Annotated in this window: 407 protein-coding genes, 1 tRNA gene, 7 pseudogenes and 2 riboswitches (1 of these 417 cut by a window edge); of the genes and pseudogenes, 191 read left to right on the forward strand and 224 right to left on the reverse strand. The window is 60.1% G+C overall.

Annotation, left to right across the window (positions count from 1 at the left end; genetic code table 11):
* The 5 genes and pseudogenes from FSY59_RS27695 to FSY59_RS15405 form a co-directional block, all read left to right on the forward strand.
* A pseudogene (locus tag FSY59_RS27695) lies at positions 1-482 on the forward strand (hypothetical protein); the annotation flags it as partial.
* Positions 483-510: 28 nt separating this feature from the next.
* A complete protein-coding gene (locus FSY59_RS15390; RefSeq protein WP_255439496.1) occupies positions 511-1,539 on the forward strand; it encodes a hypothetical protein in 1,029 nt (342 codons plus the stop codon).
* Positions 1,540-1,630: 91 nt separating this feature from the next.
* Positions 1,631-2,359, forward strand: a complete 729-nt coding sequence (locus FSY59_RS15395) for a hypothetical protein (protein WP_148729263.1) — start codon at positions 1,631-1,633, stop codon at positions 2,357-2,359.
* Between the two features lie 77 nt (positions 2,360-2,436).
* Entirely contained in the window at positions 2,437-3,471 is a 1,035-nt protein-coding gene (locus FSY59_RS15400; protein WP_148729264.1) for a hemagglutinin repeat-containing protein, read from the forward strand.
* Positions 3,470-3,984 (forward strand): annotated as a pseudogene (locus FSY59_RS15405) (IS5 family transposase); the annotation flags it as partial. The gene FSY59_RS15400 and the pseudogene FSY59_RS15405, both read left to right, overlap by 2 nt.
* A gap of 39 nt (positions 3,985-4,023) precedes the next feature.
* On the opposite strand, the gene uraH reads toward FSY59_RS15405, so the two are convergent.
* Positions 4,024-4,437: a hydroxyisourate hydrolase gene (gene uraH, locus FSY59_RS15410; RefSeq protein ID WP_003055671.1), complete on the reverse strand. Its 414-nt coding sequence runs from the start codon at positions 4,435-4,437 to the stop codon at positions 4,024-4,026.
* A 54-nt stretch (positions 4,438-4,491) separates the two neighbouring features.
* Positions 4,492-4,992: a heme-binding protein gene (locus tag FSY59_RS15415; RefSeq protein ID WP_003055670.1), complete on the reverse strand. Its 501-nt coding sequence runs from the start codon at positions 4,990-4,992 to the stop codon at positions 4,492-4,494.
* A gap of 156 nt (positions 4,993-5,148) precedes the next feature.
* On the opposite strand from FSY59_RS15415, the gene FSY59_RS15420 reads away from it, so the two are divergent.
* Complete coding sequence (locus FSY59_RS15420) at positions 5,149-5,823, forward strand: heavy metal response regulator transcription factor (protein WP_003055669.1); 675 nt, start codon at positions 5,149-5,151, stop codon at positions 5,821-5,823.
* Entirely contained in the window at positions 5,820-7,187 is a 1,368-nt protein-coding gene (locus FSY59_RS15425) for a heavy metal sensor histidine kinase (RefSeq protein ID WP_148729265.1), read from the forward strand. The genes FSY59_RS15420 and FSY59_RS15425 overlap by 4 nt, the downstream gene beginning before the upstream one ends.
* 203 nt (positions 7,188-7,390) lie before the next feature.
* On the opposite strand, the gene FSY59_RS15430 is transcribed toward FSY59_RS15425, so the two are convergent.
* A complete protein-coding gene (locus FSY59_RS15430; RefSeq protein WP_003055667.1) occupies positions 7,391-8,182 on the reverse strand; it encodes a MipA/OmpV family protein in 792 nt (263 codons plus the stop codon).
* Between the two features lie 425 nt (positions 8,183-8,607).
* Here FSY59_RS15430 and FSY59_RS15435 point away from each other — a divergent pair.
* Positions 8,608-9,738: pseudogene (locus FSY59_RS15435) on the forward strand (IS3 family transposase).
* A 141-nt stretch (positions 9,739-9,879) separates the two neighbouring features.
* Here FSY59_RS15435 and FSY59_RS15440 read toward each other — a convergent pair.
* Positions 9,880-10,806 (reverse strand): LysR family transcriptional regulator, encoded by a 927-nt coding sequence (locus tag FSY59_RS15440; protein ID WP_003055658.1) that lies wholly within the window; start codon positions 10,804-10,806, stop codon positions 9,880-9,882.
* 153 nt (positions 10,807-10,959) lie between these two features.
* Here FSY59_RS15440 and FSY59_RS15445 point away from each other — a divergent pair, with 153 nt between their 5' ends.
* The 8 genes from FSY59_RS15445 (at position 10,960) to FSY59_RS15480 (ending at position 19,811) form a co-directional block, all read left to right on the forward strand.
* Positions 10,960-12,171, forward strand: coding sequence for an MFS transporter (locus FSY59_RS15445; RefSeq protein WP_148729266.1), 1,212 nt, complete (start codon positions 10,960-10,962; stop codon positions 12,169-12,171).
* Between the two features lie 350 nt (positions 12,172-12,521).
* On the forward strand, positions 12,522-13,481 hold the full coding sequence (locus tag FSY59_RS15450; protein WP_148729267.1) for an integrase core domain-containing protein: 960 nt from the start codon (positions 12,522-12,524) through the stop codon (positions 13,479-13,481).
* Between the two features lie 630 nt (positions 13,482-14,111).
* The gene (locus FSY59_RS15455) at positions 14,112-14,708 is read left to right on the forward strand and encodes an alpha/beta hydrolase (RefSeq protein WP_148729268.1); all 597 of its coding nucleotides are present in this window, start codon (positions 14,112-14,114) and stop codon (positions 14,706-14,708) included.
* A gap of 217 nt (positions 14,709-14,925) precedes the next feature.
* The gene (locus tag FSY59_RS15460) at positions 14,926-15,927 is read left to right on the forward strand and encodes a sulfate ABC transporter substrate-binding protein (protein ID WP_003079689.1); all 1,002 of its coding nucleotides are present in this window, start codon (positions 14,926-14,928) and stop codon (positions 15,925-15,927) included.
* Between the two features lie 167 nt (positions 15,928-16,094).
* A complete protein-coding gene (gene cysT / locus FSY59_RS15465) occupies positions 16,095-16,952 on the forward strand; it encodes a sulfate ABC transporter permease subunit CysT (RefSeq protein WP_003055648.1) in 858 nt (285 codons plus the stop codon).
* Positions 16,952-17,992: a sulfate ABC transporter permease subunit CysW gene (gene cysW, locus FSY59_RS15470; RefSeq protein WP_003055646.1), complete on the forward strand. Its 1,041-nt coding sequence runs from the start codon at positions 16,952-16,954 to the stop codon at positions 17,990-17,992. Before cysT ends, cysW begins: the two co-directional genes overlap by 1 nt.
* A 29-nt stretch (positions 17,993-18,021) precedes the next feature.
* A complete protein-coding gene (locus tag FSY59_RS15475; RefSeq protein ID WP_003055644.1) occupies positions 18,022-19,149 on the forward strand; it encodes a sulfate/molybdate ABC transporter ATP-binding protein in 1,128 nt (375 codons plus the stop codon).
* Positions 19,150-19,310: 161 nt separating this feature from the next.
* Complete coding sequence (locus tag FSY59_RS15480; protein WP_029158687.1) at positions 19,311-19,811, forward strand: disulfide bond formation protein B; 501 nt, start codon at positions 19,311-19,313, stop codon at positions 19,809-19,811.
* Positions 19,812-19,929: 118 nt separating this feature from the next.
* Here the strand turns inward: FSY59_RS15480 and FSY59_RS15485 are convergent, their stop codons facing one another.
* Positions 19,930-20,646, reverse strand: coding sequence for a glutathione S-transferase (locus FSY59_RS15485; RefSeq protein WP_003055638.1), 717 nt, complete (start codon positions 20,644-20,646; stop codon positions 19,930-19,932).
* 139 nt (positions 20,647-20,785) lie between these two features.
* Positions 20,786-21,649, reverse strand: coding sequence for a LysR family transcriptional regulator (locus FSY59_RS15490; protein WP_003055635.1), 864 nt, complete (start codon positions 21,647-21,649; stop codon positions 20,786-20,788).
* A gap of 113 nt (positions 21,650-21,762) precedes the next feature.
* On the opposite strand from FSY59_RS15490, the gene bla reads away from it, so the two are divergent.
* The 8 genes from bla to FSY59_RS15530 all read left to right on the forward strand — a co-directional run bounded on the left by bla (position 21,763) and on the right by FSY59_RS15530 (position 30,958).
* Positions 21,763-22,668 carry a class A beta-lactamase gene (bla, locus tag FSY59_RS15495; RefSeq protein WP_003055632.1) on the forward strand — a complete coding sequence of 302 codons (906 nt, stop codon included), beginning with the start codon at positions 21,763-21,765 and terminating at the stop codon, positions 22,666-22,668.
* Between the two features lie 198 nt (positions 22,669-22,866).
* Positions 22,867-23,334, forward strand: a complete 468-nt coding sequence (locus FSY59_RS15500) for a sigma-70 family RNA polymerase sigma factor (protein WP_003055630.1) — start codon at positions 22,867-22,869, stop codon at positions 23,332-23,334.
* On the forward strand, positions 23,331-24,326 hold the full coding sequence (locus tag FSY59_RS15505) for a FecR family protein (RefSeq protein ID WP_148729269.1): 996 nt from the start codon (positions 23,331-23,333) through the stop codon (positions 24,324-24,326). The genes FSY59_RS15500 and FSY59_RS15505 overlap by 4 nt, the downstream gene beginning before the upstream one ends.
* Before the next feature lie 145 nt (positions 24,327-24,471).
* On the forward strand, positions 24,472-27,009 hold the full coding sequence (locus tag FSY59_RS15510; RefSeq protein WP_253279338.1) for a TonB-dependent siderophore receptor: 2,538 nt from the start codon (positions 24,472-24,474) through the stop codon (positions 27,007-27,009).
* 10 nt (positions 27,010-27,019) lie between these two features.
* Positions 27,020-28,660, forward strand: coding sequence for a PepSY domain-containing protein (locus tag FSY59_RS15515; RefSeq protein WP_148729270.1), 1,641 nt, complete (start codon positions 27,020-27,022; stop codon positions 28,658-28,660).
* Positions 28,657-28,974, forward strand: coding sequence for a hypothetical protein (locus FSY59_RS15520; protein ID WP_003055623.1), 318 nt, complete (start codon positions 28,657-28,659; stop codon positions 28,972-28,974). The genes FSY59_RS15515 and FSY59_RS15520 overlap by 4 nt, the downstream gene beginning before the upstream one ends.
* A complete protein-coding gene (locus FSY59_RS15525) occupies positions 28,971-29,327 on the forward strand; it encodes a DUF3325 domain-containing protein (protein ID WP_148729271.1) in 357 nt (118 codons plus the stop codon). The genes FSY59_RS15520 and FSY59_RS15525 overlap by 4 nt, the downstream gene beginning before the upstream one ends.
* A gap of 206 nt (positions 29,328-29,533) precedes the next feature.
* Complete coding sequence (locus FSY59_RS15530) at positions 29,534-30,958, forward strand: chloride channel protein (RefSeq protein ID WP_043372559.1); 1,425 nt, start codon at positions 29,534-29,536, stop codon at positions 30,956-30,958.
* Between the two features lie 325 nt (positions 30,959-31,283).
* Here the strand turns inward: FSY59_RS15530 and FSY59_RS15535 are convergent, their stop codons facing one another.
* Positions 31,284-33,677 carry an adenosylcobalamin-dependent ribonucleoside-diphosphate reductase gene (locus FSY59_RS15535; RefSeq protein ID WP_003055617.1) on the reverse strand — a complete coding sequence of 798 codons (2,394 nt, stop codon included), beginning with the start codon at positions 33,675-33,677 and terminating at the stop codon, positions 31,284-31,286.
* Positions 33,678-33,921: 244 nt separating this feature from the next.
* Positions 33,922-35,613, reverse strand: a complete 1,692-nt coding sequence (locus FSY59_RS15540) for a 2-isopropylmalate synthase (protein WP_148729272.1) — start codon at positions 35,611-35,613, stop codon at positions 33,922-33,924.
* Positions 35,614-35,882: 269 nt separating this feature from the next.
* Here FSY59_RS15540 and FSY59_RS15545 point away from each other — a divergent pair, with 269 nt between their 5' ends.
* On the forward strand, positions 35,883-36,698 hold the full coding sequence (locus FSY59_RS15545; RefSeq protein WP_043372567.1) for a helix-turn-helix domain-containing protein: 816 nt from the start codon (positions 35,883-35,885) through the stop codon (positions 36,696-36,698).
* A gap of 133 nt (positions 36,699-36,831) precedes the next feature.
* On the opposite strand, the gene argA is transcribed toward FSY59_RS15545, so the two are convergent.
* From argA to FSY59_RS15635, 18 genes are all read right to left on the reverse strand, one after another.
* The gene (argA, locus tag FSY59_RS15550; RefSeq protein WP_148729273.1) at positions 36,832-38,178 is read right to left on the reverse strand and encodes an amino-acid N-acetyltransferase; all 1,347 of its coding nucleotides are present in this window, start codon (positions 38,176-38,178) and stop codon (positions 36,832-36,834) included.
* A gap of 283 nt (positions 38,179-38,461) precedes the next feature.
* On the reverse strand, positions 38,462-38,920 hold the full coding sequence (locus FSY59_RS15555; protein WP_148729274.1) for an SRPBCC domain-containing protein: 459 nt from the start codon (positions 38,918-38,920) through the stop codon (positions 38,462-38,464).
* Between the two features lie 112 nt (positions 38,921-39,032).
* On the reverse strand, positions 39,033-39,590 hold the full coding sequence (locus tag FSY59_RS15560; RefSeq protein ID WP_003055611.1) for a class I SAM-dependent methyltransferase: 558 nt from the start codon (positions 39,588-39,590) through the stop codon (positions 39,033-39,035).
* A 45-nt stretch (positions 39,591-39,635) separates the two neighbouring features.
* Positions 39,636-40,529, reverse strand: a complete 894-nt coding sequence (locus FSY59_RS15565) for a phosphatase PAP2 family protein (RefSeq protein ID WP_148729275.1) — start codon at positions 40,527-40,529, stop codon at positions 39,636-39,638.
* 144 nt (positions 40,530-40,673) lie between these two features.
* Positions 40,674-41,585 carry a type II secretion system F family protein gene (locus tag FSY59_RS15570; protein ID WP_148729276.1) on the reverse strand — a complete coding sequence of 304 codons (912 nt, stop codon included), beginning with the start codon at positions 41,583-41,585 and terminating at the stop codon, positions 40,674-40,676.
* Positions 41,586-41,612: 27 nt separating this feature from the next.
* Positions 41,613-42,602 (reverse strand): type II secretion system F family protein, encoded by a 990-nt coding sequence (locus tag FSY59_RS15575; RefSeq protein WP_003055608.1) that lies wholly within the window; start codon positions 42,600-42,602, stop codon positions 41,613-41,615.
* A 21-nt stretch (positions 42,603-42,623) separates the two neighbouring features.
* The gene (locus FSY59_RS15580; RefSeq protein ID WP_003055607.1) at positions 42,624-44,045 is read right to left on the reverse strand and encodes a CpaF family protein; all 1,422 of its coding nucleotides are present in this window, start codon (positions 44,043-44,045) and stop codon (positions 42,624-42,626) included.
* Between the two features lie 29 nt (positions 44,046-44,074).
* On the reverse strand, positions 44,075-45,235 hold the full coding sequence (locus tag FSY59_RS15585) for an AAA family ATPase (protein WP_043372583.1): 1,161 nt from the start codon (positions 45,233-45,235) through the stop codon (positions 44,075-44,077).
* A gap of 17 nt (positions 45,236-45,252) precedes the next feature.
* Positions 45,253-45,702 carry a TadE/TadG family type IV pilus assembly protein gene (locus FSY59_RS15590; protein WP_003055604.1) on the reverse strand — a complete coding sequence of 150 codons (450 nt, stop codon included), beginning with the start codon at positions 45,700-45,702 and terminating at the stop codon, positions 45,253-45,255.
* Positions 45,699-46,142, reverse strand: a complete 444-nt coding sequence (locus tag FSY59_RS15595; protein ID WP_003055603.1) for a TadE/TadG family type IV pilus assembly protein — start codon at positions 46,140-46,142, stop codon at positions 45,699-45,701. The genes FSY59_RS15590 and FSY59_RS15595 overlap by 4 nt, the downstream gene beginning before the upstream one ends.
* Before the next feature lie 5 nt (positions 46,143-46,147).
* Positions 46,148-47,407 carry a Tad domain-containing protein gene (locus FSY59_RS15600; protein ID WP_003055602.1) on the reverse strand — a complete coding sequence of 420 codons (1,260 nt, stop codon included), beginning with the start codon at positions 47,405-47,407 and terminating at the stop codon, positions 46,148-46,150.
* A 98-nt stretch (positions 47,408-47,505) separates the two neighbouring features.
* The gene (locus FSY59_RS15605) at positions 47,506-47,703 is read right to left on the reverse strand and encodes a Flp family type IVb pilin (protein WP_003055601.1); all 198 of its coding nucleotides are present in this window, start codon (positions 47,701-47,703) and stop codon (positions 47,506-47,508) included.
* A gap of 46 nt (positions 47,704-47,749) precedes the next feature.
* The gene (locus tag FSY59_RS15610) at positions 47,750-47,959 is read right to left on the reverse strand and encodes a Flp family type IVb pilin (RefSeq protein WP_003055600.1); all 210 of its coding nucleotides are present in this window, start codon (positions 47,957-47,959) and stop codon (positions 47,750-47,752) included.
* A gap of 138 nt (positions 47,960-48,097) precedes the next feature.
* Positions 48,098-48,415 (reverse strand): hypothetical protein, encoded by a 318-nt coding sequence (locus FSY59_RS15615; protein WP_003055599.1) that lies wholly within the window; start codon positions 48,413-48,415, stop codon positions 48,098-48,100.
* A gap of 14 nt (positions 48,416-48,429) precedes the next feature.
* Positions 48,430-49,986 (reverse strand): type II and III secretion system protein family protein, encoded by a 1,557-nt coding sequence (locus FSY59_RS15620; protein WP_148729277.1) that lies wholly within the window; start codon positions 49,984-49,986, stop codon positions 48,430-48,432.
* Positions 49,987-50,052: 66 nt separating this feature from the next.
* Complete coding sequence (cpaB, locus tag FSY59_RS15625; RefSeq protein ID WP_003055596.1) at positions 50,053-50,898, reverse strand: Flp pilus assembly protein CpaB; 846 nt, start codon at positions 50,896-50,898, stop codon at positions 50,053-50,055.
* Positions 50,899-50,930: 32 nt separating this feature from the next.
* Positions 50,931-51,521, reverse strand: a complete 591-nt coding sequence (locus FSY59_RS15630; protein ID WP_003055594.1) for a prepilin peptidase — start codon at positions 51,519-51,521, stop codon at positions 50,931-50,933.
* An 866-nt stretch (positions 51,522-52,387) separates the two neighbouring features.
* Positions 52,388-53,581: an MFS transporter gene (locus FSY59_RS15635; RefSeq protein WP_148729278.1), complete on the reverse strand. Its 1,194-nt coding sequence runs from the start codon at positions 53,579-53,581 to the stop codon at positions 52,388-52,390.
* A gap of 133 nt (positions 53,582-53,714) precedes the next feature.
* Here FSY59_RS15635 and FSY59_RS15640 point away from each other — a divergent pair, with 133 nt between their 5' ends.
* From FSY59_RS15640 to FSY59_RS15650, 3 genes are all read left to right on the forward strand, one after another.
* A complete protein-coding gene (locus FSY59_RS15640; protein WP_043376409.1) occupies positions 53,715-54,995 on the forward strand; it encodes a hypothetical protein in 1,281 nt (426 codons plus the stop codon).
* 154 nt (positions 54,996-55,149) lie between these two features.
* Entirely contained in the window at positions 55,150-57,381 is a 2,232-nt protein-coding gene (locus tag FSY59_RS15645) for a TonB-dependent siderophore receptor (protein WP_148729279.1), read from the forward strand.
* A gap of 16 nt (positions 57,382-57,397) precedes the next feature.
* Positions 57,398-59,251, forward strand: a complete 1,854-nt coding sequence (locus FSY59_RS15650) for an alpha/beta hydrolase-fold protein (protein ID WP_148729280.1) — start codon at positions 57,398-57,400, stop codon at positions 59,249-59,251.
* A gap of 92 nt (positions 59,252-59,343) precedes the next feature.
* On the opposite strand, the gene FSY59_RS15655 is transcribed toward FSY59_RS15650, so the two are convergent.
* From FSY59_RS15655 to FSY59_RS15670, 4 genes are all read right to left on the reverse strand, one after another.
* Complete coding sequence (locus FSY59_RS15655) at positions 59,344-60,975, reverse strand: zinc ribbon domain-containing protein (RefSeq protein WP_148729281.1); 1,632 nt, start codon at positions 60,973-60,975, stop codon at positions 59,344-59,346.
* Between the two features lie 65 nt (positions 60,976-61,040).
* Positions 61,041-61,697 carry a hypothetical protein gene (locus FSY59_RS15660; RefSeq protein ID WP_003055581.1) on the reverse strand — a complete coding sequence of 219 codons (657 nt, stop codon included), beginning with the start codon at positions 61,695-61,697 and terminating at the stop codon, positions 61,041-61,043.
* A 5-nt stretch (positions 61,698-61,702) separates the two neighbouring features.
* Entirely contained in the window at positions 61,703-62,515 is an 813-nt protein-coding gene (locus FSY59_RS15665; protein WP_148729282.1) for a zinc ribbon domain-containing protein, read from the reverse strand.
* Between the two features lie 482 nt (positions 62,516-62,997).
* A complete protein-coding gene (locus tag FSY59_RS15670; RefSeq protein ID WP_148729283.1) occupies positions 62,998-64,176 on the reverse strand; it encodes a metallophosphoesterase in 1,179 nt (392 codons plus the stop codon).
* A gap of 263 nt (positions 64,177-64,439) precedes the next feature.
* On the opposite strand from FSY59_RS15670, the gene hrpA reads away from it, so the two are divergent.
* Positions 64,440-68,495, forward strand: a complete 4,056-nt coding sequence (gene hrpA, locus FSY59_RS15675; protein ID WP_148729284.1) for an ATP-dependent RNA helicase HrpA — start codon at positions 64,440-64,442, stop codon at positions 68,493-68,495.
* 38 nt (positions 68,496-68,533) lie between these two features.
* On the opposite strand, the gene FSY59_RS15680 is transcribed toward hrpA, so the two are convergent.
* The gene (locus FSY59_RS15680) at positions 68,534-69,460 is read right to left on the reverse strand and encodes a LysR family transcriptional regulator (RefSeq protein ID WP_003055576.1); all 927 of its coding nucleotides are present in this window, start codon (positions 69,458-69,460) and stop codon (positions 68,534-68,536) included.
* 176 nt (positions 69,461-69,636) lie between these two features.
* Here FSY59_RS15680 and FSY59_RS15685 point away from each other — a divergent pair, with 176 nt between their 5' ends.
* The 4 genes from FSY59_RS15685 to FSY59_RS15700 all read left to right on the forward strand — a co-directional run bounded on the left by FSY59_RS15685 (position 69,637) and on the right by FSY59_RS15700 (position 76,624).
* The gene (locus FSY59_RS15685; RefSeq protein WP_043372605.1) at positions 69,637-70,473 is read left to right on the forward strand and encodes an alpha/beta hydrolase; all 837 of its coding nucleotides are present in this window, start codon (positions 69,637-69,639) and stop codon (positions 70,471-70,473) included.
* A 179-nt stretch (positions 70,474-70,652) separates the two neighbouring features.
* On the forward strand, positions 70,653-71,894 hold the full coding sequence (locus FSY59_RS15690) for an efflux RND transporter periplasmic adaptor subunit (protein ID WP_003055574.1): 1,242 nt from the start codon (positions 70,653-70,655) through the stop codon (positions 71,892-71,894).
* Between the two features lie 22 nt (positions 71,895-71,916).
* Entirely contained in the window at positions 71,917-75,147 is a 3,231-nt protein-coding gene (locus tag FSY59_RS15695) for an efflux RND transporter permease subunit (protein WP_043372607.1), read from the forward strand.
* Positions 75,148-75,160: 13 nt separating this feature from the next.
* Complete coding sequence (locus tag FSY59_RS15700; protein ID WP_019043694.1) at positions 75,161-76,624, forward strand: efflux transporter outer membrane subunit; 1,464 nt, start codon at positions 75,161-75,163, stop codon at positions 76,622-76,624.
* 209 nt (positions 76,625-76,833) lie between these two features.
* Here the strand turns inward: FSY59_RS15700 and FSY59_RS27700 are convergent.
* A pseudogene (locus FSY59_RS27700) lies at positions 76,834-77,109 on the reverse strand (LysR family transcriptional regulator); the annotation flags it as partial.
* A gap of 509 nt (positions 77,110-77,618) precedes the next feature.
* Here FSY59_RS27700 and FSY59_RS15715 point away from each other — a divergent pair.
* Together FSY59_RS15715 and FSY59_RS15720 are read left to right on the forward strand one after the other, a co-directional pair.
* Complete coding sequence (locus tag FSY59_RS15715; protein ID WP_050874761.1) at positions 77,619-79,019, forward strand: MBL fold/beta-CASP domain-containing RNA metallo-hydrolase; 1,401 nt, start codon at positions 77,619-77,621, stop codon at positions 79,017-79,019.
* 77 nt (positions 79,020-79,096) lie between these two features.
* The gene (locus tag FSY59_RS15720; protein WP_370458236.1) at positions 79,097-79,585 is read left to right on the forward strand and encodes a hypothetical protein; all 489 of its coding nucleotides are present in this window, start codon (positions 79,097-79,099) and stop codon (positions 79,583-79,585) included.
* On the opposite strand, the gene FSY59_RS15725 is transcribed toward FSY59_RS15720, so the two are convergent.
* On the reverse strand, positions 79,582-80,094 hold the full coding sequence (locus FSY59_RS15725) for a pyridoxamine 5'-phosphate oxidase (protein ID WP_019043702.1): 513 nt from the start codon (positions 80,092-80,094) through the stop codon (positions 79,582-79,584). The two genes, FSY59_RS15720 and FSY59_RS15725, sit on opposite strands and share 4 nt — an antisense overlap.
* Positions 80,095-80,276: 182 nt before the next feature.
* Between FSY59_RS15725 and FSY59_RS15730 the strand changes: the two genes are divergently transcribed.
* Complete coding sequence (locus FSY59_RS15730; protein ID WP_003055544.1) at positions 80,277-81,965, forward strand: long-chain fatty acid--CoA ligase; 1,689 nt, start codon at positions 80,277-80,279, stop codon at positions 81,963-81,965.
* A 17-nt stretch (positions 81,966-81,982) separates the two neighbouring features.
* Here FSY59_RS15730 and FSY59_RS15735 read toward each other — a convergent pair.
* From FSY59_RS15735 to FSY59_RS15770, 8 genes are all read right to left on the reverse strand, one after another.
* Positions 81,983-82,078, reverse strand: a tRNA-Sec gene (locus FSY59_RS15735).
* Between the two features lie 184 nt (positions 82,079-82,262).
* A complete protein-coding gene (gene selB, locus FSY59_RS15740; protein WP_148729285.1) occupies positions 82,263-84,188 on the reverse strand; it encodes a selenocysteine-specific translation elongation factor in 1,926 nt (641 codons plus the stop codon).
* 95 nt (positions 84,189-84,283) lie between these two features.
* Positions 84,284-85,723, reverse strand: coding sequence for an L-seryl-tRNA(Sec) selenium transferase (gene selA / locus FSY59_RS15745; protein WP_050874741.1), 1,440 nt, complete (start codon positions 85,721-85,723; stop codon positions 84,284-84,286).
* An 88-nt stretch (positions 85,724-85,811) separates the two neighbouring features.
* Positions 85,812-86,780, reverse strand: coding sequence for a formate dehydrogenase accessory protein FdhE (gene fdhE / locus FSY59_RS15750; protein ID WP_148729286.1), 969 nt, complete (start codon positions 86,778-86,780; stop codon positions 85,812-85,814).
* 102 nt (positions 86,781-86,882) lie between these two features.
* The gene (locus tag FSY59_RS15755; RefSeq protein WP_003055537.1) at positions 86,883-87,509 is read right to left on the reverse strand and encodes a formate dehydrogenase subunit gamma; all 627 of its coding nucleotides are present in this window, start codon (positions 87,507-87,509) and stop codon (positions 86,883-86,885) included.
* Positions 87,506-88,435: a formate dehydrogenase subunit beta gene (gene fdxH, locus FSY59_RS15760; RefSeq protein ID WP_003055535.1), complete on the reverse strand. Its 930-nt coding sequence runs from the start codon at positions 88,433-88,435 to the stop codon at positions 87,506-87,508. The genes FSY59_RS15755 and fdxH overlap by 4 nt, the downstream gene beginning before the upstream one ends.
* A gap of 12 nt (positions 88,436-88,447) precedes the next feature.
* Positions 88,448-91,513: a formate dehydrogenase-N subunit alpha gene (gene fdnG, locus FSY59_RS15765; protein ID WP_148729287.1), complete on the reverse strand. Its 3,066-nt coding sequence runs from the start codon at positions 91,511-91,513 to the stop codon at positions 88,448-88,450.
* A 234-nt stretch (positions 91,514-91,747) separates the two neighbouring features.
* On the reverse strand, positions 91,748-92,923 hold the full coding sequence (locus FSY59_RS15770) for an AI-2E family transporter (RefSeq protein ID WP_003055531.1): 1,176 nt from the start codon (positions 92,921-92,923) through the stop codon (positions 91,748-91,750).
* Between the two features lie 220 nt (positions 92,924-93,143).
* On the opposite strand from FSY59_RS15770, the gene FSY59_RS15775 reads away from it, so the two are divergent.
* The 5 genes from FSY59_RS15775 (at position 93,144) to FSY59_RS15795 (ending at position 100,908) form a co-directional block, all read left to right on the forward strand.
* Positions 93,144-96,023, forward strand: a complete 2,880-nt coding sequence (locus FSY59_RS15775) for a 2-oxoglutarate dehydrogenase E1 component (protein WP_003055529.1) — start codon at positions 93,144-93,146, stop codon at positions 96,021-96,023.
* A gap of 63 nt (positions 96,024-96,086) precedes the next feature.
* Positions 96,087-97,325: a 2-oxoglutarate dehydrogenase complex dihydrolipoyllysine-residue succinyltransferase gene (gene odhB, locus FSY59_RS15780; RefSeq protein WP_003055528.1), complete on the forward strand. Its 1,239-nt coding sequence runs from the start codon at positions 96,087-96,089 to the stop codon at positions 97,323-97,325.
* Positions 97,326-97,406: 81 nt separating this feature from the next.
* The gene (gene lpdA / locus FSY59_RS15785; RefSeq protein WP_003055526.1) at positions 97,407-98,834 is read left to right on the forward strand and encodes a dihydrolipoyl dehydrogenase; all 1,428 of its coding nucleotides are present in this window, start codon (positions 97,407-97,409) and stop codon (positions 98,832-98,834) included.
* A 152-nt stretch (positions 98,835-98,986) separates the two neighbouring features.
* Positions 98,987-100,084: a cell division protein ZapE gene (zapE, locus tag FSY59_RS15790; RefSeq protein WP_003055525.1), complete on the forward strand. Its 1,098-nt coding sequence runs from the start codon at positions 98,987-98,989 to the stop codon at positions 100,082-100,084.
* Between the two features lie 68 nt (positions 100,085-100,152).
* On the forward strand, positions 100,153-100,908 hold the full coding sequence (locus tag FSY59_RS15795) for a hypothetical protein (protein WP_043376419.1): 756 nt from the start codon (positions 100,153-100,155) through the stop codon (positions 100,906-100,908).
* 70 nt (positions 100,909-100,978) lie between these two features.
* Here the strand turns inward: FSY59_RS15795 and FSY59_RS15800 are convergent, their stop codons facing one another.
* A complete protein-coding gene (locus tag FSY59_RS15800; RefSeq protein WP_003055519.1) occupies positions 100,979-101,752 on the reverse strand; it encodes a PP2C family serine/threonine-protein phosphatase in 774 nt (257 codons plus the stop codon).
* A gap of 136 nt (positions 101,753-101,888) precedes the next feature.
* Here FSY59_RS15800 and FSY59_RS15805 point away from each other — a divergent pair, with 136 nt between their 5' ends.
* Positions 101,889-103,973, forward strand: coding sequence for an ATP-dependent DNA helicase (locus tag FSY59_RS15805; RefSeq protein WP_148729288.1), 2,085 nt, complete (start codon positions 101,889-101,891; stop codon positions 103,971-103,973).
* 52 nt (positions 103,974-104,025) lie between these two features.
* Here FSY59_RS15805 and FSY59_RS15810 read toward each other — a convergent pair whose 3' ends face one another.
* A complete protein-coding gene (locus tag FSY59_RS15810) occupies positions 104,026-104,817 on the reverse strand; it encodes an outer membrane protein assembly factor BamD (protein WP_029158697.1) in 792 nt (263 codons plus the stop codon).
* 237 nt (positions 104,818-105,054) lie between these two features.
* Here FSY59_RS15810 and dnaE (FSY59_RS15815) point away from each other — a divergent pair, with 237 nt between their 5' ends.
* From dnaE (FSY59_RS15815) to clpA, 3 genes are all read left to right on the forward strand, one after another.
* Complete coding sequence (gene dnaE / locus FSY59_RS15815; RefSeq protein WP_003055514.1) at positions 105,055-108,588, forward strand: DNA polymerase III subunit alpha; 3,534 nt, start codon at positions 105,055-105,057, stop codon at positions 108,586-108,588.
* A gap of 200 nt (positions 108,589-108,788) precedes the next feature.
* Positions 108,789-109,154, forward strand: coding sequence for an ATP-dependent Clp protease adapter ClpS (clpS, locus tag FSY59_RS15820; protein WP_029158698.1), 366 nt, complete (start codon positions 108,789-108,791; stop codon positions 109,152-109,154).
* A 62-nt stretch (positions 109,155-109,216) separates the two neighbouring features.
* A complete protein-coding gene (clpA, locus tag FSY59_RS15825) occupies positions 109,217-111,541 on the forward strand; it encodes an ATP-dependent Clp protease ATP-binding subunit ClpA (protein WP_003055511.1) in 2,325 nt (774 codons plus the stop codon).
* Between the two features lie 167 nt (positions 111,542-111,708).
* Here clpA and FSY59_RS15830 read toward each other — a convergent pair whose 3' ends face one another.
* The 9 genes from FSY59_RS15830 to cyoA form a co-directional block, all read right to left on the reverse strand.
* Complete coding sequence (locus FSY59_RS15830; RefSeq protein WP_148729289.1) at positions 111,709-111,960, reverse strand: hypothetical protein; 252 nt, start codon at positions 111,958-111,960, stop codon at positions 111,709-111,711.
* Positions 111,961-112,044: 84 nt separating this feature from the next.
* A complete protein-coding gene (locus FSY59_RS15835) occupies positions 112,045-112,464 on the reverse strand; it encodes a hypothetical protein (protein ID WP_050874754.1) in 420 nt (139 codons plus the stop codon).
* Between the two features lie 156 nt (positions 112,465-112,620).
* Entirely contained in the window at positions 112,621-113,157 is a 537-nt protein-coding gene (locus FSY59_RS15840) for a response regulator transcription factor (RefSeq protein WP_003055506.1), read from the reverse strand.
* A gap of 15 nt (positions 113,158-113,172) precedes the next feature.
* Positions 113,173-114,474: an ATP-binding protein gene (locus FSY59_RS15845; RefSeq protein WP_043002953.1), complete on the reverse strand. Its 1,302-nt coding sequence runs from the start codon at positions 114,472-114,474 to the stop codon at positions 113,173-113,175.
* Positions 114,475-114,591: 117 nt separating this feature from the next.
* Positions 114,592-115,374, reverse strand: a complete 783-nt coding sequence (locus FSY59_RS15850; RefSeq protein ID WP_050874756.1) for an SURF1 family protein — start codon at positions 115,372-115,374, stop codon at positions 114,592-114,594.
* Positions 115,375-115,382: 8 nt separating this feature from the next.
* Positions 115,383-115,808 (reverse strand): cytochrome o ubiquinol oxidase subunit IV, encoded by a 426-nt coding sequence (gene cyoD, locus FSY59_RS15855; RefSeq protein WP_003055502.1) that lies wholly within the window; start codon positions 115,806-115,808, stop codon positions 115,383-115,385.
* The gene (gene cyoC / locus FSY59_RS15860) at positions 115,809-116,441 is read right to left on the reverse strand and encodes a cytochrome o ubiquinol oxidase subunit III (protein WP_003055501.1); all 633 of its coding nucleotides are present in this window, start codon (positions 116,439-116,441) and stop codon (positions 115,809-115,811) included. It lies immediately after the preceding gene.
* Complete coding sequence (gene cyoB, locus FSY59_RS15865; protein WP_003079510.1) at positions 116,434-118,440, reverse strand: cytochrome o ubiquinol oxidase subunit I; 2,007 nt, start codon at positions 118,438-118,440, stop codon at positions 116,434-116,436. Before cyoB ends, cyoC begins: the two co-directional genes overlap by 8 nt.
* Before the next feature lie 62 nt (positions 118,441-118,502).
* Positions 118,503-119,558, reverse strand: a complete 1,056-nt coding sequence (gene cyoA, locus FSY59_RS15870) for a ubiquinol oxidase subunit II (protein WP_148729290.1) — start codon at positions 119,556-119,558, stop codon at positions 118,503-118,505.
* Positions 119,559-119,896: 338 nt separating this feature from the next.
* On the opposite strand from cyoA, the gene FSY59_RS15875 reads away from it, so the two are divergent.
* Positions 119,897-121,237 carry an MFS transporter gene (locus FSY59_RS15875; protein WP_043372640.1) on the forward strand — a complete coding sequence of 447 codons (1,341 nt, stop codon included), beginning with the start codon at positions 119,897-119,899 and terminating at the stop codon, positions 121,235-121,237.
* Between the two features lie 123 nt (positions 121,238-121,360).
* Here the strand turns inward: FSY59_RS15875 and FSY59_RS15880 are convergent, their stop codons facing one another.
* Positions 121,361-122,359 (reverse strand): tripartite tricarboxylate transporter substrate binding protein, encoded by a 999-nt coding sequence (locus tag FSY59_RS15880; RefSeq protein ID WP_003055494.1) that lies wholly within the window; start codon positions 122,357-122,359, stop codon positions 121,361-121,363.
* A gap of 188 nt (positions 122,360-122,547) precedes the next feature.
* Here FSY59_RS15880 and FSY59_RS15885 point away from each other — a divergent pair, with 188 nt between their 5' ends.
* Positions 122,548-123,459 (forward strand): LysR family transcriptional regulator, encoded by a 912-nt coding sequence (locus tag FSY59_RS15885; protein ID WP_003055493.1) that lies wholly within the window; start codon positions 122,548-122,550, stop codon positions 123,457-123,459.
* A gap of 145 nt (positions 123,460-123,604) precedes the next feature.
* Here the strand turns inward: FSY59_RS15885 and FSY59_RS15890 are convergent, their stop codons facing one another.
* Entirely contained in the window at positions 123,605-124,393 is a 789-nt protein-coding gene (locus tag FSY59_RS15890) for an IclR family transcriptional regulator C-terminal domain-containing protein (RefSeq protein WP_003055491.1), read from the reverse strand.
* 180 nt (positions 124,394-124,573) lie between these two features.
* Between FSY59_RS15890 and pobA the strand changes: the two genes are divergently transcribed.
* The 4 genes from pobA to FSY59_RS15910 all read left to right on the forward strand — a co-directional run bounded on the left by pobA (position 124,574) and on the right by FSY59_RS15910 (position 128,283).
* Positions 124,574-125,749: a 4-hydroxybenzoate 3-monooxygenase gene (gene pobA, locus FSY59_RS15895; protein WP_003055490.1), complete on the forward strand. Its 1,176-nt coding sequence runs from the start codon at positions 124,574-124,576 to the stop codon at positions 125,747-125,749.
* Positions 125,750-126,256: 507 nt separating this feature from the next.
* Positions 126,257-127,036 (forward strand): 2OG-Fe dioxygenase family protein, encoded by a 780-nt coding sequence (locus tag FSY59_RS15900; RefSeq protein WP_148729291.1) that lies wholly within the window; start codon positions 126,257-126,259, stop codon positions 127,034-127,036.
* A gap of 189 nt (positions 127,037-127,225) precedes the next feature.
* Positions 127,226-127,699 (forward strand): hypothetical protein, encoded by a 474-nt coding sequence (locus FSY59_RS15905; protein WP_148729292.1) that lies wholly within the window; start codon positions 127,226-127,228, stop codon positions 127,697-127,699.
* A 146-nt stretch (positions 127,700-127,845) separates the two neighbouring features.
* Positions 127,846-128,283, forward strand: a complete 438-nt coding sequence (locus FSY59_RS15910; RefSeq protein WP_029158699.1) for a universal stress protein — start codon at positions 127,846-127,848, stop codon at positions 128,281-128,283.
* Positions 128,284-128,349: 66 nt separating this feature from the next.
* Here the strand turns inward: FSY59_RS15910 and FSY59_RS15915 are convergent, their stop codons facing one another.
* From FSY59_RS15915 to FSY59_RS15985, 15 genes are all read right to left on the reverse strand, one after another.
* Positions 128,350-128,907, reverse strand: coding sequence for a bacteriohemerythrin (locus FSY59_RS15915; RefSeq protein WP_085960130.1), 558 nt, complete (start codon positions 128,905-128,907; stop codon positions 128,350-128,352).
* 85 nt (positions 128,908-128,992) lie between these two features.
* A complete protein-coding gene (locus FSY59_RS15920) occupies positions 128,993-129,976 on the reverse strand; it encodes a tripartite tricarboxylate transporter substrate binding protein (protein WP_003055485.1) in 984 nt (327 codons plus the stop codon).
* Between the two features lie 467 nt (positions 129,977-130,443).
* Positions 130,444-131,208 (reverse strand): SDR family NAD(P)-dependent oxidoreductase, encoded by a 765-nt coding sequence (locus FSY59_RS15925; RefSeq protein ID WP_003055484.1) that lies wholly within the window; start codon positions 131,206-131,208, stop codon positions 130,444-130,446.
* An 80-nt stretch (positions 131,209-131,288) separates the two neighbouring features.
* Positions 131,289-132,002 carry an ABC transporter ATP-binding protein gene (locus tag FSY59_RS15930; RefSeq protein ID WP_003055483.1) on the reverse strand — a complete coding sequence of 238 codons (714 nt, stop codon included), beginning with the start codon at positions 132,000-132,002 and terminating at the stop codon, positions 131,289-131,291.
* Complete coding sequence (livG, locus tag FSY59_RS15935; RefSeq protein WP_148729293.1) at positions 132,002-132,769, reverse strand: high-affinity branched-chain amino acid ABC transporter ATP-binding protein LivG; 768 nt, start codon at positions 132,767-132,769, stop codon at positions 132,002-132,004. Before livG ends, FSY59_RS15930 begins: the two co-directional genes overlap by 1 nt.
* Positions 132,770-132,824: 55 nt before the next feature.
* Positions 132,825-134,063, reverse strand: a complete 1,239-nt coding sequence (locus FSY59_RS15940; RefSeq protein ID WP_003055480.1) for a high-affinity branched-chain amino acid ABC transporter permease LivM — start codon at positions 134,061-134,063, stop codon at positions 132,825-132,827.
* Complete coding sequence (gene livH, locus FSY59_RS15945) at positions 134,063-134,986, reverse strand: high-affinity branched-chain amino acid ABC transporter permease LivH (protein ID WP_003055478.1); 924 nt, start codon at positions 134,984-134,986, stop codon at positions 134,063-134,065. The genes FSY59_RS15940 and livH overlap by 1 nt, the downstream gene beginning before the upstream one ends.
* Positions 134,987-135,083: 97 nt before the next feature.
* A complete protein-coding gene (locus tag FSY59_RS15950) occupies positions 135,084-136,205 on the reverse strand; it encodes a high-affinity branched-chain amino acid ABC transporter substrate-binding protein (RefSeq protein WP_003055476.1) in 1,122 nt (373 codons plus the stop codon).
* A gap of 350 nt (positions 136,206-136,555) precedes the next feature.
* Entirely contained in the window at positions 136,556-137,218 is a 663-nt protein-coding gene (locus FSY59_RS15955) for an RluA family pseudouridine synthase (RefSeq protein WP_148729294.1), read from the reverse strand.
* A 20-nt stretch (positions 137,219-137,238) separates the two neighbouring features.
* Positions 137,239-139,419 carry a PAS domain-containing sensor histidine kinase gene (locus FSY59_RS15960; protein ID WP_034399997.1) on the reverse strand — a complete coding sequence of 727 codons (2,181 nt, stop codon included), beginning with the start codon at positions 139,417-139,419 and terminating at the stop codon, positions 137,239-137,241.
* Between the two features lie 251 nt (positions 139,420-139,670).
* Complete coding sequence (gene gcvP / locus FSY59_RS15965; protein ID WP_148729295.1) at positions 139,671-142,574, reverse strand: aminomethyl-transferring glycine dehydrogenase; 2,904 nt, start codon at positions 142,572-142,574, stop codon at positions 139,671-139,673.
* Positions 142,575-142,664: 90 nt separating this feature from the next.
* Positions 142,665-143,216: a MolR family transcriptional regulator gene (locus tag FSY59_RS15970; RefSeq protein WP_043372652.1), complete on the reverse strand. Its 552-nt coding sequence runs from the start codon at positions 143,214-143,216 to the stop codon at positions 142,665-142,667.
* A gap of 47 nt (positions 143,217-143,263) precedes the next feature.
* Positions 143,264-143,638 (reverse strand): glycine cleavage system protein GcvH, encoded by a 375-nt coding sequence (gene gcvH, locus FSY59_RS15975; RefSeq protein ID WP_043002936.1) that lies wholly within the window; start codon positions 143,636-143,638, stop codon positions 143,264-143,266.
* Between the two features lie 122 nt (positions 143,639-143,760).
* Positions 143,761-144,897 carry a glycine cleavage system aminomethyltransferase GcvT gene (gene gcvT / locus FSY59_RS15980; protein ID WP_187427928.1) on the reverse strand — a complete coding sequence of 379 codons (1,137 nt, stop codon included), beginning with the start codon at positions 144,895-144,897 and terminating at the stop codon, positions 143,761-143,763.
* Between the two features lie 64 nt (positions 144,898-144,961).
* Positions 144,962-145,087: riboswitch (glycine riboswitch) on the reverse strand.
* A gap of 19 nt (positions 145,088-145,106) precedes the next feature.
* Positions 145,107-145,216: riboswitch (glycine riboswitch) on the reverse strand.
* Positions 145,217-145,305: 89 nt separating this feature from the next.
* Positions 145,306-145,752, reverse strand: a complete 447-nt coding sequence (locus FSY59_RS15985; protein WP_255439507.1) for an energy transducer TonB — start codon at positions 145,750-145,752, stop codon at positions 145,306-145,308.
* Positions 145,753-146,035: 283 nt separating this feature from the next.
* On the opposite strand from FSY59_RS15985, the gene FSY59_RS15990 reads away from it, so the two are divergent.
* From FSY59_RS15990 to FSY59_RS16000, 3 genes are all read left to right on the forward strand, one after another.
* Entirely contained in the window at positions 146,036-146,569 is a 534-nt protein-coding gene (locus FSY59_RS15990; protein WP_003055461.1) for a 2,4'-dihydroxyacetophenone dioxygenase family protein, read from the forward strand.
* A 90-nt stretch (positions 146,570-146,659) separates the two neighbouring features.
* Positions 146,660-147,916: an MFS transporter gene (locus FSY59_RS15995; protein WP_148729298.1), complete on the forward strand. Its 1,257-nt coding sequence runs from the start codon at positions 146,660-146,662 to the stop codon at positions 147,914-147,916.
* A complete protein-coding gene (locus tag FSY59_RS16000) occupies positions 147,913-149,013 on the forward strand; it encodes a 2,3-butanediol dehydrogenase (protein ID WP_148729299.1) in 1,101 nt (366 codons plus the stop codon). Before FSY59_RS15995 ends, FSY59_RS16000 begins: the two co-directional genes overlap by 4 nt.
* Positions 149,014-149,041: 28 nt before the next feature.
* Here FSY59_RS16000 and FSY59_RS16005 read toward each other — a convergent pair whose 3' ends face one another.
* A complete protein-coding gene (locus tag FSY59_RS16005) occupies positions 149,042-150,022 on the reverse strand; it encodes a helix-turn-helix domain-containing protein (RefSeq protein WP_148729300.1) in 981 nt (326 codons plus the stop codon).
* 155 nt (positions 150,023-150,177) lie between these two features.
* Positions 150,178-151,290, reverse strand: a complete 1,113-nt coding sequence (locus tag FSY59_RS16010; protein ID WP_255439508.1) for an MBL fold metallo-hydrolase — start codon at positions 151,288-151,290, stop codon at positions 150,178-150,180.
* Between the two features lie 150 nt (positions 151,291-151,440).
* On the opposite strand from FSY59_RS16010, the gene FSY59_RS16015 reads away from it, so the two are divergent.
* Positions 151,441-151,770 carry a hypothetical protein gene (locus FSY59_RS16015; RefSeq protein ID WP_003055445.1) on the forward strand — a complete coding sequence of 110 codons (330 nt, stop codon included), beginning with the start codon at positions 151,441-151,443 and terminating at the stop codon, positions 151,768-151,770.
* Positions 151,771-151,836: 66 nt separating this feature from the next.
* On the opposite strand, the gene FSY59_RS16020 is transcribed toward FSY59_RS16015, so the two are convergent.
* The 5 genes from FSY59_RS16020 to FSY59_RS16040 all read right to left on the reverse strand — a co-directional run bounded on the left by FSY59_RS16020 (position 151,837) and on the right by FSY59_RS16040 (position 157,761).
* Positions 151,837-153,450: a DHA2 family efflux MFS transporter permease subunit gene (locus FSY59_RS16020; RefSeq protein ID WP_148729301.1), complete on the reverse strand. Its 1,614-nt coding sequence runs from the start codon at positions 153,448-153,450 to the stop codon at positions 151,837-151,839.
* A 15-nt stretch (positions 153,451-153,465) separates the two neighbouring features.
* Positions 153,466-154,797 carry an HlyD family efflux transporter periplasmic adaptor subunit gene (locus tag FSY59_RS16025; RefSeq protein ID WP_148729302.1) on the reverse strand — a complete coding sequence of 444 codons (1,332 nt, stop codon included), beginning with the start codon at positions 154,795-154,797 and terminating at the stop codon, positions 153,466-153,468.
* Between the two features lie 151 nt (positions 154,798-154,948).
* Positions 154,949-156,433: an efflux transporter outer membrane subunit gene (locus tag FSY59_RS16030; RefSeq protein ID WP_148729303.1), complete on the reverse strand. Its 1,485-nt coding sequence runs from the start codon at positions 156,431-156,433 to the stop codon at positions 154,949-154,951.
* 61 nt (positions 156,434-156,494) lie between these two features.
* Positions 156,495-157,070: a MarR family winged helix-turn-helix transcriptional regulator gene (locus tag FSY59_RS16035; protein WP_148729304.1), complete on the reverse strand. Its 576-nt coding sequence runs from the start codon at positions 157,068-157,070 to the stop codon at positions 156,495-156,497.
* 220 nt (positions 157,071-157,290) lie between these two features.
* On the reverse strand, positions 157,291-157,761 hold the full coding sequence (locus tag FSY59_RS16040) for a CopD family protein (protein ID WP_187427929.1): 471 nt from the start codon (positions 157,759-157,761) through the stop codon (positions 157,291-157,293).
* Positions 157,762-157,904: 143 nt separating this feature from the next.
* On the opposite strand from FSY59_RS16040, the gene FSY59_RS16045 reads away from it, so the two are divergent.
* Complete coding sequence (locus FSY59_RS16045) at positions 157,905-158,153, forward strand: hypothetical protein (RefSeq protein WP_050874784.1); 249 nt, start codon at positions 157,905-157,907, stop codon at positions 158,151-158,153.
* Positions 158,154-158,271: 118 nt separating this feature from the next.
* On the opposite strand, the gene katG is transcribed toward FSY59_RS16045, so the two are convergent.
* On the reverse strand, positions 158,272-160,473 hold the full coding sequence (katG, locus tag FSY59_RS16050) for a catalase/peroxidase HPI (protein WP_148729306.1): 2,202 nt from the start codon (positions 160,471-160,473) through the stop codon (positions 158,272-158,274).
* Positions 160,474-160,816: 343 nt separating this feature from the next.
* Positions 160,817-161,359: a PAS and helix-turn-helix domain-containing protein gene (locus FSY59_RS16055; protein ID WP_003055436.1), complete on the reverse strand. Its 543-nt coding sequence runs from the start codon at positions 161,357-161,359 to the stop codon at positions 160,817-160,819.
* 74 nt (positions 161,360-161,433) lie between these two features.
* Between FSY59_RS16055 and FSY59_RS16060 the strand changes: the two genes are divergently transcribed.
* From FSY59_RS16060 to dnaE (FSY59_RS16090), 7 genes are all read left to right on the forward strand, one after another.
* The gene (locus tag FSY59_RS16060) at positions 161,434-162,132 is read left to right on the forward strand and encodes a CoA transferase subunit A (protein ID WP_003055435.1); all 699 of its coding nucleotides are present in this window, start codon (positions 161,434-161,436) and stop codon (positions 162,130-162,132) included.
* A 3-nt stretch (positions 162,133-162,135) separates the two neighbouring features.
* A complete protein-coding gene (locus FSY59_RS16065) occupies positions 162,136-162,612 on the forward strand; it encodes a DUF3806 domain-containing protein (protein ID WP_148729307.1) in 477 nt (158 codons plus the stop codon).
* Between the two features lie 30 nt (positions 162,613-162,642).
* Entirely contained in the window at positions 162,643-163,281 is a 639-nt protein-coding gene (locus FSY59_RS16070) for a 3-oxoacid CoA-transferase subunit B (RefSeq protein ID WP_003055433.1), read from the forward strand.
* Between the two features lie 197 nt (positions 163,282-163,478).
* Entirely contained in the window at positions 163,479-164,831 is a 1,353-nt protein-coding gene (locus FSY59_RS16075) for an HD-GYP domain-containing protein (protein ID WP_148729308.1), read from the forward strand.
* Positions 164,832-165,165: 334 nt separating this feature from the next.
* Positions 165,166-166,038, forward strand: a complete 873-nt coding sequence (gene imuA, locus FSY59_RS16080; RefSeq protein ID WP_255439509.1) for a translesion DNA synthesis-associated protein ImuA — start codon at positions 165,166-165,168, stop codon at positions 166,036-166,038.
* A 1-nt stretch (position 166,039) separates the two neighbouring features.
* Positions 166,040-167,536 (forward strand): hypothetical protein, encoded by a 1,497-nt coding sequence (locus tag FSY59_RS16085; RefSeq protein ID WP_148729310.1) that lies wholly within the window; start codon positions 166,040-166,042, stop codon positions 167,534-167,536.
* Positions 167,529-170,939 (forward strand): DNA polymerase III subunit alpha, encoded by a 3,411-nt coding sequence (gene dnaE, locus FSY59_RS16090; RefSeq protein WP_148729311.1) that lies wholly within the window; start codon positions 167,529-167,531, stop codon positions 170,937-170,939. The genes FSY59_RS16085 and dnaE (FSY59_RS16090) overlap by 8 nt, the downstream gene beginning before the upstream one ends.
* 36 nt (positions 170,940-170,975) lie before the next feature.
* Here the strand turns inward: dnaE (FSY59_RS16090) and FSY59_RS16095 are convergent, their stop codons facing one another.
* Entirely contained in the window at positions 170,976-171,884 is a 909-nt protein-coding gene (locus tag FSY59_RS16095) for a LysR family transcriptional regulator (protein ID WP_148729312.1), read from the reverse strand.
* A gap of 114 nt (positions 171,885-171,998) precedes the next feature.
* On the opposite strand from FSY59_RS16095, the gene FSY59_RS16100 reads away from it, so the two are divergent.
* The 9 genes from FSY59_RS16100 to FSY59_RS16140 all read left to right on the forward strand — a co-directional run bounded on the left by FSY59_RS16100 (position 171,999) and on the right by FSY59_RS16140 (position 181,928).
* Positions 171,999-172,979 (forward strand): tripartite tricarboxylate transporter substrate binding protein, encoded by a 981-nt coding sequence (locus tag FSY59_RS16100; RefSeq protein ID WP_148729313.1) that lies wholly within the window; start codon positions 171,999-172,001, stop codon positions 172,977-172,979.
* Positions 172,976-174,223 (forward strand): CaiB/BaiF CoA-transferase family protein, encoded by a 1,248-nt coding sequence (locus FSY59_RS16105; RefSeq protein WP_148729314.1) that lies wholly within the window; start codon positions 172,976-172,978, stop codon positions 174,221-174,223. Before FSY59_RS16100 ends, FSY59_RS16105 begins: the two co-directional genes overlap by 4 nt.
* The gene (locus FSY59_RS16110) at positions 174,220-175,449 is read left to right on the forward strand and encodes a CaiB/BaiF CoA-transferase family protein (protein ID WP_003055418.1); all 1,230 of its coding nucleotides are present in this window, start codon (positions 174,220-174,222) and stop codon (positions 175,447-175,449) included. The genes FSY59_RS16105 and FSY59_RS16110 overlap by 4 nt, the downstream gene beginning before the upstream one ends.
* Positions 175,450-175,474: 25 nt before the next feature.
* Complete coding sequence (locus FSY59_RS16115) at positions 175,475-175,984, forward strand: MaoC family dehydratase (RefSeq protein WP_003055417.1); 510 nt, start codon at positions 175,475-175,477, stop codon at positions 175,982-175,984.
* 78 nt (positions 175,985-176,062) lie between these two features.
* On the forward strand, positions 176,063-177,055 hold the full coding sequence (locus FSY59_RS16120; RefSeq protein ID WP_148729315.1) for a tripartite tricarboxylate transporter substrate binding protein: 993 nt from the start codon (positions 176,063-176,065) through the stop codon (positions 177,053-177,055).
* 14 nt (positions 177,056-177,069) lie between these two features.
* Positions 177,070-178,227, forward strand: coding sequence for an acyl-CoA dehydrogenase family protein (locus FSY59_RS16125; RefSeq protein ID WP_148729316.1), 1,158 nt, complete (start codon positions 177,070-177,072; stop codon positions 178,225-178,227).
* A gap of 14 nt (positions 178,228-178,241) precedes the next feature.
* A complete protein-coding gene (locus FSY59_RS16130; protein ID WP_148729317.1) occupies positions 178,242-179,279 on the forward strand; it encodes an acyl-CoA dehydrogenase family protein in 1,038 nt (345 codons plus the stop codon).
* 31 nt (positions 179,280-179,310) lie between these two features.
* Positions 179,311-180,099 (forward strand): crotonase/enoyl-CoA hydratase family protein, encoded by a 789-nt coding sequence (locus tag FSY59_RS16135; RefSeq protein WP_148729318.1) that lies wholly within the window; start codon positions 179,311-179,313, stop codon positions 180,097-180,099.
* Positions 180,100-180,377: 278 nt separating this feature from the next.
* Positions 180,378-181,928: a methyl-accepting chemotaxis protein gene (locus FSY59_RS16140; RefSeq protein ID WP_003055412.1), complete on the forward strand. Its 1,551-nt coding sequence runs from the start codon at positions 180,378-180,380 to the stop codon at positions 181,926-181,928.
* Between the two features lie 181 nt (positions 181,929-182,109).
* Here FSY59_RS16140 and FSY59_RS16145 read toward each other — a convergent pair whose 3' ends face one another.
* Together FSY59_RS16145 and FSY59_RS16150 are read right to left on the reverse strand one after the other, a co-directional pair.
* A complete protein-coding gene (locus FSY59_RS16145) occupies positions 182,110-184,323 on the reverse strand; it encodes an AsmA family protein (protein WP_148729319.1) in 2,214 nt (737 codons plus the stop codon).
* Positions 184,324-184,601: 278 nt separating this feature from the next.
* Positions 184,602-185,552: a LysR family transcriptional regulator gene (locus FSY59_RS16150; protein ID WP_019042928.1), complete on the reverse strand. Its 951-nt coding sequence runs from the start codon at positions 185,550-185,552 to the stop codon at positions 184,602-184,604.
* A 113-nt stretch (positions 185,553-185,665) separates the two neighbouring features.
* Between FSY59_RS16150 and FSY59_RS16155 the strand changes: the two genes are divergently transcribed.
* The 7 genes from FSY59_RS16155 to FSY59_RS16185 all read left to right on the forward strand — a co-directional run bounded on the left by FSY59_RS16155 (position 185,666) and on the right by FSY59_RS16185 (position 194,307).
* The gene (locus tag FSY59_RS16155; protein ID WP_003055409.1) at positions 185,666-186,781 is read left to right on the forward strand and encodes an aryl-sulfate sulfotransferase; all 1,116 of its coding nucleotides are present in this window, start codon (positions 185,666-185,668) and stop codon (positions 186,779-186,781) included.
* Between the two features lie 29 nt (positions 186,782-186,810).
* Positions 186,811-187,806 (forward strand): tripartite tricarboxylate transporter substrate binding protein, encoded by a 996-nt coding sequence (locus tag FSY59_RS16160; RefSeq protein WP_148729320.1) that lies wholly within the window; start codon positions 186,811-186,813, stop codon positions 187,804-187,806.
* Between the two features lie 79 nt (positions 187,807-187,885).
* Positions 187,886-188,803, forward strand: a complete 918-nt coding sequence (locus FSY59_RS16165; protein WP_148729321.1) for an RluA family pseudouridine synthase — start codon at positions 187,886-187,888, stop codon at positions 188,801-188,803.
* Between the two features lie 84 nt (positions 188,804-188,887).
* Positions 188,888-189,436, forward strand: coding sequence for a TetR/AcrR family transcriptional regulator (locus FSY59_RS16170; protein ID WP_003055405.1), 549 nt, complete (start codon positions 188,888-188,890; stop codon positions 189,434-189,436).
* A gap of 5 nt (positions 189,437-189,441) precedes the next feature.
* Complete coding sequence (locus FSY59_RS16175; protein ID WP_148729322.1) at positions 189,442-191,622, forward strand: MFS transporter; 2,181 nt, start codon at positions 189,442-189,444, stop codon at positions 191,620-191,622.
* A gap of 16 nt (positions 191,623-191,638) precedes the next feature.
* Positions 191,639-192,862, forward strand: a complete 1,224-nt coding sequence (locus FSY59_RS16180; RefSeq protein WP_003055402.1) for an HlyD family secretion protein — start codon at positions 191,639-191,641, stop codon at positions 192,860-192,862.
* Positions 192,859-194,307, forward strand: a complete 1,449-nt coding sequence (locus FSY59_RS16185) for an efflux transporter outer membrane subunit (RefSeq protein WP_148729323.1) — start codon at positions 192,859-192,861, stop codon at positions 194,305-194,307. Before FSY59_RS16180 ends, FSY59_RS16185 begins: the two co-directional genes overlap by 4 nt.
* Before the next feature lie 46 nt (positions 194,308-194,353).
* Here FSY59_RS16185 and FSY59_RS16190 read toward each other — a convergent pair whose 3' ends face one another.
* From FSY59_RS16190 to FSY59_RS16200, 3 genes are all read right to left on the reverse strand, one after another.
* A complete protein-coding gene (locus tag FSY59_RS16190) occupies positions 194,354-195,067 on the reverse strand; it encodes a ribosomal protein L7/L12 (protein ID WP_003055398.1) in 714 nt (237 codons plus the stop codon).
* A gap of 37 nt (positions 195,068-195,104) precedes the next feature.
* Entirely contained in the window at positions 195,105-195,869 is a 765-nt protein-coding gene (locus FSY59_RS16195) for a YwqG family protein (RefSeq protein ID WP_003055396.1), read from the reverse strand.
* 126 nt (positions 195,870-195,995) lie between these two features.
* Positions 195,996-196,778 (reverse strand): type 1 glutamine amidotransferase, encoded by a 783-nt coding sequence (locus tag FSY59_RS16200; RefSeq protein ID WP_003055394.1) that lies wholly within the window; start codon positions 196,776-196,778, stop codon positions 195,996-195,998.
* Positions 196,779-196,997: 219 nt separating this feature from the next.
* On the opposite strand from FSY59_RS16200, the gene FSY59_RS16205 reads away from it, so the two are divergent.
* The gene (locus FSY59_RS16205) at positions 196,998-198,911 is read left to right on the forward strand and encodes a potassium transporter Kup (RefSeq protein WP_222864296.1); all 1,914 of its coding nucleotides are present in this window, start codon (positions 196,998-197,000) and stop codon (positions 198,909-198,911) included.
* A 51-nt stretch (positions 198,912-198,962) separates the two neighbouring features.
* Here FSY59_RS16205 and FSY59_RS16210 read toward each other — a convergent pair whose 3' ends face one another.
* Complete coding sequence (locus tag FSY59_RS16210; protein WP_003055390.1) at positions 198,963-199,292, reverse strand: carboxymuconolactone decarboxylase family protein; 330 nt, start codon at positions 199,290-199,292, stop codon at positions 198,963-198,965.
* A 213-nt stretch (positions 199,293-199,505) separates the two neighbouring features.
* Here FSY59_RS16210 and FSY59_RS16215 point away from each other — a divergent pair, with 213 nt between their 5' ends.
* The 3 genes from FSY59_RS16215 to FSY59_RS16225 all read left to right on the forward strand — a co-directional run bounded on the left by FSY59_RS16215 (position 199,506) and on the right by FSY59_RS16225 (position 204,818).
* A complete protein-coding gene (locus FSY59_RS16215; RefSeq protein WP_187427940.1) occupies positions 199,506-201,179 on the forward strand; it encodes a VRR-NUC domain-containing protein in 1,674 nt (557 codons plus the stop codon).
* Positions 201,176-203,599 (forward strand): helicase C-terminal domain-containing protein, encoded by a 2,424-nt coding sequence (locus tag FSY59_RS16220; RefSeq protein ID WP_148729325.1) that lies wholly within the window; start codon positions 201,176-201,178, stop codon positions 203,597-203,599. The genes FSY59_RS16215 and FSY59_RS16220 overlap by 4 nt, the downstream gene beginning before the upstream one ends.
* Positions 203,600-203,690: 91 nt before the next feature.
* Positions 203,691-204,818, forward strand: a complete 1,128-nt coding sequence (locus tag FSY59_RS16225) for a suppressor of fused domain protein (protein WP_043372722.1) — start codon at positions 203,691-203,693, stop codon at positions 204,816-204,818.
* A gap of 78 nt (positions 204,819-204,896) precedes the next feature.
* On the opposite strand, the gene FSY59_RS16230 is transcribed toward FSY59_RS16225, so the two are convergent.
* Positions 204,897-205,322 carry a molybdopterin-binding protein gene (locus FSY59_RS16230; protein ID WP_050874821.1) on the reverse strand — a complete coding sequence of 142 codons (426 nt, stop codon included), beginning with the start codon at positions 205,320-205,322 and terminating at the stop codon, positions 204,897-204,899.
* Positions 205,323-205,462: 140 nt separating this feature from the next.
* Between FSY59_RS16230 and FSY59_RS16235 the strand changes: the two genes are divergently transcribed.
* The gene (locus tag FSY59_RS16235) at positions 205,463-205,996 is read left to right on the forward strand and encodes a GNAT family N-acetyltransferase (protein WP_148729326.1); all 534 of its coding nucleotides are present in this window, start codon (positions 205,463-205,465) and stop codon (positions 205,994-205,996) included.
* A gap of 178 nt (positions 205,997-206,174) precedes the next feature.
* Positions 206,175-206,456, forward strand: a complete 282-nt coding sequence (locus FSY59_RS16240; protein WP_043372725.1) for a YkvA family protein — start codon at positions 206,175-206,177, stop codon at positions 206,454-206,456.
* Between the two features lie 75 nt (positions 206,457-206,531).
* On the opposite strand, the gene FSY59_RS16245 is transcribed toward FSY59_RS16240, so the two are convergent.
* Entirely contained in the window at positions 206,532-207,605 is a 1,074-nt protein-coding gene (locus tag FSY59_RS16245; RefSeq protein WP_148729327.1) for a linear amide C-N hydrolase, read from the reverse strand.
* Between the two features lie 165 nt (positions 207,606-207,770).
* Here FSY59_RS16245 and FSY59_RS16250 point away from each other — a divergent pair, with 165 nt between their 5' ends.
* Positions 207,771-208,181 (forward strand): hypothetical protein, encoded by a 411-nt coding sequence (locus tag FSY59_RS16250; RefSeq protein WP_003055380.1) that lies wholly within the window; start codon positions 207,771-207,773, stop codon positions 208,179-208,181.
* Positions 208,182-208,263: 82 nt separating this feature from the next.
* Here the strand turns inward: FSY59_RS16250 and FSY59_RS16255 are convergent, their stop codons facing one another.
* Together FSY59_RS16255 and FSY59_RS16260 are read right to left on the reverse strand one after the other, a co-directional pair.
* Complete coding sequence (locus FSY59_RS16255) at positions 208,264-209,895, reverse strand: ATP-binding cassette domain-containing protein (RefSeq protein WP_187427930.1); 1,632 nt, start codon at positions 209,893-209,895, stop codon at positions 208,264-208,266.
* A gap of 168 nt (positions 209,896-210,063) precedes the next feature.
* A complete protein-coding gene (locus tag FSY59_RS16260) occupies positions 210,064-210,966 on the reverse strand; it encodes a LysR family transcriptional regulator (protein WP_148729329.1) in 903 nt (300 codons plus the stop codon).
* A 410-nt stretch (positions 210,967-211,376) separates the two neighbouring features.
* On the opposite strand from FSY59_RS16260, the gene FSY59_RS16265 reads away from it, so the two are divergent.
* The gene (locus FSY59_RS16265; RefSeq protein WP_148729330.1) at positions 211,377-211,772 is read left to right on the forward strand and encodes a VOC family protein; all 396 of its coding nucleotides are present in this window, start codon (positions 211,377-211,379) and stop codon (positions 211,770-211,772) included.
* Positions 211,773-211,796: 24 nt separating this feature from the next.
* Positions 211,797-212,558: a DUF2625 domain-containing protein gene (locus tag FSY59_RS16270; protein ID WP_255439511.1), complete on the forward strand. Its 762-nt coding sequence runs from the start codon at positions 211,797-211,799 to the stop codon at positions 212,556-212,558.
* A gap of 126 nt (positions 212,559-212,684) precedes the next feature.
* Here FSY59_RS16270 and FSY59_RS16275 read toward each other — a convergent pair whose 3' ends face one another.
* The 3 genes from FSY59_RS16275 to FSY59_RS16285 all read right to left on the reverse strand — a co-directional run bounded on the left by FSY59_RS16275 (position 212,685) and on the right by FSY59_RS16285 (position 214,975).
* Positions 212,685-213,227: a DUF1697 domain-containing protein gene (locus FSY59_RS16275; RefSeq protein ID WP_003055374.1), complete on the reverse strand. Its 543-nt coding sequence runs from the start codon at positions 213,225-213,227 to the stop codon at positions 212,685-212,687.
* A 274-nt stretch (positions 213,228-213,501) separates the two neighbouring features.
* The gene (locus FSY59_RS16280) at positions 213,502-214,197 is read right to left on the reverse strand and encodes a hypothetical protein (RefSeq protein ID WP_148729331.1); all 696 of its coding nucleotides are present in this window, start codon (positions 214,195-214,197) and stop codon (positions 213,502-213,504) included.
* A gap of 79 nt (positions 214,198-214,276) precedes the next feature.
* A complete protein-coding gene (locus FSY59_RS16285) occupies positions 214,277-214,975 on the reverse strand; it encodes a hypothetical protein (RefSeq protein WP_003055371.1) in 699 nt (232 codons plus the stop codon).
* Between FSY59_RS16285 and FSY59_RS27380 the strand changes: the two genes are divergently transcribed.
* On the forward strand, positions 214,860-215,171 hold the full coding sequence (locus FSY59_RS27380) for a hypothetical protein (RefSeq protein WP_162473288.1): 312 nt from the start codon (positions 214,860-214,862) through the stop codon (positions 215,169-215,171). The two genes, FSY59_RS16285 and FSY59_RS27380, sit on opposite strands and share 116 nt — an antisense overlap.
* Before the next feature lie 524 nt (positions 215,172-215,695).
* Here FSY59_RS27380 and FSY59_RS16290 read toward each other — a convergent pair.
* The 3 genes from FSY59_RS16290 to dsrO all read right to left on the reverse strand — a co-directional run bounded on the left by FSY59_RS16290 (position 215,696) and on the right by dsrO (position 220,912).
* Positions 215,696-218,902: a tetrathionate reductase subunit A gene (locus FSY59_RS16290; protein ID WP_148729332.1), complete on the reverse strand. Its 3,207-nt coding sequence runs from the start codon at positions 218,900-218,902 to the stop codon at positions 215,696-215,698.
* A 107-nt stretch (positions 218,903-219,009) separates the two neighbouring features.
* Positions 219,010-220,050 (reverse strand): NrfD/PsrC family molybdoenzyme membrane anchor subunit, encoded by a 1,041-nt coding sequence (gene nrfD, locus FSY59_RS16295; protein ID WP_003055369.1) that lies wholly within the window; start codon positions 220,048-220,050, stop codon positions 219,010-219,012.
* Positions 220,051-220,063: 13 nt separating this feature from the next.
* Positions 220,064-220,912: a sulfate reduction electron transfer complex DsrMKJOP subunit DsrO gene (dsrO, locus tag FSY59_RS16300; RefSeq protein ID WP_255439512.1), complete on the reverse strand. Its 849-nt coding sequence runs from the start codon at positions 220,910-220,912 to the stop codon at positions 220,064-220,066.
* 579 nt (positions 220,913-221,491) lie between these two features.
* Between dsrO and FSY59_RS16305 the strand changes: the two genes are divergently transcribed.
* From FSY59_RS16305 to FSY59_RS16315, 3 genes are read left to right on the forward strand one after another with little or no spacing between them, the layout of a single operon-like run.
* Positions 221,492-221,803 (forward strand): YqjD family protein, encoded by a 312-nt coding sequence (locus tag FSY59_RS16305; protein ID WP_003055367.1) that lies wholly within the window; start codon positions 221,492-221,494, stop codon positions 221,801-221,803.
* A 25-nt stretch (positions 221,804-221,828) separates the two neighbouring features.
* Positions 221,829-222,230: a phage holin family protein gene (locus tag FSY59_RS16310; RefSeq protein WP_019043180.1), complete on the forward strand. Its 402-nt coding sequence runs from the start codon at positions 221,829-221,831 to the stop codon at positions 222,228-222,230.
* A gap of 1 nt (position 222,231) precedes the next feature.
* Entirely contained in the window at positions 222,232-222,606 is a 375-nt protein-coding gene (locus FSY59_RS16315) for a hypothetical protein (RefSeq protein ID WP_003055365.1), read from the forward strand.
* 104 nt (positions 222,607-222,710) lie between these two features.
* On the opposite strand, the gene FSY59_RS16320 is transcribed toward FSY59_RS16315, so the two are convergent.
* A complete protein-coding gene (locus tag FSY59_RS16320; RefSeq protein WP_148729333.1) occupies positions 222,711-223,769 on the reverse strand; it encodes a quinone-dependent dihydroorotate dehydrogenase in 1,059 nt (352 codons plus the stop codon).
* Positions 223,770-223,803: 34 nt separating this feature from the next.
* On the opposite strand from FSY59_RS16320, the gene rpiA reads away from it, so the two are divergent.
* A complete protein-coding gene (rpiA, locus tag FSY59_RS16325) occupies positions 223,804-224,502 on the forward strand; it encodes a ribose-5-phosphate isomerase RpiA (protein ID WP_148729334.1) in 699 nt (232 codons plus the stop codon).
* A gap of 119 nt (positions 224,503-224,621) precedes the next feature.
* Here rpiA and FSY59_RS16330 read toward each other — a convergent pair whose 3' ends face one another.
* The 5 genes from FSY59_RS16330 to FSY59_RS16350 form a co-directional block, all read right to left on the reverse strand.
* Complete coding sequence (locus FSY59_RS16330) at positions 224,622-225,320, reverse strand: glutaredoxin family protein (protein WP_003055360.1); 699 nt, start codon at positions 225,318-225,320, stop codon at positions 224,622-224,624.
* Positions 225,321-225,539: 219 nt separating this feature from the next.
* A complete protein-coding gene (locus FSY59_RS16335; protein ID WP_148729335.1) occupies positions 225,540-227,591 on the reverse strand; it encodes a M3 family metallopeptidase in 2,052 nt (683 codons plus the stop codon).
* A gap of 195 nt (positions 227,592-227,786) precedes the next feature.
* Positions 227,787-228,641 carry a bifunctional methylenetetrahydrofolate dehydrogenase/methenyltetrahydrofolate cyclohydrolase FolD gene (folD, locus tag FSY59_RS16340; protein ID WP_003055356.1) on the reverse strand — a complete coding sequence of 285 codons (855 nt, stop codon included), beginning with the start codon at positions 228,639-228,641 and terminating at the stop codon, positions 227,787-227,789.
* A gap of 147 nt (positions 228,642-228,788) precedes the next feature.
* Positions 228,789-229,442 (reverse strand): response regulator transcription factor, encoded by a 654-nt coding sequence (locus FSY59_RS16345; RefSeq protein ID WP_003055354.1) that lies wholly within the window; start codon positions 229,440-229,442, stop codon positions 228,789-228,791.
* Positions 229,439-232,006 (reverse strand): PAS domain-containing sensor histidine kinase, encoded by a 2,568-nt coding sequence (locus tag FSY59_RS16350; RefSeq protein ID WP_148729336.1) that lies wholly within the window; start codon positions 232,004-232,006, stop codon positions 229,439-229,441. Before FSY59_RS16350 ends, FSY59_RS16345 begins: the two co-directional genes overlap by 4 nt.
* 309 nt (positions 232,007-232,315) lie before the next feature.
* On the opposite strand from FSY59_RS16350, the gene aceE reads away from it, so the two are divergent.
* The 6 genes from aceE (at position 232,316) to FSY59_RS16380 (ending at position 242,147) form a co-directional block, all read left to right on the forward strand.
* Positions 232,316-235,030, forward strand: coding sequence for a pyruvate dehydrogenase (acetyl-transferring), homodimeric type (gene aceE, locus FSY59_RS16355; protein ID WP_003055351.1), 2,715 nt, complete (start codon positions 232,316-232,318; stop codon positions 235,028-235,030).
* A gap of 18 nt (positions 235,031-235,048) precedes the next feature.
* Positions 235,049-236,734: a dihydrolipoyllysine-residue acetyltransferase gene (gene aceF, locus FSY59_RS16360; RefSeq protein WP_148729337.1), complete on the forward strand. Its 1,686-nt coding sequence runs from the start codon at positions 235,049-235,051 to the stop codon at positions 236,732-236,734.
* A gap of 115 nt (positions 236,735-236,849) precedes the next feature.
* Positions 236,850-237,725: a hypothetical protein gene (locus FSY59_RS16365; RefSeq protein WP_148729338.1), complete on the forward strand. Its 876-nt coding sequence runs from the start codon at positions 236,850-236,852 to the stop codon at positions 237,723-237,725.
* Positions 237,726-237,818: 93 nt separating this feature from the next.
* Complete coding sequence (lpdA, locus tag FSY59_RS16370) at positions 237,819-239,657, forward strand: dihydrolipoyl dehydrogenase (protein WP_148729339.1); 1,839 nt, start codon at positions 237,819-237,821, stop codon at positions 239,655-239,657.
* Between the two features lie 163 nt (positions 239,658-239,820).
* Positions 239,821-240,297, forward strand: coding sequence for a GFA family protein (locus FSY59_RS16375; protein ID WP_003055343.1), 477 nt, complete (start codon positions 239,821-239,823; stop codon positions 240,295-240,297).
* 434 nt (positions 240,298-240,731) lie between these two features.
* Positions 240,732-242,147, forward strand: a complete 1,416-nt coding sequence (locus FSY59_RS16380) for a GntP family permease (protein WP_080731521.1) — start codon at positions 240,732-240,734, stop codon at positions 242,145-242,147.
* Positions 242,148-242,281: 134 nt separating this feature from the next.
* Here the strand turns inward: FSY59_RS16380 and FSY59_RS16385 are convergent, their stop codons facing one another.
* The 9 genes from FSY59_RS16385 to FSY59_RS16425 all read right to left on the reverse strand — a co-directional run bounded on the left by FSY59_RS16385 (position 242,282) and on the right by FSY59_RS16425 (position 253,211).
* Positions 242,282-242,749: an OsmC family protein gene (locus tag FSY59_RS16385; protein ID WP_003055340.1), complete on the reverse strand. Its 468-nt coding sequence runs from the start codon at positions 242,747-242,749 to the stop codon at positions 242,282-242,284.
* Positions 242,746-244,155 carry an LLM class flavin-dependent oxidoreductase gene (locus FSY59_RS16390; protein WP_222864297.1) on the reverse strand — a complete coding sequence of 470 codons (1,410 nt, stop codon included), beginning with the start codon at positions 244,153-244,155 and terminating at the stop codon, positions 242,746-242,748. Before FSY59_RS16390 ends, FSY59_RS16385 begins: the two co-directional genes overlap by 4 nt.
* 35 nt (positions 244,156-244,190) lie before the next feature.
* Positions 244,191-245,273, reverse strand: a complete 1,083-nt coding sequence (locus FSY59_RS16395; protein WP_148729340.1) for an NrtA/SsuA/CpmA family ABC transporter substrate-binding protein — start codon at positions 245,271-245,273, stop codon at positions 244,191-244,193.
* 91 nt (positions 245,274-245,364) lie between these two features.
* Entirely contained in the window at positions 245,365-246,096 is a 732-nt protein-coding gene (locus FSY59_RS16400; RefSeq protein WP_255439542.1) for an ABC transporter ATP-binding protein, read from the reverse strand.
* Positions 246,097-246,164: 68 nt separating this feature from the next.
* The gene (locus FSY59_RS16405; RefSeq protein ID WP_003055333.1) at positions 246,165-246,923 is read right to left on the reverse strand and encodes an ABC transporter permease subunit; all 759 of its coding nucleotides are present in this window, start codon (positions 246,921-246,923) and stop codon (positions 246,165-246,167) included.
* Positions 246,924-247,109: 186 nt separating this feature from the next.
* Positions 247,110-248,738: an MFS transporter gene (locus FSY59_RS16410; protein WP_255439514.1), complete on the reverse strand. Its 1,629-nt coding sequence runs from the start codon at positions 248,736-248,738 to the stop codon at positions 247,110-247,112.
* A gap of 530 nt (positions 248,739-249,268) precedes the next feature.
* Entirely contained in the window at positions 249,269-251,125 is a 1,857-nt protein-coding gene (locus FSY59_RS16415; RefSeq protein ID WP_148729342.1) for a hypothetical protein, read from the reverse strand.
* Positions 251,125-252,192, reverse strand: coding sequence for an AAA family ATPase (locus FSY59_RS16420; protein ID WP_043372764.1), 1,068 nt, complete (start codon positions 252,190-252,192; stop codon positions 251,125-251,127). The genes FSY59_RS16415 and FSY59_RS16420 overlap by 1 nt, the downstream gene beginning before the upstream one ends.
* An 80-nt stretch (positions 252,193-252,272) precedes the next feature.
* Entirely contained in the window at positions 252,273-253,211 is a 939-nt protein-coding gene (locus FSY59_RS16425; RefSeq protein WP_148729343.1) for a LysR family transcriptional regulator, read from the reverse strand.
* 177 nt (positions 253,212-253,388) lie between these two features.
* On the opposite strand from FSY59_RS16425, the gene FSY59_RS16430 reads away from it, so the two are divergent.
* From FSY59_RS16430 to FSY59_RS16450, 5 genes are all read left to right on the forward strand, one after another.
* Positions 253,389-254,732, forward strand: a complete 1,344-nt coding sequence (locus FSY59_RS16430) for a DUF3100 domain-containing protein (protein WP_003055320.1) — start codon at positions 253,389-253,391, stop codon at positions 254,730-254,732.
* Positions 254,733-254,747: 15 nt separating this feature from the next.
* Positions 254,748-255,923, forward strand: a complete 1,176-nt coding sequence (locus FSY59_RS16435; RefSeq protein WP_003055318.1) for a M20 aminoacylase family protein — start codon at positions 254,748-254,750, stop codon at positions 255,921-255,923.
* 399 nt (positions 255,924-256,322) lie between these two features.
* Complete coding sequence (locus tag FSY59_RS16440; protein ID WP_148729406.1) at positions 256,323-257,606, forward strand: cation:proton antiporter; 1,284 nt, start codon at positions 256,323-256,325, stop codon at positions 257,604-257,606.
* Positions 257,596-258,756, forward strand: coding sequence for a YbdK family carboxylate-amine ligase (locus FSY59_RS16445; RefSeq protein WP_148729344.1), 1,161 nt, complete (start codon positions 257,596-257,598; stop codon positions 258,754-258,756). The genes FSY59_RS16440 and FSY59_RS16445 overlap by 11 nt, the downstream gene beginning before the upstream one ends.
* Positions 258,757-258,934: 178 nt before the next feature.
* Positions 258,935-260,164: a GGDEF domain-containing protein gene (locus FSY59_RS16450; RefSeq protein ID WP_003055312.1), complete on the forward strand. Its 1,230-nt coding sequence runs from the start codon at positions 258,935-258,937 to the stop codon at positions 260,162-260,164.
* A 6-nt stretch (positions 260,165-260,170) separates the two neighbouring features.
* Here FSY59_RS16450 and FSY59_RS16455 read toward each other — a convergent pair whose 3' ends face one another.
* The 3 genes from FSY59_RS16455 to FSY59_RS16465 form a co-directional block, all read right to left on the reverse strand.
* On the reverse strand, positions 260,171-260,485 hold the full coding sequence (locus tag FSY59_RS16455) for a DUF2322 family protein (RefSeq protein ID WP_003055311.1): 315 nt from the start codon (positions 260,483-260,485) through the stop codon (positions 260,171-260,173).
* Positions 260,486-260,546: 61 nt separating this feature from the next.
* Positions 260,547-261,299: a hypothetical protein gene (locus tag FSY59_RS16460; protein ID WP_043372772.1), complete on the reverse strand. Its 753-nt coding sequence runs from the start codon at positions 261,297-261,299 to the stop codon at positions 260,547-260,549.
* Positions 261,300-261,388: 89 nt separating this feature from the next.
* On the reverse strand, positions 261,389-262,240 hold the full coding sequence (locus FSY59_RS16465; protein WP_003055309.1) for a DUF2167 domain-containing protein: 852 nt from the start codon (positions 262,238-262,240) through the stop codon (positions 261,389-261,391).
* Positions 262,241-262,456: 216 nt separating this feature from the next.
* Here FSY59_RS16465 and FSY59_RS16470 point away from each other — a divergent pair, with 216 nt between their 5' ends.
* Entirely contained in the window at positions 262,457-263,296 is an 840-nt protein-coding gene (locus FSY59_RS16470) for an aldo/keto reductase (RefSeq protein ID WP_003055308.1), read from the forward strand.
* Positions 263,297-263,329: 33 nt separating this feature from the next.
* Here FSY59_RS16470 and FSY59_RS16475 read toward each other — a convergent pair whose 3' ends face one another.
* Positions 263,330-264,043 carry a hypothetical protein gene (locus FSY59_RS16475; protein ID WP_050874868.1) on the reverse strand — a complete coding sequence of 238 codons (714 nt, stop codon included), beginning with the start codon at positions 264,041-264,043 and terminating at the stop codon, positions 263,330-263,332.
* A 178-nt stretch (positions 264,044-264,221) separates the two neighbouring features.
* On the opposite strand from FSY59_RS16475, the gene FSY59_RS16480 reads away from it, so the two are divergent.
* Together FSY59_RS16480 and FSY59_RS16485 are read left to right on the forward strand one after the other, a co-directional pair.
* Positions 264,222-265,442: a CynX/NimT family MFS transporter gene (locus FSY59_RS16480; protein ID WP_148729345.1), complete on the forward strand. Its 1,221-nt coding sequence runs from the start codon at positions 264,222-264,224 to the stop codon at positions 265,440-265,442.
* A gap of 166 nt (positions 265,443-265,608) precedes the next feature.
* On the forward strand, positions 265,609-267,354 hold the full coding sequence (locus FSY59_RS16485) for an amidohydrolase (protein ID WP_148729407.1): 1,746 nt from the start codon (positions 265,609-265,611) through the stop codon (positions 267,352-267,354).
* Between the two features lie 65 nt (positions 267,355-267,419).
* On the opposite strand, the gene FSY59_RS16490 is transcribed toward FSY59_RS16485, so the two are convergent.
* The 5 genes from FSY59_RS16490 to FSY59_RS16510 form a co-directional block, all read right to left on the reverse strand.
* Positions 267,420-268,490, reverse strand: coding sequence for an aromatic acid exporter family protein (locus FSY59_RS16490; RefSeq protein WP_255439516.1), 1,071 nt, complete (start codon positions 268,488-268,490; stop codon positions 267,420-267,422).
* Positions 268,491-268,725: 235 nt separating this feature from the next.
* Complete coding sequence (locus FSY59_RS16495) at positions 268,726-269,214, reverse strand: EVE domain-containing protein (RefSeq protein WP_148729346.1); 489 nt, start codon at positions 269,212-269,214, stop codon at positions 268,726-268,728.
* A 30-nt stretch (positions 269,215-269,244) separates the two neighbouring features.
* Positions 269,245-269,853 carry a hypothetical protein gene (locus FSY59_RS16500; RefSeq protein ID WP_003055298.1) on the reverse strand — a complete coding sequence of 203 codons (609 nt, stop codon included), beginning with the start codon at positions 269,851-269,853 and terminating at the stop codon, positions 269,245-269,247.
* A 66-nt stretch (positions 269,854-269,919) separates the two neighbouring features.
* Positions 269,920-270,171: a GlsB/YeaQ/YmgE family stress response membrane protein gene (locus FSY59_RS16505; RefSeq protein WP_003055295.1), complete on the reverse strand. Its 252-nt coding sequence runs from the start codon at positions 270,169-270,171 to the stop codon at positions 269,920-269,922.
* A gap of 193 nt (positions 270,172-270,364) precedes the next feature.
* The gene (locus FSY59_RS16510; protein ID WP_019042375.1) at positions 270,365-270,910 is read right to left on the reverse strand and encodes a C40 family peptidase; all 546 of its coding nucleotides are present in this window, start codon (positions 270,908-270,910) and stop codon (positions 270,365-270,367) included.
* 457 nt (positions 270,911-271,367) lie between these two features.
* Between FSY59_RS16510 and FSY59_RS16515 the strand changes: the two genes are divergently transcribed.
* The 4 genes from FSY59_RS16515 to FSY59_RS16530 all read left to right on the forward strand — a co-directional run bounded on the left by FSY59_RS16515 (position 271,368) and on the right by FSY59_RS16530 (position 277,043).
* A complete protein-coding gene (locus FSY59_RS16515; protein ID WP_003055289.1) occupies positions 271,368-271,970 on the forward strand; it encodes an isochorismatase family protein in 603 nt (200 codons plus the stop codon).
* A 266-nt stretch (positions 271,971-272,236) separates the two neighbouring features.
* Complete coding sequence (locus tag FSY59_RS16520; RefSeq protein ID WP_003055285.1) at positions 272,237-274,129, forward strand: propionate--CoA ligase; 1,893 nt, start codon at positions 272,237-272,239, stop codon at positions 274,127-274,129.
* A gap of 202 nt (positions 274,130-274,331) precedes the next feature.
* Positions 274,332-275,720, forward strand: a complete 1,389-nt coding sequence (locus FSY59_RS16525; RefSeq protein ID WP_003055283.1) for a phosphomannomutase/phosphoglucomutase — start codon at positions 274,332-274,334, stop codon at positions 275,718-275,720.
* Between the two features lie 18 nt (positions 275,721-275,738).
* Complete coding sequence (locus FSY59_RS16530) at positions 275,739-277,043, forward strand: 3-deoxy-D-manno-octulosonic acid transferase (RefSeq protein WP_148729348.1); 1,305 nt, start codon at positions 275,739-275,741, stop codon at positions 277,041-277,043.
* An 81-nt stretch (positions 277,044-277,124) separates the two neighbouring features.
* On the opposite strand, the gene FSY59_RS16535 is transcribed toward FSY59_RS16530, so the two are convergent.
* The 5 genes from FSY59_RS16535 to FSY59_RS16555 form a co-directional block, all read right to left on the reverse strand.
* Positions 277,125-278,591 (reverse strand): TolC family outer membrane protein, encoded by a 1,467-nt coding sequence (locus FSY59_RS16535; protein ID WP_043372811.1) that lies wholly within the window; start codon positions 278,589-278,591, stop codon positions 277,125-277,127.
* Between the two features lie 72 nt (positions 278,592-278,663).
* The gene (locus FSY59_RS16540) at positions 278,664-279,011 is read right to left on the reverse strand and encodes a rhodanese-like domain-containing protein (protein WP_003055275.1); all 348 of its coding nucleotides are present in this window, start codon (positions 279,009-279,011) and stop codon (positions 278,664-278,666) included.
* A 117-nt stretch (positions 279,012-279,128) separates the two neighbouring features.
* Complete coding sequence (locus FSY59_RS16545; protein WP_003055272.1) at positions 279,129-279,839, reverse strand: protein-L-isoaspartate O-methyltransferase; 711 nt, start codon at positions 279,837-279,839, stop codon at positions 279,129-279,131.
* 22 nt (positions 279,840-279,861) lie between these two features.
* Positions 279,862-283,116: an efflux RND transporter permease subunit gene (locus FSY59_RS16550; RefSeq protein ID WP_003055269.1), complete on the reverse strand. Its 3,255-nt coding sequence runs from the start codon at positions 283,114-283,116 to the stop codon at positions 279,862-279,864.
* Positions 283,117-284,403, reverse strand: coding sequence for an efflux RND transporter periplasmic adaptor subunit (locus FSY59_RS16555; RefSeq protein WP_148729349.1), 1,287 nt, complete (start codon positions 284,401-284,403; stop codon positions 283,117-283,119).
* A 198-nt stretch (positions 284,404-284,601) separates the two neighbouring features.
* Between FSY59_RS16555 and msrA the strand changes: the two genes are divergently transcribed.
* The 3 genes from msrA (at position 284,602) to FSY59_RS16570 (ending at position 288,031) form a co-directional block, all read left to right on the forward strand.
* The gene (gene msrA / locus FSY59_RS16560) at positions 284,602-285,138 is read left to right on the forward strand and encodes a peptide-methionine (S)-S-oxide reductase MsrA (RefSeq protein ID WP_019042373.1); all 537 of its coding nucleotides are present in this window, start codon (positions 284,602-284,604) and stop codon (positions 285,136-285,138) included.
* A gap of 90 nt (positions 285,139-285,228) precedes the next feature.
* Positions 285,229-285,735: a hypothetical protein gene (locus FSY59_RS16565; protein WP_255439517.1), complete on the forward strand. Its 507-nt coding sequence runs from the start codon at positions 285,229-285,231 to the stop codon at positions 285,733-285,735.
* Positions 285,736-285,895: 160 nt separating this feature from the next.
* Positions 285,896-288,031 (forward strand): TonB-dependent receptor domain-containing protein, encoded by a 2,136-nt coding sequence (locus FSY59_RS16570; protein ID WP_043372822.1) that lies wholly within the window; start codon positions 285,896-285,898, stop codon positions 288,029-288,031.
* A gap of 56 nt (positions 288,032-288,087) precedes the next feature.
* Here the strand turns inward: FSY59_RS16570 and FSY59_RS16575 are convergent, their stop codons facing one another.
* Entirely contained in the window at positions 288,088-289,167 is a 1,080-nt protein-coding gene (locus tag FSY59_RS16575; RefSeq protein WP_148729350.1) for a site-specific integrase, read from the reverse strand.
* Between the two features lie 143 nt (positions 289,168-289,310).
* On the reverse strand, positions 289,311-289,958 hold the full coding sequence (pdxH, locus tag FSY59_RS16580) for a pyridoxamine 5'-phosphate oxidase (RefSeq protein ID WP_003055245.1): 648 nt from the start codon (positions 289,956-289,958) through the stop codon (positions 289,311-289,313).
* A gap of 34 nt (positions 289,959-289,992) precedes the next feature.
* On the opposite strand from pdxH, the gene FSY59_RS16585 reads away from it, so the two are divergent.
* On the forward strand, positions 289,993-290,607 hold the full coding sequence (locus FSY59_RS16585) for an NTP transferase domain-containing protein (RefSeq protein WP_050874886.1): 615 nt from the start codon (positions 289,993-289,995) through the stop codon (positions 290,605-290,607).
* Between the two features lie 143 nt (positions 290,608-290,750).
* Here FSY59_RS16585 and FSY59_RS16590 read toward each other — a convergent pair whose 3' ends face one another.
* Both FSY59_RS16590 and FSY59_RS16595 read right to left on the reverse strand, forming a co-directional pair.
* On the reverse strand, positions 290,751-291,362 hold the full coding sequence (locus FSY59_RS16590) for a superoxide dismutase family protein (RefSeq protein WP_148729351.1): 612 nt from the start codon (positions 291,360-291,362) through the stop codon (positions 290,751-290,753).
* A 102-nt stretch (positions 291,363-291,464) separates the two neighbouring features.
* Entirely contained in the window at positions 291,465-292,094 is a 630-nt protein-coding gene (locus tag FSY59_RS16595) for a gamma-glutamylcyclotransferase (protein WP_148729352.1), read from the reverse strand.
* 301 nt (positions 292,095-292,395) lie between these two features.
* Here FSY59_RS16595 and FSY59_RS16600 point away from each other — a divergent pair, with 301 nt between their 5' ends.
* The gene (locus FSY59_RS16600; protein WP_148729353.1) at positions 292,396-292,920 is read left to right on the forward strand and encodes an OmpA family protein; all 525 of its coding nucleotides are present in this window, start codon (positions 292,396-292,398) and stop codon (positions 292,918-292,920) included.
* Between the two features lie 78 nt (positions 292,921-292,998).
* Here FSY59_RS16600 and FSY59_RS16605 read toward each other — a convergent pair whose 3' ends face one another.
* The 3 genes from FSY59_RS16605 to FSY59_RS16615 all read right to left on the reverse strand — a co-directional run bounded on the left by FSY59_RS16605 (position 292,999) and on the right by FSY59_RS16615 (position 294,482).
* Positions 292,999-293,526: a nuclear transport factor 2 family protein gene (locus FSY59_RS16605; protein ID WP_148729354.1), complete on the reverse strand. Its 528-nt coding sequence runs from the start codon at positions 293,524-293,526 to the stop codon at positions 292,999-293,001.
* A gap of 155 nt (positions 293,527-293,681) precedes the next feature.
* The gene (gene gloA / locus FSY59_RS16610) at positions 293,682-294,098 is read right to left on the reverse strand and encodes a lactoylglutathione lyase (RefSeq protein ID WP_029158360.1); all 417 of its coding nucleotides are present in this window, start codon (positions 294,096-294,098) and stop codon (positions 293,682-293,684) included.
* A gap of 21 nt (positions 294,099-294,119) precedes the next feature.
* On the reverse strand, positions 294,120-294,482 hold the full coding sequence (locus FSY59_RS16615) for a hypothetical protein (RefSeq protein ID WP_148729355.1): 363 nt from the start codon (positions 294,480-294,482) through the stop codon (positions 294,120-294,122).
* A gap of 374 nt (positions 294,483-294,856) precedes the next feature.
* On the opposite strand from FSY59_RS16615, the gene FSY59_RS16620 reads away from it, so the two are divergent.
* A complete protein-coding gene (locus tag FSY59_RS16620; protein WP_148729356.1) occupies positions 294,857-295,306 on the forward strand; it encodes a hypothetical protein in 450 nt (149 codons plus the stop codon).
* Positions 295,307-296,117: 811 nt separating this feature from the next.
* Here the strand turns inward: FSY59_RS16620 and FSY59_RS27545 are convergent.
* Together FSY59_RS27545 and FSY59_RS16630 are read right to left on the reverse strand one after the other, a co-directional pair.
* Complete coding sequence (locus FSY59_RS27545) at positions 296,118-296,480, reverse strand: hypothetical protein (protein WP_148729357.1); 363 nt, start codon at positions 296,478-296,480, stop codon at positions 296,118-296,120.
* 61 nt (positions 296,481-296,541) lie between these two features.
* The gene (locus FSY59_RS16630) at positions 296,542-296,910 is read right to left on the reverse strand and encodes a hypothetical protein (RefSeq protein ID WP_187427932.1); all 369 of its coding nucleotides are present in this window, start codon (positions 296,908-296,910) and stop codon (positions 296,542-296,544) included.
* A gap of 120 nt (positions 296,911-297,030) precedes the next feature.
* Here FSY59_RS16630 and FSY59_RS16635 point away from each other — a divergent pair, with 120 nt between their 5' ends.
* The 9 genes from FSY59_RS16635 (at position 297,031) to FSY59_RS16670 (ending at position 302,886) form a co-directional block, all read left to right on the forward strand.
* Entirely contained in the window at positions 297,031-297,342 is a 312-nt protein-coding gene (locus FSY59_RS16635; RefSeq protein WP_148729358.1) for a single-stranded DNA-binding protein, read from the forward strand.
* A 9-nt stretch (positions 297,343-297,351) separates the two neighbouring features.
* Positions 297,352-297,546, forward strand: coding sequence for a hypothetical protein (locus FSY59_RS16640; RefSeq protein WP_003055233.1), 195 nt, complete (start codon positions 297,352-297,354; stop codon positions 297,544-297,546).
* A gap of 118 nt (positions 297,547-297,664) precedes the next feature.
* On the forward strand, positions 297,665-297,883 hold the full coding sequence (locus FSY59_RS16645) for a hypothetical protein (RefSeq protein ID WP_148729359.1): 219 nt from the start codon (positions 297,665-297,667) through the stop codon (positions 297,881-297,883).
* Entirely contained in the window at positions 297,883-298,941 is a 1,059-nt protein-coding gene (locus FSY59_RS16650) for a hypothetical protein (RefSeq protein WP_255439520.1), read from the forward strand. The genes FSY59_RS16645 and FSY59_RS16650 overlap by 1 nt, the downstream gene beginning before the upstream one ends.
* A 235-nt stretch (positions 298,942-299,176) precedes the next feature.
* Positions 299,177-299,314 (forward strand): hypothetical protein, encoded by a 138-nt coding sequence (locus tag FSY59_RS27385; protein ID WP_167332955.1) that lies wholly within the window; start codon positions 299,177-299,179, stop codon positions 299,312-299,314.
* A 103-nt stretch (positions 299,315-299,417) separates the two neighbouring features.
* Positions 299,418-300,740 carry a hypothetical protein gene (locus FSY59_RS16655; protein WP_148729360.1) on the forward strand — a complete coding sequence of 441 codons (1,323 nt, stop codon included), beginning with the start codon at positions 299,418-299,420 and terminating at the stop codon, positions 300,738-300,740.
* Positions 300,741-300,752: 12 nt separating this feature from the next.
* Positions 300,753-301,058 carry a hypothetical protein gene (locus tag FSY59_RS16660; protein ID WP_148729361.1) on the forward strand — a complete coding sequence of 102 codons (306 nt, stop codon included), beginning with the start codon at positions 300,753-300,755 and terminating at the stop codon, positions 301,056-301,058.
* Positions 301,059-301,061: 3 nt separating this feature from the next.
* A complete protein-coding gene (locus FSY59_RS16665; RefSeq protein ID WP_148729362.1) occupies positions 301,062-302,372 on the forward strand; it encodes a zonular occludens toxin family protein in 1,311 nt (436 codons plus the stop codon).
* A gap of 304 nt (positions 302,373-302,676) precedes the next feature.
* Entirely contained in the window at positions 302,677-302,886 is a 210-nt protein-coding gene (locus tag FSY59_RS16670; RefSeq protein ID WP_148729363.1) for a hypothetical protein, read from the forward strand.
* A 2-nt stretch (positions 302,887-302,888) separates the two neighbouring features.
* Here the strand turns inward: FSY59_RS16670 and FSY59_RS27710 are convergent, their stop codons facing one another.
* Positions 302,889-303,092, reverse strand: a complete 204-nt coding sequence (locus FSY59_RS27710) for a hypothetical protein (RefSeq protein WP_238554110.1) — start codon at positions 303,090-303,092, stop codon at positions 302,889-302,891.
* A 208-nt stretch (positions 303,093-303,300) separates the two neighbouring features.
* Between FSY59_RS27710 and FSY59_RS16680 the strand changes: the two genes are divergently transcribed.
* Positions 303,301-303,801, forward strand: coding sequence for an AlpA family transcriptional regulator (locus FSY59_RS16680; protein ID WP_148729364.1), 501 nt, complete (start codon positions 303,301-303,303; stop codon positions 303,799-303,801).
* Positions 303,802-303,996: 195 nt separating this feature from the next.
* On the opposite strand, the gene FSY59_RS16685 is transcribed toward FSY59_RS16680, so the two are convergent.
* The 21 genes from FSY59_RS16685 to FSY59_RS16775 form a co-directional block, all read right to left on the reverse strand.
* Entirely contained in the window at positions 303,997-304,197 is a 201-nt protein-coding gene (locus FSY59_RS16685; RefSeq protein WP_148729365.1) for a hypothetical protein, read from the reverse strand.
* Positions 304,194-304,355, reverse strand: coding sequence for a hypothetical protein (locus FSY59_RS27390; RefSeq protein WP_187427933.1), 162 nt, complete (start codon positions 304,353-304,355; stop codon positions 304,194-304,196). The genes FSY59_RS16685 and FSY59_RS27390 overlap by 4 nt, the downstream gene beginning before the upstream one ends.
* 10 nt (positions 304,356-304,365) lie before the next feature.
* Positions 304,366-304,662, reverse strand: coding sequence for a hypothetical protein (locus FSY59_RS16690; protein WP_148729366.1), 297 nt, complete (start codon positions 304,660-304,662; stop codon positions 304,366-304,368).
* Between the two features lie 3 nt (positions 304,663-304,665).
* Positions 304,666-305,067 (reverse strand): hypothetical protein, encoded by a 402-nt coding sequence (locus FSY59_RS16695; protein WP_148729367.1) that lies wholly within the window; start codon positions 305,065-305,067, stop codon positions 304,666-304,668.
* 9 nt (positions 305,068-305,076) lie between these two features.
* Positions 305,077-305,751, reverse strand: a complete 675-nt coding sequence (locus FSY59_RS16700; protein ID WP_255439526.1) for a glycoside hydrolase family 104 protein — start codon at positions 305,749-305,751, stop codon at positions 305,077-305,079.
* Positions 305,744-305,932, reverse strand: a complete 189-nt coding sequence (locus FSY59_RS16705) for a hypothetical protein (RefSeq protein ID WP_148729368.1) — start codon at positions 305,930-305,932, stop codon at positions 305,744-305,746. The genes FSY59_RS16700 and FSY59_RS16705 overlap by 8 nt, the downstream gene beginning before the upstream one ends.
* A 12-nt stretch (positions 305,933-305,944) precedes the next feature.
* Positions 305,945-306,487: a phage tail protein gene (locus FSY59_RS16710; protein ID WP_255439527.1), complete on the reverse strand. Its 543-nt coding sequence runs from the start codon at positions 306,485-306,487 to the stop codon at positions 305,945-305,947.
* The gene (locus FSY59_RS16715; RefSeq protein ID WP_148729370.1) at positions 306,484-307,044 is read right to left on the reverse strand and encodes a hypothetical protein; all 561 of its coding nucleotides are present in this window, start codon (positions 307,042-307,044) and stop codon (positions 306,484-306,486) included. The genes FSY59_RS16710 and FSY59_RS16715 overlap by 4 nt, the downstream gene beginning before the upstream one ends.
* A complete protein-coding gene (locus FSY59_RS16720) occupies positions 307,044-307,571 on the reverse strand; it encodes a hypothetical protein (RefSeq protein WP_148729371.1) in 528 nt (175 codons plus the stop codon). Before FSY59_RS16720 ends, FSY59_RS16715 begins: the two co-directional genes overlap by 1 nt.
* Entirely contained in the window at positions 307,568-307,942 is a 375-nt protein-coding gene (locus FSY59_RS16725) for a hypothetical protein (protein WP_148729372.1), read from the reverse strand. The genes FSY59_RS16720 and FSY59_RS16725 overlap by 4 nt, the downstream gene beginning before the upstream one ends.
* Before the next feature lie 5 nt (positions 307,943-307,947).
* On the reverse strand, positions 307,948-308,172 hold the full coding sequence (locus FSY59_RS16730) for a hypothetical protein (protein ID WP_148729373.1): 225 nt from the start codon (positions 308,170-308,172) through the stop codon (positions 307,948-307,950).
* 65 nt (positions 308,173-308,237) lie between these two features.
* Entirely contained in the window at positions 308,238-308,474 is a 237-nt protein-coding gene (locus FSY59_RS16735) for a hypothetical protein (protein ID WP_148729374.1), read from the reverse strand.
* A gap of 9 nt (positions 308,475-308,483) precedes the next feature.
* The gene (locus tag FSY59_RS16740; protein ID WP_148729375.1) at positions 308,484-309,314 is read right to left on the reverse strand and encodes a major capsid protein P2; all 831 of its coding nucleotides are present in this window, start codon (positions 309,312-309,314) and stop codon (positions 308,484-308,486) included.
* Between the two features lie 10 nt (positions 309,315-309,324).
* Positions 309,325-309,477 (reverse strand): hypothetical protein, encoded by a 153-nt coding sequence (locus FSY59_RS27395; RefSeq protein ID WP_187427934.1) that lies wholly within the window; start codon positions 309,475-309,477, stop codon positions 309,325-309,327.
* Positions 309,478-309,618: 141 nt separating this feature from the next.
* The gene (locus tag FSY59_RS16745; RefSeq protein WP_222864298.1) at positions 309,619-310,230 is read right to left on the reverse strand and encodes a hypothetical protein; all 612 of its coding nucleotides are present in this window, start codon (positions 310,228-310,230) and stop codon (positions 309,619-309,621) included.
* Positions 310,227-310,766, reverse strand: a complete 540-nt coding sequence (locus tag FSY59_RS16750; protein WP_148729376.1) for a hypothetical protein — start codon at positions 310,764-310,766, stop codon at positions 310,227-310,229. The genes FSY59_RS16745 and FSY59_RS16750 overlap by 4 nt, the downstream gene beginning before the upstream one ends.
* Positions 310,763-311,083, reverse strand: a complete 321-nt coding sequence (locus FSY59_RS27890; protein ID WP_148729377.1) for a hypothetical protein — start codon at positions 311,081-311,083, stop codon at positions 310,763-310,765. Before FSY59_RS27890 ends, FSY59_RS16750 begins: the two co-directional genes overlap by 4 nt.
* Entirely contained in the window at positions 311,076-311,282 is a 207-nt protein-coding gene (locus tag FSY59_RS16760; RefSeq protein WP_148729378.1) for a hypothetical protein, read from the reverse strand. The genes FSY59_RS27890 and FSY59_RS16760 overlap by 8 nt, the downstream gene beginning before the upstream one ends.
* Positions 311,279-313,156, reverse strand: coding sequence for a replication endonuclease (locus tag FSY59_RS16765; protein ID WP_187427935.1), 1,878 nt, complete (start codon positions 313,154-313,156; stop codon positions 311,279-311,281). Before FSY59_RS16765 ends, FSY59_RS16760 begins: the two co-directional genes overlap by 4 nt.
* A gap of 38 nt (positions 313,157-313,194) precedes the next feature.
* Positions 313,195-313,431 carry a hypothetical protein gene (locus FSY59_RS16770; RefSeq protein WP_148729380.1) on the reverse strand — a complete coding sequence of 79 codons (237 nt, stop codon included), beginning with the start codon at positions 313,429-313,431 and terminating at the stop codon, positions 313,195-313,197.
* A gap of 1 nt (position 313,432) precedes the next feature.
* The gene (locus FSY59_RS16775; RefSeq protein ID WP_148729381.1) at positions 313,433-313,783 is read right to left on the reverse strand and encodes a hypothetical protein; all 351 of its coding nucleotides are present in this window, start codon (positions 313,781-313,783) and stop codon (positions 313,433-313,435) included.
* A 211-nt stretch (positions 313,784-313,994) separates the two neighbouring features.
* Between FSY59_RS16775 and FSY59_RS16780 the strand changes: the two genes are divergently transcribed.
* Positions 313,995-314,408, forward strand: coding sequence for a hypothetical protein (locus FSY59_RS16780; protein ID WP_148729382.1), 414 nt, complete (start codon positions 313,995-313,997; stop codon positions 314,406-314,408).
* 163 nt (positions 314,409-314,571) lie between these two features.
* On the opposite strand, the gene FSY59_RS16785 is transcribed toward FSY59_RS16780, so the two are convergent.
* Genes FSY59_RS16785 through FSY59_RS16795 form a run of 3 tightly spaced genes read right to left on the reverse strand, consistent with a single transcriptional unit; the run spans position 314,572 to position 318,954 of the window.
* On the reverse strand, positions 314,572-315,717 hold the full coding sequence (locus FSY59_RS16785; protein ID WP_019042365.1) for a hypothetical protein: 1,146 nt from the start codon (positions 315,715-315,717) through the stop codon (positions 314,572-314,574).
* Position 315,718: 1 nt separating this feature from the next.
* Positions 315,719-318,409 (reverse strand): MobH family relaxase, encoded by a 2,691-nt coding sequence (gene mobH / locus FSY59_RS16790; RefSeq protein WP_029158359.1) that lies wholly within the window; start codon positions 318,407-318,409, stop codon positions 315,719-315,721.
* Positions 318,406-318,954, reverse strand: coding sequence for a hypothetical protein (locus tag FSY59_RS16795; protein WP_019042364.1), 549 nt, complete (start codon positions 318,952-318,954; stop codon positions 318,406-318,408). Before FSY59_RS16795 ends, mobH begins: the two co-directional genes overlap by 4 nt.
* Positions 318,955-319,097: 143 nt before the next feature.
* Between FSY59_RS16795 and FSY59_RS16800 the strand changes: the two genes are divergently transcribed.
* From FSY59_RS16800 to FSY59_RS16910, 24 genes are all read left to right on the forward strand, one after another.
* The gene (locus FSY59_RS16800) at positions 319,098-319,658 is read left to right on the forward strand and encodes a hypothetical protein (protein WP_019042363.1); all 561 of its coding nucleotides are present in this window, start codon (positions 319,098-319,100) and stop codon (positions 319,656-319,658) included.
* Between the two features lie 27 nt (positions 319,659-319,685).
* Entirely contained in the window at positions 319,686-321,488 is a 1,803-nt protein-coding gene (locus tag FSY59_RS16805; protein WP_019042362.1) for a DUF262 domain-containing protein, read from the forward strand.
* A gap of 122 nt (positions 321,489-321,610) precedes the next feature.
* On the forward strand, positions 321,611-322,729 hold the full coding sequence (locus FSY59_RS16810; RefSeq protein ID WP_019042361.1) for a hypothetical protein: 1,119 nt from the start codon (positions 321,611-321,613) through the stop codon (positions 322,727-322,729).
* A 509-nt stretch (positions 322,730-323,238) separates the two neighbouring features.
* Entirely contained in the window at positions 323,239-323,742 is a 504-nt protein-coding gene (locus FSY59_RS16815; protein WP_019042360.1) for a hypothetical protein, read from the forward strand.
* A 665-nt stretch (positions 323,743-324,407) separates the two neighbouring features.
* Complete coding sequence (locus tag FSY59_RS16820) at positions 324,408-325,109, forward strand: hypothetical protein (protein WP_253279284.1); 702 nt, start codon at positions 324,408-324,410, stop codon at positions 325,107-325,109.
* A gap of 3 nt (positions 325,110-325,112) precedes the next feature.
* Positions 325,113-325,643 carry an integrating conjugative element protein gene (locus FSY59_RS16825; protein ID WP_148729383.1) on the forward strand — a complete coding sequence of 177 codons (531 nt, stop codon included), beginning with the start codon at positions 325,113-325,115 and terminating at the stop codon, positions 325,641-325,643.
* Between the two features lies 1 nt (position 325,644).
* Positions 325,645-326,184, forward strand: coding sequence for a PFL_4695 family integrating conjugative element protein (locus tag FSY59_RS16830; RefSeq protein WP_034396552.1), 540 nt, complete (start codon positions 325,645-325,647; stop codon positions 326,182-326,184).
* Positions 326,181-326,351 (forward strand): hypothetical protein, encoded by a 171-nt coding sequence (locus FSY59_RS27400; RefSeq protein ID WP_019042356.1) that lies wholly within the window; start codon positions 326,181-326,183, stop codon positions 326,349-326,351. Before FSY59_RS16830 ends, FSY59_RS27400 begins: the two co-directional genes overlap by 4 nt.
* Before the next feature lie 11 nt (positions 326,352-326,362).
* Positions 326,363-328,594: a type IV conjugative transfer system coupling protein TraD gene (gene traD, locus FSY59_RS16835; protein ID WP_019042355.1), complete on the forward strand. Its 2,232-nt coding sequence runs from the start codon at positions 326,363-326,365 to the stop codon at positions 328,592-328,594.
* A complete protein-coding gene (locus FSY59_RS16840) occupies positions 328,591-329,367 on the forward strand; it encodes a TIGR03747 family integrating conjugative element membrane protein (protein WP_034396550.1) in 777 nt (258 codons plus the stop codon). Before traD ends, FSY59_RS16840 begins: the two co-directional genes overlap by 4 nt.
* Before the next feature lie 23 nt (positions 329,368-329,390).
* Complete coding sequence (locus tag FSY59_RS16845) at positions 329,391-329,705, forward strand: RAQPRD family integrative conjugative element protein (RefSeq protein ID WP_019042353.1); 315 nt, start codon at positions 329,391-329,393, stop codon at positions 329,703-329,705.
* 18 nt (positions 329,706-329,723) lie between these two features.
* Complete coding sequence (locus tag FSY59_RS16850) at positions 329,724-329,966, forward strand: DUF3262 family protein (protein WP_029158356.1); 243 nt, start codon at positions 329,724-329,726, stop codon at positions 329,964-329,966.
* 29 nt (positions 329,967-329,995) lie between these two features.
* Positions 329,996-330,379: a TIGR03745 family integrating conjugative element membrane protein gene (locus FSY59_RS16855; RefSeq protein WP_019042351.1), complete on the forward strand. Its 384-nt coding sequence runs from the start codon at positions 329,996-329,998 to the stop codon at positions 330,377-330,379.
* A gap of 1 nt (position 330,380) precedes the next feature.
* Positions 330,381-330,809 carry a TIGR03750 family conjugal transfer protein gene (locus FSY59_RS16860; protein ID WP_019042350.1) on the forward strand — a complete coding sequence of 143 codons (429 nt, stop codon included), beginning with the start codon at positions 330,381-330,383 and terminating at the stop codon, positions 330,807-330,809.
* Positions 330,809-331,549, forward strand: coding sequence for a PFL_4703 family integrating conjugative element protein (locus tag FSY59_RS16865; protein WP_019042349.1), 741 nt, complete (start codon positions 330,809-330,811; stop codon positions 331,547-331,549). Before FSY59_RS16860 ends, FSY59_RS16865 begins: the two co-directional genes overlap by 1 nt.
* 5 nt (positions 331,550-331,554) lie before the next feature.
* The gene (locus tag FSY59_RS16870) at positions 331,555-332,643 is read left to right on the forward strand and encodes a TIGR03749 family integrating conjugative element protein (RefSeq protein ID WP_029158355.1); all 1,089 of its coding nucleotides are present in this window, start codon (positions 331,555-331,557) and stop codon (positions 332,641-332,643) included.
* Between the two features lie 7 nt (positions 332,644-332,650).
* A complete protein-coding gene (locus FSY59_RS16875; RefSeq protein WP_019042347.1) occupies positions 332,651-334,069 on the forward strand; it encodes a TIGR03752 family integrating conjugative element protein in 1,419 nt (472 codons plus the stop codon).
* The gene (locus FSY59_RS16880; RefSeq protein WP_019042346.1) at positions 334,056-334,541 is read left to right on the forward strand and encodes a TIGR03751 family conjugal transfer lipoprotein; all 486 of its coding nucleotides are present in this window, start codon (positions 334,056-334,058) and stop codon (positions 334,539-334,541) included. The genes FSY59_RS16875 and FSY59_RS16880 overlap by 14 nt, the downstream gene beginning before the upstream one ends.
* On the forward strand, positions 334,538-337,387 hold the full coding sequence (locus FSY59_RS16885; protein WP_019042345.1) for a conjugative transfer ATPase: 2,850 nt from the start codon (positions 334,538-334,540) through the stop codon (positions 337,385-337,387). The genes FSY59_RS16880 and FSY59_RS16885 overlap by 4 nt, the downstream gene beginning before the upstream one ends.
* Complete coding sequence (locus FSY59_RS16890; protein WP_019042344.1) at positions 337,384-337,830, forward strand: TIGR03757 family integrating conjugative element protein; 447 nt, start codon at positions 337,384-337,386, stop codon at positions 337,828-337,830. Before FSY59_RS16885 ends, FSY59_RS16890 begins: the two co-directional genes overlap by 4 nt.
* 62 nt (positions 337,831-337,892) lie before the next feature.
* Positions 337,893-339,122 (forward strand): TraU family protein, encoded by a 1,230-nt coding sequence (locus tag FSY59_RS16895; protein ID WP_019042343.1) that lies wholly within the window; start codon positions 337,893-337,895, stop codon positions 339,120-339,122.
* Positions 339,123-339,142: 20 nt separating this feature from the next.
* The gene (locus tag FSY59_RS16900; RefSeq protein WP_019042342.1) at positions 339,143-340,525 is read left to right on the forward strand and encodes an integrating conjugative element protein; all 1,383 of its coding nucleotides are present in this window, start codon (positions 339,143-339,145) and stop codon (positions 340,523-340,525) included.
* Positions 340,522-340,935, forward strand: a complete 414-nt coding sequence (locus FSY59_RS16905) for a hypothetical protein (protein ID WP_019042341.1) — start codon at positions 340,522-340,524, stop codon at positions 340,933-340,935. The genes FSY59_RS16900 and FSY59_RS16905 overlap by 4 nt, the downstream gene beginning before the upstream one ends.
* Positions 340,936-340,940: 5 nt before the next feature.
* Positions 340,941-342,557, forward strand: a complete 1,617-nt coding sequence (locus FSY59_RS16910) for a conjugal transfer protein TraG N-terminal domain-containing protein (protein WP_019042340.1) — start codon at positions 340,941-340,943, stop codon at positions 342,555-342,557.
* A 7-nt stretch (positions 342,558-342,564) separates the two neighbouring features.
* Here FSY59_RS16910 and FSY59_RS16915 read toward each other — a convergent pair whose 3' ends face one another.
* The 9 genes from FSY59_RS16915 to FSY59_RS16955 form a co-directional block, all read right to left on the reverse strand.
* A complete protein-coding gene (locus FSY59_RS16915) occupies positions 342,565-342,798 on the reverse strand; it encodes a hypothetical protein (protein ID WP_230629839.1) in 234 nt (77 codons plus the stop codon).
* Between the two features lie 196 nt (positions 342,799-342,994).
* Positions 342,995-343,204: a hypothetical protein gene (locus FSY59_RS16920; RefSeq protein WP_034385147.1), complete on the reverse strand. Its 210-nt coding sequence runs from the start codon at positions 343,202-343,204 to the stop codon at positions 342,995-342,997.
* A gap of 86 nt (positions 343,205-343,290) precedes the next feature.
* Positions 343,291-344,001 carry a hypothetical protein gene (locus FSY59_RS16925; RefSeq protein WP_131326353.1) on the reverse strand — a complete coding sequence of 237 codons (711 nt, stop codon included), beginning with the start codon at positions 343,999-344,001 and terminating at the stop codon, positions 343,291-343,293.
* Positions 344,002-344,084: 83 nt separating this feature from the next.
* Positions 344,085-347,198, reverse strand: a complete 3,114-nt coding sequence (locus tag FSY59_RS16930) for an error-prone DNA polymerase (protein ID WP_019042336.1) — start codon at positions 347,196-347,198, stop codon at positions 344,085-344,087.
* 15 nt (positions 347,199-347,213) lie between these two features.
* Complete coding sequence (locus tag FSY59_RS16935) at positions 347,214-348,524, reverse strand: DNA polymerase Y family protein (protein ID WP_034356769.1); 1,311 nt, start codon at positions 348,522-348,524, stop codon at positions 347,214-347,216.
* Positions 348,469-349,269, reverse strand: a complete 801-nt coding sequence (gene imuA / locus FSY59_RS16940; RefSeq protein WP_122974731.1) for a translesion DNA synthesis-associated protein ImuA — start codon at positions 349,267-349,269, stop codon at positions 348,469-348,471. Before imuA (FSY59_RS16940) ends, FSY59_RS16935 begins: the two co-directional genes overlap by 56 nt.
* A gap of 179 nt (positions 349,270-349,448) precedes the next feature.
* Complete coding sequence (locus tag FSY59_RS16945; RefSeq protein ID WP_034356767.1) at positions 349,449-349,658, reverse strand: hypothetical protein; 210 nt, start codon at positions 349,656-349,658, stop codon at positions 349,449-349,451.
* A gap of 88 nt (positions 349,659-349,746) precedes the next feature.
* Entirely contained in the window at positions 349,747-350,133 is a 387-nt protein-coding gene (locus FSY59_RS16950) for a type II toxin-antitoxin system VapC family toxin (protein ID WP_019042333.1), read from the reverse strand.
* Positions 350,133-350,348: a DUF2191 domain-containing protein gene (locus FSY59_RS16955; RefSeq protein ID WP_034356765.1), complete on the reverse strand. Its 216-nt coding sequence runs from the start codon at positions 350,346-350,348 to the stop codon at positions 350,133-350,135. The genes FSY59_RS16950 and FSY59_RS16955 overlap by 1 nt, the downstream gene beginning before the upstream one ends.
* An 84-nt stretch (positions 350,349-350,432) precedes the next feature.
* On the opposite strand from FSY59_RS16955, the pseudogene FSY59_RS16960 reads away from it, so the two are divergent.
* The 3 pseudogenes from FSY59_RS16960 to FSY59_RS27925 all read left to right on the forward strand — a co-directional run.
* Positions 350,433-351,250 (forward strand): annotated as a pseudogene (locus FSY59_RS16960) (SprT-like domain-containing protein).
* A 147-nt stretch (positions 351,251-351,397) separates the two neighbouring features.
* A pseudogene (locus FSY59_RS16965) lies at positions 351,398-351,643 on the forward strand (transposase); the annotation flags it as partial.
* 87 nt (positions 351,644-351,730) lie between these two features.
* Positions 351,731-351,931, forward strand: a pseudogene (locus FSY59_RS27925) (IS5/IS1182 family transposase); the annotation flags it as partial.
* Positions 351,932-352,074: 143 nt separating this feature from the next.
* Here FSY59_RS27925 and FSY59_RS27720 read toward each other — a convergent pair.
* Positions 352,075-353,748, reverse strand: a complete 1,674-nt coding sequence (locus tag FSY59_RS27720) for a phosphoethanolamine transferase (RefSeq protein ID WP_230629841.1) — start codon at positions 353,746-353,748, stop codon at positions 352,075-352,077.
* A 251-nt stretch (positions 353,749-353,999) separates the two neighbouring features.
* Between FSY59_RS27720 and FSY59_RS16975 the strand changes: the two genes are divergently transcribed.
* Entirely contained in the window at positions 354,000-354,389 is a 390-nt protein-coding gene (locus FSY59_RS16975; protein ID WP_080571250.1) for a CzcE family metal-binding protein, read from the forward strand.
* A 79-nt stretch (positions 354,390-354,468) separates the two neighbouring features.
* Here the strand turns inward: FSY59_RS16975 and cadR (FSY59_RS16980) are convergent, their stop codons facing one another.
* The gene (cadR, locus tag FSY59_RS16980; protein WP_019042328.1) at positions 354,469-354,915 is read right to left on the reverse strand and encodes a Cd(II)/Pb(II)-responsive transcriptional regulator; all 447 of its coding nucleotides are present in this window, start codon (positions 354,913-354,915) and stop codon (positions 354,469-354,471) included.
* A 76-nt stretch (positions 354,916-354,991) separates the two neighbouring features.
* On the opposite strand from cadR (FSY59_RS16980), the gene FSY59_RS16985 reads away from it, so the two are divergent.
* From FSY59_RS16985 to FSY59_RS17005, 5 genes are all read left to right on the forward strand, one after another.
* Entirely contained in the window at positions 354,992-357,223 is a 2,232-nt protein-coding gene (locus FSY59_RS16985; RefSeq protein WP_029158351.1) for a cation-translocating P-type ATPase, read from the forward strand.
* A 49-nt stretch (positions 357,224-357,272) separates the two neighbouring features.
* Positions 357,273-357,545 (forward strand): zinc ribbon domain-containing protein, encoded by a 273-nt coding sequence (locus FSY59_RS27930; RefSeq protein ID WP_080571249.1) that lies wholly within the window; start codon positions 357,273-357,275, stop codon positions 357,543-357,545.
* Positions 357,546-357,726: 181 nt separating this feature from the next.
* The gene (gene flgB, locus FSY59_RS16995) at positions 357,727-358,110 is read left to right on the forward strand and encodes a flagellar basal body rod protein FlgB (protein WP_019042325.1); all 384 of its coding nucleotides are present in this window, start codon (positions 357,727-357,729) and stop codon (positions 358,108-358,110) included.
* 148 nt (positions 358,111-358,258) lie between these two features.
* Positions 358,259-358,993, forward strand: coding sequence for a phosphatase PAP2 family protein (locus FSY59_RS17000; protein WP_034356759.1), 735 nt, complete (start codon positions 358,259-358,261; stop codon positions 358,991-358,993).
* Positions 358,962-359,363 (forward strand): diacylglycerol kinase, encoded by a 402-nt coding sequence (locus tag FSY59_RS17005; protein ID WP_019042324.1) that lies wholly within the window; start codon positions 358,962-358,964, stop codon positions 359,361-359,363. Before FSY59_RS17000 ends, FSY59_RS17005 begins: the two co-directional genes overlap by 32 nt.
* A gap of 1,355 nt (positions 359,364-360,718) precedes the next feature.
* Here the strand turns inward: FSY59_RS17005 and FSY59_RS17015 are convergent.
* Both FSY59_RS17015 and FSY59_RS17020 read right to left on the reverse strand, forming a co-directional pair.
* Positions 360,719-362,113 (reverse strand): heavy metal sensor histidine kinase, encoded by a 1,395-nt coding sequence (locus FSY59_RS17015; RefSeq protein WP_019042322.1) that lies wholly within the window; start codon positions 362,111-362,113, stop codon positions 360,719-360,721.
* Complete coding sequence (locus FSY59_RS17020; RefSeq protein ID WP_019042321.1) at positions 362,110-362,802, reverse strand: heavy metal response regulator transcription factor; 693 nt, start codon at positions 362,800-362,802, stop codon at positions 362,110-362,112. The genes FSY59_RS17015 and FSY59_RS17020 overlap by 4 nt, the downstream gene beginning before the upstream one ends.
* Before the next feature lie 175 nt (positions 362,803-362,977).
* Between FSY59_RS17020 and FSY59_RS17025 the strand changes: the two genes are divergently transcribed.
* The 5 genes from FSY59_RS17025 (at position 362,978) to FSY59_RS17045 (ending at position 371,195) form a co-directional block, all read left to right on the forward strand.
* Positions 362,978-364,255: a TolC family protein gene (locus FSY59_RS17025; protein WP_019042320.1), complete on the forward strand. Its 1,278-nt coding sequence runs from the start codon at positions 362,978-362,980 to the stop codon at positions 364,253-364,255.
* A gap of 22 nt (positions 364,256-364,277) precedes the next feature.
* On the forward strand, positions 364,278-365,627 hold the full coding sequence (locus FSY59_RS17030; RefSeq protein WP_029158349.1) for an efflux RND transporter periplasmic adaptor subunit: 1,350 nt from the start codon (positions 364,278-364,280) through the stop codon (positions 365,625-365,627).
* A gap of 13 nt (positions 365,628-365,640) precedes the next feature.
* A complete protein-coding gene (locus tag FSY59_RS17035; protein ID WP_019042317.1) occupies positions 365,641-368,814 on the forward strand; it encodes an efflux RND transporter permease subunit in 3,174 nt (1,057 codons plus the stop codon).
* Between the two features lie 200 nt (positions 368,815-369,014).
* Positions 369,015-369,359, forward strand: coding sequence for a DUF4148 domain-containing protein (locus tag FSY59_RS17040; RefSeq protein WP_019042316.1), 345 nt, complete (start codon positions 369,015-369,017; stop codon positions 369,357-369,359).
* 252 nt (positions 369,360-369,611) lie between these two features.
* Positions 369,612-371,195: a phosphoethanolamine transferase gene (locus FSY59_RS17045; protein WP_230629845.1), complete on the forward strand. Its 1,584-nt coding sequence runs from the start codon at positions 369,612-369,614 to the stop codon at positions 371,193-371,195.
* A 629-nt stretch (positions 371,196-371,824) separates the two neighbouring features.
* Here the strand turns inward: FSY59_RS17045 and FSY59_RS17050 are convergent.
* Positions 371,825-372,793 (reverse strand): tyrosine-type recombinase/integrase, encoded by a 969-nt coding sequence (locus FSY59_RS17050; protein ID WP_231879659.1) that lies wholly within the window; start codon positions 372,791-372,793, stop codon positions 371,825-371,827.
* A 215-nt stretch (positions 372,794-373,008) separates the two neighbouring features.
* On the opposite strand from FSY59_RS17050, the gene FSY59_RS17055 reads away from it, so the two are divergent.
* The 12 genes from FSY59_RS17055 to FSY59_RS17110 are packed head-to-tail and all read left to right on the forward strand — an operon-like array spanning position 373,009 to position 385,170.
* Positions 373,009-373,770 (forward strand): DsbC family protein, encoded by a 762-nt coding sequence (locus FSY59_RS17055; RefSeq protein ID WP_019042139.1) that lies wholly within the window; start codon positions 373,009-373,011, stop codon positions 373,768-373,770.
* Entirely contained in the window at positions 373,767-374,339 is a 573-nt protein-coding gene (locus FSY59_RS17060) for a hypothetical protein (protein ID WP_019042140.1), read from the forward strand. Before FSY59_RS17055 ends, FSY59_RS17060 begins: the two co-directional genes overlap by 4 nt.
* A gap of 2 nt (positions 374,340-374,341) precedes the next feature.
* Positions 374,342-375,238, forward strand: coding sequence for a hypothetical protein (locus tag FSY59_RS17065; protein WP_019042141.1), 897 nt, complete (start codon positions 374,342-374,344; stop codon positions 375,236-375,238).
* A 7-nt stretch (positions 375,239-375,245) separates the two neighbouring features.
* Positions 375,246-375,827 (forward strand): lytic transglycosylase domain-containing protein, encoded by a 582-nt coding sequence (locus FSY59_RS17070; RefSeq protein ID WP_019042142.1) that lies wholly within the window; start codon positions 375,246-375,248, stop codon positions 375,825-375,827.
* A gap of 8 nt (positions 375,828-375,835) precedes the next feature.
* The gene (locus FSY59_RS17075; RefSeq protein WP_230629849.1) at positions 375,836-376,639 is read left to right on the forward strand and encodes a TcpQ domain-containing protein; all 804 of its coding nucleotides are present in this window, start codon (positions 375,836-375,838) and stop codon (positions 376,637-376,639) included.
* Positions 376,636-378,426, forward strand: a complete 1,791-nt coding sequence (locus tag FSY59_RS17080; protein ID WP_019042144.1) for a hypothetical protein — start codon at positions 376,636-376,638, stop codon at positions 378,424-378,426. Before FSY59_RS17075 ends, FSY59_RS17080 begins: the two co-directional genes overlap by 4 nt.
* 7 nt (positions 378,427-378,433) lie before the next feature.
* Positions 378,434-379,777 (forward strand): type 4b pilus protein PilO2, encoded by a 1,344-nt coding sequence (gene pilO2, locus FSY59_RS17085; protein ID WP_019042145.1) that lies wholly within the window; start codon positions 378,434-378,436, stop codon positions 379,775-379,777.
* Positions 379,764-380,216 (forward strand): hypothetical protein, encoded by a 453-nt coding sequence (locus tag FSY59_RS17090; RefSeq protein WP_029158309.1) that lies wholly within the window; start codon positions 379,764-379,766, stop codon positions 380,214-380,216. The genes pilO2 and FSY59_RS17090 overlap by 14 nt, the downstream gene beginning before the upstream one ends.
* Before the next feature lie 10 nt (positions 380,217-380,226).
* A complete protein-coding gene (locus FSY59_RS17095; RefSeq protein WP_019042147.1) occupies positions 380,227-382,017 on the forward strand; it encodes an ATPase, T2SS/T4P/T4SS family in 1,791 nt (596 codons plus the stop codon).
* Entirely contained in the window at positions 382,017-383,141 is a 1,125-nt protein-coding gene (locus tag FSY59_RS17100) for a hypothetical protein (protein ID WP_029158310.1), read from the forward strand. Before FSY59_RS17095 ends, FSY59_RS17100 begins: the two co-directional genes overlap by 1 nt.
* Positions 383,142-383,177: 36 nt before the next feature.
* Positions 383,178-383,759, forward strand: coding sequence for a prepilin-type N-terminal cleavage/methylation domain-containing protein (locus tag FSY59_RS17105; RefSeq protein ID WP_019042149.1), 582 nt, complete (start codon positions 383,178-383,180; stop codon positions 383,757-383,759).
* A gap of 43 nt (positions 383,760-383,802) precedes the next feature.
* Entirely contained in the window at positions 383,803-385,170 is a 1,368-nt protein-coding gene (locus tag FSY59_RS17110; protein ID WP_019042150.1) for a type II secretion system protein, read from the forward strand.
* 424 nt (positions 385,171-385,594) lie between these two features.
* On the opposite strand, the gene FSY59_RS17115 is transcribed toward FSY59_RS17110, so the two are convergent.
* The 26 genes from FSY59_RS17115 to FSY59_RS17245 all read right to left on the reverse strand — a co-directional run bounded on the left by FSY59_RS17115 (position 385,595) and on the right by FSY59_RS17245 (position 411,975).
* Complete coding sequence (locus FSY59_RS17115) at positions 385,595-386,665, reverse strand: CAP domain-containing protein (RefSeq protein ID WP_131326365.1); 1,071 nt, start codon at positions 386,663-386,665, stop codon at positions 385,595-385,597.
* 301 nt (positions 386,666-386,966) lie between these two features.
* The gene (locus tag FSY59_RS17120; protein ID WP_034398723.1) at positions 386,967-389,360 is read right to left on the reverse strand and encodes a DEAD/DEAH box helicase; all 2,394 of its coding nucleotides are present in this window, start codon (positions 389,358-389,360) and stop codon (positions 386,967-386,969) included.
* Positions 389,361-389,461: 101 nt separating this feature from the next.
* Positions 389,462-389,977: a hypothetical protein gene (locus FSY59_RS17125; RefSeq protein WP_231879660.1), complete on the reverse strand. Its 516-nt coding sequence runs from the start codon at positions 389,975-389,977 to the stop codon at positions 389,462-389,464.
* 141 nt (positions 389,978-390,118) lie between these two features.
* Positions 390,119-390,370, reverse strand: a complete 252-nt coding sequence (locus tag FSY59_RS17130) for a hypothetical protein (RefSeq protein ID WP_019042155.1) — start codon at positions 390,368-390,370, stop codon at positions 390,119-390,121.
* On the reverse strand, positions 390,363-390,710 hold the full coding sequence (locus tag FSY59_RS17135) for a hypothetical protein (protein ID WP_029158312.1): 348 nt from the start codon (positions 390,708-390,710) through the stop codon (positions 390,363-390,365). Before FSY59_RS17135 ends, FSY59_RS17130 begins: the two co-directional genes overlap by 8 nt.
* 223 nt (positions 390,711-390,933) lie before the next feature.
* Positions 390,934-391,230 carry a hypothetical protein gene (locus tag FSY59_RS17140; RefSeq protein ID WP_230629851.1) on the reverse strand — a complete coding sequence of 99 codons (297 nt, stop codon included), beginning with the start codon at positions 391,228-391,230 and terminating at the stop codon, positions 390,934-390,936.
* An 845-nt stretch (positions 391,231-392,075) separates the two neighbouring features.
* The gene (locus FSY59_RS17150; RefSeq protein ID WP_019042159.1) at positions 392,076-393,203 is read right to left on the reverse strand and encodes a DUF6094 domain-containing protein; all 1,128 of its coding nucleotides are present in this window, start codon (positions 393,201-393,203) and stop codon (positions 392,076-392,078) included.
* A gap of 77 nt (positions 393,204-393,280) precedes the next feature.
* Positions 393,281-393,841, reverse strand: a complete 561-nt coding sequence (locus FSY59_RS17155; protein WP_019042160.1) for a hypothetical protein — start codon at positions 393,839-393,841, stop codon at positions 393,281-393,283.
* A gap of 101 nt (positions 393,842-393,942) precedes the next feature.
* Positions 393,943-394,176, reverse strand: coding sequence for a hypothetical protein (locus FSY59_RS17160; RefSeq protein ID WP_019042161.1), 234 nt, complete (start codon positions 394,174-394,176; stop codon positions 393,943-393,945).
* 214 nt (positions 394,177-394,390) lie between these two features.
* On the reverse strand, positions 394,391-394,675 hold the full coding sequence (locus FSY59_RS17165; RefSeq protein WP_003054979.1) for a hypothetical protein: 285 nt from the start codon (positions 394,673-394,675) through the stop codon (positions 394,391-394,393).
* Between the two features lie 453 nt (positions 394,676-395,128).
* A complete protein-coding gene (locus FSY59_RS17170) occupies positions 395,129-395,803 on the reverse strand; it encodes a DUF3275 family protein (protein WP_019042162.1) in 675 nt (224 codons plus the stop codon).
* Positions 395,804-396,186: 383 nt separating this feature from the next.
* Positions 396,187-396,918, reverse strand: a complete 732-nt coding sequence (locus tag FSY59_RS17175; RefSeq protein ID WP_080731525.1) for a DUF3577 domain-containing protein — start codon at positions 396,916-396,918, stop codon at positions 396,187-396,189.
* A 537-nt stretch (positions 396,919-397,455) separates the two neighbouring features.
* Complete coding sequence (locus tag FSY59_RS17180) at positions 397,456-398,520, reverse strand: NAD(P)-binding domain-containing protein (protein WP_222864299.1); 1,065 nt, start codon at positions 398,518-398,520, stop codon at positions 397,456-397,458.
* Between the two features lie 33 nt (positions 398,521-398,553).
* Complete coding sequence (locus tag FSY59_RS17185) at positions 398,554-398,904, reverse strand: helix-turn-helix transcriptional regulator (RefSeq protein WP_034359702.1); 351 nt, start codon at positions 398,902-398,904, stop codon at positions 398,554-398,556.
* A gap of 86 nt (positions 398,905-398,990) precedes the next feature.
* The gene (locus FSY59_RS17190; RefSeq protein ID WP_019042281.1) at positions 398,991-400,040 is read right to left on the reverse strand and encodes an ArsO family NAD(P)H-dependent flavin-containing monooxygenase; all 1,050 of its coding nucleotides are present in this window, start codon (positions 400,038-400,040) and stop codon (positions 398,991-398,993) included.
* A 19-nt stretch (positions 400,041-400,059) separates the two neighbouring features.
* Positions 400,060-401,244: an MFS transporter gene (locus tag FSY59_RS17195; protein WP_148729386.1), complete on the reverse strand. Its 1,185-nt coding sequence runs from the start codon at positions 401,242-401,244 to the stop codon at positions 400,060-400,062.
* A gap of 9 nt (positions 401,245-401,253) precedes the next feature.
* Positions 401,254-401,970 (reverse strand): arsenical resistance protein ArsH, encoded by a 717-nt coding sequence (gene arsH, locus FSY59_RS17200; RefSeq protein ID WP_019042279.1) that lies wholly within the window; start codon positions 401,968-401,970, stop codon positions 401,254-401,256.
* A complete protein-coding gene (arsC, locus tag FSY59_RS17205; RefSeq protein WP_019042278.1) occupies positions 401,957-402,388 on the reverse strand; it encodes an arsenate reductase (glutaredoxin) in 432 nt (143 codons plus the stop codon). The genes arsH and arsC overlap by 14 nt, the downstream gene beginning before the upstream one ends.
* Before the next feature lie 25 nt (positions 402,389-402,413).
* Positions 402,414-403,703, reverse strand: a complete 1,290-nt coding sequence (locus FSY59_RS17210) for an arsenic transporter (RefSeq protein ID WP_019042277.1) — start codon at positions 403,701-403,703, stop codon at positions 402,414-402,416.
* Between the two features lie 121 nt (positions 403,704-403,824).
* The gene (locus FSY59_RS17215) at positions 403,825-404,331 is read right to left on the reverse strand and encodes an arsenate reductase ArsC (RefSeq protein WP_019042276.1); all 507 of its coding nucleotides are present in this window, start codon (positions 404,329-404,331) and stop codon (positions 403,825-403,827) included.
* 46 nt (positions 404,332-404,377) lie between these two features.
* Complete coding sequence (locus FSY59_RS17220) at positions 404,378-404,701, reverse strand: helix-turn-helix transcriptional regulator (protein WP_029158336.1); 324 nt, start codon at positions 404,699-404,701, stop codon at positions 404,378-404,380.
* A 123-nt stretch (positions 404,702-404,824) separates the two neighbouring features.
* Positions 404,825-407,290, reverse strand: coding sequence for a heavy metal translocating P-type ATPase (locus tag FSY59_RS17225; protein ID WP_019042274.1), 2,466 nt, complete (start codon positions 407,288-407,290; stop codon positions 404,825-404,827).
* A 351-nt stretch (positions 407,291-407,641) separates the two neighbouring features.
* Complete coding sequence (copD, locus tag FSY59_RS17230; protein ID WP_019042273.1) at positions 407,642-408,568, reverse strand: copper homeostasis membrane protein CopD; 927 nt, start codon at positions 408,566-408,568, stop codon at positions 407,642-407,644.
* A gap of 4 nt (positions 408,569-408,572) precedes the next feature.
* Positions 408,573-408,959 (reverse strand): copper homeostasis periplasmic binding protein CopC, encoded by a 387-nt coding sequence (copC, locus tag FSY59_RS17235; protein ID WP_019042272.1) that lies wholly within the window; start codon positions 408,957-408,959, stop codon positions 408,573-408,575.
* A 111-nt stretch (positions 408,960-409,070) separates the two neighbouring features.
* Positions 409,071-410,042 carry a copper resistance protein B gene (locus FSY59_RS17240; protein ID WP_003055078.1) on the reverse strand — a complete coding sequence of 324 codons (972 nt, stop codon included), beginning with the start codon at positions 410,040-410,042 and terminating at the stop codon, positions 409,071-409,073.
* A gap of 25 nt (positions 410,043-410,067) precedes the next feature.
* A complete protein-coding gene (locus FSY59_RS17245; RefSeq protein WP_019042270.1) occupies positions 410,068-411,975 on the reverse strand; it encodes a copper resistance system multicopper oxidase in 1,908 nt (635 codons plus the stop codon).
* A gap of 366 nt (positions 411,976-412,341) precedes the next feature.
* Here FSY59_RS17245 and FSY59_RS17250 point away from each other — a divergent pair, with 366 nt between their 5' ends.
* Positions 412,342-413,025 (forward strand): heavy metal response regulator transcription factor, encoded by a 684-nt coding sequence (locus FSY59_RS17250; RefSeq protein ID WP_019042269.1) that lies wholly within the window; start codon positions 412,342-412,344, stop codon positions 413,023-413,025.
* Positions 413,026-414,429, forward strand: coding sequence for a heavy metal sensor histidine kinase (locus FSY59_RS17255; RefSeq protein ID WP_019042268.1), 1,404 nt, complete (start codon positions 413,026-413,028; stop codon positions 414,427-414,429).
* 40 nt (positions 414,430-414,469) lie between these two features.
* Here the strand turns inward: FSY59_RS17255 and FSY59_RS17260 are convergent, their stop codons facing one another.
* Positions 414,470-414,754: a heavy-metal-associated domain-containing protein gene (locus FSY59_RS17260; RefSeq protein ID WP_003055071.1), complete on the reverse strand. Its 285-nt coding sequence runs from the start codon at positions 414,752-414,754 to the stop codon at positions 414,470-414,472.
* A 297-nt stretch (positions 414,755-415,051) separates the two neighbouring features.
* Between FSY59_RS17260 and FSY59_RS17265 the strand changes: the two genes are divergently transcribed.
* The 5 genes from FSY59_RS17265 (at position 415,052) to FSY59_RS17290 (ending at position 422,598) form a co-directional block, all read left to right on the forward strand.
* Entirely contained in the window at positions 415,052-415,396 is a 345-nt protein-coding gene (locus FSY59_RS17265; RefSeq protein ID WP_019042267.1) for a DUF4148 domain-containing protein, read from the forward strand.
* A gap of 920 nt (positions 415,397-416,316) precedes the next feature.
* The gene (locus FSY59_RS17275) at positions 416,317-417,549 is read left to right on the forward strand and encodes a TolC family protein (protein WP_029158333.1); all 1,233 of its coding nucleotides are present in this window, start codon (positions 416,317-416,319) and stop codon (positions 417,547-417,549) included.
* Positions 417,546-419,066, forward strand: a complete 1,521-nt coding sequence (locus tag FSY59_RS17280; RefSeq protein WP_043003149.1) for an efflux RND transporter periplasmic adaptor subunit — start codon at positions 417,546-417,548, stop codon at positions 419,064-419,066. The genes FSY59_RS17275 and FSY59_RS17280 overlap by 4 nt, the downstream gene beginning before the upstream one ends.
* On the forward strand, positions 419,063-422,209 hold the full coding sequence (locus FSY59_RS17285; RefSeq protein WP_043003150.1) for an efflux RND transporter permease subunit: 3,147 nt from the start codon (positions 419,063-419,065) through the stop codon (positions 422,207-422,209). The genes FSY59_RS17280 and FSY59_RS17285 overlap by 4 nt, the downstream gene beginning before the upstream one ends.
* A 50-nt stretch (positions 422,210-422,259) precedes the next feature.
* Positions 422,260-422,598, forward strand: coding sequence for a copper-binding protein (locus tag FSY59_RS17290; protein ID WP_019042264.1), 339 nt, complete (start codon positions 422,260-422,262; stop codon positions 422,596-422,598).
* Between the two features lie 96 nt (positions 422,599-422,694).
* Here FSY59_RS17290 and FSY59_RS17295 read toward each other — a convergent pair whose 3' ends face one another.
* A complete protein-coding gene (locus FSY59_RS17295; RefSeq protein ID WP_080571243.1) occupies positions 422,695-424,656 on the reverse strand; it encodes a cytochrome c/FTR1 family iron permease in 1,962 nt (653 codons plus the stop codon).
* Positions 424,657-424,720: 64 nt separating this feature from the next.
* Positions 424,721-427,411 carry a heavy metal translocating P-type ATPase gene (locus FSY59_RS17300; protein WP_326998620.1) on the reverse strand — a complete coding sequence of 897 codons (2,691 nt, stop codon included), beginning with the start codon at positions 427,409-427,411 and terminating at the stop codon, positions 424,721-424,723.
* A 314-nt stretch (positions 427,412-427,725) separates the two neighbouring features.
* Between FSY59_RS17300 and cadR (FSY59_RS17305) the strand changes: the two genes are divergently transcribed.
* Complete coding sequence (cadR, locus tag FSY59_RS17305; protein ID WP_019042261.1) at positions 427,726-428,136, forward strand: Cd(II)/Pb(II)-responsive transcriptional regulator; 411 nt, start codon at positions 427,726-427,728, stop codon at positions 428,134-428,136.
* A 379-nt stretch (positions 428,137-428,515) separates the two neighbouring features.
* On the opposite strand, the gene FSY59_RS17310 is transcribed toward cadR (FSY59_RS17305), so the two are convergent.
* The 5 genes from FSY59_RS17310 to FSY59_RS17330 form a co-directional block, all read right to left on the reverse strand.
* Positions 428,516-428,950 (reverse strand): hypothetical protein, encoded by a 435-nt coding sequence (locus FSY59_RS17310; protein ID WP_019042258.1) that lies wholly within the window; start codon positions 428,948-428,950, stop codon positions 428,516-428,518.
* Positions 428,951-429,057: 107 nt separating this feature from the next.
* Complete coding sequence (locus tag FSY59_RS17315; protein ID WP_019042257.1) at positions 429,058-430,044, reverse strand: hypothetical protein; 987 nt, start codon at positions 430,042-430,044, stop codon at positions 429,058-429,060.
* Positions 430,045-430,155: 111 nt separating this feature from the next.
* Positions 430,156-430,401 carry a hypothetical protein gene (locus FSY59_RS17320; RefSeq protein ID WP_029158329.1) on the reverse strand — a complete coding sequence of 82 codons (246 nt, stop codon included), beginning with the start codon at positions 430,399-430,401 and terminating at the stop codon, positions 430,156-430,158.
* 64 nt (positions 430,402-430,465) lie between these two features.
* Positions 430,466-431,209, reverse strand: coding sequence for a hypothetical protein (locus FSY59_RS17325; protein ID WP_029158328.1), 744 nt, complete (start codon positions 431,207-431,209; stop codon positions 430,466-430,468).
* Positions 431,210-431,286: 77 nt separating this feature from the next.
* The gene (locus tag FSY59_RS17330) at positions 431,287-431,724 is read right to left on the reverse strand and encodes a hypothetical protein (RefSeq protein WP_148729387.1); all 438 of its coding nucleotides are present in this window, start codon (positions 431,722-431,724) and stop codon (positions 431,287-431,289) included.
* A 252-nt stretch (positions 431,725-431,976) separates the two neighbouring features.
* Between FSY59_RS17330 and FSY59_RS17335 the strand changes: the two genes are divergently transcribed.
* Positions 431,977-432,273 carry an H-NS family nucleoid-associated regulatory protein gene (locus FSY59_RS17335; RefSeq protein WP_003065080.1) on the forward strand — a complete coding sequence of 99 codons (297 nt, stop codon included), beginning with the start codon at positions 431,977-431,979 and terminating at the stop codon, positions 432,271-432,273.
* Positions 432,274-432,336: 63 nt separating this feature from the next.
* Here FSY59_RS17335 and FSY59_RS17340 read toward each other — a convergent pair whose 3' ends face one another.
* The 12 genes from FSY59_RS17340 to FSY59_RS17395 all read right to left on the reverse strand — a co-directional run bounded on the left by FSY59_RS17340 (position 432,337) and on the right by FSY59_RS17395 (position 443,378).
* Positions 432,337-434,187: a DEAD/DEAH box helicase gene (locus tag FSY59_RS17340; protein ID WP_019042253.1), complete on the reverse strand. Its 1,851-nt coding sequence runs from the start codon at positions 434,185-434,187 to the stop codon at positions 432,337-432,339.
* Between the two features lie 149 nt (positions 434,188-434,336).
* On the reverse strand, positions 434,337-434,621 hold the full coding sequence (locus FSY59_RS17345; RefSeq protein WP_003065071.1) for a hypothetical protein: 285 nt from the start codon (positions 434,619-434,621) through the stop codon (positions 434,337-434,339).
* 54 nt (positions 434,622-434,675) lie between these two features.
* On the reverse strand, positions 434,676-435,002 hold the full coding sequence (locus tag FSY59_RS17350; protein WP_003054957.1) for a hypothetical protein: 327 nt from the start codon (positions 435,000-435,002) through the stop codon (positions 434,676-434,678).
* A 27-nt stretch (positions 435,003-435,029) separates the two neighbouring features.
* The gene (locus tag FSY59_RS17355) at positions 435,030-435,476 is read right to left on the reverse strand and encodes a single-stranded DNA-binding protein (RefSeq protein ID WP_003054955.1); all 447 of its coding nucleotides are present in this window, start codon (positions 435,474-435,476) and stop codon (positions 435,030-435,032) included.
* Between the two features lie 66 nt (positions 435,477-435,542).
* Positions 435,543-436,163: a hypothetical protein gene (locus FSY59_RS17360; RefSeq protein WP_230630078.1), complete on the reverse strand. Its 621-nt coding sequence runs from the start codon at positions 436,161-436,163 to the stop codon at positions 435,543-435,545.
* Positions 436,108-437,232 (reverse strand): PFL_4669 family integrating conjugative element protein, encoded by a 1,125-nt coding sequence (locus tag FSY59_RS17365; RefSeq protein ID WP_043005126.1) that lies wholly within the window; start codon positions 437,230-437,232, stop codon positions 436,108-436,110. The genes FSY59_RS17360 and FSY59_RS17365 overlap by 56 nt, the downstream gene beginning before the upstream one ends.
* 28 nt (positions 437,233-437,260) lie before the next feature.
* Positions 437,261-437,713, reverse strand: a complete 453-nt coding sequence (locus FSY59_RS17370; RefSeq protein WP_003054949.1) for a hypothetical protein — start codon at positions 437,711-437,713, stop codon at positions 437,261-437,263.
* A 161-nt stretch (positions 437,714-437,874) separates the two neighbouring features.
* Positions 437,875-439,632: a hypothetical protein gene (locus FSY59_RS17375; protein ID WP_003054947.1), complete on the reverse strand. Its 1,758-nt coding sequence runs from the start codon at positions 439,630-439,632 to the stop codon at positions 437,875-437,877.
* 12 nt (positions 439,633-439,644) lie between these two features.
* A complete protein-coding gene (locus FSY59_RS17380) occupies positions 439,645-440,091 on the reverse strand; it encodes a hypothetical protein (RefSeq protein WP_043005125.1) in 447 nt (148 codons plus the stop codon).
* 49 nt (positions 440,092-440,140) lie between these two features.
* On the reverse strand, positions 440,141-440,764 hold the full coding sequence (locus FSY59_RS17385) for an STY4526/YPO1902 family pathogenicity island replication protein (protein WP_003054944.1): 624 nt from the start codon (positions 440,762-440,764) through the stop codon (positions 440,141-440,143).
* Positions 440,765-440,780: 16 nt separating this feature from the next.
* A complete protein-coding gene (locus tag FSY59_RS17390; RefSeq protein ID WP_230630075.1) occupies positions 440,781-442,469 on the reverse strand; it encodes a hypothetical protein in 1,689 nt (562 codons plus the stop codon).
* Between the two features lie 15 nt (positions 442,470-442,484).
* The gene (locus tag FSY59_RS17395; RefSeq protein WP_003054942.1) at positions 442,485-443,378 is read right to left on the reverse strand and encodes a ParA family protein; all 894 of its coding nucleotides are present in this window, start codon (positions 443,376-443,378) and stop codon (positions 442,485-442,487) included.
* A 446-nt stretch (positions 443,379-443,824) separates the two neighbouring features.
* Here FSY59_RS17395 and FSY59_RS17400 point away from each other — a divergent pair, with 446 nt between their 5' ends.
* A complete protein-coding gene (locus FSY59_RS17400; protein ID WP_003054941.1) occupies positions 443,825-444,133 on the forward strand; it encodes an antibiotic biosynthesis monooxygenase in 309 nt (102 codons plus the stop codon).
* Between the two features lie 55 nt (positions 444,134-444,188).
* Complete coding sequence (locus FSY59_RS27405) at positions 444,189-444,356, forward strand: hypothetical protein (RefSeq protein WP_019042243.1); 168 nt, start codon at positions 444,189-444,191, stop codon at positions 444,354-444,356.
* Positions 444,357-444,359: 3 nt separating this feature from the next.
* Here the strand turns inward: FSY59_RS27405 and FSY59_RS17405 are convergent, their stop codons facing one another.
* From FSY59_RS17405 to FSY59_RS17415, 3 genes are read right to left on the reverse strand one after another with little or no spacing between them, the layout of a single operon-like run.
* On the reverse strand, positions 444,360-445,331 hold the full coding sequence (locus tag FSY59_RS17405) for a tripartite tricarboxylate transporter substrate binding protein (protein WP_003054940.1): 972 nt from the start codon (positions 445,329-445,331) through the stop codon (positions 444,360-444,362).
* Between the two features lie 31 nt (positions 445,332-445,362).
* A complete protein-coding gene (locus tag FSY59_RS17410) occupies positions 445,363-445,725 on the reverse strand; it encodes a hypothetical protein (protein ID WP_148729388.1) in 363 nt (120 codons plus the stop codon).
* Positions 445,726-445,728: 3 nt separating this feature from the next.
* On the reverse strand, positions 445,729-447,108 hold the full coding sequence (locus FSY59_RS17415) for an acyclic terpene utilization AtuA family protein (RefSeq protein ID WP_043373025.1): 1,380 nt from the start codon (positions 447,106-447,108) through the stop codon (positions 445,729-445,731).
* An 80-nt stretch (positions 447,109-447,188) separates the two neighbouring features.
* Here FSY59_RS17415 and FSY59_RS17420 point away from each other — a divergent pair, with 80 nt between their 5' ends.
* Complete coding sequence (locus FSY59_RS17420) at positions 447,189-448,079, forward strand: LysR family transcriptional regulator (RefSeq protein WP_148729389.1); 891 nt, start codon at positions 447,189-447,191, stop codon at positions 448,077-448,079.
* Between the two features lie 343 nt (positions 448,080-448,422).
* Complete coding sequence (locus FSY59_RS17425) at positions 448,423-449,991, forward strand: argininosuccinate lyase (RefSeq protein WP_148729390.1); 1,569 nt, start codon at positions 448,423-448,425, stop codon at positions 449,989-449,991.
* 216 nt (positions 449,992-450,207) lie between these two features.
* Here the strand turns inward: FSY59_RS17425 and FSY59_RS17430 are convergent, their stop codons facing one another.
* The 3 genes from FSY59_RS17430 to FSY59_RS17440 form a co-directional block, all read right to left on the reverse strand.
* Positions 450,208-451,809 carry a bifunctional aspartate transaminase/aspartate 4-decarboxylase gene (locus FSY59_RS17430; protein ID WP_003054930.1) on the reverse strand — a complete coding sequence of 534 codons (1,602 nt, stop codon included), beginning with the start codon at positions 451,807-451,809 and terminating at the stop codon, positions 450,208-450,210.
* 44 nt (positions 451,810-451,853) lie between these two features.
* Positions 451,854-453,539 carry an aspartate-alanine antiporter gene (gene aspT, locus FSY59_RS17435; RefSeq protein ID WP_187427937.1) on the reverse strand — a complete coding sequence of 562 codons (1,686 nt, stop codon included), beginning with the start codon at positions 453,537-453,539 and terminating at the stop codon, positions 451,854-451,856.
* A gap of 379 nt (positions 453,540-453,918) precedes the next feature.
* On the reverse strand, positions 453,919-454,480 hold the 3' portion of the coding sequence (locus tag FSY59_RS17440) for a DNA-binding protein (RefSeq protein ID WP_148729392.1). The gene runs 422 nt beyond the window's last position; the window shows 562 of its 984 coding nt (coding positions 423-984); its start codon lies beyond the right edge, outside the window; it ends in the stop codon at positions 453,919-453,921.

The following is a 454,480-nucleotide window of genomic DNA, read 5'->3' on the forward strand; positions in this document are numbered from 1 at the left end:
GCAAGGTCAACAGCCACTACCAAAGCGTCACCGAGCAAAGCGGCATACAAGCCGGCGACGGCGGCTTCCAGGTCAGCGTCAAGGGCGACACCGATCTCAAGGGCGGTGTCATCGCCAGCACCCAAGCAGCTGTAGACCAGGACAAGAACCGCTTCAGCACCGGAGGCACGCTCACCACCAGCGACCTGCACAACAGCGCCCATTACGAAGGCCAGGCGATTGGCGTCAACGTCAACACCGGCCAGCAAGGCGGCAAGCATGTTGTCAACGGTGTGGGGGCCGGCGTAGGCCAGGACAGCGGCAGCGCCCAAAGCACCACCACGGCAGGCATCTCCGGCATCGCCGGCGACCAGAGCGTGCGCACGGGCGATGCCACGGGCATCGAGCGGATATTTGATCAGAACAAGGTGCAGCGCGAGATCGATGCGCAGGTGGCGATCACGGCGGAGTTTGGCAAGCAGGCCAGCAAGGCGGTGGGGTGATTACGCCAACGAACAGTTCGCCAAAGCTGTGGCAGCAACAGATGAAGAGGGAGCCCGTTGCTGGGGGCCCGACGGAGCCTGCCGTGCAGGCGGGCATGCCCTGGTGGGCGGCTTGGGTGGCGGTGTGGCTGGGGCTGCGGGCGCAGGCCTGTCTAGCGTCATGGCGCCACAAGTACAGCAGGCCTTGGTCAACAGCGGCATAGCGCCCAACGCGGCGCAGGCTATTACGCAGCTCACGGTCATTGGCTCGGGCGCTGCCATGGGGGGGGCTTTGGGTGCTGCAGGTGCGGCCAATGAGGTCAACAACAACTTTGTGTTTGCTGTTCCAGTCATTGTGGAAGGCGTGATTGCCGGTGGAGCACTTGCTGCCCGGGCCTGCTTGAGTTCGCCAGCTTGCGTGAGAGCATTGCAACTGGGCGGGGCTGCGCTCGTTGCCAAGGTTGCGGCGATATTGACGCCGGACGAAATAGCGACAATACCTGGTTTTGCTGCCGGAGACAGGCCTCAACCAATCGCAATTTTGGTTAATCCCCTGCCAGATCCTTCAAAAATTAAAAATAAATATGGAGCTCCACCTCTAAATAGTCCAGATGAATTAAAAAAATGGTTGAATAATATTCTCGAAGGATATCCTTCGGATCAAGCAGAAAAATGGGCTAAGGACTTGGTTAGAACTTTGCCAATTAGTGAGCAGGTTACTTATGGTGATCTAATAGTTTCATCAGTAAAAAATAATTCAAGTTCTCCCGCAAATAATGCTTCAAAAGTTAATCCAAAAAATTTATCAGATATTTGGAGTAAAAATCCTACAGATAGAGGAAATGCAATTGAATCATATTTATCTACCACGGATTATAAGGAATGGTTTAATATAGGTCAATTAAATGATGGTAAATTTCCACTTGTTGATTTTCAAAAAGACAATGTTTTAGTTAGTCTAAAAACCGTAGATACATCAGGGTCTACCTGGATGGATAGGATGCAAGCCCATATATATGATTTAGGAAGTAATGGGCAACCGTTAATGGAATTCCTGCAAAAATGGTGCTTGATATAAGGGTAGAGCCGGGCGGAATAAAAGCTGCACAATCCTTAATAGCATATGGTCGACAAAACGGTGTAACAGTTATTATTCGCGAGTTCAAGTAATGAAAAAATGTCAAAAACTAGAGTTAATTTTTTTAAACAAGCCTGCTGATGATTTATTTTTTATAAAAAAAATAAAGACAACCTTAGTGGAGATTTATGGAAATTTTGATTTTTCTATTAAGCAAAAAAAAGATAATATAGAAACATACATTTCAGAAGTTGAAAAAGAGGGGAAGTGGAAATATGAATTTTTAGCTGCGGATCTTAGTTTTAAATTCGGATTTGTAAGAGCATTTAATCATTCATTCATTTGTATAAATGAAAAGAAGCCAGGTGCATTAAAAAATTGGAGGAAATGGGTTCAGAATTTTCTAATTGTTGACGGGTTTGTACAAGCTTGGGTGATAGATTCTGATTATGATTTTTGGCAAAATGCAGAACATATTGCAGAATATGAATCTAGAGGTAGAGATTATGGCAATATTCCATTAATTTCGAATAATCTTCCTCCTCCGTTAAATGAGATTTTTATTGATATTTCAAAAAACCCGGGCAGGCGTATTTTGAAAGATGGATATGTTGAAGCAGTTGGTGATAAAATGTGGTTCAGCGACATTTTCTGGGAATTAATTGGAGGTCGTAGAGTTAAAGAAATGTCTTCTGCCGGTTGGCAGATTGAAGAAATTGAAAAGAAATTTTGTTTTGCGTCAGTAAAGGATGAAACGTTTTCTGAGTCATCCGATATCTCACATCAAAACAAACTACGAAATTCTATATTTGGCAATTAGTTGCGTTATTCTGGGCCATTCTTTCACTTTAGTGGCGACACGTAATAGCCCAAGGGGCGGGGGCGGACAGCTCCATTCTGGTTCGCGGCTCGGATATCACTGCCGGCCAGGACGCCACCTTGGCCGCAGAAGGCGATATCCGTTTGCAGGCGGCACAGAATACGGCAAGCCTCAGCGGCAACAGCAGCTCCAGCTCCGGCAGCATCGGCGTGAGCGTGGGGCAGCAAACCGGCATTACCGTCAGTGCCAGCAAAGGCCGTGGAAATCAGGCCGGTGACGATCTCACCCACACCAACACCCATATAGCCGCAGGCAACAGCGTCACTCTCCAGTCCGGTGGTGACACCACGCTCAAGGGGGCCGTGGTCAGCGGCAAACAGGTGGTGGCCGAAGTGGGTGGCAATCTCAATATCGAAAGCCTGCAGGACAGCAGCCGCTTTGAAGGCAAGCAGCAAAGCAGTGGTGGCTCCATCACGCTCAGCCCGGCAGGCGTGCCCATTGGCGGCGGATTGAATGCCGGCCAGAGCAAGGTCAACAGCAACTACCAAAGCGTCACCGAGCAAAGCGGCATACAAGCCGGCGACGGCGGCTTCCAGGCCAGCGTCAAGGGCGACACCGATCTCAAGGGCGGTGTCATCGCCAGCACCCAAGCCGCTGTAGACCAGGACAAGAACCGCTTCAGCACCGGAGGCACGCTCACCACCAGCGACCTGCACAACAGCGTCCATTACGAAGGCCAGGCGATTGGCGTCAACGTCAACACCGGCCAGCAAGGCGGCAAGCATGTCGTCAACGGGGTGGGGGCCGGCGTAGGCCAGGACAGCGGCAGCGCCCAAAGCACCACCACGGCAGGCATCTCCGGCATCGCCGGCGACCAGAGCGTGCGCACGGGCGATGCCACGGGCATCGAGCGGATATTTGATCAGAACAAGGTGCAGCGCGAGATCGATGCACAAGTGGCGATCACGGCGGAGTTTGGGAAGCAGGCCAGCAAGGCGGTGGGGGACTATGCAAGCCGGAAGTACAACGAACTCAAGGACTCGGACCCCGTAGAAGCGGCGAAGTGGAGCGAGGGCGGAGCCTACCGTGTTGCCATGCATGCTTTGACATGACCAGATCGACTGGAGCCGGGCCAGCATTGATGGCTCCTCGGTGCCAAGCCCCCGGGGGGCCAGGAAACGGGCCCCAACCCCACGGACAGAGGCAAGCTCGGCTCCAAGCGACACATCGTTGTAGATGCCAGAGGCATTCCCCTAGTGATCTTGGTCAGCGGCGCAAACCGGCACGACTCCAAGATGTTCGAGAGGTGCGTGGACGCGATTCCTGCGATTGCAGGCTTGGGAGGGCGCCCTCGCAAAAGACCATCGAAGCTGCACGCCGACAAGGGCTATGACTACAAGCGTTGCCATGCGCACCTGAGGCAACGCGGCATCGCCAGCCGCATTGCCAGGCGAGGCGTTGAGAGTAGCGAGCGACTGGGCAAGCATCGCTGGGTGGTGGAGCGGACGCATGGATGGTTTGCAGGCTTTGGCAAGCTGCGAATCCGCTTTGAAAGGCGGCTGGATATCCACGAAGCGCTGCTGAAACTGGCAGCAGCGATCATCTGTGCGCGCTTCGTGGATCGTGGTGTTAGCCACTCTAAGTGCAGGAAGTCAGCGCTTGGATCAGTTACCTCGGTAGCTAGAGAAACCGTAAGGGCTTAGCAGCAGGGGGATGTGGTAATGGGGTACCGAGCCGTCGGCGTTGAAGATCACAGGGATTTCTGGAAAGAACGTTGAGGTCTTGTGTTTGTTGAACCATTCCTCTGTCTGGAAGGTCACGCGGTAGCTGCCTTTTTCCATGATGGATTCCGAAGGGTAGAGCGCGGGAATGCGTCCTTGGGCATTGGTGACGCCTTCACTGATTTGCACCCAGTTGTTATCAATCTTTTTTTCCAGCTTCACGTTCACACCAGCCGACGGCAGGCCGTCTTGTAGGTTCAGAACATGAACACTCAAAGGATTCGAGGCAGCCAGGGCGGAGGTGGCGATGGCGGCATTCAACAGCATGCCGGCGATAAGCAGTTTGGTTTTTTGCATGAAAGCTCCTAGGGGTTAGGTCAATGGATCAGAGAAAGAAACTAGTAAGTGCATTCACTTGGAGGTTCCGAGCACTTTGTCGATGGCTTGCAAGGCGCAGCCTTCGTCTATGACGGAGCCACCTGCTCCGCCTACACCGATGGCTCCGATGACCTCGTCGCCAACTTTGACGGGCACTCCACCGCCAATAAGCAGAAGACTGTCAATCGTGTTCAGATTGCTGGACTCGGGGTTCTTACGCGCGTTTTCCGCAAAAATGCGTGACAGCGTCTTGGTTGAAAGCGCGGTGAATGCCTTCTTGACAGCGGCGTCGGTGTTATGTGGGCCGACACTGTCGTCGCGTTGCAAGGAAAGCAGATGGCCGCCACGGTCGATCACCGCGGCAACGGCAGAGCGGCCTTGTGAGTGGCATGCAGACATCGTTGCGTCTACCAAAGCATTTGCCAAATTGAGAGACATATTGCTTTGATGCAGTGGCGCGGGCTGAGCGGCAAAGGCATGGACTGAAGCCATGAAAAGAAAAGCGGAAACTGGTTTAATAGAAGGCAAGAGCATTTTTCTCATCCTGTATTCGAGTTGTTTGGCGAATAGATTGAATTTTGTCTGTTTCTCTTAACACCAAGATTGCACGCTCATTACATTTTTTTAATGTTGCTGCAGATATTTAAAGCTATGATTTAAAAATGCTAAAGCTAAGAATATAATTAATCCATGCGTATATTAATCATTGAAGACGAAATAAAGTCTGCGGAGTACCTCAAGAAGGGACTCACGAGCTCAGGCTATCAAGTCGAGGTTTCCAACGATGGAGTCGATGGTCTATTTGTCGCTCAGTCCAGTGAATTTGATTTGCTGATCCTCGATGTCATGCTTCCAGGTATTGATGGCTGGAGTTTTATCCGACGTTTTCGTGAGCGAAGTCAGGTTCCTGTGCTTTTTTTGACCGCGCGAGATTCTGTGGAGGATCGCGTCAAAGGGCTTGAGCTAGGTGCCGATGACTATCTGATCAAACCTTTTTCCTACGCAGAGCTTTTGGCCCGAGTGCGTACTCTATTACGCAGAACTCCTATGCGTCAGCAAGATATATTCCAGCTGGCCGACCTGGAGGTAGATATGCTCAAACGCCGGGCTATACGTGGCGGCCAGCGCATTGACCTGACGAACAAGGAGTTCGCACTGCTGCAGTTGCTGCTGCAGCACAAAGGGGAGGTCATGTCGCGCAGTCAGATCGCCTCTCAGGTATGGGACATGAACTTCGACAGCGACACGAATGTTGTGGATGTGGCCATCCGTCGCCTGCGGGCGAAGATCGATGATGGTTTTGCCGTCAAGCTCATCCAGACTGTGCGTGGCATGGGTTACCGTATTGAGGGCCCGCTGCCGTGATACACCCCAGATATGCCAGTCTTCGGTTACGCCTTGCTTTGCTGTTTGCCTTGGCAAGTGCCGTTTTGTTCGCCTTGATGGGGTTTTATGTTTTCAACGCCCTGCAAAGGGAGGTTGCCTACCGCGATGACATCGCTTTGCTTGGGAGGATTGAACGCATTGAGGATATTATAAAAGATAATAAAAACATTGATTATTTAAAAAATCAGCCTAAGCTTTATTCTAATATGCTTGGCAATAGAGACAATGCTTTGTGGATTATTGGTGAATCAGGTGATTTATTAATTGAAGTTAATCCAGAAAATTTACCGACTCCTGTCATCGGAGAATTAGAACCAACTTCTCTGTTCACAACCACGGGGGGCAACCCCGCTCGCATGGCCTGGAGTCGGGTGAGTAACGGAGATTCAAACGTCTTTATCATCGCGAGCAAATTACTGGCTGAACGAGAGCAGATGATGGCGGCTTATCGCTGGAATCTGGGCGCGGCGTGGCTGGTAGGCGTGCTTCTGGCGTTCGCTGTTGGCTGGGAGGTGGTGCGCCGTGGACTTCTGCCCTTGCACCGATTGAGTCAGCAAGCTGCAGCGGTAAGCCCTCAGCATCTGGGACTGCGTCTGGATGCACAAAAGCAACCGCAAGAGCTGCAAGCCTTGACGGTGGCATTGAACTCCATGCTGGCACGTCTGGAGGAAGGTTATTCAAAGCTTTCTCAATTTTCAGAAGACTTGGCCCATGAGATGCGTACGCCGCTTAACAATCTCATGATTCAGAATCAACTAGCATTGAGCGAGTCCAGAACCTTTGACGAGTATGAGCAGCTACTGGATTCCCAGCAAGAGGAATACGAGCGTTTGGCGCGGATGATCGACAACATGCTCTTTCTTGCTAGGGCAGAAAAGCAAGACTCGACGTTGCATCTGGAGTCCGTGGACTTGGAAAAATTATCGCAACAGCTCGCGGGGTACTTTGAAGGAATGGCCCAAGAGCGGGGAATGCGCATTGAGACAATAGCACATGGCCACCTGCTCGCTGACAACGGCTTGATCCGCCGTGCATTGGCTAATCTGTTGGCGAACGCGATTCGCTATGGTGAAGAAAGTACAGTCATCACCCTTAGTTGCAATACCCAGGCTGCGCAGTGGCTAGATATTGAGGTTCTTAATCAAGGGGTACCCATAGGAGAAGAACACCTCCCCCGCATATTTGACCGCTTCTACCGCTGCGATGCTTCCCGTTCACATCCCGATGATTCAGGCGGGCTGGGCCTCGCGATTGTCCGTTCTATTATGCATATGCATGGTGGAGAAGTGATTATTAACAACTCTAGCGCTGGCACCCAATTTACCCTTCGCTTTCCTAGATAGATTTAGTGTCCGTCTATTCAGGCAGTGCGTATTAGAATGATTGGTGAAACCAATTAAGCAGGCGCGGCGTTGACATAAAAATCAAGCCAGCACTTGCATAATGCCAATAAATCACGATGCTTTCTATGACGCAAGATTTTCTTGGGTAGAAATAGAGAGTAGACAATCGTTAAAGACGGATTTCGGATTTAATATCTACCTAGCTAGAAGTTGTAGCCCAAGGCAATTACTGAGGACAGGCTTCCCTTTTGACGCACGATTGGGCTGTTGCGTGCGTCGCCAATCAACTCCGAATACACCAGTGAGCCGACCAAGCTCCACTTGGGATTCATGCGATAGATGACGGAGGTGCCAAGCCGTACATCTCTTAGTCCGGGTCCTGGAGCAAACTCTGCATAACCGCTATTTACTGCCTGCTCTTTAGTGATACCGAAGTAGTCTTGGGCATAACGATTGTTGCTCCATGTTGTGGCGACTGTAGCTGAGAACTGTAGAGATGGACTGATGCGAGTGTTCCAGCCGGCGCCCAGGTCCAGGAGCAGACCATTTCGGTTGTTCCCACTGCCATAGCGGACTGCTGAATTGAGCGTCAAGTTGCTTGTGAGATTGGCGTTGAAGAATGCACCAATTTCTGGGCGAGGATCAATGTCGCCCAGTCCCCGCAGTGCTGCACTGCGCCGCTCTTTGCGTCCGAAGTCCGCTGTAATCCGCGCTCCGTAAGACATCTCAGAACTGCGTGAAGCGTTGTAGCCAACACCGCTCATGACTCCGGCAAAAAAGCCATTACTCCACTGGTACTCAATGCTTGGTAGAACCCGGATTCTGGATTCGTCGGATCCCTGGTATCTATGGCCTCCAATTACTGCCAGGCCGGCGACACCACCTTCTGAGGCATTGGGTGGCATGGTCCGACGATAGAAATCCGACTGGGCATGCACTGTTGCACTGGCTGCCACTAGTGCTGTCATCGTCACTGCTGATGCGAGGGGGTTCATGGTCAATGCCCTTTTTGATGGGGGTCGATCTGGCAAGGGTCAAGGGCCTCACGCGTTCACGTTAGGGCCAACTAGGGTTGATCCGACAAATTACGAACTACTGCATCTGGCCGTCGAACTAGGCCTAGACCTAGTTCATGAAGCATTCTTACAAATTGACAAGACTGATCAGTTCAAATTATGACTGATTAGTATTTGTAAGCATATCTTGTCGTTTTTCCAAAGCATTGAATAACCTTTGAGGTCTTCGGCTATTGCTGCTCTTGATAGCTTTTGAGCGTTCTTGAGTTGTTTCCTCGCTGCCAGAGGTTGCCTCAGATGACCTTCATGGCTGCACCATTCAAGCGTTGAGCCTTAACAAGCTCTAATCGGATACGGAGAGAGCGCTTGGGTTGGAGCGACGTCCCCCCGGATTTGAGTAGCGTATGACTCTGGAGTCCAATCCCGAAGACAGGAGATTGGACGTGAAAAAGAGATTTACAGAAGAACAGATCATTGGCTTCCTGCGAGAAGCGGAGTCTGGACTGCCAGTGGCAGAGCTGTGCCGCCGGCACGGTTTCTCTGAGGCCAGCTACTACCTCTGGCGTAACAAGTTCGGCGGCGTGAGCGTCTCGGACGCAAAACGGCTCAAGGAGCTAGAGCGTTGAAAATGCACGTCTCAAGCGGCTGCTGGCCGAGTCCATGCTGGAGAACGAGGTGACGAAAGAAGCCTTGAGAAAAAAGTGGTGAGCGCACCTGCACGGCGCGAGTTGGTGCGCCACATGATGGACTGTGGACTCAGCGAACGCCGCTCACTGTTCGTCATCGGCATGAGCGCCAGCGCCTACCGTTACAAGCCTGCTGAATACCGAAACGGTGCCTTGAAGGACAAGATCATCGCTCTGGCGCAACGCCATCGCCGTTACGGCGCCGGCATGATCTATCTCAAGCTCAGGCAAGCTGGCGAGATCGTCAACCACAAACGGGTGGAGCGCCTGTATGCCGAGGCTGGTTTGCAAGTAAGGAAACGCAAGCGCGAGAGGATCCCGCAGGCCGATCGCCACCCGCTACAGCGTCCGATGACAGCCAACCAAGTGTGGTCGATGGACTTTGTCTTTGACCGCACGGCCGAAGGACGCAGCATCAAGAGCCTGACGGTAGTCGATGATGGGACCCACGTGGCGGTAGCCATCGTAGCCGAGCGAGCAATGGGTGGAAACCAGTTGGTGCGCGTCCTGGATCAACTCGCCATCACAAGGGGGCTACCCAAGGCGATCCGAACTGACAACGGCAAGGAGTTCTGCGGTCGAGCCATGCTGAACTGGGCCCACGCCAGGGGTGTTCAGCTGTTCCTCATCGAGCCTGGCAAGCCCAACCAGAACGCCTACATCGAATCGTTCAACGGCCGCTTCAGAGAGGAATGCCTAAACGAGCATTGGTTCACCAGCTTGGCACATGCCCGTGTGATCGTTGAGGCTTGGCGCCGGGAATACAACAAGGAGCGGCCGAAGAAGGCCCTCGGCGGACTGACGCCGGCAGCTTATGCCCAAAGGCTGATGCACAACTCGTTAAATTAATCCCCGGACACCAAAGCCCAGTGCTACTGAAAACGGGGGGGACGTCGCGTGGAAATTAACACTCTCCCCCCAGAGCAGCCGATCAATCTGGTTTTCTCTAAAAGCGATTTGTGCTGGTGCTTTTGGGCACCGAGGACTGGCTCATGATGACGTTGTGCTTGTCACAGTTTTTGTGAGTTGCATCTGCAGGAAGTCCAGAAATACCTGCACCTTTTTGGAATACCTGCGGTTCGGAAGGTAAGCAGCATAGACGCACACGCTATGCTCCTGTGGATTGATTTCATAGTCTTCAAAAAGCCGCCGCAGCCGTCCTACGCGCACGTCTTCCCGGATCAGCCACTCCGCAAGCAGCGAAATGCCGCCACCATCCAGCACGGCCTCGCGCAGGATGTCAGAGTTGTTTACGGCGAGACGTCCCTGTACCTCCACATGCTGTAGCTGTCCGTCGCGGTGACGGAACGACCAACGCTGCGGGCCGGGCTGGTAGCTGAATCGCATGCACTCGTGCTTCGACAATTCTTCGGGTATCAGGGGCGTGCCATGCCGCTGCAGGTACGCATGGCTTGCCACCACATAGCGCCGGTGCTCTGCCAGATTGCGCACGATCAGCTGGGGCTGCAAGGCCGGCGTGCCGATGCGAACCGCGACATCGATCCGCTCCGAGACCAGGTCAACATAGGCGTCGGACAGCACCAGGTCCAGTGAAACGCGCGGATTCTCCCGCAGAAAGCTCGCGATATGCGGTGCCAGGCAAAGACGCGCAAAGGTCGCGGGAAGCGAGACCCTGAGAGGACCGACCGCCTCCGTCCCGGTGTCCGACACACTGCCGTCGGCCTCCTCCAGATCTGACAGCACTCTGGAGACCTGCTCCAGGTAGGCCGCTCCTGCGTCTGTGAGCGTTACCCGACGCGTCGTTCGAGTCAGCAGTGCGGTGCCAAGCGACTCCTCCAGGCCATCTATCAGACGCGTGACGGAGGATGTGGCGACCCCCAGCCGCCGCGCTGCTTTGGAGAAGCCGCCCGATTCGGCCACGTCCAGAAAGGCGCGCAGGGCATGCAATTTGTCCATTTCTATCTTTGCGTAATTTGCAATGGTTGGTTGCAATGATTATGTATTCATTTATTTGGATGCAAATATTAATCTTCCTCCTGTCGTGTTCGAGCAAGCCCAGCAACCAGTCACCGCATTGCTCACCGCCCAACACTTTTCAGGACTACCACCATGACCTCCCTGCACACCACTGCCGGCCAGAACTTCGCGCCGTCCTCGCCCTCGGGGCTTCCACTTTCCTTGATCTTCATGCTGGCCAGCGGTGCCGGCCTGTCGGTCGCTTCGCTGTACTACAGCCAGCCCATGCTGGGCGTGCTGGGCTCGGACATCGGTGCCTCGGCCCAGTCGGTCGGGCTGTTGCCCACGCTGACACAGCTGGGCTATGCCCTGGGCATCCTCTTTCTGGCGCCGCTGGGCGACCGGAATGACCGCAGAAAGATCATTCTGACCAAGGCCGTCATCCTGTTTGCTGCCTTGCTGCTCGCGGCACTGTCACCTTCGCTAATGACTCTGCTGCTCGCCAGCATGGTGATCGGTCTGTCAGCAACGATGGCGCAGGACATCGTTCCGGCAGCCGCAACGCTGGCACCGCCTTCGCACCGCGGCAAGATCGTGGGCACGGTGATGACCGGCCTGCTGCTAGGCATCTTGCTGTCACGGGTGGTCAGCGGCTTCGTCGCAGAGCACTGGAGCTGGCGGGTCATGTTCGGTGGCGCGGCCTTGAGCATTGCGTTGGTGGGCTTGGCCGCATGGCGCCAGCTGCCGCGCTTCCAGCCCACCACGCACCTTTCCTACTTCGCGCTGTTGCAATCACTTGGCGGGCTGTGGACGCAACATGCGGCGCTGCGCCGGGCCACCTGGGCTCAGGGTCTGTTGTCCATCGGTTTCAGCGCCTTTTGGTCCACCCTGGCAGTCATGCTGCATGGTGAGCCGTTCCATCTGGGAGCAGCGGCAGCAGGCGCTTTCGGATTGGCCGGAGCCGCCGGAGCCCTGGCTGCGCCTGTCGCCGGACGTATCGCCGACCGCTACGGCTCGCCGCTCGTCACCCGCCTGGGTACAGGCTTGGTCGCGGTGTCTTTTGCAGCCATGGCACTGGCACCGCTCATGGCGCCCGACGCCCAGTTGTGTCTGCTGGTCTTGAGCGCCATCGGTTTCGACTTGGGCATCCAGGCCTCGCTGATCGCCCATCAAACCATCATCTACGGCATCGATGCCAGCGCTCGCAGCCGGCTCAACGCAGTCCTGTTCACCGGCATGTTCATCGGCATGGCAATCGGGTCAGCACTGGCCGCCTGGCTGTTCGCACAGTTCGGCTGGATGGCGGTGACTGTGCTGGCAACGGCCACGGCTCTGGCAGCGCTTGCACTTCGTCTGAGACCCTAAAGCGCTTGATGGACAGGAAAAACTACTAGGCCCTATCTTAGAACTACTGAATGCGCCCAGGTTTGTCTATGACGGCGGCAGAGCAACATTGCTTGCGCTAGATGGTCGAAAGCCGCGAGCCTTCAAGGCTGTGAGTAGTCGCTTGTCAGTTGGTGTGGCAGTGACGGGGTTGGGAATCACTTCTAGGCAGGCTAATGCCTAAACCCTTTCCATGAATTGCTGATATCCACCATCATCTGTGCGCGCTTCGAGGGTCATGCTCGCGCAGACGTACCAGCATGGCTTGGTGCAAACTGTACGGTCCCAGGAAGTCATGGTGCATTCTTCAGCCTGGAACAGGAGAAAGCACTATGGCAATCCGCCGGCATGGCAGCACCCGCACAACGCCGCGTATCCGCGCAGAACTCCAGCGAGCGACCGGCTCCCATCGGTCCTTGGCCAAGCTCTACGGCAGCAACCCCAAGACCGTGGCCAAGTGGCGTGCACGCACCTCGGTGCTCGATGAGCCGATGGGTCCTCGGGACACAGCAAGCCAGCATCTTTCCCAGGAGCAAGAACACCTGGCGATTGCATTGCGCAAGCAAGGGCATCTGTCGCTGGACGATCTCATGGGGCAGATCCTGGAGACAGCCGCCTTGCATCGATGCCCGCAGCGTCACGGAATCAGTCGACAGCCCGCAACGCAGTTGCCACGAAGGCACGGAAAGTTTGAAGAAACGACGCTGGGCTTCGTGCACATCGACAGCGCCGAAATGAAGATCTCCTGCGGCAGACAGCGCATGTTCGTCGGCATAGACCGCATCACAAAATTCACGCATGTCGCGTTCTTTGACAGGGCCACGAAAGCCAACGCAGCGCCGTTCCTTCGGCAGGTGCTTGTGGCCTTCCCGTACCGCATACATACCGTTCTGACGGACAACGGCATGGCCTTCACAGGGCAAGAACGCTTCAGAGGCGGCGTCACTGACACATGCATCGGTCACAGCTTCGAGCGCATCTGCAAGTTCAATGGCGTCGAGAAAAGGCATACCAAGCCGTACCACTACTGGACGAACGGCATGGTCGAACGCACGAACCGGATCATCAAGGAATCTACGCTCAAGGCTTACGCGAACGAGGGACTGGAGCATGTCCAGGCCTTCGCTCAAAGCTACAACTTTGGCAAGCACTTGAAGGCGCTCAGGTGGAAGACACCATTCCGGGCGATTTGCGAGGCATGGGAAAAAGATCCAAGCCGCTTTAGACTTCATCCGCACCATCTCACTGTGGGACTGAATATCTTAGTGAAACGTCAGGATGGCGACCAATGACGAGCTCTTTTGATCGCTTTCCGTATCGGTAACGCAGCACCCATGATGCTTTGCCAATGCTCGCACTTGCCGCGGTCGGGATGAAGGTAAGGCCATCGCCGATTCCACGATCGACAGTTCCTTGTCTGATCCAAGCCCTAAGAGTCTTGTCGGAAACATTCCTTGTTGGTTCAACCATTTCTCTCTCCAGAATTGCGAAAGCAATCTGGAAGCCAGGTCACTAGCTAGGTGTCATTGCATGCTAGATGCGCTGTGAACGCGCTTCCGTGCTGATCGAGCAAGGTTTGATATGGCTTCCTGCCGGGTTAAAGGGAAGGATTGGTTGTAAGTACGATTCAGTGGAGTGAAAAAAATCCCCCGCGCATTCCCCCACACCATACGTGCGCCTGCCTGAAACCGCTTGCGACCAAATGGTGCAGATGTGCATCTGAAATCAAGAGCTTTGAAGTAAATGTGAGGCGCTATGCGCCTCCTTGACTTGCCCTTGAGCTTATGCCCATAAGGTAACAACAAAACATTCGTTGGGATTTGGGCAGGCCCTGCCCACAATGACTGCCTTGTTATCAGATCAGGAGCACGCCGGGCTTTTTCCTTTGGCACGGCTGGCGCTCCGAGATTACAGGAGGCAGCATGACATCCCCGTTTCGCATCGTGATCGTGCCAGGCTGGCGCAACTCCGGCCCCGGTCATTGGCAAAGCCTGTGGGCAGAGCAGCTGGAGGGAGCCGTGCGTGTACAGCAGCAGGACTGGCTGGTGCCGCACCGCGATGCCTGGGTGGCGGAGCTGGAAAGAGTCTTGCTTTCCGATGAGCGTCCTGCCGTCATCGTGGCTCACAGCCTGGGCTGCATCACGACCGCGCATCTGGGCGAGGCTGCTGCAGCGCGCGTGCACGGAGCCTTGCTGGTGGCGCCGGCCGACCCCGAGCGCCGCGCCCAGTTGGCAGACTTCGCTCCCGTGCCTTATGCGCCGCTGCCCTATCGCAGTGTGCTGGTGGCCAGCAGCAATGATCCGTTCTGCCCCATTCGCCGTGCGGGCGCCTATGCGAGGGCCTGGGGCAGCGAACTGGTGCGTTTGCAGAACGCCGGACATATCAATATCGAATCGGGCTTTGGCGCCTGGCCGCTCGGTCTGGCGCTGCTGCAGTCGCTGACAGAGCAGGGGGGCTGGAACGCACAGACCCCGGCTCCAGGGCCAAGGTCTGAACCTGCAGCTGCACTTGCGGCCTGAGCCAATAGGCTGCCAGCGCTTTCCATTTATCATTTTTGATAGCTGCATGTGCTTTCTGGTAAAGCGTTTGCGCTATTTTTGCTTAAGCTTTGAGCGCTGCTTCATTCTTTATATTGATTTTCGGAATAACAAAGAAAAATATATTCTTTTGAGTTTTAAGGAGTCGTTCGCACAATGTATACATCTATACACATTGCTCAAGAAAAGGCAGCGAACCATGCATTCCGTGAAGCTCAAGACATTGTTGGCATCCATCGCACTGGCAGCAGCAGGCGCTGCCTCGGCACAAACTCAGCTGCTCAATGTCTCCTATGACGTGGCGCGCGAGTTCTACAAGGATTACAACGCTGCCTTTATCGCCCATTACAAGAAGACCAAGGGCGTGGACATCAAGGTGGATCAGTCCCATGGCGGCTCCAGTGCCCAGGCGCGCGCCGTCAACGACGGTCTGGCTGCCGATGTGGTGACCTTCAACACGACCACCGATGTGGATTTCCTGGCCCAGAACGGCGTGGTCGCCAAGGACTGGAACAAGAAGTTCCCGCACGATGCATCGCCCACGACATCGACCATGCTGTTCCTGGTGCGCAACGGCAATCCCAAGAACATCAAGGACTGGTCCGATCTGGTGCGTCCCGACGTGAAGGTCGTGGTGGTCAACCCCAAGACAGGCGGCAATGGTCGCTACGCCTATCTGGCCGCCTGGGGCTCGGTGCGTGAAAAGGGCGGCACCGATGCGCAAGCGGCCGAATTCGTGCAGAAGCTCTACAAGAACGTGCCCGTGCTGGGCAAGGGCGGCCGCGATGCGACCAGCATCTTCTTGCAGCGCAACATCGGCGATGTGCTGATCACCTTCGAATCCGAAGTCGTGTCCGTGGACCGTGAGTTCGGCCAGGGTAAGGTCGACGCCGTCTACCCATCGGTGAGCATCGTGGCCGAGAATCCTGTGGCCGTGGTCGAGCGCACTGTCGCCAAGAAGGGTACGACCCAGCTGGCCACCGACTATCTGCAATGGCTGTACTCCGACGAAGCCCAGGAAATCGCCGCCAAGCATGCGATCCGTCCTCGCTCCGAAGCGGTGCTCAAGAAGCACGCCGACCAGTTCAAGCCGATCAAGCAGTTCACCGTGGCCAAGTACTTCGGCTCCCTGACCGAAGCGCAGAAGGTGCACTTCAACGATGGCGGTCAGTTCGACAAGCTGTATACGCCCGGTAAGTAAAGACATCCCCAGAGCGGCTATGCCGCTTTCCCTCTCTCGCTGCGCGGGAGGGGGGCGACGCCCCAAGCGTAAGGGGCGGCCCTTGCTCGGCGTCCCTATGGGGCGCCTACCTGCTCATAGGTCCGGCATGTTGGCTGCGATCACTTTTTCTACATCGCCTTTTGAATATGTCCTCTGCTGCTCTAGCCCCCCGCAAGGCGCGTAGTGCCAAGCGAGTGTTGCCCGGTTTCGGGCTGACGCTGGGCTACACCATTTTCTATCTGAGCATCATCGTGCTCATCCCGCTGGTGGCCTTGCTGTTCACCAGCTTTTCTCTGACCTGGGAGCAGTTCTGGTCTGCGGTTTCGGCACCTGCCGTGGTCGCTTCGTACGAGCTGTCCTTCACCATGTCCTTTATCGCGGCCTGCGTGAACGTGGTGTTCGGCATGCTGATCGCCTGGGTGCTGGTGCGCTACCAGTTCCCCGGCAAGAAGGTGGTGGATGCGCTGGTCGATCTGCCGTTTGCGCTGCCTACGGCCGTGGCCGGTATCTCGCTGTCGGCGCTGTATGCGGGCAATGGCTGGATCGGACAGTACTTCGAGTCGCTGGGCATTCAGATGGCCTACAACCCCAAGGGCATCGCCATTGCACTGATTTTCATCGGCCTGCCTTTTGTGGTGCGTACCGTGCAGCCGGTGCTGGAGGACTTCGAGAAGGAGCTGGAAGAGGCGGCAACCAGCCTGGGTGCATCGCGCTGGCAGATCTTCTACAAAGTCATCCTGCCGCATATCGGCCCGGCGTTGCTGACCGGTTTCGCCATGGCTTTTGCGCGCGCCGTGGGTGAGTATGGCTCTGTGATCTTCATTGCCGGCAACATCCCCATGGTTTCGGAAATCACTCCGCTGATCATCATGGCCAAGCTGGATCAACACGATGTGGCGGGTGCCACGGCTGTGGCCGTGGTGATGCTGCTGATCTCTTTTGTATTGCTGCTGCTGATCAACGCACTGCAGGCATGGCAGCGCAAGGCGCAGGGAGGCCGCTGATGTCTTCGATTCACGCAGCCATTCAAGCGCTGTTCCCCAATCTGCTGCCCATCTGGGCGCACCTCATCACCATCGTCGCCATTGCCCTGGTGGTGCTGGTTGCGCTGTACAGGATCACGGCCCCACCCAAGAGCGCCAGGCTTGAGAAGATGACCACCACCGAGCCGCGCTGGGTGCGCTGGGTTCTGACCACGGTGGCCCTGCTTTTCATGCTGGTCTTCCTGATCCTGCCGCTGCTGTCCGTTTTTGGCGAGGCGCTGCGCAAGGGCTGGGATGTCTACATCACCTCGCTGGGCGAGCCCGATGCGATCTCGTCCATCAAGCTCACGCTGATCACGGCACTGATTGCCGTGCCTTTGAATCTGGTCTTCGGTGTGGCTGCCGCATGGTGTATTGCCAAGTATGAGTTCAAGGGCAAGGCCTTTTTGACGACCTTGATCGATCTGCCGTTCTCCATCTCGCCCGTGGTTGCGGGTCTGATGTACGTGCTGGTGTTTGGCGCCAATGGCTGGCTGGGCCCGTGGCTGGCCAAGCATGAGATCCAGATCATCTTTGCCGTGCCCGGCATTGTGCTGGCCACCGTGTTCGTGACCTTCCCCTTCATCGCCCGTGAACTGATCCCGCTGATGCAGGCCCAGGGCAGCGATGAGGAGCAGGCCGCCATCGTGCTCGGTGCCTCGGGTTGGCAGACCTTCTGGAATGTCACCTTGCCCAATATCAAATGGGGTCTGGTCTATGGCGTGATTCTGTGCAATGCCCGTGCCATGGGCGAATTCGGCGCCGTGTCCGTGGTCTCCGGCCATATCCGGGGCCAGACCAACACCATGCCGCTGCATGTGGAAGTGCTGTATGCCGACTATCAGGCGGCTGCCGCCTTTGCCGTGGCATCGCTGCTGGCGCTGCTGGCGCTGGTGACGCTGGTGATCAAGTCCCTCGCCGAGTGGCGTGCCGAGCAGCAGGCCAAGGCTGCTGCCGAAGCGCCACCCGAGCGCCCAGGCCAGATCAGCCTCGCAACGAACAAAACCGCCAAGGCAGCCTGAGCTGCCCGGATCAGATCAAGAGATTCATCATGAGTATCGAAATTCGTAATGTCAGCAAGCAGTTCGGCGATTTTCAGGCCCTGCGCGATGTGAGTCTGGATATCAAGTCGGGCGAGCTGATCGCCTTGCTCGGCCCCTCGGGCTGCGGCAAGACCACACTGCTGCGCATCATCGCGGGTCTGGAGACGGCCGATGTGGGCAGCATCCACTTCAGCGGCGAAGACACCACCGATGTGCATGTGCGCGATCGCAACGTGGGCTTTGTGTTCCAGCACTATGCGCTGTTCCGCCACATGACCGTGTTCGAGAACGTGGCCTTCGGCCTGCGTGTCAAGCCGCGCAAGGAGCGCCCCAGCGAGGCCGTCATCAAGGAAAAGGTCATGAAGCTGCTCAAGCTGGTGCAGCTGGACTGGATTGCCGAGCGCTACCCATCGCAGCTCTCGGGTGGTCAGCGTCAGCGTATCGCGCTGGCCCGCGCCCTGGCCGTCGAGCCCAAGGTGCTGCTGCTTGACGAGCCCTTTGGTGCGCTGGATGCCAAGGTGCGCAAGGAGCTGCGCCGCTGGCTGCGTCAGCTGCACGACGAGTTGCATGTGACCTCCATCTTCGTGACCCACGACCAGGAAGAGGCGCTGGAAGTGGCGGACCGCGTGGTGGTCATCAACCAGGGCAAGATCGAACAGGAGGGCACGCCTCAGCAGGTCTGGGACAACCCGGCCACCCCGTTTGTCTATGGCTTCCTGGGTGATGTGAACCTGTTCAAGGGTCGCGCCAGCGACGGCCGTGTCTATCTGGACGAAGGCATGCAGCTTGACAGCAGCGATGCGCGCGGTGCCCAGGACAGCCAGGCTTTTGCCTATGTGCGACCCCATGATCTGGAAGTGGAGCGCTATTCCCCTGGCCAGAATCTCGACGCCCAAGGCCGGCCCACAGGCATCGTGGCCCAGCTTTCTCGCGCCATTGTGGTCGGCCCCATCGCAAGGCTGGAACTTATTCCCTCGGAGACCACACCAAACGCCAGCCATGCCGGTGAGGACGGGTTGATTGAAGCCCAGATTCCCGCACAGCAGTTCAAGGACATGGGTCTGCGCGAAGGTGAAACCCTGGTGGTGACACCGCGCCGGGCCAAGGTGTTCCTGGATGAGGCGGCCGGGATTTGACACCCCCTGAGGCGCTATGCGCCTTCCCCCTCTCTTAGGGGGATGACAGAGTCGCCGCGAGGCGGCTCTGGCTTGCAGTCTTCTGCGAAGGAGTCATGCAGGCATCAGAGGGCGTTATCCTTGGTGCTGGCATGATTTAGAAATTTCGTAGAAAGATAATGATGCTTCAATGGTTTGAAACTGCGCCACGGCGCATCCTGGCGCTCATCAGCGTCGCCTGTGTGGCCATGCTGGCGTTTGGCCTTTACCTGCAGCATGTGGTGGGCCTGGAGCCTTGCCCCATGTGCATCGTGCAGCGTTATGCACTGATTTTGGTAGCTATCTTCACCGGCCTGGCAAGCGTTAGAGGGCAAAAAGGCTGGTGGATGAGTTTTGGTATTCTGGCCCTGTTGAGCAGCGGTTTCGGCGCGTTCGTGGCAGCACGCCAGAGCTGGCTGCAGTGGTATCCCCCCGAGTTTGCGACCTGCGGCCGTGACTTCTATGGAATGATCGAGCACTACTCCTTCAGCCGCTCCATTCCCATGATCTTCCAGGGCTCGGGCGACTGCGCCGCCATTGACTGGACTTTGCTGGGCGGCTCCATTGCCAACTGGTCATTTGTCTGTTTTGTGGCGTTTTTCGTGATTTTGGCGGTGCTGTTGTTCAAGGGCGCGAAGCGCTAATCTTGTTGACGGCAATGCCACAAAAAATCCCGGCAAGCGCAAGCTGCCGGGGTTTTTTGATGCTTGTCAAACGCGTGCCATCGCTGTCAGCCAAGCGTTCGCAGCCATGGCTGCGGCATCAGAGGCTTTCCACGCTCTCGCCCACAAAGGTCGGCCCCTTGCCGCCCGGAACCCAGCCTGGATAGGTTTCCATGACTTCGGCAAACAGGGCCGAGTCAATCCAGCGCTGCAGCCAGTGCTGCAGATGAGGCCAGGGCTGCTCGTTCCACTGCGCTTCGTCGATACGCGCGTACTGCCTTACAAAGGGGCGTAGTGCCATATCGGCCAGGCTGGGGTTCAGGCCGAACAGATAGCCGGTCTCCTCGAGCTGATCGTTCAGGGCCGCCAGCCAGGTCAGCGCATCGGCCTGGGCCTGGTTCACGGCTTCGGCGTCATGGCGCTCGGGGTATTTGCAGCGGTCAAGAGCCTGTTTGAAGAAGCCGTCATTGCGCTCGATCAGAGCCAGCATGTCTTCCAGGCTGCCATGCGTGGGTTGCAGCCAGCCGTCGGGGTCGTTGCCGCGCAGCGCATGCAGCATCACCTCGAGGCTCTGATCGATGACTTTTCCATCCTGGAGCACCAGCACGGGCACCGTGCCCTTGGGCGACGCGTCGAGCAGCGCCTGCGGCTTGTTGCGCAGATTGATTTCACGCAGTTCGCAAGCCAGGCCCGCATGGGCCAGCGCCAGACGGGCGCGTATGGCATAGGGGCAGCGGCGGAAGGAGTACAGGACGGGCAGGGTGGCGGCGGCAGTCAAGGCAGGTGTCTGATGAAATGAATAAAACCAAAGCGCCATGGCGCTTGCTGGGCGTGTACTTTACCCGTTGCCCTGAAGCCATGCAGACCTGTGCGGCTTGGCGGCTGCTGAGGACTCATGGATTGATAGCATGAAACGCTTGGTAGGAAACGGTTTTGTCCATTGAAGAGCGCTGGTTTCAGTCGGTTTGCAGCTGGGTCATCAGCCATTGTCTGAAGGTCTGCAAGGCGGAGCTGGCCTGGCGTGACTTGAGATAGGTCAGCCAGTAGGCGCCGGTATCGACCTCGTGGGCAAAAGGGCGCACCAGCCGACCTTGCTGCAGCATGTGCTCGAACATGCGCGCGGGCAGCAAGGCAATGCCTGCGCCCTGGGCGGCGGCCTCGGCCAGCGTCAGCGAGGAGTCGAACATGGCTCCGCGTGCCAGCGGGGCAGTCTGGTCCAGGCCGGCAAACCAGCCTTCCCATTCCTGGGTGCGATAGGAGCGCAGCAGGGTTTGCCGGGCCAGGTCGGCAGGCTCGCGCAGCTGCTGTGCCAGCATGGGGGTGCACATGGGAGAGAGCGGAGCCCGCAGCAGCATCTGCGCGTGCGTGCCATGCCAGGCACCGTCGCCAAAGCGCACGGCGGCGTCCAGTCCTTCGCCAGCCAGATCGACGCGATTGTTATTGGTCAGCAGCCGGAGGTCTATATAGGGATGCAACTGCTGGAACTGGCTTAGCCTGGGAATCAGCCAGCCGATGGCAAAAGTGCCGACCACGCCCACGCTCAGGATTTCGCGTGGCCGCGGTTCCGCCACCTGCTGCAGCGATTGTTCTATGCGCTCAAAGCTTTGCGCCACCACGGGCCACAAGGCCTGGCCTTCGTCGGTCAGGGCCAGACCGCGGGGCAGGCGGCGAAACAGCGGCTTGCCCAGGCGTTCCTCTAGATTGCGGATATGTTGGCTGACGGCAGCCTGCGTCACATGCAGCTCCTGTGCGGCGCGGGTCAGGCTTAGATGGCGTGCCGCCGCATCAAACATGCGCAAGGCGTTCAGTGGAAGCTGCATGGGACGATAGAGGTAAAAGTTTTTCTAATGGATGGCGTCAATTATTACTGCTGGTTCACCTGAATACAGCGCGATATGCTTCAAACCATCACAGTTAACTACAAGAGGATCTTATGCAACGACGCAGCATGCTAACAACAGGACTGGCCTTGGGTCTGGGGGCCTGGGGACTGAGCGGCTGTGCTTTTATCTCCAAGCAGCAAGCTGCGGCGGCGAGAACATTGAGCGACGAGCTGGCGGCGCTGGAAATTCAGTCTCAGGGCCGGTTCGGCCTGTATGTGGTCGATACCGTCAGCGGCGCCGAGGCAGGCTGGCGCGGCGACGAGCGCTTTCCCATGTGCAGCACCTTCAAGACCTTGCTGGCCGCCCGCGTGCTCTATCTGGCGCAAAGAGGCGAGATTCGTTTGTGGCGCAAGCTCTATTACTCTCCAGCCGAGGTCGTTGCATGGTCGCCGATATCCGAAAAGCGGGCGGGAGCCAATGGGGGCATGACGGTGCAGGAGCTGTGCGAAGCGATGGTGGTTGTCAGCGACAACACGGCGGCCAATGTGATGCTGGAAGCCAGCGGCGGGCCGGCAGCGCTGACGCAATGGCTGCGCGAAATGGGTGACGGCACCACCAGGCTGGACCGCAACGAACCTTCGCTGAACACTGCGCTGCCCGGCGATGAGCGCGACACCACGACGCCACGGGCCATGGTGCAAAGTCTGCAGAAGCTGCTGCTGGGCGATGTGCTGGAAGGCTATGCCCGTGCACTGCTGCAGCAATGGCTGGCGGACAGCCGTACCGGCGACAAGCGCGTGCGTTCCGGCATGCCGGGGGACTGGAAGGTGGGCGGCAAGACTGGCAGCGGCGAGAGGGGCACGGCCTGCGACACGCTCATCGTCTGGCCTACCGCGCAATCAGCGCCGCTGCTGGTAACGGCCTATCTGACCGGCAGCCCGCTTGATGGGGCAGGGCGTGAAGCCGTGCTGGCCAGGGCTGGCGAAGCGATCAAGCGCTGGTATTACGCGATCTGATCAGCGATGGAGCCGCAGGTTCACAGCTTGTCGCGACACTGGTTCTGCATTGATGCGACGAGGCCTTGATATTTGTCATTCAATGAGATTGATTCTCATTTTCTGATAGAGTCTGCGCTTTCCCGCTCCGTCGCTGCATGCTTTGCGGCTGATCCCAGAGCCTGGGCGGCATGCCTCGCAAGAGGTCGAGGTGTACCCGTGGTTGCGCACTATTACGCAGAACTCGTCAGTTTCTTTGCCCGCTCGCTCAATAGCCGGGATGCGGCCGCGGATGTGGTTCAGGAAAGCTATGCCCGCGTATTTGCCATGCAGTCGCAAGATCTTGCAATACGGGACTTGCGGGCACTGCTGTTTCGCACCGGCAAGAACATCGTGATCGACGATGCGCGCCGCCGCACTGCCGAAGCCCGCATGCTGCAGACCCTGGCCGTGGTGGCTGCAGATGAAGCACCCTCGCCCGAGCGTCAGGCGCAAGGGCGGCAGCAGCTGGTCTTGCTGTCTCGCCGTTTGCAAGCCATGCCGCGCAAGCGCCGCGAGGTGTTTGTGCTGGTGCGCATCTATGGCTTCAGCCATGCCGAAGCCGCAGCACATATGAATATCAGCGAAGCTGCCATCGAAAAGCATGTGGTGCGCGCAGTGTGCGATTGCATGGGGCTGACCTCATGAGTGCCGACGCTTTCTTCGGCAAGCCGGATCGCAAGCGCCTGGAGCACGCCTTGTTGCTGATTGCGCGCCAGCATGGCGCAAGTCCTGATGTGGCGAAGGCCGCAACGGAGGCGCTGGTGCGCTGGCGTGCCAGGGAACCTGCGAACGAACAGGCGGCGCAGGCGGCCATGGCAGGCTGGGCTGCGACACAAGGCAGTGCCTTGCAGGGCGAGATGCCTTTGCCCGGGACTCATTCGGCGCGTGTGCAGCAGACCCGTCGTCGTGCGCTGTCCGTGCTGGGGGTAGCTGGTGTGGCGGGCCTGGCCGGCATGCTTGGCCGCTGGCATTGGCTGCAGCCAACGGAGCAGATGGCGCTGCATACAGGCCATGGTCAGCACCTGAGCCGCCATCTTCCCGACGGCAGCCAGCTTGATCTGGCGCCAGGTACCGACGCATCGGTGCTGCTGTATCGCCAGCGTCGCGAGGTTCATCTCCAGCAGGGCGAAATCCGGCTCAACGTAGCCCATGACGCAGAGCGTCCCCTCGAGGTGCACACGGCCCTGGGCCGCGTACGTGTGCTGGGCACGGTTTTCTCCGTGGCGCTGCGGCCTGCCGGCCTGCAGGTCAGCGTTGCTCAGGGGCGTGTGGCAGTGTGGAAGCAGGGCGCCATGGCCGATCGGCCCCCCGACGCGCTCCTGACCGCAGGCCAGGGCTTGCGCCTGGATGCAGGCGGCCGGCTTGCCCCTTACTCCCTGAACGCGGCGGATGTGGGCGCCTGGAGTGAAGGCTGGCTGGTGTTTGACCATACACCACTGCCCGAGGTCGTGGCGCGCTGGAATGACTACCTGACCCAGCCGCTGGTGCTGGACGATGCAGTTTCTCTGCAAGCCCTGCGATTGACCGGCAGCTTCAAGCTGCGCGAGCCTGCCACCTTCATCGCCAGCCTGCCGCGCTCCTTGCCCGTGCGGGTGCAGTCGCTGCCCGATGGCAGAGTCACCATCCGCCGGCGCTGACGGCAGGCCTGTCCGGCTGAAAATTTTTTGTCCGGTACAAGCCGTTTCATGCGTCTTCACTGTGAAAGCACTTAGACAAGCAATTCACAGGATGCATTTGATGAAAAGAAATCACTCTCATTTTTCTTCTGGACAAGGGGAGGGGATGGCTGCGGGTTCGCATTGCGGCAGTCTGCGCAGCGTGGCTCTGGCCAGTGCCATGGCTTGTCTGGCCTGGTCAGGTCTGGCTGTGTTGCCGACGGCTCATGCCCAGAGCGCCAGCAGCCATACGGCCATGTCCACCTCCCACAGCCTGAGTGTGCCTGCCCAGCCCCTGGGACAGGCATTGAATGCATTGGCCCGCACCTGGGGGGTGTCGATTTCGGTCGACGCAGCCTTGGTGGAAGGCCGTACGGCGCCGGTGCTGCAAGGCGTTCAGACCTTGAACGAGGCGTTGGCAAAGGCGCTGACTGGGAGCGGGCTGGAAGCGGTCCCTGTCGGGGCGGCCATCACCGTGCGCCGCCACAGCAGCCAGACCGGCATGCTGGGCGAGGTGACGGTGACGGCCCAGGCTGAACGCGAAGCCACAGAGGGCAGTGGTTCGTATGCCGCCTCATATGTGTCCCTGGGCAAAGGGCAGGACATCCGGGAGACTCCACAGTCGATCTCGGTGGTGACGCGTCAGCGCATCGAAGATCAGGCCATGAGCAATGTGGGCGAAGTGATGCAGCAGACCACCGGCGTGACGGTGGACTATGGCGGTGCGGGTGGACTGGGTGGTGCGGCCACCAGGTTTCTGTCGCGAGGCTTCGAGATCAGCAATGTGCAGATCGACGGTGCCAGTGTGGACGCGTTCAGCCAGCAGCTGTTCGACCCCAATCTGGCCATGTATGACAGTGTGCAGGTGGTGCGCGGCGCCAATGGCCTGTTCAGCGGCAATGGGGAGCCCGGCGGTGCCATCAACCTGGTGCGCAAGCGTCCTACGGCGCAAAAGCAGATTCTGGGCTCGGTGGGCGTCGGCAGCTGGAATCGCAAACAGGCCGAGCTGGATGTTGCGGGTCCGTTGAATGAAGCAGGGAGCCTGCGTGGTCGTGCCGTGCTCGCGCATTCGGACAAGAACTTTTTCTATCGCGGAGCGGATTCGCAAAACAGCCTGCTCTACGGCATTCTGGAAGCCGATGTGACCAGCTCCACGCGTGTGAGCCTGGGAGCCAGCTACGACAAGCTCAAGGCCACTCCCTGGCGCGAAGGCCTGCCCCGTGCTGCCAATGGCGACGATCTGAAGCTGTCCCGCAAAACCGCGCTGATGGCGGGTTGGAGCCACTACGACAAGAGCGCCAAGGAGATTTTTGCGCAGCTCGACCAGCAACTGGCGGGGGACTGGAAGCTCAAGGCTCAAGTCAATTATCAGAAGGTGGACAGCGATTCACGGCTGGCCAGTCTCAGTGGAGCCGTTGACCCTGCAACAGGTCTTGGCGCCAACTGGACCGGCTTTTCCAACGACTTTCGTTCGGAGAAAAAAAGCCTGGATGTGCATGCCAGCGGCCCGTTCTCGCTGTTCGGCCGCAAGCACCGGTTGCTGCTCGGTGCGGACTGGAGCAAGGTGCGTGACGATCAGGACACTTACTACTCAGAGATGGACACGCCGCTTTCGCTGACCAATGTCTATGAGTTCGATCCTGGCCGGATTCCCTTTGCGGTGCGCGAACGCATGACGCGCAGCTATCCCGGCTACGGTGCCACGCAAAAAGGCTTCTATGGTCGTGCCAATCTGAGCCTGACGGATCAGCTCACCGCCATAGTCGGAGGGCGTTATGCCAGCTACTCCTACGACACGCCGTATATCAACTACAACGCCGACGGCAGTGTCCGGGCCAGCGGCCGCGAATACTACAGCGAAAGCGGCATCTTCACCCCCTATGCGGGCCTGGTCTACGACCTGGGCAAGCAGTGGACAGCCTACGGCAGTGTGACCGAGATCCACAAGTCGCAGGCCAATATGCTGGCAGGCCCTGTACCGGGGGCGGCGCTGGATCCGATCAAGGGCCGAAGTTTCGAGCTGGGCGTGAAGGGAGAGCTCGGCGAGGGCAAGCTCAATACTGCGTTTGCCCTCTACCGGATAGAGCGCAAGGGCCAGGCGGTGCGTGATCCGCGCTATCCGGAAGCCGATATCGGCAACTTGGGCCTGAGCTGCTGCTATGTGGCCCAGGGCAAGATCATCAGCCAGGGCCTGGACATGGAAGTCACCGGCCAGCTGGCGCAAGGCTGGCAGTTGTTTGCCGGCTATACATACAACCACAATCGCAACAAGACCGACCCGTCGCAGCTGGTCTATAGCTCCATCACGCCCAAGCACCTGTTCAAGCTCTGGAGCAGCTATCAGCTGCAGGGCCAGCACTCGCCCTGGACCGTTGGCGGCGGCGTGACGCTGCAAAGCGCCACCTATGTCAGCGGCACGGCCAACAGCTACAACCCGGCATCGGGCCAGTACGATGGCGATGCCGTTCCCTTCCGCTTCACTCAGGCCGGCTACGCCGTCTGGGGGGCCAGCGTGCAATACCGCATCAATCGCAACTGGTCGGCTGCACTCAATGTGCACAATCTGTTCGACAAGACGTACTACAAGACGGTTGGAACCTCGGGCAGCGGCAACTGGTATGGCGAGCCGCGCAGCGTGCTGCTGACCTTGCGTGGCGCATTCTGAGCGGGCCGACATGAGCGGCAAGCCAGCATCTCAGCCCGGACTTCGCCAGACCATGTCATGGCTGCACACCTGGTGCGGCCTGGTGTGCGGCTGGCTGCTCTGCGCCATTTTTCTGACGGGCTCGATCAGCGTGTTCCGTGAACCCGTCACGCTGTGGATGCAGGCAGTGCCACTGGAAGGCAGCGGCCAGCAGCCGCTTTCTCTGAACGAGCGTCTGCAGGCCTTGCGGCTGGCCGAGCAGCACCTGAGCAAGACGGCGCCGGATGCCGGTATCTGGCGCATCGGTCTGCCGCTGCAGACCGGCGAGGGCGTCAAGGTGTTTGCGCGCTCCCTGGACGGCAAAGTGCAGGCCAGCCTGCATGGGCTGACGGGCCAAGTCCTGCCTGAACCCGCCCTGCGCCAGACCGAAGGCGGGCGGCACTTCATGTCCTTTCACTATTCTCTGCAGGGCGGTATCGCGGGCTTCTGGGTGGTGGGACTGGTATCGATGTGCATGATGGTGGCGCTGGTCTCGGGCGTGATCGTGCACCGGCGCATCTTTCAGGACTTCTTCACCTTCCGGCCCGGCAAGGGGCAGCGTTCCTGGCTGGATGCGCACAACGCATCGGCCGTGCTCACGCTGCCGTTTCTGTTCATGATCGTCTACACCGGACTCGCGCATTTCTACACCAGCTACATGCCCTGGCCGCTGCAATCCCTGTACGGGCAGGAGCGCTCGGCCTACAGCCGCTACGAGTCCGAGCTGAAGGCCAGGCCAGAGGTGAAAGCGGCTTCAGATGCGCCTGCCATTGCCGGTGCGGATCTTGTCGGCCTTGCGCAGCAGGCCCAGTCCTTGCTGGCGCAGCCTGTGGTGGAGGTGTTGGTGCAGCGACCCGAGCACGGTCGGGCCACGGTGCGTTTCATGGAAGGCAAGCCGGATACGGCGGCGACGCGCCAAATGGTCAATGTCGCCAATTCGGCGACCTTCGATGCCGTCGACGGCCAGCTGCTGCAGCTGCCCGCCAACCCGCCGTCCAGTAGTTTTGCAAGCGATACCCATCCCGTCATCAGCGCGCTGCATCTGGTCACCTTTGGTGGCTGGACGATGAAGTGGCTGTATTTTGTTCTGGGTCTGATCGGCACCGCGATGATTGCCTCCGGATCGATACTGTTTGCAGTCAAGCGTAGAGCAAAAAGCGGTAACGAATGGGGCGTTGCAACGCATTTCATGTACCGCTGTATCGACGCGCTCAATGTGGCAGCGCTGGCAGGCTCGTCACTGGCGTCGATTGCCTATCTATACGGCAACCGACTGCTGCCGCTGGCGCTGGAGCTGCGCTCCGGCTGGGAAATCCGCGTGTTCTTTGCCGTCTGGGCATTGAGCCTGCTGCATGCGCTGCTGCGCACAACGTACAAGGCATGGCGCGAGCAGCTATGCGCCCTGGCCTTGCTATGTCTGGGCTTGCCGCTGCTCAATGCCATGACTACAGGCCAGCACCTGCTGCTGTATCTGGCGCAGGGTGACGGCCGGCAAGCCGGGGTGGAGCTGACCTGCATGGGGTTGGGCCTGCTGGTGGCCTGGGGGGCCTGGCGGCATGAGAAGTCGCGGCTTGGCAAGAGCGTGCGGCAGCCGCGTGCGGCCCGTGGCGCGATCTCAGGAGGTCTCACATGACAGCGGCTGCAATGACCCAGGCAGAGACCAGGCGCTATCACTGGGCCGTGCTGCTGCGCGTGCTGATGGCCACTCTGGGCGGCTATGCGCTCACGGCGCTGGCTTGTGTCGTGCTGGCCCATGCGCTTGTGGCCCTCGGTGCCATGCAGCCTGCACCCGCCGTGCTGTTGTCCACCTTGCTCAGCTTTGTGATCTACACCGTAGTGGCGCTCTGGGTCTTTCATGTGCGCAGCCTGCCGAGAGTGGCGGCATGGATGGCAGGCTCGGCTGCCGTGATGGCGGTCGCGCTGCAGGCGCTGAAAGGCCTGGCATGAGTTTCTGGCCGTTGATGATCTGCGTTCTGGCGCTGTGTCTGGCAGGCATGCTGGTGCTGAGCCAGGCCATGGACAGGCATTGCCATCAGATCGTATCGCGCAGTGAGCCCGGGTCTGTGCAGCGGGCCTTGCTGCGCGTGATGGGGGCGGCGCTGATGATGGCGGCTCTATGGCTCTGCACAGGTTGCTGGGGTGGTGTGGTGGGAATAGTCGTCTGGCTCGGCTGCCTGAGTGTGGCCGCGCTAGGCGTCGCATGGCTGCTGGCCTATATGCCTAGGCATGGCGCAGTGCTTGCGGTCATGGGCGGCCTGGCCGCCTTGGCGTGGACGATCCTGACGCAACCGATGCGATGACAGCGGCCGCCCCGGGATAGACCGCTGCGGTCTATTTGCCCAGTACAGTCCGCCTGGTTCTGGTGGGGACTCCAGGCTCGGGTCGCCATTCGGCACACCTGCGATGCAGGCCGTTGTGGACATTGCCAATCTGCGTAGCCCTGCAGCTGGCGCAGAATGTGGGTATTCGCCCATTTTTGCAGCCGCCCCGAAACGATTGCCCGCCCATGCAGCAAGAGCCAGATTTCTTCCATAACCTCAATGAAGAGATGCGCGACGGAAAGCGCTGGCTGGAGCGGACAATAGTGCTGGCCTATGCTGCGGCAGCAGGCCTGAGCGTGGTGGCATTCACGCTGCTGGCCGAGGCAGCTTTCGGTTTTTTCGAGAGTATCTATCACGGCGTCAACGGCTGGCTGGTGCTGATCTGGATGCCGGCCGTCACGGCTGCCGCCGTCTGGGCCACGCGCAAGTGGGCGCCTGGGGCCAGTGGCTCGGGCATCCCGCAGGTGATTGCCACGCTGGAGCCGTCGGTCGATGCCGGTCTGCGCAAGCGCTTTGTGTCGCTGTGGCTGTCGTTTGCCAAGATCGTGCTGTCCAGTGCGGGATTTCTCGCTGGGCTGTCGATAGGGCGCGAAGGGCCGTCGGTGCAGGTGGCTGCCGGTGTCATGCATTCGGCCCGGCGCTGGCTGGGCCCCAAGTCCGTCATCAACACCCATGCCTTGCTGGTGGCTGGCGGCGCTGCAGGTATTGCCGCCGCCTTTAACGCCCCGCTGGCGGGCGTGGTGTTTGCGATCGAGGAGCTTTCGCGCAAGCTGGAGTCGCGCTCCAGTGGTCTCATCATCGCGGCGATTGTGCTGGCCGGTCTGATGGGGGTCTCGGTCTTCGGCAATCTGAGCTATTTTGGTCGCATCCGCGTGGCTGAACTCGGCTGGCGCGACCTGCTGCCTTGCCTGGCCGTGGCGCTGACCTGCGGCGTGCTGGGCGGCCTGTTCGCCAAGCTCATGACCCATTCGCTGACCTCGTCCACCGAGCGCCTCAACAAGCTCAGGTCGCGCTTTCCGATTCGTTTTGCCGCGGTGCTGGCCCTGCTGATTGCCGTCATCGGCGTGGTCACCGGCGGTGCCACCTTTGGTGCGGGCTCGGAGGCCGTCAAGCATATGCTGCAGGGCGAGGCCGACGTGCCCGAGTTCTATGTCACGCTCAAGTTCATCGCCACCTGGCTATCGGCTTGGGTGGGCGTGCCCGGCGGCATCTTCGCTCCCTCGCTGTCGATTGGCGCAGGTGTCGGGAACAATGTGGCATCGCTTGCTGGGACTACGGATATAGCTCCTGCCTTGATAGCAATGGGCATGGCCGCCTTTCTGGCGGCCGTGACTCAGGCGCCGCTGACGGCTTTCATCATCGTGATGGAGATGGTGGACGGCCACGCTCTGGTGCTCAGCCTGATGGCATCGGCCATGATCGCCAGCATGATCTCGCGCATGATTGCGCGGCCCCTGTACGAGTCGCTGGCCTTGCACATGCTCCAGGTGGCACGGGCTTCCCTGCCCAAGGAGCCTGAGCCCGAGCCTGCGACGGCCCCAGTGGAGACCGCGCAGACGCAGCCCTCCATTGAGCCGGCAAAGGCAGACGCTGAAGGCAAGACCTGCTGAGGTGCGTCCGGCAAGGTGCGGCCTGTAAGCCATGGCCGACGAGGCGCGACAGGGTGCCCTCGGTCATGCGCTCGTCGGCATGGATCATCCTGATGTCCGCGACGACCCGATGCAGCCGGACCGGCGAGAGACATGGCAGCGGCCATGGACTGCTGCAATCTACGCATGCCAGCCCATGAAGCCCTGCCTGCATGGCGCTCGGCAGGCGGGCAGGCTCTCAGCATCATCCCAACGCACGCAAGCAGCGAATCCCTATGCAGCCGCGCTGCGGGCGACCGCTGCTGGCGGAGCACTTCCGCCAGTCGCCAGTTTGCGGGCCTGTCCGCTAGCCGCAGGCCCCCACATAGCCGCAAGCCGTGCAGAACGCACAGCCGTCCTTGCGGATCATGGCGTGAGCGCCACAGTCGGGACATTTCTTGCCATTGACCGAGCCATTGCCTTCGGGGGCGGCGGCCGGCGTGGCTGCCGTGCTGGGGGCGGGCTGGGGCAAGCCCCGGTTGGCGATGATGCTCTGGATGGCATAGGCCAGCAGGGCCACCTCGCTGTCGTGCCAGAGCGGGATGCGGCTGCCGTCCTCGCGCGTTCTACTGCCATAGCGCACGGGGCCACGGTCCCAGGCCACCTTGCGCAGATCGGCCAGGGCCTTGTCGAGAAAACCGCCACGCGCGGCCAGGCTCAGGCTGCGCATGGTGGCCGTGATCCATTGCTGGCTCTCGCCGGTCTGGCCCACAGGCATGAAGAACTCGATGGGACGCTCCACGCCATCGACCACCATGAAGCTGACGACGAGGTAGAGACGCCTTATGCCGTCATGCGTGAAGTATTCGATCTTGTCGACCACGGCGTTGAGCGGACCTTCGGGGCGGCGCTCTATCACGGCCGTCATGCCGTTGGAGCCTGAGGAATTGATAGCGGCCTGCGCTTTATCTGTAGGCGTTTGAGAGGGTTTTGAGGCAGATTCTGTGGAGAGCACTGCACCCAGCGTATCGTTGGGGCGGTAGGTGGCACAGCCCTTGAGGCCGGCCTCCCAGCATTCCATATAGAGGTGCTTGAAGTCCTCGAAGGGATAGTCGGCCGGGATGTTGACGGTCTTGGATATCGAGGTGTCGATAAAGGGCTGGACGCAGCGCATCATGGCCACATGCTCGCTGGCGCTCAGCTCCAGCGCACTGACAAAGCACTCGGGCAGCGGGGCCTCGTCGCCATGCATGGCCTTGTACAGGCGGTAGGCATGGTCCTGTACGGTATAGAACTGCTCGCCGCCATCGGCCGTGCGCTTTCTGCGTGTGTAGGTCCACGAGAAGGCCGGCTCGATGCCGTTGGACGCGTTGTCGGCAAAGGCCAGCGATACCGTGCCCGTGGGGGCAATGGACAGCAGATGGCTGTTGCGCAGTCCATGTTTTCTGATGTCCGCACGCAGTTCCTTGGGAAGGCGTTTGGCAAAGCCGCTTTTCAGATACTGCTTGGCGTTGAACAGAGGGAAGCTGCCTTTTTCCCGTGCCAGCTCCACCGAGGCGGCATAGGCTGCATCACGCATATTGCGGGCGATGGCCTCGGCCTGTTGCAGGCCTGCATCGCTGGCGTAATGCAGGCCCAGCAGAATCAAGGCGTCGCCCAGCCCTGTGAAGCCCACGCCGATGCGGCGCTTTTGCTGCGCCTCGCGCTGCTGCTCGGGCAGGGGCCAGACGGTGGCATCCAGCACGTTGTCCAGCATGCGCACCTGAACGGCGACGGCGGCGCGAAAGGCTTCCAGGTCGAAGAAGGCCTGCGGTGTGAACGGCTCGCGCACGAATCGCGTGAGTATGACCGGGCCCAGATCGCAGCAGCCGTAAGGCGGCAGGGGTTGCTCGCCGCAGGGATTGGTGGCGGCAATCTGCTCGGCATACCAGAGGTTGTTGTCGGCATTGATGTTGTCGAGGAACAGAATGCCAGGCTCGGCAAAATCATAGGCCGACCGCATGATGGCGTCCCAGAGCGTGCGCGCAGGCTGGCTTTGATAGACCCACAGCCCATCTTCACGACGATGGGCTCCAGCCTGTATCTGTGCATCGCTGGGGCTGGCGACATGGAGCAGCTCCCATTCGGCATCGTCCCTGACCGCCTGCATGAAGGCGTTGCTCACGCCGACCGAGACATTGAAATTGTTCCAGCGGCCTTTTTGACGCTTGGCGGTGATGAACTCCAGCACATCGGGGTGGTCGATGCGCAGCACGCCCATCTGGGCGCCGCGTCGTGCGCCCGCCGACTCCACCGTGGTGCAGGATGCATCGAAGACATCGATGAAGGAGCAGGGGCCCGAAGCATTCGAATTGGTGCCGCGCACCAGCGCACCGCGTGGGCGCAGATTGGAAAAGTCATAGCCCACGCCGCCGCCGCGGCGCATGGTCTCGGCCGCCTGCGACAGCGCCGTGTAGATGCCGGGGTTGCCTTGGGTGTCGAAGCCATTGGTGGCATCGGCGACGGGCTGTACGAAGCAGTTGATCAAGGTGGCCTTGGTGTCCAGCCCCGCAGCCGCCATGATGCGGCCGGCACCGATGGCGCCGAGTTGCAGATTGAGCAGAAATTTTTGCTCCCAATGCGCTTGAAGCTCGGGCTTTTCAACGGCGGCCAGGGCGTGTGCCACGCGGGCAAACAGGTCTTGTTCGGACTGCTCGCCGTCGGCCAGATATTTTTCGGCCAGGACGTCCTGGCTGATGGCCTGGGGAGGGAGTGTGTTCATGGCATGCCTCATGCTAAATGCAGTTCAAATGCAATTCGACTTTGTAGCGCAGACCGCCTGGAAGTGACGTGACGCAGCGCAACATCCGCGGGACTCCAGCTGGCCAGAGGCTGCCGGTGGCAGCTCATGTCTGTCCCAAAATTGTGACAGACCCTTTGGCTCGGGAGTCCATGCGCTGGCAGTCGCTGAAACCCGGTGACAGGGCCGGGGTTGGCATGCGGCGGCCCGTCTGCTCGGGCGGGGCCTAGCGAGGGTTGGGCGCGCGGGTCTGAACCACCTCGCCCTCAAAGCGCGCAGCGGCATTCACGACCGCCATCACCGATGCAGTGACGATGTTCGCCTGCATGCCTACGCCAAACCGCGAGCCGGGCACGCCAGGCCAGGCGGCTTCGACGATGGCAAGCGCGCAGGCGTCAGCGCCATTGCCCAGGCTGCGCTCCTCATAGCTGTCGATGCGCAGCGGCAACTCCAGCGCCGCAACCGCGGCAGCGATAGGACCGTTGCCCATGCCGCTGCTTTGCCTGGACTGTCCGTCTGCATCGTGCCAGTGCAGCTCGACACCCTGGCCTTGCTCGCTGTCGAACAACCGGTGGCCTTGGTAGCGCAAGACCGGTGACTGGGTATGGGCATGCAGATAGGTGGCTTCGAACAATGACCAGATCTGCGCGCTGCTCAGCTCGGTTTCGCTGCTGTCGGCCCAGGCCTGGACGATGGCGCTGAATTCGATCTGCATGCGCCTTGGCATGGTGATGCCCCAGTCCTTTTGCAGCAGGAAGGCAATGCCGCCTTTGCCGGACTGGCTGTTGACGCGCACGATGCTGTCGTAGGTGCGTCCCAGATCCTGCGGGTCTATGGGCAGGTAGGGAACGCGCCAGGGAGCATCGGGTTTTTGCGCCGCAAAGCCTTTGGCAATCGCATCCTGGTGCGATCCGGAGAATGCCGTGAACACCAGATCGCCCACATAGGGGTGGCGCGGATGGATGGGCAGGGCCGTAGAGGCTTCGGCAATGCGGGCCACGGCAGCGATATCGGAAAAATCCAGGCCGGGGGCAATGCCCTGCGTGTAGAGGTTCAGGGCCAGGGTCACCAGGTCCACATTGCCGCTTCGCTCTCCGTTGCCAAACAGGCAGCCCTCCACACGCTGGGCGCCTGCCAGCAGGGCCTGCTCGGCGCAGGCCACGCCAGTGCCTCTGTCGTTGTGGGGGTGTACCGACAGCGTGACATGTTCGCGCCGTGCCAGGCGCCGGTCCATCCATTCGATCTGGTCGGCAAACACATTGGCAGTGGAAACCTCGACGGTGGTCGGCAGGTTGATGATCATGGGGCGTTCAGGGCCGGCATCCCAGGCGGCAATGGCGGCATTGCAGACGGCCAGGGAAACGTCCAGCTCGGCCATGCAGAAGGTTTCCGGGGAGTACTGCAGCACCCATTCGGTTTCGGGGTGCTGCTCGGTCAGCTGCCTGAGGTGGCGCACATGGTGCTCCACCATGGCAATGATCTGCGGCACTTCCATGCCAAAGACGATTTCGCGGAAGGCCGGTGCCACGGCGTTGTACAGGTGCACGATCACGCGGCGTGCGCCCGTCACGCTGTGCACCGTGGTGGCAATCAGGTCCTCGCGCAGCTGGGTGATCACCATAGGCGTGACGTCTTGCGGAATCAGCTGCGCGTCGATCAGGTGGCGCACGATGTCGAAGTCGGTCTGGGAAGCGGAGGGAAAGCCGATTTCAATTTCCTTGAAACCGATGGCGACCAGCTCCTGGAACAGCCGCAGCTTGCGCTCGTGGTTCATGGGCTCGAACAGAGCCTGATTGCCGTCGCGCAAATCTGTCGACAGCCATACGGGCGCTTGCGTCAATGTACGGCCAGGCCATTGGCGGTTGGGCAAGTCCACAACGGGAAATGCGCGGTATTTGGTAGAGGGATCAGCCAGCATAGGGACCTTGGAGTAGTAGAAATGATGATCTGGTCTCCCTGCCCGGATTGGGCTGGCTGAGGTCGGGGTCTGGGGAGACCGGAGAGTAGCCATGCGCAAGCGCGTGCGTACGGACCCCGACCAGATGTCAGAGCCAGTAGGCATAGCGGAAGCGGGTGGCGGTGTTTCACGGCAAGGTGCTTGATGGAGGCAGTGCGGCTACTTTAAGTCGCCAGAGGTATAGACTTCTATCGATAGATATTCATTTGTTGTAGGAATTTGGACATCTCATGGGTTTTGCCTCCCCCGAACATGGCGCGCATGCACTGGATTTGCAGCATGCCCAGGCCTCGTCACTGCCTGTCACGGGCGTGGAGCAGCGCTATCCGCCCGGTCATGTGGTGCCTCAGCACAGCCACGCGCGCGGTCATCTCATCTATGCCTCGGAAGGCGTGTTGCTGGTCGAGTCCCCTGGCGGGCAATGGCTGGTTCCTCCCACCACTGCGGTGTGGCTGCGCCCGGGCATGCTGCACCGGATCACGGCGACCACGGCGGTGCGAGCCTTTGGCCTGTTCATTGAGGAGGCATGGTCGGAACGCCTGCCTGCCCGGGACTGCGTGCTCCATGTCTCGCCGCTGGTCAGGGAGCTGATGGCGGCGCTTGTCGACTTGCCCCATCAGGGGCCGCATCGCCCGCGCGATGCGCTGCTGGGCAATCTGCTGCTGGAGGAGTTGCAGGCGCTGGCGCCATTGCCGTATTACCTGCCATGGCCGGAAGACATGCTGATGCGACGCATCTGCGAGAGCATGCTGGGTGCACCGGCGCAGCGCACCACGGTGGAAGCCCTGGCCCGACAGCACGCGCTGACGCCCAAGACGCTGCATCGTCGATTTCTGAAAAGCACCGGTATGAACTGGGGCCGGTGGTATCAGCAGATGCGGCTGATGGCTTCCATCCCCCAGTTGCTGCAGGGCATGCCCATCACGACCGTGGCGCTGGAAAGCGGCTATGAAAGCCATAGCGCCTATTCGGCGGCATTCCGCAAGCAGTTCGGCCGTCCGCCGTCGGAATTCGCAGCTAGGGCGGACAGAGCAGCGCTGCGTTAGCCGCTCCTGCAGCGCCCAGAGCTGCTGCTCGCATAGCCGGGGCCAGCCACTCCAACATCTCTTTGCTTCCAAAAAAATAGCTTCCAACGCTTTCTCATCAAGCGCTGGAAGCCATTTTCAAGAGTGGAGCGGATCAGAGCTTCTTTACCAGCACCTGGCTCTTGCGTCCCCAGTTGTACTTGGCCTTGCGGGCCTCCGGCAGCCATTCGGGCTCCACGGGCTGAAAGCCGCGCTTGATGAACCAGTGCATGGTTCGTGTGGTCAGCACAAACATGGTTTCGCAGCCCAGGGCGCGGGCACGCTGTTCGATGCGTTTGAGCAGCTTCTCGCCATCGCCCGTGCCCTGGCTCTTGGGCGAGACGGTGACGGCGGCCATTTCGGCGGTCTTGGCTTCCAGATAGGGGTGCAGGGCGGCACAGCCGAAGATCACGCCATCGTGTTCGATGACGGTGTAACTGGCGATGTCGCGTTCGATCTCGGTGCGGTCGCGCTTGACCAGCGTGCCGTCGCGCTCGAAGGGCTCGATCAGCTGAATGATGCCGCCCACGTCGTCGATCGTGGCCTCGCGCAGTTCTTCGAGCTTTTCGTCAATCACCATGGTGCCGTTGCCGTCGTGCACATAGATCTCCAGCAGCAGCGCTCCGTCGGTCGAGAAGGGCAGGATATGGCTGCGTTCCACGCCATGCTCGCAGGCGCGTACACAGTGCTGCAGATAAAAGCCCACATCGGTAGGCTGCTGTGCAGGCGGGAGCTGGGCCAGCAGGCGGCGCGCGGCGTCCAGCGGCAGCTCGGTGTCGATAGGATTGTTCTCGTCGGCCGGGCCGCAGGGGTCCATGCGCACGCCGGGCACTTCGGTCAGGAACAGCAGCTTGTCGGCCTTGAGCTCGATGGCCACGCGGGTGGCCACTTCTTCCATGCTGAGATTGAAGGCCTCGCCCGTGGGCGAGAAGCCGAAGGGCGAGACCAGCACCATGGCTTCGGAGTCCAGGGCGCTGCGAATGCCTTCCACGTCGACCTTGCGCACCAGGCCGGAGTGCATGAAATCCACGCCGTCGACGATGCCCACGGGACGGGCTGTGAGGAAATTGCCCGAAATCACGCGTACGCGCGCACCGGCCATGGGCGTGTTGGGCAGTCCCTGGCTGAAGGCGGCCTCGATCTCGTAGCGCAGCTGGCCGGCCGCTTCCTGGGCGCAGTCCAGCGCAATGGAGTCGGTGACACGCATGCCGTTGTAGTAACGCGGCTCCTGGCCCTTGAGGCGCAGTTGCTCGTTGACCTGGGGGCGGAAGCCGTGCACCAGCACGATCTTGACGCCCATGGCCTGGATCATGGCCAGATCCTGGACGATTGAGCTGAGCTTGCCCGCATCAATGGCTTCACCGGTCAGGCCCACCACAAAGGTCTGGTGTCGGAACTTGTGGATATAGGGAGCCACAGACCGGAACCAGGGAACAAAGGTGAAATTGAAGACGGTGGACATGGCAGTGCGCGAAAACCTCGAAATCGGGAAAAAAAGGCCTGCGTCGGGTACTACGCAGGCCTGCGGCGCAAAGTGTAGCGGTTACTAGCGTGCCTGAGCCAGTTGTTGCGGGGTTTTATGCGCGCTGATCGCACAGTTTGTGGCTTTTGTGGCGCGATGTTTTCAAAAAGTGACCACTTGTACCCAGGAGCCGCTCCTGGGGCCTGGCGGAGAGCCAAGCGCGGCAGCTGCGGACGCGGGCTTGCCGACCGTGACGGGGCTAGCCCTGTTGTGCATTGGAGCGCTAGTTCCAGTTGTCGATCTTGGTGTCTTGGGGAGACGGGCTGCCTTTGCCGGTCTCTGTCAGCGCTCTGAGACTGAGCAGGAAGACGGCCCATTTCATGCTGCAATGGGCGGTGAACTCGACTGTTTCGCGCCAGTTCCGGTGGCCGAACAACAGGATGGTGTAGCCGTCCTGGCGGCTCAGTTCGAAGGTCGCCTCGGTACCTATCCATTCTTCGGGACCCTCCGTGAAGCGCCAGTGCACGCTGTGCTCCGTCTTAGGCCTGACGAGGTCGAAACAGATTTTCCCGAGCTCCCGACCGTCCTGGTCCGTGAAGCGCGCGCTCATTGCGACTTCGGGCCCCGTGCTTGCACTCATCTCCCGGGTCCACCAGCCGGCTATACCTGCAACGGACGAGATCGCCTGGTAAACATCGCCGATAGGCGCTCTGATACCAATTCTATGAACGATGTCCACCATGTCCTCGGTCTCCTCGTGGATTCAGATGGCTCGACGATACCGATAAATCGGCGCCAGCCTTGCCGCAGTCCCACCCGCAAGGCCAGGTGCGGCAGGCACAGGCAGGGCAGGCTCAGGGGCGTGAGAACACTTCCACCCTCGCCGGCGGCAGATTGCCCCACACAGTTTCGCGGTCTATGCGCTTGAGGCCGGCGCTCTGCCAGGCGGATGCGCCAAACAGCGAGTAGGTGAACTGGATCACTCGGCCATCGCTGGTCAGCGAGCGCGCCCAGGTGTCGGTGATCTTGTGCACTGACTGATGGGGCAGTGAGCGAAGCGGCAGACCCGAGACTACGGCCTTGACCGCTGCACGACCGAGAATCGAGGGCCAGTCACCGGCATCGGCATGAAAAACGCTGATCTGAGGGAATCGCTCGGACAGGTAGCTGGCGAACGAGGAAGACTTTTCTATGATCACCAGTCTGCCGGGCGCGATGCCGCTGCGCAGCAGTGACTCGGTGATGACTCCTGTTCCTGCACCAAGCTCCACCACCAGACCCTCGTCTCCGCCACCCACCAAAGAGGCCATGGTATTGCCCAATCGCGCCGAACTCGGGCACAGGGCACCGATCTCGCGGGGAGACCGTATCACTTCGTTCAGCAGCATGAAGTTGCACGAGATATTTTTCATTCAGAGCTCTCCCGGGTCTGGCCCATTGTGCGGATGAAATTGAAATCATCGCTGCAGGAAATATTGAACGCGCCTCGTCAGATAGATGGAAAAAACGGTAACAACGCCGCTGCCCAGCATGTCCACCAGATAGTGCCCGCCGTTGATGGGCGTGGAGATCAGCATCAGGATGTTCAATGCGAGCACCCAGCGAAAAAGCCGGAGCTGTCTGTAGGCATGGATGAGCAGCAAGGCAATCGTCGTGTGATAGGAAGGGAACGTGACTATGCCTTTCAGATCCCCGAATGCGAACTCGCTCAGGCTTCCCTCCCTGAGCGCCATGAAGTGAGGCAGGTGCACGGCGTTCTCCAGCCCGACGGAGTGGAAGAAAAGAGTCCCTCCGGCAGGCAGCAGTCCCGATAGCAGGGCCGTCAGCATCAAGGCGATGGAAGACGACCACCACAGCTCCTCGTTTCTGTCGTTTCTTGCGCAGTGCGACAGGTAGATGATCGAGAAAAAGACTTGCAGCAGGCCGCTGAAATAGGCCAGCGTGAGCACGGCTCTGAGAAGTGGGTGTTGCTGGACAAAGCCATAGAAGGCCAGCCAGTTGAAGCCCAGAGCCTGATCCAGTCTGGTGAACTGGGCGTCGAGCAGCGGCAGGTTCAGGGTCGCGAAGATATAGGTCAGCATGGCGCCGATCAGCGCTGTCACTATCCACAGGGCTGCGTAGAACGACATCTCGGACAAGGCCAGGCTACGTCCCGAATATCCATAGATCCAGCTGATGCTCAGCAGGATCAGAGTCGTCCAGAACACCGGCTCGGTGCCGGAAAAGACAAGCGGATGGGCATGTATCCACAGCGCTTCTCCGAGAGCCAGGGCGGCCAGGAAAAGCATGGGCGCGAGCTTTTGGGGACTGATCTGCTGCCAGCCATTGACGGTTCCCTGCATCAAGTTCATCGCAAGCTCCGTTGTAGATCCATTCGATCGTCCGTGAAGGCCGGCCGCTGCAGACGCTCCAGGCATGGCCAGGGTCGTTCCTGCCAGGCAGCATGCCCGGGTCGTCAGGGGACTGCAGCAGTGTTGCAGCAGTCCGAGTTCGGCCTAGACGCTTCCCGCGATCATGGGCAGCACCATGCGCAGCAGTCTGATGATTGCCGGGCCGAGAACCACCATCACGATGGCGGGGAAGATGCAGGTCACCAGCGGCAGCAGCATCTTGGTGGGGATCTTGGCGGCCAGTTCCTCGGCACGCATCTGACGCTTGTGGCGCAGATCGTCCGAGAACACGCGGATGGAGTCGCCGATGCTGGTGCCGAAACGGTCCGCTTGCGTCAGCATGGCCGTGAAGGCGTGTATCTCGTCCACTCCAGTGCGGGCGGCCAGGTTGCGCAAGGATTTCTCCCGGGTGCTGCCGGCGCGCATTTCCAGATTGGTCCAGTGAAGTTCCTGGGCCAGGGCTTCGCTTTTGATGCGGATCTCGGCAGTCACCTTGCCCAGCGCTGCATCCAGTCCCATGCCTGCCTCCACGCAGACCAGCATGAGATCGGCGGCATCGGGAAAATTCTCGAAGATCTCGCGCTTGCGGCGTGCGGCCATCCAGCGCAGCACCAGATTGGGCAGATAGCAGGCCACAAGCCCGGTGACCAGCGGATAGAGCAGCAGCTGCAGGCTGTCTGTCGTGCCTTGGGCCATCATCAGCGAATAGACCAGGAACATCATCACCAGAGGCAGCAGCGTCTTGGCGCCAAAATACAGCAAGGGCGCGTTCTCGTGGCGAATGCCGGCATTCAGAAAGCGCAGGCGCAACGGGGTGGCATCACTGCCCGCAGTGGGGGAGGAGAGGTGGGCGAACGGCCCCACCAGCTTGACCGCAGTTTCTGTCCAGCTGCCGGACAGAGGGGCTGGGCTCAGCTCTTGCAGGCGCTGTTCTGTGACCGTGGGCGTGACCCAGAAGAACAGGGCTCCTGCAGCCAGCATGAGGGAAGCGAAAGTGAGCAGGGCGACGATTAACATGGCGGACTCCTTGCAGTTGGGATGCACTCATACCCGTATGCGGACAATGCGGCGCAGCATCAACATGCCGATCACCATGAGTCCGGCCAGCCATTGCAGAATGACGATGCCTATGGGGTCAGTCCACAACGTGGACATGAATTCCGGGTTCACGAAATTGAGCAGGGCTGCCAGGGCAAAGGGCATCAGCCCCAGGATCCAGGCCGACATTCGTCCTTCGGAGGACAGAACCCGGATCTTGGCGTGAAGCTTGAGCCGCTCGCGGATCAGACGGCTCAGATTGCTCAGCATCTCGGTCAGGTTGCCGCCCGATTCGCGCTGTATCAATACGGCGACGATGAAGTAGCGCAGATCGGTGATCGGTATTCTTTCCCCGAGATTGTTCAAGGCCTGCTGCAGCGAGGTGCCGTAGTTGATCTCGTCGTGCACCAGGCGGAACTCGCCGGCTATGGGCTCGGACAATTCCTCTCCGGCCATCTGCAGGCCTGCCGAGAATGCGTGGCCGGCGCGCAAGGCCCGCGCGATCAGGTCCAGCGCTTCGGGGATCTGGCGCTCCAGCAGGCCCAGGCGCTGATTGCGCTTGCGCTGCAGATAAAGCCAGGGCAGGCAGCCCAGGACGGCACCGGCGAGCAGCACCAGTTCCATGGGCAGATGGAACATGCTTGCGGCCAGCGCACCCAGGAAAAACAGTATCCCGATGCCGAGCAGCAAACCGGAAACCGTCCATTCCAGGCCCGACTGAACAATCACGCGGTCCAGCTGGTGGGCGCGGGGCATGCTTTGCAGCATCCGCTGCATCCTGGGCATGTCGCTGAGTACGCGTTCCTTGACCAGCTTGGTCGGACTGCTGTGATCGTCGGCGGCGGACAAGGCCCTGAGCCGACGTTCAAGCCGCTTCGCCTCCGGACTCTTGTACTGCTTCCAGACCAGGTGAATGCCTTCGAGCAGCAAAAGCACGGCGGCAAACACCAGCGCAATGATCACCAGGATCGAGTGGGAAGAAAAAAAGGACAGCATGACAGCACCTTTGGGCCGAGTTCATTGATAGTGGCGCTCTGGAGCGAAGATGCTGTCGGGCAGCGCAATGCCGAAGCCTTTGAGCCGGTCGGCGAACTTGGGCCTGACGCCCGAGGCATGGAAATACCCCTGGACTTCGCCGCTGGCACCGACGCCGGTCTGGGTGAAGGCAAAGATCTCCTGCATGGTGACCACATCGCCTTCCATGCCGGTAATCTCCTGGATGCTGGTGATCTTGCGCTTGCCGTCGGTAAGCCGCAGCACCTGCACGATCACCGTGATGGCCGAGGCAATCTGCTGGCGAGCGGCCTGGTGCGGCAGATTGAGGCCAGCCATGCCGACCATGTTCTCCAGGCGTGCCAGCGAGTCACGCGGAGTGTTGGCGTGGATGGTCGTCAGCGATCCTTCGTGGCCGGTATTCATGGCCTGGAGCATGTCCACGGCCTCGGCGCCGCGGACTTCGCCGATGATGATGCGGTCAGGGCGCATGCGCAGTGCGTTGCGCACCAGCGAGCGCTGCGTGATTTCACCGCGGCCTTCTATATTGGGTGGACGCGTTTCCATGCGCACCACATGCGGCTGCTGCAGCTGCAGCTCGGCCGCATCCTCGATGGTGACCACGCGTTCCACGGCGGGAATGTAGCCCGAAAGAATATTGAGCAGCGTTGTCTTGCCGGCGCCCGTGCCCCCGGAGATGATCATGTTTACCTTGGCCTTGGCCAAGGCTTCCAGAGTCAGGGCCATGCCCGGTGTCAGGCTCTTGAGGTCCTGGATCAGGTTCTCCATGCGCAGCGGGATGCGAGCAAAGCGCCGGATCGACATCATGGGACCATCGAGCGCCACGGGCGGGATGACGGCGTTGACGCGCGATCCGTCGGGCAGGCGGGCATCGACCATGGGACTGGACTCATCGATGCGCCTGCCGATGCGCGAGACGATCTTGTCGATGATGCGCAGCAGATGCTTGTCGTCCGCGAAGACCACGGGCGTGAGTTCCAGACGACCGAGGCGCTCCACATAGATCTGATCGTGGCGGTTGACCAGGATGTCGGAAACCGCAGGGTCGGTCATGAGCAGCTCGAGAGGGCCGAAACCCAGCATCTCGTGCTGGATGTCGCGGATCAGCAGCCTTCTTTCCAGATCGTTGACGACTGCGGCATCTTCCTCCAGCAGGCGTTCGGTCATGCCGGCGATTTCCTGCTGCAGCGTCTGCGTGGGCAGCGACTCCAGCGCAGCCAGATCGAAGCGCTCCAGCATCTTGCCATGAATGCGCGTTCGCAGCGCCAGATAGGCCGGTGAGTGCCCATAGTGCGGTGCAGGGGGCGCAGAGGCAGGCGCTTGCGGCGCGGCGACCTCGGGCGTGTCCGCCGCTTCGGGAACAACCTGCAGCGCCGGCTTGGACGCGCGTGTCGCTGACGTGGCCAGGAAATCTCTGAGTGACATGATGCTCTCCTTGTGCACTAGGGGATGGCTTATGCCCGGCGGAAGATCCGGTTCAAAAAGCCGTTGCTGTCTTCCCGGGCCTGGGGCGCCAGTGCATCGGCCCAGGCGCCCAGTTCGCGGACCACGGCACTGTTGCGACTGGACTCGGCCAGCGGCACGCCCGCATTGATGGTCGCTTGCACCTCCTGTGCGGCGTCTGGAATGCTGCGCCATTGCTGCTCCAGGCCCAGTGCCTTGCGCACTTCGGGCAGGCCGATCTCGCTGCGTCGGTCGACCCGGTTCAGTACCGGATGCAGGCGGCTTTCGGGATAGCCCAGCTCGCGGAACATATGCAGCAGCTTCTGCGCATTGCGCACGGCCGGCACATTGGGCAGGAGCACGGGCACGATGAGCTGGGCCCTGTCGAGCACACGCAGAGCCAGCGGATCGAGCACGCGTCCCATGTCGATCAGCACAAAGTCATAGTGCGCGGCGGCAAGCTGCAGGATGGCATCCACATGCAGCGGCTCCACCTCCATGGCATGCATGGCGTTTTCGGGAGCTGCCAGCACATGCAGCTGAGCGGTGATCTTGACGGTGCTGGCCGTGAGAAAGGACGCATCGAGTCGATGGATGTCACGGGCCACATCTGCCAGGGTCGAGGCGGGCTTGGCTTCATGCAGATAGGCCAGGGTGTCGCCAAACTGCAGATTCAGGTCGATCAGCAAGACCGAGTGCTTGCGGGCCAGCATCCAGCCCAGATTGGTGCTCAGGAAGGTCGCTCCGCTGCCGCCCTTGCAGGGCAGCAAGGCCATGATCTGCCCTTGATGGCGGTCAGCCGTGTGATGCTGGCGCTTGGCGGCGATGCGGTGCACGGCATCCAACAGCGCCTGATGTGGAGCCGGTGAGGTCAGCACTTCGCGAACGCCGGCGCGCATGGACTGCAGCAGAAACTCGGGGGTCTGCTGGGCACACAGCAAGATGACGCAGATGTGCGGCTGATGCGTGGTCACATGCTCCACCGGCGCCAGGTCGGCCGGCTCGCAGCACATGCCGTCCACGATCATCAGATCGGGCCGGTGCTGCTCGGCAATCGAAGGCATGCGTGTCTTGCCGCCTTCGAAGGTCTGAACCTGGTGCGATTGCTCCTGCAGCACGCGGGCCATCTCCTGAAGATGGGTGGTGTTGGGAGAGATGATGGCGATTTTCATGATGTAGGCACCCCTGGTTAGCTTGAGCAGGCCGTGCTGCTGTTGATGTCCTGGCGCATGACTTCCCGGGGCAGCGTGCTCGAGAAGCCGGGCATGGGGATGGCCGTTTGCAGGCCCTGACCCACGATGGGTGAAATCCACTGAAATTTCAGTCCCGTGATCGCCACGGTCACGCTTTGGCAGCTTGCCGCAGTGCAGCCGGAGGGGGCCCAGCTGACATTGACGGTGCTCACCTGGGGAAGCAGGGCCTGCATGCGCGCAAGCACCTTGGCCTGCTGGGCGGTGTCGTCGCAGACTGCGGCATAGCGTGCCCCTGCGCGCGCGGCTTCGTTGGCCGCCACCCAGGTGAACAGCATGCGGCTGAAATCCACGATGCCGAACAGAAACATCAGGAAGACCAGCAGCGCCAGGGCAAACTCGACGATGGTTGCTCCGCGCTCGGAGCGGGAGTGACGTGGCGTTTTCATGTCTGTGTCCTCATCGTGGCGGCGATATTGCTCAGCGTCAGGCCGCCGTTGGCATCGCCCAGTCGCAGGCCGAAGACGCTGGCGGTCATGGAGCGGAAGCGGTAGCCGGTGACGGTCACGGTGACGGTGTTGATCAGCGGATAGCTTCCGCTGGTCTGCCAGGAGCAGCTCACGGCTGCGGTGTTCAGACCGGGGGCCAGAGGGGTGCTGCCTGCCGTGGTCTGGCCGTACACGACCAGATTCTGGGCCTGGCTGCAGCCGGTGTTGGGCAGCTGCACCGAGAGATAGCGCACCGCATCGCGCACTGACTTGGCGACCGTGTTGTATTCGTAGAGCGCACGGCCGAATTCGGCGACCAGCATGCTCAGCAGCAGCAGAAAGGGCAGGATCAGAGCCAGTTCCACCAGCTCCACTCCGCGTTGCCTATGGTGCTTGGGCATGGTGTTCACCTCACGAGGACGGGAACCAGCGGGCCGGCCGAGCCGCCCGCGAGTCCGCTGGTGGTGCAGGGGCTGCCAGTGGCGCTGGCATTGCCCAGGTATTCGAGCTTGACGTCATCGACCGGAATCTTCATGGGCTCGAGCATGAGCATGCAGGCGAAATCGACCACCTTGCGGCTGGTGTTGACGATGGGCACCGTCACGATGCGGCGGTCCGCGCCATAGGCCTTGTGCTGGGCCGAGGTGGCGACCGAGGAAAAGCCGCCACCCTGCTGTCCGCACTGCGACGGGTTGTTGCCGCAGGGCGTGAACGCCAGGCGCTGGGCGAGAAAATTGGGTGTGCTGCCCGAGCTGCCGTTGTAGGCGCTGCGACCGGCGCTCCAGGTGCTGGTGTCGTAGATATAGCCGGTGTAGTCGGGCCGGCCCACGCTGGGTCCGCTGGAGTTCTTGTAGATGCCGAACCGGTAGTTCCAGATTTCGACGATGGAAGCCTGAACGCCGGGCGTGCCCAGGGTGTCGCCCAGCTTGCTGCCGCAATGGCCGTTGAGCTCGTCTGCGGTCTCGGAGGCGCTATTGGATCCGTCCAGATTGGCCCAGCCGAAGGTGCTGCCGCCGTTGGACTTGGCCAGCAGGGTGAGCCAGTCTCCCACTGTGTAGCCATAGTCGGGCCTGGTTGCACCAGGCGTTTTGGCCTGCAGTGCCACGGGAATCGGGCAGGCGCTTTGCGCGCTGGCCCGCGTGGCCACTGCATAGGTGCCCACATTGCCGGTGGCCGGAAAGCTGGCGCTGTTGCCGGAAAAGGCCCCCAGGGCCTTCAGCAGCCACATGCCGATATTGGATTGGGTGTGCGTGCACTGCGAATAGACGGCAGCAGTCGCGCTGGTGGTGCTCAGGTAGCTGGCGTCGCGAAAGCTGATATCGGCGGCGGTGATCTGGCCCTGACCGCTCCAGTTGGCCGACTGCAGGTTCACTCCGTTGAGATTGCCGGCAGCAGCACCGGCGCTCACGGCGCGGCTGATGGCATCCGGCTGCTTGTTGAGTTCGCGCGCTGCGGCCAGCGCGCAGCTGTCAAGTGCCGTCTGCAGCTCTGTCCTGACGATGAACAGGCGCCCGAAATCCAGCGCGATGCCCATGAATCCCAGCAGCAGCAAAAGAGCCAGTGCTGCCGTGACGATGATGGCGCCATGCTGCTGACGCCGTGAATGGCGCCGGCTGCGGCTTCCGGCAGGCCGCACCAGGGTCGGGGCAAGAATGCGGGTGCTCATGATGGACTCTCATAGGGCGGCAGAACCGGTGAATGATTGCGGGTCAGAGGCGGTCGGCACGGCAGCAGGACTGCTGCGCCGACCCCTTTGACACGCTCCTAGGTGCAGGTGCCCGTCAGGCAGTTTGTGACCCGTGTGATGAAGTCAGCAAACTGGCCGCCGGCCAGGCTCTGAATTGCCAGTACCAGTGCGATGGACACCACGGCAATGATCAGCGCGTACTCGACGACCTGCGCACCTTCATCGTCCCTGAGCAAGTGCTTCAGACGCAGGCCTGATTGGGTGATGGAGTACATGGCGTTCTCCTGTAAAGGTGTATGTCCGGGACAGCCTGGAGCCGGCTCAAGAGCAGGTCGCGGTTGTCAGGCAGTTCGTGACGCGGGTGATGAAGGAGCTGAAGCCGCCACCGGAGGAGGTCAGAGCCTTGAGCGCGACGACCAGCGCGATGGAGACCACGGCAATGATCAGTGCGTACTCGACGACTTGCGCACCTTCATCGTCACGGGCAAAAGACAGCAGGGAATGGCCAAATTGTTGAGCGATATGGGACATGATGAACCTCAGAGTGTTGATGGATTGAAGACAGTTTCGAAAGGTCGGCGGCTGTGCCGAGGGCTGGCGTGCAAGGCCGGTGTGCGATCGGTGCTCCTTTCGGAATCAATTGGTTGGATGGTGAAAACCGGTGGCTGCTCAGGGCGTGCCGCCGCTGCTGCCGGAGTTGTTGCTGGTCAGCGAGCCGCCGATGTTGATGACGTTGACGGCCTGAGGCGGGCTCTTGTAGCTCTGCTCGTACCGCTCCATGCTGTGGCGCGTGGCGCGACCGTCCATGCCGGTGGCGCCGTCCACGCCGACTCCGGCCGTCTTGCCCGCTTGCGGGTCTATGGTCATCTGCAGGCGGGCATTTCGTACGGCTTCGCCAAAGCGGGCGTCGTAGTGCGGGGTTGTGCTGCCGCAGCCCGCCAGCAGGGCGGCGAGGGCCACGGGAAATAGGATGCTGCGTTCGGTCATGGCTTGCCTCCGGTTCAGGTGGGCGGATTCAGGGGAGCGGGACGGTCGACCGAGGGCCCGGCCGGTGCCTGTGGTTGCAGCTCCTGGGGTGCTGCGGTTGGTGCCGGCATCGGTGTCGCTGCGCCGGGCGGCATGGCAGGTGCGGGCGCCGTCTTCTCTGCGGGCGCGGGCTTGGAGCTTTCCAGTGCGCCGTTCAGATAGACCTCGGCGCGTGAAGGCACCACATGGTTGTCGGTGGGCACCCTGGGGGCTTCGGCCAGAGCCTGTACCAGGCGCGGCGTGATGACGAACATCAGCTCGGTCTGATCGGTCTGGAACTCGGTGCTGCGGGCCAGCGCGCCGAGAACCGGTATCTCTCCCAGTCCCGGAAAGCGCTTGATGGCTTCGGTGATATTGTTTTTGATGAGGCCGGCAATGACCAGGCTTTGTCCGTCATTGAGCTGCACCGTGGTGTCCGCGCGCCTTACCGTCAGGGATGGGATCACGGAGGTGACGCCATTGATGGAGGTGAAGGGCGAGCCGGTCTGCGACAGATCCGAGACCTCGGACACCAGCTTGAGGTTGACGCGCGAGTTGCCGAGCACGGTCGGTGTGAACTTGACGCCGATGCCGAACTCCTTTTCTTCCAGCGTCATGACCGGTACACCGTTGGTATTGGTCTGTGCCACAGGAATGAAGATCTTGCCGCCCGAGAGAAAGCTGGCCTGCTGGCCGCTGATGGCCATGATGTTGGGCTCGGCCAGGATGCGCACCAGGCCGTCATCCTTCTGTCCATCGATGCTGATCGAGCCCCTGCCCAGGCGCATGGCGTTGAGCAGGCCGCCGCCGCCGCTCAGGAAGTTGGAGAGGACGGTGTAGCTGTTCTGGCCGTTGCTGGTGACACGCTGGCCGCTGAGGCTGGAGCCCAGCTTGTCGAGCAAGGTCTTGCTGATTTCGGCAATCTTGACTTCCAGCATCACCTGGTGAGGCGAGGTGGTGCGCAGCAGGTTGACGATCTTCTTGCTGTCGCTGTAGGCGCCGGCCAGCGTCACCACATCGTCCAGGCGCAGCGGATTGCTGATCTCTCCGCTCAGGACCAGGGCATTGTCGGCACCCTGGACGCGGATGCTGCGCTCCTCTGGCATGAGCTCGCTGAGCTTGGCCTGCAGCGGGCCCGGGTCCATGGTGACGATCACGTCCTTGATGAAGCAGGCACCCTGGGCGTTTTGCAGGATGACGTTCATGGAGCCGGACTTGCGTCCGCGAAAGAACAGGTCCCTGGGGCTGAGCAACTGCACTTCGATATCGCCCATGCCGTTCTGTACCTGCATCTGCGGCTGTCCGTTGGCGGCTGCCTGGCCGGCTCCCGGCGTCTGACCGCTGACCAGGATGCGCGCCATCGGCGAGTTCAGCGGAATGACCACCGATTTACCCAGTGTGACCGTGGTCGGGTCTTCTGTGTGAATGGCCGTGCAGTTCCTGGCGGGCAGGGTGGTGCGAGGAGCTGCGGGAGCGGGAGCGGCCGCAGGGCCGGGCTGGGCAGCTGTGCCCGCAGACTGGGCCAGCACAGGTGCTGAGCTGGCGAGCAGCATGCTAGCTGCTATATATAAGTGATGGTGTTGCACGGCCGACCTCTCTGAGTGGTTGCGGGTAGAAGATCAGAAGCAGTTGAGAGTTCGAGCGCCGCCCTGGATCACTTCGACACAGGTGGCTGTCGAAGCCTGGGGTGCGGGCCTGGCTCGCTGCATCACGGGTTTGGCAGGTGCTGCGACCTTGACCGGGGCTGGCACTGGCTCAGGTGTTCCAAACAGCTGGTGCTTGGTGATGCCGACGGTGCTGGTCGGGTCCTTGTCGATCTGGTTGCGCAGCACCAGTGAAAGATTGCCCACGCTGCGTGCAAGATCGAGCTTCTCGGCATCTCCGGGGCTCAGCTCGAGGGTGACGGCGCTCACCACCTTGGGTTTGGTTTCGTCGCGGTCGGCTTCCTGGGCCACAGCCAGGACCAGTACGTTTTCAAGTACGGTCTTGCTGATCTGGCGCGAATCCTCCATCTTGCCGGCCTGCTCCTGCTGGGCATTGACCACCACGTCCACGTAGTTGCCGGGCAGGGCGAAGCCCGCCACACCGACCACATCGTTGACGCGCACCGTCATGGCCCGCTTGCCCGGAGCGATGACGGCTGCCAGTCCGCCCTTGGTGCCGACCGGGGCCAGCTTGCCTTCGAGCACGGCCTCGCCGCGCAGCACGCCGACCTTGACCACGCGGTCCTGCAGCTGCTGCATGTCATGGAAAGCGCCATCGGGTATGGAGCCCCGCGGCCAGTCCACGGTGTTCAGCATGTTCGGCAAGATCTTGCCGCCCAGCGGGATGTCGGTGGCAGCAACGACCACCTTGTCGGCGTCCAGGCTGCCGCGCTGGGCGACCCAGTTGGCGGCGTAGACTGCAGCCGCCAGGCTGGCCAGTACGGCGAGGACAAACAGACCCAAAGCTTTGAGGTTTTTCATGGGAGGCTCCCGCTATGCCGTGATGTAAGTGACTAGACCCAGGTGAACTGCCGAGCGACCAGGAACGCCAGGGTTCCCAGGGCGATGCTGACGCCGTAGGGCAGCTTGCCTACCGAATGCGCCGAGCTGGAGCGGGCATCGGGAGCGATCCCTGCCGCGACATTGATGTAGAGCAGCTGGACGGCCTCGGCTGAGTTGCGCAGCAGCTTGCCGGCCATGCGGTGCCAGAGTGCGTAGCCGATGGCTGCCACACCGCCGGTGATGAAGACAAAGATCACGGCCTGCCAGGTGGCTTCGGGTCCGATGAAGCTGCCGACCATGGCCATCAGCTTGACGTCGCCGCCGCCCATGGCATGCAGCAGATACAGCGGCAGCATCAAGACCAGACCCAGTGCCATGCCACCCAGCGCCCAGAAAAAGCCGCCGCCATGGGGGTGGGGGGCCAGCAGGCCATAGAGCAGGGCCAGGGCGATGCCGCCGAAAGTCAGTCGATTGGGGATGCGCCGTGTGCGCAGGTCGCTGATGCTGGCAGCCAGCAGGAGCATCAACAGCATCAGCGAGCGCGGCTCGGTGAACAGGCCAGCCATCAGCTCGGAGGCTGCGCTGAGTTCGGAAGAGGTCATGGTCAATCTCCAGTTCTGTGTTCAGCGAATCCTGTCGAGGCCTCAGATGTCACGCTGGCTGCTGCTGCGTTCAGGTCATCTGGCGGGTACCGGCATGATTCGGGCGATCTGTGACTAAATACAATTTTTCTATCAACTTCATTCTTTTGTTTAATTTTGTGGAAATGCTATTCCTATAGAAAACGTTTATCAATATTTATTCTCGTAAGAATTTGCCTAATCTGCATGAGGTGCAAATGTGACGCGGTTGTAGGTTGCGTAAGCAATGGTCTCAGCGCTTGCTGACGCAGTCCGGCCATGTCCGGTACCGGATACAGAGGGCGATCGCAGGCCTTGCCTGGAGCCCGCGCGCAGCGGGGCCAGGGAGGCGACAGGGGCGCTGACGCGGTTTTGAAGGGAGGCTGGGCCCGGAGGGGGCAGGGGGGTGCCCGGGCCGGCCCGGCAAGCGCTGAAATGCACTCCGGGAGTTACCCATGTTTCGAGGGCGGGAGGCCCGCTGCTGAATGGCAAGGCAGGCGCGGGGCGTCGCCATCACGGCCCGGGGCCAGGTCGAGGCGGGACTGAGTAGCCACTTCGAGTGATGAGACCGAGGTAGTCCTCGGCAAGCCGCAGCCGGGCTGGAGGCTGGCGTTTCCTCCCGGCTTGCCGGCGGCGGTCCTGGCGACGGTCTGCTGCGAGCGTTGACCCGGCCGTCAGGCAACGCCGGCTGTGCGCATGCGCCGGGAATGTGATGCTATCTAAAATATAGCTGTTAGCGCTTTGAAAGAATCAATTTCATGGTTGAAATAGTTTGATTTTCATACCAGCAATGCGATATAAGCTTCTACTTTGATAGCGGTCCGAGGAGGGGAAACACTGGCGCAGCTTCAGGCCTTTGCCCTGCGCTGGCTGTGCAGGCCCAGCAGCACCAGCACGACGGCCACCAGGGGCAGCATGCCGATATTGATGCCGTTCCAGCCGGCGCTGTGCAGCAGTTGCCCCGATCCGAACGAGGCCACGGCCACCGTGCCGAAGACCAGGAAGTCGTTGAGTGCCTGTACCTTGGCGCGCTCCGAGGGGCGGTAGCACTCGGTCAGCAGCGCGGTGGCGCCGATGAAGCCGAAGTTCCAGCCCACGCCCAGCAAAATCAGCGAGCCCCAGAAGTGGAAGATGTCCAGGCCCATCAAGGCCAGCACGCCGGCCGCGCCTATCATCAGCAGGCCCAGGGCGGTCACGGGCTGCTTGCCATAACGCGCAATCAGCCTGCCGGTAAAGAAGCTGGGCACGAACATGGCCAGAACATGCCATTGGATGCCCATGGCGGCTTCCCCCACGCTGTGGCCGCAGCCTACCATGGCCATGGGCGCAGCGGTCATCAGGAACGCCATCAATCCGTAGCTGACCACACCGGCCGCGCAGGCCACGACGAACTGGGGCGTGCGGGCAATCTCGCCCAGAGGCCTGGCGTCGCCGACCACAGCCTTCTTGCTCTGAGGCGGCGGCAGACGCAGGCCCATGAGCAGAGGCAGGGCCAGCAGGGCCAGCGCCGCCTGACTGTAGAAGCTGCCGGCAAACGGCGTGGCCGGCAGGGCATCGCGTGTCCAGATCACCACCTGCGGGCCGATGATGGCGGCAATCAGGCCGCCGATCATCACGCGCGAAATGGCCTTGGCCTGCTGCGCGGGCTCGCTCACCATATCGGTGGCGGCGAAGCGGTAGCTCTGCACGCAGGCCGCATAGAAGCCGGCCAGCGCAGTGCCGATGCAGAAGGTGACGAAGTCGCTGTGTGCAATGCCCTGTGCGGCGACCACGCCGGAGATCACGCCCAGAATGGCTCCCAGCACATAGGCCGCGCGGCGGCCCATGCGGTTCATGATCCAGGCGGCCGGCAGGGTGGAGAGCGCCAGGCCGAGCTGGTAGATGCTGACCGGCAGGGTGGAGGCCGCAGGGTTGGACGACAGCTGCTGCCCGACCAGGCCGCCCAGTGAGATGATGATGGGCGGAGAGGCTCCCCCCAGGGATTGGGCTGCGACCAGCAGGCCCATGTTGCGGCTTTGTTGTGTGTTGTTGTCTGATTGCATAAATCGCTTTGGCTGCCCATGCTTGTGCGCAGATTTGTCACATCTTGCAGTATTCATATTGGCCGCACATTAAAGGGTTTGCTGCGGGCATGATGCAGATACGAGCCTGGTGATCGAAGTGAATGGAAGTGATATGACGCTGAAATGCCTGACCGGCCGGGTTGCGGGCCTGAACATCGCTCTGGCGCTCATGAGCTGGGTGTCGATGGCGCATGCCGAGACGGCACAGACCCTGCATGAAGCGGTGGTCTGGTCGGCGAGCTATCGCGGCGAGATCGCCGGCAAGGCCGTCAAGCTGGAGCTGTGGCGGCTCGACGGCGCCGTCGGCGGCAGCTATTGCTACGAGCCCTGCAATCGGCCCGGCGCCACGCTTGATCTGGAGGGTTCTGCAAGCGGACAGCTGACGGAAACGCCCATGACGGGTGCAAGCGATCCCAAGCCTTCGGGCCGCTGGTCGCTGGCGGCTTTGCCGGGCATGGCGCCGCCTCGTCTGCAGGGCCGGTGGCAATCCATGGACGGCAAAAGACGCTGGCCGGTCGATCTGCTGCGCCAGCCCCCGGCTTTTCCCCATGCGCTGCATTACGAGCTGCGCCTGCTGATGAATCAGAAGCTGCGCTCCCTGGCCGACTGCGGCGAACATATGGACCTCCAGGTTACCGCCATCCAGGTGTACGAGCAGGGACGCCTGAAGCAAAGCCTGCCGACCGCCGCCGCAGGCAGCTGCTGGCTGGTGCAGCCAAGCTGGGTGGATGCGAATTTTGACGGCTGGCCGGATCTGACCCAGGCGCTGGTTCTGCCTGCGGGGCCGAATATTCCGCACCGCACCTGGCTTTACGACCCGGCCACACGGAAGCTGGTGCTGGGGCCGCAATCCCTGCAGGACATCAGCTCGCCCGCTTTCGATGGCAAGGCCAGGCGCATCTACAGCGAATGGCGTGCCAGCTGCTGCAGCCATGGCGTGGACATCTACGCCTGGAAGCCCGCAGGGCCTGAGCTGGTCGAGCAGGCCGAAAGCCATATGCTGCCAGTGCGCAAGGGCGGCAAGCTCATGGCCTGCTATCAGGTGCCGGGCTATGCGCAAGGCCATGTGCGCTGGCCCAGCGGCCTGTACCAGCGCGGCAGCGACCTGAGCCTGGCGCAGGAGCCTACTGCCGACTGGTGCGATGCCGATCCTGCCGCCACCATGGGCCAGAACCAGGTACAGGTGCTGGCCGAGCCCAGAGCCGGACAGCCCCCCCAGGTTGTCAGGAGCTATGGCGCAAGCTACCGCAAGGTCGATACGCCCCAAGGTGCCCGTTACTGCCCCGATATCGCGGTTTTCGATGCCGATGCCCGCAAGGTGGTGCGCGTGCTGATGAGTGAGAGCGCCGAGCAGGACTGCGAGACGGAAAAGCCCGTCGGCACTCAGCCCTGAAAACGAGTTACCGCTATGCATGGAAATCGCTTGCTGCTATCGTTTTGAGAAGGTTTGCGTGTTATACAATTTAACCAATTGAGATTCATTCTCAACAAGCCTTAGCCACGCACTTCGTTCTAGCCATAGGAGATCGATTCATAACGAGGTCTACATGGCAATCCCGGTTCGTGGCGGCGCAGGCAAGGCGCCGTCGGCTTCAGCGCTCGCATCCACGCAGGTCGTTCCATTCGCGCATTGGCTGTCTGGTGCGGCTTGCCGCAGCCCGCGCTCTGCCGTGGGGCTGGCGGTACTGCTGGCGCTGAGTGCCGCATCCCAGGCACAGACGCCGCCCCGGACAGTGCAGCCGCAGGAAAAACGCCTGAGCGAAGTCACGGTTTCCGACAGGCAGGACAGCGTGGGTCTGCCTGCGCTTGCCCCTGGCGCCCAGGTCGCCAAAGGGGCGGCGCTGGGGCTGCTGGGCAATGTGGATGTGATGGATGCTGCTTTCAACATCACGGCCTACTCCGAAGAGCTGATCCGCGACCAGAATGCGGCCACGGTAGCTGCCGTGCTGGAAAACGACTCCTCGGTGCGCTTCACCACCAATACCGGCCATGTCAATGAGAACTATGCGATCCGCGGCTTCGACGTCAACGCCAGCGAAGTGGCTTTCAACGGCCTGTACGGCCTGGCTCCCGACAGCCATGTGCCGACCGAGATGATCGAGCGCGTGGAACTGCTCAAGGGCCCGGGAGCGCTGCTCGGCGGCATGGCTCCCAATGGAGCGGTGGGCGGCGTGGTGAATGTGATCAGCAAGAAGCCGCTGGCCGGGGATCTGACGCGGCTGACCACGACCTTCACCTCGGGTTCGCAGTTGCAGGAGCATGTGGATGTGTCGCGGCGCTTCGGCCCCGAGCGCCGTCTGGGAATACGCGTGAACGGCGCGCTGTCCAGCGGGGAAACCGAGGTCGACGATCAGAAGCGCCGCCGCCGCCTGGGCGCCGTGGCGCTGGACTATCAGGGCGATCGCTTCACGCTGGGGCTGGATGCCTATCATTACAAGGTGAACCTGGACAACGGCAGCCCGGTGATGGTGAGCTTTGGCAAGATGAAGAATCTGATTGCGGCGCCGGATGCCAGCAACAATCTGTTCCGCGGCGTCAACACCGAAGTGGAGAACAAGTCCGTGGCGCTGCGCGGCAGCTTCGAGCTCAGCGACCACTGGCAGCTCTACGGCAGCCTGGGCAAGGCCTGGCATGACTATGCAGGTCAGCCCACGGGCACGCGCGTGGTGCTCAATGCCGTGGGCGACGGCTCCGCCGTGGGCCAGACCTATAACCTGCAGGGCTATACCAACAGCACGGCGCTGGACGCGGGTTTGCGCGGCCGCTTCAAGACCGGCGATGTGGGCCACCAGCTGGTGTTCTCGTTCAACGAGCTGCAGCAGCAAAGCGGGCGCGCGCTGCCCATTGTGGTCAGCAGCAGCTACACCACCAATATCTACGATCCGGTGCTGCCGGTTCTGGCCGGACCGCGCAATGCCGTGCGCCAGGAAAACGACAATGTGATTCGCAGCCTTGCCGTGGCCGATACCCTGAGCCTGCTGCAGGACAGGCTGCAGCTGACACTGGGCGCGCGCCACCAGCGCGTGAACCAGAAGATGAAGGGCTACGACGAGAGCGCCGTCACCCCCATGCTGGGCCTGGTGGCCAAGCCCTGGGGTGAGGATCTGTCCTTTTACGCCAACTACATCGAAGGGCTGAGTCCGGGCCTTGAGGTCGGCTCCACCTACGCCAATGCAGGCGAGACATTCGCGCCCTACAAATCCAAGCAGATGGAGGCGGGCGTGAAGTGGCGCCGCGCAGGCTGGACGAATACGCTGTCGCTGTTCCAGATCGAGAAGCCTTCGACCACCATCGATAGCGCCGCCAATACCCTCAAGCTCAACGGCGAGCAGCGCAATCGCGGTGTGGAGTGGAATACCTTTGGTGCTCTGAGCTCCAGCCTGCGCGTGCTGGGCGGCATCACCTACCTGCAGCCCAAGCTGACCAGCACCCAGGGCGGCTCCAACGACGGCCATGACGCATTCGGAGCAGCACGCTGGGCCGCCAATCTCGCAGCAGACTGGGATGTTCCGGCTGTGGCCGGTCTGGCGCTGAACGCACGCCTGGTGCATACGGGCAAGCAGTGGGTCAACTCGGCCAACACCTTGCGTGCCCCGAGCTGGACGCGCTTTGATGTCGGCGCGCGCTACACCACGCGCATTGCCGACAGGAAAGTGGTCTTGCGCGGTACGGTGGACAACGTCTTCGGCCGCAATTACTGGGCCGGCGCCTTTGCCGACAACTTCCTGACCGTGGGCGCACCGCGCACCGTGCGCATCAGCGCGGCCGTGGATTTCTGAGGCGGAGTAAACATCAATGCATGAAGATCATCAAGCGTTGTCTTTGCCGGTGATGCGCCACAGGTCATCGGGCAAGGGACTGCGCTCCTTGCTTGTTCCAAGTCTGCTGGCAGCGGCCAGCGTCGGCATCGCCAACCCGGCCGGTGCGGCCAGACCTTTGCCTGCCGACAGCGCTCGGAGCGCGGCCAAGGCGGCCTCGTCGCTTGTGCTGCGCGAGCCGCTCTCAGGTCGGCTGTCACCGGGACAGGTGCTGAGCCTGCAGCTGGAGGCTCCGGCCGGTGCCGTGGTGCGCGGCAATCTGCAGGCGCTGGGCGTGGTGCTTGATGTGCAGACACCTGACGGGCGCCATCTGCGGCGGCTGAGTCAGGGCGAAGGCGTCGATCACGCGTTTACCTGGCTAAGCCGGGGCACGGCAAAGGAGCGTCTGGTGCTGCGTACAGAGAACGTCCAGCCTTATGCATCGACAGCAGGCGGCATGCCGGTGGTGCAGGGCGGGCACAGCGATGCACCGACCCATGCCGCGCCCAGTCCTGGCGCCTACGAGCTGACGATCACCCAGGTGCTGGTACCGTTGGCGGCAGGCCATGTGCCTGCGGCAGAGATCGAACCCGAGCCGCTGCGCAGCCCCAGGCTCAAGGCCTTGCAGGCAAGGCTCGCGCAGGGCGGCGACAGCCGCGGCTTCTGGCAGGAAATGGAGCGCCAGGGAACGCCGCTGATCGAGCCCTGGGATGCCGGGCATCAGCTGGTGAGCTTCGTCTGGCGCGGCGCTGGGCAGTCCGTGCGGCTGTTCGGCAGTCCCTCGGGCAATCATGAGCCGCTGCAGCGCCTCGGAAGCAGCGATGTCTGGTGGGCCAGTTTCGTCATGCCCAGGGATGCGCGTCTCAGCTATGGTTTTGCGCCCGATGTGCCTGCGGTCTCTGCCGATGCCATGATTCAGCGCCGTGCCATTCTGTCCACCTTGCAGCGCGATCCGCTCAATCGCCAGAGCTGGGGGCGGTCTGCGGATCTGCAGGCGGTGCAGGATCGCTTCGACGGTCGCTCCGCGCTGACACTGTCCAAGGCGCCGCCCCAGCCCTGGAGCCAGCCCCGTGCCGGCGTGGCTGCCGGCCAGTTGCAGCGTCACTGGCTGGACAGCCAGGCGCTGGGCAACGGGCGCGATATCTGGATCTACAAGCCGCAGGGCTGGCAGCAGTCCGATGCGGCTCAGCGTTCCCTGCTGGTGCTGTTCGACGCACAGGCCTATCTGCGCCAGGTTCCCACGCCCGCCATCATCGACAACCTGATGGCAGACGGCCTTGTGCCTGCAACGGCCGTCGTGCTGGTGGCCAATGGCGCAGACAACGCGCGCAGCCGCGAGCTGCCGCCCAATCCGGTGTTTGCCGACTTCATGGGCAGGCAGCTCATGCCCTGGCTCAAGGCACAGGGCATAGCGGCAGCTGCCGAGCGCACGGTGATTGCCGGATCGAGCTTTGGCGGCCTGGCCTCAAGCTATGTGGCACTGCGCCATCCGCAGTGGTTTGGCAATGTGCTCAGTCTTTCGGGCTCCTACTGGTGGGCTCCCAGGGGCGAGTCGCCCAACTGGCTGGCGCGTCAGTATCAGCAATCGCCGCAGCTGCCGATACGCTTTTACCTGGATGCCGGGATCTACGAGGGGGCTCGTGGCGGGCAGGCAGGCATACGCGAGACCAGCCAGGAGCTGGGCGATGTGCTGCGTGCCAAGGGCAACAAGGTCGTGCAGCGTGAGCACAGCACCGGTCATGACTATGTGCACTGGCAGGGGTCGCTGGCCTGCGGGCTGCTGGCGCTGACGGGACGCGAGCCATCGAGCGAGAGGCTCAAGCAGCAGGTCGCACAGTCCTGCGGGCTCTGAGTCCGGGAGGTACGAAAAAAAGGGGCCCGAGGCCCCTTTTTATTGGCCCGCAGCACCTGCTTGTGAAGCGCTGCGGGCTTTCATGCAAGCTGCTACTTGAGCTTGTTGCCGCATTCGCCGCAGAACAGGTCATTCGCTGCCACGGGGGCGCTGCAGGCGGGGCAGCTCGGCGCTGCCTGTGTCTGGCGGGCTTTTTCAGCGGCTTGTGCTTCGGCGCGGACCCGGGCCGCTTCGCGCTCGGCTGCCTGCTGCTCGGCTTGTGCCTTCAGACGCTGGGCCTCGGCTTGCTGACGTGCTTCTTCGGCAGACTGGGCTGCGGCGCGTTCTTCTGCGGCCTGGGCTTCGGCACGCTGGCGTGCGGCCAGTTCGGCAGCCGCACGTTCGTGTGCCGCACGTTCGTGTGCCGCACGCTCTCGGGCAGCCTGCTCGGCGGCCTCGGCCTCGGCGCGCAGGCGTGCCGCTTCGGCTTCGCTGCGCTGGCGGGCGGCAGCTTCTTCAGCGTCTTGACGAGCCTTGTCTGCAGCGTCGGCGGCAGCACGCTCACGTGCCTGCTGTTCGGCAAAAGCCTGTTCGGTGGATGCGGCTGCGGCGGCAGTCAGGCCTGCGGCGGCGGCTGCGGCATTGCCGTCGGTGCCGGGCGGGATGTCGGTGGCGGCGGGCTTGGCTGTGGCTTCCTGCAGGCGCTCGCTGGCAGCCTGCTTGGCACGCTCGGCGGCGGCCATGGTGCGTTCTGCGGCAGCCATGGTCTGGGCCTTGGCTTCTTCGGCCTTTTTGCGCACATCGCCAATCAGGCTGTCCAGTGCGCCCTCGGCTTCGGCAGGGTCCACGCTTTCACGGGCCTGCAGATAGATCAGGTTCATGCCCATGATGGCGACCTGGGCCAGCAGGGCTCCCACCACGCAATAGAGAACGCCCAGGCCGGCGATGAGGCCGGTGCTGCCGCCACCCATCATGCCCATGGGATTGAAGCCACCGCCGTAACCACGGCCGTAGCCGCCGCCCATGAACATGCCGGCCATGGAGCCGGCATCTCCGGTAATGCTCATGGCCATCCCGGTCAGGGAGACGGTGGCGGGAACCAGTCCGGCAAAAAGCATGAAGCAGACCAGGCCCAGAATGACGTAGAGCACGACTTCCATCAGCACCACTTCGACCAGTCGCTTGCGTGCAATGCTCAGCACATTGGCCAGCGCAGCCTTGACGGACAGGCCGCTCCAAAGCGCTGGGCCCATCAAGGGGCCGACGACCCAGATCATGGCGATCAGCAAGGCGGCGGCGACCAGCACCAGAATCGGGTGGGCCACAAAGGCCAGAATGCTGCCGAGCACGGGAATCTTGCAGATGAAGTAGATGACGGCAGCTAGCAGGTAGTAGGCCAGCGTGGCAAGCAATACCGCCAGACCGACCAGCAGGAACTTGGGCAGGCACAGCAGGCCGGCCGATGCTGCCGCCGAGAAGGAGCGCACGGGCTCGTTCCTGGCCTTGTCCATGAGCATGATGCCGACGCCCGAAGAGCCGGCCAGCAGCGCGATGACCGACGCCAGCATGAAGATCAGGTACATGAAGAAGCCGGCGTTGACCAGCATCCATGCCGCGCCTGCGATCAGTGCGCCGGTGACCAGCAGCGTCAGAAAGCTCAGCAGCAGCGGTCGCCACTGAGTCAGCCCTTCGGCGGCTCTGGCAAGGGTGGCAAAACGTATTTCTCCCAGGGGTTGCTCTCTCATTTTTCGTCCTGTCTTGTGGTTGAGGCTGGCTGGTCTGGCACGGTGAGCCGCTGGCTGGCCGGGTGTCAAAGCTTGCCGCGGATTTCGCCGGCTTCTATGGTGTAGCGCTCAACGCCGGCGGGCAGACCAGTGTCGATCTTCTTGATGACAGTGACGGGTTTGCCGCCCTTGGACTGGGTGGTGCCTGTGGCGGTATTCACGCGCCCGGCCTTGACATCCTCGTCCGACTGATCGACCACGATGCTGGAGGAGCCCCGGTTGTCGGCCAGTTCATTGGCCAGCTCCTTGAGCACGTTCATGGCCTGGGTATATTCCTTGCGACCCTTGGCGGCCAGCGGCATCTCCACGGTCAGGGCGGAGAAGCTGCGCATCTGGTGTGCCTGTCCCGACTGCCCGTCGGCGATGCTGACGGTCCTGGTCTGCACCGGACCGGCTACGGCGCGTTGTTTGGGCGGCAGCTTCTGCATGGCCTGCACGGCCTGGGCCTGCATGCTCTGTGCCTGCTGGGTCTCCTGATCCAGAGCGGCTTGCAGACGCGCAAAGCGCTCGCTCTGTCCGCCCGAAACAGCGGGCGCGCTGCCGCCTGGGCCGCAGCTGGGGTCTGCGGAATTGGTGACGCGCGAGAGCATGCAGCTCAGCGACGTGGAGGCATCTTGCAAGGTGGCGCAGCCGCCGAGCAGGGTGGCGGCGCAGGCGAGCACAGTGAGTTTGAGTTTTTTCATGGCTTTCAATCCAGCAGGTCATCCAGCGATGGTGCGGTGCTCTTCTTGACTGGAGGTGTTCTTGCAGGGGCCTGCACGGGCGGTTTGCCGGATGCCGGGGCAGCGGGCAGCTGCGGGCTGGCCGCTGGCGCGGGTGCCGCGCTGACGGTGTCTGGGGTCGCCACCACGGGGGCGACTGTCGTGCTGGGCACATTGTCCACGGCAGCCGGGGCACTTTCGGCAGGCGTTGCCTGCGCGGCCGTATTGCCGCCCAGCGGGCCGACCAGGGCATCGGCCTTGGCCTTGTCCTCGGCCGAAATCGCATCCTTGCCGGCCTGGGTCGCACCGGATGCGCTATTGGCGCTACTGCCCGTGCCGGTCAGGCCCTTCATATTGCTGGCCATCATCACACCGCCCGCAATGGCGGCGATCAGCAGTGCCAGCGCTGCCCATTTGATCCAGGCATTGCTGCCGCGTACCGGCTCTTGAGGAAAGGCCGGCGGACGGTGGTTGCGCGGCGCAAGCTTGGCTGCAGGCTCGGGCAACGGCGGCAGGTCCATGGGCTCGATCAGGGGCGGAGCCAGACCGGCTCCGCCGATGGCCTGCGCAGCGCCCGAAGGCCTCTGAGGCGCGGCCGCCAGCACATCGGTGTCGGCGCGGCTCCCGAAAACCATGCCGCAGCGCGTGCAGAAACGGGCGTCGGGCTTGCAGACAGCCTGGCATTGGCTGCAGATTTTTTCAACCGCAGTGATGGCCGCTTCCGGAGCTTGGCGGGTGCCGCAGTTCTTGCAGAACTTGGCATTCGGAGAGAGCGGATTGCCGCATTGGGAACAATTCATGGTCTGCAATCGAGAAAAGAGTCCGCAGCAATGGCCGCTCGGCGGCATTGCGGCGTTGGCAATGCCCGGAATATGGGCCGGTTTCTGCGCAGGGGCCTGAGTCGGTACGGACTCTGAAAAATGATTTGTATCTTAGCGGCGCATTGGCCCCGGCCTGCGGTATCGCTTTATGGGAATGTAAGCAGGCGAGCTTTTGACAGCTTTTTGTCAGGCAGGGCCGCGAATGAATCTGTTGGTGTGTAATGGAGTCACAGGCGCAGTTTCAAGGTTTTCAGGCCTTAAGTGACTGATTCGAAAAGAAGGATCGTAAATCCGCTGCTAAACCCGCTGCTTTATGGCGGCCGGAACTGTCGGGAAAATCCCGGGCTTTGGAATCTGTTTGATTTTTGCAAATGCCTCAGATGGTTGAGATGGTTTTGCGCTGCAGGAATTTCAAGGAAATACAGGCCCCGCACAACTGCGGGAGTTCTCAAGGCCGGTAATCACTGCTGTGCAACCAGCGTCAGCAACTCGATGCGTGGCGCCACGCCGAGGCGTACGGCAAAACCAGCCCACAGGCCTGCGCCGCTGCTGACCAGCAGCTTCATGTTGCCAATGTCATATTCGCCGCGCACAAAACCGTTGTTGACGGGGGCCACCAGCCAGCGGTCCATGCCCAGGATCAGTCCGCCGTGGGTATGGCCCGAGATCTGCAGATTCACGCCCTTGTCCGCGTTGTCCCGCGCGAACTTGGGCTGGTGCGCCAGCAGGATATGAAACGCTGCCCCTGCCTTGCGGGCCTGGGCGGCAACCGCATCCACGTCGGGGGGGATGCCTTCGGCCTGCTCGGGATTGGCGTTGTTGGGCGAGGTACGGCCGAACACCGGGTCGCCGATGCCGGACAGGGCCAGCTTGCTGCCCTTGATGCTCAGCAGCTGCGTGCGGTTTTCCAGCAGATTCAGGCCCAGGCGGCGGAACTCGGTCATCCAGGCGTTGTAGCCACTGTAGTACTCGTGGTTGCCCGGTGCCGCCCAGACGCCGTAGCGTGCGCTCAAACCGGCCAGCGGCGCCACATGGGGGCGGCTGGTGGCGACATCGCCGTCCACCATGTCGCCGGGCAGCACAATCAGGTCGGGCGTGGTGGCCAGGGTGCGCTGCACGATGGTCTGCACATAGCTGGCATCGTTGACCGGGCTGGCGTGGATATCGGCCAGCACGGCAATGCGCAGGCCGTGCAGGGCGGCGGGCAGGTTTCTGACCGCGAGCTGCTGCTCATGCACCCGGGGCGGCTGCAGGGCGTTGAAGACGCCGATGGCGCTCAGGCAGCCGGTTGCGATCACAGCGGCCATGGTGAGAGCGGGAAGGTGCAGCAGCTGCGCCAGGCCGGTGCGCCCCATGAGCCGGGCGATGAGCCACAGCAGATCGCGCAGCAGCACGAACAACGCCAGCATCAGCAGCATGGCCAGAATCCAGCCGCCGGGAACCTGCAGGCGTGCCACCACGGCGTAGGGCAGGGCATTGGTCTGCACGGCCTTGAGCAGCAAGGCCGGCGCGACGCCCAGCAGGCTTGTGATCAGAACCGCCAGCAGGCGGGCCAGACGGGACGTACCGTTGAGGCTGGAGACAGGCCACCAGAGCCAGAGAGCCAGAAGGGGGATGACGAGAGCAGCAGTCGAAACCATGGGCAGCGGAGAAACCAAAACACGACTTGCGCAAAACGGGTTCAGGTCGGGCGACGGCCTCAGAAGGCAGGCCGTTGTCGCATTCTTGTTTGCGTAAGTCCTACAAAAATTGCCGCGAGCATAGCAAGCGTTGCTGTCCCCGCGATGAAGGCGGCTGCAGCCGCTGTCGGCGGCCCAACGCAGGGCGTTGAAAATGGCGCGGCACGGCTGCTTTTGCCATCACTGCGCAAGACCGGTCAAGGACGGGGATAATCCCAGCCCTTATGTCTTTGAAGATCAACTTCCCCGAGTCGCTCCCCGTATCCAGCCGTCGCCAGGAAATCATGGAGGCCATGGATCGCCATCAGGTCATCATCGTCTGTGGCGAGACCGGCTCGGGCAAGACCACGCAGCTGCCCAAGATCGCTCTGGCGCTGGGCCGGGGCAGGCTCAATGCCGTCCCCGATGCCAACGGCCAGGTGCGCGGCCATCTGATCGGCCACACCCAGCCGCGCCGCATTGCCGCCAGCTCGGTGGCCAAGCGCATTGCCGAGGAGCTCAACACCCCGCTGGGCGAAGTGGTGGGCTACAAGGTGCGCTTTCAGGACACGCTGCAGAAGAACGCCTCCGTCAAGCTGATGACCGACGGCATCTTGCTGGCCGAGACCCAGACCGATCCGCTGCTCAAGGCCTACGACACGCTGATCATCGACGAGGCGCACGAGCGCAGCCTGAACATCGACTTTCTGCTCGGCTATCTCAAGCAGATCCTGCCCAAGCGCCCGGACCTGAAAGTGGTGGTGACCTCGGCGACCATCGATGCGGACCGCTTTGCCAAGCACTTCGAATCGAAGAGCGGTCCTGCGCCCGTGATCATGGTATCGGGTCGTACCTATCCGGTGGAGATGCGCTATCGCCCGTTCGAGGGTGAAAAGGACAAGGATCTGAACGACGCCATTGCCGATGGCGTCGATGAGCTCTGGGCCGGCGGCAAGGGCGGCGATATCCTGATCTTCCTGCCCGGCGAGCGCGAGATTCGCGAAGCCGCCGACCATCTGCGCAAGCATTTGCAGCACTCGCCCACGCTGCGCAGCGCCGAGGTGCTGCCGCTGTTCTCGCGCCTGTCGCAGGCCGAGCAGGACCGTATCTTTGACGGCCATACAGGACGGCGCATCGTGCTGGCCACCAATGTGGCCGAAACCTCGCTCACGGTTCCGGGCATTCGCTATGTGATCGACGCCGGTACGGCACGTGTCAAGCGCTACTCCTTCCGCAGCAAGGTGGAGCAGTTGCTGGTCGAGCCGATCTCGCAGGCTGCGGCCAACCAGCGCGCGGGCCGTTGCGGCCGTGTGGCCAACGGCATCTGCATTCGCCTGTATGACGAAGAGAGCTTTGTCAGCCGCGACCGCTTCACCGACCCCGAAATCCTGCGCTCCTCGCTGGCCGGCGTGATCCTGCGCATGAAGTCGCTGGGTCTGGGCGATGTGGTGCATTTCCCCTTCCTCGAAGCGCCCTCGGGCCGCGCCATTGCCGACGGCTATCAGCTGCTGGCCGAGCTGGGCGCGGTGGACGATCACGGCCATCTGCTGCCCATGGGCAAGGAGCTGTCGCGCCTGCCGCTGGACCCGCGCGTGGGCCGCATGATCCTGGAGGCGCGCGAACGCCGCGCCCTGGCCGAGGTGCTGATCATCGCCTCGGCCCTCAGCGTGCAGGATGTGCGCGACCGGCCCATGGAAGCGCAGCAGCAGGCCGACCAGGCACATGCCAAGTTTGACGACGAGAAAAGCGAGTTCAGCGGCTATCTGCGCCTGTGGAAGTGGCTGTCGGATGCGCGCGGCGGCAAGGTCGTGGCCAAGAGCCGCAAGGAAATGGCGGCCCAGCACGCGCCGGCCGCCAAGCCCGGTGCGCGCAACCAGGCCTTCCTGCCCGTCAGCCAGCGCGCCAGCGGCGCGCAGGTCGAAGGCACGGTGGAAGAGCGGCTGGCGCTGTTCAACCCTGCCGAGCAGGCCCAGCATGACGAGGAGGCCACGCACAAGATCAGCAACCGCCAGTGGGAGCAGCTGCTGCGCCAGAACTTCATCAATATCCGCCGCGTGCGCGAGTGGCGCGATATTCATTCCCAGTTGCTGACGGTGGTGAAGGAGCAGAAATGGCTGCTCAACAACGAGGCGGCGGGCTATGAGGCCGTGCACCTGTCCATGCTGTCGGGCCTGCTCGGCAACATCGGCTACAAGGCCGAGGAGAGCGAGAGCTATCTGGGCGCGCACGGCATCAAGTTCCATCCGCATCCCGGCGCCCACCTGAGCAAGAAGCCCGGTCGCTGGATTGTGGCGGCCGAGCAGGTCGAGACCTCGCGCCTGTACGGCCGCGGCATTGCGGCCATAGAGCCGCAGTGGCTGGAAGAGGTGGGCGGGCATCTGCTCAGGAAGCAGCTGCTGGACCCGCACTGGAGCAAGAAGCAGGCCGATGTGGTTGCGCTGGAGCGTGCCACGCTCTACGGCCTGGTGGTCTACAACGGCCGCCGCGTCAGCTATGGCCGCGTCGATCCGCACGAGGCGCGCAATCTCTTCATCCGCCAGGCGCTGGTCGAGGGCGAGTGGGAAACCCAATGGCATTTCCTGCCTGCCAACCTCAAGCTCATGCGCAAGGTCGAGGAGCTGGAACACAAGAGCCGCCGCCAGGACGTGCTCGTCGACGACGAGCTGATCTTTGCCTTCTACGACCAGCATCTGCCCAGGGATGTCTACAGCGGCGCAAGCTTCGACAAGTGGTTCCGCGCCGAGAGCCGCAACCAGCCCGAGCTGCTGCGCCTGTCCAGGGACGAGCTGATGCGGCATGAGGCGGCGGGCATCACCACGGACAAATTCCCCAAGACCGTGAAGCTGGGCGGCGCCGATTGCAGCGCCAGCTATCTGCACAGCCCCGGCGACCCGCGCGACGGCATCACGGTCACCGTGCCGCTGTTCGTGCTCAACCAGGTGTCAGAGGAGCGCGCCGAATGGCTGGTGCCGGGCATGCTCAAGGACAAGATCCAGGCGCTCCTGAAGAGCCTGCCCCAGCGCCCGCGCAGCCGCTTTGTGCCGCTGCCCGAGAGCGCGGCGCGGCTGGCCGAGCTGTTCACGCAAAGCGAACGCTGGGCCCAGGGTGGACTCATCGATGCCTTGCTCAAGCAGGTGCAGGGCGAGACTTCGCTGGATGTGAAGCGCGCCGACTTCAAGCTGGACATGCTCAGCCCGCATCTGTTCATGAACTTCCGCATCACCGACGAGCATGGCCGCCAGCTCGGCCAGGGCCGCAATCTGGGCGCGCTCAAGGCCGAGTGGGGCGCCAAGGCACGCGGCGCTTTTCAGGCACTTGCTTCATTAAAGGTAGCTGCTAACGTAAGTAGTACAAGCATTTCATGGTCAAAAGTATCTGAAAATGTTACTGGGAAAGCGCAGGCAGCTCCTAAAAATGATAAGGCTGAGACCGGCAAACCAGCCCAGCCGCACGATGCGCGCTACAGGGACTGGAGCTTTGGCGAGCTGCCCGAACTCATGGAAATCAAGAAGGGCGGCACCACGCTGATCGGCTTTCCGGCCCTGATCGACCATGGCGATGCTGTCGGCATCGAGGTCTTCGACGAACCCGAGGTCGCCGCCGCGAAGCACCGCTTGGGTCTGCGCCGCCTGTTCGCGCTGCAGATTCGCGATGCGCTCAAGTATCTGGAGAAGAACCTTCCCGATCTGCAGAAGATGGCCGTGGCCTATATGCCGCTGGGCACGCAGGAGGAGCTGCGCGGCCAGATCATCGACGTGGCCATCGACCGCGCTTTCCTGCAGGAGCCGCTGCCGAGCAACGAGGCCGACTTCAAGCAGCGCGTGCAGGACGGCCGTGGCCGCCTGACGCTGATTGCCAACGAGGTGGCTCGCATGTCGGCCACGATCCTTGCCGAGTACGCGGCCGCCGCGCGCAAGATCAAGGACACCAAGAACGCGCCCGAGGCCACCAAGGACGCGAGCGAGCAGCTGCAGAAGCTGATGCCCAAGAACTTCATCGCCGTGGCCCCCTGGGCGCAGCTCGGTCATTACGCGCGCTACCTCAAGGCCATTACCTCGCGCCTGGACAAGTACCGGGCCGATCCGGCGCGCGATGCCGCCAAGCTCAAGGAGCTGCTGCCGCTGGAGCAGCGCTACTGGCGGCTGGTGGCCGAGCGCAAGGGCCAGGTCGATGCCCGCATGCAGGAGTACCGCTGGATGCTGGAGGAGCTGCGCGTGAGCTTTTTTGCCCAGGAGCTGCGCACGCCCTATCCGGTCAGCGCCAAGCGGCTGGACAAGGTCTGGGCGCAGCTGCAGCAGTGAGGCCGGCCTGACGGCCTGACGAGTGCGGCCCTGCCTGTCTAGGCGGGCCGGCTTTCGCCCTGCAACAGAGGGTTGCGCGCAAACAGCTCCACCACCCAGTCCACAAAGGCCCGCACCTTGGCACTGAGGTGGGAGTTGGGCGGATAGACCACGTAGATCGGCAGCAGAGGGTGCTTCCAGTCTTCGAGCACGCGTTGCAGCTGGCCGTTTTCGAGGTATTTGTGAATCTGGAAGCGGCTGAGCTGTCCTATGCCCTGGCCCGCAAGGATGGCGCTGATATAGGCATTGCCTTCGTTGATGCCCAGGTGGGCGGGACTGGCGATCTCTATCACTTCGCCGCCCTTGTGGAACTCCAGTGGATAGCGCCGCGCCGAGACCGGGGAGAAATAGATCACATTGCGATGGCCGGACTCCAGATCGCGCGGATGCCGGGGCACGCCGTGGCGCTGCAGATAGTCGGGTGCGGCAACCGTGATGAATTCCAGATTGCCGATGCGGCGCGCCACCAGGGACTGGTCGGAGAGCTCGCCGCCGCGGATCACGCAGTCCACGTTGTCGCTGATCAGATCCACGGTGCGGTCGCTCACGCCCAGATCGATCTGTATCTCGGGGTAGCGGGACTGGAACTCGCTCAGATGGGGAATGATGAGCAGACGCGCCACGGTGGTTCCCACATCCACGCGCAGGCGCCCGCGCGGCGTGGTGCGGGCCTGGCTGACGCTGGCCTCGAGGTCGTCGAAGTCGGCGAGCAGGCGCACCGCGCGGTCGTAGTAGGCCGCTCCATCGGCGGTCACGGTGACGCGACGCGTGGTACGGTTGAGCAGCTTCACGCGCAGGCGCTCTTCCAGCGCCTGAACGTTCTTGGTCACACTGGCTTTTGGCATTTGCAGCGAATCGGCTGCACGCGTGAAAGTGCCGGCTTCCACGACCCGCGCGAAAATACGCATGGCCTGTATCTGATCCATGGGATCTCCTTGTCCTCGCGAAAACCCGGACTCGCCGAGGATGCGGGATTCTCACACACAGCTCACCCCGTCATTGTTCGAGAATTGGAAACAGTGTGGCCGCGTTTGCGGGGTTTATGCCATCAATTGCTGTTGCTACATTTCTGTTCCATCACCCGGTCCTGTCCGGAAAAACCATGTCAAACACCAAAGCCACCGCATCGCAGCCGATCTCTCATGCCGACACCACGATTTCCGTGGCCGACGGTGTGCAGGCCCAGGTACGCCTGTATGGCGGCAAGCGACGCGGGGAAGTGGTCCCGCTGGTGCTGCATTTCCATGGCGGCGCCTTTGTGGCCGGGGATCTGGACAACGGCTGCACCGTCGGCAGCTCGCTGGCTGCGGCCGGGGCCTGTGTGGTGTCGCTGGCTTATCCGCTGTCACCCGAGCATCCGTTTCCGCGTCCGCTGGAGCTGGGCTACGAGGTTCTGCTGTGGGCCTACAAGCAACGCACCAAGCTGGCCGGAAAGGGCGCTCCGCTCTATCTGGCCGGTGAAGAGGCCGGCGCCAATCTGGCGGCCGGCGTCTGCATGATGGCGCGCGATCAGCAGCAGCCGCCGCTGGCCGGGCAGATTCTGATCTCTCCCATGCTGGACCCTTGCTCGGCCACGCCTTCGCAGCGTGCCGCCCAGGGCGAGTCCGTCGAATGCAAATGGGCTTCGGGCTGGTGCCAGTACCTGGGCGAGCCGCATGATGCGGAGCACCCCTATGCGGTGCCGGCGAGGGCCCGCCGCCTCGCGGGACTGCCGCCGACGCTGATTCTGGTCGGCGAGGCCGACCCCATGCGGGATGAGGCATTGAACTATGGCGCGCGGCTGGAAGCTGCCGGCCTGAGCGTGTTTCGCCATGTGTTCGCAGAAGCGGGGCAATGGCCGCAGGCACTGCTGGAGCAGCCGCCCGAGTCATGCCCTTGCGCCGCGCAGTTGCAGGAGCAGCTGCGCCAGTTTTTCGAAACCACCCGATGTCGGCTCTGAGCTGACCTCTCCCTGCTGATACCGCTGACCTGATCCGGCCCTCCGGGACGGACGCAGCACGGCTGCGCTTTTTCTTCTCTTCCTCATTCGATTCCTGGCCTGAGCGCTGGAAGGGATGAGTCTTGCCTGCCGCCGAAAGAGCCGCTACCGCTTTCAACCCTTGAACCAAAGACATTGCCATGAACGAGCACTCCAAACTCTCCAATCGCCGCCGCTGGGCCGCCGCCGGCGTCGCCGCTGCCGTGATCGCCACGACCGCCGCCATGCTGGGCCTGCAGGCATCGCACGCGCAAGCGCCGGCTGCGCAAGCCGCAGCGCCGGCCGTGCCGGTCTCGGCAGCCCAGGTTCTGCAGCAGGACGTGACGCTGTGGAATGAATTCTCCGGCCGCCTTGAAGCCGTGCAGCGCGTGGATGTGCAGCCGCGCGTCTCGGGCGCGGTGCAGGCAGTGCATTTCAAGGAAGGCGCGCTGGTCAAGGCCGGTGATCTGCTGTTCACCGTGGACCCGGCTCCCTATGTGGCAGAAGTCGATCGCGCCGAAGCCCAGGTGGTGGCCGCCAAGGCGCGCATGGCCTATACCCAGAGCGAGTCCGAGCGCGCCACGCGTCTGTGGGACGAGCGGGCGATCGCGCAAAAGGAATACGACGAGCGCGTGAATGCCCGGCGCGAGGCCGATGCGAATCTGCGCGCCGCCCAGGCGGCGCTGCAGACCGCACGGCTGAATCTGGGCTACACCCAGGTCAAGGCTCCGGTGAACGGGCGCGTAGGCCGCATCGAGGTCACGGTGGGCAATCTCGTGAGCTCGGGAGCCGGAGCGCCGGTGCTGACCACCCTGGTGTCGGTGGACCCGATGTATGCCAGTTTCGACGCCGACGAGCAGATCGTGGCCCAGGCGCTGCAGGGCTTGCAGAGCGCAAGCCAGGGACGCAGCACGCGTGCGCTGATTGAAACCATTCCCGTGCAGATGGGCGTGGGCACCAGCGGCGGCACGCCCTATGCCGGTCATCTGCAGCTCATAGACAACCAGGTCGATGCCAAGAGCGGAACGGTGCGTGTGCGCGCCGTGTTCGGCAATGTGGACGGCACGCTCATGGCAGGTCAGTTCGCGCGCATCCGCATGGGGCAGCCCCAGACCACCCAGGCCGTGCTCATCAACGAGCGCGCCGTGGGCACGGACCAGAGCAAGAAATTCGTGCTGGTGATTGGCGAGGGCAACAAGGCCGAGTACCGGGAGGTGCAGCTGGGCGCACCGGTGAACGGCCTGCGTGTGGTCACTTCGGGCCTCAAGGCCGGCGAGCGCATCGTCGTCAACGGACTGCAGCGTGTGCGCCCCGGCGTGATGGTCGCGCCTCAGGACGTGCCCATGGACGCCAAGGCCGAGCTGGCCGATGGCCGCGGCGCCGCCAAGCAACCCACGGTCTGAGAACCCTTAATCCTCCGACACCATGAACCTTTCCCGATTTTTCATCGACCGCCCGATCTTCGCGGGTGTGCTGTCGGTGCTCATCTTTCTCGCTGGCCTGATCGCCATGCGGACGCTGCCGATCTCGGAATACCCCGAGGTCGCTCCCCCCTCGGTGGTGGTGCGCGCCCAGTACCCGGGTGCCAACCCCAAGGTGATTGCCGAAACCGTGGCCACGCCGCTGGAGGAATCCATCAACGGCGTGGAAGGCATGCTCTACATGGGCAGCCAGGCCACGACCGACGGCGTGATGACGCTGACCGTGACCTTTGCCCTGGGCACCGATCCCGACAAGGCCCAGCAACTGGTGCAGAACCGCGTCTCCCAGGCCGAGCCGCGCCTGCCCGAGGAAGTGCGCCGCCTGGGCATCACCACGGTCAAGAGCGCGCCCGACCTGACCATGGTCGTGCACATGGTCTCGCCCAACGGCCGCTATGACATCGACTATCTGCGCAACTATGCCGTGCTCAATGTGAAGGACCGCCTGGCACGCATCCAGGGCGTGGGCCAGGTGCAGATATTCGGCGGCGGCGACTATTCCATGCGTGCCTGGCTGGACCCGCAGAAGGTGGCGCAGCGCGGTCTCTCGGCCGCCGATGTGGTGGCAGCCATCCGCGGCCAGAACGTGCAGGCCGCGGCCGGCGTGGTCGGTGCCTCGCCCGGTCTGCCTGGTGTGGACATGCAGCTGTCCATCAATGCCCAGGGCCGCTTGCAGACCGAGGAAGAGTTCGGCGACATCATCGTCAAGACCGGCTCCGACGGCGCCGTGACGCGCCTGCGCGACGTGGCCAGGCTGGAGCTGGGCGCGGCCGACTATTCGCTGCGTTCCCTGCTCAACAACGACCCCGCCGTGGGCATGGGCGTGTTCCAGGCTCCGGGCTCCAACGCCCTGGAGATTTCGGCCAATGTGCGCTCCACCATGGCCGAGCTGCAAAAGCACATGCCTGAAGGTGTGGAGTTCCGCATCGCCTACGACCCCACGCAGTTCGTGCGGGCTTCGATCAAGTCCGTGATCCAGACCCTGCTGGAAGCTGTCGCCCTGGTCGTGGTGGTGGTGATCCTGTTCCTGCAGACCTGGCGCGCTTCCATCATTCCGCTGCTGGCCGTGCCGGTCTCGGTGGTGGGCACGTTCGCCGTGCTGCACCTGCTGGGCTTTTCCATCAATGCCCTGAGCCTGTTCGGCCTGGTGCTGGCCATCGGCATCGTGGTGGACGACGCCATCGTGGTGGTGGAGAACGTGGAGCGCAACATCGAGGCCGGTCTGTCGCCGCGCCAGGCCACCTACCGCGCCATGCAGGAGGTGAGTGGGCCCATCATCGCCATCGCCCTGGTGCTGGTGGCCGTGTTTGTGCCGCTGGCCTTCATCAGCGGCCTGACGGGCCAGTTCTATCGCCAGTTCGCAGTGACCATCGCCATCTCGACGGTGATCTCGGCCATCAACTCGCTGACCCTGTCGCCTGCGCTTTCCGCGCTGCTGCTGCGCGGCCACGACGCTCCCAAGGACGCACTGACGCGCGGCATGGAGCGCGTGCTGGGCGGCTTCTTCAGCCGCTTCAACGCCTTGTTCCGCCGCGGCTCCGATGCCTATAGCGGCGGCGTGCAGCGCGTCATCGGCCGCAAGGCGCTGATGCTGGTGATCTATGCCGTGCTGGTGGGCGCGACCTGGGGCCTGTTCAAGCTGGTGCCCGGCGGCTTTGTGCCGGCCCAGGACAAGCAGTACCTGGTCGGCTTTGCCCAGCTGCCCGATGGCGCCACGCTGGACCGTACGGAAGACGTGATCCGCCGCATGGGCGAGATCGTCAAGAACAATCCCAATGTGGAGGACGCCATCGCCTTCCCCGGACTGTCCATCAACGGCTTCACCAACAGCTCCAACTCGGGCATCGTCTTTGTCACGCTCAAGCCCTTTGCCGAGCGCACGCATGCCGACCAGAGCGGCGCTGCCGTGGCGGGCCAGCTCAACCAGGCCTTCGGCAGCATCCAGGAAGCCTTTATCGCCATGTTCCCGCCGCCCCCCGTGGCCGGCCTCGGAACGACGGGCGGCTTCAAGCTGCAGATCGAGGACCGAGCCTCGCTAGGCTACGACGCCATGGACGCGGCCGTAAAGGCCTTCATGGCCAAGGCCTACCAGACACCGGAGCTGGCCGGCCTGTTCACCAGCTGGCAGGTCAACGTGCCCCAGCTCTATGCCGCCATCGACCGAACCAAGGCGCGCCAGCTCGGCGTGCCGGTGACGGATATCTTCGAGACGCTGCAGATCTACCTGGGCAGCCTGTATGCGAACGACTTCAACCAGTTCGGCCGCACCTATAGCGTGCGCGTCCAGGCCGATGCCGCCTACCGGGCGCGTGCCGAAGACGTGGGCCTGCTCAAAGTACGCTCCACCACGGGCGAGATGGTGCCGCTGTCGGCGCTGATGAAGCTCGAACCCAGTTTCGGGCCCGAGCGCGCCATGCGCTACAACGGCTTTCTGGCCGCCGATGTGAATGGCGGGCCCGCGCCTGGCTTCTCCTCGGGCCAGGCCCAGGCCGCCGTCGAGCGCATTGCCGCCGAAACCCTGCCGCCCGGCATAGGTTTCGAGTGGACCGAGCTGACCTACCAGGAAATCCTGGCCGGCAATTCCGCCGTGCTGGTGTTCCCCATCGCCATCCTGCTGGTCTTTCTGGTGCTGGCGGCGCAGTACGAAAGCCTGACCCTGCCGATTGCCATCATCCTCATCGTGCCGATGGGCCTGCTGGCTGCCATGACCGGCGTGTGGCTGAGCGGTGGCGACAACAATGTGTTCACGCAGATCGGGCTCATCGTGCTGGTGGGGTTGTCGGCCAAGAACGCCATCCTGATCGTGGAGTTCGCCCGTGAGCTCGAATTTGCCGGCCGCACCCCCGTGCAGGCCGCCATCGAAGCCAGTCGCCTGCGCCTGCGCCCCATCCTCATGACCTCGCTGGCCTTTGTCATGGGCGTGCTGCCGCTGGTGCTGTCCACGGGCGCGGGTGCCGAGATGCGCAGCGCCATGGGCGTGGCGGTATTCGCCGGCATGATCGGTGTGACGGCCTTCGGCCTGTTCCTCACGCCCGTGTTCTATGTGGTGCTGCGCCGCCTGGCCGGCAACCGTCCGCTGCAGCAGCATGGCAGCCATGTGGCGCCGATCAGCGAGCCGGGTCACGGTGCTTCGGCCCTGCCCATGCCTGCTGCGCCGCGCGGCCATGACGAATAAGCCCCAATCAACCATGGATTCCGATATGAATACGATGCAAGGCATTCGATCCCTGATGCCGTCCCTGAGCGCGCTGACGGCAGCCCTGGTGCTGGCGGGTTGCGCCAGCGCACCGCCCACGGTGGCCGAGCATGCCGGCGTTGCCGTGCCCGCAAGCTTCAGCGCCCAGGCCGCAGCCGCAGGCTGGACACAGGCCGCCCCGGCCGAGGCCCAGTCGCGCGGGGCCTGGTGGCTGGTATTTGCCGACGCCGAACTCAGCGCTCTGGTGGAGCGTGCGGGGCAAGCCAATACCGATGTGCAGACCGCTGCGGCACGCCTGGCCGAAGCCCGCGCGCTGCTGCGCTCGGCCGATGCCCAGCGGCAGCCGCAGATCGGGGCCTCGGGCGGCGCTGTGCGCCAGGCCGGACTGAACACCGCGAGCGGCATGCAGCCCGCCACCCTGGTCACCGCCGGCCTGAACTTCTCCTATGAAGCGGATCTGTTCGGCAGGCTGTCGCGGGCCAGCGAAGCGGCGCGCGAGGATGCCAATGCACGCGAGGCCTTGCTGCAGAGCACGCGCCTGATGGTCCAGGCCGATGTGGCCCAGACCTATCTGCAGCTGCGTTCGCTGCAGACCGAACGCCAATTGGTCGAGCAGAGTCTGGCGGCCTATCGCGAGACTCTGACGCTGATCGAGAAGCGCTTCCGGGCCGGCGATGCGGCCGAACTGGACGTGGCGCGCATGCAGACCGAGGTTTCGGCCACCGAGGCCGAGACGCTGGCGCTGGAGCGCCAGCAGGCGGCCCTCACGCATGCGCTGGCCGTGCTGGTCGGCGATATCGCCACTGGCTTCACGCTGGCAGCGCAGCCGGTGCTGGCAGCGCTGCCGGTGATTCCGGCAGGCGTGCCCGCCACGGTGCTGGCGCGCCGCCCCGATGTGTCGGCGGCCCAGGCTTCGGTGCTGGCGGCCCAGGCGCGTGTGGGCGTGGCCCAGGCCGCATGGTTTCCGGCCATCACACTCACGGGCAATGGCGGTTATGCCTCGCCGGAGCTCGGCGATCTGTTCAAGTGGTCGGCACGCTCCTGGGGCATAGGTGCCTTGCTGTCCCTGCCCATCTTCGACGGCGGCCAGCGGGCCGCACAGGAAGAGGGCGCCCGTGCGCGCCTGGAGGCCGCAGTGGCCGCCCAGCGCGGTCAGGTGCTCGCAGCCTTCCGGGAGGTCGAGGATCAGCTCAGTGCCTTGCGCCTGCTCTCGGGTCAGGCCCATGTGCTGGGGCAGGCCGTGCAGTCTTCGGAGCGCGCCACCCATCTCTCGGATGTGCGCTACCGCAACGGTCTGGTGAGCCAGCTGGAGCTGCTCGATGCGCGCCGCAACGAACTGCGCAACCGGCGCCAGGCCTTGCAGGTGCGTACCGCGCAGTACACGGCCACGGTGGCGCTGATCCGTGCGCTGGGCGGAGGCTGGGACAGCGGCGAGCCGGTGGCGGCACGCGGCTGAGGCCGAGCCGGTCCCTGTTAGCGCGGTGCTGCTGCATCGGTCGGCTCCGTGCCTGGTCAGCCCTGAGCGAGGTGTGATCAGGCCGGAGCCATTGTTTGTGCACAGTCCGGCTCCATGAAGCGCTTGAGACTGGCGCTCTAATATTGCTGGTATTTATGCCTATGGCCCGAAGCTGCAGTGCAGCAGCCCTCGCATGCCTTCGGGTCTCACCGCACGGGCGGATACCCGCCGAGTTCATTGAGCGGAGCCTCCTTGTGAACGAGCAGCTGGTGCAGGGCAGGCAGGACAATCTCCAATGGACCTTGCCAGATAGGCTCGGCAACGATGCCATAGCTGACATCGACCGTATATGCGAGCTAGATCATGAAGTCGCCCGACCGCAGCCAGCCCAAATGCTCGGCACTCAAGGGAACTTCGAAAAAGTGAATCTCAATTTCTGCTTCCTCTGCGCGGCACCGTGCGATAAATGCCGACAACTGTGGATCAGTTATCTGTCGCTAGGTACCCGTTGCGAGCGTGCTCAGGCTCCTGGAAGCCCATAGTCTTGGAATGCTGATTTTTTGGGCACGCGATACCTCAGTTCACCAAGCAGTTGGTTGATGATCACTGAATTTCGCGTTGCGCCTATTCCCAGGTCTGGGGAGCCTACGCCATGCTGAAATATTTCCGCGTTCTGCACGAGGATCCGCCCTCGGCCGTCGTCACAACGAACTGCACTGCAACTGCGTTAGCTACAGACCGATCGCTGGCTTGTTGAGCAGAGTCTGGCTGCCTATCGCGAGACTTTGACACTGATCCAGAAGCGCTACCGGGCCGGCGATGCCGCCGAACTGGACGTGGCGCTCATGCAGACCGGGGTTTCGGCCTGCTTGCAGGGACCGGCCTGGCTCGGTGGATTTGACGGATGTCAAGGCAAGGCCTGCGTCTCTGGCTGCTCAGGCGCCAGTGGTGCTAGATTCATCAGCGGTCCATGTGGATCTTCAATGGATGCTTCATGAACATCACTTTTCACGGTGCGGCGCAGTCGGTCACGGGGTCCTGCTTTCTGGTCCAGGCGCATGACTGTCGCTTTCTCATCGACTGCGGCATGGCTCAGGGCGGCCGTGAGGCCGACGAGCACAACCAGCAGGCATTTGCTTTTGATCCCGCAAGTCTGGATTTTGTGGTTCTGACCCACGCGCATATCGACCACAGTGGCCTGCTGCCCAAGCTGGTGGCGCGGGGCTTCAAGGGGGATATCTATGCGACCCTGGCCACCAGGGACCTGCTAGAGGTCTTGCTCAAGGACAGCGCCCATATCCAGATGATGGATGCCGATCGGGCGGCGAGGCGTCAGCGCGAAGGCAAGCGAAAGGAGCGCGAGCCTGTGGTTGCGCTGTATTCGCTGGCCCATGTGGCGAGCACGCTGGAGCAGGTTCAGGCCAGGGCTTACGGGCAACGCTTCGAGCCTCATCCCTCGGTGGTCGTGCGGTTTCAGGATGCCGGGCATATTCTGGGCTCGGCGATTGTGGAGCTGTGGCTGGCAGACGGCCAGGGCGGCACGCGCAAGCTGGTGGCCAGCGGTGATCTGGGCCAGCCAGGACGGGTGATTCTGCGCGATCCCACGCCGATCAAGGAGGCCGACCTGCTGCTCATCGAGTCCACCTACGGCGACCGGCTGCACAAGAGTACCGGCGATACCCTGGAGGAGCTGGTCGATGTGGTCACGCGCACGGCACCCCATGGCAATGTGGTGATCCCGGCATTCGCCGTGGGGCGCACCCAGGAGCTGCTCTATCACTTTCTGCAGCTGATCCAGCAGCGGCGCCTGCCGCCGATCGAGATTTTTGTGGATTCGCCCATGGCCGTGGCGGCCACCGATATCACGCTGCGCCACTTCAGCGTGTTCGACGAAGAGGCCCGGCAACTGCTGGGCAGCGTCAAGCGACTCAAGGAGTCGCCGCACATCCATTTCATCAGCGATGTGGAGGACTCCATCAAGCTCAACCGCATCAGGAGCGGCGCGGTCATCATTTCGGCCAGCGGCATGTGCGATGCAGGACGGGTGTTGCATCATCTGAAGAACAATCTGTCCAGACCCGAGTGCGCGGTGGTGATCTGCGGCTTTCAGGCCGAAGGTTCGCTGGGCCGAAGGCTGGTCGATGGTGCCAGGCAGGTGCGCCTGCTGGGCGATGAAGTCGAGGTCCGTGCCGGCATCCATACCCTGGGCGGCTTTTCGGCCCATGCAGACCAGCAGGCCCTGCTGGACTGGGCGGCCGGCTTCGAGCGCCCGCCGCAGCAGACCTTTGTGGTGCATGGGGAGCCGCATGCCGCCCGGGCCTTGGCCACGCTGCTGCACGAGCGCCTGCATTTCTCGGTGCAGGTTCCGCAGCCGGCCCAGGTCTTCGAGTGCTAGAGCATGCCGGGAGTCTTTGATATGTGCAATCCGTCCTGCGTGCGGCCTGTCGCATGATGTTCTGGCGGCGAAGCCTGATGCCGGTCGAGACCGAATTCGTGCAGCGGCTTTTTGGCACTGCGCTCGATGAGTTGCTGCCCGGCATGCGTCTGCATGTGCGGCGTCTGGGCGATACCAGGCGCGCGCTGTCCCTGGGCGGTGGGCGGATCTATCTGCCGCGCAGCTTTTTTGAACAGCAGGACCCGCATCAGCCGCTGCGGCTTTCCCATCCCCTGGTGGCAGGGGTCTTCGCCCATGAATTGCTGCACCAGTGGCAGCGCCTGCAGGGCATGGCCGTGACCTGGGAGGCCCTGGGCCTGCATCTGCGCGCGGCATGCCTGCGGCGCGATCCCTATCACTATCAGCCCTGTGCAGATCCGCAGCAGATGCTGCAGTGCTTTCTGGACGCAAGCGTGGAGCAGCAGGGGCAGATCTGGCAGGACCATGTTCAGGCGCTGGTGCAGGGACAGCCGCTGGCCTGCATGGAACGGGTCGCAGCGCATGTGCGCCAGGCCAGCAAAGACTAGGCCGCCGGGTTGAGGGCGGCTATCAGATCGTGCTCGTCCACATCGCGCGCAGCGCCGAAGCCGGCGACATGCCTGCCGCCTTGCGGCGTGATGCAGACAAAGCGAAAGTCGCCCAGCGCCGTCATGGGTTCGGCTTCGGGAAAGCGCGCCAGATAGCTGGCACGGGCACCTTGCCACAGGGCGCTGTCGCGCGGCGGCGTGGATGCCACGCCTTGAATGCTGATGCGCTCCAGCGCATGCACGGCTTGCTCGGCCGATTCGGGTCTGCTGACCAGCAGGCTGACGGCGGGATGCAGTTCCATGGCCTGTGTGTGGCCGGCCAGCGCGCTGACATGCAGCACCAGGCAGCTGAATTCGCCACTCCAGGCCCAGGGCACCAGGGACAGCCCCGGGGCGGGCAGATATCCGGGGGGCGACGAACCGGCCTGGGGCTGAACGGCCAGGGCGGCGGTGCGCTGACTGGCAAGTAGCTGGCGCAGCGATTGCTGCAGGCGTGATTCATGAGGCATTGGCGCATGGTAAGCCAGGGCGCGGGGCCCCACCAGCGCGAACCGCGCCAGGCCGCGCCGGCCGTCACATGAGTGACCGGCTCTTGGGGGCATCCCGGATGCCGGTCCGTGTCGGCAGGCCTAGTCTTGCGGACTGATTAGTCCACCCGGACTATGTAACCGCTTTTCTGATTGCCTGACTCATGCCCGCTCATCACCAGTTTTGGCCCAATCGGCTGCCCCATTCGATCACCGTTCCAGCAACCAGCGTCTGGGAGAACCTGTCCGTCAATGCCAGGCGATATCCGGACAAGGCCGCGTTGGTGTTTCTGGGGCGCACCACGACCTATAAGGAGCTGTGCGAGGGCACGGAGCGCATGGCCGCCTATCTGCATGGCCTGGGCGTGCAGAAGGGCGACCGGGTCATCGTGCTGATGCAGAACAGCTCTCAGCTGGTGCTGGCGCATTACGCCATCTTTCGCGCCAATGCGGTGGTGGTGCCGGTCAATCCCATGAATACGGCAGAGGAGCTCAAGCACTACATCACGGACTCCGGCGCCAAGGTGGCCATCACCACGGCCGATCTGGCGCCGGAGCTGGCCAAGGCCAGCAATGCACTGGAGCCTTCCGAGGCGCTGCAGCATCTGCTGGTGACCCGGTTCACCGACGGCTTTGATGCCGATGTGCAGGGGCCGGATGCGCCGCCCGAAGCCTGGCGCAACTGGCTGCTCGGCGAGCGCGAGCCTGCCAGCCTGAACCACGGCCAGGTCCATGCATGGACGCAGGCGCTGGCCTGCAGCGAGCTGCCGCCGCCGCATACAGCGGGCCGTGACGATCTGGCCCTGCTACCCTATACCAGCGGCACCACGGGCCAGCCCAAGGGCTGCATGCACCTGCACCGCAGCATCAACCACAATGCTGTCTCGGGCGCGATGTGGGGCACGGGCACCAGCGAGAACGTGGTGCTGGCCGTCGTGCCCATGTTTCACATCACGGGCATGGTGTCCGTGCTGCACAGTGCCATCTACATGGGGGCGACGCTGATCATCATGCCGCGCTGGGAGCGCGAACTGGCAGGGCGCTTGATCTCGCACTATCAGGTCACGAGCTGGACCAATATCCCGACCATGGTGATCGATCTGCTGGCCAGTCCCAACTTCGCGTCCTTCGATCTGTCCAGCCTCAAATACATAGGCGGCGGCGGTGCCGCCATGCCCCAGGCCGTGGCCCAGCGTCTGCTCGAACAATACGGGCTGCGCTTCTGTGAAGGCTATGGCCTGACCGAAACCGCCGCGCCTTCGCACAGCAATCCGCCCGACCATCCCAAGCAGCAATGCCTGGGCATCCCCTTCATGAGCACCGATGCGCGCGTGATCAGTCCCGACACGCTGGAGGAAGTGCCCCAGGGGGAGCAGGGCGAGATCGTGGTCAACGGCCCCGAGGTGTTCGAAGGCTACTGGCAGCGCCCCGAGGCGACCGAGCAAAGCTTTATGGAGCTGGATGGCAAGCGCTTTTTCCGTACCGGCGACCTGGGACGCGTGGATGAGGAGGGTTATTTCTTCATCACCGACCGGCTCAAGCGCATGATCAATGCCAGCGGCTTCAAGGTCTGGCCGGCCGAGGTGGAGTCGCTGATGTTCCGCCATCCCGGGATTCAGGAGGCCTGCGTGATCTCCGCCAAGGATGCCTATCGCGGCGAAACCGTCAAGGCCGTGGTCGTGCTGCGTGCCGGTCATGAGGCCACGACGGCAGAGCAGATCATCCAGTGGTGCCACGACAATATGGCGGTCTACAAGGCACCGCGCCTGGTGCAGTTCGTGACGGCCTTGCCCAAGAGCGGCAGCGGCAAGGTGATGTGGCGAATGCTGCAGGAGCAGGAAGCTGCAGCCTGAATCCAAGTGAAGGGGAGTGGCGGAAAGCAGCTGGAGTCGAACCAACCCGGGAGCGGCTGACGCCCCCCACCGGGTTTGAAGCCCGGCCGCGCCACCGGGCACGATTGCCTTCCTTTGAGTCAAGAGTGGCTGCTGCCACTCTTGTAGAAGATAGGACTGCGATTGTAGCCAGCAATCCGGCACTTGACGACGAGCCGCACGACAAGGCCTCATGTCCGGGTCCACCCTGATTTGATAGCTCGTTGCGCAAGCAGGATAAGGAACCTGGACTGATTTGCGCTGGTTCGCCTTGCAGGCTCAGCGTTGCGTGCTATTCCATTGCACGTCAGGGCGCAGCAGATGGGCGTCGCGCACGCGGCGCGTGTAGCCGGTGCGGTCGAAGAATTCGAGAATCTGGATGGCGCGCTTGCGACCCAGGCCGGTGGCATCGCGGAATGCGCTGGCTTCCACTTCACCCCTGTCGTGCTGGTGGGCGATGTCGGCAACCAGGACGGCAAGCTCATCCATGCGCGCCGGTGCATAGAACAAATCCTTGACGACCTGGAACAGCTGGCCCTGGCGCGAGAGCTTTTTGAGCAGCTGGCGCACCAGTTCTTCGCCTGCGGCATGGTCGCGCGCCAGGTCGCGCACCCAGGGCGGGTCATAGCGGCCTGCCGCGATGGCGGGCAGCAGTTTTTCGGCCAGCGTCTGCTCGGCATTGCTCAGTTGCACGCTGTGCTGCGGCAAATGCAGCCAGGCGCCGGTGCTGGCCAGCAACTGGCTGCTGAGCAGGGCATCGACCAGGCCCTGATAGAGTGCGTCGTAGCTGCTTTGCTGCAGGCCGGGCAAGGCCATGCGCCTCAGCCGGGCTGCGTTGACGCCGGGCTCGTCGGGCGATTTTTCATGAAAGCGCGCCAGGCTGTCGATGATCTGGGTCTGCAGCAACTGCCAGCGCTCGCTGCCCAGTACCAGGGCATCGCCGCCGGCAATGGGTAGCTGGATGGTGTCGGCCAGGCTGGCCTCGGGGAAGGCATGGCCGCTCAGGCGCACCAGCTGCGAGCGCGCAATGCCGTGCGGGGCCTGTGCGATCAGCGGCCTGAAGTCGCTGCGGGCTACGAGCTGCTCCATGGCGTCGAGGTAGGCCATGCGCTCTGCGCTGCGGCGCTTGCGGCTGGGCGCATAGGGGTCAAGCACCATGCCGCCGGCGATGGTGCGGCTGGCCTGGGCGTTGCGCAGGATCAGGCGGTCGCCGGGCAGCGCGAAGACCGGCGCCTCCAGCACCAGTTGCACGCGGGCTTCGGTGCCGGGCTCTATGGCCTGGTCCTGCAGCAGGGCCACATGGCCGGTGGTGCGCCTGGTGCCCAGGTGCACATGGACAGGTGTCCACTGGGCCAGCAAGGGCGCTTCGCTGAGCAGGTGCAGATGAATGTCGAGGCGGTCCGTGGCCTGCAGCAGGCGCGGGTCCATGATCCAGTCGCCGCGTTCGATCTCGTCCTTGCCTATGCCTGCCAGGTTCAGCGCACAGCGCTGGCCGGCGACGCCGCTGTCGCTGCTCTGGTTCTGGGCGTGAATACTGCGCACGCGCACGGCCTGCCCGCTGGCCGAGTGCGCCAGCGTGTCGCCCACGCGGACCTGGCCATTGAAGACCGTGCCCGTGACCACCGTGCCCTGGCCCGGCAGCGTGAAGACACGGTCCACGGCGAGCCGGAACAGGCCGTCCCTGGGTCGCGCCTGCATCATCTGGGCCTGCACCTGCAGGTGCTCGCGCAGGGCCTGTACGCCGGTATTGCCGGGTTCTGCGGCATTGGTCTCGAAGATGGGGCTGTCCGCCAGCGCGGTGACGCCGAGAATGGCGTTGATTTCCCGGTGCACGTCGGCAATGCGCTGCGGCAGCACGCGGTCGACCTTGGTCAGCGCCACGCTGCCGCGCCTGACACCCAGCAGCTGCAGAATTTCCAGATGCTCTATGGTCTGGGGCATGACGCCGTCGTCGGCAGCCACGACCAGCAGGGCGTGGTCAATGCCCACGGCACCGGCGGCCATGGTGTGGACGAATCTCTCGTGGCCCGGCACGTCGATGATGCCCAGCACATCGCCATTGGGCAGCGGGCTATAGGCATAACCAAGCTCTATGGAGATGCCGCGGGCTTTCTCTTCCTTGAGACGGTCGGTTTCCACGCCTGTGAGCGCACGCACCAGCGTGGTTTTGCCGTGGTCGATATGGCCTGCGGTTCCGATGATCATGGTGTGCTTATGGTTCTGATAGCTGCTGGCGCTTGTTTATCAAGCGATGCTAGGTGTTCTTGTAGGAATTTTGGGGCCGAGGCCATGGCGCTGGATCAGGCTAGCAGCGGCAGCTGCGCTGCAAACAGGGCCTGTGCCGGGTTTTCCAGACAGCGCAGATCCAGCCACAGCGCGTCGTCATGCAAGCGCCCGATCACCGGCCGGGGCAGGGCACGAAAGCGCGCTTCGAGCCGGGTCAGCTGGCGACCCGCCTGTTTGCCGCTGGCCGGATAGATCCTGAGGCCGAAACTGGGCAGATTTTCCACGGGCAGGGCGCCGCTGCCGATCTGGCTGTTCATGGCCGCGGTCTCCACCACATAGTCCTGGCCCAGTGCCTGCTGCAGCAGAGGCTGCAGCTGCCCGGCCTGGGCCTGCATGTCGGCGGCCTTGCGTGTGAACAGGCGCAGTGTCGTCAGCTCCTGGGCGAGCTTTTCGGGGTTCAGGTACAGGCGCAGCGTGGGCTCCAGCGCCGCCAGCGTGATCTTGCCCACGCGCAGCGCGCGCTTGAGCGGGTTCTTCTTGATCTGGGCAATCAGCTCCCGCTTGCCGACGATGATGCCGGCCTGTGGGCCGCCCAGGAGCTTGTCGCCGCTGAAGGTGACGATGTCGGCGCCGGACTCGACCGTCTCGCGCACCGTGACTTCATAGGGCAGCCCCCAGTCGCGCATGTCGATCAGCGTGCCGCTGCCCAGGTCGACGATCATGGGCAGGCTGCTGTCGTGCGCAATGCGGGCCACGTCGGCGTCGCTGACGGCCTTGGTGAAGCCGGTGATGGCGTAGTTGCTGCAGTGCACCTTCATGAGCGCAGCCGTGTTCTCGCCGATGGCCGCCGCATAGTCTTTCTCGTGGGTGCGGTTGGTGGTGCCGACTTCGATCAGCCGCGCGCCGGCGCGGGTCATGACATCGGGGATGCGGAATGCTCCGCCGATTTCCACCAGCTCGCCGCGCGAGACCACCACTTCCCGGCCCATGGCCATGGTGGACAGCACCAGCAGCACGGCAGCGGCGTTGTTGTTGACAACCGTGGCGGCTTCGGCGCCGGTCAGCTCGCAGATCAGCGATTCGACCAGGTCGTCGCGATCGCCGCGGCCACCGTCGTCGAGGTCATATTCGAGATTGGCGGGGGCGCTCATGGCCTGCACCACGGCATCGATGGCGGCCTGCGGCAGCAGGGCGCGGCCCAGATTGGTGTGCAGCACCGTGCCGGTGAGGTTGAAGACGGGCTGCAGGCGTGGTGCGAACCTGGCCTGAAGCTGGCGCTGGGCAGCCTGCGCAATGCTGGCAATGTCGGCCAGCACGCTTTGGCCGGGCTGATCGCCGGCGCCCAGAAGCTGCTGGCGCAGCCCTGTCAGCACATCACGGACCGCCTTGGTGCAGGCGTCCAGGCCGTAGGATTCACGCAATGCCTGCATCTCGCCCGCAAGCAAGACCTTGTCCACGGCAGGAAGCTCGGAGGGATGCGAAATTTCGGGGGCAGTCGCTGCGGTATTGCTCATGGCCAGGGTATGTCGGGTCGTCGAAAAATGGAAAAGGCGGCAGAAAGACCTGCCGCCTTCATTATGCTGGCGCTGGCTGCCGGCGGGATCAGGCTGCGGGGTCCACCAGCTCGTTGTCAGCCTCACCCGACTGCTCTTCGGCCACGGCCACAAACAGCAAAGGATTGGCGCTGGCGCGCTGGAACCCGGTCTCGCTCATCAGCAAGTCCAGCATCAGGCTGGCCAGATCATCGGCCAGAGGCTCGACCATGGGGTTTTTTTCCTGGTTGACGAGCTTGCGGTAGCTGCCGCATTCGTCGCAGGTTTCGGCCAGAACTTCCTCGCTGCCGCCGTCGATGCCCTGGTAGTGGATGCCCTTGGTCGATTCGCAATGCGTGCACTTGACGCGCACCATATGCCACTCGCAGGCACAAGTGCCGCAATGGGCGTAGCGGTGACCGGCGAGCTTGCCGCCGATGCGGATGACGCTGGCCACGGGTTCGCTGGCGCACACGGGGCAGATGCTGGCAGGTTCGGTGTAAGGCACGTCCTGTACCTGCAGGGCTGCTGCGCGTCTGGCGAAGACCACCTGCAGCGCGGCCATGATGAAAGGCGCCATGCCGATATGGCGGGCCGCCACTTCCTTTTGCAGCAGGCGCAGGGCGATCTCGTCGCGCTCCTGCCGGCTGAGTTCGCGCAGTGAGGTGATCAGCGGCTGCAGGGGTTCGGGCAGACCTTGGTCGCCGGCCAGGGTGTCCAGCATGGCGTCCAGCACGGCATGCCAGGCCGGATCGATATGCTCGGCGGCAGGCAGCAAAGGCATGGAATGCTGCTGCGCGCGCGCCATGCTGCTGGTGTCCAGGGGCTGCAGTTCCACCTGGGAGACTGCGGCATGCTGGGCATCCACGATCTTGGCGGCAAACTGCAGGTAATCCGCGATCGGATTGCCTTGCGCCAGCTGGCGCAGGCGCGCAGCGCGCTCGGCAAACAGGCTGGCTACCTGAGGCAGCAGGATGCGGGGGAAGCTGGTCTTGTCCAGCGCTTCGATCTCGCCGGGTTGAAGAATGCGTTGTTGCATAGAAATAGGGATCCCGAAACTGAAGCCGCCGGCACGCCCAGCAGAGGGCGTCCGGCGGCAATCAACAAGTGTCTAAGAGACTTTATCCAAGGACCGATGCGATCAGTCGTTGTCGCCAGTCATCTTGCGATACCAGCCGCGGTGGTGCTGCTTGGCCCAGGCACGGGTCACTGTGCCATACAACATGGCGCGAATGGTGCCGCGAGTCCAAATAGCCGCGTAGACGTGCATGATGATCAGGCCGATCATCCACACCGCAGCGATGGCATGCACCACCGAAGCGGCACGCACCACGCCCACGGGCAGCGTCCACCAGGCGCGCCACATCAGCACACCGGTGACCGTGATCAGCAGCATGCCGATCACCAGGCCCCAGAACAGCAGCTTCTGGCCACCGTTGTACTTGCCCTGCTCGGGCATGTCGTGGTCGTCGCCATCGATCATCTTGTTGACGTTCTTGAGCCACTCGATATCGCGGGGTTCCACGATGTTGAGCTTGGCAAAACGGCAGGCCATGACGATGAAGAACAAGGCCATCACCACCCCGATATAGGGGTGCAGAATGCGCGTCCAGGGACCGCCTCCGAACAGCTGAGTCAGCGGGAAGAAGGCGGGGTGGAAGAACGCCAGACCGGACAGGGCCAGCAAGATGAAGCAAATGCCTACCACCCAGTGGTTGGCGCGCTCCGATGCGTTGTAGCGCACGAGGTCGCGAGGGTCGCGTTTCATTGGCCGTTCTCCTTGTTCTGCGCTTCGGCGTCCTTGCGCTCCATTTCATCTTCCAGGTCCTTGGACACGTCGTTTGGACCCTTGGTGATGTAGTGGAACAGGCTGCCGACAGCCGCTGCACCCAGGGCAGCCATTGCCAGAGGCTTGGCTACACCCTTCCACAGGGACACCATCGGGCTGATCTTGGGATCGTCCGGCAGGCCCTTGTACAGCGAAGGCTTGTCCGCATGGTGCAGCACGTACATCACGTGCGTGCCACCCACGCCCTGCGGGTCGTAGAGACCGGCCTTTTCGTAGCCGCGCTCCTTGAGGTCCACGACACGGCGGGAAGCCTGCTCCTGCATGGCTTCCTTGGTGCCGAACTGGATGGCTCCGGTAGGGCAGGTCTTGACGCAGGCGGGTTCCTGGCCAACCGCCACGCGGTCCGAACACAAGGTGCACTTGTACGCCTTGTGGTCCTTCTTGGAGATGCGCGGAATGTTGAACGGACAGCCCGTGACGCAGTAGCCGCAGCCCACGCACTGGTCCTGCTGGAAGTCCACGATGCCGTTGGCATATTGGACGATGGCGCCAGGCGAGGGGCAGGCCTTGAGGCAGCCCGGGTCTTCGCAGTGCATGCAGCCGTCCTTGCGGATCAGCCACTCCAGGTTGCCTGTGGCTTCGTTTTCGTACTCGGCAAAGCGCATCACGGTCCACGACTCCGACGTCAGATCCGTCGGGTTGTCGTAGACGCCAGCGGCCACTGTGCCGATTTCGTCGCGAAGGTCGTTCCACTCCATGCAGGCTGTCTGGCAAGCCTTGCAGCCAATGCATTTGGAGACGTCGATCAGCTTGGCGACTTCACCCGCATGCGCACCGCGTGCGCTGGGTGCGGGTGTCGTCGTCGCCGAGCGGCGTTTGATATCGAGAGACATGGTTGAGGACATCAGCGTGGCTCCTTAGATCTTTTCCACCTTCACGAGGAAGGTCTTGGATTCAGGGGTCAAGCTGTTACCGTCACCCACGGAGGCTGTCAGGTTGTTCGCCAGATAGCCCTTGCGTCCCGTCGTGGAGAAGCCCCAGTGAATCGGCACGCCCACGTGATGGATGGTCTTGCCATCGATCTTCATGGGCTTGATGCGCTTGGTCACCACGGCCACCGCCTTGACGAAGCCGCGCTTGGACGAAACCTTGACCTGGTGGCCGGTTTCGATGCCCAGCTCCTTGCCCAGAGCCTCGCCGATTTCCACGAACTGTTCGGGCTGGACGATGTTGTTCAGCTGAACATGCTTGGTCCAGTAGTGGAAGTGCTCGGTCAGGCGGTAGGTCGTGCCCACGTGCGGGTAATCCTTGGGATCGCCCTGGGTGCCCTTGGCGGTTTCCAGGATGCGTATCACGGGGCTGATCACGGCCTGCTTGTTGTTGGGGTACATGGGGTTGTAGCCCAGCGGGTTGTCAAACGCCTCGTAATGCGTGGGGAACGGACCTTCTGCCATACCCTTGCGGGCAAACAGGCGGGCCACCCCTTCTGGGTTCATGATGAAGGGGTTGATCACCTCGGGATCCAGTCCCACGGCCACGTCCGGCACGTCCGCTCCGCCCCATTGCTTGCCGTTCCACTTGATCAGCACGCGTTCGGGGTTGAAGGGCTTGCCCTGGCGGTCGCAGGATGCGCGGTTGTAGAGCACACGGCGGTTGGCTGGCCAGGCCCAGGCCCAGTTCAGCGTGTTGCCTATGCCTGTGGGGTCGCTGTTGTCGCGGCGCGCCATCTGGTTGCCGGACGAGGTCCAGCTGCCAGCCCAGATCCAGCAGCCGCCCAGGGTGGTGCCGTCATCGCGCATTTCGCCAAAGCCCGCCAGTTGCTCGCCGGCCTTGCGGATGAGCTTGGTGGGGTCCTTGGGGTCGAACAGGTCCACCAGCGCACGACCGTTGTACTCCTTGGCCACTTCCTCGGAGGAGGGGTGATCGGCTTCGGCGTAAGGCCAGTACAGATTGGTGATGGGCTCGGAGAACTTGCCGCCTTCCTTCTGGTACAGGGCCTTCAGGCGCAGATGCAGAGCGGACATGATGGCAATATCGGTCTTGGCTTCTCCCGGGGGCTCGGCGGCCTTCCAGTGCCACTGCAGCACGCGCGAGGAACTGACCACGGCACCGTCTTCTTCGGCAAAGCAGGTGGTGGGCAGGCGGAACACCTCGGTCTGGATGGAGGCGGAGTCCACGTCGTTGAACTCGCCGTGGTTCTTCCAGAACTCCGAAGTCTCGGTCACCAGCGGATCCATGATGACCAGGAACTTCAGCTTCTTGAGGCCTTCGCGCACGCTGTTGCTGTTGGCCAGGGCCGCCAGGGGGTTGAAGCCCTGAGCGATATAGCCATTGACCTTGCCCTGAGTCATCATCTCAAAGATCTGCAACATGTCGTACTGCTTGTCCAGCTTGGGCAGGTAGTCGAAAGCCCAGTTGTTTTCTGCAGTTGCGGCCGGGCCCCACCACGCCTTCATCAGGCTGACGTGGAACTTGGGCGTGTTCGACCAGTAGTTCATCTGGCCGGGGCGCAGCAGCTTGGGCGTGCGCGTGGCGATGTACTGGTTGTAGTCCTGCTCGGCTTCGTTCGGCAGCGTCAGGTACCCGGGAAGCGAAGCAGACAGAATGCCCAGGTCGGTCAGGCCCTGGATGTTGGAGTGACCGCGCAGCGCGTTCATGCCGCCGCCGGCGATGCCGATATTGCCCAGCAGCAGCTGGATCATGGCGCCGGTGCGCAGAATCTGCGCGCCCGTGGTGTGCTGGGTCCAGCCCAGTGCATACAGGATGGTGGCGACACGGCCTGCTTCGGCGGTCGAAGCCAGCTTCTCGCACACGTGCAGGAATTTCTCCTTGGGCGTGCCGCAGATGGATTCCACCTTCTCGGGCGTGTAGCCGGCGTAGTGCTTCTTGAGCCACTGATAGACGCAGCGAGGGTGTTCCAGCGTGGGGTCGACCTTCACAAAGCCGTCTTCACCCAGCTCGTAGTCCCAGGACGCCTTGTCGTAGGTGCGCTTTTCGGGGTTGTAGCCCGAGAAAATACCTTCGTCGAACGCAAAGTCCTCGCGCACGATGAATGAGAAGTCCGTGTAGTTCTTCACATACTCGTGGTGAATCCTGTCGTTGGTCAGCAGGTAGTTGATCACGCCGCCGAGGAAGACGATGTCCGATCCGGAACGGATCGGTGCATAGAAGTCAGCCACGGATGCCGAGCGGTTGAAGCGCGGATCGACCACCATGAAGTGAGCCTTGTTGTGCTCCTTCGCTTCGGTCACCCACTTGAAGCCGCAGGGGTGTGCTTCGGCGGCATTGCCGCCCATGATCAAAATAACGTCCGCGTTCTTGATGTCGACCCAATGGTTCGTCATCGCTCCACGGCCAAACGTCGGGGCAAGACCTGCCACCGTCGGGCCGTGTCAGACACGTGCTTGGTTGTCGAGTGCAAGAAGGCCCCAGGAGCGGGCCACTTTGTGCGTGATGTAGCCGGCTTCGTTGCTGGAGGCCGAAGCGGCCAGCATGCCGGTGGTGAGCCAGCGGTTGACCTTCTGTCCTTTTTCGTTGGTTTCAACGAAGTTGGCGTCGCGGTCTTCCTTGAGCAGCTTGGTGATGCGGTTCAGCGCCTCGTCCCAGGACATGCGCTTCCACTCGGAGGAGCCAGGGGCGCGATATTCGGGGTACTTGAGGCGGCTGGGACTGTGGACAAAGTCCAGCAGCGATGCACCCTTGGGACACAGTGTGCCGCGATTGACCGGATGATCCGGGTCGCCTTCCACGTGCATCACGGACAGACGGGTGTTCTTGCCACCGTCGCCCAGGGAGTACATCAAGATGCCGCAGCCTACGGAGCAGTAGGTGCAGGTTTGGCGGGTTACGGTGGTGGCGGACAGTTTGTACTGTCGCACCTCAGCAAGAGCGGCTGTGGGTGAGAAACCCATCAGCGCCAAGCTGGAACCCGCCAGAGTCGAACCAGTCACTTTCATGAACTGGCGTCTGGAGAATTGGACCATTGTGGGGTACCTTTTCGTATGAACGCTTATGTGAAAGCAAATTTTACGACCCCCCTCATTTTTGATAGCAGTTACAAACCCTTAATTCTTGAGTAACGTCAAGCGACTTTGCGCTTTGTTTTTCGTTTTTGTATTTATTAATGAGGGTGATAGCCTTCGGCCTGCTCTTCCTTAACCTATCCATTTCCCGGCGGGAAAGCCATCGGTCGACAGGCCGAATTGCACAAAAAAATCCTAGTCTGTGTCGCCTTTTTGTGTTTCGGGCGGCTGCGCTACGAGGGTTGGAGGACCGCTTTCGGCGCGCTGCGGGTCGTCACTCATTGCGCGTTCTGGCGCGATTTCGCGGTTCAGTTGCTCCTCCACCTGCAGCTGCATGGTGGCAAACAGCTCCCAGGCAGCCATGAACAGAGCAGCGATGGCCGGGCCGAGTACAAAGCCCGAAAGACCGAACAAGGCCATGCCTCCCAGGGTGGAGATCAGCACCACATAGTCAGGCATCTTGGTGTCCTTGCCGACCAGCAGGGGACGCAGCACGTTGTCCACCAGGCCGATGACCAGCACGCCATAGGCTGCCAGGATCAGGCCCTTGGTGATGGCGCCTGTGGCCAGGAAGTAGATCGCAACCGGTCCCCAGACCAGGCCCGCCCCTACTGCGGGCAGCAAGGACAGAAAAGCCATCACCACGGCCCAGAGCACCGCGCCCTGGATGCCCAGAATCCAGAAAATCAGGCCCCCCAGCGCACCCTGAGCCGCAGCGACGGCCAGATTGCCCTTGACCGTGGCCCGGATGACGGTGATGAACTTGGTCGCCAGCTCGCGCTTGTGCTCGGGCGCCAGGGGCGTGGCTGCCCAGATGCGTGCCACCAGCTCCTTGCCGTCGCGCAGCAGAAAGAAGATGAGGTAGAGCATGACGCCGAAGCCCACGACAAAGCCCAGGGTGTTCTGTCCCAGCCCCACGGCCTTGGTGGCCGCGAGCTTGCTGGCCTGCAGAGCGATATTGGAGAGCTTGGCCTGGATTTCTTCTAGCGTGCCCAGGTGCAGCTTTTCCATCCAAGGCGTCAGCCAGGAGGGCAGGGCATTGAAGATCTGCTCCACATAGCTGCCGGCGGAGAGGTTGCCGCTGCTGACCTGGTCATAGATGGCCGAGGTCTCCTTGATGAGGGACAGCCCTATCAGAGACAGCGGCAAAATCACCATTACCAGACTAATCAGCAAGGTTGCCAGCGCGGCCAGCGTGGGTCTGTTGGGCATGCGCATCAGCAGCTTGCGGTGCAGGGGGGCGAAGACGATGGCAAACACCACGCCCCAGAAGATGGCAACGGCATATTCCTCGAGAACCAAGCCGAATCCGGCGGTTACTGCTATCAAAAGAAGAATGAATGCACGTTTGTGAAGCGGCAAAAGCGGCATGCGAATCCTTGTTTATGGAGTTCCCGCAATGTAAGCGACTCCCAGGGGTGTAAACATCTTGTCTTTTATAAGACCAAGACTTTGAACAGTGGCACAATGGCTGCCGCAACTCAAGGCCCTTCCCCAGCCACAGTCGCATCCGCCAATCGGTACAGCCGTGTCGCGGGAGGTTCCACAAACCAGCTAATGCTTTCCGAAGGAAAGCGGAGGTCAGCGAGATATGAGCGATCAGTCAACGATCTATCAAGCCTATCAAGGCAACACCTATCTGTTCGGCGGCAATGCGCCCTATGTCGAAGAGATGTACGAGAACTACCTGGCCAACCCCGGCAGCGTTCCCGATTCCTGGCGTGAGTACTTCGATGCCCTGCAGCATGTGCCTGCAGTGGACGGCACCGACAACAAGGACGTTCCCCACCTGCCCGTGATCAACGCTTTTGCCGAGCGCGCAAAGCAGGGTGGCACCAAGGTGGTGGTGGCTTCCGGCGCCGACTCCGAACTGGGTCGCAAGCGCACGGCCGTGCAGCAACTGATCGCAGCCTACCGCAACGTGGGTCAGCGCTGGGCCGATCTGGATCCACTGAAGCGCACCGAGCGCCCCGAAATTCCCGAGCTGGAGCCTTCCTTCTACGGCTTCACCGACGCCGACCAGGAAGTGGTGTTCAACACCAGCAACACCTTCTTCGGCAAGGAAAGCATGACTCTGCGCGAGCTGATGAATGCTCTGCGCGAAACCTACTGCGGCACCCTGGGCGCCGAGTACATGTATGCCACCAATCAGAATCAAAAGCGCTGGTGGCAGCAGCGCCTGGAATCTATCCGCTCCAAGCCCGTCTTCAATGCGGACGAGAAAAAGCGCATCCTGGACCGCCTGACCGCTGCCGAAGGCCTGGAGCGCTATCTGCACACCAAGTATGTGGGCCAGAAGCGCTTCTCGCTGGAAGGTGGCGAGTCCTTCATCGCTGCCATGGACGAGCTGATCAATTCCGCCAGCGCCAAGGGCGTGCAGGAAGTCGTGATCGGCATGGCTCACCGTGGCCGTCTGAACGTGCTGGTCAACACCCTGGGCAAGGCGCCCAAGGATCTGTTTGCCGAGTTCGACCACACAGCTCCCGAAGATCTGCCTGCCGGTGACGTGAAGTATCACCAGGGCTTCAGCTCCGACGTGTCTGCCAAGGGCGGTCCCGTTCACCTGTCGCTGGCCTTCAACCCTTCGCACCTGGAAATCGTCAACCCCGTGGTGGAAGGTTCGGTGCGCTCGCGCATGGACCGTCGCGACGACCCCATGGGCAAGCAAGTGCTGCCCGTGCTGGTGCACGGTGACGCGGCCTTCGCCGGCCAGGGCGTGAACCAGGAAACCCTGGCGCTGTCCGAAACCCGTGGCTACACCACCGGCGGTACGGTTCACATCATCATCAACAACCAGATCGGTTTCACCACCTCTGATCCCCGCGATCTGCGCTCCACGCTGTATTGCACCGACATCGTCAAGATGATCGAGTCGCCCGTGCTGCACGTGAATGGCGATGATCCCGAAGCCGTGTGCCTGGCCATGCAACTGGCCCTGGAATTCCGCATGGAATTCTCCAAGGACGTGGTGGTCGACATCATCTGCTTCCGCAAGCTGGGTCACAACGAGCAGGACACACCTGCACTGACGCAGCCTCTGATGTACAAGAAGATCGCTGCCCACCCCGGCACGCGCAAGCTGTACGCAGACAAGCTGGCCACCCAGGGCCTGGGCGATACGCTGGGCGACGACATGGTCAAGGCCTATCGCGCCGCCATGGACGAAGGTCGTCACACCCAGGACGTGGTGCTGACCAACTTCAAGAGCAAGTACGCCGTGGACTGGAGCCCCTTCGTGGGCAAGACCTGGACCGACGCCGGCGACACCGCTATTCCCTTGACCGAGTGGAAGCGCCTGGCCGAGAAGATCACGACCCTGCCTGCCAGCGTGAACCCTCATGCTCTGGTCAAGAAGGTGTACGACGATCGCGCAGCAATGGGCCGCGGCGATGTGAACGTGGACTGGGGCATGGGCGAAACCATGGCCTTCGGCTCCCTGGTCGCTTCGGGCTATCCCGTGCGTCTGTCGGGTGAAGACTCGGGTCGCGGCACCTTTACGCACCGTCACGCCGTGGTTCATGACCAAAAGCGTGAAAAGTGGGACGAGGGCACTTATATTCCTTTGCAGAACGCTGCCGAGAATCAGGCTCCGTTCGTCGTGATCGACTCCATCCTGTCCGAAGAGGCAGTGCTGGGCTTTGAATACGGCTATGCATCGAACGACCCCAACACCCTGGTGGTCTGGGAAGCCCAGTTCGGCGACTTCGCCAACGGCGCCCAGGTGGTGATCGACCAGTTCATCGCATCCGGTGAAGTGAAGTGGGGCCGTGTCAACGGCCTGACACTGATGCTGCCTCACGGCTATGAAGGCCAGGGCCCCGAGCACAGCTCGGCGCGTCTGGAGCGCTTCATGCAGCTGGCTGCCGACACCAACATGCAGATCGTGCAGCCCACAACGGCCAGCCAGATCTTCCACGTGCTGCGTCGCCAGATGGTTCGTGGCCTGCGCAAGCCGCTGGTCATCATGACTCCCAAGTCGCTGCTTCGTAACAAGGACGCCACGTCGCCCCTGTCCGAGTTCACCTCTGGTGGTTTCCAGACCGTGATCCCCGAGCAGGACGAAACCATCGTCAAGAACGCTGCCAAGGTCAAGCGCATCATCGCCTGCTCGGGCAAGGTGTACTACGATCTGGTCAAGAAGCGTGCCGAGAAGGAATCCAAGGACGTCGCCATCATCCGCGTCGAGCAGCTGTATCCCTTCCCCCACAAGGCGTTCGCCGCCGAAGTGAAGAAGTACGCCAACGCTACTGACATCGTGTGGTGCCAGGATGAGCCTCAGAACCAGGGTGCCTGGTTCTTCATCCAGCACAACATCCACGAGAACATGCGTGAAGGCCAGAAGCTGGGCTACTCCGGTCGCGCTGCGTCCGCTTCGCCCGCCGTTGGCTACGCACATCTGCACCAAGAGCAACAAAAGGCACTGGTGGAAGGCGCATTCGCCAAGCTCAAGGGCTTTGTCCTGACCAAGTAATACAGGCGACACCCCCTGTCCGAGGACAGGGGGCACAAGAAACATCTTTGGAAAGAATTCAAAATGGCAATCGTTGAAGTTAAAGTCCCCCAGCTGTCCGAATCCATCACGGAAGCCACCATGCTGACCTGGAAGAAAAAGGTCGGCGAGGCAGTGGCCATCGATGAAATCCTCATCGAAATCGAAACCGACAAGGTCGTGCTGGAAGTGCCCGCTCCTTCGGCTGGCGTGATCACCGAAATCCTGCAAGGCGATGGCGCAACCGTGGCTGCCGAGCAAGTGATCGCCAAGATCGACTCCGAAGCCGTCGCCGGTGCTGCGGCTCCTGCAGCCGCCCCTGCTGCTGCGACTCCTGCTGCTGCCCCCGTGGCTGCGGCTCCCGCCGGCGCCGACAAGAGCGGCGTGGCCATGCCTGCTGCTGCCAAGATCCTTGCCGACAACAACCTGTCCGCTGCCAACGTGGCTGGCACAGGCAAGGACGGCCGCGTGACCAAGGGCGACGCCCTGGGTGCCATCAAGGCCGGCGCAGCCATCCCCACCGGCGCTCCCAAGGCAGCTCTGCCTCAGGTGGCAGCTCCCGTGACCAAGGAAAGCCTGGGCGACCGTCCCGAGCAGCGCGTGCCCATGACACGTCTGCGTGCCCGTATTGCCGAGCGTCTGCTGCAATCCCAGGCTACCAACGCCATCCTGACCACGTTCAACGAAGTGAACATGGCTCCCGTGATGGAGCTGCGCAAGAAGTTCCAGGACCAGTTCACCAAGGAACATGGCGTGAAGCTGGGCTTCATGTCCTTCTTCGTCAAGGCTGCAGTGCATGCCCTGAAGAAGTTCCCCGCAGTCAACGCCTCCATCGACGGCAACGACATCGTCTACCACGGCTACTTCGACATCGGTATCGCCGTGAGCTCGCCTCGTGGCCTGGTGGTGCCCATCCTGCGCAATGCAGACCAGATGAGCTTCGCCGACATCGAGAAGAAGATTGTCGAGTTCGGCCAGAAGGCCAAGGAAGGCAAGCTGGGCATTGAAGAAATGACCGGCGGTACCTTCTCCATCTCCAATGGCGGAACTTTCGGCTCGATGATGTCCACCCCCATCATCAACCCCCCTCAGTCCGCCATTCTGGGCGTGCACGCCACCAAGGATCGCGCCGTGGTCGAGAACGGTCAGATCGTGATCCGTCCCATGAACTACCTGGCCATGTCCTATGACCACCGCATCATCGACGGTCGCGAAGCCGTGCTGAGCCTGGTGGCCATGAAGGACGCGCTGGAAGATCCTTCTCGCCTCCTGTTTGATCTGTAATTCAGCAGATCGAGCTTCTACAAAGCCCACCACCAAAAGCGGTGGGCTTTTTTCGAGTTAAACAGAGAAAAGATTCAAATCATGAGCAAGCAATTTGACGTCGTCGTGATCGGCGCAGGCCCCGGCGGCTACATCGCTGCCATCCGCGCTGCACAACTGGGTTTCAACGTCGCCTGTATCGACGAATGGAAGAACGCCGCTGGCGGCGCTGCTCCTGGCGGCACCTGCACCAACGTGGGCTGCATTCCCTCCAAGGCGCTGCTGCAGTCCTCCGAGCATTTCGAGCATGCCAAGCTGCACTTCGCCGACCATGGCATCTCCACCGGCAAGGTCGAGATGGACGTTGCGCAGATGATCGCCCGCAAGGACGCCATCGTGAAGCAGAACAACGACGGCATCCTGTACCTGTTCAAGAAGAACAAGGTCACCTTCTTCCACGGCCGCGGCTCGTTCGTGAAGGCTGTCGAAGGCGGCTATGAAATCAAGGTTGCCGGCAAGGACGAAGAAGTCATCACCGGCAAGCAGATCGTGGTGGCCACCGGCTCCAACGCGCGCGCCCTGCCTGGCGTGGCCTTCGACGAAGAGAACATCCTGTCCAACGACGGCGCTCTGCGTCTGGGCAAGACTCCCAAGAAGCTGGGCCTGATCGGTGCTGGCGTGATCGGCCTGGAAATGGGTTCGGTCTGGCGCCGCCTGGGCACGGAAGTGACCGTGCTCGAAGGCATGGACAAGTTCCTGCCCGTGGTGGACGAGCAGATCTCCAAGGAAGCCAAGAAGGCGTTCGACAAGCAAGGTCTGAAGATCGAGTTGGGCGTGAAGATCGGCGAAGTCAAGTCCGGCAAGAAGGGCGTGACCGTGGCCTACACCAATGCCAAGGGCGAAGCCCAGAGCCTGGAAGTGGACAAGCTGATCGTGTCGATCGGCCGCACCGCCAATACCAATGGCCTGAACGCCGAAGCCGTGGGTCTGGCTCTGGACGAGCGCGGCGCCATCGTGGTGGACGATCTGTGCAAGACCAATCTGCCGGGCGTGTGGGCGGTGGGCGACGTGGTTCGCGGCCCCATGCTGGCGCACAAGGCCGAGGAAGAAGCCGTGGCCGTGGCCGAGCGCATTGCCGGCCAGCACGGTCATGTGAATTTCGCCACCATCCCCTGGGTGATCTACACCAGCCCTGAAATCGCATGGGTGGGCCGCACCGAGCAGCAGCTCAAGGCCGACGGCGTCAAGTACAAGGCTGGCTCCTTCCCCTTCCTGGCCAACGGCCGTGCGCGCGCCCTGGGCGACACGACCGGCATGGTCAAGTTCCTGGCCGATGCCGAGACCGACGAGATCCTGGGCGTGCACATGGTGGGCCCCATGGTGTCCGAGCTGATTTCCGAAGCCGTGGTGGCCATGGAGTTCAAGGCATCGAGCGAAGACATCGCCCGTATCTGCCACGCTCACCCCTCGCTGTCCGAATCCACCAAGGAGGCGGCCCTGGCCGTGGATAAGCGCACGCTGAACTTCTAAGATTTTTTCAGTCTTGCGCGCAGGTTTTGACATGGCTGTGAAGTGCCCGCGCGCAGGCTGAGTTTCTTTTAGAATTCTGCACAAAATGGCTGCTAACGCTTATTGCATAAGCGGTAGCAGCTATTGTTTTTTGAGCATCTGGAGACAAGACGGTGAATGTAAGACAAGCCTACGAGGCGGAGCTGGCCGCCAAGGGTTTCAAAAGCGATCCCGCGCAGCTGCGTGCAGTCGATGCGTTGCAACGCTGCGCTGACGAGTGGACTGTGTACAAGGGCAGGCGCTCCAATGCTCTCAAGAAACTGATCAATCACCCCGACCTGCCAAAGGGCGTCTATATGTACGGTGGGGTGGGGCGCGGCAAGAGCTTTCTGATGGAATGCTTCTTCAACGCCGTGCCCCTCAAGCGCAAGGTGCGCCTGCACTTTCACGAATTCATGCGCGAGGTGCACCGCGAGATGCACCTGATGCAGGGTACGCAGAACCCGCTGGATGCACTCGGCGCCAAGATCTCCAAGAAGTACAAGCTGATCTGCTTTGACGAATTTCATGTGGCCGACATCACCGACGCCATGATTCTCTACAAGCTGCTCGAGTCGCTGTTTGCCAATGGTGTGGGCTTTGTGACGACCTCCAACTTCGAGCCCGACGGCCTCTATCCTGGCGGCCTGCACCGCGACCGCATCCTGCCTGCGATTGCCTTGCTCAAGGAGCGCATGGAAGTGGTGAACGTGGACAACGGCACCGACTATCGCCGCCGCACTCTCGAAGACGCCAAGCTCTATCATTGCCCGCTGGGCCCGGAGGCCGATGCTGCGATGCAGGAGACCTTCGATCGTCTGGCCGAAGCCCATGACGAAGAGCCCGTGATGCAGATCGAGACCCGCAAGATCGCGGCCAAGCGCCGTGCCGGTGGCGTCGTGTGGTTTGACTTCCGCGAACTCTGCGGCGGCCCGCGCTCGCAAAATGACTATCTGGAAATCGCCACGCAGTTTCACACCATCTTGCTGTCCGACGTGCCCGAGCTGCATGTGAACATGGCTTCGGCCGCGCGGCGCTTCACGCTGCTGGTGGACGTGCTCTACGATCGCCATGTCAAGCTCATTCTGTCGGCTGCCGTGCCGCCCGAGAAGATCTATACCGAAGGACCGCTGTCCCACGAGTTCCCGCGCACCGTCTCGCGCCTGAACGAAATGCGCTCCAAGGAATATCTGGCGCTTGAGCGCCGCGTGGTCGACACCAGCTTGACCTGATCGCCAGCAGGCAGCTGCCTGCGGCCTTAAGATGCCAGCCTGTACTTCGAGTTTCCGAGTTGATGACGATGCCCACTCTCCTTGCCCAGCTGATCCGCCGCCGCATTGCGGGCTTTGTACTTGCGCCCCTGGCCGCCGTCTGGCTGGCTTGCGCGCCGGCCATGGCTCAGGTAAAGGCGGATTCGGAACGGCAGACCGACAAGCAGGCTCAGAAGGAGCTTGCCGAGAAGGCGCGTCAGCACCTGCACCAGCAGCGCGAAGCCGAGCGTGACGAAATTCTCAGCAAGCGTGCCGTTATCGAGCAGCAGCGCGTGGCCGACGAAAAGCTCTGCTACCAGAAGTTTGCCGTGGAAGGCTGTCTGGCCGAGGCCCGCAGGGCCGCCCGTGAGAAGGATGCACCGCTGCGCGCGCGCGAACTGGAAATCAACGACACCGAGCGCAAGGAAAAGGCCGCAGCCAAGCTGCAGGCCATCGAAGAGAAAAAAGCCGAGAACGCTGCCGTGCCCATGAAGTCGCAGCAGCGCGACAAGAACGGCAGCAGCCAGCCCAAGGGCTCGGGCGCCAAGCCGGCAGTTGACGAGCAGGCGGCGCAGGCCCAGCGCCAGACCGAGGCCCAGCAGCGTGCCAGCAAGCAGGTCGACTATGTGCGTCGTCACGAGCAAAACCGTGCACAGGCCGATCAGGGGCGCGCCGAGCGCGAGGCCAAGGCCAGGGCGGATTACGACGCCAAGCTCAAGGCTGCGGCCGAGCACAAGGCCAGGGCTTTGCAGCAGGCCAAGGATCGCGGTCAGACCTCGGCGCCGCTGCCTGCTCCTGCGCCCTGATGGATGGCTGAATCAGGTGCGCCGGGCCTGCATGGCCGCCAGGCATTGGCTGTCTTAACCGGGGCTTTCTTCAGGCGCTGGCTTCAGCGACCGAGGTATCAAGCTTGAGTATGGCCAGCGAGAGATTGTCGCCACTGCCTGCTGCGCGCCGTCTGGCCTTCTCGATCAGAAATTGCGAGGCTTCGCGTGGCGACAGGCCATCGAGCACCGTGCCCAGCTCCTGGGTGGTGAAGTAATGCCATACCCCGTCCGAGCAGGCCATCAGGCTGTCACCGGGCTGCAGTTTTTCAATCATATGGTGGGCCATGGGCGGTGGCGGCTCGGCTCCGAGGCATCCCAGCAGGATGTTGGACCGGGGGTGGTGCTGGGCTTCGATCTCGGTGAGCTCGCCGCGATCGACCAGCGCCTGAACATAGGAATGATCGAGCGAGCGGTGCACGAGGGAAGCGCCGCGAAAATGATAGAGCCGTGAATCGCCCGAGTGCATGAAGTGGCAGCGATTATCGGGCAGCACCACAAAGACAGCGATGGTGCTGTGGGGCTCCTGCTCGGCTGCAATGGCCGTGAGACGGATCACGGTGTGGGCATCCTGCACAATGGTGCGCAGCATGCGGGTGCAGTCTTCCTTGGCGGGCTCGAAGCGTTCGAAAAGCTGGCGTGCCGTCAGCATGACCTGGTCAGAGGCCTTGCGGCCGCCGCTGCGCCCGCCCATGCCGTCGGCTACCACGCCGAGAATGCAGCCCTTGGCATAGGGATGTGCCATGAGCAGGACCTGGTCCTGCTGATATTCCCGGTCGCCGCGGTGAATGCCGGTGGCCGCCTGAATGCGGTAGCTGGATGACATGAATGTGTGCGAATGCGTTCGCGGAGCGCTATTTAACGTTACGTTACATTTTATCGGCCCGAGGCCAGGCCTCGGCGAATATTCGAGATCTTATGTGAGGTCGTACTGACCTGGCTTGTGAGAAGGTGAAACGGTTTTGACTCAATTGCAGGAGGCGGTTGCGCAGGTGTTTGCGCCGCAGGGCGGGCTCGCGTTGGCCGAGCCTGCGTTTACGCCGCGTCCGGGCCAGACCCGCATGGCGCTGGCGGTCGCTGGCGCCATAGAGGAGGGTCAGGTGCTGGTGGTGGAAGCCGGCACGGGCGTGGGCAAGACCTATGCCTATCTGGTGCCTGCCTTGCTCAGCGGTCAGCGGGTGCTGGTGTCCACGGCCACCAAGGCGCTGCAGGACCAGCTGTTTGCCCGTGACCTGCCACGCCTGGTTCATGGCCTGGGCTTGCCCCTGCGCATGGCCAGGCTCAAGGGCCGCTCCTCCTATCTGTGCGTGGAGCGGCTGGAGCGCGTGCGCCAGGGGCGTACGGCTCCTCAGGACCCTCAGGTGCTGCGCGCCGTGGCGGAGGTGGAGCGTTGGGCCAGAGTCACGCGCTCCGGTGACCTGGCCGAGTTGACGGCGCTGGACGAGCGCTCCGCCGCCCTGCCGTTGGTGACCTCCACCAAGGACAACTGCCTGGGTTCGGACTGCCCGCACTGGCAGGGCTGCCATGTCAATCACGCTCGGCAGCAGGCGCTGGAGGCCGATGTGGTGGTGGTCAACCACCATCTGTTGTTTGCCGATCTCGATGTGCGCGACAGCGGCATGGCCCACCTTTTGCCCAATACCGGCGTGGTGGTGATAGACGAGGCCCATCAGCTCAACGACATCGGCGTGCAGTTTGCGGGCGAGGCCTTGTCAAGCCAGCAATTGGTGGGTTACGCCCGTGATGCCCTGCGCCTGACGCAGGAGCATGCACGCGGCATGGCCGACTGGCTGGTGCTCTGTGCCACGCTGGAGCAGGCCATGCGTGAGTTGCGCCTGCAGGCCGGCAAGCCTCCGGTCGGCGGGCGGCTGGCATGGCAGGCTGTGACCCCTCAGGGACTGGATCCGGTGAAATGGCGGGCGGCCTTGGTGCGCCTGGGGCAGAGTCTGCGCGCCCTGCTGATTCCGCTTGCCGCCCTGGAGGGGGCGGCCACCGATTTGCAGCGCCTGTACGAGCGCGGTGCAGAGCTGCTGGCGAGGCTTGCGCGCTTTGCATCTGCCGCTGGAGACGAGTGCGTGCGCTGGCTGGAGGTCGGCGCGCAGTATCTGCGCATGCTGGAGTCGCCGCTGTCGATTGCCCGCATCATGCAGCAGCGGCTGCTTCAGCGCTCGCTGGAGGATGGTGGCACGAGTCAGGGCGAGGAGCTCGATCCGTCAAGGAAGAAGGCCTGGATCTTCACCTCGGCCACCTTGGGCAATGACGCCCAGCTGAGCTGGTTTGTCGATTCCTGCGGCCTGCGCGGCGCTCAGGTGCTGCAGGTGGAAAGCCCGTTCGACTACCACCGGCAGGCCGGTATCTATGTGCCCCAGCCCTTTGCTGCGGCCGGCAGCGCGCAGCACAGTGAGCAGGTCGCCCAGCTGGTGCTGGATGCAGCTCAGCGCCTGGGTGGTCGCACCCTGGTGCTGACCACCACCATCAAGGCCTTGCAGGTCATCAGCGCATCGCTGCGCTCGAATCTGGGACTGTTTGCCGATCTTGATGTGCTGGTGCAGGGTGAAGCGCCCAAGCTGGCCCTGATCCAGCGCTTCATGGCGGCCGGAGCAGGAGCCGGGCGAGGCGCGATTCTGGTGGCTTCCGCCACCTTCTGGGAGGGAGTGGATCTTCCCGGCGATGTGCTGCAACTGGTGGTGATCGACAAGCTGCCGTTTCCGCCTCCCGACGACCCGTTGGTCGAGGCCCGTTCCCGGCTGCTGGAGAGTGTGGGGCGGGCGGCGTTTCACGATTACATGCTGCCCGAGGCAGCCCTTGCCCTCAAGCAGGGGGCCGGGCGCCTGATTCGCAGCGAAACCGATCGCGGTGTGCTGGTCATCTGTGACAGCCGCCTGGTCACCATGGGCTATGGAGCGAAGCTGATGTCGGCATTGCCGCCCATGCGCGTGCTGACCGGCGCGCCGGAGTTCGGCGAGGCGCTGGAGTTGCTGAAGGTGCAAGCCCGCAGCAGCGACAGCGAACCGGGAGCTGCGGCGGACTCGGAAACGCGAAAATGAAAAAGGATACGCACAGGCGCATCCTTTTGTTTCCAGACCCGGAGGGCTCTGTCTACCAGAGCTTCCACCAGGATTCGCTCTTCTTTTCCACGCCTTGCTCGGCATTCGCGCCGTAGCTTTGCTCCAGTACGCGCTTGGCATCGTCGCGCAGCTGTGTCATGCCCAGAGCGTCATAGGACTTGACGAGAATAACCATGGCTTCGCGCACCGAAGGCACGTTCTGGTAGTCCTTGATGGCAGTCTGCGCACGGGCGATGGCTGCGACATAGGCGCCGCGGCTGTAGTAGTAGCGCGCGACATGGACTTCGTACTGGGCCAGCGAGTTCACGATGTACTGCATGCGCTGGCGGGCGTCATCCGAGTACTTGGAGTCGGGAAAACGGGTCACCAGCTCGCGGAAGGACTCGAAGGAGTCCTTGGCGGCCTTCTGGTCGCGCTCGGACAGGTCCTGGCGCGTCAGCCAGCCGAACATGCCCAGGTTGTCGTTGAAGTTGACCAGCCCCTTGAGGTAGAGTGCGTAGTCCATGGCGGGGCTGGCCGGATGCAGCTTGGTGAAGCGGTCCAGCGTGGCCAGTGCCTGCACTTTCTCGCCGGCCTTGTACTGGGCATAGGCTTTTTCCAGCTGGGCCTGCTGGGCCAGAGGCGTGCCGGCGGCACGGCCTTCCAGCTTTTCGAACAGCGGCACGGCCTTGTCATAGGCACCCGAGGAAGATTCGTCGCGCGCTTCGGTATAGATGCGCTCGGGTGTCCACTTGGCCGTCGGGTCGTCCTTGGTGCTGGAGCATCCCGCCAGCGTGGCGGCGATTAACACGGCAGGGACTAGAGTCAGGGAAATACGCGGCATGGTGGACAGTTTTCTGACAATCATTAGCGGTGATGGGAGGCTGGCCCGTCGCATCTGGCGGCAAGGCGCAAAACCCACACCATACACCACCCGGCCCGGACCTTCCTGAAAAAGGATCGACGCATTGTAATGGGCCGCTGCCCCGCGCCGGCGAGTTGACCGTGTCTTTACGCTGCGGCAGCGAATCTAGTGGCATTGAGCCCGCAAGGACGAAGCGCTCTTTCTACAATAGCGGCCATGTTTGTCCATCTGCGCCTGCACACCGAATTTTCCGTCGTCGACGGAACCACCCGCGTCAATGCCATGATCAAGGCTGCTGCCGAAGACGGGCAGGTGGCGATGGCCATTACCGACTTCAACAACCTGTTTGGCGGCATCAAGTTCTACCGCGAAGGTCGCGGCAAGGGCGTCAAGCCCCTGCTGGGAGCCGAGATCGTGCTCGAGGGGCTGGGCGATGCGCCGCCTTCGCGGGTCATCGTTCTCGTTCAGAGCCGCCAGGGCTACCACAATATCGCCGAGCTGCTGGCGCGCGGCTGGACGCGCAATGTGGTGCGTGACCAGGCGCAGCACAAATGGGAATGGCTGCAGGAGCTGGGCGAGGGATTGATCGTGCTGTCCGGCGCGCAGGCCGGTCCCGTGGGCATTGCCCTGACGCGTGGTGATGAAAAAGGCGCGGCCGAGATTGCCCAGCGCCTTGCCACCATGTTCCCGCACCGCTTCTATATCGAGCTGCAGCGCGCGGGCCGTCCCGATGACGAGTCGCATGTGCTGGCGGCCGTGAAGCTGGCCAGCCGTCTGAACCTGCCGGTGGTTGCGACCCACCCGATTCAGTATGCCAAGCCCGACGACTACGAGGCGCACGAGGCCCGGGTCTGCATTGCCGAGGGCGAGATCCTGGGCAATGCCAAGCGGGTGCGCAAGTTCACCCGCGACCAGTATTTCAAGACTGCCGCCGAGATGGAGCAACTGTTCTGCGACATCCCGAGCGCGATCGAGAACACAGTGGAAATTGCCCGCCGCTGCAGTCTGACGCTGGAGCTGGGCAACCCGCAGCTGCCCAATTTCCCCGTGCCGGCCGGCATGAGCATGGACGAGTTCTTCCGCCACGAGTCCTACCAGGGGCTGGAGGAGCGTCTGGTGCACCTCTATCCCGATGCGGCCAAGCGCGACGCCCAGCGCGCGCGCTATGTGGAGCGGCTGGAGTTCGAGCTGGGCACCATCATGAAGATGGGCTTTCCGGGCTACTTCCTCATCGTGTCGGACTTTATCAAGTGGGCCAAAGCCAACGGTTGTCCCGTGGGGCCGGGCCGTGGCTCGGGTGCCGGCTCGCTGGTGGCCTATGTGCTCAAGGTGACCGACCTCGACCCGCTGGAATACAACCTGCTGTTCGAGCGTTTCCTGAACCCCGAACGCGTGTCCATGCCCGACTTTGACGTGGACTTCTGCCAGCAGAACCGCGACCGCGTGATCGACTATGTCAAGGATCGCTACGGCCGCGATGCCGTCAGCCAGATCGCCACCTTCGGCACCATGGCCGCGCGTGCGGCCATCCGCGACGTGGGCCGGGTGCTGGACATGAGCTACACCTTCTGCGACGGCATCTCCAAGCTGATCCCGAACAAGCCCGGCCTGCATGTCACGCTCAAGTACCCGCCGAATCCGCCCAAGGAAGGCGACAAATACACCTACGCCATCAAGGAGGAGCCCATCCTGGCCGAGCGCATCGAGCGCGAGGAGGACGTCAAGACCCTGATCGAGATGGCGCAGAGCCTGGAGGGCATGACCCGCAACATCGGCATGCACGCCGGCGGCGTGGTGATTGCGCCGGGCCGGCTGGCCGATTTCTGTCCGCTCTACCAGCAGCCCGGCAGTACCTCGGCCGTGGCCATGTACGACAAGGACGACGTGGAAGCCGTGGGCCTGGTGAAGTTCGACTTCTTGGGCCTGGCCACGCTGACGATTCTGGAGATTGCGCGCGAATTCATCATGAAGCGCCACAAGGGCCAGGAGAACTTCCAGTTCGAGAACATTCCGCTGGACGACTACCCGACCTACAAGCTGTTCTCCGACGGCAAGACCGAAGCCGTCTTCCAGTTTGAATCGCGCGGCATGCAGCAGATGCTCAAGGAGGCCAAGCCCTCGCGCCTGGAAGACCTGATTGCGCTGAACGCCCTCTACCGTCCCGGCCCCATGGACCTGATCCCCACCTTCATTGCCCGCAAGCACGGGCAGGAAGTCGTGGAGTACCCGCATCCGCTGGTCGAGTCGGTGCTGGCCGAAACCTACGGCATCATGGTCTACCAGGAGCAGGTGATGCAGACCGCCCAGGTGCTTGGCGGCTACTCGCTGGGCGGCGCCGACTTGCTGCGCCGGGCCATGGGCAAGAAAAAAGTCGAGGAGATGGTCAAGCACCGGGGCATCTTCCGCGAGGGCGCGGCCAAGAACGGACTGAGCGAGGAAAAGGCTGACGAGGTCTTTGACCTGATGGAGAAGTTCGCGGGCTACGGCTTCAACAAGTCGCACGCGGCAGCCTACTCCCTGCTGGCCTATCACACTGGCTGGCTCAAGGTGCATTACACGGCCGAGTTCTACTGCGGCAATATGACCGTGGAAATGGACAACACCGACAAGCTCAAGGTGTTGTACGAGGATGCGCTCAAGATGGGCATCACCTTCGAGATGCCCGATGTGAACCGCGGCGTGCACCGCTTCGAGCCGGTGACCGACAAGGTCATACGCTACGGCCTCGGGGCCATCAAGGGGACCGGGCAGGCGGCCATCGAAGCCATAGTGGCCGCGCGCAACGGCGAGGGCACAGGCCCCAACGGCCACGAGACGGGGCCGTTCAAGAGCCTGTTCGACTTCTGCCTGCGCGTGGACCGCAGCCGCATCAACAAACGGACGGTGGAAGCGCTGATCAAGGGCGGTGCCTTTGATTCCATCGACATGAACCGCGCATCGCTGATGGCGACGCTGGACACCGCCTTCGGCTTTGCCGCCACCTCGATCGCCAATGCCGATCAGGGCGGTCTGTTCGACATGATGGGCGACGACGCGCTGGGCTCGAGCACGGCGGAGCCGCCCATGGCCGATGTGCTGCCCTGGGGCGTCAAGGAAAAGCTGACGCTGGAGAAGACGGCCATCGGCTTCTATCTGACGGGCCACCTGTTCGACGAGGTCGAGGCCGAAGTGCGCCGCTTCGTGCGCACTCCGATCGGCGAGATGCGCGACAGCCGCGAGCCGCAGACCATGGCCGGCATCATCGGCGGGCTGCGCACCATCAACGGCCAGCGCGGCAAGCTCAGCATCTTCACGCTGGACGACAAATCGGCGGTGATCGAGGCCTCGGTCGACGAAAAAACCATGGCAGCCTGCGCCGATGTGCTCAAGGAAGACGAGTTTGTCGTGGTTTCGGGGCGGCTTCAGCCCGACCGCTTCAGCGGCGGCCTGCGCATGAAGGTGCAGCAGATGTGGAGTCTGGCCGATGCGCGCTGCCGTTTTGCGCGCTATCTGCAGGTCAGCGTGGGGGAGAAGATGCCCGATGTGCCGGCGCTGCTGCGCCAGTTCCCGGCCAAGGTCGAGGAAACCGAGAACGGCAATCTCAACCACGGCGTCAAGGTGCGTCTGGACCTGATCTGCCGCGACGAGCGCGGTTCGGCCAGCTGCGAGCTGGCGCTGGGCGAGGGCAGCCGCTTCTACCCCTCGGACGCCGCGCTGGCGGCCTGGTATGGCTCCGCCGGTACCGGTCAGGTCAAAGTGGTCTATGAATAAAAATCATGGGCTGGCGCAGGCATTGCTTGAGGATGCTTGTCGGATCGCAGCCCATGATTTTTTGATAGCGCAGGGCGCTTGCTGGCTAAGGGATTTCCATGGATTTCCCTTGGTTTTGTCAAATTTGCTTCCGGCCGCCTTGAAATCCCTAACAATGCTATGCATATGCCAGCGCAAAAACATTGCAACGGCTCGCTAGAATGGATTTCATGGCTACCCAACCCCCATCAATTCCCCCGGTCTCGCCAGCGATCAGAACGCCTGACGATGGTGATTCCTTGGTGCTTGAACGCCGCCGCCAGCGGCTGCAGCCGCCACGCATGTACCAGGTCGTGATGCTCAACGACGACTTCACGCCCATGGAGTTCGTGATTGCCGTGCTGCAGGAGCTGTTCGGCAAGGATCGTGAATCGGCCACGCAGATCATGCTCAAGATTCACCTGGACGGCCGCGGTGTCTGCGGCGTCTACAGCCAGGACGTGGCGGCGACCAAGGTCGAGCAGGTGCTGCAGGCGGCCCAGAAAGCGGGTCATCCGCTGCAGGCCACATTCGAGCCTGTTGAATAAGCGCCGACCGCCCTCAGATTACTTAGCAGAGAGTCAACCAAGCAAGCCGAAAGGAGTCGCACATGATCGCTCAAGAACTGGAAGTCAGCTTGCACATGGCGTTTGTCGAGGCCCGGCAGCAGCGCCACGAGTTCATCACCGTGGAACATCTGCTGCTCGCCCTGCTGGACAACCCCAGTGCAGCTGAAGTGCTGCGCGCATGCGCGGCCAATATCGACGACCTGCGTTCATCGCTGTCCAACTTCATCAAGGACAACACGCCGCAGGTGGACGGCACCGAAGAGGTGGATACGCAGCCCACGCTGGGATTCCAGCGTGTGATTCAGCGCGCCATCATGCATGTGCAGTCCACGGGCAATGGCAAGAAAGAGGTGACGGGCGCGAATGTGCTCGTGGCCATCTTCGGCGAAAAGGACTCGCATGCCGTGTACTACCTGCACCAGCAGGGCGTCACACGCCTGGACGTGGTCAACTACATCGCCCATGGGATCAAGAAGGGTGAGCCGCCCGAGCCTGCCAAGGCCGAATCTCCTTCGGAGAGCGAGGAAGGCGCGGCGGGCGAGCGCAATGAAAAAGCATCGCCGCTGGAGCAGTTCACGCTGAACCTGAACCAGGCCGCCAAGGAAGGCAAGATCGATCCGCTGATCGGGCGCGAATACGAGGTGGAACGCACCATCCAGATCCTCTGCCGCCGCCGCAAGAACAACCCGCTGCTGGTGGGCGAAGCAGGCGTGGGCAAGACCGCGATTGCCGAGGGTCTGGCCTGGCGCATCACCGAAGGCACGGTGCCCGATGTGCTCAAGGAAGGCGTGGTCTATTCGCTGGACATGGGCGCGCTGCTGGCCGGCACCAAGTACCGCGGCGATTTCGAGCAGCGCCTCAAGGGCGTGCTCAAGTCGCTCAAGGACAAGCCGCACGCCATCCTGTTCATCGACGAAATCCACACGCTGATCGGCGCCGGTGCGGCCTCGGGCGGTACGCTGGATGCGTCCAATCTGCTCAAGCCCGCGCTGTCCAGCGGGCAACTGCGCTGCATCGGTGCGACCACGTTCACGGAATACCGTGGCATCTTCGAAAAAGACGCGGCCCTGTCGCGCCGTTTCCAGAAGGTGGATGTGGTCGAGCCCACCGTGGCCGAGACCGTGGACATCCTCAAGGGCCTGAAGTCCCGCTTCGAGGAGCACCACAGCATCACCTATGAGCAGGACGCCCTGCAGGCGGCGGCCGAGCTGTCGGCCAAGTACATCAACGACCGTCACCTGCCCGACAAGGCCATCGACGTGATCGACGAGGCGGGCGCTGCCCAGCGCATCGCTCCTGAAGCTCAGCGCAAGCAGACCATCGGCAAGGCCGAGATCGAGGCCATCGTGGCCAAGATCGCCCGCATTCCGCCGGCCAATGTCAGCAACGACGACCGCAGCAAGCTGCAGACGCTGGAGCGTGACTTGAAGAGCGTGGTCTTCGGCCAGGACAAGGCGCTGGAAGTGCTGTCGTCGGCTGTGAAGATGGCACGCTCGGGTCTGGGCAAACCGGACAAGCCGATCGGCTCCTTCCTGTTCTCCGGCCCCACGGGCGTCGGCAAGACGGAAGCGGCCAAGCAGCTGGCCTATATCCTGGGCGTGGACCTGATCCGCTTCGACATGTCCGAGTACATGGAGCGTCATGCCGTCAGCCGACTGATTGGCGCGCCTCCCGGCTATGTGGGCTTTGACCAGGGCGGTCTGCTGACCGAGGCCGTGACCAAGAAGCCGCATTCGGTGCTGCTGCTCGACGAAATCGAGAAGGCACATCCGGACATCTTCAACGTGCTGCTGCAGGTGATGGATCACGGCACGCTGACGGACAACAACGGACGCAAGGCCGACTTCCGCAACGTGATCATCATCATGACCACGAATGCGGGTGCCGAGACCATGAACAAGGCCACCATCGGCTTCACGAATCCGCGTGAGGCTGGTGATGAAATGGGCGATATCAAGCGCCTGTTCACGCCCGAGTTCCGCAACCGTCTGGATGCCATCGTCAGCTTCAAGCCGCTGGACGAGCAGATCATTCTGCGCGTGGTCGACAAGTTCCTGCTGCAACTGGAGCAACAGCTGGCCGAGAAGAAGGTGGACGTTACCTTCAGCGACGACCTGCGCAAGCATCTGGCCACGAAGGGCTTCGATCCGCTCATGGGGGCACGCCCCATGCAGCGCCTGATCCAGGACACCATCCGCCGCTCGCTGGCCGATGAGCTGCTGTTCGGTCGCCTGACCAACGGCGGACGCCTGGAGGTGGACTGGGACGTCGCGGGCAACGAAGGCAAGGGTGATGTCAAGCTCACCATTACCGAGTTGCCCAAGGACGCCCCCAAGGCCGAGCCCGAGCAGGCGGTCGCCGATTGAGGCGGGCTGATTCAGGCTTTCGCCGGCGCCCATGAGGGGCGCTGAAAAGAGAAACCGGCAGTGGACACACTGCCGGTTTTTTATTGCCCGCCCGGCCTGGATTTGCCTTCTTTTGTCCTGCGGCCCGTGATAGGGCCCTGCATGAATGCCGGGGCAGCGCTGCCTGATCAGTCGCGCAGGTACAGAAGCAGCATGAAGACCGGTGTGCCGATCAGAACGCCGATGATGCAGAACAAGGGGCCGTAAACCAGCAGGCTTATCTCCAGGGCGCGCATGCACCCCGAGAGGCCTTCATTCAGGCAGCTGACCCCGTCGGGCGGCAGAAAGATGCTGTGAAACGGCAGAAAAAGCGCCGCCACGGCGAGGCTGGCAAGCAGTGCCAGAAAGGCAGAGAGAACAAGTCGGCTCAGGGTTTTCATGATGTGCATCTCCGCAGCAACTATAGATGGTGGCGCCCTGAATGCCGGGCTGCTGCGAGAAACGGCACTGGATCCGGCGCCTGCCTAAGGCTTGCCTCCGGTACCGCGCGCGACCATGCTGACGAAATTGAGCGCGGCGACGATGATGCCCTTGCTCAGCGGCAGCAGGGCAAAAAACAGAAAGAAGAGGTGGTTGACCTGCCACAGCGGCAGGGTCCGCATATGCGCAAGCAGGCGCTGACCATGCCCGCCAGCCACTGTGAAGGCGACGGCTGCTGCGATCAGGGCCAGGAGCAGCAGCGCTGCCGCCCGGGCAGGCGCTGGCGCGCGCTGGAATGCGACCCTGAGAGGGCGGATCAGGCAGCAGCCAAAGACCAGGGCGCACAGAAAGGGCACCAGATGCACGGCTTCGCCACGCACGAGCCAGGGCAGGGCCAACGCATAGGACAGAACCAGCAGAGCGAGGCCGGTGGCTCCTAGGAGTCGGGGTTGCTGCTGCTTCATGGACGCCTGCCGGTGCGCAGGGACTTAGCCGCGAAGCTAATAAAAAAAGGAGCTGCTATCGCTTGCTGCATAAAGATTTCAGATGCTTTTGTATTTGAAAGTCAATACTGAAGAGCGGAAGCAGCTATCAACATTGTTGTCTGGGCTTGATGCCGGTCACTTGACCTGGCGCTTTTCCAGCTTGCGCGCCAGCGTGCGCCGGTGCATGCCCAGGCGGCGTGCGGCCTCGGAGATATTGAAGCCGGACTCGGCCAGGGTCTCGTGAATATGCTCCCACTCCAGCGTCTTGATGGAAGTGGTCTGGCTGCTGACTTCCACATCGGTGCGGCCCTCGATGCGGCCGAAGGCGGCTTCGATATCGTCGGTGTTCGAGGGTTTGGCGAGGTAGTGGCAGGCACCGAGCTTGACGGCTTCCACGGCCGTGGCAATGCTGGCGTAGCCGGTGAGCACGACGATCAGCGCATCGGGGTTGTGCAGATGCAGCATCTGCACGCAGTTCAGGCCCGAGGCATTGCCGGCCAGCTTCAGGTCCATGACCGCATATTGCGGCCGGTGCTGGGTCAGCAGCAGCTGCACTTCCTCGCCGCTGGTGGCATGCAGCACGCGGTAGCCCCGGCGCTCGAACGAGCGCTTGAGCGTGCGTGCAAATGCCGCGTCATCTTCAACCAGCAGCAGTAAACGGTCTTCTTCCATGCAAACAACAATGTCTTAAATTGCGAGGGCGGACTGGGGCAGGCTGACCTCCACCAGAGCGCCTCCGCCTTGCTGAGCCGGCAGATTGCCGGCATGAACGCGGCCGCCCAGGGCGCGGGCCACGTTGGTGACAAGAAACAGGCCCAGGCCGCGACCGGGGCGCTCCTGTTTGGTGGAGACATGGCACTGGCCCAGCTGCTGCAGCACGGCGGCATCGAAGCCCGGACCATGGTCGCGCACCTGGATGCGTATCTGGTCGTGATCGCTGCTCAGGGTCAGCTCCACCCAGTCGGGTGAGGCTTCGAGGGCATTGTCCAGCAAATTGCAAATCATTTGCTGCAATGCAGTATCCGAGAGCATGGCGAAGTCCTTCACGCCCTGCTGGTGCAGCGCAAAGTGCTGCAGACTGTTATGGGCCTGCCAGTGGCTGACCACGCCCTGCACAAAGCTGGCGAAGGTGGTGCTCTCCGTGCCTTCGGCCCGGGTCTCGCCGGCCGACAGCAGCACTCCCGAGACGATGGACTTGCAGCGCAGCAGCTGGCGCTGCATTTCCTGCAGGTCCTCGCGCAGATCCTCGTCCTGCATGAGTGCCGGCATATGCTGCCAGTCGCCCAGGATCACGGACATGGTGGCCATGGGCGTGCCCAGCTCGTGGGCCGCGCCGGTGGCCAGCAGGCCCAGGCGCACGATGTGCTCTTCCTCGCTGGCGCGCTGGCGCATATTGGAGATGCGCTTGTCGCGCCGGCGCGTGTTCTCGACGATGCGCGTCAGAAAGACAATGGTCAGGATGCTGGTCAGCGCAAAGCTGATGAGCACACCCACCACGTAGAGGCTGGGCAGGCCTTCCTGGCTGACGAACTGCACATGAAGGGGCTGGTGAAACAGGGTCAGGCCCATGACGCCGACAAAGGAGGCCGCGACCACGCACCAGGTGTAGTGGGCGGGCAGCAGCACGGCACTCAGAATGCCCTGCAGCAGATACAGATAGATAAAGGGATTGCTGGCGCCGCCGCTCAGGTACAGCTGAATGGTCAGGGCCAGCACATCGGCCAGCAGCGCATAGAAGACGCTGCGTGAGGTCACGGGCCGGTGCAGGCCCTGGCTCCAGTAGATATAGGCCAGATTGGTGGCCACCAGGGCCACGAGCACCAGCGCCATGGGCAGCAGGGGCAGGGCAATCTGGAAGCCGTAGTGCACCAGCGAGATGGTGACGACCTGGCCGACCACGGCAATCCAGCGCAGCTGAATCAGCAGCTGCATGTTCTGCCGCTCGGTCAGGCGCTGTACGCGAAACAGGGAATCGGAAATTTGGCTCACCGCTCAATTGTCACCGAGCGCGGCTGCCACGGACGCCTCTGGGGCTATGCGTTCCTGATGTAGGAGCCGCCTGAAAGGGTCAGAAAAAAGCGCTCCGGGGAGCGCTTTCAGGGAGCATCAGCTTGCAGCAACTGCCTTGTCATGCCGGCGTACCAGCCAGGCCGCTCCCAGCACCATGATGGCCAGCCCATACCAGGTCAGCGCATAGACCAGATGGCTGTTCGGGAAGCGGATGACCGTCATGCCGGGGCGCAGGACTTCGGTGCCGGCCTCTGCCCGGGCATAGGCCGGGTTGCTGGCGGGCACGCCCTGATCGATGAAGTAGGGGGCGGGCCTGCTCAGGCCCTGGGCCTGGGCGATGGCGGCGACATCGCGCGAGTACCACTGGTCGTTCGCGGGATCGTTCTTGCGCAGAAAGCCGCCGCCGGGCTCGCTCATGCGCATCAGGCCGATGACGGTGACGGTCTCGGCGGATGGCCCGGCTTCGGCAATCTGCTTGAGCCATTGGCCGCGCAGCTTCTCGGGCGTGAAGCCGCGGTTGACCAGAACCTGTGTGCCATCGGCCAGCTGCAGCGGCGTCATGAGCCAGAAGCCCGCGCCGGCCTCGGTCAAGGCCTTGGCCAGCACGCTTTGCTTGTCCAGCCATTGACCCTGTGCCTTGACGGGCAGGTACTCGTGGCTGGCTGCATGGATCTGCGGCCACTGGCCGGGCTCGGGCACCGCCACGGGGGCGCTGTGCACGCGCTGCTCCACGCGCTCGATGAGGTCGAGCTTCCAGGCGCGGCGCTGCACCTGCCAGGTGCCCAGAGCCATGAACCCTAAAAACAAGGCGATGCCCACAAACGCGAGCATCGCCTTGGCGAAGGGAGAGCGCTGCCGCGCAGCGCTCTGGTTCTTCATGAGGTCAGTCAAGGTGTGACAGCTGCGGGAGCCGTGTGACCTGCGTGATCTGCATGGCCAGCGGCCTGGTGCATTTCATGACCGGGCATCATGTTGGTGTTCATGTGGAACATGACCCAAAGCGTGCCGGAGATCGCAATCGCCAGGAAGATCACCGTGAAGATGGTGGACAGCATGGTCCAGCCGCCCTGGATCTTGCCGTTCATGTGCAGGAAGTACACCATGTGCACGAGCACCTGGATCACCGCGAACAGGCCCAGCACGGCCACGGCCGTGGTGCGGTCGGTGATGACGTTGTTCATGACCAGGTAGAAGGGGATGGCTGTCAGGATGACGGCCAGGATGAAGCCCTTCACATAGTCGCCCATGGTGACGTGCAGGTCGTCGTGATCGTGGTGATCGTCATGACCGGCGTGAATATCGTGTGCGCTCATTTACAGCACCCCCATCAGATACACAAAGGTGAACACACCGATCCAGACCACGTCCAAGAAGTGCCAGAACATGGACAGGCAGTTGATACGGCGCACGTTCTCGTTGATCAGGCCGTGCTTCTTGATCTGGATCATCAGGGTGATCAGCCAGACCAGACCGAAGGTCACGTGGATACCGTGGGTGCCCACCAGCGTGAAGAAGGACGACAGGAAGGCGCTGCTCTGAGGCGTCGCACCTTGATGGATCAGGTGGTGGAACTCATAGAGTTCCACGGCCAGGAAGGCTGCGCCCAGCAGACCGGTGACGGCCAGCCACAGCAGTGTGCCGTTCACGTTCTTCTTCTGCTTTTGCAGCATGGCAAAGCCGAAGGTGATGGACGACATCAGCAGGAAGGCCGTGTTGACGGCCACCAGCGACAGATCGAACAGATCCTTGCCCGAGGGGCCGCCTGCATAGCTGCGGCCCAGCACGCCATAGGTGGCGAACAGTGCGGCAAAGATCAGGCAGTCGCTCATCAGGTAGAGCCAGAAGCCCAGCGAGGTGCCGTTTTCCGGATGGGGCTCGTGCGCGAGGTGGTACTCGCGAGTAGCCAGGGCGGCCGCGCCGCCAGCGTTGATATGTGTATTAGACATGGGCTGCTGCAAGCTGCTTGGTACGTGCTTCTTCCGTTGTGGCCACTTCGACCGCAGGGATGTAGTAGTCACGCTTGTAGTTGAAGGTATGAATGATCGAAGCCAGGATGGTCGCGACGAACGAAGCGATCGTCAGAGGCCACATATGCCAGATCAGAGCAAAGCCCAGAACGGTGGACAGGCCGGCAATCACCACGCCGGCGCCGGTATTGGCGGGCATGTGGATGGGCTCGAAGCCGCTCAGCGGACGCTGATAGCCGTGCTTCTTCATGTCGGTCCAGGCATCGATGTCGTGCACCACGGGGGTGAAGGCAAAGTTGTACTGGGGAGGGGGCGAGGAAGTGGCCCATTCCAGGGTACGGCCTTCCCATGGGTCGCCGGTCACGTCACGCAGCTCGTCGCGCTTCCAGATGGACACGGCCAGCTGGATGAAGAAGCAGCCGATGCCGGCAGCGATCAGGGCAGCACCGCAGGCAGCGATGATGAACCAGATCTGCAGCGAGGGATCGTCAAAGTGGTTGGCACGGCGAGTCACGCCCATCAGGCCCAGGATGTACAGGGGAGTGAAGGCCACCCAGAAGCCGACCAGCCAGAACCAGAACGAAGCCTTGCCCCAGAACTCGTTGAGTCGGAAGCCGAAAGCCTTGGGGAACCAGTAGTTGATGCCGGCAAACACGGCAAACACCACGCCGCCGATGATCACGTTGTGGAAGTGGGCGATCAGGAACAGCGAGTTGTGCAGCACGAAGTCTGCGGGAGGCACGGCCAGCAGCACGCCGGTCATGCCGCCGATGGCGAAGGTGACCATGAAGCCCACCGTCCACAGCATGGGCACCGAGAAGCGGATGCGGCCGCGGTACATGGTGAACAGCCAGTTGAAGATCTTCGCGCCCGTGGGGATGGAGATGATCATCGTGGTGATACCGAAGAAGGTATTCACGCTGGCACCCGAGCCCATGGTGAAGAAGTGGTGCAGCCACACCAGGTAGGACAGGATGGTGATACACACGGTGGCGTAAACCATCGAGGTGTAGCCGAACAGACGCTTGCGGCTGAACGTTGCCACGATTTCGGAGAACACGCCGAAGCAGGGCAGGATCAGGATGTAGACCTCGGGGTGGCCCCAGATCCAGATCAGGTTCACGTACAGCATGGGGTTGCCGCCCAGCTCGTTCGTGAAGAAGTTGGTGCCGACGTAGCGGTCCAGCGACATCAGCACCAGGGCTGCGGTCAGCACGGGGAAGGAGGCCACGATCAGGGCGTTGGTGCACAGGGCAGTCCAGGTGAAGACGGGCATCTTCATCAGGTTCATGCCGGGAGCGCGCATCTTGATGATGGTCACGATCAGGTTGATACCTGACAAGGTCGTGCCCACACCGGCGACCTGCAGGCCCCAGATGTAGTAATCAAGACCCGTGCTTCCGCTCTGGTGCCCCAGATTGGACAGTGCCAGCCAGCCGGAAGTGGAGAACTCGCCCAGGAACAGGGAGATCATCACCAGCACGGCGCCGCCGGTGGTCATCCAGAAGCTGAAGTTGTTCAGGAATGGGAAGGACACGTCACGTGCGCCGATCTGCAGAGGAACCAGGTAGTTCATCAGGCCGGTCACGAAGGGCATCGCCACGAAGAAGATCATGATCACGCCGTGGGCCGTGAAGATCTGGTCGTAGTGGTGAGGAGGCAGGTAGCCCATGTTGTCGCCGAAGGCCATGGACTGCTGCAGACGCATCATCACGGCATCGGCAAAGCCGCGCAGGAACATGACCAGACCGAGGATCATGTACATGATGCCGATCTTCTTGTGGTCGATGGAGGTGATCCAGTCGTTCCACAGCGGAGCCCAGAGGCGGAACTTGGTGATGCCGCCGACCACGACGAGGCCGCCAAGCACCACGGCAATAAAGGTCAAGAGCACGATGGGCTCATGCGTCATGGGAATCTGGTCCCATGTGATACGGCCCAACAGCCAGTGGGAGGCCGGGGTTGTTGTTTCAGACATGTTGAGTCTCTTTTGTCGTATTGGAGCGGCTGAGCAGTGAGCGCATCCGCACCGTGAACTACTTATTGCTGTGCGACAGCTCCGGAGGCGGCGACTTCGTCGAGCAGGGCGACAACGCGGTCAGCGTCTTTGGAAGTGCAGACATCCAGGGGCAGGGTCACGCTGGAGGTCTTGCCGTGGTGTGCAGGTGGCTTGCCGCCGGCGGCGTCGATGGCCATCATTTCGTTCATGCACATCTTGCCGTCTTCCACGCAGCGGTTGAGGACCTTGTTGTACAGGCCTTCGTCCACGCTGGCGAAGCGTTCAACAGGGTTGCGCTCGCTGGGCTTGGCCAGGTCGAGGTAGGCATCGCGCGTCAGGGTCTTGCCTTCGCTCTTGGCCTGGGCCACCCACTGGTCGAACTGCTGGTTTTCCAGACCGTGGAACTTGAAGGTCATGCCGGCAAAGCCAGCGCCGCTGTAGTGGGAGGACTTGCCGCCATAGACACCGGGCTTGTTGATCACGGCATTCAGTTCGGTCTGCATGCCGGGCATGGTGTAGATCATGCCGGCCAGATCGGGAACGTAGAACGCGTTCATGGTGTTGGTGGAGGTCAGCTTGAAGCGGATGGGGCGATCCACCGGGGCAGCCACTTCGTTGACGGTGGCGATGCCTTGCTCTGGGTAGAAGAACAGCCACTTCCAGTCCAGGGACACGACCTGAATCTCCAGGGGCTTGACGTTGGGGTCCAGCGCCTTGGTGGAGGAGATGCGGTCCAGCGGACGATAGGGGTCGAGCTTGTGGGTGCTGATCCAGGTAATGGCGCCCAAAGCGATGATGATGAGCAGGGGAACCGTCCAGATCACCAGCTCCAGCGCAGTGGAGTGGTGCCATTCGGGGTCGTACTTGGCTTCGGTGTTGGACTGGCGGTATTTCCAGGCAAAAAGCAGCGTCAAAAAGATGACGGGGACGATGATGAGCAACATCAGCAAAGTGGCCGTAATGACCAGATCGCCTTGCTGCTTGGCGACATCGCCAGCTGGGTTGAGGACGACGGCCTTGCTGCAACCGGCGAGGGTTGCGGTCAAAGCGGCCGCTGAGAGCCACGCGGGCCCACGGATTTCCTTGATTTTTAACATGCTTTAGGCGTGACAAAGTCGCGCTTAGGTGTAAACGCGGATTACTGGATCTCGGCAAATGTAATACCAAACCGGGGGTTGTCCATTGGACATTTTGTCCAAGGTCAAGGGTTGGGTCTTGAAAATACGCTACGCGACAAGGGTTTAGCGCCTTCTGAAGGCGGGCAAACTTTGCGCTGACAGGGCTTGAAATTGTCAAATTCGCCCCAGCAGGCCCCCTCTGCCGAGGGCTGCGCTGACAGGGTTCAGGGCAAAAACTCTATTGCAGCTGCACATGCTTGGGCGTAGAACGGAAAGCGTCCCCGGGACTGAAAAGTAAGACAAGGAGTTGTACCTTTATGACAAGCATGAACCCGTCCGTTGGTCTTACTCAGCAAGACTATGAGAACTCGGAAACCCTGGCCTATGCGGATACCGATGAGGATGTGACCCCTGGCGAGATCGCGGTGGGCGTGATCATAGGGCGCTCTTCCGAGTACTTTGACTTCTTCGTGTTCGGCATCGCCTGCGTGCTGGTGTTTCCCTCGCTGCTGTTTCCCTATCTGTCCAAGCTCGACGGCACGCTGGCCGCGTTTGCCATCTTCTCGCTGGCCTTCGTGGCCCGCCCTGTAGGCACGGCGCTGTCGATGGCCGTGCAGCGGGTCTGGGGGCGTGCCACCAAACTGACATTGGCGCTGCTCCTGCTGGGCGTCTGCACGGTGGGCATGACCTTTCTACCCAGCTATGAGACAGCCGGCATGAAGGCCGTCTGGGCGCTGGTGATCCTGCGCATCGGCCAGGGCCTGGCGCTGGGCGGCTCCTGGGACGGCTTGCCCTCGCTGCTGGCCATGTCCGCACCGCCGAACAAGCGCGGCTGGTACTCGATGATCGGCCAGCTCGGGGCGCCGCTGGGCTTCATCATTGCGGCAGCGCTGTTTGCCTATCTGTACTCCAGCCTGTCGGCGGACGAGTTCATGAGCTATGGCTGGCGCTATCCGTTCTGCGTGGCTTTTGCCATCAACGTGGTGGCACTGTTTGCCCGCCTGCGCCTGGTCGTGGGGCAGTCCTATACCCAGCTTCTGCAGGAGCGTGAGCTGGAGCCCATCAGCGTGACCAGTCTCATGGCCAACGAAGGCCGCAATGTGATGATCGGTGCTTTTGCCGCACTGGCCAGCTTTGCGCTGTTCCACCTGGTGACCGTGTTCCCGCTGTCCTGGATCTCCATGTACTCCGATCAGTCCATGACCGAAGTGCTGGTGGTGCAGATCATCGGCGCGCTGCTGGCTGGCGCGGCCATCATGCTGTCGGGCTGGCTGGCGGACCGAGTGGGTCGCCGCAACACCCTGGGCACCATGGCCTGCCTGATCGGTATCTTCAGCTTCCTGGCTCCCTGGCTGCTGGGCAGCGGCAGCACCGGCAACAATGTGTTCATCCTGGTGGGCTTTGTGCTGCTGGGCCTGTCCTACGGTCAGGCATCGGGTACGGTGACTTCCAACTTCTCGTCGCGCTATCGTTACACCGGCGCGGCCCTGTCCACGGATATGGCCTGGCTCATCGGGGCGGCGTTCGCTCCGCTGGTAGCCCTGGGCGTCTCGGCCAAGTTCGGCCTGGTGGCCCTGGGTATCTATCTGCTGTCGGGAGCCTTGTGCACGCTGGCGGCCCTGGGCATCAACCGTGCCATCGAGGCGCGCGATCAATAGGCAGGCAGAGGTCCTTGCTGCAAAACGCCCGGTGCTGCGCATCGGGCGTTTTTTCTGAGGCTGCAGCGCATGAAAAAGCCGCCTTCAAGAGGCGGCTTCTTTACGGATGGGCGGGCTGGATGATCAGTCCAGAGCCAGACCTGCCTTCTTGATCACCTCGCCAAAGCGCTTGCTCTCGGAAGCCATGAAGGCCTTGAATTCGGCGGGTGTGGGGTTGAAGGACTCGTAGCCGAAGGCGGCGAACTTTTCCTTCACGTCCTGGCCGGTCAGCGCCTGACGGACGTCGGTGCGGATCTTCTCGACCACGGCAGCAGGGGTGCCGGGGCGCACGGCCAGGGCGTTCCAGCCGATGGCTGCGAAATCCTTGGGGCCGCCCGATTCGGACACCGTGGGCACGTTCTCGAAGCCGGCAATGCGGCTGGGAGCAGCCACCGCCAGGAAGCGCAGCTTGCCGCCACGCACCAGGGGGCCTGCAGTGCCCAGAGAGCCCAGGGCAAAGGTCAGCTCGCCATTGGCAACGCCCTGGTACAGCTGGCTGGTTTCCTTGTAGATCACGTGCTCCATCTTGGTGCCGGTCTGGTTTTCCAGCAGCGCCGAGCCCAGGTGCACGGGGTTGCCCACGGACCAGGAGCCGTAGTTCAGCTTGCCGGGATGCGCCTTGGCATCGGCGATCAGGTCACCGATGGTCTTGTAGGGGCTGTTGACGGGCACGCAGACAAAGAAGTAGTTGCGGAACAAGGGCATCAGGATGTCGAAGTCCTTGTTCAGGTCGTAGGGCAGCTTCTTGAACAGGTGGGGGTAGGCCGCGATGTGGACGTTGTCCAGCTGGATCATGTCCGTGCCGTCGGTCGCGCCGCGCTTGAATTCGTTGATGGCGATGAAGCCGTTGCCGCCGGGGCGGTTTTCCACCACCACGGGCTGGCCCCAGGCACGGCCCAGCTTGTCGGCCACCAGGCGCGAGATGCCATCGGGACCGCCGCCTACGGGGAAGGGGTTGATGATGCGCGAGGACTTGGTGGGCCACTTGTCGCTCTGTGCGAACGAGGGGGCTGCCACGGCTGCGGCAATGGCGCCAAGTGCAAATGCAGCTTGGCGACGGCTCATGTTGAGCTTATGGGTCATTTTGTCTCCCTGGAAGGATGTCGATGATGAATTGCGTGTGCACCACGCATTGTTGATATCGTCGGCTGTTATTTTTAGATATTCAGGCCCAGTTAATTACATTGTGTCACTTGGGGCATAAACACCTAGGTCTAGCTGAGGCTAGCAGCTATAGCAAAATAGCATAGCTTGTTTTGAAAGGTGTGAGCATGAATCTGCAGCAGATAGAGACCTTTGTTCGGGTGGCCGAAGTGGGGAGCTTCAGCAAGGCTGCGGTATTGCTGGACACCGCCCAGCCGGCGCTCAGCCGTCAGGTGCGGGCCCTGGAAACAGAGTTGCGCGAGACCCTGTTGATACGTACCGGGCGCGGCGTGACGCTGACCGATGCGGGGCGCCGCCTGCTCGAGCATGGTCACGCCATCATGCAGCGCGTGGCCATGGCCAAGGAAGACCTGGGCAGTCAGCGCGACGAGCCCGTCGGGCGTATCACCGTGGGCCTGCCGCCGAGTCTGGCGCGGCGCCTGACCTTGCCCCTGATCGACGGCTTCAGCCGCGAGATGCCCAAGGCCAGGCTGGCGGTGGTCGAAGGTTTCTCCATGAATATCTCGGAGTGGCTGACCTCGGGGCGCATGGATCTGGGCCTGGTCTACACGCCGGAGCCGCATCCGCAGATCGAGGTCTCGCCCGTGCTCGAAGAGCGTCTGTGCCTGATCGGCCCGGCCAGCACGCTGGCAGGGCGCACCAGCATTCCGTTCGAGCATCTGGCCGAGTTCCCGCTGATCATGCCCCAGCACGGGCAGATTTTCCGCAAGCTGATGGAGGCCCAGGCCACGCTGTCACAGGTCAAGCTCAATGTGGTCTGGGAGGTTTCCAGTGTGCCCGCCATTCTGGATCTGGTGCGCGGCGGCTATGGCTATGCGGCGCTGACCGACAGCGCCATGCACAGTCATGCCACGGATGCATCGCTGGTGGAGGTGCCCATCAAGTCTCCGCATATCGTCAGCACCTTGTGCCTGGTGCAGCCCGCCAAGAAGAAGTCCACGCCTCTGATGCGCCGCACGGCCGAGTTGCTGCGCCGTCTCAGCATGCAGGTCTGCTCGGTGGAGAGCGGCCATATCTGAACGCCGCGCCTGTACCGGGGCATTGCCGCTGCTGGTTCATGCTCCTGTTAGTAGAGCTTGTTGCGCTTGTTGAGTAAAGATTTCAGATACATATCTATCTGAAATCGATTTAAGGCGGGCGCTATAAGCTTCTGAAACGATAGCGTCAAAGCTGGGGGCGCAAGGTTCTGGCGGCCTCCTGCAGCAGCGGCAGTATTTCCAGCTGCATGGTTTGCGGGCTCATGCGCTTGGCCGATGTCACCACATTCAGCGCTGCCACGGTGCGCCCGCGCATATTGCGCAGTGGCACGGCCACGGCCTGAATCGCCAGTTCATGCTCTTCGAGCGCCATGCAGTAGTCGAGGCGGCGCACCTCGTCGAGCAAGCCCTTGAGCGCCGCACCATCGGAGACCGTGTGCGCCGTCAGCTTGGGCAGGTCATAGGTGGCCAGCCAGTCGTCGAGCTCCGAGCCCGAGAGCGAGGCCAGCAGCACCCGGCCCGTGGACGTGGCATGCGCCGGCAGGCGCGTGCCCAGGTGCAGTCCGTGGGCCATCAGCCGCTCGCCTTTTTCATGCACGGCGCTGCGCGCGACGATGACGACTTCGCGGCCCTCGCGCACCACACAGGAGTAGGACAGTCCGGTCTGCGCTGCCAGCCTGTGCAGCACGGGTTGCACGATGCGCGGCAGCCGGGCCGAGGCCAGATAGCTGCCCGACAGGCGCAGCACCTTGGGCGCCAGCCAGAAATAGCTGCCATCGGATTCCAGATAGCCGAGATAGGCCAGGGTGAGCAGATGGCGCCTGGCGGCGGCGCGCGTGATGCCCGCGCGTTCGGCCGCCATGGTGGCGTTCAGGCGCTGGCGCTCGGTGTCGAAGCTCTCGAGCACGGCCAGGCCCTTGGCCAGGCCGGCAATGAAGTCCGCTGCAGCGATGGTAGGGGTGCCGGGTTCACTCATGCTCGGTTCCGTCGTTCTTGTTTTGCGCGATCTTCGTTCTCATTGTGCGATTATCGCGCAGACATCGATTCTCTCCTTTGTCTTGATGCAGCACAAAACTTAGTCTTGCTGCACAGCGCAATCGGCGTCGTCACGCGCGCCGATCGACAGGTTTTTGAGCCATAACAAGGAGTCATATTCATGCGTACACAAGTCGCCATCATCGGTGCCGGTCCCTCGGGTTTGCTGCTGGGGCAGTTGCTCTACAAGGCGGGCATCGACAACATCATCATCGAGCAGCGCAGCGCCGACTATGTGCTGGGCCGCATCCGCGCCGGCGTGCTGGAGCAGGTGACGGTGGATCTGCTCAAGCAGGCGGGTGCCGACAAGCGCATGAATGAGGAAGGTCTGCCTCACGATGGCATCGAGCTGCTGTTCAAGGGCAAGCGTCACCGCATCGACCTCAACGGCCTGACCGGCGGCAAGCGCGTGATGGTCTACGGCCAGACCGAAGTCACCCGTGACCTGATGGAAGTGCGTGCCCAGGAGGGGTTGACCACGGTGTACGAGGCCAGTCACGTGCAGCCCGTGGACTTCGAGAGCGACAAGCCCAAGGTGCGTTACGAAAAAGACGGCCAGGTGCACGAGATCGAATGCGACTTCATCGCCGGTTGCGACGGCTTTCACGGCATCTGCCGCGCCAGCGCGCCTCAGGACAAGATCAAGACCTTCGAGAAGGTCTATCCCTTCGGCTGGCTGGGCCTGCTCTCCGATACGCCGCCCGTGTCGCACGAGCTGATCTACGCCAACACCGAACGCGGCTTTGCCCTGTGCAGCCAGCGCAGCGCCACGCGCAGCCGCTACTATCTGCAGGTGCCGCTGACCGACAAGGTCGAGGACTGGAGCGACGAAGCGTTCTGGGAAGAGCTCAAGAAGCGCCTGGACCCCGAAGCGCGCGCCAATCTGGTGACCGGCCCTTCGCTGGAGAAAAGCATTGCACCGCTGCGCAGCTTTGTGACCGAGCCCATGCGTTTCGGTCGCATGTTCCTGGCCGGCGACGCCGCCCACATCGTGCCTCCCACAGGCGCCAAGGGCCTGAACCTGGCGGCTTCCGATGTAGGCTATCTGTCGCAAGCCTTTGTCGAGTATTACCAGGAACAGTCCGAAGCCGGCATCGATCGCTACTCCGAGCAGTGCCTGCGTCGCGTCTGGAAGGCCGAGCGTTTCTCCTGGTGGATGACCTCCATGCTGCACAACTTCCCCGGCGAAGGCGAGTTCAACACCAAGGTGCAGGAAGCAGAGCTGGACTACATCGTCCACTCCGAGGCCGGCTCCACCTCGCTGGCCGAGAACTATGTGGGTCTGCCTCTGGTGTAAGAACGTTTTGGCGATCTCTACGCAGCCGTGTTGGAGCGCCATCGGGATGAGTTCGAAGCGATGGCTCGCCGCTTGCACCGGGGTGCAAGCAAGAGTCAGCGCGCAGCACATCGCCCGATTTCGCGCCAACCCTTAGGGACAGGTGCCTTGCGCACGCCCGGTCAGAGGCGGTCTGCGGGGTTGCCTCGCCGGCCGCGCGAATCCTCGCAATAGCACGGCTATGGCTGCGGTATCGCGCGCGGGGGGCGCCCCTGGCATCCCCTCCCGCAAAGCCTGTGTCGCGGCACGGGGAGATCGTCAACAGGTTCTACGCCCCAGACCGGCTGGCCTTCGTCACCGTGGTGATGAAGGGCAGGTGTCCGATCCCGGCGCCTTGCGCTCTGCCTGCCTTGCTGTAAGCGAGGCAGGCATTTTTCATCCATGCAATTTGGTTGATGCTGCCTTGCGTAAATTTTGATGCCGGGGCGCAAGCCGCAAGGGCCAGCGAGGAGTAAGCTTGCCGACCTTATGGCGCACATCATGTTTTCCCCTCCCTATATTGCCGCTGCCGAGGCAGCCCAGTCCTTGCGTACGCGCGGCTATGCCGTGCTGCAGCCCGAGGACTTCGCCCAGTGGATGGGCCTGAGCGTGAGCGATCTGCATGCCATGGATGCGGACTGGCAGGGCCTGCCGCCCGACGCCTTCCTCAAGGATGGCGGCCGCTATCGCCGCCGCCGCCATTCCTGCTTTGTCAGCGAAGGCGATCAGGTTCAGCAGGTGCCCCACCGCGCCCACTGGCAGCCCGTGGAATACAACGCTCTGCATGGCGGCATGCAGCGCATGTTCGAGCCCATGCTGGACAGCACGACGACGAGCGCGGCATGGCTGGAGATGATCAATGCTCTGGGGCAACTGGCCGATCAGGTGTTCTGCACCGACGAGCGTCATGAGCGCTGGTTTGTCGAGGCGCACCAGTTCCGCATCGACACCACGGACGGCATAGGACGTCCCACGCCCGAAGGGGCGCACCGCGACGGCGTCGATCTGGTCGCTGTGCTGCTGGTGGGGCGCAAGGGCGTCAAAGGGGGCGAGACCCGGGTGTTCGAAGCGACCGGCCCCAACGGCCAGCGCTTTACCTTGACCGAGCCCTGGTCCGTGATGCTGCTCGACGACGCGCGCATGATTCATGAGACCACGCCGATTCAACCTGCCGAGCCCGGTGGCGTGCGGGACACGCTGGTGCTGACCTATCGCCGTGGCAACTTCCAGGGCGCCGAGCTTCAGGAGCAGCCGGCTCAGGTCTCCTGACGGACTCGGGCGGGCCGCTTTGGAAAATTTGGGCAAAACTGTAACGTTCTCAATGCATCAAAGTGACGCCCTCGACACTGCATGATGCGGGCTCGTCGCGACGAAGTTCTCACATCGCCGCGTAAGCTCTCATTCAGGCAGCCGGGTCCACCGGCTCACACCACGCCCAGCAAGGCGTGGTTTTTTTATATGAATCGCTTCTACGCCCTTAGCATTTCCGTGCTGACAGCTCTTGTCACGATAGCTGCCTGCCAGCCCTTCGAGGATCGCCCTGCGCAGGCAGCCCAGACCAAGGAACCCACGATCTATTTTCGCAATGGACTGGAAATCTCCCTTGGCGATATCTCGGTGCCGATTCACGGCGTTCAGGAATGTCCCTATGGCCTGGCGGCGCCGGCCGGAGCTGTCGTCGAGATGAATGATGCCAAGTGCATTCGCCTTTCCGACGACACCGAGCAGATCGTCGTGATGCTGGATATGCCCGACGGCGTCGTCCGGGAGGCCTGGACCGTGCGCCGCGATGCGCCCAGCAAGCCGCATGAGCCGGCTTTCAAGAACGTCTCCCTGCTGCGCCCCGACGGCACGCGCATCACGATCACCGACAAGTCCCACAGGCTGCTGGACAAGTGCTACGAATACCAGGCGGCGCATGTCTGCATCTGAGATGCGTTGAACTTTGGGGTTGATTCATGTCAACACGCTGAGGCATGATGAAGGCAGACTGCATGCTATTCCAAGAGCGGCATCGGCCCCGGGTCTCTGGCTTGAGGTACATGTCGCCTGCAACTCGAAAGGAGAAACATATGTCCATGTTCAATCACATTCTGGTTCCGGTCGACGGCTCCAAGCCTTCCATGCTGGCGGCACGCAAGGCCGCCGAGCTCTCCAAGGTCTTTGGCAGCGCCGTGACGGCAGTGTATGTGGTCGATCCCTATCCTTTCACCGGCGTCGGTGCCGACTTTGCCTATGGGCAGTCGCAGTATCTGAGTGCTGCAACGGCCGAGGCCAACACCGCACTGGATGCCGTCAAGGCCATCATGGACGAGGCAGGTGTGCCGGTGAAGACCCTGGTGGGCGAGGGCCATGCCGTGCATGAAGGCATCGTGCGCACCATGGAAAGCGTGGGCGCCGATCTGGTCGTCATGGGCTCCCAGGGGCGGCGCGGCCTTGAGAAGCTGATGCTGGGCAGCGTCACCCAGCGCGTGCTGGGTGCCGTGCGTGTGCCGGTGCTGGTCGTGCGCGAGTGAGCGCCAGGCGGCTGTCCACGTAGCAACGGCTCCCCAGGGAGCCGTTTTTCTTGTGGGCAAGCGTGCTCAGCGATTGAGCAGCCGGGCCAGCCAGCCTTTCTTCCTGCGCTGCAATTCCAGCTCCTGCAGCACTTCGGCCTTGAGCTGCTCCTTCTGTGCCGAGTGTCCGCTTTCCTTGGACATCATGCGCAGATAGACCTTGGCCGAGTCCACATAGCCATGGTCTTCGTTGCGGATATGGTTGAACAGCCAGCGCGAGAGCATGCCGTGCAGTTCGGCGGCCACATCCTCGCCCGCATCGAAACGGGTCTGCATCTCGATCACGCGGCGTGTGAACAGCTCGTGCACCTTTTTGTGCGGCCCGGCGAACATATAGCCGGCGCTCTCGATCAGGCTTTCCTCGAAGACGAAATGCGAGACGGTGTAATCGATCATCTCGCCGATGACATCGCCCAGACCTTCGCGGTCGGGCGAGCTGCGCAGTTCGTAAAGCCGGTTGATGTAGTCGACGATGCGGCGGTGCTGCCGGTCGATCTCTGCAATCCCGGTGTCCAGCTCGGGGACCCAGACCAGCAATGCCATGATGTTCTCCAGAAATTCAAGGATTTCCGCAGAAGTATTCATGAGCTTGTCATCTGCCGCATTGATGCAGATCAGGTCGATCCGCTGCGGTAGCGCGGAGGATGCGGATCCTCCGCGCATTGCGGCGTCACTCGATCTTGGCGCCCGAGGACTCCACGATCTGCTTGGACTGCTTGAAGTCGGCCTGGAACATCTTGTCGAAGTTGGCGACACTCATGGACTGGGGCTCGGCGCCCTGGGTCAGAATGGCCTCGCGCACTTCGGGCATGGCCAGCAGCTTGTTCACTTCGAGATTGACCTTGGTCACGATGGACGAGGGCGTGCCCTTGGGCATGAACAGGCCATACCAGGTGCTCACATCAAAGCCCTTGAGGCCCGATTCGGCCAGCGTGGGTGTGTCGGGCAGCGAGCTGGAGCGGCTGGCCGAGGTCACGGCAATCGCGCGCAGCTTGCCGGACTTGATCTGGCCGATGGCCGATGGCACGGACGAGACCAGCAGGTCCACATTGCCGGCCAGCGCATCCATCATCGCGGGGTTGGAGCCCTTGTAGGGAACGTGGGTCAGGTGAATGCCCGAGGCCTTTTCCAGCATCACGCCCGCGAGGTGGATGCTGGTGCCGTTGCCGGGCGAGCCATAGGTGATCTTGGACGGGTTCTTCTTGGCTGCAGCCACCACGTCGGCCAGCGTCTTGTAGGGCGAGTTGGCGGCCGTGGCGATCACGATGGGGGTGTAGGCCACATGGGCCACGGGGATCAGGTCCCTGGTGGGGTTCCAGGGCAGGTTCTTGTAGAGATAGGGGCCGAGGACCACATTGTCCTTCTGGCCCATCACCATGTCGTAGCCCGTCGGGGCTGCTTTCACCGCTTCGGTGATGCCGATGGTGCCACCTGCACCCGCTCGGTTGTCTGGCACCACGGTCCACTTGCTGACTTCGGTGAGCTTGTTGGCAATCACGCGCGAGAGGATGTCGGTGCCGCCGCCGGGCGGGAAGGGCACGATCATGCGCACGGGCTTGTTGGGGTATTCGGCTGCGGGGTCTTGTGCAGCGGCGGAAAAGCTCAGGCCCGCGCTTGCGATCACGGCTGTGCTGATGAGGATTTGGCGAAACATGAAAAAGAAACTCCAGAGACGAACGGGGGAGCGCTGGCCCGCAGAAAAGGGCGGCGCAGTCGCGGCTGGTGTCTGAGTCCTGAACTCAGAAGCCAGAGTCACGGAAGGTGGGCTTTTCGATGATCGGGGAGGGTGGTTCCGCCATCAATGGGTATTTGTCTTTACCGGGGAGCGCGAGCCATGCTGTACGGACATGATCGCCATCCGCACGCGCTGCACCGCAGGGTTGCTGCAGTTGCTAGCACGGAGGCAGCGTACCGATCGGGTGTCGCTGCCGATGTGGCCCACGGGCGCGGATTGCGGCTCTGCGCACGGCGTCGAGGCAGTTGCAGAGCAGTCGAAACATTTTGCCACGCATGGCCGAGGTGCGAAGGCTTGGTTCGTGAATAGGCCGGGCTTGTACCCCGGCTTTGCGGGGACTCGGCAGTGCAGCCAAGGCTTGGATGTCAACGGCTGCGAATGAAGGCTCAGGCCTGACGTACGTCGGCAATCACCTGGTCACCGAAATCGGGCCGTGCCAGCCAGGCCAGCACGCGGTCTGCGGCATCGTCGGCCGAGGTCAGCTGGCCGTTGCTGTGCAGACTGGCAAAACGGGCCACATCCGGAAAATCGGCCGAGGCCGCGCTGCGTAGCTGCACCTGCATATCGGTGTCGATGACGCCGGGGGCCAGAGACACAATGCGCGCGCCGTTGGGTTTGGCCGCTTCTTCCAGCGCCACGCAGCTGCTGAACTGGTCCATGCCCGCCTTGGCCGTGCAGTAACTGGCTTGCGAAGCCATGGCGCGGCGGCCCAGACCCGAGGAAATATTGAGCACCTTGCGGGGAATTTCCCAGCTCTCGGTCGCACCGAGAAAGGCTCCGGTCAGGGCCATGGGCGCTTCAAGACCCACGCGCAGCGCATGGATCATATCGGCCGCAGGCACTTGAGACAGCGGCGCAATCTGCGGAATGACACCGGCGTTGTTGATCAGGGTGATGCTGGCCCATGCGCTGTGGTCCTGCGTTTCCAGCCAGGTCGTGAGGCGCTGCGCGGCTGCGGCGCTTTGCGCCAGATCCTGCTCCCATTGCAATAGCTGCTCGGGCTTGCTGGCGCTTGAGGCCAGGGCGGTGCTGGTCTTGCGGGCAATGCTCAGCAACTGATGGCCTTGTTGCAGCAGCCGTTGTCCCATGGACAGGCCCATGCCACGGGAGCCGCCTGTCAGAATCGTTAAATGCTTGGTCATGCCGGGCATCTTACGGTCGATTCAAGGCAGAAAAGAACAAGCCCCGCAGGACTGGCGTCCGGCGGGGCCTGCTGCAGGGTCAAAGGCGATCAATGACCCAGATAGGCCTTGCGCACGTCGTCATTGCTCAGCAGGTTGACGCCGCTGTCCTCCAGTACCACCTTGCCGGTTTCCAGCACATAGCCGCGGTCGGCAATCTGCAGGGCACGGTTGGCGTTCTGCTCGACCAGGAACACCGTCACACCCGCTGCGCGGATGGTCTGGATGATCTCGAAGATCTGCGCAATGATGAGCGGAGCCAGGCCCAGCGTGGGCTCGTCCAGCAGCAGCAGACGCGGCTTGCTCATCAGCGCACGGCCTATGGCCAGCATCTGCTGCTCGCCGCCCGACATGGTGCCCGAGCGCTGCGCTGCGCGTTCCTTCAGGCGCGGGAAGAGCTTGAAGACATGCTCGATGCCGTCGGCAATCTCGGTCTTGTTCAGGAAGAATCCGCCCATCTGCAGATTCTCGGTCACCGTCAGATCCTTGAAGACGCGACGGCCTTCGGGCGAGATGGCGATGCCGCGGCGCATGATGTGGTGGGTGGACATCTGGGTGATGTCGTCGCCCTCGAACAGAATGCGTCCGCCGCTGGCGCGCGGATTGCCGCACACCGTCATCAGCAGCGATGTCTTGCCCGCGCCATTGCTGCCGATCAGGGTGACGATCTCGCCCTGATCGACATGCAGGCTGGCATGATCGACCGCGCAGATCGCGCCGTAATGGGTGGAGACCTGCTCCAGTTGCAACATATGCTGGCTCATCAGGCCTCTCCCAGATAGGCCTTGATGACCCGTTCATCATTGCGAATCGCCTCGGGCAGGCCCATGGCGATGGGCTTGCCGTACTCCATGACCAGGATGCGCTCGGACACACCCATGACCAGGCCCATATCGTGCTCGATCAGCAGCACGGCGACGCCGTACTGTCTGCGCAGCTGGTCGATCAGATGCTGCAGGTCCTTCTTCTCCTGGGGGTTCAGGCCGGCAGCGGGCTCGTCCAGCATCAGCACGCGGGGCTTGGTGATCATGCAGCGTGCGATCTCCAGGCGGCGCTGGTGACCATAGGCCAGATTGCCGGCTTCGCGGTTGGCGAACTGGCGCAGGCCCATCACGTCCAGCCACTGGAGTGCGTTGTCGATCTTTTCCTGCTCGGCGCGGCGATAGCCGGGGGTGTTGAACAGGCCGCCGAGCAAGCTGGCACGCGACTGGCGGTGCTGGGCGACGAGCAGGTTTTCCAGCGCCGTCATGCTCTTGAACAGACGCACGTTCTGGAAGGTGCGCACCACGCCGTGGTTGGCGACGTGATGGCTGCTCTGGCCCGCAATGCTCTGGCCGTCCAGCACGACGCTGCCGCCCGAAGGCTGGTAGAAACCACTGATGCAATTGAACACCGTGGTCTTGCCCGCGCCATTGGGGCCGATGATGGCAAACACTTCCTGAGGGCGTACGTTAAAGCCCACGTTGTCCACGGCCAGCAGGCCGCCGAAGCGCATGCACAGGTCTTTGACTTCTAGCAAATACTCGCTCATGCGTTTGCCCTGCCTGTGGTTGTAGTTATTGAAATGATAGCGTTCAGGTGGAGTTTCATGACTTCACCTCCACCTGATGTCGCTTCATGGGCAACAGGCCCTGGGGACGCCAGATCATCATCAGAATCATGACCAGGCCGAAGATCAGCATGCGGTATTCGGAGAATTCGCGTGCCAGCTCGGGCAGTACGGTCAGGATGATGGCAGCGACGATTACGCCAAGCTGCGAGCCCATGCCGCCCAGCACCACGATGGCCAGGATCAGGGCCGACTCGATGAAGGTGAAGGACTCGGGATTGACAATGCCCTGGCGTGCCGCAAAGAAGGCCCCGCCGAAACCCGCGAACATGGCGCCCAGCGTGAAGGCCGAGAGCTTGATCTTCATGGGGTTCAGGCCCAGGGAGCGGCAGGCGATCTCGTCTTCGCGCAGGGCTTCCCAGGCGCGGCCTATGGGCATGCGGATCAGGCGGTTGCTGATGAACAGCGTCACCATGGCCAGCAACAGCGCCATCAGATACAGCGCGATCACCATGTGCATGGAGTTGAACTCCATGCCGAAGAACTGGTGAAAAGTGGTGCCGTCCTCGGTCAGCGGCGTGCGTGTCATCGGCAGGCCCAGCACCGAGGGCTTGGGGATGCTGGAGATGCCATCGGGGCCGCCCGTGAAGCTGGTCAGGTTGACCAGCAGCAGGCGGATGATTTCACCAAAGCCCAGCGTCACGATGGCCAGATAGTCGCCGCGCAGGCGCAGCACGGGAAAGCCCAGTACGAAGCCGAACAGCGCCGAGGCCGCACCGGCCAGCGGCAGCGCTTCCCAGAACGTCCAGCCGGCCCAGTGGAACAGCAGCGCGTAGGTGTAGGCACCCACGGCATAGAAGCCCACAAAGCCCAGATCCAGCAGGCCGGCAAAGCCGACCACCACATTCAGGCCCAGGCCCAGCATGACGTAAATCATGGCCAGAGTTGCAATGTCGACGGCATTGCGGCCGGCGAAGAAGGGCCAGGACGCGGCCATCATTAGCACCACGAAGATGACGACGTTGCGGGTGCCCGACTTCATCTGCGGCACGGCCGGCAGGTTGAGCGTGGGCAGTTTGCCGGCGAACAGGGGCTTGAGCATCTGCACGACGAAGATGGCCAGGCAGGCCCAGCCGGTCATGCTCCAGTCGGGGGCGATGACGGTGCGAACACCGGCGCGCTCCAGGTGCAGGCTGAAGATGGGGGTGACGACGATGGCCGTCATCACGGTGGCGATCAGCGCATCGCGCAAAGCGGCAGAAAAGCTGTACTTCATCAGACCTTCTCCACTTCAGGTTTGCCCAGCAGGCCCGAGGGACGGAACATCAGGATGGTCACCAGCAGGCCGAAGGCCACGATGTCCTTGTATTCCGACGAGATGTAGGCGGCGGCAAAAGTCTCGGCCACTCCCAGAATCACACCGCCCAGCATGGCACCGGGAATGGAGCCGATGCCCCCAAGCACGGCAGCCGTGAAGGCCTTGATGCCGGCCAGAAAGCCGATGAAGGGATTGAGCTTGCCCACGGCCAGCGCAATCAGCACGCCGCCCACGGCGGCCAGCACGGCGCCCAGCACAAAGGTGAAGGAGATGACCTTGTTGGTGTCGATTCCCAGCAGATTGGCCATGTGCATGTCCTGCGCGCAGGCACGCGAGGCACGGCCCATGCGCGAATGCTTGATGTACATGGTCAGCGCGATCATCAGCACCACGGTCACGGCAATGATGAGCACGCGGGTGTAGGGGATGAAGACCTCGAAATCTCCCATGTGGAAGTTGATGGCACCGGGCAGCAGCGAAGGAACGGCCATGTCGCGCGCACCCTGGCCCAGGGCCACCCAGTTCTGCAGGAAGATGGACATGCCGATGGCCGAGATCAGCGCCACCAGGCGCGGACTCTGGCGCACGGGCTTGTAGGCCACCTGTTCGACCACCAGGCCGTAGACGCCGGTGACGAAGACGGCCACGACCAGCATCAGGCCGATGATGGCCCAGACCGGCAAGCCGCTTTGCGTGCCTATGGCAGAAAGCGTGACCAGGCCTATATAGGCCCCGATCATGTAGATGTCGCCGTGTGCGAAATTGATCATGCCGATGATGCCGTAGACCATGGTGTAGCCAATGGCGATCAGGGCGTAAATGGCTCCGAGTGAGAGCCCGTTGAAAAGCTGTTGTATCAGCTGGGGGAGAATGTCTGACATGTAACGCCACCCTTGAAACAGGAAAAGGCCCGAGGGCCAGATAGCAAATATCCGGAGGCATGGCCCCTGCCATTGCCCCCGGAAGAAGGTGGTGGAATTACTTTGCGAGCGACTTGCTGCCGTCCTTGTGCCACTGGAAGACCTGGAAGTCGAAGGAGTTCAGGTCACCCTGCTTGTTCCAGGAGACGGGACCCAGCACGGTGTCCACACCGGTGGACTTGTGCATCCAGTCCGCCACCTTGGCAGGGTTGTCGCCGGCGGCCTTGATGGCGGCCAGCAGAGACTGGGTGGCGGCAAACGAGGTCAGCTGGAAGGCGCCCGAAGCATTGCGCTTCTTGTCGGCGAAAGCCTTCACCACAGCCGCGTTCTTGGGGTTGGCGGCAAAGTCGGCGGGCAGGGTCACCAGCATGCCTTCGACGGCAGGGCCGGCGATGGCGTTGACTTCAGGATTGCCCACGCCTTCGGGGCCCATCATCTTGACCTTCAGGCCTTGCTCGGCAGCCTGGCGCAGCAGCAGGCCCATTTCTGGGTGGTAGCCGCCGTAGTAGACAAAGTCCACGCCTGCGCCCTTGAGCTTGGTGATCACGGCGGAGTAGTCGCTGTCGCCGGCGTTGATGCCCTCAAACAGGGCCACGTCGATCTTGGCCTTCTTCAGGTCGTCACGCACGGAGGAGGCAATGCCCTGTCCATAGGACTGCTTGTCATGCAGCACGGCAACCTTCTTGGGCTTGAGCTTCTCGGCAATGAACTTGGCGGCTGCGGGGCCCTGCTGGTCATCACGGCCGATGGTGCGGAAGATGAAGTGGTAGTTCTTGCCGTCGGTCAGTGCGGGGGAGGTGGCCGAGGGAGTGACGACCACCACGCCTTCGTTGTTGTAGATGGGCGCTGCGGCAATCGAGGCACCCGAGCAGACGGGGCCGACCACATAGCCGATCTTGCTGTTGACCACGCGGTTGGCTGCAACAGGGCCTTGCTTGGGCTCGCAGGCATCATCCACGGGCACCAGTTCGATCTTCTTGCCATTGATGCCGCCAGAGGCGTTGGCCATTTCGACGGCGGTGGTTGCGCCTTCCTTGACCATGTCGCCATACTGGGTCAGCGCACCGGTGGTTGGGATGACCAGGGCGATCTTGATTTGGGCATGCGCGGTGGAGACCAGGGCGGCACCAGCCAGGCCCAGGGCGGCAACAACGGTTTGCATGCGGAACGGAATGCTCATGAGGACTTCCTTAATCTCGAGAGATGTTCGAAAAGCGCGATTGCTGCCATAGCAGTTCGCGCAAAGAAGCTCAGATTAATCGAGTGGTAAACGAAGGCAACAGGGTATGCAGGGGCTGGTGCAGGCTTTCGGTTTTTGCTATGTCGTGCATAGCAGCTATTACCCAGAGGCTATGGCCTTGCCTTCATTTGTAGTGTATTTGCATGGCCCAAGCCGGAACGGTGCGGCAAGTGTCTGCATCGGCGGTCTTTGGGTGCCGATTCCGGGGGGGCGCGGGCATGGTTTCGAAGGGTCTTTGTTGCAGCGCAGCAACTGTTGCTGCTTGACGGCTGCAGCAGATTTGATGCAGCTTAAAAGTCAGGCTCGCTTTTCAGCATCAGCAAAGTGCCGGTGACCGGATGTACCAGCTCCAGTGCCGTCGCATGCAGCAACAGCCTCGGGCTGGCGCTGGCCACCGTTTCGTCGGCATACAGCGCATCGCCCAGGATGGCGTGACCCGAGGTGGCCATATGCAGGCGCAATTGATGGGTGCGGCCCGTCAGCGGACTCAGCAGGACGCGGGTGCAGGTCATCTCCTGCTGCCCGGTCTGCTCCAGCACCTGCCATAGTGTCTGGCTGCTTTTGCCGTTTTCGTGGTTGATGACTCGCAGCGGACGGCGTTCCCAGTCGGCCGCGATCGGCAGATCGATCAGCTGCCAGCCCTGGGCATCGGCGGTTTCCGGACCCGCCTGCAGATCACCGGCCACCACGGCGATATAGCGCTTGTCGACCTGGCGTTCGGCAAAGGCCTGGCCGAGCTGCCGCTGTACGACCGGATTGCGCGCCATGATGACCAGACCCGAGGTGGCCTGATCGAGCCGGTGCACCACCAGCGCATCGCCGAAATGCTGCAGGGCGCGCAGGCTCAGGCAATCTTGCTTGTCCGGGCCGCGACCGGGCACGCACAGCAGGCCCGAGGGCTTGTCCAGCACCAGCAGATGCTCATCTTCATAAACACAGTTCAACGCACTCATTCAAGCATTTGTCGGTGGTTTCAGGGGTTCAGCAACTCATGAACGGTGGCGCAGAACTCCTGCACGTCGTTGGGCTTGTGGATCAGGGCCCGGGCTCCGGCTGCAATCGCGGCCTGCTCGATCTCGGCCGTCACATAACCGGAGGCCAGCGCCACGGGCAGTTGCGGGCTGACCTGCAAAGCCTGCCTGAGCAGGTCCAGGCCGCTGAAGCCGGGCATGTTGTAGTCGGTGACGATGAGGTCAAAGCGCTCGGGCTCGCTTTCCAGGGCCGCCATGGCCTCGCGCGGGTCGGTGAAGCCCGAGACTTCATAGCCGCGACGGCGCAGCAGACGCTGGAAAAGAAAGACCAGGGCCTGGTCGTCATCCACATACATCACATGGCTGGCGCGCGTGGCCTGGACCGGCTCGGCCAGCGGCGCTTCGGGCTTGTCCGTGCGCAGCGGTGCCTGCGTAGGGTGACTGCCGCTCGGCTCGCCGAGGGGAAAGTACAGCGTGAAGCAGCTGCCCTGGCCCAGCTCGCTGTGCACATCGACGGCGCCGCCATGGGTGCGCATCACGCCATGTACCACCGACAGACCGAGGCCGGTACCCTGGCCCACCGGCTTGGTGGTGAAAAAAGGCTCGAAGATACGCCGCTGGGTCACGATGTCGATGCCGGGGCCCGAGTCCTGCACCATGAAGACCAGGTATTCGGCCACAGGCAGGCCCAGGCGTTCGCATTGGTAATGGTCGGGCGCGATGCGCATGGCCCGCATCTGGATGAAGCCGCGCTGGTTGCCAATGGCCTGCATGGCGTTGTTGCAGAGATTGAACAGCGCCTGCTCCACCTGGGTGGGGTCGGCCATCAGCGGCGGCAGCCCCTCGCTCTCCAGTACCTGCAATTCTATGGAAGGTGGCAAGGTCACGCGCAGCAGGCGCGCCGTGTCCGACATGACCTCCTGCACCTGAACGGGGCGGCGCTCGGGCAGGTCGTTGCGGCTGAAGGTCAGAATCTGGCGCACCAGATCACGCGCACGGCGACCGGCTTTTTCGATCTCGCGCAGGCTTTCCATGGCGGCCGGGTTGTTGGCGCTGTCGACTTTTGCGAGCTCCACATTGCCCAGAATGGCGCCCACGATGTTGTTGAAGTCATGGGCGATCCCGCCGGCCATGGTGCCCACGGCCTGCATCTTGTGGGATTCGCGCAGCTGGGTTTCCAGCGCATTGCGCTGGGCTTCGGCACGATTGCGGCTGGTCAGGTCGCGCGCAAAGATGGTGGTGGTGTCGCCGCTGCTGTGGTGCTCGAAGGAGACGCTGATTTCCATGGGGATCTCGCGTCCCGCCATGGTCAGACCCGTCATCTCGCCCAGCACGGCCTGCGTGGTCAGCGAGGAAAAGGCCAGTGCCCGTGCAGCATCGGGCAAAAAGCGTTCCAGCGGACTGCCCAGCGCATCCTGGGGCGAGCACAGAAACAGGGCTGCCGCCGTGGGGTTGAAGACGGTGATGCGCTGGTACTGGTCGACGCAGATGATGGCATCCAGCGCAGAGTTGATTACCGACTCCAGCCGTCTTTCGCTGGCATAGAGCTGCTGGTTGCGTTCCTGCAAGGCCTTGCGCTCGGCCAGCAGCGGGCCCTGGTTGACCACGGCGCACAGATACTGCCAGGTGGCCGGGCCGTTTTGCTGTGGCACGATCACGCCCGCCACATGCAGGTCGCCGCAGAGCTCGAATTCGTCGGTGATCCGGAACAGTACCTCGTGGACTTCGGCACGCCCCAGCGCCTTGGCCTGCTCGAAGGCTGTGGTCACGCGCTCCGCATCCTTGAAGTGCACAAAGGGCTTGAAGTTGATCAGCAGCCGATCTTTCTCGGTGGGCTGAAATGCGCGGTGGGCCATGGCATTGGCCTGGACCACCATATCGTATTCGTCGACCACCAGCAGCGGCAGCGGGATGCTGGCAAACAGTGTCTCAAATCGCTCCGACGCACTCTCGGCCACGGCCTGGCTGTAGTTGAGCACCTCGTTCTGCAGCTCCAGCTCGTGCTGGTAGTTGCGCAGCTCTGCCACCAGAGCCTGCAGCGGGTCATCATCGTCGGGCACCAGGGGCTGGGTGCTGGCGTTCAGGCCCAACGGGGCGGCGCCCGGGGCCAGCAGGGCATGCAGGGGCAGACCGCCGTCGATCACAGGCAGCAAGGGTGGGGGCGTGGGTTCGGAGGAGCTCATGAAACAGGCAGAATTCCCGGCAGTGTAAGCCGGTCCCGGCTCCTGCCCTAGAAAAAGCGGATCGTTGCTCATCATCGGCCCATTCAAGACCATGTCCCGCAGCAGCCCTGGAGAGGGCATGGACCTTGGGCACTCATTCACTGATGGCAGGGCGCGTCCTATTGCCGGGTGCATGGGCTTGAATCGGGATGAAAAAAGCCAGTGCGACGGCAGTGCACTGGCTTTGGCGGCGGAAGGCCGGTCTCGGGCTATCAGTTAGCGTAGGCATCCATGGGCACGCAGCTGCAAAACAGATTGCGGTCACCATAGACGTTGTCCACGCGGCCCACGGGGCTCCAGTACTTGGCGCGGCGCAGCGCCGGCAGGGGGTAGGCAGCTGTCTCGCGGCTATAGCCATGCTGCCAGTCTGCGGTCAGCAAGGACTCTGCCGTGTGGGGCGCGTTCTTGAGCGGGTTGTCGTCCCGCGGCAGTCTGCCGGCCTCCACTTCGGCAATTTCGGCGCGGATGGCGATCATGGCCTCGACGAAGCGGTCCAGCTCATACAGGCTTTCGCTCTCGGTCGGCTCCACCATCAGCGTGTTGGGCACGGGAAAGGACAGCGTCGGTGCATGGAAGCCGTAGTCGATCAGACGCTTGGCAACGTCCTCGGCCATCACGCCGCAGCTGTCCTTGAAGTGGCGCAGATCCACGATGCACTCATGGGCCACGTGCCCGTATTCGCCCGCGTACAGCGTGGGGAAGTGCTCCTTGAGTCGCGCGCTGATGTAGTTGGCGTTGAGGATGGCGGTCTCGGTTGCCAGCTTCAGGCCCGGTTCGCCCATCATGCGGATATACATCCAGCTGATTGGAAGAACGGCTGCATTGCCCAGAGGCGCTGCGCTGACAGCGCCCACCTGGCGGACATCGCCTGCGGTGGCATGCCCCGGCAGAAAGGGCACCAGATCCTCGACCACGCATACGGGGCCGACTCCGGGGCCGCCGCCGCCGTGGGGAATGCAGAAGGTCTTGTGCAGGTTCAGATGGCTGACATCTCCGCCGAACTCGCCAGGCGCTGCAAGACCCACCAGGGCGTTCATATTGGCGCCGTCCACATAGACGCGGCCGCCATGGCTGTGCACCAGCTGGCACAGCTCCTTGACCTGGGTCTCGAACACGCCGTGCGTGCTGGGGTAGGTGATCATGATGCAGGCCAGATTGGCGCTGTGCTTCTCGCAGGCCAGCTTCAGATCCGCCATGTCCACGTTGCCGTTGTCGTCACATTGGGTGACCACGACCTGCAGGCCCACCATTTGCGCGCTGGCCGGGTTGGTGCCGTGGGCGCTGCTGGGAATCAGGCAGATATTGCGGTGTGCCTCGCCGCGTGACTCATGGAAGGCCTTGATGGCCAGCAGACCTGCGTATTCTCCCTGGCTGCCCGCATTGGGCTGCAGGCTGATGCCCGCGTAGCCCGTGGCCTGACACAGCCAGTCGCGCAGCTGCCGGTCCAGCTCGGCATAGCCTTGCAGCTGGTTGCAGGGCGCAAACGGGTGGATGTCGGCGAACGCTGGCCAGGTGATGGGAATCATCTCGCTGGTGGCGTTGAGCTTCATGGTGCAACTGCCCAGCGGGATCATGCTGCGGTCCAGTGCCAGGTCCTTGTCGCTGAGGCTGCGGATATAACGCAGCATGGCGGTTTCGGAATGGTGGGTGTTGAAGACCGGGTGGCTCAGATAGGCTGTGCTGCGCTGCAGGGATTCGGGGATCAGCGAGGTCGGGCCTTCGTCCATGGCCTCGATGGTGGGCAGAACCTGGCCCTCCTGGGCAAAGATGCTCCAGAGCAGCTCGACATCGGCCCGGGTCGTGGTTTCGTCCAGGCTGATGCAGAGATATTCATCCCAGGCCTTGCGCAGATTGACGCCTCGGGATACGGCACGGGCCGCCAGGGCATCGGTTGCCTCCCGGGTATGCAGGCTCAGTGTGTCGAAGGCCGTGTCGTGGTGATGGGCGCTGAAGCCCAGCTGGGCCAGGCCCCGGCTCAGGATCGCCGTCAGGCGTGCCACCCGCTGTGCGATGCGCTTCAGCCCCTGGGGGCCGTGGTAGACGGCATACATGCTGGCGATCACGGCCGGCAGGACCTGGGCCGTGCAGATATTGGACGTCGCCTTTTCGCGGCGGATATGTTGTTCGCGCGTCTGCAGCGCGAGGCGGTAGGCGGGCTTGCCATGCACATCGACGCTGACGCCCACCAGGCGACCAGGCAGGCTGCGCTTGTATTCGTCGCGGCAGGCCATGAAGGCTGCGTGCGGGCCGCCTGCGCCCATGGGCATGCCGAAGCGCTGGCTGTTGCCCACGACAATATCGGCACCCCATTCTCCGGGAGGTGTCAGCAGGGTCAGGGCCAGCAGGTCGGTTGCCACGATGGCAGCCGCCTGCTTGGCGTGAATGGCTTGCACATCGGCCTTCCAGTCCACAATCCAGCCGCTGGACGCGGGGTACTGGATGACCGCGGCAAACAGATCGCCTGCCAGCGCAGTTTCCCACTCCTGCTGGCTGTTGGCGATCACCACTTCGATGCCGATCGGCCGGGCGCGGGTCTGGATGACTTCAATCGTCTGCGGGTGCAGATCGCCGGCGAGCACGATGCGATGGCTTCTGGATTTGACAGAGCGCCTGGCCAGCGTCATGGCCTCGGCGGCAGCCGTGGCTTCGTCCAGCATCGAGGCATTGGCAATCGGCATGCCGGTCAGGTCGGTCACCATGGTCTGGAAATTGACCAGTGCTTCCATGCGACCCTGCGAAATCTCGGCCTGGTAGGGTGTGTAGGCTGTGTACCAGGCGGGATTCTCGAGGATGTTGCGCAGGATGACGCCCGGCGTGTGCGTGCCGTAGTAGCCCTGGCCGATAAAGCTCTTCAGCATCTGGTTCTTGCTGGCGATGGCCTTGAGTTCGGCCAGCGCAGCGGCTTCGGTAATCGGCGCCGGAAGATCCATGGGCCTGGCGCGGGCGATGGAGTCGGGCATCACATCGCGAATCAAGGCGTCCAGCGAGGGCTTGCCGATGGCGGCCAGCATTTTTTGCTGCTCCTCGGCGTCCGGGCCTATATGACGGGGGATGAATTCGTGGCTGTTTTCCAGCGCTTGCAGCGAAGCGACGGGGGCGGGAGGCGACATCAGCATGGGAGGGACCTATTCTCAAATACTGTGACTGACGGTTTGCATGCCAGGCATGCGTGAATGCCGTATGCCTGAAGGCATGCGGCCGGTGCTTCAAGCAGCGCTGGCCTGTTCCAGCGCGGTGTTCATCAGGGCCAGGCGTTCACTTTCCTGGTCGGCATACTCCCAATCGGGATATTTGCTGCGTGCCACGGTGTTCAGCCATTGCTGGCAGGCCAGGGCAAGCAGTGCCTGCTGGTGCAGATCGGCATCGATGCTGCCGGTGATCTTGAACTGGCCAAAGGCCGTGGCCACGTGGGCGCGGCAGACCGAGCGCAGATAGCTCTGGTTCATGTCGTCGCTGGCCAGCCATTGGGCCTTGGCCGCATCGTCATGAGCCAGCATGTCCTCGGGCACTGGCAGATCCCAGTCGCTCAGTTGCTGGTGCAAAAAACGCAGCGCCTTGGCGGGCTTGCTGCCCGTCTGCTCCTGGTACCACTCTTCAAGTGCGGCCAGTGTGTCGCTGCCGTCATCGTTGCCGAAGGGGCTGAAGTCGTCACCGCAGTCGTAGTAGAAGTCCTGGGTCGCGATGCGCACAAAGGCCGGGTGGCTGGTCTCGCGGGCGAGACCGACTTCCGGATCGTCGAAATACTGGATGGTGCTCATGGCTGCATGCAAAAACGGCCTTCGCAGAGCGAGGGCCGTTGATACGCTTAGTTGTCCTTGGCGAAGTCGTTGTAGGCGGTCTCTTCCATCAGACCTTCGAGCTCGCCCACATTGCTCATCTTGACCTTGAAGAACCAGCCTGCGGCCAGCGGGTCGCTGTTGGCGAGCGACGGGTCATCGCGCAGGGCTTCGTTGACTTCGACGATCTCGCCGGTCACGGGCATGTAGACATCGGCAGCAGCCTTGACGGACTCGACCACGCCTGCGACATCGCCGGCCTTGAAGGTGGAGCCCACGGCAGGCAGATCCACAAACACCACATCGCCCAGCGCATCCTGTGCGTGTACGGTGATGCCGACGATGGCGGCATTGGTGTCAGCGGCGTTGATCCACTCGTGTTCTTTGGAATACTTGATGCTCATGAAAAGCTCCAGATGGGGGATTCAGGGGAATCGGGTGTTGTTTGAGAAAGGTCCAGATCGCACTTTAGCGGTGTTCTGGCCGCTGTTTGGCAAACTGGCCCGTCTCATCCGCGGCGGCAGACCTAGCCGCGGTAGTAGCGGGTGGGAACGAAGGGCGTGGCGACCACTTTCATGGGCACGGGCTTGCCGCGCACCATGGCGAAGATTTCCGTATCGATGGCAGCGTAGTCGGGCTCGACATAGGCCAGCGCCACGGGCTGGTTGAGCGTGGGGCTGAGCAGGCCGCTGGTAATGTGGCCGATATGCTGCCCGTCCATGTTCTCCAGCACAGCGGGCTCGCGCACGGGAATGCGCTCCAGCGCAATCAGGCCCACGCGCTTGCAGCGCAGCGATTGCGGGTTCTGCAATTGCTCCAGCACGATGGCTGCACCGGGAAAGCCTCCCTCGCGTTCGCCGCCGCTGCGGCGCACCTTCTGCATGGCCCAGTTCAGCGCGGCTTCGACGGGCGTGGTGCTGGTGTCGATGTCGTTGCCATACAGGCAAAGTCCGGCTTCAAGGCGCAGCGAGTTGCGCGCGCCCAGACCGACGGGCGCCACCTCGGGCTGGGCCAGCAGCGCTTCGGCAAAAGCTGTTGCCGCTTCGCCGGGCAAGGAGATTTCAAAACCGTCCTCGCCCGTATAGCCGCTGCGCGTGATGTAGAGCGCATGGCCTTGCCAGTCGAAGTGATTGCCGGTCATGAAGACCAATTGCGCAACACCGGGAATCAGGCGCGAGAGTGCCGCAGCGGCTTGCGGGCCTTGCAGGGCCAGCAGGGCGCGCTCGGGCAGAGGGATGACCTCGCAGCGGTTGGCGATGCGGCTCTGGATATGGGCGATATCGGCCTCTTTGCAGGCGCCGTTGACGATGAGGAACAGATCTTCGCCACGGTTGACGAACATCAGGTCGTCCAGAATGCCGCCTTGCTCATTGAGCAGCAGGCCGTAACGCTGTTTGTGCTGTCCCAGGTCCATGACATCGACGGGCATCAGCGATTCAAGCGCGGCGGCGGCATCGGGGCCACGCAGCAGCAACTGGCCCATGTGCGAGACATCGAACAGGCCGGCGGCCTTGCGGGTGTGCAGGTGCTCGGCCATCAGGCCTTGAGGGTATTGCACGGGCATGGCGTAGCCGGCAAACGGCACCATGCGGGCACCCAGTTTCTGGTGCAGGGCAAACAGCGGTGTGGAACGCAGATCGGAAGAGGTGTCAGCAGCAGTCACAGGCAAGCGCTCCGGTGGTCAAACCAAAATGAGTGGCCATGCATGGCTGGGCCATGCGTGGCGGGCTTGCCCTGCTGTCCGCTTTACCTGAGAGATTCACCGCCCTTGCTTTCGCGGGCAGTTTGCTCCTTCGGTGGATGTCGGCGCACATACGAAATGACGGCCTTCATCTCTCTCCAGCAAGGGACGCTGCAGGTTTGCACACCTTGCAGCGCTTGTCAGTCCTTTTGCCTGAGCGTTTTGACACCGGGTGGGGGTCTGCGCCTTCGGCGGTGCGAGGCAGCTTCAAGCTGCAGGCACTCTCTCCTGACGTTGGCAATTCTAGCGGTGGGCAGGGTGCCTGCACCACCGCAATGAGTGGATTTTGGGGTTTTCGAGCACAGATCGTCTATCACTGAGCTTGCGCTCTCACTGCGGGTCTGTGTTCATGGTGGGCGTGCGAGGGGCGTCGACTTCTTGGCGCGGAAACACCAACTGATAGGGCTGCTCGAAGCAGGACGTCACAGGCTGGCCCTGGCGCATGCCGGGCTTGAACTGCCAGCGTTTGAGCGATTGCAGTATGGACTTCACGATGCGTGGATCGGCATCGGCGGGCTGGTATGCCACACGGCCGAGCTGACCTTGAGCTGTGACTTCCAGACGGAAGACCACCGTGGTCTCCAATCCGTTCGGAAACCAGTGGGCGCTGATGAAAGGCGTGGTGTGGCGGCGTGGACGGGGTTGCTGGTCGAGCTGGGCGGGGGGCGTGCAATCTGCATTGATCCAGGCGGGCCAATTTACGGTTTGGCCGCCGGAAGCGGGGGCGGAGTCAGCCTGGGGCTGCAGGGGAGTGATGTCGGCCGCCTTAGGCGCCATGGCAGGGTTGCCGGCGCAGGCACTAAGCAGCACTGCTCCCAAGACGGCCGCGCATGCAGCAAGACAGCGTGAGTGGCGTGAAATATGCATGGCGGCATTCTCGGTCATCCCCGGTCGATTTTCGGAAGCGCTCCCGATGTGTGCTGTTCAGCCTGGGTCCGGCCGGCCTTGTCCAGGGTTTGTCTTGCGGGGTCAAACGCCATGTCCGGAGGAGGCAAAACAGATTTTTTGCCGCAGATAGGATTATGACGTTCATCAAAGAACATTTATCCAAGGAGACAAAATGCCCGAAAAAGCCACGAACGAATTTTGGAAGAATCTGAAGCCGATTTCTGATTGCTTTCAGCCCGATGCGCAGCCGGAAGTTTATATACAGAACGCGCCCACTGAGGACGAGCGCTATTATGTTCCATTCTCAGAGACTGTATTGTCCCGCCCTCTCTGGATTTCTCCATCGCAAAACAAATGGTGCGATATTCTGATGGCCAAGGAAGCGGGTCTGGTCAATCGGCATTACCACCCGCATGAAGTATTTGCCTATACCATTTCCGGGAAATGGGGTTATCTGGAGCATGACTGGACGGCCCGTGCCGGTGATTTCGTCTACGAGACACCGGGGGAAGGCCATACCCTGGTGGCCTATGAACATGAGCAACCCATGCGTGCGTTCTTTATCGTCAAGGGGCCGCTGATCTGGCTCGATGATGACGGAAAGCCGGACGGATATTTCGATGTTCACAGCTACATAGAGCTATGCCGAAAGCACTATGAAAAAGTCGGCATAGGTGCAGATTATGTGGACACGCTTTTTCGATAGCTATCTGAAATTGGCTTGAAAATGCATCAGATGAAAGGCGGGATTTTCTGAATAATGGAATAACCCGCCAAAAACGGAATGGAGAGAGACATGAGACATCGAGATGAAGCCCTAAAAATCGGGTGGGTGAGCTATGAAAACAAGCTGCTGCTCATTCTGTTTTTCACTTTTGGTATCGTTTTTTTTGACCGCCTGGCATTGTCGTTCTTATTTCCTTTTGTCTCCAAGGAACTGGATCTGAACAATGCCCAGCTGGGTATGCTTTCGTCGATCCTGGCATTGGCATGGGCGGCTTCCGGTGCATTCTTCGGGGCCTACACAGACCGCAAGGGCAAGCGCAAAACGGTGCTGATTCTTTCGGTACTGATGTTTTCGCTGTGTTCGGCCTTGTCGGGTCTGGTGGGCGGCTTTGTGGGGCTGTTGTTGTTGCGAGCGATGATGGGTTTGGCGGAAGGGCCGATACTGCCGCTGTCGCAGACTCTGATGGTCGAAGCCTCTACGCCGAGCCGTCGCGGCCTCAACATGGGCTTGCTGCAGGGCTCGTCTGCGGGCTTGCTGGGCGCCGTGATCGCACCGCCGGTGATTGTTGCGCTGGCCGTGGCTTATGGCTGGCGCACTGCGTTCTACCTGACCTGCGTTCCGGGGCTGATTGCCGCAGCGCTTATCTGGCGCCATGTGCGAAGCACAGATAGCAGCGGCCAGGCCGAAGCCGTGCCGACAGGCTCACGCTGGGCTCTGCTGCGTGAGCGCAATATCTGGCTGAGCGTGCTGATCAGCTGCGTCTTCATGGCCTGGTTCGTAATCATCATCTCTTTTGCGCCGACCTATCTGGTCAATGCCAAGGGCTTCGAGCCGGGCACGATGAGTGCGGTCATGAGCTGCATGGGCGTGGCCTGGGTCATCTGGGGTTTCGCAGTGCCAGCCATTTCGGACCGGGTAGGTCGCCGTCCTGCACTGATCTTCTTCTCCTTTGTCGCGGCCTGCTGTCCGATGGCTTTTTTGCATGTGCAGTCACCGGCGCTGTTGGGCGGCTTGCTGTTGCTGACTTACACCGGCCTGGGCTGCTTCACGCTCTTCATGGCCACGATTCCGGCGGAGACCGTTCCGCGAGCGGCCATGGCCACGGCCTTGGGGATGATCATGGGTTTTGGCGAGCTGCTTGGTGGTTTCGTCGCCCCGACGCTGGCCGGGCTGGCAGCCGATCGGTGGGGACTTGATGTGGTGATGTGGGTGGCGGCTGCGGGTGCTCTGCTGGCGGGCATGCTTTCCCTGGGGCTGATTGAAACAGCGCCCAGGCGCGTTGGCAGCGGCTTGCTGGCTGCCGCATTGAAGGAGTCGCAGGCATGAAAGCTCTGAAATGGCATGGCGCTCTCGATCTGCGTCTGGAAGTCATCGAGCGCAGGCCCTTGAAGGCCGGAGAAATCCGCATCGAGGTGGCGTACTGCGGGATCTGCGGCAGTGACATGCATGAGTATCTGCACGGGCCAGACTCGATTCCGGTCAATGTCCCGCATCCCTTGTCCGGTCGTGTTGCGCCCATCGTCATCGGTCACGAATTCTGTGGCACGGTGGTGGAAGTGGCAGCAGATGTGAAAGTGCTCGGCGTTGGCGACAGGATTGCCGTGGAGCCGGAGTACCGCTGCGGGCACTGCATCTATTGCCGCAGCGGGCGCTACAACCTGTGCGAATCCATGGGCTTTGTGGGGCTCATGGGAGATGGTGGCATGGCAGAGGAAGCCGTGGTTCCCGCCTATATGGCGCATGTGCTGCCCCCTTCGCTGAGCTTTAGGCAGGCTGCGGTGGCCGAGCCTGCTGCAGTGGCATTGCATGCTGTGCGCCGAAGCGCGTTGCGCGCTGGCGACGATTGCGTCATCTTCGGCATGGGGGCCATCGGTCTGCTGCTGGTGATGATGGCTAGGCACCATGAAGCGGGCCGCATCATTGCCGTCGACGTCGATGCACGGCGCCTGGGTCTGGCGCGCGAGCTAGGCGCCAGCGACACGGTCGATGCCAGTCAGGGCGATGTGGTGCAGCAGGTGCGTGAACTCACGGGCGGGGTGGGCGTACCAGTCTCGTTTGAAGCGGTGGGCCGCCCGGAAACACTGCAGGGTGCTCTTGGAGTGCTGAGCAAGGGCGGCGAAGCCGTGCTGCTGGGGCTCATGCCCGAGGCGCGTATCGATACCTTCGATCTGGTCAACCGTGAGCTGCGCATTACCTCCAGCCTGGGCTATCGGGGCCTGTATCCGGAACTGCTGGAGCTGATGGCTCGCGGGGTCGTGGACGCAGGCAAGATCGTGACCCACGTCGTAAGTCTGGAAGCTGCCATACAGGACGGCTTTGAGCGGCTGGCGTCTGCAGGGGATGCGATCAAGGTGCTGGTGCAGCCGCAGTCGCTGGAAGTGGACCGAGATGCCGGGTCCGGCGCTCACGCCGGTAGTTCCTGAGTCTTGGTGGTGCCCGCAGCGCCTGCCGCTAAGTCGTAGCCCGGTGCAGACCGGGCTGCTCGCGCATTTGCGTAGGTGTCATGCCGTGGTGCGAGCGGAACCTGCGCGCAAAGTGGGCCTGGCTGGCAAAGCCGCAGCGGTAGGCGATTTCGGCGATGCTGTAGCGGCCCAGGGCAGCCTGGCGCAATTCTATGGCAGCACGCTCCAGGCGGCGTATGAGAATCAGCTCGGTCACGCTGTGTCCCTCGGCCTGCAGCATCCGGTTCAGGTGCCTCAGGGAGACGCCTGAGGCGGCAGCGACTTCGCTCGCATCCAGTGAGTGGCGGTGCAGGTGCTCGTCGATATGGACGCGCGCGGCCAGCAGGTGGGAGGCGCGTAGCGCACTGCTGCCTGCTGCCTCTCCGGCCAGCATGGTGCGCAGCAGGTCGCAGGCCTCGAACTGCAGCCGATCCTGGTCCACCCCTTCCGGGCGGGCCATGGCATTGCCTACCAGCTTCTGGAACGCGTGATTGAGCACGCGTCCGCTGCCTGCCGCTCCCGAAACACAGATCGGGCCGGGAAGTTGCGCGCGGCTGCAGTTGCGGTAGAACCAGTCTGCGGGCGTATCCACGAGGAATTGGTGCATCTGGTGGGTGAAGCCGAACAGATAGGCATGCCGGGTGTCATAGATCACCAGGTCGCCGGGGGCAAGGTGGATGCAGCTGTGCTCCTGATAGAAGAAGGCACCGCTGCTGAGCACCAGGGAGACGAAAACCGACTCCTTGGGATGCTGGCGCACCAGTTGTGGCGTGCGCTCGATGACATGGGCATTGCCGTCGATGTCGGCCATGGCCAGCTGGCCTAACCGCATATTGCTCTGCCGCGCGTTCAGACCTTCGTCGGCGTAGGATGAGCAGCGCAATCCGACCAGAAAAGACGCGTTGTAGGCCTCCCATTGGTCCAGGCGCTGACTGGCGGGAAAGGCATCCGTAGCGATCCGGTTCACCGCGCATGGCGCAAGCGAGGGCATGGGTGTCTCCTTGGCAGGCTCTCATAGCGTTTGCCGACCTGGGGGAGCGAGTGGGTGTCGGCAGTGCCCTGCAAACTCTACCATGACATGTTTGCGCCCGGATCCGTGGAGTTACGGGGGCATCCTGCGGATCAAGGCCTGGCTGTCTGCGCGCATCAAGGATGGGGGCGGAAGTCTAGTGGCGTTACTTCGCCGGTTGAAGACGGTTGGTGCGAATCCGCCTTCAAGCCGGCGCAGGCGCGCCACCAGGCCGAGCCCGCATGCGGAGCGCCCAGGTCCAGGCGCTCGCCCATCATGGGGGTGGCAATCGCTATGCCGTGCTGTCTGCCCAGGCCCAGGATCTGCTCGAACGGGTCCCACCAGGCATGCATGGCGAGGTTGAACGTGCCGTTGTGTATGGGCAGCAGCCATTGGCCGCCGAGATCCCGGTGAGCCTGCACGGTCTGCGCCGGGTGCATATGGACATAGGGCCAGTGGGCATCGTAGGCGCCGGTCTCCATCAACGTGACATCGAAGGGGCCGAAGCGCCTGCCGATTTCGGCAAAACCGTCGAAGTAGCCGCCATCGCCGCTGAAGAAGACGCGCAGCGGCCTGTCGGCCTGACGATCTTCTATGGTCCAGGACGCCCAGAGCGTGCGGTTGCCGTCGCGCAGGCTACGTCCCGAGAAATGCTGGGCTGGCGTGGCCGTGAAACGCAGGCCGTCGACCTCGCTGCCCTGCCACCAGTCGTGCTGAACGATCTTGTCGGTCGGCACGCCCCAGGCCGCCAGTCTGTCTCCCACTCCCAAAGGGCAGAGAAAAATGCCCACCTTGGGCGCAAGCACGCGGATGGTGGCGCGGTCCAGGTGATCGTAGTGATCATGCGACAGCAGCACGCCGCGCAAGGCAGGCAACTCGTCCAGGGTAATCGGCGGGGCATGAAAGCGCCTGGGGCCGGCAAACGACAGTGGAGAGGCACGCTCGGAAAACACTGGGTCCGTCAGCCACCAGCCGCCGCGAAGCTTCATCAGCAAGGTCGAATGGCCCAGGCGATAGAGGCTGCGCTCGGGCGCGAGGTTCAGTTCAGCCGTGCTCAGCGGCAGAACGGGCAGTGCCTTGCCCGGCTCGGAATCGGCCGGCTTGTTGAAGAAGAACTTCCATAGCGTCCCGGCATCGGGCTTGGGGCTGTTGGCCGGACGTGGATGTGTGTTGCGAAAGCGCCCGCCCGAGTATTGAGGCGAGTCCTCGTAGTCGGCGAGGGGGGTGGTGAGGCTCGGTTTGTTAAACAAGATCGGGCGCCTGAGTGGGACATTGGCCGCAGTTTGGGACGGTTTGCAGCGCTGCAAGAGCCGATTTGCAAGAGGCCGTATCGCCGCAGCGGCCATTCCCATGATCGGATGAGTCGAATGCGACACTCGCTGTCCGAGGAGCAAATACACATGAATCCCATGGTTCGCAATCTGGAGGGCATGCTGGCAGCCGGCAAGGACGGTGCGCTGCTGCGCTATACCCTGGGCAAGGCCTATGCCGACGAGGAGCAGATGGCCGTCGCGCGCGAGCATCTGCGCAAGGCAACGGCGCTGGATGCCGAATACTCCGTCGCCTGGAAGCAGCTGGGCAAGGTGGAGCTGGCGCTGGGCGATGCACAGGCCGCGCGCGCCGCCTGGCAGCAAGGGCTGAGCTGCGCCCGGGCCAAGGGCGATGCCCAGGTCGTCAAGGAGTTGCAGGTGTTTTTGCGGCGCCTGGACAAGCAGGCTGCCGGCAGCTAGAACTATCAAAAAAATAGCTGGAAGCGCTTGTGGATAAGCGCTTCCAGCCAATTCATCCTGAAATTTTCAGTGTGCGCCGGCGGCCGCGTCGGCGCCTCCTGCGGCAGAGGCCGGGCGCTTGGTGAACCAGATCAGCACGATCAGGCTCAGGAACAGAAAGGACGATGCCAGAAAGATGTCGTCGGCGGCCCGCGTGAAGGCCTGCTGATCGATCAGCCGGTTGATCTGGGCATAGGCCTGCTCGGCACTCATGCCTGCCGCCTGCAGGTTTCTGACCGTGCTCGCAAACGTCCCCTGGCCCTGCACCAGCAGCTCGGTCAGATGCGCATGGTGCATGGAAGCCCGGCTTTCCCAGAGCGTGGTGGCAATCGAGGTGCCCATGGCGCCGGCCGTGATGCGCACGAAGTTGGACAGGCCTGCGGCGGCAGGAATGCGGTCCGGCGTCAGCCCGCTCAGCGTGATGGTGGTCAGCGGAATGAAGAAGAAGGCCATGGCGCCCCCTTGGATCAGCGTGGGAATCAGGATGTGGGCGAAGTCGGTCTCCACGGTGAACTGCGAGCGCATCCACAGCACCATGGCAAACACGATGAAGGCAATCGTCGCCATCTTGCGCGGATCCCAGACACCGACCTTGCGGCCCACCATGGGCGTAAGCAGGATGGCCAGCAGGCCCACCGGCGCCAGGGCCAGGCCGGCCGAGGTGGAGGTATAGCCCATCCATTGCTGCAGCCACAGCGGCAGCAGCACCACATTGCCGAAGAACAGACCATAGGCGATCGACAGCGCGATCGAGCCGGCCGCAAAGTTGCGTCGCTTGAACAGGCGCAGATCGACGACGGGATGGGCGTCGGTCAGCTCCCAGACCACGAACACGGCAAACGCCACCACGGAAATCACCGCAAAGGCGATGATTTCATTGGAGGCAAACCAGTCCAGTTCCTTGCCCTTGTCCAGCATCAGCTGCAGCGCAGCCACCCACAGCACGAGCAGGGACAGGCCCACGGTGTCGATAGGCAGCTTGCGCGTGGGCGTTTCGCGGTTGCGGTAGATGCTCCAGGTCATGAGGGCCGAGAGCAGGCCCACGGGCACGTTGATGTAGAAGATCCAGGGCCAGGAAATATTGTCCGTGATCCAGCCGCCCAGCAGCGGCCCCACCACGGGCGCGACCAGCGTGGTCACCCCCCAGAGCGATAGCGCGACACCGGCCTTGGCAGGCGGATAGCTGGACAGCAGCAGGGTCTGCGACAGCGGAATCATGGGGCCGGCCACAGCGCCTTGCAGCACGCGGAACAGCACCAGCATCTCCAGCGACGAGGCAAAGCCGCAGAGCCAGGAGGTCAGCACGAACAGCAGCACGCTCATGGTGAACAGGCGCACGGCGCCGAAGCGCTGGGTGAGCCAGCCCGTCAGCGGCACGGAGATGGCATTGGCCACACCAAAGCTGGTGATGACCCAGGTGCCCTGGCTGGGGCTGACGCCCACATCGCCGGAGATGGCCGGAATGGCCACGTTGGCGATGGAGGAGTCCAGCACGTTCATGAAGGTGGCCAGCGATAGCGCCAGCGTGCCCAGGGCGAGCTGCGCGCCCTTGAGCGGGGCGATGACCGGCGGCATGGGGCGGGCCGCCGGAGCCGGTGGCGAGGCGCCGGCTCCGGGGTTGGCAGAAGTCGTGGAAGTCATGGCTGATTCCGCGTCTTATTGCGCAGCTTGGGCTGCGGACTGGGCGGGCTGAGCGGGCTGAGCGGGCTGAGCGGGTGCGGCCGGTGCGGGCAGATCGGCCAGCCGGGTCAGTGCAGGCAGCTTGTCGCCCGCGATGATGTGCTGGATGCGCTGCTCGGCCTGTGCCAGGCTGCCGTCATAGACGGTGGTCTGGGCCACGGGCTCGCTGCGCGGCGTGCTGGCCAGGGCCTGGCCGTCCTTGTTGCGGATGTCGACCTTCACGTCCATGGACAGGCCCACACGCAGCGGGTGCTGCTTGAGCGCTTCGGGCTCCAGGCTGATGCGCACGGGAACGCGCTGCACCACCTTGATCCAGTTGCCCGTGGCGTTCTGGGCGGGCAGCAGCGCAAACGCCGCACCCGTGCCCGCGCCCAGGCCCACGACCTTGCCTTCGTAGGTGGTCTTGTCGCCGTAGACATCGGCGGTCAGCTCCACCTTCTGGCCCATGCGCAGATCGGCCAGCTGGCTTTCCTTGAAGTTGGCGTCCACCCAGAGCTTGTGCAGATCGACCACGGTCAGCAGCGGCGAGCCGGCTGCCACGCGCTGGCCCAGTTGCACGCCGCGCTTGGCCACAAAGCCGTCCACGGGCGCGATCAGTCGCGTGCGCTGCAGGGCCAGATAGGCTTCGCGCACCTTGGCTGCGGCCGCCATGACGGCGGGGAAGTCCTCGGCCGTCGTGCCCTTGGTCTGGGCTTCGGCGGCTGTCAGCTGGGCCTTGGCCGCGCGCACGGCGGCTTCTGCGGCCGCCACGGAATTGCTGGCCGCCGTTGCCAGGGCCTTGGCATGGTCAAACTCTTCCTTGCCCACGGCGCCGGTGGCCGTGAGCGGGCGGCGGCGTGTCACATCGTCGTTGGCCTTGGCGGCGTCGGCCTTGAGGCGCAGCAGATCGGCTTCGCGCTGGGCCACCTGGGCGGCCAGCGGGGCGTTGTTGGCATACAGGGTACGGGTCTGGCGCGCGGTCTGGGCCAGTTGCGACTCGGCCTGGGCCAGTTGCACCAGATAGTCGGCAGGGTCCAGCTGCACCAGCAACTGGCCGGCCCTGACATAGTCGGTATCGTCGGCGCCGATGCTGATCACGGTGCCGCCGACCTGGGGCGTGATCTGCACCACGTTGCCGGCCACATAGGCGTTGTCCGTGGTCTGGTAGTTGCGGGCCACCATCCAGTGCCAGCCTCCCCAGGCGATGGCGGCCACGGCGACAGCGGCCGCCACGATGGTCAGGCCCTTGCGGCGGCCCGCAGGGTTGGCGCTGGGCGTAGCTGCCGCAGGAGCTTGGGGAGCGTTCTGAGTAGGCTTGGTGTCGGTCATGATGTTGGCGCTTTGTTATCTGTGAAGCGGTTTTGCGCTATTGAAAAAGAGGAGCTGCTGACGCTTGTCAATAAAGGAATTGAAAGTGTTTCTGCCTTGAATTCATTGATGGCAGATCGAGGGCAGCTATTAATTTTGTTGAGCCCGATGTTTATTGCAGGGCAACAGCCGGGGTGTCGTCGCTCCAGCCGCCGCCCAGGGCTGCGGCCAGGGCCACACGGGTATCGAGCTCGCGTGCCTGCAGGTCCACGGCCAGGCGGCGTTGGTTGATGAGCTGGGTTTCGGTGTTGAGCACGGTGATCTGGCTGCCCAGGCCGGCCTGATAGCGCTGCACGGCAAAGTCATAGGCCCGCTCGGCCTTGGACAGCGACTCGGTTTGCAGCTGCTGCTGGCGCTTCAGCGATTGCACGGAGGCAATCGCGTCGCCCGCCTGCTTGACGGCATCGAGCACGGCGCCGTTGTACTGGGCGATGGCGGTGTCGAGATCGGCCTGTTTGCCGCGCAACTGGGCGCGCAGGCGCTTGCCGTCGAAGATGGGCAGGCGCAGCGCGGGCGTGATGCCCATCTGGCGCGAGCTGCCCTGCAGCAGATTGTCCAGGCCCAGCGCGTTCAGGCCCACAAAGGCGGTCAGGTTCACATCGGGGTAGAAGTCGGCCCTGGCGGATTCAATGCCTTGCGTGGCCGCTTCCACGCGCCAGCGCGCGGCAACCACATCGGGGCGGCGGCCCAGCAGATCCGCGCCCAGAGCCTGTGGCACGGGCTGGATGCGCAGCACCGACAGTCTGGGCGAGAGCGCATTCTGCGCATCGGGCGCCTGGGCGCAGAGCAGGGCAATGGTGCGGCGCGCCAGCGTGATCTGCTCGCCGAGCATCTCGATCTGGGTCTGGGCATCGGGCATGCCTGCCTGGGCCTGGGTCAGCTCCACCTGGCTGTCGAGGCCCGCTCGGGTGCGCTGCTCGCTCAGGTTCAGCAATGACTGGCGCTGGCCCAGCGTGCGTTCTGCCACTTCCTTCTGGGCAATCAGCCGCGCCAGGGCGATATAGCTGCGCGCCACCTGTGCGGCCAACTGGTTGGCGGCGGCAGCGCTGTCGGCCTTGGCGGCGCGCGCCTGGCCCAGCGCGGCCTGCAGGTCTGCGGCATGCTTGCCGAAGAAGTCGGGCGACCAGGACAGGCCGGCCTGCAGATTGCCGCTGTTGTAGATATTGCCCGCGATGGGGGCGGGAATCATGCCGTTGGCCGTGTAGCGCTGGCGTGTGGCGTCGGCGCTCAGCGTGCCGCGCACATCGCTGGCCGTGCTGCTGGCCGTGGCCAGGGCTGCGGCTTTTTCAAAGCGGGCGTTGCTGGCGGCCAGGCTGGGGCTGCCGGCCAGGGCCTGATCGATGAGCTGATTGAGCCGGGCATCGCCCAGACCTGCCCACCATTGGGAGGAGGCCAGTGCCGTGGCATCTGCAGTGCTGAGGCTGGAGGAGTCGTTGAGGCCGACATCGGCCGAGCCCAGTCGCGCCAGTGGCTGGTGCGCCGGTCCTTGCGAGGCACAGCCTGCCAGTGTCAGCGCAGCGGCCAGTGCTGCGGTTGCCAGCAGCGGGCGGCCAGGGGCCTGCTCTGCAGCGGGTTTGCTTGAAGGTCTAGAGGTCATGGAAAAGTGCCAGTGGTTTTTATTGAAATAGGGCGGTGAAAAAAGTAGGCAGCAGGCCAGCCTAGCCCCCCGGGGGGCGGCCTGCCTCGTTCGTTTGGATGGGGGGCCTGGCGGGCTCCTGGGTCAGGGCCTCGCGCAATGCATCGCCGTTGACCAGCATGCGCTGCAGCATGGACAGCATCAGCGTGCATTCGCTGTGGCTGAAGCCGCGCAGATGGCCGTTGAGCACCTTGGTCAGTACCTTGGGCACCTGGGTGGCGACGCTGCGTCCCTCCTCGGTGAGCACCAGATGCACCACGCGCCGGTCGGCGGTGGAGCGCTCGCGGCGCAGCAGCCCCTTGGCCTCGATGCGGTCCAGTGCGCGCGTCACCGAAGCCGGGTCCATGGCGAGATCCTTGGCCAGCGTGCTGCTATTGGTGTCGGCGCAGACCAGCAGCTTGTACAGCGGCAGCCACTGCACATAGGTCAGTCCTTGCTCGGCCAGCTGGGCGTCGGCCAGTTGCAGGATGGAGCTCAGGACACGCCGCATGAGAAAGCCAATGCTTTTGTCCGGCGCGTAGACCCCCGCCTGGTAGAAGAAGCTGGATTCGTCCTGCGGGTCGATGATGGGGTCGGTCTGGTTTTGCAATGGCGCCACCAATATTTGCTTGGTCAATGATTGAGTCGGCAATTATTGTGCAGCTGCAAAAAAATGTCAGCAAGGTTTTGAATGGATCCGTACCTGCCTGCGCAGTCTCTGCTTTTGTTGCTATGAAAACAAAAGCAGTTTGCGCATTGTTGGTATGCGCCGGAGCCTTGCAGTACCTATAAAAAAAGCCCGGCCATGAGGGCCGGGCTTGCTGAAGGCTGCTGCCGCCTCAGAGCGGAACGCGCAGCACGACCACGATCACCAGGCCCAGGGCCAGATTGAAGGAAACCCATTTGCGGATGCTCTCCAGCGCCTTGCCGCCGGCGGGCCAGTCCTTGAGCTGCACGGCCGCATTCAGGCGCTTGAACAGTGCGAAGCGGATATGACCGAACACGGCCATCATCACCAGGCCCAGAATGCTCATCACAATCCAGTTGACCGGCATGTTGAACTGGCCGCCGGCCTGGGCGGCCATGGCATGAATGCTGCCAATCATGCCGATGCCGGTGGCCAGCACGACGACCACCAGCACCGTGACCCAGGCAAAAAAGCGCTGCAGCACACCATGCATCAGCGTCACGCGCTCGGGTGGCTGCAGGCCCTGGACGGCAGGGCGCAGAAAGAAATGCGCGAAAAACATGCCGCCCACCCAGATGATGATGGCCAGAAGGTGCAGAAGTTTGAACAGGATGAAAAGCATGGCTTGTGGGGCTTGATTGGGAAACATCGCAAGCCTAACGGAGATCGGGAACACACAGGCTGAAATAGCAGGACTTTCGCCAGCCCAGGCCTGATCGGACCTGGCTGCAACCCATAACAGCCAACAACAGCGAAGGAGTTCTGATGTCAGAACAAGCCACCGTTGTCGCCTTCAAGCAGTCTTTCGGGCGGGTCGCCTTGCGTACCGGTAGCGGCCGCTTTGTGCTGGCCGAGCAGACGGATTCCTGCGCGCTGCGCGAAGGACTGGGTCTGAACGGCAATATGAGCGAGTCCGGCCCCGAGGTCTGCAGCGACGACAGCGGGCAGAAGCAGTACCAAGTCTTTGTGCTGGGCTGGGATCTGTCTCAGGAAGCAGTCGAGCGAGAGATGTGATGTGTTGCTCCTGAAAAAAGAGCTGCCAGGGCCTGATTGACAGGCGCTGGCAGCGTTTTCTTTTTGGGCTTTCCTGGAGCCGGGGCTTTCGCCCCGGCGCGCCCTGTTACTTCCCCTGTTACTTCTTCAGATCGAAGCGGTCCAGTTCCATGACCTTGGCCCAGGCAGCGACGAAGTCCTGATAGAACTTCTGCTCGTTGCCCTTCTCGGCATAGACCTCGGCCACGGCACGCAGAACGGCGTTGGAGCCGAAGACCAGGTCCACGCGGGTGCCGGTCCACTTCTTGGCGCCGCTCTTGCGGTCCACGCCTTCGTAGTTGCCATCTTCCAGGGGCAGCCACTGTGTGCCCATGTCCAGCAGGTTGACGAAGAAATCGTTCGTCAGCTTGCCCGGAGTCTGGGTCAGCACGCCGTGGTTGCCGGCGGTGTTGATGTTGATGGCACGCAGGCCGCCGATCAGCACGGTCATCTCGGGGGCCGTGAGCGTCAGCAACTGGGCTTTGTCGATCAGCAGGGCTTCGGCGGGTGCCGGGAAACGTCCTTGCAGGTGGTTGCGGAAGCCGTCGGCCTTGGGCTCCAGCGGTGCGAAGGATTCGGCATCGGTCTGCTCGTCGCTGGCGTCGCCGCGGCCGGGAGTGAAGGGCACGCTGATCTTCACTCCAGCGTCTGCGGCCGCTTTTTCTACGCCCGCGCTGCCGGCCAGCACGATCAGGTCGGCCAGAGAGATGCGCTTGTCGCCCTCGGCAGCCTTGTTGAACTCGCGCTGGATTTCCTCGAGCTTGCCCAGTACCTTGGCCAGTTGCGCAGGGTTGTTGGCTGCCCAGTCCTTTTGCGGAGCCAGGCGGATGCGGGCACCGTTGGCGCCGCCGCGCTTGTCCGAACCGCGGAAGGTAGAGGCCGAGGCCCAGGCCGTGGCCACCAGCTCCTGCACCGACAGGCCCGATGCCAGCAGCCTGGCCTTGAGGGAGGCCACATCGGCGTCGTTGACCAGTTCATGCTTGACCGCAGGGATGGGGTCTTGCCAGATCAGCTCTTCCCGGGGTACTTCGGGGCCCAGATAGCGTGCACGCGGGCCCATGTCGCGGTGGGTCAGCTTGAACCAGGCGCGGGCAAAGGCTTCGGCAAAAGCCTGTGGGTTTTCAAGGAAGCGGCGCGAGATCTTCTCGTAGGCCGGGTCCATGCGCAGCGACAGGTCGGTGGTCAGCATGGTGGGCTTCTTGTTGGGGCCGCCATGTGCATCGGGGATGACATCGCCAGCGTCCTTGGCAACCCACTGAATGGCACCGGCAGGGCTTTTTTCCTGCACCCATTCGTACTTGAACAGGTTCTCGAAGAAGAAATTGCTCCACTGTGCAGGAGTCTGGGTCCAGGTCACTTCCAGGCCCGAGGTGATGGCATCGCCGGCCTTGCCGGACTTGTAGCTGCTGGCCCAGCCCAGGCCCTGGGCTTCCAGGCCGGCGGCTTCGGGCTCGGCGCCCACATGGCTGGCGGGGCCCGCACCATGGGTCTTGCCGAAGGTGTGGCCGCCGGCGATCAGCGCCACGGTTTCCTCGTCATCCATGGCCATGCGGGCAAAGGTGTCGCGGATGTCATGCGCGGCCGAGAGGGGGTCGCCATTGCCGTCCGGGCCTTCGGGGTTGACATAGATCAGACCCATCTGCACGGCGGCCAGCGGATTCTCGAGGTCGCGCTCGCCACTGTAGCGGCTGTGCGGGTTCTGGGTGGGCGCCAGCCATTCCTTCTCTGCACCCCAGTACACGTCCTGATCGGGTTCCCAGGTGTCCACGCGACCGCCGCCGAAGCCGAAGGTGCGAAAACCCATGGTTTCCAGTGCGACATTGCCACACAGCATCATCAGGTCGCCCCAGGAAATCTGGCTGCCGTATTTTTGCTTGATCGGCCACAGCAGGCGGCGCGACTTGTCGATGTTGACGTTGTCAGGCCAGCTGTTGAGCGGCGCAAAGCGCTGCTGGGCGCGGCCCGCGCCACCGCGACCGTCCTGAATGCGATAGGTGCCGGCTGCGTGCCAGGCCATGCGGATGAACTGGGGGCCGTAGTGGCCGAAGTCGGCAGGCCACCAGTCCTGCGAGTCGGTCATCAGGGCGCGCAGGTCGCGCTTGACGGCTTCATAGTCCAGCTTCTGGAAAGCCTGGGCGTAGTCGAAGTCTTCACCCAAGGGGTTGCTTTTGGCGGAGTGCTGGCTCAGCAAATCCACGCGCAGCTGATTGGGCCACCAGTCCTTGTTGCTGGTGGCGTTGCCTGCGGCGGCGGTTTCGCTGTTCTGTCCCTGGTGGAAGGGGCACTTGGATTCAGTAGTCATGGGGCTCTCCGTTTCAACGATCCGACAGGTCGGTAGGTCCAGGAAACAGATATCAATCAATGATCGATATCAATCAATACAACTCAATAGCTATTTGCGATTGGCTGAGATGAATTATCGGTGCGCGGCTGGCCTGAAGGGCGTGTTGTGCTATTGAAATTACTAAGCAGCGCCATAGGAAGAAATACGGGTCGAGTCTTGAGCCGACGGAAAGTCGGGTTCAGGTACTTCGCAAAGTGACTGAGACTGTGACTTTTTGAGCGTATGCGAGCCTGCCTGTTTGCACAAGCATGAGCCATCAAATCAGGTCGTTGACCTACCCGGCCTCAGCTGTGGCAGCGGCTCAGCCGGCTACCAGCTTGTGCACCAGATCGGCTGCGGTGGAGGCGCCGTATTTGCGCATCAGCCGGGCGCGGTAGATTTCCACGGTGCGATGGCTGATGGCCAGTGCCTTGCCGATTTCCTTGCTGGTCATGCCTTCGAGAAGACGTGCCGCCACTTCGCGTTCGCGGCCCGTGAGCTCGGCCTTGACGGGGCGGTGGGCCGAGAGGTCCTCGAAGCTCCAGATGCCCGAGGCATGGGGATCGTTGCGGTCCAGCGTGCGACCGCTGACATGGCACCAGAATACCTCGCCATTGGCGCGCTTCATGATGCGGTTGTCGGAGTAGATGCCCGTGGTGTTCAGGATTGGAGCGATGCGCGCGCCCAGACGCTCGTATTCGTCAACGCTGGGGTATAGCACCTGGAACGTCTGTCCTATGAGTACCTCGCGCGAGGCATGGAACATTTCACACAATTGCCGATTACAGTCAATCATGATGCGGTTGCGCGAGATGACGAGACCTACAGGGGCGGCATCGAACGCCAGCCGGTAATCCACAACCATGGTACTGCTCTTTACGAAAAACTACTTACTCAAGTACGTAGTATCGTAGCGCATCCAATTTCAAGGAGACATGTGTGAAAAAGCTCTACCCATCCGCAGAAGCGGCGCTGCAGGGCGTGGTGGCCGACGGGCAATTGATGGCCGTTGGCGGCTTCGGCCTGTGTGGTATCCCCGAGGCCCTGATCGATGCGGTTTGCGCCAGCGGCGTCAAGAACCTCACGGTGGCATCCAACAACGCCGGCGTGGACGGCTTTGGCCTGGGCAAGCTGCTGGACACCCGCCAGGTCAAGAAGATGATCTCCAGCTACGTGGGCGAGAACAAGGAGTTCGAGCGCCAGTACCTGGCCGGTGAGCTGGAGCTGGAATTCACGCCCCAGGGCACGCTGGCCGAGAAGATGCGCGCCGGCGGTGCGGGCATTCCCGCCTTCTTCACCAAGACCGGTGTGGGCACGCTGGTGGCCGAGGGCAAGGAATTGCGCGAATTCGATGGCGAGACCTATGTGATGGAGCACGCCATCGTGGCCGATGTATCCCTGGTCAAGGCCTGGCGCGCGGACAAGAGCGGCAATCTGCAGTTCCGCCTGACGGCGCGCAACTTCAACCCTGCGGCAGCCACCTGCGGCAAGGTCTGCGTGGTGGAGGTCGAGGAGCTGGTTGAAGTGGGCGAGATCGCTCCCGACGACATCCATCTGCCCGGCATCTATGTGCACCGCATCGTGCACAACGCCAGTCCCGAAAAGCGCATCGAAAAGCGCACCGTGCGCGAAGCCTGAACCATGGTGGATTCGTCCTGTTCGCCCGAGGCTGCCGCCCAGGCCGACCTGCCAATCTTTCGTGCGCTGGCTGCGCAGGAGCTGGAGCAACTGGTCCGCGAGCGCTTGCTGGTGTGCCAGGCCGCGGCCCGTGAACTGGGGCTGAGCGACTGGAACATGGACCGCTCGGGCCTGGGGCAGTTGCAGCCGTTGCTCGATCGCGGCCTGGTATCGGCCGACAACCTGTTGCTGGCCCGAGGATTGGGTGTGGTGCTGGGGGACGCGCTGAGCTGCGAAATGGACGATATGGACTGGCATATGGTGAGCGACGAGTGGGGAACCGACCCCGTTGTGCGCTATCGCGAAACCAGCATCCAGGTGGGGGCTCGCGACATGGTCCTCAAACGGCTCGAAGACGGCCGGAGCGTCGATCTGCTGCACTTGCTCGATGGTGTGATTTCGCACCTGCAGGCCATGATCGACTCCGGCGACTACCAATAACGTCAATCAAGATTTATTCAGGAGGCTCTTATGCCCTGGACCCAAGACCAGATGGCCGCGCGCGCGGCCAAAGAACTCGAAGACGGTTTCTACGTCAACCTCGGTATCGGCATTCCCACACTGGTGGCCAATCACACGGGTGACAAGGAAGTGTGGCTGCAGTCCGAGAACGGCATGCTGGGCATCGGCCCCTTCCCGACCGAAGACCAGGTCGATGCCGACCTGATCAACGCCGGCAAGCAGACCGTGACCACGCTTCCCGGCTCGGCCATCTTCGGCTCCGACCAGTCGTTTGCCATGATCCGCGGCGGCAAGATCAATCTGTCCATTCTGGGTGCCATGCAGGTGTCCGAAAAAGGCGATCTGGCCAACTGGATGATTCCCGGCAAGATGGTCAAGGGCATGGGCGGAGCCATGGACCTGGTGGCGGGCGTCAAGCGCGTCATCGTGCTCATGGAACATGTGGCCAAGAAAAAGGACGGTACGACCGACCTGAAGATTCTGCCCAGCTGCACCCTGCCGCTGACGGGTCTCGGCGTAGTGGATCGCATCATCACCGATCTGGGTGTGATGGACGTGACACCCGAGGGCCTGAAGCTGGTGGAGCTGGCCGAGGGCGTGAGCTTTGACGAGATCCAGTCCAAGACCGGTGTGACGCTGCTGAAATAAGCGGCGCTGCGCTCCCGGGCAAGAACCGCTGCGGCGGTTCTTTTTTTATGCCTTTTCTGCGGGATCAGCAGAATTAATAGCTGCCGGAGTCGATAGGACAAGCGATGTAAGCGGTTTTTTGCTTTAATTGTGGCCCACAAATTATTGCAATCTGCAACAATCGAGTTTGATTGAGCAGACAGAAAAAGAGCGCTTTGATGAGTGAGAACGCTGGTGCGCAGGGGCACGAGACCGATGTACATTTTTTGCGCGCAGTCACCGATATGGCCGAGCATACGGAGGTCATGACAGGCGATGCAATCTATACCGACAAGGGCATGAAATTGGTGGACAAAGGCACACGTGTTGACAGTCGTCTCTATGACCGTCTGGTCATGCACAAGCTGCGTGACCCGATCGATGCCAACCTGGTCACGGGCGACCTGGTCGACGTGGCATCCCTGGTCGCTCTGGCGCGCCAGCAATGCGAGCAGGTCGATCTGCTGCATCGCATGGTGGCGTCCATCGGCGATGTCGAGCGTCTGCTGGCACCGCTCAAGAGCTTGCTGCTGCCCCAGGCCATTGCCTTCAAGCTCACCGTCATGCGCGAGCAGCGCACCGACCTCTACCAGCACAGCCTGCAGATGACTCTGGTGGCGATCTTTCTGGCGCTCAAGAACGGCTGGACCGAGCGCGAATGCGTGCCGCTGGCCACGGCCGCGCTGCTGCACGATGTAGGCATGCTCTATATGGACCCGGTCTGGACCGACCCGGACCACCGCTTGAGCGGCGAGGAACGCAAGCATCTGGTCGCGCATTCCGTCACCGCCATGCTGGTGGTGCGCAGCACAGAACTGTATTCGCGCGCCGTGGAAATCGCCGTGCTCGAGCACCATGAGCGCATGGATGGTTCCGGCTATCCGCGCGGCATCAAGGGCAACGCCATTTCGCCCATGGGGCAGGTGCTGCTGCTGGCCGAGGTGGTCTCGGCCTTCTTCGAGAAATTCACGGACATGCCGGGCCAGCGCCTGTCGCTCATGCTGCGCATGAACCACAAGAGCTATCCGGCCGATCTGGTGCACCTGATTTTGCCGCTGCTCTACGACGAAATCAGTCCCGGCAAGCCGCTAGCGCCGCTGCAGGCCGAGTTCTCGCACAGCATCGCGGCACTGGAGGCCGCGCTGCGCAAATGGAGCGAGCTCAGGCGCGAGTTTCCCGAACATTGGCAGCAAATGCCCGATGCGCAGGCGGCGGTGCTCGTGGAGACCAGTCTTGCACAACTGCAGAAACAGCTGGCCGAAGCCGGCTCCCACCCCAGCCAGCAGCTGGATGTGTTGAGATTCTTCAAGGATGATGCGATGGGCATGAGCGAGCTGGCCCTGGTCAACCGCGAGGCCTTGTGGCAGTTGCAGGCCATCATGAACGACTGCCTGCGCCGCTGGCCCACGCTGGGGCAGGGCGGCTCCACGCTGGAGGTCGCCGTGGCCGAATGGTGCGAGGCCTGTGCCCAGCTGATGCCACAGGCTGGTCGCAATTCTGTCCTGAATGCCGACAGGCCGTCGCTGAACTGACACGATTGACTCAGAGTTTCGCCTGGGGACGGCTGTCCTCAAGTTTGATAGCTGCAGGCGCTTGATGAACGGGCGCTACACGAGTATTTCTTCAAGATTTTTTTGATCACGCCGCAGTGCGGCGTGCTTTGCCGCGTCTGCTTGTGACCTTCTGAAAAGTATTGTTGATAGCGCGTGACGCCTGATCAACAAGGGTAGGCTGCATCTGCTACTGGCCTTAGGGCCTTGTTTTGCGCGGAAATTCTGATGACTGTATATTTGTACAGTAATTGAGAATATTCCTATGCACACCCAGTCCTTGACGTCCTTGGCCCGCCCTGGCTCACTGCCAGGCATGACGGAGTCTGTCCGGAAGCAGGCTGGTACAGGGCAGGCCGCACGGCGGGGTCTGCAAGCTGCGGGCCACCCGCATTTGTCCGCCATACAGATTCCCGGTGTCTGGCGCGGCACGGACTGGCAGCTGGATGCCTCGCGGAATGTCTGGCCCAGTGGCCATGCAGCGCTGGACTGCGAGCTGCCCGGTGGTGGCTGGCCCGGCAACGCCTTGATTCAGCTGCAGCAACCCGCGCACTGTCATGCGGAGTGGGCCTTGCTGTTGCCTGCGCTGTCCGCAAGAGTGCAGCAGCATGCGGCTTCTCGCGGGGATACGCGGATGGGGCAACTGGTGCTGGTGGCTCCGCCCTATCTGCCCTTCGCCCCGGCCTTGCAGGCCGCCGGCATTGACGCAAAGCGGCTGTGCGCGGTGCAGCCGGGGCGCAGTGCCCAGGATCTGGCCTGGGCCTGCGAGCAGGCGCTGCATTGCCGGGATGTGCTGGCGGTGCTGGCCTGGTTGCCTGAACTTCCCACGTCCACGCTGCGCCGCTTGCAGCTGGCTGCCGCTTCGCTGGGGCGGCCTCTGTGGCTATGGCAGGAGTCGCAGGCCGAGCCATGCAGCTCTCCTGCTGCATTGCGGCTGAGACTGGAGAGAGTCACGACAGTCTCCGCTGCCCAGCAGGCACCGGGTTTGCAGATACAGATACTGAAGCGCCGTGGACCTTTGCTGGAGCGCCCCATACAGCTCCCGCTTTCGCAGTGGGCCTGGCAGCCCGTGCTGCAGGCACAGGCACAAAGACATGCGCGCCAGAGCGAGGAGGCTGCCATGCTCATGCAAGGGCGCATGACAGCCGCCGCTCCTGCAACGGTCTCGCCTTGGATGACGGAGGCATGAGATGGGCAGTGCAGAGCACTGGATGGCCTGGCCTCTGGCCTGCCTGAGCGAGTCAAGCCCGGTGCCCGAGAGTGCCTGCTGGTGGGCGCTGGAGTTTTCGCCGCGTGTGGCCTTGCTCGAAGACGCCTTGCTCATGGAGACCAGCATGGTGCAGCGTCTTTGGGGCGGGGCCGAGGTCTTGCTGGCGCGGCTGGACAGTGCTTTTGCGCAAGCCCGCCAGGCCGCTGCGACAGGCCTGCCGGAGTCCGCAGTCGCCAAGCCGCTGTGCGGACGGGGCCGCACGGCCTGGCAGGCGTTGGCACGGCTGCGGCTGCAGCAGGGCCGGCCTTGCGGCTCCGTCTCTGCTCCTTTGGCAGTGCCTGAGTCATCGCCGCATGCCGATGCGCTGCCGCTATGGACGCTGAGCGCCCTGGAGCAGCACAGCGCCGTGCTGCTGCGCCTGGGCTGCCGGTGCTGGGGCGATGTGCGCGCACTGCCGCGCGCGGGGCTGTCGCGCCGCATTGGAGCCAAGGCTTTGCGTGCGCTCGACGAGGCCTATGGTCTGCTGCCCCAGCCGCTTGACTGGCTGCAACTGCCTCAGCAATTCGAGCTGCGCCACGATCTGGGTTATCCGGCCCACCATGCCGATGCCGTGCTCCATGCCGCGCAGCCGCTGTTGCGAGCGCTGCAGTCCTGGCTGCAGGCCCGTCACCATGCGGTGCTGGCGCTGCAATTGCGCTGGCACCATGATCTGCGCCGTATCGACGGCCAGGAGCTGCCGGGTTGGGAATCGCTTGTCATCCGCACGGCCCAGCCCACGCAGGGCATGGCGCATCTGCAGCGCCTGCTGAATGAGCACCTGCGCCAGCAGCGCTGGCGCGCCCCCGTGGACATGCTGGAGTTGCAGGCGCTGGAGACGGCTGCCTGGGCGGCCGAGCCGCTGAGCTGCCTGCCTGCCGCCCAGGGCCAGAGCCCGTCGGACAGTCTGGCCTGGCATGAATGGGTGGAACGCCTGAGCGCCCGCTGGGGCGAGGAGGCCGTGCAGATGGTGCAGCCGCTGGCTGACCACCGCCCCGAGCGCATGCAGTGCTGGCAAGCTGCGGCGACTCTGCTGCAGAGCAAGAATCCGGCTGCTGCAAGAGACGCGACCCAGGCTGGAGCGGGAGCGCAGCCCAGGCAGCAAGGCACGCATCGCGGCCGTCACCCCGACTGTGCCGACCCCTGGCAAGCGCTGTGGCCGCCCTGGTTGCTGCCTCAGCCCGAGGCCTTGCCCGTGCAGGCCAATCGTCCCCAATGGCATGGGCCGCTGCAGCTCAGGGCTGGGCCCTACAGGCTGGAGTCCGGCTGGTGGGATGCGGCTGGTGATGCCCAGGCTGGCCTCGCCGAGCGTGACTATTTCGTGGCCTATAACGCCGTGGTCGGACATGTCTGGATTTACCGCGAGCGCGTCCGCAGCGAACACCTGATGGGCATGACATCCAGCCCTGCCAGCTGGTTTGCGCAAGGCATGTATGGCTGAGCAGATCATGGCCGAGCCGCCCGCTCCCGCTCTGCGGCTGGCGGGGCCGCCGCCTGCCGCGATACCGGCCAGTCCCGTGGCTCAGGGCATGGGCAGAGGGCCGCTGGCCTACGCCGAGCTGCACAGTCTCTCGCATTTCAGCTTCCTGCGCGGTGCTTCATCGCCTGCCGAGCTGGTGCACCGGGCCAAAAGCCTGGGCTATGCGGCGCTGGCGCTGACCGACGAATGCTCGGTAGCCGGTGCCGTGCGCGCCTTTGAAGCGGCGCGGGACTGCGGCCTGCATCTGATCCATGGCAGCGAATTCGCCTGGGGTCCGCTCAGGATCGTGGTGCTGGTGCGTGATCTGCTGGGCTGGGGCAATCTCTGTGAATTCATCACCACTGCACGCAGCCGGGCTGCCAAAGGGGAGTATCTGGTCGATGAATCCAGCCCCTGGCAGCTGCTGAATCAAGGCTGTGAGTGCCTGCTGCTGCCGCAGCGCGGGAAGCTGGATGCATCGGATTTGATAGCTGTAACCGCTTGCCTGGAAGGCGCTTCGGGCTATCTTGATGCTGAAAACCTCTGGCTGGGTGTGGAGCTGCACCTGGCGCCCGACGACAGCCTGTGGCTGCAGACCCTGCAGCAGGCGGGCGCGGCGCTGGGGCTGCGCTTGCTGGCCTGCGGCGATGTCCATATGCATGCGCGCTCGCGCAAGCCCCTGCAGGATGTGGTCACGGCGATCCGCCTGGGGCGCACCGTGGCCGAATGCGGCTTTGCGCTGCAGCCCAATGCCGAGCGGCATCTGCGCTCGCGTCTGAGACTGGCTTCGCTCTATCCCAGGGCCATGCTGGAGGCGACGCTGGAGCTGGCCGGGCGCTGCAGCTTCAGCCTGGACGAGATCCGCTACCACTATCCGAAGGAGAGCGTGCTGGCCGGCATGACGGCCACGCAGACCCTGGCCTGGCTGACCTGGGAGGGTGCGGCGGGACGCTATCCCCAGGGCATTCCCGGGAAAGTGCGCGATCAGCTGCACAAAGAATTGGCGCTGATCGAGGACAAGAAGTACGAGATGTACTTTCTCACCGTGCATGACATCGTGCGCTATGCGCGCAGCGTCGGCATTCTCTGTCAGGGGCGCGGCTCGGCGGCCAATTCTGCGGTCTGCTACTGTCTGGGCATCACCGCGGTAAACCCGCATGGTGGCAATCTGCTGTTCGAGCGCTTTATCAGCAAGGAGCGTGGCGAGCCGCCCGATATCGATGTGGACTTCGAGCATGCGCGGCGCGAAGAGGTCATCCAGTACATCTACGGCAAATATGGGCGCGACCGTGCCGCACTCACGGCCGTGGTCAGCTGCTGGCGCAGCCGCAGCGCGCTGCGCGATGTGGGCAAGGCGCTGGGCCTGCCGGCCGATCTGATTGATGCCCTGGCCAAGGGGCAGTATTGGTTCAGCGAGCATGCCCAGGCGCAAGCACAGACGCATGCCGAGACGGCGGATGCGGCAGAGGAGGACCAGGTGCCCGAAGCTTTGCCCGAAGACTGGGTGCAGCGCAAGCTCCAGGAAGCCGAGGTGCTGGCATGCGAGATGCATTGCGCAGTGGGCGCGCATCGGCTGCGCCTCTGGATAGAGCTGGCCTGGCAGCTCAAGGACAGCCCGCGTCACCTCAGCCAGCATGTGGGCGGCTTTGTGCTGACCGAGGGCAAGCTCACGCGCCTGGTGCCCGTGGAGCCTGCCACGATGGCCAGGCGCTCCGTCATTCAGTGGGACAAGGACGATCTCGATGTCGTGGGCCTGCTCAAGGTCGATGTGCTGGCCCTGGGCATGCTCACCATGTTGCGCAATGCCCTGAACGAGCGCGCCCGCTGGCGCGGCGAGCCATGGGAGCTGCACCAGATTCCGCAGGAGGATGCCGCGACCTACGAGATGATTTGCCAGGCTGATACCGTGGGTACTTTCCAGATCGAAAGCCGCGCCCAGATGAGCATGCTGCCGCGCCTGCAGCCGCGCACCTTCTATGACCTGGTGGTGGAGGTTGCCATCGTGCGCCCAGGCCCGATTCAGGGCGGCATGGTCCATCCCTATCTGCTGGCACGCGAGCGTGCGCGCCGCAAGCTGCCGCTCAAGCTGGAAAAGCCGGAGCTCGAAAATGCGCTCAAGCGCACTTTGGGCGTGCCTATTTTCCAGGAGCAGGTGATGCAGATCGCCATCGATGCTGCCAAGTTTTCGGCCGGCAAGGCTGATGAGCTGCGCCGCTCCATGGCGGCCTGGAAGCGCAAGGGCGGTGTACACAAGTTCGAGCGCCCGTTGATCGACGGTATGGTGGCACGTGGTTACAAGCTGGAATTCGCTCAGGCCATCTTTGCGCAGATGCTGGGCTTTGGCGAATATGGCTTCCCTGAAAGTCATGCCTACAGCTTTGCGCTGCTGGCCTATGCGAGCGCCTGGCTCAAGCGCCATGAGCCGGCCATCTTTCTGCAGGCGCTGCTCAATGCCCAGCCCATGGGTTTTTATTCGCCGTCCCAACTGGTGCAGGATGCGCGCCGACACGGAGTGCGCGTGCTGCCGGTCGATGTCTGTCATAGCCACTGGCATTGCACGCTGGAAGCCCCTGTGCAAGCCATACGCGGCGTGGCCCAGCCCCAGCCGGCCGTACGCCTGGGGCTGAACCGGGTTGCCAGGCTGGGCAAGGCCGCAGCGCTGCGAATCGAGGGTGAAGCTGCGCAGGCTCCGTGGAAGGACGTGAGCGATCTGGCCATCCGGGCCCGGCTGGACAAGGCGGATATGGAAGCCCTGGCTGCGGCGGATGCGCTGCGCAGCCTGGCCGGTCACCGCCGCCAGCAGATGTGGGATGCTGCTGCGCAGGTCAGTCTGCCGCCCATCTTTGCGCAGGCCGCCATTCATGAGCCGAGGCTTGAGCTGCCCCAGGCCGCCGAGGGTGAGGAAATCATGTTCGACTATGCCGCCACCGGCCTGAGCCTGCGCCGCCACCCGCTGGCCTTGCTGCGTCCCAGGCTGGCACGCCATGGGCTGAAGACTGCAGCCGAGCTGCGTCAGATGCTGCCAGGCCAGAAGGTACGCGCCTGCGGCATCGTTACCGTGCGCCAGCGCCCGCCTACCGCCAACGGCACGCTGTTCATCACGCTCGAAGACGAAACCGGCGTCATCAACCTGGTGGTATGGAGCCAGACCTTTGCCCGCTGGCGCTCTGCGTTGCTGGCTTCGCGTCTGCTGGCCGTGGAGGGCATCTGGCAGCGCAGCACGGCTCCGCAACTGGAGGCGTCGGAATCAGCAGGGAATATGCCTGCGGCCCAGAACGGGGATGAACCTGCGGTTCGCCATCTGGTCGTGATGAAGGCCAGGAATGTGACCCGCTGGCTGGGGCGGTTTGCCGAGGTCGGACTCAACAGCCGGGATTTCCATTGAGCCCGCCGAGGCCGGTGCGCGCTGGCCGCTGCGAATTCAGGGCGCTGCCGGCAGCTTGGCATGTTGCAGCGCATGTTCAATGAGCTTTTCCACGGCCCGGCTGCCCGGTGCGCTCGAGTGCACCAGTGCTATGCCCACATGAAATCCGGGCGGGTTGTCCAGCAGGGACAGGCATTTCACGCCGCGTGGCTGAACAAGGTGCGATACGCCTGCGACCAGCCCCACGCCCAGGCCGGAGGCCACCAGGCTCATGATGGTCTGCACCTGCATGGCCTCCTGGGCAATGCGGGGGGTGAAGCCCGATTGCTGGCAGCGTAGCTTGGCCAGCGCGGCGAGGCTGGGTACCGTGTCCTGGGGATACATCACAAAGGGCTCGTGCGCCGCCTCGGACAGAGCGATGGCATCGCGCTGCGCCAGGGGACTGCTGTCCGAGACGGCCAGCATGAACTCGTCCTGATCCAGCGGCGTGAGTTCAATACCTTCGTCAAGCTCCAGCACGGGGTAGCGAAGTAGGCCGGCATCAAAGCGCCGGGTCGTCAGCCCTTCCAGGATTTCGGCACTGGTCGCCTCATAGAACTCCAGTCCCACCTTGGGGTAGCGGTCGCGAAACGATGGGATCAGCCGCGGCAGCAGTTCGTAGGTGGCCGAGCCGACAAAGCCCAGCCGTATCAGGCCGCCCACGCCCTCCCTGGTATCGCGCACAGCCTGGCGACATTGCTCGGCATGAAACAGGGTGGCGCGTGCGCTCTCCAGCATGGCCTTGCCGGCAGGCGTCAGCACGACGCCGGTGCTGGTGCGATCGAACAGGGCGCTGCCCAGTTCCCCCTCCAGCTTGCGAATCGAGATGGACAGCGGCGGCTGAGCCATATGCAACTGCTCTGCGGCACGGTGGAAGTTGCCGGTTTCGGCCAGAGCGATGAACTGGTTCAGTTGCTTGAGGTTCATTGATATTTAATGGATATCAGAAATGAAATTTTTAATATTAGACATTAATTTCATGCCTGCCTAAAGTGGGCTCACAAGAAAAGCACGGCAGCAATTCCGTATCAGGAGACAAACTTGAAGCAAGCACGCAGATCCCTGCTGGCGGCCTTGCTGGGCTTCGGCCTGCTCGGTGCCGGCCTTCCCTCCATGGCTCAGGCCCAGGCCTTCCCTTCCAAGCCGATCAAGCTCATCGTGCCCTTTGGTCCGGGCAGCGGCACCGACACCTCGGCACGTTATTTCGGGCGCAAGCTTCAGGAGCTCACAGGCCAGCCCGTGGTGGTGGAAAACAAGGCAGGAGCCAACGGCTTTATTGCTGTCAAGCAGGTGCTGTCGGCGCCCGCTGATGGCTATACCGTGTTCATCGGCAGCAATTCAACGCTGGCGGTCAATACGGCGCTGTTCAGGCATCTGCCCTACGACCCCTTAACGGACTTTGCGCCGCTGACCATGATGATGCGCTCGCCGGCCATGCTGGCCGTCGCGCCCCAAGCGGCCTACTCCGACCTGAAGGGCCTGATCAGCCATGCCAGGGCCAACCCGGGGAAGGTGAATTTCGGGGCCGGCTCGGCAGGCTATCAGCTGATGGGCGAGCTGCTCAACGACACAGCCAGGATCGAAACCGTGCATGTGCCGTTCAAGGGCGCAGGGGAGACCACCACGGCCGTCGCTTCAGGGACGGTGGACTACACCTTCGCGGAAGTCACGGCAGTGCAGGAACTGGCCCGGGGAGGGCGCGTCAAGATCCTGGCGGTGGCCTCCGACAAGCGCGTGAGTACCTCCCCCGAGATACCCACGGCCACCGAGGCCGGTCTGCCCGGATTCGAGGCCTACACCTGGGTGGGTGCCATGGTGAGCGCCAGGACACCGGCCGCCGAGACTGCCAGGCTCGCCGAACTTTTCACCGCCATCTCGAAGATGGATGAAACCCGTGCCTTCTACGAGCGTCTGGGGGCCATTCCCATGACCGGCGGCCCGGCACAGATGCATGAATTCCAGAAGAACGAAATCGCGCTGTGGAAGCGCATCGTCGTCAAGGCCAAGGTTCCCCTGCAATGAAAGCCAATGACAGCCGGCCGGCACAGGCGCTGCAGCACATCAAGGTGCTCGATCTTTCGCGGGTATTGGCGGGCCCGTGGGCTGCACAGACCCTGGGTGATCTGGGCGCCGAGGTGATCAAGGTGGAAAGACCCGGCAGCGGTGACGACACGCGTGCCTGGGGCCCGCCCTATGTGGCCGACCCCGAAGGCCTGCCGACGGGGGAGTCGGCCTACTATATGTGCACCAATCGCAACAAGCAGTCGATTTCCGTGGACTTCACCCGCGGCGAAGGCCAGGAGATCGTGCGTCAGCTGGCGGCTCGATGCGATGTGCTGATCGAGAACTTCAAGACTGGCGGTCTGGCGCAGTACGGGCTTGATTATGCAAGCCTTAGTGCCCTGAATCCCCGCCTTGTCTACTGCTCGGTCACGGGCTTTGGCCAGGACGGTCCCTATGCGCATCGTGCGGGCTATGACTTTCTGATCCAGGGCATGGGGGGGCTGATGAGTATTTCGGGCCATGCCGATGGCCAGCCCGGAGGCGGCCCCATGAAGGTGGGCGTGGCGCTGACCGACATCCTCACCGGGCTATATGCCAGCACGGCGATTCTGGCGGCCCTGCAGGCCCGCGAGCATACGGGGCGCGGCCAGCACATAGATCTGGCTTTGCTCGATGTCGGCGTGGCCTGTCTGGCCAACCAGAGCATGAACTATCTGTACGGGGACCAGGTGCCGCAGCGCATGGGCAACGCGCATCCGAACACGGTGCCCTACCAGGCGTTCCCGACCGAAGACGGGCACATGATCCTGGCCGTGGGCAATGACGGCCAGTTTGCCCGTTTCTGCCAAGCGGCAGGCAGGAGCGAATGGGCCGAGGACGAGCGCTTCCGGAGCAATGCGGCGCGGCTGGCCCATAGAGCCGAACTGGTGGAGATGATCCGTCGCGTGACGCTCACGCGCAGTACCAGGGCCTGGGTGCAACTGCTGGAGCAGCATGCGGTGCCATGCGGTCCCATCAACACGGTACGTGAGGTGTTCGATGATCCGCAGGTCAGGGCTCGCGGCATGCAGATCGCCATGACACACCCCAAGGCGGGACAGGTGCCCCTGGTCGCCAGCCCCATCCGTTTGTCGGACACACCGGTGACGTACCGCCATGCACCGCCTCAGCTGGGGCAGCACACACTAGAGCTGTTGGCGAGCCATCTGGGCCTGTCGGCCCAGCAAATGCAGGCCTATCAGGACAGCGGAGTATTGGGATGAGCAGCCAGGAATCGTTGAAGCACACGTGCAATGCGGGTCAGGACGAGGCCCTGGGGGCATTGTCAGGGGTGCGGGTACTGGACCTTTCCAGCGTGATTTTCGGCCCCATGGCCAGCCAGGTGCTGGCCGACTACGGCGCCGAGGTGATAAAGATCGAGCCGCCGCAGGGCGACTCCACGCGCCACACCGGCCCGGCACTGGAGCCTGGCATGGCGGCAATGTTCATGGGCTCCAACCGCAGCAAGAAAAGCGTGGTGCTGGATCTGAAGCAAGAGCAGGCGCAGGCCGCGCTGCATGCGCTTTTGCAGGGCGCCGATGTGCTCATGCACAGCATGCGCCCGCAAAAGCTGGCCAGGCTCGGGCTCGATCCGGACAGTCTGCGCAAGCAATACCCGCGCCTCATCTATGTGGGCCTGCACGGTTTTGGCGAAGACGGCCCCTATGCCGGGCAGCCTGCATATGACGACGTGATCCAGGGCATGAGTGGCCTGGCCGATCTCATGCAGCGCCAGACGGGCGAGGCCCGCTATCTGCCCACGATTGCGGCCGACAAGACCTGCGCTCTGGTGGCCGCGCATGCGGTGCTGGCGGCGCTCTACCAGCGCGAGCGCAGGGGCGAGGGCAGCTATGTGGAAGTGCCTATGTACGAAACCATGGCGGGCTTCAACCTGGTGGAGCATTTCTACGGCATGCATTTCACTCCCGCACAGAGTGGCGCGGGCTATCCGCGCGTGATGGCGCCCTGGCGCAAGCCTTACAGGACGCTGGACGGCCATGTCTGCCTGATGCCTTACACCGATGCGCACTGGCGCCGTTTCTTTGCGGCCGTCGGTCAGCCCCAGCTGGCACAGGACCAGCGCTTTGCCACCCAGGCGATGCGCACCCGCCACATCGCCGAGCTGCTGGAGACGATGAGCGGCTACGTGGCGCAAAAGGACACTGCCTATTGGCTGGCCAGCTGCGAACAGCTGGAGATTCCAGCCGCCCCGGTGACTTGCATGGACGATTTGCCCCATGACCCGCACTTGCAGGCCACCGGCTTTTTTGTCGAGAAGAAAGACGCCGCGATGGGGGTTGTGAAATTTCCGCGCTCGTCCGTGCGCATCAACGGTACCCAGCCACCCATAGGCATGCCCCCGCGCCTGGGCGAGCACACACAGGCATTGCTGCGCGAGGCAGGCTGGGACGACGCACGCATTGCGGCCTTGCAGTCGAAGGACTGCTGAACAAACAGCATGAAGCGGAGACAGAATGAGCGTGAGCCATTTGATTTCATCTACTGAAAACCGTGCCGCGGCGCTGGCAGACACGCCGCGCATGGGTCAGGGTTTTGTCTGGCAGGACCTGCGGGTAGGCCAGCAACTGCGCACCTTTCGCCGTACGGTGACCGAGACCGATCTGGTCAACTTCATCAACACCACGGGCATGCTCGAGGCGATCTTCATCGAGGACGGCTATGACGGCGGTGCCATTCAGGGCCGTCCGGTGCCTGGCGCGCTCACCTATACCTTGATCGAAGGCTTCATCCTGCAAAGCATGATCCAGGGCACGGGTCTGGCCATGCTCGAGCTGCACCAGAAGATTCTGGCTCCTGTGGTGGTGGGCGACACCATTGAGGCACTGGTCGAAGTGATCGACATCAAGCCAACGAGCAAAGGCGGTCGTGCGGTGGTGAGTTCGCGGATCGAGGTCTACAACCAGCGTCGCCAGCAGGTGATGGTCTATACCGCCGTGCGCCTGCTGGCCGGGCGTGGAGCTTAGGTCCGCGCTGCTGCGCAGCCGGTGCACCGGTGCGCACATCCCTGTGCGCCGAGATGAGAAAACTACAGGAGACACAAGATGAGCTATCGATTTTCACGTCGGTCCTCGCTGCTCGCCGTTGCCGCGCCGGCCGTTGCCGCGCTGGCCGTTTGCGGTGCGGCGCAGGCGCAGGACAACTGGCCCAGCAAGCCGATCACGCTGATCGTCCCTTTTCCGCCCGGCGGTCCCACGGACATGGTGGCAAGGGTGCTGGCGCAGCAGGTAGGCCAGCAACTGGGGCAGTCGGTCATCGTGGACAACCGGCCTGGTGCCAACGGCAACATCGGCAATGCGCTGGTGGCCAAGGCGCCGGCCGACGGCTACACCGTGCTCTACAACACCTCCTCGATTGCACTGAGCCCTTCGCTCTACAAAAAGCAGAGCTATGACGTCAGCCGGGACCTGCGCCCCGTGGCCTTGACGGCGGTGGTACCGCTGGGGCTGGTCGTCAATCCCAAGCTGCCTGTCGCCACGGTGCAGGAGCTTGTGAAGTACGCGCAGGACCACAAGGGCAAGCTCTCCTACGGCTCGGCGGGCAACGGCAATGTCACGCACCTGGCGGCTTTTCAGGTGGTGCAGCACTACAACATGGATGCAAGCCATGTGCCCTACAAAGGCAGCGCCCCTGCCGACGTGGACCTGGTGGCTGGCCAGATAGATTTCATGACTGACACCATCAATTCGGTGGCGCCTTTCATCAAGGACGGCAGGCTCCGGCTGCTGGCCGTCAGCACGGCCGGACGGATTCCCAATTTCCCCAAGGCGCCTACCCTGGCTGAAAGCGGCATGACCGGGTTCGAGGCCGGTGCTTGGCAAGGCGTGATGGTGCCCGCCAAAACGCCCGATGCGATTGTGGAGCGCCTGAATGCCGAGCTGATGAAGGCCCTCAGGACCCCTGGGGTGCTGGAGAAGCTGCGCGTGCAGGGCACCGAGCCGCTGGGATCCACGCCCAAGGCCTACGGCGAATACATACAGAGCGAAATCAAGCGCTGGGCAGGTGTTGTCAAAAGCACGGGCGTGTCCCTGGACTGAGAGAAAGCAAGACGATGACCATTCTCGATGGACTGAGCCTGACAGGCATTCCGCCGGAAGGCGAGGCACTGCGCGCCGAGGTGCGTGCTTTTCTGCAGGATGCGGTCAAAGACATTCCTGCGCATATCCGCGCCAAATCCTGGAGCGGATATGACCCGGTCCTCAGCCGCAAGCTGGGGGAAAAGGGCTGGATCGGCATGACCTTGCCCAAGGCCTATGGCGGAGGCGAGTGCAGCGCGTTCGCCCGCTATGTGCTGGTGGAGGAATGCCTGAACTTCGGTGCGCCTGTGGGTTCGCACTGGATTGCCGACCGTCAGAGTGCGCCGCTGATCCTCAAATACGGTACGGAAGCGCAAAAGCAGTTCTACATTCCCAGAGTCTGCCGGGGCGAGGTGTTTTTCTGTATCGGCATGAGCGAGCCCAATGCCGGATCGGATCTGGCAAGTGTGAGGACTAGAGCGCTTCCCAACGAGCAGGGTTTCCTGCTCAATGGCCAGAAGATCTGGACCACCAACGCGCATCACTGCCAGTACATGATTGCCCTGGTGCGAACCTCGGGCAGTGCCGAGGATCGTCACAAGGGCTTGTCGCAAGTCATCGTGGACCTGACATTGCCCGGTGTGACGGTGCGTCCCATCCAGGATCTATCGGGTGACAGCCATTTCTGCGAGGTCTTTTTCGAGAATGTGCAACTGTCTGCCGATGCGCTGATCGGCGCCGAAGGACAGGGCTGGGAACAGGTTACCGCCGAACTCGCTTTCGAGCGCAGCGGCCCGGAGCGGCTGTTTTCCAGCATCGTGCTGTTCGATCAATGGCTGCAGTATGCGCGCACGCCGCAGGGTCGCACCGAATCGGGCATGCGGCTTGCGGGCAAGGTGCTGACGCAACTGGCACCGCTGCGCGCGATGTCGGTATCCGTGCAGCAGAAGCTGACCCAGGGAGCAAGTCCTGTTGTCGAAGCCGCGCTGGTCAAGGAGCTGGGCACGACACTGGAGCAGATGATCCCGGCGGCCATTGCCGAGGAGCTGTTTGCCCGGCCGGCCGAGGATGTACCGGTGGAGCTGCTGCTGACGCTCAAGTACGCCACCGAAGCTTCTCCCTCGTTTTCCTTGCGCGGTGGCACGCGTGACATTCTGCGCGGCATGATCGCCCGTGGACTGGGTTTGCGCTGATCGGAGACAAGTTCATGAGCAATAACGATTTGTTTGCAGATGCCGCACGCAAGGTGCTGGCAGACTGCTGCACCCCTCAGGTGATTCGCGAGATCGAGAGCGCAGGCAGCCGCTCAGCGGCCGTCGCCCGGCTATGGCAGCAGCTGGAGGAAACCGGCTTGGCCGATGCCTTGCTGGCCGAAGAAGAGGGAGGTGCCGGTCTGGGCCTGTGCGAGATATTTGGCGTGCTGGAGCAATGTGGAGCTCACGCCCTGCCTCTGCCTCTGGGAGAGACCATGCTGGCACGGGCCATGCTGGCGCAGGCGGAGATGGCCTGCCCGGCCGGCAGCATTGCGCTGGCGCAGGGTACGGTGCAGGCCGATGGCGGTTTGCATTGCGCGCTGGTGCGAGGCGGGCAAGTAGCGGACTCGGTGCTGGTTCAAGTGCAAGAAGAAGCTGGGGTCTGGCATCTGCTGAGCGTGTCTCAGGCTGGGCTTGTGCCGCACGCTCTGGTGCTTGACGCGTCGTTGACCTGGGTGCCCGAGCAGTTGCGGGCCGCCAGCGTCATCCGGCCCGGGCCGCAATTCGATGTCCGGAGCCTGCATGCCACCGTGGTGGCCGCGCAGATGGCGGGGGCCATGCGTGACGTGTTCCAGCGCAGCTTGCAATATGCGAACGAGCGTCAGCAGTTTGGGCGCCCGATTGGGAAGTTCCAGGCGATCCAGCATCAGCTGGCAGTCATGAGCGAGCATGTTTTTGCCGCCCGCATGGCGGCTCAGATCGGTTGCAGCGGTGAAGGCATCGTGCCTGACAGATTGCGTGTGGCCGTTGCCAAGGCTCGCTGCAGCGAGGCGGCTCTGGTGGTCACCGAACTTGCGCATGCGATTCATGGCGCGATTGGCTTCACTGAGGAATATGACCTGCAGCTGTTTACCCGCAGATTGCATGCATGGCGCCTGACGGCCGGCAGCGAAGCCTATTGGCAGGCACTGGCAGGGCAGGCCCTGATGTCGCAAGAGGGCATGACACTGGATCTGATCCGGCGGATCACCGATGTCGAGGTCCTGGCTTGAAGCAGCTCAACAACTACGGAGACCATGGAACATGGCATTTCTGAACATTGAAAGCGATGGCGGTATCTTGACCGCCACCATGAATCAGCCGGAGACACGCAATGCGCTGACCGGCAATACGGCGGTTGCGGAATTCGTGCAGCTCTGCGCAGATGTGCGCCTGGATGCCAGCGTGAAGGTGCTGATCCTGACCGGCGCCGGCTCTATCTTCAGCTCCGGCGGCAATGTCAAGGACATGAGGCGCTATTTCGATGACGCACTCACTCCCGACATGATTCGCGAGGAATATCGCCAGGGCATTCAGCAAATTCCGAATGCCCTCTACCAGCTGGATGTTCCCGTGATCTGCGCGGTCAACGGCCCGGCCATCGGCGCAGGTCTGGATCTGAGCTGCATGTGCGATATCCGGATTGCGTCGGAGAATGCCACTTTTGCGGAGAGCTTTGTCCGCGTGGGCATTGTTCCCGGTGATGGCGGGGCCTGGTTGCTGCCACGCGTGGTGGGGATGTCGAAGGCCAGCGAAATGGCTTTCACAGGAGAGGCGATCAGCGCAGGCCAGGCATTGGCCTGTGGTCTGGTGAGCCAGGTCGTGCCCCCGGATGAACTGCTGCCGGCCGCCAGGGCATTGGCGCTCAAGATCGCCGCCAATCCGGGCGGTGTGATGCGCATGACCAAGCGTCTGCTGCGCGAGGGCCAGAATGCCACGCTGGCTTCGCTGCTCGAAATATCGGCCGGTTATCAGGCAATTGCCCATAAAACGGCAGATCATCGTGAAGCCGTGACGGCCTTTGTCGAGAAGCGGGCTCCTCGTTTCTCATGAGCCGGCAGGCTTGTGTAGCCAGACCAGGTAACAAAGACAGCAAGGGCGCATTTTGCGCCCTTGCTCGTTTTGGCGAAGGCGGCAGCGCCTTGCTTGCTGCGTTGATGCTTCGGGTCGGCCAATCCGGCGACGTAATCCCTGGATAATACCGATTACATCATGTTGCGATTTGCCATAGGCGAATGGCGCGACAAGCAGCTCGGTCGGGTTGGCCCATTTCATATCAAGAAATGGCCGCTTTGCGGGCCATGTATTTTTCTAAGAAATGGATGAAAGCGATGAGATTGACCAAGCTGAACATTGGTGCCCGGCTGGGCCTGGGGTTCGCAGTGGTGTTGGCGTTTGCCGTGGTGATCACGGTGATCGGCATCTGGCAGCTGCACTCGGTGGGCAAGGCCACGCAGCAGATGATGCAGGAGCCGCTGACCAAGGAACGCCTGATCAGCGACTGGAACAGCAATGTCAGCGTGGCCGTGGCCCGCACCACGGCCATCGCCAAGAGCAGCGACGCAAGTCTGGTGCAGTTTCTGGCAGCGGACGCGGCCGCCACTACCAAGAGCACGGCCAATGTGCTAAAGCAGATCGAGCCCCTGATCTCCGAGCCTGCGGAGCGCGAGATCCTGGACAGGATCATGCAGGTGCGCAAGACCTATCTCGCCAGCCGCGACAAGGTCAGCCAGCTCAAGGCCGACGGCATGGCCGAAGAGGCTGAGTCCACGCTGATCAACAGCTATGTACCGGCCGCCCAGAGCTATCTGAAGCTGCTCGGAGAGCTGCTGAATCTGCAGCGCACCAGCCTCGACGCCAAGGCTGCGGAGGTGGAGCAGATCGAAAGCAACAGCAAGACGTATTTTCTGGTCCTGGCCTTGCTGGCCCTGGCTATCGGCACCGCCAGCGCCTGGCGTCTGACGCAAGGCATCACCGCTCCGCTCAAGCATGCGGTCGGTGTGGCCCGCCGCGTGGCCGATGGTGATCTGACGGCCCAGATCCAGGTGAACAGCAGCGATGAGACCGGGCAGCTCATGCAGGCCTTGCACGATATGAACACCAGCCTGGATAGGCTGGTGGGGCAGGTGCGTCAGGGCACGGACAGCATTGCCACGGCATCCGGCCAGATTGCGGCGGGCAACCATGATCTGTCTGCTCGCACGGAAGAGCAGGCCAGTTCCCTGCAGCAGACGGCGGCATCCATGGAGCAGCTCACTTCCACCGTCAAGCAAAATGCCGATAACGCCAGTCAGGCCAATCAGCTGGCGCTGTCGGCCTCCGATGTGGCCGTCAAGGGCGGCATGGTGGTGTCGCAGGTGGTGGAGACCATGGGGGCCATCAGCCACTCATCGCGCAAGATTTCCGACATCATCGGCGTGATCGACAGCATTGCCTTTCAGACCAATATCCTGGCGCTGAACGCTGCCGTGGAAGCGGCCCGTGCCGGCGAACAAGGCCGTGGCTTTGCTGTCGTGGCATCGGAAGTGCGCTCTCTGGCCGGTCGCAGCGCTGAAGCAGCCAAGGAAATCAAGCTGCTGATCCAGGCGTCGGTCACCAAGGTGGAGGAGGGCAGCGTGCAGGTCAGTCAGGCTGGCCAGACCATGGATGAAATCGTCAGCAGCGTGCAGCGCGTGACGGACATCATGGGCGAGATCACTGCGGCCAGCCATGAGCAGACCAGCGGCATCGAGCAGATCAACCGTGCCGTGGCCGAGATGGATCTGGTGACCCAGCAGAATGCGGCCCTGGTGGAAGAGTCCACGGCTGCTGCCCAATCCATGCAGCAGCAGACCAGTGATCTGTCGCGCATGGTCAGCGTCTTCCGCCTCAAGAGCGTCTGAACTTGTGACGCTGCCGCAGTCCAGGCTGAAGGGCTTGCGGTTCGCTTCTGCTTTGCTGACCTCCGAGGCATGAAATATGGTGTGAGGCACTTCCGCCATATTCCGTCCGATCGGCCTCCTGCCTTCTTCGCAGTGGGCCAGGACTCGGTGCCGAGATCGGGCTGTGAGCTGCTTGCCCGTCTTAGCGATTGCGTACCTGGGTCAGCAATTGCTTGCAGTTCACATCGTCGTCTGCCGCAGGCACGGTCAGCGGCACCAGTGCCAGTGCTGCTGGTGCAAAAACTGCAGCAGCTACCGCAGCCCCGGCACGGGCTGCCAAGGGGCCGGGCTCCAGGCCCACATCGGGCTTGGCAAAGCTGCCGCGCACATAGAGCGGCGTGCGCAGCGAGAAGAACTTCCACTTCAGCGATTCGGGGACGATGCGCAGATCGAGCTGCTCCTGTGCCAGATTGATCTGGCCCGTGGCCTCGACCACGGCTTCGGTGGTGGCCAGCTTGGCGGTGCGTGGCCGGGCTATGCCTTGCTGAACATTGAGGTCGGCCACGGCGCAGCGCAGTTGCACTTCCTTGTCGTTGCCAAACAGCTTGGCGATGACGATGGAGCCAACGTTCAGTCCTGCCAGGTCCAGCAGTTGCGCGCTGAAGGTGCCATCGCGCACATACAGCCGCAGCGAGCCATTGCCTGTGCCCAGCCACTGGGCCAGCGACTCGCCTTGCCCGGTGAGGGCGACTGCGCCATCGAGCTGGCCCAGGCTTTTCTTCATCTTTTCGACCTTGGGGAACAGCGCGGAGAGCTTGAGCGACTGCACCTGTCCATTGAGCTTGGCAGCTACCGGCTTGGCATGGCTGTCCACGCGGGCATCGATATTCAGCGTGCCTTCGGCGAAGCCGAACTTCAGTGGCGACAGGGTGAGCTTGCCGTTGTCCAGCAGAGCGTGCACGCTGAGATTCTCTATGGGCAGGGCTTCAGGACGCAGGATATGGTTGCTTTCATAGCGCAGATCGAGATCCATCTTGTCCCAGTTCTCGGTCTGGAACTGGACCTGCGGCAGTACCCTGCCGTTGACGGGCTGGGGCTTGCCGGAGCTGCCGGAGGGTGCTGCGCCGATGACCGGACCCAGATCCACCAGCCGCAGTTGTTTGGAGCGCAGCTGCGCTGTCAGCTTGGGCCGGGGCTGGGCCGAGCGGTACTGGAGATCGCCGCTCAGATCGCTCTGCCCCAGCCTGCCCTTGAATTTTTCGTATTGCCAGACGGCCTTGCCTGGCTGAAGGCTGCCGATCAGGTGGCCGCTGGTCTCGAACGGGGGCGTGGCGGGCAGCAGCAGGCCGGTGAGCTCAAACAGGTCGGCCATGCTCTTGCCGAGAACCTTCACTTGAAAGTCCAGACCGTCCAGGGTCTTGGGGTTGTCGAGAAACCCCTCAGCGAAGGCTTGCAGGCTACCGACCTTGGCCGAGATGCGCAGCGGAAAGCGCAGCCTATCCTGGCGCAGATCTAGTACCTGCCCGGCCAGACCCTGGGCCTGAATCTGCGCGCGGGTCTTGCCCTGATGCAGATAGCCAGTGAGGCCGAAGCGCATGCCATAGGGCTGGTCGGCGCTGACCGGTCTGCGCAGCGTGTCGATACGCGCGCGCACAGCCATGTTCTTGATGGCGTCGGACCAGCCCAGCACACCATCGCTGATGCGCAACTGGCCTATGTCAAGGCTCCACTTGGGGCCGCTGCTGGTGGGCTTGTCAAACGTCCAGTTGTTCTCGCCCTTGTCATTGCGGGCCAGCACCATGTCGGGAGCCTGCAGCAGCAAGGAGTCGAGCTGTACATGACGGGCCAGCAGCGGCCAAAGGCGCAGGCTGGCCGTGGCATTCGCGGCGGTGATCATGGTGCGGGCATCGCGCTCGGGCGGTTGCCGGCCGGCATCGGCTATGGCGTCGTCGTCATCTGCGGCTGTCCTTTTTTCGTTCGCTGCCTGGCCTTGCCCGGGCAGGCGACCGGTGTTGAGTTCCTTGGGCGTTGCAGGCAGCACCGGCTGCTTGTCATCGGCTTTTTCAGGTGCCTGTTGCACCAGCCAGCCCTGGGGTTGCGAAAGTGTCAGATCGCTGGCATGCACCACTACGCCGGGCACCCAGTGACGCCATCCCGTATCGAGAGGCTGTGGCCAGGTCCACTGCAGCTGCAGATCGCCATTGATGGCGAATTCGCGGCCTGTGGAACTGCTGACTTTTTCATTGATCCACGGTCTGAGCTTGTTCCAGTCCATGAAGGCAATCAGCAGTGCCGCTGCCAGAATCAGAGCCAGCAGCAGCGCCATCGCAATGGCTGCCCAGCGCAGCCAGCGACGTGCCAGGCGCGAATGTGCAGAAGTGGATTCAGGGGCTGAAGTACTGGTGGTGTCGACCATGGCTGTTGCATCCTTTTTGCCACATGCTATTACGCATAGGTGAAATGCCTCGTCATCCAATTGCCTGATGCAGGCTTGCCCGCATGTGATCAGCTCAGACGTCGCGACCGATCCGGGATCGGTGTGGCAGTCTGAAGCCTGCTGGTGTCACGAGTGCAAGCATCTGCGGCAAAGGCTGCGGCGCTTCATGAAGTGCTGTGAAGTGCTGCGCCATTGCGCAAAAGCATCCTCGGCGTTGAGGCGCCTGTGCGTCTCCGGTGCCTGCCGATCCTTTGCAGTCAGACGGCAAGATTGCCGATGGACCAGGAAACACCGGTATCAAAGTTTGCCTTCAATTCATCTGCGGCATTTTCTAGCTCTGTCAGAAACATTTCCATTGCGGCTGCCATCGCGTAGCCGGTTCGCTGATAGGCGCAGCTGTGCAGCAGTGCCCCGGCATCGTGCAGCGCACGCCAGCTCAGACGCTCGGCTGCCACGTCTTCCGCCACATTGTCCGGCAGCATGAAGGCCAGTGCCTGGCCGCTTGCCACCAGGCGACGGGCCATGGGGATGCTGCTGGTTTGCACCAGTGGCTGGGTCCGGCTCAGCGCGCCATCGCCCAGGCGTTCCAGCATGCTGCGCAACTCCATGTCGGGAGACATCATGATCAGCGGATAGGCCAGGCAGTCGCGCAGACGCAGCAGTCGTGGCCGCATGCGCAGAGGGTGGTCCGGAGCCATCACCACCCCCAGGGGCTGGGCCCAGGAGCGCATTTCCTCGACCCCGGCAGGAGGTGTTCGGCGCAGGCAATAGGCCACATCGATCTCGCCCTGCGCCACATGTCGCAGCAACTCTTCTCCAATGCCGGCACGCACGCTGAAAGTGATGTCTGGGTAACGCAGATGCATTGCCGCTATCACCTGGGGCACGAGGTATTCGGCTGTTGCGTGGGGAACTCCCACGCTGACATGCCCGTGGCGCAAGGCATTCAGGTCTTCAACCTGGGCCAGTGCATTGTCAAAGTCGCGCTGGCTGCGTCTGACTGCTGCCAGCACGATCTCGCCCGCCACCGTCAGCTGCATGCCTCTGGGGAGTCTGTCGAACAGGGGCTGACCCACCTGCGCTTCGAGATTGAGGATTTGCTGGTTGACCGCTGCAGCGGTCAGGTGCAGCGTTGCCGAGGCCTTGCGAACCGAACCTCGGCGCGCCACCTCGTCAAAGCATCGAAAAGCCTGGGAAATTGCTGGCATGTCCTGAGTGTAAATTTTTTTCTGACACCTCTTAAAAAACAAACAGCTATTCCTGACGCTGTTGAACTTCTAGAGTGGCAGCCATCAATCCCTCAAGTCACAGAAAGAACACCATGGCTACCACCGTTGACCAGGTCACCCAACGCCGACGCGGCACAGGTCTTATTGCTCATGACAGCGCTCTGAGCGCCGGCGGCTACACATTGATCGCCCCCCAGACGGCCGATGGACATGTCTACCTCATAGATATCCATGGTCAGGTGGCTCATGAGTGGAAGCTGCCTGTACGCGCGGGCCGACATGCGGTCATACTGCCTAACGGCAATCTCGGCTACAACGGCAACCATCGTGATTCGCCTGATCTCTACGCACCCTGGTCCATGTGGCATGGCGGTGATTTCTACGAGGTCAGGCCCGACGGGGAGGTTGTCTGGCGCTATGAAGACCCGACACACCACCATGACGCGCAGTGGTTGCCCAATGGCCATCTGCTCTATGCAGCCTGCGCCCCTGTCCCCGAGGGCTTTGCGGAACGGGTTCCCGGCGGCACCTCGCTTGGTGCAGACGAGCTGATGTATGGCGATGTGATCCGGGAAGTGGACCGCACAGGTCGATTGGTCTGGGAATGGAAGGCCTGGGAGCATCTGGAGCCTGAGGACTTTCCCATTCACCCGGGTTTTGGCCGCTATCACTGGCCTTTGGTCAACGGCCTTGGGCTTGCGGCCGATGGAACAGTGCTCATGAGTCTGCGCACCACCTCGGGAATCATTGGCGTGGACAAGGCCAGCGGCAACGTGAAGTTGCATATCCCGCCTTCGGTGGTCTCGCACCAGCATGCTCCGGTTGCGCTGGCAAACGGCCATGTCCTGACCTTTGACAACGGCAACTTCCGCCAGGGAGCCCATGTGGCTTTCTCGCGTGTGCTGGAGATAGATCCCGTTTCCCACGAGATCGCATGGAGCTACCAGGACGAGATGGTCAACGCCTTCTACACCGCCTTCATGGGCAGCGCGCAGCGGCTTTGGAACGGCAACACACACATCACGGAGTCCGCCACGGGGCGATTGTTTGAGGTGACGCCGCAAGGCGAGCTGGTCTGGGAGTTCATCCTGCCCTGGTTTGGCGAGTATCCCGATGCCGCTGCAAGACGCACAGGTCCGGGGCGCTTGAATACGGTGTTCCAGACCTGGCGCTACCAGGCAGACCAACTGCCTTGGCTGTCCCGTTGAGCCATTCCAGTCCCAGCAGAAAGATCATCATGCAAATACGACGCAGACAGTTTGCAGCCTGGGCGCTGGGCGCCCCGCTGCTGCAACAGCTATCACCGGCAAGCCAGGCGGCTGCCCAGCCCTGGCCTGTCCAGGCACTGACGGTGGTGGTTCCCTTCGCACCGGGCGGTAGTGTAGATGTCGCCGCCAGGCTGGCGATGCCGCGCCTGGCAGAGCGCCTGGGCCAGCCCGTGATCATAGAAAACATGGTCGGAGCATCGGGGACTATTGCAACGCAGCGTGTCATCAAGGCCAGGCCCGATGGCTATACCTTGCTCTTCGGTGTGGCCAGCTCGGTGCTGGTTGCCCCCTTGATCTCGCCGACCAAGTTCCGCTACGACGGTCTGCAGGAGCTGAAGCCCGTGGCACCTGTAGCCTCTTCGGTCTTTGTGCTGCTCGCCCGCCCGGGACTCGCTGCGGGCAGTGCGGACGACCTCATTGAACTTGCGCGCCAGAAACCGGGGAGACTGACCCTGGGCACCGATGGCATCGGAACCAGCCTGCACCTGACGGGGGAGCTGATTCAGCAGATGTCCGGTATCGATCTGGTACATGTTCCCTACAGGTCTGGTCCGCAGGTGCTGACCGAGCTGGCAGGTGGTCAGATCGACCTTGCCGTGCTGCCTGTTGCGCTGGCTCAGCCGTTTGTGCAGGAGGGCAAGGTCAAGGCACTGGGCGTGACATCCCGCCAGCGCCTGGCCACGCTGCCCCATGCACCAAGTCTTTCGGAGACGCCAGCTCTTCGCAATCTGGAGGTCGAGGCCTGGCAAGGCTTGCTGGCTCCCGCGCACACGGATGCCCGGATCGTCAAGCGTCTGGCCGATGAAATCGCGATTCTGCAAGCGGACCCCGAGATGACCAGAAAGCTCACGGAGGCCGGCTTCAAGCCCATGCGTATGGGGCATCCCCAGTTCCTGGCCTATCTGGAGCAGGAGAAAAGAGTTCTGGAGAACACCATTCGCAAAGCCAATATCCGAGCGGATTAGCCGCCGCGAAGTCGCATCGCTGGTGCGGCCATGCCGCCATGAACGCGGGGAGTCGGGCCAGCCACTAAAATCCCGCGCCATGCATAACTCCCACGATCCTAAGGTTCTGCCCGTGCGCGATGGTGTCAGCCCTAGCTGTGTGGTGCTGCCATCCCAGGGCGGGGGGCTGCTGATCGACTTCTTGTGCGAACGCCTGTCCGTCGTTGGGCGCGCAGACTGGCTGCGTCGCATGGCAGCCGGTCAAGTGGTCAGCGAAACCGGAGAGATGGCTGGCCCTGGCGCTGCATTCATGCCGGGGCTGCGCTATTACTACTATCGCGAGCTGGAAGTCGAGCCAGAAATTCCGTTTGCGGCTGAAGTCATCCATCGCGATGAGCATCTGCTCATCGCCGACAAGCCACACTTTCTGCCGGTGGTGCCTGCCGGCCAGTATCTGCAGAACACGCTGCTGGTCAGGCTCAAGCGCGAGTTCGATCTGCCCGAGCTGTCGCCGATTCATCGCATCGACCGAGACACTGCGGGGCTGGTGGTGTTTTCGCTGCAGCGCGCCACACGCGGCATCTATCAGGGGATGTTCAGGGACAGGGCCATTCACAAGGTCTACGAGGCTGTGGCTCCTTACCGTACTGAGCTGAGCTTTCCGCGCGAACACGTAAGCCGCATGGAGGAGAGCGGGCATTTCTTTCGCATGCATGAGGTCGCGGGAGAGCCCAATAGCCGCACCCTGATGGAAATCATCGAGCACAACAACGCCTGGGCGCGCTACCGGCTCAGTCCGGTTTCTGGCAAGCGCCATCAGCTGCGTGTGCATATGGCGGCGCTGGGTCTGCCGCTCAGGGGCGATGCCTTCTATCCCGTGGTCGATGATCCGGAGCCGGGCGACTATTCCAGGCCCTTGCAGCTGCTGGCACGCAGCCTGGCCTTTGATGATCCGCTGACCGGGCAGCGTCGAGAGTTCACCAGCCGGCGCAGCCTGCAGGCGCTGCCCTGCGACTGAGTACAGTCTTGCCCGACCCTTGCGAGGGCAGGGGGAACGTTGAGTGCTGCAATTTATCGGACAAAACTGTCCGATAATGGCGCCATGTCCACCACCCGTCCTCCATCCGCCGAACGCCGCGCCCAGTTACTGGACGCGGCCGATGCCGTGTTTGCCGAGCATGGTGTGACCGCCCCCCTGGATCTCATAGTCGAGCGTGCCCAGGTAGGCCGAGCCACGCTGTATCGTCAGTTTCCGGACCGTCGCGCCATCATGGTGGCGCTGCTGGAGCGCTCGGTCGAAAAGACCCGGGCCGCTGCCATCGTTTGGCGCGATGATGACCAGGCCTTCTTCAAGCTGCTGGCTCTGGTGGGCGAGCGCATCGCCGTCTCCGCCACGCTGGTGGACTACTGGCGCACGGTGGACCAGAGCGATGCACAAGTCATTCATGCGCGCCAGCAGATGTGGCTGGTGTTCGAAGAGCCCATGAAGCGTGCGGTGGCCAAGGGCCTGTGCAAGCAGGCCTTGAACGCCAAGGATCTGTCCCTGGTGTTCGGCATGCTGGGCGGCGCCCTGCGCGGCGAAACTCCTGCCCAACGCAAACAACTGGCGCGTCGCGCCCTGCAAATCATTCTGGACGGAATCAAGGCCTGAGGTTTATGAGTCAAGCTGCAGCACAAGCCACTGGGGCTCAAGCCAATCAAGAAGGCCCGAAACCTCCCAGCAGCCAGGCTTCAGCTCCTCCCGCCATTCCTCAGGGGCCCGTCATTCTGCTGCGCCGCCCGCCGGACTGGGCCGAGCATGAGAAGCCCGCGCTGCCCGGCTCGCCGGCCATGCCCCATCACGAGCCCTGGATCCGCGTCTGCTATGGGCTGATAGCGGTCCTGGTCGGGCTGACCGGCGGCCTGGGCAATGCCTTGTTCACGGCCAATCTGCCCACGATTCAGGGGCAGATGGGGCTGACCTCGGTCGAGGCCGCCTGGCTGACGGGCGCCTACGTCATGTTCAATATGACGGCCAATCTGCTGGTCTACAAATTCCGTCAGCAGTTCGGCATGCGCCTGTTCACCGAGATCGGCCTGGGCTGCTACGCGGCGCTCAGTGTGCTGCATCTGCTGCTGGGCAGCTACGACAGCCTGATTCTGCTGCGTGCGGCCAGCGGCCTTGCAGCGGCGACCTGCTCCTCACTGAGCACGCTCTACATGCTGCAGTCGGCACCGCGCACCTATGTGCTCAAGATGCTGGTGATCGGCGTGGGCGTGGTCCAGCTGGCCACGCCGCTGGCCTGGATTCTGTCGCCGGGTCTGCTCTATAACAGCGAGTGGCACAACCTCTATCTGTTTGAAGCCGGCCTGGCACTGATGTCCTTTGCCGCCGTGGTGCTGCTCAAGCTGCCATCGGGCCTGTACATCAAGACCTTCGAGAAGCTGGACTTCGTCACCTTCTGCCTGATGGTTCCGGGTCTGGGTCTGTTGATTGCGGTGCTGGTCCAGGGCTATTCGCGCTGGTGGTTCGATACGCCGGGGCTGGCCTGGATGCTGGTGGCAGCGATCGTGCTGCTCAGCGTCGCGCTTTACATCGAACACCATCGTGCCAACCCCATGTTCCACACGCGCTGGTTCGCGCAGATGCCGACGATTCGTTTCGTGATCGGAGCCATCTTGCTGCGCTTTCTCACGGCCGAACAGAGCTATGGCGTGGTGGGATTGATGCGCACGTTGGGCATGACATCCGATCAGATGCAGCCGCTATTCATGGTGATTTTGCTTGGAATGCTTATGGGTATTGCGTTGTCTGCTATTACTTTCGGTGTGCCCAATATGGGCAAGCAGATTGTGGTGGCGATTGCACTGTTCGCCGTGGCCGCGTTTCTCGATCACCACCGCAGCAGTGTGGACCGTCCTTCGGACTTTTTCTTCAGCCAGTTTCTGCTGGCGGTGGGTTCGGGCGTCTTCATGGGCCCGCTGATGCTGACCGGCATCATCCAGGGACTGAAGTTCGGCGCCAACCACATGCTCACCGCCGTGGTCACCATCTCCATGACCCAGGCCATGGGCGGTTTGCTGGGTTCGGCCTTGCTGAGCACTTATCAGACCTACCGCGAACAGATCTACTCCGTGGCCCTGGTGGCGCAGATAGACCCGACCGACCCCGTGGTGGCCGAGCGGCTCAAGATACAGAACCAGCTCTACGGCAAGGTGACGCCCGATCCAGCCATGCGCGCCAACCAGGGAACGCTGCAGCTGTCGCAGATCGTGCGGCGTGAAGCCAATGTCAGGGCCTATAACGATGTGTTTGCGCTGACGGCCGCAATCGCCTTGCTGTATCTGCTCTGGAGCCTGGGAGCCTCGGCGCGCGTGCGCCAGGCTGCCGCCATGGTGCGCGCAATGACACGGCAAAGCGGCAACCAGGTGGCGGCAGCCGCCGGGACCGACGGTACGCCCCAGCGCGCGCCTTCGGTGGCGCCGGTTGCAGAGCCTGAGGCAGCGAACGCCCATGAGCCCGACGCATCGCAGCGTTTCACGGTGGTGGTGCAGCCCACGGCCACCGATGCCTATGGCGATGTGGAAGAGAGCGCTCGGACCGAGCCCGCCAGTCCGGAGCGAACCGTGGTGATCCAAGGCGCGCAGGCGACGCGCCTGGCTGCCGCCGCGCAGGCGGCCGAGACTCGCGAGCAGGCCGTGCTGGCCAGCCGCGACCCCCTGCAGGACAACGCCCAGGCGCTCGAGCTCGAGGCCGAACTGGAGCAGGAAATCGACAAGAACGCCCGCAGCAGCCCTGCGGTCGGCGATGGCGGCCGGGATGGCTCCGGCCCCCAGGCAAGGAACTCAGACCGATAACAGCAAGAGATTGAGCATGAGCGACAGTCAACAACCCCATTCCCCCGCCGCCTCTGCGGCGACAGCTGCCCCTTCACCCGCTGCAGCCTTGCCTCCCACGCCAAAGAAGATCAAGCCTTCCTTGCGCAGCGTGCTCATCATGCTGGTGGTGGCCCTGGCAGGCATGCTGCTCGTGCTGCGGGCCTGGAATCTGTGGCCCTTCAACAGCTCGGTGGTGACCACGGACAATGCCTATGTGCGCGGTGCCGTCACCGTGCTGGCTCCGCAGGTCAATGGCTATGTGACCGAGGTACTGGTCAAGGACTACGAGCAGGTCAAGGCCGGCCAGGCGCTGGTGCGCATCGACAGCCGCAGCTATGAAGCGGCCGTCGCCCAGGCCCAGGCACAACTGGCGAACGCGCAGGCGCAGCTGAGCAATTCCGAACAGACACAGGCCCAGAACCGTGCCACGCTGAGCGCCAGCCGTGCCGGTCTGGCTGCCGTGGAGGCAGAGGCCCAGCGCTCGCAGGCGGAGCTCAAGCGCGTGCAGGAGCTGGCCGAGCGAGGCTCCGTGTCTCTGAACGAACGCGACAAGGTGCGCGCCACCTCGCGCCTGGCCGCGACCAACGTGGCCAAGGCCCAGGCCGACATCGCGATCAACCAGGAAAAGATCAAGGCCACGACCGTGGGCCGTGACTCTCTCAAGGCCCAGGTGCAGATGGCTGAAGCGCTGCTGCGTCAGGCCCAGATCAATCTGGACAACACCGTGGTCCATGCGCCCAGCGATGGACAGGTCAGCGAGGTATCGGTGCGCAAGGGCCAGTACGTGGCGGCCGGTACGCAGCTCATGTATGTGGTGCCGCCCACTTACTGGGTGGTGGCCAATTACAAGGAAACCCAGACTGCCCGGGTGCAGATCGGCCAGCTCGTGAGCTTCAGCGTGGACGCGCTGGGCGGCTTGCGCCTCAAGGGCCATGTGCTGGAGATTGCGCCAGCCACGGGTTCGGAGTTCAGTGTGCTCAAGGCCGACAACGCCACGGGCAATTTCACCAAGGTCGTCCAGCGTCTGCCCATCAAGATAGCCATCGACGAGGGCCAGGCCGATGCGGCGCGCCTGCGCCCCGGCATGTCGGTCATCGTGCGCCTCGATACTGCACAAAAAATAGAGCATTCAGCGCAGACCCCACAAGCGATTGAGGCCGATTTGGTTCAAAAATCTCAAGCGCCCGCAGCTTCCGCATCCGAACAGGCCAAGCCATGAGTAACGCCCTTCACACCGTGCGTGCCTTGCCCCTGGCGCTTGCATTCCTGATGGCTGGCTGCAGCGTGCCCAGTCTGACCCGGGCCCCAGACAGTGCTCAGCCTGCGGTGCCGGCCAGCTGGAGCGCGGAACGGGCCGCAGGTGGTGCCAGCGCAGTCCAGACCGGTTGGTGGCAGGCTTTTGGTGATGCGCAGCTGAGTCACTGGGTGGAGCTGGCGCTTGCGCGCAACAACGATGTGCTCACTGCCCTGGCCCGGGTGGAGGAGGCACGCGCGAATCTCGATGTGACGGGTTCGGCGGCCGCACCGCAGCTGTCGCTCAGCGCACCGGGCTCGGCCAACCGCAGCCTGAGCGCGCGAACCGGCCAGATGGTGCATGTGCGTTCGGCCCAGCCGGTGCTGCAAGCGAGCTGGGAGTTGGATCTCTGGGACCGCCTGGGCAGTCTGAGCCGGGCAGCCGATCAGCGTCTGCAAGCCAGCCAGGCGGATCGCGACGCGGTACGCCTGACGGTGGCCGCGACCGTGGCGCAGGCCTATATCGCTCTGCGCTCGCTGCAGGCCCAGCTGGCCGTGGCCGAGGACACGGTGAAATCGCGCGAGGATGCGGTGCGTCTGCTCACCGATCAGGTGCGTGTGGGCTATATCTCGCAGCTGCAGCAGAGCCAGGCGCTGGCCGAACTGGAAAGCGTGCGGCAATCGGTGCAGCAGCTGTCTCTGGCGCTGCAGCGCCAGCGCATAGCACTGATGCAGCTGGTGGGCGGAAGCGGTGATGACCAGGCACAGGCCCTGGTCCTCTCCAGCTTGAGCGAGCATTCCGGGCTTGAGTCCATGGGCTTGCCCGCCATGCCAGCACCTGGCTTGCCGTCGGGCTTGCTGGAGCGCCGCCCTGACATTGCACGGGCCCAGCTGTTGCTGGCGGCCAGCGACAGCAATCTTGCGGCACAGCGCGCGGCCTTTTTGCCGCAGGTGAGCCTGAGTGCGAACTTCGGCAGCCTGTTCATCAACGCGCTGGATTACAACCCGGCCCGGGTCTGGTCGCTGGGCGGCAGCATTCTCGCCCCGCTGTTCAACGGCGGACGCCTGCAGGGTCAGTTCGATACGGCATCTGCCCAGCGTGATCAGGCCGCCTATGCCTATCGCGGTGTGGTCATCAAGGCCTTTGGCGATGTGGAAACAGCTCTGGTCAGCTCCCGGCAACTGCAAGCCCAGTGGGAGCATGCCAAGGAACGCGAAAAAGTGCTGGGTCGTACCCTGGGTTTTGCCAAGGATCGGTATGAGGCCGGCTATGCCAGCTATCTGGAGGAGCTGGATGCCCAGCGCAATCTGTTTGCCGTGCAGCAGGAAGTGCTGCGCCTGCGTCAGAGCCAGCTGGAAAACGCCGTGGCGCTGTACCAGGCGCTGGGTGGCGGCTGGCAACTGGCCGATGCAGCTGCCCGGCAACCCTGAATCCGGTTCATGAGCTCCTGAAAAGTGAGCATTCTTCGCTTGTCTGCTATAAGCTCCAAGGCATCTTGAAGTAGTACCAAAGGCCGACGGCAGCCAGGACCAGCGCCAGCAGCCACAGATACCGGCCTTGCCCTCTGGGGACTTCTCCCGGCGATGGCGCTGCGGACGGAAAGTGGTTGGGGACGCTGGCCCGCACCGATTGCCGTTGCAGGATCTGCCAGTCCAGCGCAATGCCATCCATGGCCGCATCGATATGGTCCTTGGCCTGTGAAAGACCCAGGCCCGTGGCATCGCGCAGCAGCTTGATGGCTTCGATCTTGTTGCCGCGTGCCATGGCATCTTCCACCTCGGCCCTGGTCTCTGCAGGCACCGGGTTCGCGCCGGAAATCAACGCCGCTATGGCCTCTGCATGATCGCCGCTCACGGTGACGCTGGTGGTGGTCTTGCCATTGACGGTCGTGGTGGTGGTCTTGATGGAAGAGAAGGCGCTGCCGGTCACGGTGTCGGCCCGATTCAGCTGGTCCAGCAGCAAAGTGGCATCCTTCATGCCCAGTTTGTCCAACTGCTCGCGCAACTGCTGCATGGCCTGCGTCCGCTCTGCTGCGCCATGCTGGACAAAGTCCGGCTCGTCGCTGGCTTCCAACAGGTCTCTGGCCTCCTTCAGACCCAGCCCGCCTTGCTCGCGCAGCTGTTTGATGGCTTCGATCTTGTGACCGCCCTGCCAGTGTTTGAGGATTTCTGCTGGAATCTGGGTGGGCATGAGCGGCTCCTTGTGCTTGTGGCGGTCGAACCCGGCATCAGCCGCAGTCCACCTGCAAATGGCTGAAGTCCCCGGCACGCAGCCTGCCATCCGCGATAAAGGCCATGAGGCGTGCGCCATCCTGCCAGCACCAGTGGAATTCCTCATGCGACTGCAGCGTCAGTAGCGAGCGCCAGTGCGAGCTGCCAGGGTATTTCTCGGCCTCGGGCGTGGGATCGTAGCCCAGACTGTCCCAGGAGGGGCGGCCCAGCAGATAGTCGCGAGGCAGATCGCCGCTTTCCTCAAGCCCATGGAGCCAATCCTGTAGTTCATCGAACTCCACTGGCCAGTCCTTGCGCAGCTCCTCGTGGCGAGGAAGATCGATGCCGTTCTCAAACTGCAGCGCACGGCTGTCCGTGCCCCACTGATGGGGAGCCTGGATCTCATGCATGTCGCTGATATCCGGCCAGTAGAACGCCTTGAGATAGTCCTTGTCGCGCCAGAAGATGGCGTCGTCCTCGTCAAAGCCGTAGAACAGCGACAGCAGGCCGCTGGCCGGCAGCTCTGCAGGGCGGCCGGCTCCGTCGGGGAGCTCGCCAAAGTTGATCTGTCCCAAAAACAGGTAGTGGCCGTCCGGATGCCTGGGCCAGACAAAGCCTGCAGGCACCATGGGCTGGCCGCCAAAGCGGCTTTGCAGGGGGCTGCCCATGGTTTGGCCCAGGCGAATGGCGACGGCGGGCTGGGCCAGATTCAGGAAGTATTGCTTGTGCGCCTTCAGCAGCGGCGAGGCATCCAGGTGTTTTTCAAGCGTAGTGAAGTCCATGAAGCTTGGGGCAGTGAGTTTGCAGGCCATTCTGGCCCAGACGGCGGCCGTGCCTTGCCAGAGACTGTCCGCTAGATGCAACAAAACGTATGTTCGTTGCATTGCTGGAGGCTGGTGCTTGCAAATTCATAGCTGCATGTGCAGGTACTCATTAGATTTGAGTCGAAATCGGCTCACAGTCTCCGAAGGACTGTTGCACGAAACCGAAACCGGTCTGTCCAGCTGATCGGTCCATGCCTTGTAGGTGCGCAGTGCCATGGCATGCAGCTGGCCTATGTGTTGCGGCAGTCGGGCCAGGATCTGGGCCTCGCTCTGAACGGCCGGGCCCCGGGCCTGCAGCAGCTCATGATGCCCCTCGCCGCACCATTGACGCACGCTGTCTGCAGTCACCTCCAGATGGCCTTGAAACGCCCATTGCCGGCCGTGGACAAAGCCCTTGTTCAGGCAATGCTGCCCGTACATGGTGCGTCTGGCGGCTGTCGGAATGTCGAAAGTGTCGTAATGCCAGTTGAAGATGGTGGCTTGCGCGGGCAGGTTCATCAGTTGCTGGGCGCAGGGGGTGATGCGGACTTCGCTCCAGCCGATGTTCGCGCAGGGGTTGCGCCAGACGCCTGCGCCCATGGCGCGGGCCAGCATCTGCGCGCCAAAGCAGTGTCCCAGAACGGGGATGTCGTGCTGCAATGCACTTTGCAGCAGGCAGCGTTCCTCATCGATCCATTGCAGCTGCTCGTTGGCGCAATGGTTGCTGCCCAGCACGATGATGCCGCGATAGTCGCGCGCATTGGCCGGGGCCGCGCCTTCGGCACAAGGGTCTATCAGTACATGGGCAATGTCTTGCTGGCGCAGGTGGTCGAGCAAAATGCCGGGGCCTTGCGATGCTTCGTGCTGGAGGATGGCGACAGGCTTCATGGGAGGCGGGCTTGCAGGACAAGCCGGTTGTTGTGAAGCCTTGAATCTAGGAATTAAGGCCTCAAGCCCTTGCATGGATTGTGGCCGCTGCTATCAAGATTGCATAAAGAAGGACAGCTCGGCCCGGCGTCATCCAGGCTTTCCAATTTCCGTCAGCGTGCCATACTGGGCTGCCGGCTCCTGGCGCGAGGCGGTCTCTATCACTGCAAAAGCATGGTTATGTCACAGAGCAAACATGGGCTTCAGGGGGATGCAAAAACCGGGCAGGGCAGCCGCCCGTCGGCACTGACACTGGCGGCGCTGGGCGTGGTGTTCGGCGATATCGGCACCAGCCCGCTCTACGCGTTCAAGGAGGCTTTTACCGGCACCCACGGGCTGACGGTGGGTCCCGAGAATGTGCTGGCCGCGCTCTCGGCGCTGCTCTGGGTCGTGATCGTCATCGTCGCCATCAAGTATGTGTGGGTGGTGCTCAGCCACGATAACGATGGCGAGGGCGGCGTGCTGGCGCTGACTGCGCTGGCCCACCGGGTGATGGGGGACCAGTCGCGGCGCTCGCGCTTCGTGGTTGCAGCCGGAGTGTTTGCGGCCGCACTGTTCTATGGTGACGCCATCATCACGCCGGCAATTTCCGTGCTCTCTGCCGTGGAAGGCATGAGCATTGCCACGCCGGAGTTCGAGCATTTCATCGTCCCCATCACCATAGGCATTCTGATCGGGCTGTTCTCCATTCAGATGAAGGGCACCAGCGTGGTGGGGCGCCTGTTCGGCCCGGTCACCATTGTCTGGTTCCTCTGCATTGCCTGGGCAGGTGTGGCCAGCATTGTGCAGACGCCCATGGTGCTGCAGGCCGTCAACCCGCTGCATGCACTTCGCTTCGCCGTGCAGCACACGGATAAGGCCTTCTTCCTGCTGTCGGCCGTGTTTCTGGCCATGACAGGCGCCGAGGCCCTCTATGCCGACATGGGACATTTCGGCAGCCGGGCCGTGCGCCTGGGCTGGTATGGGCTGGTGTTCCCGGCTCTGATGCTCAATTACTTCGGCCAGGGCTCCTTGCTGTTGCGTGATGCGTCGGCGGCCAGCAATCCCTTTTTTCTGTTGGCTTCGCCGTCCTGGCTGCTGATTTTTGTAGTGCTGGCCACTGCCGCCACGGTGATTGCCTCTCAGGCGACCATCTCAGGGGCCTATTCCATGACGCTGCAGGCCAGCCGCCTCGGTTATCTGCCGCGTGTGCGCGTGCTGCACACCTCCGATCAGGAGCAGGGCCAGATCTATATCCCCAGCGTGAACTGGCTGATGCTGGTGGCCGTGATCGCGCTGGTGCTGGCCTTCAAGTCCTCGGGGGCATTGGCGGCGGCCTATGGCATTGCCGTGTCGGGCACCATGCTGATCACCACCATGCTGGTGGGCTTTGTGGTCTATCTGGGGCGCAGTCGCGCAAGATCCATCACGCTCGCAGCGCTGGCCTGTTTTGCCTTGCTGGAGATAGGCTTTTTTGCTTCCAATCTGACCAAGCTGGAGCAGGGCGGCTGGTTGCCGCTGACTCTGGGCGCCGTCATCTTCATCGCGCTGATGACCTGGCGTGACGGTACCCAGTTGGTGGCCGAGCACAGGCGCCGCCTCGATATCCCCATGAGCGATCTGATGAGCTCGCCCATGAGCGGCGTGCCTGTGGTGTCCGGCACGGCCGTCTATCTGACCTCCGACCCCAAGCTGGTGCCGAATGCGCTCTTCCACAATCTCAAGCATTTCAAGGTCATGCATGAGCAGACGGTGTTTCTCCACGTGATCAACGAGAACACACCCTATGTGCGGGAGGGCGAGCGCCTGAGGCTCAAGCCCATGTGCAACGCGGTCTGGGCGCTGGACATGCATTTCGGTTTTCGCGAGCAGCCCGATATTCCGGCGGCGCTCAAGCGGATGACACCGGATGTCGATGGCGAGATACCGAACCTCGACCCCATGACGACCAGCTTTTTCGTAGCCAGGGTACAGGTGGTGGACGGGCCCGGTGGTCTTTCTGCCTGGCGCTGTGCGCTGTTTGGCTGGATGTCACGCCAGTCGGCCAGCGCGGCCACTTATTACAAGCTGCCTGCGAACCAGGTGGTGGAACTGGGTACGCAGGTCGTGCTTTGAAGGGCCGGGATGGCGAGCCAGTGAATCACTGGCTGCTGTCCTTTGAGAGTCTTACTCGCCCAGCGCATCGAGAGCGCGGGCCGAATAGACCATGGCAGCACCCGCATTCAAGGCCACGGCCACACCCAGTGCTTCGGCAATTTCTTCCCTGCTGGCTCCCGCAGCCTTGGCTGCCTTGGTGTGCACGGCGATGCAGCCGTCACAGCGCGTGGTCACACCCACGGCGATGGCAATCAGCTCTCGTGTCTTGGCATCGAGATGGCCGGTCTTCTTGCCCGCGCCGGACAGGGCCTTGTAGCCCTCCATGGTTCCCGGGCTCAACTCGGCAAACTCTCCCAGCCTGCCTGCCAGCTCCTTGCGGTATTCGTTCCAGTCCAGCATTGCCTGCTCCTTGTTGAATGAAGCGTTGATTGTGTGCCACTGCCACAGGGTGTTCAAGCCACGCGCGTTTCGTCCGCCTAGCTGTAACGCCTGGTTCTGAGGAGTTTGAAGGGATTTCTGAGCTGTATGAAAATACAGGTCTCATGGTCGGCATCCACCCGTCTTTTCGCCGAGCATTTTGTGAGCGTCACCGTGACTGCATCCCAAGCCACCATTCTTCCGCCGCATCGCTTCTACTATCTGCACAACTTCCAGCAGGCACTGGACTGGTTGGCGCAGCGCTATGGCGATCTGTTCAGCGCGCAGGAGGCTGATTTCATCGCCGGCTTTGCGCGACTGCCGCAGAACTCCAGGGCGCTGCTGGTACGCATGTTGATGCGGCGCGGGCCCTGGTTTCGCGCCAGCAAGCTCGCCTACGAGGAGATTCCGGTGACGGTCGATGCTGCCGCGCCCTTGCTGGAATGTGGCTGGCTCAGTACCACCGAGCCCATGGATGCGGTCGAGCTGTTCAGCCTGCACACCAAACCCGAGCTGCTGCAGATCTTGACTGGCTTTGAGTTGTGCTCTTCCATGCGCAAGGCCGAGATGCTGCAGCAGCTGGCCGAGAGGCAGCCCGAGCCCCGGCCTTATGCCGTCTGGCACCCAGAGGCCGTGGAACCTGTCTGGCGCGTCATGGTGGGCGAGCTGGGAGAGCGTCTGCGGCTGATGTTCTTTGGCAATCTCTACCAGGATTGGTCGGAGTTCGTACTGGCCGACCTCGGTATTTTCCGCTACGAGCCGGTGGCGCTGGATGCTGACTCGCGTGCATTTCAGCGCCGCGAAGATCTGGACTTCTATCTGGAGATATCGGCCCGGCGTCAGGCTCTCGACGAAGGCGTGGAGCCCGCGCAACTGCTGCCTGCGCTTATTGAAAATAATAGCGAAAACCCATGGCTGGACATGCGCCGGGCCAAGGTTTTGCTGAAGCTTGGCCAGGTGTGCGAGAGGCTGCAGGACTGGCCGCTGGCGGCTCAGGCCTACACGGCCAGCCGCTATGCGGGTGCACGTCACCGTCATATTCGCGTGCTGGAGCGCATGCAATGCTTTGATCAGGCGCTGGCTCTTGCCAGCCAGGCACAGGCTGCGCCTGAAAGTGAGGAGGAGCGTCAGCGTGTGGCGCGCATGCTGCCGCGTCTGAGCCGCAGCATGGGACTCGGCGCCATGGGGCGCCAGCCGGCTCTGGCCCCGGCCGTGGCGGCCCTGCGCGGCGATGTTCAGCTGGACCGACCCGCCCAGTCCATGGCGGTGGAGTACGCGCTGCAAGCCCATTGGCATAGCGCCGATGCGCCCGTGTTCTATGTGGAGAACGCGTTGGTCAACTCGCTATTCGGTCTGCTGTGCTGGCCGGCCGTTTTTGCGCCGCTGCCGGGGGCTTTTTTTCATCCCTTCCAGAGTGGGCCGGCCGATCTGGGGGCACCGGATTTTGTGCTGCGCCGCCAGCCTCTGTTTGATGCCTGCCTGGCCGAGCTGGAGGACGGTCGCTACCAGGCCACGATTCGCCAGCGCTTTGCCGACAAGCAAGGAGTTCAGTCGCCGTTCGTATTCTGGGGCACATTGACGCAAGAGCTGCTCGAGTTGGCGCTCGATTGCATGCCTGCCGCCCATCTGCGGATTCTGTTCGCACGGCTGCTGTTGGACCTGAAGGCCAACCGCACCGGCTTTCCCGATCTGGTGCGCTTCTGGCCTCTGCGGTCCGATGCCGGTTCACGCTACGAGCTGGTGGAAGTCAAGGCGCCGGGCGACAAGTTGCAGGACAACCAGATTCGCTGGCTGGCCTATTGCTCGGAGCAGGGCATTCCCGTGCGCGTTTGCCATGTGCAGTGGCGTGACGAAGGTAGCACGCCATGAAGCCAGCGCTTAGCGTGGCAGTACGCGCACTGTGCGAGTTCACGGCGCGCAGCGGCGATCTGGATCTGCGCTTCACGCCCGCGCCCAGTGCGCTGGAGGGCATGGAAGGCCATGCCGTGGTGCAGAAACGGCGTGAGAAAGCGGGCGGCTACGAGGTGGAGCTGGCGCTCAGCGGTCGGTTCCAAGAGCTGCAGGTTCGCGGCCGAGCCGATGGCTTTGATGGCGTGCGGCAGCAACTTGAAGAGATCAAGACCTACCGGGGCCGGCTTGATGGCGTGCGTCCCCATCATCGGGCCTTGCATTGGGCCCAGGCCAGGGTCTACGGTCATTTGCTGTGTCAGGAGCGCGGCCTTGAGCGGATCAAGCTGGCGCTGGTTTATTTCCAGATCGGCAGCGCAGAGGAGACCGTGCTGGTGGAGGAGTGTTCCGCCACCGAACTGCAGGCCTTTTTCGAATCGCTATGTGCCCGCTATCTCGACTGGGCACGCTGCGAAGCCGCCCACCGTCAGGCGCGTAATGAGGCCATGGCGCAGCTGAAATTTCCCATGCCGGCCTTCAGGGCCGGGCAGCGGGAGCTGTCCGTGGCCGTCTATCGCACGGCCCATGCCGGCGCAGGCGGTCGCTGTCTGATGGCTCAGGCGCCGACCGGCATCGGCAAGACCCTGGCCACGATTTTCCCCATGCTCAAGAGCATGGCCGCTGTCATGGCCAAGGGTGCCTCGGAGACTGATGCAGCCGGTCTGGACAAGCTGTTCTTTCTCACTGCCAAGGGCACGGGCCATGGACTGGCGCTGCATGCACTGGGCCAGCTGCAGCAAGCCTTGCCGCGAGCCATGTCGGAGGCTGCCGAGACGCCGGTTGCGCCCTTGCGTGTCTTGGACATGCAGGCGCGCGACAAGACCTGCGAGCATCCCGGCAATGCCTGCCATGGGGAGTCCTGTCCGTTAGCGCGTGGCTTCTTTGACCGACTGCCTGCGGCCAGGCAGCAGGCGCTGCAACTGCCGCTCTGGGATGCTCCGGGATTGCGGACTCTGGCCTTGCTGCATGGCATCTGCCCCTATTACCTGTCGCAGGAGCTGGCGCGCTGGGCCGATGTGGTGGTGGCCGACTACCACTATTACTACGATAGTACGGCCATGCTGTATGCGCTGGCCTTGCAGCAGGACTGGCGTGTGGGCGTGCTGGTGGACGAGGCGCACAATCTGCTGGAGCGCGCGCGCAGCATGTATACGGCGCCGCTGTCCCAGTTTGATCTGGCACAGGCCCGCCAGGTAGCGACCGGTGCTGTCAAAAAGGCACTCGATGCACTGCAGCGCCAGTGGCAGGTGCTGAACCGGGCCCAGGATCAGGCCAGCTACCAAAGCTACGAGAGCATTCCCGGCGCACTGCTGGGCGCCGTGCAGCGGGCCGTGGGCGCCATCGCGGATCAACTGGCGGAGCAGGAGACCGGTGGCCATGCGGCCGCAGTGGGGCAGCACGCACTTGCCGACGATGTCTTGCTGGGTTTTTACTGGGAACTGCTGCATTTTCAGGCTCTGGCCGATCAGTTCGGGCCGCATGCGCTGTTTGATATCCAGCGGCCTCTGCTCTTGGGGCGCGCGGGCAGGCTGCGTGAGCCGTCATCCACGCTGTGCATTCGCAACGTGGTGCCCGCACCGCACCTTGCGGCGCGCCATGCAGCGGCACAGGCCTCGGTGCTGTTTTCAGGCACGCTGAGTCCGCCCGGGTTCTACCGTGACCTGCTAGGACTGCCTGTCGATACCGCCTGGCTCGATGTCCCGGCACCGTTTGCGGCCCGGCAGTTGCAGGTGCATATTGCTCGCCATATCTCCACACGCTGGCGTGATCGCGAAGCGTCTCTGGCACCCATGGCGGATCTGATCGCGCAGCAATATGCGCGTCAGCCCGGCAACTATCTGTGTTTTGTCAGCAGTTTTGAGTATCTGCAGCAAGTCGCCGCTACCGTGGAGCGGCGGCACCCGCAACTGCCGTTATGGCAGCAGCAGCGCGGAATGGACGAAGCCGGGCGGGCCGAATTCCTGGCCCGCTTTGTCGAGGGCGGCCAGGGTCTGGGTCTGGCCGTGCTGGGCGGGGCTTTTTCCGAGGGCGTGGATCTGCCCGGCAGTCGTCTGATCGGTGCCTTTGTTGCCACACTGGGCCTGCCCCAGCTCAACCCTGTCAACGAAGCCATGCAGCGTGCCATGGATCAGACCATGGGAGCGGGGCTGGGCTATGACTACACCTATCTTTACCCCGGCCTGCGCAAGGTGGTACAGGCGGCTGGCCGAGTCATACGCAGTGAGCACGATAGCGGTGTTCTGGTGTTGATGGACGACCGCTTCGCACGCGCCGAGGTACGTGCGCTGCTGCCTGCCTGGTGGCAGATCGAGGGACCCCGCCGAGATTTCCGGACAGCCTAGCGGCCAGAAACGCTCGCTCACATCTCCGTTTGTAATCCGTGCCAAACGGCCCTCATGCGCCTTGATACTTGGGGCAAAGGAGAAAAAGGCCATGAATTCCCGCGACACCTACGACTCTCAGTCCCAAGCCACCGGGGAAGAGGGCAGCCAGGGATGGGATGCAATCGATGAGGCGCTGCAGACGGTTTATGGCGATCAGCAGCCCGCCCATTTCGGCACGTTGATCAAGTTTCGTCTTGGGGGAGACGATCCGCTGGACGGCGTCAGCGTCTACCGCAGCGAGCAGGGCGCGCCGCACTGGCACTATGTCAGCTACGGCTTCAGCGATTTGTACGGCGACCTGGACGACAGCTACGACATCGCTCCGGGCAAGCCCAGCGGCTATGGTTTCGAGCTGAGCTTCAGATTGCTGCGCGGCGCCAACGAACAGGAAGCACCTAGTTGGCCTGTTAACTTTTTGCAAAATATCGCTCGATATGTGTTTCGTACCGGTAATGTGCTGGCCCCGGGGCACTGGATGACGGCCAATGGCCCGATCAAGGCCGATGCCGACACGCTGCTGACCGAAATGGGCTTTGTGCAAGATCCCGAGTTGCCGGCCATTCACACGCCCTATGGCGACCTGATGTTTCTGCAACTGGTGGGACTGACCAGTGACGAGTTGCGCGAGGTGCGTCGCTGGAACGTGCAGGGAGCGCTTCAGTCGCTGCAGAGCTATATGCCGCTATGGATCACCGATCTGGCCAGGCCCAGCCTGCATGATCTGCCCGATGTCCAGGCCGCCATCGATGCCGGCGCGGCGCGTGAAGGCTCTAAGACGGGCGTGCTCTACAACGATGTTCTGGGCTTCAGTCACCGCAAGCGCCTGCTGCGCAGTCCTCAGACCGTGATTCGCCTGGGCAGCCTGGGCGTGCGCGACCTCAAGGCCATGCTGCCGGCACGCCTGCCCCATGGCCGTCCGTTGATTCTGGCGGGCGACGGCTCGACGCTGGAGCTGGTGCCCGCCGGCGACAGTGAAGGGGGGCTGCTGGACTGGCATAGCGACCATGAACTCAAGCTCAGCCTGACCCCGGCGCAGATGCAGGCCTGGAAGCAGGTCGTCAAGGGGCGCGACGGTGAGTACACCGTGCCCGGGCTCGACGGTCTGGTCTGGCAGGTCAAGAGCAGTGTGGTGACGGATAGTCATGGGCGCGTGACCGGAAGGTACGAAGAGCGCTAAGCCGCAAAACAGCAACAATCAAGCCATACGCGCGGTCTCGCGCAGTCTTTGGAGGAGCCTGAACGGGCGACTCGTTCTTCAGGGCAGCACTGCCAGCACGACCTGGGACGCCTTGAACAAGGCCGTGGCCGTCTTGCCAACGGCCAGGTCCAGGTTCTCGGTGCTTTCCAGGGTGACCATGGCCACCACCTGCAGGCCTTGGGCATCAATGGTTACTTCGGAGTTCACCGCGCCGGGCTTGATCCGGGTGATCTTGCCAGTGAGCTGGTTGCGTGCCGAAAAGCGTACGCCTTCGCAATCCGTCACCACCATCACGGATGGCGCCTTGACCATGGCTATCACCGAGCTGCCGGCCTTCAGGCCCAGACTGACTGCACTTCCATGTGTGATGGTGGCCACCAGTTCGGCCTGGTGTTCGGTGCGGATCTGGACCTCATCGGTAACGATGCCATGGCTGATATGGGAGACATGACCCCTGAACTGGTTGCGTGCGCTGCTCTGCATGAGGGTTTCCTTGAAATGCCGCTGGGAACTTGGACCTATTCTTATAGCACCGGACCAGTGCAGTTAAACGCTGCGAAGCCCGCGACTGCTGCAACCTTGCCCATAATACTGGCTCTGATTTGGGTGCCTGAGGCCAAGAAATGAGTGATCTGAACATCGTGCAATGCACGTACGAACGCCACGCCGCTGCGATTTTGGACATTTTCAACGATGCCATCGTCAACTCCACGGCACTTTACGACTACCAGCCGCGCACGGCGCAAAACATGGTCAGCTGGTTCGAGGCCAAACGTGCAGGAGGATTTCCCGTCATCGGCATCGAGGATGCGCAAGGCCGGTTGCTTGGCTTTTGCAGCTGGGGCAGTTTTCGCGCTTATCCGGCCTACAAGTACACGGTTGAGCATTCGGTCTATGTCCACCCCGAACACCGGGGGCTAGGTTTGGGTCAGCAACTGATGGATTTGCTGATTGCCGAGGCCAGGCAGCGTGGTGACGTGCATGTACTTGTCGGTGCCATCGATGCCGCCAACGCAGGCAGCATCGCGCTGCACAAGCGTCTGGGTTTTGAGTCCGTGGGCCTGATGCCGCAGGTGGGCTTCAAGTTTGGCCGCTGGCTGGATCTGGCCTTCTATCAGCTCACCCTGCAGACACCGCTGAATCCGGTGGATGGTTGATTGCTCCGAAAAATATAGCTTCAGCGACTGCCTACAAAGCGCTGCAGCGAGTCTTTCCTGAATGGACCGGGTTCCTGGATGCATTTTTTGCCTCCAGAAAATGGCTGCTCTCTTGTTTTTCCTGAGACCGGTCGCAAGCTAAGGGCTGGTGTTTTGTCGCTTTGAAGGGATCACCGCCATGTGGAAACTGGGCCGTTTGCTGAGTCGCTTTCGCAAAGAACTGCTGCTTGCCTGGGCTGTGCTGCGCGATCCGCGCTCGCCCAGGGCTGCCAAACTCGCCACTGTGCTGGCGGCGCTCTACCTCATCAGTCCCCTAGACGTCGTGCCAGATGCCATTCCTGTTATGGGCTGGCTGGACGACGGCCTGATCGGTTTTTTGCTATTGCAGCTGGCTTTCAGGCTTTTGCCAGCTGAACTGCTGGGCTCACTGCGCGAACGCGTGGGCGTCAAAGCTCTTTGAGCAGCCGTCTCTAAACCATGGCGACCAGCGTTGATACATCGGGCGCTGGTCGCTTTTTCTCATGCCCGCCAGACCTTAGATGCCCAGAAACTGAAAAGGCTTGGAGGGCTTGAATTTCGCAGTGGCATTGCCCGAATAGGTATGGCTCTGGTCGGCGCCCAGGTCCAGCTTCATGACCTTGCCGGTTTGCGCATCGAAATCCAGTGCCTTGAGATCGACCCAGAAGGTATTGGGTGTGAGAGCCGACTCGAAAAAGTACAGCTTGCGCTGGTGGTCAAACACCGTACGCCAGCGCGTGGACGAGATATTGGGCTGATCGGGCGTGCTGATGCCGTAGGGCACCGAGACATTACGGATCACGCTGAACACGCTGGCCAGTGCCTTGTTGGGGTTGGGGTCCTTGGGAATGGCATTCACATAGAACGATGCCCGCGCAAAGCGATCGGCTGCGCGGTTGGTACCGGGCAGCATGATCGTGCCGCCGATCTGCTGCCAGTAGCTGTTGAGCGCCAGTTGCTGATCGAAGGTGGGCGAGTTGGTCATCACCTGGTACTTGCGGTCATGGTGAATGACCTGCTTGCCCTGGATGTATTCAACGATGGCGCTGTCGCCGCTGGCGTCCGACATGGACAGGTGCAAGGTGGTCAGGCGGTTTTCTCCGGGCACATTGTCCGAGACGATGGTGAAGGGCTCCTTCTCCAGCGCGGCCACCGCCTCCGTCACGGTGGCAAAGTTGTCCAGCACATATTGCGCCCAGGCGGCAATCGTCAGCCCGGGTTTGCTCTTGGCATCAAAGCTCGGATACTGGGACTCCACCAGCCACAGCAGATTGGCGTTGAGGCCGGCTTCGTTGACACCGTCCGTGGTCGAGATGTCATAGCCCGAAGTGATGACGCTGCCGTATCTGGACTTCCAGCGCAGCGTGTTCTGACCGGTCTGGCCGTTGCGCTCCATGCCGCGCGGCAGCACCCAGAGATTGCTGACAATGTCGCTTTTCCAGTCCATGGAGCGGGCCGTCATGATCTGGCCGTCCACACCGTGGTAGACCAGCCGGGTGCAGGCCCAGGCACTAGTCGTGGCGGCTGCAGCGGAAGCGGCGAGCAGCAGGGTGGCCGGCAGGGGGCGAATACGCTGCATTCTGTTTTTCATCAAATCTACTCCTTGCACTGTAAGCATGAATTCGACGTAAGTGACTGCTGCAGGGGCTCCGGCTTGGCAGGGCACGCAGTCCCAGGCGCATAGCCTAACCTGGCTCGGCAAGCTCCACGGCGGCGCCGGCCGGGCACGCCCGAAAGCAGCTGGCATACTGCTTCCATGATGCCAAGGCCTTTGACGACAGTTGTGCTGCTGGCGCTGACAGCGCTGGCAGCTTGTGACTTTGCCGAGCCGCCAGCGCCGCTGAGCCGGCAGGCGCAGGCCACGCGGGATGCGCCGCCGGAGCAGGTCTTCAAGGGCGTGCTGGCAGGTCAGCCGGTGTTCCTGCTGGTCCATGACTGCGAGGTCTTTCTCGTGGAGCCTCTGGAAAAAGACGAAGTCCGCTGGGAAAAGGTGTTGGCCCCCGAGCCATATCCTTTCTTCACCTCCTGCCAGCGGCAGTCGATCCGGCATGAGGCCGGCGCGCTTTCGGTCACGCTGGGGCGCATGGCCTTTGGCGCAGGCGGTTGCTGTGCCACGGGAGGCGATTACCGTTCCACGGACGGCAGGAACTGGAAAAAGATCTCCTGAAGCTCTGAAGTCGAAACCAGGGGCGCCAGGTGCGAGCCCGCAGGCTGGATGCGCAGCGTGCGGACCGAGCCGGCTCCAGCGGTCAGAGCGCAGTCAATGTCCATGTCCCAGCGGCAAAGCTCAGCTGGTGCGTCAACTCCAGAGCCTGAAGCAGCATCGCATCGTGCGAGACGATGAGCAGCGTGCCCGGGTATTGGCGCAATATGCTTTCCAAAGCCTGCAGGGACGGCAGATCCAGGTGGTTGTCGGGCTCGTCCAGCAGCAGCAATTGAGCCGGTTGGTCGCGGTAGAGCGCGCAGGCCATGGCAGCCTTGAGACGTTCACCGCCGCTGAGCTGTGCGGTGGGCTGGTCGATATGGCGCGCGTCCAGCCCCAGCTGTGCCAGGCGCATGCGCTGCAGCGACTCGGGCGTGCTCGGACTCGCGGCCAGCAACTGGCCCAGTACCGACGATGCGGGCTGCAGCAGGCTCTGATGCTGGTCGAGTACGGCATGCGTCACATTCAGCTTGCACTCGCCTTCCAGCGGCTGCAGCTGAGTGGCCAGCAGTTGCAGCAGCGTGGACTTGCCGCAGCCGTTTGGTCCGGTGATGGCCATGCGTTGACCGGCGCGCAGCACAAGGCTCAGAGGTGAGTGCCTTGCCACATGAGGCAGTTGCACCTCGCGCAGTTCGGCCACCATGCGATCTCCGAGGTTCGTCAGTCCATGCGGCAGATGCCAGTGAATGCTCTCGGCCTGCCAGTCCACCTGGCGCTGAAGCGCCAGGGCGGCCTCGCGCACGCTCTGGTTCAGGACTTCACGCGCTGCGGTCTGCTGGGTCGCCAGCTTGCCGCCTGAAGCTTGGGCGCGCTCCTTGCCTGCGTCCAGCGCAATCTTGGCCTGGTTGCCGTTCTTGCCCAGTTTTTCACCGCGTGCCTGCCTGCGACTCTGGCGTTCCTGCTGCGTGCGCAAGGCCTGCTCGGCGCGGCTGCGCTCCAGCTTGAGTCGTGCCAGTTCGTCTTTTGCATTCCGGCTTTGCTGTTGCCGGACTTCTCTATAGAAAGAATAGTTGCCGCCGTAGACAGTGATTGCGCTGGCGCTCAGTTCCGCCACAGAGTCCATGATTTCCAGCAAGACTCTGTCATGGCTGATCAGCAAAAGGCCACCGCGCCATTGCTGCAGCTGCTGCGCCAGGGCAGAGCGGCTGGCAGCATCCAGGTGGTTGCTGGGCTCGTCGAGAATCAGAAAATCGGCCTGGGCCAGCTGTGCACCCAGCAGAGCGACCTGCATGGCCTGACCGCCGCTGAGTCGGCTGGCAGGGGTTTGCGGTGACAGCCGGGGCAGGCCGACCCGCCCGAGCTGCGTCTGAAACTGCTGATGTATATCCCAGCGCTCGGCCAGCAGTTCGAAATCGCTGGCTTCGCAACTGCCTTGTTCAATACGCTCCAGTGCCTGCAGTGTGCCGCCCAGGCCTGCGAGCGCAGCAAGACTCAGGTCTGGACGGGACGCCAGCGGGTTCTGCGGCAGGTAGTGAATGCGGCCCGCACGCGTCACGCTGCCGCTACCGGGGGACAACTCTCCAGCCAGGATGCGGGCCAGCACGGTCTTGCCCACGCCATTGCGGCCCACCAGCGCCGAGCGCAGAGAGCTGAAGTTGCAGCACAGATTGGAAAAGAGTGGCCGCCCATTGGGCAGCGTGTAGGAGACGCCATGCAGCGTCAGGTGAGCTTCTGTCATAGAACCATGCGATGGGTTGATGCCGAACATCCCCGGCTGCGCATAACGGTGGCAGCGAAAGGAAGGAGGGATGGTGGCCGTCAGTCAGACGGCGGCATCAATGGCGCATGGGTGAAGAGCCTCGTTGGAAAGTGAGAGTGATCGATTCTAGGCAGTGCGGCGCCGAGGTCAAGCAAGTCGTGGCTGATTGCCGAATTCCGCCAGCACTTTCAGCACGCTGGCGATCGCCGGGTTCAGGGCTGGCAACTGGCGATGGGCGATGGCCATGGGGCGCATCAAGGTGGGTGACAGATGTCGTATCTGCACGCTGCTCAGTTGCTGCTGCTCTTCCATGGCCTCCAGCGGCAACAAGGCCGCAGCCTGACCGGCTGCCGCCAGGCTTTTGAGCGCCTCGGTATAGGTCATGGCGATGAAGGGGCGAGGGCTGAGGCCGGCCTGGCCGAACCAGCCAGCGATCAGCCCATGCATCTGCGTGGCGGAGGCAAAGCAGGCCCAGGGGCGGCTTGCCAGCCATTCGGGGCTGATGCGGTCAGGGACCGTCCAGGCTGCGGGCAACAGAGCCACCATGGGATCGTTACGCCAGGGCGTGAGCGTGATCTCTGCCGCCTCAGCCTGTGGGCTGGCGACCAGGCCGATATCCAGCGTTCCGGCCTTGAGGCGTTGCATGGAGTCGGCCGAGCCCACGGCCTCCAGCCTGATGTCTATGCCAGGGCTGTGACGACTCAGGGACTCGAGCATCAGCGGAAACAGCCGGATGTTGACCCCGGCGGACACGCCTACCTTGACCAGGCCGGCGCGGCCGCTGGCATGGCGCTGCACCTGATCGATCAGGTCGTCGCTGGCCTCTAGCAGCTTGCGTCCTTTCTGCACCAGCACCTGGCCGGCCGACGTCAGTTCTGCCTGGCGCCTGCCGCGCAGCAACAGCGTGGCGTTCATGCGTGTCTCCAGTTCCTTGATGTGCAGGCTGACCGTGGGTGGAGCCAGATGCAGCGCCTGGGCTGCCGCGGCAAAGGTGCCGAGATCGGCGATGGCAATCAGCGTCTGCAACTGGTCGAGATTCAGGTTTCGCATGGGAGTTGAATCAGATTTTCTGAACTGAGTGGTCAGATCATTCAACTTTACAGATGTTTGGCGGCCAAAGACCATTGGTCGACCATGAAAAATCATCGAATTGAAGACCCTGATATGGGCTATGACGCATTGGATGACAGGACCGCAGCTGTGCCCAGGCACGGGCTTGAAGCAGCCGGATCCGGGGAGGCCCGAGCGTGGCGCTGGCTGGCACGAGTCCGGGGTTGGCTGGAGCGTGCCGAGGCACGAGTGATGGCTGGGTTCAGGGTGCCTCCGAATGGCGGCTGAAGAGGGTTTTCAAAGGGCTGCCGCTTGTGGCTGAAGCGCGGAGGCGATGACAGCAATCCGCTTGTCAGCACCAGGTCGGCGTTACATTGCGGGTTGCTGTGTCAGAGAGTCATGGAGAGCTTATGTTGCTCAAGAATATTCAATCCGTCGTGCTGTTCGTCCCCGATATCGACGCTGCAGCCCTCTGGTATGCCGAACTGTTTCAGGTGCAGGTGCAGTATGAGAATCATCACTATGCTTTCATCAGCACGCCGGCATGTCTGATCGGATTTCATCCACTTGATAGCAAGTGCCCGGGCGGAGCCGGTGGGACAAGCGTTTATTGGGAGGTGGACGATCTGCATCTGGCACGGCAGGAACTGGAGCGACGAGGAGCAGTCTTGTTCCGTGGCCCGATTGTCACCAGTCTTGGCGCTGTTGTGGCCATGTTGCTCGATCCGTTTGGCTGCACCATAGGTCTGAATCAGGATGGCAGTCAGCCGGTACAGCCAATCCAGAGCTTGCCGGAGGCCAGCTAGCAGCCCAGACCCAGGCACGAGCGAATGCGCAATCAAGCCTGGGTCGAGTGCGGCATTGACCTGCCGTGTTCAGCCTGGCTCAGGACGGGCAGGCTCAGTGTCAAAATATCGACATTGTTTGCTTTTCTTCATGAGGAATCGATGCGTGCATTGGCGGAGCTTCTGGAGCGTGACGAACCGGCTTTGGCGCTGATTCAGGCCTGGGCGCAGGAGGCGAGCATTCCTGTGGAGTGCCTTCCTGCTTCGGAGCAGGGTGACTCCGTCTTGCTGGCATTGCAGGTCACGACGCGCTCGCCGCTGGGGGCAGTCGCACATGGAACCGGCGGAATCCTGGTCGACGGAGGCTGGCTCAGGATGCTGGGCTGCGGGCATGCCAGGCTCACACGCGATATCGCGAGCTGGAATCGCGGGCGTAGCAGTGGGTTCTTGTTGATTGCCGACGATGCGGTGGGCGGATTCTTTGCGATCAACGGCGGAGCGCTCGGTGAAGATCTGGGTGCTGTCCACTATCTGGCCCCGGATACCTGGGCCTGGGAGTCCTTGGGGATCGGGCACACGGCCTTCATGCAATGGGCTTTCACCGAGCGGCTGCGCGATTTCTATCGAGACTTGCGCTGGGAAGGCTGGGAAACCGAAGTGGCCGACATGGGCAATGACGCGTGCCTGAGTTTTTACCCCTTTCTTTTCACGGAACAAGGCAGTGTGCGTTCGAGCTCGCGCAAACCGGTGCCTGCGGCCGAACACTATGCTTTCATGAGCCAGAGTGAATTGCCGGGCCTGGGCTGATCCGGGGCAAGTGCCGAGGCAGCTGGGGACAGCCGATCCGGCCAGCGACTCGGCTCCAATCGATTGTGAAGCGGCGAGGGCGACCGGCTGCTGGCCTGCGCTGCGCATCATAGGCTCAGGCTGGAATCAGCGTTTGGCTGACCCCGCTCCAGCACCATCAAGTGCAGCCGCCATCTCGACCAGTTTGGCAATCGTGTTGAGATTTCTGGCCGTGCCTGAGGCCGCTGCAGGGATCTTGAGTCTGGAGTTGCCCATTCCCGAGCCGTAAGCCACATAGATTTCACGTCGACCCAGTTGCAGTTGTTCGTCGTTGCGACCCGTGACCTGGGACAGCGCGTCTGCAGGAGGTGCCTCCTCAAGAAAGATGGCGACAGCGCGGTTGCCCGGAGACTGGGGAAAGGGATTGGCCTCAAGCACCTGCTTCATCTGCTGGAGCGTTCGCACAAAGACTTCTATGGGCTTTCCCGCGTAGCTGGCCAGGCGTCGCGCCAGGGCCGACTTGAGTTGCTGTGCGGAGCAATCTGCTTTCAGCACCACGTTGCCACTGGCGATATAGGTCTGTACCTGTGTACAGCCTTCGGCCTCGCACATGGACTTCAACTCTGCCATGGGAAGTTTGCCGGTTCCGCCGACATTGACGGCACGCAGCAGAGCGATATAGATGGGCATGACCGATACCTTGGCGGGATCTCGAAGGAGTAGGCCAGCCTGCGCAGGTGGATGAGCACGATGCGGAGCAAGGGCGCTGACGGAGAGGCTAGCGTAGCGCAATAGCTGGCGAGATCTGGCGAGATCTGGCGGCCGGGACTCGGATTTCACATGAGATGCTGAAACTCGGGCAAGCGTTGAGCCGAAGTCAGCCTGGCTTAGGCGAGGCAGCAGCCTGCCATTGCCAAGGCGGTGGCAGACCTGGCCGATCACAGCCTCCCGGATTGAACGCTCATCAATTCGGGTAGAGGCTTGCTGTCTGGCTGGACGCGGTTGCCTGCCCAGGCCCGTTATCGGACGCCACCGGAGCGGGGCTGGCCTGCGCAGATGCATCCGGCCCGTAGAGGTTGCGGCGCTCCTCTGCGGTCATGGACTGAGGACATTTGGAGCCCGTGATCTCCAGGGCCACGCGCGCTGCGGGGTCCATGCAGTCCATCGCCAGTGAAGCTGCCTTCATGCCCTTGTTCCAGAGCTCGCGGCTCATTTTCAGGCGCTTGCAATGCTCGTCCGTCCAGGTCGTGCCGAAGCTCAGGCCAAAGCCGGGGCCGTTGGCACTGCCGCTGCTGCTGCCCATGCAGGTGTCGTTGCTGGTCGTGAGATTGGGGCCGTTCACGCTGGGAACGTTCTTTACGGTGTAGCTGCCGCTGTACTCCACGATATTCCTGGATGTACCGGATAGGCTGCTGTTCAGATTCTGGGTGGTTGTGCCGCTGGTCGTTATGTTTTGATCCGAGCTTGAAGTGGAGTGGCTTTCGATGCTGGATACCGATCGACTGTCCGCAGCAGCAACCGGATTGACGATGGTGATGGACTGGTTCTGTTGTGCTCCCACGGACGAAGAGCTGGAGAGGCTTTGTGCACTGCTGTCGGCGCTCTGCGCAAAACCGCACACAGGGACACAAAGGCTTAGCAAGGCGATCGAGGCTTTCATGCTGTTTCTCCCTTGACCCCGAGTCTTGACCTGGCAGGCCTCGACTCGGGGTCAATACAACTGGGTTCGCAGACCTTGTTTAGTTGGCTGCCGAGTTGGCCCATCCATAGGCATTGCCCGAAGTGCCACCGCCGTTGGAGCCACCGATGGCGTTGCCCAGGCTGAAGCCGGTCGTTGTCGCGTTGCCGACAGAGGTCGCACCAGAGTGATTGCTGGTCGAGGTTCCGCCAGGGCCCGAGAGCGCCTGCGAGTTCGCGCCAAAGTAGGAATTGGTATGGGCCGTGCTGTTCACCGCCGCAATGCCATTGCCCATGGACGCGGTGCCAGCGACATTGTTGGTGCTCGAGTTTGCGTAGCCTCCCGCGCCCCCGCTGACCAGCTTGCCCGGGGCCTGGCCCTGGTAGTTGCTGCCCACATCCGAATGTGCGTTGGCATTGGTGGCTCCATAGCCTCCCGCAACGCCGCCCCCGGTAGTCGCCGCAAGGCTGGTGACGGTTCCGGTGGTGGAGGCGCTGCCGCCGACACTGGAGTGTCCTGCGGCCACGGGTCCCCAGGAACCGCTCATGCCGGTACTGTTCCCAAAGCCGCTTGCTTGAGCGCCTGCCGTCGCGCTATTGAAGCTCACAGCACTGCCCGTGCCTGAGCTCGCAACCGAGGAGTAAGTGCCCGACGAGGCATTGCTCCCCGTGTTGGTTGCGGCAAGGCTGGAACTGCTGGCCGCAGCAGATGCCACACCAGCCAATGCAACAACCGCCATGACAATCAAAGACTTCTTCATGATCATTCCTTTGAATGGCCAGTTCTCGGACAACCGGGAAATTTCCAAGCGAAAGACCATTTGCCACAGCCCAATGATCAGTGCCAACCTCCATCACGTTTTGGCCTGGCACATGTTGTTCCAAAACGTTCCTTCGGTTAATGGCAGTTTCAATAAGCCGGATGAAAACAGAAATACCTTGTTTGGGCATGCATAAAGGCCCTGTCAGCCGGGTAGTGCTATTTTTATAATTTATTGAGTTTAAGAACTTCATTGCTATCAACAATGAAGCGTAAATAGACATTTGAGGCATTGTTTTAAATTGTAATTTTAAAAACAATATGGCCATTGAACTGCAGGGGCTTGCTCGGGTGAAAGCTTCCATTCAATGGGGAGAATTATTTCCCCTTTGATTTCAAATACTGTTTATTGGTGGTTTTCAATTGTAAATACTGTGCGATTCAATGCGATGAAGCAGCATTAACTGAATTTGTGAACAATTCGTTTGAACTTTCCGGAGCTCGAATACGCAAGACGGCTTTGCCGAAATCACGAATATGGCCTGCCATGTTCCATATCGGGGTGAATCGGGCCCGGCATCGGTGTTTGCAGCAAGCTGAATCGGTAGATGCGGCAATGGCGCAGACCCAAGCAGTGCTGCGGCTTGCCGGCAGCTCTCCCTGCGCAGGTGCGAGCGATGGATTTTTCGTTCCTACCGCCCGCCAGAGTTTCAAGCCGACATCAAGCTTTTCGAACCTTCACCGGCAATCCTTGCCTGACCACCGCGCCTGATACCCAATCGATCCAGACATTGTCCTTTTCGGGCCGGGTCGGATCGGCAAAGCCCAGAGCATTCAGGTTCACTCCATTGCCATGCTGCGGGTTGGCATGGGTGAGCCGGCCGTCCACCTTGTGGGCCACGGCGCCCAGTTGCTTGTGGCCGTAGCCATGCTCGATAGCGATGGCGCCTGGCGCAATACCGGCGCGCACCAGAGCGACTGCCTGAAGCTTGCCGCCAGGGGTGCTGATTTCGATGGGGTCGCCATTGGCGATGCCCAGCTTTGCCGCGTCGGCCTTGTTGATGCTCACAGGATTGTGCGGGTGCACCTGGCGCAGGCGCGAGGAGGCAATGGACATGCTGCTCATCAGGTTGGACTTGTAGCTGGTCATGGTCAGCGGCCAGTCCTGCTCGGTGAATACGGCACGCATATCCGAGCCATCGGCCAGGCGCGTGGGATACCAGGTCGGGCAGCCGCTGTAGCGCTCGCCGGTCATGGAGTGGCGCATTTTGCTCAATCCCTCGTGCCAGAAGGTGGCCGGGAACTTGGCCTGCAGCTTGAGTTGGTCGTCCTTCCATGCATCTTCGACCTTGTCAAAGCGACCGCCACGGCTCATGACCATGGCGACGCGGCGTACTTCCTCTGGTGCGACACGCTTTTGCAGCGACGGCATCCATTTGTCGAGGCCGGTGATGGCGATGTCGTCATCGCTGGCTTCGGGCACGGGCTTGCCGGCCTGGTAGGCGATGTTGCACATGCCGCGCAGATAGAAGTCTTCGGCGTTTTCCAGATCGAGCGGCTCGCCGTCTTTGGTGGACATGGCATTCTTGCCAAAGCCGGGCAGGCCCAGCTGCTTGGCCACGGCAAAGACAAAGCTCTCAAAGCCGATGGGCTGGCCGTCTGCCGTTTTGGCGGTGGCGGCATCGACTGTGGGCCAGCGCACGGTGCTGCTCTTGGCCACCACATCGGCCCAGGGCGCACCAATGCCCCAGCTTTCGTAGGTGACGGTATCGGGCACGATGTAGTCGGCCAGTGCCGACGTCTCGTTGATGAAGGGGTCGACCGAGACGAACAGCGGCAGCTTTTTCACATCCTTGACAGCATCCGCCAGGGCGTTCTCGAAGCCGCACATGGCATAGATGGGGTTGCTGATGTGGTTGATCCAGGCCTTGATAGGGTAGGGGTAGCCCAGCATGCCGGCCGCCAGCATTTCGCTGGAAAGGCCTGCGGGTGCTGGATACCAGGGGGCCTTGGCGGGATAGGGATTCTGGCCCGCTTGCTTCTTGCGCTTGAATTCGCTGGTCTTCTCATAGGGGAACCTGGTGCGCGACAGGGCCACGCCCCGGGGCTTGACCGCCCCTTCAAACTGCGCGAAGTTGTAGCGCGGGCCGGGGCCGAACGGACCGAACGGGCCGGCATCCATCACCCAGCCGCCGCGCACGTTCAAGTTGCCGATGAGGTTGTTGAGCATGGCGATGGCATAGGCGGTGTAGAAGCCCGAGCCATTCATGGTGCCGCCATGCGAGTTGGCCACGGCCTGCTTGCCGTGGCTGGTGAATTCGCGCGCCAGATCCTCGATCTCCTTGACCGGCACGCCGCACAGGGCTGCATATTCTTCCAGCGTCTTCTGGCGCGCCTCGGTGCGCAGTTTGACAAAAGCGGTGCAGACGGCCATCGGGGCCGGGTCCTCGGTGGCGTCCGCAGCGCTGGCGGGCGTGAACTCCCGCTCCACGATCAGCTCTGCCGCAGTGGCGACCGTGTGCGCAGCCAGAGAACCATCGGCCAGCTGCACCACATAGACATCCTCGGCGGGCGTTTTTTCATCAACGGGCTCAGGCAGGGGCAGGCCGATATCGGCTCCGCGCAGGAACTGGCCATAGCGCGGGTGCCTGGGATCGTTGATCAGCAAGTGGGTGGCATTGCTCCAGCTGGCTTCGCCCACAGCAGCCATGGCGGCGGGGCCGGGCTGGGTCAGAAACTGCCTGTCATAGCGCTCGTTGTCGATGATCCAGTGGATCAGGCCCATCGCCAGCGCCAGGTCGCTGCCGGGTTTGACGGGCAGCCAGCGGTTGTTCTCACCCGCCGCATGGCTGGATGACGTGGGCAGCATGGGAGAGACCACCACGTACCGATAGGTGTGTTCGCCGCGTGAACGCGCTTCGGCCAGCTCGCGGCCCACGCGCTGGAAAGGGTTGCCGGACTGCGCCGGCGAGGTGCCGATGAACAGGCCAAAGCGCGAATTCTTCCAGTCTGGCTTGCCGTGGGGCATGCCGGCCATATCGCCAAGTGCCGCCCCCGTGCCCACCCGGTAGGTCTGACCGCAGTAGGAGCCGTGGTTGGAGACATTGATGGTACCGAACGACTGCTTGGCAAAGCGGTTGACCAGAGGGGTGCGGCCTTCGTTGGCGGCTTCCGTCACCAGCAGCTGGTTGGATTTGGGGCCGTATTCGGGGTTGGCTTCATCAATCAGCGTATTGACGTCGCGGATGGCGCGCAGACCGTCCACATGGCCTTCGCCGAAGAGATCGCCGCCTTCGCAGATTTCCTGAACCAGCTCTTCGAGCGTGATGCTCTTCCACTGTCCGGAGCCGCGTGGGCCCACGCGCTTGAGCGGCTTGAGAACGCGGTGTGGGGCTTTTTGATGCTCGAACATGGCCGATCCACGCGCGCAACTGGTGGCGCGGCCTTCCAGGCCGTTGTCACCGCCCAGCATGGCGTAGACCTCGCGCACCGGTGTTTCCATGGGGGCGGGGTGTGTGGTGGCCAGCGGGTGATAGGGGTTGCCGGCAATACGGATGATCCGGTTGTCGGCAGTATCGACGCGCACACGTACGCCGCACTGTGTCCAGCAGCCCAGACACGAGGAGGGGCTGACCACCTGGCCGGGCTGGGTCGTCAGTTTGCCGCTGATGGGATCGATGCGGAATTCGGGCATCAGCGAGTTGCCGCGCGTGGCGCTTTGGGTGGATTTGCCCGAGCTGCCAGTGATCAGCCCCTTGGCTCCCTTGGCCACGGTTTCACCATAGCCTGCGGCAAAAGCCGCCAGACCGCCTGCAACGGCACCGCCGCGCAGCAGCATGCGGCGGCGACCTGCGTCGGTGCGGCCAGCAACGGTGCGGTCGGCCTCGGTGTCTTGTGATTGTTCAGTGGAGAGTTTCTTGTCATTCATGGTCTTGCCCTTGGTATGAGGGAAGGGCAAGCGCAGCAGTGTTTCTATGATATTGATAGCTGCTATCGCTTGCTGTTATTGTGTTTTGGTGGTATTTGGCGTAATTTTTAAGTGATGCCCGCAGGCTCGCGGGCCGGGAACAGCTCCAGTGCCCAGGTGGCCATTGCGACCAGTGCCACGCACAGGCCGGCCACGCCCAGCATGCCCATCAGGCCTTCACCGCCCAGAGGCATGCTGTAGAGATAGAGGCCGGCGCCGAATTTGGGTACGCCCTGCACGCCCATGAACAGTGCCCAGCGGAATGCCCAGGCCGATGCGGCAAGGCCAGTGCCCAGCACCAGGGTGTAGCCCTTGGCTGCCATACGATGCTCGCCGCGCAGCAGCGCCATCACCACGGCTGTACCAAACACGGCCGAGCCCAGCATGGAGATGCGCCAGACAGGGAACTCTCTGAACAGGCGCATCGCCATATCGAAGGAAGGGCTCTGGCCCGCGATGCCGGCAATTCCCCAGGTCAGGGCGCTGGCAATCAGGCCGGTGGCCAGCCACAGGCCCAGATGGCGCAGTCCTTGCAGGGCTGCTGCATCCGGCTGCAAGGCCCGGGGCAGAAAGCGGTACAGCACAAAACCCATGCCGACGGTCGCCAGCCAGCCGCTGAGCGCCAGATTGATCGGTACCCACAGCGTGTTCCACAGCGGGCGCGCGCGGATGACCATGATTTCGGCCCCCGTGTAGACCACGATGCTGAGCGCGGACAGCACCAGCACAGGCACCAGCAGGCGCATCCATTGCGGCCTGCCCAGCCACCACAGTGCACACATCAGCACGCAAAGCCCGACGAATGCGGGCATAAGCACGGCACCCAGGCTCATCCACGACCAGGGTGTGAGGTGTGCATAGAAATGCCAGAAGCGTGCAGGCTGGTGCAGATCGGCCAGCAGTGCGACAGGTGCGGCAATCGCGCTCACGGCCAGCACCAGCACAGCCGTGGGCAGCAGGCGCTGGCGCAAGCCGCGGGCTGGGCCCAATGCGCAGGCCGAGGCCAGCAGCGCGGCCCCCGTGGCCACACCGACCAGAAAGAAATACTGCACGGCCCAGGGCAGCCAGGCCGCTTCGTAGGCCGGGGTCAGGAGTTCAATGATTTGCATGAGGGAACTCCTTTTACAGATGTTCGGCAACAAGGCGGACCGTGGCCTGGCCGTCCACGCCGTTCACGAACTCATCGGGCAGGCCGATGTAGAAGACATGCGGCTTGGTCTGCATGCCGGGCTTGAGGACTTTGATCTCATCCTTGTGAGCCTCGATGCGCCGGTTGATTTCACTGTGCGCGTCGTTCAGGTCGCCGATCACGCGCGCACCGCCCACACAGCTTTCCACGCAGGCGGGCAGCAGGCCGGCTTCCAGGCGGTGTTCGCAGAAGGTGCATTTGTCGGCAGTCTGCGTTTCATGATTGATGAAGCGCGCGTCGTAGGGACAGGCCTGCACGCAATAGCCGCAGCCCACGCAGCGCTCGTTGTCGACAAGGACGATTCCGTCGGTGCGCTGAAATGTGGCCTGTACCGGGCATACGGGCACGCAAGGCGGTTCGTCGCAGTGGTTGCACAGCCGCGGCAGACTGACCATGGCTGCAGCCGTGTCGCCGGCCTGGTCGATTTCGTACTGCAGCACCGTGGTTCGGAACTGGCCGATGGGGGGCTGGTTTTCGACCGAGCAGCTCACCGTACAGGCTTGGCAGCCGATGCATTTGCGCATGTCGACCAGCATGCCGAAGCGTTTGCCTTCCATGCCGGGGCGTCGTGCGGGCTGGAATGCAGGGTCGCCGGGCCATGCAGCGCGGGCATTTCCCGCAATGCCCAGGCCAGTGGCCATGGCAATCAAGTCCTGCAAGAAGCCGCGCTTGGTGGACGCTGTCACTGCCTGCGCAGGTGCCCGGGCAATGGATCGGGTGCTGCAGGTGCAGGCCGAGCTGTTGGTTGAGCCGTCGGAGAGTTCTTGTTTCTGAAGTGGCATGGCCCTTACTTTCATCGTCGCAGTGGCAACAGAAAACTCTGATGCCTTACATATAAAAAGTATTAAATTAACTTTTTTTATATGTATATGACTATATGAAAGTTGCCATTTGTGCTACTTGATTTGGGTCAAGTATTCGCTTTCCCGGGAGTTTTTGGACTGCAAGTCATGCCAGGACATGACTGTTCGGCAAGCATGCCGGTGCTTCATTAATGAACTGTTAAGCAATCGATACATGGCCATCTGTAATCAGGTTTGCTGGCCTGCCGACGCTGAAGACGAAACTCCGTATCCTGCATGCCTGATGCAGCCCCGAATGCGGGGGCCTAGCTGCCGCCCGGGCAAGCAGTGTGGTCTGGCCCCTGAACGCTGGTTAGCGGTTCGGCATGGGGCAGTTTCGTTGCTGTCTGACAGTGCAGAGGGGCTGCGAGTTTCTTGGATGCGGTGTGTTTTCTGTAAGATGTTCACATGCTGCAGGTTTTATGAGCGGTCGGCCCCGATGCTTGCTGCTTCGCAGCTATCTTGGTGCACTGCCCAGTGCATGCGATATTCCAATTTCGTCACATTGAAAGGACCGATATGTCACGCTCTGTTTCCGACGCCGTTTCCACTGCCCAAGACGATCTGGAAAAACTGGTCAGCGATCTGCGCGGTCTGCTGTCTGCCCGTGAACTGGACAAGGTTCCCGAAATCAGCGCGCTGCGTCAGCGCATCGACGACAGCATGGCCAACGTGCGCGAATCTGCCGTGCGTGCCGCCCATGATGCTGCTCGCCAGGCACGTGAAGCTGCTGATGTGGCTGATCGTTACGCTCACGACGAACCCTGGCGCGTTGCCGGTGCAGCGCTGGCCGTGGGCGCTCTGCTGGGCTTCATGCTGGGTCGTCGCTAAGCAGTGCCGAGTTGCAAAAGGACAAGTGCCTGTGAATCTGATTTCACTACTAGGTCTTGATTCCCTGATGGAGCGCTGGCGCGCCAACCTGAACGAGGCAGCGATTGCTGCCGAAGACCGGGTTGATCTTGCGCAGCTTGAATGGCAGCAGCACAAGCGCAGCATGCAAACGCTGGCGGTGCTGGCGATTGTGCTGGGCGCTCTCACCGTGGTGGTGCTCATTGTCCTGTCCATGGCTTTGCTCGTGCAGTTCTGGGACAGCGAGCATCGCCAGTTGGCGGCATGGCTGCTGGTCGGCGGCTGGGTTCTGATCTGGGGCCTGGGGCTGTGGCGTCTGCTGGTAGCCGTCAGGCAACTGTCCAGTCCATTCCGGCTGACACGGCGCGAGCTCAGGTCAGACTGGCAAGCGCTGAAGGAGAGGATTTAGCATGAACAGCGTCTCTCCCGATTCGCGATCCGCAGAGCTGGAGCCCGCCAAGCCCGCAGGTATGGATGCTCTGCTCTGGAATGAGGCGACCGCCGAGCAGAAACTGGTGCTCTTGCGCATTGCCAAGCAGCGTGCACGCATCAAGGCCAGAGCTGCTGCCAAGGCTCAGACGCTTGCCTTGCGCAGGACAGCGACGCCGCATGTGGACGCGGATGCTCCCTTGCCAGAGCGCCTGTTGTCGTTCGTGCGCCTGCATCCGCTGGCAACGGCCGCAGCGGGTGGCCTGCTCATGGTTCTGGGGCCGGGCAAACTGATTCGCTGGGGCAGTGCTGCGCTGCCCTGGATCCTCAAGCTGCAGCAACGCACGCGCGGCTGAACAGCCCTGAAAAAACAGCCCGTCAGGCATATGCCGGACGGGCTGTTTCTTTATGGCACTGTCAGAAGACCTGGCCTCAGGCTCAGTGCAACTTCAGTGAAATTTCAGTGCATATGGGCGATGGCCTGGGCTGCTTCGGTGACCAGGTCGGGGCCGCGATAGATCAAGCCACTGTAGATCTGCACCACATCGGCGCCCGCGCGGATCTTGCTCACGGCGTCAGCACCGCTGAGGATGCCGCCCACGCCGATGATTGGGAAGCGGCTGCCAAGGGCTGAACGCAGCTGGCGAATGATCTGGTTGCTGGCTTCGAGCACGGGTGCGCCGGACAGGCCGCCGGTTTCTTCGGCATGCTGCAGACCCTTGACGGCGTCGCGGCTGATGGTTGTGTTGGTGGCAATCACGCCATCCATGCCGTGGCGCTCCAGCGTCGCGGCGATCACACCGACCTGTTCCTCATCGAGGTCGGGAGCGATCTTCACGAACACCGGCGTGCGCTTGCCATGCTGGCTGGAAAGCTGTTCGCGGCGATTGGCGACCGCACCCAGCAGCGCATCCAGCGCCTCGTCGCTCTGCAGCGCACGCAGATTCTTGGTGTTGGGGGAGCTGATGTTGACCGTCACATAGTCGGCATGAGGGTACACGCCGTCCAGCGCCTTGATGTAGTCGCTGGTGGCCTCTTCGATGGGGGTGGTGGCGTTCTTGCCGATGTTCAGGCCCAGCAGCATGGCGCCACCATTGCTTCCTGCTTTGGCGCGCACTTGGGAGCGACGCACATTGGCCAGGAACGCATCCAGGCCTTCGTTGTTGAAGCCCAGGCGGTTGATCAGCGCATTCTTTTCCGGAATGCGGAACATGCGGGGCTTGGGGTTGCCGGGCTGGGGACGGGGCGTGACGGTGCCCACTTCCACAAAGCCGAAACCCATGGCGGCCAGCGCATCGATGCAGCGTGCATTCTTGTCCAGGCCGGCTGCCATGCCGACGCGGTTCGGGAACTTGAGGCCCGCCAGCTCGATGGGGTCGCTGATCAGAGGCCGCTCCCAGGCTTTCTGCAGCAAGGTATTTTGACCCTTGGCCATGAGATTCATGGTGAGGTCGTGGGCCGCTTCGGGGTCCATGCCGAAAAGAATAGGACGCGTCAGTGAGTAAGGAATAAGAGACATGGAGATAATCGCTGGATTACCTGGATTTTCCCTCATGACGACATCTGCTGCACCTCTTTCTCAAGATGAACTGAAAACTTTGGTCGGACAAGCTGCCCTGAAATATGTGGTCGCCGGTGAAATTGTGGGCGTGGGCACAGGCTCCACGGTCAACAAATTCATTGATGCACTGGCCACTATCAAGGACCAGATTCCCGGCGCCGTCTCCAGCTCCGTGGCCAGTACCGAGCGCCTGAAGGCCCTGGGCATCAAGGTGTTCGATGCCAATGAAGTCACCAGTCTGGCCGTCTACATCGACGGTGCCGACGAGATCGACGGCAAGGGCCATATGGTCAAGGGCGGCGGTGCGGCGCTGACGCGCGAGAAGATCGTGGCGGCGCTGGCTCAGCGTTTTGTCTGCATTGCCGATGAGTCCAAGCGCGTGCCAGTGCTGGGCAATTTTCCGCTGCCCGTGGAAGTCATTCCCATGGCGGCTGCCCAGATCGCCCGTCGCTTTGAAGCCATGGGCGCTGACGTGACGGCGCAGATTCGCATGAAGGATGGTGCGCCGCTGGTGACCGACAATGGCCAGCATATTCTGGATGTCCGCGGCCTGAAGATCACCGAGCCGCTGGCCTTCGAGTCCGAAGTCAACCAGTGGCCAGGCGTGGTGACCGTCGGCGTTTTTGCTCACCAGAAGGCTGCGGTGTGCCTGCTGGGAACCGCTCAAGGCGTGCAGACGCTGGAATACTGAGCGTCAGGCCGCTGCCTTCAAGCCACCTGCTTGCACAGGTGGCTTTTTTATGAAATTGATAGCTGCTAACACTTGATGGATAGGCGTTGGCGCATGATTTCATTTGGGATTTATGAGTCCTAGAAGCGCAGACCCGCGGGGTTGTCAGGCGTGGGAGCACCAGGGGCAGGGACAGCGGGTGTCGTGATGCGTGCCGCAGGACGCTCTGCAGGCTTGGCTGCTTCGGTCGCGGCTGGTGCCGGCACGGTCAAGGGCTTGGCTGCGGGGGCTTTGTAGTTCCTTGGCAGCTGGGGCTGCTTGGGGTAGCCGGCAGCGCTCAGGTACTGGTCCCAGCTGTCGGCGCCAAAACCCTTGAGGTGCTGGTTGCCGATGGTGGCAAAGGGCAGGCTGTCCTGCCCACTGAGCTTTTTGAGCGCGGCCACATCGCTGCTGGTGTCTATGCTGCGTTCACTGAACGGGATGCCGCGGTTTTGCAGATGAGACCGGGCCTCGTCGCAGGGCTCGCAGTCCTTGCCCGTGTAGATCGTGACGGGATAGCGGTTGGCAGTCTGGCGCAGCTCGTATGGCAGTTGTGCGCTGGCCGAAGACGCCGCACCATCGGCGCTGCTCACGGCTTCGGCGCTGGGCTTGGCGTTGGGGCTGATGGCCCGGTCGGAATAGGTGACCCGCCCGTCGGGACCCACGCTGCGGTAGAGATTCTGAGCCGGGCTGACTCCGCTCGCCAATGCGGCAAAGGTGGCTACAAGCGTCGTCAGCAGCAGTGCGTTGCGGGACGTCGGTTTCTCGGCCGAAGGCCGGGCAATGAAAGATCGTGGCATCTCAATTTGATCAATGAAGTGCAATGAAGAGGTCTGAGGGCGCGAACGCCAATGGGCAGAGCATAGCCTGCATGAAGGCCTGTCTGCAGCCAGGCTCCGGTCTGTCTTGATCGGTTCCCGGTGCGCAAGTCAGCCAGTGTCAGTCTAGGCCTTCCGCTCGCAGTCGCGGGCATGAAAAAGCGCCCTGGAAGGGCGCTTTTTTAGGAGGCTGCACAAGACTCAGGCGGCCTGGCTCATGCCTTGGTGGCGCAGCAGGGCGTCAATCTGTGGCTCGCGGCCACGGAAGGCCTTGAAGGATTCCATGGCAGGGCGGCTGCCACCGGCTTCCAGAATCGACTCGCGGTACTTGCGGCCGGTCTCTGGGTTGGGCGAGCCGTCGGCAAGCACGGTTTCTTCGAAAGCCGCATAAGCGTCCGCGCTCAGGACCTCGGCCCATTTGTAGCTGTAGTAGCCAGCGGCATAGCCGCCGGCAAAGATATGGCTGAAGGTGTGGGCCATACGGTTGTAGGCTGGCGATTGCAGCACGGACACCTCGGCGCGAACCTGGTTCAGCAGCGCCATGAAGTCATCTGCCGGGTTGTGCTCGGTGTGCAGCAACATGTCGAACAGCGCGAACTCGATCTGGCGCAGGGTCTGCATGCCGGACTGGAAGTTCTTGGCCGCAATCATCTTGTCGTACAGTGCACGGGGCAGGGCCTCGCCCGTGTCCACATGGGAGGTCATGTGCTTGAGCACATCCCATTCCCAGCAGAAGTTTTCCATGAACTGGCTCGGCAGTTCGACGGCATCCCACTCCACGCCGGCAATGCCCGAGACATCGCGTTCGTTGACCTGTGTGAGCATGTGGTGCAGTCCATGGCCGGTTTCGTGGAACAGGGTGATCACGTCATCGTGCGTCAGCAGCGCGGGCTTGCCATCCACGCCGGACGCGAAATTACAGACCAGATGGGCCACAGGCGTTTGCAGCTGGTGGGTGTCGGGGCGCAGCCAACGCGTGCGCACATCGTCCATCCAGGCGCCGCCACGCTTTCCCTTGCGTGCCTGCGGGTCGAGATAGAACTGGCCGACCAGCTGAGGGCCTTGCGCGCTGGAGCGCTCGATGCGGTAGAACTCCACGCAGGGGTTCCATACTGGGGCTTCATCGCGGCGGATGGAGACTTCGAAAAGGGTCTCGACAATCTTGAACAGACCGGCCAGCACCTTGGGTGCCGGAAAATACTGCTTGAGCTCCTGCTCGCTGAAGGAATAGCGGGCTTCCTTGAGTTTTTCGCCGATGAAGGCCCAGTCCCAGGGCTTGGGGTCGGCAATGCCGAGGTCGGTCCTGGCAAAGGCGCGCAGATCGGCCACATCCTTTTCGGCATAGGGGCGGGCGCGTTGCGCCAGATCGCGCAGAAAATCTATGACCTGCTGGGGTGAATCGGCCATCTTGGGCACGACCGAGACCTCGCCGAAGTTCTTGTAGCCCAGCAGTTGGGACTCTTCCAGGCGCAGGGCGAGAATTTCCTTCATCACGGCGGTGTTGTCAAAGCGCTTACCGTCGCCCTCGGCCTGGTCGGAGGCCCGGGTCACATAAGCCTGATAGATCTTCTCGCGCAGTGCGCCGCTCTTGGCGAACTGCATCACCGGCAGATAGCTGGGCATCTTCAGCGTCAGCTTGTAGCCTTCCTTGCCATCGGCTTCGGCGCCAGCCTTGGCCGCGGCGATCACATCGGCCGGAACGCCGTCCAGCTCGTCAATCCTGGCGTAGTAGGCAAAGGCATCGGTGGCGTCCAGCGCGTTCTCGCTGAATTTCTGTGCCAGCTCGGCCGAGCGCGCCTGGATCTGTGCAAAGCGTTCCTTGGCTATGCCCTGCAGTTCGGCACCCGAGAGCACAAAGCCGCGCATGGCATGCTCCCAGGCGGCGCGCTGCTCCTTGTTGAGGCTGGCCGGGGCTATGGCCTTGTACTTGGCGTACAGGCGTTCGTCGGCACCCAGATTGGTCCAGAACTCGGTGACCTTTGGCAGGGCTTCGTTATAGGCAGCGCGCAACTCGGGCGTGTCGGCCACGCTGTTGAGATGATTGATGGCCGACCAGGCAGTGCCCAGCTTTTCGGTCGCCACGTCCAGCACGGCAGAGATGGCTTCCCACTGCGCGGGGAAGTCCGGTGCAACCACGGTCTCCAGCGCCTCGCTGGCACGGGCCAGCAAAGTGTCGATGGCGGGCGCCACATCCGCAGGCTGAATGCGGTCAAACAGGGGCAGGGAGGAGGATTCGAGAAGTGGATTGCTCATGCTGTATTAGGTGCCGGCAAGGTCGGGAAAATCAAGCGCTCTCAGGGTATTTATTGCTATCGCCTTCATAGCGTCAGCCTGTGGTCAGAAGCGTGCTTGCGCCTGGGGCGCGAACAGGCGTCGCGACCAAGCGAAGCCGCCGCCCTCTCGGGCGCTCGGCGCCAGAGAGGGGGAGGGCGAAGCGGTTTCGAGGGATCAGCCTGCGGCGCGCTCTGCCGATTCCATGGTGTTGACCAGCAGCATGGTAATCGTCATGGGGCCGACACCACCGGGCACAGGGGTGATGTAGCCCGCCACTTCCTTGACGCCGTTGAAGTCCACATCGCCGCAGAGCTTGCCTTCGGCGTTGCGGTTCATGCCCACATCGATGACCACGGCACCGGGCTTGACCATGTCGGCGGTCAGCACGTCGACCTTGCCCACGGCAGCGACGATGATGTCGGCCTGGCGAGTCATGGCGCCCAGATCGGCGGTGCCGCTATGGGTGACGGTGACCGTGGCGTTGGCTGCCAGCAGCATCATGGCCATGGGCTTGCCCACGATGTTGGAGCGGCCGATGACCACGGCGTGCTTGCCGCGCAGATCCTTCATGCCGATGGATTCCAGCATCTTCATGCAGCCGTAGGGGGTGCAGGCCTTGAAGCCGACCTCGCCGACCATCAGCGCGCCGGCGCTGGCCACATGGAAGCCATCCACATCCTTGGCGGGGGAAATGGTTTCGATGACCTTGTGGTCGTCGATGTGCTTGGGCAGTGGCAGCTGCACCAGAATGCCGTGAATGCTCGGGTCGTTGTTCAGCGCTTCGACACGTGCCAGCAGTTCGGCTTCGGTCATGGATGCATCGTACTTTTCCAGCACCGAGTGGAAGCCCACGTCTTCGCAGGCCTTGACCTTGTTGCGCACATAAACCTGGGAAGCCTGGTTGTCGCCCACCAGAATCACGGCCAGGCCGGGCGTGATGCCCTTGACCTTTAGCGCTGCCGCGCGTGTGGCGACTTCCTTGCGCAGTTGTTCGGAGAGGGCTTTGCCGTCGATGAGTTGGGCTGTCATTGCTGGAGTACCAATAAAAATGCTGCTAGCCCTTGATATACAAGCACTAGCAGCTATCAGAATAGGAGTTGGCTAAAGCGCGAGGCCTGGCCAGTGCTCCGTGGATTATCTCGCGATTGGAATGGTTTCCAATTTCGCGGGGAGCACTTAATTGACGGCAGCTGCCGCCTTGGCTGCAGCGCTGGTCTGACCCTGGCCCAGTGCGATCTTGAGCAGATCGGCCACGGTGTTGGCGTTGAGCTTTTCCATGATGTTGGCGCGGTGGGCTTCCACGGTCTTGATGGAGATGCCCAGATCGTCGGCAATCTGCTTGTTCAGACGGCCGGCGACAATGCGCTCGAGCACCTGGGCTTCGCGACCCGTGAGCTTGGCCAGCAGCGCATCGCGGCTGGCGGCTTGCTGGTGGCCGGTAAAGGCTTCGCGGGCGTGATCCAGCATGCGCTCGACCAGACCCAGCAGTTCTTCTTCGTTGAAAGGCTTCTGGATGAAGTCCAGTGCGCCTTTCTTCATGGTGTTCACGGCCATGGGCACATCGCCGTGGCCGGTGATGAAGACGATGGGCAGAGGCGACTTGCGCTCAATCAGGCGGTCCTGCAACTCCAGGCCGGTCATGCCGCCCATGCGGATGTCGACGATCAGGCACGCCACTTCACGTGGGTCGTAGCGCGACAAGAAGGTCTCGGCGGAGTCAAAGCAACGCACACGGTAGTCCTTGCCTTCCAGCAGCCATTGCAGCGAATCACGGACTGCTTCGTCGTCGTCAACTACGTAAACAGTGCCTTTTTTGGGAATCAAACTCATGCAATCGTCCTCTTTATGGGTTCGCTTGTCGTGGTGAGTGTTGTCGTCTCCACACCCGTTGCCAACGGTAGCCAGAACGAGAACCGGCAACCAGTGACCTCGCTTCCATTGTAGAGGTTCTCGGCATGCATTCGGCCCTGATGTGATTCGACAATCGAGCGGCAAAGGTTCAGGCCTATGCCCATGCCCTCACTCTTGGTGGAGAAGAAGGCTTCGAACAAGTGTTCCAACACTTCCGGCGGCAGGCCCTTGCCTGTGTCTTCCACGGTGAACTCCACACCCGGCAGGCTTTCAAAGACCTGGGGGCGAACGCGCAATTCCACATTGCGCTGACCCAGCGGGCGGTCGGACATGTCAATTGACTCAGCACTGTTTTTCATCAAATTGATGAGAACCTGCTCGATGAGGATGGCATCGGCCATTACCGGCGGCATGCGCTCGGCGATATGCGAGGTCAGCTGCACATTGCGGCGGCGCAGCTCGATGCCGGCCAGCTCCAGCGCTTCGCTCACCATCTCGTTCACCTGGGCCAGCATGCGATTGGGCTCGCTCTTTTTCACGAAGGAGCGGATGCGCTGAATGATCTGCCCGGCACGCTGGGCCTGATGAGCGGTTTTTTCCAGCGCAAACTTCATCTGGTCCGGCGTGAGCGTGCCGTTTTCCAGGCGTGTCAGCATGCCGGAGCTGTAGTTGCTGATGGCAGTCAGAGGCTGGTTGAGCTCATGCGCCACGCTGGACGCCATCTCGCCCATGGTGATGAGGCGGCTGGCGGTCTGAGCCTTTTCGGCCTGGGCCGCGGCCTGCTCCTCGGCCAGGCGGCGCTGGGTGATGTCGGTGGCAATCACCATCTGGGCCAGGCGGCCATCCACCCAGCTCAGATAGCGCGAGCGGACTTCCAGCCATTTGCTCAGGCTGGACACGAAGATTTCAGCATTCCCGCTGTGTGCGGCAGTTAGCGTGTCCGTGGGCAGGCCCATGAGGGCGTCTTCGTCCTCTGGCTCGGGCTGGCGTCGAATGGGCAGCTTGCCTGCCTGGGCGACCAGCTGCAGATGCCCTTCAGTGTGCGATCCAAACCATTGGCGGTACAGCTTGTTAGCAAACAGCAGCTCGGCACTGCCAAGAGGTGCTACGGAAACAGAGGCATCCAGCGCTTCCAGCACGATGGTGAAGCGCTCGTACGAGGCAGACAGCTGTTCGCGAATCCGGTTGGGCTCTGTGATATCCGTCATGGACGACATCCAGCCCGTGTGCTGTCCATGCGCATCAATCAGCGGCGACACATACAGGCGTGCGTCGAACAGGCTGCCGTTCTTGCGCTTCACGCGGACCTGGAAACCGCCGACGATGGTCTTGCCCGACAGTTCCTCGCGCAGCTGTGAGTGCAGATTGTCGTAGTCGTTGTCGGGCCAGTAGGAATAGGGTGGAACCTGGCCGACCAGGTCTTTCTCGCTCCAGCCCGTCATCTGGCAGAAGGCCGCGTTCACATAGGTGATGCGGCCGTGCAGATCCAGTGCACGCATGCCGGTCAGCACGGAATTTTCCATGGCCCGGCGGAAGTTGGTTTCGGCAACCAGGGCCTCCTGGGCGCGCTGACGCCGGCGCGTGTGGCGCCAGGTGGCCAGCAGCAGCCAGGCCGTCATGGCCGACAAGGTACCCACCAGCCAGAACAGGCCGCTGCCGACAACGCCCAGCGAGGTCTGATAGGCCTGTGCGCGCATCATCAGCGCCGTGCCTACGGGAGAGACCGGCACTTCATATTCATTGGCAATGGCGCGCCAGTGCAGCAGCTCGGTAGGCGTCTTGCGCGGCGCCAGTGGCGTGCCGGCCAGCACATGGTCGTCGGCATCGCGCATGGTGATGGCGTAACGCGCCATCACTTCGGTGGGCGTGCCATAGCGCAGCAGACTGTCCACCGAAAATTCGGCCAGCAGCTCGCCCTGGTAGCGGCTGTTGGAGCTGATGGGGACATGCAGCTGCAGCAGCGGAGGCAGCTCGTTGGGCTGGGCTCTTTCCTGCACATAAATGGGCTGCAGCATTTCGCGGGCCTGCTCATAGGCTTGCAGGGTCTCGCCCTGATGCAGGCCTTCGCCGACAGCACGCAGCTGATCCGTGGCCACTGTCGGGGCGGACTGGCTGTACAAAACCTGACGCTTGTCGTTGATCCAGGTGATGGATTGCAGCTCGGGGTATTGGCTGATCAGCGCTTCGGTGCGGCCGTCGAAGTCGGCCTTGCGCATTTCGCGGGTGCCGATGTCGCGCGCCATGCGCATCAGCTGCTCCTGGCGCTCCAGCAGTCGAAGGCGCACGCGTTGCTGGGCATATTCGACATCGCGGCGCAGAGCTTCCTGCTCGCGGTCCACCTCTTCCGTGCGCAAATACCAGAAGGACGCAATGATTGCAGCCATGAACATCAGCACGGATGCCAGCGGCGCGAGAGCGGCGTAACGGTCCTGCCGGGTCGGCGACAGGCTGCGCCACCAACTACGCCACCAGCGCACAGGGGATGCAACGGATTGCGCGCTTTTTGCGTCCTCTTTTTCTCGTTCGTGATTGCTTGTTTGCATGCCTCCAGTGTAGGTGAGAGACCCAGTGGAATCTGTGACTATTTCTGTCGCGTAAAAGACAATCTATAGAGCCGTCACTGTATGTGCATTTGCAACATTTTTTTATATAGTGAAATCACAAAGCACAATTTGAAATTTAAAAAAAATGTGCGAAACTCGCCAGCGATCGACACAGTGAATCGGTTTAATCCGGGGAGCACCCGAAGGTGCTGTGCCACGCGTTATGCGGTGTGGCGCTTGCTGCACCCGTGTGATGCCGCACTCACTGCTTCGTGATAAAGCTACCCCCTCTCGAAGGAGACACTCACAATGACAGCTCAGACTGATCCCAAAGGCGCTGGCTTTCCGGCCGGCCTGGACCAACAAGAATCGCGCGAGTGGATGGATGCCCTCTCCGCGGTGATCGACCGCGAAGGTGCGGACTATGCTCACAAGCTGATCGAGGATCTGCTTGAACACGCTCGCCAGAACAGCGTGGACATGCCTTTCTCGGCCAATACCGGCTATGTGAACACCATCGAGACCGATCAGGAAGAAAAGTGCCCCGGCAACCTCGAAATCGAAGGTCGTCTGCGTGCCTATATGCGCTGGAACGCCATGGCCATGGTGGTCAAGGCCAACCGTATTCACCCCCCCGAAGGTGGTGATCTGGGTGGTCACATCGGCTCCTTCGCTTCGCTGGCCAATATGTTTGCGGCCGGCTTCAACCATTTCTGGCATGCCGAGAACGAAAACCACGGCGGCGACTGCCTGTACATCCAGGGTCACGTCTCGCCCGGCATCTATGCCCGCGCCTACCTGGAAGGCCGCATCTCCGAAGAGCAGCTGCTGAACTTCCGCCAGGAAGTGGACGGCAAGGGTCTGTCGAGCTACCCCCACCCCAAGCTGATGCCCGACTTCTGGCAGTTCCCCACGGTGTCCATGGGCCTGGGCCCGCTGATGGCCATCTACCAGGCACGTTTCCTGAAGTATCTGCACGCACGCGGCATTGCCAACACCGAAAACCGCAAGGTCTGGGTGTTCTGCGGCGACGGTGAAATGGATGAGGTGGAATCCCTGGGCGCCATCGGTCTGGCTTCGCGCGAGAACCTGGACAACCTGGTCTTCGTGATCAACTGCAATCTGCAGCGCCTGGACGGTCCTGTGCGCGGCAATGGCAAGATCATTCAGGAGCTGGAAGGCGAATTCCGCGGTGCCGGCTGGAACGTTATCAAGCTGCTGTGGGGCAAGGGCTGGGACGAACTGCTGGCCAAGGACAAGGACGGCGTGCTCAAGAAGATCATGATGGAGTGCAACGACGGCGACTATCAGGCTTTCAAGGCCAACGATGGTGCCTATGTTCGCCAGCATTTCTTCGGTCGCGATCCTCGAGCCCTGAAGATGGTCGAGCACATGTCCGACGACGAAATCTGGAACCTGCGCCGCGGTGGCCACGATTCGCAGAAGGTCTATGCAGCATTTGCCGCGGCCAACGGCCACAAGGGTCAGCCTACCGTGCTGCTGGTCAAGACCGTCAAGGGCTTCGGCATGGGCAAGATCGGTGAAGGCAAGAACAACGTTCACCAGACCAAGAAGCTGAGCGACGAGGACATCAAGGCCTTCCGCGACCGCTTCAACATCCCGATCCCCGACAGCCAGATCGCGGACATCCCCTTCTACAAGCCGGCCGACGATACGCCGGAAATGAAGTATCTGCACGAGCGCCGCAAGGCTCTGGGCGGCTACCTGCCACATCGTCGCCAGCAAGCTGACGAGCAGTTCACCGCTCCTGCACTGGACACCTTCAAGGCCATCCTGGAGCCCACACCCGAAGGCCGTGAGATCTCCACGACCCAGGCTTATGTGCGTTTCCTGACGCAGCTGTTGCGCGACAAGAACATCGGCCCCCGCGTGGTGCCCATCCTGGTGGACGAAGCCCGTACCTTCGGTATGGAAGGCCTGTTCCGTCAGGTCGGCATCTACAACCCCCACGGTCAGCAATACACCCCGGTCGACAAGGATCAGGTGATGTACTACCGCGAGGACAAGGCCGGCCAGATCCTGCAGGAAGGTATCAACGAAGCCGGCGGCATGTCCAGCTGGATCGCTGCGGCCACCAGCTACAGCCATAGCAACCGGGTCATGATCCCGTTCTATGTGTACTACTCGATGTTCGGCTTCCAGCGCATCGGCGACCTGGCCTGGGCGGCTGGCGACCTGCAAGCGCGCGGCTTCCTGCTGGGCGGCACCTCGGGCCGTACCACGCTGAACGGCGAAGGCCTGCAGCACGAAGACGGTCACAGCCACATCCTGGCCAACACCATCCCCAACTGCGTGACCTACGACCCCACCTTCGCTCACGAAGTGGCCGTGATCATGCAAGACGGTCTGCGTCGCATGGTGCAGAACCAGGAAAACATCTTCTACTACATCACGCTGCTGAACGAAAACTACCCCATGCCCGGCCTGGAAGCCGGCACGGAAGAGCAGATCCTCAAGGGCATGTACATGGTCAAGCCTGGCCAGAAGGTGCCCGAGAGCGGCCTGCGCGTTCAACTGCTGGGCTCCGGCACCATCCTGCGCGAATCCTTCTTCGCCCAGGAACTGCTGGAAAAGGACTGGGGCGTTGCCGCCGATGTCTGGAGCTGCCCGTCGTTCAACGAACTGACCCGCGAAGGTCAGGAAGTGGATCGCTTCAACATGCTGCACCCTCTGGAAGCCGCCAAGGTTCCGTTCGTGTCCCAGCAACTGGCTGCCCACCCCGGCCCCGTGATCGCGTCGACCGACTACATGAAGGCCTACGCCGAGCAGATCCGTCCCTACATGCCCAAGGGCCGTACCTACAAGGTGCTGGGTACCGACGGTTTCGGACGTTCGGACTTCCGCGCCAAGCTGCGTGAACACTTCGAAGTCAACCGTCACTACATCGTGGTGGCTGCACTGCGCGGTCTGGCCGATGAAGGCAAGATCAACGCCACGACCGTGGCCGAAGCGATCAAGAAGTACGGCATCAACGTCGACAAGATCAACCCGCTGCACGCCTAAGAAGGGGAGACAGACAACATGGCATTGACAGAAATCAAGGTCCCCGATATCGGCGACTTCTCCGAAGTCGGCGTGATCGAAGTGCTGGTCAAGGTGGGTGACACCATCAAGGTCGAGCAGTCCCTGATTACCGTGGAGTCCGACAAGGCCTCCATGGAAATCCCCTCCAGCCAGGCTGGCGTGGTCAAGGAAATCAAGGTTGCTCTTGGCGACAAGGTCAAGGAAGGCTCCGTGGTCGTAATGCTGGAAACCGCTGATGCGGCTCCCGCTCCTGCCGCCGTAGCGCCTGCCCCTGTGGCCGCTGCACCCGTGGCCGCAGCTCCTGCACCCGTGGCAGCAGCCCCTGTGGCAGCCGCCCCTGCAGCATCTTCCACCGTGGACTTGAAGATCCCTGATATCGGCGACTTCAAGGACGTGGCCGTGATCGAGATGCTCGTCAAGGTGGGTGATACTGTGATCGCCGAGCAATCGCTGTTCACAGTGGAGTCCGACAAGGCCTCGATGGAAATCCCTTCGCCCTCGGCCGGCACCATCACGGCGCTGACCATCAAGCTGGGTGACACCGTCAACGTGGGCGACGTCGTCGGGCAGATGACAGTGCAGGGCGCAGCCGCTGCCCCCGTGCAGGCTGCCGCTGCCGTGGCTGCACCGGTTGCCGCACCTGTGGCGGCAGCACCTGCACCCGTAGTTGCCGCTCCCGTGGCCACTGCTGCTCCTGTGGCAGCACCTGCGGCCCACAACCCCACCGTGGCGCCTTCGGGTCAGCTGCCCCATGCCTCGCCTTCGGTGCGCAAGTTCGCTCGCGAACTGGGCGTGCCTCTGGCAGAAGTCAAGGGCTCGGGCAACAAGGGCCGAATCACAGCGGAAGACATCCAGTCCTTCACCAAGTCGGTGATGGCTGGCGCCGTGCAGACCCTGGCCCAGCAGGCTGTGGCTCCCAAGTCGTCCGGCGGCAACGTCGGCGGTCTGGAGGTGCTGGCCTGGCCCAAGGTCGACTTCGCCAAGTTTGGCGCGGTCGAGCGCAAGGAACTGTCCCGCATCAAGAAGATCTCGGGTGCCAACCTGCATCGCAACTGGGTGGTCATCCCTCACGTCACCAACAATGACGAGGCCGACATCACCGAGCTGGAAGCCTTCCGCGTGTCCACCAATGCCGAAAGCGCCAAGGCCAAGAGCGACGTCAAGGTGACGATGCTGGCTTTCGTGATCAAGGCCGTGGTGGCTGCGCTCAAGAAGTTCCCCGAGTTCAATGCCTCTCTGGACGGCGACACCCTGGTCTACAAGCAGTACTTCAACATCGGCTTTGCCGCCGACACGCCGAACGGCCTGGTCGTTCCCGTGCTCAAGGACGCCGACAAGAAGGGCATTCTGCAGATCAGCCAGGAAATGGGCGAGCTGGCCAAGAAGGCCCGCGACGGCAAGCTGGGCGCTGCAGACATGCAAGGCGGCTGTTTCTCGATCTCGTCTCTGGGCGGCATCGGCGGCACCAACTTCACGCCCATCATCAATGCGCCTGAAGTCGCCATCCTGGGTCTGTCCAAGGGTGCCATGAAGCCCGTGTGGGACGGCAAGCAGTTCGTGCCCCGTCTGATGCTGCCTCTGAGCCTGTCGTACGACCATCGCGTCATCGACGGTGCAGCTGCCGCACGCTTCAACGCCTACCTGGGCGCTGTGCTGGCCGACTACCGCCGCATCCTGCTCTAAGCAGCTGACAGGCAGGCCGATTTTTTGCGAAATCGGCCTGTAGCGCTTATCTGAATTGCGCAAGCAGCCATCTTTTTAGAGGCCTTGCGCTTCACCTTGCCAGCCCATGAGTGAGATGAAGAACCTGAGACAGCATCCCATCCAGCATCTGCGTGGCGTCATTCCCGGTATCCGGCCTTTTCCGGATGCGGCTGACGTCTTCGCCGAGCCGGTCGAGAAGTACGTGCGGCATTTTCTGCCGCTCGTCACCATCGATCTGGCCTTGCTTGACGATACCTGGAGCGGGCCGATTCATCTTGTCGCCCCTTGCGAGCCTTACGAAGGGCAAGTCGGGGAGTGGGGGGGCGAGGAGTTTGGCAACGCGCTGCTCAAGCCTGACTGGCTGGCTTTCAAGCTCAACGATCAAGGCAGGTACGAGCTGCTGGGCGACTGGCGCTACTTCATGCTGGAGCAGGATAGGGCCGACTGGGCGGAAAAATCGCTCGACTGGCGCGAGGTCCGCAGCCAGCATCGTGAACTGGTCAAACTGGGCGTGGAGCCTCCGTTCGAACTGCACAATGAGGCCAAGTACTCATGGCGCGATGTGATGGAACTGCATTACGCAAACCAGCACGCGGCATATGAGCAGGCCAGGCGGGACTTTCTGGCCCATGGCTGGAATGCTGCGAACGAGTGGGACGACCCCGCTGAAGTTGCCAAGCTGCCGCTGTATGAGCCAGGGACCGATTGCTACGAAACCAGTTCCGGGCGCTATCTGCTCGGCGCGCTGGGCGGCCCTTCCTGGGGCGGCAACTGGAGCAATCTGACGAATGAGCTGCTGAGCGGCACCGGCACGGACGATGGCATTCACCCCATCCACCCAGAAACCGGCGCGCACTTCGAGTTCATCTGCAGTGCCAATGCCGATGCCTTTGCCGCAAGCGGCACCGAAACCCTGCTGTTCTACGAGCCTGAAAGCCGTACCGTATTGCTGACTTTTGACTGGAGCTAAGGCGTCAGCCGCCAGGCTTCAACCCGGAAATATCGTTTTCAGCTGCCCGAGCGAATCGGGCGGCGCAGAGACAAAACCAAGATAGGAGCGCATATGAGCCTCATCGATATCAAGGTACCCAATATCGGCGACTTCGCCGAAGTGGGCGTGATCGAACTGCTGGTCAACCCCGGCGACACCGTGGCCGTGGACCAGTCCCTCATTACCGTGGAGAGCGACAAGGCCTCCATGGAGATTCCTTCCAGCCATGCCGGCGTCGTGAAGGAAATCAAGGTCAAGGTCGGCGACAAGGTTGCCGAAGGCTCGCTGGTGCTGACACTGGAAGCCGCAGCCGACGCAGGCGCACCTGCTCAGGCAGCAGCCCCTGCGCCTGCCGCAGCCGCTCCCGCACCTGTGGCAGCCCCCGTGGCTGCTGCTCCCGCTCCCGTCGCCAGCAACTTTGCCGGCACCGTGGACATGGACTGCGACGTTGTGGTTCTGGGCGGTGGCCCTGGCGGCTATTCGGCAGCCTTCCGCGCGGCCGACCTGGGCCTGAAGGTCGTGCTGGTCGAGCGTTACGCCACGCTGGGCGGCGTCTGCCTGAACGTGGGTTGCATCCCCTCCAAGGCGCTGCTGCACGTGGCTGCCGTGATGGACGAAGTCAAGCACCTGGAAGTGGCCGGCGTGAAGTTTGCCGCTCCCGAAGTCAACATCGACCAGCTGCGCGGCCACAAGGAAAAGGTCATCGGCAAGCTGACCGGCGGTCTGGGCCAGATGGCCAAGATGCGCAAGGTCACCGTCGTGCGCGGCTACGGCAACTTCGTGTCTGCCAACCACATCGAAGTCGAAGAAACCACCGGTTCCGGCCAGGAAAAGACCGGCAGCAAGAAGATCGTTCAGTTCAAGAACGCCATCATCGCTGCAGGCTCGCAAGCCGTGCATCTGCCCTTCATGCCCAAGGACCCCCGCGTGGTCGATTCCACCGGCGCCCTGGAACTGAAGGAAGTGCCCAAGCGCATGCTGATTCTGGGTGGCGGCATCATCGGCCTGGAAATGGGCACCGTCTACAGCACGCTGGGCGCGCGCCTGGACGTGGTGGAAATGATGGACGGCCTGATGCAGGGCGCCGACCGCGATCTGGTCAAGGTCTGGCAGAAGATGAACGCGCCACGCTTCGACAACATCATGGTCAACACCAAGACCGTGGGTGCCGAAGCCACGCCCGAAGGCATCAAGGTTACGTTCGCTCCTGCCAAGGACGGCGTCACCGTGCCCGAACCCCAGACCTACGACCTGGTGCTGCAAGCCGTGGGCCGCACGCCCAACGGCAAGAAGATCAGCGCCGACAAGGCTGGCGTGGCCGTGACCGACCGCGGCTTTATCGACGTCGACATCCAGATGCGCACCAATGTGCCCAATATCTTCGCGATCGGCGACATCGTGGGCCAGCCCATGCTGGCGCACAAGGCCGTGCACGAAGCGCATGTGGCCGCCGAGGTCATCGCTGGTGAGCTGCAAGGTAACAAGGAGCTGGCTGCTGCCGCCTTCAACGCCAGAGTGATTCCATCGGTCGCCTACACCGACCCCGAAGTGGCATGGGTGGGCCTGACAGAAGACCAGGCCAAGGCACAAGGCATCAAGGTCAAGAAGGGCCTGTTCCCCTGGGCCGCCTCGGGCCGCGCCATCGCCAACGGCCGCGACGAAGGCTTCACCAAGCTGCTGTTTGATGACTCCCCCGAAGCCCACGGCCACGGCCGCATCCTGGGCGGCGGCATGGTCGGCACGCATGCCGGCGACATGATCGGTGAAATCGCCCTGGCCATCGAAATGGGTGCCGACACCGTGGATATCGGCAAGACCATCCACCCCCACCCAACCCTTGGCGAATCCATCGGCATGGCGGCGGAAGTGGCCCACGGTTCCTGCACGGACGTACCACCAGCACGCAAGTAAGCGTAGCGATCAGGTCTCAGGATCTGTTCAAAACAAAGGCAGCCTTCGGGCTGCCTTTTTGTGTTGATAGCAGCGTCGATTTCCCTGGCAAGCGCTTGAGCCTCGATCGACCTGCACGGATGACTTAAGCTTTGCGCACCCACTATCAGCGAAAGAGACGGCCATGCCCCGCCCAAGCCCCGACTACTCCAGGCCGCTCCAAGCCGCCTGCCACTGCGGCGCAGTGCGTTTTAACGTGCTGCTCAGCGACGGCCTGAATACTGCGCGGCGCTGCAATTGCTCGTTCTGCCGCATGCGCGGTGCCGTTGCCGTGTCGGCCGAGCTGAGCGGAATCGAGGTATTGCAGGGGCAGGATGCGCTGACGCTCTATCAGTTCAACACTGGGCAGGCCAAGCATTTCTTCTGCAAGCATTGCGGCATCTATACCTTTCACCAGCGGCGCTCGTCGCCGCATCAGTACGGCGTGAATGTGGCTTGCATTGACGGCATGAGCCCGTTTGATTTTGCGGAAGTAGTGGTGAGCGAGGGGCGCTCGCACCCCAGTGACCGTCGTGCAGGCGCTGCTGCGGGCAAGCCGGTGGCGGCGGGCTGGCTGCGCTATGAAGCCAATGCCCTGCTCGAAGCACAGCTTAAAGAATAGTTTTGATAGCTGTAAGCGATTGATGCATAAAGGTTAGAGCCGATTTTTGCTTGATACTTCGGTCTGGCTGGCAGAGTCAACTTGCTCATTAATTTCCCGATGAGGAAGTATCAATTGCTTTGACCATGCTCTGGTTTGTTCTTTCTCGAGCGGAAATTTTCAAGTCAAGCCGTTTTCTCTGTATTTGATAGCTACTTGTGAGCCTGCAGATTGTTCTAGCGACTAATTTGACTTCAAGGTGTGCAGCGCCGCTGCCAAGGTGCCTATATCTTTGTTGTGCACTGCAACATGCGGCGGCATACTGAGTTGGTGTGAGGCTGGTTCCGTGCCGCTGTTGGCCCGGCCGGCTTTCGCAAAACAGGAGGGGGCATGACGTGTACCGCTGACCGTATCCCAACCAGCGCCGCTGATGTGCCGGGACAGAAAGGCTGCTCATGCTGAGTGTGCTGGCCGTGGCCGTCTCGCTGGCCCTGTTGATGTTTCTGGCCTACCGAGGCGTGACAGTGCTGCTGCTGGCCCCGTTGATGGCGGCCGTGGCTGTGGTGCTGTCGGGCGACGGGCGCTGGCTGCTGCCGCTATATACCGACACCTTCATGACCGCGCTCAGTGGCTATGTGCTGCAGTTTTTACCTTTGTTTTTGCTGGGGGCGCTGTTCGGGCGGCTGATGGCCGATTCGGGGGCGGCCAGTACCTTGGCTCACTGGATTGTGCGTACTCTGGGCAAGAAGTACGCCATACAGACCGTGGTGCTGGCCTGCGCGCTGCTGACCTATGGCGGGGTGTCGCTGTTTGTGGTGGCTTTTGCCATCTACCCGATTGCGCGCAATCTGTTTGAGGAGGCGCAGATTCCCAAGCGCCTCATCCCGGCCACGATTGCGCTGGGCGCGTTCACCTTCACCATGACGGCGCTGCCGGGTTCGCCCGCGATCCAGAACGCCATGCCGATCCCGTACTTCGGCACCAATGTGTTTGCAGCGCCGGGACTGGGCATTCTGGCGGCGGCGCTGATTCTGGCGGGCGGCCTGTGGTGGCTGAGCCGGCGCGCAGCCACTGCCAAAGTTGCAGGCGAGGGCTATGGCGAACACGACGAAGGCGGCGCGGATACTGTGCTGACGCCCGCGCAGCAAGCGGCCGAGGCCGCACGCCATGCACAAATACCGCTGTGGATGGCACTGCTGCCATTGCTGCTGGTGATCGGCGTGAATGCGCTGTTTACCTACGGCGTTTTTCCACGTCTGGACCTGGGCTTTGTGACGGAACGCTTTCCGGCGCTGGACCCGACCCGGCTGGTGGGACTGTGGGCGCTGGTGATTGCGCTGATCGTGGCCTGTACGGCGCTGGTGTTGCTGCGCCTGGGGCGCTGGCACAGCCTCAAGGACACCATCAATCAGGGCGTGTTTGGATTCATGCTGCCGCTGTTCAATACAGCGTCCGAGGTTGGCTATGGTGCGGTGATTGCATCCCTGGCCGGTTTTGGACTGATTCGCGACGCGGTGTTGAAGGTGTCAAGCAACCCCTTGGTGTCCGAAGCGGTGGCCATGAACGTCCTGGCGGGCATTACCGGCTCATCGTCCGGGGGGCTGAGTATTGCACTGCAGACTTTGGGTGCTGATTACCTGGCCATGGCCCAGGCCGCTGGCATCAGTCCCGCGCTGCTGCACCGGGTGGCGGTGATGGCTGCCGGTGGCATGGACACGCTGCCGCACTGTGGCGCCATCATCACCCTGCTGGCGATCTGCAAGCTCAATCACCGTCAGTCTTATGGCGACATTGCGGCGGTAACCATGCTGTTCCCGCTGCCGGCACTGGTGATGGTGATCGCGCTGGGGACCTGGGTGGGCAGCTTCTGAGGTCGATCACTGTCAGCCTGAATGCCTGGGCGTCGGGGCGATAGAAGAGAGCAAGAGGCCGAAGGCTGGCGATGCTCACAGAATGCACTGCCAGTCTTTTGTCCCGCTTTCTCCTTTGGGGCAGTCTCTGAAACTCAGGTTGTTGCTGTAATGCGTGCACTGGCCGGGCCGCCGCGTCGCAAGGTGTTGTAGATCGGGCATTTGCCGGTGAAGTAGTCCAGCAATTGCTGGGCCTGCTGCTGCGTGACGCCGCCGGCCGTGACCGCCAGTTCCAGCCTGGCATAGCGGGTGCCGTCGGCGGTATCGCGCTGAAACAGGACTTCGGCATCGAGACTGCTCAGGGGCCAGCCGAATTCGCGCGCTTTTTCCTGAATCAACCCGAAGCTGCAGGACGCCAGTGACGACAGCAAAAGCTCGCCGGCGGCAATCGCCAAGCCGGGGCCGCCGCTGCTGACCTTGGCGTCGGTGGGCAGCACATTGTGGCGTGCGCTGACGAGGTAGCGGCCTGCGGTGGCCGTCGCCTGGGCCTCGATGCTGACGATCTCGCCTGGGCCGGTTTGCAGATCTGCGTTGTCTTGCGACGTGCTGGTGGCGAGGCTCATGCGGCAACCTTGTCTGTCGATGGAATGGCGGGAGATTCCACTGTAGTGGAATGTGTTTCGACACGCTCTTTCCAGGCGTGAACGGCGGGGCGTTCCAAGCCCAGGTTTTCGCGCAGGGTTTCGCCGTGGTATTCGGTGCGCAGCAGCTTGCGTTGTTGAAGCTCTGGCACCACATAGCGCACGAATTCCTCAAACCCGGCAGGCTGGTAGGGGGCCTGGACCATGAAGCCGTCGCAAGCCTGTTCTTCAAACCAGTGCTGCATCTGGTCGGCCACGTCCTTGCCGCTGCCCACCATGCCGCCTTCGTAGCGGTTGCCGTAACGCAGGCCCAGCTCACGCAAGGTCAGCTGTTCGCGGTCGGTGGCTTCGCGCACCTCGTCGTAGTGGCCTTTGACGCCGGGCACGTTGAGGTCGGGCAGCGGCGCGTCCAGCGGGTACTGGCCCAGGTCGATATCGAGGTGATAGGCCAGGGTGGACAGGCCGGGCTCGGCATGGGTCAGGTCGCGCAGCACTTCGCGCTTGGCTTCGGCAATGGCGCGGGTCTCGCCCACCAGCGGGGTGGCGGCGGGCAGGATCTTGAGGCTGTCGGGCGAGCGGCCTTTGCGCACCACGCGCTCCTTCATCTCTTTGTAGAAGCGCTGGGCGCTGTCCAGAGAGTCGTGGCTGGCAAAGATCACATCGGCCCATTGGGCGGCAAAGTCGCGGCCTCGATCCGATGCGCCGGCTTGCACGATCAGCGGGTAGCCCTGGGGCGGGCGCGGCACGTTCAGCGGGCCGCGCACATCGAACCATTTGCCCTGGTGGTGAATTTCGTGCACCTTGGCAGGGTCGGCAAACAGTGGCGCTTCACGATCCGCAACCAGGGCGTCGTCTTCCCAGCTGTCCCAGAGCTGATGGACGACTTCGAGGAACTCGTCGGCGCGGTCGTAGCGCTCGTTCTTCGGGATTTGCTCGCGCAGCGAAAAATTCCTGGATTCGGCGTCCTGGAACGAGGTGACCACGTTCCAGCCGCTGCGTCCGGTGCTCAGATGGTCCAGCGTGGCAAAGGAGCGTGCCAGCTCATAGGGTTGGAAATAGCTGGTCGAGCGGGTGGCCACCAGACCCAGGTGCCGGGTGACGCTCGCCATGGACGTCAGCACCAGCGTGGGGTCCAGCCGCATGGAGCCCAGCGCGCCGTAGCGCAGCTGGCTGTCGGTGCTGCTCTGGAAGCGGTCGGGAACGGCCAGAATATCGGCAAAAAAAGCCATGTCGAAACGGCCTCGCTCGAGCGTCTGCGCGATCTTCTGATAGTAGGCTGGGTTGAGCCAGTCGGATTCGGAGCTGGGGTAGCGCCAGCCGCCGGCTCGACCGGGACCGGCAATGATGAAGGCGGCCAGATGCATCTGGCGGGGTGTTGCTTGGGTCATGGCAATGAACTCACTCTCCGGAAGTCGTCAGGGGCTCAGGAGAGGGCGCTGCGGATCTTCTGCGCCACATCGCCGACCTTGCTGCTTTGCAAAAAGCCGACGACATCGGTGCGTTGCGGCAGCACGCCCAGTTGCTGGAAGCTGTCGGCCATTTCCTGGGTTTCGGTGGCGGCCTGCCTGCTCAGCGGGGCCAGCAGATCGGCGGTGGAGTCCGACAGGCGCTTGTCCCGAATCAGTTCGACAAAGACTTTTTCTTCGAGGCTGCCGGGACGGAAGCCGCCTTGTGCAGCCCATAGTTTGGCCGTAGCGTCGGGGCTGGCATTGATCCTGGCCTGCGTCTGCTTGATAAGCTTGACGGCATTGAAGACAGCCTGGGGATTGGATTGCAGCGCTTTCTCGCTGGCGACATAAAAGGCCCAGTCATAGGTCCTGACATTGGGCAGCAGGCGGACCTTGTCGCCCAGGCGTGCCTTGGCAATGGCTGCGGCATGTTGCCAGTGGATCCAGCCGTCGATGCTGCCTTGTGCGAGAGCGGTATAGGCATCGACGCCCGACAGGCTGACCGCTTCCACGTCCTTGAGACGCAGACCCGCAGTTTCCAGGTATTTGATCAGGCTGTAGGTGCCGGTGGTGCCGTTCTGATGGGCAATGCGTTTGCCCTTGAGATCGGCGGCGGAGCGTATTGAGGATTCGGCGCGCACCAGAAAGTCCACTTCATCGGCGGGCAAGGCGTAGGCGGCCAGTGGAATCATGGGTACCCTGGCGGCGATGGCATTGACGAGCGCGGTTGCCGTTGCAAAGCTGAAGTCCACCGAGCCAGCCTTGATGGCCTCCATCACCGGCAGCGATGCGGTAAATCCGGGCTGGAAGGTGATGGCCGAGCCTATGGCGCTGTGCAGCTGGCTCTCGGGCAGGCTGCGCAGCGTGGCCCAGACACCGGTACGTCCGTCGCCGATGATGGCCACCCGCAGCGGTGTGCCATTGGACTGCGCCAGAGCGGCATTGCCGCCCAGGCTCAGCGCGGCCAGTGCCGAGCCGGCTTGCAGTCCGCGCTGCAAGGCCTGGCGGCGGCTCAGTGGTGAGGAGGTCAAAGCCGTGGTGCTGTCGTAAGGGCTCATGATGATTGCCGTGAAGGAAATGAAAGGAATGGGGCGTGCAGGCCCGTGATTGAAAAAGGAGGTCGGAGCCAGCTCTCGAAGACGGCGCGACTCAGGCCGAAGCCGAAGTCGCCTGGGCCGCCTCGTGCAAGGCCTCCTGCACCAGCAACTCGTTGATGAGCCTTGCCTTGAGCGTGGCCAGATCGGCCTGGCCACGATCGCGGGGTATTGCGCCTTCGAGCACCAGATCCCTGGCAATGTCGCCATCGCGCAGCACCAGAATGCGATTGGAGAGCACCACGGCCTCTTCCACGTCATGGGTGACCAGCACCACGGTGCAGGGGTGGTCGCGCAACATGTCGAAGAGCAGCAGTTGCATGGAGACCCGGGTAATGGCGTCAAGAGCGCCAAAGGGTTCGTCCAGCAGCAGGATGTCGGGGCGATGTAGCAGTGCGCGAGCCAGGGCTGCGCGCTGTTTCTGGCCGCCCGAGAGCGTGGACGGAAAATCGTTCTCATGGCCTTGCAGACCGACGGCACGCAATAGTTCCAGAGCTGCAGGCTGTTGCTCGCGAGCGCCAAGCGTGATGTTGTCGAGCACGGTCTGCCAGGGCAGCAGCCGGTCTTCCTGGAACATGACCCGTATCTGGGCTGCGCGCTCCGGCACGGGGCTGCTCAACCGCATGCGTCCGCTGCTGCAGGCTTCCAGACCCGCGATAAGCCGCAGCAGCGTGGACTTGCCGGCGCCGCTCGGACCTATCAGGGAAACGAATTCACCCTGTGTAATATCAAGATCTATATGCTGCAGAACCTGGCGGCGGCCGAACGATTTTCCGATATTGCGCAGAGAAACTGCGCATGCGGAGAAGCCATCTTCTTTGATTTCGGCATTCTGACGGCTTGATAATATTGAAATCATTGACCTGCTGCCTTTTTATATGCGGGATTCCAGCGCAGAACGCGATATTCGATCTGCCGTATAAGCCAGTCTGCCAGCCAGCCTGCCAGTGCATACAGCAATATGGCGAAAATGATGATATCAATGCGCAGCAGTTCGCGGGCGTTCTGAACCATGTAACCAATGCCATTGCGAGAAGCAATGGTTTCGGCAATGACCAGCGTGAGCCATGCAACACCTAATGCATATCGGATACCCACCAGTATGGATGGCATGGCGCCGGGAATGATGATTTGTTTAATCAGCTCTTTGCGGCTGAGACCGTAGGATTTTCCCATTTCCAGCAGCTTGGCATCGACATTCTTGATGCCGCTGGCCGTGTTGATATAGACAGGAAACAGCGTTCCCAATGCGACCAGCAAAATACGCGGCGTTTCATCGATACCCAGCCATAGAATCATCAACGGCACCAGGGCCAGATGCGGAATGGTGCGCAGCATCTGCAGCGAACGGTCAAGCAGATCATGGTTGAACTGACTGAGACCTACGGCCGTGCCCAGTACCAAGCCCGACAACATGCCAATGCTGAAGCCGGCCAGAACCCGACTCAGGCTGACGCCTATATCTGTCCAGAGCGTGTTGTTGGTCCATTGCTCATAGGCGGCATGAGCGACCGTGATAGGACTGGGTAATATGGACTGATCTATCCAGCCACTTGTTGTTGAAAATAGCCAAAGGCTCAGCACAACAAAAGGAATGATCCACGGTGTGAGCATTCTCTTGAAATTGAATGACGTGAATTGCCCTGTGCTTTTCTCTTTGATCAGTTGTCGTATTGCTTGGTCTGAAATCTGCATTGAGTGATATGTGCAAATTGGCCCTATTAAAGGAGCCGAAGCCAAGTTTATAACTTAAATATTTAATGTGTTAAATGAATAATTTTTTGTTTGTTAATTACGGAATCATCCTTTTGCCAAAGATAATAATATTGTTTGCATATGATGGATTGATCTGCATGTAGCCGGATCTGATGGATCGGATATTGGGCTGTGGCTCGGGTCCATAGCTTTTTCCGGAAACCGGACTCCAGTCAGCAGAGTGCGCCAGCGGAAACGGCCTGTGTGCCGCAATCCTTTGGCAGACACCGGCTTCCTGTTCGGACTCATCCAATGAAAAAAGCCGACCTGAAGGCCGGCCGGCTGCTGTCGTACTGTTTGGCCTCTGTTTAGCGCACGGCCTGGCCATGCTGGGCCTTGGCGGGCCGCACTGCCACCATCAGCACCAGTGCCGATAGGATCAACATGCCCAGCACCAGATAGATGCTGTAGTGCCTGTTGCCGGTGTACTGGGTCAGCAGGCCGGCCAGAGTGGGGCTGGCGGCCGAGCCCAGGTTGCCCAGGCTGCTGATGAGCGCTATGCCGCCTGCGGCCACGGCCGGAGACAGATAGTCGCTGACCTGGGCAAAGAACAGCGGGGGGCAGGGCCGCAAGCCCGATCAGCGTGAAGGCCAGGGCAATCAGAGAGCCTTCGAGATGGCCGTGCATCTGCAGGGTGACGATCAGGCCGGCAATGGCCATGCCGGTGGCGATGAACAGGTGCCAGCGCCGGTCGCCGAATCGGTCGGAGCTGGCGCCAAAGGCAATCATGCCGACAAAGCCCGCCACAAAGGGAATGGCCGAGTAGATGCCGACATGCAGCACGTCCTGCACGCCCAGGCCCTGAATCACGGTGGGCATCCAGAAGACAAACAGATAGGTGGCGCCGTGCATCATGAAATACACCAGTGACAGGGCATAGACCTTGGGGTCGCGCAGCAGCTGGCCCAGAGTGGCGCTGCCATCGGCATCCTTGTGCCCGTTGCTGCCGTGGTGAGTGGCCTGGCCGCTTTCGTTGGCCAGGTTGTATTGCAGACGCGCTTTCTCGGCATCTGTCAGCCATTTGGCGTCGGCGGGCCTGTCCTGCAGGTAGACGTAGAGGATCAGGCCCAGAATGCAGGCGGGGGGGCCCTGGATGAGAAACAGCCACTGCCAGCCATGCAGACCGTCGATGCCATCCATATATTTGAGGATGGCGCCGCACAGCGGTCCGGCCACGATGGCCATGGCCATGACGGCCGAGAGAAAGATGGAGATCACCCGGCCGCGGCGGGCCGAGGGATACCAGTAGGTGAAGTAGAGAATGACGCCGGGAAAGAAGCCGGCTTCGAAGGCGCCCAGCAGAAAGCGTGCGACATAGAACTGCATGGGAGTGGAGACCCAGGCCATGGCCACCAGCATGATGCGCATCAGCGTCTTGCGCGTGCCTATCTTCTCCAGCAGCAGGTTGCTGGGTACTTCAAACAGAAAGTAGCCTATGAAGAACAGACCCGCGCCGAATCCGTAGGCGGCGTCGCCGAAATCCAGCGTCTGCTTCATCTGGATCTGGGCATAGCCGATATTGATCCGGTCCAGGTAGGCGACCATGTAGCAGATCAGCAGCAGGGGCAGCAGCCGCCAGCTGACCTTGGCATACAGCGCCTTGTCTGCGTCGATGTCCTGGCTGGTATCTTGCCTGGGCGTTGCGCCCGAAATGGTCGTCGCACTTGGGTTCATGCTTGTCTCTTGGAAGTTGTTGTGGGGCGCGGGGTGGGCATCACGAGCTGGATGCAGCAAGCCATGGCCTGGGAGCAGACCCGGCTCGGCCTTTTTTCGTTGTCATGAATGCAAGGGATGCGTCACGGTCCCGCAGCATCAGGCCGCAAGGGCGGAGGCTGCCATGACCTTGCGCCAGCACCGGTAGCTGTGAATGGTGCTGTGGTGGCCTGTCCTGGATTTCTGGGTTCATTTCCTGTTCTTGACCTTCATCGCCTGAACCCGGCTGCGCACCAAGGCTGCATCGACCTTTGCGGGGCAGAGAATCAACGAGTTCGGTGGGCAATGTAGGGCCGGTGGCCTGAATGCACTTGGCGCATTCCGCAATTCAGTTGCCGGATCGTGACATCCAAGGGTAAGCCTTAGGCTCTGCTCTTGCAGCGGCAGGGCGGTAGAGGCTGCCGCGCCCAGGTCTGCCAGCGTGCAGATCGCGCTCGATGAGTTGGCGAGCTGTGCACTGCTGAATGGAGCGGGGATGCTCCGATGCTGAATTAGTCCATCACAAATATGGGGGCTGTTGTGCGAAACGGCAGCCTGCGGCCTGGCGGCAGCAGATAGGCATGCTCGCGCGACACGCGCAGCGGGTCGCATTCGCCGTCGGTGATGATGAGGATGGGCCCGTCCTTGGGAAAGTCATCGGTCTGGAGCAGCCGATCCACGCCCGGCTGCAGCACGGTGCCGCCCCGGCCCCTGAGAGCGATGCGCTGGGCCATGTCAGCGGCCGGTAGATAGCCCAGGTCATAGGCTGCGGCGTCGCAGCAGATCAGGCGCACTGCGGGCACGTTCTTGGCCTCGGCATAGCTGGCGATGGCGCCCAGTGCCTTGGCCAGTACATGGCGCTCCATGGAGCCCGAGGTGTCCAGCACCACGCCAAAGGTGCGGCCGTCCAGCCAGCGGCTGTCGGCTTGAATGCGTGGCCTGGGAATATCGGGCGTGGCGCTCTGGCGGCGGCTGATGCGGGCATAGCTGCGCCGCGTTTCTATGGGCGGAAAGTGATGGTCGAACCAGCGCGCCAGCTCTACCTGCCAGTCAATCGGCGGCTGCAGCAAGGCACGGATTTCCTCGATCAGTCCTGCGGGCAGCAGGCCGCGTGCGCTTTGCTCGTGGCGCAGCAGGCCCTTGCCCAGCTGGGTGCGGCAAAACTCGTCGATATCGGTGTAGTCGCCCGTGTTGTGCTGACCGCCTACATTGCGCTCCAGCATGTCGCCCCGGCCACCGGCCAGGGTGCGCAGCTTGCGCATGCGGCGCAGATCGCTTGCGATGCGGTCATAGACCTCCTCGGCGCCGAGGCCGCGCAGCTCCGGGTCGTAGAGCAGGCCGATGCCCGGCGGCTGGCCCACATCCATCTGAATCAGCCAGTCGTTGATGACAAAGTCGCAGGCCACGTTCCACAGAAAAGGTTCGCGCCCGCGTCGGCGCGGCAGATGGCGCAGGGCAACGTGCAGAACTTCGTGGGCAATGACGAAACGCAGTTCCAGCTCGGACAGGCGCGGGCCGGGGTTGATGTAGATGGTGCGCAGCACTTCGTCGACGGCGGCGACGGCAATGTCCTCGCGCTCGCAGATGCCGGCGTCCTCGATGATGTCAAACGCCGCGACCATGCTGCCCAGCAGCGGAAAGCTGTCCATGAACCAGTGTCTTGCGCGGTCCAGCGCACTGCTGGCAGGGCGGCTCTGGCCAAACTCGCGGCGCACGCCTGCCGCCATTTCCACGGACTGGGTGACGGAGCGAGCCAGACCGGCGGCAAACATTTCGGGCCAGTTGCCGTACCTGCGCCAATACGGCTGCGGTTTGCTGGTGGATGAGGCGGGCTCAGGCCACTGCTGCGGCAGGGCCAGGCTGGGGTGAGCGCCGCCCTGACCGGGACCGGCCAAGCTCAGCGACTGTGCCCAGGCGGGTATGCCTTGTTCGCAGAACTGGACGTACCACTGGGCCTCGTCGCGCTGGGGCAGTCCGTCGGGCAGTTCCATGCCTTCGGGCGGACGGCCGAGCTTGATGGTCTGGATGAAGCGGGCCGTGACCACATCGCAGGCCGCGCTCCATTGGACCCAGTGACTGCGGTCTCGCTGAAAAAGCTCCAGCGCGTAGCTGAGCGTGGCCCGCCCCAGGCAATACGCCCATTCCTCGGGACTGGCCAGGCGCTTGGGGTGGATGTCGATCTGGCCGGTAAAGCGTTGGTGGTTGAGGCTGGCCTGTGCCCAGCCATGGGGCGGGCAGCCTGACTGGGCGCCGCGCACAAAGCCCAGGCTGCGGCTGAGTTCGCTAAAGATGGGGTGTGCCTGCAGCATGGCCAGGCCCTGCGTATAGGCCTGGGTGGCAGGGGTGTCGCGCGTTGGGGCTTTGGCCATCAGGCTCTGGCCGTCTCGCGCGCTTCCACCAGGCGTGGCAGGTCGCGCACTATTTCCACCATATACCAGGCTGGCAGGGTCTGGCTGTCGCTCTCAGCGGTGACGATCTGAGCCATTTCCAGGCTGATCTGGGCCAGTTCCTTGAGCATGGCCTTGGAGCGGTGCACGGTTTGCTGCAACTCGCCGCCGCTTTGCTGCTTGTCGGCGGGCAGGATCTTGAGCAGACGCGCACGGAAGGCCTGGGCCAGGAAATACAGCACATCTCTGTCCTGCGGCGCATGGGGCCAGTTGGCGTCGCCCTTGAAAATAGCGTCCAGACGGTGACGGTCGTCGGCCAGCTTATAGAAGGCCTTGAACTGCGCCGCATGCTGGGGCGTGAGGCAGCCGCTGCCCAGGGCTTCGAGCGTCTGCAGATTCAGAGCATCGCCGTAGGAGAGCAAGGCGTCGCTCAGCATATGCCAGGAGCGCGGCGTGGAAAACGCTTCCTCATGCTTGGGCGGCTGGCTCCACAGGTGATCGGGACGCTGGGCCAGGTATTCGAGCACCAGAGTATGCAACTGGGCCTGCTGCGCCCATTGCAGCCACTCGCTGGCGCTGACCTTGAGTTGCACATGAATCATGCGGTTGATCAGCGCCGAGGACATGGTGCGCACAATCGCGGAATCCTGAGCCCGGTTGCCAGCCGCAATCACGATGGAGCCCTCGGGCATCACATACTCGCCCACGCGACGCTCCAGGATCAGGCTGTAGAAGGCTTTCTGCACATCCTGGCTGCAGGCGTTGAGCTCGTCCAGGAACAGGCAATAGGGCTGCTCGCGCGCAATCATGGCGGGCGGGCAAAAGCGAGTCACGCCGTCAATGATCTGTGGCACGCCCAGCAAATCCTCGGGCGCGAGCTGGCTACCCAGCAGGGACACACAATCAAGCCCCACGCTTTGCGCAAAGTTTTGCACCAGTGCTGATTTACCAATGCCTGGCGGCCCCCAGATGAACACGGGGCGTACGGTGGCTACGTTGAGAAGGAATTCGCTAAGTTGCGAGGGAGTGAGAGCCAGACTGGTTTGCATGCTGCGTGCAGTCTAAGGCAAGTGCAGCGGTGTCCTCAGCATGCTCAGGCGGCCTGACCTGGAGTCCTGCGGGCCGCCGCTCATGGTTCCTGGAACGCCTGCATGCCTTGCATGCAATACAGCAGAAAGCGATTGGCGGCTGGGGACAGATGGCGACCGGTGCGAGTGATGAGCTGCATTTCCGCATCCTGAAATGCAGGGTTGCGAATGGGAATGGCGCGCAGGCGCCCGCTTGCCAGCTCGGCCGTGACGGAGCAGGGCGGCAGCAGGGTCACGCCCTGGCCGCTGGTGACAAAGGCCAGCAGCACGCTGATGAGATTGCTGGTCAGCGCGGGGCTGAGATGGATCTTGTCCTTGTGTTCGGCATATTCCACGAGCTGGCGAATGCCATACACGCCTTGAAGCATGGCAATAGGCCATTGGCTGAGCTCCTGCAGCGAGGTCTGGCCCGCGCTGGCCAGCGGGTGCTGGGAGTGGACGATGGCATGCATGGGCTGGCGCGCCGCGCCGCGCGCGGTGATATGGCTGTCGGCGGGCGGGTAGTAGACCAGGCCGATCTCGGCCGCATCCTCGCGAATGCGGCGCATGATTTCGGTCGTGCCATAGATTTCCAGCGAGATGCTGACGCCAGGGTATTGCTGGCGAAAATTGCGTATGGGGCCGTCGATCAGCTCCTGCGCAAAGCCCTCGCCGCTGACCACGCTGACACTGCCGCTGTGCAGGCCGCGCAGCGCATCTACCTTGGCCAGCATGTCGTGGCGGTGGGCCGTGTGTTCGCGGTGATAGTCCAGTAACAGCCGGCCGGCTTCGGTGGGCACCACGCCGCTGCGGTGGCGCTCAAGCAGGGCCACCCCCAGTTCCTCTTCGAGCAGGCTGATCTGTCGGCTGACGGCTGAGGGCACGATGCCCAGTTTTTCGGCTGCGGCACGGACAGAGCCGCAGTAGACGGCTTCAAACAGATAGCGGGCGCGGGAGTCTTGGAAGGCGGGCATGCGGCGATTGTCGTCGCCAAATTGCATCTGTATTCATACGTATGTTCACTTTTTTAGAACAGAAAAAGAAGGCGTATGCAATAAATGCATTGTTATATTCAGCGCCCGCATGGGTGAGCGCCAGCTTGGGCTGGCCGTGCCCATTTTCAGGGTTCAAAGCTATTTCAGCGCGTCGGCAGCGGCCGTCGTGCGCAAGGAAAGTTGATGCGTACAGAGGTGCAGCCGGCCAAGGCCGCGTTGAATGTGGGTAGCGTGGTGCAGGTATTTGCGCTGGCGCTGGTGATTGCGGCATTGTCCGAGTGGCTGGGGCCGCTGCCCATTGCGCTGGGCGTGGGCAAGGTGGTGCTGCTGCCCATGATCTGGGCGCTGCTCATCGGTCTGGTGCTGGGACTGCTGCGCAAGCGCATGCCCGGGCCGCTAAAGCTGAGCCTGTACAGCCAGAATCTGGCAGCCGCCGTGCTGTCTTGCGCGCTGTTTCTGTTCATTGCCAAACTGGGTCTGCTGGTCGGTGGCTCGCTGCCCAAGCTGGCCGAAGTCGGCTGGGGGCTGGTGTTGCAGGAGTTGGGCAATCTGGTCGGTTGCGTGGCCCTGGGCATGCCAGTGGCGCTGCTGCTGGGCATCAAGCGCGAAGCGATTGGCGCGACTTTTTCCATCGGCCGTGAACCGGGTCTGGCCATCATCGGCGAGCGTTTCGGCATGGATTCGCCAGAAGGTCGCGGCGTGCTGGCCGAGTACATCACCGGTACGCTGATCGGCGCTATCTTCATCTCGCTGCTGGCCGGCTTTGTCTCAAGCCTCAATATCTTCCACCCGCTGGCACTGGGCATGGGCGCCGGTGTGGGCTCGGGCAGCATGACGGCCGCCGCCGTGGGCGCGATTGCCGCCCAGCATCCCGAGATGAGCGACCAGATTGCCACCTTTGCCGCTGCCGCCAATCTGATTGCGACGACGGTGGGCACTTATCTGACCCTGTTCATCTCGCTGCCCCTGGCGCTGCGTGCCTATCAATGGCTGGAGCCGATTCTGGGCCGCAAGCGCAAGCAGGCTGTGGTGGAGCAGGCTGTAGACCTGTGTGCCGCCAAGGATGAGGAACAGGCACAGGTGCCGGCGCTGGGCCTGGGCATGCGCTTCGCCTCCTGGGTTCTGGTCGGCGCCATGGTGCTGATCGGCAACCGCATCGGCCATGGCGTGCCGGTGATGGATGCGTTGCCAGGTGTACTGCTCATCATTGCCGCCGTGTTTGTCGGTGATCTGATTTATGTGGGCACGCGCCGCGCGCTGCCTGCGGTGTGCTGGATCTCGTTCATCGCGATGGCCATGACCTTCCCGCTGACGCCTTATGCCGCCGAGGTGGCAGCTTTGACCGGCAAGGTCAACTTCCTGGCCATGATCACGCCCATGCTGACGTTCGCGGGCCTGTCGCTGGCTAAGGACATCCCGGCTTTCCGCCGTCTGGGTTGGCGCATCGTGGTGGTTTCGCTGCTGGCCAATGCCGGTGTGTTCCTGGCCGCGACGCTGATCGCCCAGACCTTTGTCCACACGCTGTAAAGTCGGAGCAGGACCATGATGAACACCATCAAGTGGCCCGGCCAGCAGGAACTGCAAGCCTGGCGTCATGACTTTCATCGTCATCCCGAAACCGCGTTTCAGGAGCACCGCACCAGCGCGCGTGTGGCCGAGCTGCTGAAGAGCTTCGGTCTGGAAGTGCACACCGGCCTGGCCGGCACCGGCGTGGTCGCCGTGCTCAAGGGCAGTCTGGGCGCCGGCCCCTCTATCGGCCTGCGTGCCGATATGGATGCGCTGCATGTGACCGAGCTCAACCAGTGCGAGCATGCGTCAACCCATGCAGGTCGCATGCATGCCTGCGGTCACGACGGCCATACCAGCATGTTGCTGGGTGCGGCCCAGGCTCTGGCCTCGGCCCCCGACTTTGCCGGTACCGTGCATTTCATCTTCCAGCCTGCCGAGGAAAACGAAGGTGGCGCGCGCGCCATGATCGAGGAAGGGCTGTTCAAGCGCTTCCCCATGGACGCGGTCTATAGCATGCACAACTGGCCGGGCCTGCCCGTGGGTACGGCGGCAGTGCATTCCACGGCCGTGATGGCGGCCTTCGACATCTTCGATCTGACGCTAACCGGCAAGGGCTGTCATGCCGCCATGCCGCATCTGGGCAAGGATGCGCTGCTGTCGGCTTGCCAACTGGTGACGCAGCTGCCCGCGCTGATCGCTCGCGAGCAGGAGGTGCACAAGCCAGCCGTGCTGAGCGTGACCAGCTTCAACGCCGGGGATACCTATAACGTGATGCCCGAAGTCATCAAGCTGCGCGGTACCGTGCGCTGCTTCGACATGCCTCAGCGCGCGCGTATTGAGCAGCGTTTTCGCGATGCGATTGCAGCGACCTGCGCGCTGCACGGCCTTGAGGCCCAGCTCGACTACCGCGTCAGCTACCCAGCGACCATCAACAGCCCCCAGCATGCCGAAGTTTGCGCCGAGGTGCTGACCAGCGTACTGGGCGAGGGCAAGGTGCGCCGCGATATGGTGCCCAGCATGGCTTCGGAAGACTTTGCCTTCATGGCACAGGAATGCCCGGGCGTCTATATCTGGCTGGGCAATGGCGAGGACAGCGCCTCCCTGCACAACCCCAAGTACGACTTCAACGACGCCAATCTGCCGCTGGGAATGCGTTACTGGGTGGAACTGGTGGGAGCGCTGCTGAAGGGCGGCAAGCTGCCAGCCTGATAGCAGGGTTTCCCATATGAATCAATGCCGGGTCAACGCTTGGTTGAGCCCGGCATTTTTCATGTCCGGAAGGTTTGCAAAACTCTAACAAGCCATGCATTCGGACACAGAAATGTCGGAAGGCTGACACCCTGTAACGCCGTTTGATCTGGCGCCCCTATGATGTTTGTAGCGCTCCTGGTCAGTGCCTGTGGAGATCTGGGCATACTTTGGAGCGTGCGTGGCGGCTGCCGTGATCCCTCGGGCGCAGGGCTGGCCGCGCTAGTAGCAGGTGTTGCATCCCGGCGCATGACTGGGCTTTCACGCGGCGCTGACCGCATCTCTCGCAACGCTGCCTGCACCATTCCTGGTGCCGTGACTTTGTCGCACTGTCCGGGTCTTGATACAGGAGGGCGCTTTATGCCGTTCGGCAATCTTGAGGCGGGCATCTGGCCCGCCGGTTTTCCGCCGCTGCTGAGCTGGTGCGTGCTGGTTGCAGCCGCTGCTTTGCTTGGTCATCTGGTTCACCGTTTTACCGGCTATCCGCGCATGCTGGGGTATACGGTGGTGGGCCTGGTGGCCGGATGGGTTGGCTTTGGTGATCTGCCCTGGCCGCTGCAAGGCAGCACGGCCGTGCTGTTGGAGGTGGCTGTGGGCGCAAGCCTGCTGCTGGCTGCCTCTCAGGTTTCATTGCCCTGGCTGTTTCGTCAGCCCTGGTTGCTGCTGCAAAGTCTGGGCGAGTCGCTGGTCACGCTGACGGTGGTGGCTGCGACCTTGCTGGCCCTGGGCTGGGGCTGGGCCGTGGCGCTGGCCGTCGGTGTGATATCCATGGCTGCGTCTCCGGCTGTGTTGCTTCGCATTGCCGATGATCTGCGCGCCAGCGGCGCGGTGACAGACCGCAGCTTGCTGCTGGCTACTATCAGCACCTTGCTGGCGCTGTTCGGCGCTCTGGTGCTGACCGTAGTGTTCGTGCCGGTCGCAGCGGCTGCAGGTGGCGGCCTGCAGTTTTCATCGGCGGGGCTGGGCCGCCTGCTGTTCAGCCTGTTGCTGACTCTGTTCTGGGCCTTTCTGGTCACCATTGCCTTCTGGCCAGTCCTTCGTTGGCAGTCATCGCGCAGCGACACCACGGCCTTGTATCTGCTTGCTGCCATGGCTGCGGTCTGCTTGCTGGCCGAGCAATGGGGCGGCTCTGCCGCACTGGGCTTCATGGTCGCGGGTCTGATGCTGCGCAATTTCAGTCCCATGCCGCTGGTCTGGCCCCAGGCCTTTCAGGCGGCCAATGCCATGCTCAATCTGCTGATGTTCGTGCTGGTGGCCAGCATGGCCTCGCAAGTGAACCTGTCTGTGGCGATGGTTTCGGTCGTGGCCAGCGCTGTCCTGGCTCGGATTCTGGGCAAGTTTGGCTCCATCCTTCTGCTGGGGCTAGGTACCGGCATAGGCTGGCGCAGGCAATGGCCTGTGGCCTGCGGGCAATTGGCCTTGTCGGGACTCGCGCTGCTGATGGTGTCGGGGATTGCAATGCAGTGGACGGCTTTCAATGCCAGCGTGGCCCAGCAGGTGGCGGCCATTGCGCTGCCCATGATCGTCTTGTGCGAGGTGCTGGGTGTGCTGCTGGCCGCTACCGCCCTGTGGCGTAGCGGCGATGCCCATCGCGGCGTGGGCCGCGCGGCCTTGCAAAGAGGAGGGAAGCGCCATGACGCATGAAATCGAGCAAAGTCAGCCAGCGGGGGCCGAAGCCGGCGGCCTGGGCGAATTCGCACCTTCTCAGGCCCTGACGCTGGGCGTGGAACTGGAGCTGCAGCTGCTCAACACCCATCACTACGATATGACGCCGTATGCGCCCGATATGCTGGCCCTGCTCAAGAACGCCAAGGTCCCGGGCTCCATCGTGCCTGAGGTGACCTCCAGCATGATCGAGATCTCCACCGGCATCTGTCAGGATGCACAGGACGCCTACGAGCAATTGGCTGTTACGCGCGATGCCTTGGTCAAGGCGGCCGATCGGCTCAATATCGCGCTGGCCGGTGGCGGCACGCATCCGTTTCAGCAGTGGCACCAACAGCGCATTTACGACAAGCCGCGCTTCAAGGAGCTGACGGCGCTGTACGGCTATCTGACCAAGCAGTTCACCATCTTCGGCCAGCATGTGCATGTGGGCTGCCCCAGTGCCGACGATGCGCTGATGATGCTGCACCGGCTTTCGCGCTACATCCCGCATTTCATTGCACTGTCGGCATCCAGCCCCTTTGTGCAAGGCCAGGACACCGCGTTTGATTCGGCACGTCTCAACTCGGTGTTCGCGTTCCCGCTTTCGGGCCGTGCACCATTTGCCTTGCATTGGGAGGATTTCGAGCGCTACTTTGCCAAGATGGCGGCTACGGGCGTGATTCACAGCATGAAGGATTTTTACTGGGATATCCGGCCCAAGCCCGAGTTCGGTACTGTGGAAGTGCGTGTTTTCGACACGCCGCTGTCCATCCACCGCGCTGCGCAGTTGGCGGCTTATGTGCAGGCGCTGGGTGCCTGGTTTCTCAGCGAGCAGCCCTTTGAGCCCAGCGAAGACGACTATCTGGTCTATACCTATAACCGCTTCCAGGCCTGCCGTTTCGGCTTGGACGGCACTTATGTGGACCCGGCGAGCAGCGAGCAGCTGTCGCTGCGCGAGCACATAGGGCAGACCCTGCAGCGCATCACCAGCCATGCCCCCGCATCCGGCAAGAGCGCGCTGCAGGATCTGTCCCAGGTTCTGCAGCGCGGCAACGATGCGAGCTGGCTGCGCGAGAGCTATGCCCAGGTGCAGCAATTGCCTGAGGTGGTGCGCCAGGCGTCGCTCAGATTTGCTGGTAGGCCCTGAGCGGTTTTGACATCATCGACTCGGTGCAAGGCGTTACATTTGCAAATACTTACGAGTGCGGATTGAAAGGGCTTGAACAAAGCAAAAGCCAGTCCTGCCTTGTTCATCCGCAGGTCTGACTCCGGGTTGTCCTTGCCTGAGACACGCAGCACCTGCCGTTACCGGCTTGAGTGATTTCATGGTTGCGACCGTCATCCTTGGCATGCTCTGCGTGCATCTGCTGTGTTTTTGCGTGCTGTTCCTGCTGATCGGCCGCAGATTGCCCGACAGGAAAATGGGCATGGAGGTCTTCGCACTGGGCAACCTGTTGCTGGGTTGTGCCTATGTGCTGCAGCTGCTGGGCGGCAAGCCGGGCTGGAGTGCGATGAGTGTCGTCAATCACACGCTGACTCTGTGTGCGCCGGTGGTCTATGCGCTGGGCGCGATGCGCTTCTTCAGTCGTCCTATGCCGGTGTGGCGGCCGCTGCTGATTCTGGCGCTGGCCTATAGTGCGGCGCAGGTGCTGGTGCATTCGACACTGGGTCTGGAGGCGCGCCAGGCAATGCTGGCCGGGGCCTGTGCCTTGCTGTTCCTGGGCATGACGATCTCCCTGCTGCGGGGCACGCGCAGCTTTGCCAGGAACATGGTCGTTGAGATGGTGGTCTTTGCCATTCTGATCGGCGGCATCTGCATTCTCAATGCCATGAAGTTCGTGCTGATCCTGCAGGGCGGCTTGCAGGCCCTGGACATGAACAGCCATTTTCAAATGGTGTTCTATATCTACATGTCATTTCTCGGCACGGTGATCCCGCCAGGCGCCGTCTGGCTCGTCTTGCGGCGCCTTACCGACGAACTCGGCAGCATGGCGGCCCAGGACCCGTTGACCAGGCTGCTCAACCGCCGGGGCCTAGTCCAGGGGCTTGGGGCGCATTTCGCGGCCGCAAAGACCGTGCCCGTCCATCTGTTGATCGTGGATATTGACCATTTCAAGCGCATCAACGACAGCTACGGGCACCAGTTCGGCGACATGGTGCTGTGCCGCGTGGCGGAAGTGATTCGGCAAAGCACGCGCAAGAGCGATCTGAAATGCCGTTTGGGTGGCGAGGAGTTCGTGGTTCTCTGCCCGGGGCTGCGGGGAGACGAGGCGCTGCAGCTAGCCGAAAGAATACGCGCAGCGATTGCGGAAATCACGATTCCGGGCATCAGCCTGCATGGCTGCGTCACTTGCACGGCAACGATTGGCGTTTCCAATCCTTTCATTGCTTCCCATGCATTTGACCTCGCACTGCAGCAGGCCGATGCGGCGCTTTATCGAGGCAAACATGCGGGGCGCAATCGTGTTCAGCGTGTGGACCTCGAAGATCTTCGAGCGCAGGAACCGGAGGGACAGGCCGCAAGATCAAGCCCTTTCATCAGTGAAAGGGCTTGACGGCGCTCAGGCTGCAATCACCGTCACGGCATAGCCTTTGCCGCTGGCGATCACGTCCAGCAACCGATCGATATTGGGGTGGGCGCCGGGGCGTGCCTTGGCATCTTCGGTGTGCTCGGCATACAGCTGCAGGCCTTCTTCGGCAGCTTCGACGTTGATGCTGCCATGTTTGGCGTAGAGAGCGTTGTAGATCGTGACCGAGCCAGCTTTGCCGGGCGCATTCGGGATGCTTGCGGCCAGTTGGCCGTCGGAGTCGATCAGCTGCAGCTCGGAGATATGGGCGATGGAGGGAAGTTGCTTGAGATTGTCGGCAAAGGCCATGGTGTGCTCGCAATGGTCGCTGTGATGGAAGCCGCTATTGTGGGGCTGCTTGAGGGATTGTTCAGCATCGGGCGCTGTTTTGCTCGAGCACCCGCAGTGCCTGCTGCATCTGTGCCAGCGTGGGCGCGTATTCGGGCAGCTCGGCAATCTCGTCCATCTCGCGCTGCATCAACTGCTGCACCAGGGCTGCCAGATCCTGCCAGTCAGAGTCGCTCAGCAGGGCCTGGGCCGTCTGCAGCAGGTCGGTCTGTATTTCATATGACAGCGAGAGCTTGCGCACCACATTGAGCGCAAATGGGGGGCACAGCAGAATCTGAAGCGCTGTCGAGCGTGCGAAGGTCTGGCTGCTGTGGCCCTGCCTGCCATGGCGCAGCGTCAGCCAGCTCAGCCAGGCCGTGCTCAGATAGATGAGCGCAAGTGCGATCAGCTGCAGCAGTTCGGAATGCAGCACCAGCAAGGCGGAAGGAAGGCCGAGAAACAGCAGTGCGGCGAGCAGATACAGCGGCAGTACAAATGCCTTGAAGCTGCGGGCATGTGCCTCCACGGCCGTGGAAGATCCCGCATCGGCGGGCAGCTGGATCTGCGTTGCGCTCCAGCGCTGCCGATAGACGGGCTGGTGGAGCACAAAAACAGGCAGCCACAGCACGCGGTTCTGACGCAGCTCGAAGCCCCGGCTGGCTAGCTGTGCCCGCCAGCCCGAGCGTAGCGGGCGCAGCAAACCCTCGTCGGGCTTGAGCAGCAAGGCCGCGTCATAGAGATAGAACAGGACGATGGCCAGAACTACCTGCAGCTGCGTGGAGATCGTGAAGTACAAGACGGCTTTCCGGGGACAAGACAAACCCCGCGATCTTAGCGATGCGCGGGGCGGGTTACAGACATTGAGGCCGTGGCCCGGAGAACGCCTTATTCAGCGGCCTTCTTGCGGCCAAACAATTTGCCTATGCCTGCGAACAGGGCGACCGCTGCAGCAGCGACGATCTTCCAGCCTGCGGCCAGAAAGCCAGCAATCGCGCCCCACAGGCCTTTCTTGGTGGCCACTGCGGCAGCGCCACCAAGCACCAGGGCGCCCAGACCGATGGCGGCGACCTTGTCACCGTTCTTGAACTCCGCATAGGTCTGGCCGCTGTTGTAGTCGAATCCGGCCAGCACTTTCTTGAACTCCTCGGTGTTCTGGGCCAGGGTCGCGGTATCGGAGACCAGGGTGGCCGTCATCACGCCGCTGCGGCCCAGAATGCGCGAGGTGTAGTTGACATTCTTCTCGCCCGACTCGCCGCGCAGACGCAGACCCCATTCCAGTCGCTTGGTGGCCGTGTCGTAATGTGGTGGAACCTGCCAGCCATCGGTGTACAGAGCTTCAAGACCCAGCTTCTTGCGCTGCTCGTTGCCGGCCTTGTCACCTGACTGCATGGATTTGAGCAAGTCGTCGGCATCAATCTTTTCGTCGTCCTTCACGTAGCCCGTGTCGTCATAGGAGAACACGGCAAACCAGTCCAGCGATTTGGGGGCAATCAGGAAGTGATCACTGCTGGGAGGGTTGCCAAATGCCTGTAGCAGCTTGGAGGTGTCGGCCTCGCCGAGAAAGGCATAGCCAGAGGGAATCTTGACGCTGGCCTTGTCCGCGATTTCACCCTTGCCACTTTCCTGCCAGTGCAGGGCCTTGATTTCGGCGGGTAACTCCTGAGTGGCTTCTGTCTTGGCCCAGACGCCAAGAGACAGTGACAGGCCGACAACGGCGGCCGCGATGGACTTGAACATGCAATGAACTCCCGTGTTATGAATATATTGAGGAAAGCTATTGAGAATAGCGAACTTGATTTCACATACGCATCCGAATCATCTGTCGTTGATTCGCAGGTGAAGCATAACGCGGCTCAAACTGAGCTGACAAAAGAAGCTGGAGTGACAACGCAATGCGTCATTAATATCTGGCGATTGACAGGTTTTTGAAGAATTTCCCTGGAGGTCGCTCGTATGCACAGTGCCATATCATTTTTAGAGGGGCGCAACAGCCTGGGCATGGGCAGCTGGCATCTTGGCCAGGGGCGGCGCAGCCCGAACGAAGAGAAGGCAGCCTTGCTCACCGGGCTGCAGCTCGGCCTGAACGTGATCGACACTGCCGAGATGTATGGCGACGGCCTTTCCGAGGAACTGATTGGTGATGTGCTGCGTGACCTGCCGCCAAGCCGTCTCCGGCCTTTCCTGGTCAGCAAGGTGCTGCCCATGCACGCCAGCCGCAAGGGAGTGATGCGCGCCTTCGAGGCCAGCGCCCATAAGTTGGGAGTGGACTGCATCGACCTCTATCTGCTGCACTGGCGTGGCAATACGCCGCTGGCCGAGACGGTAGCCGCGTTCGAGGAATTGAAGGCGCAGGGGAGGATTCGTCATTGGGGCGTTTCCAACTTCGACACCGACGATATGCAGGAGCTGTGGCAAGTTCCGGGTGGACGCAACTGTGTGGTCAATCAGGTGCTCTACAACGTTTTCAGCCGCGGTATCGAATATGACTTGCTGCCCTGGTGCCTTAAGAACGGCGTGACCGTGATGGCCTATTGTCCGCTGGGGCATGGAGAGCTGGTTGAGCAAAGCCTGCTGGCTGAAATCGGTGATCGCCATGATGTCAGTGCCAGCGTGGTGGCTCTGGCCTGGATCCTGCGCAGCGGTCGGGTGCTGGCGATTCCCGAGAGCGGCTCCGAAGACCATATCCGAGACAACGCCCGTGCACTGCAGCTCAAGCTCGGCCCGGAGGAGCTGGCGCTGATCGACGCTGCCTCGCCCCCGCCGCGCTTCAAGCAGCCGCTGGACATGCTCTGAGCAAGAAGTGCCTGAGGCCAGGTCGAGGCGGTGTCATGACCGACGGTCCGTGAGATCCTCGCTGCCCGTACCAGCACTCAGGCCCGAACCCAGCCCGGCGCCCAGCCCCAGGCCTCCCGCTCCCATACCTGTGCCCTGACCGCCGGCGCCCGCGCCACCACGACTGCCCGAACCCTGGGCTTCACCGGCCTTGCGATTCCCTCCGGCTCCCCCGGTACTCGGCCTTGCAGGGCCCTGGGACGGTATCTGGAGATGCGAGGGAATGGGTTCAAGATCAAGGGCGTCGCGGATAAAGCCGCGCAGCGAGGTGACCAGAGCGGCGGTCTCGATCGGTCGACCTGCCACCATATCCTGGGCTGCCCGGGCTGCCAGTTCCACCTGCTCCTCGGTACCCAGCAGGATGATGTCGGACAGAGCGGCCTCCACGGCATCCCGGATACGACGCCGGCGCTCGTTCAGGCTATCTCCGGCTGGTGTTTGTGGCGGCGTCTCATCGGTTTGCCTGAGGTCGCGCAGATGCAGAGGACTGACGCTCAGCGTGCCGGTGAACGAGCTGCCCAGCGTTTTGTAGGCGGCGATCAAGGTCTTGAGCCGCTCGTTGATCTGCCGGTTCTCACGCTCGCGCCGCTTTTGCACGGTCTGCATGAACAACAGGCGAATGCCCATCATCAGGCAGGTCACCAGCAACAGTCCCAGCACGGTAGAGAGCAAGGAGGTCCAGGAGCTGAAATCAAGCGAAGAGCGCATGGAGTTCCTTCAGACGGAGTCGTCGGTCATAAAAGCGAGTTTGCACAATTCTTAGGCGATCCGGGCGAGTGTGGCTTGTGCCGGCAGCGCCTGTGGCAATGCTTGTCAATCGGTCTCGTGTTTTGCCATATGCTAGATAGTTGACATATCACCTAGCTGAGAAAAAAGAGACAACGTCGTGGAGCCAGTGACTAGCCGGGGCCTGAACCCCTCATGGATCATCGTCGCAGCCGGCGTCAGTGCCTCGCTGCATGTAGGCAAGCTGCCGCCCGCCGTGCCGTTGCTGCAGCAGCAACTGGGCGTGTCCCTGGTGCAGGCCGGATTTCTGCTCTCCACCGTTCAGGTGGCGGGCATGTTGTTGGGCCTGGTGGTGGGGCTGGGTGCCGACAAATGGGGTCTTCGTCGCAGCTTGCTGACGGGGCTGATGCTGATGGCTGTGTCCAGCGCGGTGGGCGCTGCGGCCACGGGCTTTGCCTGGCTGCTGGCGCTGCGCGCGCTTGAAGGCCTTGGGTTCTTGCTGGTCGCCATGCCTGCACCGGGGCTGATACGCCGCGCAGTCAAGCCGTCCGAGCTGGGGACGCGTATGGGGTGGTGGGGTTCCTATATGCCCATTGGCAGTGCCATGGGCTTGCTGCTGGGGCCATGGGTGCTGCAGGCAAGCAGCTGGCAGGTATGGTGGATTTCGCTGGGCTGCACCTCTGCCTTGGCTGCCCTTGCGGTTTGGCGCATGGTACCCGCAGATGATGCAGCAACCGATGCCCTTGCAGCCATAGCCGACGAGGGCTGGCGTCCGCGTCTGGTCCGAACCTTGCGCAGTCCCGGCCCCTGGCTGGTGTCGCTGGGCTTCATGGTGTATTCGAGCCAGTGGATGGGGGTTGTCGGATTTTTACCCACCCTGTATGCGGAGGCCGGCCTCGGTGCCAAGCTGGCAGGCCTGCTGACGGCCGTGGTCGCCGCCAGCAACATGCTGGGCAATGTGGCCGCCGGCAGGTTGTTGCATCGGGGCTGGCGTCCCGCGCGCTGCCTGCAGACCGGCTATGTGCTGATGGGGCTGACGGCGCTGCTGGCCTATGTGCAGATCGGCGGCGAGCCCTTGGCACCGCTGTGGCTGCGCTTCGTGGCCGTGGCGCTGTTCTCGGCGACGGGTGGCCTGATACCGGCCACCCTGTTCACCACGGCCATGCACCTGGCGCCCAGCCCGGCCACCGTGTCCACCACCGTGGGTTTCATGCAGCAATGGTCTTGCGTGGGGCAGTTTGCCGGTCCGCCACTGGTGGCGGCCATGGCCATGCAGATGGGCGGCTGGCAGTTCACCTGGCTTGTAACGGGCAGCATGTGTGTGCTGGGCTGGCTGCTGGCGTTGGGAGTGGGGCGTTGCTGGAGCCGTCTCAAGGTCTGAGTTTTGATGGATATGCTCTGTATTTATGAGCTGAAAGCGCAATCTGGATGGGCGCTTGGAGTCGATCTGATGATGCTCTCTTGCGCCGGCGCATGGGCATGACTTGCAGCTCCCGCATGATTCGGGTCCGAACTGCGGTTACGCTGCAGTCTTGTGGAGGTTCATGATGCAAAAGCGCCAGTTTCTCGCCACCGCAGCTTCGCTGACGGCATTGTCATCAACGCCCTGGCTCGCGGGCTGTGCTTCGCGCCGTTCTAAGACCGCGGTCAGGCCCGCCGAGATGATCTTCTACGGCGGCCCGATTCTCACCATGAACGATGCCCAGCCCCAGGTGGAAGCCGTGGCGGTGAATGCCGGAGTGATTACCGCCGTCGGCTCGCTGCAGGAGCTGGAGTCCTTGCGCGGCCCTGGCACGCGTATGCTGGACTTGCAGGGCCGCACGCTGATTCCGGGCTTTGTGGACCCGCACAGCCATATTGGCGGCGTGGGGCTGCAGGCCATTTCGGCCAATCTGCTGCCTCCGCCCGACGGTGGCAACGCCTCTATCGCCGATTTGCAGCAGACGCTGCGCGAGTACATCCAGACCTCGCCCGAGGTCAAACAGCTGGGCATCGTGCTCGGTTTTGGCTATGACGATTCCCAGCTCCAGGAGCGGCGTCATCCCACACGCGACGATCTCGATGCCGTCTCCCGAGACCTGCCGATTGCCGTGATTCACCAGTCCGGGCATTTCGGCGCACTGAACTCCTTGGCTCTGGCCCGTGCCGGCATCGGCCCTGGCACTCCCAATCCAGAGGGCGGCGTGATCCGCCGCCGCGCCGGCAGCCCGGTACCCAACGGGGTGCTGGAGGAGAATGCCTTTTTTCACACCCTGGGCCGGATCATGCCCAAACTCACTCTGGAGCAGTCCATGGACTGGCTGGAAAAAGCCCAGCAGCTCTATCTGGAGTTCGGCTACACCACGGTGCAGGACGGGCGCTCCGACGCGGGAGCCATTGCCTCGGCCATGGCGGCGGCCGAGTCGCGCCGGCTGGTCATCGACGTGGTGTCCTATCCCGACATCCTGCAGCTGGGCGACGGCGCGCTGGCCAACAACCTGAAGTTCAGCCGCAGCTATACCAATCGCTTCCGCATTGGCGGCGTCAAGCTCACGCTCGACGGCTCGCCTCAGGGCAAGACGGCATGGCTGACCGAGCCCTATCTGGTGCCGCCTGATGGCCAGCAGCCCGGCTATAGGGGCTATGGGGTGCTCAGCGATGCCAGGGCCAACGAGCAGGTGTCCAGGGCCATCCGCAACGGCTGGCAGATTCTGGTGCATGGCAACGGCGATGCTGCTATCGACCAGTTCATCGCCGCCGTGCGCGCCAGCGGCCCCGTGGAGCAGGCGCGTGCCGTACGTCCGGTGCTGATCCACGGCCAGACGCTGCGGCGCGACCAGGTGAGCCAGCTCAAGGAGCTGGGTATCTTCCCGTCACTGTTTCCCATGCACACCTTTTACTGGGGTGACTGGCACCATGATTCGGTGCTCGGCGATCCGCGCGCGCAGAACATCTCGCCGACTGGCTGGGTGCTGGGCGAGGGCATGGTGTTCACGTCTCATCACGATGCGCCTGTGGCCCTGCCATCGTCGATGCGTGTGCTCGATGCCACGGTGAATCGCACAACGCGCTCGGGCCGTGTGCTGGGGCCCGAGCATCGCGTCTCGCCCTGGGTGGCGCTCAAGGCGCAGACCATCTGGTCGGCTTACCAGCATTTCGAGGACGACCGCAAGGGGTCCATCGAGGTCGGCAAGCTGGCCGACCTGGCCGTACTGTCGGACAACCCGCTGACCGTGCCGCCGCATCAGCTTGCCAGCCTCCAGGTGCTGGAGACTATCAAGGAAGGGCGCACGGTATACAAGCGTGCTCTCTGAAGCTCCTTATTTGAGAGCTTAGATCGCTTTATGGGTAAGCGATTTGGCGTATTTTGATGTAATTCTCATGCGTCACGCGAGCCTATCAAGGCGCGCAAAGCGCGCTCCAGCTGCCGGGCATTTTCATGCACCAGCAGCCATTCGGGCTGCAGCACTGGCTCAGGTTCCGGGGGCGCAGGGCAGTCATCCATGGTCGCCAAAGGATCATCGGCCTTGAGGGCAACCACGGTTGGCTGGTTGGCCAGATCAAGGCAGGCATGCGTCAGCCGGCGGCAGTAGTCGGATATTGCCGTGGGAGGAGCCATGCCGGTATGTGCAGTGGCTCGGTTCAGACTCTCGGCCAGCAGCAAGGCTGTCGCGTAAACGCGCACCGCATGGCGGTCATAGCGGCGGGTGACAAAAGCCAGTCGCTCGGCATTGAGCCGTCCGCGCAATGACCAGCGTCGCGAGGAGTGGGCCTGACCTACGGCGGCGCGCAGGGCGGCCAGCGATTCATGGGCCAGTGATAGCTGGCCAAGGGCGGTTTCTGCCGCATCGGCGTTCTGCTGCTGGCAGGCCTTGAGAATCAAATCCAGTCCATTGGCCAGTTGCTTGAGAAAGATCGAGGCGGCCCGGCCCATATCCTTGATGGGATTGGAGGTCAGCAGCACCTGGCTGAAGACAAGCCCGACCGCAGCACCGACCATGACGTCCAGCAGACGGGCTCCGCCCGCCATGCTGGGGCCGAGCACCAGCACCAGAATCACCGAGACCCCGGCTTGAATCGGCACCACGGGCGCGGGGCCGATGATGGCGCCCAGCAGGATGGAGAGGAATGCGCCCAGACTCATGCGCAGCAACAGGTGCTGCTCGGGCAGCTGCCACAGCAGATCGCCGATCACGATGCCGAGTGTGCAGCCTATGAGCAGACTGCGTGCCTGCTTCAGATGGCTGGGCAGCCCGGGTGCGAGGCAGATCACGGCGGTGACCACGGCGAAAGCCGGCTTGGGGTGGCCCCAGAGCTGCTGGGCGATGACCCAGGCCAGCATGCTGGCCAGTGCTGCGGCAAGTGCATCACGCAGGGCCAGCCTGGCTCTTGAAGGCAAAGTGGTCTTGGCTCGGCGCCAGGCCAGCATGAAGGGGGTGCTCCAGCGCAATCTCAAACTCCTTGGCATAGCCTCTGATCAGACTGTGATTCAAGGATGTTAGAGGGCGCAGCGAGATTGCTTTGTGGGAAATACGCCACGTCCTCCGAAAATGCAGCGGCATTGTGCCTCAGTCCGCCGAGTCGTCGTACTGGGCCGGGGACTCGAGAAAGCCGTTGGTGACGATGCCTGGTGCTGATATGGCCGAAGAAGCGCCTGTGAATCATGCTGCCTAAAAGGAGCTGCCTCAATGCTCTTGCAGCAGAGCCTGAATGCAATGCCATTCGGCCTCGGTCACCGGGGTGATGGAGAGGCGATTGCCTTTTTGCAGTACACGCATCTGCTGCAGTGGAGCTTGTCTGCGCAGCTCGGCCATCAGCAGCGGCCGGGTTTTCTTCAGTGCCTGCACGTCCAGCGTCAGCCAGCGCGGTTTGTCGACCGGGGACTTGGGGTCGTAGTAGGGATCCTCAGGATCAAACTGTGAGGGGTCCACGCGCAGATTGCCGGCAATGCGGGCTAGGCCGTAGATGCCGGGTTCGGCGCAACTGGAGTGCCAGTACAGAACGCCGTCGCCGACCTGCATATCGTCACGCATGAAATTGCGGGCCTGGTAGTTGCGCACGCCGTTCCAGGCAATGGTCTGTCCGGGGGCTGCCAATGCGTGGTCGATGGAGTACTCGTCAGGCTCGTTCTTCATGAGCCAGTAACGCTGGGCCAGGGTGCTGCTGTCGTTCATAGCTGGATTGTCGGTGAGGAAGTGGCGGGCTTAGTCATGAGGGCCGCGTTGCCAGGGGCCGCGATCTTGCTGCTGCCAGCTGCGTACCAGATCGCTATTGCGTTGCAGCAGGTTGCGGGTGTCCAGCCAGCGGCCGGGAATGTCCAGCTCGGCCTCTTCGACCACGCGCATGCAGTCCTGAATATGGCGCTCTCCCAGATAGCGCAGCGTGGCGTAGCCTATCGATGCCGCTGCGAGCTGGCCCAGTAGCGGCACATATTTGGCGGCCTGTCTGGTGCTCATGCGCAGTCCCATGGCTTTGCCAAGACGCAGCACCATATCGCGGGTGATGAACTTGCCGATCAGCACGGAGCCGACCATGGCGACGGCTTTCTGCACCTGCTCGCGCTTGCCTGGCGTGAGCTGGTCGAGCTGCTCGGGTGTCAACCCGAATTCCTGGTTGATGCGCGGATAGAGCTGCGCTAGCAGGGCAGCATCGGCAGCCCAGTCCAGCCCCGGTATCGGAATGGTGCTGGCAGCAGCGCTGATGAGCGCACGCTTTCTGAGCAGCTTGCGGGCCCGTGCAGCAGCCTGTGCAATGTCTTTGCGCTCTGCTCTGGTCGCGCTGAGATTTCTCAAACTCGGGTCTTTTTTCCACATATACGGTAAGAAGATGCAGGAAATAGAAAAAGGGGCCCAGGGGCCCCTTTTGTTCGGAATTCAGATTCAGTTGGCCTTATCGCGCACCATGCCATAAATAAACAAAAGAATCACTGCTCCAACCACCGAGGCAATCCAGCCTGCGGTTTGCCCGGGCTGGTACCAGCCCATGGCCGAGCCCAGATAGGTGGCTACAAACGAGCCCACGATACCGAGAAGAATCGTCATGATCCAGCCCATGCTATCGTTGCCGGGCTTGATGGCCCGTGCAATCAAACCGACGATAAGACCGATGATGATGGTTCCGATGATGGACATAGTCTGTTCCCTGTTGGTGCTTTGACGAAAGTCACTCTACGCGGGCCCAAAGCCCGACTCTGTCGGACGATTCTGAATGTCGGCGCGAGCAGGCTTCTTCCATGGAGGCGGAGGGGTGAGGCGGGCTGCCAAGGCCAGAAACGAAAAAACGCCTGCACAAAGCAGGCGTTTCTTGCAGGCGCCTGATGGGGTGTCAGGGCTGCAGGGGGCCCAGGGCGCTGTAGGCTGCCGCCGTGGTTGCCGAGGCATCGGCACCTTCGACACGGCGGGCGCCGTCGAAGCGACGCGCCCAGTAGGAGGTTTGCATGCTTTCCACACGCACGCTGGCGCCGGTACGAGGTGCGTGGATGAATTTGCCGTCACCCACATAGATGCCCACATGACTGAATGTGCGGCGCATGGTGTTGAAGAACACCAGATCGCCTGGCTTGAGGTCGTTGCGGTCAATTTGCTGAGTGGCGTTGGCCTGTTCGGCAGAGACGCGAGGCAGAACCTTGCCCATGGTCTGGGAGTAGATGGCACGCACGAAACCGCTGCAGTCGAAGCCAGTCTCAGCGTTGGTGCCACCCAGGCGATAGGGAACGCCAAGGAAACCCATGGCTGTCACCACCAGATCGGAAGTTTTCTCGGCCACGTTCTGACGTGCTTCACGCACGAAGTCAGTCGTCTTCTCGGCCACGGAGTGGCGAGCTTCACGCAACTGGGTGATGAGGCCGCGGTTGACCAGCAACTGGGCCATGTCGTCGTCACGCTGCTCGTTGGGCGCCGCGTGCGCAGAGGTAACGCCGACAAATAGAAGTGCAATAAGCCATCGGGACATGGGGCGTGAGGGTAACACGTTCATTTGTAGGATGGGGGCTCTATTTCCAATTTTTTCTCTTGGTTTTTGATGCAGCACAGTAAGTGAGCTGCGGGCATAAGCTTATTGCGTGAGCTGCTCTCAAATTTGCAGCGTATGACAGTACGTAATTTCCCCATTCTGGTGAATGCGGGTCGGGAATGCACCAATTCATGGTATTGACACAAAAAAGGCGTTGCATTGACGGACTCTCTGCCCCGGAATGCGCTTGCAGCGACAATAGCGCCATCGATTGCAGCCGATGCGGCGCGCTTGCTCGGCGCGTTGCACGCCGGTCCTGCGCAAGCGCTGCGCTTTTTTGGCGGCAGGCTTGACACAGTTTTAAGAAAGATTTGCCATGTTGTTAGAAGCTTCCGAGTCGCAACTGGTTCTGGTGGACTACCAGGACAAGCTGATGCCCGTCATCCATGAAGGCGCTCAAGCGCTGGCCAATGCCGTCAAGCTGGCCAAGATGGCGCAGTTGCTGGAGGTGCCTGTCTGGGGAACGGAGCAGAACCCTTCGCGCCTTGGCGCCAACAATGCGGAGCTGAAGGCACTTTGCCAGAAGACGCTGGAGAAAATGTATTTCAGCGCCGTACCTGAGGGGCTGGGTGAATGGCTGCGTCCTCCTGCCAAGCCGCAGGGCGGCAATGCGCGCAGCCTGCCCAAGCATCTGCAAAAGCCGCAGCAGCAGGCGCCCGAGCGCAATATGGTGGTGATTGCGGGTTGCGAAACCCATGTCTGCCTGTTGCAGACAGCGCTGGAGCTGCTGGAAGACGAGTTCGATGTGTGGGTGGTGACGGATGCCTGCAGCTCGCGTACCGAGCGTAACCGGGATGCTGCGTTTGACCGTCTGGCGGGTGCCGGCGCCGAGCTGGTGACCACCGAGATGGTGATGTTCGAGTGGCTGCGCACCTGCGAAGACCCCGCCTTCAAGGAGATGCTGGCTCTGGTCAAGTAATCGCCTGCAGTCAGTCAATGGAGTAAGCGCCCTTCCTTGGGCGCTTTTTCTTTGGGCGATGCATTGGCGCGCCAGGTCTCTATTCAAGGATGTCAAGGTCTCTTGAGCCGAGCCCGGCCCCGCGGCGGCCTTCATGGTTTGAGCCACTAGCACTGAGCTGCATGGATGCAGTTGTCAAGCCCTGTCAGTTTTGGGCAAGCGCGTTATGAATAATTATGAATTCAGAAAGCTCTCTGCAAAAGACGGAGAGTCAAGGAGACATATTCATGACCACGCGTTTCGACGATTTTTATCAGCGTTCCATTGATGACCGCGACGGCTTCTGGGCGGAGCAGGCCGGTCTGGTCGATTGGCAGCAGAAGCCCCAGCAGATCTGTGACTACAGCCAGCCGCCATTTGCCAAATGGTTTGTGGGCGGCACCACCAATCTCTGCCATAACGCCATCGACCGTCATCTGGCGGCGCGCGGCGATCAGAATGCGCTGATCGCCGTTTCTTCCGAAACCCAGACCGAGAAGGTCTACAGCTACCGCGAGCTGCATGCAGAAGTCAACCGCATGGCGGCCGTGCTGCAGTCGCTGGGCGTACAAAAAGGCGACCGGGTGCAGATCTATATGCCCATGGTTGCCGAGGCCTGTTTTGCGATGCTGGCCTGCGTGCGCCTGGGCGCCATTCACTCCGTGGTGTTCGGCGGCTTTGCCTCGGGCGCACTGGCGTCGCGCATCGATGATGCCGAGCCCAAGGTCATCATCAGCGCCGATGCAGGCTCGCGCGGCGGCCGCGTCGTGGCTTACAAGCCTTTGCTGGACGAAGCGCTCAGGCAGTCCAGCCACCAGCCCGCTGCCGTGCTGATGGTCAACCGCGGACTGGCTGAAATGCCCATGAAGGCCGGCCGCGATCATGACTGGTCGGCCTTGCGCGCCCGGAATCTGGATGCGCAGGTGGATTGCGTCTGGGTGGAGTCAGCCCATCCCAGCTACACCCTCTACACCAGCGGCACCACGGGCAAGCCCAAGGGGGTGCAGCGCGATACGGGCGGCTATACCGTGGCACTGGCGGCCAGCATGCCGCATATCTTCGATGCCCAGGCGGGGCAGACCTTCTTCTGCACCAGCGATATCGGCTGGGTCGTGGGTCATAGCTACATCATCTATGCGCCGCTGATTGCAGGCATGGCCACGGTGATGTACGAGGGCCTGCCGGTCAACCCCGATGCCGGCATCTGGTGGAGCATTGTCGAGAAATACAAGGTCACGCACATGTTCTCGGCGCCGACGGCGATTCGCGTGCTCAAAAAGCATGATGCCGATTACCTCAAGCGCTACGACATCTCCAGCCTCAAGGCACTGTGGCTGGCCGGCGAGCCGCTTGACGAGCCCACGGCGACCTGGATCAGCCAGGCCATCAACAAGCCCATCATCGACAACTACTGGCAGACCGAGACCGGCTGGCCCATCATGACGCTGTGCAACGGCGTGGAAAAACAGGCCACGCGCTTTGGCAGTCCGGGCCGGGCGGTCTATGGCTACAACGTCAAGCTGATCGATGACGCCAGCGGCGAGGAGTTGATCCAGCCGAACCAGAAGGGCGTGCTGGCGATTGAAGGTCCGCTGCCGCCCGGTTGCATGCAGACGGTCTGGCGTGACGACAACCGCTTTGTCAACACCTACTGGAAGAGCATTCCGGGCCGCCTGATCTACAGCACCTTCGACTGGGGTATCCGCGACGAGGATGGCTATTACTTCATCCTCGGCCGTACCGACGATGTGATCAATGTGGCAGGCCATCGTCTGGGCACGCGCGAGATCGAGGAGTGCATCTCTGCCCATGCCCAGATTGCCGAAGTAGCCGTGGTCGGCGTTGCCGACAATCTCAAGGGGCAGGCTGCGCTGGCCTTTGCCGTGGTGCGCGATGCCGCCTTGGTGGCCGATGAGGCCTCCAGCAAGGCCCTGGAAGCCGATGTGATGAAGCTGGTCGATGCGCGTCTGGGGGCGGTTGCGCGTCCGTCGCGCGTGATCTTCGTGACGGCTCTGCCGAAGACGCGCAGCGGCAAGCTGCTGCGCCGGGCACTGCAGGCCGTGGCCGAAGGTCGTGATCCCGGTGACCTGAGCACCATGGAAGATCCGGCGGCCCTGACCCAGGTGCAACAGCGGCTGTAACTTCCGCAACGGTTGTTGCAGAGCTTCATTCCCGTGGCCAGCGTCGGCTGGACGGCGTACCGGGATTTCGGCGAATCCAGAGTTCAAGGCCTGCGACCATCAAGGCGCAGGCCTTGCTGTTTGCAGCCTAAAATCGCCCGATCACGCTGCGCAGCCCGCTGCCTGGCGCCATGGAATTGAAAAACTTCGAGAAAGAGCTGTCGTGCAAGTTGCATCCTCCATCTTCAAGGCCTATGACATTCGCGGCATCGTGCCGTCGACACTGACTGAAGACGTCGCCCGTGGCATCGGCCGCGCATTCGGCATGGCAGCGCTGGTCGCCGGTGAAAAAACCGTGGCGGTTGGGCGTGATGGCCGTCTGTCGGGTCCCGCGCTGTCGGCCGCATTGATGCAGGGCCTGACCGAGGTGGGCGTGAATGTGATCGACATCGGCCTGGCCACCACCCCCATGCTCTACTTTGCCGCCGCCACCTTGTGCACCAGCGGCATCCAGGTGACGGGCAGCCACAACCCCAAGGATTACAACGGCTTCAAGATGGTGCTCGCAGGCCGCGCCATTTATGGCGATGAAATCCAGGCCCTGCGCGTGCGCATGGAAACGGAGGACTGGACGATTACCGGTGCCGGACAGATCAGCCGGGCCGATGTGCTGGCCGATTACACCGCCCGCATCGTGGGCGACGTGAGGCTCGCGCGGCCCATGAAGATTGTGGTGGACTGCGGCAACGGCGTGGCAGGTGCATCGGCTCCCGCCATCTTCCGTCAGCTGGGCTGCGAGGTGATCGAGCTGTTCTCTGAAGTCGACGGCAACTTCCCCAATCATCATCCCGACCCCAGCAAGCCCGAGAACCTGCGCGATGTGATCCATGCCCTGCAGACCAGCGATGCCGAGCTGGGTCTGGCTTTTGACGGTGACGGCGACCGCCTGGGCATTGTGACCAAGGACGGCCAGAACATCTTCCCCGACCGTCAGATGATGCTGTTCGCCAAGGATGTGCTTTCGCGCGTGCCCGGCGGCTCCATCGTGTTCGACGTCAAGTGCACCCAGCGTCTGGCACCCGAGATCGAAGCGGCCGGCGGCAAGGCCGTGATGTACAAGACCGGCCATTCGTTGGTCAAGGCTCGCATGAAGGAGTTGGGCGCGCCGCTGGGTGGCGAGATGAGCGGCCATATCTTCTTCAAGGAGCGCTGGTACGGCTTTGACGATGGCACTTATGCGGGCTGCCGTCTGCTCGAAATCGTCAGTCGCGAAACCGACCCCAGCGCACTGCTTAACGCACTGCCCAGCAGCTTCTCCACGCCCGAGCTCAATGTGGCTTGTGCCGAAGGCGAGCCCCATCGTCTGGCGGCCGAGCTGCAGGCGCTCGCTGCCACGGAGTTTGCTGAACCTGCCCGGGTCAGCACCATTGACGGCCTGCGCGTGGACTGGGCTGACGGCTTCGGCCTGATCCGCGCCAGCAACACCACGCCGGTGCTGGTGCTGCGCTTTGAAGGCCATACACAGCAAGCCTTGCAGCGCATAGAAGCGCAGATGCTGGCCTTGCTCAAGCGCGTCAAGCCCGACGCTCAGGTAGGCGCTTCCGCGCACTGACCGAAGCAGCGCTCAAGCATGGCCAAACCGGCTCCCATGAGCTTTGCCCGTGCGCTGTTCAGTGCGCTGGCCTGGGCGGTGCAGCCGCTGCTGTGGCGCAAGCTGCGTCGCAGAGCTCGGGCTGAACCGGGATACGGCGTCGCCGTGCCTGAACGCTTCGGCCATTACCAGCCAGCAGATCTGGGGCGCGATGGACGCGGCCGTTGGGTGTGGATTCATTCGGTGTCGCTGGGCGAGACCCGGGCTGCTGCCATTCTGATCAAGGCCTTGCGCGAGCGCATGCCGGCGATGCGTCTGCTGCTGACGCACAGCACTGCGACTGGGCGAGAGGAGGGCGCAAAGCTGTTGCACCCGGGCGATGTGCAGGTCTGGCTGCCCTGGGACTCCCTGAGTGCCACCAGGCGTTTTGTCGCGCAGTTCCGGCCTGCCGTGGGCGTGCTGATGGAAACCGAGATCTGGCCGAATCTGATTGCGGCCTGTGCCAACACGGACATTCCTCTGGCCCTGGCCAATGCACGCCTCAACGAAAAATCCGAAGCGGGTGCCTTGAGAGTCAGGCCCCTGTCTCGCCCCGCGTACGCCGCACTGGCTGCCGTCTGGGCGCAGACCGAGGCCGATGCCAAGCGCCTGCGCAATGTAGGCGCCAGCGTGGATGCGGTGCTGGGCAATCTCAAATTCGACGTGCAGCCCGATACTGCCCAGATCGCCCGGGCAGGCCAATGGCGCGCAGAACTGGCACGCCCCGTACTGCTGTTTGCCAGCAGCCGCGAGGGCGAGGAAGCGATGTTCATCGATGCGCTCAAGGCCCTGGGCGATGCTGCAGCGGCGGTGCAATGGCTGGTCGTTCCGCGTCACCCTCAGCGCTTTGACGAGGTGGAGAGCTTGCTGGGCAAGGCGGGCTTTGCTGTTTCGCGGCGCAGCCAGTGGGAGCAGAGGCCTCCCATGCAGTCCGGCGCGATCTGGCTTGGAGACTCGCTGGGCGAGATGCCCCTGTATTACGGCCTGGCAGCGGCAGCCCTGATGGGCGGGAGTTTTGCCCCGCTGGGTGGGCAGAACCTGATCGAGGCGCTGGCCTGTGATTGTCCCGTGATACTCGGGCCGCATACCTTCAATTTCAGTCAGGCCTCCGAGCAGGCGCTGCATGCCGGAGCAGCCCTGGGCGTGGAGACTATGGGAGCGGGCTTGTGCCAGGCCCTGGATCTGGTGGCCAAGCCGGATCGTCTGCAGGCTGCCGTACAAAGCTGCCGCCAGATGGTGCTGGGCAATCGCGGTGCGGCCGCTGCCACGGCCGAGGCGATTCAAGCGTTGATGGATGCTCCTTGATCAGGAGCATATGGTGCCCTATTGGTAAGGGTTTGGCGTCGATAAGACGTTAAACCCTGGAAGCCTGTTTCTCGACCGTTCTTAGCGCTTGAGCGTTCTGGCTGCAGGCTTTGCAGCAGCCATGCCGCTGGTGACCGCCGGCCTGGCTGCGGCAGCCGGGGCAATACTGGGCGTGCGCGTCAGTGCGTCGATCATGCGCAGATCATCGTCAGTAAGCACTCCCGCGGCCTGGCGCAACTTGAGCTGGCCAAGCAGCACCTGATAGCGCGCATTGGCCAGGTCGCGCTCGGTCTGGTAGACCTGACTCTGGGCATTGAGCACATCGATATTGATACGCACGCCAACCTCATAACCCATCTTGTTGGCTTCCAGCGCACTCTGGCTGGAGGCGAGAGCTGCTTCCAGCGCCTTGACCTGAGCCTGGCCGGACTGCACGCCGAGGAAGGCCGTGCGCGTAGCCTGCTCCACGCTGCGGCGGGCATCGTCGAGCTGGGCGCGGGCTTTTTCCTCCAGCGCCACGGTTTCCCGGATGCGGTTCTGCACCGCAAAGCCCGCAAACAGCGGCATGTTCATGACCACGCCGATCTGGGCTGCGTTGGTGCGATAGCTCAGGGGAATGGATGGAGTCATGGAGCCGTTGGGATAACGGTTGACCACATAACCGGCCTGCAGGTCCACGGTGGGCTTGTGGCCGGCCTCGGCCTTCTGCGTGTCCAGCCTGGCGATGTCCAGGGCCAGCTGGGCCTGACGCAACTGGGGCTGGGCGGCCAGTGCCTTGTCCACCCAGTCTTGCATATTGTCGGGCTCCACCCTGGGCAGGGTCAGCGGCGCAGCCAGCGGTGCGGGCTGAATGCCGACGCGGCCCACGAGCTGATCCAGGGCTACGCGCTTGACCTGCAGGTCATTTTGCGCAGCGATTTCCTGGGCCGTGACCAGATCGAAGCGTGACTGGGCTTCGCGTGAATCGGTGATGGTGGCCGTGCCAACTTCGAAATTGCGCTTGGCCATCTCGAGCTGGGTGCTGATGGCCTGCTTTTGCGACTGGGCCACCTGCACGCTGTCCTGGGCCGCCAGCACATCGAAATAAGCCTGGGACACACGCACGATCAGGTTCTGCGCAGCCGCATCCAGCTGAGCCTGGGCCACATCCACGCCGCGCTGCCCCTGCTCGTAGGCAATCTTGTTGGCAGGACGGTACAGCGGCTGCTGGGCGCTGAGCTGCACGTTCTGCTGTGTGTTGTTGAAGCTGCTGGCCATGCCGGGTATGGGCACGGAGGTATGGATGTCCACATGGGTGCGGTTGGCACCCGCTGACAGCCCCACGTTGGGCAGCAGCCCGGACAGGGCCTGATCGGCACGGCTGGCAGCCGCTCTCGCATCGGCTTGCTGGGCCTGCCATGAAGCGTCATAGCCGCGTGCCTGGGCCACCAGCTCTGACAAGGTCTGCGCCTGTGTCTGAGCGCCGGCCCATGCCAGCAAAACTCCCAAGGAAATGGCACGCAGAGCGTGGGCGGAGGGGGCTTGCAGAGGCCTGGGCAGCTTGGTCATAGATGTCAGGTTTGGGCGGTCTCGATCACAACGGGGAACTCAACAGGCAGGAGGCGGGGATGTCGGACGGTCTCAGTAACGGGGGACGCTGGGGTCTGCGCTGAGCGACCAGGCATCAATGCCGCCGGTGATGTTGCTGACGTCCTCAAAGCCGTTGTTGACCAAAAAAGCGGCCACGCTCATGCTGCGCGCGCCATGGTGGCACAGGCAGGCGACAGGGTGGTCGGGGTTCAGCTCCTGCAGACGGCCGGGGATATCGTGCATGGGAATGCAGCGCAGCTCGAAGCCTTCACCGGGCTGGATGCTGGCCAGGGTGACTTCCCAGGGCTCGCGCACATCCAGCACCACAGGCTTGATGCCATTCGCGGCATGAGAGGCCAGCCATTGCTGGAATTGGGCGGGCAAGACCTGGGTCAACATAAAAACTCCTGGTGGCCGGCCGTCGAATCTGCGGGCCGGCCCTGACACTGAAAGACAGGCCCTGCCGGATGCACCGATGGGTCAGGGTGCAGGAAGCAGGGCGAACGCAACAAGCGTTTAGAACGAGAAGCGCGAAGGCTCTTCAAAACCCACGAGGCGCGTGGCAGCGGTATCCCAGGGTTGCTGGACTTCGAAATTGCTGCCGTTCTTGGTCACCAGCGTGAAGCGCATCACGGGCATGTGACCGACGATGGCGGCAATGCGGCCACCTTCGTTGAGCTGGGCGTAAAGGGCATCGGGAACCTGTGCCACCGAGCCGCTGAGCACGATCACGTCAAACGCGCCCTGCGCCAGGGAAGCTGTGGCACCGTTGGCCAGCTTGACTTCGACATTCTTGACGCCGGCGCTGAGCAGATTCTCACGGGCCATTTCGGCCAACTCGGGATCGATCTCCAGCGTCACGACTTCCTTGGCCTGGGCGGCCAGCAGGGCTGCCATGTAGCCGGATCCGGTGCCGATCTCGAGAACGCGGTCGGTGGGCTTGATCTTCACGTCTTGCAGCATGCGCGCTTCGATCTTGGGTGCCAGCATGTGCCAGCCTTTGGCGGCAGCTTCTTCGGCAGTGCCCTTCAGGGGGACTTCAATGTCCATATAGGCCATGTTCGCGTACTCGGGCGACACATAGTCTTCACGGTGGACCTTGCCCATCAGCTCCAGCACGGATTCGTCCAGCACATTCCAGGGGCGGATTTGCTGTTCGATCATGTTGAAACGAGCCTGCGCGTGCACATCGCGCGGGTCCACTTGGGCATTCATTGGCAGGGCCATGGTATCTCCGGGGAAAGACTTATCAGGACAAACCATCGATTCTACGAGCCTCGGAGGCTTCGTGCGGCGGCTCAGCGCTTTTTGAGGGGGCGCCAGACCATTTACGGCGCATCCAGTTGGCAAAATCATCGAGATAGCAGTACACCACAGGCACCACGACCAGGGTCAGCAGCGAGGAGGTGATGACGCCGCCGATCACGGCCTGACCCATGGGCGCGCGTTGCTCGGAGCCTTCGGTGACCGCAAAGGCCAGCGGCACCATGCCGAAGATCATGGCCAGCGTGGTCATCAGGATCGGGCGCAGGCGCACGCGGGCCGCCAGCAGCAGGGCTTCATTGCGCGGCAGGCCTGGCTCGGTCTGGCCGCTGGCCTCGTTGGTACGGGGTTCGCGGGCTCGGATGGCAAAGTCCACCAGCAAAATGGCGTTCTTGGTCACCAGGCCCATGAGCATGACCACGCCGATGATGGAGAACATGGACAGGGCCGAGCCAAACATCATCAGGGCCAGCACCACGCCTATAAGTGTCAGGGGCAGCGAGGTCATGAGTGCCAGGGGCTGGAGAAAGCTCTTGAACTGGCTGGCCAGAATCATGTAGATGAAGATGATGGCCAGCATCAGCGCGGAAATCGCGTAGCCAAAGGATTCGGCCATGTTCTTGGCCGCGCCGCTGAACTGGTAGCTGTAGCCGGGCGGCATGGGAATGGTGGCCAGCGCCTGCTTGATATCGGCCGTGACCTCGCCCGTGCTGCGCAGATAGACATTGGCGTTGATGGCGACCTCGCGGTTGAGATTGCGGCGGTTGATCTGGCTGGGGCCGGTGCTGTCCACCACGCTGGCAACCTGGTTGAGGCGCACGATGCGCATGCTGCCATCTCCGGTCGCCAGTGCAAACGGCAGGCGCTCCAGGTCCTGTGGCGTGGTGCGCGCCTCGGGCTCGAGCCGCACATTCACGTCATAGGTCTGGTCATCGCTGGCGCGCCAGTTGCCCACGGTCTGGCCGGCCACCCAGGTGCGCAGCGCGCCGGCCATATTGCCTATCGACAGGCCCAGATCGGCCGCGGCATCGCGATGGACCTCGATATTGACCATGGGCTTGTTGGGCTTGAGGCTGGAGTCCAGATCAACCAGCCCCGGAATATCGTCGATGCGCTCCTGCACGATCTGGCTCAGGCGGGCCAGTTCGTCAAGATCTGGGCCCATGAGCGAGAACTCGACCTGCTTTTGCCCGCCCACGGCCTCGCGCAGGCCCACATGGGTGAGCTTGATGCCTGCAATCGCCTGCAACCTGGGGCGCAGATAGGCCGAGATCTCGTCCACATTGCGGCGGCGCTGATGACGGTCAACCAGTCGCACATAGATATTGGCGTAGTTCTTGCCGTTGGCATTGCCGGTGTTGATGGTGGTCAGTGTGTAGCGCACCTCGGGCAAGGCGCGCAATATGTCCGTCACCTGCCTGGCCTTGGCTTCGGTGGCCTCGATCGAGGAGCCTTCGGGGGTGTTGAAGCTGATCGAAGTTTCCGAAAAATCCGCCTTGGGCACAAACTCGGTGCCAAGCAAGGGTACAAGAGCGATGCTTGCTATGAAAATAATGAATGCCAGCGCCAGGGTGAGCAGCTTGTGGGCCAGCGACCAGCGCAGTATGCCCTGGTAGAAGTCCGAGAGCCGATCGCTCATGCGCTCCACCCAGGCCGTCACGCGCCCCAGCGTGCGGTCGTACAGGCTTTTGCTGCCATGTTCTCCGTGGGCGTGGATCGCCGGGTCATGCCAGACACTGGAAAGCATGGGGTCCAGCGTGAAGCTGACGAACATGGAGATCAGCACGGCCGCCACGATGGTGATGCCGAACTCATGGAAGAACTGCCCGATGATGCCGCCCATAAAGCCTATGGGCAGAAATACGGCGACGATGGAAAGCGTGGTGGCGAGCACGGCCAGCCCGATCTCCTGCGTGCCTTCCATGGCGGCCTGATAGGCGTTCTTGCCCATCTGCACATGGCGCACGATGTTCTCTCGCACCACGATGGCATCGTCGATCAGCAGGCCCACGCACAGCGAGAGCGCCATCAGCGTGACCATATTGATGGAAAAGCCGAACCAGTACATGAAGAGGAAGGTGCCGATCAGCGCGATGGGCAGTGTCAGCCCCGTGATCACCGTGGAACGCCAGGAGTTCAGGAACAGGAACACGATGAGCACCGTGAGCAAGGCACCCTCGATCAGCGTCTGGCGCACGTTGTCCACGCCCACGCGGATGGCGCGCGAGTTGTCGGCAATTGCCTGCAGGCGCACGCCCGGCGGCAGTTCGGGGGCGATGGCCTTGATCGCTGCATTCAGGCCGTCGACCACCTCGATGGTGTTCTCGTCCTGGGCCTTTTGTACGGACATCAGCAGGGTACGGCTGCCGTTGTAGAGTGCCAGGGTCTGCAGCTCCTGCGCATCGTCTTGCACGCGGGCTAACTGGCCGACGCGGATCGGAGCGCCGTTGCGGTAGGCCACGATGATGCGGGCGAATTCCTCGGGGCGCTGGATGCGGGCATCGATCTGCACCACGCGTTCCTGAGCCTTGGAGCGGATCGCCCCCACAGGCAGATCCTGGTTCTCGGCACGTACCGCCTGGGCAACCTGTTCGGGGGTGATGGCGTAGGCCTCGAGCGCCCGTGGGTCCAGATAGACATTGATCTCGCGTTTGGTGGCTCCCACCAAGTTCACGGCGCCCACGCCGCGCACGTTCTCCAGCCGCTTTTTCAGCACCTGGTCAGCCCAGCTGGTCAGCGCAATCGCATCGGGCGGCGTTACGCTCTGGCCATCGGGGGCGGTCTCGCCGTGCAGGGCATGGGGGTCTGGCAGCACGGCCAGCGACCACACTGCCGTGCTGGCCGGGTCGAAACGGATGACACGCGGTTCCTTGACCTCATCACGCAGAGTGGGGCGTACCGAGGCGACCTTCTCGCGCACATCGTCGGCAGCGCGGCGGCCGTCTATATGCAGCTGGAATTCGATGATGACGACGCTGGTGCCTTCGTAGCTGCGCGAGGTCAGGGCATTGATGCCCGCGACCGAGTTGACGGCTTCTTCGATCTTTTTGGTGACCTCGCTCTCCACGATCTCGGGCGAGGCTCCTGGATACTCGACCGTGACTACCACCACGGGGAATTCGATGTTCGGAAACTGGTCGACCTTGAGCCGCTGGTAGGAAAAAACGCCCAGCACCACAAAGGCCAGCATGAGCATGGTGGCCAGCACCGGGTTTTTCAGGCTGATGCGCGTGAACCACATTTATGGGCTCCCGGGACGATCTGCATCCGCCCCCTTGGCGCCGGGGACAGCAACCGAAGCTGGGCTCGACGCTTCGACCAGCGTGCCTTCACGCAGACCGCCGGTGCTGCCGGCCAGTATCCGGTCGCCCGCATCCAGGCCCTTGAGGACCTGCACCCAGGTAGCACCTTCATGGGCGGACTGGCGCCCCAGTTCCACGGTCTTGTGGACCACGCGAAGCTCTGTGCGGCCGGCCATCTGCTGGGCCGGCTCCGGTGCGACTGCAGTCACGGCCAGCTTGCCGGCTTGCAGCACCTGTACATAGGGCAGGGGCTTGTCGGTGCGCACGGCGGCCAGAGGCACGGCTAGCTGGCTGTCCTTGCCGGTCAGTATGCTTCCCTGCAGAAACAGGCCGGGACGCAAATGGGGTGAACGCTGACTGCTATTATTTTTGGTAGCCTCGTCCTCTTGTACCGCCAGATAGGCCGCCACCGTGCGCGAGCCGGTCTGGGCGCTGGGATTGATGCGCACCACCTTGGCGCTGATGGCCTTCATGTCCTGGGGAGCACCGGGCACTTGCAGCTCGGCCATCTGGCCGACCTGGACCTGCACCGAATCGGCAGGGGCCAACTGGGCCATGATTTCCAGCTTGGCCGGATCGACGACTTCGACGATGCGCGCTTCCACACCGACACGCTCGCCGTTCTGGACAAAGCGTTGGGCGATTTGTCCGCTCATGGGGCTGGTGATGACGGCGTCGGTGACGGACTTGCGGGCCGCGTCGGCGGCAGCCTGGGCGGCGGCCAGATTGGCGCGGGCCGAATCTAGGTTGGCCTGAGAGGTCAGCAGCGCCGTGGTGGAGATAAAGCCTTTTTGCACCAGGGTCGCATTGTTGTCCTGGTTGCGCTGGGCAATTGCCAGCTGGGCTCTGGAAGCGTCGGCCTGCTGCTGGGCCTGGCGCCAGCGTGCCTCGGCCTCCGTGGCGTCGACGCGCGCCAGTTGCTCGCCCTTGCGGACGCTATCGCCTTCGCGCACTGTCAGGCCGCGCAGCTCGCCCGCGACATAGGCCTTGACCACGGCCGAGTTCACCGCCTGAACCGCACCGTTGAGCGGAACGCTCAAAGCAAGCTGAAGGGGCTGGACCGTCAGAACCTCCTGGGCAGTCAGCTGTATAGGCAGCTCCTGCGGAACCGCAGCATGGTTCGTGGCCTGTTTTTTATGCTGCAGATTGACGACTGCGCGCCAGCCTATGACGACCAGCAAGCCGATGAGGGCCAGACTCAAGGCCCAGCGGCCGGAACGCTTCATGGTTTGTATCCCTCTGAGGCAGGTTTTTCTGTTCTATGCGCCACATGGTAGGTGCGCCAGACATGGCTTGTATTGCAAAGCAGCAAGCAGTGTAGTGGGCGCTCCGCAGCATAGCGGGGCCGCAATCGCTGTCATTGGTGAAAATGGGTAGTTGATTTGAGCTACGCTTGACGCGTCTTTAAAAACAAGGAGCCGGTGATGGCAGCGGAAACCATTTATCTGGGCGGAGGTTGCTTCTGGTGCACCGAAGCCGTCTTCGACCGTGTGCGCGGAATAGTCGATGTGGAGAGCGGCTATGCCAATGGTCACCTGGATCATCCCAGCTACGACGATATCTGCACCGGACAGACCGGCCATGCCGAGGTGGTGAAGCTTGACTTCGACCCCGCGCTCATCAGCTTGCGCGATGTGCTGCTGATCTTCTTCGGCACTCATGATCCGACCACTCTGAACCGCCAGGGCAACGACGTGGGCACGCAGTACCGCAGCGCAATCTTCACCACCGATGCGCAGCAAACGGCCGAGGCACAGGCATTGCTGCAGGAAATGCAGAACGAAAAAGCATTTGATGCGCCGATAGTCACCCAGATCGAGCCCCTGACCAACTATTGGCCCGCCGAAGACTACCACCAGGACTATTTTCTGCAGCACCCTGGCCAGGGGTACTGCGCTTTCGTGGTCGGCCCCAAGGTGCAGAAATTCCAGAAAGCGTTCTCACGCTGGCTCAAGGATTAAACCTGGCTTTCAGCGCATGGCCCGGAGTGCAGATACACTTTGCAACCCTTGGCCGCTTTCGCACCGTCCGAGATCGATTGAGCCCATAACGTGTCACTCCACTCCCATCTGCCCCGACCCCGCCGCTCAGCCCCTGCTGACGGTCGCCTGTGTCTGCGCGAAATCTGGGTGATGCGCTGGCTGATGGGCCTGCTGGCCCTGGCCATGGTGCTGGGGCCGACACTGGGCCAGATGCACCGTACCGTTCACCTGGGCAGCGCGCCCGGTGGCAAGGTCCATGCGGTGCACAGCCATGCGGCCCCCGCGCTATCGGCAGCTTCGGCCGAAGCGATCGGAGATTGTCCGGCCGACCGCAGCAACTGCGCCTCGGACCTTTCCTGGGTGCATGCGCTGTTTGCCGGTCACGGACCGGCAGAATGCCAACTGCTCGACCAGGCCAATCATGGCTATGCCGGGCCTGTGGCCGTGCTCGCTTTCAGTGCGCCGCCACCTGACAGTTTCATTCCCCGGCCTTTTGCTCCCGCGCCCAGAGCCGTCTTTATTGCAGCGCCATTGGCTGCCCGCGCGCCCCCTCTGTCTCTCAGCTTCCTGGCCTAGGTAGGAGCCATGCTGCGGCATGGTTTGCCTCCTACACCAGAAACTTCAGAATTGATAGCTGTAAGCGCTTTATTCATAAGCGATTCAGTCTATTTTTATTGAATTTTCGTGCGTACCATCTTTGATGGTCTGCGTACGCACGGTTGTTTGTGGAACTGAGATGTATCAACGTTTTTCGAATTCTTCCGCCCATTCCTTGCGCCGCTCCCCCAAGTCGGCTCTGGCCCGCGCCATAGAGGCGCTGCAGCCGGCAGGGCGCGGACTGGCCCTGGGTACGGGCCTGGGCCTGCTGGCCTGCTCACCCCTGGTCTTTGCGCAGTCCGAGGCGGCCAAGCAGGAGTCCAGCCTGGCAGAGGTGACCGTGTCGGCGACCGGCATGGCCGCCGGCGATATGGCCACGCCCGTCCAGGTGCTCGGCGAAGAGGAACTGCGTCTGCGCCGCGCTGCAACCCTGGGCGAGACCCTGGCGGCCGAGCCCGGCATCAATGCCAGCCATTTCGGCGCAGGAGCCAGCCGGCCCGTGATTCGCGGCATGGATGGCGCGCGGGTCTCTGTGCTCAGCGATGGTTCGGAGTTGCTCGATGCATCGACCGTCAGCCCTGACCATGCGGTGACCACCGAGCCTTTGCTGGCCAGGCAGATCGAAGTGCTACGCGGCCCTTCGGCCTTGCTTTACAGTCCTGGCGCCATGGGTGGCGTGGTGAATGTGCTGGATGGCAAGATTCCGACCCAGGCGCCCGAGAAGGGCCTGGAAGGTTCGGCCGAGGTGCAGGCCGGCACGGCTGCAGGCATGTCGGCAGGTGCGTTCTCGCTGACCACGGCCACACCGCTGAAGAACGATAACGGCCAGTTGGTGCTGCATGCGGAAGGCGTGGCGCGCAACGCGGGAGACTATCGCGTGGGCAGCGGCTGGGGCCAGAGCAAGGTTCCGGGCAGCTTCAGCCGTGGCAACACGGGCAGCGTGGGCCTGTCCTGGGTAGGCAATCAAGGCTACCTGGGCCTGGCCTATACGCGCCAGCAGGCCAAGTACGGCTTGCCCGGGCATCAGCACAGCTTCGAAGGCTGCCACGCACATGGCGATCATCTGCATTGCGGCTCCCATGACGGGCACGACCATGATCATGGTCATGAGGAAAGTGGCAGCGTGCCCGTGGTCGATCTGACCAGCGAGCGCTGGGATCTGCGCGGCGAATGGCGCAAGCCCGCAGCTGGCATCGCCGCACTGCGTTTGCGTGGCGGCCTGACCAATTACCGCCATGACGAGATCGAGGACGGCAGCGTTGCCACCCAGTTCAGAAACAAGGCCCATGACCTGCGCCTGGAGATGGAGCATGAGCCCATCTCCGGCTGGCGTGGCACGCTGGGTCTGCAAACCCTCAAGCGCCGCTTCAGCGCTACCGGCGAGGAGGCCTATGTGCAGCCCACGGATACCCAGCGTCACAGCCTCTATCTGCTGGAGGAATACCGTTGGCAGGATTGGAGCTTTCAGGGAGCCTTGCGCCACGACCGCCAACGTGTGGAGGCCGAGCTGAGCAACGAGCGGCGCAGCCACAGCGCCACTTCGGCATCGCTGGGCACGGTCTGGAAGTTCCAGCCCGGCTACAGCGCATCGGCTTCGTTCACCAGCGGCAGCCGCATGCCCACGGCGGAAGAGCTGTTTGCCAACGGTCTGCACATGGCCACGGCAACCTACGAGATCGGCAATCCCAATCTGTCGCGCGAGCGCTCGCAGGCACTGGACCTGGGCCTGGCCAAGACGACCGGTGATACGACCTGGAAGCTCAATGCGTATCACTACCGCATCAATGGCTATATCTACGGCGCCACGCTGGATGCCCACGAAGGGCTGCAACTGCTGCAATACACCCAGGGCAATGCGCGCTTTACGGGTTGGGAGGCCCAGCTGAGCCAGCGCCTGAGTCGCGAGTTGAGCCTGAGCGTGTTTGGCGATGGCGTGCGTGCGCGTCTGGAAGACGGCTCGGCGCTGCCACGCATCCCGGCCTTGCGCGCGGGCCTGCGTGTGAATGCGCGTCTGGCCGGCTGGGACACCATGGCTGAATGGACCCAGGTGCTGCGCCAGAACCGTACGGCCCAGTATGAAACCCAGACGCCGGGCTACGGCATGCTGAACCTGGGCGCCAGCTACCTCTGGAAGAGCGGCGGCAACCAGTGGCAGTTCTATGTCAAGGGCCAGAACCTGACCAACCGTCTGGCCTATGCGGCAACCTCGTTCATCAAGAGTGCTGCCCCGTTGACAGGTCGCAATCTGGTGGTCGGTCTGAGAATGGACTTCTGATCCGGCTCTTGGTGAGCCAAGCCGCATCCGGCCTGGGTCCGGGCCGGATGCTACAGCTATAAATAGTGCTGCAGATGGCGCAGGGAACGAGTGCTGTCCACACCGATCCTGGCAATCACTTCCGATTCGGGCACGCCGGCGCGCAGCCATTGCACGATGGCTGTGTTGCGCAGTACCTGCGGCCCCACGCGCTGCAGCGGAAATTTCTGGCTGTCCTCGGGCTGGGCCTGATGGGCGCGCTGGATGATCTGCGAGGCCACATGGAACAGCATGCGTACCGACAACTCGCCGCCACGGCGCGAGTAGAAGACGATATGGCTGCCGTCAATCACGGACGGCCCGCGCTGTGCGGCGCTGAATCTTCTCCAGCGTTGCAGCGCCTGGGCCACGGAGTCGGGCAGCTCAAGCAGCCGTTGCTGAGCATTTCTGCCACCTTCTATCTGCAGGTAGCGGGGCAGAGGCGATTCTCCGTTCGCAATGCTTTCCGAGCTGCCCACCCAGACCTGATCGGCACTTGAAAGCAGGTTCTTCCATAGCAGGCAGCGCACCTCCTCGGGGGCCAGAGCCATCTCGTAGAGCAGCAGCACTATGGCACGGTCGCGTGCGTCCTGATAACCGTCTGCGCTGGGAAAATGTCTTGGCAGCGATTGCCAGAGCAGGGGAGGCAGACAATGGCCCTTGCCGTCCTCGGATGGAGGGCGTTCGGCCGGCTCGATACCCGTTGCAGGGTTGGCGCCGATCCAGCCATGTTCCATCGCATGCTCATAGATACGCTCCAGCAGCCGCCAGTAGCGGCGGCGGGTGACCGGACTGATCTTGCGCTCGGGGTGGTGGTGGGCGCGTTGTCCGTCGCGTATCTGCAGGAAGCTCTGCACATCCAGCTCGCTTGCCTGATGCCAGGACTTTGAAGATCGCGGTCTGCTGGTAGGGCGCTTTTTATCGCCGAGAGCAGCGTGTCCGGACAGATGCATCAACCAGGCCTGCCAGACCTTTTCGTAGTTGCCGTCTGGAGAGGTGTCCAGCGCATCCCAGCTCTTGCTGCCCTCATGCTCGAGCCAGTCGCGAAACAGCTGGCTACCGGTTGGCAGGGCGGATGGATCTGGAGACTGCTGATCCTGAGTGCTTTCTTCTTGCATAGAATGATTTTAATGTAACTTACATGATTAATTTATCACCATCAAAAAACATTCATTCAATTAGTGACAGCCTCCATGTAATCAGAGAAGAGGGCGCTTTCAGTCCAGGCGCCATCCCATTTTCATGACAGACCCATCAAACCTTAGGGCGCCAGCCGTTCGCGAATCCACTGCTGACCTTCCTGTCGGTAGCTCAGGCGGTCATGCAGCCGGCTCTTGCGCCCCTGCCAGAACTCCCAACGCTCGGGCACCAGACGGAAACCGCCCCAATGAGCAGGCCGGGGAGGATTGAGCAAAAACTGCGCGCTGTATTTGGCGGCATTGGCTACAAGCACGCTGCGGCCGCTGATGACCTGGCTTTGCGGACTGGCCCAGGCACCAATCCTGGAGTCAAGCGGGCGGCTGGCAAAGTAGGCATCGCTTTCCTCGGCGCTGACTTTTTCCACACGGCCTTCGATGCGCACCACGCGCTCGAGCTCCACCCAGTGAAATTGCAGGGCCGCGAATGGATTGCCTGCCAGTTGCCGGCCCTTGCGGCTGTCGTAATTGGTGTACCAGACAATGCCGCGTTCGTCATAGCCTTTGATCAGCACGATGCGCGTGCTGGGCCGCAGGTCTTCGCTCACGGTTGCCACGGTCATGGCGTTGGGCTCGGGTACCTGGGCACTGACAGCCTCCTGCAGCCATTGATCGAACTGCTGCAGGGGATTGGGGTCGGAAGCGGATTCGCTCAACTCTGCGCGTTCATAGCTTTTGCGCAGATCGGCAATGGATGAAGATAGGCTGCTCATGCGCGTATTGTGCCCCGCTGTCAAAGCTGGCGTTATGCTCGGCGGCAATATGAATCAAGAAGTGCTGCGCGCTCCCTCAATCGATCCAGGTCAGCCTTGTGTGCTGGTTCTCGCTGCGGGCAGAGGCGATCGATTTCTCGCATCAGGCGGCACCAGCCACAAGCTTCAAGCCATGCTGGGCCTGCAAACCGTTCTGCAAAACACTCTGGCTGCAGTGCAGGCCTCCGGTCTGCCCTGGCATCTGGAACGCGGGCCGCATCCTGGCATGGGCGACAGCATTGCAGCGGCCGTCAAGGCCACAGCCGGCGCCAATGGTTGGCTGATCCTGCCTGCAGATCTGCCCTTGATTCAAGCCAGCACGCTGCAACAACTGGCTTTGCAGCTGGCACAGCTGGAGAGTCGTGAGCGGCGTGTGATCCAACCTTTTTATCAGGGCCAGAAGGGCCATCCTGTGGCTTTCAGTCGTGCCGCCGCGCAGGAACTTGCTGAGCTGAGTGGCGATCTGGGCGCAGCCTCCATCGTGCGCAACGCGGCGGAGAATCAGCGTCTGCAGCGCTGGGACTGCGATGACATAGGCTGCGTGCTTGATGTGGACACCGTGCAGGCCTTGGAAGAGGCGCGCAGGATCTGGCAGCAGCGCAATTCCTGATTGTCGAAAAGCCCCTGAGGGAAGGTCTGATTCGGTAGCCTTTAAATTTACCGAGCTCGTCTATCAGGCAAGGCCAGGTTCTGGCTGCCTGGCCTTGTCCTTCCAATGCACGCTCGCCACTCATTTTCCAGGCAATGACAGGCTTAGGCTCCGCGTTCGATCACGGCACAAGCCAGGCGCGCGCCGGAATTGCCAGTCGGCTGGGTCGTGTAGTCATCCGGATCGTTGTGCACGATTAGCGATCGACCCAGAATGCCGTTGCTGCCTCTGTCCAGCTTGAGTTCCTTGCTCACAAAATCGACAACTGCCACGCCTTGGGTATCAGCATCCAGGCTAGGCAAATCGCCGATGTGATGGGCCTTGCTGTCGCCGAATTTGCCATGTGCCTGCTGTCCCGGGTTGAAGTGGCCGCCGGCGCTCAAGCCGTCTCCGCTCGAGCAGTCGCCTTTTTCATGGACGTGAAAGCCGTGCTCGGTATTCGGCGCCAGCCCTTCCACACGGCCTCTTACTCGCACGCTGCCGTCAGGCTGCGGGAAGAACTGCACCGTGCCCGTTACCTGGCTGCCCTTGGTGGCTTCCAGGCGTGCAATCGACTGCACGCCTTTCCCGGGACTTGCCGCTGGAGCTGCTTCAGAAGAAGAGGGCGCTGCCGTGTTGCTGCTCGTTGAGCAGGCTGTCATGGCCAGGCTTGCAACAATCGTCAGACCTGCCCAGGCAGGGTGCAAAAAGAGGGAGGCAACACGGTTGGAGGACATGGCAATCTTTCCGAATTCAAAAGGGCATTGTGCCCCGGATCGTCAGAATTTCAAGTGTTTTTGCCCTGTAGCCCAATACAGCAAAGCGCTGTTAGCTATGCTTCAAATAGCAGCAAAAGACCGGCAACCGACTTGTTGGAAATCTGCGTAGGCCAACAGGCGCTTGAGTGCCTTGTCGTCGATACCCAGTCGTTGCAGCTCCTCAAAAGTGGCCTGGGCATAGTCCAGTGTTGTGCCATATATGCCCTGGGCCTGAGAGAAGATGCGCCGGTATTCATCCGGCGCCAGCTCGCCGGTGTGGTGCGGGCTTTGGCGCGAGAGCGTGAATGCCAGGGCCTTCACGGCACCATGGGGCGTGCGGCAAGGCAGCCAGCGCGGGTCATAGACGGCATTGGGCATCTCGCGCAACCAGAGCTTGCGCATCACGGTGTCGCCTTGGTTGCGCGGAATACGGAAGGCCATCCCCTGGCAGCTGCCGCCAGAGAGCATACCGAACACCAGGCCTGGCACCTGGGGCGTGCCACGATTGATGGTGCTCCACATTTTGAGAGCACGGTGCCAACCATGGACATGGGCCGAGCGACGTTCGCTGAAGTCGAACTCGGGACGCCAGATCAGGGAGCCATAGCCAAAAATCCACAAATCCTCGTCGCCTCCCCACTGCGCCAGAGCCCGCTCCAGCATCTGGTCAGCATCACGCATGGAATGGTTCAACAAGGGCAGGGCGGACATGGAAACTCCTCAAACCGGATTCAGGACTGAATTGACTTTGATGTATAACGCGCTGGCGCGCCGTCGGTGCACCTGTACATGCGCGAAGGCGTAAAAGCAACGCTTACCCGCGGTGAAACGTCCGAGATTTGAATCTTTTTTGCGATTGCAGCCGGAGCCGCCGTTAGGGCGTTTCACGGCAAGCCTCTAGAATGCGTGATTTTGTCGCTTTGTCGGCCGGACACTTGGAATCGGGCCCCAAAGCGTCATGAATACAGGTTTCGTACTTTCATAATCACCCGCAAATACGGAGATTTCATCCATGTCCTTCAACAGCTCTGACGACGATAGCCAACAACGCTTTGCCCTGGGTTTTCTATTTGCCCTGATTGCTCTGGTTGTCTCCACCGTCGTCGGCACCGTCGTCTACAAGCGCGGTATTTCCCATGCACCCAAGACGGAAGCCGCAGTGTCCGCACCCAGCGCAACCAATGTGCCAGTGGTGGTGATTGAAGAAACCGCCCGCGTGATCGTGGAAAACGGCGTGGTCAAGTTCTACTTTGTCTCGGGCAAGGCTGAGGTGGCCGCTGGTGCCAATGAAGCGCTGAGCGACGTGGTCAAGGGCGTGGCCGAAGGCAAGCGCGCCGTGATCTCCGGTTTCCATGATGCAACCGGCAGTGCTGAAATCAATGCCGAGCTGGCCAAGCAACGTGCCCAGGCCGTCCAGGCCGCCCTGATGGCATTGGGCGTGACGGAAGACAAGGTCGAGCTGAAGAAGCCAGAGCAAACCCAGGCCGATGGCTCCAACGCCGAAGCTCGCCGCGTGGAAGTGATTCTGGCCGACTGATTCAGCCCGGCACTCTGACCCAGAGCCCGATACGGCATCCGCTGTACCGGGCTTTTTAGCTGTTCGCAACTGGCTCAATCAGCTGCTTTCAATGAACCCGGCTGCCGGAGGCTGGCCCAGAGCGAGGACTCGTTCAATGCCGCCGGCATCGACCTGACGCATGACAACCGATCTTCGCGCAAAGCGCATGGAACGGATCTGCCAGCACCCGTTGATGCGTTCGTATTCATCGCTGTATTGGCCGCAGAGATTGACGATGGTGCGTTCCTTGACATTGATCTGGCAAAAATCCAGATCCCACAGGCCTTTGGCACTATCAGCACCTGTAAAGCGGATCTCAGGGTTGTGACCGTGATGCATATCCTGAATGGAAGGGTTGGCAACCGCCAGCCTGGTGAAGGTTGCAACCCATTCTTCGCGATCCGAAAAAGGCGGAAAGCCGTCGGCTTCGATGACTGCGCCATACTTCACAAAGCACTCACGCATGGCGTTCGGCTGCTTTTGATCGCAGGCCCGCAAGTATCGAGCCTTCAACGTTGTTATCGACTGGATATCTTCAAGATACCGCAAACGCTGCTGAAGTTGGGCCAGAATCGCATCACTCATTGCCTGTCTCCGGATATATGTTTGAGCACGGAGTCTTGAATAGCGGCCAATGACTGAAAACCCCTGTTTGGACGATAGGTAGCCCGCTCAGGCATGAAAAAAGCGGCAACCAGGTGCCGCTCGTTCCAGGAATCCAGGAATCTGGAGAAGATAAATCAACGCAGACCGGTGCCGATACCCAGATCGTCCTTGCGTTGGATCAACTCGATCTTATAGCCGTCAGGGTCCGTCACAAAAGCTATCACCGTGCTGCCACCTTTGACGGGGCCTGCTTCACGGGTCACATTGCCGCCAGCAGCCTTGATCTTCTCGCAGGCGGCATAGGCATCGGGCACGCCCAGAGCAATATGACCGTAAGCCGTACCCATGTCGTAGCTCTCGGTGCCCCAGTTGTAGGTCAACTCAATCTCCGCCTGACCTGGGTTTCCGCCTTCGAAGCCGAGAAAGGCCAACGAGTACTTGTACTCGGTGTTTTCGGACGTGCGCAGCAATTGCATGCCGATGACGTTGGTATAGAAATCAATAGAGCGCTGGAGATTGCCAACGCGCAGCATCGTGTGGAGGAATCGCATGGTCACCATTTTGCCAGCAGGTTAGGAGCTGTATATGAATAGGGGCAGATACAGAGCTCTGATCCCCGCGTGGTTAGACGAGAGCCTGCTGCCAATGACTTCGTGAGACACCTTCAGAAGGCTAAGCTTGAGCTGCCCTTCCTTTGGAAACTTGATGAAAGCTCGTGCGTGAGTTTGAGCATCTTTCCACCACTGGCGGATTGCAGGGACTGCCGGGTATTCAATCAGGCAGCCCACCTTCATGGCCTTGGTGATGGATGAGCGGATCTCGCGGCCGAGACGCGTTTTGGGGCACGATGTGTTCCAGACAGGACGGCCGAAAGGCAGCACCAATTGCTGCGCCATTGCCTCTGCATACTTCCTGAAATTTGCTGCGATTGCCATGATGTGCCGCCTTTCTGGTGTACCGGGCCACTAGATTCAGGTCCGGGTCGTCAACTGTCTGCTACCCGTTTAACTGTCCCTTGCTTGCACTGTGCCCCCGAGTTCATCGCCGTGCCTTTAGCGGTATCAGGATGGCGTTTCGGAGTGGGGAAGCTTTATGAATACCCCCGGAGAAAGGACAAGGCCGCTGGCCGCTCCTGATTTAGCGTGGCCGAAGAGGCGAAAACTCCGGGGAATGGTGCTGGGCGCGATGTGTCACGGGCAGCTGACGGCGTGCGGCGAGAACATAGAGCACCGAAGAGTGCTCTTTTTTTTGGGGGAGTCGTGCGGGAGCACCCCTGTCCTATGATTCGGAAAAGAGGAGGGGAGTGGTTATGGCTCGTTATATGGCCGATGAGAAGGAAAGCACATTCTTTGTTGACGTGCTCAAGATAGCACTAGGCGTCTTCATTGGTGGACTTCTGGCAGCACTGGCCTACACCAAATACATGGCATGGGAGGTCGAATATTCACTTCGGCAGGCGACTGCCGAGATGCAGAAGCAAGCGAAGCAGCGAACGGAGTTGTCACGAAAGCAAGCTGAAGAAGAGCGTCAGCGTCGTGAGGCCGCTGCAAGTGAGAGAGCCGCAAGAGAGGGGCTGCGAGCTGCTGATGCGGCTCAAAGGCAGCAGCATGAGGCAGATATCCGGGCGGCATGGAAGCAGATATACAGGCCATCGCCTGCATGTCAGGCAGATCAGATGACGCTGACATGCGCCAATGCCCATGCTGCTGCGCATAAGAGGTTCATGGAAATCTATGGCGAGATGCCGCCGCGCTTTTAGCCAACGCTGAAAACCGGTAGAGGCGCTCTGTCCTATGATCCCGACTGAGGGGGATGTATGGGAATACAAGACAGAGATTATTGGAGAGAGCGTTACGACGAGAACCTGAATGCCAGAAGAGACCCTCGTGATAATCCATTCACGAGTGGCCGCAGTGAAATGAGCTTTCTGGGGAAGTTCATTCTCACGATCTCGGTGCTTCTAATCGCCGCACTTGCATGCAGGTATCAGTCTGAGATCCTGCGATTTCTTAAGGGTCCTTCTGGGGCGGCTTCTCAACGAACTGTCGTTAGGCCGCCTGAGCCAACTGTGGCTGCGCCAAAAGCTACAGCTCCTGAGGCACCCCGCGCGCAATCTCCAGGCCAGATCTTTCGATGTGGAAATACCTACAGCAATGCACCCTGCGAGGGTGGTCAACAGATAGTGCAACAGAGCAGCAGTCCGGTTGATAGGTCGGAGACAAAGGAAGTCTACCTCTGTAAAGACTTTCAAGACCGACTCACATGGGAGAGTGTGCCGTGCTCAGCAAACGGCCGTTTTATGGATCGTATTGCACGTGTTCCTGCCCACGTATCTTGGGAAGAGCAGGTGGCAATCGCCAGACAGCAGAGAGATAAAGCCCACGCCATAGCTGCTGAGCAAGTCGTTCCAGTGGCTTCTCGATCTGCTTCTTCAACTCCGAGCGAATGCCAAATGCTTGAGCAGCAGATTCGAGTGCTTGATGCCGAGTGCCGAGTAAATGCATGCGGGATGAAGAAGCTTGATGACGTCAGGGCCGCACGAAAAGAAGCCCGAGACCGCCAATTTCGTATCAGTTGCTAGCCGATTTGGAAAATTGGAGCGTTTGCGGGTGCGGTTTTATGCCTCGCAAGCTCCTTTCCATGGTCAAGATTTGCTTGACAAGCCTGTCATTTGTGCGACTGAGTGATTCGGCTAGTGCGTAGTTGCCCGCTGCATGATTGAAGGCGATCGCGTCGATGGTCGAAATTCCCCACCGTGATTCCCAAAACAATGCCAAATGAACGGCGCGTGGAGCTTGCCCCTCGCGCCGATATTTTTTGATGGTCGCTGGCTTGAGGTCTAGAAGCCTAGCGAGCTGTGCATCGCTGTAGCGCAGATCATCAAGGATGTATTTCAGATGCGGCAAATGTGCAGGGTAAGGTGCTCTAAACATCACCTAGTTTTCGGCATGCCCAACCTTGGGAGAGCGGCAGCGAAAGGGCGTAGTGCTACAACTACGCCGAGCATTTGTGATTAAACATAATATACAAACCGTCAGCCGCTTGAGCCACGTTTGCTACAGCAGCAGTAGCAGCACCGCTTGCACCCAGCAGCGTTCCAGCAAGGGCCGCGCCCGTTAGAAACTTGCGCACCATGCGCGTTTTGCACGCGCTTTCGCGCTCGCTTTCCAGCGCGGCAATCACGATCCATTTTTGTGGGTCCTCGCCTAGTTCCTCGGCCAGGGCCCCAGCAATTGCAGGGCTCAAATTTCCTCTGTGCTTCGCTGTGCGAAGTGCGTTCCCGCTGAGCTTCAGTTGTGCAGCCCATTCGGTTGAATTCTTCTTTTGCAGGGCTGCCTCTAGCAGTTCCATGGTTGTTTGCATAGTTTCTCCATCACATGTTGTGATAACGCTACGACATGTGATGAATCCTATTTGATTTCTGCATCACATGTTGTAACGTCCGGCTTCATCACACATTGTGATGCAACCCAGGAAATCAACATGATCAAAATTTCGGTGACGTCGACCGAGACCCGCAACATGCGCGGCAATGGCAAAACCTCTGGCAAGCCATACGACCTCTACTTCCAGACGGCATACGTGCACACGTTTGACCGCACCGGGAAGCTCAATCCGTACCCCGAGAAGACTGAAATCATCCTGGACAAGGATGACCAGGGTAATCCGCTGGTCTATCCGGCTGGTGACTACATCCTGGCCCCCAGCTCTATCGAGGTTTCCCGCAACGGCGATATCACCGTGCGTCCTCGGCTGGTCAAGCCGCAATCCACTCCGAAGCCTGCACAGGTCTAAGGGGCTGCCATGGAAACCGCAGCACGCGAGGCCATGGCTCAAGGGGCGCTTTTGGCGCTCCTTTTTGCATGGAATGAACACCAGCCCCCCGGCGTCAAGGCAGACCGCGTGACGGTTACTCTGCACGTCGATACCGACCTTGTGTCATACAGCGAGGCCACGTTCTGGGCCGGTGATCACGCTATCGGTGGGGAGGGCTTCTGATGGCTCCCCTGGATCTCGCTTTCGCGCTTCTGGGCCTTGCAATGGTCGCCTGCAATTCGTTTGTAGGCTTCTGCTTTGTGGTCTTCCTCTGGGTGATCACTCGTTTTCCGGCGGTCGCATGAGTGAGATTGGCCGCATTGCTCCCGTGCCTGACAGGCTCAAGTTCGCTCCCAGCAATGGGGCGCAATACCTCGACTATCTGCGCGCTCGCGCTCATGAGCTGGACTTCCCGCCAGCTCGCAAAAACCTCCCGCCCGACTACGACCAGCAGTGCTACCAAGCGCACTGCGCTTTGCGTCGTCATGCGGTGTACCTGATCGAAGTTGGGGTGCGGTGATGACCAACTGGATTGAGAGAGTCGAAGCCCTGCCGCAGGGCCCATTCAAATTCGATGAGTCGAAATTCGAGCCCTGGGCGCACGTCGAATACAAGGGCGTTTCTCCACGCATGAAGGCTGCTCGTGCGCGCTACGTGGCCCGTTCTGAGGCCAATGCGCGCGTCCAGCATGCCCGCATGGCCGCGCTGCTCGCTGAGGCCACTGCAGCGCGCGAAGCGCGCGGGCTTGTCTCACTATCAACAACTTGCAAGAGTGGAAATTCAGGTCTTTCGGCTGTTGATTTCTTGGCTTCCGAAAGCATAGAGATTGACCACCAAAAGGCCCGCATTACCCGCATGCAAAAGAGCGTGGGTATCTCGGCCAAAGCCCTGCATAACCTGGGCAAGAAAAACCAACGCGTTTGGATGCTCACGCTGACGTATCGCGGCACAAACCGCGACTGGAGGGCAGAGCACATCAGCCGTTATCTCGATGGCCTGCGCAAGTGGCATTACAGCCGCACCGGCTGCAAAAAGGTTCGCTATGTCTGGGTCGCTGAGCTGCAAAAGCGCGGCGTCATCCATTACCACGTTTGCGTCTGGCTGGACAACGGCCTGACCCCTCCAAAGCCAGATAGCGCCTGGAAGAAGAAGGGCGCATTTCAAGCGCCTATGTGGACGCATGGCATGTCAAACCGGGTACGCGCAACGCATCCCGTTGCCTACCTCATGAAGTACGCCAGCAAAGGCACATCAGAAGGGAAGTTTCCGCATGGCGCTCGGATCAGTGGTGTTGGTGGGCTTGATGAAGTTGGCCGCGGTTGCCGTCGCTGGGTTCTGTGGCCTGCGTATGTGCAGGGCAATGCTTCGATCAGGGACAAGTTCAGACCTGCGCCGGGAGGCGGCTATCTCAATGCTGAGACAGGCGAGCTCCTACGGTCTGAGTTCGTACCAACGGGCGGCGGTTTTACGCGATTTGTGCGCGTCAGGACAACGCCCAGAAGGCTTAAAAACGTCGGGGGGCCATTCGAGTGGCTTCCCGGCCTGTTCGATACCGAAACGGCGGAGGTTGCCAATTGATCTGCGCTGAGTTCTCAAACGGCGTCGTGGTGCCTATGCAGGTGCCGCCAGAGTCGTTGGAGCTATGTCCGGTTGTGCTCGTGACTGGTGCCGAAATCGGCATGGTTACGGCGATCAAATTCCCCACGGCTGCCGAATTCGGTGCCGCCTGGTTGTGGGGTTTCACTCTTGTGGTCGGTTGCTACCTTGCGGGGTGGGCTACCGGGGCGGTACTACGTTTCCTCGGGAGATAAACATGGACTTTTCTTCGCTGACTGGCGCTATCGATCTGGCAACTGTGGTGACTGCGATTTTGGCGGTCGCGGCTATCAAGGTGCTGCCCACGGCGGCAAAGTACGGTGCCAACAAGGTGCTGGGGATGATTGGCCGTTAAACGGTAGGCCCGGGGGAAACCTCGGGCCATTTTGTTATGTGGCTCATGCTCGCTTTGTTCTGTGGAATCGTTTGTGGTGGTGCTGTCATCGCGGGGTGGTGGCATGTCTAAATTTCTGCGTCTGCTGGTGCTCGTGCTGTTGCCGTTCTTTGCCGGTGGTGCGCATGCGTCATGGCCTGCCGATTACGGGGTGACCTATGGCGCTTCTATGGATAGGCAGTTCCCGACGGCACAGCAGGCGTGCGATGACACGTGGAAAACTGAGCAGACAAAAGCTGTTTCGTATTCGTATAAGACTTGGGCCTGCTTCTACAAAGATGGCAATGGGAACGATCTTTTGCGAGTGCTGGTATATGAGTTCTTCGGCTACTTATGCACGGCTCCGAATTCGTCGCTTGCAGGTGATCAGTGCGGCTGCAATCCGGGCTATGAGCAGGATGGAAAGTCCTGCAAAAAAGTGAATTCCTGCCGCTTCGGTAATACATCGAGTGCTGGCTATTTCGACGCCGGAAAAAACACGGATGGCGGCCCGGCAATCATGGCTTGCGTCGGTGGCTGTGAAACGGTGTTTGACGGTGAGTTTCCTGCGGGCAATGCACTGGTTGGTGGCGTGAAGCATTACTACGCTAAAGGCGAGTACATACAGACGGGCAAAGAATGCTCGGGTTCTGCTGCCGAAGTGGGGCAGGGTATTCCAGTCACAGAGATTCCGCCTGATACCTGCGGCGAGGGTCAGGTGGCGGGCAAGGTCAAGGGCAAGACCGTCTGCGCTAAGGGTGCGGATGCTGATACTGCCGCGTCAAAGCCTGACGACAAGAAAGACCAGACCTCGACAACCAAGACAACGACAAAGGACAAGGACAGCGAGGGCAACGACCGTGAAACCACGACCACGGTCAAAAAAAATGCAGACGGCTCGACCACGACAGAAACCACGGTGACGGTCACTAAGGGTGACGGCAAGGGTGGAACCACGAGCACCACGACAACAAACACGGTCACAAATGGCGGTGTCGGTGGGTCTGGCGGTAAAGGCGAAAGCGGCGGCAAAGAGGATGGTGAAGAGGACGGAGACAAGGAAAAGGGCAAGTGCGAGAAAAATTCCAGCGATGAAGGGTGCGGCGGTGCTGCTGCCAACGTCGATGGAAAGACGTTCTACACGGCCAAAGAAAAGACGTTCGCGGGCGTTCTCAGCAAGGCCAGCACAGACCTTAGAGGCTCGGGCATCGGCGGCGCATTCACGGGCTTTTTCAACGTCGCTTCGGGTGGTGCGTGCCCTGTGTCTAACTGGCATATCCCGTACATCAATGCCGATCTGACTTTCGACTTTATGTGTCAGCCATTCGCGCTGGATGCCATGTTGATCATCAAGGGCGTTCTGCTGGTCATCGCGTCGTTCATGGCGTTCCGCATCGCGTTCGAATAGGGGAGGTGTGCCATGTTGAAAGAGTTCACGGAATGGCTTCTTGGCTTAGTTGCCAAAGTCTTCTCGTCGCTGTGGGACTTCGTAGAGGACGCGGCTATTGCGGTGTTCGATGGAGTCGTGTCCGGCTTCGTGGCGCTGCTGACGGCTATCCCGGTGCCTGAATGGGTGCAGGGCGGGCTTTCGTCGGTCTGGGGTGGCATGGATAGCGCGGTGCTGTTCTATGCGTCACAGGCCGGTATTCCGCAGGCGCTGATGGTGGTGGGGGCTGGGTACAGCTTCCGGTTCATGCGCAAGGTCGTAACTCTGTTCCAGTGGTAAGCCATGGCAATCATTTTTCATGAGGGGTTGCCGCGTTCCGGCAAGAGTTATGAGGCCATGGTTAGCCAGATCATTCCGGCGCTCAAGAAGGGCCGGGAGGTTGTGGCGTACATCGAAGGCCTGAACCATGAGCGGATCGCAGAAGCGGCAGAGCTGCCCGTAGAGCGCGTGCGAGAACTGCTGTTTCCGCTGACGCGTGATGACATGCGTAACGTGTCAGAGGGTGAGGGCAAGTGGAAGCAGACCAAGGATGGACCGTGGCTGCAGAAGACTAGAGACAACGCGCTGCACGTGTTCGATGAAGCGCAGAACTGGTGGCCCAATCGGCATAAGGCTTCGGAGGAGCTGACCCAGTTCGTCACTGAGCACGGGCATCGCGGTATCGACATTCTGCTGATGGGTCAGGCGCTGCCGGACGTCCTGGCGCTATTCCGGCGTCGTGTTGACCAGCGCTTGGTGTTCTTGAAGCTCACGGGCCTGGGTACTGGCTCGCGGTACAGCTGCACGGTGTACAAGGGCAAGGGCGGCGACCAGTACGACAAGATCACGACCAAGGTGCGCAAGTACGACAAGAAGTACTTCGGCACTTACGCGAGCCATGTGTCAGAAGACACGAATACAGGCGATCTGGTGGACAAGCGCTCGACCATCTGGTCGTCGCAGTTCTTCACGTTCTGGCTCCCGCTGGCCGTGGTTGCTGGCGGTGTTGGCATCTGGAAAACCTACGCGTTTTTCAAGCCTCCAGAGCCTGTAAAGGCTGCTGCACCAGCTGCTGCACCAGCGGCTGCAAAGCCCGCGCCAGCGCAGCCTGTGAGCCATCAGCCGGAGGCGAAGCCTGCACCGGCTCCACCGCCACCGGACGAGCGCAGCCCTCAAGAAAAGTATTTCGTCCAGCTCACGGAGAAATCGCGCATCAGGCTCGCCGGCCTGATCGTGTTTCAGGGTAAGACTCAGGGCGTTGTCGAATGGGTTGACGGCGGTTCGCATGTCACTGAGCGCCTGGAGCTCATGCAGCTGCGCGATATGGGCGTATCTGTCATGCAGGTGGGGCAGTCTGTGCGCTTGACGCTGGGCGGCTGGCAGCAGATTGCGACAATGTGGCCGCTGGACCTTCCAGGGCGTGTGCCTGAGACAACGCAAGAGCAACTGAGGGCCAAAGATGGGCTGCCTGCCTCGAATACGGTAGTTGTTGCTCAGGCGAATCCGCAGCCGCGCAAGGATTCGGCGGGCGGCGATTTTGTCCAGCAGGACAGCTACAGCCAGGGGCTGGCAAGGCGGAATGCGCAGGTGCGCTCCGTGTTCGAGTCGCGCTAGATAGGCGGCACCCACGCGATGCAGACGCGCCTGCGCGGCTGTTCGCGTGATTGTGCCGCCGTCCGCTCGCGGCATTGGCTACTCCGCTCTTTGGGGGTATCGGGGGCCGCGCCCCTGATGTCAACCGTCGATCAGGCATTGCCAGTCACACCGACCTGGCTGCATGCGGAACCTCCCGCAGTTACATGGAGCTGGCTCGCGTGGCGCGCTTCCGGCAAAGATCGGGCCTTCGCTCCGTGTCCTAAGAGACAAACCGGCGAAGCCGCTGCAGCGTCTGGATAAACTCCGGCAACAGGAGGGAACCATGACGCAACATTTCACAAAAGACGAGCGAACCCCAGTGCTAGACGTTTTCAGGCTAGCCCTGGGCGTTTTCATTGGCGTGCTGGCTGCACTGATCACCCACGACGCTATCCGCGTGAAGATAGCTTTCGACGGGATAAAGCATTTTTCAGAGCAGATGGACAAAAAGATGGCAAAGCCAAAGCAGCCGGCCGATAAGGAAAGCCGCTAGCGTTATCCAAAGTGGTAGATGGGTGCATTGGCTGCGTGGCCCTCGGTCTGGGCAAGCTCGGCCTCCAGAAGCTCGATCTGCTGCATGAGGCGCTTGTTCTGACGTTTCAGGCTTTCAGCCAGTGCGGCGTGTGCTGCTGCGTGGTTGAAGGCTACGGCGTCGGCTGTCATGCGGCCCCAGGTGGACTCCCAAAAAAGGGCAAGCATCACAGAGCGTGGCGCTTGCCCTTGAGCACGGTACTTGCGAAGCGTTGAAGCGCTGATTCCGAGGTGGCGGGCTATCTGGTCGATATCGCCATGGATGTCGTTTAGCAGCGTGTGGAGGTGGGGGAGATTGGCTTGAGATGGTGCACGAAACATCACATGACGTTCGGGCGATCGTTATACAAAATGGAGCGATCTACGTTTCAGCAGCTTGGCCCTGAACCTGACGGCCAAGCTATTTAACATAATATACATCGTATCTATCAGATGCTGGCAGCACGTTGCGCGGCTTTACGGGCATGGATTCAATCGCTTTTTTCTCCACTACGCCCCCGCCCATATGCTGCACTTCGCCCCCAAATCGCTGCCATCGTTTAATCAGCTCTTGCCCCACCTTGGCAACCCACACCCGCGCCGCCTTGCCCAATATCTGGGGGTTTCGGAGCGCACGATTTACCACTGGAAAAAGACCGACAAGGCTCCCAAGTCCGTGCGGCTGGCTTTATTTTGGGAATCGAGTTACGGCCAGCAAACGATTGATTGCGAGCTGTTTAATGCGATGCAGACGCACAAAATGTTGAGTGAATCACTCGGGAGAAAAGTGGGGAATTTAGAGGCCCGAATCCGCTATCTCGAAAAAAATGGCCCGTTCGGCAGTGCCAACGAGCCATTTCTTACCCCGGTTCCCGAACCTCTTAGCGCTTTTTCATGAACCCGGCCCCAGAGGGTTCGGAGTCCCGGCCCACTGTTTCTTAATCCAGTCGCGCAGCGCAGGCACTTGTCCAATGACTGCCGCTGCAATGATGGCCCCGCCCATCACAATCAATGCCTCACGGGCCAGCGCGGCTGGCCCCGGTATGAATCCTGGCACTTTCATCAGCGCTTCTTCTTAAAGCGGCCCTTGCTGTCACGCGCTGGCGTGCGGCGTTTCTTTGCCATGGTTGCCTCCCTTGGTTAAATCATCAATCCGGCGGTGTGCCGTATCCGCTGCATGCGCCGCTTGGTCTGCTTTGGCATTGAGCCGGGCCAGATCGGCCCGTATGCCTGCATACACGGCCACAGCGGGCGCGAGAAACGCCATCAAGGGGCGCATTTCTTCCAGGCTCATTTGCGCTCGGCCAGCACGATCGCGCCCAGAGCTGCCACGCCACCCACGATCTGGCCCACGGCATCCATAGCGCCTTCGGGCGCACCGAACAGGACGCCCAGCACGGACAAGCCCGCCCAGGTGGACGGCTCACGCAGTCGATTCAAAAGTTTGCCCATAGTCTCCCCCTCAGTTCCACAGATATTTGATGAAATCGCCGGCTGGGCAGTCAAAAGATGCGTCCCATGTCCGGCCCTCTGCCTTCGCTTGCTCGCACTTGGTCAGATTGGTTTTTGGAATGCCGAAAACCGTTTCTCCGACCCCTGTGACCACGCTCGACACAACGCCGTCGGCAAGATCGATCACGGCCCCGCCGATGTATTGCCCCGCGTTGCTGGCACTGGTGCTGCTGGCCCTTGTGACGGCCCAGACCAGCGCCGCCGCAACGACGCCGCCTGCGACTAGGTACAGGTTCTGGGTTTTCATGGCTTACCAGCTCCCGGACGCGCCGCCGCCAAACAGGCTCCAGCCGTTCGATTCAACGCCGCCATAGGTCATGCCCAGGCCGGAGTTATCCAGCGACAGGCCCAGGCCGGTGCCGGTTCCCTTGTTGCCGCCCACGGTCACGTTGTCAGCGCCGAATCCCAGGCTATCCAAGGCACCATCAAACAAGTTGTATCCGGTGTTTCCCGTGATTCCGAACCATGGGCTGTAGTAGTTGGTAGCGGGCGACTTGCCAATGACCAGCGCACCAGTGCCGGTGCCGGTTCCCGTGCCGCCAATGGCTTTTTTGGCGGCTGCGCCCAGGTTGATGCCCTGGCTCTTGACGATCATGTAGACCGCCACGCCAGCCAAGCCCAGCACCAGCATTTCATCTTTTTTGACTGCCATGACTGCCCCTTAATAGCTGCTGCCGCCCGCGTCCACGTACACGGCCCGCGCCGTGTCCATGCTGATGACGGGTTGACCGTACGGACTGCCCGGCATGCTGGCCCATTCCCATGCGATCTTTTTGATAGCCGTTTCAAAGCGGCCCGCCTTGATGTCTTCGAGTGCATTGCGCGCAGCGATGCGGCCCACCGCGAATTTGTCTTGATTGGCCGGCGAAAAGCTGCCCAGGCCCATGATTCGCGCGGTTTCGTCCCATGTGCTGCTCAGTGCCTGATAGGCGCCGGCTGCGGTGCTGGTGTAGCGGCCTTTGGTGACTTTGATGCGCGGATGATCGGCAAAGCCTTCAAAGAGCTGGCCGCCAAAGATGCGCCGATATCCGGCCTCGTCTGCCGTGCCCTCCCCGCGCCGAATGACGCGCAGCAAGGCGCGCACATTGGGATGTGCCACGTCTGCCGCTGTGACGCGGCTCATATTGGATAGTTTCAAACTGCCCCCCGTCAGGCTATCTATGACTTCCGCCGCGCCTTGCGTGACGGTGTTGGACGCGCTTTCAATGTCCGTCCAGGTGTCGCCGCCCCAATCGCTGCCCTCCTCCGTATCGACGGCCTCCTGCTGCCTGCGGTACATGACCCAGGCACCAGCGGCCAGCAGACCAGCGGCTGCGATCAGGTAGGCGTTACGCATCGACCAGCGTCCATGCGCCGTCTTTGAATACCAGCGCCTTGCCTGGCTCAAATTCGGGTAGGTCAATGTCCGTGGCAAAGGCCGGAATCAAGAAAACGCCTGGCTCCAATGGGCTTTCAAAGGCATCGCTGCTGCCCAGGTATTCGCCGGTTGCTTCGCTGTAGTGGTGGATTTGCTTCATGCGGCCCCCGGATTAGCTGTACTTGATGATGGTCAGGACGGCCACGTTTCGCGGGCGGTTTTCTGCTGCAGTTGGGACGACCGTTGACGCATCAAAATTCGCTGTCTGCGGGTAAATTACAGGAGAATCAGGATTTTCAATGGATGGCAGATTCGCATATTTTTTATTGGACGAACCTGTAAAAGCGCCTGCCGCACCCTCGAAAACGCTGGTTTTCGTCACCGTTGTAATCGAACCGGAGATATTGCGGATTGCATCGCCCTGCGCACTGCCAATGGCACGCCCCGCATCCACACCGCGCCCACGGTCAGCACCGCGCAGGAATTCTCCGCGCAGGTCTGGCAGGTTGAACGTGGTTGCGCCATCGCCTGCCCCGTAGTTGGTGCCGATGGCTGCAAACAAGGTGCCATAGGTTGCACGGCTGATGGCTGCGCCGTTGCATTCCAGCCAGCCAGACGGGATTACGCCCGCCGCGCAATATGCGATTTGACCCGCCATAAATTCATCGCTTTCGTTGTAGATGCCGCTTGTCCCGGCGTTGTAGATAAAGCTCATACCATCAGCTCCTGCACCTTGACGATGCCCGCGCCGCCTTCGCTCACGCCGTACCATGCAGCGCTTGGCGCTTCGGCTTCTAGCAGCATTTCTCCGGGCGCGATCTTCAAGCAGCCGTTGACCAGATCGACCCCGACCCCGCCCAAATAAATGATGGTGGTGCCGCTATTCAAAAAGCGAATCCCCTTGCGCTTTGCGTTGGCTGCTACCAGCAGCGTGGACGCCACGCCAATGGGCACCGGCCCGGTATTTGCAATGGCCGTGGCGGTTGCCAGATTCACGGTGCCTGTATAGCGGTCATAACCCCCGTCGCCATCTGAAATAGCGACCTTGACCAACTGCGGCCCGGCCAACGTCATGACTTCGACGGCATCAAAACCGCCGTCCGGCATGGTGTAGAAACCGGCTTCCACGGCTTGCGCGTCATAGACGACGCGGCCCTGGCGAATCACGCGCAGATTGACCGGCCCCACGCTTTCCATGAGGCGGATATAGCGCCCGGTGCCGTTCAGCCAAAAGCTTTGATCGGGATAGACGATTTGCGATAGCGTACGCATTACTTGGCCTTATTCACGAACGCCAGCCCGGCGACTGCCGCCACGGCAATCACCATGATGGTTTTGTTATCAATGGTGCCCTTGGCTTCGGTCTGCGCTTGCGCGTAGGCATCCGCTACGCTTTTTTGCGTCTGACCTATCAGGCCTTGCGACTGGGTAAACCAACTGCCCGCCGTGTCCAGCAGCTTGGCAAAGCCTTCGGCATTGGTTGCGTTATTGACGTCGATGCTGTCCAGCGCACGATCCACAATGCCGCCATCTGTGACGGTCACATTGCTGGTGGTGTTGCTGGTGTAATTGGTGGTTGCCTCGTAATTGCTGGTTCGGCTGGCATCAATCCAATTGCCATTGGACGCAGACAGGCCTACGCCGTCTTGCACCGCCACGCGGTTATCCGTGGTGCTTGAGGCTTGGCTGCTGCTCGAATCACCGCCGCCGCCGCAGACATAACCGCCGCCCAGCTTGGCGCGCGTTGCGCCATTGCCCAGCGGCATGCCGAGTTCATAGAGTTTTTGGCGCGTTGTCATGCCGCTATTTCCTTCACGCAGATCAGCTCTTGCGGCCCGTAGCCCATGCGGGCCATTTTTCGGGCGACAGCCGGTTTAGCGGTATGGAACCGAATCGAACGCACGCCGCAGAATCTGGCCTCAATGGCAGGCATGCAGGTTTGAATCATGTCCACGCCGTCCAGCTCTGCCGCCGCCGCCACAATCACGCCCTGCGGGCCTTTGGGCGTGCTGTCCACGCGCAGCAGGTACGCCCCGACGCATTCACCCTCATGCATGACGCGGTAGAGCTTGGCCCCGTGCTGCCACTGCCGGTGCAGGTCTTGCAGGGTTGCCGATGCCAGCGCACGCCCCAGCCAATGCGCGGCATCGTCCCCCCACTCCCCAGGCACCAAACTCAGTTTTTGCGGGTCATGCGCCATACGACCATCGCCCCCACAAAAAGCACCGCATAGGGCAGGTAAGCATCAAAGGGGCTTGCCTGCGCTTCTGCGCGCGCGCTGTCGATGTTTCCATTGCCGAAATTGACATTCCAGCCGGAGTTGTCGGTCTTGTTGGCTTGTGTTCCCGTTGCCATGCCTGGCGTGCCGTTGACGGCACTGCCCAGGCCCATGGCGAACATGCCCGCAAAATTGGCCCAAGGACTGACCGCCGACGCACCAGCCGCTGCCGCTTCGCCTGCCATGTTTAATCCTTGGTCATGATGACGATCATCGCCACCGCGCCGATCAGCAGCAGCGTGGGCGAGATCGTGAGGCCGTTACGGCCAGCGGTCATGCTGGCCTGACCCTCTTGGTACATGCCCAACTGGCCCAGCGCCTGCAATTGCATCTTCTGGATTTCGTAGGGCTGCACCAGCTTGTTATCGGCGTATTTATTGATCAGGCTGCCGGATACCTGCTGCGCCCAGTCGCCCCAATCCATGGCGACCCCTTACAGGTTGCCCAGCGGGTCGAGGTATTCGACCAGCACCACGCCGTTATCAGCCGCCGAGAAGTCGAACAGCCACTCCAGGGAACGCGCTTGGCGGGTATCCAGAGCCTTGCCCACGGCTCCGTCCACGCAAAAATCCAGCGTGTAGACATTGGCTTGAGGCACGCGGCCCTGGCTCTTTTGCTCGTATTCGTTCTCGGCCTTCACCGACTCATGAATGACGAGGCCGTCTTCTTTGACGGTCGCGCCGGTCATGTTGCCAGTGTGAAAAACGTGCAGACGCTTGATGATGGAACCCGATTGCGGGCCAAATGGCACATTGACCGGCAGACGACCGCCCGTTGCCTGGCTGTACGGATAGCGCAGCAGCTTGGAAATCAGCGGCGCATAAGGCGCGGACTCACCAGATCGGCTCTTTTGCTGGGCCGACTCGATCAGGATGGGTTGCAGCGTGGGAGCTGTCGCACCAGCGATTTGCACCTCCGTGGTGATATTGCTGATGCCCATGGACGTATCGAACGCTCCCACCATGCGATCGAATTCGTTGTTGAGCTGGTAATCCGCGAAGGCAATGTCCAGAAAACCGGCATCCAGCGGCGTGCCACGGTAGGCATTGATTTTGTCCAGCTCAGCGCCGGACGCTTCAATGATGACCTTGCCATTCGCCTTGATCTTGATCAGCGGCAGCATGGCCTTGGTGAAGGTGGTGCCGCCCAGGCGCAAGCGCAGGTTTTCCAGAGTGCGGCCCGGTGTGATTTGGTTGGTTGCGGTGCCAGTTGGCACCACGTTGGAGAAAGGCAGGCCGTAGCGGTTGAGTTTTCCGACGCTCATGACTTCCCCTTTACATCACGTCTTTGACGTAGGGAACGCGCTTGGCGATCACGCCAGCGGCCACGGCCACAGCACCGGCCTTGATCAGGCCGTTGCCGTACTTGTAAGCCGCAAACAAGATGCCGCCCGCAATGGCGATCTTGGTCATTTCCGAAGAACTCATTTTTTCGTCCCGTGTTGAACAGTTGCACATAAGGTCAGCCGCAACGGCTTTGCCCCGTGCTGGCAGGACTCCATTGCACAAAAAAGAACAGCGCCCGAAAAGGCGCTGTATCTGTTCCCGTTCCCGTACTCAAAACGACTGCTAAAACCGCAATTTGCCCCTCAAAATTTCTCCATTCAGCGCATTCATGTGCACGAACTGCAACGGCACAAGGCCATTGATTTCGCCCTGCTCTACCCGCGTCTTGCGCGCCAGATAGGACACATCGTCCCCCGACGACTGCCGAAAAATCACGAAGTCCGATGCATTGCCGAAGGCGGTTTTGTCGGCCTCAGACCATCGCTGACTGATGCAGTACAGGGAAATCCCTCTTTTCAAACCCCGGCGCACCAGAATGCCCCAATTCCCCGGCGCTTTGCTGGGTGTGGTTACGTCCGCCAGCTCTTCGGCTACCGCGTCCAGGGGCTGCACATAGCGACCGGCGTACATGACGGCCCCGGCCCAGAAATCAAAGTCTTCTTTGAGCTGCCCCCCTGCGACGAAGGCAATTTTCTGATTTCCCGGCTTTTGCGCCCAGGCCAGCAACTCGGCCCGCGTGCTGACTTTGCGCCAGCCCGGCAGCTCGCACCACTGCGCCTCTGGGTCCCAGGCCCAGATGCGGCGAGCCTTGGCAACGCGCTTGCGCGTCCAGGCCGTTTTTCCGGAGCGGGAAGCCCCGGCGATCACAACCAATTGCCCGTCATTGGTTTTCATGCGGCCACGGCCTCCGATGCTGGTGCCGGAACCGGAGCGCCAAAGGTCACTGCCTTTGACGATGCCGGCCCCGCTACGGGAACCGGTGCCGACAGATCAGGCCCTCCGATGCGCTCCACCGGCTGACGGGCTGCAATGTCCTGCTGCACGCCCTTGTAAGTGGCGAAGGCCAGCGGCCCGACGATCAGCGCGCAGGCGATTTCTTCGCCATAGCGGCCCATCATGCCGCCCTGCATCCAGCCATGCTTGTTGCAGACCCCGGCCACGGCTGCAGATGCTGCCTGCGTGGCCTCCGGCGTGTAGATGCCCGGCAGGCTTGGGAACATGGGCGAGAGCATGCCCACAGCCGCTTGGACCAGCCCCGCGATTTCTTGCGCCAGATCGACTTGCGGCGCTTGCTGCTCCTGCGCGTCGACTTCTGCGCCTGGCTCTGGCCCGGCCATGGCCTGCAGCGCTGCAAAGTCTGCCGCTTGCTCGCTGCTCTGGGCCTCAATGGCCCGCTCCACTTCCTGCGTTTCGGTGTTGCTGGGTTTCATGCTGTGGCCTGCTTCAAAAGGAAATCAAAAGGATTGGCAACCGGCTTGCGTTGCGGTTTCGGTTCCGGCTTCTGTACCGGAGCGGGTGCCAAGCTGGGTTTTGGTGCTTCTGGTTCCGGTTCCCGTTCCCGTACCGGCTCTGGCTTGATGCCGCACTTCTCCAGCAGTCGCGCCGATGTGGCTTCGCAGCGCGGGAAGTACTGCGCATGGCACTCAGGGCACCAGCGATAGGCCAGCCCCGCCTTGGTCTTTTTGACTTCTGCGCCACTCATGCCGCATTCAGGGCATGGGCAGGTGCCGATGATTTCTTTAGCCATGTGTATTCCTCTCCACTTGCGAACGCTTGAACCACAGTTGCTTGTTGACCGGCTCCCCCTCCCGCACGCCCTGAATGTCCAGGCGCACGCCGGTTTGCTGGCCTCCGTCCTCTACGGTTTCCGTTACCGTACCGACAAGGCCCGCGTATTTCCCAGTACGGATACGGGCAGGCTCATGCACTTTGAACACGTCATTCATGGCTTGCGCTCCCACGGCCCGTGCAGGTGCCGCCGTTTCCACTGCTGCAGCTCATACCCTTGCAGGTAATCGGCATCGTTCTCGCGCCATCCTCCGAATGGGAGCGTTGGCAAAGCGACTCGAGCACGGTCAACAGCGGCTCCATGTACTTCCCAGCCATCAATTTGATGTGCGCAGGGGCTTTGTTCCATGCCTCCCGCGCTTCCTTCATTTGCCCCTGCAGCTCCATCTTTCTCAACCTCCGTACAGTTATTGACACAAGTCCAAGGCGCGCGAAGCGCGCGCGATACATCCGGGCGCTCGCGCCCGACGATTTCCCACACATGGCGGGAAGATTCGACAAACCATTCCACCCGGCGCGGAATGAGCGCAGGCGGGTGCATGTGGGCCATCCATGGGGGAGTCCATTCCTCCATGCCACTGGTGTAGACGCCCACGGGCCGCGCGGCTTTCTCTTCGCCGTAGCGGTTCAGCCCTTGCTGCTCCTGCATGTCCAGGCGGATGGAGTACAGACGGCCACAGAAAACGCCGCCCTGCGCTTCGCAGTAGTGGTGCCATGCCACAGACGCGCAGTCCTTGCCCTCGATCACAGCCACCTTGTTGACCGCGTTATGTGCCTTGACCAGATGCGCCGGGGCGCCCTTGGGCAGCTCTTCAATGCGGCGCAGCTCGCGCCAGATGGTCACGGGCGGGCCTCCGACCTGCTGAAACTGGCGAATGCGCCATGTCCTGGCCCACATTTCCACGCGGGCGCTGGCCTCGAGCGCGGGCGTGCCATACAGGTCATGCTCCAGCCTGTATCCGTCGATGTTCTTTGCGACGTACTTGGCGATGTAGCCCGCCGCCGTGCCCTTGCTCCAGTCGATTGGCTTGAAGTCCACGCGGTTCGCCCTGGCCCCGGCCTCGTCGCCGCTGTCGCGCAGGCCGTAATCAAGCAAAGCCTCTTTAACCACAGCCACTGCCAGCGGCTCGCAGAAGACCAGCAGATGCCAGTGCGGCGTGCCGTCGTGTTGCGGCTCGGCAATGCGAAATCCATAGAGCTTGATTCCCTTGCGGGCCAGCTTGGCGCGCATGGGGGCCCATACCTTCTTTGCAAGGTATTGCTGCGCCTCGCGTGGCGTGGTGCCGTCGTATTTGAGGTTGTCCACCACCACCGCGCCGCGCTTGAATGTGCGCTTGGCATGCATGCGGCTGGGGCAGGTAATCGTGAGGAACAGGCCGGCATGACCTGCAGCGCGCGCCACATGCTCAAAACCGCTGATGCGCGTCATCAGCTCGGCCCGGCGTATAGCCTTGTTAGAAACGCTCTTTTCCTTGAGCTCTTGAATGCTGAATTCCTGGCCCAGCTCATTGCGTGCCATGGTCTTTTCCAGCACCGCCGCCGCAGCTTTGTCGCGCTGCTGCATGCGGTACAGGGTTTCATTGCTGCAATAGATCTGCTCACGCTTGCTCACGTAGCCCATGCGAATGGCCGCAGTCTCCAGCGTGCGGGCATGGTGGGCGCGCAGCTTGCGCCGCCACCAGATCGGGCAGGCCATGCGGGCGATGGCTGGCCCATCTTCTTTGAATTTCTTGAGCTTGCGCGATGGCGGTTCTACGCCCTGGCCCTCTGCCACCCTATCCATGGCACCGCGCAACGTGCGGGCGTCGTGGTACAGGGTTGCCAGTTGGCAGCAGCGCAGGGCCAGCGCCATGGAGCGATCACAGATTTCCGCGTCCGTGGCATCCAATGGAATGCGCACCTTGTCCAGCAGTTCGGACGTGGTACGAATGAATGTATTGGCGTCATAGCTGGTGCATGTCTTGGAAAGATGCTCCCAACGCCCCATCAGACGACGCTGCCAGCGTACCGGCAGGCCATCAATGCGGTGCATGGCCCAATCTGGGCTATGCGCGCTGAACTGCTGGCCTCTCATGCGAATGCATCCGGCTCAAAGTACCGTACCGGGCGGCGACGAGGTTCCAGTGCCGCCATTGCGGCGCGATGCGCGTCCAGGCGCTCCCTGGCCTGCTGCTCGGCATTCAGGCGCATGGCTTCGCGCCTGCAGACCTCATAGGAGGCATGCTCCATGACTGCTATCCACTCTCCGTTACCTCGACTGCGCGCCACCACATAACCGCCCTCATGGGCTGCGACGGTGTACTGCATATCAAGCCCCGCAGACAGCTTTGCGCAGATACTTCAGCACGTAGGCAAGCTCGCCTACGTCACTACCGGAGAGAACACCTTGCAAACGAAGCTCATCGACGGGAAACAGCCGCGAATCAACGACGACAAAATCCTTGCCTCCGTGACGAACAAAGCCACAGGAGACACTGACGGGAACGTTATGACCCTTGGAGTCCGAAACGAGTCCGGACAGATTTACCGGGTTTTCTTTACTACTGGATTGAGAGAGTTCCAGCGGGCAATTGGTGCCTTGAAAAACTTGGGTCTGCGTGACGAGCTTGTCGACTCCTTCAACATGAAGGAAGGATGTGACGCAATCTTTAGCTGACATGTGATGTTCCCCGTTATGCCGTCCCCCTACCACTGCACAGTGGTGCCAGCCGGGTGTGCGTAACGGGCGGTACCGGGGAACGGCGAGAAAAGCGCCACCTGTTCCCGGCTGGCAGGGCAAATATAGCTCTCATGTCGAGAGCTACCTATCACCCTGAGAGTTGTTAGCTCGCAAGGCAGAAGCTACATTGACGGCATTAAAGGGAACTGATATGCAAAATTTGACCGTTGAACACGTGCTTGATCTGATCAAAAGCCGCAATGCTCTGAAATCTGATTACATGGTTTGCAAAACGCTCAATCTAAGCACCGCCCTAGTGAGCGGCTGGCGTTCAGGACGCACTCTCCCAGACGAGCGTATGTGCCAAAAATTGGCCGAAGCGGCCGGAATTGACCCGCTAGTTTTGGCGGCATCAATGCAGTCTCAGCGCAGTAAAACAGAGGAAGCCCGGAGCCTTTGGGCGATGGTTGCAGAGCGCCTGCAGATGGTTCCACAGGCGCTGGCCGCTGCAGCTTTTGCAATGCTATTTGCTACGAATTTTGTAGCTACTGACGCCCACGCGCAAGGCGCTCAGCAGGTTTCCGCCGCATTTTCTGCAAGCGACAGTTCTATACATCGTGTCTAGTAGACAAGCTCTAAAAATAGGAGCGCTAGAGCTCCAGTTTTCAACGCTTTCAGTAGACCCATGGGACTACGTTTTTACCTCTTCCTCTTAACCAATTCCGCGAGAGTTACAAATAGCTCCCGTTGACGCACGGTACGGACTCTAAGGACTTCGCTGCCAACTGTCAAACATTTTTGTTTGACCTGTCATGTTTCGGCGGCTCAGGCATTGAGTCGATTGCTACAAACTCGCAAGCACCAGGCCCTCCACGAGCGGCCAATGGGTCGCCGCACTTCTTGCACGGACTCAAGTCGATCTCGTCCAGCTCGTCACCCACGGAGTCAATGTCGCCACAACCCATCGGACAGCAATGCGGGTCCAGACCGTGGCTGCAGCATCCGTCATCCTGCAGCATCCGCTCTGTCTGTGCACGTTGCTCTGCCGTGGAGTATCCGTGCTCAGTGGCGATCTCGATGGCACGAGGCCGCAGGAGCTCGGGGACCTGCTGCAGCGCCAGGTCAATGCTGGCTCCGACGCGCAGCTCGTAGGTCTCGTAGACCTGGCCACAGCCTCGATTGGCAGCATCCGACAAGGCTGCGCACTTCGCTGCCCAGTCGTTTTCCGAGAAGACTTGCGCCTCGCGATCTGGTGCCACTTCGAGCGCTACGACACTTGGAGACGTAGTAGTAGTTCTTTGTATAGAAGACCCTTGTATATAGAGTGCAGGAAACGGCAAATCCAGTTTGCAGGTTTCGGCAGACGTTTTGGGCTCAAGGTTGCAGGTTTCGGCAACCAACTTGGGCTCCAGTTTGCAGGTTTCGGCAAGCGGTTTCGGGGCCTGCTTGATGACTTGGCCAAGCCATTGGCCATCGACGTAATCGAGTAGCCCCTCCAGGACGGCCTGCCTCTCGTCATCGGTCATGGGGCGACCTGGGCATTGCGTGGGCAAGGCCCCGCCAGATCCGCCGCAGTTCCTGCACTGGGTACGATCGTGGCCGATGCTGTGGAGCGAAAAAACAGCGGCCCGTGGCGCGGGCTGGTCGGAGTCCATCATGGTGCGATCGATGTGCTCAAGCTCGGCAATGACGGCTGGGCAGACCGGCATCAATCCATTGCCTGGTGGCCAGCGCTGCAGCCACATGACCTGATCCGGGTATTTGAGGCCGAGCTTGGCGTGGCGCCAGGTCAAGCTGCCCTCGGCAAAAGCACTGAGCACGTTCCATCGGTGCCGCAGCCGAAACCAGAAGCTACGCGATTTCCATAGCTCTAGGCGCTTGTCTGGCGCGGTGTTGTCGCCAATCTCGTAATCAGTTGAGCAGGTGGATTTCATATCAAACCATCTTCAATGCGGGATTGCTGGGGGGGATGGGCTGCACCCACCGGCCTGGGCTGGTGAGGACAACACAGGACAGGTGGGCCACGACCGTGCCGCGGCTGTGGATCTCATAGCGAACGATGTTTGTGCGGTTCGCGGCTGGCAGGTGCCAGCCACACTTGATGACCTCCCGCTGGGTCTTGGTGCTGAGCTCGTCGACAGTGAGATCCTCGTGGCCGTCCTCACGGTCGCCATGGCGTGCGTACTCCTTGAAAATCTTGGGCGAAACCAGGGCCATGCCCTCCTCCACGAAGTGAATCGCCGCGCCGGTCTCATTGAACTTGAGCTCGCGATTGACCAGACCCATTTGCACCCACTGCATGAAAGCCAATGCCAAGGGGCTTGGCTCGGGTGGCGGCTTGTCGGGGTTTGCGTCGATGTCGGGCAGCGGCTGAAGCAGAAGAACCGGCCCCGGTGTTGCTGCTGCCGCCGGCGGCGGACTTGCAGTGACGGTGCGTCCCTTGAGTACGGGCAGGTCATCGAGCTCGTCCAGATCAGCGGCCATGCGCTTGAACTCGGCACTCACGCTTTGAGAGCGCGGCACTTGGTCATGGCGTAGCACGGGAGCGGGATTCTTAGGTGCGCTTGGTGCTGGTGGCGGCGCAGCTGCTGCAGGTTTGACAGAAGGCGGCCTTGCGGCCGCAGTTGCGGCAGCTTGGGGCGGCTGGTGCAAGGTGGCGGGCTGAGGAGGCGCAGCTGGTGGCGGCACCGCTGCGGCATCCTGGAATGGTTGCTCCAAGGGCGCTGCGCCCTTCTCTGCCGGCTGTGGGTTCTTGGCCGGCTTGTTCTTTTTGCCAGGTCTGTCCGATGCTGTTGCAGATTCGGATGGATCGAGGAAGTAGCTGCCCTCGCTGTCGCCCAGCAAATACGCGGCTTCGCCGTTGTCGAGGCTGTCGTAGTCCAGCTTCAATGGGGTGGGCACGCCGGATCTCGATGCTGCCCCAGCTTCAGACTCGTCGTAGGCTGTATCAGCTTGGGTCTGCTGCACTGGCGCCGTAGGCGCCCTAACTGCCATGACTGCCGCAGTTTGGGATGGCGTTTCTGGTGCAGGTGCCTTGGCTGCTGCCGCAGTGGTTGCCGCAGGCCTGGGCTTTGCCGCAGCATTCGGCGGCTTGGTGAAAGTGGGCTCCCGCATGATGGCGGCATGCTTTTTAGCTTCTGCCGCATCCTGGGGCCGTTGCTTCGCAGGCTTTGCCGCAACCTGGGATGGTTGGGCTGAGGATGCCGCAGCTGCTGGTGCATTGGCATCGATTGCTGCCGCAGATTCCGATGCACTGAGAGTTGCAGCAGCTTGATGTTCGTCTTGCCCTGCTCCATCCTTGCGACGGTCGCGGATCTCCAGCCGCCCGCGCATGGCGGCCGGGTACTTGCTCTCGTGGTTGAACAGCTTGGCCAGAGGGAACTTGAGCATGGCAAAGTCATGCATGTAGGCCCCCTGCTCTGACCCATCCTCGGCGTAACCGTGCACTGTGACATGCCAGACGGCCTGGCCGCTGGCCGGGTTCAGCTCGATCGCGCCGTAGTCCTGCCAGGTGTCGAACAGCCGGTCGTTCTTTGCGTTGCCAGGCACGCTTTCGTCGGGCTCGTTTGCTTGGATGTGCTCTCGCACGGTATCAGCGAGGCGCTTGGCCACGAACCAGATCGCCCCCTCGAACACCCAACCTGCCGCACCATTCCGGTTCAGCGGGAGTTGTGTGCCAGCTTGGAGCATGGTCCTCATGGATTGCATCAGCAGCTCGATGAGAGGCACGGCCTTGGCCGTCGCGAAGCGGGCCTTGGAGCCTTTTTGCAAGGCACGCTGCGTGGATAGTTGGTCGGCCCGCTTGACGATCGTGGCGACGAGACTGTCCTTGTCCTGGCCGGTGAGGTATTGCTCCAGGGCATCCAAGGCTGTGGGCGTGTGCGCCAGGAATCGCAGCGCACTTTCTGGCGCAATGCGTGGTAGCAGCAGCTGGGCCAGCTTGGCATGGGCGCTGTAGTCGCGCTGCCCCTTGGGCGCGAAGTCCACCAGGTACTCGGCAGTGCGTTGGCCAGCGATCTGCGACAGGCTTCCGCCTGCAGGTGCCCAACGTATAGGATCGTTCTCTCCTACCGGACGCCACGCGATGCGTAGGTCGGTCATGGGCTTGGCGATGTCGTGCAGCAAAGCGCAGAAGAACACCACATAGGTCCATTGATCGCGCTGGGCGTCAACGATCTCGATCTGGCTTCCGCCTGGCAGCAGATGGGCATTGCGCCAGGTCATGGCCGCGAGCAGCATCTCGATGGTGTGCGACAGCAGGCCGCCTGCGTGGGCGTGGTGGTGCGCTTCGGAGGCCGGCATGAGCTGCACGAACTCGGCGTACCGCCGAATCGCCGGCAGCAGGTCCCGCTCCCAAATGGCCTGAGACTGATGCGACTGGCTCCAGATCTGGGTGATAGCTCGTTCTGCGCGGACCGTGGCCAGCAGCTGCTGGGCATTGAGCACGCGCAACCATCCGGGCTCACTGCCCGCGATGTGGATCTCGTCTGGCTTGAGTGGCAGATGTTGAGCGCCCGTCGATACTGGCGCGTCGGGCAGCGGCAGCGGGCCTGCAGGCGCAGACTGCACGGGCGTGGCCTTGCTCCAGGGCACCATGGCAAGCAACTTTGAAGCAATACTCTTCACGCGCACTCCTCTTGAAGCAGGATTCGAGCGAAGTGCTGGGCACGCGCTGACTTGCCATCGGTGGGAGTCCAGATAGAAAGCTCCTCCCCAGGCTGGCCCAGCGCGAGGAAGTCCATGAAACTCTGCTGCAGCGGGTCCCATTTGATGCGTGAGGCGATACCGTCGCGGCCCCAGTCACCGCATGTTTGCACGAACGGCTGCGCCACGACTCGCATGACGAAGCTGTGCCAGTTCTTCTCTTGCTGAGGTTTGGGCACATGCGGCATTTTGGGATGGTCAGCAACCAGCTGCAGCAGGATTGAGCGCACGCTCAAGATTGGATCAAGCTCCTCTTCCAGATGCTGCTCCAGCCCCTCGAATCTTCCCATCCAGCGCATGAGCGGATTGGTTTTGCTGGCAAGGCCCAGCAGTTGCAAGCTGTCTGCGATAGCGAATATCGAGCAGCCACGATCGAGCGGATCTCTGCCTAGAAATGGTGGATCACTGTTGGCTCTCTGCTGGATGTGCTGACTATGTAGGTGCGGTGCGCGGGCGAGGTCGTCCATGGGGCGCAACCGTACCTAGTGCGCCCTCAGCTGTCAGCGCGAAACCCTGCGGTGATGACCGGAGGCTTTTCGCTTGATTACCTGGTGGAAATCTGCTAGTAAAATAACAATTTGCTACAAAATAAGGTTAGATCCGGGTGCCTATGATCCGCCAGATATTCAGTTCTTTTTTCAAGGCAAATACGCGTCCATTGCCGACACCAGGGAGACAACTCCTTACTTGTGGTGCGATCTTGCTGACATTTTTTCTCGTCGATTATTTGTTTTTGTCAACACACAGCCTTAGCGACGCAGAAAAGGGCTTTCTAACGCGACTCGGAACGTTGCTTACCGTCGTGGCTGGTGTGGTGGCTGGTATGGCAGTCTTTTGGGACCAGAACGCGAAAGAGATTGTTGAAGAGTCTGCTGAGCAGACATTCAAGGCTTCGGGGAATCTACGCGCTCTCGATAATTCTGTAGCCAAGCTCCAGCCGACACATAGTGTACAAATCGGGAAGTACGCGAGCGAATTGCAAGCCGCAGCCGATGAGAAGGCACGTGCTCAGGCTTATAACAGCAAAGATCGAAAGCGTTGGATGGGATACTTCGCCCTCGTCCTCCTTGTGGTGGGCGGTATCCTTCTGATCGCAGGAGCTGTGCCGACGAGAAATCCAGCAACGCCGGACGGAGCTGTCGGAACGTGTTGCCTTAAAGAAACGAAGTAGGTTGGGTGCGAGTAAAGGAAATAGTCAATGGTTGAATCTCAGAAGCTCAGGCAGGATCTCACAGTTAAGGGTGAGTCAGTTGAGAGGATCTACGGAAACTACCAAGCTTGGAGGTACATCGTTAACCGTAGGTACCAACGGAAACTAGTTTGGACTCTCGAAGAGAAGCGGCGCTTTATCGACTCCATCATTAATGGGTATCCGGTGCCTATCGTTTTGCTGGCAGAGCAAAAGCTTGCGAGCGGTCTGAGCAAGTTTGAGATCATTGACGGCATGCAGCGTCTCAATGCCGTCTTTGGTTTTATTGAGAATGAGTACTCTGTAAACGGTAGTTTCTTCGATCTGAATACTATGGCGGAGACGAAGGCCTTGCTTGATGCTGGCACGCTTCACCAGCGTGAGCCTGTCTTGGCGAGAGATGTCTGCGTTCAGATCGCTGCGTACACGGTGCCTTTGTCGATCTACGAGTTTGCTGGCGATGCCGATGTAGACGAAGTGTTCCGCCGTATTAACTCAGGCGGACGAAAGCTGTCTCGGCAGGAACTGCGAATCGCGGGTTCAACGGGCCATTTCGCTCAGGCGGTTCGCCGCATCGCAGCTAAAGTTCGCGGCGACGCCTCCGGCTCCGATGAACTCCCTCTAAATGAAATGAAGAAGATCTCGATCACTAACCGAGAGCTTCCTTATGGCATTGATGTTGACGAGGTTTTCTGGATCAAACAGGGCGTGCTTACCAAGGAGCAGGTACGTGAATCTCGCGATGAAGAAATCATCGCCGATGTCCTCGCATATATGCTAATGGACCCGAAGCCGCCCTCTCGTAGCGAGGTGTTGGACGATTTCTTCGGCTATAGCGATGGTAAAGGCTCGACTCAGCGGCACGAGCAGATCGAACTTGCCACGCAGAAGGTAACGACCGAAGTAATTACCGCCGATTTCCAGCGAGTATTGGATCAACTGAAGATTACGTTGAACCGCTCCGGTCGCACGCTCGGGTACTTGCTTTTCGGCGAGAAGCCGCCTAGCGCACCTCGATACTTCCAGGTTGTCTTCCTCGCTTTACACAAGCTAATGGTGCTGGAAAACAAAGAAGTCGTTGACCAAGACCAACTCATTAGGCTTCTCGATGGCGGCGGAGACAAGATTCAGGTGCCCGAGGGTGGGCGTTGGGGTGCTGAGGATCGATCACAACTAGTGAATGGTGCGGCAGGCATTTATGGCGCAGCCTTCGGGCCAAGTAAGGCGTATGACCCGGCCCAGGTTCGATGGATTACTCAGATGGAGAATATCCTGACGCAGTCATATACCGAGCAAGCTGCATACGACTTTAAACAGGGGTTTCTTCGTCTCGACGGAAAACATACCTTTGATGAGGATAGCTTCGATAAGGTATTGAAGACATTGGCTGGAATTGCCAATATCGGAAAAGGCGTTCGCGGTTACGTCCTGGTGGGCGTAGCAGATACTGAAGCAGATGCGAGGCGCGTTGGGCAGTTGTACGGTGTTGATGCAAGGCCATTCGAACGGTTCTTCATCACCGGCGTAGAGCATGAAGCCACAGCTTTAGGGCGATCTCTTGATGAGTTGTTCATGGAGTTGACTACGCGCATCAAGAGTTCAGCCCTATCGGAGCCGTTGAAAGACTACGTGGCTAGACACGTGAAGTCGGTGCGCTACTACGACAAAACTGTCTTCGTATTCGAGGCCCAGGCTCAGGCCGAGCCTTCGAACTTCAAAGGTGCTTTCTTCGTGCGACATGGCAACAAGTTGGCAGAGGTTCCAACTGAACAATTCGGTGAGTTGTTCAAGCGGTTCATTGCTGGTCAGTAAATGGTTCTAATTGTTTTTCGCTGGTTTGGAAGTAAGAGCCACAGACTTTCACGCGTTGGTCTCGAACGGCATGCCAACGTCGGGCTCAGTCCGCCGGCGTTTGAAGGATATGCGGTGACGCAATGAAGCTAAACAAAGCTTGGTGGGAGCATCTTGCGCCGAAGTCTATGATTGGACGGCGGCGTGAGGTTGAGCAGTTGCTTGAAGACTTCATTCGGACCTCCGACTACGCACGGGAATGGGCGCGGGTGGCTGCGAATCCCCATGGCGTGTTTAGGCTCCAGCCAGGCCAACTGATACCCGCGGTGCGCATGATTTTCATGGGCGACCGTCCGGGGTTCATCTCTCCGTTCCGGAAGCTCATGGATGGGCACAGAACGGTGGATCGCATGCCAGAGTACGGTCTTGGCGCCCTGGGCGGAGGCGAGTTAGCTATCCGACCTACGATTTCGGTGGAAGTCGTTACTGATCCTGCGTACTTGGCTGCCGCCATGCGCGGAGTTACGCAGATTAACGAAAGCACCATCCGGAGCCCTAGCCTTGTATTTTCGGTGCCCGCGCACTTCCTGCTATCGCCCAAGCACTACCCCGAACGCGCATACGTCCTCTACCAGCACATCTTCGGCGCTGGTGCGTCGTACCCTGACGACGGGTACTTCTATGTGGGTGTGTCCACCCGCAGCTGGCAAAAGCGCTGGTCCGAGCACCGTCGCGCTATTGAGATGGGCAGTCCATTGCTTTTCCATCGCCGATTTCGAGAAGAGCAAAAGGGCGGACGCCTCACGTACGTGCACCACAGGGTGATGGCTATCACCGACGATCTAGAGGAACTCTACGAGTCGGAGGAGTTTCTAGTTGAAGGACATTTGGATGACGAACGCCGGCTCAACATGGTGCCGGGCGGAAAGAGCGGCCTGCGGTACCTGCGTGAGAACGGATTGCTTTCGAGGGGCGTCGTTCCTCTGCCCGATGACCGCGACAAGATTCTGCACAAGTGGCTGAATGACCATCCGCGCTTGGGATTACCGGCCCCATGGGTCGCCGAAAAGTGGAAGGACAACGACTGGGCGATAGCGCAGATTTGCGGGCGGGACGGGCGCTTATCCGTGGTCCAAGTCAAGGCAATACGCGAGCTTGCAAACAACCACACGCCCGAGGAAATTTACGTGCGCATCGGCGCGAAAGACGTGGATCAAGTGAAACGAGTCTTGGATGGGAAAACCTACGCACGAATAGCCTGATTTCCCAACTAGAGAATCAAGCCACCACGGTTCGCGCTGGTGGCTTTTCAACGCCTGAAAAGATCAAGTCAATTAGTAAGCACGTTTGGGCCAAAGCCATTTGGAATAAAAGGCCCCTACTCACCCCGCTGTGTAGGGGCCTTTCTAATCCCCCGTACAGCCCTTTCCCGGTACCAGTAAATCCTTTGCGCATACTCCGATTTTTGAGGAGTATGCGCGCCCTTTGGATAGGTCCTGTACCCAGTAAAGCCGTTTGTCCTGTACGCGAGTCGGCCCCTGCCGCTCGCTGTCCCTTATGCCCTTAAATTAACAACCATTTATTGTTATTTTTGTCAAGCGTAAACCGTTAGGTATGTAACGCACGGTTTCCGCTGGTGACAAAGCGGCAGCTCTAAGAACATTCGGCCCGGCGACTGACGCATTGCGTCGACACCCCCGGTCCACTGATCTTCTTCGCACACCTCCTCTTGGTTGTGGTCCGGGTTCTTTTTACGGAGTTCCTACGGTCCATGACCCGCATGCCCAGATTCTTTGCCAGCATGGCTTTGCTGGCCATGGCTTCAGCCCAGGCCACCCCTCAGCTTGTTGATGGCAACAAGCGCCTGCAGTTGGGTCGCTATACGACTGCCGAAGCCCTGCCACAGCCGCATCTGAATGAGCCGCTGGCCCTGGTGGCCCAGCTCACATTCCCGCGCGAACAGGTGACGACCGTTGGCGAAGCCATCGAGTACACGCTGCTTCGTACGGGCTATGCCCTGGTGGATTCCCAATCACTGACTTCCGATGCGCGGCGCTTTCTCGGTCTGCCGCTGCCCGAAGCTCAGCGCACGCTAGGCCCGTTTTCTGTTCAAGACGTTCTGAATGTGCTGGTGGGCACAGCATGGCGCTGGCACACCGACCAAATCACTCGCCGTGTGTGGTTCACCCTCGCCAACGCACCCAAGCCTCGCCGCCTGGAGCCCATCGTCAGCCCTAGCACTACGCCTCAGCCGAAGGCGTCCGCCAAGGAGTGAGCATGTCGGAACAAAGCACTGTCGATGCAGACGTACAAGTGACTGAGCCAAGCGTGCCGCCGCCGCCGCCTCCCGATGTGGCAGATTTGTCGCCTGCGGTTTCTGTGGCCCCCGAGGTCACTGGTGTTGATGATTCAGCTGTCGATCATTCTTGGTTGAGCGAGCTTGAGACTGCCGCTCCTCTCAGTGCTGCCACTGCAACTGCGTCGGCAGCTGCTGCGCCTGTTGAGGTCAAAAACCGGCCCGGATTCTTCGCCCGCGCTTTTGGTCGCGCACCAGCTGCAGCAAAGCCACGCAAGGCCGAGGTGCCTGTGAGTGTTGAATCCAGCGAAATCCCATCGCGACGCAAGTCGACGAACCCATGGGTGCTGCGCACAGTCGGCATTGCGGGTGTCGTGGGGATGTTGGCAGTGGGGTACCTTCAATACGGGTCGAAACGTCTACCAGCACTGGATCTGCTTGGCTCATCGCTTCCCGAGGCCGGCCTGGTGGCGCCGCAGCCTGCTTTCGATGCTTCCGAGTTCGATCCGCGCCTGGCTGACACCTCCCCGCTGCCCCTTGCGCCGTTGGCTGATGCGGCTGCGGCACCTATCGGCGGAGCACCAGCTGGCGACGCGGACCCAATCCCCGTGGGCATGCAGCCAGAATTCGATCCAGAGGCGGTTATGCGGCAGTCTGCAGCTGATGCAGGCGTTGCCAGCCTGGGGGACGCGGGCGCTGTGCCGCAAGCCGTGGCCAACTTGGCCCTGCAGCGAAATGAGGCCGCTGCAGCAGCACCGGCTGGTAGTCCACCTATTACTGCCGCACCAGCGCCGACTATGGCGGTGGCCCCCACGGCAGTGGCGACTGCAACACCAGTCGGCGTCGACCCCCAGATGCTTGATCGCATGAAGCGCATGGAAGACATGATGTTGCTGATGTCCCAGCAACTGGCCGCCATGCAGCAGGCCAACGCACTTGCTGGCAAGACCTCTGCGGCACCGGCTCCTGCTCCTGCGGTAGCCCCTGCAGTGGCTCCGGCAGCCGCACAGGCCGCCCCCATCGAGCAGCCGTCGCCGCGCCCAGCGCCCAAGCGCGTGATGGTGAAGGCGAAGCCGGCGACTCCACGCCAGGCTGCAAAGGTCGTCGCAGCGAAGCCTGCGGCAGCCCCTACGGGTGCCCAGCTCGTGTCCGTCGATATGTGGAACGGCGAGCCGTCGGTCGTGGTCGCGTCGGGCGTGCCCGGAGATCGCAGCGTGCGTGTCTTGCGCCCAGGTGATGTGGTCAACGGCTTGTCCCTCAAGTCGGCGGACCCTGTGTCGCGGACTGCCACGTTCGTGGCTCCCGGCAGCCAGGGCCTGACGCTCTCCGTGAGCAATGGAGGCTGATTGATGAAAAAAACTGCCTTTATTGCCACCGTGGTCGCATTGCAGCTGAGCACGGGCGCCCTTGCGCAGCTGCGCACTGGCCGCACTGCAGAAGCTAGCTCGTTGCCCAGCACGACTCAACAGGGCCGCTCGCAACTGGACGAGACAGCGCGTGCTGTGCAACAGATGTGGGGTCTGACTGCCGATGAGATGCAGCGCGCCAAGGTGCTGTCGCTGGGACCTCGTGCCAATTTCTCAGTCAAGGAGCTCTCGCCCCTTGAGGTCCTGGGCATTCATGCTCGCAACGATGCAGAGCGCCGCCAGTATGCCGAGCGCATGGCGCGGATCTTCCACCAGGATGTGGAGCGAAGCATCTTGTGGGACCGTGAAATGCAGGCGGCCATGGCCCGCCTGTATCCCAATGAGCCGATGGTGAACTATGACGGCCTGCCACGCGTGCAGTCGTCTGTAGGTGCAGCCGACATGCTGAACGTGCCACGCACGCAGATCATCCAGCGCGCATCGCCAGCTCCCGCCAACCGCGGAAAACGCTGATATGCACTGCAGGTTCGCCATCCTCGCCCTTGGATTCGCTTGCAGCGCGCCGGCCCTGGCCGGCGTGGAGCTGGAGATGATCCACGACAGCGGCAAGTCGGTGCCGTTGGCGCCCTATGTGGCCCAGATCGTGGGCGGCACAGATGAGGCGAATGTGCTCGACGGGCTGCGTTTCCCATTTCGCAGCCAATTGCGCGGAGGTGTGCTCAAGCAAGACGGCGCGCAGGTCTTCAATGGCCAATGGCTGACTCAGCCCATGTTCGTGATCGGCGCGGACGACGCGTCTTTGCGCTGGGTAGCCTTCAATCACAAGAAGCTGATACAGCTCAATGCTGTCGGCATTGTGGTGCAGGCAGCAACGCCAGCCGCATTCAAGCTGCTGCAGCAAGTGGCCAACCCCTTGCAATTGGCTCCTGATACAGGGGCATTCCTTGCAGAAACATTGATCGCCAAGGGTGCGCCAGTTTTTCCCGTGCTGGTGCACAGCAATGGCCGCGCCTACCAGATCCTGCCCCAGCGCACGTTTGGAGTGGCTCCATGAGCGAACTCGGCCTGGTGCATATCGGATTGGAAGGCACGGTGAAAGCATGTGCCAATGCTCGGCTGTTGCGCGTTAGGCTGGTTCAGCTTGGAACGCCTTTTGCGGCTGCGCAGTCCCAAAATGTTCCAAGCCATCACGGCATGTTCCAGCTGGAGGGCATGCAGTGAGTGACGGGACCATGGAAGGCGTGCTGAGGCCGCCAGTCGAAGCATTGAGCGCAGCCACAGCTTTTGGGATTGCTGGCGTAGCTGCAGCCGCGCCATGGGCGCTGATGATGCCCCACTCGCTGGGCGCAGTCTCGGGCGCAATCGCTGCCGGCTTCGGTTGCGTGCGTGCGCGCCAGGCCTTCCAGGTCTATAGCTATCAACGCGGGCTGAAGTTCACCAAGATGACGCGCTTGGCCCCTCACAAGCTTCCTGTCAATCTCAAGGAGCATCTCTACCTGGGCGAAGGCTTTGAGTGGACGCAGTTGCACACCCAGCGCTTGCTGGACGCGCGTGAGACAGATGTTCAGCGCTTCGTGAAGGCCTCGCCAACCGAGCTCAAGCTCGCAGCGACCGGCGAAAAGATGCGCAAGTGGGCGCAGGCCAAGACCGACAGCCTGCTGGCCAGGGTACTGGAGCGTGCGCTTGATGTCGGCGGTACCGCCAACCCCTTCGCCACGGGCGTGGACCTGGGCGGCAACCCTGTGCTTCATGGCGTGGGAGTGCAGAACGAAAAGCCGGTGGTGTTGCGCCAAGGCTCGCGCTCTGGCCACTTGCTGGTGATGGGCACGACTCGCGTGGGCAAGACGCGCCTATTGGAACTTCTGTGCTCTCAGGACATTCATGCCGGTCATGTGGTGATCGTCATCGACCCCAAGGGCGACGCGGAGCTGATGCTTCGCATGCATGCTGAGGCACGACGCGCTGGTCGCCTGGATCAGTTCTATATGTTCCATCTGGGCTACCCGGAGATTTCTGCACGCTACAACGGGATTGGCAATTTCGCGCGTATCACCGAAGTCGCTGGCCGTGCCACGAATGCCCTGCCCTCCTCGGGCAACTCGGCAGCCTTTAAGGAGTTCAGCTGGCGGTTCACCAACATCGTGGCTCAAGCCCAGGTGGCACTCGGTCGCATTCCGACCTACGAGACGCTGCTCAAGGACGTGACTGGCATTGACCCGCTGTTCATGGACTACGCGGGCATGACGTTTCGCAAGCTCGCGATTGACCATCCCCAGCGCTTCGGCAGCTATCAGGACCGCCTGGTGGAACTGGAGCGCGCTATCGTGGCAAAGAAGGCTCCGGTTCCAAGAAGCCTGCAGGATCGTTCGCCCGACCAGGTGGCGATGTATCTGCTCATCAAGGAAGCACGACTGGACGACAAGGTACTTGTCGGCCTGGCGGCCGCATTCAGCTACGAGCGTTCGTTCTATGAAAAGATCATTGCCAGCCTGGGGCCATTCCTCGAAAAGCTCACCTCTGGCGCAGTTGGCAAGCTCATCAGCCCGGACTACTTCGACCCGAACGACAAGCGGCCGATCTTCGACTGGATGACTGTGTTCCGCCAGGGCGGCATCGTGTATGCCGGCCTGGATGCCTTGTCTGACTCCGTGGTTTCGTCTGCCGTGGGCAACTCCATGCTGTCCGATCTGGTCTCGACCGGCGGCAAGCTCTACAAGACAGGCCTCGACCCACACGGTGACGGGAAGCTGCAGCTGCCGACTGTGTGTTGCCATTTCGATGAGGTCAATGAGATTGCAGGTCCCGAGTTCGTGCCCATGGTCAACAAACTGGGCGGATCTGGCTTTCGCATCACTGCATACACCCAGTCGATGTTCGACATCGAGGCGAAGGTTGGTGACAAGGCCAAGGCTGGCCAGATCCTCGACAACTTCAACCACCTTTGCATGCTGCGGGTGCGCAGCAAGGCGACCGCGAGCCTGCTGACGGACCAGGTGCCACAGGTCAACGTGACGGTGCTCACGCCAGTATCGGGAGTGTCGGACACGGCTGCCCAGGGCAATGGCGTCGATTTCACCAGCCAGAACAACGACATAGCGAACAAGTCGAAGGCACCGCTGATCGAGCCTTCTGACGTCCTCTCATTGCCACAGGGTCAAGCGTTTGCGCTGCTGGAAGGCAATCGCTGCCACAAGATTCGTATTCCTCTGGCTGATACCAAGGACGACCCGTTCATTCCCGCTTCGCTCAAGGCGGTTGCAGAGGACATGAAGCGCCGCTATCGCACGAGTGAGACATGGGCCGCAGAAACCGACTGGCTCAGTACGCAGCCCTTGGGCGCTGGTGCAGGTGGGTTGATCGACACGGATCTCGCCTCTGCCTTTGATGACGATGTGCCTGGCTACGCCATGGCAGGCGCAACTTCGTCAGCCGTGGCCGGCAACGTGATGGGACAGCACTCATGACGGCTCCGAACTCGCCCCCCAAAAAGCCAAGCACACACGGCCCTGTGGGCGTGGCCGTGTTGGTTGGCTTTGGGCTATTCAGCGTGACAGTGTCCTCGTGGCTCATCGGTCTGGTAATTGAAATCGGCGGTGGCTATTTCTTCTGGCGTGGCCAGGGCATCCGCCATGCACAGGAGATGGTGCAGCAGGATCTGCGCTATATCGCAGCCGCGCCACGCAGTCTGCTAGTGCCAGACACCGTGGACTTTTCGCTGCGCATTGTGAAGTGGGTTCGTATGCCCTACGAGCGTCTTGGTGCGCTGCGCTGGTATCAGCGCAACTTGGCCGCCCAGCAGGCGGGTACAGATGCGGCTCTGCCCAGCTTTCTGGGTCAAAGCGTGCAGCCCCAACTCAAAGGGCTGGCCAAGGCCGGCTCGTCGTTCATCCACATGCTCAGTGAATGGGTGGTCATCAGCATGTTTGTCCTGCAGGACGTTCTGCTGCGCCTCTGCACTGCTGTTTTCGCGCTCCCCGCATTTGCGCTCGCCTGCCTGATGGGAGTGATCGACGGCTTGGTGCGCAGGGATCGGCGCCGTTGGCAAGGCGGCCGCGAGTCCTCGTTCGTCTACCACCACGCCAAGCGCTATGTGGGCTGGGCGCTTACAGGTGGCTTTGGCTTGTACCTGTCCTGGCCATTCGGTGGCTTCAACCCGGCCTACATGGTTCTGGTGTTCACCGTGCTTGTGGCATTCACCCTATCGACAACAGTAGGCGCGTTCAAGAAATACGCATGACATTGATTTTGAAGGAGATATTGATGAAACGCTCACGACATTCGTTCTTTGCCCTCTTGGTGATTGGAGTGCTCTCCACCACTGCGATGGCCTGGGCAGATGTTGCCGACGACGAGCTGGAACGCGAGCGCCTGGCGCGCATCGCTGGCGAGATCGAACAGGTGCAGCTGATGGTTGCTGACGCGGAAAAAGCCGCGCCGACCGGTCAGCGCGTGAAGTTCCGCTACGACTGGCTGCAGCGCGACCTGGAGCTGCTGCGCCTCGGCGTAACGAACCATGTGGATGCACCTCGCCAACCTCGCCCAGTCGCGCCATTGCGTGGGGACTATCGGCAATAACCAAAAGAAAAACAAACCATGCAATCAGAAATGGCGACTGCATTTATGCAAGGTGCCGGATTCAATCCTCAAAGCTTGAAGTACCTGCTTTTTGTCGTGGTTTTTGCGATGGTTTTTTCTATTGGCGCATGGCTCGGCACGCTGGTATTGAAGGCTTATGGAGACGGAGAGCTGAATGCACCGGAAGCCATGCGTGCATGTATTGGAATTGCCATCACCGTTCTATTAGTGGTCGGTGTGCTCGGATCAATAATTTTGTAAATCAAAGAAATTAATCAACCGGAGAAATCATGAAAAAACATTTGAAGAAAATTAATTCTGGAATCGCCTCTATTGCACTGGCTCCGGTTGTGCTGCTCGCAACCTGCCCTGCTTTTAGCGCTCTGCCAACAATTCAAGCTCCTGCAGGTGGAAGTATCGGCGGTGGGACTACACAAGAGGGCGATGTTCTCGGGCAAATGGGAGCGTATTTTAAACTCGGAATGACCATTCTGGGATTGGTTCTGGCCGCTATCGCGTTTCTATTCGTTGTAACTGCCTCTTTGCAGCGCTACCGTGACTACACCGCTGGCAAGATTCAATTGGGCGACCTTAAGGAGTTTGTTATTGTGAGCGTGATTATTATTAGTTTTGTGATCTTGATGGTCAACTACGCGGCACAAGCACTGTCCTAACATGGCAGCGAATGACTCTCGCCACCAAGGGAAGGCGCCTGTCATGGCGCCCTTGACAGATCGCGTGAATTCCGAGCCGCCGATTATCAATGGTATGGCGACGAGCGAAGCTGGGTATATTGGGGGTGTGTCGTTCGCTGTGAGCGCTTTTATTGGTGGGACGATAGCCCTTATTACCGGGTTTTGGGTCGCTCTTCCAATTTTGTGCGTTATCGTACCTTTCGCAGTCCTCTGGTATTCATCACTCTATCTGCAAGAAGTCAAGAGAAATCGGCCTGAAGGCTTCTATCTCCATTCGATGCATTTTTATCTTGTGTCACATAAATTGGCAAAGCCTAAATTCCTGGTCCATGACGGCCGGATGCAGTTGGGTTGCAGCTATCGCATGAATTCCATCCAGGCCAAATCTAAATCATCGGAAGATAAATAATGAGCAGCGGTGATTATCTGGACGCCTTGGCGTCGGAGCGCAGCCATACCAAAAAACTGACAAACATTATTTTTGCAGTCGTTTTTTTCGGTGTGGCTGGGATGTGGTTCGCGTCGCGCGTTCCTAAAAATATCGACTTGCACGTCGCACCCGATATTAAGGCGGGTGACACGATACGGGTGATTGATGGGCAGTCGCCAGTGCCGTCTACAAATGCCTACGGCTTTGCGTACTACATCTGGCAGCAGATTAATCGCTGGCAAAGCGACGGCTCTCAAGACTATGGCAAGCAGATTTATGCGATGCAGTTTTATCTGACTCCGCGTTGCCAGGCGCAACTGCAAACCGACATGCAACAGCGTCACGCCAAAGGCGAGCTGCGCCGCCGTACCCGCCAGATCAGCGAGATTCCCGGCTTTCCGTACAGCGAAAACCGTGTGATCCGTGAAGGCTCGGATGCTTGGACGGTGCTGCTGGACATGCAGGTTCAGGAGACCTTCGCAGGGCAGCCGGTCAAGGACGTATTCATTCGGTACCCGCTACGCGTGGTGCGCTTCGATGTGGACCGTGAGCGCAACCCATGGCGTCTAGGCTTGGATTGCTTCGGCAGTAGCCAGCCCGCGCGCCTCAATCCTGCGGAGCTCAAGCCTGGCGCGCCGGTTCAAGCGGACCTGAAAGCACCGCGTCTGCCCGGAACTATTGCCCCTTCGAGCCTGCCTCGTGACACCTCTGTCGATTGATCCACATGATCCAACGTCGTTCTCTTTCGATCTGCCTCCTGGTCGGCCTGCAGCTTCTGCACGGCAGCGTCGCTGCTCAGCAGGTCGAATCGCTTGCGGGCAGTACCGAGACGCCCGAGTTCAATGAGCCTATTGATCTGGGCCAGACGGGTACAGCAGCTGCAACACCAGCTGCTGGAGCCAATGCAGGACGCACCCCAGCTGGCGGGCGTATGGTGGCAGGTGTTAGCGTGCCCGCACCGCTGGCGAATACAGCCGTAGGTTCCGCCAGGCGCGCAGCTGCCGAAGCGTCTCTACGCCGCGTTGGTCCAGCTCCTTTGACTTCTGGCCCCGCCGAGCGTGCTGTGTTTGCGCGTGAGCCAGTCCGGGTGAATCTGACGGTCGGCCAGGAGCGCCTAGTGACCCTGCCAGCCGATGCGTTGCTGCGCATGCCCAGTGACATGGATAGCGTGGCGCGTATCGAGACGATCGCCGGCACGATCTATGTGACTGCGCTCGTGCCATTCACGGCGATCCGAATCATTGCCGAGCTGGTGGATAGCGGCCAGCAGATTCCGATGGATCTGATTGCGGTAGCCGCTCCAGACGCCAAAGACCCCAAGGGCAAGGTCGTGTCCACGCAGTCCGCTAAAGGCGAGCTGCAGGTTTCTGTGATCGAGCCCGCGACTGTGCCGAACCCCACTGGTGGAGCTGCTTTGTCTGGTGGCCAGTCTCAACAGCAAGAGAGCGTTGCTGCGGACATGGTGCAGCTCACTCGACATGCTGCCCGGCAGCTCTACGCACCTCGACGCTTGGCTGGTGGTACGCCAGGTGTGAGCCAGGTTGGCGTAGGAACCGAACCCGTGCCGACACTGTTCCGTGGCGCTGCCGTGGACGCTGCGCCCGTAGGCCAGTGGAAGTCGGGAAACCTGTATGTGACTGCGGTGCGCGTCACCAACCGCTCGCGCTTTGCCCTGGAGCTGCCCTTGGAGAGCTTGCGCGGGCGCTGGCTCTCGGCCACGGCCCAGCATGGCCGGATCGGTGCTGCCGGTACAGACACCGACACCACGGCGGTCTACCTGGTGTGCGATCGCACTTTCGAGTCTTGTCTGTGAGGCCCCCATGGCAGTGAAAAGCAACAAACTCACCCCTGTTCTTGTCATCGTGGCCTTCGTCATCGTCGGTGCGGTCATCGTGATGCGCCAGAACAATGCACCGACCGCTGCACCCATGGCCGCAGCCCCCCTGCCCAAAACGGCAGGCGCAGATGAGGACACCCCCAGCGAGACGCTGGCCACAGTGGTCGCAGCCAACAAGGATCTGCGAGCAGATATTCAGGAAGTGCTCCGTGCTAACCAGGATTTCAGCAAGCGCCTGGAGCGCTTGGAGAAAGGTGCACCTGCAGGTGCCACGCCGGCTGGGGCGGTCGGTGGCAGCACTAATGACACAGATCCAGCCCCATTGGATGTCTTTAAGCCCATTGGCGACGCGATCGACTCTGTTACAGGGGTTGGCTCAGGTGGTAGTGGCGGAGGCCATCGACCCGCCGGTGGTTCCCAGGATCTAGGCTTAGCTGGCGGCAGCACTTCCTACAAGGTGGTTCCGCCCATGGGCTACACCACCGAAACAACTCAGCATCAGGGGAAGATGGTTACGCGCTATGTGCGCGTAGCGCCGGACGGCACGCAATCCATGCCCAGTGCGGTCAGCGCGGCCCAGGCCGCACAAGCTGCTCAGGCCACTCAGGCAGCCTCGAAGCCCCAACCCGTAGCTTATTTCACGCTGCCGGAGAACTCCACGCTGGCGGGCGTCACCGCGATGACCAGTTTGATCGGCCGTGTGCCGGTCAATGGCCGTGTGACGGACCCCATGCAATTCAAAGCCATGGTCGGGCGCGACAACTTGGCCACCAACGGCTGGGAGTTGCCCGAAGACCTCGCCGGGATGATCGTTACCGGCGTGGCCGTAGGCGATATGGCGCTTTCGTGCACCGAGGGAAAGATCCGCAGCATGACTTTCGTGTTCAAAGATGGTGCGATCCATACGGTTTCGGCGCGTCGTGCGCCGCAGACCCAGGCAGGTGCCGGCGTCACAGCCATCGCTACCAATGGTTCCACAGACCTTGGATTCATCAGTGATCTGTACGGCAACCCCTGTATTCAAGGCAAGTTCGTGACCAATGCGCCTGCTTACCTGACCGACATCATTGGTGCCAAGGGCTTGGGCGTGGCCGCCGAGGCCTTGGCGCAGGCCCAGACCACCACCATGGCCAGCAGCAATGGCACCACCTCCTCGATCACCGGAAATGCCGGCAGTTTTGCACTGGGCCGCATGGGTTCTGGAGCCACCGATGAGCTGGTGCGCTGGCTGACTGAGCGCCTCAAGAGCTCGTTTGACGCGGTGGTCACGCCCGCTGGCCAGCAGCTGGTCGTGCATCTGGACCGCCAGATCGAAATCGACAAGCCCGCCAACCCAAGAAAGATCGTGCACCGCACGCAGTCCCCCAATGTCCTGTCTGGAGCCCGCTATGGCCTCGAATAATCCCCTTCTTCTTGCCATCGTGCTTCCCGCGCTACTGGCTGGTTGCACGGCTATTGGGTCGCGCGAGTCTCCGCTGAAAGAGGCTACGGCTGGCAGTCCGACCCTGGTGGATGTGTATCGGGGCAAGTTTCAGCCCCCGCAGTCAGCGGCTTCCTCTCGTGAGACGGCGCGGGACCGCCTGGAGCGTGCGTCGACTGCGCGCCCGATCGCGCGCGGCGACGAAATGACACAGCGTTACTGGTCGGCCCTGGAGCCTATGCAACAGCGCTTTGCACGCGTACCCAACCCGGATCTGGTCATGGTGGTCTATCCCCACCTGGCCAAGGGCCGCTACCCCGTGCCTGGCTATGTCACGGTTTTCCCAATGTATGAGTCAACGGAGTACGCCATGCCCGGTGAGGTGGCCGAAGAGCTGCAACAAGGCCGCGCCGCATTCTCACGCGGCCGCACTGCTCGGGAGGCCGGCCAATGAGCGGATTGCTGGAAATGCTGGGCCTGTCTGGTGGTACCAAAAGCAAGCACAAGCGCCGGCTCATGACGGCCGCCGACCGCAAGCAGATGGCCGCCCGTCCGCCCTCCTTCACCGAGCTGCTGCCTTGGATCAAGTTTTCACCCAAAGACCGCAACTTTGTGATGCGCGACGGCAAGACCTTGGGCGCGCTGTTCGAGCTGGGCGCTGTCGCTACGGAGGCGCAGCCGCTGGAGTACCTGCAGGAGCACTGCCGCAAGATTCAAGAGGCCATTCAGGCGATTCCCGAGGTCGACTCTTCGCCTTGGGTGGTGCAGTTCTTCCTGAGCGATGACCGAAACATCGACGGGCTTAACCAATACCTTCACGACTACATCCTGTCCCAGCACAAGGACGCCAAGCGCGCGCAGGCCATCATCGACTCGGAATACACGCAGTCCGTGCTGAAGGAGTTTCGCAGTCACCTGTCGCAGGTTTCCCGAGAGCAGGGGCTGTTTACCGACACCTTGGTGACGGGCCAGACCTGGCGTGGCCAGCAGCGGCGGGTTCGCTGCTGCATCTATCGCCAGTTTGATGACTTGGTCAATGAGCGCCGCATGGCCGAGCAGCAGATGGAGGCTGTGGCCACCACCTTGCTGGCCACGCTGAACGAAGCCGGCGTGACGGCGCGGCGTGCCAACGGCAAGGACTTCTACGAGTGGATGCTTCCATTCTTCAACCGTAATGTGCCCTGGGCCAGCACGGGCGCCGAGCTGTTCCGCGGCGCGCCCTATCCGGGTGATGTGGCTCCAGAGGGCATCTATGACTGGGACTTTTCCGAGTCGCTAAACCTGTCTGAGCCCTCGTGCAACCAGGAACAAGGCTGCTTCGAATTCGATGGCCAGCCGGTGAAGTTCCTCACGCTGCAGAACCTTCGTGCTCACCCTAGCATAGGGCACTTCTCCGCAGAAAGCCGGATCGGGAACGAAGCCTATGCGCGGTTTGACCGGCTGCCGCCTGGCTCGATGCTGTCCGTGACGGTGACGATTGCTGCCCAATACCAGGTCGAGCGCCACGTCGAGGACATCAAAAAGGCCTCCCGTGCTCAAAACGCCGTGGCGCAGGAGACCCATAGAGAGTCGGAGCAAGTGCTCCAGCACATGGCCACCGGGGACAAGCTGTATCCGATGTTCATGGGGCTGTACCTGAGCGGCAAGACTCATGCGGATCTGGATGCGGCTGTTTCCGAGGTCAATGCCCAGCTGACGCCGACCGGGATGCGTTTCATCGAATCCCGAGAGGACCTTGTGGCGCATGACGCATTCCTGCGTGCATTGCCATTCGCATTTGATCCCACGTTCGACCTGCGAAGCATGCGACGGTCGCGCCTGACGTTTGCGAGCCTGATCGCCGCCATTTTGCCGGTCTACGGGCGCTCACGCGGAACGGCCAACCCCGGCTTTTGGTTCTGGAACCGGGGCGGCGAGCCGTTGTGGATCGATCCACTCAACAAGATCGACCGCAAGAAGAACGCCCATATGGTGGTGTTCGGCCCCACAGGAGCGGGCAAGTCGGCGACGTTGAATTACCTGTCCATGCTGGTCATGGCCATCCACCGCCCACGCCTGGTGATCGCGGATGCAGGCAAGTCTTTCGATCTGATGGTCAAGGACATGGCCACCAAAGGCTTGAGCGTGTATCGCGTCAACTTGAGCGGCGATACAGACGTATCACTGCCTCCATTCGTGTACGCCAGCGAGCTGCTGCAGGACAAGGAGATCATGGAGTCCTTCAAGGCAGCGGAGGAATACTTCGGCGCTGGAGCGGGTATCCCCTCCGAAGAGGATGCTGAGCTCGTAGGTGCCGAGCGACTGATGGAGTCGGTCAATGAAGTGATGGAGCCTGATGACGCCAACGACGACTCGGACGAAGAAAAGCGCGACTACCTAGGCGAGATGCTCATCTCGGCCATCATGATGATTACGGGTGGTGAAGACGCCGAGCTCAAACGCATGACGCGCGCCGACCGCTATCTGGTCACCAGGGCCATTATTCGAGCCGCAGTGCGCGTATCCAACGAAGGCAAGCCCCATCCTCTGACACAAGACGTCGCCCTGGAGCTGACGGCCATGGTCAAGGACGCATCTCTGTCGGAGCACCGCCGCGCGCGCGCCGAAGAGATGGGCCATTCGATGATGACCTTCACGACAGGCCTGCGCGGCAAGCTCTTCAACCGCCTGGGCCAGGACTGGCCCGATGCCGATGTAACCCTGGTGGAAATGGGCACACTGACCAAAGACGGCTATGAGGATGCGCTTGCTGTGGCCTACACCAGCCTGCTGGACTCGGTGCAGTCGCGCGCCGAGGCCGCTCAGCATGAGGATCGCCCCCTCATCATGCTGACCGATGAAGGGCACTTGATTACCACCAACGAGCTGCTTGGCCCGAAGGTGGCCAAGGGCACCAAGATGTGGCGAAAGCTCAATGCCTGGTTCTGGCTGGCCACGCAAAACCTGAAGGACTTCCCTGGCAGCATGTCCCGCGTGCTGTCCATGTGCGAGTTCTGGATGTTGCTGACCATGGACAAAAACGAGATCGAGGAGATCGCGCGCTTTCGATCGCTCACACCTGAGCAACGCCACATGATGGAGTCTGCCGTCAAGGAGCCGGCGAAGTACACCGAAGGTGTGCTCATCAGCGCGAACAATCAGTGGCTGTTCCGAAACGTGCCACCGGCGTTGCCAATCGCGCTGGCAATGACCGAGGGCCACGAGAAGGCCGAGCGCCGCCGTCTCATGGACGAGCATGGTTGCACCGAGGTTCAAGCGGCCTACCGCGTGGCGGCACGCCTGCAGGAGGCGCGCGCATGATGCGGTCCTCCCTCACTGCCCTGGTGCTGCTTCTTTGCGCTCATGGCGCGCTGGCCCAAGGCTCTATCGGCCCTTCGGTGACAACCGTGGAGGTCTTCGCCAATTCGGCCACGGTGGTACGGCCGCCGTTTCGCCAGCCTGGCTACGTGCTCAAGGTCTATCGCGTGGACGCCATGGCTCAGCTTGAGCAGCAGCTCAATGCAGGGCTGCCCAAGAACGAAGCCGACGCCATGGCCTATATGCGTCAGCACGAGGCCGAGATCCGTCGCCGCTACAAGGACCAGATCACCAATGCGGCCTCCGGCATGACGCTGGCCGTCCAGTACCGATTGGACCGGCTCCCGGCCATCGTCATCAATCGCGCCAAGGTCATTTATGGAGTTGCGGATGTGGACCGCGCCATCGAACTGTTCGCCGCGGCTCAGCAGAGGCCTTCCCGATGAAAAAACGAGCTTCCCTAAATCTCAGGCTGCGCCGTCTCGTCGCGGCCGTCAGTACGGCCTCGATGTGCGCTGTGCTCACACCGGCCACCACCATGGCAGGAACCACCACCCCGGCCATCATCGCGAATACGGCCAAGGCGGCCTTGTCTTGTGTGTCGTACTCCGTCGAGGGCGTGTGCTTTTTCTTGAGCTGCGGCTGGACCGGATGCTGGATTCGGACCTCGATCAAGATCTCCCACTATGTGCCAGATGTGGTGGTCAGCACCTACAACGAACCGCTGCGCCACCCTTGGACCGACATCGGCACGGTCGTGGCCACCACGTTGACAACGGCTGGATCTGCACTGACAGGACGGCTGCTGGACTCGTCCGCCGGCGGCCTGGACAGCAACTCAGCCATGGCGAACTTCAAAGGGGCGGATGCCATAGGCAATCCTGCCGGCATGTTTGCCAGCATGCTCGCGTCTGGCGGCATGTTCACAATGCCTAAGTCCATCGCATTTCCCACGGTTAGCGAGTTGGCCAAGTTTCCCTCGAAGGAGCTACCCAATATTGGGCGCCAGTGGACCCAAGTGCCTGCCAGCATTGCAGAAACTGTGGCATCTGATGCCAAGGGTCTGTTGAGCTCGGAATCATTGCTGGCCAGCCTTGGAACGATCCTCAAGACCATCGAGGGCGTGAAGCAGGTGATGGAGATCGCCGAGACCGTGCAGCAGATCCAGGCGGGCATCGCCGGTCTGCAGCAGCTCTCCGAAATTCTCTCGGGCAGCACCGGAGGTGCCCTCTTCTGTCCTGGCGGAGCCAGCTATTTCAACCTGCACTTCCAAAGCGAGCTCGATGCGCCTTTCTGGCGCGGCATCGTGCCTGTGGAAATGATCTATCCGCAGGCCTGGGTACCCGGACTGGGCGAGATCGGCTCAGGCTATACGCAGACCTGGGGCAACCTGTACCCACGTACCGGAGAAATCATCCAGTCGCACCCCGTGAAGGCTTCTGCAGTGCTAGCTGAGCGTGTCGCCTCGATCATCTACAAGGAAGCTCAGCCTCACATCTACTCGCGCGTCCAGCCCTCCGGGGGCTATCGCTACTTCAACTATGGCGAGAAGCGCAAATGGCAGATGTTGTATCCGCAGGCTTGGTCCGGGTGCCAGCAATTCGGCCAGAACGACTCGCTGTCGCTGACTTCGTTCGGGGATGGAGCCACCAGCTCCGATGACGGCTACGCCTGGAACCTTTGGCAAAAGTACACCTGCTGCCGGCGTCGTGGTGTGTATCTCTACTCCGTGCCCTGACCTCCCACTCCAATTTCACTATGACAATCGCACACTCCTCTTCTCTGCGCTTCAAGCGGATCTGCGCGGCCGTGACCTTGGCCTGCGTGCTGGCTCCCTCGGTCGTGACACCTGCGGCCGCCCAGACGATTACCTCGTCGGGTCTCTACTATCGGATGGGCGGGGGCTCGCCGATCAGCGCTGCCCCCCATCGCAGCGCCTTATCGATGCAGTTGGGTGCCGGCGTCCGCGCGAACTATTCCTGCGGGAAGTTTGACATCGGGCTCTCGTGGTCGGATCTCATGAATAGCATCCAGAACCTGGGTGCGACGATTACCGGGGCCGTGCAAGCCGGTATCTCGGCCCTGCCGCTGTATTTCCTCCAGCGCGCGCAGCCAGGCCTCTATCAGCTCTTCCAAAACTTCAGCCAGAAGGCGGATCTGCTGGTCTCTGCATCGCTGAAGACCTGTGAGGACATGGAGGCGATGATCAAGAATGGCCAGGACCCTTATGAGGAGTACATAGCCCTGGCCAAGGGCGATGCCTGGAAGGTCAAGGCCAATACGGGCGGCAGCGTAGTCAATGCCAAGCTCGATATCAACAAGAACGAGGCGGGCCAGCGTGCCGGATTGCCATGGGTATTTGGCAGCCGAGCCGGGGGTGCTGGGACCCCTCCTATCCAGCCAATCCGCGACCTGGCCGTCGCCGGCTACAACGTCACCATCAACAAGGCAGCCAACTCCCTGTCGACGGCGAACTACGGCAGCTCCTCGCTGGCATCGACGCGCCTGGTCCAGGCCTTCAAGACCCCGGACGATCTGGCTCGCTGGAGTGCCGAAGTCCTTGGCGATCAGAAAATCTATATGTGCACCCAAGGCTCCGATTGCCCGAGCCCCACCATCACCTCGACGGCGACCGGCCTGGCCCCGAAATTTGAGCGCGAGCTGGACGAGGTACTGCCCACGATGCGAAATATGGGCTTCAGCACTTCAAGCAGCCATGCCGACCTGGCCAAAGTCAGCGCTCCCGGCATGGCCGTGAGCCCACAGCTGATGGACGCCGTGCGCAAGCTGCCGACTGATGTGCGGTCTGTGGCCATTAACCGCCTGGCCCAGGAGGTTGCGGTCTACAAGACCATCGATAAGGCATTGATCGCGCGTAACGCGCTGATCTCTGGCATGAGCCTGCCCGAGGCCACAGGCGCTGCTCCCGTTAGATCCGAGGTACAGACGAAGATTGACCGCCTGACTCAGTACATCAACGACATGATGTTTGAGTTCCGCATACGGAAAGAAATGACCGGCGAGACAGCTTTGTCGATTATGGGCAACCAGCAGCAAGCCGGGGCCGCGTCGATGGATGTGCAAGGCGGCACGCGTGCAGATCCTGCGCCGTTGGTCGACGGACGTGTGAGCACAAGATGACCGGCACCGAAAAAGTCGAGGAAGCGTCTCAGCCGGTTCCAAAGCGTAAGGGGCGGCTTCGTCGTTGGCTGCCCTGGCTCATCTACGGTGCCTTGATCGTTTTGATTGGCGGCACCTTGTTAACCTGGCTGCTTAAGCTGGAGCCCTCACAGGTCGTCTCTGTCTCAGCATGGTTTCGCAAGGGCGCGCAACTCGGGACGCTTACTCAGACCGCACTGTGCAGCTGGGTGATTGTCAGTTGGCGTCCGATCGTGGCCTGGGGATTCAGACGCGGCTACGTGGCCAAGCATGAGCTGCGGGCGGTGCTGGCTATGCGCTGGCGCGTTGCCGGCATGCTGACGATGTACCTGGCACTCGTGCCAATAGGCGCGGGCAATATTGCCCGATTCATCATGGGCCTTATCTCCTGATCGATATGCAGCTCGATAGCTATCTTGAACTTTTTACGACGCTCTACGGCTGGGCATTCGCCAACCTTCTCGGCGAAATTTTGACCGGAACCGGCCTGGCCGCCCTGCCCTTCGCGCTCATCGTGTTTAGCGCGTGGCATAGCGCTAAAGAAGAAGGCGCAGGGTTTAACGGCGTGCTGGCTCTCATCGAGTCCATACAGACCAAGCTGATTACAGCATTGCTGGTTATGGCCCTGTGCTTCGCCACCACGCCTCTCACCTCGCTGCACAACATCAATCTCAGCTACAAGCCAGAGCGAGCTGCAGATGGTTCTGAGCCTCAGGTCGTGTCGACCCAAGGTGGGACGAACTCGGGCTACGACCGAGCGATGGCCGACGCGGTGAATGGGTCTTTTGCCCGATCGGGAAACCTGTCCTATGTCCCCTTGTGGTGGTACAGCGTCATGGGGCTGTCCTCTGGCATCAATGGCGCTTTTCGGGCGGGTATGACCAGCTCTGAGCGCGATCTGCGCGTCGTAGCAGATCTGGCCAGGATGGCCACAATTGAAGATCCGGCTCTGTTGCACGATGTGCAGCGCTTCTACAGCGAGTGCTTTGTGCCGGCACGGAGCCAGTATTTCTCGATGGACAAGAATCAGATCTCAGCAAATGGCCGAGGCATTCTCGCTGAGGGGAGCATCTATGGCCCTACGGATGTGGACTGGGTGGGCAGCCAGTTTTTCCGAACAGAGCCCGGTTTCTATGACGTGATGCGCTCATATAACCCGGTGCCTGGCTGGAGCATCGACTTCAATCGCGATAGCGAATACATGCAAGGCGGCGCTTCGGATCAGGGCTTTATGAACCCGGACTGGGGGCGCCCAACCTGCAAGCAATGGTGGGAAGCTGACGCTGCTACAGGAGGAGTACGTGAGCGCCTCACCAGCAACACCTCGACATGGCGGAGTCTCTTGCAAGTCGCCCAAAACACTATCACGTTCAGTTCGACAGATGAGGCCAAGGATGCCATGGCAAAGCTCGCTTTTGAGAAGGCCAACCCGACATTTGTTAGTCCTGACAAGATGCTGGGCGACGACTATGGCAAGGGCACGAACGCGTGGCGTACCGTCACAGGGGGGATTAGTACCATCGGGGTGGGTAAACAGGCATTTGAATCCTCACTCGGCATGGTCCCATTGTTGAATATGCTTCCCATGCTCCAAGCACTTGTACTGATGGCGTTGTATATGTTCCTGCCATTTATCGTAGTCATTAGTTGCTACGATTTAAAAGTGATGGTGATTGGTGGATTGGCAATATTCACGGTCAAGTTTTGGGCCGTCATGTGGTTTGTGGCTCGTTGGCTTGACGCTCATTTAATCGAGGCGATGTACCCAGGTTTGAGCGGATCTGCATTGATGCAAGAGATTACGCAAAGCGTGAGCTCAGGTCAGCCGCAGCTATATAAGCGCATGATTCTTAACACGTTATTGGCGCTGATGTTCATTGCGCTTCCATTCATTTGGAGCTCCATGATGGCGTGGGTCGGTTATCGACTTGGGTTTGAAAGTTCAACTCTCAATAAGGGAGAAAATCTTTCTTCCAACGCTGGCAAAGGCTCATCAATTAGACTGAAGCGCTGACGATGAGTTAGCGGTTTTCTTCTTCTGTGTAACGGTGCAGATCGGCCAAGCCTACCTCACCGTTGTACATTGCGGCATAGACATCGTTGACCGAGGTGATGATGGGGGCATCTTCTTCAGTCGCCTTTGGCGAAGTGAAGAAAGCCCAAGCAGCATTCCAGAGCGAACCAAGCACTAGACCGCCAACGATGAGGAAGACTCGCCAAAGCAGGCCGATGAGAGCGGTAAAGAGTTTGAGCATAGGGACTCCATCGAAGTGAAATGGATCTTCGTGGCTCCCTGTGCGATCGTGCATCGCACACGACCCAAATTGAGTGGCCTCCACATCCTTCTGGATGTGCGCCAAGCAGATCACATACCTGGCGAGTCCAAATCTTGGCCGTTAAAGCGCAAGCGTGTCAGATGGTAACGGGTTCCATGACTGATGTAAAGGTGAACTAAGCACCGGCAATCTCCACTGGGCCAATCCCGAGGTAGACCTGCGTACCTGCTATATCGGTGACCGACCAGCGGTCATTGTCCAACTGAGTGACTTGGTAATTTTCAGCGGTCAGCGGCAGGCCCATTTCTTCTTGGTAGCCCAGCCATGTCTCATAGCGTAGTACAGCTGAAGGAACGAATGTGCTTGTATCTGCTTTGATTTTCATGAGTTCTCGATCATGCACCGTAGGTGCTGTGAAGCGACTTAGCCATAGCGAATGAGTGTAGATTGACGGAAGTATTTCTCATATGGTTATCGCTCGTAACCCTTACTTTTCGTTTTATTCACTTCATTCTCGATAGATTTTTCGAGGGTTTGAATTTCCCTCTCCGCTGCTAGTTCCACCTCGGAGATAGATCGCTGTAGATCTCGAATGTCATCGAAAACAACAGCAGCTCTCAAACCTTCGGCATCAATGGAAACGGCAAGTCCGCCACACGTTCCGTTTGACACTTTCGTTAACTGGTCGACGTAATATTTAAATTGTTCGTGATCCACACCAATTTCAGTTGACGGAGTACTAATATAGTCCAAGCAAAATTTACCATCGCCGATCCAGTTATGATTTGTTGCTGGCTTGATAATAATGTCAATATATGGTAAAAATGCAAGACATTTCTTTTTACTATCGGAATATTCGCTGGCAACGCTCAAGAAATGGCAGCGTTTTGAAATATCATTGAAATTTGAATCTTTGAAAGATTCCAATTTATCCCGGAGAGATTTTTTACTTGCCTTGGTTTTTTCGCCAGCAATTTCTTTAAACTCTCTTTTGAACTCAATAATAATATTCCGTCCTCCTACAGAGGTCAAAAGGTCACCAATGGTTTTTTCGCCTTTTCGTGTTTGCTGATATAGCTCGATACCGACCGCAGTTTTTGCCCCTTTTGAGACTGCACTGAACATGTAGCCAAGGGTAAAGAGAAAGGTTCCGATGTAGACATTTTCGTAGGTAGGTTTCACTTTATCTCCTGGGGTATGAGGCAAACCAGAGATCATGCCCGAAGGATGGGGTTCCCTGGGGAAGTTCCGGTTCCAATTGGCGCTCACCTGAACTCCCTGCTTTCCGTTGTGAGCCGTCCTAGTAGGTGAGACAGGTCCGCCAGCCGCTCGGCGATCAGATTGCATACCTGACCCTGCCGCTGCCAGCGACCTTCCACGGCCAGCAGGCGCGACCCTAGTAGCACCTGGCGCTGTTCATCGCGCACATCGCGCCACACAATGACCTGTGTGCAGCCTTCTTCGTCCTCCAGGGAGACAAAAACCGTGCCGTTGGCCGTGCCTGGCTGTTGCCTCAGCGTCACGATGCCGGCAGTTCGCACCCGCTCGCCGCTGACGACCGTGCGCAGCTGCCTGGAAGTCTTCAGCTTGTACTTGTTCAGCCGCGGCCGCAGAAGGTGCATGGGGTGACTGCGCAGCGTCAGGCCTGTCGAGGCGAAGTCCCATAGCACTTCCTCTCCTTCCGGCGCTGCCGGCAGTTCAAGGAAAGCTTCGTCAACGGTGGCCACCTCCAGCAGCTCGGGCGTGGCGTGCATGGCTGCGGCATCCCACACCTGTTGGCGACGGTGCCCAGATAGCGTGGCCAGGGCACCTGCAGCGGCTAGAACCTTCATCTCGTGTTGCTGTAGACGCACACGCATGGCAAGTTGCTCAGCGGTGTCGAACGGTGCTCGATGACGCTCCTGTGCAATACGCTGCGCGCTGGTGCTGCGCAGGCTGGAGATAAGGCGCAGGCCAAGCCGAACAGCTGGCTTGGATTCGATGTCTTCGATCGTACAGTCCACCTCGCTGTGCATCACGTCGACGGGCCGTACTTCGACGCCGTGGCGGCGCGCGTCCTGGACCAGCTGGCTGGCGGAATAGAACCCCAGCGGCTGACTGTTGAGCATGGCCGCAAGGAATGCGGCAGGCTCATGGCGCTTGATCCAGCAGCTGGCATAGACCAGCAGAGCGAAGCTGGCCGCGTGACTTTCTGGGAACCCATATTCGCTGAAACCTTTGATCTGCTCAAAAATTTGCTCTGCGAACTCGCGCTCGTAGCCGCGTGAGGTCATGCCGTGCACGATCTTGTCGTAATACTTTTCGAGGCCACCTTTGCGCTTCCAGGCTGCCATGGCTCGGCGCAGACCATCGGCCTCGCCTGCAGTGAAACCTGCCGCAAGCATGGCCACCTGCATGACCTGCTCCTGAAACACGGGCACGCCCAAGGTGCGGCCCAAGGCCTCCTTTAGCGCTTCGCTCGGGTAGCTCACGGGGTCAATGCCCTGACGTCGGCGCAAATACGGGTGCACCATGCCGCCCTGAATCGGGCCAGGCCGCACGATGGCCACCTCGATCACCAGGTCGTAGAAGCGCCTGGGTTTTAAGCGTGGCAGCATCGTCATCTGCGCGCGGCTCTCGATCTGGAACACGCCAACCGTGTCTGCACGGCAAATCATGTCGTAGGTAGCCTTGTCCTCTGCAGGAATGTCCTGCATCGAAAAATTGAACCCACGGCGCCGACTGATGAACTCCAATGCTCGGCGGATGGCCGACAGCATACCCAGGGCCAACACATCAACCTTGAGCAGGCCTGCTGCATCCAAATCATCCTTGTCCCATTCGATCACTGTGCGATCCGGCATCGAGGCGTTTTCTACCGGCACCATCCTGCACAGCAGATCTCGCGTGAGCACGAAGCCGCCCGTGTGCTGGGAAAGATGCCGTGGGAAGCCGATCAGCTGCTCCGTCAACGTGATGAGCTGCTGCACGGCCAGCGAGCTCGTGTCCATGCCGAGCTCATCGAAACGCTCCTGACGAATGCTGCGGCCGTCAAACCACTGTTGCCCCTTGGCAATGGCGTCGACCACTTCGAGCTCGAAGCCCAAGGCCTTGCCCACATCGCGGATGGCGGATCGAGGCCGATAGGAAATGACGGCAGCCGTCAATGCAGCGCGGTCGCGGCCGTACTTCTGGTACAGGTACTGAATGACCTCTTCCCGGCGCTGGTGCTCAAAGTCGATATCGATATCGGGTGGCTCATTGCGCTCCCGGCTGATAAAACGCTCGAAGAGCACAGACATGCGCGCGGGATCTACCTCCGTAACGCCCAGGCAGTAGCAGACCACGCTGTTGGCTGCAGAGCCCCGGCCTTGACAGAGGATGTTGCGCGACCGGGCAAAGGCCACGATGTCATAGACCGTGAGGAAGTACGGTTCATACTTCAACTCGCAGATCAACTCCAGCTCGTGCTCGATCTGGTGCTGTACCTTCTCTGGGATACCGCCTGGCCAGCGCCGCCCTGCCCCTTCGTAGGTCGCCTGGCGCAAATAGCTGGCTGCCGAGTGCCCTGCAGGGACGACTTCATCAGGATATTGGTAGCGCAGCTCGTCCAGACTGAATTTGCAGCGTTCAGCGACCCTCAGCGTTTGAGCCAGCAGCTCGGCGGGGAATGTCTGAGCCAGCCGCAACCGGCTGCGCAAGTGCCGCTCCGCGCTGCGCTGGAGCGCATAGCCGCATTCAGTGAGCGGCTTGCCGACGCGTGTGGCCGTCAGCACGTCCTGCAGGGGCTTGCGCGAGCGCACATGCATGTGCACGTCGCCCACGGCCACGAGCGGCAATGCGGTTAGATCGGACAGCTCCCGCATGCGATGGAGCCACAGCTCATCATCCAGCCGGCGCACCAGATCCACGCCGATCCAGCAGCGGCCCGTGAAATGTGTCAAAGCCCAGCCGCCCATGGCTGCTAGCTGTGGGTCGGTCGCGCAGCGCTCTGGACACAGCAGCACCAGGTTGTCTCGAAGCTCCTTCCCGTCGATCTCATCGAGATCGAGCCGATAGGTCCCTTTTTCGGAAGAGCGGCGTAGCTTGGTGATGAACTGGCACAGGTTGCCGTAGCCGTTGAGATTCTGGGCCAGGACCACCAGGGTGAATCGTGCCTCGCTGCTATCACGCGGCTGGATGCTGAACTGTGCGCCCAGCAGCAGCTTTAAGCCCGCTTGTTTGGCTGCAACGTGTGCGCGCACCACGCCCGCCATCGAACACTCGTCTGTAATGGCCAGGGCGCTGTAGCCGAGCTCCTGAGCACGCTCTACGAGCTCCTCCGGTCGGCTGGCCCCACGCAGGAAGGTGAAATTGGAGATGCACCGCAGCTCCGTATAGGCAGGCAGGACGTTTTCCATGACGGCCGCTCTTTCTCAGGCGTAGTGCCCGTGCAGGAACCAGGCGGTTTGGTCGCCGGCGAGGCGTGCCTGGAAGATCCAGAGCAGACCTGCATGATCGCTGCGGGCAACCCAGTAGTCCCGCTGCACGTTCAGTGGGATTTCTTCGCCATTTCCCTCTTCATGGCCACGATGCCACCAGCCGCCCTCCACTCGATCAGGACCAAGCAGCAGCTGCAGGGTCCCTTGATAGATCGGGCGATTGGCGCGCTCTATCAGGCGTATGGGCTTGTCCAGCACCCAGCTGGGAAGCGGCAGCTCGTGCACAAGGTCGGACTTGGAAGCTCGGCGAGCTTCGGTCGAGCCCCACTCCTGCGTCCATTCGAGACGGTGATCGGCCGTCAGCTGTGGCCGACGCACCGCGCCATCACCCAGCCGTGCCTGGATTCGCTCTAGGGCCAACTTGGTGGATTGAGCTCTATTTGCAACCTCCGGGATCAGCGAGCGGCTTTCCTCAACAATGGGCTGCACCTCGGTAGCCAGGATCTCCAGCTCACCAGCTGGTGCGAGCAGCTCGACCTTGGCCAGATGCTCGCCGAGCAGCCGAGCGAAGTGCTCGACGTTCTGTGTTGGCTCCGCTGTACGGATGGTCAGTTCACCTCCGGTACCGGCATCGCGAGCACGCATGTCGTCATGACACCACCGCAATGTGAACGCAGTAGCTCCCAGCTGACGAGCTTTGAGCCAGCCTGCCATCTGCAGAAGCAGCCGCCGCGCCCCGAAAAGCATGGCAGGTGCCAGATCCACGCGACACATGAGCTCCAGCCGCGCTCGAAAGGTCTCAGGCACTGTCGCCCAGGCGTAAGCCTCCGGCCGTAGGCCATATGCGCGGTCCATTGCTTCAAGAAGCTCTTTGTCGAAGCGACGTACGATGCCGCCGCGCGGCAGCGCACGCACTTGACCAAGGGTTCTGCATCCAACCCTCGCCAGGGTCGGCTGATGCTTGGCCACCGCAGTGATTCGCTCCAGCAACAGCTGATCGAGCAGGCGCACTAACGGCTCGTGGAACCCATCGCTCACACCTTGTCGTGCCAACGCAAGCGCTGCCAGGCCTGTCGGTGCCCATGCAACGCTGGCTCCGAGTTCTCGCGCTCCAGACTCCACCAGCGAATGCAACGCCGCTGTACCGCCGAATAGCCGCATACTTGCCTCGACCTCCAGCAGTACGCCCTCTTCGACCATGGCCACGCGCGGCGTGAACTGCAAAGCCCAGACCGCTAACGACTGTAGATCAATGGGCGATGCGGAGCTTGGAAGCGATATGGGTATGAGAGCTGCCCAATGCATGGCGCACCTCCTGTGGAATGCTTGGCACTGGAATGCCAAGGTTGCGCATACGAGGCGGAATGATGGAATTTAGATTGCCTGGAACAGCATTCAGGTGCATTACTTCGACGGCAGCACCACCCCGGCGTTTGCGGATCTGCACATCAATGTCCCAGCCCTGGCCGAGAGACACAGAGAGCCGGAGCGGTGCCGGCGAGGCGTCGCGTAGGGCTGACTCGGGACGAATCAAGAACACTAGTGCATCGCATGCATGCGCGTGAACCTGCAGGCGGCGGATCTGGTCCTGCCTTGCTTGAGGAAGCCAGGCAATCACAGCACCGTCTGGCTCAGATTTAATGAGTTGCTCTGTGGCCCATAACCGTTCAGCCGGCCCCTGGGCATCAATCCAGACAAGTTGCTCTGGAGCTAGACCGAGCTGAGCAAGGCCCATTGCGAGTGGAGTCTTCGGAGGAGCAACCAGATAGACCCGACTACCCTTGTCCGCCAGCAGCTCAGGCAAGGCCGGCCCGAGCAACCGCCATTCACACAGTGCGGCCTGGGGCAACAGCAACTCGCTCAAGCCATGAGTCGGCCAGCCTCCACCGGGCAACGCGGCATTGAGCTCCGTAAAGCCAGTAGGGAAAGCTCTGCCGGTCGACCTTGCTACCTCTGTGCCGCGCCAAACCGCCTGCGCAAGATGCGACGGCAGATGCCAGCGGTCATAGTCACCGGGATCGTGTGTGATGGAGTGGGTTGCGGCATTCATGGCTTTTACCTGTATGGGCATACAGTATAAAAGCCTTGATGCAGATTTGCACCTGGATGTTGGCGTCGCTTAACCAGTGCTGCGGATTGAGGAGCAGCACTGCAGGTCTAGGTGCTGCCCGTGCGAGTTCAGGAGGCAGTGCATGGTGGCCTCTGCTTATCCGATGGGCAGGCAGGGCTTTACCTGCCGCTGATCAACTTATGGATGAGATCGCGCCTGTCTCCAATAGCCAGTGTATTAATCTGATCTTTGTTGGCTTGGTAGTGGGCAACAGCACGAGTAATTTCACCTTCGCTGACATCGCGGTGCAGTCGGTCCAGTCCACACCCAACAACGCAACCTATTTCGGTGTCGTAGCGTTCTATAAGCAAATCACGGTATTTAGTCATAAGGCAAACTCTCATCATCGAAGCGCTGCCGAAGCTTCGTGCTGCAGCGATTTACGCTGGCTTCATGGGCTGGCAGCGCCAAGGGCGATCAATGCAAAGGCGGTAGATAGGCCACGTTCAACTGTGTGGCCATGTCGGCGAGGCGTCGATCTGCAGTCCAAAGTAAGGCGCCAGGAGTGATAAGCGTAGAGGCAAGCAGCGATAGATCTACTAAGCCGCAGCCCTTGCCGAAAAGCTTGTTCTGCTCCAGAAATTCCAAAGTCTCTGGAATTGATGCCTCCTGGCTCGGCCGCAGCATCGCCAGAGCCGCCAGCGTGTCGGCACGCGGTGCTGGCGGCGTACCACAGGCCAGCTCTGCATGCACCATGGAATGCATCAGCACGCTGTCTTGCATAAGCAATTCCTGCAGGTGAGTGTCTGCCTCACGAAAATGTCTCACCCACACTGATGTATCGACTAGGACGGACACGGGCATTAGCGTGAGTCCTCAGCATCCGCCTCACTGCCACGGCGCGGCACATCGGGCATATTTGGCGCGGCACCGCCGAGCGCAGCCAAACGCTTACCTGCCTCGACACGTGTGAAGGTTTCCAGTGCGAGTCGTACCAGTTCCGGCACAGCAATACCGGGTGCCGCGACGGCGCGTGCGCGGTTTACGACATCGTCATCGATCGTGAAAGTCGATCTCATCGCTACTCCTTAAGCATCAGAACTGATGCAGTTTCGCATCAAACTGGATGTTTGTAAATCGCATTTGTACTGCACAATACAAATATGCAACCTAAGTCTACCGAGCTCGACCTTGCGCATACACGCCGCCTGGCGCCAACCCAGGAAACCTACAACGAGCTGCAGATGGCTTACGACCATTTCAATGCACGCCTGTTTGAGGGGCAACTGCCTAGCTGCTTGATTACGCTACAGCGGGAAAAACGTACTTTCGGATATTTCTCGGCAGCCCGCTTTGCCTCGGCCGACGGCTCCACGACCGACGAGATTGCACTGAATCCGACCTACTTTGCAGTGGTGCCAATCATTGAGACGCTCCAGACCCAGGTCCATGAAATGACGCACTTGTGGCAGCACCATTTTGGCAAACCAGGCCGAGGCCGGTATCACAACGAGGAATGGGCGCGAAAGATGGAGAGCATTGGACTCATGCCCTCCTCTACCGGGCAACCTGGTGGCGCGCGAACGGGTGATTGCATGGCGGACTATGCCATCGAGGGTGGCCGCTTCCTAGCTGCATGCCAGGAGCTGCTGACCGCAAATTTCACGCTCAGTTGGTACGACCGATTTCCCTCTGCCGATCATGTGATCGCTGGCCAAACCAGTATGGCCAACCACATTCAAGGCATCGAAGGACCAAGCCCCCCATGGCCAGCATCCCTGCCCTCGCCGAGGCAGTTAAGCCCACGGGCTTAGCTGTTGCCGCCACTGCAGGGGAAGACGGAGTTCTTACTACGCCCGCCAACAGATCCAATCGGGTGAAATATAGCTGCAGCGGATGCAAGAATCCGATCTCGGTATGGGGACGGCCAGGGCTAAAGCTGATCTGTGGCGCGTGCAGGGGCAACTTCACAGCTGTTTAGAGCAAAGCTGCGAGCGCTGGCCTTAATTGACCATCATTACGATACGCGATGACCGACCTGCTTGTTTTGACGACCGTCAGGAAACGACCAGAAGCGGAAATCCGAGTAAAAAATTAGGTCGCCAACTAGCCGTCGTTCAAATCTGACCTGAATTTGCTGCTCGACTCCACTGGCATCAAGTTCCTGGGCGAAGGAGAATGGAAATGTAAAAAGCATGGGGCGGAACGTCGACGTCAATGGCGCAAGGGGTACATCGGCATTGATTCCCAAAGTGCGAGCCGTCTGCGTGACCTTCAACAACGCAGCGATGCGGTGGCGGTGCCGCACTTGTTGGCACAACTGCCGGCAGATGAGTCATTGCTGACCATTACCGGTGATGGCGCCTATGACACACAGCCTGTCTATGCCGCCGTGATGGAGCGCAATGCCATGCCCATCATCCCTCCGAGAAAAATGCCTGAATGCCTGAATGCCCGAATGCGCTATGAACGCAAGTTATGAAAGAGTTGGAGTGGCTATCACCACAGCAGCCTGTTGTAGACCAAGATGCATTGCATTAAACACCTGGGCGAGCGGGTCATGTCTAGAACTTTCGAGCACCAGGTCAACGAACTGCACATTCGAGCCTCCATTCTCAATCAGTTCACTGAACTGGTCTGTCCGCAAAAAGTGGCGGTGGCATCGTCACGTCTTGGGTCAGGGGAAGTTTGGCCCGGAACTGATTTATGCAACAGTGCCGTTTATATCCAGAAGTAAATTATCTAGCTTTGGCGGCTGGCTTGATCGGTTCTAGGCATTTCCTCAAGCCAGTCTTCTTTCATGTATTAATTGCCTGTTATTGTGTCATTTATAGGTAAGCGTGGACTAATCCAGCTATAGCTCGAGTTGATAATACTTCGGGATGGATCGTAACTATTCCAACGTAATGCCATTAGATCCGACATGGTCCAAGCGAGCCAGTCAGCTCTAAATGGTCTATCGGAAATATTTTTAGAAGCCACATCAGTTCCTGTTGATGTCCATATTATTGTGGGTATTTTATAACCGGATGCAGTACTGGGGCTGTGACCAACTTTATTTGTTTGATGACCAACCTCCTGCCCGTGATCAGATACGTAAATAACGGACTTGTAGTCCTCTGCGCTGGATGGGGAACTTTTTATTTTTTCAAAGACAGATGCAACTACAGTGTCTTGATAAAGAATAGCCGAGTCGTAGTCGTTTCTAAATTGCTGAACCCACATTGAGCGCTCAGCGACCGACATTACTTTTGATACTTCATCATCGGGAAATTGAGGCTGCTTTTCTGGGTACCGGAGACGATAATGAGGATGAGCCCCCAGCATATGTAGAACAATCAACTTTTGGGGATGTGGATCTTTAAGAGCTTCTTCATATGAAGGCAATAAAATCTCATCAAGTGAATTGCTAGATCTTCCTGGTTTATTATTTTCCATGGAAGTCACGTCGGCCATAGCTGCGTGCTTCTGCGTAATTGCAATATCGTCATGATTGCTTATCCACCAAGTCTTATATCCTGCTTCTTTCGCGAGAGCAATAATATTTAACTTCTTATCTGTTTCACCGGTTGTGAAGTTCATCATGCTATCGATGGCCGGAATAGTAGTTGCTTCCGTGGACCATGAATTACGAATAACGAGAAATCTATCGCCTATATCTTTCTGAAGCTTTTCAAGCATCGGTGTCGTATTCCTTTCATAGCCATAAATTCCCATGTTATCTCGATTTATGCTCTCGGAAATAACAAGAACCACGGTGGATTTATCTTTCCTAGCAATTGAAGGAATCTCATTTTTCGCCAACCTTTGTGCTAAGGCGCGCTCTTTTCCATATGACGTCCAGCTTTCTTTCGTAACCTTTACGGATTCAGCCAAATTAGACCAAAAGATAAGAGGATTTATTTTTCTCCATGGTTTACTTATGTAAGAAACGGCCGATATTAAGATGATGATGGATAAAGCGATCAACTCAATTTTAGAGACCTTTGTTTTATTTCTGGCCCCTTTTAAAGACAACCAAAGAGCAATTGCCGCTGAAATTATTAAAATAATACTGGATCCACTGAAATCACGGATGTGTGTGGATATATAGCCTCCAATTTCCGATGTATTTGTGTTAGCAAGTGCACTTACCACCATCGTGCTATCCGGCGCAGCAGCGTACATTGAGATGAGATGCGCTCGAACTGCTGAGTCCAATAAAAACACAAGAACAAAGCTCCATACAAGCAATGCTCTAATTAAGTTCAACCTTGAGTTATTAATTGGAATTAGTAATAGCAATAGTGTCGGTATAAGTAGAATACTTATCTGTAATATTTTTCTACCTTCATATCCTAGAGATGCAAAAACAATTTGCATCGCAAGCAGAGAAACAATAGTTAACCATAGCTTATGGCGATTGGTAGATTTTTGTAAAAACAAAGCTATTCTTGATCGGTGAAGTTTAAGATTATCTTCGGATGCTGGTGCGCTCATAGAAATCCTATTAACCCTAATAGAAATATCGAGATTCGATTTGGAATAGGGGCACAGAACTCTATGTGTGCAATACCGACAGAAATCTGACATCCAGATTACATTTTAGTAATCAGGTTAATTCACGCTGTAGATTACAAAAATATCATGTTGCAGACTATATTGCGTAAAGTGCCTGTCTATATATTTGATGTGTCTGGGTAGAAAGGCGCTCAGACACTCTTCAAGTAATTGATAAAGGACTCTTCATCATGAAAACTAATCTCGCAATTCTGGCTTCGATCCTGCTGTCCTCAGCCACCGTCGGGATGACAGCATCGGCAAATGAAAGCAGTTTCGTTGGTCAGTCTGGAAGCACGACTGCAAAGACCAACTCGACTACACGCGGTGCAGACAAAACATTTGGACGAGCAGGTGCTGCGTCTCAGGTCACACGCGTTGTTGACACAACACGAAGCACTCAATATCTCAATCTTGTGTGTGGAGAGACGGTTGCGTTCACCAATGGCGGGGAACAGTTCATCTGGAAATTTGATGTGATGGGTCACAGGCCCATCGAGTTGTCGAAGATCGCACCCGCAGCGTTTGCAGGCAGCACGCTAAAGATCTACGTTGCAAACAATGAGCTCGAACGCCATTGATTGCTGCTCTTGTCTACCACAATAGAAAGCCATGAGAGCCTGCCGCATCCACTCGGTCAATTGGTCGGCGCATGGCTCCCTAGTGCGCGCCGTCGATATGGCGCTGGGGGCGAGTAGACGCGCTGCTTGTCGTGGAGCTTGTCTCCAGTCTTGCAAGAACGCCGCATTCAGAAAGCGCCTTTGGAGCGCTGCAGCTTGCACGAATGGTCTGAAGTTCAGTGACGAGAGCATTCAGTTCTTGAATGCGATGAGTGACATGTTCTATGTGTGTGTCCAAGAGTGCATTGACTTCTGCACAGTCCTTCGCAGATGACTCGCGTAGCAAGAGCAAAGCACGTACTTCATCAAGTGTCATATCCAGTGACCGGCAGCGTCGAATGAAGGCAAGTTGGCCTATGTGCTCCGCCGAGTACATCCGGTAGTTGTTTTCAGCTCTAGCAGCCGAAGGCAACAACTTCTCGCGTTCATAAAAGCGAATGGTCTCAACCGCCGTACCAGTGACCTCAGCCAGTTCACCAATCTTCATGGACCACCTCGAAATGAGTTGACTCTATACCAACTACAGGGTTTTAAATTGCCACATTGTCAACAGGAGATCGAGTATGAAGCACCCAAACATTGATGACAACACGCTTAGTACCGCCACAACGGATTGCTGCAGCTCACACACTACCCCGAGCCCGGTGGCAGCTCCGTTGGATAGAGGGCTAACTTACCGCATTCCGACAATGGACTGCGCTGGCGAGGAAGCTGAGATACGTCGTGCACTTGAACCAATTGCAGGTATCCGGGGACTCCGATTCCAGCTCTCGCAGAGGACTCTCAAAATTGACGCGGACACTGATGCCCTTGCTGCCGCATTGTTGGCGATCACTGAAGCGGGCTTTGAGCCAAAGCTGATCTCATCAAACACGGCGGACTCAAGCCATGCAGCTGGAGATGGCCACGACCATGAGCTTGTGCGTGGCACAACTCCAAAGTTGGTCGCGGCGCTTGCTCTTGCTATCGCTGCTGAAGGTGTCGGCTACTTCGCGCCAGAAACCATGGCTTGGAAAGTCGCCGGCTTTGCGGTCGCCGCGATTGCGATTTGGCTTGCGGGCTTTGACGTCTATAAAAAAGGGTTTGGAGCACTTCGTCGTGGCAAGCTGAACATCAATGCATTGATGACTGTTGCTGTGACTGGTGCGTTCGTCATCGGTCAATGGCCTGAAGCGGCGATGGTGATGGCGTTGTATGCCATCGCCGAGGCAATCGAGGCGAGAGCAGTCGATCGGGCCCGCAATGCCATTCAGGGGTTGCTTGCGATGGCTCCGGACCAAGCATCGGTTCTCCAAAGTGACGGTAGTTGGCTAACCGTCGCAGTTGCACAAATCGCAGTGGGCTCGACGCTGCGAGTCAAGCCAGGTGAGCGCGTTCCTATGGATGGAGTCGTTCAGACAGGGCAAACGAGCATCAACCAGGCCCCCGTAACTGGTGAAAGTATCCCCGTTGACAAGGCGGCGGGTGACCCAGTGTTTGCAGGCACCATCAACGAGTCTGGAACCTTTGAGTTTGAAGTTACTGCATTGGCCTCCAACTCGACGTTGGCGAGGATTATTCATGCCGTTGAGCAAGCACAAGCGACTCGAGCGCCTACTCAGGGGTTCGTTGATCGATTTGCTGCAATTTACACACCTGCAATTTTCGTTATCGCCGTAGTCGTAGCATTGGTAGGCCCCTGGCTACTCGGCTGGACGTGGATGCAGGCCGTCTATAAGGCACTGGTTCTGCTAGTTATTGCTTGCCCCTGCGCACTCGTAATCTCCACACCAGTGACGATTGTGAGCGGCTTAGCGGCGGCAGCCCGCCGTGGTATTTTGATCAAAGGCGGTATCTATCTGGAAGAGGCGCGCAAGCTTAAGGCAATCGCGCTGGACAAGACCGGAACAATTACTGAGGGCAAGCCGCGCCTTGTGGACTGGTCGTTGGTTGATGCCGCGAGCAGCCTTGATACCGCGGAGTCGGTGGCAGCAGCTCTCGCTGGCCACTCAGATCATCCTGTGTCGCGCGCCATCGCAGCGGGCCTGAAGCCTAACAGCGCAGACATTCAGAACTTCACGGCACTTGCTGGACGAGGTGTGCAGGCCGAACTGAGTGGAACAGTCTATGTACTAGGGAATCATCGCTTGATTGAAGAACGTGGCCAATGCTCCTCAGAGCTTGAAGCCACGCTCAAGCGGCATGAAGAATCCGGCCGTACTGTCACATTGCTTGCCGACCCGGAACGAGTCATCGCACTGTTTGCAGTTGCCGACACGATTAAGGGCTCCTCTCGTGAAGCTATATCTGAATTGAAAGCGCTTGGTATCACCCCAGTCATGCTGACTGGAGACAACCAAGCCACCGCCTCTTCAGTAGCCAGTGAGGCTGGTATCGAGCAAGCACGAGGAAACTTGTTGCCGGAGGACAAGCTAGCTGCCATCAAAACCCTCCAGAGCCAGTATGGACTCACCGCAATGACGGGCGACGGTATCAATGATGCCCCAGCGCTGGCCCAAGCAGACGTCGGGGTTGCCATGGGTGCCGCCGGTACAGATACCGCGATGGAAGCAGCCGACGTCGTCGTGATGAATGATGACTTGCGAAGGATTGCTGAGACAGTGAAGCTGTCTCGATCCACCCATGCGATCCTTTGGCAAAACATCACTCTTGCTCTTGGCATCAAGGCGGTATTTCTAGTCTTGGCAGTGTTCGGGAATGCATCCATGTGGATGGCTGTATTCGCTGATATGGGGGCAAGTCTCCTAGTTGTCGTCAATGGGCTAAGGCTGCTTGGAAAAGTGTCCAAGTCCTGAATTCGACAGAGGTTTTTCGTGTGCACCAACTTGAATTGTGAGGATAGTTATGAGCTTTTTTGAACGCCTACTCGGAGGCCATCACCGATCTGGTGGCGATCAGCATGGGAATGGTCATCATCAAAAACGGACACCCGCCTCCTACAACGATCCAAGAGTGTCCGGTGGGATCATTTGTCCTAACTGCCGAACTCAAAGCTCTCCCCAAGCACGGTTCTGTCAACAGTGCGGAAGCGGCCTAGCCCCCCAGGCCTGCAATGCATGCGGCGTCCAGATGGCGCTTGGATCGCGTTTTTGCGCAAACTGCGGAAAGTCTGCTTAGAACTTTGGAGAACAGCTGATCGGTGGGTTGATCTCTGTTCTCCTGAAGGTTCAGATTACAGAAAGGTGTCAAAAATGTAATCTTCAGACCATGTAAATGGCTGAATAGTGTCAAAAATGTAATCTTGCGGGGAAGGCAATTTAGCTACCATTGAGGCTTCGAAATTTACTAGAAAAATCCTATGGATTCTCTTAGATTCGAGGATGCCGCTCTATATCTTAGAGTTAAGAGGATGGAAGTATTAGCAAGCAATATTGCGAATGCTGACACTCCTGGATATCAGGCGAAAGATATAGACTTCAAGGCTGCGCTTGAAGAGACGCAAAGGCAAATGCTGACAGTGCAGTCTACGAATAAGTCTCACCTCGGTAACATAGCTCCAACATCAATTGATCCTCAGATTGCATTTCGCCCTGTTTCTCAGAATGCCATGGATAGAAATACGGTTGATCTCGATCAAGAGAGAGCTTCATTTACAGCTAATGCCATCCGTACGCAATTCGCTATGAGTCAAGCTGTCGATGAATATGTAGAGATGGGGCAAATGCTATCGAAATTAGTATAATTTTATTAAGTTGGTCATTCACAGAGCGCATTTACTTGCGCTCTTTTTTTAATTCAAGTAGTAGTGAAAATAAAATTCGCGACAAGATTATTTTCAAAAATTTCATTGTTGGAAATAATGAATATGTTCAAAAGCGATAAGATGGAAGATGTCAAATAATATAAATAAAAAATTCTTTGTAAATCATTTGCTGATTCCGATTACTTTCCTGGCGCTAACTTTTTATTATTTCATGTATCTAGGAGGAGATAGTCTCGTTGCCGCGAAGATATACGCACTCCAGGGTTATGAATGGTCATTGAATGATCATTGGGTTACAAACAAATTGCTTCATAAGGGTGGAAAGCATCTGAGCACCCTAGCAATCGTTGTGATCATTGCACTATATATATTTGTACTTGCCTCCAAATCTGAGCAGCGAAAAAAATGGCGGTCTCCGCTGCTTTACCTGATTTTATCTTGTTTGGTCAGTGTAATTTTGGTGAGCCTTCTTAAGGCATTAACAAATATGGATTGTCCATGGAATTTAAATCAATTTGGTGGCGATCGCCCTTTTATTGGTCTTTTCGAGCACAGGCCTCAAGAAATGGGGAGCGGAAAATGCTTTCCGGCTGGTCATGCGAGCGCTGGCTATGCCTGGGTTAGTTTATATTTCTTCTTTAAGATGATCATCCCTAAGTATCGATGGTTAGGATTGCTGTGCGGCATTATGGTTGGGTTGACATTTGGTATCTCTCAACAATTGAGAGGAGCCCATTTCATTTCTCATGACATTGCCACGATTTTCATTTGTTGGTTGATTGCCACACTTTTGTTTATATTCTTTAGCATCAAGAAATATACTGTTAAAAATGGAAAACAACTCGAAAGCCAACATCTTTAATAATATTCAAAAGAATAGAAAAGGATTTTCTAGAGTCTGGCATGCATCAAAGTACTCATGGTCGGGTATAAAGGATGCGTGGTTAGAGCCTGCATTCCGCCTTGAGGTGATATTGTTTATGATTTCGCTTCCATTGGCTCAATTGATTGGGCGATCCATGATGGAGAAATTGCTTCTGATCTCTTGTATTTGGTTTTTGATGATCGTTGAAGTAATTAATTCTGCGATAGAGTCTGCAATAGATAGAGTAGGATTCCAATATCACGAGCTTTCCAGGAAAGCCAAAGACTTGGGGAGTGCTTCTGTATTAATGACAATTATTTTTTGCCTGGTAGTTTGGGGTTCTTTGATTTATAAAAATACTATTTAATTTTCGCCGTAGGTGCTGGAACGCTTCACCGTGATGCGCATCATGCATCGCATAAAACGAGTCTTCACGCTTACAGCGGAGGGAGCGAGCTCCAGCTCTTGGTCTGCATCCTGCATGTTAGCTCTAGCCTCGCGAAGATTTCTCGGACTACTGCGCGCGACGACGCCTGGATTTTTTAGCCTACGAACCTTGTTGTGCGGAGTGGAAAGACTGATGAAGGTGAATCCTGCATCGACAGTAGAGCGTTAACTCGATCCTAAGTCACTGCAACTACAACTCCTGACCAGCCTGTGGGGCACAGGCTCTCCCGCAAGTCCCTCTCCCTCCCAAGCTCGCCAGACCAGGATCTCTCTGTCGTAGCAGTCCTTTGCGAAGGAGGCTGTGACTGCCCCCCGAATCGCACTTGATCTCAAAGCCGTCAGAGCACCTGCGCATGTTGCTCATCGGCACACTGACGTGACCAGCGTGAATGCGGCTCGAATGCCGCCGCTTGGGCTCTTTGGCCAACACCAGTCGATGCTGCGCCATGGCCCAGTGGATGCGCGCTTTTGGTTCGGCGCCTGTTGCCCTTGCGATCGCCTCTCTCGATCGAGCAGCGCACCGCCGCGGCGATAGCCTCGGCAATGTGGCGCCGCAGGTCGGCCAGCAAGAGCTCATCCGGGGTTGGAGTTCGGCTTCTGCGGCTGTCCTGCCAGTGGCCAGAGCGGTGATGCCGCACATGCAGAATCGAGCGCGACACGCCCTGCACCGAGCAGACCGACGTCATTGGTCGTTCACAGGCAACAAGGGCGAGCGCGCAATCCACTTTTTTCTGCGGCGAGCTCCACGGCTTCCTTGAGGATCTCGTTCTCCTAGGTCCCCCTACACACGTTGCAGCTTGGCGATGTCGGCGCGAGCTGCCGGTAGCTTCGAAGCCGCCACAACCACTTCGCCGGCACTCACGGCCACCAGCGAGCCTTCGCGATCCAGCCGCCGCCAACTGAATAGAAAGCTCGCCGACGCGCCCTCCTAGCGGGGCAGAAGCGAGGCGCTCATGCTCGGCTCATACGTTTTGCGAACAAAGGCAGCCTTCTCGGCAGCGGACCAACGCTGGTCCCGGGGAATCTCCTCAATCGTCTCTGTATGCCTAGTCATACGCACAGTCCTATGCCTACTCGAAGATAAGCGATGGACTCATTCCGGAGATTCAGGAGGCTATCGAAACCTATTTATACCTTCAGCCACCGAGAGCCCCTTCTCCGTGACTTGCATGACCGCCTCCCTCTTAAATTCCGGCGTAAACCGCTGTGCACTCATGGAATGCCTCCTATGCTCAAAAGGGCTGACCAGGTATGTCTACCTGCCTAGGGGCACTCTCATGAAGGAGATTTAAAGGTATCGGGCGATGCAATAGGTGATTCAGGTAAGGAAATCCCAATTTTGGTGATCCCGCTTGAAGAGATTGCAAAAGTGGTACCGCCGTGCATCCGTGCGATAGCTGCAACGATGGCCAATCCCAAGCCGTGATTGAGATTTGCATGTGCGCGGGACGCATCAGCACGATAGAACCGATCAAACAGGCGTGGCAGATGGATGGGATCGATCTCCGCTCCTCGGTTGATCACCGCAATGCTAACGTTGTCACGTTTGCCATCTGGTGTCTCCACTACGCTTTGGGAGATCTCGATAGTGATCGTTGATCCGGGTTCTGCATAGCGTGAAGCGTTGCCTAAAAGATTGGATAGTGCACGGCGAACCAAACGCGCATCCACAGCAACACTTGCATCTCCATCGATTAGAACTTGAAGGTGCGCTTCTTGAAGTACTGCCTCATGGAACTCGGCCACTTCTGAGGCAAGCTCTGCAAGACTCACTTTGGCGGATCGCCGCGCTTCAGTACCGCGGTCTGCGTGTGACAGAAACAGCATGTCTGCCACGATTCCAGCCATGCGCTGTAGATCCTCTAGGTTGGAGGCCAAGATGTCCTGTAGTTCAACAGCACTACGCGGTTTACGAAGCGCCAACTCGCAACTACTGATCAAGGTGGTCAACGGTGTGTTTAGTTCGTGTGCCACGTCAGCATTGAACGCCTCCATTTGTTGATAGGCGATGGCCAGTCGGTCAAGCAATGCATTGAACTGTGCGATCAATGGTCTTAATTCTTGAGGTTGATGGCTATCATCTAAACGGCGATGCAAGTCTTGCGCAGAAAGGCTTCGCGTTTGATCCACCAGTAGGCGTAAAGGCTTGAGTCCTATGCGAACAAGCCATGTGCTCGCAAATGAGACCAGCAATGCACCCGCCACGGCGGCAATGCCCAGGGTCCAGGCCAGACGATTAAGCAGTCGGTCATCTGGTCTACGGTCTAGCAACAGGACCGCTTGCATTGGCTGCAGGCCGTCGTTAACTGTCGGAACTTCCACTGAAAATTTGCGAACTGCAACCCGGTCGTCATCTTCAGGTTGGCGCAAAAGTTCAAATGCGCTTTTACCGGAGGTTGGCACCAGGCGTAAAGACAGTTCGTCATGCCCCGTGACGAAGTCGTTAAGCATGTGGTTCAAGGCCTCTGGGGAGTGAACCCCTCGGCTCTCGCTTAACAGGTGCTCGATTGCTGTTTTCTTGTGATCTAAGGTGTCTTGCTGACGTTCCGACAGCGTGACGGAGATCACAAAATAGACAGCAATGCATACAAAACCGAGGCCGACAATGGTTTGCAGTGCTAAGGCGCGGGCTAAACGTCGAGCTAAATGTGGTGCAGCGGTCTTGCTCATGTTGTGCGAGATTCGAGCACATAGCCCATGCCACGGACGGTGTGGAGGAGATGATGCTCAAAAGGCTGATCAAGCTTTAGTCGCAGCCGCCGGACAGCGACCTCTACCACGTTGGTTTCACTGTCGAAATTCATATCCCAAACCTGAGATGCCAACTCTGTTCTTGATAGAACCTCCCCTTGACGGCGCAATAGAAGGCTTAGCAAATTGAACTCTTTGGCCGTAAGCTCGATTCTTTGGCCCGCCCGTGTAGCCCTACGACGAATCAGGTCTAACTCTAGGTCAGACAAGCGCAGAGTTGTCGCTTCCGGGGCGGCTTGGGCCACACTGGGGCCACTGCGCCGCAATAGCACATGCAGGCGTGCGACCAGTTCAGAAAACGCAAATGGCTTCACGAGATAGTCATCGGCGCCACACTGCAGTCCCTTGACACGATCCTCCACTTGGCCACGAGCAGTCAACATCAGTACAGGTGTTTGCTTCGTTTGCCTCAGCGCAGCTAGCACGGCTAGGCCATCGATGCCCGGAAGCATGCCGTCAAGCACGATCAGGTCGTAGTCCATTTCACTGGCCAGGTGCAGACCGTCAATACCGTTATGGGCTACATCCACAGTGAAGCCCTCCTCCGCCAGACCCTTGTTTAGGTAATCGGCGAGCTTGATCTCATCTTCTACAACCAGGATTTTCATGCTGACTATTCTGAGATAGGTGCACGCATTTTGAAAATGACAAATTTGTCATCCGGCTGTCAGGATGGTGAGGGGAGCACTTTATTAGAGTGGCAGCGCCCACCCGCTTTCTATTCCTCACTTGGGCAAAGTAACGCCCGGCAGACTTTCGATTGCACGGGTAGGAGTTTTAACAATGATTTCTTCGTCGTCTCATCGCGCTGGCCGAGCAGCTTGTGCGTTGCGTCATGCGTTGTTGTTCACCAGTTTGGCTTTAACTGGCGTGGCAGGCATAGCGCAGGACAATCCTGCCAATAAGGCGTCTCTGGCACCGCTGACTCTTGACACGGCAGTCGCACGCGCTATCGACCAACACCCCCGTTTACGAGCTGCCCAGCGCGGTCTTGAGGCCAGCGATGGAGCTGTTCTGCAAAGTAAGGCGAGGCCTAACCCAGCGCTATCGTATTCACAAGAAGATACCAGCAGGGATAAGCGCACCTCTACAGTGCAATGGACCCAAATGCTGGAAATCGGCGGCAAGCGCGATGCTCGCATGCGTGCTGCAGCACGTGGCCGAGATGTGGCTGAAGCGGAACTGGATGCCGCCAAAGCTAACCTTGTCGCAGATGTCCGACTCGCATTCTTCGGGTTGTTAGTGGCACAGCAGCGTGAGGTCCTCGCAGGACAGACTCTTGACATCGCACGAAGCGCGCGTGAGGCCGCATCAAAGCGTGTAGCAGCGGGCAAGGCAGCGCCCCTAGAGGCCAACCGGGCCAGCGTAGCTGAGTCCAGTGCTGAACTGGAGCAAGCTCAAGCTCAGGCCGCAAAACGAGTGGCTCGTCAACAATTACAGGCCCTTATCGGAGAAGGAGGCCCTGTATTTGGTGATGCGCAAGGCAAACTTGACGCGTTACCTCCTGTTCCGGAAATTGGGTCTCTTCAAAGCCGCTTGGAACAGTCGCCTTCCATTCAGCAAGCTCGCTTCACTGTTGAACAGAGCCGGGCGACCGCAGATCTGGAGCGCGCAAAGCGAATTCCTGACCCAACGATGAGTCTAGGTATGAAGCGCGCTCAAGAGACCGGCAATCAACTCGTAGTCGGCGTCTCCATTCCCTTGCCTGTGCTCGATACCAATCGAGGAAATCAGTTGCAAGCCCTCCGCCTGGCTGACCAAGCTGAAGAGCGCTTGCTAGCTACCCGGTTGGAACTTCAGTCTCAACTTTATGCGGCGCGAGAGACGCTAGAGGCAAGTCGTAAACAAGCTATCCAACTGTCTGAACGCGTGCTGCCGACTGCACAAGTCGCCTATGAGGCGGCAAGCAAAGGCTTTGCGCTAGGGAAATTCGGCTATCTGGACGTACTTGACGCGCAACGCTCTTTGTTTGATGTACGTAGTCAATACCTGGACCAGTTAATGGCCACACATCGTGCTTCGGCCGATATCGAACGCTTGTTGGGCACAACAGACGAGTAAGTTTTTTGCACAGATCATCAACATGAACGATACAAAATCATCTCCATTTGGGACTCGGCGCACTCAGATTGCAATTGCTGCAATCCTAGTAGTTGGCGCTCTTTCTGCTGCACTAATTCTTCGCAGTGGTCCGGACAGCAGCAGTGCTAAAGGTGCCGGAGGTCAGGGGCACTCAGAAGCCGCTAGCCACGCAGACACAGAACATCACGGCGAGAAGCAAAGCGGTGATCACAAAGATGAAAAAGGGCACGCAGATGGTGAGCACCATGATGAAAAAGAGCAAAACGACGGAGCCAAGTCTGCAGAGAAGAAAAGCGCCGAAGGTGCTCATGATGACGATGAAGGTCTTATCCAAATGGATTCGCAGCGTATGCAGGCTGCAGGCATTCGAACCGCAGAGGTCGGCTCTGCAACTGTTCGCTCAGTACTGCAACTTCCGGGGGAAATACGCTTCAACGAAGACAAAACGGCTCACGTTGTCCCTCGAGTCCCTGGCGTCGTCGACTCGGTACCCGCCAATCTCGGCCAGGTTGTAAAGAAGGGGCAGTTGCTGGCTGTGTTGAGCAGTGCGGCTGTTTCTGAGCAACGAAGTGAACTTCAAGCCGCTAGCCAACGCTTAGCACTGGCGCGTACAAGCTATGCCAGAGAGCAAAAGCTGTGGGAGGAGAAGGTATCGGCTGAACAGGATTACTTGCAGGCTCGGCAGACACTGCGCGAGGCAGAAATTGCCGTTTCAAATGCTCAACAAAAATTGGCGGCTAACGGCGCCGGAGGCGGAGGCGGTGCACTAAACCGATTTGAACTAAGGGCTCCTTTTGACGGAGTGATCGTCGAGAAGCATCTCGCCGTCGGTGAAGCTGTTCAGGACACTACCCAAGTTTTCACAATCTCAGACTTGCGTTCCGTTTGGGCTGAAATGAGGGTTGCAGCATCTGACTTGCCCGCCGTGAAGGTTGGGGAAAAAGCAACTGTCAAGGCGACAGCATTCTCGTCGTCTGCGACTGGGGTGGTTGCTTACGTGGGTGCTCTGATTGGTCAGGAAACACGTACTGCTCCTGCTCGAATCACTCTAGAGAATCCTGAAGGCGCGTGGCGCCCAGGTCTATTCGTCAATGTGGAGTTGACTGCCTCTTCGCAACAAGTGCCAGTAGCGGTAGCTTCCAGTGCTATCCAGCGTCTGGACGGCCAAAACAGTGTTGTGTTTGTGCCCGTCAAGGGGGGCTTCCGAGCTCAGCCCGTGCGCGTTGGTCGCTCGGACCCCCAGACAACAGAAATTCTTGAAGGGCTGAAGTCCGGCCAGTCCTATGTGACTGAAGGCAGCTTCATGCTTAAGGCCGAACTGGGCAAGGCTACAGCCGAGCACGCACACTAAGCAAGGGCTGCAAATGTTCGAACGAATTATCCGATTTGCCATTGAGCAGCGCTGGCTGGTCATGGTTGCCGTTCTGGCCCTAGCGGCTATTGGCGTATACAACTATCAACGCCTCGCTATTGATGCTGTACCTGACATTACCAATGTTCAGGTACAGATCAATACGCAGGCCAGCGGCTACTCGCCGCTTGAGACCGAGCAGCGAGTCACTTACCCAATTGAAACGGTGATGGCCGGCTTGCCCAATCTGGAACAGACTCGCTCGCTGTCGCGCTACGGCCTGTCGCAAGTGACAGTAGTGTTTAAAGATGGCACTGACATCTACTTTGCTCGCCAGTTAGTCAACGAACGTATCCAACAGGCCCGTGATAATCTTCCCGCTGGTGTCACTCCCACGCTGGGACCTATCTCTACAGGTTTGGGTGAGATCTATCTTTGGACCGTTGAGGCCGAGGATGGTGCAAAGAAGGCAGATGGAACGCCTTACACACCTATGGATCTGCGCGAGATACAGGACTGGGTGATCAAACCGCAACTGCGTAATGTGCCAGGTGTCACTGAAATCAACTCTATTGGCGGCTTCGCGAAAGAGTATCTGGTTTCGCCTCGCCCAGAACAGCTGGCGTCCTATGGTTTCACTCTTGCTGACCTGGTTGCTGCGTTGGAACGCAACAATACCAATGTGGGAGCTGGATACATTGAGCGTCAAGGTGAACAGTATTTGATCCGTGCCCCAGGTCAAGTCTCTGGCATTGCTGACATTCGAGAAGTGATCGTGGGTTCGGCTCAAGGCCAGCCCATACGTATTCGTGATTTGGCAGAGGTTGGCTTGGGTCGTGAGCTTCGCACTGGAGCTGCCACGGATAACGGCCGAGAGGTCGTGCTTGGCACGGTCTTCATGCTGATCGGGGAGAACAGCCGTGTGGTCTCGCAGGCTGTGGCTGCACGCATGGAGCAGATTAACCGCAGTCTTCCTGAAGGCGTGAAAGCGATCACGGTCTACGATCGCACAAACCTCGTCGATAAAGCTATCGCAACGGTCAAGAAGAATTTGGTGGAAGGTGCGGCTTTAGTTGTTGTCATCCTCTTCCTTTTCCTAGGCAACCTCCGCGCGGCCCTGATTACAGCGCTGATCATTCCATTGTCCATGCTGTTCACCTTTACTGGCATGGTGCAATACAAAGTCAGTGCCAACTTGATGAGTCTGGGCGCTCTTGACTTCGGCATCATCATTGATGGCGCGGTGGTCATTGTGGAGAACTGCGTGCGTCGTCTTGCCCACGCGCAAGAAGCACGCGGACGCTCTTTGACGCGCAGTGAACGCTTCCACGAAGTATTTGCTGCAGCCAAGGAAGCGCGTCGGCCATTGTTGTTTGGACAATTGATCATCATGGTGGTCTATTTGCCAATCTTTGCGCTCACAGGTGTAGAGGGCAAGATGTTCCATCCCATGGCGCTGACTGTGGTGATCGCGCTTGCTGGCGCAATGCTGCTGTCCATTACCTTCATTCCTGCGGCGATTGCTCTTTTCATGGGCAACAAGGTTGCGGAGAAGGAAAATCGCCTCATGGTTTGGGCGCGTCGCGTTTATGCACCAGCCCTTCATCGCGTCATGAGAGCTCCTGCAGTTGTTCTGACTGCCGCTGGTGTGGCGGTGGTGTTAAGCCTGCTGCTGGCAACGCGTCTTGGTAGTGAATTTGCACCAAACCTCAACGAGGGCGACTTCGCCATTCAGGCTCTGCGGATTCCAGGAACCAGCCTGACCCAGTCCCTTGAGATGCAAATGCAGATCGAGAAAACCTTGAAGAAAGAGTTTCCTGAGATCGACAGGGTATTTGCTCGTACAGGTACCGCGGAGATTGCCTCTGACCCGATGCCACCGAACATCTCGGACGGCTACATCATGCTTAAGCCGCAGTCCGAATGGCCGGATCCGGCACGTACACGAGACGATTTGTTGGCAGCAATTCAGGCAGCCGCAGATCGAGTTCCAGGCAACAATTTCGAGTTCTCTCAACCTATTCAACTGCGCTTCAATGAGTTGATATCGGGTGTGCGTAGTGATGTCGCTGTAAAGATTTTTGGCGACGACATGACTGTGCTGGAGAAGAACGCACAAGCCGTCGCAGGCATGTTGCAGCAAATTTCTGGAGCCTCTGAAGTCAAGGTCGAACAGACCACAGGCTTGCCAATGCTCACCGTGAAAATCGACCGTGAGAAGGCCTCGCGCTATGGTTTGAACATGGGTGACGTGCAAGACACCATCAGTACGGCACTGGGCGGTCGTGAAGCCGGCACAGTTTTTGAAGGAGACAAGCGGTTCGACATTCAGGTTCGTTTGCCGGACGAAGTGCGCAATGACATGGAAGCGATAGGACGCCTACCTATCGCGCTTCCACGCGGTACGGATGGCCGACTTGGTTTTGTTCCGCTTTCGGCCGTGGCTAGTTTTGATATCGCACCAGGCCCTAACCAGGTGAGCCGAGAGGATGGTAAGCGCCGCATCGTGGTGAGTGCCAACGTGCGCGGACGTGATATTGGATCTTTCGTCACAGAAGCACAACAACGCCTCGAATCGCTGCAACTGCCTGCCGGCTACTGGACCCGATGGGGCGGAACCTTCGAGAACCTCGAGTCGGCTAGAAAACGCTTGACGATTGTTGTGCCGGCAGCATTGCTGATGGTCTTTGTCTTGCTGTTTGCAATGTTCGGCAATGTTCGTGATGGTCTCATCGTGTTCACGGGCATTCCGTTTGCGCTGACAGGTGGCATCTTGGCGCTCTGGATGCGCGGTATTCCTTTATCCATTTCGGCTGCGATCGGGTTTATCGCACTGTCAGGCGTGGCTGTGCTCAATGGCTTGGTGATGATTGCCTACATCCGATCGCTGCGCGAAGAAGGCAAACGCCTGTATGAAGCAGTCACTGAAGGCGCTTTGACCCGACTGCGGCCTGTTCTGATGACCGCGTTGGTTGCATCGCTAGGCTTTGTTCCGATGGCCATCGCCACGGGCACAGGCGCAGAAGTTCAGCGCCCCTTGGCCACAGTGGTGATCGGCGGGATCTTGTCGTCGACTTTGCTGACCCTTCTCGTGTTGCCATTGCTCTATAGCTTGATACACCGCAAGGATCTCTCCGAGACGGAGGATGAGCAGGTGTTAGCTTCTACTGAGGAAAAGCCAGCCTGATACAAGTAGTTCTACTCGCCTCGTAAAAGCCATGGCCTCTAAGGCCATGGCTTTTTTCTTGTAACAATACTTAATATGACAACATTGTCACATTCCTGTTGGCAATCTGTCGGTGGGTATTTTCTACACTTGACCCATCTTCTCTGAATAGACCACTTTCTTAGATGGAGAAGAAAATCAATTCACTTAAGGAGTATTAAATGGCTCACCGTAAAATTTTTGCATCTCTCACCGCCGCAGCCGCAATGGCAACCGTTCTGGCAATGCCTGGCGTCGCAGTCGCAGATACGTACTGGCACCCCACAAATAACGAGGCCGGTGTAAAAGCATACCCTGGACACTTCAAGAGCTCTCAAACCCGTGACCAAGTCCGTGCAGAAGCAGCGAATGCAGTGCGCGATGGTGGGGATACTCGGATGCGCGCAGGAAATTACCCTGCGGTTAAGAGCACAGGCCCCGAGAAGACTCGTCAACAAGTTATTGATGAGCTGACAAAAGAAACCCCTTCGCAGCGAGATGCTCGTAACCAAGCTATGGCTGGGTAATCAGTAATATTTTCTTGGCGTGGATTCGTGGTGACACGATCCACGCTTTTTTTTTGCTCAAAAAATGACAAAAATGTAATCTAAATGTCATCGTTTAGATCAGATTTTATCTCTACTATTGTGGGTTTTTGTAAATTCAAAAATAGTTTCATTGAGAAGCTGAATAGTTCTTGATTAAATTCTTTCCGTAAAATGAAGACTTTCAATAAAATAAGTGAATTCCTGCTATCTAGTGGCATGCAATCAACACGCATGATCATTGGAGTTAGTATATGGATTGCTATTTTTTCTAATTATTATCTTTGGCTGAAAATATCTAAATTAGGTGAAGAATCGGATATAAGTCTAATAATATCCTTTGTTTTTATATTAATTGGTTTGAATATTCTTTCGATTTCTGTTTTGGGATGGGGGAGGCTTTTAAGGCCAATTGCCAGCATCTTTGTCGTAAGTGCGGCTTCAGTTGCCTATTTCATGCAAGCATACGGGATTGTTATTGATTCCAATATGATAACTAATGTGCTGCAAACAGACTTCAAAGAAGCCTCTGATTTGATTAATTTGCAGATGATTTTTGTGATTTTGCTGCTGTCGCTACCTCCATTGTGGTTTATATGGCGCAGAAATTTCTCAAAATCTACTTTTGGCAAACTGATATTGCAGCGTTTGATGCTTGCTCTCCTGGGGATTTCAATAGCAGTGGTAAGCCTAATCGTTTCTTTTCAGGCGTTCTCCTCAACCATGAGGAACCATAAGGAGATTCGCTATTTGATTAACCCATACAATGGACTATATGCGGTCTTCAAGAAAATTGACGATTCCCAGAAGAGGAAATCAAAAGATTTGGTAAAAATAGGAGAAGGAGCATACATTGAAGGGGCTGTAGACCCTATAGTATTTCTTGTAGTCGGAGAAACCGCTCGTTCAGATCATTTGGGGTTGAATGGCTATTCAAGAGATACCACACCTTTGCTATCAAGTCGAAAAGACATCTTGTCATTTAAAAATGCCTGGGCTTGTGGAACGAGCACCGCAGAGTCACTGCCGTGCATGTTTTCACACTTATCGAGGGAGAAGTTCTTTGATCGACGAGAAAATTACGAAAATTTATTAGATGTTCTAAAAAAGGCAGGTCTGGATGTGCTTTGGGTTGACAATCAATCAGGGTGCAAGGGGGTATGTGCGAGAATACCTGCTGAAAATCAAGAGATAATCAAAGGTGACATCAATTGCAGAGATGATGGTTGCTTTGATGCAGCAGTGTTGAACAATCTCCAAAAGAAAATTGAAAACTTACCAAAGCTTGGTAAAGCTAAAGGAACCGTTGTTTTAGTTCACCAAATGGGCAGCCATGGCCCAGCCTATTACAAGCGTTCTTCACCAGATAGAAAAACCTACTTCCCAGAATGTGAATCTTCAGCTCTGCAAACCTGCAGTCGAGAACAAGTAGTCAATGCATATGACAACAGCATAAGAGAAACTGATTATTTCATTTCGAAAGCAATTGATTGGATTAAGGAGACCTATCCAGATAGGCCAACTGCAATGATGTATGTCTCAGATCATGGCGAGTCTTTGGGAGAAAATAACATATACCTCCATGGTCTTCCTTATAGTTTGGCGCCCGATGCTCAGAAACGCATTCCTTGGATCGTTTGGTTCTCTGAATCATTTAAGCGCGAAAAATTCGAAGATAAGGGATGTGCTGCTCTATTAGACGTTGATGCCAGGATAAGCCATGATAATTATTTCCATTCAGTTCTGGGATTAATGAGCGTAAAGTCTGAAATTTATAATCCTGGTCTTGATATTTTTGAAGAATGCAGGCGATCTTGATTATGACGGATTGTTGAATAAATAATTTCTGATTATCTATGTGGCTAGTGCCTAAATTGTTGACACGAATGCCAGCGGCTTAACCACTGCTGACTACCGCAGGTGGAGGTACTAATGCCCAACGCAGTGCATACCAGCGTACCCCTCCGCCCTGAAATAAGGAGCCGATAGTGAGCGTCTCGCCCGACTGAAGCGGTGCCTTCATGCGAGCCAGGCGTTCTTGCGTGGTTAGCTCTGCATGGAGGGCTAGGATCACGATGCATACCTGCTGCGCAGTCAGCCCAGCAAACAGCTGAAGCATCCCGGTCACTTTGATATCGAAGACTGGGATCTCTTGGTCAGACGTGTTCTTGTGTGAGAAAACACGCACTCCCTTTGCGCAAAGATCTAGCTCATGGATTTCCTCGGAAATGGACGAGGAACCGTGTCGTTACTGCGCGCAAACAACACCGGACAAGGAGACATAGCTCCCTGTCCGGGTTGGATTAGGAGTCTTTGCACCGATCTAATGGAGCAATGCAGAATGGCACTAGGCCGGCTGATGCGCAGACAAAGCGGCAGTTACTCTCAAAAGCTCAATCGCGTAGAAAATGCAGCAATGCTACCGATTCAGCCTCAACGGTACAAGATTACCAACGCACATAGCGCTCGAAATTCGCGCTGCGTGGATGATGCTGATCCGCCATGGCCCGGATATCCTCATGCAAGATAGAGACATAGTGCGCAGTCGTCTCTTGATGCTCATGGCCCAGCAGTAGCTGGATAGTGTGCAGAGACGCCTTTCCCTGGTACAGATGCGACGCAAAGGCGTGTCGCAATGCGTGGGGTGTCAACCGAAGGCCGCATTCGCGACCGTACCGGCTGACCATTCTGCGCAACTGGTAGTAGCGATAGTCTGGATAGCGTCCGCTACTAACGAACAGTTTGGATGTGGATCTTTTGCCATGGCCTCCGGCTGCAAGGATCACTTGTCGTGCCGTTTTGTACTGCGCAATCCAATACCTGGCATGTTCTCCAACGACAACCAAGCGCTCTTTGCTCCCCTTCCCCCATATCTGCAAGGGCTTGCCGCTGGCGGGGACCTGATCGAGCGTAATGTTCAGCAGCTCTCCTGCACGTAGCCCGGATCCATAAAGGAGCTCCAAAGCTGCACGATCTCGCATGCCTTTGGCCGTTTTCGTGTCCGGTAGCTCCATCAGCTTAGCGATCGCGTTACTGGATGGTGGGCGACGCGGGCGACGCAAGCCCCCGCGAAGTGGTAGCAGTGCGCGGTGAACGCCAAGGTCCACGATGCCGGACTCTTTCGCCCAGCGGTACAACCGCTGCAGCATCCATTGTTTGAGGCGTAGTGCCGAAACAGATCTGGTGTCTTTCCAGCTAAGTAGGAATACCTGCAGGTCGTCGACCGAAGCATGTTCCCACGAGCGACCGGTCGCTTCCAACAGCCATGCGTTGAAAGCTCGCAACTGGATCTGGAGGACCTGAAGAGTGCTTTCTGCAAGGCCCTCTTGAAAAAATAGATCGGTTAGAAAATCTCCAAAACGGAAATCCCAGCCGGCGGGAACATCCATCGTGCCGGCAACTAGCAAATTATTCATTCATCTACCCGTGTGAATGCCCGCACGAAGAAGCCGCCTCATCGGCGCCTTCTTTGGCTGGCGAGACACACACCTCGACAGTTCAAATATAGATCAATTCGGAATTGATATGTCAAGCGGAAACCGTGATGTATGTAACGCACGGTTTCCGCTGGAGGCAACGCCGACCGCTCCCTAAAGTGCGGTCCATGCAAAAGCAATCACATATCAAAGCAATGCCTCGCATAGTGATAGGCAGGCTTGCCGCAGCCGCGGCTTTGTTCGTTGGCCTGACGGCTGGAGCAATAGCTGCAGACGTATCAGAGAAGGTTGCGGCGCAGATCAAGGCCGGCGTCAACGCAAACACGAACGGAGCGGTGCGTGTAGAGCAAATCAATACAACTCCGCTCACCAACATTTATGAGGTGATTTCCGAAGGGGAGATATTCTATGTGAATGAAACGGGTCGTTACAGTTTTGTGGGCGGCTCGTTGATGGATTTGAAGAGCAAAACAGACCTGACCGCCTTGCAACAAGACAAGAGGATGGTCATTCCATTCAACAAGCTTCCCCTGCAGCACGCGATTAAGGAAGTGCACGGAGATGGAAGCCGTGTGATGGCGCTCTTCGAAGACCCGTTCTGCCCCATCTGCCGAGTCTTCACAAAGTTCGTCGACCAGATCGACAACGTGACGATCTATCGCTTCATCTTCCCTATCACTGATCGGCGAAGCCAATCTCTTGCACGGATGGCCTGGTGCTCACGCGACCGTGCCGGCGTGTGGAAAGCCATCATGGACGGCGCACGGCCGCAATTGCCCGAGTCGTGCAACACCGATGGTTTGGTCGAGATCCTCAAGCTCGGTGAGCGCTATGGCATGAACAACACGCCCACCGTGGTGCTGGCAAGCGGCAAGCGCTTGGTTGGCGCCACACCGCCCGAGCAATTCATGGAGGAGTTGGAGCGTGGCGGTCGTTTGAAGGCGGACCAACGATGATCGCGCCCGCCTCCGTTCGCCCCCTCATTTCTGCCCTATTCCCTGCGCTTGCCATTGCCATGGCGACAAGCTCTCACGCGCAGTCCTGGGAGACCATGCGAGAAGTCGTCTTCGACAGCTCGGTGTTTTCGTCCACGGGTACAGCGGTGGACCGGGAGATCCTCAAGACAGTTTGGGCAACAGAGCTTTCCGCTCCACGACTGGGCAGCGCAGGAAAGCGCATGCCTGCGTTCGCGCTGCTGGGTGACACCGCAACCGCTGAGGGCAAAGTCATCTTCAGCATGTTCGCCGCTGCGGGCAACACACTTTGCCTGGATGCACCAAATGGCGCGGCAGCCATGGACATCTACAGCGTCTGCACCATGCGTGTCATCGCTTGGCCGCCTCGGCCTGGACTGCGCGCCATTGAACTCCCCGGCTACTGCATGTTGTACGCCAATACCGACCGATCACAGAACCGTGTCGAGTACCGCATAGAGCAGACCCAGCCAGCCCTGACGATTCGATTCCGGGCATGGCAGTTCGGCAAAGTCATTCCCGCATGCAATCGCGCTATGCGCCTGAGCTAGTCATGAGCTGCCGCATTTTCCCGCGACTATCCAAGCTTGTGTGGCTATTGCCAGCCGTGGCTTTGGCCGCCATCGTCAGCTCTTCAGACATTACCCAAGCCATTCAAAACTCGCCAAATGCGAGTGCCTGGCTAAAGCAGAACGCGCAGGCTGTGGCCAACCTTGCTATCAACGTCGAATCGGGCGGCAACACCAGCGCATTCAACGGCAGCTGCTGCTATGGCGTCCTGCAGATGAATAGGACAAACATCGCCAAGTATGCAGGAGTGACACCTGAACAGTATCGCCAACTGCCCCTGCAGGCTCAGATCGATGCTTGGTCGCAACTGACCGCCGACGCCATGCGTTCCGGCGTGGTCCGCCAATTGATTGGCTCGGGCACTTTTGATGGGCGCGCCGTTGACGGGAATCTGGTGCTCGCTTGCGTGCAGCTTGGCATCGGCAACTGCCAGCGAATGATTAACTCGGGGTCTTGCCGTGGCTTTGCCGACAGCAATGGCACATCTATATGCGACATGGCCGACAGGATGGCCAATGGACGACCTACCAACCCAGGCAACACCAACCCGCTCGGAAACGGCTCTGGAAGCACGGGTGGCAACGGTGGCACCGGGTTGGGGGGTAGCAGCTGCCCGCGAGACGCCACCGGTGCATGCATGGAAGTCTCGGCAGCAATGCAGCAAGGCTTCCTGCAGGGCTCCGGGATGCAGATGCCCAGCCTCAAGCAAATGCTGCTTGCAGGAAGCGGCGCGTTTTTCTTTCTTGTCACAGCCAGTGCCTTCAGCGGCCTTTACGGTCGCTACACCTCGGGACGTGTTGCCACGAGCGAGCTAGTGCACTATCTCGTGAAAGGCACAACAACCTTGCTCATTGGGCTGTTGGCCCTCTCGATGCTGTGAGGCGCGGATGTTTAGCCTAGCCCACATCACTCGCAATCTGCTATTAGCAACCCTCGTCGCTGCACCTGGCCTGTCCCTGGCCCAGTTGCCGCCGAAAAAGCTCCCGACCTACGACTGCCTTCGCGGAAATTCCAGGTCTGCCCACTGTGAGCAACTGCTCCGCAACTATTGGCAGCACGAGCCGGCCATTCGCGCGATCGCTGTTCACTACGGACTGGAACCAGCGCTGCTAATGGCTCTCGTGGCTATCGAGAGCCAATTCAACTCGCGTGCGAGATCGCCTGCAGGTGCGCTCGGTCTCACTCAAGTCATGCCAGATACGGCCCGTGGCGAAGGCTTGCGGGACCCAAAGGTCAACTTGTATCAGCCCGAGCTTGGGCTGGCCACCGGCGCAGCTTACCTGCGAAAGATGTGGTTCGAGTTTAGAGACTGGGAGCTGGCACTCGCCGCATACAACGCCGGCCCTGGCGCCGTGCGTAAGCACAAAGGCATTCCGCCGTACCGCGAAACACAAGCCTACGTCCCCATGGTTCTCGCTTTGTACCGCGAGTTTGCCTGGGCAGACGCCATGGCCCGAGCAAGCAAATGAGGAACGCAATGAAATTTCATCACCTAGGACGATGCGTTGCAGCTGTCGCTGTTGCGCTTACTGCCTGGCCGACCATGGCACAGGAAGCTGAAGGCACCAGCGCCAAATCAACGCTCCTGCAATCAGAAATCGAAGTCACATGGCAGGACAAGGCGCAAGGCCTGGCTCAACTCTTGGCAGATCGACTGGGCGTTCCCTTCACCAGCCCAGTACCACTGGACACTCAGGTGTCCGTCAAACAGGCAGGTGGCTCCACGGTCGCCAATCTGATCTCGACGGTCAACAGCCAACTCCCCCCTGGGATCAAGCTTCAGCTCACGGAAACTGCTGCTGGCACGAAGCTGGAAGCAGTAGCAGCGAGCGCACCGACTACAGCGGTGGCCACTGCAGTGGTACAGGGAAGCGCACCATCGCGCGCGCAGATTGAGGGACTGTTCACAACCAGCACAGTTCCAGGCTCTGGCTCGTGGGTGGACCAGGCGCGCCAACACTGGAAAGCCTCCTTCACTGACGGCTCTGGACAGCCTGCACGTCGCTGGGAGCTCAAGCTCCAGGACGTAACGCTGAACAAGGCCTTCACACGCTGGGCCGCAGAAGCCGGCTATCGCGTGCGCTGGGATGCGCGCAAGCATGTCGTGATCGGAAGCCCCGAGACCTACGAAATGCCATTCGAGCAGGCCGTGACCGCCGCCCTGTCGTCACCAGGCATTCAAGCGAGCGAATACCCGCTTGATGTCTGCTTCTACCCAAATAACCCGCCCTTGGCCCGTATCACCCGCCGTGGCGAGCAAGACAAGGAATGCACCCAATGATTCTGGCCAACCTAAAGCACAGTGTCGTACCCTCTGCTCTCGTTTCTGCTCTGTTGCTCGCAGGATGTGTCTCGCCTGCAGTCACCCAGCAAGTTCGTGGCCACATTGACAGCTCCTTGGAGGCTGCAGGTGTCATGAATCGGAGCCTGCGCGTAGAAGAGACCACACAGGGCCACAAGGCTGCCACAAATGCAGCGGCCGCCCGTCAGCTCTCGCCCATCGTTGCGCGCCGTGCTTCGCGTCCGTGGATCGGCTCCGAGATGATCGAGATCAGTTCCGAAGACTCCCTTCCCGCCATCTTCGATGAAACCTTCAAGCTCATCAGCTTTGAAGACAAAAGCACTGGCGGCAAGGTCAGCCTTACGGTTTGGGCCGAACGCATGTCTCGCATAACTGGCGTTCCGTTTCGCATCAAGCAGGACGTATACAGCCCCGCGTCATCGGCAGTCGCCTCTAGCCCAAGCACCGCTCAGCCGGCCAAGCCCGCGACCGCCACAGTTGCAGGAATGAGCATGCCTGCACCTCTGGCCGTTGCTGGCCAGCCGAGCGTCGAGGCCATACGCCCTGGTCCAAACCTCATGCTCGACACAGTTGAGATGGACTGGAAGAACAACACGCCGCGCGGCATCACTGAGTTCGTGACAGCCAGGCTGGGACTGTCCTATGCGTATCGCGATGGCGTGATCATTATTGAGCGCTACGTCACAGAAACCTTCGAGATCGCCGCTCTTGAAGGAAGCAAGGACTTTGCTATGAATTTGCAAGGTGGCTCAACATCGGGTGCTAGCAGCACCACCGGCGCTACTGGCAATTCCCAGTCCAATTTCCGCATCGACGAAGCTGGATCACTGGACATCTTCAATTCATTCATGAATAGCCTGCAGCAGATGGTGGCTGCGGTGCCCGGATCATCCATCGCTATCAACCAGGGTACCGGTAGGTTCGCGGTGACGACGACCAAGGAAGCCATGCAGCGCATCCGCCAAGTGGTCAAGTCCGAGAACGAGTCGCTGACACGCCAGGTCCGCATACAGATGGACATCTACTCCATCACGACAAAGGACGGAGACGAGAAGGGAGTGAACTGGGGCGTGGTGCTCAATTCGCTTACCTCCAAGTGGGGCGCAACCATTGACTCGCCCACTTCGCTAGTTGGTGATACGGCGGGCCAGATCGGGTTGACGATCCTCTCTCTGGCAAACGGAGGCAGCCCAAGCAGCGGCACGGTGCCCCGCTGGGGTGGCACACAAGCGGCGATCCAGGCGCTGAACGAGTATGGCACCAACATCCAGCATCGCCCCATAGAGATGCAGGCGATGAACCGCCAATGGGCACGCAAGACCAACCTCAACGACCGTTCTTACGTGTCTGAGACGCTGCCATCGACCTCTACTGCAGCCGGATCGGGCTCGGTGGGCATGAAGACTGCCAACGTCACTACGGGCGATCGCTTCATGATCCAACCCGCGATCTTGGACAACGGCTCAGTGCAGTTGAGATTCGGCATCAGCATGACCAACCTTGTGGCGATGACCGAGACGACCTCCGGCCAGGGTACTTCGATCTCAAGGGTCCAAAACCCCGAAAGGTCAGGCATCGACGATCAATCGACGGTCATGCTCAAAGCTGGCCAAGTCATGGTCCTCACCGGCATGGCCCGCTACAAAGCCAAAGACAACCGCCGCCGTCTGGCTGAAGGTTGGAGTTTGCTCGCTGGCGGCTCTGACGCGCAAAGCCTGGAACGTGAGGAATTCCTCGTTGTGGTTCGTCCTGTGCTCATGAACTGAGGCCACCATGAGTGCATACCTCATCGAACGGCGCTATGTGATCGGCGTGACTTGGCAGCAGACTGTCCAAGCCGTGAATCTCAAGAAGCACGCACAACAACTTGCCCGCAAGGGGAAGGCGGACTACTACTGCACGGTAGCTCCAGCCACCGTGGGCACCGCGAAACTCAAAGTGTCCAACCAGGGGGAAAAGCTCATCGCCTTGGCTACCGGCGTGGCCGCCTTCGCCAATGGCCATGTGTTTGCAGCCATCAAGCTCCCACAAGGGATCTGGATTTGCGCCGCAATCGACGGAGCACCAGCGACTGGCTTCGACGCGCTGGTGACGGACGAAGAAGCGGCTCGATCGCGGCTGGCTGCATTTGAGCGATTGGCCACCTCTTCCATCTCACTGTTCACGAATGAGCCAGATTTACTTTACCCCGCACCAGAGGTACAGCCCGTAACGCTGAGTCAGGTCATAAGCGCAGCTGCCAGCAACGAGGCCAGTGAGGCCTTGGCCAAGGTCGGCACCAGCATCCCTCCAGCTGTGCTCTACACCGTAGCCGGCGCGATCCTTTTGCTCGGGGGATTACGTGCTTGGGACTATTGGCAACTGGAGCAAAGGCGCCAAGCAGAGCTCTTGGCCAACGCCAATGAGCTGGACCCCAAGACAGCATGGACTCAGGCCTTCCAAGCATATGCACAGGAGAAGTCCACCTACGGGCATGAAGCGCTACGAGCATTGCGCGAAGCCACCGAAAAACTACCCACCAGCATCGCCGGGTGGCGCCTAAAGGAGACGGACTGTAAGCCAAGCGCTGGCAGCACTTGGGGTTGCACCCTGAAATTCGACCGCACCGCAGATGTGGGTCTAGACCCCACCAACGAAGACTTCGAGCATTTGCGTCCACGCGAGTGGACCGTCCGCTATTCCACAGTGGATGAAATAGAGGCCGTTATGCAAGTGTCAGCGCCTGCACGTCGCCTCAACTTCGATGAGCTGACCCCACTGGCCATCCAGCAAGTACGTGGACTTAGTTCCTTGCAACTGATCTTGCGCGCTTTCAGCGGAAAAACCATTGGGCAATTCCAGCCTGAAGCAGTTCCAGCACCGCTCAACAAGGTCGGAGAGCCCGTGTCCATGCCTGCTGAGCTCGGGCTGGCCATCTACAGAGCTGCGTTGACAAACCTGAGCGGCCCCTTGCTCAGCGTGGATCTGCTGATAACTCCAGAGGTACCGGTGGCGTGGACCTCTTTCAAGGTTGACTTTGCCCGACTGCCCAACGACTGGCAGGCCAACGGCGAAGCGTCTCTCAAGAAAAGCCTCATGACGGCCACCTTGGCCGGAGAAATCTATGCAAAGAACTAAGCCCGCCGTTGCAGCCGCGCTGATTGGCTTCGCTATGCACGCTGCCGCCCAGGATCTCGCTGCGGCCGCATCGCAGCCACAGCCAGGCTATGGCTTTGCTCCAACCGTGAAGAAGCTCTTGCAACTCGAAGCCGATAAAGCCGTTGAGGCTGCGCTCGGCCAAACGGGCGGCTCCACTACTGCAGCCGCGGCTCCACAAGGAGCAGCACCAACTGTGCAGCCAGCCGTAGAAGCACCGCCGGAGCCTCGCCCACTTCTTACCCTCAATGGCATCTATGGACGCGCAGGCCGTTGGACGGCCGAGGTCGCCATCGACGGTCGCATCTACGCCTTTACGCCTGCAGAGACGAAGGCAGGCTACACAGCAAAGCGCATTGATGCACGGTGCATCGAACTGCAGCACAGCAAGTTCCCGCAAAAGCTCTGCAGCGACCGCTGAGGAACCAAAGATGCAGTGGCCATTCTTCTCACGCCAACGTTCAACAGTCCCAGCTCCGCCGACTGCGACCACTTTCGTCCTCAGTCAACGTGTCATAAAGACAGAGACCGAGCTGCTCAAGGAAGTGAGCTTCCATCGCCCACTCGGGAAGGACAAGGACATCAACCTGGCGGGAAGTCTGGCCCAGCACATCTGTCCTCTCGAAACACGAAAAGACAGCAAGCAGTTCATTCTGCTCGTGAGCAACCGCCACCGAAGCTCGCAAGAACTACGGGCTACGACCGAGCTCCTCCTGTCCAAAAACTACCGTCTCGCACCAGGCGCCAACGTCTATCTGGTCGAGAGCGAAACCATCATCCATGCCGTCTCGCGTGGCCACATCGACGGGACCCAGGGGGAGCGCCTTCGCAACATTTTGGGCGACAGGGCAAAAGCGGGCTACTACCAGTCGTTCGAGGAACTGGTGCGTTACGGCGTAACCAACCGCGCCTCTGACATTCACCTGAACATCTTCACTGCCCAAACACGCAGCGAGGTCCGGTTCACCATCGAGGGCAAGTACGTGGCCCCACCACGCTTCCACTTGCCAACTGCAACGCTTCTGTCCATCGCTGGAGTCGCGTACCAAACTGCCAAGGGAGTCAAAGACCCCGTTTTCAATGGCACTGTCGAATCCCAGTGCCGGATCTTCATCGATCTGGCCGAGCTTGGACAGTTCATGCTGCGCTGGGCGTCGATGGCCTGTGACGAAGGCCCGCAGATCACCATGCGGATCACGCCAATCAATGCCAAGAAAGAACCGCTGACGCTGGAGCAACTTGGCTACCTCCCCACACAGATCTCCATGCTGATGCGGGCCATGCGATCCGAGGGCGGTGCAATCGTCCTCTCGGGGGTCGTTGACTCGGGCAAATCGACAACGATATCGACACTACTCAGTGGAGTTCCAAGCACGCGCAAAGTGATGACAGTGGAAGACCCGCGAGAAAACATCTTGCCTGGCAGTCACTTTCACCAGAACACGGTGAGTCGCGACCTTGAAAGCGATGACGACCCTTTCAAGCCAAAGAAGAGAACATTAAAGCGAACCGCACTTAACGATCTATTCATCGGTGAGATTCGTGACCAGCAAACTGCCGCCCTGCTTCAAGATGCTATCGAATCGGGCACGAACTGCTATACGACTGTCCACGCTCGTAATTGCATGGGTATACCAGCACGCTTGATATCGCCAGGTATTGGCATTGACATCGATGTCGTTTCCACCCCTGGAAATCTCAAGCTCTTGGGATATCAAGCACTACTTCCGAAAAACTGCCCCGGCTGCAAGCTAAAGGCCACAAAGCTCCTACAAGGTGAAAATGCAATGGAGTGGGAGGATTACTTCTCACGCATAAAACGTCTCTACGATATTGATCAAGAAACGATATATGTCAGAAACCCCGAGGGATGCGATAAATGCCGGCGTGATGGCTTGCCTGAATTGAATGGCTTACTTGGCCGCACCGTCGTCGCTGAGTTGGTTGAGCCAGATGACTATTTCCTGGAATGTATACGCGACGCCAAAACAATTGAACTGAGCCAGTATCTGGCGTCATCGCGTACCGCACCATATGACGATCCAGATATGACTGGAAAATCTGCAATGGACTGTGCCATCTACAAAATGAGCAAAGGTGAAATTGACCCTAGAGAGATCGAGCCTCGATTTATGTCATTTGTCACAGTAGAAAGACGCCGAGAAATGGCTGCAGTTCACACAAAGAATCATCAATCAATTAAGAAGCTGCAGGCTGTGTGATGCGATCCATCCTTGAGTTTTTCTCGCCATTAAAACGCGCAGCACGACAATTTAGAAGGCATCGTGCCGACTATTACGAGTATCTCGCTGACGTGCTTTCAGATTCCGATGGGCGAATCCTTATGCACGACATATTCGTAAAGGATGCTCAACGCTACGCACCAAAGAACCGCTGGCAGAAGCTCCGCCCCCATCCGCGAGCAGTGCTTTCCGAATACTGGGCAAGCAAGTTTCTGGACACTGGCACAGACATCGGCGCAACTTGGCGAGGCACGCTGCCCGATGCAGACATGCTGATTATTGCTTCAGCAGCTAACCACGGAGGCACTGGATCAGTACCGGATGCATTGAAAGAGGCTGCACGCTTGGTGAGAGTAGTTGATGAGGCTCGCAGTCTGTTTCTCTCAATCATTGCTGTTGCAATATTCTCAATTATTGTTGTACTGGCAACTCTCACAAGCGTGCCTGCTTTTGTCTGGCCGCAAATAAAAACAACCTTCGACTTTGTACCGGAAACACTTTACGGACCACATGCTTTTGATCTGGAACATTTCTCAAGGGTGTTCGCCTCATATATCATTCCTTTAACAATCGGGATACTAATACTTAGCATCGCCTTTAGTTGGTCCTTGACTCGCTGGAGCGGCCGTTCTCGTCAATGGGCAGAAAAATTCATTGTTTACAGGGTCTACAGGAACTATCGCGGCGCGATGTTTCTTTCGACCCTATCTACTCTGGTAAAGCGAGGCTCGGGTCTCAATCTTCGAGAAGGCATACAGGCAATCTCATTGCAGGCGGAGCCTTGGTTGCAATGGTATTGCCAACGCATCATGGAGAATATTGAGCTCGGCTTTGTGGATGGTAGGCTATTCGATGTGGGCCTGATGGAGTCGGATGCTCTTTATTACTTGTTCGATATTTCTGAAGCAAATTCTTTAGAAGCTGGTCTCCAACTAACAGGCCGTCGCACAGAGCGCGATATGGGAAAGAGCATCAAAAAACGTGCATTTATCCTCCGATGGAGCATTTTATTTGTATCGTTGGCAATAGTCGGCTGGGTTGTTTTCAATACCTTTAATGCTATTCATGAAATGACCGATGCCGCAAAAATGGTTTTTCTGTGATCCCGTTTCAAACCGCTTTAACTAGGAGCAAACAATATGCAAAACATGATCAATATCACTCGTCGCACACGCAAATCGATTCGATGCAAGAACAATGAAGGCGGCTTCACGTTTATCGAACTGATGATTGTTGCGGCGATCATCGCGATCCTCGCAGTGCTTGCTGTACCAGTGCTGCAGGGCCTCTACCGCGAGTACCGCGCGCCCTACTTTGCGCGCGACTTGGCCAGGGCAGTCAACACGCTGCAAGGAGCTGCGAACACCGTGGCCACTGCGACGCCGTACACCGGCGTCACAACTGCAACACTGGCCAGCGCGCTGAAGGACACCGCATTCAGCGTCTCCGGCGCAGCGGCCACCCATTCGATCCAAGCGACCGGCCTGGCCCCTCAAGCAGTTGCCGTGACGGGCACGCCTGGCGCGAACCTCGTCATCACAGTCTCAAAGGTCCACGAAAAGGCCTGTATGCCCATGCTGACCCAGATGGTCCGAGTCGCTGAAAGCATCAAGGTGGGCACAACCCCAGTAAAGGTCGCTGGTGCGCAGCCTGCAATTGCGACGCTGCAAAGCGCCTGCGCGGTTCCCGCAGGCGCCGACATTGAATACACCATCCAATAACACCCCTCCCGCCGTGCCTAAGTAGGCACGGCAAAAGGACACCATGCTGCGCACGCGCCATCATCGCAAACAACAACAGGCGGGCTTCCTCATGCTTGAGCTCATCGCTGTGCTTGGCTTGACCGCTGTACTCGGCGTCTATGCATCCAAGGAGGCAATCGACAAGATCAACAGCGGCCGCGCAGAAGCTACCGGCGTCTACCTCTCGACGCTCAAGGATGGACTGGACAAGTTCCTGAACCTCAATGCCCAGGCCCTTGCCATGGGATCGGTTGTGGCCGGCTTCTCCGATCCACTCGCACCCACAGTCGACGAGCTGCGCACTGCCAAGTATTTGGCTGCCTCATTTCCTCTCATCGACCCAATGAGGCGCCGGCAACTCATCACGGTGGATCGATCTGGCTGCCCAGGATCGACGTGCTCGCTTACCGCCTATTCGTATAGCCACCTACCACTGACCGCCAGCTGCAATGGATATGCAACCGATGGAGCCTGCGCGGCTGCGATGGGCTCCATTTGGCATGTGCAAGCTGAAGAGATCAGATCCGCTAGCCAGGGTTATGGCGCTACGGTGACCTTGCTTGCGCCCACTCGCCTGCGCGGGAGCAGCTGTAACTATCCAACTCCAGGGGGCGCAGCTCCAGCCACATATGGCGTCTGCACGACCAGGACTGCAGCGATCTATTCTCAATTTGTACGCATCCGAGACGACCGCGATCCCGATCTGCAAGGCGACTTGAGCGTCGTGGGGAAAGTGAAGTCAGGCTCGCTCGTGTCTCAGTCGTTGTCGATCAGCAATGGACCAACCGAGACCGCCAGCATCAACAGCGGCGGCGACCTGACGGTTAAGAATGGCTCTGGTGTCCCTACGGCCGGCATCTCGATGAGCGACGGCTCTGGTCGAACGTATGGCCAGGTCATCAAGCCAACTAGCGTTCAAGTCAAGGGCAGCTCATGTACTGGAGCCAACCAGCAAGGCGATATTGCTCAGGACTCGACTAGCCAGGGACTCGTCATGTGCATTGGAGGTACTTGGAAAGGAATCTCCCCGCAAAAGGATGCTATAGCCGGAGGATGGTGTCCGCAGAACGGCGGAGTCGCATGGAATGCACAGGATATTGCCCTCTATTGCTCAGGAAACCAATGGGTACCGCTAGCAGATCGATTTGGAAAGAAGATATTTATTGAGTCTTACTCAGCTAGCAATGGGACTTGGATACCTAAACCGGCCTGTGTTTCTGGAACTGCGGGCTCGATGGTCATACTCACTCCCAAGAATCAAAGCACTGATGCAGTCAAGCTAAATCATTACGCCACTGACTACGGCTGGGCGTGGCTAGTATCAGTTGTTGATAACCTCGGCGCAGCAGCAGCTGGTGAAGCAATTGCACAGACATACTGCATTTATTAATACAGGTTCATATGAAGCGTACTCTGATCACATTATCAGTCTTGCTAGCAATCTCGGTGAACGGAATTGCACAGAATTATGATTCTACTGGCACCGTTCGGTTATGGGCTCCGAGTCCTCCTGGCGGAAATTTACCAGTTGTTGTTCCTGGCTATGGCTCCTTGGGAGAGGGAGCCATTAGTAACTCGTTTAACCTTCAGACTACAGGCGGCTGCTTTCCAGCTTGGACATACGGAGTCTGCGTGGTCAAAAGCGGAGGCGGAGGTTATTCGCTTGCCGGCTCTGATGGTCGGTGGCATAGCCTCTGCCCTTCGAATACATACGGAATCATTACCGGGACACAGGCTACCACTACCGGATCGGTGTGTGGCGGTGACTGAGCAATAAAAAAGGCCCTACAGGGCCTTTTTTATGATCACAAGATTTAGTTTTGTGTACCAGTGGAGAACACAAACACCTCATTCAGTGGTTTTCCATCCGATGTGCCGCTTACGGTAATTCGGTATTGGGTGTTCGCAAGCAGAGGCTTATCAGGGATAACAAACGCCTCGCCGATTGCAAGCAACTTATTCACGTCATCCGTGGAATTGAGGATTCTAGTTGCCACTGGAGCAGACGAGCTTACCTGAACCATTTCAGCAGTCTTGATTTCGATGGAGCCACCATAGGCAGCCTTGAAATAGACGGGCGTTCCCATGGGAGACGCGTTGAAGTCGCGGCTGGGATAGGGGCTTGGGGACTCGGGACCGAAGAGAGGTGATACGCCAGTTGTGCCGTTGCAGGGGAAGCTGCGGACCTTACCACCTGTGTAAACAGGAGTCGAGGTCCCAGCTGGCACGCCAAAATTCACAACAGCGACGCCATAGTAGGCAGTCTCTCCAGCGATAGGAGTCTTGTTGCCCGACACAGAGAAGCCCACCCCCATCTCCACCCATTCACTCGCGGCTGCCGACAAATGGTAAACAGAAGAGAAAAGACCTTTGATCCTTGCTTCACCGGATGGAAGATTTGGAGAGGTCTCAATGCCCGAGGGGCTAGTTCCTGCAAATAATGATCCAGAATTCTCGTTGGAAACAATTTCGCCGAGTGTAGTCGCCTGATAGCCTGCCGCCGTGGCACGCGCCAATAAATCCGCACCAGTAAAGCCAGGATTTGTATTGACCTGAGTATGACTGATAGTCTCATTCAATCGCAGGTAATTCGCATGACCTGATGAGGCAGTGTCTAGCAACGAGTTCTGCTTCAAGGCACCGAAACCACACGTAACGCGGTTCTTATTGATGATGTCGAAGATCTTGGCCCGGTTTACATCTGCATAGTTGCCCGGTTGCGCGTCAGAAGGATAGGTTTCTGTCGGTGTTTCTGGCTTCGGGGTAGTTCCACCACCGTTACCGGCACCAGCATTACTGTTCCCGGAGTCGCTGCCACCGCCGCCTCCGCATGCGGCGAGTGCGCAGGCAATTGCAACAATCGACAAAGTGCTGGAAATCTTCATCTGGAACCTCTATTTCAAATATGAAAGCTGCGCTCGATCGAATGAAACGTCGAGTGCGAAAATTGAACGGAAATTTGGAAGAGACGCGACAGTCGGTATGGACTGTGCAGGGGAACGATATGGCGTTATTTCATTGGTACTCCGCGTGGGACATATCTTGTGGGCTTCTCACAAGGGGTGACGCGAAGATTTCCAACGAAGCCTTGTGTAACTGTGCGTGACAATTGTATGTCTGTCAAGTGCCTCGAAAATAAAAAAAAAATGACCACAAGCTGTGAAAACAGCTTGTGGTCAAAATGGGCTACATCGTCAAAAGGTCTCTCGCGAGAGCCATCTCAATGCTTTCGCCCTCGTTGTCGTTGAGAACGTCCAGTCCACTCTCAGGCATATCGCCAGAGGTGGACTGCGATACCGCGATTTTCTTGGCCATGAGTCGCAGGCATTCCATTTGTGAAGTGCCGGCGTAGCCAAGGAAGATCACGCGAACATCATGCTTCTGACCAATGCGCCAGGAGCGCCTGGCAGCCTGAAGCATCGTGTAGACGTTGAATCCCGATTGCATGAAAGCGATCGTTGGGAACTCAAGCAAATCCAGGCCAGTCTTCACAAGCTCGGGATTGGTGATGAGCACATCGATGCCTCGCTCTACCTGGTCCGCTACCCAGTCTTCCCGCTTGGCCGCATCTACGCTGGCACGCAGCACAGCTACCTTGAACCCCCTGGCTTCGAGCAGCATGCGCAACCGGGCCGTGGTGTCGCGGGTGCCTGAATAGATTGAATAGACCAGGACCTTGCGGCCGAGGGCTTTCTCATCCATGCAGAGCTCAATGAGCTTGGCCTCTTTCGGAGTGCATTCAACATCATCGAACAGAGCCGGCTGCATGTGCAGCAGCTCCTTGCTTCTTGGATGCCTCACCGTTTCCGAACGAAAGCAGCATTCTGGCCATGCAAGCAACACGTTCATGACCACACCCAACAGCGTGCTGTCCTTCATGGCCAAGGCCTGCTTCAGGATCTGCACCAGTTTCCTCGACATATCGGCGTATGCCTCAGCTTGGTCATCGCCCATTTGCACGTCAACAAAGGACTCGTCATACGCCGGCAGCACCTTCTGCCCAATGTCCCGCAGCTTTAGGAATACCGTAATGGGAAGCACGTAACGCAAGATACCCACGGGGCCGAACCCTGGAGCCTTGCTTGTGCGAACAGTCACGCCTTTACCCTTGGCCGTGCGGTGGGAAGTAGTTGAGGTCTCTTTGTAGATGTCCTTGAGCACTCCATGCACGCGCATGAAGCCCATGGTCGCAGCAGCCATGGAGCCGGTCTTGGATGGCTTGAAGCCGTCCTCGATCAACACCCTGGGATTGACGCGCCAGAGCAGGTGAAAAAGATCATCCGCATAGCCGCCCATGAGTGTGCCCGTCAGCAGAAGCACCTTTTCGCACTGGCTGGCCAACACGCCCATTGCCTGCCCCTGGGCCGAGCCCTCGTTTTTGTACTCGTGTCCTTCATCGACCACCAGCAAACCAAAGTAGTTGGTCGGCAGATAGCGCTTGATGAACTCCGTGGGCTGATAGCCGCCCTGCCCGATTGAAAACTCGAACGTGGCCAGGCTTCGCTCCATGCGCTTCGCCTGCTTGTCGCTGAATACCAGCTCCCCGTTCTCGTCCATCAAGTTCAAGAACTCGTAGACGTTGTCCTCCAGCATCGCAGCCAGTGTTTTCTCTCCAAACTTGCTGAGCAGCCGCTTCGCAGAAACCGGGCCGATGGTTGGCATCTGCTGAAGTGCGTTGAGCACCAGGTCGGACATAGAGTCGATGGGCCGCCCATTGCGAATCAGCATCCACAGCGTCGAGTTGCAGTGTTCGCACTTTCGCCGGCGGTCACTGAGGACCTGCTTGGCCAAGGGTACGGACATGGGCAAGGTCTCGTCGTCATCGCCCTTCGATTCGAGCGGCCGCATGCAGCAAGGGCAGCATGCAGCCACGAAACGCTGGCCACCAACGAGGATGGTGCGCTCGATAAAGGACGGACGCCAATGAAACCCCATACGCATCCGCACACGGCCCAGCACGAAGAACTCCGGCTGGCTCGTTGTGATGCCCAAGCGGGCACGCATCTGCAGCAGCTTGCGCAGCGTGTCCGGGCCATTCAAGATCCAGACCCGAGCGCCGGGTACCGTGTCAAGAATCTCGCGCCGCCACTTGTAGACAAGGTGCGGCGGTGAGATCACAAGAGTGCGAGGATTGCGTCGCTGCAGCTGCTGAAGCAGCACAGACACGCAGATGGCCATCATGGTCTTGCCCGTGCCCATCTCCGCGTTCAAGACCGCAGCTGGCTCGCCTCGATCAGCCAGGAGCTTTACGATGGCCTGAACCGCTTCGGATTGCTCTTTGAATGGCTTGCGCTTCAAATTGTCGAGGATCTGCTGGCGGGCCAGCCAGACCTCGGACAGTTGATCGCGCTGCGGTAGATAGACAGGCGGGTTCTGTGACCGGACCTGATCGAGCAGCCCTTGGCCAAACTCGCGTATGAAATCTCCAAGGGGCAGGGTTTCATCAATCACTTCGGCCAGAAAATCTGCGCCTTCGATCGTGCCAAGTTCATCAGCGACTTCCTGTACCACCGGGGCGGCCTCGGCCGCAGTAGTGGATGCCTCTGCCACAGCGGGCTCAGCAATTGCCAAATCGTTCATTGTTTGCTCCAAAAAAATGAGCACACACCCCACAAAGGAGTGCGCGCCCAACGGTTAGATGAATGAAGGTGAGAAAGGCCTCTGGCGAGGCCTTGATGGAGTTAAGGAAGGAGAACGCGGTTGCGAACGCCCTCACTTACATGCCGAATGAAGTGATCAGAAATACTTACACGCAGCGCGTGAAGATTTCCGATGCGCGGATAGAGGCCACCCCCGAGCTCGTGGACAGCGCCCTTCTCTCGACACCAGGCAATCAAGGGTCCTTGCCAGTGATCGAGCAGCGCAATGGGAGCCAAGGTTTTCACCAGAGCCCACACCTTCTCCTCGATGCCGGCGTCGACATTGGACACCACCCAGCCAATGCGGTTGGGCTTGTCGATCTCCTGTAAGCGTTTGTCGTAGACGAACAGATGGTTCAAAGATCCAAAGAGGTTCTGACGCGGTAGACGGCCGGTGAACTTTCCCAGGCGCTCCGCAGATCCAACCTGGACATGGTTACGCGTTCCTTCAGGGCTCACCAACGTGAAATCCGTGATTCCGTGCTCAGTCCTGCCCAGCTCCATAGCCGCGATGAACTGCATGGCAGAAGCATCGCGCCCATAGAACGAGAGAAACATGAGCTCGCCCTCATCGTTCCGCAGGCAAGCGTCGGCCCATAGATCCGCGAAACCCTCTATACGGTGAAGCGCTCTTTGCATGAAATGCTCCTTTTATGGAGCAGCCCACAAGGGGCGTGCCCCGTGTGGGTGGATGAAAGACTATGGATTCGGTATCCAGAGCCAGGCGGCGACGTAGGTACCGTCTTCCGCCGGCGCTACCAGCGGCAAGGGATCGATGACGCATTGGTCATTGGCGTGGATCTCCCTGGCACGGGCGATTGCATCGGCGCACTCAGCGCGATTCAGATCCTGGTTGTTGAGAAGCCTGCCGAGCTGCGTGACAGCACCGGCAAGGTCGCCCGACTCCCAGGAGTCAACGACATCCCGCGCTGCTTCCTCCAGCTCATGCATGGGCAGCCGCCTTGCGTTTCTCCAAGGCGTCGTAGTGCATCTCGACCTGCAGTTTGAGGTCCTCGATCTGGGTCAGCGCCTGCGTATGCTGTTCGCGGACAACCTTCTCAGTCACACGCTTAGGCTTTGAAGCCACGAGCGTCTTGCTGAAATCGCCATCGCCGCCAAAGCCCATGACAAAGCGCTTGAAACCTCCCTCCACCAATGACACAGAGGCCGATGTGACGAGGGAGCTATTCAACTTACGTGTTGAGACGGTGAGCACGCGCCGGTCGCCGAGATCAATCTCGGTGTTCCCACGGTGGCCATCACGGATGTTGTTAGAAAAAGATGTATTCATGGATCGCTCCTGGTTCAAGTGGATAGAGCGAGCCCCTCCCCTGCGGGACAGGCCCGCAAGGGTGGTTGAAGAAATGCCAAGGTCTCTCGACCTGGTGCGCCTTCATGGCTCAGCGCGCCTTAAAACCGTTTCTGACAGGTCAAACGGTTTTCCGCAGCTCACCTCTATGGGTAGGCTGGGGAAAACCGGCTGTAGCCGGTTCTCGTGGGTTTAATGGGTCCTATCAGAATCCATCACTGATGCATGGCTTGCTGCTGGAAGCAAGCAGGCCAAGCGCCAGTGACAGATCGAGGGCAACCAGGTTGCGAAACGTCCGGTCCGATTCCGTCATGCGCTCCCCGAGATGAAGCATGACGTTCTCAAGACTGGCTGATGCATCACATGCCTTGTTGAGCGCATCCAGGATGTGGGGGATCTTGGAGGGCAACTCTGCAAGCGCTTCGAGCATGAGCTCGTCCTGCGTCGTCAGCCCCTGCAGATGGAGGCTGAGGATGTGTTCAAGCAGCTGGAAGGTATTCATCGAGCTCGCCATCAATATTCCGAGGGCAGCAAAATGGTCGTGACCGCCCAATCTGCGTCGGTTATGACCCATACCTTCTTATCGCCTACCGAGTAGGAAGACATGAGACGGCTTCTGTCTAAAAGCGCCCGTCGATTCAATGACTTATCTGACTCGTCTAAGTCCCCCCAATCCCCGCGCACATGCCTAGAGAGCAAGTCGTACGGATTGAGGGCGAGACGACGAAGTAGATCGTCGGCTCCAACTGTGGCCACACAGCGGCCCAACTGAAAAAGTGGAGCTGCCGCCGTAGTAGGTGGTTGTTTTTGCATGATGGTCCTCGTTAAAAAAATCGGGGACCACCGGCCCTAGAGGCTAGTGCCCCCAAGGGTGGTTAGATTTACAGCGTGCTTCCAGTAAGGAACTACGCTGCGCGTGCTTCAGCGCTCCATTCGCATGAAAGCATCAGCTTTGTCACCGACCAGTCAGCACTTGTCACGACCCATACATACTCGCTGTTGACAAGAAATGCAGATAGTCGCTGGCCACGCGCCGCTTCCAAGTCACGCGCAAACATGACCAACTTCGTGTTGGCCAGCTCGCCTGGATCGCCACAGATGTGCCGCTGCAGGAGCTCGTGGGGATTGATGGTCCCCTGGCAAATTAGGTTGTCTAGGCCCAGCGTTGCTACGCATCGGCCCGGTCGAAACAGCGGTGTGTCATAGCGCTGCGATGGTTGTGCTGGCTTCACAGCATTTCTCAAGGTCATCTCCAATCAAGTGAATGAACGAGGACAACCTTCCCTGGGAAAGTGTCCCCAGGGGGTTGCGGTTCGCCGGCCGAGGCCAGCAGTGGTTAAAGAAAAGCTATGCGATGGCGACGATCCGACCCAGCCGGTGGTCGGGGGTGAACTCGATGGCATTGATGACGGGGACGAACCGGTCCAGCATCACCGTGGTCTGCGATGCTTGACCTTTCTCGTCAAAGTCAACGGACACCTTGCGCTCCTTGCGTTTGTAGGTATCCCCCTTTATCAGGAGAGTTCTGCCGCCGGCGCCGTGGATCATTCCGACCACCTGGCCAGCCGCAAGGGCAAGCGCAAGGTGCCATGGCGTCAGATCGCGCAACGGCGGTCGACAAGCGCCGCCGACCTGGCTGAACTGCGATGAAAGCCCGCTCCAAAGCAGACTCGATTCATACTTGTCCAGCTCGTCGCCGAGCTGCTCGGCATCGATCTGCACAGCGTGGAAGTCGAACTCCTGATCGACCTGCAGCGCAGGAATGACATATGGCTCCAACTCCCAGGAGTCTGGAATGACAGGGGCGCCCTCTTCCGAGGCTTGGGCCTCAGTCAGTGGCTGCAGGGCCGCCTTGGTGGCATGGGTTGCCCGGCAGCGCTTGCCAATCACTATGCATTGTCGAAACTGCTGCACTGGCGCCATGAAGATCCGCAGATCCTCAAAGTTGCGCACCAGGTAGCTGCGTATTTCGTCGTCGAGCGCGTAGTGCGGAATGATGTAGACAAGCACTCCGCCGTAGGCGAGATATGGCACAGTTTTGCGAAGAAAGGTTCGCTCCAGGCGCTCGGCCTTATCAGCCTCCGCTAACAGCGAGCGCTGGGCTGATTGATCGGCTACGCCGAAGCCATAAGGCGGATTTAGAAACAGCAGGCCCATGCTTCTCGGCTTGAGCACGACATCGTGCACGTCCGAATGAATCACACGGTCGAGGATTCCCTTTGCATGACGCGCTCTGTCACGGTCGAGCTCGATGCCGAAGGCCTCGGCACCGCCGATTCGCCCTCGATCGACGGTCAGTAGCTGCCGTAAATCGGCGAGCGCGCTGCCCTCGCCGCAGCAAGGGTCAAACATGCGTATGCCCCCCTTCTCGGGCATCTGCAGCAGGTTTGAGATCCGGCGTATGGATTCCTCGTCCGTGGGGTAGTAGCCGTTTTTGACATAGTTGTGCGCCAGGCGCGAGAACATTAAGGCCATGGGCGGCTCCAGAAATGGAAAAGCCAGTCTCCTTGTGGAGAGCTGGCTTGGTTAAAGAGGTGGTACTTCAGTACCGCTTAGAACGGGATCTCGTCTGGATCAAGGCCAACGCCGGTAAGCTCTTGAACCTTTCCGTAAATGTCGAGGCGCGGCAACGCGCGCTTCAAGGCTTCTCGGTAGAGAGGGTTAGAGCGTGCATGCACCGCGATGACGGACGCTGCAGACTGCTGAGCGGGTAAGTCTTGAATGCGGCGAAATGCCACGGTATCGGCAAGCGCCATCACTTCTTCTACGTCTGGCGACTGCAGCTCGTCAATCTCAGCACGCATCTCTAGGCGACGCATGATATGAAAGAGCGCCTCATGATCGAACAGCCTCTGCACGGTCGACAGCATGCTGCCGCCTTCATGCATCCATATGCCATTGACATACCGGATCTGCTCCACGGTGCGGTCCATGAGACGACACTGGAAGGCTGTCGAGCTCAACTCAGTTGCCTTCGCAATAGCGTCCTTCGCGATATAGAGCCGGTAGGTGACCTCCATACGCGTGTCGTAGATCTCATAGCGATGCGCGGGCTCATTCTGAGTCCACAGGAGAAGCTCTTTGAACGCAGCTTCATTTGCACTAATGGACATAGAGTCCTCCAAACTAGGCTCAGGGAACTCCAGCCCATAGGGGCCAAAGCCCCATAGGGAAAGAAAATGCCAGCCCTGATTTCTCAGGGACTGGCACGGGTTTAAAGGTGGTCCTTCTGGGACCAGTGACCCTTCGCCCAGGCCTTTTCAGCCTTGGCTTGGGTATTCCAAGTCTCCAGAGATTCACGAGTGAACGGGCCACGCTCGGTACAAGTACCGAGGTAGAAGCCGCCTCCACTACGCAGAACCTGCATCGGCAGAACCTCGCCACATTGAGCAGCGAGAACGCCGAAAGTCACACCAGTAGTTGCTTGCGATTGAACGATTTGCGTCATGTCTTTTCTCCTGTTGATGGGGGAAAAGGACGAGCGCGCCCGAATGGGACACGGCCCATCCGGGGTTGAGAGAGGTTGAAAACGTGAGACACTTTCCAGATGACTGAAAAGCGTCCCCAGTTGAGAGTAATAACAGGGACTCCTCGTCATGAGGAGCCTCTGGACCTAGTGCATCTTTTCGAGGAAATGGATGCGCGTGATGCGCTACCTATTCTTAGAAAGAGGATGCGTCAGCAGACGGCGGCGGCAAATTCCGCTCTTTCAATAGTTGAACCAAGCTCGACGGCATGCCGTCAAGCAGCTCCGGCTTTTGATAGCACGAACTGATCAGCGTCACGATCGAACAAACCTGCCCTGGTGCAACCTGCTCGCGCAGTCGCATCAGTGCTTCGTAGTCCTGCTCGGTACACATCGCCACGAACTTGCGATAGGCGTCATGCATTTGCATGCGCTGGTCCTCAGACCAGGCAATGAGCTTAAGGCTGGAAGGTGTGCCCATGGAGACTCCTCCCGATAAGGAGCGGGCACGCCGGCCCTTGCGGACAGTTGTGCCCGCGAGGGTTATAGAAAAATGATGCCCAGGGCATTGCTGCCAGCACTTTTCAAGGGCTCAAAGTGCGCGAAACCATATTGATGGTCAGATGGTTTCCCAGAAGATCCGCAATTGCTGCAGACACTCTGGGAACCCATCGGGCTCCCGGCATTGCCAGATTACAGTACCCAGGCCGCCTATAGGCTGGCCGGCTGTCACAACGGGCTCAGACAGCCAAGGAACGGCGCGGTCACGAGGCCGGCTTGGCTTTCACCGGACACGCACTATCGCAAAGCCGCTGCGCATCAGGTCGCAGCCACCCTATTTCCACCTTCCCGCTGCCTGGCTACCAGGCAGTAGGCTGATCCATATACGCGCGTTCACGCATATGGATCAGCCCGCTGATGCGGGCGATGGGCTTTACTTTGGATGCCAAGTTTGATCTTGGAACACAAATTTATAGGAGCCCAGTTGGCCGATGGCCTTGGTCTGCTCTCGCAACATCGAGCGATCGACAGTGGGATCGAGCTTCACTGGTTGAAGACCGCGGATCTGATCCCAGTATTCTCGGAGCACTTCAGGAAGATCGGGCGTATCGACCTGACCTACATCTTCGACTGAGGACGCTTGTGCAATTGCTTGGGTTGGTTGCCCAGGGTTACGCTTTATTCTCTCAATGCGCTCTCGCATCTGTTCGCCCAACCGCGTGGACCCCTCGGTCTTCGACTCGGTACTCGGCGCGGGCAGCGGAGCGGACCACACAGGCGTTTGAGACGTCAGGGATGGCGATTCAAGCAGTGGGTCGGGCTCGGCCAATTCGGTCTCGACAGGAGCGTCAGAGGCGCTATCGAGCTGCATGTCATGCAGCGTTGCTCTCATCTCAGTGACGGCTTTTCCAAACGCAATGTACTGATGCAGGAAGATTCGGCTGATCCACACAGTACCGTGATACTCGCCTTCTTCAAACTGATCCAGGAGTGAATCCTTGACCTTGAGTTCGCAGCACTCGTGGAATAGCTCCCCGACGCAGAAATCGCCGTAGCGGCCCCCTCGAATTTGTTTGACACGCAACGTCACGTTTTCGAGCTTTATCAAGCTTTTGCTCCATCAGATTGCGGAGCACCAGTCCAACGCGGGGCCAGGCCCGCGTGGGTGAAAGAAAAACACTCCACACGCATATGCCTGTGGAGTGCTGTTTGGAATTGCCAAAGGACTTCCGATCCTTTGGGAATGAGACAGAACACACCGGTTCGAGGTGTGCGTCAACGAGTGAAGTGTGTACGGTCTATAAGTGCCTCGGCCCGTAGGGCGCGCAAGTTTCAGAGGCTCACCTGCTTCGCTAGTTGCCTAGCATCCGGTTTGAGTGATACCGGCAAACACTTGGAAAGGCTGAGAGCATAGCGCAATTCCAGGGTATTCGGGCCACAAATCACGCCCTGAATTGCTTTCGCAATTCAGGGGTGGGTGGCTACTGCTGATTACGCGTAATCATGTTCGCGTCGATCAGCATATCCGCCTTGCCTTTGATGGCCAGGCGTAATGCCGTACCCGCCTGAGCGAGCTGGCTGGCGCGCAGGCGCCGAAGGTGTACGGCCCTGCGGAACAGGAGCACGATACTGAGGTTGCTGACGTGGAGCTTGAGCCGGTGCACGTTCCTGCGCTGCAGGTCCATGCGCTTGCTCATTTTGGCCACCCTGTTCAGAGTTGCCAGCACGTTCATCGTGAAACGCCTCATCGCCATGCGGTTGACTGCCCGACTGAGCAGCATCCGCATTCGACTCGGCACGTTGATACACGAGCTGACCGTCGACCTTAACGGAGTTAACCAGAATAAGACGGCCCTTGATGAGACCGGCCAGTTCCTTCTGCCCGGTGGGGCGTCCGCCTTGATCTCGCGCATCTCGCTCGTAAGAGTGAGCGTAGAGGTCAGCAATACGGAAAGAGATCAGCACCTTGCGGCGCTCATCAACTTCCTTTTGCAGACTATCGATCAGGTCAATGGCCTCGGCAGAGGACACGCGCAGATCGAAGTATGTGTAGTCGGGAGAATCCGTTGCCCCACGCAGCGCACTGATGGCGCAAGCGAGAAACGGTTCAGCCTTACGACCACGACCAGCGGGCGTTACCCAACGAACACGGTGCAAATACCCAATGCCGTTAGCGTGCAGGTTGAAAAACTCACGTTGAGCAGGTGCTTGTTGTTGCTGCATGATGACTCCAAATTTCCAATGTTTGGACGGAGCACAGCCACACCTGACCGCAAGGTCTGGATGGGGCGATGATCCCCATCCGGGTTGCGAGGTAATGCTTTGACCGATCCTTGGGGGATCGGTTGACGACTCTCAAAAGCTCAGTCGTCTATGTGTGCCCAAGGGCGTTCACGTGCAGGAGAATAAACGGTAGATTTCTGCCCGTCAAACAGTGTTGACAGTTGGCGCGGCGAGTTTGCGGGCGCTGGCCTTAATTGACCATCATTCCGAGACGTGATGACCGGCCTGCTTGTACTGACCACCGGCAGCAATCGACCCGCAGCGGTCGTTCATACGTATGAAAAGCGGACGCTCAACTGAGGATTCACATTTTTAGTCGATTGCACATTGCTCATAAGTTGGCGGCGAACCACCGGCCACAGCCATTCACATGTCGTTGGAGAACTTGGCACCTAGACGTACAAGTGATGATCGCTCTTTGAGCATTGCTGGGACGACTCTACATAGGGTCGGTGTTTGGTAGAGCCCGATGGTGCCTTAGATATTGAGATACTTGTGTAGGGAGTCCATGATTTGCTCAGAATCAGGACCAACACCGCGGAGCGTTGCTGAAGCGAAGTTTCGCTGCTTCGGCAAGCCCACGAAGAAGATGCCTGGGTTCGAAGTAGAAACCCCTTGATGTTGCTTGACGCCTTGCTGTGAATCCAGGATGTCCAGTGGCTCAAACGGTTTGAGATTTGGACGAAAACCTGTTGCGAAGATGATGCCGTCAATTTGATCTTCTGCTCCACCTGGCCAGACTACGCCGCTGGACGTTACTCGCTCAAACATAGATGTGTGAGCAAACAGACCAGACTTAAGTGCATTTCGGTAAGTGCCGTCATCGAGCACCGGTGTACTTTGATCATTGAGCCAGCGTGTTCTTTCTAGGCCCGTCCATTTGAGCCAAGAATGAAAGTCGACTCCCAAAATCCGTTGTGGAAAGAACCGAACGCTTTCGCGTGTGGCCAGTGTTACTTTGGCTACTTGCGCAAGTTCGTAGGCGATTTGTAGTGCAGAGTTTGCGGCTCCAACGACTACCACCCTCTGCCCTAGAAAAGGCTTCACATTTCGATAGGACGAACTGTGAATCTTCGTTCCCTCAAAGTTGTGGAGACCGGCAATGTTGGGAATGAAGGGGCGACTAAATGCCCCAGTCGCCACAACAATTGCTCTCGAAGAAAACTCCGTTCCATTTTCCGAGAGAAGTCGAAATCCACCGCTGTCCCGGTACACACGCACGATGCGAATGTTCGGCTGCACAGGCAGTTCGAAATGCTTGCTGTATTGCTCCAAGTACTTCACTACTTCGTCGCGTCGAGGGTACGCTGAGGGTGCCCCAGGAAAAGGCATTCCAGGAAGAGACGAGTACGAAGCAGGGGAAAACAGTGTGAGACTGTCGTAGTAGTGGCGCCAGTTCCCCCCAGGTTTATGCTGCTCGTCCAGTATTGTGAAGTCCAAGCCCCGCTGCTTCACGTGCCAGCCGCAGGCCAGTCCTGCTTGGCCTCCACCAACGACGATTACATCGTGCCTCTTACTCAAACTGTTCATTTGTGCGCACATATACACATTTCATTGAAAAAAAATGGACACGGTCTACAGTGAGGTGGCGGGACAGCAGTGTGCCGCTATGCCTTGAGTATGTTTAAGAATGCCTTCTAGGCGCGCAATGATGGCTGGACCATCCACCTCATAGAACATTTGGCGACCAACTTTGGTGGCTCGCACGATCCGTGCATCCAGCAAGACTTGCAGGTGGCGAGACACAACGGATCGCTCTTGAGGAAGGTCAGCTGCAATCGCGGTCACATCCGCTCTGCCCAATTGCATGACACGCTTGAGCACAGCGACTCGTGCAGGTTCACACAACGCACGAAAAAAGTTGCTGTCTAGCGAGGCAATTGCGGCCTCAATCGCCTGAGTACGAATTGAAACTACGGAGGACATAGTGGCAATCATATGTGTATAGGTTTGCACATGTAAAGGTTGCCCCCACCCGAGTATGTCCCCAGAGAGCATGGACAAACAACCCTCTACGAGAGGTACTGCTCAACTTCCTCGGCGGTGCTACGTGCTGTACGCATGACACCAATGAGCGTGGCCGACGCCGGCCCGGTCCACTCTCCGTAGCCCACCAGCCATAAACCTGAGACGCCACGCACCTGGGTGCCGTCTACCGCGACTCTGGATTCGTTGACAACGCCAAGAGTCTCCAGAGGCTGCAACGCAGGCCTGAAGCCGGTACACCAGATGATCGCGTCGAAGGGCTTGGTACTTCCGTCGCCCCATTGAGCCCCGTCCGCCGTGAGCTTCTCAAATGAGCCGACAGAATGCAGCACGCCGCGCTGGCGTGCTTCAAGGACAGGGGGAACCATCACGATATCGCCAAAGCCACCTGGCAGGTTCTCTGGATCTTTACCCTCCTGCAGGGCCTGCCAGCGCGCAGTGGCCCTCTCGAAGAGTACGCGCCCATCGACCTCGTCCGGTAAAAAGGCTGGAGGCTCCAGCGTGACCCAGGTCGTGGACTGCGCAACAAGCGAGACCTCCGCCAGGATCTGTGCGCCGGAGTTTCCTCCGCCGACCACCATCACCCTCTTGCCTGTGAACGGCTCAGGAGATGCGTACTGAGCTGAGTGCAACTGTTGCCCCTTGAAGGACATCAAACCCTCAACGTTGGGGACAAATGGATTTCGCCATGTTCCCGTGGCAAATACAACGGCACGCGAATGCCAGCTTCTCACTCCGGCATTGACCTGGAAGCCTTGCTCAGTAGGTTCAATGCCTGTGACGCATACCGGCCTCTCGATCTTGAGTTCGTAGCGTGCTTCGTACTTGCGAAGATAGTCAACCACATGGTCACGACTTGGATATTGCTCACCCGAAGCAGACATTGGCCATCCCGCGATGGAACTCCAGGAAGCGGGAGAAAAAAGCCTCAGCGAGTCCCATCCATGCTGCCAGGCCCCGCCTCCGGCTTCCTCGGCATCCAGCAGCAGCACCGACAGATTGGAGCGACGCAGGAAGTACGCCACCGATAGGCCTGCTTGACCAGCTCCGACGATGATCACATCGTGAAATGACATTGTTGACCTCCTTTTGCCTTTATTGCTGTGGACTCACACGCATGGACCACAGAGCCGCAAATGCACTGATCGCCAGCAGAGAAGACAGCCACAGAGCCTGGCTGCCCCAGTTTGCGACAGCCAGTCCGAAAAGAAACGGTGACCCGGCTTGCACGATGCGTGCAGGCACCATGAGCCAGCCTTGACGCTGGCCATATCCTTGAGAGCCAAACACCTTGAGTGGCAGCGTGCCTATGGCAATCGTCAAGATGCCGTTACCCAGACCATGCAGGATGGCAAAAATGCTGGCTGCAGGTGCACCGGCAAGGCCCAGACAGACAGCGGCCAGCGGATGGGCAAGGATGGCCAAGCGAGCAGAAAGCAGTGGGTGTGCCTTCTTGAGAAAGCTGTACTCCAACACCCTACCCGCCACCTGGGCAGGCCCGACCAATGCAGCAGCAGCAATCGAAGCAGCCAAAGTTGCACCGCTGGCCTGAAGAATCTGAGGCAGGTGGGAAGCCATGGCAGTGCTGATGAACCAGGATGCCGCGAAAACGTAGGCCATCAGATAGGCAGTGCGCTTAAGACTGATGCCTGCGTTGCTTGCGCCCTCAGGCACGGCTCCAGGCGGCTTTTGTTCTTCGAACACTTCCCTCGGGTTGGGCTTGGCACGCGATAACAAGGCATTGAGCGGAAGGCCCAGCAGCAGATGCAAGGCGGCCCAGAACATGCATACGGCGCGCCAGTCGTACAGGCCTTCCAGATAGCTGGAAAGCGGCCAGCCCACGGTGCTGGCAAAGCCCGCAAAAAGCGTGATTCCGGTAATGGCTGGGCGCGCATCCTGGCCATACAGGTGCACAACACTGGCAAATGCGGCTTCGTAGAGGCCGCTGCCCATCGCTACACCCATGAACGCCCACGCCACGAAGATATGCATTGTCTGCGTGGCCTGGCTCAACATCAGCAAGCCACAGGCAAAAACCAGATTGCTGGCGAGAAGCACCGACCTTCCGCCAAAGCGATCAATCAACCGGCCCGCGATGGGTCCTACCGCTGCAGCCACAAGCAAGGCTGCCGAGAACGCGCCGAACACCAGAGAGTACGAGGTGCTTGTCGACTGACTGATTGGCGTGGCCAGCACCGCAAGCAAGTAGTACGACGAGGCCCAGGACAGGGTCTGGGCAATCCCGAGCATGACTGTGACTTGCGTGCGGTTCAGTGCCATCTGTATTGTTTAAATGCTGCGTTGATTGACCCGTTTAGACAGTTCTTCAGCGCTTTCACGGCGCTCGCTGTAGCGATCCACCAGGTAGTCCGAACAGTCTCGCGTCAACAGCGTGAACTTGACCAGCTCTTCCATCACGTCCACCACCCGTTCGTAATACGAAGAGGGCTTCATCCGGCCAGCCTCATCGAACTCCGCGAATGCCTTGGCAACGGACGACTGATTCGGGATGGTGATCATGCGCATCCAGCGACCCAGCACACGCATCTGGTTGACCGCATTGAAGGACTGCGAGCCCCCCGAGACTTGCATCACCGCCAGTGTCTTGCCTTGCGTCGGTCGCACGGCACCAGCGGACAAAGGAATCCAGTCTATCTGCGCCTTGAGGATGCTGGTCATCGCACCATGACGCTCAGGAGACGTCCAGACCATACCCTCGGACCATACAGCCAGCTCACGCAGTTCCTTGACCTTCGGGTGATCGTCAGGGGCACCATCGGGCTGCGGCAGGCCACGCGGATCGAAGATCCTGGTCTCGGCACCCATCTTGCGCAGCAGGCGCGCCGCCTCTTCGGTCAACAGTCGGCTATAGGAGCGGTCACGAACCGAGCCATACAGAAGCAGAATGCGCGGCGCGTGCTCAGCACGCTGTGCGGGCAACAGGCCTTCCAGGCTGGGCTTTTCAAAAACTTGTTCGTCGAGGTTCGGTAGATCAGAGCTTGCCAATTCGATTTCCTTTCGAGTCAATGACGGCTTCCCCGTCTTCTTTGGAGAATGCGGCCTGTTGAGGCTGCGGCAGGATGTCCAGCACGGCCTCCGAGGGACGGCACAGGCGGGTTCCCAGAGGGGTGACCACTATCGGACGATTGATCAGGATGGGGTGCTGGAGCATGAAATCAATCAATTGCTCATCCGTCCATTTGGGCTCGCCCAGGCCCAGCTCGTCATACGGCGTACCTTTTTGGCGCAACACATCGCGCACGGGCATGCCCATGGCTTGGATCAGGCCCACCAGGGTGGCGCGATCAGGGGGTGTCTTGAGGTACTCAATGACCTTGGGCTCTTCCCCGCTGTTGCGGATCAGGGCCAGAACATTGCGGGAGGTACCGCAAGCAGGGTTGTGGTAGATCGTGATGTCGCTCATAGCGCTAGATTCCCGTTGCAAAGGTTCATGACGCCACGCTGAGCCGCAAAGCCAGCGCTGCGAGGGTAATGAGCAGCACGGGCATGGTCAGCACCGCACCGACTTTGAAGTAGTAGCCCCAGCCAATCGTTGTGCCTTTCTTGGCGAGCACATGCAGCCAAAGGAGCGTGGCCAGGCTGCCAATCGGCGTGATCTTGGGACCCAGATCGCAGCCAATCACATTGGCGTACACCATGGCTTCCTTGACTGCCCCTGTGGCCGTGGATGCATCGATGGACAAGGCTCCGATCAGGACCGTGGGCATGTTGTTCATGATGGAAGACAGCACCGCAGACAGCACGCCTGTGCCCAGTGAAGCGGTCCACACGCCACCGGCTGCAAACTGGTTCAGCAACATGGCGATGTAATCCGTAAGGCCCGCGTTGCGCAGCCCATAGACCACCAGATACATCCCCAGCGAGAACACCACGATCTGCCACGGAGCACCATGAAGTACTTTCCTGGTGCTGATGACATGACCACGCGCAGCCACCGCCAGCAAGATCGCAGCCCCCACGGCGGCCACGGCGCTGACAGGGACGCCCAGGGGCTCCAGCGCGAAGAAGCCGACCAGCAGCAAGACCAACACGACCCAGCCAGCCTGGAAGGTGGCCAGATCCTTGATTGCAGCCGATGGCGACTTGAGCTGGGCCACGTCGTAAGTGGCAGGAATATCGCGTCGGAAAAACAGCAGCAATACACCCAAGCTCGCCAGGACCGAGGCAATATTGACGGGAACCATCACCGATGCGTAGTCATTGAAGCCGATCTTGAAAAAATCGGCGGAGACAATATTCACCAGATTGGAGACGATCAGCGGCAAGCTCGCAGTGTCGGCAATAAACCCGGCGGCCATTACGAACGCTAGCGTTGCCGCCGTAGAGAAGCCCAGTGCCACCAGCATGGCCATCACGATGGGCGTGAGAATCAAGGCGGCTCCGTCATTGGCGAACAGGGCCGAAACGGCAGCACCCAGCAGCACGATGAAGGCAAACAGTTTGACTCCGCTGCCGCCACCCCAGCGGGCAAAGTGCAATGCAGCCCACTCGAAGAAACCGGCCTCATCGAGCAGAAGGCTGATGATGATGACGGCGACAAAGGTAGCCGTGGCATTCCAGACGATATGCCAGACCACTGGAATATCAGCTAAGTGCACGACTCCCAGCAACAGTGCGATACCTGCCCCAATAGAGGCGCTCCAGCCAATGCCAAGGCCGCGCGGCTGCCAGATGACCAGCGTCAAGGTGAAAATGAAAATCAGGATGGCCGTCAACATGACGTATAGGTCCTAGAAAAAGCTATAAGTCGGCATCAGTCGCCCACCGCGTGCGGGCGTCAGTGAAGCCTGGTGCTGCAATCCAGACTCTGGATCTGGATCGCAATTGCAGTAACGGGATTTAGTGCGAAGAGAGTTCACGCGCCGTGGACTGGAGTACTGCCTGCTCCAGCTTTTGCGCTGGCAGGTTCACCAATAGCTCCAGGCGACGACGAATCATGTGCATCGTCTGCCGGAAGGCTTCCAGCTTTGCTTCGTCAGAGGCCTCGCCTTCCGAGGGGTCCGGGTAGCCCCAATGCGCTGTGGCGGGATGACCAGGCCAAAACGGACACACTTCACCAGCCGCGTTGTCGCATACGGTGATGATCAGATCCATATGCGGCGCACCAGGCACAGCAAATTCGTCCCAGCTCTTGCTGCGCAAGCCCTCGACCGAGACACCGGCCTTTTGCAGCACCTGCAGCCCAAGCGGATTGGGTTGCTGATTCTCGCGGGGGCTGCTGCCCGCCGAATAGGCTTTAAAACGGCCTTGGCCCATATCGTTGAGCAAGGCCTCAGCCAAGATGCTGCGTGCCGAATTGTGGGTGCACAGGAACAGGACGTTCAGGGGAGCTTTGTTGTCAGACATGGTTTTAGCAGCGGGACTTAGGGATGGGAAAAGGTTGCAGCGACGCTTAGCACTCGCACGACGCAACGGCGTCATCGGTACAAACCGCGCCCTGGCAGCAGTTCTCGGTGAGATATGCCAACAGATCGTTCATCACGGGAAAGGCCGCGCGATAGAGCACGTTTCGGCCCTGCCGCTCCTGGGTGACCAGGTCGGCATGAAACAGCTCTTTCAAATGAAAGGACAGCGCGTTCGGCGCGATGCCGAGCCGCTCAGCTAAGGCACTAGGTGTCAGGCCTTCAGGTCCAGCCACAACAAGGGCGCGAAATACGCGCAATCGGGCCTCATGGGCCAGAGCGGAGAGTGAGCGAATGACTTTTGCTTCTTGCATGAGTTGATAATACATCAATTATTGAATTGATGTATAGAGCTATGAGCAAAGTCGACCCCTCCATAAATGCAGCTTATGGCGAAAGGGGCCGAATCAGTGATTTCGTAGACACTGGCCGCTAATTCAGTTGAGGCGATTCGACTTACTCAACCGCAGCGCGTTGAAGATCACAGATGCTGAACTTAAGCTCATTGCTAACGCTGCGATCATTGGCGAAAGAAGCCACCCAGTGAACGGGTACAGAACTCCCGCAGCAATCGGCACACCAATTCCGTTGTATATAAAGGCAAATAGTAAGTTCTGCCGCATGTTGCGCACTGTGTCAGTTGAGATTTCACGCGACTGGGCAATGCCACGCAAATCACCCTTGACCAGCGTGATCTGACCGCTGTTCATTGCTACGTCGGTCCCTGTTCCCATGGCTACACCTACATCAGCTTTTGCCAAGGCCGGCGCATCGTTGATACCGTCACCAGCCATGGCAATCACATGGCCTTCACTTTGCAATCGCTCCACGAGAGCAAGCTTGTCAGCGGGCTTCACTTCGCCATGTACTTCATCAATACCAAGCTTGGCACCGACAGCCCTAGCTGTAGTCAAGCCATCTCCGGTCGCCATGACAATTCGCAAGCCGCTTGCATGAAGCGTTTGGATGGCATCCAGAGTGCTAGCTTTGATAGGGTCTGTTACCGCCAGAATGCCCGCGAACTTCCCATCAGCCGCTAAATGCATGATGCTTGCGCCCTCTCCTCGCAGGCGTTCTCCGTCCGCTTGCAAGGAAGATACAGAAACGCCTTCTTGAGCCATCAATGTGGTGTTGCCTAATGCCAAGCGCCGCCCCTCAACGGTTCCACGTACACCAATACCGCTGGCGGAATCGAAGTCCACTGGTTTAGCGAGTTGCAAGCCTTGTTCACGTGCAGCTCGGACGATGGCATCCGCAAGCGGATGCTCGCTACCCTGATCCAAGCTAGCGGCAAGCCTCAAAACTTCGTCAGCGGTGAAATCTGCAGTAGGAATCGCTTTATCGAACGCAGGCCGACCTTCTGTAAGGGTGCCCGTTTTATCTACGATGAGCGTATCCACTTCACGCATTTTTTCTATGGCGCCCGCGTCACGGAACAAAACGCCTTGCTCTGCAGCGCGCCCTGTGGCCACCATTACTGACATGGGTGTGGCCAAACCTAGCGCACATGGGCAGGCGATGATGAGTACCGCGACGGCATTGATCAACCCAAACACCCAACTGGGCTCTGGGCCAAAAATTCCCCAGACGAAGAAGGTCACTACAGCAACTAGCACGACAACCAGAACGAACTTTCCAGCCACTACGTCGGCCATTCGCTGCATCGGTGCCTTAGACCGTTGGGCCGATGCAACCATCTGAACTATCTGGGAGAGCATGGTGGCAGTGCCCACCTTTTCTGACCTCATGACCAGAGCTCCACTCGTATTGAGTGTGGCGCCGATCAGTTTGTCGTCAACGCGCTTTGTCACAGGTATTGGCTCGCCCGTGAGCATCGATTCATCAACGGCGCTTTGACCTTCCGTGACAATGCCATCCACGGGTACTTTCTCGCCTGGACGTACGCGCAGCAGGTCTCCGACATGCACGTGGCTGAGGGGAACATCTTCCTCACTGCCATCTGCATTGATACGCCTTGCCGTCTTAGGAGCTAGGCTAAGCAATGATTTGATAGCGGCCGAGGTCTGAGAGCGAGCCTTCAGCTCAATGATCTGCCCCAACATGGTCAAAGAAATGATGACCACCGCTGCCTCGAAATAAACAGCTACACGGCCCATGGATACGAACGAGTCGGGAAACACACCAGGTGCCAGCGTCGCTACGAGGCTGTAGACAAAGGCGGCTCCCGATCCCAAGCTGATCAACGTCCACATGTTCGGACTGCGGTGGATGATTGACTGCCAGCCTCGAACAAAAAAGGGCCAGCCCGTCCATAGCACCACGGGCAGGGAAAGAGTCAACTCGACCCATGTTTGGGTCTGCATAGTGAACCAGCCGAACTTGTGTCCGAACATGGCCAGAGTGGTAACAATCAGGGTGAGTGGTAGCGTCCACCAGAATCGCCGTTGAAAGTCTTGCAACTCGCTGTTGTCCTCTTCTCCAACCGGGATCAGTGGCTCCAGAGTCATTCCGCATTTAGGGCAGTTTCCGGGATGATCTTGCCGGACCTCCGGATGCATCGGGCAGGTATAGATCGCTCCGGCGGGAACCACGCCCGAGTCATCAAACGATTTCTGATCTGAATGACTTGCAGCCACATGAGCATGTTCGTGCGAGCTGAGCAACTGGGCCTCAGGCACTAAATGCATTTGGCATTTAGGACAACGCCCCGGATGATCTTGATGGACTTCAGGATGCATTGGGCATACATAGACTGAGCCCTCTACTGCGTGATCCGCCTGCCCGCTACTCGATATGAATTGCGCAGGGGCATGAGCAAATTTTTGCTGGCAATCGGCACTACAGAAGCGATAGGTCCGTCCCTCGTGAACTATCTGATGAGGCGACTGTAGAGAGACAGTCATGCCGCAAACAGGATCCTTCAAAGGCTCAGCCTCAGTCATGGTGTTTTCCAACTCAACTGACTCTGAAGAAGATCGATGCTGATGATGATGCATGCCGATGGCCCTTCACGATGTTGGATCGATTCTTGGCCCTTACACCATGTGAATGTCAAGCCAGAATCTGCTCGAAAAACAACTCTATCCACCTATTCTGAGATAGCGCAATCAGAGTTCGCTGCTTGTGGCCATCTCAATTTAAGAAATAGTTCTTTGTTGAGATGGCCTTTGTCTGACTACATGACGCGGACGCCATCCAAGCATGAATCGACGGAAGCGTTTTACCCTTCCTATCAGTGTCTACGTCTGCTTAGAGCAGCTCCGCTTCTGCTGTCGGTGGTTGATCTCGGAGGATCAAATTCCTTTTGGGGAAAGAATCCCTAGCCAAGCCACACTCGCCAAAACCAGAACTGCAAGTGTTGTCTCCATGAACAGGCTCTGGCGTAGCTTAGCGACTGCTTGCGCGCGATTCCCTGAGCCCAATGATGCCTCCAGACTTGGACTAAGCCGGAACCGATTTGCAGCTGCCAAAGCAAGCATTCCGAGAACCAGCACTAGCTTGCCTAGCAGCAACTGACCATAGAGTGTCGAAACAAGCGGATCAAGCGAAGGCCCTGCGATCAATACATAGTTGACTACACCACTGGCCGCAAGAACGAAAACGATCAGCGTTCCGACATGGGCAAAGCCGTTTGATGTGCGGCTCAATATGGCGACAGTGTCCTGTGTCGCATTTGCCCTACTTGTGGCTAAGATCAAAAAAGCAAGCAACGCGCCGACCCATGCACCTGCTGCCCAGAGGTGGGAGATGTCTGAAGCAAGGTGGATGTATCCACGCATTCCGTCGTCCATCGCTCCATGACCAGCCCAGGCCAGTGTCGCCAGCGCTACACCGCTAGATACGGACATGGCAACGAAGCGAAACGTTGGATTGAACTTCACTAGGGCAATCAAGATGCAAAGCGCTAGCGCAAGAATACGAATGCACCAAGCAAGGCCCATGTGAGTGCCGGTGATGAGCATCTCGAAGATATGCGTTGACAACTCGGAGTAAGTTTGCGCACCGGACATGGCCTTGGCAAGGACTGTCATGCCAATCACTGACAGTCCAATCCCGATTACTGCACATACACCAACGCAAACGCGATAGCGACGCGCAATTGCCAAGGATCGCTCGTCATGGCCAAGGGCATAGACGCCGAACACGGCGACGCCAAAAGCTGCAGCCATGTCCAGATAAAGCGCGAGGCGCAAAACGATGGTGAACCAATCCTCGGCCATTTGGTTACTTCACCTGAAATGTGACATTGCCATTGATCGGGTGTGTGTCCGAAGACACGGCACGCCAATCCACGCGATAGGCACCGGGTTGAAGTGCTTGCGCAGGAGTAATGACCATGGTTTTGCCATCGCTAGCGCCAGAGACGCTTGCGCTGACCTTCATTGCACCGTGGTTCGGCATCCCGGGCATGCCCGTCATGATCAAGTTCGCAGCCGAGAACTGAGGAACCAGCGTTTCCGAGAACTTCAGCTCAATCGTTGCAGGTGCAGCAACCTGCGACTTATCCGCAGGAGAGGAGGAAACTAACGAAGGATGTGCAAATGCTGCGGAAGCGAACAGTGTTGCGGCAATTGGCGCGATGAACTTAGCGACCAGGGTTGAGCGGTTCATGAGGACTCCTATCTAAGTGTGATGGTGGTTTGAAAATCGATTGCGAATCTGGGTCTATGGAGTTGGCGCGCCCTCAAGAACGCGCCAGCGAGGAAGTGCACATTGGTCTGGCTAGAACCAGAAGCGGACACCGGCCACCCATCGTGTTTGTTGAGCACGGCCGCCGTCTGCACGAACGAGATCTGCGGTTCGCCCGAAACTGCCCGCACGTTCGACGCCGATATATGGAGCGAACTGACGGCTGAACTCGTAGCGCAGTCGCAAGCCCGCAGATGCTTCGGCTAGGCCCTTGCCGATGTGGCGCTCTGGATCATCCTTGCCGTAAAACTGCATTTCAGCTCTAGGCTCAAGGATCAGGCGCTGAGTCAGCAATAGTTCGTAGCTTGCATTTAGGCGAAGCGCAGTTCTGCCGCCACTGCCAACATAGGCTGTGGCCTCCAGCTCGAACCAGTAAGGGGCTAGGCCCTGTACACCAAATGCCAGCCATTGACGGCTAGGTCCCACGCCGTTGTCTAAGCGCAGACCAAGCTGTGTATCCCAATAGGTTGTGGCAGCACGGCTCCATAGCAGTTCGGTGCGAGACTCTTCGAGCTTTCCTTTGGCGACGTCACCTTCTGCCTTCAAGACAGCTTTGTTGTATGAGGTCCCGTACCATGCTTGCAAGTCATAGGCCGTTGAATCATCACCTCTGCGTGAAAAACGGCGTTCCAGGGTCTCACCACGCAGCGAGGCAAAGGTATGCTCGTCCGCAAGCATCAAGCGCGGGACGCCAGGCACCGCGTAATCGCCCGATCCCAAGGTCAACCCATTGGAATACCCATGTGGGTCGCGAGCATCTGGAGGTGCGGATCCCCCTTGCATCTGCATGCTGCCGTGATCCATCGCAGGGCCGCTTGCAGCGCTGCCAGTCATAGCACCATGACCTGCATGTGGATCAGCTGCAGTTGTGGCAGGGCTTGCCGGTGCTTCCATTTGCATATTCGCTTGGCCATGCGATGAATGGTCGCTTTGCGCCTGGGCCGCAATACTCACCAGAGCGAGGAGCGCAGTGGACAATGCACGAATAGGGAGTGCTTTGGACATTTTTGATCTTCCTTGTGAGGTTTGTTCAAGACACTACGACTTCGCGGAACATGCCTGCATCCATGTGGAACATCAGGTGGCAATGCCATGCCCAGCGCCCCAGAGCATCTGCCGTCACCAAGAAGCTGATGCGTTGTGCAGGCTGTACTGGCAAGGTGTGTCGACGGGCGAGGAATCGACCATCAGGGCTCTCCAGTTCACTCCACATCCCATGCAAGTGCATAGGGTGAGTCATCATCGTGTCGTTGTGCAGGATGACTCGCAAACGCTCGCCGTGACGGAAGTGAACAGGCGTTGATTGCCCGAACTCCAATCCATCAAGAGACCAGGAATATCGCTCCATATTCCCCGTCAGGTGCAACTCCACCTCTCGTCCAGGACCGCGCGAGTCCATCGGACCTGAAGGTGTATGCAGATCTGCCAAGGTCAGCACCCGTCTGCCGTTATTGCGCAGACCGATACCGGGATCGTCAAGATTGGTGCGGGCCATATCGACTCGCATATCTGTTCTTGCGCCATATTCAGTGCGAGCATGGCGTGCGGTGGTGCTGGGCACTGCCAAGCTCCCAGCAGGCTTGGCATGCTGACTATGGTCCATCGCCATACCACCGTGATTCATGCCGGCCATCGCACCATGATCCATGCCGGCCATTGCCCCCGACATACCAGCCATCCCGGCCATACCCGTCATCCCAGACATGCCGGTCATCCCAGACATGCCGGTCATCCCAGACATGCCGGTCATGTCCATGTCGGCTCCAGAACTGCCATGGCTCATGGCGCCCATCATGTCGCTCATACCCAGCCATTCGACGGGATCGAGTGCGGGGACTGGAGCCTGCAGGCCTTCGCGCACTGCTAACGTAGCGCGTGCGTAGCCTGTTCGGTCCATCGACTGGGCAAAAATCGTATAGGCGTCATCACGTGGCTCGACAATCACGTCTATGGTTTCGCCAGGGCCGAATCGGAATTCATCGACAGTCACAGGCTCTACGTCGACACCGTCAACATGCACCACCGTGAGCTTCAGGCCCGGTATACGTACGTCATAGAAGGTATTGCCCGCGCCGTTGACCATGCGCAGCCGGACACGCTCGCCCGGACGGAAAAGAGCAGTCCAATTGCCTGCAGGTGTGACGCCATTTGCGAGGTAGGTCAGGGTCGCAGAAGAGAGGTCGGCTAAATCCGTTGGATTCATGCGCATCTCGTTCCACATCTTGCGCTTGTCTAATGCCGCTGACACGCCATCACGCGATGCATCACGGAAGAAATCAAAGACCGTGGGCTGGTTGTAGTTGTAGTAGTCGCCCTGAACCTTGAGCTTTGCGAAAACGCGCATGGGGTCTTCGTCAGTCCAGTCAGAGAAGAGCACGACATGGTCACGATCTGCACGGATAGTCTCAGGTCCTGCGGGATCAATGATGATCGCTCCATACATGCCGGTGAGTTCCTGCATGCCTGAATGTGAGTGATACCAGTAGGAACCGCTTTGCTGAACCTTGAAGCGGTAGGTAAACGTCTCTCCAGGAGGAATGCCCGCAAAGCTGATGCCTGGAACTCCATCCATCTGGTAGGGCAAGATAATGCCGTGCCAATGAATAGAAGTGGCCTCGCGAAGCTTGTTAGTGACGCGAATCGTCACCGTCTCACCCTCTCGCCAGCGCAGGGTTGGAGCAGGAAGCGATCCATTGATCGTGGTCGCCATGCCAGGCTTGCCCGTAAAGTTCACTGCGGACTCGGCGATCACCAAATCGAACTCGTTACCCTTCAGCACCGGAGCGGCCCCGCGGACTGTGGAGCTCTGCTGTGCGAATGCCATGAGCGACTGCGTTGACAGGCCCGCCAGAACGCCTCCTGCGGCCAGCCCCTGAACGAAGCGCCGACGAGAGAACCCTTGAGTGGGAGTGACAAAAAATGGCGAATGACGCGGCATAAGGTGAAATCCTCCAGAGCTTCCAAGAAATTCGTTTTCGGTAACGCTTGCCTGATGCAATGAGCGCTCGATATGTTCAGTATGCTAGGGCGTGCTGAATTTCGGTGGAGTGACTCATTCATTACATTCATGTAATGCTCGCGTCATGTTTGGTGCGACAGAGGGCTTCTATCCAGCCATGCCCTCGTTGCAACCAGAAGGTTCACTCTGCTCACCACGCTTGATGGCTTCCCAGGAGAGAACAACAAGGCCGTGTTGAGCCTTTCTATCGCCAGGATTTCAGGAACATTACATTTTTCTTATCTTCATGTCAGAGGGCATCAAACTCGGCACACTCTTGATCGTCGACTGCAGCGGAGCGAGTACATGAGGATTTTGATTGTCGAAGATGAGCCTAAAACAGGTGAGTACCTGCGCCAAGGACTGACCGAGGCTGGCTACATTGCTGACCTCGTCCCAAATGGCTCAGACGGCTTACATCTGGCTCTGCAAGGTGAATACTCCTTGGTGATCTTGGATGTCATGCTGCCGGGCCTCAATGGTTGGCAGGTGCTCCAGTCTCTGCGTGATCGGGGACTACATATGCCGGTCCTGTTTCTTACTGCACGGGACCATGTCGAGGACCGTGTCAAAGGACTAGAGCTCGGCGCTGATGATTACCTGGTAAAGCCGTTTTCTTTCGCAGAGCTACTCGCCAGAGTTCGCATTATTCTTAGACGTGGACATCCGGCCAATGAAGGTACTACTCTGACTGTTGCAGATCTCGAGCTAGACCTGCTGCGTCGCCGCGTATCTCGCAACGGCAAACGTGTTGACCTCACAGCCAAAGAGTTCGGACTCTTGGAGTTGCTGATGCGCCGACATGGTGAAGTGCTGCCACGTTCATTGATCGCATCGCAGGTATGGGACATGAATTTCGACAGCGACACCAACGTCATTGAGGTGGCCATGCGCCGTCTGCGGGCAAAAATTGACGAAGGCCACTCGATCAAACTGATCCAGACCGTACGAGGAATGGGCTATGTGCTTGAAGTCCCCGAGGAGGAATAGGTGCAGCGTCTCACTCGCAAGGTAAAGCTCTCTTTAACGATTCGCTTGGCCCTCTGCTTCACGGCTGTTGCGGCAGCCGTAGTGCTAGGTTTAGGCGGCCTATTTCTAGTCGTTACAGAAAAGCATTTCGTGGAATTGGACCGAATGACGCTTCAGGACAAGCGCCATTTGATCGAGAAAATTCTCCAGAACACCAAGTCGGTCGATGATGCTCGTTGGCGTTTAAATGAGGCACTGAACTATCACGAGGATCTTCAAGTCCAGGTGAAAGATGCCCAAGGAGAAACCGTATTTCAATCGCCCGCATCCGGCTTTGCAGTGCCGGATCGCAACTCGGCTTCTATCGACAAGGAAGGATCGTTTGGGGTGTGGCGGCATGCAGACGCAGAATTCCACATCTTGAGCTTTGAGACGCTACCGGCCTACGCACCGTCACCATTAAAGGTACTGATCGCAGCAGACACCAAGCATCACATTCAATTCCTCAACGGAATTCGCACAAGCTTTGCCATTTATGTGATCGCAGCAATTTTGCTGTGCTCACTTCTGTCTTGGCTCGCCGCTCGACAAGGGCTGGCACCGCTGCGAGAAATGAAATCACGTGCGGCCGTTGTGACGGGACAGAAGATGAGTGAACGCATGCCGGTCGAGGCTGTACCCGTAGAAATGGCCGATTTGGCGCATGAGCTCAATCGCATGCTGGATCGGTTGCAGGACGATTTTCAGCGACTGACAGATTTCGCGTCTGATCTGGCCCATGAACTACGCACGCCCATCAGCAACCTGTTGACGCAGACTCAGGTTGTGCTGGCATCCAAGCGTGACGCCGCGACATACCGAGACATTCTTGCCTCTAATGCCGAAGAGTTTCAGCGTTTGGCTCGTATGGTGTCAGACATGCTTTTTCTGGCCAAAACTGAACGGGGCGTAAGCCTGCCGCGCAAGGAGCAATTTTCGGCACAGCAAGAATCGTATGCATTGCTGGAGTTCTACGAGGCTGTCGCTGAAGAAAAGCAAATTCATTTGAAGTTAAAAGGCGATGGACTCGTTGATGGTGATCGACTGATGTTCCATCGTGCTGTGAGTAATTTGCTATCTAATGCTTTGCGCTACACGCCGCATGCAGGCATGGTCACCATCGACATTGAGACCGCAGCTTCCTGGACACTTGTCACTGTGGAAAATACAGGGCAGGACATTGATCCCAAAGTCCTGCCCAGGTTATTTGACCGCTTCTACCGAGCTGACCCTTCCAGGGCTCATCCGGACTCAGACGGTAGCGGATTGGGTTTGGCCATCACCCGAGCAATTGCCGAAGCTCATGGAGGCTCCATTACCGCCACTTCAGCCGATGGACGAACTCGCTTCACCTTGAAATTCCCCACTCCGCAGCCGACTTCCTAAGCAGATCAGAAAACAGGCTTTTCTTGAAAGCAAGAAGACACTATCCGCAGCAAGATGTCTTTGCTGAAGTTGAGCCGCAGCATTTCGTCTGCGGCTTCTCAGCATTTGCCTGCTCGGCTTCGGCTAACGCCAATAATTCTGGAGTGTATCCAGCGGTCTGGATGGCCAACATGTAGTCGGCGTCGCTCAGATCGCCAGAGACTTGCACCGTTTTATCTCGCGCATTCACTCCGATCTTTGCTTCATCATCGATCGCCAAAATGGAGCGCTGAATCCGCGCGGCACAGGCACCACATTTCATGTCATTGATGCGAAAAATAGCCATTACGTACTCCTTTAAAGCTTGTGGCTAAAGTTTCATCCTTCACATGATGTGAATGTCAAGTATCTGTCTGCACATGCACTGGAGCACGCTGTGTACGTCAACTACGTTGGTCTTCGCTTTTCGCTTTGGGTTTATTGGTATGCAGATTTGGGGTAAGAGCTGCCGCGAAAAAGCTGACAACAATGTCACCGGACAGACCTGATTTTGTTGGGCTCCGACTCCTAAGATCAACCCATCTTCTCCTCACCTTGATCAAGGTCCAGGAGATGTGTTCATCAACTGTCTTAGGAGCCAACCATGTCTCAAAACCGCATCTCCATTTCCTCCGTACTCGCAAGCGTTGCTGCCGTTGTCACCCTGGCTCTTCCTGGAATGGCCTCTGCAGCCTACGAGCATCCAGCCAACAATGAACAAGGCGTGATCGTGCATCCGGAGCACTTTGTAAGCCAGAAAACCCGAGCTCAAGTCAAGGCCGAGACTGAAGCTGCCATGAAGCAGGGCCGCCTTTCTTACGGTGAAAGCAATTTCCCACGTGGAACTCCCGAGACAGGATCGAGCAAAACCCGCGAGCAAGTGATCAACGAAACGCGTAATGAATCGCCAGCTGCGCGAGATGCTCGCCTCCAATCATTTGCAGGCTGATCTCCATCAAAGACGCATGCATCGCGGATGCAGCTCTTTCCTGCATTTTTGTTCCGATCTACCGCAGAGGCCTCAAGCAACAGAGGCCTCTGCATGTAGAACATAAGCTTGAGCTAACTACAAATTTCCCGGAAGAATTTCGGCCCAGATGATCGCAATCATCACTTAGGGGGGCGACACTGGGTTCAACGATGCGCGGACTCACCGAGGCGGATATCGCTACCGAGCATCACATTGCATGTTTCCTCATCCATTAACTTGAGGATGGGACAGGACACCGCCTTCTTCAGAACTGAGTTGTGCATACGGTGTCGCGCTTCCTTCAGACACAGCTGTAGCGTTTGCTCCTAGGATGCGAGTTAACCACTGGCTTGCCGAAGATCTGTAGCAATTAAAGATCGGTAGCAACGTATGGCCTTCACCGCGTACCCCTGGTAGATTGACTACACTAACTGCTGCCATGCTACGAAGTCGCATTCACCGCCTATCCACCGCAGTCCTTGTGGCGCTTTCGCTGCTGTTCGCACAGTTGGCGTTGGCGGGTTACGTCTGCCCACAGGAGGAAGGCGTTGATGCAATGACGGCCAGGATGGAGGCCGGCATACCATGCGAAGGTATGGACCAACAGCAACCGGTTCTGTGTCATCAGTACACCAATGCCCCGGATGTGACCTTCGAAGCAGTCAAACTGCCCGTGGCGTCATTACCTGCCATCGTGCAGGTGTTGGAACTGCCGCTAGTGCTCGAATTTGATGCTGCACTTGCAGTGTCCTGGCCCATCACCTTGGAGGTTCGACCGCCTCCGGACCCTCTTTTTCTCTCTACTCTCAGACTCAGAGTCTGATCACTCCGTCGACTGACTGGTGCTGGCATGGCTTGTCCATACGCCGGCGATGCCCTCATTCGTCCACGGAGTTTCCATGTCCCCTATTTTTTTGCGAGCGGCCTCCCTGGCTGCCGTCTTTCTGCCGGCCGTTGCTGCTGCAGAATCGATTTCATTCGACCAGGCAATAAGCTTGGCCGTCCAACGCTCCGAAGCAGCCCGCGCAGCCCAGGCGGCGATGCAAGGCTCTGTCCATTCCATCCAGGCTGCGGGTCAGCTGCCAGACCCCATGCTGCGGGCCGGCATCGACAATTTCCCGGTTACCGGCTCAGACCGCTTCAGCGGTACCCGTGAGTCCATGACAATGAAGCGCATCGGTGTCAGCCAGGAGTGGCTCTCCGCCGATAAACGAGCCGCGCGCGAAGGTGCGGCTCGTGCAAGAGCCGACCGCGACGCCGTACAAAAAGACATTGCCGAAGCCGAGGCTCGCCTGCAGGCCAGCATGGCGTATGTCGATGCTTGGTTCGCCACTGAAGCACTCAAGCTAACCACCCAGACCGAACATCACTTGCACGAGGAGCTGAATGCGGCAAAAAGCCGCATAGCAGCTGCCACAGGCAACAGCGCAGAAGCGTTGCAACTCCTATCCGCCAAAGGGATTGCAGAGGATGAAAGTGAAGAGGTTCGCCAACAGCAGTCTGCAGCCATGGTCAGTCTGCAACGCTGGATCGGCGTTCTTCCCGACGCTCTCAACAAGCCACCGACCTTCCCGGTTCCCGAGGAGCGGGACTACGTGGCGAGATATCCAGCCGTCGCAGGCTTAAAAAGCGACGTCGAAATTGCTCGCCAGAGTGCAAACGTCGCAGCCAAGGAGCGCTCTCCCAACTGGACCTGGGAAGTGTCCTACGGCCAGCGCACTGGCTATTCCGATTTGGTTTCAGTCGGCGTCAGCATCCCGCTCCAAATCGCACCAAGCCAGCGCCAAGACCGCGAAACCTCGGCCAAGCTGGCCATGGTCGACAAAGCAGAGGCTGACCTGACGGAGGGAATGCGCGCAGCCATGGCCGATTACCGCACCTTGACTAGCGACGCCGCGCGCCTGCAGCAGCGTATCGAGAGATACCAAGGCTCCGTAGTGACTCCGGCCAGACAGCGCACTTCCGCCGCCCTGGCAGCCTACCGCTCAAATCAATTGGCCCTGACCGCCGTGTTTGAGGCACGACATGCCGAGGTCGAAGCTCAGAGAAAACTCCTCGCACTGCAGCGTGATTTGGTACGTACGCAGGCCCAACTGAACCTCAAACCCATCGCTCATGGAGGTGCCCAATGAAGCGCACAGCACTGGTCACTTCATTGGTTACGGCAGGCGTACTGCTGGCAGCCGGTGGCTTCTTTATTGGCCGCTTGACCTCCGAAGGCGCTGCCCCCCAGGCCGTAGCCGCCTCGGAATCCAAGGCTCCCACAGGCGAGCGCAAGATTCTCTACTGGCATGACCCCATGGTGCCGGGACCACGCTTTGACAAGCCCGGCAAGTCGCCATTCATGGACATGCAATTGGTGCCCGTCTATGCGGACGATGCCAATGACACAGGTGTCAAAGTCAGCTCAACGGTGCAGCAGAACCTCGGCATCCGGACCACGATGGTCAAGCGAGCCAACATCGGTGCGTCGTTCGATGCCGTTGGAACGGTACAGTTCGATGAGCGTCTGAGTGTCGCTGTCCAGAGCCGTGTTACCGGCTATGTCGAGCATTTGGCAGTACGTGCTCCAATGGAGCAAGTGCGGAAAGGTCAGGCGCTGGCCACCATTTTTGCGCCAGAGTGGCTGGGTCCGCAGAACGAGCTGCTCGCACTCAAGCGCGCAGGTGTGCCCCTGGAACTTATTACGGCAGCACGTGAGCGCATGCGCGCCATGTCCATCCCCGCAGAACTGGTCCGCAAGACTGAGGAAACCGGGGTCGCCCAGGCTCGCTACCCCTTGCAGGCTCCGGTAAATGGCGTGGTGACGGAACTCGGTGTTCGGGAAGGAGCCCAGGTGTCACCTGGCCTGACGTTATTCCGCATCTCCGGCCTGGAAAAGGTCTGGGCCGTAGCTGAAGTGCCGGAGGCACAAGCCGTACGCCTGACGCGTGGCCAGAAGGTCAAGGCCGTTCTGCAAGCCGATGCATCCCAAACCTTCGACGGCGAATTGAAGGAGATCCTACCGCAGGTCAACGCCAGCACGCGCACCTTGCAGGCACGATTCGAGGTCGATAACCGCAGCGGCAAACTGATACCGGGGTTGCTGCTGCGCTTGCAGGTTGGCGGGGCTCCAACCTCTCGCCTGGTCGTGCCTGCTGAAGCCGTCATCCGTACCGGCACCCGTGCATTGGTCATCGTCCGCAAGGAGTCTGACAACTTCGAGCCTCGGGAAATCAAACTGGGCGAGGACTTGGGTGATCAATTGGAGGTGCTGCAAGGCTTGCGCGAAGGCGAGGAAGTAATTACCAGCGGCCAATTCCTGGTGGACTCCGAAGCGCGGCTCAAGTCAGCTCTGGGAGCCATGGAAGCCGGCCAACCCCAACCTGTGCCTGCTACGGCCACCGAAGCCTCGGACATCTACCGCGCCGAGGGCAAGGTGGAAAGCATCGATGACGACGGGATCACGATCTCGCATGGTCCCGTACCCAAACTCAAGTGGCCCGCCATGACAATGAGCTTTGGCAAGGCCGACTCGATAACGCTCACGGGTTTGAAGCCAGGAGATCTGGTGCGCTTCGAGTTCCGAAAAGGCGGGCCCCTAGATTGGGAAGTCGTCTCCGTGCAGAAAAGCGGCAGTGACGCAGGAACCACCGGAGGCGCCAAGTGATTGCTACCCTTATCCGTTGGTCCATCGCCAACCGCTTTTTGGTGTTGGTCGTCACAGCGTTCCTTGTGGCGGCAGGCATCTGGTCGGCATCTCGCACTCCAGTCGATGCACTGCCAGACCTGAGCGACGTGCAGGTAATCGTCCGCACCACCTATCCAGGCAAACCACCTCAGGTGGTGGAAGACCTCGTGACCTACCCGCTGACCACGACCATGTTGAGCGTACCTGGGGCTAAAACCGTCCGAGGCTATTCGTTCTTTGGCGACTCCTTCGTCTACATCCTGTTCGACGACAAGACCGATCCGTACTGGGCACGGTCACGGGTGGTGGAGTATCTGAACCAGGTGCAAAGCCGCTTACCAGTAGGTGCGACAGCCGCGCTAGGCCCGGATGCCACAGGTGTGGGCTGGGTCTACGAGTACGCGCTGGTCGACCGCAGCGGCCATAACGATATTGGACAGCTGAGAGCCCTCAACGACTGGTTTCTGAAATTCGAGCTGAAAACCGTTCCGGATGTGGCAGAAGTCGCCAGCATCGGCGGCATGGTCCGCCAATACCAGGTGGTGCTCGACCCGGACCGGATGCGAGTGCTCGGCATTACGCAGTCCATGGTCGTGCAGGCTCTGCAGAAGGCCAATCAGTCGTCGGGCGGTTCGGTAGTGGAAATGGCCGAGACCGAGTACATGGTGCGCTCGCGCGGATTCCTTCAATCACTGGAGGACTTCCGTACCATCCCGCTCACCCTCAGCGGAGCGACACCTGTGCTGCTGAAAGACGTGGCCACCGTCCAGATTGGCCCAGAAATGCGCCGAGGCATCGCCGAACTGGATGGCGAGGGTGAAGTCACGGGCGGTGTGGTGGTCATGCGCTCCGGAAAGAATGCCCGTGCCACCATCGAAGCCGTCAAAGCCAAGCTGGAGAAGCTAAAGCCCAGTCTGCCCAAAGGCGTTGAGGTGGTGGAAACCTATGACCGCTCCCAGCTCATTGATCGTGCGGTCGACAACCTGCGTGTCAAGCTCCTGGAGGAGTTCGCCGTCGTCGCCGTAGTCTGTGCCATCTTCCTATTCCACCTGCGCTCCGCGCTGGTGGCCGTTGTAACGCTGCCTATTGGGGTGCTAGCGGCTTTCGGCGTGATGCACTGGCAAGGCGTGAGCGCGAACATTCTCTCGCTGGGCGGTGTGGCCATTGCTCTAGGGGCCATGGTCGACGCCTCTGTGGTCTTGGTCGAAGCTGCGCACAAGCATCTGGAGCACTTTGAAGAACGACATGGACGCCCGCCGTCCGTGGCCGAGCGCTGGGAACTGATCGCTCAATCGGCCGTGGAGGTTGGCCCAGCGCTGTTCTTTTCGTTGCTGGTCATCACCCTGTCATTCCTGCCCGTGTTCACACTGGAGGCCCAAGAAGGACGGCTGTTCTCGCCGCTAGCCTTCACCAAGACCTACGCGATGGCTGCTGCTGCCGGCCTCTCGATAACGCTGGTTCCGGTGCTGATGGGATACCTCATTCGCGGGCGCATACCTAAGGAAACTGCGAACCCGATCAATCGCGGCCTGATTGCGCTCTACCGACCGGCTCTCGAGCTAGTCTTGCGCTTCCCTATAGCAACGCTGCTGGCAGCGGCATTGGCCCTGGCTATCACCGCAATTCCGGTCATGCGGCTGGGCGGTGAGTTCATGCCGCCGCTGGACGAAGGCGATCTGCTGTACATGCCCTCGGCGTTGCCTGGTATTTCGGTCTCAAAGGCCGCAGAGTTGTTGCAACAGACAGACCGGCTTATCAAAACAGTGCCCGAGGTTAAGCGTGTGTTCGGCAAGGCGGGACGGGCCGATACCGCCACCGATCCAGCGCCATTGGAAATGTTCGAGACCACCATCCAGTTCAAATCGCGCGAGCAATGGCGCCCTGGCATGACGCCAGAGAAACTGGTCGAGGAACTCGACCGGGTGGTCAAGGTGCCGGGCCTGTCTAACGTATGGGTGCCGCCCATCCGCAACCGCATCGACATGCTGGCCACCGGCATCAAGAGCCCCGTGGGTATTAAGGTCGCCGGACCAGACCTCGCCACCATCGACAAGCTCGCGGCACAGATTGAATCCGCCGTGCGCGGAGTGCCTGGTGTTTCTTCCGCATTGGCCGAACGCTTGACTGGGGGCCGGTACATTGACGTGGATGTAGACCGACAAGCCGCTGCACGGTTCGGACTTTCTGTGGCCGACGTGCAGGCGGTCATAGCCACCGCCATCGGTGGTGAGAATGTCGGAGAAGTCATTCAAGGTCGAGAGCGCTTTCCGGTGAACGTCCGCTACCCGCGCGAAATCCGCGATTCGCTGGAACGCCTGCGCAAGCTGCCTTTCGTGACTGACAAAGGCGCCACCGTGCTCCTGCAGGACGTCGCCAAGATCGTCATCGCAGAAGGCCCGCCCATGATCCGTAGCGAAAACGCACGACTCTCGGGCTGGGTGTATGTGGATGTGCGTGGCCGGGACTTGCGCTCCGTCGTCCATGACATGCAAGCCGTTGTCGCCAAGCAGGTGGCAATGCCTGCCGGCTATGCCTTGTCGTGGTCTGGCCAATTCGAGTATTTGGAGCGGGCTACGGAACGCCTGAAAATCGTCGTACCACTCACTTTGGCCGTCATCTTCATGCTGCTCTACGTGCTGTTTCGCAGCGCAGGCGATGCCGCATTGGTCATGGCAGCAGTTCCATTCTCGCTGGTCGGTGGGTTCTGGTTCATCTGGGCGCTCGGTCACGCAGTGTCAGTGGCCTCGGCCGTGGGGTTCATTGCCCTGGCCGGCGTTGCCGCCGAGTTTGGCGTCGTGATGCTGGTCTACCTGCAGAACGCCTGGAAACAGCATCTGGCCGCAGGCGAGCCGGACAATGAGGCAACGTTGCTGGCCGCCATTCGCGAGGGAGCCGTCATGCGCGTGCGGCCGAAGGCCATGACCGTAGCGGTAGTGATGGCGGGTCTGCTTCCCATTCTGGTTGGACACGGCACCGGCTCGGAAGTTATGACCCGCATCGCCGCTCCGATGGTCGGCGGCATGGTCACAGCCCCGCTCCTGAGCATGCTGGTCATCCCAGCTGCCTGGTACTTGATCCATCGCAAGCGTCCAACTGCAGAGCGCCCCCCCCTCAAACCTTGAAGCATCTGCAATCAAGGCTTCATAACCATTACACCTTGGAAGATAGAACCATGAAAACAGCCCACATCCTTACCGCAGCCGTCGCGTTAGCAGCGTTCACAACAACTCATGCGCAGGACATGAAAATGCCGATGCAGCCTGCAGCCCGAGCCACTTCGGCCAGCATGCCCCTCGTTGATGGCGAGGTTCGCAAAATCGACGCTCAAAAGAACCTCATCGTATTGCGTCACGGAGATATTCCGAACCTGGCCATGCCTGCCATGACCATGGGATTTGAGGTAGCCGACAAAAAGATGCTCGACGGCCTGAAGGTCGGCGACAAGGTTAAATTCCAGGCCGAGGCTATCAAGGGCAAGGCGATGGTCACGGAACTGAAACCGAACCATTGATAGAAAAAGGGACTGCCATGTAAATCGCAGTCCCTTTGTTGTAAAGCCTCGTTTAAACCGCAAACCCTGATAGCTATGCATCAGGTCTGCTATCCGTCATTGCGCTATATTTTCCGGCTTCCGTTGAGCATTTCGGAAAAAGAAGGCCAGCACGAACAGAAGAACCAGGCCCTGCGCGACAAGCCCGATCACTGAAGGGAAAATGCCTAACACTTCCAAACGAGGTGCTGGCAAAGCACTGGGAGCAATCCATCCTGCTTCCTGCAACGCGGCAATTCCCTTCCCGGTTAACACCACCGCCAAAACTGCGACCAGCCAAGAACTTACAGAGAAGAATTTACCAATTGGCAGCTTGGCGCTGTATCGCAGCAGCAGAACCGTTATCAGCGCAAGACACAGCACGCCCACCCCAAGGCCTGCAAGGATTGCTCCATCATTTCCTTGGCCCCACATTGCGGCGAAGAACAAGATGGTCTCGAATACTTCACGGTACACGGCGACGAATGCCAGACCAAACATAAAGAAGGCCGAACGGCGATTCAGTGCAGCAGACATGCGCTCTCGCAGATACGCCTGCCACTGACCAGCGACGCTCTTTTGGTGCATCCAGATACCCACACTCAAAAGCACTGCCGCTGCAAACAGGCTGGAAAGCCCTTCGGTGACCTCACGATTGGCACCGCTGATCGAAACTGCATACGTCGCAATAGCCCAGGTGACGCCACCTGCAGCCAATGCTCCGAGCCAGCCAGCGTGTACATAAGGCAGAACATCAGGACGCTTTGCCTGGCGCAGGAAGGCGATCATTGCGACAACGACTAAAAGCGCTTCGAGGCCCTCACGAAGTAGGATAGTCAAGCTGCCGAAGAATGCCGCGGTCGCGTCAGTGCTAGATTCAGTGAGAACCTGATCCGCCGCATTAAATAGATCCTGAATACCGATAGCTGCCGTTTCAATCTCTTGAGCCGAAGCCTTCGACGCAATCAACGAGCGATACTGACCCATAGCCACTTCAATGCGGGTCTTCAGTGTTCCGTCTCTTGTTGCCAGAGCTTGTTCGAAGGGCTCGACTCCATCTAAATAGGAAGACAAAGCAAACTCGGCTGCCTCCTTTGGTTTGCCGTCCTTGATGGCTGCAACACTCTGATTCAGTCGTTCACGGGCAAGCGTCAGGCTCTTTACACGCGGAGCAGAAAGCGAATCCGGATGAGCCTGAAGAAAAGCTACAGTGGCCTTGGCCTGGTCCTCTCCCAGAGAGTCCGCCAACTCTGCCTCAGTTAGACGAACAAAATGATCCATGCCTGCGACCTCAGTCCGGATCTTCTCTGACTCCTTCCAAAGTAGCTGCCCTTGTTGGCGTTGGTGATCATCATGAGCGAAAGTTCCTAGGAACATCGCCACAGACCAACGGTCCTCCTCTGAAAGCTGTGCAAATGCGGGCATTGCTGTACCTGCGATTCCCTGACTCACCGCCTGGTAGAGCGCGAAAACACTGCGCTGACGGGCACGGTCATGGTCCGTGAACGCAATGGGTTTGGGGTCAAGCTGCTTGGCTAAAACTCCGTCCCCATTTCCTGATGCACCATGACAAGCAGCACAGTTGGCCGCATACACAGAAGCACCCAATTGGAGATTCGGAACTGAGGTCGGGGCCAGTGGGACTGGATATACGGCAATCACGTGATTGGCTAGGCCCTTTGCCAAGCTCCCCACAGTAGCAGGATCTGACTTGGTCGCAATTGCAGCCTGTAGAGCTTCGCTCTCTTTCAGTAGCGTCTGGCGCTCCGGCTTTTCCTCCAGAGAACTGATCTTGTTGCGAGCTGTCTGTGCAAACTCCTGCATTTCGTCATACTCAGATGGTGCGATCACCTTTCCATCTTGCACAGCACCGCCATAGTCCACCGCGAGATAGTCAAGTATCTGCCACACACGACGCACGTCAGCTTCAGAAGCACTGGCAACTGCAGCCCAACTCACTGCGAGAAGCAATAGGCAAGTTGCAAGAACCTTTCGTGCAACGTGAGAGGTGGCTGGGTATGCCACGTAAGTACGACTCATTTTTGTTCCTGAGCGAAAAGCAGGCCCGTCTTGCGGGCCGAAAAATTGCGTTGAGCAACGCTAGTTAAACGCGGGAGGCTTTAAGAAGGCGAAGGCCATTGAAAACCACCAACAAGCTAGCCCCCATATCTGCAAAGACAGCCATCCACATCGAGGCGTTGCCAAAGACTGCAGAAGCAAAGAATACGGCTTTGATACCAAGGGCAATGGTGATGTTTTGCCAAAGGATTGCATGGGTTCGTTTGGAAAGACGAATGGTTTCAGCCACCTTGCGCAGATCGTCGTTCATGATCAGAACATCGGCAGCTTCCTTAGCCGTATCTGTACCAGCGGCCCCCATGGAAAATCCAATCGAGGCAGCCGCGAGCGAAGGACTGTCGTTCACGCCATCGCCAACCATACCGACGACGTGACCTTCAGCCATCTGCGCGACCCAGGACTGTTTGTCCTGCGGCAACAGATTGGCACGCACTTCATTGATACCAACCTCTCGTCCGATCGCTGCTGCTGTGGCTTCGTTATCGCCGGTCAGCATGACCGTCTGTACACCCAAGGCCTTCAATTCAGCAATGGCTTGCCGACTGGATTCCTTGGTGGTATCAGCGACCGCAAATACTGCGAGTACTTCACTGTCATTGGCAAACAACGACAGTGTGCGACCTTGCAACTCTTGTTCTCGCAGGGCCGCTTCAAGTTCAGATGAACACTGACCGCGTTCGTGAATCCAGCGATGATTGCCCAGCACGTAATTCACGCCACCAATGCTCCCGTGAACTCCTTTGCCCAGTTCCGCAGCGAAGTTCTGAACCTCTATCGCATCATTTGCCAAACCGTTAACAACGGCCTTAGACACGGGATGGTCAGAGCGCTCCGCTAGGCTCTTAGCCCAGCTCAGAACATCGGCTTCGCTGCTGACAGTGGATAGCACTTTGCTAAACACAAGCTTGGGACGCCCCTCGGTAAGAGTTCCCGTCTTATCCAGTCCGAGCATAGACAGCTGACGAGCCTGTTCCAAGTACGCTCCTCCCTTGATGAGGATGCCTCGACGAGCAGCTGCGGCGAGTCCACTGACAACAGTTACTGGGGTGGAAATGACCAAGGCGCATGGGCAGGCGATTACCAGAAGGACCAGTGCCTTGTAGATTGCTGTCATCCACTCCCACCCCAAAAACAAGGGCGTTCCAAGAGCGACCGCTAGAGCCATTACGAAGACTGCTGGCGTGTAGACGGCTGCAAACTTATCCACGAACCGTTGTGTTGGGGCGCGTTGGCTCTGTGCCTCTTCTACCGCATGAATGATCCGCGCCAACACAGTGTCGCTTGCCGGTCTAGTGATACGAAATTCCAGCGAGCCACTTTGGTTGATAGTGCCAGCATAGACATCGTCGCCTGGACTTTTATCCACGGGAACGCTTTCCCCTGTGACAGGAGATTGATCTACCGCACTGTTGCCTGCAATGACACGTCCATCCAAAGCAAACCGTTCACCTGGTTTCACGCGCGCCAATGATCCAACTGGCACCAGTTTCGCGTCCAAGGCGCTCCAAGAGCCATCCGGCTGCTGAATCTCCGCCTGTGACGGCGACAATGCCAGCAAGCCGGCGATGGCGTTGCGCGCTCGATCTACTGACCGAGCCTCAATCAGTTCGGCCAACGAATACAGCGCCATGACCATCGCGGCCTCAGGCCATTGTCCGATGAGAAATGCGCCAATCACTGCGACGCTCATCAGCGCATTGATATTTAACTGCCACCGCAATAGCGCACCAAGCCCTTTCTTGAAAACAGAAAGTCCAGATAGTGCAATGGCCATCGCCGCGACGCCCATACCAAGCCCCTTCCACGGCAGGCTGTCGGGCGCAAAAAAGTGGACGCCTTCTGCGAGTATTGCAACTACCAATGCTGCGATCAGGCGATTCAATTCAGTGCGTTGAGCTTGAGCCGTTTGCTCTGCCGACAAGGGAGCACTAAGCACTTCAGACTTGAATCCAGCGTTCAACAGCTCCTGGATGATCGAGTCTTTGGCCGACTCAGGGGCGTCTACGGACAACATGCGTGCGGGTAGATTGAACTGCAGTCTCCGCACTCCCGAAATGCCTTCGAGTGCGCGACGGATCTGCCCTTCTTCTGTAGGGCAGTCCATCGCGGGTACTCTCAGAAGTAATCCGCCCTCGATTGCATCAACCTTTGCGGTTGAGACTGGGAGCGTAAGGGGTGTTTCACATGCCGAGCCTCCGCAGCTTGTGCCCTCACACGAGCTATTGGATACGCGTGCAACTAAGTCAGCTTGCAACTGAGAATTCGACGTTTCTGGCTCAGCTTCAAACCCTAGTCGATTGATCGCTTCGATCACCGAAGGCCAGGATGTCTGGGTGGCATCTACGAACAGCTTGCGCTGTGCCAAATCGAAACGCATTCCCGACACGCCGACAACCTGCTCCACTGCGGCTCGAATAGGTCGCTCCTCGTTAGGGCAGTCCATTGATGGAATGTGCAGTCGCAATTCCTTCGGACTCACATCAGCATTCGGCTGCGCAGCAATGGGAGACGTCACTTCACATGCAGCGCTACTGCAAGGGGAATCTCCACAGTGTGTGCTTCCAGTTGAGATATCCGTTTTGCAGGCATCTTGTTTGGACAGCGGGGCTAAGGGCTCGACCTGAAAGCCCAACCCTCTGATCGCCTCAATTACCACCGGCCAAGAAGCGCTAGAGGCATCCACAGACAGGGTGCGCTGAGCCAAATCAAAGCGCATCCCAGTGACACCAGCGATTCGCTCTACGGCGTTCCGAATTGGGCGTTCTTCGTTTGGGCAATCCATGGAAGGGATGCGCAAGCTCAGAAATGGCACTGCCTTTGCCTCTGGAACACTGGACTGCTCGATTGACTGGTCGTCGATACAACTTAATGAGCAACCGCCCGAGCAGGTAGCAGGCTCGTGTGAAGCGGTTGTCGAAGGTGTTAGGCATGTAGGAGTGGTACTCATGACATCATTAGAAAACCTGTACCTACTACAGAGTCAAGCCCAAAAACCTTAAAATTTCCAAGCATTCACTTTGCGAGCACTCGATGAAAATTGGCGAGCTTTCCGTCTCCTCGTCCACGCCGGTAGAAACAATTCGCTTTTATGAGCGAGAAGGATTGTTGCCTGCACCTGCTCGGACCCAAGGGAACTTTCGGATCTACGAATCTTCGCATCTGGAGCGACTTCAAATGATTCGCCATTGCCGCAGCCTAGACATGTCTCTCGCCGAGGTGCGTGTACTACTTCGGTTTCGAGACGACCCCGGTGCTGCTTGTGGTGATGTCAACGCCTTGCTGGATGCGCATATCAGCCAAGTCTATGAGCGAATTAAGGAGTTGCATCTTCTACAAAAGCAACTCCAAGATCTACGCAAACGCTGTGGTGAGGAGCGAACTGCTCAACATTGCGGAATCCTTGCCGGCCTAAATGAGCACCTTCAGATTCATCCCGTATGACTGTGATAGCAAAGGCTTGACGGACGTGGAGATCGGAGACGCTTGCGCCATACAGCTACACACAAGATTGCAACACTCCTACCGCCTAAGCGGTAGTTAGTGTGTTGCATCTACGACTGCTAATGGGCGGCTCTTTGGCAGATCATCGAATGACTGGTCATGGCCGAACTCAGTCGGTCACGACCAGCAGACTGGCCAGCAGCAACCGGCACAGGCGGTCAGTTCGACCGGAATACGCAGCATATCAAGGTAACGTACCTTCTGCGCATCTTTCCGTGATCGACGGACGGCCAAGGAAACTAGGACAGCAGGCCCGGCACCACCAATGAAAAAAGCCCAGTCACAAGAACTTGTGAGCTGGGCTTTTTGGGTGTGGCAATTACATGCCAGGACTCAGAGAGTCGTTAGTGACTTGCTTAAGCAATTGCTCGTGACGCAGGGTCACAAAGTCTGGGCATGTCAATGTAGCGATGTTGGCTTCAGCCTCGACGCCATCCCAACTATCGTTACACCAGGCACTGATGTCGAAGTCCGACGCAAGATCTGGGGAGTAGATGACATTGGTTTCGTTGTAGAAGAAAACGACCTCTGGTTTTCCGTTGAACTCCGCTTTCAGGATCACATAGGGGCTATGTTTCTCCTGAATGCCGGTCATCAAAGGCGCATCAGCGAGTAATGATGACGCGGCTGCTATCCACCCCTTAAAGGTGCGGAGATCGTGGCCAGCGATGGCAATGGCGACCTGTTCAGCAGTCAGTGCGTAGCTCTGACGATCCGCAGTTGTGCAAAGCGGCTGATTGTTAGTTGCGGTCATTTCCAACTCTCTAAACTGGAAAGGCGCGGCCCGACTGGGCGACAACGCCCGTCCGGGTTAAAAAATCGCTGGCCCTTGGCCAGCGCGAGGTTCAAATAGCTTGCGCTTTAGATGGCGATAACGGACGCAAAGCACACCTTCAGATACCCATCGGAATCCTGGTATCCAGGCCAGTCTTTACTGCAACTGCTCATATCACCTGGACGATAGTTGCAGTGGCCGCAAGATGCGCATAAGTCATCGTCAGCGATGCTTTTGACGCCAAATGACTGGACCTTGAGCAATGCACCGCTCGCCAAGGCATATGCCTCGTGAATAGGGATGCAGTTCTCGCCCTCCTCTGCTGTCACTTCACACGGCCCGAACACCTTTGCCCCGGAAAAGCCAGCCCAACTATCTCCAGCCCAAAAGCCCGTTTTATCTTGTACGAATTCGTGATCCGAGAAGACAACGAACAACTTGGATTCGAGCTGCAGAATTGGCGGCACAAAGCCCAGAATGCGGTTCAGAACCGATCCTATGCCTTCGCCAGGATGCTTTTGGAAAGCGCCCTTCAAGAGCCGCGCATGCATCGTGTCAAGACGCTTGAGCACATCCTGTTCATCGAGTACCGGCCATTCACCTTCTTGTGGCAAGACATCACAGAGCAGAGATGGCACATAGGCTTGATAGTCCTTGGATTGCAGCAAAGCATATGTGCCAAGATCTTCCTCGCTGTCAGTGAACCAAGCCCACACAGGGTTATCGGTTGGCAGCACGGACGGCATCTGTTGGCGAAAGCCCAGCTGTAGCAGTCGTCTGTCAGATTCCGTTTGCGTGTAAGGCTCGTGCTCGATGAAATCATTACTCCCATCGAACATTGCTTCGATAGCCAGGCGATCCATCATTTGGCGAGGGACTACTAAGCCATGCTCTGCAGTCACGGTGAGCAACCAGCCAGAGTCCTTCGACCCGAGCTCCACCAGTGAGGTGTAGTAAATGTCGCCTTCGGAATGAATATTGGCAAAGAATGAGCCTGTTGGGCGGTCGTAGCCGCATTCCAGAACCATTTCAATACCGTTCACGTTCGTTTGATTAATTAAGTGCTTGGACATGGGATTCCTTTCGTTGAAAGCAGAAAGGGGACCGTCCCCCCCAGGGGCATGACGGCGCCCCAAGGGTAAAAAGAGAGTTAGAAGAAGATTACCCAGTGAATACGGGACAAGTTACAGAACCCTGTCTTTCGCTGTGAGCGCTTTCTGGAGCATCGTGCGAAGATGATCCTGTTCCAGTACAACACGAGCCTTATATTTCTCTTTAGCAGATGGTTCCAAGGCATCGTTTGAAGCTAATGTCCAAATTAATGCAATCACCATTACCTGGTCCATCAACAATTCAATGCTCGGGTTTTTCTCTGTATGCACCATGGATTTGTAATTCCTTGGACGTTCAAAGGTGTTTTCGAGGCTCATATTCATCTCCAGTAGATAAGGAAGATGGACACTTGCCCCAGGGCATCTAGTGCCCATCAGGGATTTATAGGTTGACACCCAACTTGCTCATTGCCGCAGACGCCGAAGCCTGCACATTTGCTTTTCGGTATGCCAGGTACGCATCAATGTCTTTGGTACCCACGTACACGGACTTTTGATTGCTCATCAACTCAGAATGGACCCTGCGACAAGCGGAGGCGTAAACAAATGAATAGGCTACTGCCCGCATCCGTTCCTTCACGCTTTGTTTCTCATGAAAGGTCAGATATAGCGACAGGATAAATTCATTGGCTGGTACGTTGAGATACCGCTTATTCAAATGAAACCAATCACCAACGCAACTGCGCGTTTTGAAGTTGTCAGCCTCAAGCAATAACTCAAGCTCTAGCTGAAACTCCACTTCATCGCCATGCCAGCGTGCTTGCGCAAACGCATCGCATTCTTCATTCTGATCGGCAAGAACCGTCTTATCGTAGAACTCCTTATAGCTCTTAGCCCAATTTTCTAGCGGAACCAGCGACTCGGCGAGATCGCGCATCATTGTTGAGGCATCCTTCAATTGCTTCAATTGAGTTGGATTGAGGTTCTCGAAATTACTTTGAGCTTTCACCAATGAGGTGGCGGTTCGCTTCGCATGGGCAATCTGATGTTTGATCTTCGCAACGCCTCGGAGCTGAATTTCAAAGTACCAACGTTCAATGAGCTCCATATCCAATGACGCGCCACGCCTTGAAGCCTTCAATGGATGCAATTCGAGATAGCGTTCAAGGACTGATTTCTTATTCATATGGCCTCCAAATATTCGAACAAAGAAAAACCCACTACCCGACGAATTTCGGGTAATGGGTTGGTTAGAGCCTCTGCTTAGTTATCTGTGCCAGTTGCCTTGCGAGACAACGGGAGCATGATGACATTGGCAGAAGGAGCCGGTGGCTTAGGCGATTTATGGGACTTTTGCAGCTTGTACTCATTGAGAGCCACACGGGTCCAACGAGCAAAGCAAACGCTAAGCGACCAAAGGGCACGAAGCAACTCCAAACACTTTCGCTTGATTCGCGCAGTAGCCTGACCCACGTCATGAGCCTTTGCATATCGAATCTGCGAGCGCTTGACCGTCTCTTCCGCCATCAGATAGGCACCTAGGAACTGAAGTTTCAGATCCGGGTACATATCCAACGTGTTGAGAAATATGCGTGCTACGACAGGGTCGTTGACGCGAGAGATCATCTTCACCAGCAGCTGGCGATCCACGTCAAAAGGCGAGGATGCCGGCTCCTTGGCAGAACGTTGAGATTGATGCATGTGTTGCTCCTAGATGTTGGGCAACACGGTCCCCGACGGGATTGTGTTATCCCGTGGGGTTGAAGAATGTCCTCGCCAGCGTGAGCTGATGCGCATCTCTCAAGGACTCAGATGCTACAAAGCTCCGAAGAGCCAATGTGCGTCGATTTTAGCGCCGAAACTGAGTGCAACGCAATCCTTGCTTCCAGCAAAGCAACCATCATCTCTTAAAATGCCTCATAATATGTTCTGTCATTTTAATGGAGCATATTGATGTCTAACTCTGCGGTGTCGTACAAGGATCTGCTGGCCCAACGCGCAACACTCGAAGCCCAGATTGAAGCAGCACGTAAAAGCGAAATCGGCACAGCCGTGCAACAGATTAAGGGTTTGATCGCGACATATGGATTGACCCAAGACGATATATTCCCCCAAGCGAAAGCAAAAGCAACTCGCGGCTCTGTTGACCCCAAGTATCGTGACCCTGAGACTGGTCAAACTTGGACAGGCCGTGGCAAGCCTCCTGTCTGGATCAAAGATAAGGATCGCTCGCAATTCGAAATCAAATGATTGCAGCAGGTTTGATATTAGATGGCCACTAAGTGGCCATTTTTTATGAGCACTTAAAATAGATCAGGCATATTCAAGTGCCCGCACTTCCTCGCGAGCTTCATCTGGCACAGTTTCTACAGCCGCTCGTTGTTGGACAGGCAATGCTTTCTTGGCTGCCTCCACCACTTCTATTTCTGTGGTGTGCTTGTTCTCCTGCAGCTGCAGCACGCCCTCATCGATAGTGCCCTGGATGATGGGCACCAGGACCAGCACATCGCGGATCTGACCCAAGCGGTAGGCCCGGTCCTCTGCCTGGCGCATCAAGGCTGGCGTCCACGGCATGGAGGCAAATGCCACGATGTTGGCAGCCGTCAGCGTGATGCCCACGCCCGCAGCCATGGTGGTGCCAATGAATACCTTGATGCTTGCGTCCCTCTGGAACGCATCTACCGCAGCCTGCCGACGCTTCAAGCTATCCGAGCCGACCAGCGAGACACAGCCTACGCCAAGGCTGGCCAGGGCCTGTTTAAGGGCCTCCACGGTGCTCATGTACTCGCAGAAGATGATGAGCTTGCCGTCCTCTCCCATTGCCTGCACGGTTTCGACCAGGTACGGAACCTTCAGACCTTCAAGGCATTTACGCAGGCGAACGATCTTGGGCATGGCCTGCAGGGTCATGTCGCCATAGATCTCCTTGTAGACATCGAGCCCCTCTGGCGACAGAGGCACAAACTGCCTCGCCTTGTCACCCAGATCCTTGAGCACGTCCTTGCTGCGACGGATCATCCAGCCCTGGATCGCTGCAGCCAGTGCTGCTCGCTTCTCAGGGCTACCCGCGTAGCTCTTGCGGAACTCAGCCAGCGTGAGACTACCGAGGCGATGGCCCGTGATGCGCAGCAGTGTATGCATCTCAATCTCGCGATTGAGCAACGGCGTGCCGGTGACGACAAAGCATCGCTCTATCCGTGCTGCCAGCAGGAACACATTGCGCGTGCGGCCGCTCTTGTATTCCTTCAGGTAGTGGGCTTCATCCACGGCCATCACCGCGAACTCCAGCTCACTCTCGCGCACTAGGCCGCCCATGCGTTCGTAGTTGCCGATCACCCAGTCACAGCCAGCCAGCGTCGAAATCCGGTCCTCACCGATCATCCCGACGCGAGCGTCTGGGTAGACCATCTTGATCTCTCGCTCCCAGTTCAAACGTAGGGATGCAGGGCATACGATCAGGACCCGGCCGCTGCCAGCAGCCATCCGGGATGCCACGACCGTCTGGCGGCTTTTGCCCAGGCCCATGTCATCGCCCATGCAGGCGCCCGATTGGCGCAGCATATGTGCGACGCCTTCGGCCTGGTAGTCGCGCAGCACGCCACAGGCGACCAGGCTGGCCAGGGCCACCCGGTCATACGGCATGTCATCGACGTGGCCATGCTCAGTCGATAGGAAACCGGTGCCCTCTTCTTCACCAGGCCCGCCGCCCCCGCCCAGCGGTGGCGATGCAGCGGGCACGCTGATAGGCGAGCCTTCGTTGCCACTTGTGGTCAACTCTTCGATGACCACCGGCTGCTCATGGACGAATACGAACTCCGACGACACGCCGGCAATGCTGGCCAGCCGCTCCATGATGAGCTCAGGATCGGCTCTGACTTGCCACGCTGACGCATGCTTGTGGAAGTAGCCGCCCAACGAGCGCATCGCCTTCACGCATAGCGGGTCGTAGGTAAAGCTAACCGCCCATGAACCGCGTGCTAGGTCTCCCTTCACCAGCGGGAAGATCTGAACATCGAGCAACTGCGAGAAGTAGTCGGGATCAGGAGCTGCGACAGCGGCGCGCAGTTGCACATCGAGCTGCTCCATATCCACGAAGTGCCCAGCAAACGCATGCTTAATCACATCGTCGGCATAACTGGAGTCGGTAGTTTGAAGCAGCCACATGCGCCGAGCTCCACTCCACCAAGCATCGTAGTTTGCAAGTGGACGGCTCACACCTGGAACTGCCAGGAGCTGCAGGCCGAGCCTGCGTCCATCCGAGACGGCTTTGATAAGGAGATCCGGCGGGCGGATCGTGACGGGCCTAGGCAACATCAAAGCCCCTCGCGAACAACTCTTGTTGCTGGTGACTCATAACCCCAACCTTCGGCCATCCATAGCGCCCATGTGAGCGTTGAATCAGAAACCTGCAGCCCCGATATAAGCGGATCAAAATCGCTGGAACACTTCAAGATAAAAGTGTCGTAGGACTTCCCGATCAGAGCGATATTTTTATTGAACACATCCTGGCAAGTATTGGCCCATGCCACAGGATCGAAATTCGTATCGACTGGATCGGGAACAACGAGCCCCAAAAATTGATATTTTTCTTGCACCATATTCTCCTGTGGACTCAATTGGCGACTGAGCATGCGCCACAGGAAAACCGATATTTATTCTGTCATCTGGTAGCTGAAGTTATGACGGACAAGCCATAACCGCACCACCGCATCAACGCGACTATCAAAGTCGCCAATCAACATAGAGTCCGACTGCGACGATTCATCGTATGTGACCGTGAGACGCGTGTGCCAGGTACCATCAAACTGGAGCTTGCAATATCCCACGCATACATCCTTGCCATTGGAATCTCGCACGACTAAGAATGCGGGTGCATTTTCTTCATTCACCTTTTGCGATGGCGCAACCACCATGGTGAATCGACCATCGACAAGCAATGTGATGTCGTCCGAGGCCTGTTGATCGGGATGTAAAGTCAAGATGTGCTCCTTGGTTAAAAACGGTCTTTAAGCAGGCTGGCCTGCGTGGTAGGGTTCCTGCACTTCGCCTGAGGAGCCATCCGACTGCTCCGTGGACGAGCGGCGTGAAGCCTCGAACTCAATGGTCTTCACACGCGACAGCAGAAGTGCGACATCCTGGGCCTCGATCTTGAACACCATCACTTGACCGCCAGTAGCCTCATCGCGCGCCATGTACTCAAGCTCTTCCCCCATCACTAGCACTCTGGCTCCCTTGCGCAGGAGCCGCGCGGCATCGCGAGCCTTCGCTCCGTAGATTTCCACCTCGCGCCAAAAACCGCCAACCTCTTCGATTCCGCCCTCCTCGGTGCGGCCGTATCGGCTGAACCGAACACGCATACTGGCGACATCAAACTCGCCGTTAGGCCCACCCTTGAGCGTCCTGAGACTAGGAGAACTACCCAGGTTTCCCTTGCCGATAAACAATTGCGACATATCCAATTTCCTTGCAGTGCTGATTGAATGCCCGAGCTGCTGCACCAGGTCAGCCCAGGCACGGACTTAGAGGGTCGAAATCGGGGAGCGTGGATAAAGAAAGACAGGAGCCTTGTCCACGCTCACGCGAATACGCTTGATATCGCCACGCGTCTGCTGGTGCTCCTCATTCAAGGCCACAGCGCGTTGGGACGCTGCCATGCACCATTGACGGAGTTCACTGGGCAGGCCTGACGCAAGCTCCTCCACCTCTTCAAAGCTCAAATGGCGGTTAGAGCCCATGCGTTGGCGCCAGCGCAGAAAGACATAGCCCGTTGTGCTTTTCTGGTGCACGACCAGATAGAAGCTCAGTCCTGGAACAGATTTCGACTTCTCGGACAAATCGCGCATCTGTTTCAGGATTGCGTCGATGCCGTCAAGTTTCTGGCGCAATCTGGACAGGGTGCCCCTACCCGTAAGGGCCTTTACGTCAGCTCGATCTTGACAGTCCTGATCCGCCAGGGCTTGACGACCCCACAGCACGTTGTTGACGACTCGGCCACGACCGGTGTGCTGCGAAGCCCCTTTTATTTCCAGATCCCTTTTCACACCAATCCCTTTCAATATCAGTTCCAAACGACTGCGCGCGGTCTTAATCAGCGGTGGCTGTAGCTTCTGGGCCAGTAGAAGCGGATGCATCGGAGCCATGCTCTTGCGCCTGCTGCAATTGGTCGCCAACTTGCTGCAGCAACGCACGTTCGGCTTCGCTGATGTTGATGAGCCGGCGCGAATGCGAAGGCTTCACTTCGGCCTTGTAAATCTGGGCTGGCACTGCACCAAACGTGCTCACCACAAACTGAATGCGCTTCGCAGCTTCCGGGTCTGCACTGAACCAGTCAGAACGGCTCAGCTCACGAATCTCTGGACGGCCAAGCCATTTGTCGAATCGGGCAGTGCCGTAGAACACGCCAAGGATGGCGCGGCTCATTGCGCTCAGCACAGCACGCGCCTGCTCATCACTCAGCAAGTTCTTGCGCTGCAGCGTTTTCTGGATACGAACAAAGTAGTCGTAGTCCACGATCAACATGGAGATCGCATAGCCGTAAGGGCTGCGGAATCCGAGGTTCAGGGTCATAGGGCGAGCGGACTGAACGATGCTCAGGCTCAGGCCGCGCTTGCGCTGGCTCTCCAGCAGCTCCTCGGCTTTAGCGATTTGGGTGCGCAACGACTCTTGAACTTGCGAGATGCCGTACTCATGGCGTACCAGTGCCCAATCTGCATATGGGTTGTCACGGCTCGTCAGTACCCAAAGGTTCCGCAGAGAGGAAGCAACGCGCTTGCCGCCAATGATCGCGTTCAAGCGCTTTTCAGGCTCCCCAGATCGCCCCTGAAAAAGTCGGTGGGCCTCGATGGTGTGAATCGTCATCTGGTCCACGCCTTCGTTCGTCAGCGGCCCGAGATCATCAATGCCTTGTGCTTCGGAGTTCGTCACCACCGCGTCCGCACCACGACGATCCCGTCGCTCCGCTTGCATCTTCTGGAATTGCTCTTTGCGATCTTCCAGCTCTACATAGCGATCAAACAAAGGATCGTCTTCAGACGCGCCAGCCTGGATGAATGCCGCCAAAGCAGCTTCTTCACCAGCAATTGAGTAGCCGTCACGAAATGGCGAATTCGGGTCGGTGACGAATTTAATGCCTGGTGCACCTGCACCCAATACACCGGCCAGCATTACTGGCTGAAAGCCGGGGTCTGTTTTGATTCGATCAGTAGCCAAGGTCTTCTCCTTAAATTAAATACTTCGTCTATCCAGCGTCCGGGACTTCTCCCGACTTCCCGCCCTCGTCGGCACTGGCGTTCTCTATTGCCACTTGCGCAGCTTCTTTAGCGATGTCTTCATTCCAACCGTCGATAAATGGAAAGTGCTTCTTACTAACTGATGGCAGCCGCTCGGCAATGGGCTGTCTTAGCAAATCGAGTACCGCATCGCGATTCACGGTCACCAGCGTTTTCGTGTTCTTCTGCACGCGGACATTAATAAATCCGGTCTCTTGCAACCGCTGGAGAGTTCGTTTTACGGTGGGTAATGGAATGGTTCGGCACAGTTCGACTTCAGTGATCGACCCAGACGTAATGGCGATCTCTCCAATATCCCCCCGCTCTTTGAGTAAGACCCAAAGAACCGCAGCATCCGTGTAGCTTCTGAATTGCTGAACGAGCTGAATAAATAGATCGTTCCCTGATTTCTGATAGCTCATATTGCTTCTCTTGAAAATTGCTGTGGCTCATTTCGAGCTACATGGCACTAAGTGCCGCGTGGTTCATTTCGAGCCACATGGCACTAAGTGCCGTGTGGTTCATTTCGAGCTACTTGGCACTGAGTGCCATATGGCCCATCTCGGGTTATTCGGAAGTCAGCTCATTTCTTCGCCATTCCGACCTTCGCTGCCCGCTCATTGCGAAGAGCAAGCAACTTGGCACGCGCCGCTTCTTTGCCCAAAGGCCCATTGCCTTCGACCGCCACTCGCACTGGATTGGCGACGGCGTTGGCCGATCCTTCGTGAAAAGCTTTCAGCGATGCTTCTTTCTGGGCCTGTTGAGCATCGGCCTGTTTGGCTAACTCAATGCGCTCTGCAGCGATGACGGGGGCATACGCCCAGATGCATTCGCCGTCTCTATATTTCTTCACCACACTGTTTAGCCAGGCCACTGGCGACTTCACTTTATGAAATCGCCGGTTCGCACCTTCCATCTCGTCCAACGCTTGCTGTTGTTGCTCAAGGGGAAACTTGGCCAGCACCTTGGAGAGGGACGCGTGCAGTGACTTCTCAATCCAGGTGGGGAAGATGAGGCCAGAGGCAAGTCCGGCGTTCAGCTTGTCCGAACTCGAAGACTTACCACCCTCACCTGCCTGAACGTCAGCCGTGCTGCTGGTGTTCACCGGCGAAGTAGTAGTGGATTGAATAGAAGTCCTTTGAATATTGATTGCGGGAAACGGCAGATCAAGCCTGCAGGTTTCGTCCAAAGAGTCAGGCTCTTGTTTGCAGGAAACGGCAAACGATTCCTTCGCTCCACCCTCGCTACCCTTATCGCTAAAGCTCTTCGCTAACTCCTTGCTGGCATTGGAGATTTGCTCCGACTTGGCGGGCTGCTCACTGATCGAAGAAGTAGCTCCAGCTTGTCGGATTTCGACAGGTTTGTGAGGCACCAGATCGTCGTTCAAAAAAGACAGCAAGAGATCGCGCGGGCGGGGAGCAGGAGGGGTCGCGGACAGTCCAAGCGTCGCTTGCGAGAACGCGAATGAAAGGCCGGACAGGTCCAGCGTCTGGTTCGTGGCTGGAGCGCTATTTGACGGTGCAGCCTTCGTTGACGCCGCAGGAGTAGCCTTGTCCGCGTCAGCCTTGCGAGGCAAAGGCTTGATGCTTTGCCCACGCAGGCACAGCAGAATGGCGTCGAAGTTAATGCGGACCAACGCTCCGCCGATGCCGACCTCGTTAATGAATCCAGCCTTCTTCAGCCGCTCCCGAGCATTGCGCTGGACCTTCGGACCGAGCACAAGCGCTGTTGAGATTTCATCCTGGCTGACCGGGATAGCGCCATCGGTGAGCTGGCCTAGCTTCAGACACTCCCGGTGCCGCTGCAGCAGATAGGCCAAGTACAGCCCGCCTGCGATGCTTCCAGCCACATCAGCCAGGGGCTTGTAGTAGACCTTGCAGCCCTTGAACCAGCTACTTGCCAAGTCCCACGTAAGTTTCTGCCCCTTGCCGCGCATGGCCAGTGCCTTGGCGAGTGCAGGTACGTTCAGGCGGTAGTTCAGCACCGCAGGACGCCCAACGAGCATCTCTTCGAGAACGCCCTCGCCCATCAGCAGCTCGCGCACACTGGCTTGCTCGGTGCGGGTCAGCCCAATGGCCGACTTCCACTGCTGCAAGGACATAAAGAACCAGCCACCGCGCTCGGGATGGTTGCGGAGACTGTGGCGCGTCCAGTAGAGCGCCATGCCCACGAAGATGGCGGCTTTGTGGCCGAATTTTTCAGCCAGCACCGGATGAAATGGAACGAAACCTCGATCGTCCAGGTGCAGAAAAATTTGCTCGGCACCCTGGTGGATCGGCGCATCCTCCGGCAGTTCATAACGAACTGTTGGAATAGCTGCGAGTGAAAGAGAGCCGCGCACTGACAAGCTCCATCAGTGCGCAGCTGCGGCTACGGAGGTTGTCGCTGCACTTCGCATTGCGCTGGCCAAGGGCATGGCTTGTTGCTGCAAAAGCTCAAGCAAGCGTCGCTTCGAGATCCGATAGGTAATGATGCGGCCCTGACCAGCATGCTCATGCAGGATGCCCAAGTCCACGAGTGTCTTGCGGCAGGTTTGCTGCTGTGCCCTCGTTATGCCGGTGTCCTTCGTGCAGCATGACGATGACATAAGGATTTCGAAAAAGTCCTCCGACTCACTGCGACGTTCCCGCTCCATCGCATAGGTAAGCCAGAGTGCGCTCAAGACGTTACCGGTGAGATCCACGAAAGCGCGGTTGATGGTGATGGGCTCTTGGCCGATGAGTTCCAGAAACAGTGCGGACTTCAGAAATTCACTATCACTATTCGACAGCTGGGCGGGTAAGTTCTTGGTGTTCTTCATGTTCAAGCTTTATCGATAATGGTTGTAAATAGAACGTCCTACGGCTGATTTATTTGCCCACCGGGAAGGCATTTCTCCTGGGAAGAGCCAGGCTATCCTCGTCTTCAAACTCTTTGAGCGTTGAATAAAGCGAGTCGATGGTGTACTCCGCAAAACGAGAATGGAGCTCGAAAATCCAATCACGTAGAGATTTCCCAGGCGCCGATTGGCTGGTAATTTCGGCCCAAGCTTGATGAATCTGATCCCGAACATCAAACTTCTTGGGTAATTTGGCCCTACCGCCGGTGACGCTTCCACCAACCAATTCACGCATCCTACGAATATCGTCTGCGGAGCGCTTAAAAAGCCGGGTAATCAGTGCACGCGATGCGCCATTACGCACAAAATATTCGCAAAGTGCATCGTCTTGCCGTTGTCGGTCCAGGCCTTCCAGTTGCTGCCGGAGTTCGCCAGGAGAAAATACGAGTTTAACCCTCGTTAACTTAGTAGAAATATCCAGAATATCGCGAGTCTTGCGATGCCGAAGTTGGTCAATCAGTTCGGCATCGCAACCCATCTGCAATAACTGATCTATTCCAACCTCGGTTTCGATAGCACGAATTACCTCCGTCAGCAGCAGAAAATTTAACTGCGGATTCGTGTGAATATCGACGGGAACAATATGATCTGTCATTGCTTAACTAACGTGTTTATTCCGTAAATAACGGTTTATAGGCTTCGCGGCTATCCTCTTGCACGGCGATATTAAATTCAGCGAGTGTTTGCATCAGTGCAGACAAGCATCTAGCAACCGCCGCATTGCCGAAGAGATACCCATAATGGTCAGAAGTGACATAAAGCTGCCCATTCTTCCCGCACAGAATTGCTCTATCTGTGCACTCCTGACGGAACGTATCAACGCCAGCCTGAATAGCCTTTACCCAGCGGCTTTCTGGGTCGCATTTCGAGAGTAGGTTTGCGTTGCACTGCCCGGTTTGCGTTGCAAGAAATGGCCAGAGATACACACGCAGAGTTTCGAGTTCTTCGGAGAGCTTTTGATCGCCCAAATACGACATACGTTCTGGAATATCCACCAAGAACCCGTATGGCAATGCCGGCATTGGCTTCACGAAGTCCGACAACGGTACGACAGCATTCAGATCCACAAGATTCTGCGATAGCCGTGCGGAAAACGCTGCCAGCTTGTCTGCTGGGCCAGCACCCGCCCCTTGCCGATCGGCCTTTGTGGTGGCTCTTTTACTGCTAGGCGATGCAGCCGCCGACACGCCGCCAAGCATTCCCGACAGTGGCGCCTGCTTGGCTTGCTGTTGCACCTTCTTGTTCTCGCTCTCTATCGAGCGCATGTCCTCAACAGAAAGCTTCGGGTCCTGGAGATAGGACTGGACGACTGACTCGATATGGTCGGCGGCAATACCAAAGTGCTTCGAGGATACAGACTGGATCTGGGTGAGCAGCGATTGAACATCCAACTTGACCTCTGTCCGGCTTGCAGGATCGGCCTCGGAGTTCGCTTGCTCCATGGCCTCAAGATCGGTCGCGTGCATCAAGAAGATTTCCTCGATGGAGTTTTTGACCTCATCACGCTTATCAAACTTAGATGCCATTTCGTGAAGTGCTGAAACGGTAGGACGAATATTTATATTCACGTCAGACGTTTGAAGCCAATTACCAATCAACGCGAGATTTTCGACAGCGAAGATGAAGTTTTGAACCATCCTCACGCCATAGCTCAATCCAACCTCTTTAAGTGCTTTATTAAGTTCGGTGGCGGAGAATGATTTAGCAGTCTCCTTCTCAATTTCACGCTTGTAATTCATTACGCCCTGAGCTCGCTCCCAGAACGAAATATCACTTCGATTGTCGTTTTCGCTCAAGTGCGCGGCAATGACAGCAGCCTCGCCAGGCCACTTTCGAGTAACGACATGGATGCGCCGCAGTTTCTCGACGCCTTCATTCACCAGCTCTTTTGCGATCTCCACACGAGTATTTCCGCCACCATATGGAAAATACTTCTCCGTGGGGTTTCGACGCGTAACCGAGAACATGTTGGTGATGCCATCGACCTTCATACTCGCTTTGATTTCCGCCCGCTGGGAATTAGCTTTCTTGCGAGGATTCAGCGAATATTCATCAATATCAAAAACATCCAAGACGATGATGGAGCCATCAATCTCATCCATCGGATCAAAACTGGTAGTTGATCTTTCAGAGTCTCGATGAAGAGCTGCTTTAGCCGCCTCAAGACGTGCTTGATTTGGAGTGAGCTTTGGTTTATCTGGTGCAGTCATAGCTGACGTCCCTTGCTTATTTCCAGGGGACGTAGTTAGGTTTAGCGAGGCTGCCCGTTCGCGAGCAGTCATGGTTTCAGGTGTACGCATGCTTTCCTCCTAAAATTAATTGGAGGGTGCGTTCAGATCGAGATATTGGGGGTGGTTAGATGCGTACATCTCCGACACGCTGGGCACAATTTCCCAAAGAAGGGAATGAAGCGTGTTGGACGCTTTCACTGGATCAACCCAATGCACTGGAACTCCGGCACTGGCCGCTTTTTTCCAAGCCGTTGCATCGGGAACATCGGTATCCAGCATCGTGATTTTTCCGCTCAGCTCAATAAAGCTTTCGCGAATCATTGCGGACATTTCCTTGCTATCGCTAGTCTTCTGGCTTTTATTGAGAAATGCCTTCATCTGAGGCATCTTCAAGCCCATGCTAGACACGCTATCGTGGCGTTCAATGAGTGCCTTCACATTTGCGATGAACTCGCGAGCAGAGATCATGTCTGGCGTTGCAGGCACAAGAAGCAGATCAGCAGCAACCACTGCAGCATCTTGCAGATGACCCACAGCACCTTGGGTATCAATAATCACCACGTCATATGCGCTAGCGATTGCAGGGTGCTTCAAGGGATTCTTGAAGCTGAACTGCATGCTCACTGGATTGCGATTGGCCATCCAGACCTGCAAAGACGAGTCCTTGGCGTCAGAGCGAACGATATGCAGGCAACCGCCCTCGCTCTTAGGTGCCTTCTCAAGCTTGCCTTGATAGGAAGTCGGTGGCAGTTGGCAATGCGAGATGCAGTCCGGGGTCAGTGCACCAGACTGCACCAACTGCGTGAGCCCAAAAGGTGCCGCATAGCGCAGCTGGTAATAGCGTGAGAGCGACGGCTGAATATCGCCGTCGATCAGCAGCGTCCTAAAGCCGATGTCGTGCAGCAGGCCGCCCAGATTCGCAGCTGTAGTTGTCTTGCCGACTCCGCCCTTAGAAGCCAGCACAGTGATGATGAACATTGAAAGTCCTCGTTGAATGGTTGTTGATCCATTCAACGGGAGCTGAAGTTCGCTCGCGCATTGGTAGGCCATTGCGACCAGAACTCAGGTCGCAATGGCCCTAAGAAGCCACCCTTGATCGATGGTTATTTCGTAACCTTTTGTTGAATATCAGGCAAAAAGCCTTGACTTTCAGCTTAAAAAAGTGTCAGAAAATATACATCGTATGATGTATTATTGAAAGCTACGAAAGCCCAAGTTACTTCATACAAATGAACGACAATCCAGCCTGCTCGCCAACTGGCAGCTCATCACCGTTCCGCTCAGTGCATTTTTTGCGCAGCCCAAGTGCCGTCAAGACACTGGGCAGGCATACGGGTTGCGTCTTTATAAGCTTCGCGACCTCATCATCTGAGTGAGATGGAGCTCCTCATAGCATCTTTCGTCGTACCAACAGGAGAAAGCTGATGATTGTTGAAATTGCAGACTTCAAGGTGGAGCCAGCCAAGCACAAGGATTTTGGAAGCGCCATTCGTCAGGCCGCAGACTCCGTGCTGAGTAAGGCCACTGGCTATCTTGGCCACACAGTCCTTGCCTGCATCGAGACCGAGGGCCGCTATGTGCTGACCGTACACTGGGAAACTCTTGACGACCACACGATTGGATTCCGCCAGTCCGCCGCTTTTGCCGAGTGGCGCGCCATCATCGGGCCTTATTTTGTGGAGCCACCGCATGTAGAGCACTTCACCGTCGAAGACAGCCGGGCTGCCAAGTAACGGAGATGGCTCAGATTTTCCACACCTGAGCCTTAACAGCCGCGGATCTCCATGCATGGAGCAACTGGTGCTCAAACACCAGTTACCTTCATCCGCCCTTCTCTATTCGAAGATTGCCGAGCTTCTGGCTTTCTCGATGATGAGTTCCGCATCACGCTGGAGCAAAAGCCGCTTCGGATTTCCACTGGACTCCCTGCATTGCAGGGAACTGATCCGGGCTTGACCCTTATTCAGGCGTGATGCCTGCCGCCTTGATGACCTGTCCCCACTTGGTGGTTTCTGCGGCCTGGAACTGTGCCAGTTCCGAGGCAGAGGTGGTCCAGGCTTCGGAGCCGGACATATTGAAGAAGGACTTGGCCGCAGCGCTGTTCACCGCCTTGGTCAACAGCTGATTGAGTTTGGCCGCGACAGGTGCTGGTGTATTGGCAGGCGTGTAGGCTGCGAACCAGTAGCCCATGTCATAGCCTTTGACACCGGCCTCCGCGATGGTCGGAACATCAGGCAACTGTGCGCTGCGCTTTTGTGTGGAGTAACCCAGCGGGCGCAGCTTGCCGGCCTTGATTTGAGGAACGCCCGTCGAGACGTCGGTAATCATCAGGTTTATTTGCCCCCCGAGGAGATCCGTGAGGGCGAGCGGATTGCTCTTGTAGGGAACGTGAAGGATGTCGACGCCAGCGAGTTGCTTCAGCATTTCGCCAGCGACACGGCTTGAAGAGCTGCCGCTGCCAAAACTCAGCTTGCCGGGATTGGCTTTGGCGTAGCCCAGCAGATCGCCTACGGACTGATAGGGCGAAGTCGCAGGAACGACCAGGACCTGTCCACCTTTGCCCAGACCTGTGATAGGGGTGAAGTCCTTGACAGGGTCGTACGACAGCTTTTTGTACAAGTGCTCGTTGGCAGCGTGCGTCGTATTGGTCGTGATGAGCACGGTGTAGCCATCAGGTGCGGCCTTGGCCACCGCTTGAGCCGCAATCATGCCACTGGCACCGCCTTTGTTTTCCACCACGACCGGCTGCTTGGTCTGCTCGGAAACGGCTTGTCCCAAGGCACGCGCAAGCTGGTCTGTGGCACTGCCGGCGGCAAACGGAACGACAAAGGTAATAGGCTTGTTTGGAAATTCGCCCTGTGCAAAGGCCAAGGGGCTGAGCGCCAGGCTTGCACCGCATGCAAGAACAGTGCGTCGTGTCAGAAATTTCATGCTTTGTCTCCTAGTGGTTGTTGTAGAAAATTCAGGCGCTCGGACCGATGAGCAGTGGCTCGAGATGGCATGGAACCACGACGGGCATTTCAAGCACCCTGAAGCACAGCGTTTTTCCATGGCTGTCCAGGTTCAGCGAGTCGTTGACCCCCCCATCCAGCACGTTGTCGAGCACCAGATTCATGGCGTGGAGCTTGGGTAGCAGGTATCGCCGGACATGGCTTGGCTTGCGGTCCGCAAACAGGTGCATCACGACTTGTTCGGTGACTTGTTCGCACACCAAGTCCCACAAATCCGGATGCCATGCAATGACGCTGATATTGGAGCGGTTACCTTTGTCTCCCGTGCGTCCATGCGCAACCAGGTAAAGGGGAACGGTAAGGGTTGAGTTCATGGCTTACTCCTGATGTGGCTTGGTCCAGTGGAAGCCAGTCGTAATCTGTTGCTGAGGTACCAAGCACGACACCATTCCCAGGCGCTGACGCATATGGGTGCGAACGCCCCCTCCCCCCGCCGGGCCGCAGCAGTACAAGGCGTTTATCTCGCGCGGCAGACGCGCAGCTACCGCATGGTCGGCATGCTGCCAGGCCATGCGAAGCCGGACATCCCGGGATTCGCCGGCAATGCCTGCTTCAGTCAGCCAGTCACTGCTGTCGTTTCCCCAGACGCTGGTGATACCGATCAGGTCGGTTCTGAGGGGAGCAATATTCGCCAAGCGCCTGGATATGGTCTGGGCCGCCAGACGCGCGCGCTCTTGCGCTCTCGGGCCCGCGTAGGAGATCTCTCCCTCGGCAAACCATCCTGACTCAAAGCAGACATTGACTTTGAGCATCTCCGGCCTCGGATGACCAATGACACCTTCCAGGCGCACCCGGTCAGGCCCAACCGAAATCACTTCTGCCTGAGTGATGTCCGCAACAACGTCTGGCGTGAGGTAGCAGGCAGGGTCATGGATTTCGTAGAGCAGTTGCTCCTTGACCGTGGCTGCAGTGATGCAGCCCCCGGTAAGAGATGGCTTGAAGATGGTGCTATTGCCCGCGCTGTCGATTTCGGCAATGGGATACCCCAGGCGTTCCATGCCGGGTACATCTTTGTACCCCGGGTCTGCGAAATAGCCGCCAGAAACCTGGGTTCCACATTCCAGCAAATGCCCGGTCATCGTGGCTTGTGCCAGGCGATTCCAGTCATCCCAGGCCCAGCCGAAGTGGGCCATGGCAGGTCCCACTACAAGCGAGGGGTCGGAGACGCGGCCGCACACCACAATGTCTGCACCTGCCAGCAGTGCCTCGGCAATGGGTCGTGCACCTATATAGGCATTGGCGCTCACCAGTTGCTGGTCTGGCATGTCCGAGCCCAGAGCTTTTTCGAGCAGCTGGTAGTGCGCGGGTCCGCTGAGGTCATCACCATGAACAACCGCTATTTGGGGTAGGCGCGTTCCGAGCTCCTTGGCCAATGCAGCAATGGCCCGGGCTGCACCTTGCGGGTTGGCTGCACCAAAGTTGCTGACGATTCGAATGCCATGCGCCAGGCAGTCGGCAAGCACAGGCCGGAGAAACTCCACCATGAGTGGCTCATAGCCTGCATCGGGATTCTGACGACGAGCAAGCTGTGCCAGTGCCAGAGTGCGCTCGGCAAGCGTTTCAAAGATCAGAAAGGCAGGTTTGCTTTGTCGAACCAGCTCCTGTACGACGGGTTGAGCCGCATCAATTCGATCGCCGGAAAAGCCTGCCGCACATCCGATGAGCAATGACGTCGTTTCGTTTTGCACTCTTGTCATGAAACCTCCTGATGCCCACTATAGGAAAACCGCTATAAGCTGTGAAATCGATAATTGAGATTAATTAATCCGCATTTCAAATGAATCTATCGTCGCGTGATGTGCAGGCATTCCTGGTACTGGCCAAGCAAAAGAACTTCACTCAGGCCGCCAGCATGTGCCACCTGTCACAACCGGCTTTCAGTGCACTCATCCGCTCCGTGGAGCAAACGGTAGGTCTCAAACTTTTCGACCGCAGCACAAGACACGTGGTGCTTACCCGCGAAGGCGAACGATTCCTGCAATCTGCAGAGCGCCTCGCCGCAGAATTCGCTGCCTGCGAAAGAGCGATGCGTGATACAGCACAACTGGCTCAGGGGCACGTATCAGTTGCATTGCTGCCATCCCTTGCCGCAGGCTGGCTTCCTGAGGTGCTGAAGGTGTACACGGCGCGGCATCCGGGAGTTCAGCTGGGTGTGTTGGATGTACTGTCCGAGCCATGCATCGCTGCCGTTGCCAACGGAGACGCGGATTTCGCGCTGGCCGCCATACGCGTGGATACACCCGACCTGAAGGCTGAGCCGTTTTGCAGCGACGGCTTCTATATGGTGTGCCCGGGCGACCATCCCTTGGCGGACAAGGTCGAGCTGTCCCTGGAGGATCTGACACCCTGGCCGTTCATCCACCTGGCGCGCCACAGCAGTGTTCGCCAGTATCTGGATGCCGCTTTTTTTCCTCGAAAGATGCAGACTTTCGTTGAAGTTGAGCAATTGGCCACCGTGATGGGACTCGTACAAGCCGGACTTGGCATCACCGTAGCTCCCGCCCTGAGCCTGTTTCACTTCGACAAGCCTGGACTGGTAGCGCGACACCTGCTGCTGCCGGGTATGGACCGGCAGATCTATATGGTACGCAAGCGAGAGCGCAGCCTTTCACTGGTAGCTGAAGCGCTCTATCAATTGATGCAGCAGATGCGTCCTGCAAATGCCTGACCTGGCTGATTGCGATATACACCTTGCCGATGCTAGCCCATCAGCCACAGGACGGAGCCGGCACAAGCCTCGCTGCGCAAAACACATATCTCGCCAGGGACAGCCGGAGGCAAGCCGGGAGACTTTAATAGCGCCAATCGGCATGCAGAGTAAGCAGCAGCTGCGCCCTGTCCTGGCTCCGAGCTTTTTTGCGTCCAGTTCAGCCATACGGCAATTTCGCGTCGTGAAGACATGCATCATTCGCCATCAGCTCGCTCTCAGCCATCTGCCGTTACAGAGTTATCGAGTCGGTAATACAAGGCATCCAGCCTTGATCACCATCCCTAGAGCCCAGGAGACATACATGAAATACAGAACCAACCGCAAGCGCAGTGCCGTCTTGTCAAAATTGCCACATGGCCTTGCCGGTGGGGCGCTACGCAAGCTCCTGGTTGCCACGTTTGCGCTGGCATCGCTGGCCAATGGCGCGCTTGCGCAGGAGTCGAAGCGCGACGCCTTCTTCTGGCTGGGACAGATCAACAAGGCATCGGCAGTGATCAATACCGATGAGGGCTTGCTCGACAAGTCCATGGCTCCCAGAATTGCGCGAGGTCTCCAGAGCGTCTTGAAGGCAGGCGACGCTCCGAATGGCAAACGGCCAGGTTTGGTCATCACTTTCGAGCCCCTGCTCATTGATGCCGCTGGTGTGGAAGCCACTCTTCTGCATGCCGGGCGCTCAAGCCAGGATATGTTGGCTACGGTGCGCTCTGCCATACAGCGGGACGATATGCTGCGCCTGAACAAACAGCTGGCGCAGACCCGTGCTCATCTGCTGCGGCTGGCCCAGACTTATACCGACACGGTCGTTCCGAATTACACCAACGGGGTGGCCGCTCAGCCTAATAGCTATGGGCACTACCTTCTGGGACACCTTGCCGGTTTTGACCGGGACGCCCAGCGCCTTCACGAGGCATTCGCGCGCATTGACCAGTCAGCGATGGGCACCACGGTACTCAATGGGACCAGTTGGCCCTTGAATCGAGAGCGCATGGCCAAATACCTTGGCTACCCAGCCACAGTCGACAACGCCTACGATGCCGCGCAGATTCTGGCTGCCGAGATGCCGGTGGAGATCGGCGCGGTTGCGTCGAGCATTTCCCTGCACGTCGGAGCTTTTGTCGAGGACGTCATGGTGCAGTATGCCCAGCCCAGACCCTGGATCCTTCTTCGCGAGGGCGGAGGAAACACCTATGTGTCAAGTGCAATGCCCCAGAAGCGAAATCCCGGACTTCTCAACGACACCCGCGCCAACGCTTCCCGCGTGCTGGCCCTGGGTGTGGGACGCCTCATCGGCCAGCACAATATTCCACCAGGGATGAGCGATAACAAGTCGTCCCATGACTCCTCCGCGCTGATTGCAGCGACGATTTCCACTCTTCAGGGGTTTGACAAAGTGCTCAGCGGCCTGGTGATCAATCCCGAACGTGCGCTTGAAGAACTGAATCTTGACTGGACGGCCTCCCAGGAGGTGGCGGATGTTCTGATGCGCAAGTACAAATTGCCCTTCCGCGTGGGTCACCACTTTGCCTCGGAGGTCGTCAGCTTTGCCAAGGAACGCAACATCACCCCTCGCGACTTCCCCTACGCCGATGCCCAGCGCATCTATGCAGCTACCGTCAAACACGAAATGTCTATCGAGAACGGCAAGTTGCCCATGTCGGAAAGCGAGTTCCGGGCGACGCTGGACCCCGTAGCAATCGTGAAGAATCGCGTGACAGCCGGAGGCCCCCAGCCATCGGAAATGGCGCGCATGATTGCACGATCCAAGCAAATGCTCTCTCAGGAAGAGCAATGGACCGAAGCGCGAAATAACCGGATTGAGACGGCAATCAAGGACCTTGATCGCGACTTTGCACGCCTGGCGACTCCGTAATTGGCAAAGAGGCCATAGGCCTCTTTGCTGCAGTCATTGCGTGCTCAGCCCTCATTCATTCAGTTTGGGGCGGGTGACAAACAGACATTGTCACAGTGCTGGGGCGTGTCCTGCCGAAAGCGGTCAGCTCCTTGCACGGAACAACGCCGGCGCACTTTCACGTGGAAAAGCCATCAGGAGGATCTGCTCATGGCTTTTTCTTTCAGGCATTACCGCTTAGAGATTCTGGGCTTGTCCGGAATATTCGGCGTAAAGCTCATCCGCCATTTTGCGCAATGCTCGGCCTATGGCTGCATATTCATATTCGTTGAGATTTGCCAAGGATGCCCGCCCCGATGGACGGTTCGAGCCGAAGCCGCGCCCTGGCAAGAGCACAATACCGGTCTCATCGGCAATCCGGAACAGCATGTCACCTGTCGACGACTGTTTGACCGCCCACTCCGAAAAGGCTTCGCCGTAGAGCTTCGCGGTCACATCCTGCAAGTCAATCAAGGTGTAGTAGTCAACCGCGTTTTCGTCTCTTAGCGGCGGCATGCCAAGCTCGCGGTACAACGTGGTTTCGCGTCGCCGAATCAGTTGCTTGAGCGTGTGCTTGTACTCGTCCGCCTCGTCCATCAGCGCAAACAGCGAGAACAGGGCCATCTGCACTTGCTGCGGAGTGGACAGTCCGGCCGTGTGATTCAAAGCGACAGCACGACTGTCAGCCACCAGGCGGTCAATGAACTTCAAGGAGCGCACATCCGGCAGCAGCGAACGATAGCGATGATCCAGGGCGACTTTCTCGGACTCTTGCAGTTTGTCCAGCGCCAGGTCAAAGACATTTTGCTGATGAGCGGCCACGACCCCCAAACGCCAGCCAGTGGCGCCAAAGTATTTGGAGAATGAGTAGACCAGAAGCGTATTTTCCGGGCAAATCGCGAAGAGAGACTGGAAGTCATCTGCAAAAGTTCCATAGACATCGTCGGTCAGGATCATCAGATCCGGACGATGTTCTGCAACGATGTTGCGCACGCGTTCCAGACTTCGCTGATCCATCTTCACCGAAGGCGGATTGCTGGGGTTGACGCAGAAAAAGATCTTGATGGCCGGGTCCTTGAGCTTGTCCAGCTCAGAGTCCGGATACTGCCAATTGAGGCTCGGATCCGCGTTGATGGCGACTTCCTCCAGTGCGTACTGGGCCAGCTCCGGAATTTCTATATACGGCGTGAAAACCGGCATCCCAATGGCAACCTTGTCGCCGGCCTTGAGCAAACCGTTGAGCTTCAGGCTCTCGAAAATGTAAGCCATGGCAGCCGTTCCCCCTTCGACTGCAAACAGGTTCACGGACTCACTGGGTATTGCATCGGCCCCCATTTCCCGGATGATGTACTGGCGTACGATTTTTTCACTGATGTTCAGCATCCGCGGGGGAACGGGGTAATTGCAGCCCAGAATACCGTCAACCATTTCGTGCAGGAAGGCGGCCGGGTCCAAGCCCAGCTGGTCACGGACATAGCTCAGTGATTTACCGAGAAAGCGCACGCCCTCCTGATCCCGGTTCTCGGCGATATAACGTTCAAAGCGACCCTCAATCCCGTCGATCTTCGCCAGTCCGCCAACACCTACCGTTGTCATATAAGAGTAGGAAAGCTCCGATTCGGCTGCAGCGAACAAGCCCAGGCGAAAAAATGCTCTTCTCGGCGTTGTGGCCAGAAAGTTGGGATTGCCCCGCCCCGCATTGAGCATGAGGCGGTTTCCGTCGCTCGAGGCGATCTTGATCAACTCATCCTTGAGCTCGAACGGGCTCAATTTCGCCAGACTCTGATAATCCTTACTCATATCGCAACTCCTTCCATTCGTCCTAGTGAATCAGTGCAGGGGGTTCACGCGAAGGCAATGACCAGCGGACCCAACAAAGTCAGGAACACATTGGCCAACGCATAAGTGATTGCAAACGGGGTGGTGGGGATTGAATTTCCGGCCTTGTCCAGAACCTCTCCAAACGCGGGGTTGGCACTGCGTGCGCCCGACAGCGAACCCGCGAACATGGCCACGTTGTCGTAACGCAGCACATACTTGCCAAACAAGATGGCAATCAGCAGCGGAATGATGGTGACCAGAACGCCCAGCATGAACAGCGTCAAACCCTGCTCCATGACCGTGCTGACCGCCTGCTGGCCGGACTGCAGGCCGACCATGGCCACAAAACCGGCCAGGCCCAGGTCGCGCAACAGGGTGGAAGCTCCCGTCGGCATATTTCCCATGGTGTGCTTGCGGCTGCGCCACCAGCCAAACAGCAGCCCTGAGAGCAAGGCGCCGCCGCCGCTGCCCAAAGTGATGGGAATGGAGCCGATACGCAGGACCAGCAAACCGATCAACAAGCCGACGACAATGCCGCAGCCGTGATAGACCCAGTCGGTCTTGTCACTGGGAACGATGATGGGTCCAGCGGATTGAGCGGCCTTTTGAACGTCCTGGGGCGTACCGAACAAGCTCACCACGTCACCTGGCATCACCATGGTCTCCGACTTGATCGGAACGGGTGTTCCGGCCCGCATCAGACCTTCGACATACACGCCGTGTATGAACTCCTGGGACAGGCTGTTCAGGATGTCCTTCACACTACGGTTGAGATAGATGGGATTGGTGATTGCAACGTCGCGGCGCACCATCACCACATCCATGCCCTCGGCTGACTGCAGCTCATCGCCAACTAGGGCCCCGAGCGAGACCACGGCCGCGCGGCGCCCTACCAGCAGCACAACGTCGCCGGACTCCAGTACCAGGCTGGGATCAACGCCTACCAGAGCGCTCCTGCGCTGAATGCGTTCCACGGTCACCCTGCCCTGCGTTGCGCTGGCTTCGAGATCTGCCACACTTTTGCCTGATTGAGCGACGCGGAAAATGCGCCCCACCAGATCGGGAGCTGCCGGCGACTCGCCCTGCGCGTAGACCCGCACGCCCTTGAGCTGCTCCTGCTCGGCCTGAACGGCGTCATCGCGTATGTTGCGCCCGGTAATCCAGGGCAGCACATTGACGCACATGATGATGGCCCCGAAGGATCCGAATATATAGGTGACCGCATAGCCGATGGCGACATTGGCCTGCATGCGCTGCACTTCCTCGCCCGAGAGCCCGAGTTTCTCAATCGCAGAACCAGCCGTCCCAATGATTGCCGACTGCGTCAGCCCGCCGGCCGCAAGACCTGCAGCCAGTCCCTTGTCCAGCCCGAATACCCGGGCAATCACCACCACCGTGATCAAACCGGACAAGGCGACCACGACGGCCATCATGATTTCCTTGACCGAATGGCGTCCCAGGGAATTGAAGAATTGCGGGCCGCTTTCAAAGCCTACGGCATAGATGAACAAGGCGAAAAGCACGGCTTTGATGCCTGAATCGATCTGAATGCCGATCTGGCTGATCAAGACCGCCGCCAATAAGGAACCTGCCACGCCCCCCAGCTGGAATGAGCCAAAGCGGAACTTGCCGACCCAGTATCCCAGGGCCAGAGACGCAAAAAGTGCGGCCTCCGGTGATTGGTGAAAAATGCTTTTGAGTAAATCCACGGCCACCTCTATTTCCGGATAAAAGGATCAAGCAACAGAAAGTCCGTCCAGGCTCCAATACCAGGGCCTGGAAATGCTTGAACTCAGGAGAAAGCGGTTTGCTATTAGCAAGCGTGCATCGAGATCGCCCATCTCAAAACTGATGCCGCATCCATTGGCTGGTTGGTTCTTGTCTTCTTCTATTTCCCACCACTATTAAAGACAAAAGCGTACCCAAATGTAGGACGTTGCCGATTAATTATTTCAGGATAGTCATGGCTGGTCCGCTGTGGCTTGGCATTCCCAGAGGATATTGATAAGCCACCGCATTAAGAGGCAGCCCGTGCAGCTGCATAGAAAACAAGCCGCACGGGGCCGTGGCGGGACTGCCGGATATTGCCTAGCGCAGGGTTCGCCGGTTAATGGAGCGGCGGGTGGCCGCGAGATTGCTTCGACGAGACAGGGGTTGAGCCACATTCGACTCCGAGGTCGTAGCTGCAGCCGCAATTCTTTGCTGAGCCTCCAGCAGATTTTTGAGATCTGCAACACGCTCCTGCGCCAATGCTGCCGTGTTCTGGGCGGTCTGCAACTGGGCATGTAGATTCAGGATCTCCTGCTCGGATTGTTCAAAGCGAGTCTGCAACTCCTGATAGCGGGACTCTGCCTTGCGTTCCTGATCCTGCAGGCTTTTTCGCGCTGCAGTGAGTTCCTGCCGCGCACGATCGACCTCGTTGAGCATATGGCGCTCGTTGCCCGCGTACTGCTCGGCCATGCGCTGGCGTTCCGCTGCGGCGGACTGAATTTCTTCGCTGTGCTTTTGCTGCTGCAACTCACGCTGGCGAACGGCATTGCCCAGCTCGTCACGCAGCTCTTCCAGGCGCTGATCGCGCTCCTGCATCGTATGCTGCATCTCGTCAAGACGACGTGCCAGGTCCTGGGCGTGGTTCTGGGCCGTCTGCAGG

Origin of the sequence: Comamonas sp. Z3 (genome assembly GCF_008121565.1) — a bacterium.
In the GTDB taxonomy this organism is placed as follows: domain Bacteria; phylum Pseudomonadota; class Gammaproteobacteria; order Burkholderiales; family Burkholderiaceae_C; genus Comamonas; species Comamonas brasiliensis.

What these genes read in the sequence shown, in the direction of transcription:
- FSY59_RS17260 (WP_003055071.1), bottom strand. Translation starts at nt 414,754, where the DNA reads ATGGCTATTTTTCGCATCAATGACATGAAATGTGGTGCCTGTGCCGCG.
- FSY59_RS16110 (WP_003055418.1), top strand. Translation starts at nt 174,220, where the DNA reads ATGAGCAGCCAGGAATCGTTGAAGCACACGTGCAATGCGGGTCAGGAC.
- FSY59_RS15620 (WP_148729277.1), bottom strand. Translation starts at nt 49,986, where the DNA reads ATGCTGCTCGCCAGCTCAGCACCTGTGCTGGCCCAGTCTGCGGGCACA.
- FSY59_RS16390 (WP_222864297.1), bottom strand. Translation starts at nt 244,155, where the DNA reads ATGACCCAAGCAACACCCCGCCAGATGCATCTGGCCGCCTTCATCATT.
- FSY59_RS16335 (WP_148729335.1), bottom strand. Translation starts at nt 227,591, where the DNA reads ATGAGCAATCCACTTCTCGAATCCTCCTCCCTGCCCCTGTTTGACCGC.
- FSY59_RS16140 (WP_003055412.1), top strand. Translation starts at nt 180,378, where the DNA reads ATGAGATTGACCAAGCTGAACATTGGTGCCCGGCTGGGCCTGGGGTTC.
- FSY59_RS16025 (WP_148729302.1), bottom strand. Translation starts at nt 154,797, where the DNA reads ATGACCGACACCAAGCCTACTCAGAACGCTCCCCAAGCTCCTGCGGCA.
- gloA (WP_029158360.1), bottom strand. Translation starts at nt 294,098, where the DNA reads ATGCGATTCCTCCACACGATGCTGCGCGTTGGCAATCTCCAGCGCTCT.
- FSY59_RS17240 (WP_003055078.1), bottom strand. Translation starts at nt 410,042, where the DNA reads ATGTCCAAAGCACTCCCTATTCGTGCATTGTCCACTGCGCTCCTCGCT.
- FSY59_RS15575 (WP_003055608.1), bottom strand. Translation starts at nt 42,602, where the DNA reads ATGCTGTCCTTTTTTTCTTCCCACTCGATCCTGGTGATCATTGCGCTG.
- FSY59_RS16250 (WP_003055380.1), top strand. Translation starts at nt 207,771, where the DNA reads ATGATGCCAAGGCCTTTGACGACAGTTGTGCTGCTGGCGCTGACAGCG.
- FSY59_RS16145 (WP_148729319.1), bottom strand. Translation starts at nt 184,323, where the DNA reads ATGGTCGACACCACCAGTACTTCAGCCCCTGAATCCACTTCTGCACAT.
- FSY59_RS16860 (WP_019042350.1), top strand. Translation starts at nt 330,381, where the DNA reads ATGGCAGCGAATGACTCTCGCCACCAAGGGAAGGCGCCTGTCATGGCG.
- FSY59_RS16320 (WP_148729333.1), bottom strand. Translation starts at nt 223,769, where the DNA reads ATGTCTCTTATTCCTTACTCACTGACGCGTCCTATTCTTTTCGGCATG.
- FSY59_RS17195 (WP_148729386.1), bottom strand. Translation starts at nt 401,244, where the DNA reads ATGGCACTGAACCGCACGCAAGTCACAGTCATGCTCGGGATTGCCCAG.
- FSY59_RS16735 (WP_148729374.1), bottom strand. Translation starts at nt 308,474, where the DNA reads ATGGATTGGGGCGACTGGGCGCAGCAGGTATCCGGCAGCCTGATCAAT.
- FSY59_RS16890 (WP_019042344.1), top strand. Translation starts at nt 337,384, where the DNA reads ATGATGCGGTCCTCCCTCACTGCCCTGGTGCTGCTTCTTTGCGCTCAT.
- FSY59_RS17135 (WP_029158312.1), bottom strand. Translation starts at nt 390,710, where the DNA reads ATGAATACATCTTTTTCTAACAACATCCGTGATGGCCACCGTGGGAAC.
- FSY59_RS15930 (WP_003055483.1), bottom strand. Translation starts at nt 132,002, where the DNA reads ATGAGCCAGCATATGTTGCAACTGGAGCAGGTCTCCACCCATTACGGC.
- FSY59_RS16285 (WP_003055371.1), bottom strand. Translation starts at nt 214,975, where the DNA reads ATGAAGAAGTCTTTGATTGTCATGGCGGTTGTTGCATTGGCTGGTGTG.
- FSY59_RS16770 (WP_148729380.1), bottom strand. Translation starts at nt 313,431, where the DNA reads ATGCAGTACACCGTCGCAGCCCATGAGGGCGGTTATGTGGTGGCGCGC.
- FSY59_RS16380 (WP_080731521.1), top strand. Translation starts at nt 240,732, where the DNA reads ATGCTGAGTGTGCTGGCCGTGGCCGTCTCGCTGGCCCTGTTGATGTTT.
- FSY59_RS15875 (WP_043372640.1), top strand. Translation starts at nt 119,897, where the DNA reads ATGACAAGCATGAACCCGTCCGTTGGTCTTACTCAGCAAGACTATGAG.
- FSY59_RS15755 (WP_003055537.1), bottom strand. Translation starts at nt 87,509, where the DNA reads ATGAAACGCGACCCTCGCGACCTCGTGCGCTACAACGCATCGGAGCGC.
- FSY59_RS16230 (WP_050874821.1), bottom strand. Translation starts at nt 205,322, where the DNA reads ATGCAGAGCAGCGCACGCAACCAGTTCAGGGGTCATGTCTCCCATATC.
- FSY59_RS16705 (WP_148729368.1), bottom strand. Translation starts at nt 305,932, where the DNA reads ATGAAGCAAATCCACCACTACAGCGAAGCAACCGGCGAATACCTGGGC.
- argA (WP_148729273.1), bottom strand. Translation starts at nt 38,178, where the DNA reads ATGTCCACCGTCTTCAATTTCACCTTTGTTCCCTGGTTCCGGTCTGTG.
- FSY59_RS17175 (WP_080731525.1), bottom strand. Translation starts at nt 396,918, where the DNA reads ATGCAGCAACAACAAGCACCTGCTCAACGTGAGTTTTTCAACCTGCAC.
- FSY59_RS17290 (WP_019042264.1), top strand. Translation starts at nt 422,260, where the DNA reads ATGAAAACAGCCCACATCCTTACCGCAGCCGTCGCGTTAGCAGCGTTC.
- FSY59_RS17005 (WP_019042324.1), top strand. Translation starts at nt 358,962, where the DNA reads ATGGAAAACAACTCGAAAGCCAACATCTTTAATAATATTCAAAAGAAT.
- FSY59_RS16820 (WP_253279284.1), top strand. Translation starts at nt 324,408, where the DNA reads ATGCGGCAGTCTGCAGCTGATGCAGGCGTTGCCAGCCTGGGGGACGCG.
- FSY59_RS16180 (WP_003055402.1), top strand. Translation starts at nt 191,639, where the DNA reads ATGAGCGACAGTCAACAACCCCATTCCCCCGCCGCCTCTGCGGCGACA.
- FSY59_RS15810 (WP_029158697.1), bottom strand. Translation starts at nt 104,817, where the DNA reads ATGCCGCGTATTTCCCTGACTCTAGTCCCTGCCGTGTTAATCGCCGCC.
- cyoC (WP_003055501.1), bottom strand. Translation starts at nt 116,441, where the DNA reads ATGTCTAATACACATATCAACGCTGGCGGCGCGGCCGCCCTGGCTACT.
- FSY59_RS15510 (WP_253279338.1), top strand. Translation starts at nt 24,472, where the DNA reads ATGGCTGCGGGTTCGCATTGCGGCAGTCTGCGCAGCGTGGCTCTGGCC.
- FSY59_RS15585 (WP_043372583.1), bottom strand. Translation starts at nt 45,235, where the DNA reads ATGAAAATCGCCATCATCTCTCCCAACACCACCCATCTTCAGGAGATG.
- FSY59_RS17370 (WP_003054949.1), bottom strand. Translation starts at nt 437,713, where the DNA reads ATGAGCTATCAGAAATCAGGGAACGATCTATTTATTCAGCTCGTTCAG.
- FSY59_RS16595 (WP_148729352.1), bottom strand. Translation starts at nt 292,094, where the DNA reads ATGTCCGCCCTGCCCTTGTTGAACCATTCCATGCGTGATGCTGACCAG.
- FSY59_RS16135 (WP_148729318.1), top strand. Translation starts at nt 179,311, where the DNA reads ATGGCATTTCTGAACATTGAAAGCGATGGCGGTATCTTGACCGCCACC.
- FSY59_RS16095 (WP_148729312.1), bottom strand. Translation starts at nt 171,884, where the DNA reads ATGAACCTCAAGCAACTGAACCAGTTCATCGCTCTGGCCGAAACCGGC.
- FSY59_RS17180 (WP_222864299.1), bottom strand. Translation starts at nt 398,520, where the DNA reads ATGTGCGCACAAATGAACAGTTTGAGTAAGAGGCACGATGTAATCGTC.
- aceE (WP_003055351.1), top strand. Translation starts at nt 232,316, where the DNA reads ATGACAGCTCAGACTGATCCCAAAGGCGCTGGCTTTCCGGCCGGCCTG.
- FSY59_RS15715 (WP_050874761.1), top strand. Translation starts at nt 77,619, where the DNA reads ATGAACATCACTTTTCACGGTGCGGCGCAGTCGGTCACGGGGTCCTGC.
- FSY59_RS16405 (WP_003055333.1), bottom strand. Translation starts at nt 246,923, where the DNA reads ATGCTCACACCGTGGATCATTCCTTTTGTTGTGCTGAGCCTTTGGCTA.
- FSY59_RS16545 (WP_003055272.1), bottom strand. Translation starts at nt 279,839, where the DNA reads ATGGCCCTGCCAATGAATGCCCAAGTGGACCCGCGCGATGTGCACGCG.
- FSY59_RS15985 (WP_255439507.1), bottom strand. Translation starts at nt 145,752, where the DNA reads ATGGCGCCTAAGGCGGCCGACATCACTCCCCTGCAGCCCCAGGCTGAC.
- FSY59_RS17040 (WP_019042316.1), top strand. Translation starts at nt 369,015, where the DNA reads ATGGCTCACCGTAAAATTTTTGCATCTCTCACCGCCGCAGCCGCAATG.
- FSY59_RS15910 (WP_029158699.1), top strand. Translation starts at nt 127,846, where the DNA reads ATGTTCAATCACATTCTGGTTCCGGTCGACGGCTCCAAGCCTTCCATG.
- FSY59_RS16170 (WP_003055405.1), top strand. Translation starts at nt 188,888, where the DNA reads ATGTCCACCACCCGTCCTCCATCCGCCGAACGCCGCGCCCAGTTACTG.
- FSY59_RS16895 (WP_019042343.1), top strand. Translation starts at nt 337,893, where the DNA reads ATGTGCGCTGTGCTCACACCGGCCACCACCATGGCAGGAACCACCACC.
- FSY59_RS15415 (WP_003055670.1), bottom strand. Translation starts at nt 4,992, where the DNA reads ATGCTCTTGCCTTCTATTAAACCAGTTTCCGCTTTTCTTTTCATGGCT.
- FSY59_RS17065 (WP_019042141.1), top strand. Translation starts at nt 374,342, where the DNA reads ATGAGCTGCCGCATTTTCCCGCGACTATCCAAGCTTGTGTGGCTATTG.
- FSY59_RS15730 (WP_003055544.1), top strand. Translation starts at nt 80,277, where the DNA reads ATGCCCGCTCATCACCAGTTTTGGCCCAATCGGCTGCCCCATTCGATC.
- FSY59_RS15970 (WP_043372652.1), bottom strand. Translation starts at nt 143,216, where the DNA reads ATGAGCACCATCCAGTATTTCGACGATCCGGAAGTCGGTCTCGCCCGC.
- FSY59_RS15645 (WP_148729279.1), top strand. Translation starts at nt 55,150, where the DNA reads ATGGCAATCCCGGTTCGTGGCGGCGCAGGCAAGGCGCCGTCGGCTTCA.
- FSY59_RS16520 (WP_003055285.1), top strand. Translation starts at nt 272,237, where the DNA reads ATGACCACGCGTTTCGACGATTTTTATCAGCGTTCCATTGATGACCGC.
- FSY59_RS17410 (WP_148729388.1), bottom strand. Translation starts at nt 445,725, where the DNA reads ATGAACTCAACCCTTACCGTTCCCCTTTACCTGGTTGCGCATGGACGC.
- FSY59_RS17030 (WP_029158349.1), top strand. Translation starts at nt 364,278, where the DNA reads ATGAACGATACAAAATCATCTCCATTTGGGACTCGGCGCACTCAGATT.
- FSY59_RS15940 (WP_003055480.1), bottom strand. Translation starts at nt 134,063, where the DNA reads ATGAAGTACAGCTTTTCTGCCGCTTTGCGCGATGCGCTGATCGCCACC.
- FSY59_RS17115 (WP_131326365.1), bottom strand. Translation starts at nt 386,665, where the DNA reads ATGAAGATTTCCAGCACTTTGTCGATTGTTGCAATTGCCTGCGCACTC.
- FSY59_RS16275 (WP_003055374.1), bottom strand. Translation starts at nt 213,227, where the DNA reads ATGCCCATCTATATCGCTCTGCTGCGTGCCGTCAATGTCGGCGGAACC.
- FSY59_RS17345 (WP_003065071.1), bottom strand. Translation starts at nt 434,621, where the DNA reads ATGGTGCAAGAAAAATATCAATTTTTGGGGCTCGTTGTTCCCGATCCA.
- FSY59_RS15485 (WP_003055638.1), bottom strand. Translation starts at nt 20,646, where the DNA reads ATGGCGCTTTGGTTTTATTCATTTCATCAGACACCTGCCTTGACTGCC.
- cyoA (WP_148729290.1), bottom strand. Translation starts at nt 119,558, where the DNA reads ATGTTAAAAATCAAGGAAATCCGTGGGCCCGCGTGGCTCTCAGCGGCC.
- FSY59_RS16800 (WP_019042363.1), top strand. Translation starts at nt 319,098, where the DNA reads ATGATCCGCCAGATATTCAGTTCTTTTTTCAAGGCAAATACGCGTCCA.
- nrfD (WP_003055369.1), bottom strand. Translation starts at nt 220,050, where the DNA reads ATGCAAATCATTGAACTCCTGACCCCGGCCTACGAAGCGGCCTGGCTG.
- FSY59_RS15725 (WP_019043702.1), bottom strand. Translation starts at nt 80,094, where the DNA reads ATGCCTCATGAATCACGCCTGCAGCAATCGCTGCGCCAGCTACTTGCC.
- FSY59_RS15880 (WP_003055494.1), bottom strand. Translation starts at nt 122,359, where the DNA reads ATGACCCATAAGCTCAACATGAGCCGTCGCCAAGCTGCATTTGCACTT.
- FSY59_RS16695 (WP_148729367.1), bottom strand. Translation starts at nt 305,067, where the DNA reads ATGGCAGTCAAAAAAGATGAAATGCTGGTGCTGGGCTTGGCTGGCGTG.
- FSY59_RS16235 (WP_148729326.1), top strand. Translation starts at nt 205,463, where the DNA reads ATGAGTGATCTGAACATCGTGCAATGCACGTACGAACGCCACGCCGCT.
- FSY59_RS16865 (WP_019042349.1), top strand. Translation starts at nt 330,809, where the DNA reads ATGAGCAGCGGTGATTATCTGGACGCCTTGGCGTCGGAGCGCAGCCAT.
- FSY59_RS17165 (WP_003054979.1), bottom strand. Translation starts at nt 394,675, where the DNA reads ATGGGCACACCTTCCAGCCTTAAGCTCATTGCCTGGTCTGAGGACCAG.
- FSY59_RS16115 (WP_003055417.1), top strand. Translation starts at nt 175,475, where the DNA reads ATGAGCGTGAGCCATTTGATTTCATCTACTGAAAACCGTGCCGCGGCG.
- FSY59_RS17400 (WP_003054941.1), top strand. Translation starts at nt 443,825, where the DNA reads ATGATTGTTGAAATTGCAGACTTCAAGGTGGAGCCAGCCAAGCACAAG.
- FSY59_RS17250 (WP_019042269.1), top strand. Translation starts at nt 412,342, where the DNA reads ATGAGGATTTTGATTGTCGAAGATGAGCCTAAAACAGGTGAGTACCTG.
- cpaB (WP_003055596.1), bottom strand. Translation starts at nt 50,898, where the DNA reads ATGAAAAACCTCAAAGCTTTGGGTCTGTTTGTCCTCGCCGTACTGGCC.
- clpA (WP_003055511.1), top strand. Translation starts at nt 109,217, where the DNA reads ATGATCGCTCAAGAACTGGAAGTCAGCTTGCACATGGCGTTTGTCGAG.
- FSY59_RS16245 (WP_148729327.1), bottom strand. Translation starts at nt 207,605, where the DNA reads ATGAAAAACAGAATGCAGCGTATTCGCCCCCTGCCGGCCACCCTGCTG.
- FSY59_RS15690 (WP_003055574.1), top strand. Translation starts at nt 70,653, where the DNA reads ATGAACGAGCACTCCAAACTCTCCAATCGCCGCCGCTGGGCCGCCGCC.
- FSY59_RS15580 (WP_003055607.1), bottom strand. Translation starts at nt 44,045, where the DNA reads ATGTCACTCAGAGATTTCCTGGCCACGTCAGCGACACGCGCGTCCAAG.
- FSY59_RS16710 (WP_255439527.1), bottom strand. Translation starts at nt 306,487, where the DNA reads ATGAGCTTTATCTACAACGCCGGGACAAGCGGCATCTACAACGAAAGC.
- FSY59_RS17320 (WP_029158329.1), bottom strand. Translation starts at nt 430,401, where the DNA reads ATGAGCCTCGAAAACACCTTTGAACGTCCAAGGAATTACAAATCCATG.
- FSY59_RS15480 (WP_029158687.1), top strand. Translation starts at nt 19,311, where the DNA reads ATGCTTCAATGGTTTGAAACTGCGCCACGGCGCATCCTGGCGCTCATC.
- lpdA (WP_003055526.1), top strand. Translation starts at nt 97,407, where the DNA reads ATGAGCAAGCAATTTGACGTCGTCGTGATCGGCGCAGGCCCCGGCGGC.
- FSY59_RS16830 (WP_034396552.1), top strand. Translation starts at nt 325,645, where the DNA reads ATGCACTGCAGGTTCGCCATCCTCGCCCTTGGATTCGCTTGCAGCGCG.
- FSY59_RS15670 (WP_148729283.1), bottom strand. Translation starts at nt 64,176, where the DNA reads ATGGTTTCGACTGCTGCTCTCGTCATCCCCCTTCTGGCTCTCTGGCTC.
- FSY59_RS17185 (WP_034359702.1), bottom strand. Translation starts at nt 398,904, where the DNA reads ATGTCCTCCGTAGTTTCAATTCGTACTCAGGCGATTGAGGCCGCAATT.
- FSY59_RS16780 (WP_148729382.1), top strand. Translation starts at nt 313,995, where the DNA reads ATGCAAAATTTGACCGTTGAACACGTGCTTGATCTGATCAAAAGCCGC.
- FSY59_RS16185 (WP_148729323.1), top strand. Translation starts at nt 192,859, where the DNA reads ATGAGTAACGCCCTTCACACCGTGCGTGCCTTGCCCCTGGCGCTTGCA.
- FSY59_RS16240 (WP_043372725.1), top strand. Translation starts at nt 206,175, where the DNA reads ATGTGGAAACTGGGCCGTTTGCTGAGTCGCTTTCGCAAAGAACTGCTG.
- FSY59_RS16385 (WP_003055340.1), bottom strand. Translation starts at nt 242,749, where the DNA reads ATGAGCCTCGCCACCAGCACGTCGCAAGACAACGCAGATCTGCAAACC.
- FSY59_RS16630 (WP_187427932.1), bottom strand. Translation starts at nt 296,910, where the DNA reads ATGCAAACAACCATGGAACTGCTAGAGGCAGCCCTGCAAAAGAAGAAT.
- FSY59_RS16850 (WP_029158356.1), top strand. Translation starts at nt 329,724, where the DNA reads ATGCAATCAGAAATGGCGACTGCATTTATGCAAGGTGCCGGATTCAAT.
- FSY59_RS15800 (WP_003055519.1), bottom strand. Translation starts at nt 101,752, where the DNA reads ATGTCATCCAGCTACCGCATTCAGGCGGCCACCGGCATTCACCGCGGC.
- FSY59_RS16880 (WP_019042346.1), top strand. Translation starts at nt 334,056, where the DNA reads ATGGCCTCGAATAATCCCCTTCTTCTTGCCATCGTGCTTCCCGCGCTA.
- FSY59_RS16640 (WP_003055233.1), top strand. Translation starts at nt 297,352, where the DNA reads ATGGAAACCGCAGCACGCGAGGCCATGGCTCAAGGGGCGCTTTTGGCG.
- FSY59_RS16045 (WP_050874784.1), top strand. Translation starts at nt 157,905, where the DNA reads ATGTCAGAACAAGCCACCGTTGTCGCCTTCAAGCAGTCTTTCGGGCGG.
- FSY59_RS16435 (WP_003055318.1), top strand. Translation starts at nt 254,748, where the DNA reads ATGATGAACACCATCAAGTGGCCCGGCCAGCAGGAACTGCAAGCCTGG.
- rpiA (WP_148729334.1), top strand. Translation starts at nt 223,804, where the DNA reads ATGACGACATCTGCTGCACCTCTTTCTCAAGATGAACTGAAAACTTTG.
- FSY59_RS16515 (WP_003055289.1), top strand. Translation starts at nt 271,368, where the DNA reads ATGTTGTTAGAAGCTTCCGAGTCGCAACTGGTTCTGGTGGACTACCAG.
- FSY59_RS17150 (WP_019042159.1), bottom strand. Translation starts at nt 393,203, where the DNA reads ATGGCCTTAATGTTCTCGCGCCTGGCGCACAACTATGTCAAAAACGGC.
- FSY59_RS17425 (WP_148729390.1), top strand. Translation starts at nt 448,423, where the DNA reads ATGAAATACAGAACCAACCGCAAGCGCAGTGCCGTCTTGTCAAAATTG.
- FSY59_RS16795 (WP_019042364.1), bottom strand. Translation starts at nt 318,954, where the DNA reads ATGGACGACCTCGCCCGCGCACCGCACCTACATAGTCAGCACATCCAG.
- FSY59_RS16950 (WP_019042333.1), bottom strand. Translation starts at nt 350,133, where the DNA reads ATGCCCGTGTCCGTCCTAGTCGATACATCAGTGTGGGTGAGACATTTT.
- lpdA (WP_148729339.1), top strand. Translation starts at nt 237,819, where the DNA reads ATGAGCCTCATCGATATCAAGGTACCCAATATCGGCGACTTCGCCGAA.
- FSY59_RS15680 (WP_003055576.1), bottom strand. Translation starts at nt 69,460, where the DNA reads ATGGATCAGATACAGGCCATGCGTATTTTCGCGCGGGTCGTGGAAGCC.
- FSY59_RS17245 (WP_019042270.1), bottom strand. Translation starts at nt 411,975, where the DNA reads ATGCCGCGTCATTCGCCATTTTTTGTCACTCCCACTCAAGGGTTCTCT.
- FSY59_RS15395 (WP_148729263.1), top strand. Translation starts at nt 1,631, where the DNA reads ATGAAAAAATGTCAAAAACTAGAGTTAATTTTTTTAAACAAGCCTGCT.
- FSY59_RS27400 (WP_019042356.1), top strand. Translation starts at nt 326,181, where the DNA reads ATGAGCGAACTCGGCCTGGTGCATATCGGATTGGAAGGCACGGTGAAA.
- FSY59_RS17105 (WP_019042149.1), top strand. Translation starts at nt 383,178, where the DNA reads ATGCAAAACATGATCAATATCACTCGTCGCACACGCAAATCGATTCGA.
- FSY59_RS15570 (WP_148729276.1), bottom strand. Translation starts at nt 41,585, where the DNA reads ATGTTAATCGTCGCCCTGCTCACTTTCGCTTCCCTCATGCTGGCTGCA.
- FSY59_RS16365 (WP_148729338.1), top strand. Translation starts at nt 236,850, where the DNA reads ATGAAGAACCTGAGACAGCATCCCATCCAGCATCTGCGTGGCGTCATT.
- FSY59_RS15925 (WP_003055484.1), bottom strand. Translation starts at nt 131,208, where the DNA reads ATGCCCGGCATGACCAAGCATTTAACGATTCTGACAGGCGGCTCCCGT.
- FSY59_RS16195 (WP_003055396.1), bottom strand. Translation starts at nt 195,869, where the DNA reads ATGGACTTCACTACGCTTGAAAAACACCTGGATGCCTCGCCGCTGCTG.
- FSY59_RS16345 (WP_003055354.1), bottom strand. Translation starts at nt 229,442, where the DNA reads ATGAGTTTGATTCCCAAAAAAGGCACTGTTTACGTAGTTGACGACGAC.
- FSY59_RS17265 (WP_019042267.1), top strand. Translation starts at nt 415,052, where the DNA reads ATGTCTCAAAACCGCATCTCCATTTCCTCCGTACTCGCAAGCGTTGCT.
- copC (WP_019042272.1), bottom strand. Translation starts at nt 408,959, where the DNA reads ATGAACCGCTCAACCCTGGTCGCTAAGTTCATCGCGCCAATTGCCGCA.
- FSY59_RS16470 (WP_003055308.1), top strand. Translation starts at nt 262,457, where the DNA reads ATGCACAGTGCCATATCATTTTTAGAGGGGCGCAACAGCCTGGGCATG.
- FSY59_RS15445 (WP_148729266.1), top strand. Translation starts at nt 10,960, where the DNA reads ATGACCTCCCTGCACACCACTGCCGGCCAGAACTTCGCGCCGTCCTCG.
- FSY59_RS16210 (WP_003055390.1), bottom strand. Translation starts at nt 199,292, where the DNA reads ATGCTGGACTGGAACGAATACCGCAAGGAGCTGGCAGGCAGGCTGGGA.
- FSY59_RS15430 (WP_003055667.1), bottom strand. Translation starts at nt 8,182, where the DNA reads ATGAACCCCCTCGCATCAGCAGTGACGATGACAGCACTAGTGGCAGCC.
- FSY59_RS17420 (WP_148729389.1), top strand. Translation starts at nt 447,189, where the DNA reads ATGAATCTATCGTCGCGTGATGTGCAGGCATTCCTGGTACTGGCCAAG.
- FSY59_RS15450 (WP_148729267.1), top strand. Translation starts at nt 12,522, where the DNA reads ATGGCAATCCGCCGGCATGGCAGCACCCGCACAACGCCGCGTATCCGC.
- flgB (WP_019042325.1), top strand. Translation starts at nt 357,727, where the DNA reads ATGGATTCTCTTAGATTCGAGGATGCCGCTCTATATCTTAGAGTTAAG.
- FSY59_RS16120 (WP_148729315.1), top strand. Translation starts at nt 176,063, where the DNA reads ATGAGCTATCGATTTTCACGTCGGTCCTCGCTGCTCGCCGTTGCCGCG.
- FSY59_RS15440 (WP_003055658.1), bottom strand. Translation starts at nt 10,806, where the DNA reads ATGGACAAATTGCATGCCCTGCGCGCCTTTCTGGACGTGGCCGAATCG.
- FSY59_RS15460 (WP_003079689.1), top strand. Translation starts at nt 14,926, where the DNA reads ATGCATTCCGTGAAGCTCAAGACATTGTTGGCATCCATCGCACTGGCA.
- FSY59_RS16410 (WP_255439514.1), bottom strand. Translation starts at nt 248,738, where the DNA reads ATGAACCCAAGTGCGACGACCATTTCGGGCGCAACGCCCAGGCAAGAT.
- FSY59_RS15685 (WP_043372605.1), top strand. Translation starts at nt 69,637, where the DNA reads ATGTCAAACACCAAAGCCACCGCATCGCAGCCGATCTCTCATGCCGAC.
- FSY59_RS16425 (WP_148729343.1), bottom strand. Translation starts at nt 253,211, where the DNA reads ATGCAATTTGGCGACGACAATCGCCGCATGCCCGCCTTCCAAGACTCC.
- FSY59_RS15520 (WP_003055623.1), top strand. Translation starts at nt 28,657, where the DNA reads ATGACAGCGGCTGCAATGACCCAGGCAGAGACCAGGCGCTATCACTGG.
- FSY59_RS15630 (WP_003055594.1), bottom strand. Translation starts at nt 51,521, where the DNA reads ATGACCTCTTCCGAACTCAGCGCAGCCTCCGAGCTGATGGCTGGCCTG.
- folD (WP_003055356.1), bottom strand. Translation starts at nt 228,641, where the DNA reads ATGACAGCCCAACTCATCGACGGCAAAGCCCTCTCCGAACAACTGCGC.
- FSY59_RS17045 (WP_230629845.1), top strand. Translation starts at nt 369,612, where the DNA reads ATGATCATTGGAGTTAGTATATGGATTGCTATTTTTTCTAATTATTAT.
- FSY59_RS16870 (WP_029158355.1), top strand. Translation starts at nt 331,555, where the DNA reads ATGATCCAACGTCGTTCTCTTTCGATCTGCCTCCTGGTCGGCCTGCAG.
- FSY59_RS15920 (WP_003055485.1), bottom strand. Translation starts at nt 129,976, where the DNA reads ATGTTTCGCCAAATCCTCATCAGCACAGCCGTGATCGCAAGCGCGGGC.
- FSY59_RS16395 (WP_148729340.1), bottom strand. Translation starts at nt 245,273, where the DNA reads ATGAGCCCTTACGACAGCACCACGGCTTTGACCTCCTCACCACTGAGC.
- FSY59_RS16475 (WP_050874868.1), bottom strand. Translation starts at nt 264,043, where the DNA reads ATGCGCTCTTCGCTTGATTTCAGCTCCTGGACCTCCTTGCTCTCTACC.
- FSY59_RS16270 (WP_255439511.1), top strand. Translation starts at nt 211,797, where the DNA reads ATGCGCAATCAAGCCTGGGTCGAGTGCGGCATTGACCTGCCGTGTTCA.
- FSY59_RS15775 (WP_003055529.1), top strand. Translation starts at nt 93,144, where the DNA reads ATGAGCGATCAGTCAACGATCTATCAAGCCTATCAAGGCAACACCTAT.
- fdxH (WP_003055535.1), bottom strand. Translation starts at nt 88,435, where the DNA reads ATGTCCTCAACCATGTCTCTCGATATCAAACGCCGCTCGGCGACGACG.
- cadR (WP_019042261.1), top strand. Translation starts at nt 427,726, where the DNA reads ATGAAAATTGGCGAGCTTTCCGTCTCCTCGTCCACGCCGGTAGAAACA.
- FSY59_RS17310 (WP_019042258.1), bottom strand. Translation starts at nt 428,950, where the DNA reads ATGACCGCAACTAACAATCAGCCGCTTTGCACAACTGCGGATCGTCAG.
- FSY59_RS17110 (WP_019042150.1), top strand. Translation starts at nt 383,803, where the DNA reads ATGCTGCGCACGCGCCATCATCGCAAACAACAACAGGCGGGCTTCCTC.
- FSY59_RS16160 (WP_148729320.1), top strand. Translation starts at nt 186,811, where the DNA reads ATGCAAATACGACGCAGACAGTTTGCAGCCTGGGCGCTGGGCGCCCCG.
- FSY59_RS16450 (WP_003055312.1), top strand. Translation starts at nt 258,935, where the DNA reads ATGGTTGCGACCGTCATCCTTGGCATGCTCTGCGTGCATCTGCTGTGT.
- FSY59_RS15905 (WP_148729292.1), top strand. Translation starts at nt 127,226, where the DNA reads ATGAATCGCTTCTACGCCCTTAGCATTTCCGTGCTGACAGCTCTTGTC.
- FSY59_RS17130 (WP_019042155.1), bottom strand. Translation starts at nt 390,370, where the DNA reads ATGCATGAGCTGGAGGAAGCAGCGCGGGATGTCGTTGACTCCTGGGAG.
- FSY59_RS17385 (WP_003054944.1), bottom strand. Translation starts at nt 440,764, where the DNA reads ATGACAGATCATATTGTTCCCGTCGATATTCACACGAATCCGCAGTTA.
- FSY59_RS16885 (WP_019042345.1), top strand. Translation starts at nt 334,538, where the DNA reads ATGAGCGGATTGCTGGAAATGCTGGGCCTGTCTGGTGGTACCAAAAGC.
- FSY59_RS17300 (WP_326998620.1), bottom strand. Translation starts at nt 427,411, where the DNA reads ATGCGCTTTGATTTGGCTCAGCGCACCCTGTCTGTGGATGCCTCTAGC.
- hrpA (WP_148729284.1), top strand. Translation starts at nt 64,440, where the DNA reads ATGTCTTTGAAGATCAACTTCCCCGAGTCGCTCCCCGTATCCAGCCGT.
- traD (WP_019042355.1), top strand. Translation starts at nt 326,363, where the DNA reads ATGGAAGGCGTGCTGAGGCCGCCAGTCGAAGCATTGAGCGCAGCCACA.
- FSY59_RS17100 (WP_029158310.1), top strand. Translation starts at nt 382,017, where the DNA reads ATGCGATCCATCCTTGAGTTTTTCTCGCCATTAAAACGCGCAGCACGA.
- dsrO (WP_255439512.1), bottom strand. Translation starts at nt 220,912, where the DNA reads ATGCCACTTCAGAAACAAGAACTCTCCGACGGCTCAACCAACAGCTCG.
- FSY59_RS15960 (WP_034399997.1), bottom strand. Translation starts at nt 139,419, where the DNA reads ATGAGCTCCTCCGAACCCACGCCCCCACCCTTGCTGCCTGTGATCGAC.
- FSY59_RS16910 (WP_019042340.1), top strand. Translation starts at nt 340,941, where the DNA reads ATGCAGCTCGATAGCTATCTTGAACTTTTTACGACGCTCTACGGCTGG.
- FSY59_RS16440 (WP_148729406.1), top strand. Translation starts at nt 256,323, where the DNA reads ATGCCGTTCGGCAATCTTGAGGCGGGCATCTGGCCCGCCGGTTTTCCG.
- FSY59_RS15850 (WP_050874756.1), bottom strand. Translation starts at nt 115,374, where the DNA reads ATGAAGAACCAGAGCGCTGCGCGGCAGCGCTCTCCCTTCGCCAAGGCG.
- katG (WP_148729306.1), bottom strand. Translation starts at nt 160,473, where the DNA reads ATGACTACTGAATCCAAGTGCCCCTTCCACCAGGGACAGAACAGCGAA.
- FSY59_RS15490 (WP_003055635.1), bottom strand. Translation starts at nt 21,649, where the DNA reads ATGCAGCTTCCACTGAACGCCTTGCGCATGTTTGATGCGGCGGCACGC.
- FSY59_RS17280 (WP_043003149.1), top strand. Translation starts at nt 417,546, where the DNA reads ATGAAGCGCACAGCACTGGTCACTTCATTGGTTACGGCAGGCGTACTG.
- FSY59_RS16935 (WP_034356769.1), bottom strand. Translation starts at nt 348,524, where the DNA reads ATGCATTGGGCAGCTCTCATACCCATATCGCTTCCAAGCTCCGCATCG.
- FSY59_RS16600 (WP_148729353.1), top strand. Translation starts at nt 292,396, where the DNA reads ATGTCCTTCAACAGCTCTGACGACGATAGCCAACAACGCTTTGCCCTG.
- FSY59_RS17360 (WP_230630078.1), bottom strand. Translation starts at nt 436,163, where the DNA reads ATGGCTCCGATGCATCCGCTTCTACTGGCCCAGAAGCTACAGCCACCG.
- FSY59_RS15955 (WP_148729294.1), bottom strand. Translation starts at nt 137,218, where the DNA reads ATGAGTGCGTTGAACTGTGTTTATGAAGATGAGCATCTGCTGGTGCTG.
- FSY59_RS16430 (WP_003055320.1), top strand. Translation starts at nt 253,389, where the DNA reads ATGCGTACAGAGGTGCAGCCGGCCAAGGCCGCGTTGAATGTGGGTAGC.
- FSY59_RS15665 (WP_148729282.1), bottom strand. Translation starts at nt 62,515, where the DNA reads ATGAATTGTTCCCAATGCGGCAATCCGCTCTCTCCGAATGCCAAGTTC.
- FSY59_RS17355 (WP_003054955.1), bottom strand. Translation starts at nt 435,476, where the DNA reads ATGTCGCAATTGTTTATCGGCAAGGGAAACCTGGGTAGTTCTCCTAGT.
- FSY59_RS17220 (WP_029158336.1), bottom strand. Translation starts at nt 404,701, where the DNA reads ATGCAAGAAGCAAAAGTCATTCGCTCACTCTCCGCTCTGGCCCATGAG.
- aceF (WP_148729337.1), top strand. Translation starts at nt 235,049, where the DNA reads ATGGCATTGACAGAAATCAAGGTCCCCGATATCGGCGACTTCTCCGAA.
- FSY59_RS17210 (WP_019042277.1), bottom strand. Translation starts at nt 403,703, where the DNA reads ATGTTGACGGCCATCCTGATTTTCATTTTCACCTTGACGCTGGTCATC.
- FSY59_RS16775 (WP_148729381.1), bottom strand. Translation starts at nt 313,783, where the DNA reads ATGTCAGCTAAAGATTGCGTCACATCCTTCCTTCATGTTGAAGGAGTC.
- FSY59_RS15830 (WP_148729289.1), bottom strand. Translation starts at nt 111,960, where the DNA reads ATGAAAACCCTGAGCCGACTTGTTCTCTCTGCCTTTCTGGCACTGCTT.
- copD (WP_019042273.1), bottom strand. Translation starts at nt 408,568, where the DNA reads ATGGCCGAGGATTGGTTCACCATCGTTTTGCGCCTCGCGCTTTATCTG.
- FSY59_RS27545 (WP_148729357.1), bottom strand. Translation starts at nt 296,480, where the DNA reads ATGTTTAGAGCACCTTACCCTGCACATTTGCCGCATCTGAAATACATC.
- FSY59_RS16130 (WP_148729317.1), top strand. Translation starts at nt 178,242, where the DNA reads ATGAGCAATAACGATTTGTTTGCAGATGCCGCACGCAAGGTGCTGGCA.
- pobA (WP_003055490.1), top strand. Translation starts at nt 124,574, where the DNA reads ATGCGTACACAAGTCGCCATCATCGGTGCCGGTCCCTCGGGTTTGCTG.
- FSY59_RS16660 (WP_148729361.1), top strand. Translation starts at nt 300,753, where the DNA reads ATGTTGAAAGAGTTCACGGAATGGCTTCTTGGCTTAGTTGCCAAAGTC.
- FSY59_RS16305 (WP_003055367.1), top strand. Translation starts at nt 221,492, where the DNA reads ATGTCACGCTCTGTTTCCGACGCCGTTTCCACTGCCCAAGACGATCTG.
- FSY59_RS15885 (WP_003055493.1), top strand. Translation starts at nt 122,548, where the DNA reads ATGAATCTGCAGCAGATAGAGACCTTTGTTCGGGTGGCCGAAGTGGGG.
- FSY59_RS16485 (WP_148729407.1), top strand. Translation starts at nt 265,609, where the DNA reads ATGCAAAAGCGCCAGTTTCTCGCCACCGCAGCTTCGCTGACGGCATTG.
- FSY59_RS27395 (WP_187427934.1), bottom strand. Translation starts at nt 309,477, where the DNA reads ATGAGTTCTTCGGAAATGACCAAGATCGCCATTGCGGGCGGCATCTTG.
- FSY59_RS16945 (WP_034356767.1), bottom strand. Translation starts at nt 349,658, where the DNA reads ATGACTAAATACCGTGATTTGCTTATAGAACGCTACGACACCGAAATA.
- FSY59_RS15595 (WP_003055603.1), bottom strand. Translation starts at nt 46,142, where the DNA reads ATGCCCAAGCACCATAGGCAACGCGGAGTGGAGCTGGTGGAACTGGCT.
- livH (WP_003055478.1), bottom strand. Translation starts at nt 134,986, where the DNA reads ATGTCAGACATTCTCCCCCAGCTGATACAACAGCTTTTCAACGGGCTC.
- FSY59_RS16605 (WP_148729354.1), bottom strand. Translation starts at nt 293,526, where the DNA reads ATGAGTGATGCGATTCTGGCCCAACTTCAGCAGCGTTTGCGGTATCTT.
- FSY59_RS15615 (WP_003055599.1), bottom strand. Translation starts at nt 48,415, where the DNA reads ATGACCGAACGCAGCATCCTATTTCCCGTGGCCCTCGCCGCCCTGCTG.
- dnaE (WP_003055514.1), top strand. Translation starts at nt 105,055, where the DNA reads ATGTTTGTCCATCTGCGCCTGCACACCGAATTTTCCGTCGTCGACGGA.
- FSY59_RS27890 (WP_148729377.1), bottom strand. Translation starts at nt 311,083, where the DNA reads ATGGCTAAAGAAATCATCGGCACCTGCCCATGCCCTGAATGCGGCATG.
- FSY59_RS15990 (WP_003055461.1), top strand. Translation starts at nt 146,036, where the DNA reads ATGCCCGAAAAAGCCACGAACGAATTTTGGAAGAATCTGAAGCCGATT.
- FSY59_RS16845 (WP_019042353.1), top strand. Translation starts at nt 329,391, where the DNA reads ATGAAACGCTCACGACATTCGTTCTTTGCCCTCTTGGTGATTGGAGTG.
- FSY59_RS16155 (WP_003055409.1), top strand. Translation starts at nt 185,666, where the DNA reads ATGGCTACCACCGTTGACCAGGTCACCCAACGCCGACGCGGCACAGGT.
- FSY59_RS16620 (WP_148729356.1), top strand. Translation starts at nt 294,857, where the DNA reads ATGGCTCGTTATATGGCCGATGAGAAGGAAAGCACATTCTTTGTTGAC.
- cadR (WP_019042328.1), bottom strand. Translation starts at nt 354,915, where the DNA reads ATGAAGATTGGTGAACTGGCTGAGGTCACTGGTACGGCGGTTGAGACC.
- FSY59_RS15525 (WP_148729271.1), top strand. Translation starts at nt 28,971, where the DNA reads ATGAGTTTCTGGCCGTTGATGATCTGCGTTCTGGCGCTGTGTCTGGCA.
- FSY59_RS17095 (WP_019042147.1), top strand. Translation starts at nt 380,227, where the DNA reads ATGCAGTGGCCATTCTTCTCACGCCAACGTTCAACAGTCCCAGCTCCG.
- FSY59_RS17055 (WP_019042139.1), top strand. Translation starts at nt 373,009, where the DNA reads ATGCCTCGCATAGTGATAGGCAGGCTTGCCGCAGCCGCGGCTTTGTTC.
- FSY59_RS16175 (WP_148729322.1), top strand. Translation starts at nt 189,442, where the DNA reads ATGAGTCAAGCTGCAGCACAAGCCACTGGGGCTCAAGCCAATCAAGAA.
- FSY59_RS16700 (WP_255439526.1), bottom strand. Translation starts at nt 305,751, where the DNA reads ATGCGTAACGCCTACCTGATCGCAGCCGCTGGTCTGCTGGCCGCTGGT.
- FSY59_RS16720 (WP_148729371.1), bottom strand. Translation starts at nt 307,571, where the DNA reads ATGACAACGCGCCAAAAACTCTATGAACTCGGCATGCCGCTGGGCAAT.
- clpS (WP_029158698.1), top strand. Translation starts at nt 108,789, where the DNA reads ATGGATTTCATGGCTACCCAACCCCCATCAATTCCCCCGGTCTCGCCA.
- FSY59_RS16785 (WP_019042365.1), bottom strand. Translation starts at nt 315,717, where the DNA reads ATGAAATCCACCTGCTCAACTGATTACGAGATTGGCGACAACACCGCG.
- FSY59_RS16165 (WP_148729321.1), top strand. Translation starts at nt 187,886, where the DNA reads ATGCATAACTCCCACGATCCTAAGGTTCTGCCCGTGCGCGATGGTGTC.
- FSY59_RS16055 (WP_003055436.1), bottom strand. Translation starts at nt 161,359, where the DNA reads ATGGTTGTGGATTACCGGCTGGCGTTCGATGCCGCCCCTGTAGGTCTC.
- FSY59_RS15635 (WP_148729278.1), bottom strand. Translation starts at nt 53,581, where the DNA reads ATGCAATCAGACAACAACACACAACAAAGCCGCAACATGGGCCTGCTG.
- FSY59_RS16650 (WP_255439520.1), top strand. Translation starts at nt 297,883, where the DNA reads ATGACCAACTGGATTGAGAGAGTCGAAGCCCTGCCGCAGGGCCCATTC.
- FSY59_RS17215 (WP_019042276.1), bottom strand. Translation starts at nt 404,331, where the DNA reads ATGTCTGACAACAAAGCTCCCCTGAACGTCCTGTTCCTGTGCACCCAC.
- FSY59_RS17380 (WP_043005125.1), bottom strand. Translation starts at nt 440,091, where the DNA reads ATGAAGAACACCAAGAACTTACCCGCCCAGCTGTCGAATAGTGATAGT.
- FSY59_RS16420 (WP_043372764.1), bottom strand. Translation starts at nt 252,192, where the DNA reads ATGCAAACCAGTCTGGCTCTCACTCCCTCGCAACTTAGCGAATTCCTT.
- bla (WP_003055632.1), top strand. Translation starts at nt 21,763, where the DNA reads ATGCAACGACGCAGCATGCTAACAACAGGACTGGCCTTGGGTCTGGGG.
- FSY59_RS15900 (WP_148729291.1), top strand. Translation starts at nt 126,257, where the DNA reads ATGGCGCACATCATGTTTTCCCCTCCCTATATTGCCGCTGCCGAGGCA.
- FSY59_RS16280 (WP_148729331.1), bottom strand. Translation starts at nt 214,197, where the DNA reads ATGAAAGCCTCGATCGCCTTGCTAAGCCTTTGTGTCCCTGTGTGCGGT.
- FSY59_RS16020 (WP_148729301.1), bottom strand. Translation starts at nt 153,450, where the DNA reads ATGACTTCCACGACTTCTGCCAACCCCGGAGCCGGCGCCTCGCCACCG.
- FSY59_RS27710 (WP_238554110.1), bottom strand. Translation starts at nt 303,092, where the DNA reads ATGCTTGCCCTTTTTTGGGAGTCCACCTGGGGCCGCATGACAGCCGAC.
- FSY59_RS15515 (WP_148729270.1), top strand. Translation starts at nt 27,020, where the DNA reads ATGAGCGGCAAGCCAGCATCTCAGCCCGGACTTCGCCAGACCATGTCA.
- FSY59_RS15640 (WP_043376409.1), top strand. Translation starts at nt 53,715, where the DNA reads ATGACGCTGAAATGCCTGACCGGCCGGGTTGCGGGCCTGAACATCGCT.
- FSY59_RS16920 (WP_034385147.1), bottom strand. Translation starts at nt 343,204, where the DNA reads ATGAAAATCAAAGCAGATACAAGCACATTCGTTCCTTCAGCTGTACTA.
- FSY59_RS17090 (WP_029158309.1), top strand. Translation starts at nt 379,764, where the DNA reads ATGCAAAGAACTAAGCCCGCCGTTGCAGCCGCGCTGATTGGCTTCGCT.
- FSY59_RS16730 (WP_148729373.1), bottom strand. Translation starts at nt 308,172, where the DNA reads ATGTTCGCCATGGGCCTGGGCAGTGCCGTCAACGGCACGCCAGGCATG.
- FSY59_RS16855 (WP_019042351.1), top strand. Translation starts at nt 329,996, where the DNA reads ATGAAAAAACATTTGAAGAAAATTAATTCTGGAATCGCCTCTATTGCA.
- FSY59_RS17415 (WP_043373025.1), bottom strand. Translation starts at nt 447,108, where the DNA reads ATGACAAGAGTGCAAAACGAAACGACGTCATTGCTCATCGGATGTGCG.
- pilO2 (WP_019042145.1), top strand. Translation starts at nt 378,434, where the DNA reads ATGAGTGCATACCTCATCGAACGGCGCTATGTGATCGGCGTGACTTGG.
- FSY59_RS17395 (WP_003054942.1), bottom strand. Translation starts at nt 443,378, where the DNA reads ATGTTCATCATCACTGTGCTGGCTTCTAAGGGCGGAGTCGGCAAGACA.
- FSY59_RS16040 (WP_187427929.1), bottom strand. Translation starts at nt 157,761, where the DNA reads ATGCTTTTCATCCTGTTCAAACTTCTGCACCTTCTGGCCATCATCATC.
- FSY59_RS15545 (WP_043372567.1), top strand. Translation starts at nt 35,883, where the DNA reads ATGGGTTTTGCCTCCCCCGAACATGGCGCGCATGCACTGGATTTGCAG.
- FSY59_RS16315 (WP_003055365.1), top strand. Translation starts at nt 222,232, where the DNA reads ATGAACAGCGTCTCTCCCGATTCGCGATCCGCAGAGCTGGAGCCCGCC.
- FSY59_RS16500 (WP_003055298.1), bottom strand. Translation starts at nt 269,853, where the DNA reads ATGTGGAAAAAAGACCCGAGTTTGAGAAATCTCAGCGCGACCAGAGCA.
- FSY59_RS16030 (WP_148729303.1), bottom strand. Translation starts at nt 156,433, where the DNA reads ATGACCTCTAGACCTTCAAGCAAACCCGCTGCAGAGCAGGCCCCTGGC.
- FSY59_RS16105 (WP_148729314.1), top strand. Translation starts at nt 172,976, where the DNA reads ATGAAAGCCAATGACAGCCGGCCGGCACAGGCGCTGCAGCACATCAAG.
- fdhE (WP_148729286.1), bottom strand. Translation starts at nt 86,780, where the DNA reads ATGCAACAACGCATTCTTCAACCCGGCGAGATCGAAGCGCTGGACAAG.
- FSY59_RS17390 (WP_230630075.1), bottom strand. Translation starts at nt 442,469, where the DNA reads ATGCGTACACCTGAAACCATGACTGCTCGCGAACGGGCAGCCTCGCTA.
- FSY59_RS15540 (WP_148729272.1), bottom strand. Translation starts at nt 35,613, where the DNA reads ATGCTGGCTGATCCCTCTACCAAATACCGCGCATTTCCCGTTGTGGAC.
- FSY59_RS16575 (WP_148729350.1), bottom strand. Translation starts at nt 289,167, where the DNA reads ATGCAAGAAGAAAGCACTCAGGATCAGCAGTCTCCAGATCCATCCGCC.
- livG (WP_148729293.1), bottom strand. Translation starts at nt 132,769, where the DNA reads ATGAGCGAGTATTTGCTAGAAGTCAAAGACCTGTGCATGCGCTTCGGC.
- odhB (WP_003055528.1), top strand. Translation starts at nt 96,087, where the DNA reads ATGGCAATCGTTGAAGTTAAAGTCCCCCAGCTGTCCGAATCCATCACG.
- FSY59_RS16005 (WP_148729300.1), bottom strand. Translation starts at nt 150,022, where the DNA reads ATGCCCTCGCTTGCGCCATGCGCGGTGAACCGGATCGCTACGGATGCC.
- FSY59_RS16190 (WP_003055398.1), bottom strand. Translation starts at nt 195,067, where the DNA reads ATGCCCACCCAGATTCCAGCAGAAATCCTCAAACACTGGCAGGGCGGT.
- FSY59_RS16570 (WP_043372822.1), top strand. Translation starts at nt 285,896, where the DNA reads ATGTATCAACGTTTTTCGAATTCTTCCGCCCATTCCTTGCGCCGCTCC.
- FSY59_RS15455 (WP_148729268.1), top strand. Translation starts at nt 14,112, where the DNA reads ATGACATCCCCGTTTCGCATCGTGATCGTGCCAGGCTGGCGCAACTCC.
- FSY59_RS16290 (WP_148729332.1), bottom strand. Translation starts at nt 218,902, where the DNA reads ATGAATGACAAGAAACTCTCCACTGAACAATCACAAGACACCGAGGCC.
- FSY59_RS16825 (WP_148729383.1), top strand. Translation starts at nt 325,113, where the DNA reads ATGAAAAAAACTGCCTTTATTGCCACCGTGGTCGCATTGCAGCTGAGC.
- FSY59_RS17340 (WP_019042253.1), bottom strand. Translation starts at nt 434,187, where the DNA reads ATGTGGCTGCTTCAAACTACCGACTCCAGTTATGCCGACGATGTGATT.
- FSY59_RS16000 (WP_148729299.1), top strand. Translation starts at nt 147,913, where the DNA reads ATGAAAGCTCTGAAATGGCATGGCGCTCTCGATCTGCGTCTGGAAGTC.
- FSY59_RS15555 (WP_148729274.1), bottom strand. Translation starts at nt 38,920, where the DNA reads ATGGTGGACATCGTTCATAGAATTGGTATCAGAGCGCCTATCGGCGAT.
- FSY59_RS15890 (WP_003055491.1), bottom strand. Translation starts at nt 124,393, where the DNA reads ATGAGTGAACCCGGCACCCCTACCATCGCTGCAGCGGACTTCATTGCC.
- FSY59_RS16200 (WP_003055394.1), bottom strand. Translation starts at nt 196,778, where the DNA reads ATGAAGCCTGTCGCCATCCTCCAGCACGAAGCATCGCAAGGCCCCGGC.
- FSY59_RS15950 (WP_003055476.1), bottom strand. Translation starts at nt 136,205, where the DNA reads ATGAGCATTCCGTTCCGCATGCAAACCGTTGTTGCCGCCCTGGGCCTG.
- FSY59_RS15565 (WP_148729275.1), bottom strand. Translation starts at nt 40,529, where the DNA reads ATGAACTTGATGCAGGGAACCGTCAATGGCTGGCAGCAGATCAGTCCC.
- pdxH (WP_003055245.1), bottom strand. Translation starts at nt 289,958, where the DNA reads ATGAGCAGCCTATCTTCATCCATTGCCGATCTGCGCAAAAGCTATGAA.
- FSY59_RS17125 (WP_231879660.1), bottom strand. Translation starts at nt 389,977, where the DNA reads ATGTTTCTCTCGTTCTATGGGCGCGATGCTTCTGCCATGCAGTTCATC.
- imuA (WP_255439509.1), top strand. Translation starts at nt 165,166, where the DNA reads ATGACGGAGTCTGTCCGGAAGCAGGCTGGTACAGGGCAGGCCGCACGG.
- FSY59_RS15560 (WP_003055611.1), bottom strand. Translation starts at nt 39,590, where the DNA reads ATGAAAAATATCTCGTGCAACTTCATGCTGCTGAACGAAGTGATACGG.
- FSY59_RS16265 (WP_148729330.1), top strand. Translation starts at nt 211,377, where the DNA reads ATGTTGCTCAAGAATATTCAATCCGTCGTGCTGTTCGTCCCCGATATC.
- FSY59_RS17000 (WP_034356759.1), top strand. Translation starts at nt 358,259, where the DNA reads ATGTCAAATAATATAAATAAAAAATTCTTTGTAAATCATTTGCTGATT.
- imuA (WP_122974731.1), bottom strand. Translation starts at nt 349,269, where the DNA reads ATGAATGCCGCAACCCACTCCATCACACACGATCCCGGTGACTATGAC.
- selA (WP_050874741.1), bottom strand. Translation starts at nt 85,723, where the DNA reads ATGAGCAATACCGCAGCGACTGCCCCCGAAATTTCGCATCCCTCCGAG.
- FSY59_RS17140 (WP_230629851.1), bottom strand. Translation starts at nt 391,230, where the DNA reads ATGAATACCTTCCAGCTGCTTGAACACATCCTCAGCCTCCATCTGCAG.
- FSY59_RS16070 (WP_003055433.1), top strand. Translation starts at nt 162,643, where the DNA reads ATGCCCTGGACCCAAGACCAGATGGCCGCGCGCGCGGCCAAAGAACTC.
- FSY59_RS15655 (WP_148729281.1), bottom strand. Translation starts at nt 60,975, where the DNA reads ATGAGAGAGCAACCCCTGGGAGAAATACGTTTTGCCACCCTTGCCAGA.
- FSY59_RS16535 (WP_043372811.1), bottom strand. Translation starts at nt 278,591, where the DNA reads ATGACCAAGCTGCCCAGGCCTCTGCAAGCCCCCTCCGCCCACGCTCTG.
- FSY59_RS15650 (WP_148729280.1), top strand. Translation starts at nt 57,398, where the DNA reads ATGCATGAAGATCATCAAGCGTTGTCTTTGCCGGTGATGCGCCACAGG.
- FSY59_RS16915 (WP_230629839.1), bottom strand. Translation starts at nt 342,798, where the DNA reads ATGCTCAAACTCTTTACCGCTCTCATCGGCCTGCTTTGGCGAGTCTTC.
- FSY59_RS16690 (WP_148729366.1), bottom strand. Translation starts at nt 304,662, where the DNA reads ATGAAAACCCAGAACCTGTACCTAGTCGCAGGCGGCGTCGTTGCGGCG.
- FSY59_RS17335 (WP_003065080.1), top strand. Translation starts at nt 431,977, where the DNA reads ATGTCTAACTCTGCGGTGTCGTACAAGGATCTGCTGGCCCAACGCGCA.
- FSY59_RS16505 (WP_003055295.1), bottom strand. Translation starts at nt 270,171, where the DNA reads ATGTCCATCATCGGAACCATCATCATCGGTCTTATCGTCGGTTTGATT.
- FSY59_RS16530 (WP_148729348.1), top strand. Translation starts at nt 275,739, where the DNA reads ATGGCCAAACCGGCTCCCATGAGCTTTGCCCGTGCGCTGTTCAGTGCG.
- FSY59_RS16075 (WP_148729308.1), top strand. Translation starts at nt 163,479, where the DNA reads ATGAGTGAGAACGCTGGTGCGCAGGGGCACGAGACCGATGTACATTTT.
- uraH (WP_003055671.1), bottom strand. Translation starts at nt 4,437, where the DNA reads ATGCAAAAAACCAAACTGCTTATCGCCGGCATGCTGTTGAATGCCGCC.
- FSY59_RS16655 (WP_148729360.1), top strand. Translation starts at nt 299,418, where the DNA reads ATGTCTAAATTTCTGCGTCTGCTGGTGCTCGTGCTGTTGCCGTTCTTT.
- FSY59_RS17155 (WP_019042160.1), bottom strand. Translation starts at nt 393,841, where the DNA reads ATGTCCATTAGTGCAAATGAAGCTGCGTTCAAAGAGCTTCTCCTGTGG.
- cyoB (WP_003079510.1), bottom strand. Translation starts at nt 118,440, where the DNA reads ATGTCTGAAACAACAACCCCGGCCTCCCACTGGCTGTTGGGCCGTATC.
- FSY59_RS17120 (WP_034398723.1), bottom strand. Translation starts at nt 389,360, where the DNA reads ATGAACGATTTGGCAATTGCTGAGCCCGCTGTGGCAGAGGCATCCACT.
- FSY59_RS16415 (WP_148729342.1), bottom strand. Translation starts at nt 251,125, where the DNA reads ATGGCCAAAGCCCCAACGCGCGACACCCCTGCCACCCAGGCCTATACG.
- FSY59_RS17035 (WP_019042317.1), top strand. Translation starts at nt 365,641, where the DNA reads ATGTTCGAACGAATTATCCGATTTGCCATTGAGCAGCGCTGGCTGGTC.
- FSY59_RS16635 (WP_148729358.1), top strand. Translation starts at nt 297,031, where the DNA reads ATGATCAAAATTTCGGTGACGTCGACCGAGACCCGCAACATGCGCGGC.
- FSY59_RS17405 (WP_003054940.1), bottom strand. Translation starts at nt 445,331, where the DNA reads ATGAAATTTCTGACACGACGCACTGTTCTTGCATGCGGTGCAAGCCTG.
- FSY59_RS15535 (WP_003055617.1), bottom strand. Translation starts at nt 33,677, where the DNA reads ATGAACACACTCCCTCCCCAGGCCATCAGCCAGGACGTCCTGGCCGAA.
- FSY59_RS17080 (WP_019042144.1), top strand. Translation starts at nt 376,636, where the DNA reads ATGATTCTGGCCAACCTAAAGCACAGTGTCGTACCCTCTGCTCTCGTT.
- dnaE (WP_148729311.1), top strand. Translation starts at nt 167,529, where the DNA reads ATGGCTGAGCAGATCATGGCCGAGCCGCCCGCTCCCGCTCTGCGGCTG.
- FSY59_RS16540 (WP_003055275.1), bottom strand. Translation starts at nt 279,011, where the DNA reads ATGTTGACCCAGGTCTTGCCCGCCCAATTCCAGCAATGGCTGGCCTCT.
- FSY59_RS16765 (WP_187427935.1), bottom strand. Translation starts at nt 313,156, where the DNA reads ATGCACCGCATTGATGGCCTGCCGGTACGCTGGCAGCGTCGTCTGATG.
- FSY59_RS16550 (WP_003055269.1), bottom strand. Translation starts at nt 283,116, where the DNA reads ATGTGGTTCACGCGCATCAGCCTGAAAAACCCGGTGCTGGCCACCATG.
- FSY59_RS16715 (WP_148729370.1), bottom strand. Translation starts at nt 307,044, where the DNA reads ATGCGTACGCTATCGCAAATCGTCTATCCCGATCAAAGCTTTTGGCTG.
- cysW (WP_003055646.1), top strand. Translation starts at nt 16,952, where the DNA reads ATGTCTTCGATTCACGCAGCCATTCAAGCGCTGTTCCCCAATCTGCTG.
- FSY59_RS15840 (WP_003055506.1), bottom strand. Translation starts at nt 113,157, where the DNA reads ATGGAAGAAGACCGTTTACTGCTGCTGGTTGAAGATGACGCGGCATTT.
- FSY59_RS16685 (WP_148729365.1), bottom strand. Translation starts at nt 304,197, where the DNA reads ATGAGCCTGGAAGAAATGCGCCCCTTGATGGCGTTTCTCGCGCCCGCT.
- FSY59_RS16220 (WP_148729325.1), top strand. Translation starts at nt 201,176, where the DNA reads ATGAAGCCAGCGCTTAGCGTGGCAGTACGCGCACTGTGCGAGTTCACG.
- cysT (WP_003055648.1), top strand. Translation starts at nt 16,095, where the DNA reads ATGTCCTCTGCTGCTCTAGCCCCCCGCAAGGCGCGTAGTGCCAAGCGA.
- FSY59_RS16985 (WP_029158351.1), top strand. Translation starts at nt 354,992, where the DNA reads ATGAAGCACCCAAACATTGATGACAACACGCTTAGTACCGCCACAACG.
- FSY59_RS15770 (WP_003055531.1), bottom strand. Translation starts at nt 92,923, where the DNA reads ATGCCGCTTTTGCCGCTTCACAAACGTGCATTCATTCTTCTTTTGATA.
- FSY59_RS17325 (WP_029158328.1), bottom strand. Translation starts at nt 431,209, where the DNA reads ATGAATAAGAAATCAGTCCTTGAACGCTATCTCGAATTGCATCCATTG.
- FSY59_RS16975 (WP_080571250.1), top strand. Translation starts at nt 354,000, where the DNA reads ATGAAAACTAATCTCGCAATTCTGGCTTCGATCCTGCTGTCCTCAGCC.
- FSY59_RS17430 (WP_003054930.1), bottom strand. Translation starts at nt 451,809, where the DNA reads ATGAGTAAGGATTATCAGAGTCTGGCGAAATTGAGCCCGTTCGAGCTC.
- FSY59_RS16840 (WP_034396550.1), top strand. Translation starts at nt 328,591, where the DNA reads ATGACGGCTCCGAACTCGCCCCCCAAAAAGCCAAGCACACACGGCCCT.
- FSY59_RS16150 (WP_019042928.1), bottom strand. Translation starts at nt 185,552, where the DNA reads ATGCCAGCAATTTCCCAGGCTTTTCGATGCTTTGACGAGGTGGCGCGC.
- FSY59_RS16225 (WP_043372722.1), top strand. Translation starts at nt 203,691, where the DNA reads ATGAATTCCCGCGACACCTACGACTCTCAGTCCCAAGCCACCGGGGAA.
- FSY59_RS17050 (WP_231879659.1), bottom strand. Translation starts at nt 372,793, where the DNA reads ATGAATAATTTGCTAGTTGCCGGCACGATGGATGTTCCCGCCGGCTGG.
- FSY59_RS17025 (WP_019042320.1), top strand. Translation starts at nt 362,978, where the DNA reads ATGATTTCTTCGTCGTCTCATCGCGCTGGCCGAGCAGCTTGTGCGTTG.
- FSY59_RS16015 (WP_003055445.1), top strand. Translation starts at nt 151,441, where the DNA reads ATGAATCCCATGGTTCGCAATCTGGAGGGCATGCTGGCAGCCGGCAAG.
- FSY59_RS15700 (WP_019043694.1), top strand. Translation starts at nt 75,161, where the DNA reads ATGGATTCCGATATGAATACGATGCAAGGCATTCGATCCCTGATGCCG.
- FSY59_RS16350 (WP_148729336.1), bottom strand. Translation starts at nt 232,006, where the DNA reads ATGCAAACAAGCAATCACGAACGAGAAAAAGAGGACGCAAAAAGCGCG.
- FSY59_RS15605 (WP_003055601.1), bottom strand. Translation starts at nt 47,703, where the DNA reads ATGTACTCCATCACCCAATCAGGCCTGCGTCTGAAGCACTTGCTCAGG.
- FSY59_RS17060 (WP_019042140.1), top strand. Translation starts at nt 373,767, where the DNA reads ATGATCGCGCCCGCCTCCGTTCGCCCCCTCATTTCTGCCCTATTCCCT.
- FSY59_RS15590 (WP_003055604.1), bottom strand. Translation starts at nt 45,702, where the DNA reads ATGAAAACGCCACGTCACTCCCGCTCCGAGCGCGGAGCAACCATCGTC.
- FSY59_RS27720 (WP_230629841.1), bottom strand. Translation starts at nt 353,748, where the DNA reads ATGAGCGCACCAGCATCCGAAGATAATCTTAAACTTCACCGATCAAGA.
- FSY59_RS16590 (WP_148729351.1), bottom strand. Translation starts at nt 291,362, where the DNA reads ATGTCCTCCAACCGTGTTGCCTCCCTCTTTTTGCACCCTGCCTGGGCA.
- FSY59_RS17275 (WP_029158333.1), top strand. Translation starts at nt 416,317, where the DNA reads ATGTCCCCTATTTTTTTGCGAGCGGCCTCCCTGGCTGCCGTCTTTCTG.
- FSY59_RS16615 (WP_148729355.1), bottom strand. Translation starts at nt 294,482, where the DNA reads ATGGCAATCGCAGCAAATTTCAGGAAGTATGCAGAGGCAATGGCGCAG.
- FSY59_RS16645 (WP_148729359.1), top strand. Translation starts at nt 297,665, where the DNA reads ATGAGTGAGATTGGCCGCATTGCTCCCGTGCCTGACAGGCTCAAGTTC.
- FSY59_RS16260 (WP_148729329.1), bottom strand. Translation starts at nt 210,966, where the DNA reads ATGCGAAACCTGAATCTCGACCAGTTGCAGACGCTGATTGCCATCGCC.
- FSY59_RS27385 (WP_167332955.1), top strand. Translation starts at nt 299,177, where the DNA reads ATGGACTTTTCTTCGCTGACTGGCGCTATCGATCTGGCAACTGTGGTG.
- FSY59_RS16125 (WP_148729316.1), top strand. Translation starts at nt 177,070, where the DNA reads ATGACCATTCTCGATGGACTGAGCCTGACAGGCATTCCGCCGGAAGGC.
- cyoD (WP_003055502.1), bottom strand. Translation starts at nt 115,808, where the DNA reads ATGAGCGCACACGATATTCACGCCGGTCATGACGATCACCACGATCAC.
- FSY59_RS17225 (WP_019042274.1), bottom strand. Translation starts at nt 407,290, where the DNA reads ATGACTGAGGCTGAGCCTTTGAAGGATCCTGTTTGCGGCATGACTGTC.
- FSY59_RS15420 (WP_003055669.1), top strand. Translation starts at nt 5,149, where the DNA reads ATGCGTATATTAATCATTGAAGACGAAATAAAGTCTGCGGAGTACCTC.
- FSY59_RS16555 (WP_148729349.1), bottom strand. Translation starts at nt 284,403, where the DNA reads ATGAAGCGTTCCGGCCGCTGGGCCTTGAGTCTGGCCCTCATCGGCTTG.
- FSY59_RS16205 (WP_222864296.1), top strand. Translation starts at nt 196,998, where the DNA reads ATGTCACAGAGCAAACATGGGCTTCAGGGGGATGCAAAAACCGGGCAG.
- FSY59_RS15505 (WP_148729269.1), top strand. Translation starts at nt 23,331, where the DNA reads ATGAGTGCCGACGCTTTCTTCGGCAAGCCGGATCGCAAGCGCCTGGAG.
- FSY59_RS16065 (WP_148729307.1), top strand. Translation starts at nt 162,136, where the DNA reads ATGGTGGATTCGTCCTGTTCGCCCGAGGCTGCCGCCCAGGCCGACCTG.
- FSY59_RS16750 (WP_148729376.1), bottom strand. Translation starts at nt 310,766, where the DNA reads ATGAAACCCAGCAACACCGAAACGCAGGAAGTGGAGCGGGCCATTGAG.
- FSY59_RS16810 (WP_019042361.1), top strand. Translation starts at nt 321,611, where the DNA reads ATGAAGCTAAACAAAGCTTGGTGGGAGCATCTTGCGCCGAAGTCTATG.
- FSY59_RS17160 (WP_019042161.1), bottom strand. Translation starts at nt 394,176, where the DNA reads ATGACGCAAATCGTTCAATCGCAAGCAACTACTGGTGTGACTTTCGGC.
- FSY59_RS15835 (WP_050874754.1), bottom strand. Translation starts at nt 112,464, where the DNA reads ATGAAGCAGCAGCAACCCCGACTCCTAGGAGCCACCGGCCTCGCTCTG.
- FSY59_RS15660 (WP_003055581.1), bottom strand. Translation starts at nt 61,697, where the DNA reads ATGAAAAAACTCAAACTCACTGTGCTCGCCTGCGCCGCCACCCTGCTC.
- FSY59_RS16875 (WP_019042347.1), top strand. Translation starts at nt 332,651, where the DNA reads ATGGCAGTGAAAAGCAACAAACTCACCCCTGTTCTTGTCATCGTGGCC.
- FSY59_RS17190 (WP_019042281.1), bottom strand. Translation starts at nt 400,040, where the DNA reads ATGTCATTTCACGATGTGATCATCGTCGGAGCTGGTCAAGCAGGCCTA.
- FSY59_RS15995 (WP_148729298.1), top strand. Translation starts at nt 146,660, where the DNA reads ATGAGACATCGAGATGAAGCCCTAAAAATCGGGTGGGTGAGCTATGAA.
- msrA (WP_019042373.1), top strand. Translation starts at nt 284,602, where the DNA reads ATGGCAGCGGAAACCATTTATCTGGGCGGAGGTTGCTTCTGGTGCACC.
- FSY59_RS16805 (WP_019042362.1), top strand. Translation starts at nt 319,686, where the DNA reads ATGGTTGAATCTCAGAAGCTCAGGCAGGATCTCACAGTTAAGGGTGAG.
- FSY59_RS16670 (WP_148729363.1), top strand. Translation starts at nt 302,677, where the DNA reads ATGACGCAACATTTCACAAAAGACGAGCGAACCCCAGTGCTAGACGTT.
- FSY59_RS15475 (WP_003055644.1), top strand. Translation starts at nt 18,022, where the DNA reads ATGAGTATCGAAATTCGTAATGTCAGCAAGCAGTTCGGCGATTTTCAG.
- FSY59_RS16255 (WP_187427930.1), bottom strand. Translation starts at nt 209,895, where the DNA reads ATGACAGAAGCTCACCTGACGCTGCATGGCGTCTCCTACACGCTGCCC.
- FSY59_RS16815 (WP_019042360.1), top strand. Translation starts at nt 323,239, where the DNA reads ATGACCCGCATGCCCAGATTCTTTGCCAGCATGGCTTTGCTGGCCATG.
- FSY59_RS16375 (WP_003055343.1), top strand. Translation starts at nt 239,821, where the DNA reads ATGCCCCGCCCAAGCCCCGACTACTCCAGGCCGCTCCAAGCCGCCTGC.
- FSY59_RS16760 (WP_148729378.1), bottom strand. Translation starts at nt 311,282, where the DNA reads ATGAATGACGTGTTCAAAGTGCATGAGCCTGCCCGTATCCGTACTGGG.
- FSY59_RS16495 (WP_148729346.1), bottom strand. Translation starts at nt 269,214, where the DNA reads ATGAACGACAGCAGCACCCTGGCCCAGCGTTACTGGCTCATGAAGAAC.
- FSY59_RS16930 (WP_019042336.1), bottom strand. Translation starts at nt 347,198, where the DNA reads ATGGAAAACGTCCTGCCTGCCTATACGGAGCTGCGGTGCATCTCCAAT.
- FSY59_RS16585 (WP_050874886.1), top strand. Translation starts at nt 289,993, where the DNA reads ATGCTCGGCGGCAATATGAATCAAGAAGTGCTGCGCGCTCCCTCAATC.
- FSY59_RS27390 (WP_187427933.1), bottom strand. Translation starts at nt 304,355, where the DNA reads ATGGGCAAACTTTTGAATCGACTGCGTGAGCCGTCCACCTGGGCGGGC.
- FSY59_RS16445 (WP_148729344.1), top strand. Translation starts at nt 257,596, where the DNA reads ATGACGCATGAAATCGAGCAAAGTCAGCCAGCGGGGGCCGAAGCCGGC.
- gcvP (WP_148729295.1), bottom strand. Translation starts at nt 142,574, where the DNA reads ATGCTGATGTCGCCTCCCGCCCCCGTCGCTTCGCTGCAAGCGCTGGAA.
- FSY59_RS17075 (WP_230629849.1), top strand. Translation starts at nt 375,836, where the DNA reads ATGAAATTTCATCACCTAGGACGATGCGTTGCAGCTGTCGCTGTTGCG.
- FSY59_RS16330 (WP_003055360.1), bottom strand. Translation starts at nt 225,320, where the DNA reads ATGCCACGATCTTTCATTGCCCGGCCTTCGGCCGAGAAACCGACGTCC.
- FSY59_RS16455 (WP_003055311.1), bottom strand. Translation starts at nt 260,485, where the DNA reads ATGGCCTTTGCCGACAATCTCAAGCAACTTCCCTCCATCGCCCATATC.
- FSY59_RS27405 (WP_019042243.1), top strand. Translation starts at nt 444,189, where the DNA reads ATGGAGCAACTGGTGCTCAAACACCAGTTACCTTCATCCGCCCTTCTC.
- FSY59_RS17295 (WP_080571243.1), bottom strand. Translation starts at nt 424,656, where the DNA reads ATGAGTCGTACTTACGTGGCATACCCAGCCACCTCTCACGTTGCACGA.
- FSY59_RS15600 (WP_003055602.1), bottom strand. Translation starts at nt 47,407, where the DNA reads ATGAGCACCCGCATTCTTGCCCCGACCCTGGTGCGGCCTGCCGGAAGC.
- FSY59_RS16900 (WP_019042342.1), top strand. Translation starts at nt 339,143, where the DNA reads ATGACAATCGCACACTCCTCTTCTCTGCGCTTCAAGCGGATCTGCGCG.
- FSY59_RS16740 (WP_148729375.1), bottom strand. Translation starts at nt 309,314, where the DNA reads ATGAGCGTCGGAAAACTCAACCGCTACGGCCTGCCTTTCTCCAACGTG.
- FSY59_RS16955 (WP_034356765.1), bottom strand. Translation starts at nt 350,348, where the DNA reads ATGAGATCGACTTTCACGATCGATGACGATGTCGTAAACCGCGCACGC.
- gcvH (WP_043002936.1), bottom strand. Translation starts at nt 143,638, where the DNA reads ATGAGCATCAAGTATTCCAAAGAACACGAGTGGATCAACGCCGCTGAC.
- FSY59_RS15695 (WP_043372607.1), top strand. Translation starts at nt 71,917, where the DNA reads ATGAACCTTTCCCGATTTTTCATCGACCGCCCGATCTTCGCGGGTGTG.
- FSY59_RS16665 (WP_148729362.1), top strand. Translation starts at nt 301,062, where the DNA reads ATGGCAATCATTTTTCATGAGGGGTTGCCGCGTTCCGGCAAGAGTTAT.
- FSY59_RS17070 (WP_019042142.1), top strand. Translation starts at nt 375,246, where the DNA reads ATGTTTAGCCTAGCCCACATCACTCGCAATCTGCTATTAGCAACCCTC.
- FSY59_RS16085 (WP_148729310.1), top strand. Translation starts at nt 166,040, where the DNA reads ATGGGCAGTGCAGAGCACTGGATGGCCTGGCCTCTGGCCTGCCTGAGC.
- FSY59_RS17315 (WP_019042257.1), bottom strand. Translation starts at nt 430,044, where the DNA reads ATGTCCAAGCACTTAATTAATCAAACGAACGTGAACGGTATTGAAATG.
- FSY59_RS15795 (WP_043376419.1), top strand. Translation starts at nt 100,153, where the DNA reads ATGCCCACTCTCCTTGCCCAGCTGATCCGCCGCCGCATTGCGGGCTTT.
- FSY59_RS15720 (WP_370458236.1), top strand. Translation starts at nt 79,097, where the DNA reads ATGCCGGTCGAGACCGAATTCGTGCAGCGGCTTTTTGGCACTGCGCTC.
- FSY59_RS15610 (WP_003055600.1), bottom strand. Translation starts at nt 47,959, where the DNA reads ATGTCCCATATCGCTCAACAATTTGGCCATTCCCTGCTGTCTTTTGCC.
- FSY59_RS16510 (WP_019042375.1), bottom strand. Translation starts at nt 270,910, where the DNA reads ATGGCCCAGTTGCTGGTCAACCGCGGCCTCATCACCCAGTTGCGTGAA.
- FSY59_RS16905 (WP_019042341.1), top strand. Translation starts at nt 340,522, where the DNA reads ATGACCGGCACCGAAAAAGTCGAGGAAGCGTCTCAGCCGGTTCCAAAG.
- FSY59_RS27930 (WP_080571249.1), top strand. Translation starts at nt 357,273, where the DNA reads ATGAGCTTTTTTGAACGCCTACTCGGAGGCCATCACCGATCTGGTGGC.
- FSY59_RS17015 (WP_019042322.1), bottom strand. Translation starts at nt 362,113, where the DNA reads ATGAGCAAGACCGCTGCACCACATTTAGCTCGACGTTTAGCCCGCGCC.
- selB (WP_148729285.1), bottom strand. Translation starts at nt 84,188, where the DNA reads ATGATCATCGGAACCGCAGGCCATATCGACCACGGCAAAACCACGCTG.
- FSY59_RS17020 (WP_019042321.1), bottom strand. Translation starts at nt 362,802, where the DNA reads ATGAAAATCCTGGTTGTAGAAGATGAGATCAAGCTCGCCGATTACCTA.
- FSY59_RS16745 (WP_222864298.1), bottom strand. Translation starts at nt 310,230, where the DNA reads ATGAAAACCAATGACGGGCAATTGGTTGTGATCGCCGGGGCTTCCCGC.
- FSY59_RS15530 (WP_043372559.1), top strand. Translation starts at nt 29,534, where the DNA reads ATGCAGCAAGAGCCAGATTTCTTCCATAACCTCAATGAAGAGATGCGC.
- FSY59_RS16465 (WP_003055309.1), bottom strand. Translation starts at nt 262,240, where the DNA reads ATGTTCAAGTCCATCGCGGCCGCCGTTGTCGGCCTGTCACTGTCTCTT.
- FSY59_RS15915 (WP_085960130.1), bottom strand. Translation starts at nt 128,907, where the DNA reads ATGAATACTTCTGCGGAAATCCTTGAATTTCTGGAGAACATCATGGCA.
- arsC (WP_019042278.1), bottom strand. Translation starts at nt 402,388, where the DNA reads ATGAGCGACATCACGATCTACCACAACCCTGCTTGCGGTACCTCCCGC.
- FSY59_RS17330 (WP_148729387.1), bottom strand. Translation starts at nt 431,724, where the DNA reads ATGCATCAATCTCAACGTTCTGCCAAGGAGCCGGCATCCTCGCCTTTT.